The sequence below is a fragment of the Paraburkholderia sp. GAS33 genome (assembly GCF_050436645.1).
GTDB classification, from domain to species: Bacteria; Pseudomonadota; Gammaproteobacteria; order Burkholderiales; family Burkholderiaceae; genus Paraburkholderia; species Paraburkholderia phenazinium_B.
In genome coordinates, this window is the sequence record NZ_JBNDMP010000005.1 from 114,237 (window position 1) to 568,761 (window position 454,525).

Annotated in this window: 418 protein-coding genes, 4 tRNA genes and 4 pseudogenes (2 of these 426 only partly in view); 197 read left to right on the forward strand and 229 right to left on the reverse strand. The window is 61.6% G+C overall.

Features of this window, described 5'->3' with window-relative positions; translation table 11 throughout:
- The 23 genes from atpD to P3T24_RS17120 all read right to left on the reverse strand — a co-directional run.
- Nucleotides 1-713 carry the 5' portion of a F0F1 ATP synthase subunit beta gene (gene atpD / locus P3T24_RS17010; RefSeq protein WP_074262936.1) on the reverse strand. The gene continues 682 nt to the left of window position 1, outside the view, so 713 of the gene's 1,395 nt are visible here — the first part of the coding sequence; the start codon lies at nt 711-713; the stop codon falls past the left edge of the window.
- Between the two features lie 85 nt (nt 714-798).
- Nucleotides 799-1,683, reverse strand: coding sequence for a F0F1 ATP synthase subunit gamma (gene atpG, locus P3T24_RS17015; RefSeq protein ID WP_074262937.1), 885 nt, complete (start codon nt 1,681-1,683; stop codon nt 799-801).
- 187 nt (nt 1,684-1,870) lie between these two features.
- A complete protein-coding gene (gene atpA, locus P3T24_RS17020) occupies nt 1,871-3,412 on the reverse strand; it encodes a F0F1 ATP synthase subunit alpha (protein WP_429406593.1) in 1,542 nt (513 codons plus the stop codon).
- Nucleotides 3,413-3,470: 58 nt separating this feature from the next.
- Complete coding sequence (locus P3T24_RS17025) at nt 3,471-4,010, reverse strand: F0F1 ATP synthase subunit delta (protein WP_074262939.1); 540 nt, start codon at nt 4,008-4,010, stop codon at nt 3,471-3,473.
- A 2-nt stretch (nt 4,011-4,012) separates the two neighbouring features.
- Complete coding sequence (locus P3T24_RS17030; RefSeq protein ID WP_074262940.1) at nt 4,013-4,483, reverse strand: F0F1 ATP synthase subunit B; 471 nt, start codon at nt 4,481-4,483, stop codon at nt 4,013-4,015.
- A gap of 137 nt (nt 4,484-4,620) precedes the next feature.
- The gene (gene atpE / locus P3T24_RS17035; RefSeq protein ID WP_007180033.1) at nt 4,621-4,890 is read right to left on the reverse strand and encodes a F0F1 ATP synthase subunit C; all 270 of its coding nucleotides are present in this window, start codon (nt 4,888-4,890) and stop codon (nt 4,621-4,623) included.
- Between the two features lie 94 nt (nt 4,891-4,984).
- Nucleotides 4,985-5,836 carry a F0F1 ATP synthase subunit A gene (gene atpB / locus P3T24_RS17040; protein ID WP_074265883.1) on the reverse strand — a complete coding sequence of 284 codons (852 nt, stop codon included), beginning with the start codon at nt 5,834-5,836 and terminating at the stop codon, nt 4,985-4,987.
- Nucleotides 5,837-5,990: 154 nt separating this feature from the next.
- The gene (locus P3T24_RS17045; RefSeq protein WP_074262941.1) at nt 5,991-6,533 is read right to left on the reverse strand and encodes an ATP synthase subunit I; all 543 of its coding nucleotides are present in this window, start codon (nt 6,531-6,533) and stop codon (nt 5,991-5,993) included.
- Nucleotides 6,534-6,813: 280 nt separating this feature from the next.
- The gene (locus P3T24_RS17050; protein WP_429287816.1) at nt 6,814-7,920 is read right to left on the reverse strand and encodes an SLC13 family permease; all 1,107 of its coding nucleotides are present in this window, start codon (nt 7,918-7,920) and stop codon (nt 6,814-6,816) included.
- 58 nt (nt 7,921-7,978) lie between these two features.
- Nucleotides 7,979-8,866 carry a ParB/RepB/Spo0J family partition protein gene (locus tag P3T24_RS17055; RefSeq protein ID WP_074262942.1) on the reverse strand — a complete coding sequence of 296 codons (888 nt, stop codon included), beginning with the start codon at nt 8,864-8,866 and terminating at the stop codon, nt 7,979-7,981.
- A 38-nt stretch (nt 8,867-8,904) separates the two neighbouring features.
- On the reverse strand, nt 8,905-9,675 hold the full coding sequence (locus P3T24_RS17060) for a ParA family protein (RefSeq protein WP_074262943.1): 771 nt from the start codon (nt 9,673-9,675) through the stop codon (nt 8,905-8,907).
- Nucleotides 9,676-9,738: 63 nt separating this feature from the next.
- Nucleotides 9,739-10,434, reverse strand: coding sequence for a 16S rRNA (guanine(527)-N(7))-methyltransferase RsmG (gene rsmG, locus P3T24_RS17065; RefSeq protein WP_429287706.1), 696 nt, complete (start codon nt 10,432-10,434; stop codon nt 9,739-9,741).
- Complete coding sequence (mnmG, locus tag P3T24_RS17070; protein ID WP_429436295.1) at nt 10,431-12,398, reverse strand: tRNA uridine-5-carboxymethylaminomethyl(34) synthesis enzyme MnmG; 1,968 nt, start codon at nt 12,396-12,398, stop codon at nt 10,431-10,433. The genes rsmG and mnmG overlap by 4 nt, the downstream gene beginning before the upstream one ends.
- A 174-nt stretch (nt 12,399-12,572) precedes the next feature.
- Nucleotides 12,573-13,325 carry an ABC transporter ATP-binding protein gene (locus tag P3T24_RS17075; protein ID WP_429436938.1) on the reverse strand — a complete coding sequence of 251 codons (753 nt, stop codon included), beginning with the start codon at nt 13,323-13,325 and terminating at the stop codon, nt 12,573-12,575.
- An 11-nt stretch (nt 13,326-13,336) separates the two neighbouring features.
- Complete coding sequence (locus P3T24_RS17080; protein ID WP_429436297.1) at nt 13,337-15,121, reverse strand: ABC transporter permease subunit; 1,785 nt, start codon at nt 15,119-15,121, stop codon at nt 13,337-13,339.
- A 4-nt stretch (nt 15,122-15,125) separates the two neighbouring features.
- A complete protein-coding gene (locus P3T24_RS17085; RefSeq protein ID WP_074262948.1) occupies nt 15,126-16,181 on the reverse strand; it encodes a branched-chain amino acid ABC transporter permease in 1,056 nt (351 codons plus the stop codon).
- 45 nt (nt 16,182-16,226) lie between these two features.
- On the reverse strand, nt 16,227-17,387 hold the full coding sequence (locus P3T24_RS17090) for an ABC transporter substrate-binding protein (RefSeq protein WP_074262949.1): 1,161 nt from the start codon (nt 17,385-17,387) through the stop codon (nt 16,227-16,229).
- Nucleotides 17,388-18,177: 790 nt separating this feature from the next.
- Nucleotides 18,178-19,149, reverse strand: coding sequence for a branched-chain amino acid ABC transporter permease (locus P3T24_RS17095; protein WP_429406608.1), 972 nt, complete (start codon nt 19,147-19,149; stop codon nt 18,178-18,180).
- A complete protein-coding gene (locus tag P3T24_RS17100; RefSeq protein ID WP_074262951.1) occupies nt 19,149-20,033 on the reverse strand; it encodes a branched-chain amino acid ABC transporter permease in 885 nt (294 codons plus the stop codon). The genes P3T24_RS17095 and P3T24_RS17100 overlap by 1 nt, the downstream gene beginning before the upstream one ends.
- Nucleotides 20,034-20,186: 153 nt before the next feature.
- Nucleotides 20,187-21,401 carry an ABC transporter substrate-binding protein gene (locus tag P3T24_RS17105; protein WP_429436299.1) on the reverse strand — a complete coding sequence of 405 codons (1,215 nt, stop codon included), beginning with the start codon at nt 21,399-21,401 and terminating at the stop codon, nt 20,187-20,189.
- Nucleotides 21,402-21,457: 56 nt separating this feature from the next.
- Nucleotides 21,458-22,216: an ABC transporter ATP-binding protein gene (locus P3T24_RS17110; RefSeq protein WP_074262953.1), complete on the reverse strand. Its 759-nt coding sequence runs from the start codon at nt 22,214-22,216 to the stop codon at nt 21,458-21,460.
- Nucleotides 22,213-22,992: an ABC transporter ATP-binding protein gene (locus P3T24_RS17115; RefSeq protein ID WP_074262954.1), complete on the reverse strand. Its 780-nt coding sequence runs from the start codon at nt 22,990-22,992 to the stop codon at nt 22,213-22,215. The genes P3T24_RS17110 and P3T24_RS17115 overlap by 4 nt, the downstream gene beginning before the upstream one ends.
- A 245-nt stretch (nt 22,993-23,237) precedes the next feature.
- A complete protein-coding gene (locus tag P3T24_RS17120) occupies nt 23,238-24,944 on the reverse strand; it encodes a GMC family oxidoreductase (protein WP_429436302.1) in 1,707 nt (568 codons plus the stop codon).
- Nucleotides 24,945-25,665: 721 nt separating this feature from the next.
- On the opposite strand from P3T24_RS17120, the gene P3T24_RS17125 reads away from it, so the two are divergent.
- Together P3T24_RS17125 and P3T24_RS17130 are read left to right on the forward strand one after the other, a co-directional pair.
- On the forward strand, nt 25,666-26,565 hold the full coding sequence (locus tag P3T24_RS17125; RefSeq protein ID WP_429406616.1) for a LysR family transcriptional regulator: 900 nt from the start codon (nt 25,666-25,668) through the stop codon (nt 26,563-26,565).
- Nucleotides 26,566-26,791: 226 nt separating this feature from the next.
- Nucleotides 26,792-27,328 carry a class IV adenylate cyclase gene (locus P3T24_RS17130; protein WP_074262957.1) on the forward strand — a complete coding sequence of 179 codons (537 nt, stop codon included), beginning with the start codon at nt 26,792-26,794 and terminating at the stop codon, nt 27,326-27,328.
- Between the two features lie 33 nt (nt 27,329-27,361).
- On the opposite strand, the gene P3T24_RS17135 is transcribed toward P3T24_RS17130, so the two are convergent.
- Nucleotides 27,362-27,871 (reverse strand): Lrp/AsnC family transcriptional regulator, encoded by a 510-nt coding sequence (locus P3T24_RS17135; protein WP_074265885.1) that lies wholly within the window; start codon nt 27,869-27,871, stop codon nt 27,362-27,364.
- A gap of 340 nt (nt 27,872-28,211) precedes the next feature.
- Between P3T24_RS17135 and P3T24_RS17140 the strand changes: the two genes are divergently transcribed.
- The gene (locus tag P3T24_RS17140) at nt 28,212-28,511 is read left to right on the forward strand and encodes a 4a-hydroxytetrahydrobiopterin dehydratase (RefSeq protein ID WP_074262958.1); all 300 of its coding nucleotides are present in this window, start codon (nt 28,212-28,214) and stop codon (nt 28,509-28,511) included.
- Nucleotides 28,512-28,597: 86 nt separating this feature from the next.
- Here the strand turns inward: P3T24_RS17140 and P3T24_RS17145 are convergent, their stop codons facing one another.
- Nucleotides 28,598-28,822 (reverse strand): DUF3717 domain-containing protein, encoded by a 225-nt coding sequence (locus P3T24_RS17145; RefSeq protein WP_074262959.1) that lies wholly within the window; start codon nt 28,820-28,822, stop codon nt 28,598-28,600.
- A gap of 121 nt (nt 28,823-28,943) precedes the next feature.
- On the opposite strand from P3T24_RS17145, the gene P3T24_RS17150 reads away from it, so the two are divergent.
- Together P3T24_RS17150 and P3T24_RS17155 are read left to right on the forward strand one after the other, a co-directional pair.
- Nucleotides 28,944-29,630, forward strand: a complete 687-nt coding sequence (locus P3T24_RS17150; protein WP_074262960.1) for a response regulator transcription factor — start codon at nt 28,944-28,946, stop codon at nt 29,628-29,630.
- Between the two features lie 152 nt (nt 29,631-29,782).
- Nucleotides 29,783-31,274 (forward strand): annotated as a pseudogene (locus tag P3T24_RS17155) (sensor histidine kinase N-terminal domain-containing protein); the annotation flags it as partial.
- Nucleotides 31,275-31,345: 71 nt separating this feature from the next.
- Here the strand turns inward: P3T24_RS17155 and P3T24_RS17160 are convergent.
- The 7 genes from P3T24_RS17160 to mnmC all read right to left on the reverse strand — a co-directional run bounded on the left by P3T24_RS17160 (nt 31,346) and on the right by mnmC (nt 40,681).
- Nucleotides 31,346-31,828 carry an SET domain-containing protein gene (locus P3T24_RS17160; protein ID WP_074265886.1) on the reverse strand — a complete coding sequence of 161 codons (483 nt, stop codon included), beginning with the start codon at nt 31,826-31,828 and terminating at the stop codon, nt 31,346-31,348.
- Nucleotides 31,829-32,048: 220 nt separating this feature from the next.
- Nucleotides 32,049-33,161, reverse strand: coding sequence for an NADH:flavin oxidoreductase/NADH oxidase (locus P3T24_RS17165; protein ID WP_429406618.1), 1,113 nt, complete (start codon nt 33,159-33,161; stop codon nt 32,049-32,051).
- A gap of 134 nt (nt 33,162-33,295) precedes the next feature.
- Nucleotides 33,296-34,009 carry a glutamine amidotransferase gene (locus P3T24_RS17170; RefSeq protein ID WP_074262962.1) on the reverse strand — a complete coding sequence of 238 codons (714 nt, stop codon included), beginning with the start codon at nt 34,007-34,009 and terminating at the stop codon, nt 33,296-33,298.
- Between the two features lie 117 nt (nt 34,010-34,126).
- Entirely contained in the window at nt 34,127-34,765 is a 639-nt protein-coding gene (locus P3T24_RS17175) for a MarR family winged helix-turn-helix transcriptional regulator (RefSeq protein ID WP_074262963.1), read from the reverse strand.
- A gap of 621 nt (nt 34,766-35,386) precedes the next feature.
- Complete coding sequence (locus tag P3T24_RS17180) at nt 35,387-36,502, reverse strand: YbdK family carboxylate-amine ligase (RefSeq protein WP_429436304.1); 1,116 nt, start codon at nt 36,500-36,502, stop codon at nt 35,387-35,389.
- A gap of 141 nt (nt 36,503-36,643) precedes the next feature.
- Nucleotides 36,644-37,846 carry a cation:proton antiporter gene (locus tag P3T24_RS17185; RefSeq protein WP_429287696.1) on the reverse strand — a complete coding sequence of 401 codons (1,203 nt, stop codon included), beginning with the start codon at nt 37,844-37,846 and terminating at the stop codon, nt 36,644-36,646.
- Nucleotides 37,847-38,713: 867 nt separating this feature from the next.
- Entirely contained in the window at nt 38,714-40,681 is a 1,968-nt protein-coding gene (mnmC, locus tag P3T24_RS17190; protein ID WP_429436307.1) for a bifunctional tRNA (5-methylaminomethyl-2-thiouridine)(34)-methyltransferase MnmD/FAD-dependent 5-carboxymethylaminomethyl-2-thiouridine(34) oxidoreductase MnmC, read from the reverse strand.
- Nucleotides 40,682-41,126: 445 nt separating this feature from the next.
- Here mnmC and P3T24_RS17195 point away from each other — a divergent pair, with 445 nt between their 5' ends.
- Complete coding sequence (locus tag P3T24_RS17195; RefSeq protein WP_074262967.1) at nt 41,127-41,405, forward strand: HU family DNA-binding protein; 279 nt, start codon at nt 41,127-41,129, stop codon at nt 41,403-41,405.
- Nucleotides 41,406-41,471: 66 nt separating this feature from the next.
- On the opposite strand, the gene P3T24_RS17200 is transcribed toward P3T24_RS17195, so the two are convergent.
- Nucleotides 41,472-42,767 (reverse strand): GTP-binding protein, encoded by a 1,296-nt coding sequence (locus P3T24_RS17200; protein WP_429436309.1) that lies wholly within the window; start codon nt 42,765-42,767, stop codon nt 41,472-41,474.
- Nucleotides 42,768-42,897: 130 nt separating this feature from the next.
- Nucleotides 42,898-43,344 (reverse strand): lytic transglycosylase domain-containing protein, encoded by a 447-nt coding sequence (locus P3T24_RS17205; protein ID WP_074262969.1) that lies wholly within the window; start codon nt 43,342-43,344, stop codon nt 42,898-42,900.
- Nucleotides 43,345-43,863: 519 nt separating this feature from the next.
- On the opposite strand from P3T24_RS17205, the gene gspD reads away from it, so the two are divergent.
- Genes gspD through gspF form a run of 3 tightly spaced genes read left to right on the forward strand, consistent with a single transcriptional unit; the run spans nt 43,864 to nt 49,023 of the window.
- Nucleotides 43,864-46,251, forward strand: a complete 2,388-nt coding sequence (gene gspD / locus P3T24_RS17210) for a type II secretion system secretin GspD (protein ID WP_074262970.1) — start codon at nt 43,864-43,866, stop codon at nt 46,249-46,251.
- Nucleotides 46,248-47,801: a type II secretion system ATPase GspE gene (gene gspE / locus P3T24_RS17215; RefSeq protein WP_429436311.1), complete on the forward strand. Its 1,554-nt coding sequence runs from the start codon at nt 46,248-46,250 to the stop codon at nt 47,799-47,801. The genes gspD and gspE overlap by 4 nt, the downstream gene beginning before the upstream one ends.
- Nucleotides 47,802-47,805: 4 nt before the next feature.
- The gene (gene gspF, locus P3T24_RS17220; protein WP_074262972.1) at nt 47,806-49,023 is read left to right on the forward strand and encodes a type II secretion system inner membrane protein GspF; all 1,218 of its coding nucleotides are present in this window, start codon (nt 47,806-47,808) and stop codon (nt 49,021-49,023) included.
- Nucleotides 49,024-49,091: 68 nt separating this feature from the next.
- Here gspF and P3T24_RS17225 read toward each other — a convergent pair whose 3' ends face one another.
- Complete coding sequence (locus P3T24_RS17225) at nt 49,092-49,514, reverse strand: type II secretion system protein N (RefSeq protein ID WP_254368734.1); 423 nt, start codon at nt 49,512-49,514, stop codon at nt 49,092-49,094.
- A 207-nt stretch (nt 49,515-49,721) separates the two neighbouring features.
- On the opposite strand from P3T24_RS17225, the gene gspG reads away from it, so the two are divergent.
- From gspG to P3T24_RS17265, 8 genes are all read left to right on the forward strand, one after another.
- Complete coding sequence (gene gspG, locus P3T24_RS17230; protein WP_074262973.1) at nt 49,722-50,186, forward strand: type II secretion system major pseudopilin GspG; 465 nt, start codon at nt 49,722-49,724, stop codon at nt 50,184-50,186.
- A gap of 43 nt (nt 50,187-50,229) precedes the next feature.
- Nucleotides 50,230-50,805: a GspH/FimT family pseudopilin gene (locus P3T24_RS17235; RefSeq protein ID WP_429436314.1), complete on the forward strand. Its 576-nt coding sequence runs from the start codon at nt 50,230-50,232 to the stop codon at nt 50,803-50,805.
- 13 nt (nt 50,806-50,818) lie between these two features.
- Nucleotides 50,819-51,226, forward strand: a complete 408-nt coding sequence (gene gspI, locus P3T24_RS17240) for a type II secretion system minor pseudopilin GspI (RefSeq protein WP_429436940.1) — start codon at nt 50,819-50,821, stop codon at nt 51,224-51,226.
- A complete protein-coding gene (locus tag P3T24_RS17245) occupies nt 51,204-51,881 on the forward strand; it encodes a PulJ/GspJ family protein (RefSeq protein WP_074262974.1) in 678 nt (225 codons plus the stop codon). Before gspI ends, P3T24_RS17245 begins: the two co-directional genes overlap by 23 nt.
- A 547-nt stretch (nt 51,882-52,428) precedes the next feature.
- The gene (gene gspK, locus P3T24_RS17250; protein ID WP_429436316.1) at nt 52,429-53,646 is read left to right on the forward strand and encodes a type II secretion system minor pseudopilin GspK; all 1,218 of its coding nucleotides are present in this window, start codon (nt 52,429-52,431) and stop codon (nt 53,644-53,646) included.
- Nucleotides 53,647-53,674: 28 nt separating this feature from the next.
- A complete protein-coding gene (gene gspL / locus P3T24_RS17255) occupies nt 53,675-55,078 on the forward strand; it encodes a type II secretion system protein GspL (protein WP_429436319.1) in 1,404 nt (467 codons plus the stop codon).
- Complete coding sequence (gene gspM / locus P3T24_RS17260; protein ID WP_074262976.1) at nt 55,075-55,578, forward strand: type II secretion system protein GspM; 504 nt, start codon at nt 55,075-55,077, stop codon at nt 55,576-55,578. The genes gspL and gspM overlap by 4 nt, the downstream gene beginning before the upstream one ends.
- Nucleotides 55,579-55,600: 22 nt before the next feature.
- Nucleotides 55,601-56,380, forward strand: coding sequence for a type II secretion system protein N (locus tag P3T24_RS17265; protein WP_074262977.1), 780 nt, complete (start codon nt 55,601-55,603; stop codon nt 56,378-56,380).
- A gap of 133 nt (nt 56,381-56,513) precedes the next feature.
- On the opposite strand, the gene P3T24_RS17270 is transcribed toward P3T24_RS17265, so the two are convergent.
- Both P3T24_RS17270 and P3T24_RS17275 read right to left on the reverse strand, forming a co-directional pair.
- Nucleotides 56,514-58,049 carry an efflux transporter outer membrane subunit gene (locus P3T24_RS17270; RefSeq protein ID WP_074262978.1) on the reverse strand — a complete coding sequence of 512 codons (1,536 nt, stop codon included), beginning with the start codon at nt 58,047-58,049 and terminating at the stop codon, nt 56,514-56,516.
- Nucleotides 58,050-58,257: 208 nt separating this feature from the next.
- Nucleotides 58,258-58,515: a hypothetical protein gene (locus tag P3T24_RS17275; RefSeq protein ID WP_074262979.1), complete on the reverse strand. Its 258-nt coding sequence runs from the start codon at nt 58,513-58,515 to the stop codon at nt 58,258-58,260.
- Nucleotides 58,516-58,773: 258 nt separating this feature from the next.
- Here P3T24_RS17275 and P3T24_RS17280 point away from each other — a divergent pair, with 258 nt between their 5' ends.
- The gene (locus tag P3T24_RS17280; RefSeq protein WP_429436323.1) at nt 58,774-59,295 is read left to right on the forward strand and encodes a MarR family winged helix-turn-helix transcriptional regulator; all 522 of its coding nucleotides are present in this window, start codon (nt 58,774-58,776) and stop codon (nt 59,293-59,295) included.
- A gap of 214 nt (nt 59,296-59,509) precedes the next feature.
- A complete protein-coding gene (locus tag P3T24_RS17285; RefSeq protein WP_429406634.1) occupies nt 59,510-61,072 on the forward strand; it encodes a DHA2 family efflux MFS transporter permease subunit in 1,563 nt (520 codons plus the stop codon).
- Between the two features lie 34 nt (nt 61,073-61,106).
- Here P3T24_RS17285 and P3T24_RS17290 read toward each other — a convergent pair whose 3' ends face one another.
- The 4 genes from P3T24_RS17290 to ada all read right to left on the reverse strand — a co-directional run bounded on the left by P3T24_RS17290 (nt 61,107) and on the right by ada (nt 65,749).
- Entirely contained in the window at nt 61,107-61,604 is a 498-nt protein-coding gene (locus tag P3T24_RS17290) for a hypothetical protein (RefSeq protein WP_074265891.1), read from the reverse strand.
- A 149-nt stretch (nt 61,605-61,753) separates the two neighbouring features.
- Nucleotides 61,754-63,370: a glutamate--cysteine ligase gene (gene gshA / locus P3T24_RS17295; RefSeq protein WP_074265892.1), complete on the reverse strand. Its 1,617-nt coding sequence runs from the start codon at nt 63,368-63,370 to the stop codon at nt 61,754-61,756.
- 250 nt (nt 63,371-63,620) lie between these two features.
- Nucleotides 63,621-64,538 carry a DNA-3-methyladenine glycosylase family protein gene (locus tag P3T24_RS17300; protein WP_074262982.1) on the reverse strand — a complete coding sequence of 306 codons (918 nt, stop codon included), beginning with the start codon at nt 64,536-64,538 and terminating at the stop codon, nt 63,621-63,623.
- The gene (ada, locus tag P3T24_RS17305) at nt 64,535-65,749 is read right to left on the reverse strand and encodes a bifunctional DNA-binding transcriptional regulator/O6-methylguanine-DNA methyltransferase Ada (protein WP_429436327.1); all 1,215 of its coding nucleotides are present in this window, start codon (nt 65,747-65,749) and stop codon (nt 64,535-64,537) included. The genes P3T24_RS17300 and ada overlap by 4 nt, the downstream gene beginning before the upstream one ends.
- Nucleotides 65,750-66,144: 395 nt before the next feature.
- Here ada and P3T24_RS17310 point away from each other — a divergent pair, with 395 nt between their 5' ends.
- Nucleotides 66,145-66,558, forward strand: coding sequence for a VOC family protein (locus tag P3T24_RS17310; RefSeq protein ID WP_074262984.1), 414 nt, complete (start codon nt 66,145-66,147; stop codon nt 66,556-66,558).
- A gap of 29 nt (nt 66,559-66,587) precedes the next feature.
- Here the strand turns inward: P3T24_RS17310 and P3T24_RS17315 are convergent, their stop codons facing one another.
- The 3 genes from P3T24_RS17315 to sap1 all read right to left on the reverse strand — a co-directional run bounded on the left by P3T24_RS17315 (nt 66,588) and on the right by sap1 (nt 69,040).
- Nucleotides 66,588-67,142 (reverse strand): YaeQ family protein, encoded by a 555-nt coding sequence (locus P3T24_RS17315; RefSeq protein ID WP_429406639.1) that lies wholly within the window; start codon nt 67,140-67,142, stop codon nt 66,588-66,590.
- A 239-nt stretch (nt 67,143-67,381) separates the two neighbouring features.
- Nucleotides 67,382-68,359, reverse strand: coding sequence for a LysR family transcriptional regulator (locus P3T24_RS17320; protein ID WP_429436330.1), 978 nt, complete (start codon nt 68,357-68,359; stop codon nt 67,382-67,384).
- 339 nt (nt 68,360-68,698) lie between these two features.
- Entirely contained in the window at nt 68,699-69,040 is a 342-nt protein-coding gene (sap1, locus tag P3T24_RS17325; RefSeq protein WP_074262987.1) for a surface attachment protein Sap1, read from the reverse strand.
- A gap of 501 nt (nt 69,041-69,541) precedes the next feature.
- Between sap1 and P3T24_RS17330 the strand changes: the two genes are divergently transcribed.
- On the forward strand, nt 69,542-70,186 hold the full coding sequence (locus P3T24_RS17330; protein ID WP_429436332.1) for a LysE family translocator: 645 nt from the start codon (nt 69,542-69,544) through the stop codon (nt 70,184-70,186).
- Nucleotides 70,187-70,301: 115 nt separating this feature from the next.
- Here the strand turns inward: P3T24_RS17330 and speG are convergent, their stop codons facing one another.
- Nucleotides 70,302-70,844, reverse strand: coding sequence for a spermidine N1-acetyltransferase (speG, locus tag P3T24_RS17335; protein WP_074262989.1), 543 nt, complete (start codon nt 70,842-70,844; stop codon nt 70,302-70,304).
- A gap of 317 nt (nt 70,845-71,161) precedes the next feature.
- On the opposite strand from speG, the gene P3T24_RS17340 reads away from it, so the two are divergent.
- Nucleotides 71,162-71,326 carry a hypothetical protein gene (locus tag P3T24_RS17340; protein WP_167379356.1) on the forward strand — a complete coding sequence of 55 codons (165 nt, stop codon included), beginning with the start codon at nt 71,162-71,164 and terminating at the stop codon, nt 71,324-71,326.
- Nucleotides 71,327-71,444: 118 nt separating this feature from the next.
- Here the strand turns inward: P3T24_RS17340 and P3T24_RS17345 are convergent, their stop codons facing one another.
- The gene (locus P3T24_RS17345) at nt 71,445-71,876 is read right to left on the reverse strand and encodes an HIT family protein (RefSeq protein WP_429436335.1); all 432 of its coding nucleotides are present in this window, start codon (nt 71,874-71,876) and stop codon (nt 71,445-71,447) included.
- Between the two features lie 199 nt (nt 71,877-72,075).
- On the opposite strand from P3T24_RS17345, the gene P3T24_RS17350 reads away from it, so the two are divergent.
- Entirely contained in the window at nt 72,076-72,276 is a 201-nt protein-coding gene (locus tag P3T24_RS17350) for a hypothetical protein (protein WP_074262991.1), read from the forward strand.
- A gap of 66 nt (nt 72,277-72,342) precedes the next feature.
- Here P3T24_RS17350 and P3T24_RS17355 read toward each other — a convergent pair whose 3' ends face one another.
- On the reverse strand, nt 72,343-72,510 hold the full coding sequence (locus tag P3T24_RS17355; RefSeq protein ID WP_167379364.1) for a hypothetical protein: 168 nt from the start codon (nt 72,508-72,510) through the stop codon (nt 72,343-72,345).
- A 217-nt stretch (nt 72,511-72,727) separates the two neighbouring features.
- On the opposite strand from P3T24_RS17355, the gene P3T24_RS17360 reads away from it, so the two are divergent.
- The gene (locus P3T24_RS17360; RefSeq protein ID WP_429436338.1) at nt 72,728-72,886 is read left to right on the forward strand and encodes a hypothetical protein; all 159 of its coding nucleotides are present in this window, start codon (nt 72,728-72,730) and stop codon (nt 72,884-72,886) included.
- Nucleotides 72,887-72,925: 39 nt separating this feature from the next.
- Here the strand turns inward: P3T24_RS17360 and P3T24_RS17365 are convergent, their stop codons facing one another.
- The 3 genes from P3T24_RS17365 to mnmE form a co-directional block, all read right to left on the reverse strand.
- Nucleotides 72,926-73,051 carry a hypothetical protein gene (locus P3T24_RS17365; protein ID WP_302050848.1) on the reverse strand — a complete coding sequence of 42 codons (126 nt, stop codon included), beginning with the start codon at nt 73,049-73,051 and terminating at the stop codon, nt 72,926-72,928.
- A 563-nt stretch (nt 73,052-73,614) separates the two neighbouring features.
- Nucleotides 73,615-74,844 carry a tyrosine-type recombinase/integrase gene (locus P3T24_RS17370; RefSeq protein ID WP_074262992.1) on the reverse strand — a complete coding sequence of 410 codons (1,230 nt, stop codon included), beginning with the start codon at nt 74,842-74,844 and terminating at the stop codon, nt 73,615-73,617.
- Between the two features lie 169 nt (nt 74,845-75,013).
- On the reverse strand, nt 75,014-76,414 hold the full coding sequence (mnmE, locus tag P3T24_RS17375) for a tRNA uridine-5-carboxymethylaminomethyl(34) synthesis GTPase MnmE (protein ID WP_429436340.1): 1,401 nt from the start codon (nt 76,412-76,414) through the stop codon (nt 75,014-75,016).
- Nucleotides 76,415-76,785: 371 nt separating this feature from the next.
- Here mnmE and P3T24_RS17380 point away from each other — a divergent pair, with 371 nt between their 5' ends.
- A complete protein-coding gene (locus P3T24_RS17380; protein ID WP_122152983.1) occupies nt 76,786-77,193 on the forward strand; it encodes an XRE family transcriptional regulator in 408 nt (135 codons plus the stop codon).
- Between the two features lie 129 nt (nt 77,194-77,322).
- Here P3T24_RS17380 and yidC read toward each other — a convergent pair whose 3' ends face one another.
- The 4 genes from yidC to rpmH all read right to left on the reverse strand — a co-directional run bounded on the left by yidC (nt 77,323) and on the right by rpmH (nt 80,007).
- Entirely contained in the window at nt 77,323-78,978 is a 1,656-nt protein-coding gene (gene yidC, locus P3T24_RS17385; RefSeq protein WP_429436343.1) for a membrane protein insertase YidC, read from the reverse strand.
- A 30-nt stretch (nt 78,979-79,008) separates the two neighbouring features.
- Nucleotides 79,009-79,239, reverse strand: a complete 231-nt coding sequence (gene yidD, locus P3T24_RS17390; protein ID WP_074262996.1) for a membrane protein insertion efficiency factor YidD — start codon at nt 79,237-79,239, stop codon at nt 79,009-79,011.
- Nucleotides 79,240-79,360: 121 nt separating this feature from the next.
- Nucleotides 79,361-79,858, reverse strand: a complete 498-nt coding sequence (gene rnpA / locus P3T24_RS17395) for a ribonuclease P protein component (RefSeq protein ID WP_429436345.1) — start codon at nt 79,856-79,858, stop codon at nt 79,361-79,363.
- 14 nt (nt 79,859-79,872) lie between these two features.
- Nucleotides 79,873-80,007: a 50S ribosomal protein L34 gene (gene rpmH, locus P3T24_RS17400; RefSeq protein ID WP_004198824.1), complete on the reverse strand. Its 135-nt coding sequence runs from the start codon at nt 80,005-80,007 to the stop codon at nt 79,873-79,875.
- 382 nt (nt 80,008-80,389) lie between these two features.
- Here rpmH and dnaA point away from each other — a divergent pair, with 382 nt between their 5' ends.
- The 6 genes from dnaA (at nt 80,390) to P3T24_RS17430 (ending at nt 91,380) form a co-directional block, all read left to right on the forward strand.
- Nucleotides 80,390-81,961: a chromosomal replication initiator protein DnaA gene (gene dnaA / locus P3T24_RS17405; RefSeq protein WP_429436347.1), complete on the forward strand. Its 1,572-nt coding sequence runs from the start codon at nt 80,390-80,392 to the stop codon at nt 81,959-81,961.
- Between the two features lie 305 nt (nt 81,962-82,266).
- The gene (gene dnaN / locus P3T24_RS17410) at nt 82,267-83,370 is read left to right on the forward strand and encodes a DNA polymerase III subunit beta (RefSeq protein WP_074262999.1); all 1,104 of its coding nucleotides are present in this window, start codon (nt 82,267-82,269) and stop codon (nt 83,368-83,370) included.
- Between the two features lie 114 nt (nt 83,371-83,484).
- On the forward strand, nt 83,485-85,956 hold the full coding sequence (gyrB, locus tag P3T24_RS17415; protein WP_074263000.1) for a DNA topoisomerase (ATP-hydrolyzing) subunit B: 2,472 nt from the start codon (nt 83,485-83,487) through the stop codon (nt 85,954-85,956).
- Between the two features lie 826 nt (nt 85,957-86,782).
- A complete protein-coding gene (locus P3T24_RS17420) occupies nt 86,783-89,566 on the forward strand; it encodes a type VI secretion system Vgr family protein (protein ID WP_429436350.1) in 2,784 nt (927 codons plus the stop codon).
- 3 nt (nt 89,567-89,569) lie between these two features.
- A complete protein-coding gene (locus P3T24_RS17425) occupies nt 89,570-90,973 on the forward strand; it encodes a LysM peptidoglycan-binding domain-containing protein (RefSeq protein ID WP_429406656.1) in 1,404 nt (467 codons plus the stop codon).
- Nucleotides 90,970-91,380 carry a hypothetical protein gene (locus P3T24_RS17430; protein ID WP_429406658.1) on the forward strand — a complete coding sequence of 137 codons (411 nt, stop codon included), beginning with the start codon at nt 90,970-90,972 and terminating at the stop codon, nt 91,378-91,380. Before P3T24_RS17425 ends, P3T24_RS17430 begins: the two co-directional genes overlap by 4 nt.
- Before the next feature lie 80 nt (nt 91,381-91,460).
- On the opposite strand, the pseudogene P3T24_RS17435 reads toward P3T24_RS17430, so the two are convergent.
- The 6 genes and pseudogenes from P3T24_RS17435 to P3T24_RS17460 form a co-directional block, all read right to left on the reverse strand.
- A pseudogene (locus P3T24_RS17435) lies at nt 91,461-91,616 on the reverse strand (IS21 family transposase); the annotation flags it as partial.
- Between the two features lie 289 nt (nt 91,617-91,905).
- The gene (locus P3T24_RS17440; RefSeq protein WP_429406659.1) at nt 91,906-92,193 is read right to left on the reverse strand and encodes a PAAR domain-containing protein; all 288 of its coding nucleotides are present in this window, start codon (nt 92,191-92,193) and stop codon (nt 91,906-91,908) included.
- Between the two features lie 96 nt (nt 92,194-92,289).
- Complete coding sequence (locus P3T24_RS17445) at nt 92,290-93,282, reverse strand: hypothetical protein (RefSeq protein WP_429436352.1); 993 nt, start codon at nt 93,280-93,282, stop codon at nt 92,290-92,292.
- Between the two features lie 87 nt (nt 93,283-93,369).
- Nucleotides 93,370-94,227, reverse strand: a complete 858-nt coding sequence (locus P3T24_RS17450; protein WP_429436354.1) for a hypothetical protein — start codon at nt 94,225-94,227, stop codon at nt 93,370-93,372.
- A complete protein-coding gene (locus P3T24_RS17455; protein WP_429436357.1) occupies nt 94,217-97,039 on the reverse strand; it encodes a hypothetical protein in 2,823 nt (940 codons plus the stop codon). Before P3T24_RS17455 ends, P3T24_RS17450 begins: the two co-directional genes overlap by 11 nt.
- A 72-nt stretch (nt 97,040-97,111) precedes the next feature.
- On the reverse strand, nt 97,112-99,643 hold the full coding sequence (locus P3T24_RS17460) for a type VI secretion system Vgr family protein (protein ID WP_429436359.1): 2,532 nt from the start codon (nt 99,641-99,643) through the stop codon (nt 97,112-97,114).
- Nucleotides 99,644-100,722: 1,079 nt separating this feature from the next.
- Between P3T24_RS17460 and P3T24_RS17465 the strand changes: the two genes are divergently transcribed.
- From P3T24_RS17465 to P3T24_RS17475, 3 genes are all read left to right on the forward strand, one after another.
- On the forward strand, nt 100,723-101,457 hold the full coding sequence (locus P3T24_RS17465) for a hypothetical protein (RefSeq protein ID WP_429436362.1): 735 nt from the start codon (nt 100,723-100,725) through the stop codon (nt 101,455-101,457).
- Between the two features lie 9 nt (nt 101,458-101,466).
- Complete coding sequence (locus P3T24_RS17470) at nt 101,467-102,081, forward strand: DUF4123 domain-containing protein (protein ID WP_429436364.1); 615 nt, start codon at nt 101,467-101,469, stop codon at nt 102,079-102,081.
- Nucleotides 102,082-102,157: 76 nt separating this feature from the next.
- A complete protein-coding gene (locus tag P3T24_RS17475; protein ID WP_429406670.1) occupies nt 102,158-102,652 on the forward strand; it encodes a DUF3304 domain-containing protein in 495 nt (164 codons plus the stop codon).
- 843 nt (nt 102,653-103,495) lie between these two features.
- Here the strand turns inward: P3T24_RS17475 and P3T24_RS17480 are convergent.
- The 5 genes from P3T24_RS17480 to P3T24_RS17500 form a co-directional block, all read right to left on the reverse strand.
- Entirely contained in the window at nt 103,496-103,687 is a 192-nt protein-coding gene (locus tag P3T24_RS17480) for a hypothetical protein (protein ID WP_429436367.1), read from the reverse strand.
- A 154-nt stretch (nt 103,688-103,841) separates the two neighbouring features.
- A complete protein-coding gene (locus tag P3T24_RS17485; protein WP_429436370.1) occupies nt 103,842-105,446 on the reverse strand; it encodes a tannase/feruloyl esterase family alpha/beta hydrolase in 1,605 nt (534 codons plus the stop codon).
- A gap of 132 nt (nt 105,447-105,578) precedes the next feature.
- Nucleotides 105,579-105,890, reverse strand: coding sequence for an AtuA-related protein (locus tag P3T24_RS17490; RefSeq protein ID WP_074263007.1), 312 nt, complete (start codon nt 105,888-105,890; stop codon nt 105,579-105,581).
- 1 nt (nt 105,891) lies between these two features.
- Nucleotides 105,892-107,250: an acyclic terpene utilization AtuA family protein gene (locus tag P3T24_RS17495; RefSeq protein WP_429436373.1), complete on the reverse strand. Its 1,359-nt coding sequence runs from the start codon at nt 107,248-107,250 to the stop codon at nt 105,892-105,894.
- Nucleotides 107,251-107,265: 15 nt separating this feature from the next.
- The gene (locus tag P3T24_RS17500) at nt 107,266-108,570 is read right to left on the reverse strand and encodes a CitMHS family transporter (protein WP_429436376.1); all 1,305 of its coding nucleotides are present in this window, start codon (nt 108,568-108,570) and stop codon (nt 107,266-107,268) included.
- A gap of 99 nt (nt 108,571-108,669) precedes the next feature.
- Between P3T24_RS17500 and P3T24_RS17505 the strand changes: the two genes are divergently transcribed.
- Nucleotides 108,670-109,581: a LysR family transcriptional regulator gene (locus P3T24_RS17505; protein WP_429436379.1), complete on the forward strand. Its 912-nt coding sequence runs from the start codon at nt 108,670-108,672 to the stop codon at nt 109,579-109,581.
- A 342-nt stretch (nt 109,582-109,923) separates the two neighbouring features.
- Here P3T24_RS17505 and P3T24_RS17510 read toward each other — a convergent pair whose 3' ends face one another.
- On the reverse strand, nt 109,924-110,778 hold the full coding sequence (locus P3T24_RS17510; RefSeq protein ID WP_429406682.1) for an AraC family transcriptional regulator: 855 nt from the start codon (nt 110,776-110,778) through the stop codon (nt 109,924-109,926).
- 329 nt (nt 110,779-111,107) lie between these two features.
- Between P3T24_RS17510 and P3T24_RS17515 the strand changes: the two genes are divergently transcribed.
- Complete coding sequence (locus P3T24_RS17515; protein WP_429436381.1) at nt 111,108-112,502, forward strand: ethanolamine ammonia-lyase subunit EutB; 1,395 nt, start codon at nt 111,108-111,110, stop codon at nt 112,500-112,502.
- Nucleotides 112,499-113,293 (forward strand): ethanolamine ammonia-lyase subunit EutC, encoded by a 795-nt coding sequence (gene eutC, locus P3T24_RS17520; protein ID WP_429436383.1) that lies wholly within the window; start codon nt 112,499-112,501, stop codon nt 113,291-113,293. The genes P3T24_RS17515 and eutC overlap by 4 nt, the downstream gene beginning before the upstream one ends.
- A gap of 19 nt (nt 113,294-113,312) precedes the next feature.
- Here eutC and P3T24_RS17525 read toward each other — a convergent pair whose 3' ends face one another.
- From P3T24_RS17525 to P3T24_RS17535, 3 genes are all read right to left on the reverse strand, one after another.
- The gene (locus P3T24_RS17525) at nt 113,313-113,705 is read right to left on the reverse strand and encodes a DUF779 domain-containing protein (RefSeq protein WP_429436386.1); all 393 of its coding nucleotides are present in this window, start codon (nt 113,703-113,705) and stop codon (nt 113,313-113,315) included.
- A 66-nt stretch (nt 113,706-113,771) separates the two neighbouring features.
- Entirely contained in the window at nt 113,772-115,292 is a 1,521-nt protein-coding gene (gene adh, locus P3T24_RS17530) for an aldehyde dehydrogenase (protein WP_074263015.1), read from the reverse strand.
- A gap of 309 nt (nt 115,293-115,601) precedes the next feature.
- Nucleotides 115,602-117,875, reverse strand: coding sequence for a heavy metal translocating P-type ATPase (locus tag P3T24_RS17535; RefSeq protein WP_429436390.1), 2,274 nt, complete (start codon nt 117,873-117,875; stop codon nt 115,602-115,604).
- A gap of 79 nt (nt 117,876-117,954) precedes the next feature.
- On the opposite strand from P3T24_RS17535, the gene cadR reads away from it, so the two are divergent.
- The 3 genes from cadR (at nt 117,955) to dbpA (ending at nt 120,103) form a co-directional block, all read left to right on the forward strand.
- Nucleotides 117,955-118,386 carry a Cd(II)/Pb(II)-responsive transcriptional regulator gene (gene cadR, locus P3T24_RS17540; protein ID WP_074263017.1) on the forward strand — a complete coding sequence of 144 codons (432 nt, stop codon included), beginning with the start codon at nt 117,955-117,957 and terminating at the stop codon, nt 118,384-118,386.
- A 97-nt stretch (nt 118,387-118,483) separates the two neighbouring features.
- Nucleotides 118,484-118,669, forward strand: coding sequence for a hypothetical protein (locus tag P3T24_RS17545; RefSeq protein ID WP_074263018.1), 186 nt, complete (start codon nt 118,484-118,486; stop codon nt 118,667-118,669).
- A 21-nt stretch (nt 118,670-118,690) separates the two neighbouring features.
- Nucleotides 118,691-120,103 carry an ATP-dependent RNA helicase DbpA gene (gene dbpA, locus P3T24_RS17550; RefSeq protein WP_429436394.1) on the forward strand — a complete coding sequence of 471 codons (1,413 nt, stop codon included), beginning with the start codon at nt 118,691-118,693 and terminating at the stop codon, nt 120,101-120,103.
- Between the two features lie 35 nt (nt 120,104-120,138).
- Here the strand turns inward: dbpA and P3T24_RS17555 are convergent, their stop codons facing one another.
- The 5 genes from P3T24_RS17555 to P3T24_RS17575 all read right to left on the reverse strand — a co-directional run bounded on the left by P3T24_RS17555 (nt 120,139) and on the right by P3T24_RS17575 (nt 123,463).
- Nucleotides 120,139-120,450, reverse strand: a complete 312-nt coding sequence (locus tag P3T24_RS17555; protein ID WP_254368739.1) for a hypothetical protein — start codon at nt 120,448-120,450, stop codon at nt 120,139-120,141.
- Entirely contained in the window at nt 120,450-122,162 is a 1,713-nt protein-coding gene (locus P3T24_RS17560; RefSeq protein ID WP_429436942.1) for a methyl-accepting chemotaxis protein, read from the reverse strand. Before P3T24_RS17560 ends, P3T24_RS17555 begins: the two co-directional genes overlap by 1 nt.
- A 206-nt stretch (nt 122,163-122,368) precedes the next feature.
- The gene (locus P3T24_RS17565; protein ID WP_429436397.1) at nt 122,369-122,773 is read right to left on the reverse strand and encodes a DUF2471 domain-containing protein; all 405 of its coding nucleotides are present in this window, start codon (nt 122,771-122,773) and stop codon (nt 122,369-122,371) included.
- 39 nt (nt 122,774-122,812) lie between these two features.
- Nucleotides 122,813-123,091: a hypothetical protein gene (locus P3T24_RS17570; protein WP_074263022.1), complete on the reverse strand. Its 279-nt coding sequence runs from the start codon at nt 123,089-123,091 to the stop codon at nt 122,813-122,815.
- 296 nt (nt 123,092-123,387) lie between these two features.
- Nucleotides 123,388-123,463, reverse strand: a tRNA-Lys gene (locus tag P3T24_RS17575).
- Nucleotides 123,464-123,662: 199 nt separating this feature from the next.
- Between P3T24_RS17575 and P3T24_RS17580 the strand changes: the two genes are divergently transcribed.
- Together P3T24_RS17580 and P3T24_RS17585 are read left to right on the forward strand one after the other, a co-directional pair.
- Entirely contained in the window at nt 123,663-124,067 is a 405-nt protein-coding gene (locus P3T24_RS17580; protein WP_074263033.1) for a PaaI family thioesterase, read from the forward strand.
- A 34-nt stretch (nt 124,068-124,101) separates the two neighbouring features.
- The gene (locus tag P3T24_RS17585; protein ID WP_074263034.1) at nt 124,102-124,968 is read left to right on the forward strand and encodes a patatin-like phospholipase family protein; all 867 of its coding nucleotides are present in this window, start codon (nt 124,102-124,104) and stop codon (nt 124,966-124,968) included.
- Nucleotides 124,969-125,045: 77 nt separating this feature from the next.
- On the opposite strand, the gene P3T24_RS17590 is transcribed toward P3T24_RS17585, so the two are convergent.
- Entirely contained in the window at nt 125,046-126,059 is a 1,014-nt protein-coding gene (locus tag P3T24_RS17590; protein ID WP_429436399.1) for a D-2-hydroxyacid dehydrogenase family protein, read from the reverse strand.
- 374 nt (nt 126,060-126,433) lie between these two features.
- On the opposite strand from P3T24_RS17590, the gene P3T24_RS17595 reads away from it, so the two are divergent.
- Nucleotides 126,434-128,290: a phosphoenolpyruvate carboxykinase (GTP) gene (locus P3T24_RS17595; RefSeq protein ID WP_429436402.1), complete on the forward strand. Its 1,857-nt coding sequence runs from the start codon at nt 126,434-126,436 to the stop codon at nt 128,288-128,290.
- Between the two features lie 341 nt (nt 128,291-128,631).
- Complete coding sequence (locus tag P3T24_RS17600) at nt 128,632-129,729, forward strand: LysR family transcriptional regulator (RefSeq protein WP_074263037.1); 1,098 nt, start codon at nt 128,632-128,634, stop codon at nt 129,727-129,729.
- A gap of 158 nt (nt 129,730-129,887) precedes the next feature.
- On the opposite strand, the gene P3T24_RS17605 is transcribed toward P3T24_RS17600, so the two are convergent.
- From P3T24_RS17605 to dprA, 3 genes are all read right to left on the reverse strand, one after another.
- Nucleotides 129,888-132,554 carry a DNA topoisomerase III gene (locus tag P3T24_RS17605; protein ID WP_429436405.1) on the reverse strand — a complete coding sequence of 889 codons (2,667 nt, stop codon included), beginning with the start codon at nt 132,552-132,554 and terminating at the stop codon, nt 129,888-129,890.
- A 228-nt stretch (nt 132,555-132,782) separates the two neighbouring features.
- On the reverse strand, nt 132,783-133,160 hold the full coding sequence (locus P3T24_RS17610) for a thioredoxin family protein (protein WP_074263039.1): 378 nt from the start codon (nt 133,158-133,160) through the stop codon (nt 132,783-132,785).
- A gap of 80 nt (nt 133,161-133,240) precedes the next feature.
- Nucleotides 133,241-134,425: a DNA-processing protein DprA gene (dprA, locus tag P3T24_RS17615; RefSeq protein ID WP_429436407.1), complete on the reverse strand. Its 1,185-nt coding sequence runs from the start codon at nt 134,423-134,425 to the stop codon at nt 133,241-133,243.
- Between the two features lie 256 nt (nt 134,426-134,681).
- Between dprA and def the strand changes: the two genes are divergently transcribed.
- The 14 genes from def (at nt 134,682) to P3T24_RS17685 (ending at nt 147,582) form a co-directional block, all read left to right on the forward strand.
- Nucleotides 134,682-135,185, forward strand: coding sequence for a peptide deformylase (def, locus tag P3T24_RS17620; protein WP_074263041.1), 504 nt, complete (start codon nt 134,682-134,684; stop codon nt 135,183-135,185).
- A gap of 31 nt (nt 135,186-135,216) precedes the next feature.
- Nucleotides 135,217-136,200: a methionyl-tRNA formyltransferase gene (fmt, locus tag P3T24_RS17625; RefSeq protein ID WP_429436410.1), complete on the forward strand. Its 984-nt coding sequence runs from the start codon at nt 135,217-135,219 to the stop codon at nt 136,198-136,200.
- Between the two features lie 188 nt (nt 136,201-136,388).
- Nucleotides 136,389-137,039 carry a LysE family translocator gene (locus P3T24_RS17630; protein WP_074263043.1) on the forward strand — a complete coding sequence of 217 codons (651 nt, stop codon included), beginning with the start codon at nt 136,389-136,391 and terminating at the stop codon, nt 137,037-137,039.
- A gap of 106 nt (nt 137,040-137,145) precedes the next feature.
- Nucleotides 137,146-138,003 (forward strand): zinc metalloprotease HtpX, encoded by an 858-nt coding sequence (gene htpX, locus P3T24_RS17635; RefSeq protein WP_429406705.1) that lies wholly within the window; start codon nt 137,146-137,148, stop codon nt 138,001-138,003.
- Between the two features lie 256 nt (nt 138,004-138,259).
- Entirely contained in the window at nt 138,260-139,687 is a 1,428-nt protein-coding gene (gene rsmB, locus P3T24_RS17640) for a 16S rRNA (cytosine(967)-C(5))-methyltransferase RsmB (RefSeq protein WP_429436412.1), read from the forward strand.
- A complete protein-coding gene (locus tag P3T24_RS17645; RefSeq protein ID WP_429436414.1) occupies nt 139,684-140,274 on the forward strand; it encodes a DUF4390 domain-containing protein in 591 nt (196 codons plus the stop codon). The genes rsmB and P3T24_RS17645 overlap by 4 nt, the downstream gene beginning before the upstream one ends.
- A complete protein-coding gene (locus P3T24_RS17650) occupies nt 140,264-142,669 on the forward strand; it encodes an ATP-binding protein (RefSeq protein ID WP_429406709.1) in 2,406 nt (801 codons plus the stop codon). Before P3T24_RS17645 ends, P3T24_RS17650 begins: the two co-directional genes overlap by 11 nt.
- Nucleotides 142,670-143,359, forward strand: coding sequence for a response regulator transcription factor EsaR (gene esaR, locus P3T24_RS17655; RefSeq protein ID WP_429406711.1), 690 nt, complete (start codon nt 142,670-142,672; stop codon nt 143,357-143,359).
- A gap of 99 nt (nt 143,360-143,458) precedes the next feature.
- Nucleotides 143,459-143,534: transfer RNA gene (locus tag P3T24_RS17660), tRNA-Phe, on the forward strand.
- A 408-nt stretch (nt 143,535-143,942) separates the two neighbouring features.
- Nucleotides 143,943-144,677 carry a 7-cyano-7-deazaguanine synthase QueC gene (gene queC, locus P3T24_RS17665; protein WP_429436417.1) on the forward strand — a complete coding sequence of 245 codons (735 nt, stop codon included), beginning with the start codon at nt 143,943-143,945 and terminating at the stop codon, nt 144,675-144,677.
- A 78-nt stretch (nt 144,678-144,755) separates the two neighbouring features.
- A complete protein-coding gene (gene queE, locus P3T24_RS17670; RefSeq protein WP_074263048.1) occupies nt 144,756-145,388 on the forward strand; it encodes a 7-carboxy-7-deazaguanine synthase in 633 nt (210 codons plus the stop codon).
- A gap of 9 nt (nt 145,389-145,397) precedes the next feature.
- On the forward strand, nt 145,398-145,841 hold the full coding sequence (gene queD, locus P3T24_RS17675) for a 6-carboxytetrahydropterin synthase QueD (protein ID WP_429407195.1): 444 nt from the start codon (nt 145,398-145,400) through the stop codon (nt 145,839-145,841).
- Nucleotides 145,842-146,092: 251 nt separating this feature from the next.
- Nucleotides 146,093-146,875 (forward strand): HpcH/HpaI aldolase family protein, encoded by a 783-nt coding sequence (locus tag P3T24_RS17680; RefSeq protein ID WP_429436420.1) that lies wholly within the window; start codon nt 146,093-146,095, stop codon nt 146,873-146,875.
- Nucleotides 146,872-147,582 carry a tetratricopeptide repeat protein gene (locus P3T24_RS17685; RefSeq protein WP_074263051.1) on the forward strand — a complete coding sequence of 237 codons (711 nt, stop codon included), beginning with the start codon at nt 146,872-146,874 and terminating at the stop codon, nt 147,580-147,582. The genes P3T24_RS17680 and P3T24_RS17685 overlap by 4 nt, the downstream gene beginning before the upstream one ends.
- Nucleotides 147,583-147,649: 67 nt before the next feature.
- On the opposite strand, the gene rodA is transcribed toward P3T24_RS17685, so the two are convergent.
- From rodA to P3T24_RS17710, 5 genes are all read right to left on the reverse strand, one after another.
- Entirely contained in the window at nt 147,650-148,798 is a 1,149-nt protein-coding gene (rodA, locus tag P3T24_RS17690) for a rod shape-determining protein RodA (RefSeq protein ID WP_074263052.1), read from the reverse strand.
- 10 nt (nt 148,799-148,808) lie between these two features.
- Nucleotides 148,809-151,205, reverse strand: a complete 2,397-nt coding sequence (gene mrdA / locus P3T24_RS17695) for a penicillin-binding protein 2 (protein WP_074263053.1) — start codon at nt 151,203-151,205, stop codon at nt 148,809-148,811.
- Nucleotides 151,206-151,370: 165 nt separating this feature from the next.
- Nucleotides 151,371-151,883, reverse strand: a complete 513-nt coding sequence (mreD, locus tag P3T24_RS17700) for a rod shape-determining protein MreD (protein WP_074263054.1) — start codon at nt 151,881-151,883, stop codon at nt 151,371-151,373.
- Complete coding sequence (gene mreC / locus P3T24_RS17705) at nt 151,880-153,094, reverse strand: rod shape-determining protein MreC (protein ID WP_429436423.1); 1,215 nt, start codon at nt 153,092-153,094, stop codon at nt 151,880-151,882. The genes mreD and mreC overlap by 4 nt, the downstream gene beginning before the upstream one ends.
- 151 nt (nt 153,095-153,245) lie before the next feature.
- Nucleotides 153,246-154,289 carry a rod shape-determining protein gene (locus tag P3T24_RS17710; protein ID WP_004189550.1) on the reverse strand — a complete coding sequence of 348 codons (1,044 nt, stop codon included), beginning with the start codon at nt 154,287-154,289 and terminating at the stop codon, nt 153,246-153,248.
- 377 nt (nt 154,290-154,666) lie between these two features.
- Here P3T24_RS17710 and gatC point away from each other — a divergent pair, with 377 nt between their 5' ends.
- From gatC to P3T24_RS17735, 5 genes are all read left to right on the forward strand, one after another.
- Nucleotides 154,667-154,966 carry an Asp-tRNA(Asn)/Glu-tRNA(Gln) amidotransferase subunit GatC gene (gene gatC, locus P3T24_RS17715; protein WP_074301099.1) on the forward strand — a complete coding sequence of 100 codons (300 nt, stop codon included), beginning with the start codon at nt 154,667-154,669 and terminating at the stop codon, nt 154,964-154,966.
- Nucleotides 154,967-155,024: 58 nt separating this feature from the next.
- Nucleotides 155,025-156,524: an Asp-tRNA(Asn)/Glu-tRNA(Gln) amidotransferase subunit GatA gene (gene gatA / locus P3T24_RS17720; protein ID WP_074263056.1), complete on the forward strand. Its 1,500-nt coding sequence runs from the start codon at nt 155,025-155,027 to the stop codon at nt 156,522-156,524.
- A gap of 4 nt (nt 156,525-156,528) precedes the next feature.
- The gene (gatB, locus tag P3T24_RS17725) at nt 156,529-158,004 is read left to right on the forward strand and encodes an Asp-tRNA(Asn)/Glu-tRNA(Gln) amidotransferase subunit GatB (protein ID WP_429406727.1); all 1,476 of its coding nucleotides are present in this window, start codon (nt 156,529-156,531) and stop codon (nt 158,002-158,004) included.
- Nucleotides 158,005-158,147: 143 nt separating this feature from the next.
- Nucleotides 158,148-158,984, forward strand: coding sequence for a polyphosphate kinase 2 family protein (locus tag P3T24_RS17730; protein WP_429436425.1), 837 nt, complete (start codon nt 158,148-158,150; stop codon nt 158,982-158,984).
- A 93-nt stretch (nt 158,985-159,077) separates the two neighbouring features.
- Nucleotides 159,078-159,866, forward strand: a complete 789-nt coding sequence (locus P3T24_RS17735) for an exodeoxyribonuclease III (RefSeq protein ID WP_429436428.1) — start codon at nt 159,078-159,080, stop codon at nt 159,864-159,866.
- 27 nt (nt 159,867-159,893) lie between these two features.
- Here P3T24_RS17735 and P3T24_RS17740 read toward each other — a convergent pair whose 3' ends face one another.
- The 7 genes from P3T24_RS17740 to argB all read right to left on the reverse strand — a co-directional run bounded on the left by P3T24_RS17740 (nt 159,894) and on the right by argB (nt 167,334).
- Complete coding sequence (locus tag P3T24_RS17740) at nt 159,894-161,240, reverse strand: M48 family metallopeptidase (RefSeq protein WP_429436431.1); 1,347 nt, start codon at nt 161,238-161,240, stop codon at nt 159,894-159,896.
- Nucleotides 161,237-162,631, reverse strand: a complete 1,395-nt coding sequence (locus P3T24_RS17745; RefSeq protein WP_429436433.1) for an AmpG family muropeptide MFS transporter — start codon at nt 162,629-162,631, stop codon at nt 161,237-161,239. Before P3T24_RS17745 ends, P3T24_RS17740 begins: the two co-directional genes overlap by 4 nt.
- Before the next feature lie 14 nt (nt 162,632-162,645).
- Nucleotides 162,646-163,254, reverse strand: a complete 609-nt coding sequence (gene metW, locus P3T24_RS17750) for a methionine biosynthesis protein MetW (protein WP_074263061.1) — start codon at nt 163,252-163,254, stop codon at nt 162,646-162,648.
- Nucleotides 163,251-164,396: a homoserine O-succinyltransferase MetX gene (metX, locus tag P3T24_RS17755; protein WP_429436436.1), complete on the reverse strand. Its 1,146-nt coding sequence runs from the start codon at nt 164,394-164,396 to the stop codon at nt 163,251-163,253. Before metX ends, metW begins: the two co-directional genes overlap by 4 nt.
- Before the next feature lie 335 nt (nt 164,397-164,731).
- The gene (gene slmA / locus P3T24_RS17760; RefSeq protein WP_429436438.1) at nt 164,732-165,421 is read right to left on the reverse strand and encodes a nucleoid occlusion factor SlmA; all 690 of its coding nucleotides are present in this window, start codon (nt 165,419-165,421) and stop codon (nt 164,732-164,734) included.
- Nucleotides 165,388-166,188: a pyrimidine 5'-nucleotidase gene (locus tag P3T24_RS17765; protein WP_429436441.1), complete on the reverse strand. Its 801-nt coding sequence runs from the start codon at nt 166,186-166,188 to the stop codon at nt 165,388-165,390. The genes slmA and P3T24_RS17765 overlap by 34 nt, the downstream gene beginning before the upstream one ends.
- A 246-nt stretch (nt 166,189-166,434) precedes the next feature.
- Nucleotides 166,435-167,334, reverse strand: a complete 900-nt coding sequence (argB, locus tag P3T24_RS17770; RefSeq protein ID WP_074263065.1) for an acetylglutamate kinase — start codon at nt 167,332-167,334, stop codon at nt 166,435-166,437.
- Nucleotides 167,335-167,622: 288 nt separating this feature from the next.
- On the opposite strand from argB, the gene P3T24_RS17775 reads away from it, so the two are divergent.
- A complete protein-coding gene (locus P3T24_RS17775; protein ID WP_074263067.1) occupies nt 167,623-167,853 on the forward strand; it encodes a cysteine-rich CWC family protein in 231 nt (76 codons plus the stop codon).
- Between the two features lie 25 nt (nt 167,854-167,878).
- Here the strand turns inward: P3T24_RS17775 and P3T24_RS17780 are convergent, their stop codons facing one another.
- Nucleotides 167,879-169,510: a tetratricopeptide repeat protein gene (locus P3T24_RS17780; protein ID WP_429436443.1), complete on the reverse strand. Its 1,632-nt coding sequence runs from the start codon at nt 169,508-169,510 to the stop codon at nt 167,879-167,881.
- A 95-nt stretch (nt 169,511-169,605) separates the two neighbouring features.
- Here P3T24_RS17780 and P3T24_RS17785 point away from each other — a divergent pair, with 95 nt between their 5' ends.
- Together P3T24_RS17785 and P3T24_RS17790 are read left to right on the forward strand one after the other, a co-directional pair.
- Complete coding sequence (locus tag P3T24_RS17785; RefSeq protein ID WP_429436445.1) at nt 169,606-170,916, forward strand: ATP-binding protein; 1,311 nt, start codon at nt 169,606-169,608, stop codon at nt 170,914-170,916.
- The gene (locus tag P3T24_RS17790; protein ID WP_074263070.1) at nt 170,913-171,455 is read left to right on the forward strand and encodes a response regulator transcription factor; all 543 of its coding nucleotides are present in this window, start codon (nt 170,913-170,915) and stop codon (nt 171,453-171,455) included. The genes P3T24_RS17785 and P3T24_RS17790 overlap by 4 nt, the downstream gene beginning before the upstream one ends.
- Nucleotides 171,456-171,650: 195 nt before the next feature.
- On the opposite strand, the gene hslU is transcribed toward P3T24_RS17790, so the two are convergent.
- From hslU to P3T24_RS17835, 9 genes are all read right to left on the reverse strand, one after another.
- Nucleotides 171,651-172,985: an ATP-dependent protease ATPase subunit HslU gene (gene hslU / locus P3T24_RS17795; RefSeq protein WP_074263071.1), complete on the reverse strand. Its 1,335-nt coding sequence runs from the start codon at nt 172,983-172,985 to the stop codon at nt 171,651-171,653.
- Nucleotides 172,986-172,994: 9 nt separating this feature from the next.
- Nucleotides 172,995-173,531: an ATP-dependent protease subunit HslV gene (gene hslV, locus P3T24_RS17800; protein WP_074263072.1), complete on the reverse strand. Its 537-nt coding sequence runs from the start codon at nt 173,529-173,531 to the stop codon at nt 172,995-172,997.
- A gap of 439 nt (nt 173,532-173,970) precedes the next feature.
- Nucleotides 173,971-174,390, reverse strand: a complete 420-nt coding sequence (gene dksA, locus P3T24_RS17805; RefSeq protein WP_074263073.1) for an RNA polymerase-binding protein DksA — start codon at nt 174,388-174,390, stop codon at nt 173,971-173,973.
- Between the two features lie 651 nt (nt 174,391-175,041).
- Nucleotides 175,042-176,130 (reverse strand): CobW family GTP-binding protein, encoded by a 1,089-nt coding sequence (locus P3T24_RS17810; protein ID WP_429406742.1) that lies wholly within the window; start codon nt 176,128-176,130, stop codon nt 175,042-175,044.
- Nucleotides 176,131-176,307: 177 nt separating this feature from the next.
- Complete coding sequence (locus tag P3T24_RS17815; protein WP_429436448.1) at nt 176,308-177,510, reverse strand: class I SAM-dependent rRNA methyltransferase; 1,203 nt, start codon at nt 177,508-177,510, stop codon at nt 176,308-176,310.
- A gap of 87 nt (nt 177,511-177,597) precedes the next feature.
- Nucleotides 177,598-178,521, reverse strand: coding sequence for a tyrosine recombinase XerC (gene xerC, locus P3T24_RS17820; protein WP_074263076.1), 924 nt, complete (start codon nt 178,519-178,521; stop codon nt 177,598-177,600).
- 54 nt (nt 178,522-178,575) lie between these two features.
- On the reverse strand, nt 178,576-179,289 hold the full coding sequence (locus P3T24_RS17825; protein WP_074263077.1) for a DUF484 family protein: 714 nt from the start codon (nt 179,287-179,289) through the stop codon (nt 178,576-178,578).
- A gap of 109 nt (nt 179,290-179,398) precedes the next feature.
- Nucleotides 179,399-180,262: a diaminopimelate epimerase gene (gene dapF, locus P3T24_RS17830; RefSeq protein ID WP_429436450.1), complete on the reverse strand. Its 864-nt coding sequence runs from the start codon at nt 180,260-180,262 to the stop codon at nt 179,399-179,401.
- A gap of 45 nt (nt 180,263-180,307) precedes the next feature.
- A complete protein-coding gene (locus tag P3T24_RS17835) occupies nt 180,308-181,192 on the reverse strand; it encodes a lipid A biosynthesis lauroyl acyltransferase (RefSeq protein WP_429436452.1) in 885 nt (294 codons plus the stop codon).
- 276 nt (nt 181,193-181,468) lie between these two features.
- Here P3T24_RS17835 and metK point away from each other — a divergent pair, with 276 nt between their 5' ends.
- Nucleotides 181,469-182,656, forward strand: a complete 1,188-nt coding sequence (metK, locus tag P3T24_RS17840; protein WP_074263079.1) for a methionine adenosyltransferase — start codon at nt 181,469-181,471, stop codon at nt 182,654-182,656.
- A gap of 56 nt (nt 182,657-182,712) precedes the next feature.
- On the opposite strand, the gene P3T24_RS17845 is transcribed toward metK, so the two are convergent.
- Nucleotides 182,713-183,066: a hypothetical protein gene (locus P3T24_RS17845; RefSeq protein WP_429436455.1), complete on the reverse strand. Its 354-nt coding sequence runs from the start codon at nt 183,064-183,066 to the stop codon at nt 182,713-182,715.
- Nucleotides 183,067-183,472: 406 nt separating this feature from the next.
- On the opposite strand from P3T24_RS17845, the gene P3T24_RS17850 reads away from it, so the two are divergent.
- Nucleotides 183,473-184,234: a phytanoyl-CoA dioxygenase family protein gene (locus P3T24_RS17850; RefSeq protein ID WP_429436457.1), complete on the forward strand. Its 762-nt coding sequence runs from the start codon at nt 183,473-183,475 to the stop codon at nt 184,232-184,234.
- A 153-nt stretch (nt 184,235-184,387) separates the two neighbouring features.
- On the opposite strand, the gene P3T24_RS17855 is transcribed toward P3T24_RS17850, so the two are convergent.
- Entirely contained in the window at nt 184,388-184,594 is a 207-nt protein-coding gene (locus P3T24_RS17855; RefSeq protein ID WP_074263082.1) for a DUF3185 family protein, read from the reverse strand.
- A 255-nt stretch (nt 184,595-184,849) separates the two neighbouring features.
- On the opposite strand from P3T24_RS17855, the gene mgrA reads away from it, so the two are divergent.
- Together mgrA and P3T24_RS17865 are read left to right on the forward strand one after the other, a co-directional pair.
- Nucleotides 184,850-185,893 (forward strand): L-glyceraldehyde 3-phosphate reductase, encoded by a 1,044-nt coding sequence (gene mgrA / locus P3T24_RS17860; protein ID WP_074263083.1) that lies wholly within the window; start codon nt 184,850-184,852, stop codon nt 185,891-185,893.
- A gap of 164 nt (nt 185,894-186,057) precedes the next feature.
- On the forward strand, nt 186,058-187,080 hold the full coding sequence (locus tag P3T24_RS17865) for a fatty acid desaturase (RefSeq protein WP_429436459.1): 1,023 nt from the start codon (nt 186,058-186,060) through the stop codon (nt 187,078-187,080).
- 63 nt (nt 187,081-187,143) lie between these two features.
- Here P3T24_RS17865 and P3T24_RS17870 read toward each other — a convergent pair whose 3' ends face one another.
- A complete protein-coding gene (locus P3T24_RS17870) occupies nt 187,144-187,329 on the reverse strand; it encodes a hypothetical protein (RefSeq protein WP_074263084.1) in 186 nt (61 codons plus the stop codon).
- A 618-nt stretch (nt 187,330-187,947) separates the two neighbouring features.
- On the opposite strand from P3T24_RS17870, the gene P3T24_RS17875 reads away from it, so the two are divergent.
- Both P3T24_RS17875 and P3T24_RS17880 read left to right on the forward strand, forming a co-directional pair.
- Complete coding sequence (locus P3T24_RS17875) at nt 187,948-188,160, forward strand: hypothetical protein (RefSeq protein ID WP_074263085.1); 213 nt, start codon at nt 187,948-187,950, stop codon at nt 188,158-188,160.
- Between the two features lie 70 nt (nt 188,161-188,230).
- Entirely contained in the window at nt 188,231-189,259 is a 1,029-nt protein-coding gene (locus P3T24_RS17880; RefSeq protein WP_429436461.1) for a serine/threonine protein kinase, read from the forward strand.
- Nucleotides 189,260-189,290: 31 nt separating this feature from the next.
- Here the strand turns inward: P3T24_RS17880 and P3T24_RS17885 are convergent, their stop codons facing one another.
- The 18 genes from P3T24_RS17885 to P3T24_RS17970 form a co-directional block, all read right to left on the reverse strand.
- Nucleotides 189,291-189,425 carry a DNA-binding protein gene (locus tag P3T24_RS17885; protein ID WP_174567499.1) on the reverse strand — a complete coding sequence of 45 codons (135 nt, stop codon included), beginning with the start codon at nt 189,423-189,425 and terminating at the stop codon, nt 189,291-189,293.
- The gene (locus P3T24_RS17890; RefSeq protein WP_429436465.1) at nt 189,403-190,122 is read right to left on the reverse strand and encodes a type II toxin-antitoxin system RelE/ParE family toxin; all 720 of its coding nucleotides are present in this window, start codon (nt 190,120-190,122) and stop codon (nt 189,403-189,405) included. Before P3T24_RS17890 ends, P3T24_RS17885 begins: the two co-directional genes overlap by 23 nt.
- Nucleotides 190,123-190,187: 65 nt before the next feature.
- The gene (locus P3T24_RS17895; protein ID WP_429436467.1) at nt 190,188-191,210 is read right to left on the reverse strand and encodes an XdhC family protein; all 1,023 of its coding nucleotides are present in this window, start codon (nt 191,208-191,210) and stop codon (nt 190,188-190,190) included.
- Complete coding sequence (locus tag P3T24_RS17900; RefSeq protein WP_429436470.1) at nt 191,183-191,755, reverse strand: CoxG family protein; 573 nt, start codon at nt 191,753-191,755, stop codon at nt 191,183-191,185. The genes P3T24_RS17895 and P3T24_RS17900 overlap by 28 nt, the downstream gene beginning before the upstream one ends.
- Nucleotides 191,746-192,987: a vWA domain-containing protein gene (locus P3T24_RS17905; RefSeq protein WP_429436473.1), complete on the reverse strand. Its 1,242-nt coding sequence runs from the start codon at nt 192,985-192,987 to the stop codon at nt 191,746-191,748. Before P3T24_RS17905 ends, P3T24_RS17900 begins: the two co-directional genes overlap by 10 nt.
- Before the next feature lie 5 nt (nt 192,988-192,992).
- On the reverse strand, nt 192,993-193,880 hold the full coding sequence (locus P3T24_RS17910) for an AAA family ATPase (RefSeq protein WP_074263089.1): 888 nt from the start codon (nt 193,878-193,880) through the stop codon (nt 192,993-192,995).
- A gap of 28 nt (nt 193,881-193,908) precedes the next feature.
- On the reverse strand, nt 193,909-194,706 hold the full coding sequence (locus P3T24_RS17915) for an FAD binding domain-containing protein (protein ID WP_074263090.1): 798 nt from the start codon (nt 194,704-194,706) through the stop codon (nt 193,909-193,911).
- A 15-nt stretch (nt 194,707-194,721) separates the two neighbouring features.
- Nucleotides 194,722-197,103, reverse strand: a complete 2,382-nt coding sequence (locus tag P3T24_RS17920; protein ID WP_429436475.1) for a xanthine dehydrogenase family protein molybdopterin-binding subunit — start codon at nt 197,101-197,103, stop codon at nt 194,722-194,724.
- A gap of 10 nt (nt 197,104-197,113) precedes the next feature.
- Complete coding sequence (locus P3T24_RS17925) at nt 197,114-197,620, reverse strand: (2Fe-2S)-binding protein (protein WP_429436477.1); 507 nt, start codon at nt 197,618-197,620, stop codon at nt 197,114-197,116.
- A gap of 385 nt (nt 197,621-198,005) precedes the next feature.
- Nucleotides 198,006-199,412, reverse strand: a complete 1,407-nt coding sequence (locus P3T24_RS17930) for an amino acid permease (protein ID WP_429436480.1) — start codon at nt 199,410-199,412, stop codon at nt 198,006-198,008.
- 160 nt (nt 199,413-199,572) lie between these two features.
- Complete coding sequence (gene rqpR, locus P3T24_RS17935) at nt 199,573-200,229, reverse strand: response regulator transcription factor RqpR (RefSeq protein WP_074265903.1); 657 nt, start codon at nt 200,227-200,229, stop codon at nt 199,573-199,575.
- Between the two features lie 10 nt (nt 200,230-200,239).
- Nucleotides 200,240-201,070, reverse strand: coding sequence for a sensor histidine kinase (locus P3T24_RS17940; protein WP_429436482.1), 831 nt, complete (start codon nt 201,068-201,070; stop codon nt 200,240-200,242).
- Nucleotides 201,071-201,642: 572 nt separating this feature from the next.
- Entirely contained in the window at nt 201,643-202,413 is a 771-nt protein-coding gene (locus P3T24_RS17945; RefSeq protein ID WP_429436485.1) for a ferredoxin--NADP reductase, read from the reverse strand.
- 512 nt (nt 202,414-202,925) lie between these two features.
- Nucleotides 202,926-203,885 (reverse strand): ABC transporter permease, encoded by a 960-nt coding sequence (locus P3T24_RS17950; protein WP_429406774.1) that lies wholly within the window; start codon nt 203,883-203,885, stop codon nt 202,926-202,928.
- Between the two features lie 61 nt (nt 203,886-203,946).
- The gene (locus P3T24_RS17955) at nt 203,947-204,918 is read right to left on the reverse strand and encodes an ABC transporter permease (RefSeq protein WP_429287812.1); all 972 of its coding nucleotides are present in this window, start codon (nt 204,916-204,918) and stop codon (nt 203,947-203,949) included.
- Between the two features lie 37 nt (nt 204,919-204,955).
- A complete protein-coding gene (locus P3T24_RS17960) occupies nt 204,956-206,584 on the reverse strand; it encodes a sugar ABC transporter ATP-binding protein (RefSeq protein ID WP_429436487.1) in 1,629 nt (542 codons plus the stop codon).
- Between the two features lie 356 nt (nt 206,585-206,940).
- Nucleotides 206,941-207,963 (reverse strand): ABC transporter substrate-binding protein, encoded by a 1,023-nt coding sequence (locus P3T24_RS17965; protein ID WP_074263099.1) that lies wholly within the window; start codon nt 207,961-207,963, stop codon nt 206,941-206,943.
- Nucleotides 207,964-208,083: 120 nt separating this feature from the next.
- Complete coding sequence (locus P3T24_RS17970; protein WP_074263100.1) at nt 208,084-209,136, reverse strand: LacI family DNA-binding transcriptional regulator; 1,053 nt, start codon at nt 209,134-209,136, stop codon at nt 208,084-208,086.
- Between the two features lie 292 nt (nt 209,137-209,428).
- Here P3T24_RS17970 and P3T24_RS17975 point away from each other — a divergent pair, with 292 nt between their 5' ends.
- Complete coding sequence (locus P3T24_RS17975) at nt 209,429-210,397, forward strand: aldose 1-epimerase (RefSeq protein WP_429436490.1); 969 nt, start codon at nt 209,429-209,431, stop codon at nt 210,395-210,397.
- A gap of 92 nt (nt 210,398-210,489) precedes the next feature.
- Here P3T24_RS17975 and P3T24_RS17980 read toward each other — a convergent pair whose 3' ends face one another.
- Complete coding sequence (locus P3T24_RS17980; RefSeq protein ID WP_074263101.1) at nt 210,490-211,287, reverse strand: endonuclease/exonuclease/phosphatase family protein; 798 nt, start codon at nt 211,285-211,287, stop codon at nt 210,490-210,492.
- Between the two features lie 28 nt (nt 211,288-211,315).
- Nucleotides 211,316-211,807 carry a hypothetical protein gene (locus tag P3T24_RS17985; protein ID WP_429436493.1) on the reverse strand — a complete coding sequence of 164 codons (492 nt, stop codon included), beginning with the start codon at nt 211,805-211,807 and terminating at the stop codon, nt 211,316-211,318.
- Between the two features lie 323 nt (nt 211,808-212,130).
- Between P3T24_RS17985 and P3T24_RS17990 the strand changes: the two genes are divergently transcribed.
- From P3T24_RS17990 to P3T24_RS18010, 5 genes are all read left to right on the forward strand, one after another.
- A complete protein-coding gene (locus tag P3T24_RS17990; protein ID WP_429436496.1) occupies nt 212,131-213,108 on the forward strand; it encodes an AAA family ATPase in 978 nt (325 codons plus the stop codon).
- Nucleotides 213,109-213,375: 267 nt separating this feature from the next.
- Entirely contained in the window at nt 213,376-213,669 is a 294-nt protein-coding gene (locus P3T24_RS17995; RefSeq protein WP_429436499.1) for a DUF4148 domain-containing protein, read from the forward strand.
- 283 nt (nt 213,670-213,952) lie between these two features.
- Entirely contained in the window at nt 213,953-215,059 is a 1,107-nt protein-coding gene (locus tag P3T24_RS18000; protein ID WP_074263105.1) for an NAD(P)/FAD-dependent oxidoreductase, read from the forward strand.
- Between the two features lie 187 nt (nt 215,060-215,246).
- Nucleotides 215,247-215,558: a high-potential iron-sulfur protein gene (locus P3T24_RS18005; protein WP_074263106.1), complete on the forward strand. Its 312-nt coding sequence runs from the start codon at nt 215,247-215,249 to the stop codon at nt 215,556-215,558.
- Between the two features lie 244 nt (nt 215,559-215,802).
- Nucleotides 215,803-217,092 (forward strand): MFS transporter, encoded by a 1,290-nt coding sequence (locus tag P3T24_RS18010; protein ID WP_429406784.1) that lies wholly within the window; start codon nt 215,803-215,805, stop codon nt 217,090-217,092.
- 36 nt (nt 217,093-217,128) lie between these two features.
- Here P3T24_RS18010 and P3T24_RS18015 read toward each other — a convergent pair whose 3' ends face one another.
- A complete protein-coding gene (locus P3T24_RS18015; protein WP_429407199.1) occupies nt 217,129-218,589 on the reverse strand; it encodes an amidase in 1,461 nt (486 codons plus the stop codon).
- A 40-nt stretch (nt 218,590-218,629) separates the two neighbouring features.
- Nucleotides 218,630-219,328 carry a dienelactone hydrolase family protein gene (locus P3T24_RS18020; protein ID WP_074263108.1) on the reverse strand — a complete coding sequence of 233 codons (699 nt, stop codon included), beginning with the start codon at nt 219,326-219,328 and terminating at the stop codon, nt 218,630-218,632.
- 249 nt (nt 219,329-219,577) lie between these two features.
- Here P3T24_RS18020 and P3T24_RS18025 point away from each other — a divergent pair, with 249 nt between their 5' ends.
- The 3 genes from P3T24_RS18025 to P3T24_RS18035 all read left to right on the forward strand — a co-directional run bounded on the left by P3T24_RS18025 (nt 219,578) and on the right by P3T24_RS18035 (nt 223,429).
- Entirely contained in the window at nt 219,578-220,684 is a 1,107-nt protein-coding gene (locus tag P3T24_RS18025; protein ID WP_429436502.1) for an NAD(P)H-dependent flavin oxidoreductase, read from the forward strand.
- A 443-nt stretch (nt 220,685-221,127) separates the two neighbouring features.
- A complete protein-coding gene (locus P3T24_RS18030) occupies nt 221,128-222,273 on the forward strand; it encodes a branched-chain amino acid ABC transporter substrate-binding protein (protein ID WP_074263109.1) in 1,146 nt (381 codons plus the stop codon).
- A gap of 151 nt (nt 222,274-222,424) precedes the next feature.
- Complete coding sequence (locus P3T24_RS18035; RefSeq protein WP_429436505.1) at nt 222,425-223,429, forward strand: cupin-like domain-containing protein; 1,005 nt, start codon at nt 222,425-222,427, stop codon at nt 223,427-223,429.
- 114 nt (nt 223,430-223,543) lie between these two features.
- Here the strand turns inward: P3T24_RS18035 and P3T24_RS18040 are convergent, their stop codons facing one another.
- Complete coding sequence (locus tag P3T24_RS18040; protein WP_429436507.1) at nt 223,544-225,307, reverse strand: collagen-like triple helix repeat-containing protein; 1,764 nt, start codon at nt 225,305-225,307, stop codon at nt 223,544-223,546.
- Between the two features lie 255 nt (nt 225,308-225,562).
- On the reverse strand, nt 225,563-226,774 hold the full coding sequence (locus P3T24_RS18045) for an MFS transporter (RefSeq protein WP_429436510.1): 1,212 nt from the start codon (nt 226,772-226,774) through the stop codon (nt 225,563-225,565).
- Between the two features lie 204 nt (nt 226,775-226,978).
- On the opposite strand from P3T24_RS18045, the gene P3T24_RS18050 reads away from it, so the two are divergent.
- From P3T24_RS18050 to P3T24_RS18060, 3 genes are all read left to right on the forward strand, one after another.
- Nucleotides 226,979-227,647 (forward strand): HugZ family protein, encoded by a 669-nt coding sequence (locus P3T24_RS18050; protein WP_429436512.1) that lies wholly within the window; start codon nt 226,979-226,981, stop codon nt 227,645-227,647.
- A 389-nt stretch (nt 227,648-228,036) separates the two neighbouring features.
- Nucleotides 228,037-228,336 (forward strand): H-NS family nucleoid-associated regulatory protein, encoded by a 300-nt coding sequence (locus tag P3T24_RS18055; protein ID WP_074263113.1) that lies wholly within the window; start codon nt 228,037-228,039, stop codon nt 228,334-228,336.
- Nucleotides 228,337-228,605: 269 nt separating this feature from the next.
- A complete protein-coding gene (locus tag P3T24_RS18060; protein ID WP_429436514.1) occupies nt 228,606-229,808 on the forward strand; it encodes a cation diffusion facilitator family transporter in 1,203 nt (400 codons plus the stop codon).
- Nucleotides 229,809-229,865: 57 nt separating this feature from the next.
- Here P3T24_RS18060 and P3T24_RS18065 read toward each other — a convergent pair whose 3' ends face one another.
- From P3T24_RS18065 to P3T24_RS18075, 3 genes are all read right to left on the reverse strand, one after another.
- Nucleotides 229,866-230,324, reverse strand: coding sequence for an Lrp/AsnC family transcriptional regulator (locus tag P3T24_RS18065; protein ID WP_074263115.1), 459 nt, complete (start codon nt 230,322-230,324; stop codon nt 229,866-229,868).
- A gap of 88 nt (nt 230,325-230,412) precedes the next feature.
- Complete coding sequence (locus P3T24_RS18070) at nt 230,413-231,060, reverse strand: exonuclease (protein WP_429436516.1); 648 nt, start codon at nt 231,058-231,060, stop codon at nt 230,413-230,415.
- Nucleotides 231,057-231,701, reverse strand: a complete 645-nt coding sequence (locus P3T24_RS18075) for an MBL fold metallo-hydrolase (RefSeq protein ID WP_429436518.1) — start codon at nt 231,699-231,701, stop codon at nt 231,057-231,059. Before P3T24_RS18075 ends, P3T24_RS18070 begins: the two co-directional genes overlap by 4 nt.
- A 624-nt stretch (nt 231,702-232,325) precedes the next feature.
- Here P3T24_RS18075 and P3T24_RS18080 point away from each other — a divergent pair.
- The gene (locus tag P3T24_RS18080; protein ID WP_429436521.1) at nt 232,326-232,928 is read left to right on the forward strand and encodes a septal ring lytic transglycosylase RlpA family protein; all 603 of its coding nucleotides are present in this window, start codon (nt 232,326-232,328) and stop codon (nt 232,926-232,928) included.
- Between the two features lie 117 nt (nt 232,929-233,045).
- Here the strand turns inward: P3T24_RS18080 and rsmI are convergent, their stop codons facing one another.
- Nucleotides 233,046-233,933 (reverse strand): 16S rRNA (cytidine(1402)-2'-O)-methyltransferase, encoded by an 888-nt coding sequence (gene rsmI / locus P3T24_RS18085; protein WP_429436523.1) that lies wholly within the window; start codon nt 233,931-233,933, stop codon nt 233,046-233,048.
- Between rsmI and P3T24_RS18090 the strand changes: the two genes are divergently transcribed.
- The 10 genes from P3T24_RS18090 (at nt 233,932) to P3T24_RS18135 (ending at nt 241,349) form a co-directional block, all read left to right on the forward strand.
- Nucleotides 233,932-234,390 (forward strand): YraN family protein, encoded by a 459-nt coding sequence (locus tag P3T24_RS18090; protein ID WP_429436526.1) that lies wholly within the window; start codon nt 233,932-233,934, stop codon nt 234,388-234,390. The genes rsmI and P3T24_RS18090 overlap by 2 nt on opposite strands.
- A gap of 182 nt (nt 234,391-234,572) precedes the next feature.
- Nucleotides 234,573-235,160 carry a phosphoheptose isomerase gene (locus P3T24_RS18095; protein ID WP_429436529.1) on the forward strand — a complete coding sequence of 196 codons (588 nt, stop codon included), beginning with the start codon at nt 234,573-234,575 and terminating at the stop codon, nt 235,158-235,160.
- A gap of 20 nt (nt 235,161-235,180) precedes the next feature.
- Nucleotides 235,181-235,972, forward strand: a complete 792-nt coding sequence (locus tag P3T24_RS18100) for a BON domain-containing protein (RefSeq protein ID WP_429436531.1) — start codon at nt 235,181-235,183, stop codon at nt 235,970-235,972.
- Complete coding sequence (locus P3T24_RS18105; RefSeq protein ID WP_429436533.1) at nt 235,969-236,352, forward strand: c-type cytochrome; 384 nt, start codon at nt 235,969-235,971, stop codon at nt 236,350-236,352. Before P3T24_RS18100 ends, P3T24_RS18105 begins: the two co-directional genes overlap by 4 nt.
- 63 nt (nt 236,353-236,415) lie before the next feature.
- Nucleotides 236,416-236,491, forward strand: a tRNA-Ala gene (locus tag P3T24_RS18110).
- 157 nt (nt 236,492-236,648) lie between these two features.
- Nucleotides 236,649-237,398 carry a hypothetical protein gene (locus P3T24_RS18115; protein ID WP_429436535.1) on the forward strand — a complete coding sequence of 250 codons (750 nt, stop codon included), beginning with the start codon at nt 236,649-236,651 and terminating at the stop codon, nt 237,396-237,398.
- Between the two features lie 177 nt (nt 237,399-237,575).
- Nucleotides 237,576-237,836 carry a hypothetical protein gene (locus P3T24_RS18120; protein ID WP_429436538.1) on the forward strand — a complete coding sequence of 87 codons (261 nt, stop codon included), beginning with the start codon at nt 237,576-237,578 and terminating at the stop codon, nt 237,834-237,836.
- Between the two features lie 163 nt (nt 237,837-237,999).
- On the forward strand, nt 238,000-239,421 hold the full coding sequence (locus P3T24_RS18125) for a DUF3987 domain-containing protein (RefSeq protein WP_429436540.1): 1,422 nt from the start codon (nt 238,000-238,002) through the stop codon (nt 239,419-239,421).
- Between the two features lie 201 nt (nt 239,422-239,622).
- Nucleotides 239,623-240,948, forward strand: a complete 1,326-nt coding sequence (locus tag P3T24_RS18130) for a YagK/YfjJ domain-containing protein (protein WP_429436543.1) — start codon at nt 239,623-239,625, stop codon at nt 240,946-240,948.
- A 59-nt stretch (nt 240,949-241,007) separates the two neighbouring features.
- Nucleotides 241,008-241,349, forward strand: a complete 342-nt coding sequence (locus P3T24_RS18135; RefSeq protein WP_429436545.1) for a hypothetical protein — start codon at nt 241,008-241,010, stop codon at nt 241,347-241,349.
- Nucleotides 241,350-241,518: 169 nt separating this feature from the next.
- On the opposite strand, the gene P3T24_RS18140 is transcribed toward P3T24_RS18135, so the two are convergent.
- The 10 genes from P3T24_RS18140 to P3T24_RS18185 form a co-directional block, all read right to left on the reverse strand.
- Nucleotides 241,519-242,700, reverse strand: a complete 1,182-nt coding sequence (locus P3T24_RS18140; protein WP_429436547.1) for an MBL fold metallo-hydrolase — start codon at nt 242,698-242,700, stop codon at nt 241,519-241,521.
- A 33-nt stretch (nt 242,701-242,733) separates the two neighbouring features.
- Nucleotides 242,734-243,594: an FRG domain-containing protein gene (locus P3T24_RS18145; RefSeq protein ID WP_429436550.1), complete on the reverse strand. Its 861-nt coding sequence runs from the start codon at nt 243,592-243,594 to the stop codon at nt 242,734-242,736.
- Between the two features lie 608 nt (nt 243,595-244,202).
- Nucleotides 244,203-245,012 (reverse strand): hypothetical protein, encoded by an 810-nt coding sequence (locus tag P3T24_RS18150; RefSeq protein ID WP_429436552.1) that lies wholly within the window; start codon nt 245,010-245,012, stop codon nt 244,203-244,205.
- Nucleotides 245,005-246,222: a DUF262 domain-containing protein gene (locus P3T24_RS18155; protein WP_429436555.1), complete on the reverse strand. Its 1,218-nt coding sequence runs from the start codon at nt 246,220-246,222 to the stop codon at nt 245,005-245,007. Before P3T24_RS18155 ends, P3T24_RS18150 begins: the two co-directional genes overlap by 8 nt.
- 789 nt (nt 246,223-247,011) lie before the next feature.
- Nucleotides 247,012-247,302, reverse strand: a complete 291-nt coding sequence (locus P3T24_RS18160; RefSeq protein WP_429436558.1) for a hypothetical protein — start codon at nt 247,300-247,302, stop codon at nt 247,012-247,014.
- Entirely contained in the window at nt 247,299-247,682 is a 384-nt protein-coding gene (locus P3T24_RS18165; RefSeq protein ID WP_429436560.1) for a hypothetical protein, read from the reverse strand. The genes P3T24_RS18160 and P3T24_RS18165 overlap by 4 nt, the downstream gene beginning before the upstream one ends.
- 96 nt (nt 247,683-247,778) lie before the next feature.
- Nucleotides 247,779-248,855: a hypothetical protein gene (locus tag P3T24_RS18170; protein WP_429436563.1), complete on the reverse strand. Its 1,077-nt coding sequence runs from the start codon at nt 248,853-248,855 to the stop codon at nt 247,779-247,781.
- Nucleotides 248,852-249,781, reverse strand: coding sequence for a phage capsid protein (locus tag P3T24_RS18175; RefSeq protein WP_429436566.1), 930 nt, complete (start codon nt 249,779-249,781; stop codon nt 248,852-248,854). Before P3T24_RS18175 ends, P3T24_RS18170 begins: the two co-directional genes overlap by 4 nt.
- 42 nt (nt 249,782-249,823) lie before the next feature.
- Entirely contained in the window at nt 249,824-250,819 is a 996-nt protein-coding gene (locus P3T24_RS18180) for a YqaJ viral recombinase family protein (RefSeq protein WP_429436569.1), read from the reverse strand.
- A gap of 67 nt (nt 250,820-250,886) precedes the next feature.
- Nucleotides 250,887-251,855 (reverse strand): DUF932 domain-containing protein, encoded by a 969-nt coding sequence (locus P3T24_RS18185; protein WP_429436571.1) that lies wholly within the window; start codon nt 251,853-251,855, stop codon nt 250,887-250,889.
- 115 nt (nt 251,856-251,970) lie between these two features.
- Between P3T24_RS18185 and P3T24_RS18190 the strand changes: the two genes are divergently transcribed.
- On the forward strand, nt 251,971-252,270 hold the full coding sequence (locus tag P3T24_RS18190; RefSeq protein WP_429436574.1) for a hypothetical protein: 300 nt from the start codon (nt 251,971-251,973) through the stop codon (nt 252,268-252,270).
- Between the two features lie 238 nt (nt 252,271-252,508).
- Here the strand turns inward: P3T24_RS18190 and P3T24_RS18195 are convergent, their stop codons facing one another.
- Nucleotides 252,509-252,844 (reverse strand): type VI secretion system baseplate subunit TssF, encoded by a 336-nt coding sequence (locus tag P3T24_RS18195; RefSeq protein ID WP_429436576.1) that lies wholly within the window; start codon nt 252,842-252,844, stop codon nt 252,509-252,511.
- A gap of 8 nt (nt 252,845-252,852) precedes the next feature.
- Between P3T24_RS18195 and P3T24_RS18200 the strand changes: the two genes are divergently transcribed.
- The 3 genes from P3T24_RS18200 to P3T24_RS18210 all read left to right on the forward strand — a co-directional run bounded on the left by P3T24_RS18200 (nt 252,853) and on the right by P3T24_RS18210 (nt 255,293).
- Nucleotides 252,853-253,284, forward strand: a complete 432-nt coding sequence (locus P3T24_RS18200; protein ID WP_429436579.1) for a very short patch repair endonuclease — start codon at nt 252,853-252,855, stop codon at nt 253,282-253,284.
- Nucleotides 253,285-253,353: 69 nt separating this feature from the next.
- Complete coding sequence (locus P3T24_RS18205; RefSeq protein WP_429436581.1) at nt 253,354-254,529, forward strand: DUF262 domain-containing protein; 1,176 nt, start codon at nt 253,354-253,356, stop codon at nt 254,527-254,529.
- Nucleotides 254,526-255,293, forward strand: coding sequence for an MAE_28990/MAE_18760 family HEPN-like nuclease (locus P3T24_RS18210; protein ID WP_429436583.1), 768 nt, complete (start codon nt 254,526-254,528; stop codon nt 255,291-255,293). Before P3T24_RS18205 ends, P3T24_RS18210 begins: the two co-directional genes overlap by 4 nt.
- On the opposite strand, the gene P3T24_RS18215 is transcribed toward P3T24_RS18210, so the two are convergent.
- Nucleotides 255,230-256,339 carry a DNA cytosine methyltransferase gene (locus tag P3T24_RS18215; protein WP_429436586.1) on the reverse strand — a complete coding sequence of 370 codons (1,110 nt, stop codon included), beginning with the start codon at nt 256,337-256,339 and terminating at the stop codon, nt 255,230-255,232. The two genes, P3T24_RS18210 and P3T24_RS18215, sit on opposite strands and share 64 nt — an antisense overlap.
- 709 nt (nt 256,340-257,048) lie before the next feature.
- On the opposite strand from P3T24_RS18215, the gene drmD reads away from it, so the two are divergent.
- From drmD to drmC, 6 genes are read left to right on the forward strand one after another with little or no spacing between them, the layout of a single operon-like run.
- Entirely contained in the window at nt 257,049-260,183 is a 3,135-nt protein-coding gene (gene drmD, locus P3T24_RS18220; RefSeq protein ID WP_429436589.1) for a DISARM system SNF2-like helicase DrmD, read from the forward strand.
- Nucleotides 260,180-264,481, forward strand: coding sequence for an Eco57I restriction-modification methylase domain-containing protein (locus P3T24_RS18225; protein WP_429436591.1), 4,302 nt, complete (start codon nt 260,180-260,182; stop codon nt 264,479-264,481). Before drmD ends, P3T24_RS18225 begins: the two co-directional genes overlap by 4 nt.
- Nucleotides 264,478-264,669: a hypothetical protein gene (locus P3T24_RS18230; protein WP_429436593.1), complete on the forward strand. Its 192-nt coding sequence runs from the start codon at nt 264,478-264,480 to the stop codon at nt 264,667-264,669. Before P3T24_RS18225 ends, P3T24_RS18230 begins: the two co-directional genes overlap by 4 nt.
- A gap of 21 nt (nt 264,670-264,690) precedes the next feature.
- Nucleotides 264,691-268,659, forward strand: coding sequence for a DISARM system helicase DrmA (gene drmA / locus P3T24_RS18235; protein WP_429436596.1), 3,969 nt, complete (start codon nt 264,691-264,693; stop codon nt 268,657-268,659).
- 2 nt (nt 268,660-268,661) lie between these two features.
- On the forward strand, nt 268,662-270,536 hold the full coding sequence (gene drmB / locus P3T24_RS18240; protein ID WP_429436599.1) for a DrmB family protein: 1,875 nt from the start codon (nt 268,662-268,664) through the stop codon (nt 270,534-270,536).
- 1 nt (nt 270,537) lies between these two features.
- Nucleotides 270,538-271,299: a DISARM system phospholipase D-like protein DrmC gene (gene drmC / locus P3T24_RS18245; protein ID WP_429436602.1), complete on the forward strand. Its 762-nt coding sequence runs from the start codon at nt 270,538-270,540 to the stop codon at nt 271,297-271,299.
- Nucleotides 271,300-271,620: 321 nt separating this feature from the next.
- Here drmC and P3T24_RS18250 read toward each other — a convergent pair.
- Both P3T24_RS18250 and P3T24_RS18255 read right to left on the reverse strand, forming a co-directional pair.
- Nucleotides 271,621-272,805 (reverse strand): annotated as a pseudogene (locus P3T24_RS18250) (tyrosine-type recombinase/integrase); the annotation flags it as partial.
- 72 nt (nt 272,806-272,877) lie between these two features.
- Nucleotides 272,878-274,242, reverse strand: a complete 1,365-nt coding sequence (locus P3T24_RS18255) for a tyrosine-type recombinase/integrase (protein WP_429436604.1) — start codon at nt 274,240-274,242, stop codon at nt 272,878-272,880.
- 703 nt (nt 274,243-274,945) lie between these two features.
- Here P3T24_RS18255 and ilvD point away from each other — a divergent pair.
- On the forward strand, nt 274,946-276,808 hold the full coding sequence (gene ilvD, locus P3T24_RS18260) for a dihydroxy-acid dehydratase (protein ID WP_429436607.1): 1,863 nt from the start codon (nt 274,946-274,948) through the stop codon (nt 276,806-276,808).
- 145 nt (nt 276,809-276,953) lie between these two features.
- Here ilvD and P3T24_RS18265 read toward each other — a convergent pair whose 3' ends face one another.
- A complete protein-coding gene (locus tag P3T24_RS18265; protein ID WP_429436944.1) occupies nt 276,954-277,400 on the reverse strand; it encodes an SRPBCC family protein in 447 nt (148 codons plus the stop codon).
- A 212-nt stretch (nt 277,401-277,612) separates the two neighbouring features.
- A complete protein-coding gene (locus tag P3T24_RS18270) occupies nt 277,613-278,425 on the reverse strand; it encodes a mechanosensitive ion channel family protein (RefSeq protein ID WP_429436609.1) in 813 nt (270 codons plus the stop codon).
- 352 nt (nt 278,426-278,777) lie between these two features.
- Between P3T24_RS18270 and P3T24_RS18275 the strand changes: the two genes are divergently transcribed.
- The gene (locus P3T24_RS18275) at nt 278,778-279,116 is read left to right on the forward strand and encodes a DUF190 domain-containing protein (RefSeq protein WP_074263148.1); all 339 of its coding nucleotides are present in this window, start codon (nt 278,778-278,780) and stop codon (nt 279,114-279,116) included.
- Nucleotides 279,117-279,202: 86 nt separating this feature from the next.
- The gene (locus tag P3T24_RS18280) at nt 279,203-279,544 is read left to right on the forward strand and encodes a DUF190 domain-containing protein (RefSeq protein WP_074263149.1); all 342 of its coding nucleotides are present in this window, start codon (nt 279,203-279,205) and stop codon (nt 279,542-279,544) included.
- On the opposite strand, the gene P3T24_RS18285 is transcribed toward P3T24_RS18280, so the two are convergent.
- On the reverse strand, nt 279,522-281,189 hold the full coding sequence (locus P3T24_RS18285; protein WP_429436611.1) for a hypothetical protein: 1,668 nt from the start codon (nt 281,187-281,189) through the stop codon (nt 279,522-279,524). The genes P3T24_RS18280 and P3T24_RS18285 overlap by 23 nt on opposite strands.
- On the opposite strand from P3T24_RS18285, the gene P3T24_RS18290 reads away from it, so the two are divergent.
- The 4 genes from P3T24_RS18290 to P3T24_RS18305 all read left to right on the forward strand — a co-directional run bounded on the left by P3T24_RS18290 (nt 281,170) and on the right by P3T24_RS18305 (nt 284,466).
- Nucleotides 281,170-281,469 (forward strand): hypothetical protein, encoded by a 300-nt coding sequence (locus P3T24_RS18290; RefSeq protein ID WP_429436614.1) that lies wholly within the window; start codon nt 281,170-281,172, stop codon nt 281,467-281,469. The two genes, P3T24_RS18285 and P3T24_RS18290, sit on opposite strands and share 20 nt — an antisense overlap.
- Before the next feature lie 768 nt (nt 281,470-282,237).
- Nucleotides 282,238-282,810, forward strand: a complete 573-nt coding sequence (locus tag P3T24_RS18295) for a TetR/AcrR family transcriptional regulator (RefSeq protein ID WP_074265910.1) — start codon at nt 282,238-282,240, stop codon at nt 282,808-282,810.
- Nucleotides 282,811-282,868: 58 nt separating this feature from the next.
- Nucleotides 282,869-283,732 carry an SDR family NAD(P)-dependent oxidoreductase gene (locus P3T24_RS18300; RefSeq protein ID WP_429436616.1) on the forward strand — a complete coding sequence of 288 codons (864 nt, stop codon included), beginning with the start codon at nt 282,869-282,871 and terminating at the stop codon, nt 283,730-283,732.
- A 17-nt stretch (nt 283,733-283,749) separates the two neighbouring features.
- On the forward strand, nt 283,750-284,466 hold the full coding sequence (locus P3T24_RS18305) for an NAD-dependent epimerase/dehydratase family protein (RefSeq protein ID WP_429436946.1): 717 nt from the start codon (nt 283,750-283,752) through the stop codon (nt 284,464-284,466).
- A gap of 119 nt (nt 284,467-284,585) precedes the next feature.
- On the opposite strand, the gene P3T24_RS18310 is transcribed toward P3T24_RS18305, so the two are convergent.
- Nucleotides 284,586-285,989, reverse strand: a complete 1,404-nt coding sequence (locus tag P3T24_RS18310) for a GGDEF domain-containing protein (RefSeq protein WP_429436619.1) — start codon at nt 285,987-285,989, stop codon at nt 284,586-284,588.
- 388 nt (nt 285,990-286,377) lie between these two features.
- Between P3T24_RS18310 and P3T24_RS18315 the strand changes: the two genes are divergently transcribed.
- From P3T24_RS18315 to P3T24_RS18335, 5 genes are all read left to right on the forward strand, one after another.
- The gene (locus P3T24_RS18315; protein WP_429436622.1) at nt 286,378-287,889 is read left to right on the forward strand and encodes a sensor domain-containing diguanylate cyclase; all 1,512 of its coding nucleotides are present in this window, start codon (nt 286,378-286,380) and stop codon (nt 287,887-287,889) included.
- Nucleotides 287,890-288,028: 139 nt separating this feature from the next.
- A complete protein-coding gene (locus P3T24_RS18320; protein WP_429436624.1) occupies nt 288,029-288,643 on the forward strand; it encodes a DUF2239 family protein in 615 nt (204 codons plus the stop codon).
- A 16-nt stretch (nt 288,644-288,659) separates the two neighbouring features.
- Nucleotides 288,660-288,830 (forward strand): hypothetical protein, encoded by a 171-nt coding sequence (locus P3T24_RS18325; RefSeq protein WP_429436627.1) that lies wholly within the window; start codon nt 288,660-288,662, stop codon nt 288,828-288,830.
- Nucleotides 288,831-289,117: 287 nt separating this feature from the next.
- Nucleotides 289,118-290,668 (forward strand): methyl-accepting chemotaxis protein, encoded by a 1,551-nt coding sequence (locus tag P3T24_RS18330; protein ID WP_429286692.1) that lies wholly within the window; start codon nt 289,118-289,120, stop codon nt 290,666-290,668.
- Between the two features lie 226 nt (nt 290,669-290,894).
- The gene (locus tag P3T24_RS18335) at nt 290,895-292,202 is read left to right on the forward strand and encodes a solute carrier family 23 protein (RefSeq protein ID WP_429436630.1); all 1,308 of its coding nucleotides are present in this window, start codon (nt 290,895-290,897) and stop codon (nt 292,200-292,202) included.
- A gap of 99 nt (nt 292,203-292,301) precedes the next feature.
- On the opposite strand, the gene P3T24_RS18340 is transcribed toward P3T24_RS18335, so the two are convergent.
- Nucleotides 292,302-293,966 (reverse strand): Na+/H+ antiporter, encoded by a 1,665-nt coding sequence (locus P3T24_RS18340; RefSeq protein ID WP_429436632.1) that lies wholly within the window; start codon nt 293,964-293,966, stop codon nt 292,302-292,304.
- 381 nt (nt 293,967-294,347) lie between these two features.
- Between P3T24_RS18340 and P3T24_RS18345 the strand changes: the two genes are divergently transcribed.
- Complete coding sequence (locus P3T24_RS18345) at nt 294,348-295,616, forward strand: sensor domain-containing phosphodiesterase (RefSeq protein WP_429436634.1); 1,269 nt, start codon at nt 294,348-294,350, stop codon at nt 295,614-295,616.
- Nucleotides 295,617-295,660: 44 nt separating this feature from the next.
- The gene (locus P3T24_RS18350; RefSeq protein WP_429436637.1) at nt 295,661-296,365 is read left to right on the forward strand and encodes a copper homeostasis protein CutC; all 705 of its coding nucleotides are present in this window, start codon (nt 295,661-295,663) and stop codon (nt 296,363-296,365) included.
- 63 nt (nt 296,366-296,428) lie between these two features.
- Here P3T24_RS18350 and P3T24_RS18355 read toward each other — a convergent pair whose 3' ends face one another.
- From P3T24_RS18355 to P3T24_RS18395, 9 genes are all read right to left on the reverse strand, one after another.
- Nucleotides 296,429-300,022 carry an indolepyruvate ferredoxin oxidoreductase family protein gene (locus P3T24_RS18355; RefSeq protein ID WP_429436639.1) on the reverse strand — a complete coding sequence of 1,198 codons (3,594 nt, stop codon included), beginning with the start codon at nt 300,020-300,022 and terminating at the stop codon, nt 296,429-296,431.
- Nucleotides 300,023-300,226: 204 nt separating this feature from the next.
- On the reverse strand, nt 300,227-301,279 hold the full coding sequence (locus P3T24_RS18360; protein ID WP_429436642.1) for an ion channel: 1,053 nt from the start codon (nt 301,277-301,279) through the stop codon (nt 300,227-300,229).
- A 124-nt stretch (nt 301,280-301,403) separates the two neighbouring features.
- Nucleotides 301,404-301,649 (reverse strand): hypothetical protein, encoded by a 246-nt coding sequence (locus P3T24_RS18365; RefSeq protein WP_074263162.1) that lies wholly within the window; start codon nt 301,647-301,649, stop codon nt 301,404-301,406.
- 89 nt (nt 301,650-301,738) lie between these two features.
- A complete protein-coding gene (locus tag P3T24_RS18370; RefSeq protein ID WP_074263163.1) occupies nt 301,739-301,960 on the reverse strand; it encodes a hypothetical protein in 222 nt (73 codons plus the stop codon).
- A gap of 110 nt (nt 301,961-302,070) precedes the next feature.
- On the reverse strand, nt 302,071-302,982 hold the full coding sequence (locus tag P3T24_RS18375) for a carbohydrate kinase family protein (protein ID WP_429436645.1): 912 nt from the start codon (nt 302,980-302,982) through the stop codon (nt 302,071-302,073).
- A 5-nt stretch (nt 302,983-302,987) separates the two neighbouring features.
- Nucleotides 302,988-304,280, reverse strand: a complete 1,293-nt coding sequence (locus P3T24_RS18380) for an AGE family epimerase/isomerase (RefSeq protein WP_429436648.1) — start codon at nt 304,278-304,280, stop codon at nt 302,988-302,990.
- The gene (locus P3T24_RS18385; protein ID WP_429406909.1) at nt 304,277-305,263 is read right to left on the reverse strand and encodes a LacI family DNA-binding transcriptional regulator; all 987 of its coding nucleotides are present in this window, start codon (nt 305,261-305,263) and stop codon (nt 304,277-304,279) included. The genes P3T24_RS18380 and P3T24_RS18385 overlap by 4 nt, the downstream gene beginning before the upstream one ends.
- A gap of 340 nt (nt 305,264-305,603) precedes the next feature.
- Entirely contained in the window at nt 305,604-307,451 is a 1,848-nt protein-coding gene (locus tag P3T24_RS18390; protein ID WP_429436650.1) for an EAL domain-containing protein, read from the reverse strand.
- A gap of 295 nt (nt 307,452-307,746) precedes the next feature.
- Nucleotides 307,747-308,772, reverse strand: coding sequence for a bile acid:sodium symporter family protein (locus tag P3T24_RS18395; protein ID WP_429436652.1), 1,026 nt, complete (start codon nt 308,770-308,772; stop codon nt 307,747-307,749).
- Nucleotides 308,773-309,257: 485 nt separating this feature from the next.
- Here P3T24_RS18395 and P3T24_RS18400 point away from each other — a divergent pair, with 485 nt between their 5' ends.
- From P3T24_RS18400 to P3T24_RS18410, 3 genes are all read left to right on the forward strand, one after another.
- Nucleotides 309,258-309,791, forward strand: coding sequence for a hypothetical protein (locus tag P3T24_RS18400; RefSeq protein ID WP_429436655.1), 534 nt, complete (start codon nt 309,258-309,260; stop codon nt 309,789-309,791).
- Between the two features lie 559 nt (nt 309,792-310,350).
- On the forward strand, nt 310,351-311,445 hold the full coding sequence (locus tag P3T24_RS18405; protein WP_074263168.1) for a porin: 1,095 nt from the start codon (nt 310,351-310,353) through the stop codon (nt 311,443-311,445).
- 171 nt (nt 311,446-311,616) lie between these two features.
- Nucleotides 311,617-312,555, forward strand: coding sequence for a LysR family transcriptional regulator (locus P3T24_RS18410; protein ID WP_074263169.1), 939 nt, complete (start codon nt 311,617-311,619; stop codon nt 312,553-312,555).
- Between the two features lie 16 nt (nt 312,556-312,571).
- Here P3T24_RS18410 and P3T24_RS18415 read toward each other — a convergent pair whose 3' ends face one another.
- Nucleotides 312,572-313,531 carry an NAD(P)H-dependent flavin oxidoreductase gene (locus P3T24_RS18415; RefSeq protein WP_429436658.1) on the reverse strand — a complete coding sequence of 320 codons (960 nt, stop codon included), beginning with the start codon at nt 313,529-313,531 and terminating at the stop codon, nt 312,572-312,574.
- 317 nt (nt 313,532-313,848) lie between these two features.
- On the opposite strand from P3T24_RS18415, the gene P3T24_RS18420 reads away from it, so the two are divergent.
- Entirely contained in the window at nt 313,849-314,739 is an 891-nt protein-coding gene (locus P3T24_RS18420) for an alpha/beta fold hydrolase (RefSeq protein ID WP_074263171.1), read from the forward strand.
- 11 nt (nt 314,740-314,750) lie between these two features.
- Here P3T24_RS18420 and P3T24_RS18425 read toward each other — a convergent pair whose 3' ends face one another.
- A complete protein-coding gene (locus tag P3T24_RS18425; protein ID WP_429436660.1) occupies nt 314,751-315,221 on the reverse strand; it encodes an Lrp/AsnC family transcriptional regulator in 471 nt (156 codons plus the stop codon).
- A gap of 112 nt (nt 315,222-315,333) precedes the next feature.
- Here P3T24_RS18425 and P3T24_RS18430 point away from each other — a divergent pair, with 112 nt between their 5' ends.
- Nucleotides 315,334-316,248, forward strand: a complete 915-nt coding sequence (locus tag P3T24_RS18430) for a DMT family transporter (protein WP_429436663.1) — start codon at nt 315,334-315,336, stop codon at nt 316,246-316,248.
- Nucleotides 316,249-316,482: 234 nt separating this feature from the next.
- On the opposite strand, the gene P3T24_RS18435 is transcribed toward P3T24_RS18430, so the two are convergent.
- Genes P3T24_RS18435 through P3T24_RS18465 form a run of 7 tightly spaced genes read right to left on the reverse strand, consistent with a single transcriptional unit; the run spans nt 316,483 to nt 321,037 of the window.
- Nucleotides 316,483-317,418 carry an MBL fold metallo-hydrolase gene (locus P3T24_RS18435; protein WP_429436949.1) on the reverse strand — a complete coding sequence of 312 codons (936 nt, stop codon included), beginning with the start codon at nt 317,416-317,418 and terminating at the stop codon, nt 316,483-316,485.
- The gene (locus P3T24_RS18440) at nt 317,412-317,891 is read right to left on the reverse strand and encodes a MaoC family dehydratase (protein ID WP_429436666.1); all 480 of its coding nucleotides are present in this window, start codon (nt 317,889-317,891) and stop codon (nt 317,412-317,414) included. Before P3T24_RS18440 ends, P3T24_RS18435 begins: the two co-directional genes overlap by 7 nt.
- Nucleotides 317,888-318,121: a DUF1289 domain-containing protein gene (locus P3T24_RS18445; RefSeq protein WP_429436668.1), complete on the reverse strand. Its 234-nt coding sequence runs from the start codon at nt 318,119-318,121 to the stop codon at nt 317,888-317,890. The genes P3T24_RS18440 and P3T24_RS18445 overlap by 4 nt, the downstream gene beginning before the upstream one ends.
- Nucleotides 318,118-318,639, reverse strand: a complete 522-nt coding sequence (locus P3T24_RS18450) for a YbaK/EbsC family protein (RefSeq protein WP_429436671.1) — start codon at nt 318,637-318,639, stop codon at nt 318,118-318,120. Before P3T24_RS18450 ends, P3T24_RS18445 begins: the two co-directional genes overlap by 4 nt.
- Before the next feature lie 25 nt (nt 318,640-318,664).
- Entirely contained in the window at nt 318,665-319,591 is a 927-nt protein-coding gene (locus tag P3T24_RS18455) for a hydroxymethylglutaryl-CoA lyase (protein WP_429436674.1), read from the reverse strand.
- A 41-nt stretch (nt 319,592-319,632) separates the two neighbouring features.
- Nucleotides 319,633-320,574, reverse strand: coding sequence for a 2-hydroxyacid dehydrogenase (locus P3T24_RS18460; RefSeq protein ID WP_074263179.1), 942 nt, complete (start codon nt 320,572-320,574; stop codon nt 319,633-319,635).
- A gap of 16 nt (nt 320,575-320,590) precedes the next feature.
- Nucleotides 320,591-321,037, reverse strand: a complete 447-nt coding sequence (locus P3T24_RS18465) for a VOC family protein (RefSeq protein ID WP_429436676.1) — start codon at nt 321,035-321,037, stop codon at nt 320,591-320,593.
- Between the two features lie 209 nt (nt 321,038-321,246).
- On the opposite strand from P3T24_RS18465, the gene P3T24_RS18470 reads away from it, so the two are divergent.
- The gene (locus tag P3T24_RS18470; RefSeq protein WP_429436678.1) at nt 321,247-321,849 is read left to right on the forward strand and encodes an RBBP9/YdeN family alpha/beta hydrolase; all 603 of its coding nucleotides are present in this window, start codon (nt 321,247-321,249) and stop codon (nt 321,847-321,849) included.
- A gap of 3 nt (nt 321,850-321,852) precedes the next feature.
- Here P3T24_RS18470 and bioB read toward each other — a convergent pair whose 3' ends face one another.
- The 13 genes from bioB to P3T24_RS18535 all read right to left on the reverse strand — a co-directional run bounded on the left by bioB (nt 321,853) and on the right by P3T24_RS18535 (nt 336,015).
- Nucleotides 321,853-322,929 (reverse strand): biotin synthase BioB, encoded by a 1,077-nt coding sequence (gene bioB / locus P3T24_RS18475; protein ID WP_074263182.1) that lies wholly within the window; start codon nt 322,927-322,929, stop codon nt 321,853-321,855.
- 34 nt (nt 322,930-322,963) lie between these two features.
- A complete protein-coding gene (bioD, locus tag P3T24_RS18480; protein WP_429436681.1) occupies nt 322,964-323,683 on the reverse strand; it encodes a dethiobiotin synthase in 720 nt (239 codons plus the stop codon).
- Entirely contained in the window at nt 323,680-324,864 is a 1,185-nt protein-coding gene (gene bioF / locus P3T24_RS18485) for an 8-amino-7-oxononanoate synthase (protein WP_429436951.1), read from the reverse strand. The genes bioD and bioF overlap by 4 nt, the downstream gene beginning before the upstream one ends.
- Nucleotides 324,864-326,246 carry an adenosylmethionine--8-amino-7-oxononanoate transaminase gene (gene bioA / locus P3T24_RS18490; RefSeq protein ID WP_429436684.1) on the reverse strand — a complete coding sequence of 461 codons (1,383 nt, stop codon included), beginning with the start codon at nt 326,244-326,246 and terminating at the stop codon, nt 324,864-324,866. The genes bioF and bioA overlap by 1 nt, the downstream gene beginning before the upstream one ends.
- Before the next feature lie 463 nt (nt 326,247-326,709).
- The gene (locus P3T24_RS18495; RefSeq protein ID WP_429436686.1) at nt 326,710-327,078 is read right to left on the reverse strand and encodes a hypothetical protein; all 369 of its coding nucleotides are present in this window, start codon (nt 327,076-327,078) and stop codon (nt 326,710-326,712) included.
- Nucleotides 327,079-327,090: 12 nt separating this feature from the next.
- On the reverse strand, nt 327,091-327,903 hold the full coding sequence (locus tag P3T24_RS18500) for a hypothetical protein (RefSeq protein ID WP_429436688.1): 813 nt from the start codon (nt 327,901-327,903) through the stop codon (nt 327,091-327,093).
- A gap of 589 nt (nt 327,904-328,492) precedes the next feature.
- On the reverse strand, nt 328,493-329,785 hold the full coding sequence (locus tag P3T24_RS18505) for a dienelactone hydrolase family protein (RefSeq protein ID WP_074263184.1): 1,293 nt from the start codon (nt 329,783-329,785) through the stop codon (nt 328,493-328,495).
- Between the two features lie 616 nt (nt 329,786-330,401).
- Nucleotides 330,402-330,839 carry a YchJ family protein gene (locus P3T24_RS18510; protein ID WP_429436690.1) on the reverse strand — a complete coding sequence of 146 codons (438 nt, stop codon included), beginning with the start codon at nt 330,837-330,839 and terminating at the stop codon, nt 330,402-330,404.
- A gap of 5 nt (nt 330,840-330,844) precedes the next feature.
- The gene (locus P3T24_RS18515; protein WP_429436692.1) at nt 330,845-331,522 is read right to left on the reverse strand and encodes an SDR family oxidoreductase; all 678 of its coding nucleotides are present in this window, start codon (nt 331,520-331,522) and stop codon (nt 330,845-330,847) included.
- 120 nt (nt 331,523-331,642) lie between these two features.
- Entirely contained in the window at nt 331,643-332,848 is a 1,206-nt protein-coding gene (locus tag P3T24_RS18520; protein WP_429436695.1) for an acetyl-CoA C-acetyltransferase, read from the reverse strand.
- Entirely contained in the window at nt 332,841-333,617 is a 777-nt protein-coding gene (can, locus tag P3T24_RS18525) for a carbonate dehydratase (RefSeq protein WP_074263188.1), read from the reverse strand. The genes P3T24_RS18520 and can overlap by 8 nt, the downstream gene beginning before the upstream one ends.
- Before the next feature lie 83 nt (nt 333,618-333,700).
- The gene (gene aceK, locus P3T24_RS18530; RefSeq protein WP_429436697.1) at nt 333,701-335,593 is read right to left on the reverse strand and encodes a bifunctional isocitrate dehydrogenase kinase/phosphatase; all 1,893 of its coding nucleotides are present in this window, start codon (nt 335,591-335,593) and stop codon (nt 333,701-333,703) included.
- Nucleotides 335,590-336,015, reverse strand: a complete 426-nt coding sequence (locus P3T24_RS18535; RefSeq protein WP_429436699.1) for a MerR family transcriptional regulator — start codon at nt 336,013-336,015, stop codon at nt 335,590-335,592. Before P3T24_RS18535 ends, aceK begins: the two co-directional genes overlap by 4 nt.
- A gap of 157 nt (nt 336,016-336,172) precedes the next feature.
- Between P3T24_RS18535 and P3T24_RS18540 the strand changes: the two genes are divergently transcribed.
- A complete protein-coding gene (locus P3T24_RS18540; protein ID WP_429436702.1) occupies nt 336,173-337,246 on the forward strand; it encodes an MBL fold metallo-hydrolase in 1,074 nt (357 codons plus the stop codon).
- A gap of 98 nt (nt 337,247-337,344) precedes the next feature.
- On the opposite strand, the gene P3T24_RS18545 is transcribed toward P3T24_RS18540, so the two are convergent.
- From P3T24_RS18545 to argS, 5 genes are all read right to left on the reverse strand, one after another.
- The gene (locus P3T24_RS18545; protein ID WP_429436705.1) at nt 337,345-338,940 is read right to left on the reverse strand and encodes an ABC transporter substrate-binding protein; all 1,596 of its coding nucleotides are present in this window, start codon (nt 338,938-338,940) and stop codon (nt 337,345-337,347) included.
- A gap of 217 nt (nt 338,941-339,157) precedes the next feature.
- Nucleotides 339,158-339,928: an SDR family oxidoreductase gene (locus P3T24_RS18550; RefSeq protein ID WP_429436707.1), complete on the reverse strand. Its 771-nt coding sequence runs from the start codon at nt 339,926-339,928 to the stop codon at nt 339,158-339,160.
- 16 nt (nt 339,929-339,944) lie between these two features.
- Nucleotides 339,945-340,583, reverse strand: coding sequence for a thiol:disulfide interchange protein DsbA/DsbL (locus tag P3T24_RS18555; RefSeq protein ID WP_429436710.1), 639 nt, complete (start codon nt 340,581-340,583; stop codon nt 339,945-339,947).
- A gap of 150 nt (nt 340,584-340,733) precedes the next feature.
- Nucleotides 340,734-341,471, reverse strand: coding sequence for an SPOR domain-containing protein (locus tag P3T24_RS18560; protein ID WP_429406954.1), 738 nt, complete (start codon nt 341,469-341,471; stop codon nt 340,734-340,736).
- Nucleotides 341,472-341,550: 79 nt separating this feature from the next.
- On the reverse strand, nt 341,551-343,341 hold the full coding sequence (gene argS / locus P3T24_RS18565) for an arginine--tRNA ligase (RefSeq protein WP_074263195.1): 1,791 nt from the start codon (nt 343,339-343,341) through the stop codon (nt 341,551-341,553).
- A gap of 274 nt (nt 343,342-343,615) precedes the next feature.
- On the opposite strand from argS, the gene P3T24_RS18570 reads away from it, so the two are divergent.
- The gene (locus tag P3T24_RS18570; RefSeq protein WP_074263196.1) at nt 343,616-343,942 is read left to right on the forward strand and encodes a DUF1840 domain-containing protein; all 327 of its coding nucleotides are present in this window, start codon (nt 343,616-343,618) and stop codon (nt 343,940-343,942) included.
- Between the two features lie 247 nt (nt 343,943-344,189).
- On the opposite strand, the gene P3T24_RS18575 is transcribed toward P3T24_RS18570, so the two are convergent.
- From P3T24_RS18575 to P3T24_RS18605, 7 genes are all read right to left on the reverse strand, one after another.
- Complete coding sequence (locus P3T24_RS18575; protein ID WP_429436713.1) at nt 344,190-344,393, reverse strand: acid-shock protein; 204 nt, start codon at nt 344,391-344,393, stop codon at nt 344,190-344,192.
- Between the two features lie 168 nt (nt 344,394-344,561).
- Entirely contained in the window at nt 344,562-347,342 is a 2,781-nt protein-coding gene (gene metH / locus P3T24_RS18580) for a methionine synthase (protein WP_429436953.1), read from the reverse strand.
- Nucleotides 347,339-348,406: a homocysteine S-methyltransferase family protein gene (locus P3T24_RS18585; protein WP_429406958.1), complete on the reverse strand. Its 1,068-nt coding sequence runs from the start codon at nt 348,404-348,406 to the stop codon at nt 347,339-347,341. Before P3T24_RS18585 ends, metH begins: the two co-directional genes overlap by 4 nt.
- A 294-nt stretch (nt 348,407-348,700) precedes the next feature.
- Nucleotides 348,701-348,958 (reverse strand): BTH_I0359 family protein, encoded by a 258-nt coding sequence (locus P3T24_RS18590; RefSeq protein ID WP_074263200.1) that lies wholly within the window; start codon nt 348,956-348,958, stop codon nt 348,701-348,703.
- A gap of 118 nt (nt 348,959-349,076) precedes the next feature.
- Nucleotides 349,077-349,865, reverse strand: coding sequence for a 3-oxoadipate enol-lactonase (gene pcaD, locus P3T24_RS18595; RefSeq protein WP_429436716.1), 789 nt, complete (start codon nt 349,863-349,865; stop codon nt 349,077-349,079).
- Between the two features lie 216 nt (nt 349,866-350,081).
- The gene (locus P3T24_RS18600) at nt 350,082-351,455 is read right to left on the reverse strand and encodes a DUF3108 domain-containing protein (RefSeq protein WP_429436717.1); all 1,374 of its coding nucleotides are present in this window, start codon (nt 351,453-351,455) and stop codon (nt 350,082-350,084) included.
- 138 nt (nt 351,456-351,593) lie between these two features.
- Entirely contained in the window at nt 351,594-352,460 is an 867-nt protein-coding gene (locus tag P3T24_RS18605) for an IclR family transcriptional regulator (RefSeq protein ID WP_429436720.1), read from the reverse strand.
- A gap of 163 nt (nt 352,461-352,623) precedes the next feature.
- On the opposite strand from P3T24_RS18605, the gene P3T24_RS18610 reads away from it, so the two are divergent.
- The 6 genes from P3T24_RS18610 (at nt 352,624) to rfaE2 (ending at nt 358,800) form a co-directional block, all read left to right on the forward strand.
- On the forward strand, nt 352,624-353,616 hold the full coding sequence (locus tag P3T24_RS18610) for a fumarylacetoacetate hydrolase family protein (RefSeq protein ID WP_429436722.1): 993 nt from the start codon (nt 352,624-352,626) through the stop codon (nt 353,614-353,616).
- A 218-nt stretch (nt 353,617-353,834) separates the two neighbouring features.
- Complete coding sequence (locus P3T24_RS18615; RefSeq protein ID WP_429436725.1) at nt 353,835-354,725, forward strand: enoyl-CoA hydratase/isomerase family protein; 891 nt, start codon at nt 353,835-353,837, stop codon at nt 354,723-354,725.
- A 109-nt stretch (nt 354,726-354,834) separates the two neighbouring features.
- Nucleotides 354,835-355,602, forward strand: coding sequence for a PhaM family polyhydroxyalkanoate granule multifunctional regulatory protein (locus tag P3T24_RS18620; RefSeq protein ID WP_429436727.1), 768 nt, complete (start codon nt 354,835-354,837; stop codon nt 355,600-355,602).
- Between the two features lie 34 nt (nt 355,603-355,636).
- A complete protein-coding gene (locus P3T24_RS18625) occupies nt 355,637-356,803 on the forward strand; it encodes a patatin-like phospholipase family protein (RefSeq protein WP_429436729.1) in 1,167 nt (388 codons plus the stop codon).
- A 524-nt stretch (nt 356,804-357,327) separates the two neighbouring features.
- The gene (locus tag P3T24_RS18630) at nt 357,328-358,200 is read left to right on the forward strand and encodes a ferritin-like domain-containing protein (RefSeq protein WP_429436731.1); all 873 of its coding nucleotides are present in this window, start codon (nt 357,328-357,330) and stop codon (nt 358,198-358,200) included.
- Between the two features lie 117 nt (nt 358,201-358,317).
- Nucleotides 358,318-358,800 (forward strand): D-glycero-beta-D-manno-heptose 1-phosphate adenylyltransferase, encoded by a 483-nt coding sequence (gene rfaE2 / locus P3T24_RS18635; RefSeq protein ID WP_429436734.1) that lies wholly within the window; start codon nt 358,318-358,320, stop codon nt 358,798-358,800.
- Nucleotides 358,801-358,809: 9 nt separating this feature from the next.
- On the opposite strand, the gene P3T24_RS18640 is transcribed toward rfaE2, so the two are convergent.
- From P3T24_RS18640 to P3T24_RS18650, 3 genes are read right to left on the reverse strand one after another with little or no spacing between them, the layout of a single operon-like run.
- Nucleotides 358,810-359,049, reverse strand: a complete 240-nt coding sequence (locus P3T24_RS18640; protein ID WP_074263210.1) for a hypothetical protein — start codon at nt 359,047-359,049, stop codon at nt 358,810-358,812.
- A gap of 47 nt (nt 359,050-359,096) precedes the next feature.
- Complete coding sequence (locus tag P3T24_RS18645; protein WP_429436736.1) at nt 359,097-360,020, reverse strand: type III pantothenate kinase; 924 nt, start codon at nt 360,018-360,020, stop codon at nt 359,097-359,099.
- Nucleotides 360,017-360,922 carry a biotin--[acetyl-CoA-carboxylase] ligase gene (locus P3T24_RS18650; RefSeq protein ID WP_429436738.1) on the reverse strand — a complete coding sequence of 302 codons (906 nt, stop codon included), beginning with the start codon at nt 360,920-360,922 and terminating at the stop codon, nt 360,017-360,019. The genes P3T24_RS18645 and P3T24_RS18650 overlap by 4 nt, the downstream gene beginning before the upstream one ends.
- A 117-nt stretch (nt 360,923-361,039) precedes the next feature.
- Between P3T24_RS18650 and P3T24_RS18655 the strand changes: the two genes are divergently transcribed.
- The 8 genes from P3T24_RS18655 to P3T24_RS18690 all read left to right on the forward strand — a co-directional run bounded on the left by P3T24_RS18655 (nt 361,040) and on the right by P3T24_RS18690 (nt 367,800).
- On the forward strand, nt 361,040-362,173 hold the full coding sequence (locus P3T24_RS18655; RefSeq protein ID WP_074263213.1) for an MlaE family ABC transporter permease: 1,134 nt from the start codon (nt 361,040-361,042) through the stop codon (nt 362,171-362,173).
- The gene (locus P3T24_RS18660) at nt 362,170-363,048 is read left to right on the forward strand and encodes an ABC transporter ATP-binding protein (RefSeq protein ID WP_429436740.1); all 879 of its coding nucleotides are present in this window, start codon (nt 362,170-362,172) and stop codon (nt 363,046-363,048) included. The genes P3T24_RS18655 and P3T24_RS18660 overlap by 4 nt, the downstream gene beginning before the upstream one ends.
- Before the next feature lie 15 nt (nt 363,049-363,063).
- Nucleotides 363,064-364,026 carry an MlaD family protein gene (locus tag P3T24_RS18665; protein WP_074263215.1) on the forward strand — a complete coding sequence of 321 codons (963 nt, stop codon included), beginning with the start codon at nt 363,064-363,066 and terminating at the stop codon, nt 364,024-364,026.
- A gap of 18 nt (nt 364,027-364,044) precedes the next feature.
- Nucleotides 364,045-364,740, forward strand: a complete 696-nt coding sequence (locus tag P3T24_RS18670) for an ABC-type transport auxiliary lipoprotein family protein (protein ID WP_429436743.1) — start codon at nt 364,045-364,047, stop codon at nt 364,738-364,740.
- 173 nt (nt 364,741-364,913) lie between these two features.
- Complete coding sequence (locus P3T24_RS18675) at nt 364,914-365,237, forward strand: (2Fe-2S) ferredoxin domain-containing protein (RefSeq protein WP_074263216.1); 324 nt, start codon at nt 364,914-364,916, stop codon at nt 365,235-365,237.
- A gap of 8 nt (nt 365,238-365,245) precedes the next feature.
- Nucleotides 365,246-365,890 carry an alpha/beta hydrolase gene (locus P3T24_RS18680; protein ID WP_429436745.1) on the forward strand — a complete coding sequence of 215 codons (645 nt, stop codon included), beginning with the start codon at nt 365,246-365,248 and terminating at the stop codon, nt 365,888-365,890.
- 324 nt (nt 365,891-366,214) lie between these two features.
- Nucleotides 366,215-367,438: a D-alanyl-D-alanine carboxypeptidase family protein gene (locus P3T24_RS18685; protein ID WP_429436747.1), complete on the forward strand. Its 1,224-nt coding sequence runs from the start codon at nt 366,215-366,217 to the stop codon at nt 367,436-367,438.
- A gap of 92 nt (nt 367,439-367,530) precedes the next feature.
- Nucleotides 367,531-367,800, forward strand: a complete 270-nt coding sequence (locus P3T24_RS18690) for a DUF493 family protein (RefSeq protein WP_074263219.1) — start codon at nt 367,531-367,533, stop codon at nt 367,798-367,800.
- 33 nt (nt 367,801-367,833) lie between these two features.
- Here the strand turns inward: P3T24_RS18690 and P3T24_RS18695 are convergent, their stop codons facing one another.
- Complete coding sequence (locus P3T24_RS18695; protein ID WP_074263220.1) at nt 367,834-368,790, reverse strand: transcriptional regulator GcvA; 957 nt, start codon at nt 368,788-368,790, stop codon at nt 367,834-367,836.
- Nucleotides 368,791-368,888: 98 nt separating this feature from the next.
- On the opposite strand from P3T24_RS18695, the gene P3T24_RS18700 reads away from it, so the two are divergent.
- The 3 genes from P3T24_RS18700 to lipA are packed head-to-tail and all read left to right on the forward strand — an operon-like array spanning nt 368,889 to nt 371,114.
- Nucleotides 368,889-369,215, forward strand: coding sequence for a DUF2917 domain-containing protein (locus tag P3T24_RS18700; protein ID WP_429436750.1), 327 nt, complete (start codon nt 368,889-368,891; stop codon nt 369,213-369,215).
- A gap of 59 nt (nt 369,216-369,274) precedes the next feature.
- Nucleotides 369,275-370,096 (forward strand): lipoyl(octanoyl) transferase LipB, encoded by an 822-nt coding sequence (gene lipB / locus P3T24_RS18705; protein WP_429436752.1) that lies wholly within the window; start codon nt 369,275-369,277, stop codon nt 370,094-370,096.
- Nucleotides 370,097-370,109: 13 nt separating this feature from the next.
- Nucleotides 370,110-371,114, forward strand: coding sequence for a lipoyl synthase (lipA, locus tag P3T24_RS18710; protein ID WP_074263223.1), 1,005 nt, complete (start codon nt 370,110-370,112; stop codon nt 371,112-371,114).
- 114 nt (nt 371,115-371,228) lie between these two features.
- On the opposite strand, the gene P3T24_RS18715 is transcribed toward lipA, so the two are convergent.
- Both P3T24_RS18715 and P3T24_RS18720 read right to left on the reverse strand, forming a co-directional pair.
- On the reverse strand, nt 371,229-371,369 hold the full coding sequence (locus P3T24_RS18715; RefSeq protein WP_429436754.1) for a hypothetical protein: 141 nt from the start codon (nt 371,367-371,369) through the stop codon (nt 371,229-371,231).
- Nucleotides 371,370-371,420: 51 nt separating this feature from the next.
- Nucleotides 371,421-371,957 carry a hypothetical protein gene (locus tag P3T24_RS18720; protein ID WP_429436757.1) on the reverse strand — a complete coding sequence of 179 codons (537 nt, stop codon included), beginning with the start codon at nt 371,955-371,957 and terminating at the stop codon, nt 371,421-371,423.
- 188 nt (nt 371,958-372,145) lie between these two features.
- Here P3T24_RS18720 and tauA point away from each other — a divergent pair, with 188 nt between their 5' ends.
- The 3 genes from tauA (at nt 372,146) to P3T24_RS18735 (ending at nt 374,945) form a co-directional block, all read left to right on the forward strand.
- Nucleotides 372,146-373,171: a taurine ABC transporter substrate-binding protein gene (tauA, locus tag P3T24_RS18725; protein WP_429436760.1), complete on the forward strand. Its 1,026-nt coding sequence runs from the start codon at nt 372,146-372,148 to the stop codon at nt 373,169-373,171.
- 68 nt (nt 373,172-373,239) lie between these two features.
- On the forward strand, nt 373,240-374,037 hold the full coding sequence (locus tag P3T24_RS18730) for a taurine ABC transporter ATP-binding protein (protein ID WP_429436763.1): 798 nt from the start codon (nt 373,240-373,242) through the stop codon (nt 374,035-374,037).
- Nucleotides 374,034-374,945, forward strand: a complete 912-nt coding sequence (locus tag P3T24_RS18735) for an ABC transporter permease subunit (protein WP_429436765.1) — start codon at nt 374,034-374,036, stop codon at nt 374,943-374,945. The genes P3T24_RS18730 and P3T24_RS18735 overlap by 4 nt, the downstream gene beginning before the upstream one ends.
- Nucleotides 374,946-374,960: 15 nt before the next feature.
- Here P3T24_RS18735 and P3T24_RS18740 read toward each other — a convergent pair whose 3' ends face one another.
- The gene (locus tag P3T24_RS18740; protein WP_429436767.1) at nt 374,961-375,644 is read right to left on the reverse strand and encodes an HAD family hydrolase; all 684 of its coding nucleotides are present in this window, start codon (nt 375,642-375,644) and stop codon (nt 374,961-374,963) included.
- Between the two features lie 205 nt (nt 375,645-375,849).
- Here P3T24_RS18740 and P3T24_RS18745 point away from each other — a divergent pair, with 205 nt between their 5' ends.
- Nucleotides 375,850-377,517, forward strand: coding sequence for a Na/Pi cotransporter family protein (locus P3T24_RS18745; protein ID WP_429436769.1), 1,668 nt, complete (start codon nt 375,850-375,852; stop codon nt 377,515-377,517).
- A gap of 12 nt (nt 377,518-377,529) precedes the next feature.
- Here P3T24_RS18745 and P3T24_RS18750 read toward each other — a convergent pair whose 3' ends face one another.
- The gene (locus P3T24_RS18750) at nt 377,530-378,303 is read right to left on the reverse strand and encodes a DeoR/GlpR family DNA-binding transcription regulator (protein ID WP_429436771.1); all 774 of its coding nucleotides are present in this window, start codon (nt 378,301-378,303) and stop codon (nt 377,530-377,532) included.
- 432 nt (nt 378,304-378,735) lie between these two features.
- Between P3T24_RS18750 and ugpQ the strand changes: the two genes are divergently transcribed.
- The 6 genes from ugpQ to P3T24_RS18780 all read left to right on the forward strand — a co-directional run bounded on the left by ugpQ (nt 378,736) and on the right by P3T24_RS18780 (nt 384,267).
- Nucleotides 378,736-379,518 carry a glycerophosphodiester phosphodiesterase gene (ugpQ, locus tag P3T24_RS18755; RefSeq protein WP_429436775.1) on the forward strand — a complete coding sequence of 261 codons (783 nt, stop codon included), beginning with the start codon at nt 378,736-378,738 and terminating at the stop codon, nt 379,516-379,518.
- A gap of 119 nt (nt 379,519-379,637) precedes the next feature.
- A complete protein-coding gene (locus P3T24_RS18760; RefSeq protein WP_074263232.1) occupies nt 379,638-380,750 on the forward strand; it encodes an ABC transporter substrate-binding protein in 1,113 nt (370 codons plus the stop codon).
- Between the two features lie 69 nt (nt 380,751-380,819).
- Nucleotides 380,820-381,752, forward strand: a complete 933-nt coding sequence (locus P3T24_RS18765; RefSeq protein ID WP_074263233.1) for an ABC transporter permease — start codon at nt 380,820-380,822, stop codon at nt 381,750-381,752.
- Nucleotides 381,749-382,552 carry an ABC transporter permease gene (locus P3T24_RS18770; RefSeq protein WP_429406999.1) on the forward strand — a complete coding sequence of 268 codons (804 nt, stop codon included), beginning with the start codon at nt 381,749-381,751 and terminating at the stop codon, nt 382,550-382,552. The genes P3T24_RS18765 and P3T24_RS18770 overlap by 4 nt, the downstream gene beginning before the upstream one ends.
- A gap of 19 nt (nt 382,553-382,571) precedes the next feature.
- Nucleotides 382,572-383,642, forward strand: coding sequence for an ABC transporter ATP-binding protein (locus P3T24_RS18775; RefSeq protein ID WP_429436778.1), 1,071 nt, complete (start codon nt 382,572-382,574; stop codon nt 383,640-383,642).
- A 163-nt stretch (nt 383,643-383,805) separates the two neighbouring features.
- Nucleotides 383,806-384,267, forward strand: a complete 462-nt coding sequence (locus P3T24_RS18780; RefSeq protein ID WP_074263236.1) for a TerB family tellurite resistance protein — start codon at nt 383,806-383,808, stop codon at nt 384,265-384,267.
- On the opposite strand, the gene P3T24_RS18785 is transcribed toward P3T24_RS18780, so the two are convergent.
- The gene (locus P3T24_RS18785; protein WP_429436780.1) at nt 384,240-385,121 is read right to left on the reverse strand and encodes a LysR family transcriptional regulator; all 882 of its coding nucleotides are present in this window, start codon (nt 385,119-385,121) and stop codon (nt 384,240-384,242) included. The genes P3T24_RS18780 and P3T24_RS18785 overlap by 28 nt on opposite strands.
- A 407-nt stretch (nt 385,122-385,528) precedes the next feature.
- On the opposite strand from P3T24_RS18785, the gene P3T24_RS18790 reads away from it, so the two are divergent.
- Genes P3T24_RS18790 through P3T24_RS18800 form a run of 3 tightly spaced genes read left to right on the forward strand, consistent with a single transcriptional unit; the run spans nt 385,529 to nt 390,241 of the window.
- A complete protein-coding gene (locus P3T24_RS18790; protein WP_429436782.1) occupies nt 385,529-386,818 on the forward strand; it encodes a dicarboxylate/amino acid:cation symporter in 1,290 nt (429 codons plus the stop codon).
- Between the two features lie 36 nt (nt 386,819-386,854).
- Nucleotides 386,855-388,840: a sensor histidine kinase gene (locus tag P3T24_RS18795; RefSeq protein WP_429436956.1), complete on the forward strand. Its 1,986-nt coding sequence runs from the start codon at nt 386,855-386,857 to the stop codon at nt 388,838-388,840.
- 48 nt (nt 388,841-388,888) lie between these two features.
- Entirely contained in the window at nt 388,889-390,241 is a 1,353-nt protein-coding gene (locus tag P3T24_RS18800) for a sigma-54-dependent transcriptional regulator (protein ID WP_429436785.1), read from the forward strand.
- Between the two features lie 108 nt (nt 390,242-390,349).
- Here the strand turns inward: P3T24_RS18800 and P3T24_RS18805 are convergent, their stop codons facing one another.
- Nucleotides 390,350-390,883 carry a peroxiredoxin family protein gene (locus P3T24_RS18805; protein ID WP_429407008.1) on the reverse strand — a complete coding sequence of 178 codons (534 nt, stop codon included), beginning with the start codon at nt 390,881-390,883 and terminating at the stop codon, nt 390,350-390,352.
- A 159-nt stretch (nt 390,884-391,042) separates the two neighbouring features.
- Here P3T24_RS18805 and P3T24_RS18810 point away from each other — a divergent pair, with 159 nt between their 5' ends.
- Complete coding sequence (locus P3T24_RS18810; RefSeq protein WP_429436788.1) at nt 391,043-391,693, forward strand: hypothetical protein; 651 nt, start codon at nt 391,043-391,045, stop codon at nt 391,691-391,693.
- 342 nt (nt 391,694-392,035) lie between these two features.
- On the opposite strand, the gene P3T24_RS18815 is transcribed toward P3T24_RS18810, so the two are convergent.
- Nucleotides 392,036-393,568: a YifB family Mg chelatase-like AAA ATPase gene (locus tag P3T24_RS18815; RefSeq protein ID WP_429436791.1), complete on the reverse strand. Its 1,533-nt coding sequence runs from the start codon at nt 393,566-393,568 to the stop codon at nt 392,036-392,038.
- Nucleotides 393,569-393,674: 106 nt separating this feature from the next.
- Entirely contained in the window at nt 393,675-393,929 is a 255-nt protein-coding gene (locus P3T24_RS18820) for an accessory factor UbiK family protein (RefSeq protein ID WP_074263243.1), read from the reverse strand.
- Between the two features lie 417 nt (nt 393,930-394,346).
- Between P3T24_RS18820 and P3T24_RS18825 the strand changes: the two genes are divergently transcribed.
- The 7 genes from P3T24_RS18825 to ptsP (P3T24_RS18855) all read left to right on the forward strand — a co-directional run bounded on the left by P3T24_RS18825 (nt 394,347) and on the right by ptsP (P3T24_RS18855) (nt 401,979).
- Nucleotides 394,347-394,685 (forward strand): P-II family nitrogen regulator, encoded by a 339-nt coding sequence (locus P3T24_RS18825; protein ID WP_006048089.1) that lies wholly within the window; start codon nt 394,347-394,349, stop codon nt 394,683-394,685.
- 38 nt (nt 394,686-394,723) lie between these two features.
- Nucleotides 394,724-396,208 (forward strand): ammonium transporter, encoded by a 1,485-nt coding sequence (locus P3T24_RS18830; protein WP_429407016.1) that lies wholly within the window; start codon nt 394,724-394,726, stop codon nt 396,206-396,208.
- Between the two features lie 277 nt (nt 396,209-396,485).
- Complete coding sequence (gene gshA / locus P3T24_RS18835; RefSeq protein ID WP_074263245.1) at nt 396,486-397,775, forward strand: glutamate--cysteine ligase; 1,290 nt, start codon at nt 396,486-396,488, stop codon at nt 397,773-397,775.
- 151 nt (nt 397,776-397,926) lie between these two features.
- Nucleotides 397,927-398,883: a glutathione synthase gene (gene gshB, locus P3T24_RS18840; protein WP_429436793.1), complete on the forward strand. Its 957-nt coding sequence runs from the start codon at nt 397,927-397,929 to the stop codon at nt 398,881-398,883.
- Nucleotides 398,884-399,206: 323 nt separating this feature from the next.
- On the forward strand, nt 399,207-399,695 hold the full coding sequence (locus tag P3T24_RS18845; protein ID WP_429436796.1) for a PTS sugar transporter subunit IIA: 489 nt from the start codon (nt 399,207-399,209) through the stop codon (nt 399,693-399,695).
- Nucleotides 399,696-399,748: 53 nt separating this feature from the next.
- Nucleotides 399,749-400,018, forward strand: a complete 270-nt coding sequence (locus tag P3T24_RS18850) for an HPr family phosphocarrier protein (protein WP_074263248.1) — start codon at nt 399,749-399,751, stop codon at nt 400,016-400,018.
- 209 nt (nt 400,019-400,227) lie between these two features.
- Complete coding sequence (gene ptsP / locus P3T24_RS18855; protein ID WP_429286745.1) at nt 400,228-401,979, forward strand: phosphoenolpyruvate--protein phosphotransferase; 1,752 nt, start codon at nt 400,228-400,230, stop codon at nt 401,977-401,979.
- A gap of 85 nt (nt 401,980-402,064) precedes the next feature.
- Here ptsP (P3T24_RS18855) and P3T24_RS18860 read toward each other — a convergent pair whose 3' ends face one another.
- From P3T24_RS18860 to gpmA, 3 genes are all read right to left on the reverse strand, one after another.
- On the reverse strand, nt 402,065-402,826 hold the full coding sequence (locus P3T24_RS18860) for a HesA/MoeB/ThiF family protein (RefSeq protein WP_429436799.1): 762 nt from the start codon (nt 402,824-402,826) through the stop codon (nt 402,065-402,067).
- A gap of 166 nt (nt 402,827-402,992) precedes the next feature.
- Nucleotides 402,993-404,582 carry a S41 family peptidase gene (locus P3T24_RS18865; protein ID WP_074263251.1) on the reverse strand — a complete coding sequence of 530 codons (1,590 nt, stop codon included), beginning with the start codon at nt 404,580-404,582 and terminating at the stop codon, nt 402,993-402,995.
- A gap of 400 nt (nt 404,583-404,982) precedes the next feature.
- The gene (gene gpmA, locus P3T24_RS18870) at nt 404,983-405,729 is read right to left on the reverse strand and encodes a 2,3-diphosphoglycerate-dependent phosphoglycerate mutase (protein ID WP_074263252.1); all 747 of its coding nucleotides are present in this window, start codon (nt 405,727-405,729) and stop codon (nt 404,983-404,985) included.
- A gap of 148 nt (nt 405,730-405,877) precedes the next feature.
- On the opposite strand from gpmA, the gene P3T24_RS18875 reads away from it, so the two are divergent.
- The 5 genes from P3T24_RS18875 to P3T24_RS18895 all read left to right on the forward strand — a co-directional run bounded on the left by P3T24_RS18875 (nt 405,878) and on the right by P3T24_RS18895 (nt 409,010).
- Complete coding sequence (locus tag P3T24_RS18875) at nt 405,878-406,303, forward strand: rhodanese-like domain-containing protein (protein ID WP_074263253.1); 426 nt, start codon at nt 405,878-405,880, stop codon at nt 406,301-406,303.
- Nucleotides 406,300-406,560: a glutaredoxin 3 gene (gene grxC / locus P3T24_RS18880; RefSeq protein WP_074263254.1), complete on the forward strand. Its 261-nt coding sequence runs from the start codon at nt 406,300-406,302 to the stop codon at nt 406,558-406,560. Before P3T24_RS18875 ends, grxC begins: the two co-directional genes overlap by 4 nt.
- A 194-nt stretch (nt 406,561-406,754) precedes the next feature.
- On the forward strand, nt 406,755-407,225 hold the full coding sequence (gene secB, locus P3T24_RS18885; protein ID WP_074263255.1) for a protein-export chaperone SecB: 471 nt from the start codon (nt 406,755-406,757) through the stop codon (nt 407,223-407,225).
- Nucleotides 407,226-407,246: 21 nt separating this feature from the next.
- A complete protein-coding gene (locus tag P3T24_RS18890; protein WP_074265918.1) occupies nt 407,247-408,245 on the forward strand; it encodes an NAD(P)H-dependent glycerol-3-phosphate dehydrogenase in 999 nt (332 codons plus the stop codon).
- A 201-nt stretch (nt 408,246-408,446) separates the two neighbouring features.
- Complete coding sequence (locus P3T24_RS18895) at nt 408,447-409,010, forward strand: O-acetyl-ADP-ribose deacetylase (RefSeq protein WP_429436802.1); 564 nt, start codon at nt 408,447-408,449, stop codon at nt 409,008-409,010.
- Here the strand turns inward: P3T24_RS18895 and trmL are convergent.
- Entirely contained in the window at nt 408,983-409,453 is a 471-nt protein-coding gene (gene trmL / locus P3T24_RS18900; RefSeq protein ID WP_429436805.1) for a tRNA (uridine(34)/cytosine(34)/5-carboxymethylaminomethyluridine(34)-2'-O)-methyltransferase TrmL, read from the reverse strand. The genes P3T24_RS18895 and trmL overlap by 28 nt on opposite strands.
- A gap of 18 nt (nt 409,454-409,471) precedes the next feature.
- The gene (locus P3T24_RS18905) at nt 409,472-410,254 is read right to left on the reverse strand and encodes a phosphoribosyltransferase family protein (RefSeq protein WP_429436808.1); all 783 of its coding nucleotides are present in this window, start codon (nt 410,252-410,254) and stop codon (nt 409,472-409,474) included.
- 85 nt (nt 410,255-410,339) lie between these two features.
- On the opposite strand from P3T24_RS18905, the gene P3T24_RS18910 reads away from it, so the two are divergent.
- The 7 genes from P3T24_RS18910 (at nt 410,340) to P3T24_RS18940 (ending at nt 416,967) form a co-directional block, all read left to right on the forward strand.
- The gene (locus tag P3T24_RS18910; RefSeq protein WP_429436810.1) at nt 410,340-411,323 is read left to right on the forward strand and encodes a methyltransferase domain-containing protein; all 984 of its coding nucleotides are present in this window, start codon (nt 410,340-410,342) and stop codon (nt 411,321-411,323) included.
- A gap of 267 nt (nt 411,324-411,590) precedes the next feature.
- A complete protein-coding gene (locus P3T24_RS18915; protein ID WP_074263260.1) occupies nt 411,591-412,064 on the forward strand; it encodes a DUF2244 domain-containing protein in 474 nt (157 codons plus the stop codon).
- Nucleotides 412,065-412,130: 66 nt separating this feature from the next.
- Entirely contained in the window at nt 412,131-413,810 is a 1,680-nt protein-coding gene (coxB, locus tag P3T24_RS18920; protein ID WP_429436812.1) for a cytochrome c oxidase subunit II, read from the forward strand.
- 44 nt (nt 413,811-413,854) lie between these two features.
- A complete protein-coding gene (gene ctaD, locus P3T24_RS18925) occupies nt 413,855-415,471 on the forward strand; it encodes a cytochrome c oxidase subunit I (protein ID WP_074263262.1) in 1,617 nt (538 codons plus the stop codon).
- A 112-nt stretch (nt 415,472-415,583) separates the two neighbouring features.
- On the forward strand, nt 415,584-415,718 hold the full coding sequence (locus tag P3T24_RS18930; protein ID WP_217272797.1) for a cytochrome oxidase small assembly protein: 135 nt from the start codon (nt 415,584-415,586) through the stop codon (nt 415,716-415,718).
- Between the two features lie 37 nt (nt 415,719-415,755).
- Complete coding sequence (locus tag P3T24_RS18935) at nt 415,756-415,980, forward strand: DUF2970 domain-containing protein (protein WP_074263263.1); 225 nt, start codon at nt 415,756-415,758, stop codon at nt 415,978-415,980.
- Nucleotides 415,981-416,109: 129 nt separating this feature from the next.
- Nucleotides 416,110-416,967 carry a cytochrome c oxidase subunit 3 gene (locus P3T24_RS18940; protein WP_074263264.1) on the forward strand — a complete coding sequence of 286 codons (858 nt, stop codon included), beginning with the start codon at nt 416,110-416,112 and terminating at the stop codon, nt 416,965-416,967.
- Between the two features lie 212 nt (nt 416,968-417,179).
- Here the strand turns inward: P3T24_RS18940 and P3T24_RS18945 are convergent, their stop codons facing one another.
- Nucleotides 417,180-417,389: a twin transmembrane helix small protein gene (locus tag P3T24_RS18945; RefSeq protein WP_074263265.1), complete on the reverse strand. Its 210-nt coding sequence runs from the start codon at nt 417,387-417,389 to the stop codon at nt 417,180-417,182.
- A gap of 87 nt (nt 417,390-417,476) precedes the next feature.
- Between P3T24_RS18945 and P3T24_RS18950 the strand changes: the two genes are divergently transcribed.
- The 6 genes from P3T24_RS18950 to P3T24_RS18975 all read left to right on the forward strand — a co-directional run bounded on the left by P3T24_RS18950 (nt 417,477) and on the right by P3T24_RS18975 (nt 422,654).
- Nucleotides 417,477-418,193, forward strand: coding sequence for an SURF1 family protein (locus P3T24_RS18950; RefSeq protein ID WP_429436815.1), 717 nt, complete (start codon nt 417,477-417,479; stop codon nt 418,191-418,193).
- A gap of 82 nt (nt 418,194-418,275) precedes the next feature.
- On the forward strand, nt 418,276-418,941 hold the full coding sequence (locus P3T24_RS18955; protein ID WP_429407030.1) for an SCO family protein: 666 nt from the start codon (nt 418,276-418,278) through the stop codon (nt 418,939-418,941).
- Nucleotides 418,942-419,031: 90 nt separating this feature from the next.
- Nucleotides 419,032-420,141 (forward strand): COX15/CtaA family protein, encoded by a 1,110-nt coding sequence (locus P3T24_RS18960; protein ID WP_429407032.1) that lies wholly within the window; start codon nt 419,032-419,034, stop codon nt 420,139-420,141.
- A gap of 6 nt (nt 420,142-420,147) precedes the next feature.
- A complete protein-coding gene (gene cyoE / locus P3T24_RS18965; RefSeq protein ID WP_074263268.1) occupies nt 420,148-421,053 on the forward strand; it encodes a heme o synthase in 906 nt (301 codons plus the stop codon).
- A gap of 4 nt (nt 421,054-421,057) precedes the next feature.
- Nucleotides 421,058-421,675 carry an SCO family protein gene (locus P3T24_RS18970; protein WP_429436818.1) on the forward strand — a complete coding sequence of 206 codons (618 nt, stop codon included), beginning with the start codon at nt 421,058-421,060 and terminating at the stop codon, nt 421,673-421,675.
- 166 nt (nt 421,676-421,841) lie between these two features.
- On the forward strand, nt 421,842-422,654 hold the full coding sequence (locus tag P3T24_RS18975; protein WP_429436820.1) for a MetQ/NlpA family ABC transporter substrate-binding protein: 813 nt from the start codon (nt 421,842-421,844) through the stop codon (nt 422,652-422,654).
- 109 nt (nt 422,655-422,763) lie between these two features.
- On the opposite strand, the gene P3T24_RS18980 is transcribed toward P3T24_RS18975, so the two are convergent.
- Entirely contained in the window at nt 422,764-423,690 is a 927-nt protein-coding gene (locus P3T24_RS18980) for a bifunctional helix-turn-helix transcriptional regulator/GNAT family N-acetyltransferase (RefSeq protein ID WP_429286755.1), read from the reverse strand.
- 388 nt (nt 423,691-424,078) lie between these two features.
- Between P3T24_RS18980 and P3T24_RS18985 the strand changes: the two genes are divergently transcribed.
- The 5 genes from P3T24_RS18985 (at nt 424,079) to nagE (ending at nt 431,468) form a co-directional block, all read left to right on the forward strand.
- On the forward strand, nt 424,079-424,813 hold the full coding sequence (locus P3T24_RS18985; protein ID WP_074263272.1) for a GntR family transcriptional regulator: 735 nt from the start codon (nt 424,079-424,081) through the stop codon (nt 424,811-424,813).
- Between the two features lie 84 nt (nt 424,814-424,897).
- Nucleotides 424,898-426,001, forward strand: a complete 1,104-nt coding sequence (gene nagA, locus P3T24_RS18990; protein WP_429436823.1) for an N-acetylglucosamine-6-phosphate deacetylase — start codon at nt 424,898-424,900, stop codon at nt 425,999-426,001.
- Complete coding sequence (locus P3T24_RS18995) at nt 425,994-427,001, forward strand: SIS domain-containing protein (RefSeq protein WP_429436958.1); 1,008 nt, start codon at nt 425,994-425,996, stop codon at nt 426,999-427,001. Before nagA ends, P3T24_RS18995 begins: the two co-directional genes overlap by 8 nt.
- A 39-nt stretch (nt 427,002-427,040) precedes the next feature.
- Nucleotides 427,041-429,599, forward strand: coding sequence for a phosphoenolpyruvate--protein phosphotransferase (gene ptsP, locus P3T24_RS19000; RefSeq protein WP_429436826.1), 2,559 nt, complete (start codon nt 427,041-427,043; stop codon nt 429,597-429,599).
- An 84-nt stretch (nt 429,600-429,683) separates the two neighbouring features.
- Entirely contained in the window at nt 429,684-431,468 is a 1,785-nt protein-coding gene (gene nagE, locus P3T24_RS19005; protein WP_429436829.1) for an N-acetylglucosamine-specific PTS transporter subunit IIBC, read from the forward strand.
- Between the two features lie 142 nt (nt 431,469-431,610).
- On the opposite strand, the gene cydX is transcribed toward nagE, so the two are convergent.
- The 5 genes from cydX to rpoH form a co-directional block, all read right to left on the reverse strand.
- The gene (gene cydX / locus P3T24_RS19010) at nt 431,611-431,730 is read right to left on the reverse strand and encodes a cytochrome bd-I oxidase subunit CydX (protein ID WP_074263277.1); all 120 of its coding nucleotides are present in this window, start codon (nt 431,728-431,730) and stop codon (nt 431,611-431,613) included.
- 57 nt (nt 431,731-431,787) lie between these two features.
- Nucleotides 431,788-432,924: a cytochrome d ubiquinol oxidase subunit II gene (gene cydB / locus P3T24_RS19015; protein ID WP_429436832.1), complete on the reverse strand. Its 1,137-nt coding sequence runs from the start codon at nt 432,922-432,924 to the stop codon at nt 431,788-431,790.
- A gap of 53 nt (nt 432,925-432,977) precedes the next feature.
- Nucleotides 432,978-434,576: a cytochrome ubiquinol oxidase subunit I gene (locus tag P3T24_RS19020; protein ID WP_429436834.1), complete on the reverse strand. Its 1,599-nt coding sequence runs from the start codon at nt 434,574-434,576 to the stop codon at nt 432,978-432,980.
- Entirely contained in the window at nt 434,566-434,826 is a 261-nt protein-coding gene (gene cydP, locus P3T24_RS19025) for a cytochrome oxidase putative small subunit CydP (protein ID WP_074263280.1), read from the reverse strand. The genes P3T24_RS19020 and cydP overlap by 11 nt, the downstream gene beginning before the upstream one ends.
- A 304-nt stretch (nt 434,827-435,130) precedes the next feature.
- Entirely contained in the window at nt 435,131-436,066 is a 936-nt protein-coding gene (gene rpoH, locus P3T24_RS19030) for an RNA polymerase sigma factor RpoH (protein WP_074263281.1), read from the reverse strand.
- A gap of 411 nt (nt 436,067-436,477) precedes the next feature.
- Between rpoH and P3T24_RS19035 the strand changes: the two are divergent.
- Nucleotides 436,478-436,617, forward strand: a pseudogene (locus tag P3T24_RS19035) (acyloxyacyl hydrolase); the annotation flags it as partial.
- A 43-nt stretch (nt 436,618-436,660) separates the two neighbouring features.
- Nucleotides 436,661-437,047, forward strand: coding sequence for a nuclear transport factor 2 family protein (locus P3T24_RS19040; RefSeq protein ID WP_074263282.1), 387 nt, complete (start codon nt 436,661-436,663; stop codon nt 437,045-437,047).
- A 125-nt stretch (nt 437,048-437,172) separates the two neighbouring features.
- Here P3T24_RS19040 and leuA read toward each other — a convergent pair whose 3' ends face one another.
- Entirely contained in the window at nt 437,173-438,912 is a 1,740-nt protein-coding gene (gene leuA / locus P3T24_RS19045; RefSeq protein ID WP_429436836.1) for a 2-isopropylmalate synthase, read from the reverse strand.
- A 405-nt stretch (nt 438,913-439,317) separates the two neighbouring features.
- Nucleotides 439,318-440,292 carry a DNA-binding protein YbiB gene (gene ybiB, locus P3T24_RS19050; protein ID WP_429436960.1) on the reverse strand — a complete coding sequence of 325 codons (975 nt, stop codon included), beginning with the start codon at nt 440,290-440,292 and terminating at the stop codon, nt 439,318-439,320.
- A 318-nt stretch (nt 440,293-440,610) separates the two neighbouring features.
- Here ybiB and P3T24_RS19055 point away from each other — a divergent pair, with 318 nt between their 5' ends.
- Nucleotides 440,611-441,309, forward strand: coding sequence for a fumarylacetoacetate hydrolase family protein (locus P3T24_RS19055; protein WP_429436838.1), 699 nt, complete (start codon nt 440,611-440,613; stop codon nt 441,307-441,309).
- Nucleotides 441,310-441,337: 28 nt separating this feature from the next.
- Nucleotides 441,338-441,982 carry a maleylacetoacetate isomerase gene (maiA, locus tag P3T24_RS19060; protein ID WP_429436840.1) on the forward strand — a complete coding sequence of 215 codons (645 nt, stop codon included), beginning with the start codon at nt 441,338-441,340 and terminating at the stop codon, nt 441,980-441,982.
- Nucleotides 441,983-442,114: 132 nt separating this feature from the next.
- On the opposite strand, the gene ftsY is transcribed toward maiA, so the two are convergent.
- Nucleotides 442,115-443,299 (reverse strand): signal recognition particle-docking protein FtsY, encoded by a 1,185-nt coding sequence (gene ftsY, locus P3T24_RS19065; RefSeq protein WP_429436843.1) that lies wholly within the window; start codon nt 443,297-443,299, stop codon nt 442,115-442,117.
- 248 nt (nt 443,300-443,547) lie between these two features.
- Here ftsY and rsmD point away from each other — a divergent pair, with 248 nt between their 5' ends.
- The 3 genes from rsmD (at nt 443,548) to P3T24_RS19080 (ending at nt 445,108) form a co-directional block, all read left to right on the forward strand.
- A complete protein-coding gene (gene rsmD, locus P3T24_RS19070) occupies nt 443,548-444,162 on the forward strand; it encodes a 16S rRNA (guanine(966)-N(2))-methyltransferase RsmD (protein WP_074263287.1) in 615 nt (204 codons plus the stop codon).
- A 113-nt stretch (nt 444,163-444,275) separates the two neighbouring features.
- Nucleotides 444,276-444,788: a pantetheine-phosphate adenylyltransferase gene (gene coaD, locus P3T24_RS19075; protein WP_429286763.1), complete on the forward strand. Its 513-nt coding sequence runs from the start codon at nt 444,276-444,278 to the stop codon at nt 444,786-444,788.
- Nucleotides 444,789-444,853: 65 nt separating this feature from the next.
- On the forward strand, nt 444,854-445,108 hold the full coding sequence (locus P3T24_RS19080; RefSeq protein WP_074263289.1) for a YfhL family 4Fe-4S dicluster ferredoxin: 255 nt from the start codon (nt 444,854-444,856) through the stop codon (nt 445,106-445,108).
- A gap of 61 nt (nt 445,109-445,169) precedes the next feature.
- Here the strand turns inward: P3T24_RS19080 and hisC are convergent, their stop codons facing one another.
- From hisC to P3T24_RS19120, 8 genes are all read right to left on the reverse strand, one after another.
- Nucleotides 445,170-446,249 (reverse strand): histidinol-phosphate transaminase, encoded by a 1,080-nt coding sequence (hisC, locus tag P3T24_RS19085; protein ID WP_429436962.1) that lies wholly within the window; start codon nt 446,247-446,249, stop codon nt 445,170-445,172.
- Nucleotides 446,250-446,263: 14 nt separating this feature from the next.
- Nucleotides 446,264-446,866, reverse strand: coding sequence for an aminoacyl-tRNA hydrolase (gene pth, locus P3T24_RS19090; protein ID WP_429286765.1), 603 nt, complete (start codon nt 446,864-446,866; stop codon nt 446,264-446,266).
- Between the two features lie 141 nt (nt 446,867-447,007).
- Nucleotides 447,008-447,634, reverse strand: a complete 627-nt coding sequence (locus P3T24_RS19095) for a 50S ribosomal protein L25/general stress protein Ctc (RefSeq protein WP_074263291.1) — start codon at nt 447,632-447,634, stop codon at nt 447,008-447,010.
- 165 nt (nt 447,635-447,799) lie between these two features.
- Nucleotides 447,800-448,756 (reverse strand): ribose-phosphate pyrophosphokinase, encoded by a 957-nt coding sequence (locus P3T24_RS19100; RefSeq protein WP_074263292.1) that lies wholly within the window; start codon nt 448,754-448,756, stop codon nt 447,800-447,802.
- A 45-nt stretch (nt 448,757-448,801) separates the two neighbouring features.
- A tRNA-Gln gene (locus P3T24_RS19105) sits at nt 448,802-448,878 on the reverse strand.
- A gap of 53 nt (nt 448,879-448,931) precedes the next feature.
- Nucleotides 448,932-449,813 (reverse strand): 4-(cytidine 5'-diphospho)-2-C-methyl-D-erythritol kinase, encoded by an 882-nt coding sequence (gene ispE, locus P3T24_RS19110; RefSeq protein ID WP_429407055.1) that lies wholly within the window; start codon nt 449,811-449,813, stop codon nt 448,932-448,934.
- A 53-nt stretch (nt 449,814-449,866) separates the two neighbouring features.
- Nucleotides 449,867-450,541 carry a lipoprotein insertase outer membrane protein LolB gene (gene lolB, locus P3T24_RS19115; protein WP_074263294.1) on the reverse strand — a complete coding sequence of 225 codons (675 nt, stop codon included), beginning with the start codon at nt 450,539-450,541 and terminating at the stop codon, nt 449,867-449,869.
- A complete protein-coding gene (locus P3T24_RS19120) occupies nt 450,541-452,382 on the reverse strand; it encodes a tetratricopeptide repeat protein (RefSeq protein WP_429407058.1) in 1,842 nt (613 codons plus the stop codon). Before P3T24_RS19120 ends, lolB begins: the two co-directional genes overlap by 1 nt.
- A gap of 87 nt (nt 452,383-452,469) precedes the next feature.
- Between P3T24_RS19120 and mutM the strand changes: the two genes are divergently transcribed.
- On the forward strand, nt 452,470-453,300 hold the full coding sequence (mutM, locus tag P3T24_RS19125; protein WP_429436846.1) for a bifunctional DNA-formamidopyrimidine glycosylase/DNA-(apurinic or apyrimidinic site) lyase: 831 nt from the start codon (nt 452,470-452,472) through the stop codon (nt 453,298-453,300).
- Nucleotides 453,301-453,307: 7 nt separating this feature from the next.
- Nucleotides 453,308-454,438 (forward strand): A/G-specific adenine glycosylase, encoded by a 1,131-nt coding sequence (mutY, locus tag P3T24_RS19130; protein WP_429436848.1) that lies wholly within the window; start codon nt 453,308-453,310, stop codon nt 454,436-454,438.
- A 17-nt stretch (nt 454,439-454,455) separates the two neighbouring features.
- On the opposite strand, the gene P3T24_RS19135 is transcribed toward mutY, so the two are convergent.
- A protein-coding gene (locus P3T24_RS19135; RefSeq protein WP_429407064.1) for an LON peptidase substrate-binding domain-containing protein crosses the window boundary here: on the reverse strand, nt 454,456-454,525 show its 3' end. It continues 563 nt past the right edge of the window; only the last 70 of its 633 coding nucleotides appear in the window; the start codon falls outside the window, past its right edge; it ends in the stop codon at nt 454,456-454,458.

The window sequence follows — 454,525 nt, forward strand, 5'->3', positions numbered from 1 at the left end:
CCTTCGTCACGGAAATGCTCAGCCATCGTCAGACCCGTCAGCGCGACGCGCAGACGGTTGCCCGGCGGCTCGTTCATCTGGCCGTACACCAGCGCGACCTTGTCGAGAACGTTCGAGTCCTTCATTTCATGATAGAAGTCGTTCCCTTCGCGGGTACGCTCGCCAACACCGGCGAACACGGAGTAACCACCGTGTTCCTTGGCGATGTTGTTGATCAGTTCCATCATGTTCACGGTCTTGCCCACACCGGCGCCACCGAACAGACCCACCTTACCGCCCTTGGCGAACGGGCAGATCAGGTCGATAACCTTGATGCCTGTTTCGAGCAGTTCCGTGGACGGCGACAGTTCTTCGAACGCCGGAGCCTTCTGGTGAATACCGCGCGTCACGTCCGAGTTGATCGGACCGGCTTCGTCGATCGGACGGCCCAGCACGTCCATGATCCGGCCGAGGGTCGGCTTGCCGACCGGCACGCTGATCGGCTTGCCCGTGTTCTTCACCGTCGTACCGCGGCGCAGGCCGTCGGATGCACCCAGACAGATGGTACGAACGACGCCGTCACCCAGCTGCTGCTGGACTTCGAGAGTCAGTTCCGAACCGTCGAGAATGAGCGCGTCGTAAATCTTCGGCATGTGGTCACGCGGGAATTCCACGTCGATCACCGCGCCGATGCACTGTACGATCTTGCCTTCTACCAAAGCAGTAGTACTCATCGCTTTTCCTTTAGATACTCAATTCTTCACTCGCGCAAAGGCGCAGTTTGTAGCGCTCGCCCTGAGGCGCGCCTGACCGTGATGGTCAGACCGCCGCAGCGCCGCCGACGATTTCCGACAGTTCTTTCGTGATCGCTGCCTGACGGCTCTTGTTGTACACGAGCTGCAGTTCGTTGATGACCGTCTTCGCGTTGTCCGAAGCGGCCTTCATTGCGACCATCCGTGCCGACTGCTCCGACGCCATGTTTTCCGCGACGGCCTGATAGACCAGCGCTTCCACATAACGCACGAGCAACTCGTCCACCACCGCCTGTGCGTCCGGCTCGTAGATGTAGTCCCACGACGTGTTCGGCGTCGTGCCCTCGTCTTCCTTGCGCTCGAACTGGTCTGCCGACAGCGGCAGCAGTTGCTCGATCACGGCTTCCTGCTTCATCGTATTGACGAAGCGCGTGTACGCCAGGTACACCGCCGAGATCTTGCCTTCCGAGTACATGTCGAGCTGCACCTTCACCGCGCCGATCAGCTTCTCGAGGTGCGGCGTGTCGCCCAGCGCCACCACGTTCGACGCGACCTTCGCACGCAGGCGGTTCAGAAAACCGAGGCCCTTGCCGCCGATCGCCGTTGCTTCGATCGTCTTGCCCTGGCCTTCCAGTTCCTTGAACTTCTGCAGTGCGGCGCGCAGCACGTTCGTGTTCATACCGCCACACAAACCCTTGTCGGTCGTGACGAGGATCATGCCGGCCGTCTTCGCGCCGTCGTTCGACACCATGAACGGGTGACGATACTCGGGGTTCGAACGGCTCATGTGCGCAGCGATGTCGCGGACCTTGTCGGCGTACGGGCGAGCAGCGCGCATGCGCTCCTGAGCGCGGCGCATCTTCGATGCGGCCACCATCTCCATCGCTTTCGTGATCTTGCGCGTGTTTTGCACGCTCTTGATCTTGCCGCGAATTTCCTTCATTCCAGCCATTGCTTGCTCCTTTGTCGGCCCGAGTTACCGCTTTAGCGGTTACTCGGGTCCCATGCAAAGCTTCGGCCCGAGTCAGCGCTTTAGCGTTACCCGGGTCCCATGCAAAGCGATCGAAGCAGCGCGGGGGCATTCACATGCGGCCCGCGCCGCTTCAAGGTCCGTTTATGCCTTGCGGGTCACTCGCGGATCAATAAGCGCCGGACTTCTTGAAGTCTTTGACGGCCGTATGCAGCAGGCCTTCGTCGTCCTTCGAGAGTTCCTTGGTGTCTTCGATGCGCTTGATCAGGTCAGCGTGCTTCGACTTCAGGTAATCACGCAGGCCCTTTTCGAACGGCAGCACTTGCGCGACTTCCAGATCGTCGAGGTAACCGTTGTTAGCAGCGAACAGCGCGATTGCCAGTTCCCACACCTGCAGCGGCTGATACTGCGGCTGCTTGAGCAGTTCCGTCACGCGGCGGCCGCGTTCCAGCTGCTTGCGGGTGGCTTCGTCGAGGTCCGACGCGAACTGCGCGAACGCAGCCAGCTCACGATACTGCGCCAGGTCGGTACGGATACCGCCCGACAGCTTCTTCACGACCTTCGTCTGAGCCGCACCGCCCACACGCGACACCGACACGCCGGCGTTAATTGCCGGGCGGATACCTGCGTTGAAGAGGTCGGTTTCCAGGAAGATCTGGCCGTCGGTAATCGAGATCACGTTCGTCGGAACGAAGGCGGTAACGTCGCCTGCCTGCGTTTCAATGACCGGCAGTGCTGTCAGCGAACCGCTCTTGCCCTTCACTTCACCGTTCGTGAACTTCTCGACGTACTCTTCCGAGACGCGAGCCGCACGTTCGAGCAGACGCGAGTGCAGATAGAACACGTCACCCGGGTAAGCTTCGCGGCCCGGCGGACGGCGCAGCAGCAGCGAGATCTGACGGTATGCCCAGGCTTGCTTGGTCAAGTCGTCATAAACGATCAGCGCGTCCTGACCGCGGTCGCGGAAGTATTCGCCCATCGAGCAGCCGGCGTACGGTGCGAGGTATTGCATCGCAGCCGATTCCGAAGCCGAAGCAGCGACCACGATGGTGTATTCCAGCGCGCCGGTTTCTTCGAGCTTGCGGACCACGTTCATGATCGACGAAGCCTTCTGGCCGATCGCGACGTAGATACAGAAGAGGTTCTTGCCCTTCTGGTTGATGATCGCGTCGACTGCCACAGCCGTCTTGCCGCACTGGCGGTCGCCAATGATCAGCTCGCGCTGGCCACGGCCAACCGGCACCATGGCGTCGATCGACTTCAGGCCGGTCTGGACCGGCTCCGACACCGACTTACGCCAGATCACGCCTGGGGCAATCTTTTCGATTGCGTCGGTCTTCTTCGCGTTGATCGGGCCTTTGCCGTCGATCGGGTTGCCGAGTGCATCGACCACGCGGCCGAGCAGTTCCGGACCCACCGGCACTTCGAGAATGCGGCCCGTCGTCTTGACGATGTCGCCTTCCGAAATGTGTTCGTATTCACCCAGAATCACGGCGCCGACCGAGTCGCGCTCGAGGTTCAGCGCGAGACCGTAGGTGTTGCCCGGGAATTCGAGCATTTCGCCCTGCATCACTTCCGACAGGCCGTGAATACGCACGATACCGTCGGTCACGGAGATCACGGTGCCCTGGTTGCGAACGTCTGCGCTCGCATCAAGGCCCTGGATCCGGCTCTTGATCAGCTCGCTGATCTCAGAGGGATTGAGTTGCATTATTCGCTCCTGATAGTCAATTCTGTTGCGTGCCAGCCGCTTCAGCGCCTTAGGCGCTTCAGGCCGTCAGAGCCGTTTGCATGCTGGCAAGCCGCGCGCGGACCGAGGTATCGAGCACTTCATCGCCGACTGTCACGCGCACACCGCCGATCAGCGACGAGTCGACCTCGACCACCGGCTTCAGCTTGCGCTTGAACTTGCGTTCGAGACTGGCGACGAGTTCATCCAGCTGCGCGCCTTCGAGCGGGAATGCGCTGACGATCAACGCATCAGCCGCTCCTTCGCGCGCGTTCTTCAACTCTTCGAACTGCGTGGCGATTTCCGGCAGCAACGGCAGACGGTGGTTGTCCACCAGCATTTGCACCAGATTCTTCGCTTGCGCGTTGTCCTTGAGCGGCGACTTGACCGCGGCCAGCAGCAGATCGCTGACCTGGGCGCGGCTTACTTTCGGGCTCGTGGCGATCGACAGCACTTCGGGCAGATGCGCAACCTGTGCCAGCTCCTGCACGAACGTGGACCAGGCGGCGACGTCACCAGCTTCGGCCACGCCAAACAACGCTTCTGCGTACGGACGGGCGATGGTTGCAAGTTCGGCCATGATCAGAGCTCGGCTTTCAGTTGATTCAGCAGGTCAGCATGCGCTGCCTGGTCGACTTCGCGCTTCAGGATCTGTTCAGCGCCCTTGACCGCGAGAGCAGCGACTTCGCCGCGCAGCGCTTCGCGCGCCTTGACGACCTGTTGCTCCGCGTCCGCCTTCGCTTGCGCGAGGATACGAGCGGCTTCAGCTTGTGCCTGGGCCTTGATTTCGTCAGCCAGCGTCACTGCGCGCTTTTCGGCGTCAGCAATACGTTGCTGGCCGTCGTTGCGTGCCTGCGCCAGTTCCTGGTCGACGCGCTTGTGCGCGGCTTCCAGTTCTGCCTTGCCCTTCTCAGCAGCAGACAGACCTTCGGCGATCTTCTTCGCGCGCTCGTCGAGGGCGTTGATCAACGGCGGCCACACGAACTTCATCGTGAACCACGCGAGGATCAGGAACACGACCATTTGCGCAAACAGGGTTGCGTTGAGATTCACGGTGTTTCCTTAAACGTTGCTAGTTCGGAAAGTGAAACGGCAAGGCGCTCATCGATTCTGTATTCGATCAGCGCCAAGTGCCCGTTCCGCCCTGCGCCTTCACCAGTTATAGCTCAGGCGCAAACTTCCGAGGAACCTCAGCCTGCCAGCTTCGACAGCAGCGGGTTCGCGAACGCAAACAGCATTGCCACACCAACGCCAATCAGGAACGCCGCGTCGATCAGACCAGCCAGCAGGAACATCTTGGTTTGCAGCGGGTTCATCAGTTCCGGCTGACGAGCGCATGCCTCAATGTACTTGCCGCCCATCAGGCCGATACCGATACAGGCGCCGATTGCACCCAGGCCGATGATGATGCCGATACCGATGGCGGTCAGACCCTGGATGTTGGCGATGAAAGCTTGCATGATCACTCCTTTGTGAAAAGTCTTTTTGGAACTGGTTGGAACTAGGATTTAAAAAACTAAAAAGCTAAGGCAATTCGTTGTTCGACAGCGCAGGTTAGTGCGTATCGTGTGCCTGGCCGAGGTACACCAGCGTCAGCATCATGAAAATGAACGCCTGCAGCAGCACGATCAGAATGTGGAAGATTGCCCACACGCTGCCGGCGATCACGTGGCCGATGAAGCCAAGCACCGTCGTGTCCGCGCCGAAGCTCCAGATGCTGCCCAAGAGAGCAATCAGCAGGAACAGCAGTTCGCCCGCGTACATGTTGCCGAACAGCCGCATGCCGAGGGAAACCGTCTTTGCGACGAACTCGATGATGTTCAGTGCCAGGTTCGGGATCCACAGCAGCGGATGCGCGCCGAACGGAGCGGACAGCAGTTCATGAACGAAGCCGCCGGCGCCCTTGATCTTGAAGTTGTAGTAAATCATCAGCACGAACACGCCGAGCGCGATGCCGATGGTGCCGTTCAGGTCGGCCGTCGGCACGATGCGGTGGTGCGGGATGACTTGCGAAAGACCAAGCCAGCCGATCACGCGGCCCGGCAGGTCGACGGGGATGAAGTCGAGCGAGTTCATCAGGGCAACCCAGACGAACACGAACAGTGCGAGCGGCGCAATGAAGGTGCGGCTGCCGTGGATCATCGACTTGGACTGATCTTCGACCATCTCGACCAGCATCTCGATAGCGCACTGGAAACGACCCGGCACGCCGGCGGTCGCTTTACGTGCAGCGAGATGCAGGATGAAGATCGTGGCCAGACCGCAAACGATCGACCAGAACAGGGTGTCCAGATTCCAGACGTGAATATCGAAAATCGACGTCTGGTGCGCGGTGGAGAAGTTCTGCAAGTGGTGCGCGATGTACTCGGACGGATCCATCGCGCGCGTTCCTTCGCTAGCTGCCATATCGTTAATGCCACCCAAATTGTCGAAAATCAGTTCGGGCTGTTCCCGCCGCAACACTCTATTGCGGGAACACGCCGGCGCAGGTCATGTCATACCCGCGCGCCTTTTTGCCAGCGCCGCGCGCCAGCCAGTATTTTTTGCGTTACTTCACCGCTCACCGCCAGGCAAGCGCGATCCAGTATGTCTTCAATGCAATGAGGTAAGTCACGAGCAGCGGCACCCAGCGTACGTCGTGATACCAGAAAGCGATGGCTACAAACATCGCGATCGTTGTCCCCATCTTGAGCGCTTCGCCGATCATCCAGCTCATGACTGTTTCGGCGCCGCTCAGTGTTCTAAGGCGTGCCGCGAACATCGCGCCCGGCACCCAGCAGATCGCTCCCCCCAGGAACGCGGACAGCGCAGCAGCGCCCGGCGGCTTGTAGAACAGCCACCACACCAGCGTAGCACCCAGGGACAAAACCATTTGCGCCGCCACGACCTTGAACGGCGTGACGCGCGATGGACGACTCACATTCGGACCGAACAGCTTCTCTGCTTCAGCCCGCGTGAGCGGAACGATATTGTTATCTTGCTGCTCGGCATCCCACGCGTCGTCATGCGTAACGTGCTGGCCGGACGTGGCGGAAAACGTGCGTTCTGCGCGGCCTTCGTCGCGCCGATTTTGGGGCGCTTGATTCGACGTTTTAAGCGCCATCGCAGTATTCCGGAAGTCTCGTGCCGCCCGTCAGCTTACGTGAAGATTACGGGGTTGTCGTGCAATTAAATCCGGGCGATTGTAAGCGATAGTTGCAGGCAATTCAAGACTTTAGGCCTTTCAATAAAACGCGTGAAACGGCCCGCCATGATGCGGGAAATGGCGCTTCGGAGGTAGGACGACTCCAACTGTAAGGCTGTCGGGGGGCCACGAAAAATGCGGCTTGAATTGCGCTGATTGGCGGTGCTTTGGCTACCATGTGGACGTCATGGCGTCCGTATCAAATATGCAACAGAAGCCAGCCACCTACTGCTCCGGCAGCGAGCCAGAAGGGTATGGCATAGAGATGAAACGGCAGCCACATACCGCGCTGTTTCGACAGACGCACTGCAATCAGATTCGCCAGCGAGCCGATCGCGAAACCGAAGCCGCCTACGCTGACGCCGTATGCGAGCGCACGCCAGTCCTTGGTGAACTCGGCGAGCATGATGGCTGCTGGAACGTTGCTGATGCCTTGCGACAGAATCGCCCCTGCGGCAAAAGCGCGCAGCGTCGTCGCGAGACCTAGTTGGCCGACGAACTGGTGTACCCACGGTAGCGCGGCCACACTACGCAGCACGATGAACATGAACACGAAGATCAGCAGCAGCAGCCAGTCGATCTTGAGGACGATCTCGCGGCGCCAGAGCAGGAAGCCGGCCATGATGCCCGCCAATCCGATGCCCGCATGATGCGTGTCGGCCAACAACACGAATGCGACGAACAGCACGGCCGCGACCCCGAGCAGGCGCCGGTCGACGTCGTAGGCACCGGCGTCTTTCGACAGATCCAGCGCCTTGCCGCGAAAGCTGAACGCCGCCAGCACGTAAAGCATCGCCATCAACGCGGCACACAATGGAGCCAAGGCCGCAACGAAGCCGCCGAAGGAGGCCCCACTGGTCTGCCAGAGAAACAGGTTCTGCGGATTGCCGAGCGGCGTCAGGATAGAACCTGCGTTCACCGACAACGCGATAAAAATCACAAGGCGCTTGAGCGGCAGCGGCGTGAGCTCATGCAGTGACAAGGTGAGCGGCACAACCACAAACAAAGCCACGTCATTGGTCAACAGCGTCGAGAGCGCAGCCGCGAGTCCGATCAGCAAAAACGCCAGACCGCGCTCCGAATGGATGTAATGGACCACGCGGTGCGCCATCCAAATCAGGAATCCTGATAATTCGATGGCCTTGGTCAGGATCAGAAGCCCCGCCAGCGTCAGGACGGTCTGCCAGTCGACGAGCCCCGGCAGCGAAAGCCACGGGCGCGGGTGCAGACACTGCAGCGCGACCAACGCGACGACCAGAACCGATAGAACCGGCTCTTTCGTCGCGAGGGCGATCAGCTTGTGCAGCGGATTGCTACTGGCGGTTTTGGTCGGGCGTTCGGCCGAGGTCAAAGCTATTGATCGCTCACGCGGTCGCGTTGCCGCGCAGGCGGGCAAGAATACCTTCGAGTGCGTCGAGGTCACCGAACTCCACCAGCACCTGGCCGCGTCCCCGGCGGCCGAGCTTGATCTTGACCGTCGAAGCCAGCAGATCCGACAACTCTTCTTCGAGGCGGCGCGTATCGCGGCCACCGTCGTTGTTCGCCTTTGCCTTTACCGCCGGCGCCGCTTTCGTCGTGGTGGTCACCAGTTTCTCGGTCTCACGCACCGACATGCGCTTGTTGACCACCTGATTGGCCAAAGTGATCTGCGTAGCGGCATCCACGGCCAGCAGCGCGCGTGCGTGGCCCATATCGAGATCGCCGGCGAGCAGCATTGTCTGCACCGGCGCGGCCAGGTTCAATAGACGCAGCAGATTCGACACCGCGCTGCGCGAGCGCCCCACCGACTCAGCCGCCTGCTCGTGCGTAAAGTTGAATTCGTCGAGCAGACGCTGGATGCCCTGCGCCTCTTCCAGCGGATTCAGGTCTTCACGCTGGATATTCTCGATCAGCGCCATCGCGGCGGCGGCCTGATCGGGTACATCGCGCACCAGTACCGGCACTTCGTCCAGACCAGCCAGCCGTGCCGCGCGGAAGCGCCGTTCGCCGGCGATGATTTCGTATTTGTCCGCCGACACCGGGCGCACGAGGATCGGTTGCATCACGCCCTGCGCGCGGATGCTGGCCGCGAGCTCCTGCAGCGCGCCTTCGTCCATGCGCGTACGCGGCTGATACTTGCCGGCCTGCAGCTTGCCGAGCGGCAACACGTTAGGCGCGCCCTCGATCTTCACCGCCTCGGTGATATCCGCACTGCCGCCGAGCAGCGCTTCCAGCCCGCGACCCAATCCCTTCTTTCTTGCTACTGCATTCATCGTGCTTCCTCGATCAGCTTGGGATGCATGGTCACGCGTCAGATCGCGCGCACCCGTTCAATCATTTCCGCGCCGAATTGCACGTACGCCTGTGCACCGCGCGAGGCCCGGTCGAACACCACACCCGGCAACCCATAGCTGGGCGCCTCGGCCAGACGCACATTGCGCGGAATGACGACGTCAAATACCTTGTCGCCGAAGTGCGCCTTCAACTGGTCGGAAACCTGTTGTTGCAGCGTGATGCGCGGATCGAACATCACGCGCAGCAGGCCGATCACCTTCAGGTCGCGATTCAGGTTTGCGTGAACCTGCTTGATCGTATTGACGAGGTCCGAGAGCCCTTCGAGCGCGAAGTACTCGCACTGCATCGGGATCACCACGCCGTGCGCCGCACACAGCCCATTGAGGGTCAGCAAGGACAAGGCCGGCGGACAGTCGATCAGCACGAAGTCGTACTCATCCTGCACCGGCGCCAGCGCGTCCTTTAATTGACGCTCGCGATTTTGCACACTCACCAGTTCGACTTCCGCACCTGCCAGTTCGCGGTTAGCCGGCACGACATCGTACGAAACCGCTTCAGGCCGCACCCGTGCATCTGCAACCGACACTCCGTCCACCAGCACCTCGTAAATGGTATTGGTGCAGGCAGCCTTGTCGACACCGCTACCCATCGTGGCGTTGCCCTGCGGATCCAGATCGATGAGCAGAACACGCTGTCCCTGCGATGCGAGGCTCGCGGCGAGATTGACTGCTGTCGTCGTCTTGCCGACGCCACCCTTCTGGTTCGCAACGCAGAAGATTTTTGCCATCGTTGGTGTGTCCCTTTTTGCTGCCTGGATAAATTGGAATGCGCTTATGCCCGGTTCGCGGGGCTAACCAGCGGGATCCAGTCTCACCTCGACGAGGTGGCGCTCGGCATCGAGCGACGGCACCTTGAGCCGGATGATCTGCTTTGCGTGGGAGCCCGCGGGCAGCCGTTCGATCTCGCCGTCGGGTCGAACACCCTTCATGGCCCAGATCGCACCCTGCTCCGCTACCAGATGACGGGCCAGTGTAACGAAATCCGCGAGCTCTGCGAATGCACGCGAGACGATTACATCAAACTTTGCCGGTACTTCCACGCCAGGCTTCAGCGTTTCGACACGGCCGGTCACCACCGACAGGTTGGCGAGCCCGAGCTCCGCTTTGGCCTGAGCCTGGAATGCGGTCTTTTTATGGACGATGTCATTGAGCGTGACGGTCCAGTCAGGCAAGACGATGGCCAGCACGATACCTGGCAGACCGCCGCCGGAGCCGACATCGAGTGCAGAAGATGGGCCGAGCCCGGAAAGGTGCGGCACGATCGAAAGCGAGTCCAGAATGTGCTGGATCAGCATCTGCCGCGGATCGCGGATGGCCGTGAGGTTGTACACGGCGTTCCACTTGGCAAGCAAGGCAACGTAGTCGAGCAGTTTGCCGAGCTGGACGTCGCTCAGGTCAAGGCCCAGCTCCTTGACGCCCTCGTCAAGCAATGCGGCCAATGCTTCCCTGCTGTCCGCGCCGCCAAACCCCTTCTGCCGTGCCGTCATTGCGTCACCGGCGTGGAGTCGGTGCCGCTATCGGCGGCTCCGGCTGGCTTGGTCGAGCGACGTCCGAGGCCGCGCTTCAGGTGAACCATCAGCAACGAGATCGCCGCTGGCGTGATACCTGAGATGCGCGATGCCTGGCCGATCGTCTCCGGACGGAACTGCGTCAACTTCTGGCGCGCTTCGAATGACAAGCCACGCACTTCGGCATAGTCCAACCCGTCGGGCAGACGCGTGTTTTCGTGCGACTCGTTGCGCTCGATTTCTCCAGCCTGACGCTCGATATAACCCTGATATTTGATGCCGATCTCGATCTGCTCCTTGATCTGAGCCAGCAAGACGTCGTCATCGGCAAGGATCTCGGCCGGTGCGCAAGCACCTTCGCGCAAGCCACACACGCCGTCGTACGTCACGCCTGGACGGCGCAGCAGATCGGCGAGGCTGTACTCGTGGTCGATCGGCTTGCCGAGCAAGGCAGTGGCTTCGTCCGCGGACAGCGTCTTGGGATTCACCCAGGTCGTGCGCAGGCGCTCTGTTTCACGTGAAACAGCCTCGCGTTTGCGGCTGAATGCGTCCCAGCGAGCGTCGTCGACGACGCCCAACTCACGACCGAGCTCCGTCAGACGCATATCCGCATTGTCTTCGCGCAGGCTCAGACGATATTCGGCGCGGCTAGTGAACATCCGGTACGGCTCCGACACACCGCGCGTTACCAGATCGTCGACCAGCACGCCGAGGTAAGCCTGATCGCGGCGCGGGCACCACGCGTCCCTGCCCTGCACATGCAGCCCCGCGTTGATACCAGCCAGCAGACCTTGCGCGGCAGCCTCTTCATACCCGGTCGTTCCATTGATCTGACCGGCGAAGAACAGCCCGTTGATAACCTTCGTCTCCAGCGACGCCTTCAGCCCGCGCGGATCAAAATAATCGTACTCGATCGCGTAACCCGAACGCAGGATGTGCGCGTGCTCAAGGCCAACCATCGAACGTACCAGGTCCAGTTGCACGTCAAACGGCAGGCTGGTGGAAATCCCGTTCGGATAAAACTCGTTGGTCGTCAGACCTTCCGGTTCAAGGAAAATCTGGTGCGATTCTTTCGACGCGAAACGGTGAATCTTGTCCTCGATCGACGGGCAATAGCGCGGCCCCACCCCTTCGATGACGCCCGTGTACATTGGCGACCGGTCGAGCCCGCCGCGGATGATGTCATGCGTGCGCTCGTTGGTATGCGTCACCCAACACGGCACCTGGCGCGGATGCTGTTCAACGCGGCCAAGAAACGAGAACACCGGCACCGGATCGACATCACCCGGTTGCTCCTCGAGCTTCGAAAAATCGATCGTGCGACCATCGATACGCGGCGGCGTACCCGTCTTCAGTCGACCCTGCGGGAGCTTGAGCTCTTTAAGACGCGCCGATAACGACACCGCCGCCGGATCGCCCGCGCGGCCACCGGTGTAGTTGTTCAGACCCACATGAATCTTGCCGTCCAGGAACGTCCCAGCCGTCAGCACGACAGCGCGCGAGCGGAAGCGAATTCCGACCTGCGTCACCGCGCCGACTACCCGGTCCCCTTCCACCATCAGGTCGTCCACCGCCTGCTGGAATAGCCAGAGATTCGGCTGGTTCTCGAGCCGATGCCGGATGGCCTGCTTGTAAAGCAGACGGTCGGCCTGGGCGCGCGTAGCCCGCACGGCAGGACCCTTCGATGAATTCAGGATGCGAAACTGGATGCCGCCCTCGTCCGTGGCTGCGGCCATCGCGCCGCCGAGTGCGTCGACTTCCTTCACGAGATGGCCCTTACCAATGCCGCCAATCGACGGATTGCAGCTCATCTGTCCGAGCGTTTCGATGTTGTGCGTCAGCAGGAGCGTCTTGTTGCCCATGCGCGCCGAAGCCAAAGCGGCTTCGGTGCCGGCATGACCGCCGCCAACGACAATTACGTCAAATTCTGTGGGATAAAGCATCGCGGATCTCACGCCGGGACACCGCGTGAACCTTCTAAGGAAAATGTATGGGCGAATTATAGCGGGTTCGCTTTTGGCCCGAATTTCGTCCGAATGGCCAAGGTATAAAAAAAGCGGTGTGTTTCACGTGAAACACACCGCCCGATACCGCTCAAACCATTGATAGGAAACGCTTTAGGCCACTCTCTTCGTCAAACCAAGATACGTTTCGATCACCCGTGGATTCTGAGCCAGATCGGCAGCAGGTCCCTCGATCGCCAGTTCGCCGGTCTCCAACACGTAACCGTAGTCGGAAATCTGCAGCGCCGCCCGTGCATTCTGCTCGACCAGCAATATCGCCACACCTGTCTGACGCAACGCGCTGATGATGTGAAAAATCTCCTTTACGATCAGCGGTGCGAGACCGAGGCTAGGTTCGTCCAGCATCAGCAATTCCGGCTTGCCCATCAACGCGCGCCCTACCGCGAGCATCTGCCGCTCGCCACCGGACAAGGTGCCGGCCGCCTGCTTGCGACGCTCCTTCAACCGTGGAAACAAAGTAAAGACGGGCTCAAACTGATCCAGATAACCGCGTTCGCCCGCCCGCTTGCGCCGGTAGGCGCCCAGCACCAGGTTGTCTTCCACGCTCATCGTCGCAAACAGCTCGCGCTTTTCCGGGACGAGACACATGCCGCGCGCCACCCGCTTTTCGACCGGCACCGCGCTGATATCCTCATTGTGATAAAGGATCCCGCCCTTCGCGCGACCGCTCACCGGTAGCGCACCCATGATCGCGTTGAGTAACGTCGACTTACCCGCGCCATTCGGACCGATCACTGAAACGATCTGCCCCGGCCGCACCTTGATGCCGATGTCATGCAGCGCTTCGACCTTACCGTAGCGGACCGATACGCCCTCCACGTCCAGAATCGGCACAGCGGAATTCATCATCGTTCTCATCAGTCCACCCCGCCCAGGTACGCTTCGAGCACCGCCGGATCCTTTTGCACATCTTCCGGCAGCCCTTCGGCGATCCGCGTCCCGAATTCCATCACGATCAGCCGATCGGTCAGATTCATGACGAAATCCATGTCATGCTCGACCAGCAGCACACTCATCCGCTCTGCCTTGAGCTTGCGCAGCAGGTCGGCGAGTTGCTGCTTTTCCTGGTAACGCAGGCCTGCAGCCGGCTCATCGAGTAGCAGCAGCGTGGGATCGCAGCACAGCGCGCGGGCAATTTCGAGAATTCGCTGCTGACCCAGCGCCAGGCTACCCGCCTCGTCATACATATGCTGTTCCAGCCCCACCCGACGGATCTGCTGCGCCGCTTCCGCCATCAGCTGCCCTTCTTCCGCGCCATTCAGCCTGACAACGCTGCGCCACACGCCGGCGTGACCGCGCAGGTGTGCGCCGATCGCCACGTTCTCGAGCACGCTCATACCCGGCAATAGCTTGACGTGCTGAAATGTACGGCCAATTCCGCGTTTGACGATCTGACGTGAGGCGAGCGCATCGATCCGTTCGCCCCGGAAAGTGATCTCACCGCGAGTCGCCCGCAGCGCGCCGGTCACCAGATTGAAGGTGGTCGACTTGCCTGCACCGTTCGGTCCGATCAACCCGATGATTTCACCCGCCCTTACCTCGAAGCTGACATCGTTCACCGCAACTAGTCCACCGAACTCTTTGCGCGCCTTATCCACATTCAAGAGCGTTTCGCCGGCCGCCGGTTTGCTGCGCTGCGGCAATGGCTCCGCCTGCTCTGGCACATGAGCCTGCGGTCCGCGCGGAAACAGGCGCGCCACCAGCGGCCAGACGCCCTGCCGCGCGTGCTGCAGCAGCAACACCATCAGCACACCAAACACGATCACTTCGAAATTGCCGCTTTCGCCCAACAGCTTCGGCAGCAGCGTCTGCAAATAGTCCTGCAGGACAGTCAGGATCGCCGCTCCGAGCACCGCTCCCCAAACATGCGAGACGCCACCCACAACCGCCATGAAAAGGAACTCGATACCGTGGTTCAAGCCGAATGGCGTCGGATTCACCGCACGCTGCAGATGCGCGTAGAGAAAACCGGAGATGGACGCCAGCACGGCGGCATAAATAAAGATCACCACCCGCATCCACGCGGTATTGACGCCCATCGCCTCGGCCATCGCCCCGCCGCTCCGCAGCGCTCGAATCGCCCGTCCCGGGCGGCTATTAAGCAGGTTCTGAACGGAGACGACCGCGCCAAGCACCACCAGCCAGATCAGGTAGTAGATATGCCGCCCCGACTCGAGGCTGACACCGAGCACGTTGAGCGCCGGAATGCCGTTGATGCCGTCGTATTTGCCGAGAATGTCGAGATTGCCAAACAGATAGAACAGCGCTAAACCCCACGCAATCGTACCGAGCGGCAGGAAGTGCCCTGAAAGCCGCATGGTCACGGCACCCAGGATCAGCGCGATCAACGCGGTCAACACCACGCCTACGATCAGCGCGAGCCACGGCGACACGCCGTACTGCGTAGTCAGGAATGCGGTGGCATACGCCCCTACGCCGACGAACGCCGCCTGCCCGAAGCTCGTCATTCCACCAACGCCTGTTAGCAGCACCAGACCGATCGCCACGATCGCATACAGCCCGATGTAGTTGAGCAGCGTCACCCAGTACTCTGGCAGATGCACCGGCTGCGGCAGCACCGGTAGCGCGAAGATCACCACGAGGAACAGCCCGAAGAGCGCGCTGCGCATGATACGTTTCATCGTGTCACTCCTCGTCCTCTTCCGCGTGCGGACTGGCGAAACTGCGCCACAGCAGCACCGGGATGATCAGCGTGAACACGATGACTTCTTTATAGGCACTCGCCCAGAACGACGAATACGACTCCAGCAGGCCCACCAGCACGGCGCCCGCCGCCGCGAGCGGGTAGCTGACCAGTCCGCCGATGATGGCCCCCACGAAGCCCTTCAGACCGATCAGGAAGCCCGAGTCGTAGTAGATGGTGGTCAGGGGTGCAACGAGGGCGCCGCACAGCGCGCCGAGCCCTGCTGCGAGCGTGAACGCGAGCTTGCCGGCCTGGGTCGTGCCGATGCCGACCAGCCGGGCGCCGACGCGATTGACGGAAGTCGCCCGCAGGGCCTTCCCCGAGATGGAGCGGTCGAAGTACAGATAAAGCGCCGCGATCAACACCAGCGCCGCACCGATCACCCACAAGCTCTGTCCCGAGACCGACAGGCTGCCGACGTTGAAAGTGGCATCCGAGAAAGCATTGGTGCGCGAGCCCTCCGCGCCGAACATCACTAGCCCAAGCCCAACCATCGCAAAATGCACCGCGACCGCAACGATCAGCAACAGCAGTGTCGTGCCTTCGGCGATCGGCTCGAAAGCCAGCCGGTAGACGAACGGTCCCATCGGGATGACGATCAGCAGCGTCAGGGCAATCTGCGCGAGCATCGGCAGCGGTTGTGCGAAGAGTTCGTGCGTCACCGCGTACACCGCGACCGGGAACAACAGATACTTCGCCACAAGCATCGCCAGCGTGCGCATCGCATGGGCGCGCCGCTCCGGATGCCCCACCAGGCCCGCCGTCTCGACCACGAAACACGCCGCGCCCATCGCTATCAGCAGCCAGCAGGTAGCGGGAAACTTCTGCGACTGCACTGCGGCGAGCGTCAGCGCGCCGTACGAGACGAACTCACCCTGTGGGATAAAGATGACCCGCGTGACGGAGAACACCAACACCAGAGCGAGCGCGAGCAGCGCGTAAATCGCCCCGGTGGTGATGCCGTCCTGCGCCAGGATCGCCGCGATAGATAGATCCATACTTCCTCGTCATGAACCGTCGAAACCTGGATGCTGCGAAGCCCGTCACTCGTTCTGCAGCTTCCACTTGCCGTCGACAATCTCCACGATCACGCGCGCGCGCGTGTCGAGGCCGTTGTGATCGGTCGCCGTGGTATTCATGATGCCGTGCGCGAGCGGCAGTTCCTTGATGTTCGCCAGCGCATCGCGCAACGCCACACGGAACGCTTCAGTGCCCGGCTGCCCCTTCTTCAGCGCTTCGGGAATCGCCCGCTGCAGCATCTGGCCGGCGTCCCACGCATGGCCGCCGAACGTCGATACCGAACCCGCGCCGTAGGCCTTTTCATAGGCATTTTTGTATGCCTCGGACGACTGCTTCACCGGGTTCGAATCGGGCAACTGATCGGCCACCAGGATCGGACCGGCTGGCAGCAGTTCGCCTTCGCAATCCTTGCCGCACACGCGCAGGAAGTCGTTATTGGCAACGCCGTGGGTCTGATAGATAGTGCCCTTGTAGCCACGCTCTTTCAGCGTCCTGGCCGGTAGCGCCGACGGCGTGCCCGCGCCCGCGATCAGCACGACGTCCGGATTGGCGGACATCGTCTTCAGCACCTGGCCGGTCACGGATGCATCGGTGCGGTTGTAGCGCTCATTGGCGACGACCTTCAGATGATGCGCGGCCGCGGCGGTGCTAAACACGTTGTACCAGCTCTCGCCATACGCGTCCGAGAAGCCGATGAAACCCACCGTCTTCACGCCGTGCTTCTCCATATAGCCGGCAAGCGCGTCAGCCATCAGGCTGTCGTTTTGCGGCGTCTTGAAGGCCCACTGCCGCTTTGCATCCATTGGCGCGATGATTTCCGCCGAAGCCGCCAGCGAGATCATCGGCGTCTTGGCCGCCGAGACCACGTCGAGCATCGCCAGCGAATTTGGCGTCGCCGTGGAACCGACAATTGCGTCGACGTGATCTTCATCGATCAGCTTGTGAGTGTTCTGCACGGCCTTGCTGGTGTCGGTCGCATCGTCGAGCACGATGTACTGCACGCTCTTGCCGGCAATTTGCTGCGGCAGTAAAGCGATGGTGTTCTTCTCAGGAATCCCGAGCGATGCGGCCGGACCCGTGGTCGACAGGGTCACGCCAATTTTCACCTGCGCTACGGCCGTGCCCGCGCCGCATACCAACGCAAGCGCGACGGCCGCGCCTACCCACTGCTTCGTTTTTTTCATTGCGAATCTCCGAACGCTTGACGCGCCCATTTGTTATCCGGTTTATCAGCCGAATGCCTGAATCTGTGACCGGTCCAACGTGCCTGCCGTTATTTTCTCTGCCGGTCCCGCCTACGACGATCTGCGATTATGCGCGAGCGACAAAAAAGGCGCGTAACTGCTCGCGCCCTCTCGTTGGTTCAATGGCTAGCATTTAACGCGGCATTCATTCCACGCAATGCCGAATTCATCCTGCTCCGCGCCCAACCGTGCAACTCGCTCGAATGGAATGGGCCAATCTGAATCCCAGCCCGAAGCGCGGTGAATGACGAGTGTAGAGGACGCGAGCCGCTTGCGACAAGCGTTGCGCGTGCATCAGCCCGGCGACGAAATCCCCAACTGCGGCAGAACCAGCCCACTCGATCAAGCGGAAAATGTGCAAAACTGAATGAGAAAAGCCGCAAGAAAACGCACAGACAAGCCGTAGGACAAATGCGCAAAACGGGTAAATGAATTTCCGAAACCGCAAATAAAAAGCGCTGTTGGATCAATATCCAACAGCGCTTTCGTCTGGGCACTTAGTGCCTCATGTCTCCTCGTTCTCCACCTGCAAATTCGGTGTTCATCAGAACTGCGTGAAGATTAAACAACCGCCCCCATCCGGACAACTAGCATTTACCCTAGTGGTGCATCGCAGCACTGTATTGGGGCACATTTTAAACATTGCGATGCAGCCCTCGCGGCTGCAGGGGATTTTGCCTCTTTTACCGATTTGCATCGGACACCGAAGCATCTCGCGATCGCACGCCTGTTACGCGCGCAGCGGGCGAACCCGCGCCACGATCTCACCGACGATGCCACGCCGAAACGCCAGCACGCAGGCGATAAAGATCACGCCCGTCACAATGGTCGCCGACTCGCCCAGCGAATTGAACCACTGCACCCCAGTCGCCGATGCGAGCGCACCGCCGATATCGCCAAGCCGGTCCTCGAGCGCGACGATCAGCGCCGCACCGAGCAGCGGCCCGAACAAGGTGCCCATGCCGCCGACCAGCGTCATCAGAATCACCAGACCCGACATGGTCCAGTATGCGTCGCTCAAGGTTTCGAAACCGAGCACCAGTACCTTCAACGATCCCGCCAGTCCCGCAATCCCCGCCGACAACACGAAGGCCAGCAGCTTGAAACGATCCGTGTCGTAGCCGAGCGAGACAGCCCGCGGCTCGTTCTCCTTGATCGCTACGAGCACCTGTCCGAAAGGCGAGTGAACGATGCGTACGATCAGCAGGAACATCAGCACCATCACCACCAGGATGACGTAGTAAAGCGTGATATCCGACGACAGGCTCAGCAAGCCAAACAGCTTGCCGCGCGGCACGCCCTGCAGGCCATCCTCGCCGTGCGTGAACGGCGCCTGCAGAAACACGAAGTAGACCATCTGCGCGAGTGCGAGCGTCACCATCGCGAAGTAAATGCCCTGCCGGCGGATAGCAAACAGCCCGACGACCAATCCAAGCAGTGTCGCCGCCGCCGTGCCAGCGAGCACGCCCACTTCCGGCGGATAACCGAGGGTCTGGATGGCGTAGCCGGTCGTATAACCGGCCATCCCCAGAAACATGGCGTGCCCGAACGACAACAGGCCCGTGTAGCCGATCAGCAGGTTAAAGGCCGCAGCGAACAGCGCGAAGCACAGCACCTTCATCACGAACAACGGATAGACGCCGATGAACGGCACGGCAATCAACGCGAGCAGCAGCAGCCCGTACAGCGCTTTTCTTTGCATCACTTTTCCTTGCCGAAAAGACCCGCCGGGCGCACCAGCAGAACGAGCGCCATGATGACGAAGACGACCGTCGCCGAGGCTTCCGGGTAGAACACGCGCGTGAACCCTTCGATCACGCCGAGCAGCAAACCGGTGAGAATCGAGCCCATGATCGAACCCATCCCGCCGATCACCACCACCGCGAACACGGTGATGATCATGGGCTGCCCCATCAGCGGCGAGACCTGGATCACAGGTGCGGCGAGCACGCCGGCAAATGCAGCGAGCGCCACGCCGAAGCCGTAGGTGAGCGTGATCATCAACGGCACATTGACGCCGAACGCCTCCACCAGTTTCGGGTTCTCCGTGCCGGCGCGCAGGTAGGCACCGAGGCGCGTCTTTTCGATCACGAACCACGTGGCGAAGCACACCACCAACGAGGCGAGCACCACCCACGCGCGGTAATTTGGCAAGAACATGAAGCCCAGATTGGTCGCGCCCGAGAGCGCGTCAGGCACATCGTACGGTTGGCCCGAAGAACCATAGATGGAGCGGAACACGCCTTCCACCACCAGCGTCAGTCCAAAGGTCAGCAACAGGCCGTACAGATGGTCGAGCTTGTACAGCCAGCGCAACATCGAGCGTTCGATCAGAATGCCGAACGCGCCGACGATCAGCGGTGCGAGCACCAGCATCACCCAGTACGGCAGATTGAAATACGACAGCCCCATCCACGTCAGCATCGCGCCCAGCATGAACAACGCGCCGTGCGCGAAGTTGATCACGTTAAGCAGCCCGAAGATGATCGCAAGACCCAGGCTCAGGATCGCGTAGAACGAGCCGTTCACAAGCCCGAGCAGCAGCTGGCTCAGCATCGCCGAGAGCGGAATGCCAAAGATTTCCATTGAACCCCTTAGCCCTTAACCTATCGTCAAGGTGAGATCGAGCTACGCGTGTTTCCGGCGACACGTAGCTCGTACACAGCCTGTCCGCAGCATCGTGAACCGGCCCGTCTGCCGTCCATGCAAAGGACCGGCAAACGGGGTTTCAGCCGAAGCTTATTTCCACAACGCGCAGCGCGTTTCCGCCTTGGTCGTGAACGCCTGATCGCCCGGAATGGTTGCCGTGATCTTGTAGTAGTCCCACGGTTCCTTCGATTCAGCCGGCGTCTTCACCTGCATCAGATACATGTCGTGAATCATGCTGCCATCTTCACGGATGTAGCCCTTGGCGTAGAAGTCGTCGATCTTGGTCTTCTTCAACTGGGCCATGATCTTGTCCGGATCCGTCGAACCGACCGCCTGCACCGCCTTCAGATAGTTCGTGACGGCCGAGTAATCGGCGGCCTGCAGGCTCGACGGCATCTTCCTGGTCTTGTCAAAGTAACGCTCAGCCCACTTGCGGGTGGTGTCGTTCTTGTTCCAGTACCACGAGTCGGTCAACACCAGACCTTGAGTCGTCTCGAGTCCGAGACTATGGATATCGTCGATAAAGATCAGCAGCGCCGCGAGCTTCATCGTCTTCGTGATGCCAAACTCCTTCGCGGCCTTGATCGAGTTGACCGTATCGCCACCGGCGTTGGCAAGGCCCAGCACCTGCGCCTTCGATGCCTGCGCCTGCAGCAGGAACGACGAGAAATCCGAAGCCGACAACGGGTGGTGCACGTCACCGAGCACCTGGCCGCCGTTTGCCTTCACCACGGCCGCAGTCGCCGTCTCCAGTGCCTTGCCGAACGCGTAGTCAGCCGTCAGGAAGAACCACGTCTTGCCACCCTGCTTCGTCACCGCCGCGCCCGTGCCTTTCGCGAGCGCCGTCGTGTCGTACGCGTAGTGAATCGTGTACGGCGTGCATTGCTCGTTGGTCATGGTGTCCGCGCCAGCGCCGACGTTGATATAGACCTTGTGCTTTTCGCCCGCCACCTGGTTCATCGAGAGACCGGTCGCCGAGTTCGTGCCGCCGATCAGCATCTGGACGCCGTCGCGGTCGAACCATTCGCGTGCCCGCGATGCGGCGATATCCGCCTTGTTCTGGTGATCCGCATAGACCAGCTCGATCGGCTTGCCGTTGACCTTGCCGCCGAAGTCGGCGATCGCCATACGGATCGCTTCGAGGCCGCCCGGGCCGTCGATATCTGCGTAGAGGCCGGACATGTCAGTGATATAGCCGATCTTGACCGTGTCGTCGGCAGCTCGCGCGCCGCCCATCATCACTGCGGCGCTGGCCGCAGCAGCAAAGCAGAACGCTGAAAGTCGCGCGAGGGTTTTCATTTTCATTGGTGTCTCCTTGTTTCCTTGCTTGTGGTTATCAGAGGCAATCGGGCGCTTATCGTTTATACGCCCAGCAGATCGTGCAGCGCCGGCATCTTGCTTTCGAGTTCACCCGCCCCGAAGTGCTCGACGATGCCGCCATGCTCCATCACATAGAAGCGGTCGGCGAGAGGCGCAGCAAAACGGAAATTCTGTTCGACCATCACGATCGTGTAGCCGCGCGCCTTGAGCGTCACGATCATGCGCGCGAGCGCCTGCACGATGACCGGTGCAAGACCCTCGGAGATTTCGTCGAGCAGCAGCAAGCTCGCGCCCGTGCGCAGGATGCGGGCTACGGCGAGCATCTGCTGCTCGCCGCCTGAGAGCCGCGTGCCCTGGCTCATCCGGCGTTCGTGCAGGTTCGGAAACATCGCGTAGATTTCGTCGAGCGACATCACGTGCGCGGCATCGCCGACCATCGGAGGCAGCAGCAGGTTCTCCTCACAGGAGAGGCTCGAAAAGATGCCGCGTTCCTCCGGGCAATAGCCAATGGCGCAGTGCGCGATGCGATGGGTCGGCATATCGATCGTTTCACGACCGCCGACGCGTATCGAGCCGGTACGGCGGCCGGTGAGTCCCATGATCGCGCGCAGCGTGGTCGTGCGTCCGGCGCCGTTGCGGCCCAGCAGCGTCACCACTTCGCCGCGGTTCACCGTCAGATCGACGCCATGCAATATATGGGATTCACCATACCAGGCCTGCAAGCCCGCTATCTCCAGCGCGGGCTCCGCAACGGCGAGCTCGCTGACTTCGACATTCTCGCGCTCGGCAATCGTGCTCATGCGTGCGCTCCGGCGAGCGCAGCGTCGGCGCTGCCCATATAAGCCTGCATGACCAGCGGACTCCTGGATACTTCAGCGTACGTGCCTTCGGCGAGCACCTCGCCGCGCTGCAGGACGGTGATCGTATCGGAGATGCCGGCAATCACATTCATGTTGTGTTCGACCATCAGAATGGTGCGGCCGCTCGACACCTTCTTGATCAACGCCGTGACGCGATCGACGTCTTCGTGACCCATGCCCTGCGTGGGTTCGTCGAGTAGCATCAGTTCGGGCTCCATGGCGAGCGTGGTGGCGATTTCGAGGGCGCGTTTGCGTCCATAGGACAACTCGACCGTCAGCACATCGGCGAAATCGGTCAAACCGACCTGGGTCAGCAGATCCATGGCGCGATCATCGAGTTGATGCAGCGAACGCTCGCTTTTCCAGAAATGAAACGCCGTGCCCAGGGCACGCTGCAGGCCGATGCGCACGTTCTGCAATGCCGTCAGATGCGGAAACACAGCGGAAATCTGAAACGAGCGAATGATGCCGCGCCGGGCGATCTGTGCGGGCCGTTCGCGCGTGATATCGACGCCGTTGTAGACGATCTGCCCGGCAGTGGGTACGAGAAATTTGGTCAGCAGATTAAAACAGGTGGTTTTGCCGGCACCGTTCGGACCGATCAGCGCATGAATCGAGCCACGGCGTACGCGCAGGTTGACGCCGTTGACGGCGACAAAGCCCTTGAACTCCCTGGTCAGCCCGCGCGTTTCGAGAATCGTATCGCCGAGAATCATGTTCCCTTCCATGCGAAGTAAGGCGAAGCACTACGATCTTCCGCGCCAAAGGCTGCGCGACGTTTTGATGGCGACGACACCCCCGTGCCGATCGTTGGCGTGGTGCACCAATGCGGACGGTAATCCATGGCGCGCGACGCAGCATGGCGTCATTGTCGCGCCAATGATGCACCGCATTCATCGGGATTTGCACTTAGTATGCAATTGCGCGCCGCGGGACCCGCGGCGCGCAACGGGCCTGCCTGTCATGCAATGGACATCGAAGCGGTGGAATTTGTCTGCAATGCCTGCGCCGCAGCGCGTGCACGACGATCCTCGCGAATCATGTCGCTCGCGCGCTCGGCGATCATCAGCGTAGGAGAGTTGGTGTTGCCCGAGGTGATGGTGGGCATCACCGAGGCATCGACTACGCGCAAACCCTCGACTCCGATCACGCGCAGACGCTGGTCGACGACGGCGGCGGGATCGTCCGCGCTACCCATGCGACAGGTGCCTACCGGATGAAAGATCGTCGTACCGACCTTGCCGGCCGCCCGCTGCAGTTCCTCTTCAGTCTGAAACTCAATGCCGGGAAGAATCTCCTGCGGCCGATACGGGGCCAATGCGGGCGCCGCAGCGATACGCCGCGTGAGACGCACGGCATTGGCGGCAACGTGCCGGTCGTAATCTGTGGACAGGTAATTGGGCGCGATCAGCGGCGGCGCATCGGCCTCGGGCGACGTGATATGAATACTGCCGCGCGAGGTGGGACGCAAATGGCACACCGAGGCGGTAAACGCGTTGAAGCGATGCAGGGGCTCACCGAAGCGATCGAGCGAGAGCGGCTGCACGTGATACTCGAGATCGGGCCGCGTGAGCGAGCGATCTTCCGGGTCCGACTTCGCAAAAGCGCCTAGCTGTGACGGCGCCATTGCCATGGGTCCGCTCTGAAACAGCGCGTACTCCAGACCAATCATGAGCTTGCCCCACCAGTGCGCGGAGGCGGTGTTGAGGGTGCGCACGCCATCGACCTTGTAGGCCATGCGCAATTGCAGATGATCCTGGAGATTCTCACCTACACCGCGCAGGTCATGGACGACGTCGATGCCGAGGTTTTGCAGACGTACGCCATTACCGATACCGGAGAGCTCGAGCAATTGCGGCGAGTTGACGGCGCCTGAACTGAGGATGACTTCACAACGGGCCTTGGCGAAATAATTGGTGTTATTGCCGCGATATTCGACACCGGTGCAACGACGCCCATCGAAGACGACGCGTTGCGTGAGCGCACCCGTAATGATGGTGAGATTCGGGCGCTTCAGCGCGGGCCGCAGAAAGGCCTTCGAAGCGTTCCAGCGAACACCGCGCTTCTGGTTCACGTCGAAATAACCGACGCCGGTGTTGTCACCGCGATTGAAGTCATCGGTGGCAGGGAGACCGGCTTGCTGCGCGGCTTGCGAGAACGTTTCGAGGATTTTCCACTTGAGGCGTTGTTTTTCGACGCGCCACGGGCCGCCGGAGCCGTGCGATTCGCTGGCGCCGCCGTAGTAGTCTTCGCTGCGTCTGAAGATGGGGAGGACGTTGTTCCAGGACCACGAGGGGTCATTGGTGACGCGGGCCCATTCATCGTAGTCTTCGCGCTGGCCGCGCATATAGATCATGCCGTTTATTGAGGAGCTACCGCCCAGGACTCTGCCGCGTGGGTATGAGAGGGCGCGGCCGTTCAGGCCGGGTTCTTCTCGTGTTTTGTAGAGCCAGTCGGTGCGGGGGTTGCCGATGCAGTACAGGTACCCTACCGGGACGTGGATCCAGTGGTAGTCGTCCTTGCCGCCGGCTTCCAGTAGAAGTACTGATATTTCTGGGTCTTCGCTCAGGCGGTTTGCTAGCACGCAGCCGGCTGTGCCGGCGCCTACTATTATGTAGTCGTATTCGCCCTCCTGCGTTCGGGCAGCGCTCTGTTGGGTTGTGGTCATTGCTTTGTCTCCGGATTGCTGCTTTTTGTCTGCTTGGCGTGGTTTGTTTTTTGCCTGCGGCGCCTTGGTTCGTTGGTGTTACTGTGGTGTTGGCCTTTCCTTGCTTTGTTAGTGGTCTATTAGGTTCGCCCCTGTGCGGGGCGGCACTTACTTTCTTTGCCGCCGCAAAGAAAGTAAGCAAAGAAAGCGGGCTTCCAACCGCTAGCTCGTAGGTGTCCACCACTCGTGTGAACACGGAGTGGTCCGCGCACGAAACGTGCGCTCGCACCACACGAGCTCGTGACAAAGGACTCATCCACCCCACTCCGCACTACGTGCGTTGCGGATGGGTTTACCGAGGAAAGCAGGGGACGTGTGCGCCGGTGTTCGTTTCGCACCCCGCCGTCGCTGCACAATTCCTTGTCCATTCGCTTATCGTGTAACGTCATACTTAGGTATCCAAACACTTTCCGCATTGCCTTGCAAGTCGACGCTCGCACCCCACCCTCGAGGACCCATCCGCCGCGCTGCGCGCGGGCGGGATGAATGAGTCCTTTGTCACGAAGGGTGAGCGCACAGGGGCGACGCTAATAGACCACTAACAAAGCAAGGAAAGGCCACATCGCAGGAACACGGACCAGCGCCGCACAGGCAACAACAAAACCCAAAGCGTAAGCCCCACCCCGACCAAAATCTAATGAGTATTGCTCAACTGCCGTATAAGCCGCGCTAATATCAGCAGATGGACCTAACCCTGCTACGAGCATTCGTCACTGTCGCCCACGAGGGCAACCTCACCCGCGCCGCGGTGCAACTACACCTAACCCAACCAGCCGTCAGCCTACAGATCAAGCACCTGCAGGAAACGCTAGGCCTAACATTGTTTACCCGTACCTCACACGGCCTATCATTAACCCGCGACGGCCAGGCGCTCCTCCCACACGCAGAACGAGCCCTCACCGCCGCCAGCGACGTAGACCGCGCCGCCGCTTCATTACGCCACGAAGTGCGCGGCCGCTTACGCATCGGCACCATCCTCGATCCGGAATTCCTCCGCCTGGGCGGCTTCCTAAAGCAGCTCGTCGAGACCTGGCCACACATCGAAACAGCGCTGCGCCATGGCATGTCCGGCTGGGTCCTCGAGCAGATCCGTACAGGCGAGCTCGATGTCGGCTACTACATCGGCCAACCATCGGACGACGAAACGCGTGACAGCGCCATATTCCACGCCGTCACGCTAACGCACTTCCAGTACCGCGTGCTCGCGCCCGCCGGCTGGAAAGACCGCGTTAAAGGCGCGCGCGACTGGCGCGCGCTCGCCGCCCTGCCGTGGATCTGGACGCCGCCCGCGTCCGCCCATCACCGGCTTCTGTCGCGCCGCTTTGCCGAGGCCGGCGTCAAGCCTGTTAAGGTGGCTGAGGTCGATCAGGAGCCGTCGATGCTCGATCTGGTCAAATCCGGCGTTGGCCTGACCCTCGTGCGCGACGCCACCGCCATCGCCGAGGCCCATGCGCACGCGCTCACCATCGTCGAGGGCGTCACGGTGCCGACCCAGTTGAGCTTCGTCACGCTAGCCGCCCGCAAGGACGATCCGGCCATCGCCGCCGCCCTCAAGCTCATCGAGCAGCAATGGGCGATATGAGTCCGGCTCATGACAGCGAGAAGGCTTGCGGCGGCGAATCACATGAATCACCCAAATCACCGCCAACGTAACGCCACGGTCACGCGCTTTTTGCTAGATTCAGGGTTCGCGCACGTTGTCCGCGCAGCGCTTTTGTTTTGAGTTCGTTCGAGTTTGTCCTTCACGGCACGCTTCATCCTGTCCCACCCGAAGCCGCCGAAAATCCATCCTTCCTCAGGAGCCTGACATGGCCCGCAACATCGAAATCAAAGCCCGCGCCCAGCACTTCGATCAACTCAGCGAACGCGCCGCGGAACTGTCGCCCGAGGCTCCGCTGATCTTCCGCCAGCAGGACTTCTTCTACGATGTGCCGCGTGGCCGCCTCAAGCTGCGGCAGTTCGACGACGGCACGCCCGCTGAACTGATCTTCTATCAGCGCGACGACCGCGACGGCCCCAAGGCTTCGTACTACACGCGCAGCCCCGTGACGAATCCGGAAGCCATGCACTCGCTGCTCGCCACGGCATTGACCACACGTGGCATCGTCACCAAGGAACGCCACGTCTACACGATCGGACGTACGCGGATTCACCTCGACCGGGTGGACGGTCTGGGTGACTTTGTCGAGTTGGAAGTGCTCCTCGCGCAGGACGACGAGGAGGAAGACGGGCACGCCGAAGCGCATGAGATGTTTGCGAAGCTAGGGGTGCCAGAGTCAGATCTGGTGGCCGTCGCGTATGTGGATCTGCTCAGCCCGGATAGCGAGCCGCGCAAGGTTGCATAGTCCGCCAGGTGGCCAGCAGGACCGCCCGGCGGGTCACCGCCCGCTGCCTGCCTGGCCGGCGGCGGCCCCCGGCGCCAGATGCCCCAACGGCAACGGCCCGTTGCGCTTGAATGTAGTGAGCACGATATTCGAGCGCACACTGTCCACCCCCGGCACGCGCATCAGCTTCTTCATAACAAACGACGACAGCGCGTTCAGATCGGGCGCAACGATGCGCAGCAGATAATCCGCATCGCCGACCACCGCGTGGCACTCGAGCACCTCGGGCAGCATATCAATCTGCTGCTGGAACTGTTCGACGATCGAGTCGCCGTGATGCTTGAGCTTCAGACTCGTAAACGCGGTCACGCCGAGGCCCAGCTTTTCGGGCCGCAGCACCACGCGATAGCCGTCCACCACGCCCAGCTGCTCGAGACGCTGCAACCGCCGGCCAATCTGCGACGGCGACAGCGGTACCTGCTCGCCGAGTTGCTGATGCGTCGCCCGTCCAAAGCGCTGCAAGACCTCGAGCAACGCGAGATCGAAGTGATCAAGTTCAAGCATGATGATTCCCCGCATCAATATATCGTTTAACGCACGATTATTGCATACATAACTCAATCTATGCTTCATTCACGCTCTCTATAAGCATTTACCGCACCGCGCATAGCAATGTCTGAGCCGCCTGACACATGAAGCCGTCGCAACGAGTCCGACCAGCATACCTCTCCTGCGCGGCCGTCACCTCCGCACATGCTCAAACACGCATCGCCCTGCGCCGAGCCTTGATCCGTGAAAAAATAGGCCAATGTCCGCGCAATGCGCGCCGCTCCGATGCGGGCGCGCTACCGGCCGCCAAGACGGTTGCGCTAAGGTGCACCACTGCAGATCAGGAGGTATCCTCATGATTCACAAACTCACTTCCGAAGAGCGTTCCACGCAATTGGGCGAGTTGCGCGGCTGGGTAGCCGTAGCCGGCCGCGACGCGATCCAGCGACAACTCAAGTTTGCCGATTTCAACGAGGCGTTCGGTTTCATGACGCGGGTCGCAATCAAGGCCCAGGAAATGGACCACCACCCGGAGTGGTTCAACGTCTATAACAAGGTGGAGATCACCTTGTCGACGCATGAGGCGAATGGGCTAACGGAACGGGACATTTTGCTGGCCCGTTTTATCGATCAGATCGCCATAGGGGCACAGTAAAACTGGTGGTGAATGTCGTGCATAAAAGTGCGTTTGCAGTACGATGAAAGCGCTTTGCAGGCATTCAGACGCGCAAACCTTCACTTCTACAGGCCATTCTTAAGGCGAACGTAAGAATTCCATGCTTCCCTCGCGGTCTCATCCAAACCTTCCGGTGGTAGCGCGTTCCGACGCTGTACAATCATCAGCGCATACGGCTTGGAGAGCGCGCTTGCCTCCTTGCACAGAACGAGTTCGTCGCCGCTCGAAGGTGAGCGGGCGCGCCAGAAGTTGATCGCGGCTTCCAGTTCGTGGATCGTTATATCGGACATGACTCTCGTGATCGCTCGATGGACGCGCAGGTACGGCGACGCCGCCAGGCACCCTGTGCAGCAGGCGCCCCGGCGAACCGCGTGCCCGAACGCCTAAACCCATTGTACTTGAGCGAAACCCATGCGACTCCTTCTGATCGAAGATGACCGCCCCATCGCACGCGGCATCCAAAGCAGTCTCGAACAAGCCGGCTTCACGGTCGACATGGTCCACGACGGCATTTTCGCCGAACAGGCCCTCACGCAAAACCGTCACGAGCTCGTGATCCTCGATCTGGGCTTGCCTGGCATCGACGGCATGACGTTGCTCTCGCGTTTTCGCCAGAGCAACCGGCATACGCCGGTGATCGTGCTGACCGCGCGCGACGAACTGAACGACCGCGTCCAGGGCCTGAATTCCGGCGCCGACGACTACATGCTGAAACCGTTTGAACCGGCCGAGCTCGAAGCGCGCATCCGTGCCGTGATGCGCCGCAGCGGTCCGCACGGCGACATGCCGCGTCCGGAAGTTTCATTGGGCGGCGTGCGGCTGTCGGGCGTCGACCGCCGCATCTTCAACGACGACAAGCCGCTCGAACTGTCGCCGCGCGAATTCGCGGTGCTCGAAATGCTGCTGCTGCGTCATGGCCGCGTGGTCAGCAAAGCGCAGTTGCAGGATCATCTGACGCACTTCGGCGGCGATCTCGGCGACACCGCGATCGAAGTCTACGTGCACCGTGTGCGCAAAAAGCTCGAAAACTGCCGTGTCGAAATCGTCACGGTGCGTGGCTTCGGCTACCTGTTGCAGGAAATCCGTCAGGCCGCATAATGGCCATGAAGGTCCAGGGTCGCCATCGCGGCCCGATGACCTGACGGCGCTGGGCCGGCATGGCGCATCCATCGCGAGGATGCGCGGTTCGCCGTTGCCCAGCGGCTTTCAGCGGCTCACGTGCCGCTCGGCCTCTTTTATCGCGTTCGACCATGCCCCACCCGGCCGCGAATAGCCTGCGTCGCACGCTGCTGCGCCGCCTTGCCGCTCCCCTCTCCCTGCTCGCTCTGATGAGCGGCCTGATCGCTTACTGGCTCGCGTGGCAATACACGCAGCACGTGGTCGACCGGTCGCTGGCGGACCTCGCCACGGCCATCTCCAGACAAATCCAGATTGCTGGCCCGAATGCGAAGGCGACGGTGCCGCCGCTCGCCCAGGCCATGTTCTCCGATCCGATCGAGCACCTGATCTACCGGATCAGCGACGGCGACACTGAAATCGCCGGCGATGCCAAGCTGCCGCTGCAGGGCAAAAGCGTGCGCATCATGCACTACGCCTACGTGTTCGAAACGCAGTATCAAGGCGTCACGATGCGGGTTGCGCAGGTACGCGTCGATCAGCCAACGGGCAACCCGATCGTCATCGAGGTGGGGCAGCCGGTCGAGCACCGCATCGAGATCGCCGCCGAATTCCTGGTTGCCATCATGATGCCGTTGCTGCTGCTGCTGCTCGCCGGCTGGGTAATCGTATGGCGGGTGGTGAACCAGCAGCTCAACCCACTCACCGATCTGGCCGACTCGCTGAACCGGCAGACCCACACGTCGCTCGAGCCGGTTGACGAAACCTACGTGCCGGTCGAAATCCGTCCGCTGACGGGTGCACTGAACGCGCTGCTCGACCGCCTGAAATCCGCACTCGACGCCCAGCGCAAGTTCATCGCTGACGCAGCACATCAGCTGCGCACGCCGCTTACCGCCGTCAAATTGCATGCGGAACAGGCGGCCATCGCCCGCGATCCGCAACACACGTTGGCGGCCGTGCGTGAACTGCGCGCCGCTGCGGACCGTGCGGTGCGTCTGTCGAACCAGTTGTTATCGCTGGCGCGCGCCGAGCCTGGCGAGCAGGCCGCACGCTTCGTCAACGTCGACATGGCGGCGCTCGCCTTCGACACCGGTGCCGAATGGGTGCCGCGTGCGCTCGCCGTGCACGTCGACCTCGGTTTCCAGCGTCTGGACGACCCCGCCAACGATCGCCCGCTGATCGCGCGCGGCAACCCGGTGCTGCTGCATGAGGTGATTGCCAACCTGCTCGACAACGCGCTGAAGTATGTGCCGCCCTCGCGCTTCGACGGCGGGCGTATCACGGTCACCGTCTCGCAGAGCACCGTCGGCGATGTGCGGATGGCTGAGATCGTCGTCGAAGATAACGGGCCTGGTGTGCCGCTGGTGCAGCAGGCTGATCTCTTCAAACGGTTTTTCCGCGGCGACGGCCAGAGCGAAAATGGTGTCGATAGCGGCGCGGGCCTTGGCCTCGCCATCGTTCACGACATCATGGTGCTGCATCACGGCAGCGTGCATTACGAGGATGCACCAGAAGGCGGGGCCCGCTTTATCGTGCGGATTCCGCTCATTCGCGCCGAAGCAGTGCGCGACAACGAGAACCGGCGCACCAAAAAAATCGGCGCACCAGGCGCCGATCGATCTGTTATTTCGCAGTAGTTTTCTCGCCCTGGATGGCCGCGCCATGGCCGGCCATCCAAAGGCTGTGCGCGGGCACTACTTCTTCTTTTTCTTGCCCTTCTTGTCGCTCTTTTCCGGCGGCGCCAGCATGGTGCCACGGCACTTGCGCGCGCCGCACCGGCACTCGTACTCCTTCTGCAGCTTCTTGGTCTGACGTGCGTCAATCACGAGGCCGTAGTCGTAGAACAGTTCTTCGTCGGCCTCGATGTCGCGCAACGCATGAACGTACACGTGCCCGTCGATTTCTTCGGCTTCGCAGTTCGGCGCGCACGAGTGGTTGATCCAGCGCGCGCTATTGCCGTCCACCTTGCCGTCGATGACGCCCCCGCCATCCAGCGCGAAGTAAAACGTATGGTTCGGCTCTTTCGGATTGTGTGGATGACGTCGCAAAGCTTCTTTCCACGAGATCCGCTCGCCCTTGTATTCGATCAGGCGCTCGCCGGCCGCAATCGGTTCGACCGCAAACACGCCTTTGCCATGCACTCCAGAACGGCGCACGGCGATCCTGCGTGAACTCATTGAATGAATCCTTGTGAAGAACTTGAGGTGAACATCCCGGCTCTCGTCAGCACCGGCGACACGCCAGCAGCCGGATTTTCCGACGCGAATAGCAAACGCGGCGCCATGCAGGCGCCGCGTCATCTTGCAACGCACTTGCGTCACATCCGGCATCGTACACGCTTGCTATGGCTTCCTTCAACCGTCAAACAAGCATCAGCATGTTGTGCCGGCGACAGATCTAACGCTGTCCGAACGAAATCTCACCAAACAGCGCTTTCTGATCGCGCGGTTGCGAGCGCCAGTATTGCGGCGGCGCTTCGACTGTCGCGCCCAGTTGGGCGGCGGCATGCCACGGCCAGCGCGGGTTGTAGAGCAGTCCGCGAGCCAATGCGATCAGGTCTGCGTCACCCTCTTCGATCAGTTGCTCGGCGTGCAGCGGATCGGTGATGAGACCCACTGCGATCGTGGGGAGACCCGTAGCCTGCTTCACCGCGCGCGCGAACGGAACCTGATAACCCGGTTCGAGCGGGATCTTCTGCAACGGCGAGACGCCTCCTGACGACACGTCGATCCAGTCGCAACCGCGCTTTTTCAACTCCTGCGCGAAGGCGATCGTGTCGTCGAGACTCCAGCCGCCTTCAACCCAGTCGGTTGCGGAAACCCGCACGCCGACCGGCTTGTCGGCCGGAAACGCGGCGCGCACGATTTCGAATATCTCCAGCGGAAAGCGCATGCGGTTTTCACGCGAACCGCCATATTCGTCCTGGCGTTGATTGGCGATCGGCGACAGGAACTGATGCAGCAGATAGCCGTGTGCGCCATGCACTTCCAGCGCGTCGATACCAAGACGCGCTGCGCGTCGGGCCGATGCCGCAAACGCCTCGCGAATGCGGTTAAGCCCCGGCGTATCGAGCGCGAGCGGCGGTTCCTCGCCTGCTTTGTGCGGCAGCGAAGACGGTGCGTGGGGCAACCACCCGCCCTCGGCAACCGGAATCAGTTGACCGCCGTCCCATGGCGTGTGGCTCGAGGCCTTGCGCCCGGCGTGCGCGAGTTGCATCGCGACCGGGATCGAGGAGTGTTTGCGGATAGCTGCAAGCACCGGCACGAGTGCGGCTTCGGTCGCGTCGTCCCAGAGGCCGAGATCGCCCGGGGTGATGCGGCCATCGGGTTCGACCGCCGTGGCCTCGATGCACAGCATGCCTGCGCCCGATAACGCCATGCTGCCCAGATGGATCATGTGCCATGCGGTCGCCTCGCCGCGCTCGGCGGAGTATTGACACATTGGCGACACAACAATGCGATTAGCAAGTGTCACGCTACGCAGCGTGAGCGGAGAGAAAAGCGCGCTCATGGATTACGCCTTTGGGATTGCGGAAGAGCGAATGAGGATAGCACCGTGCCCGATTCGTTGCTGGACAGCAGTACGTATCCATCAGCCGCGGCACCCGATGCCCGGCCGCTATTGCGCCTGGCACTACGTACGGTTTATGCCTTCTTCTCGACCTGATCGAGCCACTCGCCGAACATCAGGCGCGCGCCCTCTTCCAGGCGCGGACCCAACCGGGCGGTATCGGCACGGAGTTCACGCACATCGATGCCTTCAGAGGCGATTTCCCCGGCATTGCCGATCAGCCAGGGCTCGAAACGGTCGGCCCGGATTTCCGGGTGGCATTGCAGGCCGAGCACATGTTTGCCCCAGCTGAACGCCTGGTTTTCGCAGGCGACTGTGGACGCAAGGTGCGTCGCGCCTGCGGGCAGGTCGAAAGTATCGCCGTGCCAATGAAGCATGGAGGTCAGTGCGCCGTCCAGATGCCGAAGCGGCGACGCGCGTCCGGCTTCCGTCAGCGTGAGCGGCGTCCAGCCAAGTTCGGTCTGAGGTGCGCGGTAGACCCGCGCGCCGAGCGCGCGTGCAATCAGTTGCGCGCCAAGGCAAATGCCGAGGGTCGGCAAACCTGCCGCGATACGCTTTTCGATCATCGACAACAGCGGCGTAATGGTCGGATAGCGCGCATCGTCAATGGCGCTGATCGGGCCGCCGAGAATGACCATCAGCGAAGGCGCAACAGGATCCGGCGCCTCGATGCGGGCAAATCCGACATCGAGATAACGCACCGGCCGGCTGCGCTCGCCCAGCACCAGTTCGAGACTGCCCAGATCTTCGAAGTGGACATGGCGAATAGCCAGAACTTCGTGATTCATCGGCACATCTCACCCTCAGTTTGAACAAAAAATAAGTCGTCCGACGGCACAAAACCGGCCAGGCAGGCCGCGTCGAGCGGCTGCCATGACCGGTTTCGCCTTACAGCAGACCTCGCGTTACTGCGCGTAGATCTTCCAGATTTTCTTCTGGGTCGCGACGTCAGCCGTTTCGTGAACGGAGCAATCCAGGCGCACTTCCGTATCCGACATGTTCAGGTCGAGCAGCTTGCAATGATGCGGCGTCTTCTTCGCATTCTTGCTCGGCTCGAAGTGCGTACACGTCAGACACATGCGGTGCGGCGGGATGTCGTCCTGCTCTTCGAGCTGACGAACCGTCTTCAGCAAGGTGCGGTAGAACAGCGCCTGCTCGTCGTCACGCAGTGTACCGACTGCCTTCGACAGGAAGTCCGGCCATTGCGCAGCGCGCTTGGCTGCCGTGCGGCCACGAGCCGTCAGGCGTACCGCGAGGGCGCGGCCGTCGTCCAGCGCACGGCGCTTTTCGACCAGTCCCTTGCTTTCCAAAGTGCTGACTGCGTCGCTCGTTGTCGCGGCCGTCAAAGCCGTTTCACGTGCGATCTCGCCCAGACGCATCGGACCCTTGCGTTGCATCAGCAACACCAGAATCTCGCCCTGGGTCGGCGTCAGTCCCGCGCCTTCGGCCCACTCCCATGCCTGGCTTCGCATGGCCGTGCTCAGTCGCAATAGGCTGTGGGTAACTCGCCCGGTTGCCTGCTCTCCGTATACGCCTTCGCTCATAATCTTTCGTTGGTTATTGACAGCATGCCGCTGTTTAGCTGGCCGTCGGGTGCCAAACACGCCGGCAGCCTGTGTGGGGGCAGCCTCGCCCGAACCACGGACGGACTGAATCAACTATCTCGAAAATGTACCGCTTCGTACGCCATTGCTGGCACACGCTACAACACTTTTTTGCTATCTCCGACACAGTCGCCTCCCTGAAACCGGTCTGCGACTCCACCATGCCGAAGCAGCGAAAACGACATTCTATGCGAGAGCGGCCAATCGTACAGCTAAGTTATTCACGCTCACCTGTGGATAACCACTGAAAAAGGCCCGGGACTGCCTGTGCACCGATTCTTGACAAGCCTTTCGCCCCCTCTGCGCCCGCAAAGTTATCCGGACTTTCCACCCTGGATCCTCGTCCGAACCGCGCAGTTATCATTAACGCATGACTTTGACTTTTCAGGGAATTATTCAGTTGTCCACAGGCCGGTGTCATGCTTGTTAACTACTACTACGTATGTATACGTAAACTTTGGAAATCTCTAAGGAACACTTACTGGAATCAGGACGACGAAAAAAATTCGCAAAAAATTCTCCGTCTGCAGATTCCAGCCGGGCATCGCCGACCTTATTCGCTTACGCGCGCCACTGCAAACATTGTTGCCGAACCGCCTCATGCAACGATTTTTCATGTTCGAAGACCGTGCGTAACCAGGTTGCATCGTTGACCTGACCACGCGCAATCGAAGCGACTTCGGCCAGCGCTTTCCCCGAACCGAGCGCCTCGGCATGCGGCGCGATCCGATCCAGTGTCTCGAGAATGTCTTCTGAAATCGTTTTACGCTCGCCGGTCTGCGGATCGATACAGGTTCCCTCCAGTCCAAAGCGGCACGCTTCGAAACGATTAAATGTGTAGACAAGGTAATCGTCTTCCTTCGGCGTCAGCGGTTTATCGAGCAGCAGATGACGCGCAAGGGTCTGGATGTAGCAGGCAATCGCCGCGGCCCGGTCGACCGACAGCGGCGTGTCCATCACCCGCACCTCGATCGTGCCGAAGCCCGGCTTCGGACGAATGTCCCAGTAAAAATCCTTCATGCTGTTTACGACACCCGTGTGAACCATCTTCGAAAAGTACTCTTCGAAGCTGTCCCACGTCAGCATGAACGGCGCGCGGCCTGACAGCGGAAAGGCAAAAACCGAATTCAGACGCGCCGAATGAAAGCCGGTATCGACGCCTTGCACGAACGGTGAGGATGCCGAAAGCGCGATGAAGTGTGGAATAAAACGCGACATCGAGTGTAGGAGAAACAGCGCGCTGTCCGAATTCGGACAGCCGATATGCACGTGCTGGCCGAACACGGTGAACTGCTTGGCGAGGTAGCCATACAACTCGGAAAGGTACTGAAAGCGAGGCGTGTCGACAATCTGCCTGTCGCTCCATTGCTGGAAAGCGTGGGTGCCGCCGCCGCACAAGCCAACGTTCAGATGATCGGCGGCGCTGACCAGCGTGTCGCGGATCGTGCGCAGATCGGTCAACGCCTGCTCATGCGACGTGCAGATGCCGGTCGAGAGTTCGATCATGCTTTCGGTGATCTCCGGCGTGATGTTGCCGGGGATTTTTTCATCCTTGATGAGCCGCAACAGATCGGAGCCAGCTTTGGTCAGATCATAGTCATGAGTATTGACGATCTGCATCTCGAGTTCGATACCGAAGGTGAACGGTTGCGAATCGACGAAGCGTTCGAGTGACATGGCGTCCCCTGATTCAAGTCCGCGGGACAGGCTAAACCTGCCCCGCCGTTTCAATGTTCAATGTCGCATATGCATGCAGAAATGCGGCGCACGGCATTGCGGCGCGCAGCTTTGCGCGCAACGCGGCAGCGGGCGAGCCGCTCATTCTCGCCGTTCGCCCACCAGCGCAAGTGAGCGATACACGAGCCACGGTCCCACAATCTGTAGTACAACGATCGAACACATCATGATCGCGCGCAAGCCGGGATCCAGATTCGGATAGAGGCTGTAGGTATCGTCAACCAGCAGATAGGCGAGCGCGGACATCGGCGAAAGCGAAAGTCCAAGCGCAACACCCTGCTTCCAGTTCAATCCGCTCGGTTTCGCGAAGGCGAGCACGCCAACCAGTTTGCCAACAAGGCGCGCAAGGATCAGTCCAAGTGCCGCGAGTCCGCCAATGCCGATGTCTTTCCATTCGAACGACGTCAACGTCAGCACGAAAAGAATCACGGTCAGCAACCAGCCCGCAGTGCCGAAATGCTGCGGCCAAAGCTGCGGCCGCGCTTCCATGTTCTTCACGATGATGCCGGCGGCGAGCAGACTGAGAATCGTCGAAAGCTTGAACAGATGTGCGATCGCAATGGCCAGCAGCACAAGTCCGAACAATGCGACGAAAGAATGCTCGTCCTGCATGTTCATACGGCGATAGAAAAAGATGCAGGTGCGTGCGAGCGCAAACGCGAGAACCAGTGAGCCGATCAACAGGTAAAGCGGTTGCAGGATCGTGGCGAATGCGTTGCCGTAGGTTTCCTGATGCAACCATCCTGACACAAGTTTTTCGATCACAACCGCGTACATGCTGTTGAGCGCTGTCAAAGTCAACAAACGCTGCGTGACCTGACCTTCTGCACGCAACTCTGTTTTCAGCTGGATCACCATGGCAGGCGAAGTGGCCATCGCGATCGCCGCGAGCACCAGGGCAACGATTAGCTGGACATGAAGAAACAGCAGCACTGGCAACACCAGCACGAACGTCAGTGTCGATTCCGCGATGCTCGAGAGAATCAACCAGGGGTTGCGGCGGATCCAGCGCAAGTCGAGCCGGCTGCCGAGTTCGAACAGCAAAAGGCCGAGCGCGACATCGAGTAAGGGTCGGGCAGCTTTCGCCGAAACGGTATCGATCACACCGAAGCCTGCGGCACCAGCCACCAGACCAATAACGGCGTAACCGGAAATGCGTGGCAAGCGCCACGCGCGATAGCAGAGTTCGCCGCACAAACCAGCGGCGAGCAATGCGAGCCCTGCCCAGAAAATGGCATCAGGTGAGAGCGGCCAGCCGGGGAAGAATGAAAACGCCGACTTCATCTTGGTGGGTTCTCCTTTGTCGATCCGAGTTAGCGCTTTAGCGCTTACTCGGGTCCCATGCAGTTTTATCGCGGTCGACTGGGGTTGGCGCTTTAGCGCCTACTCCAGTCCCATGCAACAGAGTTGCTGTGAGCAACGGCAGGCGACACGAACCGGCGGAACACCGGTGACCCCATCAACACACGATGCCTTCATCGCTGCGTGTGTTTTGTGCCGACCAGCGTTGCGAAATACAACGATTGGATGAAAGAGCGCCGTCGATCTGAATCAGAGTCCGATGGACCGGCACCGTTCCATTGGTGCGTCTGCCGTTTGACGGAGGGCAGGACGCGGAAAGAACGGCGATTGTGCCATAGCTTTTCCGGGTCTACGGAAACCACTCGAATTGCGGCCTGAAGCGGTAAAAATGAGCGTATTTCGCAGCAGAACAAGAAAAAGCGACCGGTTTGGATTCTGCTCTGACGCTCAGATGTCTGTCACTTCACCAATCTGCGACGTCGGTGTTTTCTTTTTTGCCGAGCCGCAAAAGTCCCTGCGATCCAGGTTTTTGCATTCTCGATAAGCGCCGTCTCACCGCGGTCTTTCTGTTTATTGGTTTACTCGTATGTATACGTAGTAGCAGTTAACAAGTCCGGACCATTTCTGTGGATAAGTCATGTTTACCGAGCCGAATCAGCGCGTTGTCGAACGCACAACCCGCTGCACAGGATGTGCGGTTGAGGCCAGGAGCCGGGGGTAACTTTTTGCGTTTCTGGTGCGCGACGAAGTTACCCCGTTTACGTCCACACGCCGTCCACATCACTTGCGCCTGCATTCCGACAGGTTATCCACAGTCTGACGTGGATAACTTTTCGCCTGGCTGGCTGCCTACCGGGCTGTTCCATGACGCAATGCACGTAGTAGAAAACGTGCGGGGTCGAGATCTTCGGCGAGGTCGCGCTCGATCGGCCAGGGTTCGCCTTCGATCTGCGAGGCGATCAGCTCGGCGCCGAGGCCGGCCCAGACGAGGCCGCGGGAACCATAGGCGAACGCACCGTATAAACCGTCCGCGCGCGGCAGATCGAGTGGCCACGCGCCGCGCAGACGCTCCCGGTCCTGGATGGCGGCGGCTTCGTCGGCGAGCGCGCCGATCATCGGCAGGCGGTCGCTCGTTACACAGCGAAATGCGACGCGCCCGGCTAGTGACGCAGCATGCTGCTGGTCAAAGGCAGTAGCGAAGCTGGGCAACATCTGTGCGAGACGTTGCAGATTTTCGATGTGTCCCGCAGCCTGCATGGAGCGCCCGGGATCGTCGATATCGTAGGTTGCCCCTGTCAGCGTGACGCCATCGGGCAACGGCACGGCGTAGCCTTCGCCGATCACGGGCAGCGCGGGCGACGGCACGCTGCCGGCGGGCAGCAAGGTCAATTGACCGCGCACGCTTTGGGTTGGCGCGTATCGCAAGCCGGCGACGCGCGCGGCGTCATGTGCGTTTGCAAAGATCACGACCGGTGCGCGCGCAAGCGTGTGTCCATTCGCGTCGAGCACGTTCCATTGATTGCCCGAACGTTCGACATGCGCGGCTTCAACGCCAAAACGGCGCTCGAGCCGTTGACCCGCCGCTGCGCATTGAGCCGCGCAAAGGGTGACGGGATCGATCCAGCCTCCATGTGGAAACAGCCATCCGCCGTGTGCAGCCGGAAGCTTCGCAATCCTCTCTGCCTGCACACGTTCGAGCGGTGTCACGTAGTCAGATGGATAACCGAACGCCGCCAGGGACGCCGCCATCATGCTGGCTTCTTCGTCGGTCGCGGCGAGTTGCAGCAGGCCTTCCGCGCCGCGTACCGGGCGATGTCCCGCGTGCGCCAGCATCGCCCAGCGCTGCAGTGCATATAGAAAGCCGGCGCGGGTGATGCGCGAGGCGACGCTGTCATCACGCGAGAGCATGGGATGAAATACGCCAGCGGGATTGCCCGAAGCATCGCGAGCCAACGCATCGTGCCGTTCGAGCGAGGTCACCTGCCAGCCTCGTGCGGTGAGCCGCTCGATCAATGCGCAGCCTGCTAGCCCCGCCCCGATCACGACCGCATGCCGGTCGTCCACGGCGAGCGGCGCGGGCGGTTCGTGCCGCCGCACTCTCCAGCGTGGCGCAAAACGGCCCACCAGCATGGCGCGTTTCCAGCCGAAGCCCTCGACCTTGCGATACTCGAAGCCAGTCTGGGTGAGTGCGCGTTTCACGTCGCCCGAGCTCGTGTAGGTCGAAAACGTAGCATCTTCGCCAGCGAGACGTGCGAGCGATTTGAAGATCGCCGGTGTCCACAATTCGGGATTTTTCGCTGGCGCGAAACCATCCAGATAGAACGCGTCGGCGCGCAGCCAGAGCGTCGGCAGGGTGTCGACGGCGTCGCCGAACACCAGTGTCAGCGAGACGCGCCCTCCTTCGAATTCAAGCCGGTGGGTGCCCGGAACCAGCATCGGCCATGCGTCGGCGAGGCTTTGTCCGAGGCCCGTAATCGATGCGTCCGCAACCGTCGCGGCATACGCGCGCAACAGATCAGCCCGTGAAAAAGGGTGTTTTTCCGTCGAAACGAAATGAAGCCGCTCGCATCTTGCGGAGTCGGCGCGCCACGCGGCCCAGGTCGTCAGGAAGTTGATGCCCATCCCGAAGCCCGTCTCGAGCACCGTAAAAATGCGTCGGCGCTGCCATCGTTCCGGCAGGCCGTTGCCTTGCAGGAAAACGTATTGCGCCTGGGCAAGACTGCCCACAGCGCTGTGATAGATGTCGTCGTGGCGAGGCGAAAACGGCGTGCCGTTGTCGCGAAACGCCAGCGTGGCAGGGATCAGCGGATCGGTCATGCAGTGTGAAAAACCTACGGACGAGCAGGTCAAGCGTTGCCGGACGAGGCGCGCCGGCCATCGCGCAGCAAGTCGCTAAAAGTCAGAAGCAAGCCAGCAGCGGCTCAAAACACGGCTGGAACGTTGGCAAAAACCAACGCCAGCCTCATGTAAAGCCCTGGTTAGGCGGCCGTTTCGATTCCAGGAATAGCAAAAATGGTAATTTCACGGCTGGATGGGGCCAACCAGCCTGTATTTCTTCGAAACCCTTGTCCAGATTGGGTTTGCGCTGCGCTATCATAGCAAGCGCCGCGAAGGGAAGCGGCAGCACGGTCGTCATTGCGCAAGCAGCCCGTCGCGTTGTCCGGGTAGCTGCACAGCCGTAGCTGCTCGACGGCGCGGCCCGCGCACGTATAATCGGCGCGTTCGCGCTGTTCGTGTCAACCTAAACCAGAAAGGAACCTTAATGAACAAACAGGAACTGATCGACGCCGTCGCAGGTCAGACGGGCGCCAGCAAGGCTCAAACCGGCGAAACGCTGGACACGTTGCTCGAAGTGATCAAGAAGGCTGTGTCGAAGGGTGATGCGGTCCAGTTGATCGGTTTTGGTAGCTTCGGTTCGGGCAAGCGCGCAGCACGTACGGGACGTAACCCGAAGACCGGCGAGACCATCAAGATCCCGGCTGCCAAGACCGTCAAGTTCACGGCTGGCAAGGCGTTCAAGGACGCAGTCAACAAGCGCTAAGCACAGCAGTGCTCCGTTGTTGAAACCCGCCTCGGGCGGGTTTTTTTTCGTCTGAACGACGCACGCTCAGTGATGGTGATGGACGATTTCACCATCGCCGTGGTCGTGATCATGATCGTGATCTTCTTCGGCATCGAAATCCCAAGCCGGGAATGGATCGGCAAATTGCAGCCATCCCTGCGGCCCCAGCGCGTATTCATCGTCGGTAAGTAGGCACGCATCGAACTTTGCGCTCCACACGGCCGGGTCGATACCAACGCCGATCATCACCAGTTCCTGACGCCGGTCGCCGACGCTGAAGTCGTTCGCGTCGCCATGCCAGTCGGCGGCGATTTCCGCAGCGAGTTCGTCGTCGCCGTCGGGCCATTCACTGCGATCCTGGGCGGCCCACCACATTCCCGCTGGGCCGTGGCGGCATGCGCCGCCTGCTTGTGAAAGCGAGCCGGCAATGTCGTTACGCGTGGCGAGCCAGAAGAAACCCTTGCTGCGTAGCACGCCTTTCCATTCTTCATGCAGCAGTGCCCACAGACGCTCGGGATGAAACGGCCGGCGCGCGCGATAAACGAAATTGCCGATGCCGAATTCGTCGGCTTCGCCGCTGTGATCGTGCCCGTGCTCGTGATCATGCTCCAGCGACGCGAGCCAGCCGGGCGCGCTCGACGCCGCATCGAAATCGAAGCGCTTCGTGTTCAGCACTTCTTCGAGCGGCACCACGCCAAAGCGGCTCACCACCTGCACGGCGCGCGGATTGATGCGCGCGAGAATCCGCTGCAGGCGCGTCAGATCGTCCGCACTGACGAGATCGACCTTGTTCACCACCAGTACGTCGCAGAACTCGATCTGTTCGATCAGCAATTCCACCAGCGTGCGGTCGTCTTCTTCGCTCGCTGCAATGCCGCGTTCGGCGAGCGCGTCGGCCGAACCGTAATCGCGCAGGAAGTTGAAGGCGTCGACGACCGTCACCATCGTGTCGAGGCGCGCGACATCGGAGAGCGACTTGCCGTCATCGTCGACGAAGGTAAAGGTTTCGGCGATCGGCATCGGCTCGGCGATGCCGGTCGATTCGATCAGGATCGCGTCGAAACGCTGCTCGCCGGCAAGACGCCGGATCTCGACCAGCAGGTCGTCGCGTAGCGTGCAGCAGATGCAACCGTTGCTCATCTCGACAAGCTGTTCTTCGAGGTGCGAGAGCGCGGCGGCGTCGCGCACGAGCGTCGCGTCGATGTTGACGGCGGCCAGATCGTTGACGATCACGGCCACGCGCAGACCGGCGCGGTTGGCAAGAATATGGTTCAGGAGCGTGGTCTTGCCGGCGCCCAGAAAACCGGAGAGCACGGTGACGGGCAGAGTCGGCTGGTTCATCGCAGTACGGAAACGGAGAGGTAAGGAGGCGTGCCGGGCACTCAAGCGCAGTCGCAGGGCCGATGGCAGCACGAAGCCGCATTGTGCATCAAACCCGCGCCGTTCGCGCAAACTCCGGCCAAGCCACCCCTTAGTGCGACGCCGCGATCAGGTTCCACTTACGCAGGATACCGACAATCTGCTGCGCATACTGGTCGCGCAGCGACGGCGTTTCCGAATGGTAGGCGCCCACCGCTTGCCAGGTGTTGCCGTACTTGTTCATCTGCTGGCGCAGATGCCAGGCGGCAATATAGACGTTCTTGCACGGTTCCATCAGCGTGTTGCTGGAGATGCCATACAGGGCCAGCGTGGGGAGATGAACGGAGTTGATCTGCATCAGGCCGTAGTCGGTCGAGCCGTTGGCGTTCTTATGCAGCGCGTCGGGCCGGTTGTGCGACTCCTGCCAGGCAATTGCCCGCAAGATCAGCGGATTGACCTTCTGATAACGGGCAGCCTCATCGAAACAGTCGGCGTGCGCCTGCCCCGCTGCGAACAGCGTGCCGAGTACCGTAGCGACAGTCAGAAGAGTCCGTTTCATCGGTCAAGATGACTAAGCAATTCACATAGGTAAGATGCGGTAAGGCATTTTGCTCGCGCCTAGCATGCACCTGTGCATGCCCGCAAACCCGCCAACACCGAGCCTGTGGCGGACATCGGGGAAAACCCGCGTAGCCAAACCTGCGTCCGGCAGGATGATCGGCTCGTATGATACCGGCAGGCAGTCGAGCGTCAAGTCGGCTAACGGATATAAGCGCGCTAAAAACGAACCTCGCAGACGGGTCGGGCAAATCCTCACCAAAGCTTTCAAAATTTTTACGTTGTGCGAGCTTGTTTAGAGTAATCACACCGGAGCCGTTGTTTTGTGACAAATCCGACATGAAAAACTGTTACTGTTCGTTTTTTCCGGACATAGGTTGGAAGGCAGTCGGGGTTGTCAGCGCCCGCGGGGGCGATGACAAGCCGTGGGGACCGCTGGTACGCACCTATGTTTGCTGCGCATGACAGCGGGTCGCTTCGGCGGTCGGCATCGACATCAAACTCCATGAGAAGAAATCGTATGGCATTGCGTCGCGTCGCAACGGCGCTGCTGGTGGCTGGCCTGATCGGTGCGCAGACCGCACACGCCCAGGTGACACTCAACTTCGTCAACGCCGACATCGATCAGGTGGCCAGGGCGATTGGCGCTGCAACCGGGAAGACGATCATCGTCGACCCGCGCGTCAAGGGTCAGTTAAACCTCGTCTCCGAAAATCCGGTGCCCGAGGACCAGGCGCTCAAGACCCTGCAGTCTGCTTTACGGATGCAAGGCTTCGCGCTGGTAGAGGATCATGGCGTGCTGAAGGTCGTGCCGGAAGCCGATGCCAAGCTGCAGGGCGTACCGACTTACGTCGGCAATACTCCGGTGGCGCGCGGCGATCAGGTGATCACGCAGGTGTTCCAGCTCAGGAACGAATCGGCCAATAACGTGCTGCCGGTGCTGCGTCCGCTGATCTCGCCGAACAATACGGTGGCGGCCTATCCGTCCAACAACACGATTGTCGTGACGGACTACGCCGACAACGTGCGCCGGATCGCCCAGATCATCGCCGGCATCGACACGGCTGCGGGCACGCAGGTTTCGGTGGTGCCGTTGAGAAACGCCAACGCGCTCGACATCGCACCGCAACTGACGAAGATGCTCGATCCGGGTGCGATCGGTGCGACCGATGCGACGCTGAAGGTATCGGTTACCGCCGACGCACGCACCAACTCGCTGCTGATCCGAGCATCGAACGGCGCGCGCCTTGCGGCCGCGAAGGAGCTGGCGAAGCAGCTCGATGCGCCGAGCGCCGTGCCCGGCAACATGCATGTCGTGCCACTGCGCAACGCAGATGCGGCGACGCTCGCGAAGACCTTGCGCGGCATGCTGGGTAAAGGCGGCGACAGCGGCTCATCGAGCGGATCGAACAATGCGAATTCGTTCAACGCGAGCGGCAGTTCAGGCAGTTCGTATGGCAGCAGTTCGACGGGCACCTCGGGCACCCCACCGCTGCCGTCGGGCGGACTCGGAGGCGGCTCGAGTTCGTCGCCGCTCGGCGGAGGCGCCAGCTCGGGCGCAGCCGGCGCTTCTGGCGATACGATCGGCACCGACAAGGACAAGAGCAGTGACGACAACCAGCCTGGCGGCATGATCCAGGCGGACGCGGCAACCAACTCACTGATCATCACGGCGCCCGAAGCGGTCTATCGTAACCTGCGCTCGGTGATCGACCAGCTGGATGCACGGCGCGCCCAGGTCTATATCGAGGCGCTGATCGTCGAGCTGAACTCCAACACGAATGCCAATCTCGGCATTCAGTGGCAAGTCGCGAACAACTCGGTGCTGGCCGGCACCAACCTGGCAACCGGCACCGGCAATAGCATTATCAATCTGACGGCTGCTGCGGCGACGGGCGGCCTGGCCGCCGGCGGTCTCGCCAGTGCGCTTACGACCAGCAACCTCCAGCAAGGTCTCAATGTTGGTTGGGTGCACAACATTTTCGGTGTGCAGGGACTCGGTGCGTTGTTGCAGGCCCTGTCGCAGACCGCCGACGCAAACGTGCTGTCGACGCCTAACCTGATCACGCTCGACAACGAGGAAGCCAAGATCGTCGTCGGTACGAACGTGCCGATCCAGACGGGTTCGTATTCGAACCTGACGAGCGGCACCTCGAGCGCGGCGTTCAATACTTATGACCGCGTCGACGTGGGTCTGACGCTGCACGTCAAGCCGCAGATCACCGACGGCGGGATTCTCAAGCTGCAGCTCTACACGGAAGATTCGGCGATCGTCACCGGCACGACCAACGCGACGACCAACCCGGCGGGCCCGGAGTTCACCAAGCGTTCGATCCAGTCGACGGTGCTCGCCGATAACGGCGAGATCATCGTGCTGGGCGGCCTGATGCAGGACAACTACCAGGTCAGCAACAGCAAGGTGCCGCTGCTGGGCGACATTCCGTGGATCGGCCAACTGTTTCGCTCGGAATCGAAGAGTCGCAACAAGACTAACCTGATGGTGTTCCTGCGTCCCGTGATCATCACCGATCACGCTACCGCGCAGGCCGTGACGGAGAACCGTTACGACTACATCCAGGGCGTGCAGGGTGCGTACAAGTCGGATAACAACCTGATCAAGGACAAGGACGATCCGGTGGTACCGCCGATGCCGATCGGCCCGGCCGAGGGCGGTGCGCCCGCGATGAACCTGTTCAATCTTGACGAGATGCGCCGTCAGCAGATGGCGCCGCCGGCTCCCGCTTCCCGGGCGCCGGTGTCGAATGGCGGTGCTGTTCCGAACGGTGGCGCCGTTCAGAGTGGCGGTGCCGTCCAGAATGGCGGTGCGGTGCCGAATGGTGCTGCAGTCCAGACTAATCCTGTGCCGACCAACTCGCCTGTGACCACGGCGCCGGGAGCGCAGCCGTGAGTACGCCGTCCACACCGTCGTCAGGTTCTGCGTCTTCGGCAGCGACCCGGGCCGGTGCCGCGACGACGCCCGCATTGGCGGTGGAGCCTGCCGAGCGCGGCGCGTCATCGGCAGTCGCCGCACGGCTCGTGCCCTATGGCTTCGCGCGCAGTGGCCAGATTCTGGTTGCGCATCAGCACGCCGACAGCCTCGAAGTCTGGATCAGTGAACGCACGAGCGATGCTGCGCTCGCCGAGGTCGCGCGTAATTTCGGCGCTCTCACGGTAGTGCGTTTGCCCGCTGACGAACTCGCGCTGGCAATCAACCAGGCCTATGCACGCCACGATGGCAGTGCAGCCCAGGTGGTGGGCGAAGTGGAAGGTGAAGTCGATCTGTCGCGTCTGATGCAGGAGATCCCGGAGGTCGAGGATCTGCTCGAATCGGAAGACGATGCGCCGATCATCCGCATGATCAACGCCCTTCTCACCCAGGCGGCGCGAGAACAGGCTTCGGATATTCACATCGAGCCGTTCGAGAATGCCTCGGTGGTGCGCTTTCGCGTCGACGGTACGCTGCGCGACGTCGTGCGGCCGAAGAAGGCGCTGCACGGCGCGTTGATCTCGCGGATCAAGATCATGGCGCAGCTCGATATCGCCGAAAAGCGCTTGCCGCAGGATGGCCGGATCACGCTGCGCGTGGGTGGCCGCCCGGTCGATGTGCGGGTTTCGACGTTGCCGACCGGGCACGGCGAGCGCGCGGTGTTGCGTCTGCTCGAGAAAGACGCGTCGCGTCTGAATCTGGAAGCGCTCGGCATGGGCGCGGACACGTTGGTCAAGTTCGACAAGCTGATCGGCCGCCCGCACGGCATCGTGCTGGTGACCGGGCCGACCGGCTCAGGCAAGACAACGACGCTCTACGCGTCGATGTCGCGGCTCGAGACGGCGACGACCAACATCATGACGGTCGAAGACCCGATCGAATATGACCTGTCGGGCATCGGCCAGACTCAGGTCAACGAGCGGATCGGTATGACTTTCGCGCGGGCGCTGCGCTCGATTCTGCGGCAGGATCCGGACATCATCATGATTGGTGAAATCCGCGATCTCGAGACCGCGCAGATTGCTGTGCAGGCTTCCCTCACCGGTCACCTGGTGCTGGCGACGCTGCACACCAACGACGCGGCCTCCGCCGTAACGCGTTTGACCGACATGGGTGTCGAGCCTTACCTGCTGGCTTCGTCGCTGCTCGGCGTGCTGGCGCAACGTCTGGTGCGCAGGCTCTGTCCTGTGTGCCGCGAAGAGCGCCCCGACGCGGACGGGCGCATGCAGTGGCATCCGGTGGGTTGCGAGAAGTGCGGCCACTCCGGTTACGCAGGACGGCGCGGTGTGTACGAGTTGCTGTTGATCGACGATGCGATCCGCACGCTGGTCCACCGTAACGCGGCCGATTCGGAGATCCTCGCGGCGGGTCGTGCCCAGGGCATGCGGACGCTGCGCGAGGACGCCGACCGCTGGCTCGCTTCCGGCCTGACCTCGCTCGAAGAAGTGATCCGCGTGACGGGCGGAGCATAACCCCATGCCGGCATTTCGTTTCGAAGCGATCGATGCGACGGGCAAGGCGCAGAAAGGCGTACTCGACGCGGATAGCGCGCGCGGCGCCCGCACGCATCTGCGCGGCCAGGGGCTTACGCCGCTGATCGTCGAGCCAGCCTCGACCCGCACGCGCGGCGAGCGCAATCAGCGGCTCTCGTTGGGGCGCCGTCTGTCGCAACGCGAGCAGGCCATTCTCACGCGTCAGCTTGCCAGCTTGCTGATCGCCGGCTTACCGCTCGACGAAGCGCTCGGTGTGCTGACCGAACAGTCGGAGCGCGACTACATCCGCGAGCTGATGGCGTCGATTCGCGCGGAAGTGCTTGGCGGCCATTCGCTCGCCAATGCACTGCACCAGCATCCGAAAGATTTTCCCGAGATCTACCGTGCACTCGTGGCCGCCGGCGAACATACCGGCAAGCTGGGTCTCGTGCTGTCGCGTCTTGCCGACTATATCGAGCAACGTAACGCGCTCAAGCAGAAGATCGTGCTGGCCTTCACGTATCCGACCATCGTCACGATCATCGCTTTCGGCATCGTCACGTTCCTGTTGAGCTATGTCGTGCCGCAGGTCGTCAACGTGTTTGCGAGCACCAAGCAGCAGTTGCCGGTGCTGACCATCATGATGATGGCGCTCTCCGGCTTCGTGCGGAAATGGTGGTGGGCGGTGCTGATCGCGGTCGTGCTGGTGGCGTATATCGTGCGGTCGATTCTGGCGCAGCCCGGCCCGCGTCTCGCCTTCGACCGCTGGCTGCTGACCGCCCCGCTGCTCGGCAAGCTGGTACGCGGCTACAACACCGTGCGCTTTGCCAGCACGCTCGGCATTCTGACCGCAGCGGGTGTGCCGATTCTGCGCGCGCTGCAGGCGGCAAGCGAAACGCTCAGCAACCGCGCCATGCGCGACAACATCGACGACGCGATTGTGCGCGTGCGTGAAGGGACATCGCTGTCGCGTGCACTGGGTAATACGAAGACGTTTCCGCCGGTGCTGGTGCACCTGATCCGTTCAGGCGAAGCGACCGGCGACGTGACGACGATGCTCGATCGCGCGGCTGAAGGCGAATCCAACGAACTCGAGCGGCGCACGATGTTCCTGACGAGCCTGCTCGAGCCGTTGCTGATTCTCGCGATGGGGGGCGTGGTGCTGGTGATCGTGCTGGCGGTGATGCTGCCGATCATCGAGTTGAACAACCTGGTGCAATGAAGCCTTCAGGCGCGCGGCCACGATGGACGCGCGCTCGATGCTTGCGAAGTGGCTGGCGGCGGGTTTGCCTAGCGCACGTAGATGGTGGGGCCGGCGGGATTGGCAGGCAGGAACACTTCGGAGCGCACACCGTTGCGGTCGATGATGATCGAACGGGGGCGCACTTCGTAGAGCTTGGCGCCTTGCATGATGGCGCTGCCGAGCGAGACGGCCCGCGGCGGTTCGCCACCCGCGCTGAGGATGGCGGCGCCGCCTTCCTGAAGCGAGAGGATACCGAACAGGCGCACGTCCTGGTTGGCGCTGCGCTGCAGTTGGCCGCCGAACAGCGTGGCCGCCTGGTCGACCGAGACCGGCGGGTTCACGGCGGCAGCGGGCAACGGGCCGCCTCGCAGCGCGGTGAGCGTGACGACCCAGTAAGTGAGCGTCGCGCAGAACACGGCGAACAGTGCGAGCGACAGAAGGCGAATTTGGATGGCGTTCATGCGCATCATTGTACGGACTATTGTGAAATTTGCGTTGGGGGAAAGTGCCCCTGCCTGGAGGGGGAACGAGAAACCTGGGACGGCCCGGCGTTTTCTCGCAACCCTTCAACTGCATGACATTAAAATGACAGAACGGGAGTGTTAAATCGCACGCTGATCCTGGCTGGCGCAACACTCGCCCGACACGAAAATCTTCCTGAAAAGAGGTAGCAAGCTATGCAAATGTGGACCACTCGCCGCACTGAAATCGCGGGTCTGCGCAACCGTCGTCAGCGTGGTTTCACGCTGATCGAAATCATGGTGGTGATCGCGATTCTCGGCATCCTGGCCGCGCTGATCGTCCCGAAGATCATGAGCCGGCCAGATGAAGCGCGGCGCGTCGCTGCGAAGCAGGACATCGGCACGATCATGCAGGCGTTGAAGCTGTACCGTCTCGACAATGGCCGCTACCCGACTCAGGACCAGGGGCTGCGTGCATTGATTGAAAAGCCCTCGACCGATCCGGTCCCGAACAACTGGAAGGACGGTGGTTACCTCGAGCGTCTGCCGAACGATCCGTGGGGCAATGGGTATCAGTATCTGAATCCGGGCGTGCACGGTGAAATCGACGTGTTCAGTTACGGCGCCGACGGCAAACCGGGTGGCGAAGGTAACGACGCCGACATAGGCTCGTGGGAATGACCGGTTGAGTTTATTGCGCGCACTCTCGCTTATCGCCGGCACCATGTCTCTGTCCGCTTGCAAGTCTCGTGTTGCCCCGGCGCATCTGGCGAAGGTGTCGTACGCGGCGTCTCACGACGCCTGGCAGCAAACCGTCGCGGCCACGCCGGACGGACGTCGGCGTGCGAGCCGGCAGATTGGCTTTACGTTGCTGGAGATGCTGGTGGTGCTGGTGATTGCCGGGCTGCTGGTGTCGCTGGCGTCGCTCGCGGTGACGCGCAATCCACGCACGGATCTGAATGAAGAAGCGCAACGCCTGGCGTTGCTGTTTGAATCGGCCGGCGACGAAGCGCAGGTGCGGGCCCGGCCGATTGCGTGGCAGCCGTTCGATGGCGGCTTTCGCTTCGATATGCACACCGACGACGGCTGGCGTCCTTTGCGTGACGATCTGCTGGGTGCGCGTCGCTGGGAAGGCGGCGTGACGAGCGTGTCAATCGACTATCCGGGTTCGGACGTGCATCCGTCGCGGCTGGTGTTCGGCACGGAGAGCATCGACGCGCCGGTGCAGATCACGCTGTTTTCCGCTGTCGGTCAGGCGCGGATCGTGGGAATGGGCAATGGCCGCTATGAGGTGCGTTGAGATGAGCGGCCGGATGAGGGATGTCGGGTGTGCTCCGATGCATCGGAAGTCACAGGGCGGCTTTACGATGATTGAAGTGCTGGTGGCGCTGGCGATTATCGCGGTGGCTCTCGCTGCCTCGATGCGTGCGGTGGGCAATCTGGCGAACAGCGAGGTGGAGCTGCATCAGCGTCTGCTGGCCGGTTGGAGTGCGGACAACATGCTGGCGCAGTTGAAGCTTGCACATAGTTGGCCGGATGTGGGATCGACCAGTTACGACTGTTCGCAGGGCAATTTGCAGCTGCTTTGTACGGAACGCGTGACGGCGACGCCGAATCCGGTGTTTCGCCGGGTGGAGGTGGCGGTAACGACACCGGGCCGCGCCGGCAATCTTGCCCAGATGGTGACGGTGGTGGCGAATGAAACGAACCGTTCGCTCTGAGCGCCGCGGTCGCCGGACCGCGCGTGGTTTTACGCTGATCGAGCTGCTGGTCGCGATTGCGATTCTGGCGGTGATTGCGGTGTTGTCGTGGCGCGGACTGGATCAGATCATCCGCGGACGGCAGACGATCACGAGCGCGATGGAAGACGAACGCGTGTTCGCACAGTTGTTCGACCAGATGCGAATTGATGTGCGGCATGCCGCGACGGATGACGAGTCGGGGGCCGCCGCGGTGTCGGTGAGCGGGAACGTGTTGCAGATCGTGCGCGAATTCGACATGCCGGATACGGCGCCGCGCTTGCAGGTGGTGCGGTACCGGGTGACGGAGGGCCGGGTGACGCGATATGCATCGCCGCCGCTGGGCACGATGGGGGAGTTGCGAGGGGCTTTGCGGAGTGGCGAAGGCGACGGATGGAGTGCGGTGCCATTGATGGGGGGAGTTGGCTCGATCGGTGCGCGGCTGTTTGTGCCAAAGGTTGGCTGGACTACGCAGATGAGCGATGTGCAGGCGGCGATTGCCGAGAACGATAACAATCTCAAGGTTCCCCAGTTGGGGAGTGCGCCGCTGCCGCGGTCGGTGACGGGGCTTGAGGTTGTGATTGGGGCGACTTCGCTGGCGCGGCCGGTTACGCGGGTTTTTCTCGTCGGAGAGTGATGAAGTGGGTTTGGGTTTGCTACCGTCGGGGTTCGTGCTTTCTTTTTCTGCTGCGCAGGCTGGGGGGGTGTTTGCTCTCTGTTCTGGTTTTGTTTGTTTTGGCCTTTCCTTGATTTGCTTTTGGTCTATTAGCGTCGCCCCTGTGCGGGGCAGCACCTACTTTTCTTTGCAGCGGCAAAGAAAAGTAGGCAAAAGAAAGCCGCTCACCCCGCCAGCTTATAAGTGTCCCCCTCTGTCCATAACCCGGAGTGGTGCGCGCACGCAATCATCCCTCGCACCCTCCTCGTTAGTGACAAGGCAGTCATCCGTTCCAGCGTCGCGCTTCGCGCCCCGCCGCCGGGTTCAGCCCCCCGCTCAAGCCGCAGTGGCACTTGCGTCCGCGTCGCGCGCCCAGCAACCCACCAATGGTTGTGCCCAACCGTCACGCACAAAGTGCGTGGGCGGGATGAATGAGTCCTTTGTCACGGAGGGTGAGAGTGCGGGGGCTCATTTCGTGCGCGGACCACTCCGGGTTATGGACAGACGGGGACACCTACAAGCTGGCGGTGTGAGCCCGCTTTCTTTGCTTACTTTCTTTGCGGCGGCAAAGAAAGTAAGTGCTGCCCCGCACAGGGGCGACGCTAATAGATCGAGAGCAAAGCAAGGAAAGGCCAACCCCGCAAGAACACGGACAAGCGCTGCGCAGGCAAACAAGGCAAACAGAAAGGCGCAAACCGGCGTAGCCATAATCACAGCATTACTAGTAGTAGCCCTATCAGCAATCCTTGTCTCAGGCATCCTCTGGCGCCAGCAAGTACAAATCCGCAGGATAGAAAACCAGCGCCTGCTATCCCAGGCCCAATGGATATCAAGAGGCGCCCTCGACTGGACCCGCCTGATCCTGAGATCAGAAGGCGACACCTCCGCAGGAATAACCTACCTGGGCGGGGTCTGGAGCGTCCCCATAGCCAAAACACGCCTCTCTGACTTCCTCGGCCAAATAGGCGAAGTCCGCGCCGCCGAAGGCGCCGACACGTACTTATCAGGCTCGATAGAAGACGCCCAATCCCGCTTCAATCTGCGAAACCTGGTCTCAAGCCCAGCGCCTGGCATGCTGCAATTGAACGTGTCGCAAATCCAGGCCTTCCAGCGTTTGCTCAGCCTGCTCGGCCTCAACGGCTCGGTCGCACAAAATGCCGCGGTGCAGGTTCGCAACAGCCTCGCCCATTCCGCGACGCGCTTCCAGACGACCGCCCTGACCAGCGGCTACACAGCGCCGGCCGTCGTAGGCGGCGCCGTCGGCGGCAATAACTTCACCGATAAACCCGGTATCAGCGACGACGCAGACAATCCCTCTGTCGTGCCCCTGCAGATGACGGGCGTCGATTCGCTGCTCGATGTGCCTGGCTTCTCCCCCGACATGGTCGCGCGTCTGCGTCCCTTCGTGACGTATCTGCCCACCACTACCGCAGTCAACATGAATACCGCGCCGGCCGAAGTCGTCGCCGCTGTCATCGAGGGTATGAGCCTGTCCAATGCGCAGGCGTTCGTTGCGCGCCGCCAAACCGTGTTCTTTCATAACGTCGGCGATGTACAGTTGGCCTTGCAGGGTGCGGGTGTCCCGCAACTGTCGATCGACCCCAGTCTCTACGACGTCAACACCAGTTACTTTTTTATCCACGGCCGAGTCGATCATGAACGCGCGGAAGTGGATCGTACGACCCTCGTCTATCGCGATGCGCTCACGCACACCACCCGCATCGTGAGCGTGCAGGATCAACTATGAATAACGCTTTTCCCGGAGAGAGTGGCCTTTGAGCACACTGATCGTCCTTCTGCCGCCGCGTGACCCGGCGGTGCCATCGCAGGAATGGCAACTGCCGGAGCTGCCGTTCGTGTTGCTCGACAAGTCGGGCCGCACGCAGCGCGCCGGTCGGGCCTCGCTCGCGCTGCTGCCGCGTACCTCGTCGACGGTCCTGATGGTCGCGGCCCGCGACCTCCTGATGATGCCCGCTACCCTGCCCCCGCTGAAGGGACCGCGTCTGCGTCAGGCATTGCCAAACATCGTCGAAGATCAACTGATCCAGGATCCGCAAACCTGTCATATCGCGCTCGATCCGCAACCGCTCGGCAAAGGCCGGCATCTGCTCGCCATCATCGATCGCGGCTGGTTCCGCTTCATCTGCGAAGCTTTCGCTGCAGCCGGTCATCGCAGCGTGCGTGCCGTGCCGGTTACGCGTTGTCTGCCGTCGGCTGCGGTCACCGTCGCTGCCACTGAAACCGCCGCCGCGCTCGCTGAAGCCGAGGCCGAAGCAGCCTCGGCGACGTTGAAACCCGGGGCAGCGGCCAAGCTCGCGGCTGGTCTGCCAATCGAGCCGCCCGCGCCAGTCGTCGCGGCCGTGCTCGGCGCCGTCGTCTCCACTGCGCCCGCCCTGCTGCTCGAGGCGGCGCCGGAGTCCAGCACCACTCGTGTGGAACTGGCGATTGCGCGCGGTCGCCAGGGCGAGGGGCTCGCGTTGCCGGCGACGGCTGTCAACAGTACTCTCGAGGCGCTCTCGGGCGCCGCGCCGGTCACGCTTTATCAGCTCACCGAGGTGCCGGGTAACGAGCCGGGCATGGGTTCGGGCGCGCAGGCGAAACTCGCCGGCCAGGTGCAGGGCGCACAACCGTTGCCGTTCGAGAAGCTCGCGCGCCGCGCACTCGAATGCCGTTTCGATCTGTGTCAGTTCGAGTTCGCTTCGCAGCCTTGGCGGCTCGATCGCGCCACGTTACGGCGTCTGCGTTTTCCGATCGTGTTGGCGGTTGCCGCGCTGGTGGTCGCGATCATCGGCGTCAACGTGCAGTGGATGGTGCTCGCGCATCAGCGCGATGCGATCAACGCGCAGATGACCGAGGTGCTGCTCAACACTTTCCCGAAGACCACCGTCGTGCTCGATGCGCCCGATCAGATGTCGCGCCAGATGCAGCAGTTGCGCGTGGCGGCGGGTGAGCTGTCGCCGGACGACTTCCTGTCGCTTGCCTCCGGATTCGCGCGCTCGCTCGGACCGTTGCCGGTCAACGGCATCGCGGCGCTGGACTATCACGAGCGTCGGCTGGACGTGACGTTCAAACCGGAAGTCAAAGTGGATCCTGGCCTCGCGCAACGTCTGTCAATCAACGGGTTGTCCGGCGCGATCGATAGCAATACCGGCAAGTGGACCATCAGGAGCGGACAATGAAAGCGGAACTTGCTCAAACGTGGGCCGGATTCTGGGACGGACGTACCGAGCGCGAGAAAACGCTGCTGCTATGGGGTGGCGTGGCCCTCGGTGTGGTGATTGCGTGGTCGATCCTGTTGGCCCCTGCCCTCGACGGCCGCGCGCATTTACGCGAGAGCCTGCCGGCGATACAGCGTCAGCTCGCGCAGATGACGGCGCAAGCCGATGAAGCGCGCAGCCTGTCGTCCGCTGCTCAGGGCGTGGCGCCCACTGGCGGCGCCCTCAAGGATGCGCTCACCGCTTCGCTTACCGAACACGGTCTCGTGCCGCTGCAAGTGCAGTTGATGGGCAACGCTGTGCAGGTCCAGTTGAAGAACGCGTCGTTTCCTGCGTGGACTGCCTGGGTCGACGATGTGCGCAAGCAGTTCAAGGTGCAGATTGCCGAAGCCCACATCACCGCGCTCAAGGATGATGGACAGGTCGACCTGACGGCGTCGCTGCAGCCATCGACCGCCAAATGACGGTGCAGCCACAGGATCTCGCATGAATTTCTGGATGCGGCGCCTGCGCGCTGCCCTGCCGTGGCTGCTGGTCGCGGTGTTGTCGAGCGGTACGGTTTTGCTGGTGCTGTTGCCTGCGGCATGGATCACGCCGCAGTTCACGAAGGCGAGCGGCGGTCACGTCAATCTGGTCGATCCCGCCGGCTCGCTCTGGAATGGTTCGGCCACGCTGATGCTGGCCGCTGGATCGGATACCAGCTCGGCGACGCTTCTTCCGGGCCGGATCGAATGGCACACCGCCTTCTGGCCGCTCTTCACCGGCCGTGTGCAGATGACGATGCTGCAAAGCGAAGCGATGCCCGTTCCTGTCACCGTCGACGCTACCCGTCGCGGCGCCGTGGTGTCGCAAGGTTCGATCGCCGTGCCGGCGACGTTGCTCAAGGGCCTCGGCGCACCGTTCAACACGCTCGATCTGCAAGGCGAAGTGCGGCTTGCGTGGAGCGACTGGCGCAGCTTCGGCCAGGAAGCGTTCGGACAACTGACGGTTACGCTGAACGATGCCAGTTCGCGGGTGTCGCTGGTCAAGCCGCTTGGTTCGTACCAGGTGGTGATTCAGGCGCAAGGCAACAGCTCGACCATCGATCTCTCGACGCTTAAGGGTCCATTGACGCTGAAGGGCCACGGCATGGTGGGGGGCGGTGTGTCATCGTTTAACGGCACGGCGAGCGCCGCTCCCGAAGCGCGCGACAACCTTGCGGGCCTGCTGAATCTGCTCGGGCGGCCGAGCGGTCCGGATACGGTAGCGTTGACCTTCGTGCACTGATCGCGGCACTGCGCGCTACGTGCGGCACTGGCGCTCGTGGTGGAGAAATGCGAAAGGGGTATGGCCGCGTGACGGCCATACCCCTTCTGTGTAAATGCGGTTTGTCTGCTGCCAATCCGACGCGGTTGCGTTCCTAGTCGCTTCTGACAGCCGTCGAAGGCGTTGAGATTGCGGAAGCAGCATCCGGCGGCGCCACGGTGCCGGTTTCTCTCGCCATCTGCGATACATCCCAGCCGCCGCCAAGGGCCTTCACCAGACCCACCGACGACACCATCCGCTCTCCCGACAGCGTGGCCAGTTTCTGCTCAGCGGTGAAGGCGGTGGTCTGCGCGGTCAGCACGCTCAGGTATGCCACGGTGCCCGACTTGTACTGGTTCGTGACGATAGCCAGCGCTTGCTGGGCCGAAATGACGGCTTGCTGCTGCACGCCGATTTCCTGCTCCAGAATGCGCTGCGATGCGAGGTTGTCCTCGACGTCCTGAAATGCTGCCAGCACCGTTTGACGGTAGACCGCGACGTCCTCGTCGTAGGCGGCGCGGGCCGCTTCGGTCTGCGCCGAGCGCAAGCCACCATCGAAGATCGTGCCGGCAAGTTGCGGGCCGAGCGTCCAGAAGCGCGCTGGCGCGGTGAGCAATTGCGACAGCACGGAACTCTCGAAGCCGCCGCTCGCGGATAGCGTCAGCGACGGGAAGAACGCGGAGATCGCCACGCCGATCTGTTCGTTGGCGGCCTTGGCGGCGCGCTCGGCCGCCGCGATGTCGGGTCGGCGTTCGAGCAGCGCGGACGGCATCTGCGCGGGCACGGACGGCGGCGTTGCGGTGAGCGGCACAGGCGGAATCGAGAAGGTCGAGGCGGGCTGGCCGACCAGCACCGCAATCGCGTGTTCGTCTTCAGCGCGTGCGATGCCATTGTCGATCGCGGCGGCCTGCGCCGATTGCAGTTGCGCCTGTGCCTGAATCACGTCCGAGCGTGCGGCGACGCCCTGCGCGTACTGGTTCTGCGTGAGCTTGAGCGATTTCTCGTAAGCGACAACCGTGTCGTCGAGCAGCTTCTGCATTGCATCGAGCTCGCGCAGCGAGAAATAGGTCTGCGCCAATGTGCCCTGCGCGGACAGCCGCGCATTGGCGAGCGTGGCGGCGGCGCCCTGCTGGCCGGCTTCCTGCGCGCTGACGGTGCGGCTCACCTTGCCCCACAGGTCCGGCTCCCAGCTCGCGTCGAGTGACAGGTTGTAGCTGTTGCTGACGCTCGAGCGCGTCCCCGAGGTCGAGCCCGCTGCCGAGCCATTGCCCGAGCGGGTCAGGCCAGCCGAGCCGCTGATCACCGGGAAATACGCGGCGCGGGCTTCACCGACCAGTGCGCGGGCCTGCCGGTAAGCGGCGGCATATTGGGCGACGGTCTGGTTCGAGGTATTCAGCTTGTCTTCGAGGGCGTTCAGTTCCGCGTCGTCGTAGATGGCCCACCATTGACCGCGGTCGTGCTGATCGGAAGGTTGCGCAACCTTCCAGCCGGGCGCCGCTTCCTTATAGGATGCGGGCACGTCGGTGGTGGGCGTCTTATAGTCGGGGCCCACCGCGCAGCCTGTCACCAGCGCGGCGAGTGCAGCGGCAACTGCGAGAGTCAGGGCGCGCGGAGCAACGGCCCGCGCGTGCGAGCTTCGGTCAAACTGCATGCAATCAATTCCTGTCGATTCGGCCGAGGCGCGTTCCTAGGTGACAACGGGATCCCGGGAAGGTCGGCGGGCGGAATGCCCGGATGACAAAGCGAGACGGGACATCGCGACGATCCGGAATGGTAGCGTACGCGATGCCGATGACGCAGAAAATTGAAAGAGTAATGCTCGACGCGCGGTGGGTGTGTAACCGGTCCTGCGGAGACGGTTACGTGCCGTTACGGCAGGGCTGTGCGCCCGTGAGGCCTGGCAGCGCCGGCGACTGTTTGGCCGGCTGGGCGGGGTGGCCGTTGCGGCGACGATCGATCCACGCAAAGAACAACACCCCGAGCGATCCCCCCGGCAACACGAACATCACCACGTAGAGCGCGAGTTTCCACCAGCGGTACGGGCCTTGAAAGCTCTGCACTGCGGAGTCGTGAAGCGAGCGGCTCAGGCTGCTCAGGGTGTTTTTCAGGTACAGCATGACGGGGATCCTCTGCGCACCGCCAAGGTAGGGTGCGCGGCAAAGCGGTCAGAACATGGTCTCGGGTGGCGCGAATCGCGCGTAACTCGTTGCCTGTAATAATATTGACTATGCAATTAAATTTCAAGATACTTTGCTGCACGTCAGCATGCCGTGTTGTTTTTTCACCCGCATGATGAAGCGAATTTTCAGATTGACTTGTCTGCTTAGGCAGCTAAAATCCGGTCTGCTTCCTGATGTTTCCAAAGCGAGTTTTCGATGACCGACGGTCCCTATAACGCGGACGAGATTCACCTCGAATCGAGTCTTGGCTATTACCTGTCGAAAGCGCGCAATGTGCTGGTCGAACGGATGGATCGGGCGGTCAAGCCGTTGGGCCTTACCGCGCAGCAGATCGGTGTGATCCTGATGCTGTCGTGCGAGCGGGCCCATACGCCGTATGAGCTGTCGCGCGCCATGTCGTACGACAGCGGTTCGATGACGCGCATGCTTGATCGCCTTGAAAAGAAAGGCTTTATCGTCCGCACGCGCAGCGATGCCGACCGCCGCATGGTCAAGCTCGAACTGACGCCGCAAGGTCGGGAAGTCGCCCGGCAGTTGCCGCGTGTGGGTGCCGCGGTGCTGAACGAACAGTTGCAAGGTTTTACCGCTGAAGATATTGCGACGCTGACGACGTTGCTCGGCCGTCTGATCAAGAACGGCTCGGGGAGCGGGACCGATGACGGATTCATGGCCTGCCCTGGAGCAGGCAATTCACCGTCGCCGGAAGACAGCAAGTAGCCGGGCAAGAAGCCACGATGTAGCCACGAGACGCGTTTTTTCACGCGTCGATGTTTAAGCAGGTATCTGTCTGGGCAGAAAGTGACAAAACATCTATGGCACCGCGTATGGCGGTGAAATATGCATGCTTAGTCAAGCTTTTTGTCCCCGGCAGCTTTGCATGGGATCGGAGTAAGCGCAAAAGCGCCAACTTCGGCCGACAGGAGATTCGATCATGGCCGCTACGGCTCCCGCAGTTGCCCCACCCGCCGCTGAACCGGCACCGCTAGCCGGCGGCACGCTGGCGTTGCTCACTCTTGGTCTCGCGCTCGGCACGTTCATGGAAGTGCTCGACACCTCGATCGCCAACGTCGCCGTGCCGACCATCTCCGGAAGTCTGGGCGTTGCCACCAGCCAGGGCACCTGGGTGATTTCCTCGTATTCGGTCGCCTCGGCGATCGCGGTGCCGTTGACCGGTTGGCTCGCGCGTCGGGTGGGCGAGGTGCGCCTGTTCACGCTCTCGGTGCTGCTGTTCTCGATCGCTTCGGCCTTGTGCGGCTTTGCGCAGAACTTTGAATCGCTGATCGCCTTCCGGCTGCTTCAGGGACTGGTCTCCGGACCGATGGTGCCGCTCTCGCAGACCATCCTGATGCGCTCGTATCCACCGGAGAAGCGCGGCCTCGCGCTCGGCCTGTGGGCGATGACCGTGATCGTCGCCCCGATCTTCGGGCCGGTGATGGGCGGCTGGATCACCGATAACTATACGTGGCCGTGGATCTTCTACATCAACGTGCCGATTGGCCTGTTTTCGGCGGCGTGCGCGTTCGTGCTGCTGCGCGGCCGTGAGACGAAAACGACGAAGCAGCGTATCGATGCAGTAGGCCTCGCTCTGCTGGTAACCGGTGTGTCGTGCTTACAGATGATGCTCGACCTCGGCAAGGACCGCGACTGGTTCAACTCCACCTTCATTGTGGCGCTGGCGATCATTGCGGTGATTTCGATTGCCTTCATGCTGGTCTGGGAGACGACCGAGAAGGAGCCGGTGATCGACCTGTCGCTCTTCAAGGACCGCAACTTCGCGCTCGGCGTGCTGATCATCTCGTTCGGTTTCATGGCGTTCTTCGGTTCGGTGGTGATCTTCCCGCTCTGGTTGCAGACGGTGATGGGCTACACAGCAGGCATCGCAGGTCTGGCCACCGCGCCGGTCGGCTTGCTGGCGCTCGTGCTATCGCCAATGATCGGCCGCAACATGCACCGTCTCAATCTGCGGATGGTGGCGAGCTTCGCGTTTGTCGTATTCGCGTTCGTCTCGTTCTGGAACTCGACCTTCACGCTCGACGTGCCGTTCAGTCATGTGATCTTGCCGCGGCTGGTGCAAGGTATTGGTGTCGCCTGTTTCTTCGTGCCGATGACCACGATCACGCTATCGAGCGTGTCCGATGAGCGTCTGGCGAGCGCCTCGGGCCTGTCGAATTTCTTCCGTACCTTGTCGGGCGCAATCGGCACCGCGGTTAGCACAACGTACTGGGAAAACGACACGATCTACCATCACGCGATCCTGACGGAATCGGTAAGTACTTACGCTCCGAATACGACCACCTATAGCGATTCACTCACGAGCCTCGGCTTTGCCGGCCAAGGCTTATCTGCGCAATTGAATCAGATCGTGACGCAGCAGGCGTACATGATGGCCACCAACGATTTCTTCCGCATCTCGTGCGCCGCCTTCATCGTGCTAGCCGGGCTGGTGTGGATTACGAAGCCGCGCAAGGGCGCGGGTCCTTCGCTGGGGCATTGAGCGCCATTGAACGGCTTTGAACGGCGCCGTTTGCCTACTGCGACACAGGCACGTCTCCCGGCGTGCTCACCGATTGCGCAGGCGCGGACTCCAGCGGCTGACTGGCCGGCGTGGCCACACCGGTGCCTTGCGGTGGCACGCTGACCGGCGCTCCACTTCTCACGAACTCCTTGAAATCGGCGCCCGCTTCCCACGGATTCGGCTTGCAGCCCAACGAGCTGTCGCAATGTGCCGCGAAGCCGATGGTGGCGGTGCCGTCGTTGTTCGACGTCCTCGTGATCTGATATGCGAGCGCGCGTTTGCCGCCATCGGGGCCGGCGGTCTGGATCAGCGAATCGGTGGCGGCTTCGATCTTGTAGGCGGAATGGCTGCTCACCCAGCTCTGGGCGCGTTGCCACCAGACGCTGCATTCGCTTGTATTCGAACAGGTGAGCGGCGTGGTGGCGATCTGCATGACGTCGGGATTCACCTGCCCGCGCGTCGTGCAGCCTGCGGCCAGAACACACAATGTTGCCAACAGAGCTTTCTTCATCGCGTTGCTTCCTCCCTGCGTGTAGACGACCGGATGCGCGTAGCGCGCGCCGATTGTCATTCAGTGTAAGGGTTGGACCCGTGCAATCGGGTGGCGTTTCATTCGTCCGTACGAGCGCGAATACGTTCGCGCGTGCGCGTGGCTCAAACTCAAACGCTAAAGCGATTCAACGTATACGCGCGATACGCCGCCACGAACGCGTCGAAAGATCCGACCTCTTCGCGCTCGAGTTTCGCCTGCTCTTCCAAAGACTTCACGGCCAGCTCGCCGAACGCTTTTTCGACCTTCGCATCAAGCGGCCGCGAGCGGAAATACGCCGCGTGCGCTTCGCTTTGTTCAAGACCGAACTCGAGGAAGCTCTGTTTCCTGTCGCGCAGTGTTTGCAACACGCGCGCGGAAGGCGTTAGCGACGCATCAGCGAGCTTCGCGCGCTGCGCGGCGAGTGCACGTGCGTGCGCATCGCTTCCGTGTAGCGCGTCCAGCGCCTTCGCTGCGATCTCGATCTTCGCGAACAGTTCGTCGGCCCATGCGTGCATCGCGACCTGCTGACCGTCGCGCGTCAGTTCGAGGCCGGGCTTGCGCCCTTCCATCGTGACGCGTCCGAAGTTCTGATTGGCTTCGCAGTAAGCGTCTGCAGGCAGCGAAGGACTATCGTCGAGTGCGCAGACCAGCAGGTAGGCATCGAGAAAGCGCGCGGTTTCGAGCGCAATGCCAGTCGGTTCGAACGGATCGATATCCATGCAGCGCACTTCGACGTATTGCACGCCGCGCGCGGCAAGCGCGTGCAGCGGACGCTCGCCCGGATACGTGATGCGTTTGGGGCGGATCGTCGAGTAAAACTCGTTTTCGATCTGCAACACGTTGGTGTTGATCTGCACCCACTCGCCGTCGCGCTGCGTGCCGATTTTCTCGTACGGTGGATACGGTTGGCTGACCGCCTTTGCCAACGCGTCGAGGTAGCCTGGCAGCGTGTCGTAGTCGGCCCGCAGCGCCGCCTGGGCGGTGGTGTTCGAGTAGCCGAGATCGCTCATCCGCAAGCTGGTGGCATACGGGCGATACAGCGTGTCGGCGTCGAACGTCTCCAGCGTATGTTTGCGATCGCGCAAAAAGCGCCGGTCAAGCACGGGCGACGCGCCGAACAGATACATCAGCAGCCAGTTGGTGCGACGGAAATTGCGGATCATCGCGAGGTAACGGTCGGACTGGTAGTCCACCGCGCTCGCCGTGGATTGCTGTTCGGCGTGCAGCAGGCGCCACACTTCTTCGTTCAGCGAATAGTTGTAGTGGATTCCGGCAATGGTCTGCATCGTGCGGCCGTAGCGCAACGCAAGGCCCACCCGGTACACGTACTTCAGCTTGCCGATGTTCGACGCACCGTACTGTGCGATCGGGATGCCGTCGTCAGTGGCGGGCAACAGGCCCGGCATCGAGTTGTTCCACAGGATCTCGCCATCGAGCTTTGCGTAGACGAAACGGTGCAGCTCATCGAGCTTCTCGAGCGTGATCGCGGCGTCGTGCTCTGCCGGTGTAATCAGTTCGATCAGCGCTTCCGAGTAATCAGTGGTCAGAGACGGATGGGTGAGCGCCGAGCCGAGCGCGCGCGGATGCGGCGTCATGGCGAGCTGGCCGTCGTGCGTGACGCGCAAGGCTTCCCTTTCGATGCCACGCAGGCCGGTCGTCAGCGCGTCCCGCTGCGGGCCGGCAGCCAGCAAGGCCAGGCGGTGCGAAAGCAGGTCGGTCGGGCGAGAAGGTGTTGTCTTTGGCATTGATGCGAGTCGGACGTTGTCGGCCGCCATGCGCCGCTCACGTGAGGCTATGTGTGGTCGACAACGTCCGGCGGAATTTTCAGTAGCGGGCACTTTAACATCTCGTCACGAGGCCTGCTTGAGGCCCCTTCGAGCGCCTCCCGAGCGGCTTTTGCCGAGGTGCTGCGAGCTGCTGTCGTCCCGCCCACTGTACGCCGCGCAAAGCGCCCGCGCGATGCGCGCTTGCCCCACTCGCCTGCTTTGCGTGGCGCTAGCCGCCGCGCGCCGCGCCCGCGCGGTCCGCCACTTCATTCCACAGATGCATGGCTGCGTATGCGCGCCAGGGCCGCCATGCGTCGGTACGAAGCCGTTGCTGGGTGGGCCGTACCAGAGCCGGATCGCGTGCCGCGATGGATTGCATCAGCACCAGGTCCCAGGCGGGCCAGGCGTCGGCGTCGCGCCAGGCGCGCATCGCCACGTATTCGACGGTCCACGGCCCGATACCGGGTAAGGCCAGCAGCGCGGCGCGTAAGGTGGCGGTGTCGACAGCATGACTGTCGAGCGGCACCGCGCCGCTTGCTACCGCTGCGGCAAAGCCTTGCAGCGCCGCCACGCGCTTGCCCGGCATGCCGATCTGCGCCATGTCCGCGGCGGCGAGGGCCGCCGGCGTCGGAAAGCGCCACGCGGTGCGCTCGTGCGGATGGTCTTCGATACGAAGACCTGCGCGCTGCACCAGCCGGCCGATGATCGTCGTGGCCGCCTTCACACTCACCTGTTGCCCGACGATCGCGCGCACCACCAGTTCGAACGCCGACCATGCGCCAGGTACGCGCAAGCCGGGCGCGGCTTCGATCAGAGGCGAGAGCCACGGATCGGAGGCGAAATGCGCGGCGATCGCCTTTGGATCGGCGTGCAGGTCGAACATCCGGGCAATCGGTGCACCCAACGCCTCCGCGTGCTGGCCGGCAGGACCTTCGATGGTGGCGATCAGACATCGTTTGCGCGGGTGGGGACGGACGGTTAGCGTGCCGCTGTCGCCGGCCCAATCGATGGCGCGACGGTACGCGCCGTCCTCGACCGCTTCGACGCCGGGAGTAGCGCGTCCATTGAAGAATCGAAGGATGCGCGGCCAGTCGAAGGGTGCCTTGAAGGGCAGCTCGAGGATGACGAGGTCGGTGGCAGTGCTCACGCGGCGTGGTCCAGATTGGGGGTGACAGCGGTGTTGGGCTTGGCTTTGCGTTTGCCGGCGGCGGTGCTGGTTGCGCTTGTGTTTGCTGTCGGGGTCGCCTTCGCTTTCATGGCCGCCCCGACGCCTGTTTCGACACCTTCAACCACGCCCGCATGCAGAGCCTCGGCATCCAGCAGCGCAGCCTTGCGGGGCAGTCCCCAGCGATAACCAGCGAGCGCCCCGCCCTTTTGCACGACCCGATGGCAGGGAATCGCCAGCGCGATCGGGTTCGACGCGCAGGCGCTTGCCACGGCCCGCACCGCGCGCGGCGAACCGACGGCCTCGGCGATGTCCGAATAACTGCGCGTCTCGCCATAGGGAATGCGCCGCAGCGCGTCCCAGACGCGCTGGCGGAACGCGGTCGCGGCGATGTCGAGCGGCAGATCGAAGCGCTGACGCGTGCCATGCAGATAGGCGTCGACTTGCGCGATAAACGGCGCGAGCCGCTCCGCATCCTCGATCAGTTCCGCGTTGGCGAACTCGCCGCGCAATTCGCTGGCAAGCGCGATGGGGTCGTCGCCGAAGCCGATCTTGCAGATACCTTTGGCAGTGGCGGCAACCAGCACGAATCCGAGCGAGGTTGGCGCGCTGGCGTAATGCACGGTCAAGCCCGCCCCTTTGCGGCGGTAAGCCGACGGCGCCATGCCCAGCTCTCCCGGCGCGCTTTCGTACATACGAGACGGCGACCCGAAACCGGCGTCGACGGTGGCGCGCGTGACGTCCGTGCCGCGCTGGAGCGCATCGCGTAGCGCGGCGCCGCGCTGGGCCGCCTGATACTGCCGCGGCGACACCCCTACCACGCGCTTGAAGAGCCGCTGCAAATGAAACGGGCTGACGTGCACGGCATCGCTTAACTGCGTGAGCGTGAGGCGCTGTTGCGGATCGGCGTCGAGCGCGGCGCACGCGCGGTTGACGATCTCAAGCTCGCGCGGCAGACGGCCTGGCTGACAGCGCTTGCAATCGCGATAGCCGGCGGCGCGTGCGGCGTCTGTCGTAAGGAAGAAATCGACGTTTTCACGACGCGGCTGGCGCGACGCGCACGATGGGCGGCAGAACACGCCGGTGGTTTTGACGCCGTAGAAGAAGGCGCCGTCGGCGTGCGGGTCGCGTTGGGTCACGGCGTCCCAGCGTTCAGCGGCGGTAGTCCAGGCAGATGTCACGGTGTGGTTCATGATGTCCTCGAAGAGACAGTTTCGATGGTCACCAATTTAGTTTGCATGGCGTCAGACTACGCTCCGGTTCTTGCTCTGTCATTGCGCGGGCCTTGTGGCGATGGGGTTTTGGGACCGGTTCCGCATCTGTTGCGACAAAACGCCACCCTATCGGGTTTTCCCTTAAAAAGTTATTGCGTCGCACCAACCCCGTGTGTATAGTAGGCCTTGTCTCCTCCATGTCTCCTCCTGATATGGATTCAGCCTGCTCCCTGAGAGCGGGCTTTTTTTTGCCTGTCATCGGCTGATTCGGCCCCGTATTCTCCGCTCCTGCATTACAAGGGCATACGCCCAGCAGGCCGCCTTTCTCCTACACTCGAACTGATTGCTAGAGAACCGGCCAAGGGGCGTTTTTCATGAAGATTCACATTCGCGAGATCGACCACGTCGTCATTCGGGTCGCTGATCCCGAGACGGTCACCCGCTTCTACTGTGACGTGCTCGGTTGCAGCGTCGAAAAAGAACAGCGCGATATCGGGCTGATCCAGTTGCGGGCGGGACGTTCGCTGATCGATCTGCTGACGGTCGGCGCCACGATTGACCGGCCCGATAGCGGCACGCCGGGTGAAGGTCGAAATATGGATCACCTATGCCTGCGCGTGGAAAAGTTCGACGGCGAGGCGCTTAAGGCGTATTTGAGTGAGCGCGGCGTACGTATCGGCGAACTGGGCGTGCGATATGGCGCCGATGGTTTCGGGCCGTCGCTGTATCTGTTCGATCCGGAAGGCAATATGGTCGAACTGAAGGGACCGCCTGAGGGTGCTGCCTGACCGGGCGCGCCTGATTGACCGCGCCCTTCTTAAGCGTTTGCCGGCGCTTTCAACACAGTCCATTCAATCGGCACCGGATCTGAGTCCGCGCTGCCGAGCCAGGCCGCGCCGTCCTGCACCGTGCACTGCAGGCGCATGGTGCGTTCGGCCAGCCTGCCGAGCGCGGCGCCGACTTCCTCTCCGAGCGTCCAGACCGTGACATTGCGCAGCCGGTCCACCTTGTTGCGCACCCCCTGCCACCAGATCTCGGAAGTGCGGCCACCGTAGGCGATCACCACCACCTCGTTGGAGCGGCCGCTCGCCTTGGCGATGCGCCGCTCGTCTGGCTGGCCGACTTCGATCCAGGTCTCGATAGCGCCGGTCAGATCCTTTTGCCAGAGATCGGGCTCGTCGATGTCCGACAGGCCTTTGCAGAACTCGAGGCGTTCCTGTGCAAACAGCGCGAACGCCGCCACGCGCACCATCATGCGTTCGTCGGTTTCCGACGGATGGCGCGCAATAGTCAGCGCGTGATCGGCGTAGTAGTGCCGATCCATGTCGGCAATCTGCAGTTCCGCCTTATAAATCGTCGATTTCAGAGCCATGCCACACCAGGAGCCCGCGCTTGCGGACCTCACAGAAAAGGAATCATCGGCGGCTCGCTGCCGCCTACCGTTTTGTTTGTACATCGCTCGCTCCTCCACAGGGCTGCGGGGCCGGCACGTGGTGCCAGAAAAAGCTGGCAGCGAAACGTCGCCGGCTGGACTGCAGCCGTGGGGTGGCGAGGACGGATCATGCACGAGAACGCCTGCCCTGGCTGCTTTTTTCAGCCATAACAGAGCATTTAGCGTGCCACCGTGGCGTCGAAGGCCGCACCATACACGTCGGCGGCCGCTGTGCGCAAGGCTTCCAGCACCACGGACGCCGCCGGCGACAGCAATTGCGACTGGCGCGTGATGATACCGAACGTATCCATTCTGCACGGTAAATCCACCGGCATCCGTTGCAACATGCCGTACTGTTGGTATTGACGCGCCACTTCGTCCGGCAGGACAGCCAGCATGTCGCCTTGCAATAGCAGGCTCGAAATGGCCAGGAAATTGTTCGTATTGACCACGTCTTGCGGCGGATTGAGTCCAATCTGCGAAAACATCAGGTCAAAACGGTGGCGCAGCACGCTACCAGGCGGATGCAGCACCCAACTCGCGTTCACGACATCGCGCAGCGTCAAACCTGTCTCATTTTCGAGAGGATGGCCGGTCCGCGCAACGACGCACAGCGGTTCATCGGCGAGCGGCTCGTAGCGCACCTCGGTCTTGAGCGGATTCTGCCGTTCGAGCACCCGGCCAATCATGATGTCGAGCTCGCCCTCTGCAACCCGCTCGAGCATCACGTCGGACGTTTCCACCTGCAGCCAGATCTGCAACTGGGGGTAAAGCTCTTTCACGCTTGCGATAGCGCGCGGCACCATCGTCGCCGCGGCCGCGGCGATCACGCCGATACGCACCTGGCCGGTCAATCCAGCACGCAAGGCCGATATTTCATCATGCGCGTGACTCAGGTTTGACAGCACCATGCGCGCGTGCCGGATCATCACCTCCCCGTACATCGTGGCGAGCATACCGTGTGGGGTGCGGTCGAACAGGCTGACACCCAGCATGTCCTCCAGCTCCTTGAGAAGGCGCGACGCGGCGGGCTGGGTGATGCCGAGCGAATCGGCGGCGCGCCGTACGTTGCCCTCCTCTTCCATTGCGGCCAGCAACATCAGCTGCCGGGTTTTGAGTCGCCCGCGCACAAACCAGTTCGAATGACTGCGTGTCATGTTTATCCCGATAGCGTGGCCGAAAGCCGTCTGCCTGATGCGGCGGCTTTGATCATGCCATACCGGAATTGATATTCGGAATGCTGGAAAGCGCTATGAAACGCTATGCTCACCGACGTGGGTGTTTTGCGCATGAGGCGAATCGATCACAATGCGGATCGACATCGGTCACTGCGAGCGGAGAAAAACAAAACGGCTAGGCGCGGTGCCTAGCCGTTTCCATTTACGTCGACGGACGACGTAATGTGTCTTTAATTCCGCGAACTCACCACACGGCCCCTTTTAAGGGCCGTGAATTGCAGCAGACTGCCCAGGCTTTATAACCTGGCGGTACAGTCTTTACTGCTTGATGAATCGATCGTTAGCCCAGAGGCCTTCCGTATCGCTATTGCCCGAATTGACGAATTCCACGTCATGTCCGACGACGCGCACAACGCGGAAACTCGAATTCTCCGGTGTCGAGATGCACTGATAGCCAGAGAAGAATTCCTGCATTTGCTGCTGTTCGCCAGCCTGCGCGTGCTGATCGGCGGCGTCGAGTTTATCCTTCGACAGGCAGCCATAAGCATTCGCTTTGAACTGGATGGTTTGCTGCGGCTTGACCATCGCGTCCTGGGCCTGCACCGCTGATGCGGCCAGCAATCCCGTTACGGCGAAAAGAAGAGCGACTTTCGATTTCATATTTGCCTCCGTGCGGGTTATTACTCAGGTTAGCTATGTATTTAACTTCTAGGTCATACCCGCATCTTGCACTTTAGAAGAACTTGAGCCAGCAGCAAGCACATCTTGTGTGCGCTTGCAACAGCGGCGAATTGCCGCACCGGTTGTCGCAGGGTAATGCGACGTCCTAAATGATGAAAAAGGCGGGCTTCGCGATGGATTCCTTAATGTCGCCGAACGCGCCTGGCTTTAACTGGCAATGCTCCGCGGGGTATATACGAGTAAACCAGCATCGATAATTAAGCGTCTTAATACGAAAAATCCGGACACTTGATGCGGCGCACACAAAGTCATTCACCAGATAATTGAAAATGAGACAAGTATCGGTTTAATTGCAGGACAAAAAGAGTGCCAGGTCTGTCGTGGCGATGTCGGGTGTGATGAAGATTGTCTGGCGAAAAGTCGCTTGCACTCGCCGAAAGTTCATGGATAAATCAGCCGACAACTTTCGGAGATCCTCCTATGACGCTTGCCCACTGGCTGCCCTTTGCGATTGCTTCGGCAATCCTCGTCGCGATCCCAGGCCCGACGGTACTGCTCGTTGTTTCGTATGCGCTGGGACATGGCCGCCGTTTTGCGCTGGTGACAACCGCTGGCGTCGCGCTCGGCGACCTGACGTCGATGACCGCATCCATGCTGGGCCTCGGCGTGATTCTCGCTGCGTCCGCGGCCCTGTTTACGGCGCTGAAATGGGTTGGCGCGGCTTATCTGATCTACCTTGGCATCAAGTTGTGGCGCTCCCCGACGCGCGATATGGAGGCGTCTGATGTGACAGACGCCGCGAATATCGTCGAGACCCGCTCCAGCCGCATTTTCGCGCATGCCTTTGCGGTGACGGCGCTCAATCCCAAGAGCATCATTTTCTTTGTCGCATTCGTGCCGCAGTTCATCGATCCCCATGCGGCGGCGACCTCTCAGATCATCGCTTTTGTAGCGACGTTCGTGCTGCTCGGTACGTTCAACGCGCTTTGCTATGCAATGCTTGCCTCGGTCGCCCGACGGGCGATCCGCAGCGCGCGCGTGCAGCGCGTCGTAAACCGCGTTGGGGGAAGCCTGTTGATCGGGGCGGGAATTTTCGCCGCCACATGGAAGAAAGCGAGCGCGTGATGGCTCGGTAACGATTTGGCGCGGCGGCGCGAGATCGCTGGACGCGGCAAGCGAACCGCGTTCAGTTGCATCACGTTAGCCACTTCGCTCAACCACGGGTGCGTGACCATCGCGGTCAGTCACGGCGCGGATTCGCAGCGAAGAACTCGTGCTGGAACATGCACATGCGCAACGCATTGTGGTATTTCCCGTTGCCGAAAAACTCCTCGATCAATTCGGCTTCGTGCCGGAAGCCGCATTTCTCGTACACGTGAATTGCGGCGGCGTTCGACTTGTCGACGATCAGATAGATCTTGCGCAGATTCAGCACTGAAAACGCGTAGTCAATGGCAAGCCGGGTCGCAACCGTTGCATGGCCACGGCCCTGTGCCTGCGGGGCAATGATGATCTGGAATTCGCCCCGCCGGTGGATGTAGTCGAGTTCGATCAATTCCGCGAGGCCGACCGTTTCACCGTCGTTATCGATGGCGACGAAACGCCGTTCGCGCTGATCGTGCACGTGCTGGTCATAGAGCTGCGAAAGCTCCGAGAACGTTTCATAGGGTTCTTCGAACCAGTAACGCATGATCTTGGCATTGTTGTTCACTTCATGGACGAAGCGCAGATCGTGACGCTCGAGCGGTCTTAACGTGAGCCTGGCATCGCGTTCGATTGTCATGAGATTCCCCCTTGAGAGTTATTGGTTTTAGATTGCGCCGGATTGACCGTGACGGGAAGAAAACAACTGCGATACCTGTACGGCCAGCGAATTCCAGCGAGCCAGGGTTAGTCCCGTGTGCGTCGTGGGAGTTCTTGAAGTGCCGTGTGAACAGTTGCAGCCTGACGTTCGCGGGATAAGGCGTGGCGCGGGTTTTGCAGGAGCAGGGCGTCCGTTTGTCGCAACCGGCGGACAGGTGTCCGTGAGTGCGCCGGCGCACGCTGGGCACGAGAAGTGCGCCTACAATGCAATTACGGATGGGCGAAAGGAGAGCTGTGATGGAGCACCTGGTACTAGGCGCGTTTCTGATCGTGCCGCTGCTGATAGTCGCGTTCCTGTTCTCCGATGAACTGTGGCAGGAGCATCGCCAGCGCGCGCAGAGAGACCACCCGCGGCATATCGACTGGCACCATCCGTTGCGCAGTTTGTTGCATCGCAATTGATGCCGTTCTGAGTTCTTCGTGAATGTCGGCAGCGGTCCTCTCTAAGCGCTGTAGTCCGCGTAGATCTCCTATGGCTCGCCGACGGCCGCAGCGCTCTCTATAGCCGCGCGTATGGGCCTCAGTTGCTCCCACTGGCGAGCTGGGCACGGATACGCTGCGCGAACCCCTCCAGCGTGGCTTGCGGCGCTACCTCACGAGCGTGCAGGCGTAATGGCACACCTTCCCAACGTGGGATGACGTGAAAATGCACATGCGCGACGGTCTGGCCGGCTGCCGCACCGTTGAATTGCCCGATAAACACGCCATCCGGCTTGAGCGCCTTTCTAACCGCGGTGGCAATCCGCTGCGTCATGCGTATGCATTCAACGGTCGCCGCATCGGAGAGCTCGAATATCTCGGACGCGCCTTCTTTCGGCACCACCAGCACATGGCCATCTGCCTGCGGCATCAGGTCCATGAAGGCCAGCGTGGCGTCACTCTCGGCAACCTTAATGCACGGTAGCTCGCCGCGCAAAATCCTAGCGAAAGGGTTTGTCTCGTCGTACTTCATGGCGCTCCTCGAAGTGGCGTGCAGGGGTCTTTTTCACTGCCGCATCATGATTCGAGTCGTGGCCGGGCGCAAGCGCGAGCGTGCGTCCGGGTAGCGCGGGCGAGGGCAACGCCGCATTAGTAGGACCAATCTACGGGGAATATCAGAAATTCGCGTCACGCGTACTAAAGTTTGCGCGGAACAGGCCGACATCCTGGCTATGAACGACGAACAATCCATCCCATTCGGGCCTGGGCATCCGCAGTATCTCGAGGCGCGGGCACTCGCGCTGAGCATCGCGGCAATTCGTAAGGCTCAGGGCAAAAGAAATCCGGTCGATTTTGTGGTTGGTTCGCCCGACTGGGAGCGGGCAGGCGAAGACTTCGCCCGCGACGTGTTACGGGTACTCAGCCGCGAATAAGCCCGCTTGAGGCTCAACGCGTAGTTTCACGTAACGGGCCCGTTTGCTGCCCGATTACGCACGGCGTCAATGCCGATGACGCATCCAGTCCACGTGATGCGTGTCCAGCCAGCGTTGCCGGCGCTCTCCACGATCGCCGCCGTCGCGACGGTGATGCGAAGAAACCCACAATGCTATGCCCACCACGGCCATGACCAGTGGTCCGAGCAAATAAGCCATCACCGATTCAGTCATAGGACCCTCCGTCGAGGTCGTGACCGCAGCTACAGAGAATGGCTGTATTTTAGGCGATTCGCGAGCGAAAGCATTGCTTTAAACGCCTGGATTCCACGGTACCGATTGGCGCGGTCAGTGGGTCCGGATCAATGTCCTGGTAATTGGACGCTCGCCTGTTAAAAGCGTCAGCCGCGACCTAAGATAAGTATCGGGGGCATACCGATACGAGGTGGCCATGGACGAGACCATGATGGGCGTCGCGCTGGGTTTCTCGGTGCTGTTGATCGCATCGTTATTCGTCGTCGCGCACTACCGGCGTGAACACCTTCGACAGTGTCTGATCCGCAGCATGCACGGGCATCGTCTGCACGACTTCACGCGCTCGCGGCACTGATGCGCGATGGGGAGCGATGACCGCGAGCGTCATCACGCATCAGCGGATATTGTGCTTCTCAAACCACCTGATAAGCCGATCGCGGTTGATGTGAGTCGCGCGTATCGCGGTGCCGAACACGATGAGAATGGTCGCCATCGAAATGGCCAGCATTGACTCGGTCATGGATGCCTCCCTCAAGCACGTAACCTTGCTTGCAGTTTAGGCGTTCCTGGGGCACCAACAAAAAGGCCGCCAAATCGGCGGCCAAAAAACGGTACTACATGCGCGGGGGATCACGCACGGTAGGGACTCTAAGCCATTGCAAAAGAGGATGTGGCCGAAGCGCCGCAGAGGTCTGAGATTTGTCGGATTCGGACTGCATCCGCGGTCGATCACTCGCACATGCCCGCCAGGATGGCGTCAGACGAATTGATCTGGACCGCTAACGTTTGCGCGAAGGTGTGCACTGCGAAATGTCCGATGAAAGCGGAGAGGTGTCATTCTGGCGTCATTGGGTTCGCGTGTTGCGGAGTTGAGGGTGGTCTTCTTTGCGGGAAGGGTTCGCTAACCGTCGGGCGTTGGTTGTCGGAGTATTTTTTTACCTAAAATATAACCTAGTGAATTCGACAAAAATGCTTATCTGAATTGAGTTTGACGGATATATGGCATGTACTGTGTACCAACCTGGGCCGCAACGTAGCCCGAGTGAACCGCTCACTCCTGGCGCAGCGTAAGGTGGCCAATGCCTAAGAGGCGGCCCGGGATCGATTGCTCTCACTCTGTGGCTCGTCTGCGATCTGCGCTTCTACGAAATCCGCCCATCGTTGCAATACGTTGCGCTGGTTGGCCGCGTCGTCCGCGCGCGTCGGCTCGTTCGCAGCCTCTTTTGAAGCGCGTGCGAGCGCTCTCGCGATGACATCTGCGGGTTGATCCATCGCGAGCAAATGGGCTTCCGCGGTACGCCGGAAATCGTGCAAAACGAAATGCTCAACATCGAGTCCGAGCGCTTTCACCGCCTGATTGAGGGTACTTTTTGCGATGGGGCGATCGTCACCTCTGACGGTGGGGAACACGAAGGTTCGGCTGCTTTTCGTTTCGCGTAGTTCGCGCAGCATCGCCACCGCCTGGCGCGGCAAATACACTTCATGTGCGCGGGCATTTTTCATTCGGGCGGCGGGAATTTTCCACAGGGACGCTTTCAGATCGAACTCGGCCCAGGTCGCTTCAATCAGTTCGGACTTGCGGACCATCGTCAGTACGAGAAGGTGCAAAGCGAGCTTCAGTGGCCGACGGACGCGCGAAGCATCGATCGCGCGCAATGTCGTGCCGAGTTCCTCGGCGGTGAGCACGCGCGTTCGGCTGTCCGGTGTGGCGATGAAGCGCGCGGGAACAGTTGTCGCAGGATTGTGGGTGGCGAGTTGCCGGGCAATCAGGAATTCGTAGAGCCGCCTGATCACGTTGCGCGTATGCAGGGCCATTTTGGGCGACCCGCGCAACTTGATCCGTTCGCAAATCGCGAGGACGTCCTCAGAGGTCACTGCGCCGATCGGCTTGCTGCCGATTGCCCGCAGCACGTCTTTATCGAGCGCGCGTCGTGTGGTGCGCTGATATTCGTCGGACTTGCTCGCCATGGCCGCCGACATATACAGCTCGGCCGCGTCGCGTAGAAGGTCGACGCGTTTCTCGGCGCCGCGGTCGCGGCGGGCGGTTGCCGCCGGCGATACGCCGGCCGCGACCATCTCGGCGTATTTGCGCGCCCGTTCGCGCGCGACTCGAAGCGAAATTCGCCGATAGTCGCCAATGGTGGTCAGCGGCTGCCGTTTGCCGTCGAGCGTATAGCGAAAGCGCCAGACCTTGTTGCCGGTCGGCATGACCTCGAGCACGAGGCCATTGCCGTCAGCGACGGAGTAGCGGGTTGCGCGGGGCTCCATCGCGCGGATCTGCGTTTCGCTGAGGGGAGGGACGATTTTGGGCATGCCTGGATCGCTTTCGTTGGTACACAGCGCATTGAAAAACGCGGAAAAGACACTCTGTGTACCAAAAGGCGCTGTTTGATAATGCCCCGAAGTATAGCGATTGGTTGTTATTTCAGGTCGAAAAATATAGGCCTGAAATGAAAATATGAGGCCGAGACACGGCGGCCAACTATTTCCCAATACAAAACCGGCTAAAAATCACTCCCAAAAGATCGTCGGACGTGAACTCACCGGTGATGGAATTCAGTTGCTCCTGAGCAAGCCGCAATTCCTCGGCGAACAGGTCGAGTGCCTGCGCGTTCTGGTCAGCATGCTGCGCAGCCGTTGCCAAGTGTTCCTGCGCTGCGCGCAGGGCGATCAGATGCCGCTCGCGTGCGAGGTATACGCTCTCCGCGCCGGCCTGCCAGCCGGCGATCCGCAGCAACTCGGCACGCAGTAACGCGATGCCGTCACCCTGTTTCGCGGACAGTCGCACCTCGCGCAGATCGACGCCTTCCGCCTCATCCAACGTACGCACAGCCGGAGCGATGTCCGTCAGATCGGTCTTGTTCATCACCCGCAGCACCGGCACACCCACCGGAAAACGGGCGGCAATCGTATTGTCCTCGGCGTTCATGCCGGTGCGTGCATCGAGCAGATGCAGCACCACGTCCGCGCGCTCAATCTCGTTCCACGTGCGCTCGATGCCGATCTTCTCCACCTCGTCCTCGGTTTCGCGCAATCCGGCGGTGTCGATCACATGTAGCGGGATCCCTTCAATCTGGATGGTTTGCGCGACCTTGTCGCGAGTCGTGCCGGCGATTGGCGTGACGATGGCCAGTTCGGCGCCGGCAAGCGCATTGAGTAGCGACGACTTGCCGACGTTTGGCTGACCCGCCAGCACCACCGAGAGCCCCTCACGCAGTAGTGCACCCTGACGCGCTTCATTCAGCACGTGGGCGAGTTGCTCGCGGATCCGCGCGAGCTTGCCGCGTGCATCCGCGGCCTCCAGAAAGTCAATTTCTTCTTCCGGAAAGTCGAGCGTCGCTTCGACCAGCATCCGCAGCGTGATGACGTCTTCGACCATGGCGTGGATGTCACGCGAAAACGCGCCTTCCAGCGAGCGGCCCGCCGAGCGCGCGGCCGCCTCGGTGCTCGCCTCGATCAGATCGGCGACAGCCTCGGCCTGGGCCAGATCGAGCTTGTCGTTGAGGAAGGCGCGGCGGGTGAACTCGCCCGGTTCCGCTAGCCGCAGCCCGACCGCGCGGCCGGCGTCGATGCACCGCTGCAGTACCAGTTGCAGCACGATCGGCCCGCCGTGGCCCTGCAGCTCGAGTACGTGCTCGCCGGTGTACGAATTCGGCGCCGGAAAATAGAGCGCGATGCCGCGGTCGAGCGCGTCGCCGTGAGCGTCGAGGAAGGGCACATAGCTCGCGTGACGCGGCGCGAGGATTTGTCCTGTGAGCGCTTGCATGAGCGGCTCGGCCGCAGCCGCGCCGGCACGCCCGAACGAAATCCGGACCACGCCGATTCCGCCACGACCGGGCGCACTAGCAATGGCAACAATGGGATCGGAATCGGTGGCGAGCATGGGATTGGGCGCGGCAGCAGAGGAAACTGGAAGAACGAAAGGCCCTACGAAGGGCGCGAGGCATTGTAACGCGAGCGGTTCGCGGGGCTTCCGCCGAGGGCGACAACGAGGTATTCCGGCGTATTAGGCGCCTTTTATTAGACAAATACGGATTTATCTCATTTACGATAAGATCAGTCTTCGGATAAATAAGACTATCTGCGTGGATTGGATTCGCCAAACGGCCACGGCAGAAGGAAAAAAGCGCAAACTGAGTAAATTGCGCAAGGCGTTATCTGGCGCTTATCTTGAGCTAAAAATAGCGTAAATGCGCTAAATTGTAGCCTAAGCAGTTGTCCACTGTTGGCGCGCCGGATTGCACAATTTGGCTCATGCCGACCTCCAAAGAAAAATCAGCGTTCGCCAAAAGACTGCAAGATCAGATTGCCCGGAAGAACATCAAGGGTGGGACTCAACTCGCCAGGCAATTCAATCTGCTGCATCGCGGCGAGGCGCCTGTGTCGCCGCAGACCGCGCATAAGTGGCTGACGGGCCGAACCATTCCTACGCCGGACAAGCTGCAGACCTTAGCCGATTGGCTAGGCGTTGGTGTGCATTGGCTGCACTATGGGCCTCCACCGCCGGTGGGCGCCAAGTCGAAGCCACTCGCGCCCGGGGAGAAATACCCCCTTACTCCGGAGGCGATCGAGCTCGCCTCGAAGATCGAAGCGCTGGATCCGAAGGATCGCCATTTCCTCGAAGAGTTTGTCGAGCGGCTTTACGACACCGGCAAAGAGTGACTCCGACGCGCCGACCGTGTGCGAATCCAATGAAAAAGCCGCCCGGCGCAAACCGGGCGGCTTTTTCTCAACTGACTTGAGCGGAAAAGCGAACCCGCTCTGGGTTCGCTCCGGCAATTCAGACGGCGCTTACGCCGCCTTGGCCTTCGGCTTGCCCATCATCCGCGTGATGTAGTACTGCTGGGCGATCGACAGCACGTTGTTGACCACGTAGTACAGCACCAGACCAGCCGGGAAGAAGAAGAACATGACCGAGAACGCGATCGGCATGAACATCATCATCTTGGCTTGAACCGGATCCGGCGGCGTCGGGTTCAGACGCGTCTGCAGGAACATCGAGACGGCCATCAGCACCGGCAGGATGAAGAACGGGTCTTGCTGCGACAGATCGTGAATCCACAGAATCCACGGCGCGCCGCGCATTTCCACCGACGACAGCAGCACCCAGTACAGCGAGATGAACACCGGGATCTGGATCACGACCGGCAGACAGCCGCCGAACGGATTGACCTTCTCGGTCTTGTACAGCTCCATCAGCGCCGAGTTCATCTTTTGCGGATCGCCCTTGAAGCGTTCGCGCAGGGCCTGCATACGCGGCGTGATCGCCTTCATGCGCGCCATCGACTTGTAGCTGGCGGCCGACAGCGGGAAGAACACGGCCTTGATCAGTAGCGTCAGCAGCACGATCGACCAGCCCCAGTTGCCGACGTAGCTGTGGATCTTTTCCAGCAGCCAGAACAGAGGCTTGGCGATGATCGTCACCCAGCCATAGTCCTTCACGAGCTCCAGACCCGGGGCGATGCCTTCCAGCATGCGCTCTTCTTCCGGACCGGCGAACAGCCTGGCGGAGACGTCAGCCGACTGGCCCGGCGCGATGGTCGGCACCGCTTCCTTGACGCCCACCCGGTACAGCGACGGATCGATCTTGTTGACGTAGATGTCGCGCTTGACGCCTTGCTGCGGAATCCATGCCGTCGCGAAGTAATGCTGCACCATGGCGATCCAGCCGTTATCGGCCTGGTTCGCATAGTCTTCCTTGTTCTTGTCGATGTCGCTGAACGTCATCTTCTGGAAGTGGTGCTGATCCGTGTACACAGCCGGCCCAATAAACGTGTGCGAGAAGCGCGGCGTTTCCACCGGCTGACTATCGCGCACCAGTTCCATATAGACGGTCGGCGTCACCGGCGTCGTGCCTACGTTGACGATCTTCGTATCGACGCCGATCACGTAGCTGCCGCGCGTGAACGTGTACGTCTTCACGACCTTCACGCCGCCCTTGACCGGCGATTCGAAGCTAAGCGAGAACGACTTGGCGTCGCCCGTCAGATCGTGCGGCTGGTTGGGCGCCGGCGTATAGATGTCCGTGTGGTTCGGGAAATCGCCGCCCAGCAGACCCGTGCGCGCCAGATACGTGTGATCTGCGGTGTGGTCGAACAGGGTGATGACGAGGTCCGGCTGGTTGCCACTGCCCTTGTTGATCAGCGACAGCTTCGACAGCGTACCGCCGCGCGTGTCGATCTCGCCGCTATAGACGTCAGTCGTGAACGGGATCAGTTGGGCCTGGGCAGCGGGCGCGGCGCCCGGAGCGGAGGTGTCGGTCTGCGGCAAATCGGCAGGCTGGGTTCCCGGCGTCGTTGTGCCCGGTGCTGCGCTGGCCGCGGTTTGCGTCGGCGTGGCGTTCGGGAAGAACATCGACGGGCGTCCGTGGTCGCGCTGCCAGTTGTCGAACAGCATGACCGCTGACATGAAAAATATGACCCATAGGACGGTGCGTTTGATATCCATGCGTTGTCTCAGTGTCGATGGAACGGCGCGTCAGCGCTTTTCAGAAGTGGGAGGCGGGACAAGATCGATGCCGCCCGCCGAAAACGGGTGACAGCGGCAAATGCGCCTGGCGGCGAGATAAGTCCCGCGCGCGGCGCCATGATACTGGATTGCTTCGCGCGCGTAATCAGAGCAGGAAGGGTAAAAACGGCACCGGTTGCCGAGCAGGGGACTCACGGCAACCTTGTAGAAACGCAATAAAGCGAAAAGTACCGTTTGCATGACTAGTGCGGCCGAGCGGCGCCGCCCAAGAAGGGATACCGGGTGATGCCCAGGCGACCGGGCCGCTTGACTGGCCCCATGAGCGACCAGTCCATCAGCCGCACGAGCATCTCCATAAGCGTCATTGCGTGGCGGGCGCATCCGCGGGCGGCGCCTCACGACGGGCAATTTCGCGTGCTGCCTTGTCGAGCAGCACCTCTATTTCGTTACGGCACAGCGTCTTCAACGGCAGCGACGAAGCGGCAGGCATTGCCTTCTTGTCGAAACGCGTATGCAAGCGCAGCAGCACATCCCAACCGCCAAAGTCTGCGCGACGCAACCGGAAGGCTTCGCGCGCGAGGCGTCGCACCAGATTCCGTGTGACCGCGCGCGGAGCATACTTCTTGCCGATGACGAGACCAAGGCGCGCGTCATTGCCGGTGGGCCGGGCGTACACGACGAAGTGTTCGGTGCGGCGCCACGGGCGCAAACGAAAAACGGATGAGAATTCATCCGTTTTTAGCAGCCTTGCGGCTTTGGGGAAGGCGGCTTGCGCTTGCAACGGAACCGAATCCTGCTGCGGCGCTCCTGCCGTTCCCGCGCTACCGCGGGCGTCGCGTTGCACAGACGGAGCGCGCAATCCGCTCGCCAGCCTTAGATGGCGAGGCGCTTGCGGCCCTTTGCGCGGCGTGCGTTGATGACCTTGCGGCCACCAGCGGTCTTCATGCGAACGCGGAAGCCGTGGGTACGCTTGCGACGGGTAACGGAAGGTTGGTAAGTACGTTTCATGTTGCTCTCACTTGGCAGAGAAATAACCGCGCGAGCATCGCGGAAAGTGCAATGGCCGGTGGTTCAAAAATTGGTTTTCGCGGAACCCGCTATTTAAACCGGTTTTCTTTTGGTCGTCAATAGTTTAGCGTCGTATTCCACAGGCTGGGCCGACGGCAAACGTTTGATCCGTCCCTGTGGATAACTCCCTTTCCTGGATGTTTTGGCGGTAGAATCTCGTCCTACTTCCCAAAAATCCTGCACGCCGCTCCGGCTCGCTTGCCCCGCAAACCCTTGTGGCACAAGCGCCTGGAGCCGTTCCGCCTGGCCGCTCAGGGCCTTGTTGTGTATCTGCAACAAGGGGGCGGGCGGGGCGCCGTGTAAACATAACGACAGCAACTCGATGAACGAATTCTGGCAACACTGTTCCGCACTGCTAGAGCGTGAGTTAACGCCCCAGCAGTACGTGACGTGGATCAAACCGTTGGCCCCGGTTGCCTTCGATGCGGCAGCCAACACGCTGAGCATCGCAGCACCCAACCGCTTCAAGCTTGACTGGGTCAAGAGCCAGTTTTCCGGCCGCATTTCCGATATGGCGCGTGACTTTTGGCACGCGCCGGTCGACGTTCAGTTCGTCCTTGATCCCAAAGCAGGCATGCGCAGCACGGCTGCCGCGCCGGCCCAGTCGCGGCCGTCGCAGTTTGCCGGAAACGCCGGCACGGCTGCCGTGGATGCAGCCGTCGGCGCGGTTCAGGCCGCGCATGGCGCACGTGCTAATGGCGGTGGGCAGGGTGCAAGCGCCGGCAACGGCGCGCATCAGAACAATAGTGACGACGGCGGCGATCTCGATCTGCCCAGCCTCGATGCGAACGAAGCTGCCGCGGCGCGCCGCACATGGCGGCCGGGCCAGAGCGCCGCACAGCAAGGCAGCGCGGAGAGCGACTCAATGTACGAACGTTCGAAGCTCAACCCCGTGCTGACCTTCGACAATTTCGTGACCGGTAAGGCCAACCAGCTGGCGCGTGCCGCCGCGATCCAGGTGGCGGACAACCCCGGCATCTCGTACAACCCCCTGTTTCTATATGGCGGCGTGGGCCTCGGCAAGACTCACCTGATCCATGCAATCGGCAACCAGTTGCTGATGGACAGGGCCGGCGCGCGGATCCGCTATATCCACGCGGAACAATATGTGTCCGACGTGGTGAAGGCTTACCAACGCAAGGCGTTCGACGATTTCAAGCGCTACTACCACTCGCTCGACCTGCTGCTGATCGACGACATTCAGTTCTTCTCCGGCAAGTCACGCACCCAGGAAGAGTTCTTCTACGCATTCGAAGCGCTGGTGGCGAACAAGGCGCAGGTAATCATCACGAGCGATACGTATCCGAAGGAAATTTCGGGCATCGACGACCGCTTGATCTCGCGGTTCGATTCCGGCCTGACGGTGGCGATCGAGCCACCCGAGCTGGAAATGCGCGTAGCGATCCTGATGCGCAAAGCGCAGTCCGAAGGCGTGAGCCTCAATGAGGACGTGGCGTTCTTCGTCGCCAAGCACCTGCGCTCGAACGTGCGCGAACTGGAAGGCGCGCTGCGCAAGATCCTCGCGTACTCGAAGTTCCACGGGCGTGAAATCTCGATCGAACTGACGAAAGAAGCGCTGAAAGACCTGCTGACGGTGCAGAACCGGCAGATTTCGGTGGAAAACATCCAGAAGACGGTGGCGGACTTTTACAGCATCAAGGTCGCCGACATGTATTCGAAGAAGCGGCCGGCGAACATTGCGCGGCCGCGCCAGATTGCGATGTATCTGGCGAAGGAACTGACGCAGAAGAGCTTGCCGGAAATCGGCGAACTGTTTGGCGGGCGCGACCACACGACGGTTTTGCACGCGGTGCGCAAGATTGCCGCCGAGCGTGGCACGGATGCGCAGTTGAACCACGAACTGCACGTGCTCGAGCAGACGTTGAAGGGGTGAGAGAAGGGTAGTTCTTGCGCGTCGCGGAGGCCCGATTTCGGGCTAATGATTCGTGCGAAATCCGGGTCGCGAAAGCGCTGCCTAAAATTTGAGCAAAAAGCAGGAAAAATCGACCTGTTTATTTCGGAACTCGCCCCCATTTTAGGGGAGCGGTTCTGTTTTCAGGCACAATACAGGTTTAACCGCCCGGCGGCTTGGGGCGGATGTACGCCGTGACTGGCGCAGCGTAGCGCCGGCGGGGGCCGGGGCCGCGTGCAGGATTGCCGAGCGAGGCGCGCAGGCCGTCACATCAACGAAGGAAACCTATGCAACTGGTCAAGACCGAACGCGATAACCTCCTTAGGCCGCTGCAAACCGTGAGCGGCATCGTCGAACGCCGCCATACGTTGCCGATCCTCGCCAATTTGCTGATTACCAAGAACGGCCCCGACGTGTCGTTCCTGTCCACCGACCTCGAGCTTCAGATCACCACGCACGGCGACTTCGGCGTGGGCGGCGATTCGGTTGCGACAACGGTAGCGGCGCGTAAGCTGCTCGACATCCTGCGTGCCATGCCCGACGGCCAGGTCACGCTGACGCTGAACGACAAGCGCCTCACCGTGCAATCCGGCAAGAGCCGCTTTGCGTTGCAGACGCTGGCCGCGGACGAATTCCCGACCGTCGCTCAGGCTAAAGACTTCGGTGCGAACCTGGTGGTTCCGCAGAAGACGTTCCGCCAACTGCTCGGCATGGTCCATTTCTCGATGGCCCAACAGGACATTCGCTACTACCTGAACGGCATGCTGCTGGTGGTGGACGGCGACCAGTTGATGGCAGTGGCAACGGACGGACACCGCTTGGCGTTCTCGTCCATGAAGATCGAAGGCTCGTTTGCGCGCCAGGAAGTGATCATCCCGCGCAAGACGATTCTTGAATTGCAGCGCTTGCTGGAAGACATCGACGACACGCTGAAGATCGACATTGCAGCGAGCCAGGTGAAGTTCACCTTCGGTCAGGTCGAACTGGTGTCGAAGCTGGTGGAAGGGAAATTTCCGGACTTCCAGCGCGTGATTCCGAAGTCGCACAAGAACCAGTTCCTGATTGGCCGCGAAGAACTGCAGCGTTCGCTGCAACGTGCGGCGATTCTGACCTCGGACAAATTCAAGGGCGTGCGCTGCATCATCGAGCCGGGCCAGTTGAAGATCATGTCCACCAACGCGGACCAGGAAGAAGCGCAAGAAGAACTGGAAATTGCGTACACCGGCGACAGCGTCGATATCGGGTTTAACGTCACGTATCTGCTCGACGTGCTGGCAAACCTGAAGGTCGACTTGTTGCAAGTGAGCCTGGGTGATGCCAGCTCCAGCGCATTGATCACGATTCCCGAGAACGACGAATTCAAGTACGTCGTGATGCCGATGCGCATCTAACGCGTCCAACATCGAGAAGAACACCAAGGGGCGCAGTGCCCCTTTGGCGTTTTTATGGTGTTTTGAAAAGTCCCGAGCAGCAACCAGGCAGTAACGCAGAACCGGAAAAAATCCATGACTGACACGAACAATTCGCAACCCGATAACAGCTACGGCGCCTCTTCGATTCAGATCCTCGAGGGTCTGGAGGCGGTCCGCAAGCGACCGGGTATGTACATCGGGGATACTTCAGATGGCACCGGTTTGCACCACCTCGTCTTCGAAGTGCTGGACAACGCCATCGACGAAGCGTTGGCCGGGCACTGCAACGATATTCAGGTGATCATCCACGCGGACAACTCGATCTCCGTCACCGACAACGGCCGTGGCGTGCCCACCGGTCTGAAGATGGACGACAAGCACGATCCGAAGCGCAGCGCCGCTGAAATCGTGATGACCGAGCTGCACGCCGGCGGCAAGTTCGACCAGAACAGCTATAAGGTGTCCGGTGGCCTGCACGGCGTGGGCGTGTCGTGCGTGAACGCGTTGTCGGCGTGGCTGCGTCTCACCATTCGCCGCGACGGCAAGAAGCACTTCATGGAGTTCCACCGTGGCGTGCCGCAGAACCGCATCATTGAAGAGATCAATGGCGTGGCCGTCTCGCCGATTCTGGTCACCGGCGACACCGAAAACCGCGGCACCGAAGTGCACTTTCTCGCCGACGAGACGATCTTCGGCAGCATCGAATATCACTACGACATTCTGGCCAAACGGATTCGCGAACTGTCGTTCCTGAATAACGGTGTGCGGATTCGCCTGACGGATCAGCGTACCGGCAAGGAAGAAGATTTCGCGTTCGTGGGCGGCGTGAAGGGTTTTGTTGAGTACATCAACAAGAACAAGGCGGTGCTGCATCCGAATATTTTCCACATCAGCGGCGAGAAGGACGGCGTGGGCGTGGAAGTGGCTATGCAGTGGAACGATAGCTATAACGAGAACGTGCTGTGCTTCACGAACAACATTCCGCAGCGCGATGGTGGGACGCACTTGACCGGCTTGCGCGCGGCGATGACGCGCGTATTGAACAAGTACATCAACGATCACGAAGTCGCGAAGAAAGCGAAGGTTGAGACTTCGGGCGATGACATGCGCGAAGGGTTGTCGTGCGTGTTGTCCGTGAAGGTGCCGGAGCCGAAGTTCTCCGCGCAGACCAAGGACAAGCTCGTTTCTTCTGAAGTGCGGGCGCCGGTGGAGGATGTGGTCGCCAAGGCGCTGGAAGATTTTCTGCAGGAGACGCCGAACGACGCGAAGATCATCTGCAGCAAGATTGTGGATGCGGCGCGCGCGCGGGATGCTGCACGCAAGGCGCGGGAGATGACACGGCGCAAGGGCGTGCTGGATGGCGTTGGTCTGCCCGGGAAGTTGGCGGATTGCCAGGAGAAGGATCCGGCGAAGTCTGAGATTTATATCGTCGAGGGCGACTCGGCAGGTGGATCGGCCAAGCAGGGCCGGGATCGGAAGTTTCAGGCGATCTTGCCGTTGCGCGGGAAGGTGCTGAACGTTGAGAAAGCCCGCTATGACAAGCTGCTTTCTTCGGAGCAGATTGTTACTTTGATTACTGCTCTTGGGTGTGGGATTGGGAAGGAAGACTACAACCTTGAGAAGCTGCGTTATCACCGGATCATCATCATGACCGATGCTGACGTTGACGGTGCGCACATCCGGACGCTCTTGCTGACGTTCTTCTATCGGCAGATGCCGGACATGATCGAGCGTGGGTTTATTTATATCGCGCAGCCGCCGCTTTATAAGATCAAGGCGGGGAAGGATGAGCGGTATCTGAAGGATGCGGCTGAGCTGAATGCTCATATGCTGAAGCTTGCGCTCAATGGGTCGGAGCTTGTGACGGCCGAGGGCGCTACGCCGATCGCTGGGGATGCTTTGGGTGAGCTCGCTCGGTCGTATCTGCTCGCGCAGGGTGTTGTCGATCGGTTGAGCCGGTTGTATGACGCTGGGGCGCTTGAGGCTGTGATGGATGGCGTTGTGCTCGATCTTTCTTCGGAAGAGGCCGCGGAGGCTTCGGCTAAGGCGTTCGAGGCCAAGCTCAGGGATGATGCGCTGAAGCCTGAAGTTCGAGTTACGACTATGTATGACCAGGTGCGGGAGCTCCGGTCATTGAAGGTGTCGCGGACGCATCACGGGAATCAGAAGATTTCCGTTCTGGATGAAGAGTTTCAGTTGACCGCGGACTATCAGCAGCTTGTGACTACGGCGCTGACGTTTAAGGGGTTGATTGGCCCGGGCGCTGTGATCAAGCGTGGTGAGCGGAGTATGGCCGTTAATGACTTCAAGAGTGCTATGAAGTGGTTGATTGCTGATGCTGAGCGGAATGTTTCCAAGCAACGCTATAAGGGTCTCGGTGAGATGAACCCTGGGCAGCTTTGGGAGACTACGATGGATCCGGCTGTGCGCCGGCTCCTCCGAGTGCAGATTGAGGATGCTATTGCGGCTGATGGGATTTTTACTACGCTTATGGGGGATGATGTCGAGCCGCGTAGGGCTTTCATTGAGTCTAATGCGTTGAGGGCGGGGAATATTGATGTTTGAGGGTAATTTTTCTGCAGGGAAACGGAATCGTTGGACTAACACCAGGTTAACTGGACTCGAATGTACGGGAATGATTAGATTTTCGTGCTCCTCATCAGACAACACCGGACGGTAGGTGCGCGCCGCATGTGTTGAAGGGTGCGGTTCGGCTGTGGTTGGCTCAAATTACCGGATCGCCTAACTCGAAGGGTTGCAGGTGAAAAGCCTGTAACCCTTTTTCGCACTTGGGTCTGGGGCAAAGTCGCCATGGAGGTGGTCTCGATCAACATCGCGGATGTCGATGTCACACATTTAGCGAAAGACGTGCCACAAAAGTGAAAATCGCGTGCTTAATTAGTGAGAATTTCCGTACGGTGTTGCGCGATTTGCAGAGCAACTGCATACGTGAGAGCTAATGTGAGCCCCATGCATGATGCGGTCCGTGTGTCCGGCGGGAGGACGACGTGACTAAAGATGTCGAAGCATCTAGGACGGCTGAAGGCCCTGTTAGATAGGAACGTGCCCAAGGCGTCCAACACGTCCCCCGGAAAGTCCTCGGCTCCTGTTCACTACATAACAGCGCCGTTGGGCCGTGACGTTTTCCAATGCCCGCCATCCCCTGCCGACCGAGGATGAGGGTGTATTTTATCGAACAGCGTTGGACATGCAATCGGTACTGATTTTCACGAAATACGAAAAAATTTCCCATTATTCGATTCGCATGAAGGACGCGCGAAATTAATCCCGGGACTTTGTTGTTTAACATTTAATAACTGGCCGATTTTTTCGATATTCCGTAAAATCGCGCTTATGCGCGGGGGCGCGATAGCCAACAAGAAGAGGCGGTATGGGTGCGCAAGACCTAATCGGGGTAATTACTGGCGGACTCGCCCAGAGTGACCGTCTGCTGAAGCTGGATACTTCACTGGGAAATAATGTCCTGGTGCCTCAGCGCGTCGTGGGTCATTCACGAATTGGTCGCCTCTACGAATTCACGGTGGATGTCGTATCGACATCCGACACGATTGAACTGAAAAGGCTGATTGCCCAGCCCGTGACCCTATGGATTCAGCAAACAGACCGATCCTATCTGCCTCATCACGGCTACGTGCATACAGCCCGTCGCCTTGGGTCCGATAGCGGCCTCACAAGTTTTCAAATCGCGTTTGCATGCTGGATGCATTTCCTGCGTTTTCGCAAGGATGCACGAATCTGGCAGGACAAACCCGCTGACGAAATCCTGACTGATGTATTCAACATGCATCCGCAGGCACAAGGAGCATTCCGTTTCGCGTTGAGCAAGCCGCCGCCGACGCGCTCATTCTGCGTGCAATATGAGGACGACTGGAATTTCGTGCAACGACTCATGGAAAACGAGGGCCTGTTTGGTTTTTTCCAGCAGGCGAGCGATGGCAAGTCGCATACGCTGATCGTTACGGACAGCCTTGATACGTTTCAGCCGCTTTCGCCGCAGACGGTTGATTTCTATCGTGCCGGCACGAACAGCGAAACGGATGCTCTTGTTCAGTGGTCGGGCACCCGGACATTGCAAAGCACGCTATTGACCACCCGCACCTTCGATTACGCGTCGCCCACTTTGCCGTCCAATCCGAAGGGCACGAATATCCCGACGCTTCCCGCTCAGGGGAATCTGCCTCAGCAAGCCGAAGTATATGAATACACGGGCGCCTATACCTACGACAAACAGGACCGGGGCGACAGCCTGTCCAAAATTCGCATGGAAGAGTGGGAATCCCGGGCCAAGCGTTTTTTCGGCTCCGGCGGCGTGCGGGGTGCGGATGCCGGCCTCTGGTTCCAGCTGGACGATCATCCTGCGCACGTCACGGATAGCACCCAGAACCGGCAGTTTGCGATTATCGAGACCGCATGGTTCGTTGAGAACAACCTGCCGGCGTCCGGCCAGGCTGTGGATTTCCCTCATAGCCTGAAGAGCGAACTGACGGCAGTCAGGGCAAACCACGCCACCGGAGATGGGGCGAAGGTCAAACACGCCGACGGCAGTGAGGGCTACTTCCTGGTCGAAATCGAAGCCCAGCGCAAGGCTGTGGCGTTTCGTAGTCCGTTTGAGCATCACAAGCCGGAAATGTCGCTGCAGTCAGCAATTGTCGTGGGGGCTGCCAACCAGGAGGTCTACACCGACTCGCTGAACCGCATCAAGGTGCGCTTCCACTGGGACCGGCTCAACAACGGCGACGAAAAGGCATCATGCTGGGTACGCGTTGCCATGTCCGATACGGGCAGCGGATACGGCGGGGTTCACGTTCCAAGAGTCGGCGAAGAGGTCCTGATCAGCTGGGTAGGCGGCGATTGCGACAGGCCGTTGGTGACGGGCAGGGTCTACAACGGTACGACACAACCCCATTGGCATTCCAACGGGTTGCTGTCCGGCTATAAGTCCAAGGAATATCAGGGCAGCGGCTATAACCAGATGGTGATGGACGACGCGACAGGTCAGAATCGCGTTCAGCTTTATTCAACGAGCGCGAATGCGCAATTGCATCTGGGGTACCTCATTGAGCAGTCGGGTAACGCGAGAGGAAGTTACCTGGGTAGCGGCTTCGATCTGAAGTCCGACGCCTACGGTGCCGTGCGGGCGGGTCAGGGCCTGTACGTCACCACCTATCCTGCGAGCAGTCAGCCGCTGGATGCCCGGCAGGCAACCTCGCAACTGGTGAGTTCGGAGAGCGTGCTTGAGACGATGTCCGATGCCAGCACGACGAGCCAGGCAGAAAGCCTCAAGGATGGCCACGACGCGCTGAAGTTGTTCACGGACGCGACGCAGAATAGCGTGTCGGGCTCGTCATCAGGTGGCAATACGGCTGGCGGCGGCGCCGGAAGCGCGAATGCGTTCAAGGAACCGGTCATGCTGTTCGGTAGCCCGTCAGGCATCGCTCTGTCCACTCAGAAATCCGTTCACGTTACGAGCGATGCGCAGATCAATCTTGTCAGTGGTCAGAGCACGCATATCGCAGCCGGCAAATCGCTGATCGCTAGCGTTACGGAAAAGCTCAGCCTGTTTGTGCAGAACGCCGGGATGAAGCTGTTTGCGGCCAAGGGTAAGGTGGAAATTCAGGCCCATTCGGACAACATCGAGGTTACTGCGCAGAAGACACTGAAGTTGCTTTCTGCAACCGAAACGATCGAAATTGCGTCAGCGACTGGCATTCTGTTGACGAGCGGCGGCGGTTATATCCGCATCCAGGACGGCAACATCGAGATCCACACTCCCGGTATGGTCGACATCAAGGGCGCAGAGCACGCGTTTGCGGGTCCGGTGCGCGGCAATTATCCGCTACCGGATCTTCCTCAAACTACGCCAACCACGTATAGCCAAAAACCAAGTTTCCGGGGAATCGATGATGGTAGTTCAATGAGCGAGGTCGACTATCTGCTCTTTACCACTCCGGCGGAAGGCGAGGCAGCAAAGGTTGTCGCCTCGGGAACGTCGTCGGCCGATGGCGCCGAACGCAAGCTAACCGAAGAAAATCCCGATGAACTGGGGCTATTGTTTGGACAGGGTGAGTGGGGCACCTACTACGACCTGGATATCGATCGAAGCGAAGCGGATGCCGCCGATACTGGCGTGACGGATGGTGACGGAGCAATCTGACAAATGGCAACCGAATACACAGTGCAGCCGGGTGACACGCTTAGCGGGATCGCACGTCAAAATGGCGTGAGCGTCGATCAGATAACCAAACTGAATAACATATCGAACCCGCAACTGATTTACCCAGGGCAAAAGCTGAAGCTCTCGAACCCGCCGCCGCAGGAGGGTAGCGACGCAACTTTCAGTGAGGTGATGATCAGGTTTGTCGACGCGATAGGTGCTCCGATTCGCAACATGAAGACCACGATCGCCACAGCCACGAACAACTTCAATTTCACTACCGACCTGGACGGACTGATCCCTGCGGTTTCAACTCAATCAATTGACGAACTGATTCAGGTGTCGGTCGAGAAGATCGGTGGAGGCATCAAGAAGATTGCTACTCTCAAACCGCCAGTGGGTTTGCATCAAGCCACGATTCGTAGTCCCAAGCTCAAGGTCGAAAGTCCGTTGCGTGTTCATCAAGGCGGTGGTGACCAGGTCGAAAGCGCCCCGCTAAAGCTCCAGCCCGGAGATGTCAAGCACGATCGCAACACGGCGGGTAATCCGGTGGTTAACGTTGGCGTGGAATGTCCGAACAAGGATAATCTACGGCTGGGCGCAAACTCGCAATACCGTGCGTTCATCGTTTCGGCCGCCAATAGTTATAGCCTGCTGCCCCAGGGGCTCGCTGCGTTCTGTGAAGCGGAAGCTGCAAAGAAGCCCGGTCCTGTGAAGGAAGTGCCCGTACTCGACAAGCACGGCAAACCGGTGGTTGACAAACAAGGCAAACCAAAGACGAAGAAGGTTCACGGCAGGGCCGTTGAGTGGGATCCAAGCGTTGTCAACGCGATTGGCGCGGGGGGGCTAACACAATTTCTCGTGGGAACGTGGACCCACCAGGCAACGCTCAAGGGAAGCTACCTTTCGAAAAAGGTCGCTGCAGAAGAGGAAACACGCAACGTCAAGACCTTGTCTAAGACGGATATTCTTGCGATGCGTCTAGATCCAGAAACTTCGATCAACGTTGCCGCGGACTACGCGTCGCAGAATTTGGCCAGTCTGACCAAGAGCGGGGTTGACGTGGCAAGTGTGGCGGATGTCGACAAGATGAAACTGGCCTATCTCGCTCACCACGAAGGAGCAGGAGGGGCTGCGGCTATCATCAATGGCACGCTCTCCGACGATCACGCCGACACGCTGCTCCAGTCACAGTTCAAGACGAAGAAAGACGATGGCAAGGATAAGGCGGACGCCTACCGCAAGAAGACCGGCCTTCAGGGTGCTGCTGCGTATAAGAAGTTTCTTTTCGACTATATCGACGCGAAAATTTCCGTCGATAATTTCGCCTGCGATCCTTCGAAGTTTCCCGCCTCCAAACCGGTTGCCGATATCGTTGCAGCCATCCAACCGAAGAAATCGAAATGAAAAACTGCAACACATGGTTCGTGGCATCAATCCTTGTAGTCGTCAGTTTTGGGGTGCACGCGAACCCCACCTTGTCCTGCGACGCCGATAAGGGCAGCATCTCGCATTCGCTTGAAATTACCGAGAAAGGCAGTGGTGTGCCTGATTTCTCGTATCTGTCGAGTACGCCGTCACAAGGACTTGCGCTGAATTGCACGATCGATTCCACGCTCGTGAATGGCACGCCGACCGTCTCTGGCAGCACGGTGACCTATCCTCTTAGCAGCGGCGATTCCTTAAGTATCACGAAGCAGCCGCATGGCTATCTTCTCGATATGTCGAAGATGGATGCTGCCAACTATTGCAGCGGCATCGTAGCGAAGAAGGTGAGCGTTAGCTACGGGAAGAAGAAGTGCGACATCCGTTGACCTGTAGTTATACCGGTGACGCACGGACATGGCGCACGAAAGCGATGAAGCGGCTTGGACGCGAGCGAATCTATGAAACGATAGGAGCGCAGGAAGAAGGCGTGGCCGCGACCGAGCTTGAGATACGCGACCTGCAGCTTGGTGCGCTCGCCATTGATGACGGCCCAGTCCTCGCTCCAGTCGAACGGGAACGATTTGCCGGCCGCAAACCGGAGCGGAACGAGTATCCTCCGACCGATCATCTTCCAGGATGAAGGAGTCTCTTTCGTCGAAGTGCGGCATAGAGTGACTTCTACTGGGCCGTACTCGGCCGAAAGCTGCCGGCCGGCAACGCAGGATCAGCAGTGACATTTTCTTTATGATCTGCCAACGTCGACCGCCAGTGCATTCGCCCGGCGCTCCGGCGAGATACCTTGCTTGACCGCGCGGCGGATCACGTAACGATCCTGAATCGTTGATCTGGTTCAGCCTGTTGTTGTAGGTGTAGATTTCCCCGTCAGTGGCCACCAAGCATGTAGTGATTTATTATGCATCAACCGACATGAACTGTTGCGAAGCAACTAGCCTTGGCGGCGGATCGCACTTGCAGATGCAAAGATCGTCGCTCAAGGCGGCGTGCCGGCCATCGGGCGCGGTCATCACCTGACGGGGACCGTCACATTTGATTTTGCCCGTCGTATCGCATGCAGGACATTGCACGTCATCGCCCTCGTGAGCGACATCGTGACCTTCGAGCCTGATTGTCGTTGGCGTGGCGATCACTGTACCGTTCGCGGTGGTCTTGTCGGCGTTAAGGATTAGATAGCGTTTCATAAAAGGAGGAGCGCTTTTGGTCGTGTGCCGGCTAAATTGCCGATGGTGTACCCGAGGAGTGAAATCACGTCGGGTCTAGGCAGATAGGGGATGGCATCACGGCTTGATCGCTAGTTGGTTGGCTTTGATCCATCGAAGCAGATGTTTGCCAGAAGCGTTGACATAGTCCACATAAGCCCAGCCGGCCGGCGACTGCTTCAATACCCTCACCGCATTGTTCTGGACCAGATAGGCCCGGCTAGCTTGGACATCGTCAGGTGCCATATAAAGCGTTGCTTTTTGCACCAATATGGTCGCCGCACGACGCTCGCGTTCCATAGCTGCCGGCGCTGGTGTACTGACGGTGCCGTCAGCATTTGAAAACGCGGCGTCGATCAGCCGCGCATCGTTTTGCGCACCTGCCGCATGCAGGGCGGCCGCAATCTTTCCATAGGTTTCGCGATTGGTGGACGACGGCGGATCGCAACGCAGGAGATTGTCGGCACCGGAATCGTCGTCAATTACTGACCGGGGCGGCTGACCGGCGCTGATAGAGCTCAGCAGCCGGCTCGCCGATGGACGGTCGTGCTTTAGCATCACGTTCGACTGATCGTCCGTTCCCCACTGTGCACGCTTGCCGGCCTGCCAGCCCGCTCCGCATATCTCACCAGTTTGATCGGCAGTGGTACATCCTGTGCGCACCTCAATGATGGAACAGTATTCCCGACTCAGTGCGGACTCCGCTTGCTCTGGCCCCGCCGACGCCGCTCCCGATTCGACTCGCCCGATGACAACGAATTGTCCAGACGGCGAGATATCGCTCTCGCTCGGCGGTTCAATTTCTGTACCACCCGCGTTCGATTTGCCGGCTCTTGGCAGCAGGCTGAACGTCGCTCCGTTTGGAAAATAAAATATTGCCTGTTGCCAGGTACGTTCGGGCAATGGTGCTTGCGGGTTCGAGGCGTTCCCGTAGAGAATGGCTGCGCCACCCGGCAAAGCGAACCGGAGCGTGGACGATGCTGGCACGGCGGCAGCGCCGGTCAGCAGCGGGACCGTAGCGATCACTGTGCCGATACGAACAGCCTTAAATTTTGAAGTCGTGTTCTTCAAGACGGCATTCCCGCTGTTTGAATTTCGGCGCCACGATTGCTGTCGACGATGATTTGCCGCACACATACTGCCGCCTGCATCAAGTCCTCACGAGCCACCGACAAGATCCGCAGATCGTACCCAACGAACAATCTCGTTGCCGTTGGCCTGCCGATAACGAATCTGCGACCAGTCACCAACCGCGTCAAGCACCACCACTGTATCGCCGCTAATCAGATACCCCATTTTCTTCCCGTCGTCTTTTGGCATGCCGTATAGATAGGCTCGTTCCGCAGCGACGTGGCGGGTGCTCTCATGAGATGAGTGGGCTGTGTCTGCGTTATTCGGCTCGCGCGACGTCGACGCATATTGATGGATCAGCGCAGCAAGATTCGATTGTTGCTGCTCAGTTGGCAGCGCCCCAAAATAATCCTGATCCGACGCGGCAATTCGTCCTTTGGCAGTGTCGACGGTGATGTGCTCTTTATCGTAATGTACATACGTCGGCTCAAAACAGTAACCGTTTTCTGTGTTTGCGGGTCGCTTCTCCAGCAAAACAAAGGTACTTTCCGAAACCTGCCGCGACGACGGTGGCGTGCAATATGGGCGTGAAGCGAACTTGTCCGGCACTGGGCCGGATGGGTGTTGCAGCAAAAACTGCTTCAGTACAGGGCGGCCGTAAACGAGTTTGCGTGCTTGGTTACCTTCCGCGTCCGAGAGGAAATTTGTGTCTTGTTCTTCCGTCCCGGCGTCCTCACACGTCGTCAAAAAAGCATTCCCGCCAACGTTCCATCTTAGCGTCACTGCGGCGTCGCCACACAGCGCCTCAGCTGCAGGTGGCTTGTCATTGACGAAGACGACGCATTCGTTGTTTGCGCAAGCAGACGCCGGGAGTTCGGCGGCGCCAACCATTTCACATGCGAGCAGACAGACGCCCAGCGTCAGCGCAGAAAGTTTATACGCCACATACCCACCTGTTAAGTTTGTCTTTCAGCAATTTGAACTGTGAATTCGCTCTTGCTACTGTTACGCCGTTTTCCGTCGACGTATAAGTTTGCTGAGTTAAGATTCCCATGCGCCGGCTAACGCATAGGGAAACGTATTGCGATCTCGCGGTTTTTGCCCGCTCAACGACAGCCATCTTGATCAAATCAGATTGAGTCTCGATGTCGCCGGCGGTCAGTCGCTGGCGAATCGCTTCCTCGGCACTATCGAGTGAGCGCTGCTGAATGGCCAAATCGAATAGTGCACAGTAGTTCACCACACTGATTCGTTCCAGCAAATCAGGCGCCAAAGATCGCAACAGTGTCAGGCATTTCAGCAGATCCTCGTGTGTTTGCCTTGCGGCCCACTCCACCTGAATTTCCTTGAATGCTTCGACATCGGCCAATTTCTGGAACGGTACCATCCAATCCGGATTGCTAGCCTGTTGTGCGATAGCCCATGCTTTCAAGGGGCCACCTGACGACGACGACAAGGCCGTGTTGAAGTGATCATATTCAGTCTGTGACGGAAAGGCATCGCGAAACGCTTGCGTATCCGCTGCCTGCATTGCTCTCAATACAGGTCCTAGCGTATTCTGTCCCGCGTTCCACTGCACTAGTCCATAAGACATGCCCTGTTGGTCAAAGTTATTGGCGACCGTCGCATAGCGCATAGGTACGCCACCTTCGAACGTAGTCGAGATCGCCAGAGCAATCGTCTGCACATCGATCAATGGCATGCATCCTGCACTATCTGCGAAATTGCCAACTATTCCAACTGGATGCAAGTGATACACAAATGGTGAGGAAAGTGGCTGCAACGCGCTCGCGCAAGCATCCCACATCTGCAAGAGTTTGATCCGCTCTTTCTCCGTCTTCCAGTACGGGAGTCCATCGTGCATGAATGGATCGAGCGCATCCCATTTGCTCATCTGTCCGCCCCACTCGCTCTCGTATTTCACTACCAGATGATCCACACGGTCCGCGCGCCATTTCAGATTCAATGCGGTGAGCAGATCCTGGCCGCCGACCTTACCTTGTTCCTGGCTTTTTGGCGTCAGAATCTCATCCAGCTTGGCAATTAGCGCATCGCCTTTTGCCGCATTGAAACTGGCTTCGAAAGCAATTTTTTCGTCGGCCGTTGCGTTGTCGCCCTTCAGGTAAAGATATCGCTTGTAGAGATCGGCGGTTGCCAGATTCGACGACAACAGCTCGAAACCAGCCCATGCCCATTTGTTTTGCAGCGAGACATTCGGTTGGCCCGATGCGCAAACGAAGCCGTTGACCGTATTCATAGTGGCATCGCCTGCGTCGACTTCGTACCAGGTTTGCTTCTTATCGTCTACATGCTCAGTAAAACCAGCGATGCTGACAACACGCGTGTAGTCACTGGTTCCGGTCGGCGCTGCAGTCAACGACAAGGGAAAGGAATTCCACGCACGCCGAGTGTCATGGCTCGCCACCTCACTGCGCATAATCCAGTAATTCGTCGCGCTGGCGGCCCCGGCCGCCTTGACCTGCACCTTGGTCCACATACCCGCGTGCGGCGCATCATCCGTGAGCGTGACAGCAGTATTCGCTGGCAGCGTCAAATCGCCGTCAGTCTTATAGGTGTATAGATTCGCACCTTTCGACAGCACCAGCTGGGTCTTCGGCTCTTGCGTCAATTGCGCCGCACGCGCCTGGCTGCGCGCAAGGAACGCCTGCAAATCGTCACCTGCGAAAACCTCGACATGCAGCAATGCCCGTTGCGGGCTGGGCGGCAAGGTCGATGCATGTTCGACATTTTGATATTCGCCCAGATAGCCGATCACTTCGCCGGCACCGATGCGAATGGGCTTGGGGAGCAGATAGATACTGTCGAGCGCTTCGGGATCGATCTCACTATCGAGCCAGGGAAGAAATACCCAACCATGCGATGCGTCTTGGGGCACCGCTTTCCCTGGCACAACCGGGACGATGTCGCCGGAGACGATACTTGAGATGCGCCCCCAGTTCTTCGGCGCATGCGCCGGACGTTGAATCTTGACTTTGGTGCCCGACGGCAAAATGCCGATCTTCTCCCCTGCATGACCATGGTTGTCGCGATGCACATGCGAGCCGGTGACTGGTTCCCCGGCCTTGACGTTCTCCTGCTGATCGGTGGCTCGCTTATCGCTGACCGTGTAAAGCGGCTCGGCGTTGTAGTAGCTCGGCCAATTTTTCTTGTTCTTGTCCTGTTCCGAACGCTTGTACACCGAGCAGGGTGCCAGATGCATATACAGGCTGAAGAAAACTAGCGAATCCGCCGGGTCCGTGCTCAGCTTGTTCGGTTCGTTGTTTGCAGGCGTTGTCGTCGGCGGTTGCGCCGGAGGATTGCTCGGCGGATGAGGTACGTTGTTCGGCGTATTTGGCGAGGTGGGGGCATTCGGCGTATTCGTTGGCGCCGCGGGCAAGGTCAGCTTGTGCTTGACCAATGTGAAGCTTCGCGAATACAGCGCCGTCGATTTGTCTGGATAAGACAAATGCTGGTAGTCGCTGTCGAGCCGGTAAGCCACGACCACACCATCGGCAATGCAGCGCACACCGCCGCTACGGTCCATCGCGCTATCGGCTGCCGTCGGCGACCTGCCAGTCTGATCAAGGTGAATCCCCCCATGCCATAGACCGTTCAAGCCCAGCGGGAAAGGGCCATCGCTCCCCTGGAGCGCGGCCAGATAGGCGTCCGGGTTCACCGTTCCTGTCGCACTTTTCTGCGGAAAAGGATAGGCCCATTGCGAAACCGGGGTTAACGTATCGCCATTGTCGGCTGCCATGCTGTAAGTTTCCTGACTATTCTCATAAAAGCGCTGCATGCGCGCAGGGCACGCAGCCACTTCGCCAAGCGCTTATCCCGAAAACGAGGTCGAACGCTTCGGCTTTCCGTCCGCCGCTACCCACGACGGGAACGTCGTATCCAAGCGCGTCGGTCCCGAAAAATCATGCGATGCCCCCTTCACATCGACCGTCCCCGGCGCGTGGATCTGGATATTGCCGTCAGCAATACGGATATAGGCGCCGCCGCTCGTCAGCAAGATCCCCTTCTTGGCCGTGACCGTGACCATATCGGTTGCCGATATCAGCGTCAGCCCCTTCTGCGCCGTCAGTTCGATCACATCCGACTGCGCCTGCACTTGCACGGGCCCCTTTCCGGCAAACAGTTTGATGCCGGCGTTCTGCACGAACAGACTTAGCTTCTCCGTGACGCTTGCGATCAGCGATTTACCTGTCGCCACATGGGTGTTCTGCCCGCTGACGAAGTTGATCTGCTGGTCTGCTGTGATCTGCGTCGACTGCTGGGTGGACAGCGCAATACCCTCCGGACTGGCCGCCAAGAGAATCGGCTTCGCAAAGCCGTTGGCGTTGCCGGTGCCGCCACCGGCAGTACGACCGCCGCTAATCGCTCCTCCCGGCACGCTGTGCTGGGTCGCATCGGTGAACGCCTTCAATGCGTCCTGGCCAGGTTGCAGAGTTTCTGCATTGGCCGCGACACTGGACTGCGACAGGCTCTCGATCAGGGCTTCCGAGCTGACTAGTTGCTCGCTGGCCGGCGTGGCATTCAGCGGCTGGCTCACGGATGTTGGATGGGTCGAGACGAACAGCCCTTGACCCGCGCGGATTGCGCCATACGATTCCGACTTCAAATCAAAGCCCGTCCCAAGGTAAGCGCCACGCGTGTTATCCGTGTGCTGCACCAGATACCCGAGGTGTAATTGGGAATTCGCCGTGCTGCTCAAGAGCTGCACCCGGTTCTGGCCGCTTGAATCGTCCATTACCATCTGGTTGTAACCGCTGCCGCCGTACTCCTTCGAGCGGTAGCCTGACAGCAATCCGTTTGAATGCCACTGCGGCTTGGCTGACCCGTTATACAGCCGCGACACCACGACCGGCCGGTCACAGTCCCCGCCGATGTGGTCGATCAGTACTTCCTCTCCCACCCGCGGCATGTGTACGCCGCCATAGCCGTTGCCCGTATCGGCCTGCGCTACCCGCACCCAGCACGAGGCTTTCTCGTCACCCCCGTTGATGCGGTCCCATACGAACTGCACCTTGATGCGGTTCAGCTCGTCCGTGTAGACCTCCTCACCTTGCGGGCCCACCACGATCGCCGACTCGAGGTGGGTCTTCGGTTTCCGATGCTCGAACGGACTGCGATACGGCACGCCCGTGCGCTGTGCCTCGATCTGCGTCAGGTAGAAGCCCTCCGAGCCGTCCGCGTGCGTCACTTTGAATTCAGTACTACTAGCCCGACTCGCACGCACCTCGTCTACCGTGGCCTGCAGGCTGTGCGGATAGTCCGGGCCCCGGTTGCCCGCGGGCACGTTGTTCGCGATCACCCACGATGTCTCGATCACCGCGAACTCCTTCTGGCTCGCCTGATCCCGGTCGTGGTCCGGGTGGCCACTCAGGATGAAGCGCCGCCCGGCGTCGATCCTCCTCACCCCCCCCACGCCCTCAAACCGTTTGGCCCGCGACTCCCATTCTTCCATCCGGATGCCGGAGAGCTGGTCGCCGCGGTCTTGTTTCGGATACGTGTACGCCCCTGTGTATTCGTATATCTCCGCCTGATCCGGTAACGCGCCCTGATTGGGCATCGTCGGCAAGCTCGCGCCTTTGGGGTTGAACTGCGTCGACGGACTTTTGTAATCGAACGTGCGCGTGGTAAGCGTCGTGCTTTGCAGCGTGCGTGTGCCCGACCACTGCGTGAGCGCGTCCGTCTCGCTGCCGGTACCCGCCCGGTAGAACGATACGGTTTCCGGCGACAGCCCATCGAGCGTCGCGAGCCGGTCGGTGATCACCAGCGTGTGCGATTTGCCGTCCCGCGCCTGCTGCCAGAATCCATACAGGCCTTCCGACTCGAGCAACCTGTGCACGAAGTTCCAGTCAGTTTCGTCCTGACGGCAGTACGAACGCGGGGGCAGCGGTTTCGAGAGGGCGAACTGGAACAGCCCTTGGGCCTGTGGATGGGTGTTGAATACGTCCGTGATGATGTCGTCGGCGGTCTTGTCCTGCCAGATGCGCTGGTCGCGGCGGAACTTCAGAAAGTGCATCCAAGAGGCGAAACCGAGCTGGTAGCTTGTCAGTCCGCTGTTCGAGCCCAAGCGCCGGGCAGTTTGCACGTAGCCGTTGTGGGGCAGGTAGGACTTGTCCGCCTGCTGGATCCATAGCGTGACCGGTTGCGCGATGAGCGTCTTGAGTTCCACGCTGCCACTGGTGGACACCACGTCGACGGTGAATTCGAAGTGACGGCCCAGACGCGAGCGGCCCACCACCCGCTGTGGGACCAGCACGTTCGAGCCCAGCGGTGTGTCCAGCTTGAGCAGGCGGTCACTCTGCGACACGCCACCCGTGATCGTGTTGATTAAGTCCTGCGCCCCCATGCTACCCCGCCTTTCTTATTCAATACGCGCCCCCGCGTTATCGCGGCGATTTTACAAAACATTTCGGGAGAGAATCAATTAATGTTGGATTTAAAATGTTAAATCGATACATATTTTAATTCACGATGAATTAATGCGTTTTGCATTTCGGAAAATGTTTCTTATTTGACTGATTGGCTTGGATTGACAGGAAATATTTGCCAGGGTGGGTCGCCGACAGTATTCAAAAAATGGAGCGGTAGTAGTTCTTCGGTCTTCAGTTGAAGAGCGTAGGTGGTGCGTGTGGGTCGCAACTAACCTGCGACCTATTATCGGTAGCGTTGCGAACGACAAGCTTTCGCGTGCGTTCGAGGTCGTCCCACTCGGCCACCGTTAATGACCGTCGGTTGTTCCAGTTACCCACACAGGGCGCTTCGAGTGTGGCTCACTCATGATGTTTCGGTTCCATTTCTATGTGAAATGCCGCTCCGGCAAAAGCTCAAATAAGCATAAAAGCCGTTGGCATCTTGCCGACGCGAGCGGCCGTATACGACCCGAAGCCGCCTGTCGTTGGGTGCTCTGAGACCGCTTACAGTCGGCTAGGGAGACCGTTGGCTCCTTTTCGCCGCTCAGTTCGTTGGACCAGCGGCTTGTCTTTCGGCGCAGTTGTATGGCAGTCTTAGCGAAATAGCAACGACCGCAACTACGAAAAACAATACCAAATGAAAGGAAACACGTGGTTTTGGAAGGTCCGCCGTCCTAGGCCTTACTTGGACGATTGGTCCCTTTGGAGTAATCGAGAAAGTCGTCTTCTTGAGGTGGTCAAACGCAGCGAGAACGTTGGCACCTAGCGTGCATGCATTCAAAGCCGTTCATGGATGACATAGTTGATTCGCTTGGTTTGATCGCGCGGCACGTATATAGCAATGCGAGATCTATTAAGATTAACGCTAGCAGTAACTGGGTTGACAAGACACCGCAAGTATATTGGGGGACGCCACGTCGAAACGTGGAGTTGACGGATCTCTTGGTCGTTGTGACGCGCCGATTGAACCGTCTGCCAGCGACGCGTTACGCAATTCTTCTTCAGGGAAAATGCGTTGAGCGACCTGATCGCCCGAATGCCGAAAACATGTAAATCCGGCAAAGACTCAACCCTAAAAGAGCGCGATTTGCTTGAGACTAGTTCGGGTGAGATCGAACTCATGAACGGAGCGCATTCGATAGGCAAGTACCATCTCGATGCTGAAGGAATATCAACTCGCGGTATTGGGGACTTCGCTAGATATCTCCTTATCCCAACTCGTAAATCGGCGATTCGGGGAAGGTGGTGTCATCCCCATGTGACCCTATGGCCATCGTCGAGAAGGAGCGTTGACGGTCCGCGTACGCGCTATTCCGAGTTGCTTCTTGACATGGCTGGCCTGACTTCGGTCCAGGTTGAGCCGAAGCTGCGTGCCATCAAGGTTGGAAGCGAATGGGAAAGATTGGTCGACGATCTGTTGCAGTGGGCGCAGACAAGGCCAATGAGCACTCGGTTCTCTGGATTTCCGGTCGCTGTCAGTAGTGAATGGCAATTTACCCGTCAAAAACAACTCGGAATACACCGCGTTTCACGGGTCATTCACAAGTTACAAAGCGCTTTGCCTTCGCAATGGCAAGAGCGACTCACTCGAACTTTAGCCCCTTACGCTGCGTTTGTCGCACGTCCCGGAAGCAAGCACTTCCCGCCAGATCAACAAGGCGATAGAGAACAAACGCCGGATGGCGGGGGGATGCTTATAGTGCACATCGAATTACTTATTTCGGGCGACGATCACGAAGACCAAGCCTAAAGGGACATTTTGAGAACCGACGATTCCAATGGTCCATTTTTAATTCGTCTTGACCATGATAACGATGCGTCGTTGATTGAAGTACTAGCCTTGTCTTGTATTTCCGATCCCTGCGGAATGTCGTTCATCTTCTCACGACTTTCCACGCTATCGCTGTGCGAGGCGCTGCGGGCTAGACTGGAAGTAAAGTGCGAAGATCGAACGAAGTGGCAATTGAAATTCTTCGACTCGCGCACGCTACCGGTCCTGTCCCGTAGCCTTTTCCCCGAACAATTTCAACGTTTCTTTGCCATTGTTTGCGAATGGTTCTATCTCGATCGCGACCTGGCACTGCAGGTAATTGCAGGTAGTGACGAGTTATATGACGCCTACGAAGCGCCGCTCCGTTTGAGCGAACAGCAGGGCGGCTCTTTCGTCGATGCCGCGATGCCTGACGCGATTCTCCATGTGATCAGGACCACCGACGACGATCTGACCGCGGCTTTTGCTCCCAAGGAACTTTATCGCATCGTGTCATCTGCAGTGGCCAACGCAACGGCGGAGGAACGCGACAGCGCTCCCGCGTTAGCGGATCGCGCGCGACGCGCGTTGCTGGATATACTGCCTCAACAGGATAAAGCGTGAAAATCAACGTAGTCGCCGAGGTCGTGCGCTTTGCTGAAATCGGGCTGCTTGCTTCTCTGGAGGAGCGACAAAAAATATGATGGCTATAAAGCTACTCAAACTCAGCCTATTTGCTGGCATCGGCATGTTGGCACTTGCGAGTCTTAACGGCTGTGCTAAGGAACCTTTCGAACTTGAATTAGTTGGCTATGACTATACGGATCGGGCTATTCTCGATTTTTCGGTCAACGGCGCCTCGGGTGGGAACATCTTCCTTAGTACAAAAACGTCTGGTGGCGGCAAATATGCCTGCTGTGTGGTTCTGGATCGCGCGACGAAGACACCGTTCTGGGTGGATGTCGAATATATGCGAGAGGCACTTGTAGCATATCCGTTAGAACAGATCGTTAAGGCCGCCGACACCGTGCGACAAAAAGCGCGTGTCGAGGTCACAGGTGTAATACCGGACAAGCCAGCCTACCTGGAGATTCATTTTTACCCTGACGGCCATATTGAGGGGGCGTTGTCCGGCGATGATGGTCCTTCCTCACCCCGATTGAAGCTTGAGCGCCGCTTGCCCTACTTACGCTAATCGGATCTCCTCCATGCTTGATGATACGCAAATACCTTCGGCAGCAGGTTTAAGGCCGTTGACCCTCGCAGAACGCAGACAGCGTGCGGAGGCGATGTCGTGCCTCGACCCCGTAAAGAAGCCTGGTTCTTTTGATTGCTCGCAAACGATCTGAGTGTCGATTTTCTTCGACGAAACGGGTAATAATCGTTTCAACGATACGGCCAAGCTTAAGCACAGCGGGACTCGGCTTCACCCCGGGCGGAGAGGCACGCCTGAATAAGGCTCGCGCTGATTTTGACAAACTGGTGGCTAAGGCGAAGGCGCGAGCCAAAAATCCGACGCAGCCGATTCGAATGATCAATCTCGCGCTTATCGGATTTTCCCGCGGCGCTGCTACTGCGCGTGCTTTTGCCCTGCGAGTCGCAGCGGACTGCCGTGAGAAGGCTGGCAGCCTGTCCCTTGGCAAGCTTGACCCGTCGTCCCGCGAGCTGACAATAGTCGAGCGATACACCTCTGTCAATGCTTAGGTGTATCGAGCGTTTCGAGATATTCTTTGACGCGCGCTAACCAATCCGTCACGACGGCTAGAACAATGAAATTCTTTTTCTCTTGTCTGCGCTCCGCGATCCTGGGTCTCGTCGGACTGATTTTTCTATTCATAGGTCTACTCTGCATCGGCGATGCAATCACGCTGCTGCAGGCGCGCAGTTGGCCTGTGGTTGCAGCGCATCTAGACGAATGCACTGCTCAGCTTCGCTATGGGAAATCGGATGCTTCATGGCAGCTGACGGCTGAATTCAGTTATGGACCAAGACTCGCCCAGCATTTCGAAGACGTCTGGACACCCGATGACTCTCCGACCTACACCAAATCGCAAGCCCCGCTGATCAGCGCGGGCGAAGCATCGGCGATCACCAAGCGTTTCTGCGACAGGCAAGGGGCAGCGACGCTGCGCGTGTCGACGACCGATCCGTCGCGTGCACGCAGAAGCGAGGCAGTCGATGCGGGCGACTGGAAAGGGGACCTCGGTGGCGGATTGATCAGCATGCTCATGGGCGGCGCCATGTGCGCGATTGGCTGGACTCTCTTTCCCCGTCAGCCCAAACCCGGGAAGACAATGCGAGCAAGAGCGCGACTCAGGGAAGCTGCGCCGCGCAAGACCAGAACGCGATGATCTACCGTCAACGCTTAAACATTCCGCGGCACATCACTTTGTCGCCACCACACACCTAAAACTACCAGCCACCCTCCGATCCCCACGCCCGTCATACCCCGCCACCTGAGGATAAACACAAAGCCGCCTCTCAAACCGCACTCCCGCCACCGGCTTATCATCCACATACTTCGTCGACACAAACTCAGCCGGCGCCTTTCCATCCTCCACCCACCCCTGCAGTGCACTCACCACATCCCGCTGCCGATTCAACACCGTAGGCGGCAACTGCCCCCCAATCGTCCCGGGCCCAGGCCCACCACCGCAATGACTCATTCCTGGCACCATCGCCAGCCGGAAAAACCGCTGCGCATTCGGCACGCTTCCTTCACGCGCTGCCACTGCGTCAAAGAATTCAATTGGCAAGGTTTGCGCGTTCAATGAATCAGCCCATCCCTGCGTCATGATCAACTTGCCGCCACGCGCCTTGAAGCGTGAGAGATCCGTGTGCATAGCATCGCTGATGGGCGCGAGCTTTGCATCGACGCGATCTGCATCGGCACCGAAATCAAACGTCGTCCAGTCCCAATCAGGATTGTCGAACACAGTATTCGCGACCAGCGGTTGCGCATAGTTCGGCACTAGCGCACCCTGAATCAGGTTCCACTGACTCTCACTGCCTCGCGCAAACCCAGGATAAAGCTGCTTCCCATCGCGAGAATCAAGCACCGGCGAATACAGCCGCTCGGCTTCATGGACCTGCGCCGCGCTCAAACATCGCGCGGGGTCATCACCGCTTTTGCACTGCAACTGCGCCGGTTCGAAATGACACGCCAATGGGTTGTCCAGAAAACCGTCCTCGACTGCCGCATCGCCCCCGCAATTCTTGAGCACGGCACGATTGAGCAGCGTAAGCGCCGCCGGCGTCAGCTTCGCTTCAGGCTGCTGCGCGGGCAGCCTGGCGCCCCACAGAAAGCTCTCCATCAGATGGCTATAGCCCATGCCCGGCGACCCAGCATGCACGCCGTCATAGTCATCCGGAAAGTATTCGACTTCTTCCATGGCTTCCGCGCCGCCCGTCGAGCAGCCGCTGTAGTAAGCGTGCTTCGCGCTCTGACCGTAGTAAGCACGGGTGATCGCCTTCGCCGCGACTGTCATCAGGTGAATCGATGTGTGACCCCAATCGCGTAACTGTACGGGGTTGCGGGCCCATTCGAGACGCTGACCGATCGCGCCTTGCGCGCCGCCCTTGTGGCCGGTATCGGTATTGGCCGCGACAAAGCCACGCGCTACAGCGGGCGCCAGTTCGCTGTACACGATCGAACCGCCAAAGCCGCCCGACCCCACGCCGAGCAAACGTCCGTTCCAGCCATCGAGTGGCAGCCACACTTCAATCCCTACCTGTTCGGTGGGTTCGGTGCTCACCGTCGCGACGACGCGGCACACTTTCACCGATGTCGTCACAGGCTTGCCGTCCGGATCCTTGAAGACGCTGCCCGCCGGGATGACTTGTGCGGACTCGATTCGCGTGTCCTTGATGTTGGTTTGCTGGAGCGCACTGCAGTTTGAAGCCTGCTGCGATTCGGCGGCACGCGCTGCGCTAAAACCCGAGGCTGAATAACACACCACTGCCGCCGCGACCATTCCGGCAACTTGCAAGGACCGCTTCTTCCATCGCGCAGAAATCTCAACCGCCTGACCGCTATGACTCACCATCCTGTCTCCTCCGTGTTATCTGCCTAAGTTAATAAGCATTCGGTGTGGCGTACGCGAGATCCATAGCGCTCGCATCTAGTCCTTAGCAGGAACCTCAAGATCCAGCAACGCCGAACTAACCGACTTCCCATGCGCATCGATCGCAAGCGAACGCGTCACACCGCCGCCAAGCGCTTCCTTCAGCACGAAGTTCATCGCACCGATTAACGGCAGTTCATAGCGAATCACCTCACCGCGCACCACGTCGCCCAGATGCGCCTTCACCCGTTCTGGCGTGACGTGCTGAAGCAGATGTCCATAGTCACGCCCGTCATAACAGATCACGGATACGTTCAGCGTGTTGCCTTTGTCGCCGGTGCGCGAGTGCGCAAGTTCTCGCAGTTTCATATCAAACCTCCACGATCGTGTATGTCGGCTGCACCAGATCTCGCGGCAGCAGGACCGATTGCACAGCGACCACCTCACGTGTGCTTTTGGTCACGCCGCCACCGCCCGCCGGTCCGTTCGTGTAGAGCGTCTCCACTTCGTTGCAGACACGAATTGCCTCGGCCTTCGAAGCCGTCCGTCCCGCTACACGTGCTCGCACTTCATACGGTTCTGCGCTGCCACTACCAAGCGACGAGCCATAAAGCGAGTCCACACCAATCAGATCGAAGCGCAATTCGCTCAAATCGACACCGGTCATCATCAGCCGTTCGCGCACAATCTCAAGCGCGAGCCGGCCACGGGCTAATGCGCCTGGGCCACCGTAGGAAATCTGCCCCTCACCGATATACCCATCCACGTACGCCACCGAAACCTTGAGCGTCGGTGTGCGCGGCGTCCCACGTCCGCCCGTCACACGCACGCGGTCCTTCGCCTGCTCCACAACCCGCACCTGCGCAAAGTCCGCCACTACGTCAGGCTGCAGATAACGGCTCGGATCATGGATCTCATAGAGCAACTGTTCCTTGCAGGTCGCCTCCGTTACGAAGCCTCCGGCGTGAGCGACCTTGGTGATAACCACCGAGCCATCCGCCGAAACCTCACCAATCGGAAAACCCAGGCGCGCGAGACCGGCAACATCCTTGAACCCAGGATCAGCAAAGTACCCACCGGTGATCTGCCCGGCGCACTCCATCAGATGTCCGACTACCGTCGCTTGCCCGAGTCGATCCCAATCATCGAAGGCCCAACCAAACTCGTGAATCAACGGCGCGGTGAACAACGAGGGATCAGCTGCACGTCCAGTCAGCACAACATCCGCTCCGGCGTCTAACGCAGCCACGATCGGCGCAGCGCCAAGGTAAGCGTTAGCCGACACGATGCGCTCGTCGAAGTCCGCAACTGCGTCCCCCGATTCTTCAAAGCGGTAGGCACCACTGCGCACAACATCAAGCACATCGTCGCCTGTAACCGCAGCGATCTTCAGACCGCCAAGCCCCAGTTCACGAGCAATCGCCGCCGTCTTGCGCGCCGCCGCGAGCGGATTCGCCGCCCCCATATTGGAGACGATGCGCACACCGTTACGCCTCGCCAACGGCAACACCGCATGCATGCGCGCCTCGAGCAGCGGGTCATACCCACTCTCAGGATCCTGTCGCCGCGCCTGCTGTGCCAACGCAATGGTCCGCTCCGCAAGACACTCGAACACGAGATAGTCGAGCGCACCGTGCGTCGCAAGCTCCACTGCCGGCTCGATACGGTCACCTGAATAACCGGCACCAGCACCAAGGCGAACCACCCGTGAAGAATCCACTGTATTCATCGCAGCTCAACCAGATCAAAGGGGAAAAATGCCCAACACAACGCACGCAATCGTCATCACGATCGACGCACCGAACAGGAGTGGAAACGTGAATTTCTGGTGATCGGCGAGATCGATGCCAGTCAGCCCGCACACAAGAAAAGTCGCGGGCGTCAAAGGGCTAACCGGGAACCCAGTGGTCATCTGACCCAGCAATGCTGCCTGGCCGATCTTCACCGCTGGCACTCCAAGCTGACCTGCAACCTCAGCAATTACAGGCAGCACGCCGAAATAGAAAGAGTCGGGATCGAACAGCAGGCTGAGCGGCATCGAAACCAGACCGAGCACGACGGGAATATGCGAGGCCATCGTCGCCGGCACGAACCCCACAGCGGTTTGCGCCATCGCCTTGAGCATGCCGCTGCCTTGCATTACACCGGTGAACACCCCAGCCGCGAGCAGAATCCCGGCCATCATCAACGCCGCGCGTGCATGAGCATCGATCCGTTGACGTTGCATATCGACGTTCGGATAGTTCACGAGCAACGCTACGCACAGTCCCACCATGAACACGAGCGCGGGGGGCACTTTCTCCCCCATCACGACCATCGAACCCAACACGATGATGGTCAGCACGATGTTGAACCAGAAGTTGCGCGGTCTGCGCAGCGCCTGCTGTTCTTCGGTGAGTTCGCGCTGCGGCATAGGGACACTGCCGGCGGCAGCCGTCAGTCCGAGCCGCCGTTCTTCACGTAGCCCAAGCCAGAACGCCATCCCGAAGACAAACACGAGGCCGATGATCTGCACCGGAATCAGCGGATTGAACAGTTCGGAGATAGGCAAATGCAGCGACGCGGACGCGCGAATCATCGGCCCGGTCCATGGTAGAAAATTGATGCCCGCCGCCATCGACGCCGCCGCGGCCAGCACGCGCCGATCCATGTTCAGGCGGTCATAGAGCGGCAGCATCGCGGGAATCGTCACAAGAAAACACACCGCACCCGAACCATCGAGGTGAATCAGCAGTGCCAGCAGCGTCGTGCCCATGACGATGCGCGTCGGCCGCGTACCGACCGTTCGCAGGATGCGATCGATGATCGGATCGAGCGTCCCCGCATCCGTGATCGTGCCGAAATAAAGAATCGCGAACACGAACATGCCGACGACAGGCGCGAGGCTCTTCAACCCGTCGATCACAAACTTGCTGGTTTGCAGCCCGAAGCCGCCAATCAGCGATGCGGCGATTGGCACGATGATCAGCGCGACCAGCGGCGACATACGTTTGGAAAGGATCGCCGCGAGCAATACGACGATGGTGGCCAGACCCAGTAATGGCAACACGTGTTTGTCTCCGATCTTGTCTTTTAGTGTCGACAAGCGTAGGTTGCACGCATGAATAGAGCAATTGAAATGATTTGATTGCAGCAATCACACTTCGTAATGGATCTGAACCTTCGCGAAATCCGCGCTTTTATCGCCGTTGCTGAAGCCGGTAGCTTCACGCGAGCCGCCGTGCGCTTGCATTTGTCTCAACCGGCGTTGACGGTGCAGATCCGTCGGCTCGAGGAAACGCTGGGCGCACGTCTCTTCGACCGCAACAGCCGGAACGTCGCGCTGACGCCGGTCGGCAGGGAACTGCTCCCCGTTTTACAGAAGTCGTTGCGGGAGATGGAGCATGTTCTTCTCGACGCACGCGCCTTGAGCGATGGCTCAACCGGTGCGGTCCGCATCGCCTGCTTGCCGTCGTTCGCGACCAGTCTGCTGCCGGATCTCGTGCGCGATTTCAGACAACAGGTGCCGGGCGCGGCATTCGATATTCGCGACGTGGTCGCGAGCGTCGTCAATCGTCTGGTGCGCAGCGAGGAGGCCGATCTGGGTTTGACGGGCGGCGAGGTGGTTGATCCATCGCTCGAGGTGCTTCATGCGGGCGAGGATCGGTTGTGCATCGTTTGTCCGCTCGACCATCCGCTTGCGAAGAAGCGGCGCATCACGCTCGAGAGCCTCGCAGGCTATCCGCTGGTGCTAACCGCTGCGGGCACGAGTGTGCGAGCTGTCGTCGATGCCGCGTTCGAGCAGGCGGGCGTTGCCCCCGTGCTCACCTGCGAGCCCATGTACATGATGACTGCCGTGGCGATGGTACGTGCAGGTCTAGGACTGACGATTCTGCCTGGTTCGGCCCGCGAGATTCTTGCGGAGAAGAGCGTCGTGGCGCGCGCCATCGACGATCCTCGTTTTGTTCGCCCCATCGCGCTCGTCAAGAAACGCGGCCGAACCTTGCCGCCGATAACGGAGGCGTTCGTGGCCGCGATCGCGTCGGCGGTAGAAGGGACGCGCAAAGGCAAAGGTAGGTAGCAGGAAGCGAGTTATCCACACTCGCGTTTGGACAACACGGGGATAAGGCCCCTAACTTCCTGTGGGTCGAACCTTGATAAAACGCTGGCCCGTCACAGCGAGGCAAAAGTTGTCCCTGGCTTAGACGGCCTGTTCACGAACCGCCCGTAGGGTTATGGAATCCGTAGCGCCTTGATCTGCCAGTGAAGATTGGCGTTATCCACAGAAAGCGACCGGCCTTGTTAACTATTACTACGTATATATATGTATACAGTGAAAGACATAGAACGCACACACACCGCGTTGCATCGCCTCCGCGCAAAAGCGCGGCAGACAGGCTCACTTTCAACGTCTTCAGCAACATCAGGCCAAAGGCAGGCAGATCTCCGTCAGCAACTCAGAGGGCGCCGTGTCTTTAGGATTGTTCAGATACTCCTCAAAGACAGGCGCATCGGCCGCCTCATGTTCCGATTGCACGAGCCATTCGCCATATAGCCATTGATAGGCCGCGGCCATATCGGCATATGGTCCTTTGTGCTGCAACACCGCATACCGTCCGCCGCGCACGTGCGTCGATGAAACCGGCGCCGCTACCTCAACCGCATCCGGCAGCACCACGCCGGCCTTCGACCGCAACTCCGCTTCGGCCACGATCCCTGGATCGTCATAGTAAATCCCGATCATCCGCATCTCAGGCGAAAGCAGGTTTCGCGCAGCAAGCCATCCGATCAGTGCATCGAAAGCCTTACCGATCTGCATATACGAGCCGACATGATCGATCGTCAAAACCTGCATGGCGGGCACATCCCGAATCACCACTTCACGCATCACCATTTCATCGTCTCCTGATTGCGCCGGCCGAAACCGGCTATGTGTGCCTTGCTTGCGATATTGCGCCGGCGGCATGCCGAACACCGTCCGAAACGTCCGTGAAAACGACTGCAGACTGCTGTACCCGGAGCGCTCCGCAATCTCTGCAATCGGTAGCGAGCCATTCGCCAGATATCCCGCCGCGCGATGTAGCCGCAACCTGCGCACCGTCGATGCCACGGTTTCACCATGCATCGCCTGATAGATCCGATGCCAGTGGTAGGGCGACAGGCAGGCGATCTCCGCCAGCCTGTCGATATCGAGCGGCTCGTCGAGGTGATCGTAAATATGGTCGAGCACGCGGTTCAAACGCGCTTCGTAGCGTGCCCTGTGACTGAGGTCGTTCATGGTGGTAGCGAAGAGAGCAGGCGTTGAGTACGAACCAAAGTACCACGCCGCGATTTACCAAATCCTGCGGATTTTGCGGAGGAGTCCAGGAAAAATTTGACCGCATTCGGTGTTGCGATGCAGCAAAAATCCCTCAGCCAACGTAAAATTCGCAACGTCTTTCCCGTTATCGATCTTTGCCGACCTCTGATAACGGCTCGATTAATGGCCTACTACCATCGCCTGAGGCCTGTCCGCTCAGGCAGAGCATGTGCAGCACGTGCGGCGCGCCATTCGAAGCATGTGACGGATCAACCCGCTGCGCGAGCAGCGGCGACGGAGTCGTAGAGATGAGTTATAGGGAAGTCATCGGCAGTCGTACCTACCTGTTTGCCGATCTGAAAACGCTGATGGCAAAGGCGAGCCCGCTGCGTTCGGGCGACCAGCTCGCGGGCGTTGCCGCGGCCAGCGAGGAAGAACGCGTCGCGGCCAAGATGGCGCTTGCCCAGGTGCCCTTGCGCACCTTCCTCAATGAGGCGCTGATTCCCTACGAAAGCGACGAAGTCACACGCCTCGTGATCGATGATCACTCGCCCGAAGCCTTCGCCGAAATCGCCCATCTGACGGTAGGCGATTTCCGCAACTGGCTGTTGAGCAGTGAGACGGATGCCGTCGCGCTGACTCAAATCGCAGCAGGACTGACGCCAGAGATGGTCGCCGCGGTGTCGAAGCTGATGCGCAACCAGGATCTGATTGCCGCGGCGCGCAAGCGTCCGGTGGTCACGCGGTTTCGCAATACGGTGGGCTTGCCGGGTCATATGTCGGTGCGTCTGCAACCGAATCATCCGACCGACGACGTCAAGGGCATCGCCGCTTCGATGCTCGATGGCCTGATGTACGGCTGCGGCGACGCGATGATCGGGATCAACCCGGCCACCGACAGTCTTGCTGCGATTACCACGTTGCTGCTGATGATCGACGACTTCCGGCAGCGTTACCAGGTGCCGACGCAATCCTGTGTGCTGACTCACGTCACCAATACGATCGCCGCTATCGAGAAAGGCGCGCCAGTCGATCTGGTGTTCCAGTCGATTGCGGGCACAGAGAAAGCCAACGCCGGTTTCGGCATTTCGCTCGCACTGCTGCAGGATGCCTACGAGGCAGCGCTTTCGCTGAATCGCGGCACGGTCGGCAACAACGTAATGTATTTCGAAACCGGGCAGGGCAGCGCGCTCTCGGCGAACGCACATCATGGCGTCGACCAGCAGACCTGCGAAGTGCGCGCCTATGCGGTGGCACGCAAGTTCAATCCGTTCCTCGTCAATACGGTGGTCGGCTTTATTGGTCCGGAGTATCTGTACGACGGCAAGCAGATCACGCGCGCCGGTCTCGAAGATCACTTCTGCGGCAAACTGCTCGGCGTGCCGATGGGTTGCGACATCTGCTATACGAATCACGCGGAAGCAGATCAGGACGATATGGACAACCTGCTGACGCTTCTTGGCGCCGCCGGCATCAACTTCATCATGGGCGTACCCGGCGCGGACGATGTAATGCTGAACTATCAGAGCACGTCATTCCACGACGCGTTATACGTGCGTGAAATCCTGGGCCTAAGACGCGCGCCTGAATTCGAAGAATGGCTGGAGTCGATGCGGATTACCGATACGCGCGGCATTCTGCTCAACGGAGCCACCCGGCAGCCCTTGCTCGAAAGCGCGCATGAATGGATGGGGATCGCATGAGCAAGGATTTCCTCGAAAAGAACCCATGGAACGCGTTGCGTCAGTTCACCAATGCGCGCATCGCCTTGGGCCGTGCGGGCAACAGCTTGCCGACCGCGCCGCTGCTCGCGTTCAATCTGTCGCATGCTCAAGCTCGGGACGCGGTGCATCAGCCGCTGGATGCGGAGTCGCTGCACGAGCAGTTACGCGCCAATGGTTTCACGACGCTCGACGTGCATAGCGCGGCGCCGGACCGGCAACACTATTTGCGCCGTCCGGACCTGGGCCGGCGTTTGTCGGACGAGAGTCGAGAGGTGCTTAAGCAGGTTGCGGTGGAACCGCCCGAAGTGGTGTTCGTGATCGCCGATGGCTTGTCGGCCTTCGCCGCCGCGAAGCAGTCGATCCCGCTATTGCAGGCGGTATGTTCAAAGCTGGGTGACTGGAAGATCGGACCGGTTGTGATCGCGCGGCAGGGGAGGGTGGCGCTTGGCGACGAGATCGGCGAACTGCTCGGCACCAGGCTCGTCGTGATGCTGATTGGCGAGCGTCCAGGTTTGAGTTCGCCGGATAGCCTCGGCATCTATCTGACGTATGCGCCTAAAGTGGGCTGCAGCGACGCGCAGCGCAATTGCATTTCGAATGTACGTCCCGAGGGATTGAGCTATGCGGGCGCGGCGCACAAGCTGCACTATCTGCTGACGCATGCGCGCCGACTGGGCTTGACTGGCGTAGGTCTAAAGGACGATAGCGACGCACTGCTTGAAGCGCCGCCGGCAACGGCCGATATCGCGTTGACATCCGAAAGCGAGTAGTAGGCGCGATGCAATTGCCTTACGCATCCGCCCGTTCAACCGGATGCGTTTCCAGCCATGCATTCTCATCGTCCTCGAAGAGCCGCGAGCGCGTCAGAAACCGCATCCCCGTGGGCCGCTCAAGCGAAAACATCCCACCATTGCCCGGCACGACGTCGATGATCAACTGCGTATGCTGCCAATACTCGAATTGCGATTCGCTCATATAGAACGGCACGCCCGCGATCGTGCCGAGTTTCACATCGGATGAGCCGACCATAAACTCTCCCGCCGGAAAACACATCGGCGCGCTACCGTCGCAACATCCTCCGGACTGGTGAAACAACACCGGCCCGTGCTCGGCCCGCAGCTTCTCAATCAACTCCACCGCTGCCGGCGTCACGATCACGCGTTCCACTTCCTTGTCGGCCATAACATTCCTCGCTGAAGAAAAGAAAGCGAGCCGCACGATGCGGCCCGCTCACAAGGAACGTCTTGCTCAGAAGAAGCCGAGCGGCTTGTCGCTGTAGCTGACGAGGAGATTCTTCGTTTGCTGATAGTGATCGAGCATCATCTTGTGATTTTCACGGCCGATGCCCGATTGCTTGTAGCCGCCGAACGCCGCATGCGCCGGATACGCGTGATAGCAGTTGGTCCACACGCGCCCCGCCTGAATCCCGCGTCCCATGCGGAAAGCGCGCGAACCGTCGCGGCTCCACACGCCGGCGCCGAGACCGTACAGAGTGTCGTTCGCAATCTCCAACGCTTCGTCTTCGTTCTTGAAGGTCGTCACCGACACCACCGGCCCGAAGATTTCTTCCTGGAAAATACGCATCTTGTTCTGGCCGCGGAATACCGTCGGCTTCACGTAGTAGCCTTTCTTCAGCTCACCGTCGAGTGCATTGCGCTCGCCGCCGATCAGGCATTCCGCGCCTTCCTGCTTGCCAAGATCGATGTACGAGAGGATCTTTTCGAGCTGCTCCTGCGAAGCTTGCGCGCCGATCATGGTCTTGCTGTCGAGCGGGTGCCCTTGCGTGATTGCGGCAACACGCTTGAGCGCACGTTCCATAAAGCGGTCGTAGATCTTTTCGTCGATCAGCACGCGCGACGGACAGGTACAGACTTCACCCTGGTTCAGCGCGAACATCGTGAAGCCTTCGAGCGCCTTGTCGAAGAAGCTGTCGTCGTGATCCATCACGTCGGCGAAGAAAATATTCGGACTCTTGCCGCCGAGCTCCAGCGTAACCGGGATGATGTTCTGACTCGCGTATTGCATGATCAGGCGGCCAGTGGTCGTCTCGCCGGTGAAGGCAATCTTGGCAATGCGCTTGTTCGACGCGAGCGGCTTGCCTGCCTCGAGACCGAAGCCGTTGACGACGTTGATGACGCCTGCCGGCAGCAGATCCTGAATCAGTTCGAGCAGCACAAGGATCGAAGCGGGCGTTTGCTCTGCCGGCTTCAGTACGACGCAATTGCCGGCTGCTAGCGCCGGAGCGAGCTTCCACACCGCCATCAGGATCGGGAAGTTCCACGGGATGATCTGCCCCACCACGCCGAGCGGTTCGTGGAAGTGGTAGGCCATGGTTTCGCTGTCGATCTCGGAGATCGAGCCTTCCTGGGCGCGCACGCAGCTTGCGAAGTAGCGGAAGTGATCGATGGCAAGCGGGATATCCGCGGCCATCGATTCGCGTAGCGGCTTGCCGTTATCGATCGTCTCTGCGACGGCGATACGCTGCAGGTTCGCTTCCATGCGATCGGCGATGCGGTTGAGGATGTTGGCGCGATCGGTCGTCGAGGTCTTGCCCCATGCGACTTTGGCGCGGTGCGCGGCATCGAGCGCGAGTTCGATATCGGCTTCGCGCGAACGCGGAATCGAAGTGAACGGTTCACCTGTAATGGGCGAGATATTGTCGAAGTACTCGCCGCCAACCGGCTTCACCCATTCACCGCCGATAAAGTTCTGATACTGCTTTTTGTACGGGAATTCGGTGGTCAGAAACTGCATTTCTGCGTGGTTCATCTGTGCGCTCCTCACATGTTCGAATGGTGGAATACCCGGCGCGGCGATCCGCTTGCCGCCCGTCGAATACGCCAGAAGCGTGCCAACGCATGTGACCGGGGACTCAGCGTGGTCCGGTGGACACCATTGACGTACCTCGCCGTTGAAACTGTTCAATGTGTTCAGCGTAGCGCGAGCTGTTTCGGAGCAGAGGGTGTGCAGAGTGTTCAGGAATTGAGCAATCCGCAGAGCGTGAAGACTGCAATGGGTGAGGGAACACAAGGCGTGAGGCCGCTGCGTACCGCAGCAGCGGTTGCAGCGAGTTCAAGCTTACTTGCGCAGGAGTCTCAAGCCGTTGCCCACGACCAGCAGACTGGCGCCTGCATCGGCGAACACGGCCATCCACATCGTGCCGTAGCCCATCAACGTGAGCGTCAGAACCACTGCCTTCAGGCCGAGCGCCAGGGCAATGTTCTGTACCAGTACCGAGTGCGTCGCCTGCGAGAGCCGGATGAAGAGCGGAATCTTGCGCAGGTCGTCGTCCATCAGGGCGACGTCTGCGGTTTCGATGGCGGTGTCAGTGCCCATCGCGCCCATCGCGAAGCCGATGTCTGCGCGAGCAAGCGCCGGGGCATCGTTGATGCCGTCGCCCACCATGCCGACCGTCACGCCATTGGCCGACAGCCCTTCTACGGCCTTGAGCTTGTCTTCCGGTAACTGGTCGCCGAGTGCGCGATCGATGCCGACGAGGCTCGCGATGGTTTCGGCCGTGTGCGAGTTGTCGCCGGTCAGCATGGCCGTTTGCACCCCCAGCTTGTGCAGGTCGGCAATCGCGGCGCGACTGCTGTCCTTCACCGTGTCGGCGACGGCGAAGAGGGTCAGCACGCGTTCTTCGTCCATCAGCATGACGACGGTTTTGCCTTGGCGTTCGAGCGTGTCGAGCCGTGCTTCGAGCGCTGTCGAGCAGCGGCCGAGTTCGTGGACGAGGCGGTGGTTGCCAAGCAGATACGGCGTGCCGTCGATCATGCCGCGCACGCCGCGTCCGGGAATCGCCTCGAACCCGCTAACCTTCAACCACTCGATACCGTCGGTTTTGGCCGCGCTCGCAATCGCCTGCGACACCGGATGATCGGAGCGACCAGCGAGACTCGCGGCGAGGCTGCGGCAGCGGGTGAGTGCGACATCCTCCGCACGCATTTCGAGGTCCGTCTGCACCGGTTTGCCGTGGGTGATCGTGCCGGTCTTGTCGAGAGCGAGCCACTTCAGCTTGCGGCCCTGCTCGAGGTACGCGCCACCCTTGATCAGGATGCCCTGGCGGGCGGCGGCCGCGAGACCGCTCACGATCGTCACGGGGGTGGAGATCACCAGCGCGCACGGGCAGGCGATCACCAGCATCACCAGCGCCTTGTAGACCCACTCGTGCCACAGGCCGCCGAACAGCATCGGCGGGAGGATCGCCACAGCCAGCGCGACGGCGAACACGATCGGCGTGTAGACGCGGGCGAACTGGTCGACGAAGCGCTGCGTCGGCGCTTTGGAGCCTTGCGCTTCTTCGACCGCGTGGATGATGCGAGCAAGCGTGGTGTTGCTGGCGGCGGCCGTCACGCGGTAGTCGAAGGAACCGCTCTGGTTGATCGTGCCGGCGAATACGGCGTCGCCTTCGGCTTTGTCGACCGGCAGGCTTTCGCCGGTGATTGGCGCCTGGTTCACGCTCGAGCGGCCTGCGACGATCTCGCCATCAAGTCCGATTCGCTCACCCGGCTTTACTCGCACGATGTTGCCCAGTGTGACCGATTTGATATCGACAGCGCGCCAGCTGCCGTCGGGCTGCTGGACGGAGGCTTCTTCGGGCGTCAGTTGCATGAGGCCCTTGATCGCGTTGCGGGCGCGGTCGAGAGATTTGGCTTCGATCAGTTCGGCGATCGTGAACAGCACCATTACGGTGGCAGCTTCTGGCCATTGCTGCAGGACCAGCGCGCCGGTGACCGCGATGCTCATCAGCGCGTTGATGTTGAGGTTGCCATTGCGGATGGCGAGCCAGCCTTTCTTGTAGGTGGCGAGGCCGCAAGACAGCACAGCGACGATGGCCAGCACCGCCGCGAGCCACGCGGGTGCGCCGAGCCAGCTAACCGCTTCCGAGCCCACAGCGGCCGCGCCGGCAAGTGCCAGCGGCCACCACGGCTTGTGCGGCTCGGCGGGTGGATTCGTGAGCGGGGCGGTTGCGTCGGCCAGTTGAGGTTCGAAATCGAGCGAGCGCAGGCTCGCCAGAATCGAGCCGAGCGCCTCGGGGGCATGCACGACCGTAAGCACGCGCTGCATCAGGTTGAAGTCGAGGCTGCGCACGTAGGGCATCCGTCCGAGCTTCTTGCGGATCAACGCCTCTTCGGTCGGGCAATCCATCTGCATGATGCGGATCGCGGTGCGCACGTTAGCACCGATGGCTTCGGGTCCAGAAAGCTTGGCCAGCGCGACGGGGGCGGTAGAGCAGCAGGCGTCGGTGTGGTCGTGGGCGTGCTCATGTGGCGAAACCCGCTCCGGATGGGCGTGAGCGCACGACTCCCCGTGCTCGTGACGGTGCGTTTCTGCGTGGCTGGCGTGAGGCATGGTGGCTTCCTGGCTGGATTTGTGGTCTAGTAAACACCTTGAAGCCACTACAAGGTCAAGGACGCAATCCGGAGGCTCCATGAAAATCGGCGAACTCGCGAAGATTGCCCACTGCACCACCGAAACCATCCGCTTCTACGAGAAAGAGGGCCTGTTGCCCGAAGCGGACCGCACCGAAGCGAATTACCGCAGCTACGCGGCGCGCCACGTCGAACGCCTGCGTTTCATCCGCAACTGCCGCGCGCTCGACATGACGCACGACGAAATCCGCGCCCTGCTGCGCCTGACCGACACCCCAGCCGACGGCTGCGGCGCGATCAACACGCTGATCGACGAGCACATTGCGCATGTCGATACGCGGATCGACGAGCTCAAGCAACTCAAGGCGCAATTGACGTCGTTGCGCGAACAATGCCAGATCGAACAGGCCGTCGAGGATTGCGGCATCGTCCACGGACTCACCGACATGGAAGTGAGCGCCCCCCGTTCGCGGCATACCCATCTGGGTTGAGCGGGCGCTGACCCGGTCGGACCCATTGCCCGGCAGCACGCGCGCGACGCCTGCTGCCGGGCCGCACCATTAAACGAATCGAAGTTGGAGAATCAACGTGTTCAAGTGTAGAAACCAGTCCTGCGAAGCGCGATGGGAGCAGGCAGACGTCGTCATCAAGAACGAGGGCCAGGGGCTCCTGTTCCGCTGCCCGATGTGCGGCGCACGCAATTACGTCGAGCGCTTCGACGCGGACGATGGCTCGGTGGTCTACGAGCAGATCGATGGCCGTCCCCTCCAGTAAGCCCAGCCGAGCCCTCGACACATGAACAGTCCCACGACCACCGCCGCGCCTCCGGGCGCACCCTTCAGCCTGCTACCGCTGGCGCCGGCGATGCTCGCCAATCTCACGCAACTCGGCTACGTCGAGATGACGCCGATCCAGGCCGCGAGCCTGCCGATCGCGCTGGCCGGCAACGATCTGATCGCCCAGGCGAAAACCGGTAGCGGCAAAACCGCGGCGTTTTCGCTCGCACTGCTGGCGCGCCTCGACGCGCGCAACTTCGACGTGCAGGCCATGGTGCTGTGCCCGACGCGCGAATTGGCCGATCAGGTCACGCAGGAAATCCGCCGCCTCGCGCGCGCCGAACAGAACATCAAGGTGCTGACGCTGTGCGGCGGCACGCCAATGCGTCCGCAAACCGCGAGCCTGGAGCAAGGCGCGCATATCGTCGTCGGCACGCCGGGGCGCATCATGGATCACCTCGAGCGCGGCAGTCTCGCCCTCGGCGCGCTGAACACGCTGGTACTCGATGAAGCCGACCGCATGCTCGACATGGGTTTCTTCGACGACATCGCGACCGTCGTGCGTCAGTGTCCGAAGGAGCGCCAGACGCTGTTGTTCTCCGCGACGTACCCTGATGGCATCGTCAAGCTGAGCCAGCAGTTCCTGCGCAATCCCAAGGAAGTAAAGTTGGAGGAGCGGCATGACAACAGCAAGATTCGTCAACGCTTCTACGAAGTGACGGAAGACGGCCGGCTGCACGCAGTCGGGTTGCTGCTGAATCACTACCGCCCGGTGAGCTCGCTGGCATTCTGCAATACCAAACAGCAATGTCGCGATCTGCTCGACGTGCTGCGTGCGCAGGGCTTTCATGCGCTCGCACTGCACGGCGAACTCGATCAGCGCGAGCGCGATCAGGTGCTGATCCAGTTTGCGAATCGTAGCTGCTCGGTGCTGGTAGCGACTGACGTTGCCGCCCGTGGGCTGGACATCGCGCAGCTCGAAGCGGTGATCAACGTCGATGTGACGCCGGATCCCGAGGTGCACGTGCATCGTATCGGCCGTACGGGACGCGCCGATCAGGAGGGCTGGGCACTGAGTCTCGCGAGCATGAACGAGATGGGCCGCGTCGGCAGTCTCGAGCAGGCGCAGGGTCGTGAGGTGGAGTGGCATCCGCTATCGGAGCTGACATCGACCAGCAATGAGCGCCTGTTGCCGCCGATGGAAACGCTGCAGATTCTCGGCGGCCGCAAGGAAAAGATCCGTCCGGGCGACGTGCTCGGCGCGCTGACCGGCGAAGCGGGTTTCGCCGGCTCGCAGATCGGCAAGATCAATGTGACGGAGTTCTCTACGTACGTTGCGGTTGAGCGCAGCATCGCACGCGATGCGTTGCGCAAGCTTAGCGCCGGCAAGGTGAAGGGCAAGAAGGTCAAAGTCCGCATGATGGACGAGTAAGCATCACGAACGGCGGCGCTTACTCCCGGCGACCGCTATCGTCGCGCGCTGCCTTGCTCTTCCAGTGCAGCCAGAAGTGCGTTGGTCTGTTCCAGCAGCGCCGTGTGATAGGCCGACGGCATTTCGACGTCGTCGGTGATCGACATCGTGTCGTTGACGCCGTGGCGGAATATCCGTGTGATCTCATCGCATTGCGCCGCGGTCAGTTGCGGCAACGTCGCGTCAAAGAACCTGCACAGCACCATTGCGCGGGCGCCGATGCGGGAAACCGCGTTGCTGTTCGACACGGCGAAACTTGCGTAGGCGCTCAGAAGTTCGCCAGTGACGTTCGTGGTGGTTGTGCTCATCAGAACGCCTCCCAGGTTGGATCTGACTTGTGCGGTAGCGCAAGCGGTTCAGCGGCTGGCGAGGTTGCGGGCGCTTGCCGGATTGCTTTTAACCTCGCGGGCGCCTTCGATATCTTCCGCACGGGAACGAGTGGCCGGTTCTCCGCAACCGGCATGCGCGACACGGAGGACTCACGGTCGTCGAGCCTGAACGCCGACACCGCCCCCTGCAGATTGTTCGCCTGCTCTTCGAGGGAATGCGCCGCCGCAGCGGCCTCTTCGACGAGCGCCGCGTTCTGTTGCGTGACTTCGTCCATCTGGCCGACTGCCTGGTTCACCTGCTCAATGCCGCGACTTTGCTCTTCAGACGCCGCCGCGATCTCGCCGACGAGATCCGAGACCTGCTGGATGGCCTGCTTGACCTGGCGCACCGTTGCACTGACTTCCGTGGCCTGTCTGGCGCCGTCCTGAATCGTTGCCACGGACGAGCTGATCAATTCCTTGATTTCTTTCGCGGCGGCGGCCGAGCGCTGAGCCAGACTGCGGACCTCGCTGGCCACCACGGCAAAGCCGCGGCCCTGCTCGCCCGCTCGTGCGGCTTCGACCGCTGCATTCAGCGCAAGAATATTGGTCTGGAAAGCAATGCTTTCGATGACGCCGGTAATGTCGGAAATCTTGCTCGAGCTACTGCTGATCTGATCGATCGTCCCGACCATGGCCTGAACGGAATTGTTGCCTGTGTCCGCTATATCGGTCGCGTGCATGGCGAGGGTGTTCGCCTGGCGCGCATTGTCGGCGTTCTGCTTTACCGTCTCCGTCAACTGCACCATGCTGGCAGCGGTTTCTTCAAGCGACGCCGCCTGTTGTTCGGTGCGCGCGGAGAGGTCGGTATTGCCGCTTGCGATTTCGCGTGACGCGACAGCAACCGAGGCCGTAGACGATTTAATCCCGCGAACCGTATCGCTGAGATTCCCGTCCATTTTCCTCAATGCTTCGAGCAACTGACCAAACTCGCCTCGCGAATCGACGGTGACGCGATTTTCCAGTTCACCGTTTGCGATATGGTTCGCCACGTCAATCGCCCTGTTGAGCGGATTTAAAATCGTGCGCAGCAGGTAGGTGGATATTCCCACGGCAACAACAATGCCGGCCACGAGCAGACCGATCGCGATCCAACGCGTAGTTGCGAAGGTAGCGTCGCTGTCGTCGACAAATTGTTTGGCCTGAGCCAGGTTGAGTGCGGCGTCCTCGTCCAGAGCATTGTTCATGGACGTTGACACCGCAAGAACGTCTTCGATTGCAGTACTAGCCGCATCGAAATTCCCTGCGCTAGCTGCAGCTACGGCCTGGTTCGTTGACGCCGTGAAGCGCGGCAGCATGTTCTTGATGCGCTCCGCGATCTCATGTTCCTTGTCGCTGGATATCCCGCTTGAATAGTAGTGATTCCACGATTTATTGAGCTGTTCAAAATACGTGGCGATTGCCGCGGCGTACTCCGCTGTCCTGGCCGGATCGTGGAATACCTGAATGCGCCTTAGCATAAGGCGCACATTGAGTTGGGCTATGCGAACTTCCGATAGATCGGAGATCGGAACGGTGTTGCCAACGTATCCGTTGGCGACGTTCGAATTGACTCTGGAAAGCCCGAGTATCCCAAACAGGCCGATAGCAGCCATGAGTACAACGCACGCGCCGAACGCGAAAATGATCTTGATTCTGATTGTTTGCACCAGCTTGTCCGTGTCGCGTTCATCGAATTGATGCCATTTTTTGTCACCGCGAGGTTTTAGATCGCGGTCTGTTACCGATAGTAGCGGTACGGAAACGGCGTGATGCGTTTGGACATGCGTGGTAAGACTTTGGTAGGGGCGTGCTTAATCTCTGGTAGGGATATGCTCGTTGGGTAAGCGCAATGAGGCTTGTGGGTTTTCCGCTCCCCTTAGTCCGACCCACCACCGTCCGTCGAATCGGACTGGATCAGCGCACGGACCGTTAGATAAACCACGGGCAGATCGTCATCGTCGCGTCTCCAGTCGACCGGCTCGTCAAGATCCGAGCCGGCCAGACGGCTGTCGCCGAAACGGACGAACATCTCCCGGACGTGCTCTTTATTTCTCGCCCGGAAGCCGGGATTCTCGAACACCAGTTCGTCGATCGTCTGCAGGGTGCGCCAGGTCGGCAATCCACTGCCGATCGGATAAGCGCGACGACCGCTATTCAGATGACGCCTGGCGACTGTGACAATGACCTGCTGAAGGTCGAGCGATGCGCTGCGGAGCGCGCGTTCGAGGGCAATGGGATCGATGTTTCGGACATCTTCGTCGAAGGCCGTGGCATGGGTCATGGTCTTATTTTCCTTGTAGCGTGGGGCGATGCATTTGCTTCAAAGGTGTTTCGATTGGGGCGGGCAGCGCTGTGCGAGCAACTGGCGAATCTGGGCGAGATGGGTGTCGCCGACCGTGCAGTCTTCGATGGGGCGAAAGCGTTGGCGTGGCATAGGCGGGCGCACGCCGAGATAGCGGCATACCGCGGAGAGGTACGGCTTTCCGTTGCCTCCGAGATGTCGTGCGGCAGCAGCCACCCGAGCGTCGCCGGCATGCTTGCACAGCCAGGCGAGTGTTTCGCGGTCGTCGTCGTTCAGGATGCGGATAAGCTGGTTCATTGCTCTACCCCTGTATGAACATACATACTGTAAATTTATACAGTATTTTGGGAAGATGCAAGGGGAATTGGAGGGCGAGTTACTCCGATCCGACGGGGGTCGGCGCTTTGGCGAGGGGTGGACGAGCAGCGTTTCAGGCGAAGCGGAAGGCTGTTGGCAACAGGCTCGTTTTGTGGACTGGCTTGGCGCACGTCGTCGCGGAGTTGCGCCCCAAGGTATGTGGGCACGCAGTGTCAACGAGTCTCAGAAAGCAAAAAGCCCGGTCGCAAGGACCGGGCTTTTTGCTTGAATTTCTTTGGTGGGGCGTGAGTGACTCGAACACTCGACCTACGGATTAAGAGTCCGCTGCTCTACCAACTGAGCTAACGCCCCCAACAGACTGCGAATTATGAAGGACTTTTTTTAAGTTGCCAAGGCCCCTTTAGCAGATTTCTTAAAAAATTCGTGACGCCGGTCGTTTGCTTAACCGCCGGGCCCACGATATGCCAAAAACGCGCACTTTCTACCGTCCCGGTATTATGTTGCCAGACCATGCCGCGCGACGCCTCACGCGGTTCAACGGGGATAAGCGATGGACGACAAAGCGATAGCAGAGTTACTCGACCGCGTGCTGGCGCCGTGGGTGCGCACGCTTGCCCTGACCCCCGTGAAGGTCGACGAGGAAAGTGCGACGATGCGCCTGCCGTTTTCCGGCGAACTGCGCCACTCCGGCGGCGTGATCTGCGGCCAGGTCTTTATGGCGGCCGCCGATACGGCGATGATCGTTGCCATTTCCGCCGCCCTCGACGGCTTCAAGCCAATGACCACCGTCTCGCTGAACATCAGCTTCATGCGCGCAGTGCGCAAGGGCGACGTGCTGATCACAGCACGCGTGTTGCGGATGGGCCGCAACCTCGTATTCGGTGAAGTCGAACTGTTCGACGAGGACGGCAAGATGGCGGTCCACGCCACTACCACCTACGCGCTGCTCTCCTAAGCATTGCGCGTCAGATTCCAGGGAAAAACGAAGAATGTTCGATCAGGTCGTATTCGCGGGCGGTGGCAATCGCTGCTGGTGGCAGGCGGGATTCTGGGACATCGTGCAGCCGGAACTGAAGATCCGGCCGCGCGTGATCACCGGAATTTCGGCGGGCGCGGCCACGGCATGCATGCTCTACACGCGCGATTCCGACTGGGTCATGCGCTACTACGAAGACGCACTGCGCCACAACACCCGGAACGCGTACTGGGGCAATCTGCTACGTCGCGAGTCAGTGTTTCCTCACTATCGGATCTATCGCAAGGCACTCCTAGACATCTACGGCGAGAAGTTTGCGTCACTCGCGCAGGCGCCGGAGATCCGTATCGGCGTGTCGCATCTGCCGCGTTGGCTCGGTGCACGCAGTGCGGTCGCTGCGGGCCTGATCGCGTACAACATCGAGAAATACGTCCGCAAGACGCTGCATCCCACGCTCGGTCAGACGCTTGGTTTCCACCCGGAATTCGTGCGGGCGCAGGATTGCGCGAATGTCGAGGATCTCGCGGACCTGATCCTGCAATCGTCGTCGACGCCGCCTTTCACGCCGGTCTTGCGACGCAACGGCCGGCCGGTCCTCGATGGCGGGATGGTCGACAACGTGCCGGTCGGCGCGCTCGATGAAACTCCGGGCAACGTGCTGGTGATGGTCACGCGCCTCTATCCGCGCCCGCAGATGTTCGTCGTATCGCACGGCGCCCAGCAGCGGCTGTATGTGCAGCCGTCGCGCAAAGTGCCCATCTCCAGCTGGGATTACACGAGCCCGTCGCAGATGCAGCACGCGTACAACCTCGGCCGCGCGGACGGTGAGCAGTTCCTTGAGCACATGCCGCAGTTGCTCGAAGCCGCGCTATACGATTGATCTGACGGCAAAGCCGGCAACGGGAGGGGGCTCGGCGGCCAAGATCAGTACAAACGCAAAGGCCGCGGCCTCGTCCCTTACCGTCGGCGCCCACCCTGCAACGCCTCAGGATTCGCCACGCTCGACGTATCGCCCGCGTCGAACGCCAGAATATTCTGGAACGCCGCGCTGAAATACAGCTCGTAGCTCTCACGCTCGACATACCCGATGTGCGGCGTGCAGATCACGTTTTCCATCCGCAGCAGGCTGTAGCCCTGCAGAATCGGCTCGCTTTCGTAGACGTCTATCGCCACCATCCCCGGCCGGTTGCGCGCCAGCGCATTGACCAGCGCGTTCTCTTCCAGCAGTTCGGCCCGGCTCGTATTCACGAGCAACGCAGTCGGCTTCATCCGCAGCAGGTCTTCCTGCTTGACGATGCCGCGCGTGTCGTCATGCAGACGCAGATGCAACGACAGCACATCGCTCTGTTCGAACAGCGCCTCGCGGCTTTCGGCGACACCGTATCCATCGGCACGTGCCGCTTCGAGCGTGCTGCCACGTCCCCACACCAGAACGTTCATACCGAACGCCTTGCCATATCCCGCAATCAGGCGGCCGATCTTGCCGTAACCCCAGATCCCGAGGGTCTGACCACGCAGAACCTGGCCCAGACCAAAGTTCGGCGGCAGCGCCGAGGTCTTCAGCCCTGACTGTTGCCAGGCTCCTTGCTTAAGGTTTGCTACGTATTGTGGGATGCGCCGCTGCGCAGCCATGATGAGAGCCCAGGTCAGTTCGGCCGGCGCGATCGGCGAACCGCTGCCTTCCAGCACGGCGATGCCGCGCTCGGTACAGGCGGCCAGATCGACATGGCTCGACACCTTGCCGGTCTGGCTGATCATGCGCAGATGCGGGAGTTTATCGAGCAGTTGCGAGTTGATGCGGGTACGTTCGCGGATCAGCACCAGGGCATCGACTTCCGACAGGCGGCTGGCCAGTTGGCCCAGGCCACGCACGGTGTTGTTGAACACCTTGACGTCATGGTCGGCGAGCAATTGAAAGCAGTCGAGCTTGCGAACGGCGTCCTGGTAATCGTCGAGGATGGCAATCTTCATAGTCTTGGTGTTTTGCGACGCACCATGACGGTGCGGAACGGAGTGTTAAGCTGGCTGTCCCACCATGTGAGGTAGGTCACACGCTGGTTTGGATGGATGCCTTATCGTAGAAAGTGCCGCGAAGATGGCATCACCACGCAAAGGCAAGATTGAGATCGTTTTTAACAGTTTGTTGCGTGTCGATGCAAGCCGCTTTACAGACGGTTGCAGAGGCTGCTTGCAGACGGCGCAGCGCAACAGGCTGTATGGCCTATCACGACCTGCACAATCGTGCGCCGGTTGGCCGGCGCAACTGGATTGACGCCTCTCGCACGCAGCGTCGTTGGGCCTGTACCGTTTTTCTTTTTGCTTACAAACGAAACGGAGACAGCTCGATGAATCATCCCGCTTTTGCAGGACTTCCGGCCATTGAGGCGCGTGGCTGGGTCAAAAACCGCAAACTGATCGACTGGGTGGAGCGCGTCGCGGCGCTGACCAGGCCAGACCGGATCGTCTGGTGCGACGGCTCGCAGGAAGAATACGACCGTCTGTGCGCGCAGATGGTCGCGGCTGGCACGCTCAGAAAACTCAACCCCGCCAAACGTCCGAATTCCTATCTCGCGTGGTCCGATCCGTCGGACGTTGCGCGTGTCGAGGACCGGACTTTCATCTGCTCGCAGCGTCGCGAAGATGCTGGCCCCACCAACAACTGGATTGCGCCGGCGGAGATGCGCTCGACGCTCGACGGCCTGTTCGACGGCGCGATGCGCGGCCGAACGATGTATGTGGTGCCGTTTTCGATGGGTCCGCTCGGCTCCCCGATTGCTCACATCGGCGTCGAACTGAGCGACAGCCCTTATGTGGTCACTAACATGCGCATCATGACGCGCATGGGCCGCGAGGTGTACGACGTGCTCGGCACTGACGGCGACTTCGTGCCGTGCGTCCATTCGGTGGGCGCACCGCTCGCCGCCGGGACGCAGGACGTGCCCTGGCCGTGCAACGACACCAAATACATCGTCCATTTCCCTGAACAGCGCGAGATCTGGAGCTACGGCTCAGGCTACGGTGGCAACGCGCTGCTTGGGAAAAAGTGCTTCGCACTGCGCATTGCCTCGACGATGGGCCGCGCGGAAGGCTGGCTCGCCGAGCACATGCTGATTCTCGGTGTGACCTCGCCGGAGGGGCGCAAGCACCACGTGGCGGCAGCGTTTCCGTCCGCCTGCGGCAAGACCAACTTCGCGATGCTGATTCCGCCGGACGGTATGAAGGGCTGGAAAATCTCGACCATCGGCGATGACATTGCATGGATCAAGCCGGGCAAAGACGGTCGCCTCTACGCAATCAATCCTGAAGCTGGCTATTTCGGCGTCGCGCCGGGCACCAGCGAGAAAACTAACTTCAATGCGATGGCGACGCTGAAGGAAAACGTCATCTTCACCAACGTGGCGCTGACAGACGATGGTGACGTCTGGTGGGAAGGCATGAGCGACGAGGCGCCCGCGCATCTGACGGATTGGCAGGGCAAAGACTGGACGCCAGCTATTGCGAAGGAGACCGGCCGCAAGGCGGCGCATGCAAATGCGCGGTTCACGGCGCCGGCAGCCCAATGCCCGTCGATCGATGCGGACTGGGAAAACCCGGCCGGCGTGCCGATCGATGCATTCATCTTCGGTGGACGGCGCTCAACCACGGTCCCGCTCGTCACCGAGGCGCGCAACTGGGTCGAAGGCGTCTATATGGCGGCCACGATGGGCTCGGAAACGACCGCAGCGGCTGCGGGACAGCAAGGCGTCGTGCGGCGTGACCCTTTCGCGATGCTGCCGTTTTGCGGTTACAACATGAGCGACTATTTCGCGCACTGGCTGAAAACCGGCGAGCGGCTCGAGCAACTGAACGCGAAGCTGCCGAAAATCTTCTGCGTGAACTGGTTCCGCAAAGGCGCAGACGGCAAGTTCGTCTGGCCGGGCTTCGGCGAGAACATGCGCGTGCTGGGCTGGATGGTTGGCCGGATCGAAGGCGTGGCGGAGGGCGAAGAACATGCATTCGGCGTCTCACCGCACTACGAGGACATCGACTGGCGCGGTCTCGATTTCACCAAGGCGCAGTTCGAACAGGTGATCTCGGTCGACGACGCAGCGTGGCGTGCGGAGCTCGCCCTACACGCGGAATTGTTCGACACACTGCAGCAAAACCTGCCAACGGCGTTGCGCGACACCAAAACGGCGCTTGAGGAACGACTTACTACCTGATTATGTGAGCACTCACTCCTGCACTAAGACCGCCTTCGGGCGGTTTTTTGATTTTCCACCACACGCGCCCCTATTTCAGTCCGATTCGGACCGCTTATCGCGGAGCTTTCGCTGTTCCGGCAACGAACATAGTCCTCAGTGCACCGCAGCATATTGTTTCTTCGAGAGGAACAATCGATGCGCATCGACTACGCTAAGGAGTACGGTGATATGAAACCTAATAAAAAACCGTGTTCTTGAGCAACTTCTGCACGAATTCAGGAGTCGTAGGAGAATTCCCAGTTCGCTTCACTGCTCACATTGGTTTGGTCAGGGAGCTGTAACACGGCAGGAGTTGTCTTATGGATCATTTGCAATCAATGCGAGTTTTCGTCCGGGTGGCGGATCTCGGCAGTTTTGCCCGCGCAGCCAGCGCGATGGATATTTCCAACGCTGTGGCCACTCGCCACGTAGCCGATCTCGAAGGCCGTCTCGGTACCCGTCTGCTCAACCGTACGACCCGCAGCCTTTCGCTGACCGAGTCGGGTCAGGTGTACCTGGAGCGCGCCCGCCAGATTCTCGACGAACTGGAAGACGTGGAGCAGATGGTGGTGGCGCGCAATCACGAACCGGTTGGCAGCTTGCGCATTGTCGCGCCGGTGGTGTTCGGGCTGCATAACCTGGCGCCGGTGTTGCAAACCTACGCCGAGCGCTATCCGAAAGTGATTCCCGATGTCACGCTGGTCGACCGTCAGGTCGATCTGGTTGAAGAAGGTTTCGACGTGGGCGTGGTGATCGCGCGGCAGATGCGCAGCGCGAGCATCGTCACGCGGCGTCTGACCACGGGTTGCATGACTGTGTGTGCGACGCCCGCGTATCTGGAGAAGCACGGCACGCCGACGCGTCCTGAGCATCTGCTGGAGCATCCGTGCCTGTCGTTGCCGTCCGAGTATTGGGGCGATGAGCGGGTCTTTACCGGTCCGGATGGCGAAGTACGGGTGCGTCCGACAAACGTGATCGTCGCCAACAACACGGAAATGCTGCGTCAGTTCTCGCTGCTCGGCATGGGCATTGCGATTTTGCCAAGCTACCTGATTGGCCGCGACATGACGCGTGGCCGGCTCGTGCGTCTGCTGGGCGAATACCGCTTGCCGCAGGTCGAGATCAACATTGCGTACCCGAGCCGCCGCCATTTGCCAGCCAAGGTGCGTACGTTCATCGACCATCTGGTCGAGCACTTCAGCCAGACGCCGAACAGCCTGCTCGGTGAGCAGTGGATCAAGGACGGTCAAGGATGGCCGGTCTCGGTTTCCGGCGTGGATTCGGAGATGATGCCGCCGGAAGCGTTCGACGGTGCGGAGCCCTTGTCGCGATTGCTGGATAGCGAGATTTCGCCGAAGCTGCCGTCCAAGACGCCGTCTTCACCACGGGCTCGGCCGGCGGTGCTGTCGCCGCTTTGAGATGCGCTTTGAATCGGCTCGGTAGGTAAGAAAAAGGCACAGCTTCCTCGCGGAGACTGTGCCTTTTTTAGTTTCTGCGCGGTGACTTACGTCACCGACTTCATCGCAGTTTCGCGCCGTGCGGCTGTACTTGGATTTGCTCCGTGCTCAGGACGCGCTTACGAGCCAGTCTTGCGCGCCGGAGCCTTCTTTGCAGGCGCTTTCTTGGCCGCGGCCGTTTTCGTAGCTGGCGCTTTCTTCGCTGCGGCCTTCCTGGCCGGCGCAGCCTTCTCCGCCACCACTACGTCGTCGTCCGTTTCCGTCGCAGTACCGGCTGCTGCTTTAGCCGCAGCAGTCGCTGCGGTCTTGGCAGCAGTTTTCGCCGACGGCTCCTTCTTCTCGAACTCGAAGCCGATCTTGCCGTCGCTCTGCTTGACGAGGAACGCCTTGAAGTTGCGGCCGGTGCGCGACGACTTGAAGTTCGTCAGCAGATCGGTGCGACCTTCTTCCAGCAGCTTGCCCATCTGCTCGCGCGTGATCTCCTGCTGCAGAATCACCTTGCCGGAGCGGAAGTCGCAAGTCTTCGGATTGGCGACCGAGTTCTCGCAGACGTAGCTCATGCCGTGCTCGAACACATGCGCCTTGCACTTCGGGCAGGCGCCCACCGGCTGCTGATCGGAGAAGTCAGGGACCTCACCGTCTTCGCCGCCGGAATCCTGGCCGAAGTCGAATTCGAGCTTGTAATTCTTGATCTCGTCGTCGAGCGAAAGCTTGAGGATTGCCGAGAACGGTCGCCCCATCTTGCTGCGGAAGCCCGACAGCGGTCCGATGGTCTTGTTCTGCAGCAGTTCTTCCACTTCCGGAATCTCGAATTGGCGCCCGCCGGGAATCTTCGAAATCGAAAACTCGCACTTCGAGCACGCAAAGCGCCGGTAGTTTTCCTTCACCTGACCACCGCAATTCGGACACGGCGTTTCCAGCGTGGCGTAGTCGCCGGGGATCGTGTCCGAGTCGTACTCTTTCGCGCGCTTGACGATGGTCTGAGTCATGCGGGCGATTTCCTGCATGAACGCGTCGCGATGCAGGTTGCCGCGCTCCATTTGCGAGAGTTTGTACTCCCACTCGCCGGTCAGTTCGGGCGCGGTCAATTCCTTGACGCCGAGCCCACGCAGCAGCGTCATCAACTGGAACGCCTTGGCGGTCGGAATCAGGTCACGGCCTTCGCGGATCAGATACTTCTCGCCAAGCAGACCTTCGATGATCGCGGCGCGCGTCGCCGGCGTGCCGAGGCCCTTTGCTGCCATGGCCTCGCGCAGCTCGTCGTCCTCGACCAGCTTGCCCGCGCCTTCCATAGCCGACAGCAACGTGGCTTCGTTGTAGCGGGCCGGCGGTTTGGTCACCAGTTGTTGTGCGGCGATCTTGTCGGTCTTGACCTTCTCGTTCTTCTGGACCGGCACGAGATTGGCATCTTCGCCGCTGATCTCGCGGCCATAGACCTGCAGCCAGCCCGGTTCGACCAGCACCTTGCCTTCGGTCTTGAAGTGATGGCCGACAACTTCGGTGATCCGCGTCGTCACCTTGAATTCGGCGGCCGGGAAGAACACCGACAGGAAGCGCTTCACGACGAGGTCGTAAAGCTTCTGCTCCGGCTCGGACAGATTCTTGGGCGCCTGCAGGGTGGGGATGATTGCGAAGTGGTCGCTGATCTTCGAGTTATCGAAGATGCGCTTGTTCGGCTTCACCCAGCCCTTGTCGAGCACCTGTTTGGCGAACGGCAGGTAGTTGTTGCTTTCCTTGAGCATGCCAAGCGTCTGCTTGACCGTGTCCATGTAGTCTTCGGGCAGCGCGCGCGCATCGGTACGCGGGTACGTGAGCACCTTGTGCCGCTCGTACAGTGCCTGAGCCAGACCCAAGGTGTTCTTGGCCGAGAAGCCAAAACGGCCGTTTGCCTCACGCTGCAAACTCGTCAGGTCGAACAGCGCCGGCGACAGTTGCGTCGTCGGCTTGGATTCTTCCGTGACCGTGCCGGTCTGGCCGCGACAGGCGGCGACGATCGTCTCGGCGGCGGGCAGCGCCCAGAGGCGCGAGTCGCGCTTTTCCGGGTCGAACTCGTCGCGCTTGAATTTCGGGTCGAACCAGCGGCCTTCATAGAAGCCCGCTGCGCAGACGAAGTCCGCTTTCACTTCCCAATAGTCGCGCGGCACGAAGCGGCGAATCTTTTCTTCACGTTCGACCACGATCGACAGCGTCGGCGTCTGTACCCGCCCGACCGTGGTCAGGAAGAAGCCGCCGCCCTTGCTGTTGAACGCCGTCATGGCGCGCGTGCCGTTGATGCCGACCAGCCAGTCGGCCTCCGAGCGGCACCGTGCGGCGTCCGCGAGCGGTTGCATTTCTTCGTCGCTACGCAGACGGGCAAAGCCGTCGCGGATGGCCGCAGGGGTCATCGATTGCAGCCACAGTCGCTGGACTGGCTGTTTGGCTTTGGCGTGCTGCGCGATCAGGCGGAAAATCAGCTCGCCTTCGCGCCCCGCGTCACATGCATTGATCAGGCGCTCGACGTCCTTGCGCTTGAGCAGCTTGGTCAACACCTTGAGCCGCGATTCGCTTTTTGCAATCGGATTCAGGTCGAAATGCGGGGGGATGACGGGCAGATTGGCGAAACTCCACTTGCCGCGCTTGACTTCATATTCTTCGGGCGCGGCGATTTCGAGCAAGTGGCCGACTGCCGAGGAAAGGACGTAATCGTCACTTTCGTAGTATTCGTCATGCTTGGTAAAACCGCCCAAAGCCCGCGCGATGTCATTCGCGACGGAAGGCTTTTCGGCGATGATCAGTGCTTTGGACATGACTGGATATGAGTTGGTAGATCCGGGTTTAGGCCTTGGGCTTACGACCCCTAGGTTTGCGACCCATTAACGACCGCTTTATAGCACACGCCGTGAAAGGGGCGTGTTAAGTGCCTTAAAAAGCGGCCCATCATAATTGCGTGTCTATCTATTGGGCAAGCGGCGGCAGACGCACTGCAGACTGTTCGCAACGCCCGTGCCGTAAGACTGCGGGTCAATATGCGCCGTTCAGGCCACCGCCAGGGCTGGCCTCAGCTTCGGCGCGCCGGTTACGCCGGGCAACGCGGTCAGATCGGCCAGCATCCGGTCGACGATGGCCGCCTGTGGCAGCACGGTGCCGAAAAACCGCGTAGTGATGCCGTCCTCTATCAGAATCGTAGGAAAATTTTCCACGTCCAGGTCGTCGAAGCGGTCGGCGTGGGTTTCGATGTCAATCCATGCGAAACAGATTTCGGGATGCTTGTCCGCCAGCCGATCGAACGCGTCACGGTATTCCCGGCAGGTTCCGCACCACTCCGCGCACAGGCACGCCACGAACAGTGTTTCGTGGTCGTTGACGCGCTCGGCGATCCGGTCCTGGTCGGTGTCGAGGTTCAGCGCGGGCATGTCGGTTCCTTGCGTACTGGTATCAGGTGCTTTGGCGCGAATGTAGCATGGCGCGTACTCTGCCGCGATTAACCCTGCGCTCAGCCGTGGCTCGCCCGGGCAAACTGGCCGCCCGGTAAAACCGTCAGATGGCCGGCCAACTCGAGCTGCAGCAGGGTGCTTTGTAATGTTGCTTCCTGCATGTCGGTGCGGGCGGCAAGTATTTCAAGCGTCGCGGGCGCATAACCGAGGGCCGCGAGGAGCTTTTGCGCCTCTGGAGCGAGCTCTGAGGCGTCGGTCACGGCCGCGGCGGGTTTGGGCGTGGGTGTCTGCCGTGACTGCTTCCCACTCTCGAACAAGGCAGCGATATCGCCCTTAGATGGCGGTGGTGCGACGAATCCAAGCTCTTCGAGTATCTCCCCCGGCGTCTCGACCAGTTTCGCGCCCTGTTTCAGCATTCTGTGGCATCCGCGCGACAGTGGCGCGTGGATCGAGCCGGGCAGGGCGAACACGTCGCGCCCCATTTCGTTGGCGAGACGTGCGGTGATGAGCGACCCAGAGCGCATCGCAGCCTCGACGATCAGCACGCCACCAACCAGCCCTGCGATTAGCCGGTTGCGCTGGGGGAAGTTGGCTGCGCGTGCAGGCGTGCCGAGCGGCCATTCTGAAACGATGACTCCTTTGGCCGCAATCTGCCGTGCGAGCAACTGATGCGCGGCCGGATAGACGAGATCAGCACCGGTGCCGATCACGGCGATCGTGCTGCCGCGACCGGTCAGCGCGCCACGATGCGCCGCCCCGTCGATGCCGAGTGCAAGCCCCGACACAACCACCAGCCCGGCCTCCGACAGCGCGCGGGCGAACCGCTCGGCGTCCTCGACGCCTTGCGGTGTGGCACTGCGGCTGCCGACGACCGCGACGCCCTTCGCGTGCAACAGATCAAGCCTGCCTTTTATATATAGCAGCGCGGGCGGATCGGGCATCGTCAACAGCGCAGGCGGATAGGCCGGGTCGTCGAGCGTCACGATGGCATTGCCGGGCAGCTCGCGCCAGGCAAGCACCGCGTCCAGATAGCACGTGAAATCAGCGCCCGGCGGCGCGAGTGCTGCACGGGCGGACGCCTCGTCGGTGGCGGCCGCGAGTAGCGCAAACGGCTGTTCGAGTATCGCGGCCGGCAGGCCGAAAGCGTTCAACATCGCGCGCAGCGCACCGGGCCTCAGACCGGGCGCCATCGAGAGGCGCAGCCACGCGGCAAGTTCGTTATCGGTTGTAGGGAGAGTCTGCATTGCTTATCCATCCTTGAGCACGGCCAGCGGGCAGGCGGGCGCCATGCTAAAATTTTCATCATCCGAAATCACTACAGCGCCGCGCCCACCCGCGCGGGCTCGTCGTTTGCGCAAAGATTGGCGCGTTGAATCGAACCGGTTCGACACCACCTATCCTCTGCGTAACGCGACGCTCCCACAAGCTAGCCGAATGGCCAGTGACGCGAGTGTTTGACCTTTCCGCCCGTCGGCGGCGCCTAAAACTAACTTCAAGATCATGGCTTTACTGAACATCATCAATTACCCGGACAAGCGCCTGCACAAGATCGCCAAACCAGTCGAAGCGGTCAATGAACGCATCCGCAGACTGGTCGCAGATATGGCCGAGACAATGTACGCGGCACCCGGCGTTGGGCTCGCGGCCACTCAGGTGGACGTGCACGAGCGCGTTGTCGTGATCGACGTATCCGACACGCACGACGAACTGCATGTGTTCATCAATCCCGAGATCATCTGGTCGAGCGACGAGAAGAAGATCAACGAAGAAGGTTGCCTGTCGGTGCCCGGCATCTACGACAACGTCGAACGTGCCGAGAAAGTGCGCGTGCGTGCGCTCAATGAGAAGGGCGAGACCTACGAGCTGGACTGCGAAGGACTGCTCGCGGTGTGTATCCAGCACGAGATGGATCACTTGATGGGGCGTGTGTTTGTCGAGTACCTGTCGTCGCTCAAGCAGACTCGCATCAAGAGCAAGATGAAGAAGCTCGCACACGCGATGTAATGCGCGTTCATTCCGACTACCGCCCCTGTACATGAGCCATTCGTTGCGCGTCATCTTTGCCGGTACGCCGGAGTTCGCTGCGGCGGCACTGGCCGCCATCCACGAAGCCGGTTTTCCGGTGCCGCTCGTGTTGACACAGCCCGATCGCCCGGCCGGCCGCGGTATGAAACTGCAGGCTAGCCCGGTCAAGCGTTACGCCGAGGAGCACGGTCTGAGCGTTGCGCAACCGCCTTCGCTGCGCAGGAACGGCAAATACCCCGCCGAGGCGACCGCCGCCATCGACCTGCTGCGCGCCACGCCGCATGACGTGATGGTGGTCGCGGCCTACGGGCTGATATTGCCGCAGGAAGTGCTGGACATCGCGCCGCACGGTTGCATCAACATTCACGCTTCGTTGCTGCCGCGCTGGCGCGGCGCGGCGCCGATCCACCGCGCCATCGAAGCGGGCGACACCGAAACCGGCATCACGTTGATGCAGATGGATGTGGGCCTCGATACCGGCGCGATGATCTCGGAGACCCGTACCCCGATTCACGACGACGACACCACCACCACACTGCATGACCGTCTGGCGGAAGCAGGTGCACGGCTAGTCGTCGAGGCGCTGGCCGAACTCGAGCGCAGCGGCAAGCTCGTAGCCACACCGCAGCCAGAGGAAGGCTTCACCTACGCCGAAAAAATCGCCAAGCACGAAGCGGCGCTCGACTGGCGGCGTCCTGCTGCCGTGCTGGCTCGTCAGGTGCGCGCGTTCGATCCGTTCCCGGGTGGCGTGGCGACGCTCGACGACACTTCGCTGAAGATCTGGGCCGCCGCGCCTACTCAAGCCCAAGGCAATGCGGAACCGGGCACGATCCTCGACGTCTCGCCGGAAGGCGTGCTCGTAGCTTGCGGAGAGGGCGCGTTGTGCCTCACGCAACTGCAGAAGCCCGGCGGCAAGCGTCTGCCGGTGCGTGAATTTCTGGCCGGCTCCACGCTTGCCCGCGGGCAGCGTTTCGCGTTGCCGGAACAAGAGTAACAGGCGTTCCGGCGCGCTTTCCATAGGCCATTCGGCCGACTCACGCGGCACGTCCGGGCGCGTTAGAATCATCGGTACTACGTGCCCGTTCCGAGCTCCCACAAAACCCGTCGTCTCGCGCCAGGCATCGGCGAGCCGCGGGCAGCTAGGACGCGACCGGCCACCTGCGTTTTTACCTTGAGGATTCGATGTTCGGCATCAGCCATTTTGGATTTTTCGTCGTTGCCGTTTTCCTGCTCAACGTCACGCCCGGGCCGGATACGGCGTATATCGTCGGGCGCAGTGTTGCCCAAGGGCGCGGCGCGGGCCTGACGTCGGCGCTGGGTATTTCCGCGGGCTGCTGCGTGCACTCGCTTGCCTGCGCGTTCGGGTTGACCGCGCTGCTGGCCGCGTCGGCAACTGCGTTCACGGTGATCAAGTTCGTCGGCGCGCTGTACCTGATGTATCTCGGCGTGCGGCTGATTTTCACCAAGCCCGCTACCGTTGACACGACGGGTGCGGCTGGAGCGGCGCGTGCGGCCGGCGCGCCGAAGTCGTTGCGGCAACTGTTTCTGCAGGGCTTCTGGACCAACGTCCTGAACCCGAAAGTGGTGCTGTTCTTCGTATCGTTTTTCCCGCAGTTCGTGACCACGGGCAGCGATCACAAAGCCTTGGCGTTCCTCACGCTCGGCGCGGTGTTCGTGCTGATGAGCATGGTGTGGAACAGCTTTGTCGCCTACATTGCGGGCAGCGTCACGCAGCGTTTTTCCGGCAAGCCGGCCATGAAGCGTTGGCTGGATCGGGGTGTCGGCAGTGCGTTTGTTGGACTAGGGCTCAAGCTCGCTACGGCTTCCCGGTGATTGAATTTTCCTTGCCCGTCCATATCTAACAATAAGCTTACAATGAAATCGCTGCCATCAGGCGGCAGTGGATATGAACCCGCATTCGGCGCAAGGAGTGGTGAACATGTTTAACTGGGTCAAAACCGCGATGTTGATGGCCGCGATCACGGCCCTCTTTATCGTGATCGGCGGAATGATCGGCGGCTCGCGCGGCGTGATGATCGCGTTCGTGATCGCGCTCGGCATGAACTTCTTCTCGTACTGGTTTTCGGACAAGATGGTCCTGCGCATGTACAACGCGCAGGAGGTCGACGAAACCAGCGCGCCGCAGTTCTACCGGATGGTGCGCGAACTCGCTACGCGCGCCAGTCTGCCCATGCCGCGCGTCTACCTGATCAACGAAGACGCGCCGAACGCGTTTGCCACTGGACGCAATCCGGAGCATGCGGCGGTCGCGGCGACCACCGGCATCCTGCGCGTGCTGTCCGAGCGCGAGATGCGCGGCGTCATGGCGCACGAACTCGCGCACGTCAAACACCGCGACATCCTGATCTCAACCGTCTCGGCGACGATGGCGGGTGCGATCTCCGCGCTGGCGAACTTCGCGATGTTCTTCGGCGGCCGCGACGAAAACGGTCGTCCGGCGAACCCGATCGCGAGCATCGCGGTGGCGCTGCTCGCGCCGATCGCCGGCGCGCTGATCCAGATGGCTATTTCCCGTGCTCGAGAGTTCGAAGCGGATCGCGGCGGCGCGCAGATTTCCGGCGACCCGCAGGCATTGGCATCGGCGCTCGACAAGATCCATCGTTACGCGAGCGGCATTCCGTTCCCGACGGCCGAAGCACACCCGTCGACCGCACAGATGATGATCATGAATCCGCTCGCGGGCGGCGGCATGGCCAGCCTGTTTTCGACCCACCCGTCCACCGACGAGCGGATCGCAAGGCTCATGGAAATGGCGCGCACGGGGCGCTTCGAATAAGCCGCGTCGCGCAAGTCGTGCACGAGTGCCAACCGGCAACCGTTGACGTCTGCCGGGCAACAAGCCGGGCAACTACCGAGAAGGGCGAGCTCCAACGAGCTCGCCTTTTTCATTAGCAGACCAAGACCCCACGCATCAAGCCAGTCCCATCGCGCGCGCGCCGCCGTGCGCCCCCAACCAGCCCACCGACCGCGCCAAGCTACAATGTCCGCTGTTTGCGCCGCGCGCACCGTGCGGCCTGCCTTTGCCCTGGTTCATGACTTCAAAGCCTTCCACGCGTCTTGTTTCGCCTTCGCCGCGTCTTCGCGAATCACGCCTGTCGGCCCTGCATCTCGCGCCAGAATCGCTGGGTTTTGCGCTCGACTGCGCGGCCCAGGCCGTGGGCGCGGTGCGACTCGGCTCGGCGCTTCCCGCCGCGCTGCAGTCGGTCTTCGTGTCGGCTCCTGAAGGCAGCACCGCCGCCGCACGCGGCGCGGTGCAGGACATCTCGTACCGAACCATGCGCCGCCTGGCAACGGCTGATTGGCTGATCGCGAGGCTAGTGCGCAAGGCGCCGCCGCCGCACGTCGCCAATCTGCTCGCCTGCGCACTCGCCTTGCTCGCAGACGCTGAAGAAACAGCAGCTTACGCACCGTTTACCGTCGTCGATCAGGCCGTCAACGCAATTGCCGCGCGCCGCGAGTTCTCTTTCGCGAAGGGTCTCGTCAACGCCGTGCTCCGCAGCTTCCTGCGCGAGCGGGAATCGCTCCTCGCAGCAGCCCAGAACGACGAAGTCGCGCGCTGGAACTACCCGGCCTGGTGGATCGACGCGGTACGCAAAGCGTGGCCCGACAACTGGCAGGACCTGCTCGCAACTGGCAACACGCAGGGACCGCTGACGCTGCGAGTCAACGCGCGCCACTCGACGGTCGACGCCTATCTGCAGGTCTTGCAAAACCACCATATCGACGCCACCCGCGTGGGCGACCACGCGGTGCGCCTCGCGACGCCAATGCCGGTCGACCGCATCCCCGGCTTTGACGATGGCGTGGTCTCAGTCCAGGACGCCGGCGCGCAACTCGCCGCCGAGTGGCTCGGCGCGCGCGACGGCATGCGCGTGCTGGACGCCTGCGCGGCGCCCGGCGGCAAGACCGGCCATCTGCTCGAACTGGCCAATCTCGAACTGGTCGCGCTTGAAAGCGACGCGAGCCGCGCACGGCGTATCGGCGAGAACCTGCAACGGCTCGGGCTGAACGCCGAGGTGCGCATCGGCGACGCCGGCGCTCCGGCGAAGTGGCACGACCCGCTCGACCGCCCCTTCGACCGAATTCTGGCCGACGTGCCGTGTTCGGCCTCGGGCATCGTCCGACGCCATCCGGACATCCGCTGGTTGCGCCGCGCCTCCGATATCCCGGCGCTCGTCGCCGAACAGCGGCGCATTCTGGCCGCGCTCTGGCCGCTGGTGAAGCCAGGCGGCGAGTTGCTTTACGTTACGTGCTCGATCTTTCCCGATGAGGGTGAATTGCAGGCGCAGTGGTTTGGAGACAAGTACCAGGATGCGGTACGATTGGACGCGCCGGGGCAACTGCTGCCCAAAGCGGCCCGCGCGCCTGCCGGCGCTCCGGACGGTTCCCGTGCTGAACCGGACGCCGGCTCGAACCCAGATCACGACGGATTTTTCTACGCGCGCTTTCAGAAACGGTGACCATCAAACGCCTTTTTCCGCTTCGGCTCGTGGCCGTGCTCTGGATTGTGCTGGCCTTTTGGCTGAGCACGCCGGACGCGGCGTACGCCGATTCGATCGCGGTACAGCGCGCGTCGCTGCAGTCGGATGGCGGCGGCTGGAGCCTCGATGCGCGGTTTGACTTCGAACTCAACAGCAACCTCGAAGATGCCGTCAACAAAGGCATCCCGCTCTACTTCACGACCGATTTCGAACTGAGCAGGCCGCGCTGGTACTGGTTCGACGAGCAACCGGTGAGCGTGTCGCAGAGCATCCGGCTGTCGTTTCAGCCGCTTACGCGCGAGTACCGCGTGTCGACCGGCGGCCTGCAGCTCGGCTTCAGCACGCTGAAAGACGCGCTGGCGGTGATCCAGCATGTCACTTCGTGGCATGTGATAGATCGCAATCAGGTGCAGAACGGCGAAACCTATACCGCGTCCGTGCGCATGCAGCTCGACATCGCACTGATGCCCAAGCCATTCCAGATCGACGCTGTGAACAACCGCGACTGGAATCTCTCTTCCGACTGGAAGCGTTTTACTTTCACGGTGACCGAACGTGCTAAATAAAGTACGCGGTACCGCCAGCGTCAGCAGCATCGTCGTGCGCGTGCTGGTGTCGACGGTGGCGGTCACGGCCGTCCTGCTGCTGGTGTTGCTCGCTGCGGCGAGTGCGAACACCGAGTTTTTCGACCGTTACTATCAGTGGCTGTACGCGGCCAACGTTGCAGTAGCGCTGATCTTCCTGATGGTCGTGACGGCGCTCGTCCTGATCATCATCTACCGGCTGCGCAAGGGTAAATTCGGCACGCGGCTGTTGGCGAAGCTGGCGTTCTTCATGGCGCTGGTCGGCGTGGTGCCGGGCGGCATCATTTACATCGTGTCGTATCAGTTCGTCTCGCGCAGTATCGAGTCGTGGTTCGATGTGAACGTCGAGACGGCGCTGACTTCGGGGCTGAATCTCGGGCGCGGCATGCTAGACGCGTCGCTCTCGGATCTGCAGACCAAGGGTCGCCTGATGGCCGAACAGCTTGCCAGTGCAGATGCTGCGGGAACGACGTTGACGCTGCTGCGTTTGCGCGACCAGTTCGGCGTGCAGGACGCGATGATCCTCGAGCCGGGGCGCGGCATGAGCGGCATGAACGTGGTGGCGGAGGCATCGGGCAACTCCGTGACGCTCGTCCCCAACGATCTGCCGACACCGATGATGATCGATCAGGCTCGTGGCCGCGGTTTTGCCGCGATCGAAGGCGAAGTAGATGGCGATCCAAACGCGAATGGTGGCAAGGGAGCGTTGCGACTGCGGATCGTGCAGCGCATTCCAGATTCGAACGCGTCGCTTCTGCAGCCCACTGAGCGCTTTTTGCAACTGACGCAGCCGGTGTCGCCGTCGCTCGCGCGCAATGCGGATGCGGTGCAGCGCGCGTATCGCGAGTACCAGGAGAAGGCGCTGGGCCGCACGGGCCTGCGCAAGATGTACATCGGCACGCTGACGCTCGCGCTGTTCCTCGCGACGTTCATCGCCATGATGCTTGCGCTCGCGCTCGGCAATCAGCTTGCGCGACCGCTGTTTCTGCTTGCGCAGGGGACGAAGGAAGTGACCGAGGGTGACTACACGCCGAAACGCGAAATCAAGTCGCGTGACGAACTCGGCTTCCTGACGCAGTCGTTCAATGCGATGACGCGACAGCTTTCCGAGGCGCGCGCGGCGGTGGAAAACAATCGGATCGCACTCGAGCATTCGAAGGCGTATCTCGAGAGTATTCTCGCCAACCTGACCGCGGGCGTGTTCGTATTCGACCGGCAGTTCCGGCTTACCACCGCGAATCGTGGTGCCGAGCGGATCTTCCGTCAGCAGTTCCAGTCGGCGCTCGGTGCCGCACTCGACCGCATCACCGTGCTGAGCGATTTCGGCGCGATGGTGCGCAAGGCCTTTGCCGATCGCGAAGCCGCCAGCGGCGACGGTCACGACGACCGCGGCCACTGGCAGCAGCAGTTCTCGGTGCAGGTTCCCGGCGAAACGGAACCGCTGACGTTGCTGGTGCGCGGCGCGCGTCTCGTCTCGGCCACTGACCGCGATGCGGAAGACATGCAGACCTCCGGCTACGTGGTGGTGTTCGACGACATCTCCGACGTGATCTCGGCGCAGCGCTCGATCGCCTGGGGCGAGGTGGCGCGGCGTCTTGCGCACGAAATCAAGAATCCGCTCACGCCGATCCAGTTGTCGGCCGAGCGTTTGCAGATGAAGCTGGCGGACAAGCTCGCGCCGTCCGACGCCGACGTGCTCAAGCGCGGCGCGACCACCATCGTCAATCAGGTGGCGGCGATGAAGCAGATGGTGGATAGCTTCCGCGACTACGCGCGCACGCCGCCGGCGGTGCTCGCGAACCTGCAGTTGAATGAACTGGTGAGCGAAGTGCTCACGCTTTACGGCATCGAAGAAGGCAAGAGCGCGATTCACGTGGAGATGGCCACGTTGCCGGTGATCCGCGGCGATGCGACGCAATTGCGCCAGGTGATCCACAACCTGCTGCAGAATGCGCAGGATGCGGTATCGGAGATCGAGCATCCTCGTGTGCTGCTCGAGACGAGGACAGTAGAATATGGCGATCCCGACGCGGAAGGCAAAGTGCGCGTCGCGGTGCGTCTGACCGTATCGGACAACGGACCGGGCTTCCCCGCACGCATTCTGACGCGTGCATTCGAACCTTACGTGACGACCAAGGCCAAAGGAACAGGGCTCGGCCTCGCGATGGTCAAGAAGATCGTCGACGAGCACGGCGCGCGCATCGACATTCGCAACCGTTTGAAAGCAGGCGATGTGATCGAGGGTGCGCAGATTTCGATCCTCTTTCTTCAATTGGCAGACGATGATGCTGCGGCACCTGGGACAGGGCCGCGAACGGCGCATGGCAACGCGTCGCAGGGAATGACAAAAGCAACAGTGCAGACAAGGGCAGCGTAAATGGCAACCATCCTGGTGGTAGATGATGAAATGGGCATCCGGGAATTGCTCTCGGAGATCCTGAGCGACGAAGGGCACGTCGTCGAGGCAGCGGAGAACGCGCAGGAAGCGCGTGAGTTCCGGCTGCGCCAGGCACCCGACCTGGTGCTGCTCGACATCTGGATGCCGGACACCGATGGCGTCACGCTGCTCAAAGAATGGGCCGCGCAGGGGCAACTGACGATGCCGGTGATCATGATGTCCGGTCATGCCACCATCGACACGGCAGTCGAAGCCACCAAGATCGGTGCGCTCAACTTTCTCGAGAAGCCGATTGCGTTGCAGAAGCTGCTGAAGGCGGTCGAACAGGGGCTCGCGCGCGGCAACCCGGCGCCTGCGGCACCTGGCGCCGCGGCGAAGCCTGCCCAGCCGGCGAGTCCGTCCGCGGTGGCCTCGGCCGCTTCGCTGCCGACGCTCGCCAGCGACGGCATCGGCAGCGGCACGCTGGCCGCGCAAACCGCGTCGATCTCGTTCGACATTCCGCTGCGCGACGCGCGTGACGCGTTCGAGCGTGCGTACTTCGAATATCACCTCGCGCGCGAGAACGGCAGCATGACGCGCGTGGCAGAAAAGACGGGGCTCGAACGTACGCACCTGTATCGCAAGCTGAAGCAGCTCGGCGTCGATCTCGGCAAGAACAAAGGGGAGTAAGACGGACGCGGCCGCAAGCTGGGCGGGCGCTTCGGCAAAAATTTTGGGAAGGGGGCTTGAGCGGTAGAAGACCCTTTGATATACTCTCGCTTCTTCGTTGGCCCGGTAGCTCAGTTGGTAGAGCAGCGGATTGAAAATCCGCGTGTCGATGGTTCGATTCCGTCCCAGGCCACCAGGATTCAGCCTCAGGAACTCGCAAGATTCCTGGGGCTTTTCCTTTTCTGATGGGTATCGGTCGCACGGTCTGCGACCACGCTACGCTGGTGCAATGGACGCGGTACGGGCTCGGGGCGGCGTTGTGCGGCGCGTGATAAAATCGCGCCAGTTCAAGGACTTGCGCGTTCGTCTGACAAGTCCTTTTGTTTTTAGGGGTGGCATCTGGCACGGGCTTAAGTGCCTTGCTGCATCGCGCACGAACCCCTGCGTCCGACGATCAGCGGTATAAGCGCCAGCGACTCTGGGCAAGGATGGCGCGGCCTATACTGCTTGAGCCGGCTGTCACGCCGGCACGCGTCGCGCCGCGTTGCTGCATGGCGCACACCGCGCAGCGCGACGTGGCACTCATCATTCACGGAGTTTCACGGTGATCCGTAAAGACGCTAAGAGTAGCGCTCTGGTGCTGTTTTCCGGCGGTCAGGACTCGGCCACGTGCCTCGCCTGGGCGCTTGAACGATACGAAACGGTCGAGACGCTCGGCTTCGATTACGGGCAGCGGCATCGGGTCGAACTGGAGTGCCGTGAGGGCTTTCGCGACGCTGTCGTGCGGGCCGTTCCGGCGTGGGCCGATCGCCTCGGCGACGATCACATGATCGACCTGTCGGTGCTTGGTTCGATCAGCGATACCGCGATGACGCGCGAGATCCAGATCGAAGCGGCGGCCAACGGTTTGCCGAACACCTTCGTGCCGGGCCGCAACCTGATGTTCATGACGATCGCTGCGGCGATTGCCTATCGGCGCGGTCTGCAGGTGCTGGTAGGCGGCATGTGCGAGACGGACTTTTCGGGCTATCCCGATTGCCGCGACGACACCATGAAAGCGCTGCAGGTCGCGCTCAACCTCGGCATGGATCAGCGCTTCCTGCTGGAAACGCCGCTGATGTGGCTCGACAAGGCCGATACGTGGCGTCTCGCTCATGAGCTGGGCGGCGACGAACTGGTCGAGCTGATCCGCGTCGAGACGCATACGTGCTACCTCGGCGAGCGGGCTGAACTGCATGCGTGGGGTTTCGGCTGCGGCGAATGTCCGGCGTGCCGTCTGCGCAAGCGCGGCTACGAGGCCTATCTGGCCGGCGAGAAGGTCACTGAAGCACCCGTTTGATCCGTCCGCTCACCTGGTGATGCATGGGGCGGCGGCAACCTTAATCAGGCGTCCCTGCGGCGCCAGGCAGAAAGCAGCATGACGTACGCGGTCAAAGAAATCTTCTACACATTGCAGGGCGAGGGCGCGAATGCCGGACGTCCGGCGGTGTTTTGCCGGTTCGCCGGCTGCAATCTGTGGTCGGGGCGCGAGGAAGACCGCGCGGACGCGGTGTGCCGCTTCTGCGACACGGACTTCGTCGGCACCGACGGCGAGAACGGTGGCAAGTACCGCACGGCCGCAGACCTGGTGGCGATGATCGCCTCGCAGTGGCCCGAAGGTGAAGGCGAGCGTTTTGTCGTCTGTACCGGCGGCGAGCCGATGCTGCAGATGGATCAGCCTTTCGTCGATGCGCTGCACGCCGCTGGTTTCGAGATTGCTATCGAGACCAATGGCTCGTTGCCAGTGCTCGAGACGATCGACTGGATCTGCGTGAGCCCGAAGGCGGACGCACCGCTGGTGGTCACCAAAGGCAACGAACTGAAAGTCGTGATTCCGCAGGACAACCAACGTCTGTCCGAATATGCGGCGCTCGACTTCGAATATTTCCTCGTCCAGCCCATGGACGGCCCGTCGCGCGACATCAACACGAAACTCGCGATCGACTGGTGCAAACGCCATCCGCAATGGCGCCTGTCGATGCAGACCCACAAGTATCTGAACATTCCCTGATTCGCCGTGCTGACGATTACCCGAAAACTCGAATTCGACGCGGGCCACCGCATCCCCGATCACCGCAGCCAGTGCCGCAATCTGCACGGGCACAGGTATGTGCTCGAAATCACGCTGCAAGGCGATCTGGTCGAAACGGAAGGCGCGCCCGATCGCGGCATGGTGATGGACTTTGCGGACGTGAAGTCGCTCGCCGTCGAACACCTCGTCGACAAGTGGGATCACGCGTTTCTCGTCTATGAAGGCGACACGCAGGTGCGCGGTTTTCTGGATTCGATGCCGGGCCACAAGACCGTCGTGCTCGATCGCATCCCCACCGTTGAAAATCTCGCCGCGATCGCGTTCGAACTGCTCGCGAATGTCTACGACGCGCACTACGGCGTGAATCTGCGTTTGCACAAGGTGCGCCTCTACGAGACGCCGAATTGCTGGGCCGACGTGGTCCGCGACTGAGCGGCGCGCGAGCGTCATCGAGCCAGCAACAAGCGGGCAATCGCGTGGCAATCATGCGCCAGTAGTCTGGCAACTACGCGGCACGTGTTCGGCGCTCCAGCGGCCGCGTTATTGTCACGGTATGATCGTTTCGATAACCACCTGGAGCGAGACATGCCGGTCACCGCACTGCAAAGTGGGCACCCAGCCCGCAGCACCAGCTTCCTCTGCCGTATCTCACGCGCTCTTGTGCATCGCCGCGGGGTACGCTCATGAGCACTCTTACGAATCCCCTCAAACAACGTCTCGCGGAAGCCGAACCGCTTTTCGGGTTATGGCTCTCGCTCGGCAGCGAAAGCGCCGCCGAGGCGCTCGCGCACGCCGGGTACGATTGGTTGCTGATCGACATGGAGCACGCGCCTAACGACAGCGGCGACGTCACCGGTCAGTTGCGCGCAATTGCTGCGGCGCACCTGCCGAGCGAACCGGTCGTGCGTGTGCCGGCGAGCGAAGGATGGCTCGTCAAGCGCGTGCTCGACGCGGGCGCCCGTACGCTGATGTTTCCGAATATCGAGTCCGCAGAGGAAGCTGCGCACGCCGTGCGCCTCACCCAATATCCGACCGCCGACGCGCGCGACGGCCTGCGTGGCGTTGCGGGTGCAGTTCGAGCCGGCTCGTACGGCATGCGGCGCGACTACGTGCAGAGCGCGAACGCGCAGATCGCCACGATCGTGCAGATCGAATCCGCGAAGGCCGTTCACGAAGTGGAGAAGATCGCCGCCACGCCGGGCGTCGACTGCGTGTTCATCGGACCCGCCGATCTCGCCGCGAGCCTCGGCCATCTGGGCGACTCGAAGCATCCCGAGGTGCAGGCTGCGATGAGCCATGTGGTGGCGGCGGCCAACAAGGCCGGGATTGCGACCGGCATTTTTGCCATGGATTCCGCCGGCGCGCGCCAGTATCGCGAGGCGGGTTTTCGTTTTATCGCGGTGGCAGCTGATGTCGTCTGGCTGCTGCGCGCGACGCGCCAGGCGCTGCAGGAGGTGAGGTCATGAAGGGTGTTTCGCAGTTTGCCGTGCGTGCTGCGGTGGGCGTTGTCGCCATTTGTGCTGCGTTCGCGGCATCCGCTGCGCTGAACACGCAGGACAAGCCGTCTCAGGCGGATCCGGAAACGCAGACCGCGGTCGCGGACTATAACGCGGGCAACTTCGGTCCCGCGCTCAGCGAGTTCCACAAGGCGGCCGAGCACGGCAGCCGGCTCGCCGAATTCAACTACGCGATGATGCTGCTCAACGGTGAGGGGACGGCGGTCAACGTCGATGAGGGCAAGAAGTGGCTGCGCAAGGCCGCCGACGCAAACATGTCCCACGCGCAGTATGTGTACGGCAAGATGTACGACGATGGCGAATTCGTTGGCCGCGATCCGGCCGAGGCGCATCGCTGGTTTCTGAAGGCCGCGCAGCAGGGGCACGTGCAGGCCGAACTGGCGTTGGCGAACCAGTTTCTGGATGGCCGCGGCACGGCTCGTGACAATCGCCAGGCGTTCGTCTGGTACAAGAAGGCCGCGCAAGGCGGCGACATGACGGCACAGTACGTGGCCGGCTCGTTCTATGAGCGTGGTGGAGACGGCGTGGACAAGAACCTGAACGTGGCGCGCGCTTACTATGCCGCGGCAGCGGCGCAAGGCGATCCGGCGGCCAAGCTCAAGTACCAGCAACTCAGTGCGCAATTGCGCGACGAGCACGAGGCGAAGCCGCAGTAGCGCGGCACAGGCTCAGCGCCTTTAAACGCGCAAACGAAGAAGGGGCGCATCTGCGCCCCTTCTTCGTTTAACTCTGCATCAACCGCTTCTGTCGCCCGACGCTCATGATGAGGCCGGTCGCAACCCCGAGCGTAATCAACGCCGTGCCCCCGTAGCTCATGAATGGCAACGGCACGCCGACCACCGGCAAGATTCCGCTCACCATGCCGATGTTGACGAACGCGTAGGTGAAAAAGGCCATCGTTAGCGAGCCGGCCAATAATCGCCCGAATAGCGTGGCGCCGTTGGCCGCTATGTACAATCCGCGCGCGATCAACGCCATATACAGCACGAGCAGCACGATCCCACCCGCGAGCCCGAATTCCTCGGAGAACACCGCGAAAATGAAGTCGGTGTGTTTTTCAGGGATGAATTCCAGGTGCGCCTGGGTGCCCTTCATCCACCCCTTGCCGAGCGGGCCGCCAGAGCCGATCGCAATCACCGCCTGAATGGTGTGGAAGCCCTTGCCGAGCGGATCGGAAGTCGGATCGAGCAGCGTACAGATGCGGTGCTTCTGGTAATCGTGCATCAGCGGCCACTGCACCTCGGGCTGGCAGATTTTGTCCTGAAACACCGCAATCGAGGTGACCGCGATCGCTGCCGCAACGAGCACAGGGACGATCAGCTTGAAACTCAGGCCCGCGAAATAGATGACGAACAGACCCGCTGCGAATACCAGCACCGCGGTCCCGAGGTCAGGCTGTTTGGCGATCAGGCCGACCGGCACGGCGAGAATCAGAAGCCCTACCAGAAAGTCGTACCAGCGCATCACGCCTTCGCGGCGCTGGTAGTACCACGCGAGCATCAGCGGGGTGGCGATCTTCATGATCTCGGACGGCTGGATCACCACGCCGACATTGATCCAGCGCTTCGCCCCCTTGCGCGTGAGGCCGAATAGCGCCACCGCCACCAGTAACGCGATGCCGAAGGTATAAAGCGGGACCGCGAAGCGCATCAGCGTGGTGGGTGGCACATTGGCGAGCGCCCACATCAGCACGAAGGTCAGCATGATGTTGCGCAACTGGTCTTCGACCTTGCCCGGCATGTCGAGCGTGGCGCTGTACAGCGTGACGATGCCGACGCACATCAGCAGAAACACCGCCAGCGCGAGCGGACGGTCGAAGCCGATGAACATCTTCTTGATGCGATCGAGCCAGGCGCGCTTGTCGAATTGCATGCCTTTCTCCTTACTCGTCGATGCCGCCGGAGACCGGCTGGCGGGGTGACGTGGGCTGAATGCTGTCGTCGCGCGACGGCGCGGCGGCGCTCGGCGCCGAATCGCTCGCCGGGCGCGGATGACGCGGACCGGATTTGCGCGGCACGGGCGTTTTCGCGGGTGCCGAGGCGGGGTCATCCAGCGTCGTTGTGGCGACGAACGGAGCAGAGGCATCGGCTGCCGTCGCGGCGACCGGTTTGGTGCCTGCCTTGCCGGCTCCCTTATCTGCAGGTGCTGCGACTACCGGGCCGGCCGGCGCTGCAGGTGTCACGTCCGAGGCGGCCGACGCCGCAGAGGGCGCAGACGCCCCGGCCGCATTCGAAGCGGCGCCGGGTATCGGCAACGGCGTGAAGCCAGCGGCAACCGAAGCCGGTTGCGAGATCTCGACGGAAGTCGGCGCTGCGCCGATGACCGGTGCCGACGCATCCGCCGTTGCCGAAGCCGCCGCAGCGACAGCTGCCGCTTCGGCGCCCGGCTTCTGCCGGTCGACGAGGTAATAGTCGAGCACGCGACGCGCGATCGGGCCAGCCACTTCCGCACCCCAGCCGCCGTTTTCGACGATCAGCGCGAGCGCGATCTTCGGATTGTCTGCTGGCGCGAATGCGATAAAGAGCGCGTGGTCACGCAGATTTTCAGGGATTGCGTGGCCCTTGTAGTTGGCGCCCTGCAGCGAATACACCTGGGCCGTACCGGTTTTGCCGGCCGCCTGATAAGGTGCGCCGATGAAAACCTTCGACGCGGTACCGCTGTTCACGACACCGACCATCGCGCGCTTGACGATATCAATATCGTTCTGCGGCACGTCGATGCGGCCATCGTCCTTTGGCACGGTCAGGCGCGTGTCCTTGGTGATCGGGTTTTCGACTTCCTTCACCAGGTGAGGCTTCATCACGACGGCGTTGTTGGCGAGCGTGGCGACCGCATGGGCGAGCTGCAGGATAGTGAACGAGTTGTAGCCCTGACCGATCCCGAGACTGATCGTCTCGCCTTCGTACCAGCGCTGTTGTTCAGGCTTGCGGTAGGCCTTTCGCTTCCATTCGGTGGACGGAAGAATGCCCTTTGCTTCACCGGCAATATCGATACCGGTGAGCTGGCCGAAGCCCCACGGTTTCATGAAATTGGCGATCGCATTGACGCCCAGGTCGTGCGCCAGCATGAAGAAATACGTGTCGTTCGACACCACGATGGCGCGGTTCAGGTCGATCCAGCCCTGGCCCGAACGCACGTCGTTGCGGAACGTGTGCCCGCCGAACGTATAGAAGCCCGGATCCTGGAAGCCCCAGCTCGGCGTGCGCTTGTGCAGCGTCAGCGCGGCGAGCGCCATGAACGGCTTATAGGTCGAGCCCGGCGGATAGGTGCCGTGCAGCGGACGGTTCAGCAGCGGGTGATCGGGCGAGTTGTTCAGCTCGTCCCAGGTCTGCTGGTCGATGCCGTCTACAAAGGAATTCGGATCGAAGCTCGGCGCGGAAACGAACGCGAGTACGTCGCCGGTCGACGGCTCGATTGCCACCAGCGCCCCGCGCTTGCCCGCAAACGCCTGCTCGGCGACCTGCTGCAGGCCGATATCGAGCGATAGCACGAGGTTGTTGCCCGGCGTCGCCTGAGTGCGCGACAAGGTGCGCACGGGACGGCCACCCGCTGTCACTTCGACTTCCTCGAAACCGGTCTGCCCATGCAGTTCGGTCTCGTAGCTCTGCTCCACACCGATCTTGCCGATGTAGTCCGTGCCCTTGTAGTTGTTCGCGTCGAGGCGCGGATCGTAGTGATCCGGATCCTTGTCGTTCTCGTCGCTGGCTTCGTCGATGCGGTCCTGATCGCGCTGCGAAATGCGCCCGATATACCCAATCACGTGCGCCGCCGTCGGCCCAAGCGGGTACTGACGGAACAAACGCGCGCGCACTTCGACGCCGGGGAAGCGGAAGCGCTGCGCGGTGAAGCGTGCGACTTCGTCGTCGGTGAGGCGGGTGCGGATCGGCAGGCTCTCGAAGTTCTTCGAATCTTCCTGCAGCTTCTTGAAGTTGCGCCGGTCGCGGGCGTCGATGGTAATGACGGTCGCGAGATTGTCGATGACGTTGTCGAGCGTGTCGTTGAGCTTCGACGGCGTGATTTCCAGCGTGTAGGCAGAGTAGTTCTTCGCCAGCACGACGCCGTTACGATCCGTGATGATGCCGCGATTGGGCACGATTGGCGCAACCGAGATGCGGTTCTCGTCAGCTTGCAGTGAGTACTTGCTGTAATGCCAGACCTGCAGGAACAGGAAGCGGAAAACAATCAGCCCGAAGCAAACGAACACGAACAGTCCCGCCGCCGCGACTCGCAGGCGGAACTTCGAGAGCTGTTGTTGAGTGTCCTTGAATTCGGCTGCCATGCTTTCGATCAAAGGGCCGCGAAACGGCCGTCAGGTAAGAGTGTCCGGCTGGCGCTCGTGGCCGGCAGGGAAGTACTGTGCGGGTCGAGCGAACTCCGCGAACCATCGCCTGGCGTCTGCAACATCTTTAGCGTGTTCAAGGAGGGGCTCGATGCGCGCGTTGCGCTAAATGGGACGGGTGTCGTCCGGATCGGCCGGACGGCGCTGCGGCATTAGCAGCAACACACTCGCAACGGGCCACAAGGCAGCTTCGACGAACCCGTCGATCAGGTAGCCCCAGCCCGGAAAAGCCGCGCCCATCAGTAGACGGATGACGAACGGCACAAGTTGCGCGATGACCAATAAAGGCATCACGGCGAAGGTCTGCACGCCCATTGGCATCCACAACACACGCCGGTGAATCGTGATGGCGCCGTACGACAGCAGCGTATACGCCAACGCATGCTCGCCGAGCAGGCTGGCGTTGTGCACGTCCATCAGGATGCCGAGCAGGAAGGCGATGCCCATGCCGACCTTGCGCGGTTGATGCACGTTCCAGAACAGCAGCACCAGCGCGACGAAGTCAGGCACGCCGATCAGGCGTCCCCACGGCATCAGGTTCAGCAGGAAAGCGGCTGCCAGGCTGAAGGAGATGAAGTACGGGTTGACCGGTTGCAGGATGTACTGAGGGCGGTTCATTCGTCGATCCCCCCCGTGGCCGGTTTCGTCGCGCCTGCGGCCGGCTTTCCGTCGGCCGGCGACCCGGCGGCGGCCGATCCCGAGGCCGACCGTCCGGTAGCGGCCCGGATAGCGGCCAGACGTTCAGCCGCCGCTTTCTTTTCTCTGGCCTGCTTTGCGTCGGCACCCTTCTTCTCCGCTTCTGCCAGAGCGGGTTTTGCCGCCGAGGCTGGCTTCGCCGCCGAGGCCGGCTTTGCAGCAGCCGCTGCCGCGGAGGCCGGAGCGGCAGCCTTAGCGTTCTTGTCCGCGGGTTTCTCCGCGGACTTCGCGCCCCTCTTCGCCTTTGCTTCTTTCGCTGCGCTGGCCGCATCAGGTTCGTCAGCCGGACGAGGCGGCACCGTGTTCACATAATGCAGCACCAGCAACTGGCGCGCACCGCGCACCGGCGCAACCGGCAGGCAGACCACGTGGGCGAAGGCGGTGTCGGCCAGCTTGTCGACCCGTACGACCTTGGCGACCGGCAGCCCCGGCGGATAGGTGCCGTCGAGGCCGCTCGTCACCAGTTCGTCGCCAGTCTGCAGATCCGCGCTGATCGGCACGAAGCGCAGATCGAGCGTATCGCCCTTCGGTGTGCCGTAGATCACGCTGCGCAGGCCCGTGCGCACGACTTGCACCGGCACCGCCTGGTCCTTGTCGGTGAGAAGCGTGACCTCCGCCTGCAGCGGAAACACGCGCGTGACCTGACCGATTACGCCGTCCTCATTGACGACCGGCGAACCGTTCTGGATACCTTGCTGCGAGCCACGTCCAATGATGACTTTCTGCGTGAACGGGTCGCGCGTGTCGTACTGGATTTCGGCCGGAATCGACTGGGTCGTCATGCGCTGCGAGAGTTGCAGCAGCGAGCGCAGATGCTCGTTCTCGGCGGCCAATGCCGATGCCGTATTGGCCTGCAGCGAGAGTTGCAGGTTCTTCTTGCGCAGCTCGTCGTTCTGACCGCGCAGCGTCGCGCTGGTCACCGCCAGATCCGCCGCGCCCATGAAGATGTCGCGCGGCACGAGCGCGGCACGTTGCAACGGATAGAGGCCCGTGCCCAACATGCCGCGGACGATCTCGAGCGTCCTGAAGCGCGCATCTGAGATCAGCAGGACGAACGCAAGCAGCACGAAGAAAATCAGCCGTGCGAGTGCGGAGGGGCCTTGCTTGAACAGAGGCGGCGGACTGTATTCCATGGTCGGCGCCGGGGGCGTGAGCGGTTGGGTATGACTGCGGCGCGAAAGCGCGCGTCAGTGCGCGGTGGCTGGATGAACCAGCTTAGGACAGGCCAACCCCAAGAAGGCTAGCCGTCCGATTCGCGCTGCTGACATGGAGCCAGGCTCCCGCTTACTCGTACGAGAAGATGCTGCCGAGCTTGTCCATGCGCTCGAGGGCCATGCCCGAGCCACGTACGACGCAAGTCAGCGGGTCTTCGGCGACGAGCACCGGCAAGCCGGTTTCTTCCGCCAGCAGACGATCCAGGTCGCGCAGCAGTGCGCCGCCGCCAGTCAACATCATGCCGCGCTCGGCGATGTCGGCGCCGAGTTCCGGCGGCGTCTGTTCGAGCGCGATCTTCACCGACGATACGATCTGGTTCAGCGGATCGGTGAGGGCTTCGAGGATTTCGTTGCTGGAGATCGTAAAGCTGCGCGGGATACCTTCCGACAGGTTGCGGCCCTTCACTTCCATTTCCTTGACTTCCGAGCCTGGGAACGCGGAGCCAATTTCCTTCTTGATCGCTTCAGCGGTTTGCTCGCCGATCAGCATGCCGTAGTTGCGGCGGATGTAGTTGACGATGGCTTCGTCGAACTTGTCGCCACCGACACGCACCGAACCCTTGTAGACGATGCCGCCAAGCGAGATGACACCGACTTCCGTCGTGCCGCCGCCGATGTCGACCACCATCGAGCCCGTGGCTTCCGAAACCGGCAGACCGGCGCCAATGGCAGCAGCCATCGGCTCTTCGATCAGATAAACCTGCGAGGCGCCGGCGCCGTGAGCCGCTTCCTTGATGGCGCGGCGTTCCACCTGGGTGGAACCGCACGGCACGCAGATGATGATGCGCGGCGACGGCGAGAACATACGCGATTCGTGGGCCGTCTTGATGAACTGCTTGATCATCTGCTCGGTGACGGTGAAGTCGGCGATCACGCCGTCTTTCATCGGGCGGATTGCCTCGATGTTGCCCGGCACCTTGCCAAGCATCTGCTTGGCTTCCTTGCCGACCGCCTGAATGGTTTTCTTGCCGTTGGGACCGCCTTCCTGGCGGATAGACACAACTGACGGTTCGTCGAGAACGATACCTTTGCCACGCATGTAGATGAGCGTGTTGGCAGTGCCAAGGTCAATCGCCAGATCGTTAGAGAAGTAGCTGCGCAAAAAACCGAACATTCAAAATCCTGTCTCGCTTGGGGCCTGGCCTCGCAACATTGCGTAGGGCGGCAGCGGAAAAAATAACAGCTTCAACCGGGCGGATACTGCGCCACAGAGACTTGAAGCTGCGAGGGAATCTACCGGAGGTACGAACAAGACCGCATCTATCTCCGAATCATTTTTGTGGGAAATGACCAGAAAGGTCCTGGTAAGTCGGTCCGGGTTTGGGTCGAACGCGTAATGATACCTTATAATTTTGCTTGATTTAAAGGAAACGGTTGGCACTTTTTGCCACCGCTGGCCCCTTTTTCGAGGGCCTCCTCCAGTGTCGTAACCCGCTGTTACAGCTTTGTTTTTCCGCGCTGTGACAGTTCGCTACATTTTCCGGTGACCGCATGGCTCTGACCCTGACCGATGTTAAGCGCATCGCGCATCTTGCGCGCCTCGAACTGGCCGACGCCGAAGCCGAGCACACGCTTGCCCAGCTCAACGACTTTTTTGGCCTAGTCGAGCAGATGCAGGCCGTCGACACCAAGGGCATCGAACCGCTCGCCCATCCGATCGAGCAGATCGAAGATGTTGCACTGCGTCTGCGCGAAGACGCAGTGACGGAAATCGTCCAGCGCGACGAATTCCAGCGTCCCGCGCCTGCTGTGCAGGACGGGCTGTACCTGGTGCCGAAGGTGATTGAATAAAAACACGGGCGCGGCGCGCGGCGGTTGCTGCGCTGCCATACCCTTGAGGAAAAACGCAATGCATGAAAAAAGCTTGACCGAACTGCGTGCCGCCCTCGCTGCGAAGGAATGCTCCGCGGTCGAACTGGCGCAGCTTTATCTGAAGCGGATCGACGCAGCGAAGAGCCTGAACGCCTTCGTTCAGGTCGACGCCGATCTCACCCTCGAGCAGGCCAAAGCCGCCGACGCGCTGCTGCACACCGGCCACGCCGGTCCGCTGGTTGGCCTGCCGATCGCCCACAAGGACGTGTTCGTGACGCGCGGCTGGCGCTCCACCGCCGGCTCGAAGATGCTCGCCAATTACGCCAGCCCGTTCGACGCGACCGTGGTCGACCGTCTGAAGCGCGCCGGCATGGTGTGCGTCGGCAAGACCAATATGGATGAGTTCGCGATGGGCTCGTCCAATGAGAATTCGTATTTCGGCCCGGTGCAGAACCCGTGGGATACGAAGGCAGTGCCCGGCGGTTCGTCGGGTGGCTCGGCGGCTGCCGTGGCCGCGCGTCTCGCGCCGGCAGCTACCGGCACGGATACGGGCGGCTCGATCCGTCAGCCGGCGTCGTTCTCCGGCATCACCGGCATCAAGCCGACCTACGGCCGCGTGTCGCGCTACGGCATGATCGCGTTCGCGTCGTCGCTGGATCAGGGTGGTCCGATGGCGCGCAGCGCCACGGACTGCGCGCTGCTGCTCAACGCCATGCACGGTTTCGACGAGCGCGACTCGACCAGCCTCGTGCGCGACGACGAAGACTACACGCGCTATCTCGGCCAGAGCTGGTCGGCCGATGCTGCGGGTAATGCCGCGGGCAAGCCGCTCGCCGGTTTGCGCATCGGCCTGCCGAAGGAGTACTTCGGCGCGGGCCTCGCCGACGACGTGCGCGCCGCGATCGATGCCGCGCTGAAGCAATACGAAGCGCTTGGCGCCACGCTGGTCGAGGTGACGCTGCCGAAAACCGAGCTGTCGATCCCCGTGTACTACGTGATCGCCCCGGCCGAAGCATCGTCGAACCTGTCGCGTTTCGACGGTGTGCGCTACGGTCACCGCGCCGCGGAGTACCGCGATCTGCTCGACATGTACAAGAAGTCGCGCGCCGAAGGCTTCGGCCCGGAAGTAAAGCGCCGCATTCTGGTGGGCGCCTACGTGCTGTCGCACGGCTACTACGACGCGTACTACCTGCAGGCGCAGAAAATTCGCCGCATCATCGCAAACGACTTCCAGGAAGCGTTCAAGCAATGCGACGTGATCATGGGGCCGGTGGCGCCGTCGGTCGCGTGGGATCTCGGTGCCAAGGGCGACGATCCGGTGCAGATGTATCTGGCCGATATCTACACGCTGTCGGTGAGCCTCGCGGGTCTGCCCGGCATGAGCGTGCCGTGCGGCTTCGGCGCGGGCGCCAATGCGCAACGTCCAGTGGGTCTGCAGATCATCGGCAACTATTTCAACGAAGCTCGCATGCTGCAGGTTGCGGATGCGTTCCAGCGCGCGACCGACTGGCATCGCCAGGCACCGGCAGGAGTGTGAACACATGACCAAACAATGGGAAGTCGTGATCGGTCTCGAGACGCACACGCAACTGTCGACCGTCTCGAAGATTTTCTCGGGCGCCGCTACGCAGTTCGGCGCGGAACCCAATACGCAGGCTTGTCCCGTCGACCTCGCCTTGCCAGGCACGCTGCCGGTGATGAACCGCGGCGCTGTGCAGCGGGCGATCGAACTTGGCCTCGCTATCGGCGCGAAAATCGCGCCGCGCAGCATCTTCGCGCGCAAGAACTACTTTTATCCCGATCTGCCGAAGGGCTATCAGATCAGCCAGTACGAGATTCCTGTGGTGCAAGGCGGCCAGGTGACGATTCAGGTGCCGGCCAACGAGAAAGCCGGGAAGGAAGCGTACGAGAAGACCATCAACCTGACGCGCGCTCACCTCGAAGAAGATGCAGGCAAGTCGCTGCATGAAGACTTCGAGGGCATGACGGGGATCGACCTGAACCGCGCCGGCACGCCGCTGCTCGAAATCGTCACCGAGCCGGAAATGCGCAGCGCGGACGAAGCGGTCGCCTATGCGAAAACCTTGCATACGCTCGTTACCTGGCTTGGTATCTGCGACGGCAACATGCAGGAAGGTTCGTTCCGCTGCGATGCGAACGTGTCGGTGCGACCGGTCGGGCAAAAGGAATTCGGCACGCGTGCCGAGATCAAGAACCTGAACTCGTTCCGCTTCCTCGAAGAAGCGATCCAGTACGAAGTGCGCCGTCAGATCGAACTGATCGAAGACGGCGGCACAGTGGTGCAGGAAACGCGTCTCTACGATTCGGACAAACGTGAAACGCGTTCGATGCGCAGCAAGGAAGATGCGCACGATTACCGCTATTTCCCAGATCCGGATTTGATGCCTTTGGTCATTGACGCGGCGTGGGTGGAGCGCGTGAAGGCCGAGATGCCGGAACTGCCGGTGGCGATCCAGCAGCGCATTGTCGAACAGTACGGTTTGACGCCGTACGACGCGGGTGTGCTGACCTCGAGCAAGGCGATGGCCGCGTATTACGAAGCAGTCGTGGCGAAAGTGGGCCCGGCGCAAGCCAAGGTCGCAGCCAACTGGATGATGGGCGAAGTGTCGTCGTTGTTGAACCGCGAAGGTCTCGACATCGCCGACAGCCCGGTCTCGTCAGCGCAACTCGCTTTGCTGCTGCAGCGCATTGCCGACGGCACGATCTCGAACAAGATCGCGAAGGAAATTTTCATCGCGATCTGGGACGAGAAGGCCACCGACGAAGCCGCTGCCGATCGCATCATCGAAGCAAAGGGTCTCAAGCAGATCTCCGACACCGGCGAGCTGGAAGCGATCATCGATGAGGTGCTCGCGGCCAATCAGAAATCGGTCGAGGAATTCCGCGCCGGCAAGGAAAAGGCGTTCAATGCGCTGATCGGCCAGGCGATGAAAGCCACCAAGGGCAAAGCGAATCCGCAGCAGGTCAACGAACTGCTGAAGAAAAAGCTGTCCTGAGCGATGGGATGCACATGCCGGAGCGCGCGTCGTCGGATCGGTGCGCGGCTTCGGTCATAACGGGCTGTTGCCGGACGAGAGTGGGGCAGCGGCCCGTTTCCTTTTGCTGGCGCCGCATTTGAACGCGCCTCTGGAGACAAAGCATGGCGAAGAAGCCGGAACTCGACGATTTCCGCGTGCCGTACTTCGACGACAAGAAGATTGCGAAATTCGCGCTCACCGATTTCGATCCGGGCGCGAAGCCGTTTTCAACCGGGTCGAAAGACGGTGACCGCGACCGCCTTGCCGAAATCGGCGCGAAGCTCGATGCGTTGCAGGAGCGCCTGCATGCACAGCGCGTGCAACGCGTGCTGCTGGTGCTGCAGGGCATGGATACGAGCGGCAAGGACGGCACAGTTCGCGGGGTGTTTCGCGACGTCGATCCGCTCGGCTTGCGCATCGTGCCGTTCAAGGCGCCGACGCCCGACGAGCTGGCGCACGATTTCCTCTGGCGCGTGCACTCGCAGGTGCCCGCCGCCGGCGAACTGACCGTCTTCAATCGCAGTCAGTACGAAGATGTGCTCGTGCCGGTCGTGCTGGGTCAACTGGACAAGACGGCCTGCGAAAAGCGCTACAGCCACATCCGCGATTTCGAGGCGCTGTTGGCCGACAACGGCACGACCATCATCAAATGCATGCTGCACATCTCGAAGGACGAGCAGCGTTCGCGTTTGCAGGCGCGCATCGACGATCCCACCAAGCACTGGAAATTCGACGTCTCGGATCTGGAAGCGCGCAAGCAGTGGGACCAGTATCAGACGGCGTATCACGATGCCCTCTCGGCCACCTCGACGCCTTACGCGCCGTGGTACATCATCCCCGCCGATTCGAAGACGCATCGCAACGTGATGGTCGCGGAATTGCTGCTGCGCACCCTCGAAGGATTGAAGCTCGAGTACCCGCCCGCGAAGGAATCGCTCAAGGGCGTGAAAGTGGAATGAGAGCCGCGCAGGCTTCGGCCTCGCGCTCTGCCAGACCAGCAAGATAAAAAGGCTAAGCAAGCCTCGACAACGAATCGACAATAAAGGAACGACATGTTGCGTGTGATTACCGCCAACCTGAACGGCATCCGCTCTGCGGCGAAGAAGGGCTTTTTCGAATGGTTCGGTGAGCAGAAAGCGGACGTGCTGTGCGTGCAGGAAATCAAGTGCTCGCAGGACGACATGACCCCCGAGTTTCTCGCCCCGCATAACTTCACCGGCTACTTTCAGCATGCGGTGAAGAAGGGCTACAGCGGCGCCGGTGTGTACACGCGTCACGAGCCGGATGAAGTGGTGATCGGCTTTGGCAGTGAGGAGTTCGATCCCGAAGGACGCTATGTTGAACTGCGCTTCGGCAAACTCTCCGTTGTCTCGGTGTATGTGCCATCGGGGTCGAGCGGCGAGGATCGTCAGCAGGCCAAGTTCCGCTTCATGGACGAGTTCATGCCGCACCTCGCGGAACTGGGTAAGGAGCGCGAAGTGATCGTGTGCGGCGACGTGAACATCGTCCACAAGGAAATCGACATCAAGAACTGGAAGAGCAACCAGAAGAACTCAGGTTGCCTGCCGGAAGAACGCGAGTGGCTGACAAAGCTGTTCGATGAAGTGGGTTACGTCGACGTGTTTCGCACGCTCGATCAGCGGCCTGAGCAGTACACGTGGTGGAGCAATCGTGGTCAGGCGTATGCGAAGAACGTGGGGTGGCGGATCGATTATCAGATCGCCACGGCGGGCATTGCCGCGAAGGGAAAGCGCACGGACGTGTTCCGCGACATCAAGTTCAGCGATCACGCGCCGCTGACGGTCGATTACGACCACAAGCTGACGAAGCCGAAGAAGTAAGCGGGTTCAAGGCGGCGGCTGCGAAGGTCAGTCGCCGCGAACCGGCACGCGGCGCGGACGGCCGATGCCCGCATAGTCGGGCAGTTCATCGACCGTCTTGCCGATCGCTTTTGCGTAGAGCGGCAGCATGTCCGGCAGACGCTTCATGAGGTCCGCGCGACGTGCAGGCGAGTACGGATGCACGTAGATATAGCCCTGATTGCGACTGCTGTGCGTCGCCACGGCCAGCTTGTCCCACAGCGTGATCGCGGCGCGCGGATCGTAACCGGCGCGTGAGGCGATGTCGCTGCCGATCACGTCGGCTTCGGTTTCATCGGTGGGCGTGTATTTCATCTCGACCAGTTGCGAGCCGATGCCCAGCACCGGGGCGCCCAGATCGGCCAGCCCGAAAAGCTGCGGAATCGTACCGGAGGAATCGAGCTGCGCCGCCTGCTGCTCGCCCAGGCGCTCCCGCGCATGCTCGCGCAGGGCATGCGCGATTTCGTGGCCTAGCAGCATGCCGAGTTCGTTATCGTTCAGGCGCGCGCGATCGAGGATGCCGCTGTAGATCGCGATCTTGCCGCCTGGCAGACAGTACATGCGGATGTCGGGCGAGCGCACTACCGCGATCTGCCACTTCCAGTTCTTTGCCCGTTCATTCCACTTCAAGGAATAGGGAATCAGCTTGTCGAGAATGGTCTGCACGCGGATCACACGCGGGTCGGTGTCCGGGTAGAGGCGATCGGCGTGCTGTGCGCCGTAGACGATCTGCTGGAACTCGTCAGCGGCCTGGGCTTCCAGTTGCGGCGACGGAATCAGGTTGCGGAACACCGCGTAGCTGCCGAAGCGCAGTTGCTGCGGCGGTGGGGTGTAGGGCGGCGGCCGGTTGTCGGTGGTAGCGGCGCTGGCGGGGTGCGCTGGTTGCTTCGCGGTTGCCGGGGGCGTCGGCGAGGCGGCTGATGTGGACGCTGGTGCTGAAGACGTCGCCGACGACGTAGCCGAGGGCGCGTGCGCGGCACTGGCTGCGCTGCTGGTGCCCGGGCTGGGGTTGCTGGCGCCTTCTGCGGGAGTGGCAGCGGTCGAAGCCGGGCCCTCTGGAGCCGGTGCGCTCGACGCCGATCGGGTGGCGGGTGCGCTGGCCGGCGCGGCGGTACTGCTGGTAGCCACGGCAGGTGTTGCAACCGCGTAGGCGCTCCACGACGTTGCAAGCATGCCGCCTGTGCAGAACAGCACAAGCGCCGCGCGTGCCGCGCGCACGACCAGCGGCGCGCCCTTTGCAGGTAACGCCAGCCGAGCAGGTAACGCATGTGGCGCACGCACGTCAGGCATTGCACGACGTACGATGGCCGCAATCGCTCCCGAGGCGGCCGCTTGCCTTGACGCGAACCCGCTCACGACCTCAGCCTCCAGGGCGCGATACGCAGCAACAGCAGCATGCCCGGCAGCGCCAGTGCGGTGCAGGCAAGGAAGTAGTCGAACCAGCCTATCTGTGCAACCACATACCCGCTCGCCGCCGACGCCAGCGTGCGCGGCACCGACGCGAGACTGGTAAAGAGTGCGAACTGGGTAGCGGTGTAACGCGGATCTGTCGTACTGGCGATGTAAGCCGTAAATGCCGCCATGGTCAAACCAGTGGCAAACGTCTCGAGACCGTAGACGAGCGCCAGCGCAACCGAGCGCGGATCGAGCTGCACGGCCCAATCCACACCAAACACGGACAGCAGTTTCGTCACGCCCTGGCTCGTGAAGACAGCGAAATCGTAGATGGCCGTAAGTCCAGGCGACGCCGGCCCGAGATGCGCGAGCCATGCGAAGCCAAGCGTCGACACCATCTGCAGAACGCCGAACACCCACAACCCGCGGCCGATGCCAATGCGCATCATCCAGATCCCGCCGACGATCCCACCCGCAAGGCTCGCACCGAACGCGGTGGTCTTGGCGACCACGCCAATCTGCGTGCGCGAGTAGCCGATATCCAGAAAGAACGAGGTCGACAGATTGGTCGCCATCGTATCGCCGAGCTTGTACAGAAAGATAAAGCCGAGTACGAACAGCGCCCCGCGCCAGCCGTCGCGCAGGATGAATTCGCGAAACGGCTCGATGATCGCTTCACGCAGGTTCTTCGGCGGCGCACCATGCACTTCCGGCTCGCGCACGACGAGCGTCATGATCATGCCCGGCACCATGAATGCGGCCGTGACAATGAACACAGTAGTCCATGGCAAATGGTCGGACAGGATCAATGCGAGCGAGCCCGGCACCAGCGCGGCAATCTTGTAAGCGTTGACGTGAACCGCGTTGCCGAGACCCTGCTCGGTATCGGTGAGCAACTCGCGCCGGTAGGCATCAATGGAGATATCCTGGCTCGCGCCGAAGAACGCCACCAGCGCGGTGAGCGCGGCGACCGTCCAGATCGAATCGCGCGGTGACACGAAGCCGAGCGTGGCGATCGCGCCGGCCACCAGAATCTGCGTGACCAGCATCCAGCCGCGCCGCCTGCCCGGCCGCCAGCTGGGCAGGCGCGGCACGTAACGGTCCATCAGCGGTGCCCAGACAAATTTCCATGTGTAGGGAAACTGGATCAGCGCAAACAGGCCGATTTCCTTCAGATTGACGCCCTCGGAGCGTAGCCACGCCTGCACCAGATAGACGAGCGTGAACAGCGGCAATCCCGACGTGAAGCCGAGAAAGACGCAGATCAGCATGTGCGTGTTGAGAAACGCGCGCCAGCCGGTGTGTTCGACGTGAGCGGTAAGTGCGGGCGCCTCGTGCGGCGGGTTCGACATTTGGGTGAGTGACGTTAGCTTTTCTTGACGCGATAGACCGCAAGACTACCACGCCAGTTCGCCCCCCACCGCACCGCCTGGCCGCCGTGCAGCACGACCCGGTCGAGTATTTCGATACCGACCTCGGGCGCCAGCGCCTCGAAATCCTTGATCGTCAGCACCCGCACGTTCGGGGTGTTGTGCCACTGGAAAGGCAGCGATTTCGATACCGGCATGCGTCCGCGCAACACCGAAATGCGGTGCGCCCAGTAGCCGAAATTCGGGAACGATACGATACATTCCTTGCCGACCCGCACCGTCTCGCGCAGGATCGCAGCGGTCTGATGGATGGTCTGCAGCGTCTGCGACAGGATCGCGAAGTCGAAACTGCCGTCTTCGAAGAGCCGTAGGCCGTCTTCCAGATTCTGCTGGATCACGTTGACGCCGTTCTGGGTGGCGGCGAGCACGCCGGCGTCGTTGATCTCGATGCCGTAACCGGAGACTTCGAGCTCTTCGGTGAGTGTCGACAGCAGCGAGCCGTCGCCGCAGCCCAGATCGAGCACCGTCGCGCGCGGTTCAACCCACCGGGCGATGGCGCGGAAGTCGGGGCGCAGCGCAAGATAATCGAGAGCGCGCTGGTTCATGCGTTCACCTCGTTTGCAATACGTTCGTAATAGGCGCGCATCAGGTTGTGATAGCGGGCGTCGTCGAGCAGGAATGCGTCGTGGCCGTGCGGCGCGTCGATTTCCGCGTACGTCACCGTGCGTTTGTGATCGAGCAGTGCCTTCACCAGTTCGCGCGAGCGCGCCGGCGCGAAACGCCAGTCGGTCGTGAAACTGGCGATCAGGTATTTCGCCGTCGTATGCGCAACGGCCTTGGTCAGATCGCCCTCGAAGGCCTTGGCCGGATCGAAGTAGTCGAGCGCGCGCGTGATCAACAGATAGGTGTTGGCGTCGAAGTAGTCGGCGAATTTGTCGCCCTGATAGCGCAGATACGACTCCACTTCGAATTCGACGTCAAAATTGAAGTTGTACGCGTCGAGGGCACCTTCCGCCCGTCGCAGCGAGCGGCCGAATTTCTCGGCCATGTCATCGTCCGACAGATAGGTGATGTGGCCGATCATGCGTGCCACGCGTAGTCCGCGCTTCGGCTTCACGTTGTGCGCGTAGTAGTTGCCGCCGTGGAAGTCGGGGTCCGAGAGGATCGCGGAACGCGCCACCTCGTTGAACGCAATGTTCTGCGCGGAGAGCTTCGGCGTGGACGCCACCACAATGCAATGGTCCACGCGCTCCGGGTACATCATGCTCCACGCGAGCGCCTGCATGCCGCCGAGGCTGCCGCCCATCACCGCTGCGAAACGCTCGATGCCGAAGCTGTCGGCGACGCGCGTCTGCGCATTCACCCAGTCTTCCACGGTCACCACAGGAAAGCTCGCGCCGTACGGCTCACCGGTCGCCGGGTTGAGGCTCATCGGGCCGGTCGAGCCGAAGCACGAGCCGAGATTGTTCACGCCGATTACGAAGAACCGGTTCGTGTCGAGCGGCTTGCCCGGGCCGACCATGTTGTCCCACCAGCCGACGTTTTTCGGGTCATCCGCATAGACGCCCGCCACGTGGTGCGAAGCGTTGAGCGCGTGGCAGACGAGCACGGCATTACTGCGCGCGGCGTTGAGCGTGCCGTAGGTTTCCACCATCAGGTCGAAACCGGCTAACGAGCGGCCGTTCTGCATGAGCAGCGGCTCGGAGAAATGCATTTTCTGGGGAGCGACGATACCGATTGAATCCATTCATTCCGCCTTCAACAGGGCGGCTAAATGGGTGTCGGCAAGGCACGGAGAAGGACAATGTGCGCGGCTGACGACCTCTTTAGCCGCATTTATAGTGAACCGCCGGATGGAATTCCGGCAGGTTCGCGCGCCCGCAATCGAGTCAGCAAATCGGCGCGTCAGTCACAACAATTAGCGCAAAGTATAGCGGAAAATTCCGCGCGGCAGCGGCGCCGATGCCGCGCGGGCGTCGTCCGGCGCGAGTTGCGTCTGGATGCGTGAACCATGGCGGAAGCGCCAAAACCAGATCGCGGCGAGCGGCAGTCTTGATCCGCAACGCCCGCGATTCCAGCGGACTACTGAAGAATCAATCTCAACTGGGCGTCGGCCTGCTCAGCCGGATTGCGTGCGAAGCCGCCGCGCACATACCGGTGCCAGCGTCCGACGATGTAGCTAAGCAGCAGGTTGGCCCGCACGGCTGGATCGTAGTCCTCCGGCAGCGGCACGGCGGTGCCCTGCGCGGAGGCGTTACCGTTGGCCTGCGAGTTGGCGTCCATCAGGCCGAGCCGCAGGCATTGCTTGAGCGAGGCCTCGACGCGTTCGAGCAACTGGTTGACGCGCTCGGTCAGCCGTTCGTGCTCGCCCACCAGCGCTTCGCATGTCAGCACGCGCGTCATGCCAGGATTCTTCGCGGAAAAGTTGAGCAGCATCAACGCGATCGTACGGGCCTGCAGCACGCCATTGGGCTCTTTCGTCGCGATCTGGTTGATGAGTCCGAAGATCGACTGTTCGATGAATTCGATCAGTGCTTCGAACATTTGCGCCTTGCTGGCGAAATGCCGGTACAACGCGGCTTCCGAGACGCCCAGCCGCGCGGCCAGCGCCGCGGTGGTGATCTTTTCGTTCTTCGGCGCCTCCAGCATGGTGGCGAGCGTCTGCAGGATATGCACGCGGCGCTCGCCCGGTTTCAGGCGGGTCGCGCGGGTACTGCCCGTGGCTGGCGGGTCTTCGGTTACGGCCTCGTCATGCTTGTGATCCGGTTGCATGTCTGTCGTTCCTTCAGGCGCACTGAGCGGGTGCCCAATCTCAGCGATTTTAACGAACGAATCCGGCGGTCGACATAGTGCGGTCGGCCAGTACCGGGCAGCAGGCCTGGTACGCCGTCCGCGCGCACCTTGTTGGGCAGGTGGCCGACGATCCACACAGTGCGGATCCCCAGCCGGCGATAGTTCTTCAGATGCGAGCGCGTGTCTTCGACGAGGATGGCATCGGCGAGCGGCACGTGGGCGTCGCGCATCGCCCGGCGCAGCATGCTCGCGTCAGGCTTGGCGCGCCAGCCGCGACGGTCGCGCATGTGCTCGATGGCGATCACGCGCTCGAACAGCCGCTCGATGCGCAGCTCGGCCAGCACCGCATGCGCGTAGGCTTCCGGGGCATTGGTCAGCACGATCTTGCGGCCCGGCAAGGCGGCAACGAGACGCGCCAGGCCGCGTTCGCTGCGCACCATCGAAGGCAGATCGGCGAACGTATGCACGACCTTCAGAAAATCGTGCACGTCGACCGGATGGTGGCGGGCGAGGCCCAGCAGTGTCGCGCCGTAACGGTCTGTGTAGAGCGTGCGCAGGCGGTCGGCTTCGTCGCGTTCCACTTGCAGCGAATCAATGATGTACTGCGTCATGCCCCGGTTGATCTCTGGAAAGATGGCATGCGATGCGTGGTGCAGCGTGTTGTCGAGATCGAACAGCCATACCGGGCTGCCGCCTGCGATGTGAGGCCGGCGGCGTTTAGCGTGTCTGGACGGGAAGGTGCGCATGGTGAGGGAAAACCGGACCGGGTTCTTGCCGGCGCCGTATGAAATGAACGAGCGGGTGCCTGCGGTCCATCATGCGTGCGCCGGGAGAAAAAGGGAAGGGTGGCGTGCCACGGCGGACGATTGGCCGGGCGCTTGATGCTGAAACTGATGCGGAGGACGACGCGGAAACTGCCGCAGCAAGGCGAAGGGAAACGGCAGGTGAAATATGCAGCGCATCGACGGGACGCGCTGCATATCCAGACATGCTCAGTGCGAGCGGATCATCGTACCGAACGGCTGCTCGGTCAGGATTTCGAGCAGCACCGAGTGTTCGATACGGCCGTCGATGATGTGCACCGAGCGCACGCCGCTCTTTGCTGCGTCGAGCGCGGAGGAGATCTTCGGCAGCATGCCGCCGGAGATCGTGCCGTCTTCGAACAGCGAATCGATTTCGCGTGCCGACAGATCGGTGAGCAGATTGCCTTCCTTGTCCATCACGCCGGGGATGTTGGTCATCATGACGAGCTTCTCGGCGTTCAGCACCACCGCCAGTTTGCCCGCAACCAGATCCGCGTTGATGTTGTACGACAGGCCGTCTTCGCCGAAGCCGATCGGCGAGATCACCGGGATGAACGCGTCGTCCTGCAGCGCTTTCACGACCGCCGGATTGATGGCCTCGACTTCGCCGACCTGGCCGATGTCGACATACTGGCCGGGATTGTCGCGATCCGGCATCAGCATCTTGCGCGCATGGATCAGGCCGCCGTCTTTGCCGGTCAGGCCCACAGCCTGGCCGCCGAAGTGATTGATCAGCGTGACGATGTCCTGCTGGACTTCGCCGCCGAGCACCCATTCGACGACTTCCATCGTCTCTTCGTCAGTGACGCGCATGCCCTGGATGAAGGTGCCCTGCTTGCCGATCTTCTTGAGCGCCTGATCGATCTGCGGGCCGCCGCCGTGCACGATGACCGGGTTGATACCGACCAGTTTCAGCAGAATGACGTCGCGCGCGAAGCCTTGCTTGAGGCGCTCCTCGGTCATCGCGTTGCCGCCGTATTTGATCACCACGGTCTTGCCGTGATACTGCTTGATGTAAGGCAGCGCCTCGGCCAGGATTTCAGCCTTCAGGGTGGGGGCGATCTGCGAGAGGTCGGGAATTTCGGACATGGCGGCAGGGCTCGGCACGGATCAGTTGAAACACGGCGAATTGTACAGGACTGGCGCGCTGCAACAGGGTTTTCCATACGTCTTCTGGCGGCCGGCCCCGCCGGGGTTTCGCAGTGCGCAATCGACGTTGCGCGCACGCCACTCACGCACCGTTTTCGACGCCGTTTGCGAGGGTAATTCCGTCGAAATCCCGCTTTGTGGATGCAACCTCACGGCAGGGGCCTTTAGGTGGCTTGCCGGACGTGGCATCATTTCCTGACCGGATGTCCGGTACTTCATTGGGTCGCCATGAAACAGCCCGCTTCCCAGGTCCATGCGCAGAGTGCCCGTTGCCCACGCTGCCGCAGCGTGTTCGATTGTGCAATGCACGGCCAGCCGTTCGACTGCTGGTGCAAATCGATGCCGGCGCTGCCCGCCGAACGGCTCGATCCGGGCAGCCGGTGTTTATGTCCGGAGTGCCTTGCGGCGGATATTGCCCGCGTGCAGGCCGCCGGCGTTCGGGGTGGTGAAGAAGTGTGAGGGGCGTGGTGCGCCCGCTGCGTCGTTACTGCTGGCCGGCTAGCGTGCCGAGGTCTCGCGCTACTTCTTTCAGCACCGGATTCCAGTCGGCGAACTGCCGTTGCCGGTACAGCGTGGCGGTTGGATACCACGGGTTATCGCGCCGTTCGAGCAGCCATGTCCAGTGTGGATTGGTGTCGAGCAGCACCCACGTGCGCTGCCCGATTGCCCCGCTCAGATGCGCGACCGACGTGCACACCGTAATCACCAGATCGAGCGCGCTGACGAAGGCCGCGGTGTCGTCGAAACTTTTCAGCTCGGCGGTGTAGTCGGCCATGGGCAGCCCGGCTGACTGCGCGGCGGCAACATCTGCTGTGGCGCCATGCTGCAACGAATAGAACGCGACGCCGTCGATACCGGCAAAGGCCGACGCGTAGCGCTGCCAGCCCACCGCCCGGAACGGATTGCGCTGATGGCTGAGGCTGCCAGTCCACGCCAGTCCGACCTTAAGCCGTTTTTCTCCGGCGAGCCGTTCGCGCCAGGTTGCGCTGGCTGCGGCATCCGCGTGCAGATACGGGACCGCGTCGGGAAGGGTATCGCCGAGCGTGCCGAGCACGAGCGGCACGCTCATTAACGGTATTTCATAGTCGAATGCGGGCAGTGTCTCGATGCCACCACCCGCGGAGTATTCGTCCACGTGGCTGCCCAGGCTGCGTACCAGCAGCGTTCCCATCTGCGGGAACGAATTCCACACGACGCGGCCGCCTTGCGCATGCACATGCGCCGCCAGCAGCGGGATGAACCTGCAGCATTGCAGCAGATCGCCCATGCCCTGTTCGCCCCACACCAGCAGTGTCTTGCCCGTAAGCGGCTCGCCCTGCCACTGCGGCGCCGGCATCGCCGGACGGTTGCCGTCAAGTTCCTTCGAACCTTGCCAGCGCGCTTCGTGAGCGGGCCAGCCCTGCGCGTAGTCGCCATGCACCAGATGCAGCAACGCCAGATTCGAACGCATCGCCGGGTCGCCGGGCGCGAGTTCGCAGGCGGCCTGCGCGAAACGAACGGCGTCGTCCCAGCGTTGCGCTTCCTTGAGTGCCAGCGCATAGTTGTTCAGCGCCAACGAGCTGTGGGGCGCCAGTTCCACCGCGCGAGCGCCTGCTTCCAGCGCGCGTGGCAGATCCATCGCGAAGCGGCTCGACTGGGTGAGATTGATCCAGGCGTTGCTGTCGAACGGGTCGGCTGCGACCGCACTTTCCAGCAACGTGATCTGTTCGGCCACATCGCCGCCGGTGAGCGCGATTGCGCCAGCCAGATTCGTGCGCAGTTGGGGAAAGTCCGGTTCGAGAGTGAGGGCGCGGCGGTACGGCACAAGCGCCTCGGCATGGCGGTCGGCGAGCTGCAGCGCGTAGCCTAAGCGGAAGCTGGCAGCGGCATCGTCGGGACGCAGTTGCGCAATAATGGCGGCGAATGCGATGGCGTCGTCGTGGCGGTTTTGTTCCAGCAGCGCGCCAGTGATGTTTGCAAGCGTGTCGTGTTCGACGGGCTGCAGCAGTGTGGCGGCTTCAAGCCAGATGGCCTGGGCTTCGGCCTCGCCGTTTTGCTGCGCCGCCGCGGCGCGCTGAAGGAAAATCAGGAAGGCGACCCACGCAGGGTGGCCGGGGGCGGAAATCGTAAGCGGCATGAGTCTGTCCAGGCGAGAGCGCGATCAAACGCTCAATGGTAATGTCCACGCTCGACACAGTGTGTCGGACAACTCCCAACAGGTAAACTGGCGTTATGCATCGTATAACCATTACCGGCCGGGTCAACCTGGGACATCTGTTCTGGCTGCGCAGTCTTGCGATCATCGGCCAACTGGTGACCATTGCTGTCGTGCAGATCTTTGTGGGCGTGCATCTGCCTCTGCCGGCCATGCTGCTTGTAGTCAGCCTCGAAGTGGCCTTCAACGCGCTGACCTGGTGGCGCGTCTCGCGTCAGCGGCCCGAATCCAATCTCGAACTGTTCGGCCAGCTATGGGTCGATCTCGGTTCATTGTCGGCGTTGCTCTTTCTGTCGGGCGGCACGACCAATCCGTTCGTCTCGCTTTACCTGCCCTCGCTCGCGATCGCGGCGGCGGTGTTGCCGTGGCATCTGATGCTGTGGCTCGCGGCATTTGCGGTGGCTTGCTACGCCGTGCTCGGTTTCGATTCGGTGCCGCTGAATCTCGACAATCCCGCCAATCTGTTCGACTACTACCGGGCGGGCATGTGGGTGAACTTCACGGTGAGCGTGGGCCTGATTGCATGGTTCGTCGCACGCATGTCGCGCGCACTGCGACAACGTGACGCGGCACTCGGCGACGCCCAGCAGCGCCTCTTGCGGGACGAACGCGCGGTGGCCCTCGGCGTGCAGGCGGCGACCGTCGCGCATGAGATCGGCACACCGCTATCGACCATCGCGATGCTCTCCGAGGAACTGCGCGACGCGGCGCGTACCGACAAGGGCCTCGCCCCTTACACCGCTGATCTGGACCTGCTCGAGCAGCAGATGACGCTGTGTACCTCGGCGCTTGCGCGGCTGCGCTCGCGCGCCTCGGCGCCGGCGAGCCGGCAACCCGTTGGCGAGTGGCTCGAGTCGTTTGCGCAGCAGTGGCGTCTGCGCCATCCGCATGTCAAGTTCGAGCAACTTGGCACGCCGCCCGCCGAACTGAACCTTGACGATACGGTCGCGGTCAGCCAGATTCTCACGATCCTGCTGGACAATGCGGCGCGCGCCAGCAGCGATCACGTGACGCTGACCGCGACGCTGTCGCTGCCGGGCGATCGCATCCAGTTTGAAGTTTGCGACGCAGGGCCCGGCATACCGGCATCGTTGCGCGGATCGCTTGGCACGATGCCCGTCGACAGCACCCAGGGTGGTCACGGCGTGGGGCTGTATCTGGCGTTTTCGGCGGCGGCCCGGCTCGGCGGATCGATCGAGCTGACCGACGCCCGCGAGGCCAGGCCGCGCGGCACCCGCGCGGTGTTGCGCTTGCCGGTGGCGGGTCGACAATCTTCCAGCGCGGGCCGCACAGGCACCGCGCCATCCAATACGGAGAAACAGGCATGAGCGACATGAATTTTCTGGTGATCGACGACGACGAAGTGTTCTCCGGCATCCTCGCGCGCGGTCTGACGCGGCGCGGCTACACGGTGGCCGAAGCGCACAACGCGGACGAGGCGATCAAGCTCGCGAACCAGCAGAAGTTCGGACAGATCACGGTGGATTTGCACCTGGGCCACGATTCGGGCCTGACACTGGTAGCGCCGTTGCGCGAATTGCAACCGGACGCGCGGATGCTGGTGCTGACCGGTTACGCGAGCATTGCGACGGCCGTGCAGGCGGTGAAGGACGGTGCCGACAACTATCTGGCCAAGCCTGCCAACGTGGAGACGATTCTCTCGGCACTGCAAACCGAAGCAAGCGCGCTACAGGCGGACGCGGCGATCGAGCATCCCACGCCGCTTTCGGTGGCACGCCTCGAATGGGAACATATTCAGCGCGTGCTGGCGGAGAACGGCGGCAATATCTCCGCGACGGCGCGGGCGTTGAACATGCACCGGCGGACGTTGCAACGCAAGCTGGCGAAGCGGCCGGTGAAGCAGTAAGAGCGAGCGCGCCGGCGGACGCTGCGCGCCACGGTCGACGTGTCGCCGGGAGGCGGTTGAGCTTCAATAAAAGACGGGCGGTCTCTTGCGAGGCCGCCCGTTTTTCTTGCTGCTTGCGTCTTGTTTCAGCGGTTTCAACCGTTTCGACGGCGTCAGCGGCGGACTGCACCGCTGACGGCGAACCGCGTGCCGTTGTTAAAGCACATATCGCGACAAATCTTCGTCGTCCGCGACTTCGTTCAGCGCGCGGTCCACGTATGCCGCATCGATCCTGACGTCCGTGCCGGCATGGTTACCGGCAGCAAACGACACCTCTTCGAGCAGCTTTTCGATCACCGTGTAAAGCCGGCGCGCGCCAATATTCTCGGTCTTCTCGTTCACCGAAAAGGCGATTTCCGCGAGGCGGCGAATACCGTCGTCGGCGAAGTCGAGGCGCACGTCTTCGGTCGCGAGCAGTGCCTGGTATTGCTTCACGAGGCTCGCGTCCGTCGACACCAGAATCGATTCGAAGTCATTCACCGACAGCGAATCCAGTTCGACGCGAATCGGAAAACGGCCCTGCAGTTCGGGGATCAGATCGCTCGGCTTCGCGAGATGGAACGCGCCGCTCGCGATGAACAGGATGTGATCGGTCTTCACCATGCCGTACTTGGTGTTGATCGTCGTGCCTTCGACGAGCGGCAGCAGATCGCGCTGCACGCCCTGACGCGATACTTCAGCGCCGCCCGCTTCGCTGCGCGAGGCGATCTTGTCGATCTCGTCGAGAAAGACAATGCCGTTCTGCTCGACGTTCTGCACGGCCTTGGTTTTCACTTCCTCGTCGTTGAGCATCTTGGACGCTTCTTCATCCGTCAGCACCTTCAACGCTTCCTTCACCTTCAGCTTGCGGCGCGTCTTCTTGCCGCCACCGAGATTGGCGAACATCGAACGGATCTGCTCGGTCATGTCCTCCATGCCCGGCGGCCCCATGATGTCCATGCCCGCCTGCGGCAGTTCGACGTCAAGCTCGATTTCCTTGTCGTCCAACTGGCCTTCGCGCAGACGCTTGCGGAACGTTTGACGGGTGGTGCTACCTTCGTCCGTGGTATCGCTGGCGCCGAACCCAACCGGCCGCGCGCTCGGCAAAAGAATGTCGAGAATGCGGTCTTCCGCCTGATCTCCAGCCTTGGTGCGCACCTTGCGCATTTCGGTTTCGCGGGTCTGTTTGACCGAGATTTCGATCAGGTCGCGCACGATGCTGTCCACATCGCGGCCTACGTAGCCCACTTCGGTGAACTTGGTGGCCTCGATCTTGATGAACGGGGCGTCGGCCAGCTTGGCCAGACGCCGGGCGATTTCCGTCTTGCCGACGCCTGTCGGTCCGATCATCAGAATGTTCTTCGGCGTGATCTCCTGGCGCAGTGGGTCGCCCACCTGCTGACGGCGCCAGCGGTTGCGCAGCGCCACCGCGACCGCTTTCTTGGCGCGGCCTTGGCCGATGATGTGCTTGTCGAGTTCCGAGACGATCTCGGCAGGGGTCATGGTGCTCATCGTGTGTCCTTACTCGATCGTCTCGATAACGCGGTTGTGATTCGTGTAGATGCACATGTCGCCGGCAATCTGCAGGGACTTTTCGACGATCTCGCGCGGCGACAACTCGGTGTTATCCGCTAGCGCCTTGGCCGCCGCCTGCGCGTAGGAGCCGCCCGAGCCGATCGCGCAGATGCCGCCTTCCGGATCGAGGACGTCGCCGTTGCCGGTGATGACAAGGGTGGTGTGCGCGTCGGCGGCGATCAGCATGGCTTCGAGCCGGCGCAGCATGCGGTCGGTGCGCCAGTCTTTCGCCAGCTCGACGGCCGAGCGGGTCAGATTGCCCTGATGTTTTTCGAGCTTGGCTTCGAAGCGGTCGAGCAGCGAAAAGGCATCGGCGGTGCCGCCAGCGAAACCGACCAGCACCTGGCCGTTATAGATGCGCCGGACTTTTTTGGCACCGCCCTTCATGACGATATTGCCTAGTGTGACCTGGCCGTCGCCGCCGAGGGCGACCTTGTCGCCGCGACGCACGGAGACGATCGTCGTGCCGTGAAATTGCTCCATATGCATTCCTTTTGCAAAACGGGTAGGACGCGGAGGCGCTTGTGCGCCAGCGTGCCGATGCGTTGGGCGGCGAACCGCAGCGTATAGCCGCTAGAAAGCGGCCCGCGCGTGCTCGTGCAACGCATGTCCGGTTTATTTTAGGGCTTGCGCCGTCATATCAAGAGCCAGCCGGATGGCTAAGGGCGGAAATACGCCGGAAAAAAGCGGCAGAGATGGGGTACGGCGCGGAGATCGGACGGCCGGGCAGAAAAATGACGGGCCTCGCAGCGAGGCTGGGGCGCAGAGCGGTAAAAGCTTCCGGCAGCCGGACGACAGGCGGATCAAGGCATGGCGCGGCTGGCTCAAGGCTCGGCCCGCGCAAAGAAAAAGGCGCACAGTTCACCGTGCGCCTCTCAACGAAGCAGCGTATCAGGGTGCGCGGTAGCCGCGCCGCAGACGTTCAGTCGCCGAACAGCTTCTGGCGCAGTTCGCGGCGTTCCTGCGCTTCGAGCGACAGGGTTGCCGTGGGCCGGGCCAGCATACGCGGAATGCCAATCGGCTCGCCGGTTTCTTCGCACCAGCCGTACTCGCCCGATTCGATGCGCGCGATCGATTGCTGCACCTTCTTCAGCAGCTTGCGTTCGCGGTCGCGCGTGCGCAGTTCCAGCGCATGCTCTTCCTCGATCGTTGCGCGGTCGGCCGGGTCCGGCACGATCACGGTTTCGCGCAGGTTTTCGGTCGTCTGGCCAGCATTGCGGAGAATGTCCGCCTGCAGCTGTTCGAGCTTGTTCTTGAAGAAAGCGAGCTGATCCTCATTCATGTAATCCTTGTCGCTCATCTTCAGGATTTCGGCTTCGGTCAAGAGTCGTTTCGTCGTCATCTGGCTTGCTTCTTCAATGTGAGGCAAAACTCGTACATGTTGCCCGCACTCTCGTGTTGCCCGCAAAGGCGCCTCAAAACGCTCAATGAGCGCCGGCGAACACGGACGGTGGGCTGTCGTGACGCCGAAGCGCGGGGCGTCTAAACGCCGGACGCCAAGGCGCCAGGCGACGAGACGTCGATGCGGGGCCGAACTCCTCTGGAAACGATTTTCAAATGCTCCTGAGGCATTGCTTACCGGCGGCGCGCCTTTCGAGGCGGTGGGCCAGCCAGCTTGTCGGCGTGCTACTCCCCGGATTAGATTTTCCGGCGCCGTGTCAGGCCCGGCGCGGGATACGCGCTGACCGGGCAATCGTTCTCATTCTCCAGTGGGCACGTATTGTAACTGAATCACAATCCGCCGCCGCAACCGGGATTATTACGAGGGGCGGCACGCCAATATCCCGAAAATATAACGCGCGAACGGCTAAAAAGCGATGGGCTTGCACGATTCCTGCAACAGGGGTTTTCACGCGTTTTTCACACGTGTCGTGCCTTCGGGTCGGCTTCAGTCGGATTCGGGACTTGTCGAGCCGGCAGCATTTCGCGTTCCCGGCTCATTTCAGTGCTTTTTCCGCGCCTGACGCTGGCTTTTCGGGCGCTTCCCCGCCGTTCAGGCAAGGCAGGCGCTCAGGCCGTCCTCGATCAGGTCTTGAGGCAGTTCGATGCCGATGAACACCATCTTGCTGTTCTTCTTCTCGACCGGTTGCCATTTTGCGGCCAGATCGCTGCCCATCATCTGATGGACGCCCTGGAACACCACTTTGCGGTCGACACCCTTCATATACAGCACGCCCTTGTAACGCAGCAGGCGCTCGCCGTAGATCTGCAGAATGCCGCCGAGGAAGTCTTCGAGCTTGTTCGGATCGAACGGCCGGTCGCTGCGGAACACGAACGATTTGATCTTGTCGTCGTGATGCGCATGGTGATGGTGCGCGTGGCCGTGGTCGTGGCCTTCGTGATCGCAGTGGCCATGATCGTGGTCGCAATTCGCATGATCGTGATCGTGCCCATGGTCATGATCATGGGCGTGGTCATGCGCGTGCTCGTCTTCGGCAAGGAAGTCCGGATCGATTTCGAGCTTGGAATTCAGGTTGAAACCGCGCAGATCGAAGATTTCCTTGATATCGGCGTCACCGAAATTCACCACCTTGATCGCCGCGCGCGGATTCATGTGCAGCAGGCGATGGCGCAGGTCGTCGAGGGCGGCTTCATCCACGAGGTCCGACTTGGTAACGAACAGACGGTCCGCAAAGCCGACCTGGCGCTGCACCACTTCGTGCTCATCCAGCTGGTGATTCGCGTGCTTCGCGTCGACCAGCGTGATGATCGCGTCGAGCAGGAATTCGTCGGCGATCTCGTTGTCCATGAAGAACGTCTGCGCCACCGGGCCGGGGTTCGCGAGACCTGTGGTTTCGATCACTACGCGTTCGAAATCCAGTTCGCCGGCGCGCTTTTTCGCGGCCAGGTCGCTGAGCACGCGTGCCAGGTCGCCGCGGATCGTGCAGCAGATGCAGCCGTTGCTCATCTGGATGATCTGCTCGTTGCTGTCCTGCACGAGGATCTCGTTATCGATGTTCTCTTCGCCGAACTCGTTCTCGATCACGGCGATCTTCATGCCGTGCTTTTCGTTCAGGATGCGCTTGAGCAGTGTGGTTTTACCGCTGCCGAGAAAGCCGGTCAGGATCGTGACGGGAATCATGGTGGTCGCCTGTTTTGTGCGTGAATCGGAATGCTTGTGTCGAACGCCGGAGATGTGGGCCGCGCCGTTCGAGCTGATCGGTTATTGAAACATATCTGTCAAGCCGCTGCAGGCGGGGTTTCGGACGCGCTTCAAACCCTGCCGCCTGCAAAGGAAATATCCCTCAACTATGGGCGATCAGGCGATTTGCAACAATAGGCCTTTCAGGTACTCGCCTTCCGGAAAAGCGGTGAGCAACGGATGGTCGACACCGGCCCCCAGCCGCTTGAGGATACGGGCGTCGACGCGGGCATCGGCGGCCGCGCCGGCGACGATCTTCTGGAACAGCTCTGCGTCAATGGCGCCCGAGCACGAGTACGTGAAGAGCAACCCGCCCGGGCGCAGCAGCTTGAGGCCCGTGAGGTTGATGTCCTTGTAGGCGCGCGCGGCACGGTCCACGTGTTCGCGCGACGGCGCGAATTTGGGCGGATCCAGCACGATCAGGTCGAAGCGCTCGCCTTCTTCGTGCAGGCGGCGCAGTGTCTTGAAGGCATCGGCGTCGAGCCAGGCGGCGCGCTCGCCGTCAAAACCATTGGCGACGACGTTCTGTTGTGCCAACGCCAGCGCTTCGCCGGACGAGTCGATCGAAACCACGCGTTTCGCCCCGCCCTTGAGCGCCGCCAGCGAGAAGCCGCCGGTGTAGCAGAAGCAGTTCAGCACCTCGCGATCCTTCGCCAGCTGCTGGACGAGCGCCCGGTTGTCGCGCTGATCGACGTAAAAGCCGGTCTTATGGCCATTGCGCACATCCACGTGGTAGCGCACGCCGTTTTCGCTGGCAATCAGCGCGTCGGACGGCGCTTCGCCCGCCAGCACGCCGGTGATCTGCTCCAGACCTTCCTTTTCGCGGATCGACACGTCCGAGCGCTCGTAGACGTTCGGGCAGCCGGTCGCCGCGCTCAAGGCTGCGACGATCGCCTCTTTCCACGCCTCGACGCCGGCAGCCATGAACTGGCAGACGAGTTGGCTGCGCTGGCCCGCGTCATCGGCGACGTAGTGGTCGACGATCAGGCCTGGCAGGCCGTCGGCCTCGCCGAAGATCAGCCGCACAGCGCCGGTATTGTGAACCATCGCCTGGCGATGCTCGATGGCGCGCTGCACGCGGCGCTTGAAGAACGCATGGTCGATCGGCTCGGCTTCGTCGAAACTCCATACCCGCGCGCGGATTTGCGAGTGCGGGCTGTAGGCAGCGCGCGCCAGAAAGCGGCCGTCGTGCGAGCGCACCAGCACGGTTGCGCCGGCTGCCGGATTACCGTCGACGCGGTCGATCGCGGTCGCGTAGACCCACGGATGGCGGCGCAGCAGCGACTTTTCTTTCGACGGTTTCAGCGTGACGGTATTCATGACTTCGAGAGGTATTGAGCAGAACAAGGTGCCGCGTAAAGCGGCGAAACCGGAGACATCGGGCGCCTATGGCCCATAAAAGCCGTCTCAGTCGCGTTTTTTGGCGCGCGGATGCGCCTGATCGTAGACGTGCGCCAGATGCTGGAAATCGAGCGCGGTGTACACCTGGGTCGCGGTGATGCTGGCGTGCCCGAGCAGTTCCTGCACGGCGCGCAGGTCACCGCTCGATTGCAGCACGTGGGTGGCAAACGAATGCCGCAGCACGTGGGGATGCACGTTGGCGGGAATGCCGGCGACCAGCGCCAGGCGTTTGACCCGGTCGCGCACGACGTTCGGCGACATCCGGTTGCCGCGCGCCGACAGAAACAGCGGATGCGGATCCTGCCTGACGAACTCGCCGCGCACCGCGAGCCAGGCGTTGAGCGCGTCGATTGCCTTGCTGCCGACCGGCACGATGCGGCGCCGGTTGCCCTTGCCGAGTACCTCGACTTCCGTCGAATCGAGCTTGAGCCAGCCGGCGGAACGATAGCCATCGGCATCGGCAAAGCGCACGTCCAGCCCGACCAGTTCGGCGAGGCGCAAGCCGGACGAATAGAACAGCTCGAGAATCGCGTGGTCGCGCAAGCCTTCGGCGGTGCCGGCGCTGGGCGCTTCCATTAGCCGGTTGGCATCGTCGACCGAGAGCGCCTTGGGCAGCGTCTTCGCCTGCTTCGGCGCCCGCACGGTGGCGACCGGATTGGCCGGCAGATCGACGCGGCCCGCGAGCCAGCGGTAAAACGCCCGCCACGCCGATAGCCGATGACTGATCGAGCGAGCCGTCATGCCGGCCGCGTGTGCTCTGGAAACGGCACCGCGGATGTCGATGGCGGTGAGGCTTTCGAGCGGCCGTCCCTTGGCCAGCAGCTTCAGTTCGTCGAGTTCATGCGTGTAGCCGCGCAGCGTATGCGCCGATAGCCGCCGCTCGTGTTCGAGATTCGAGAGGTAATCGGCGATCGGGTCGGCGGTGGTCACGGTAGCGGGCGCGTGCTGTGGCGAGCGGCGGGAGTTGGCGGACAGCCGGGCGCGTCAGCGCGGCAGCAGACGGCTCAACGCCGCGCTGGCCAAGGTGCCGATCTGCGTCAGGAAGTCGGTTGCCATGCCTTCGTGAAAGCGGCGCGGGTCGGGTGAGCCCATCACCAGCAGGCCGAAAGTCGGCGCATCTTCGTTGCTCTCGGGTTCACGCAGGGCCAGCAACGCGATCGATTCCGTTGCGTGCGCACCTTCCTGTGCCGCAGCGCCTTCCGCGGGCACGGAGGTCACCGCCGGCACCAGCCATTGCGCCGCTTCGAAACCGGTATTCGCACCGCAATACGGGCTGGTGAGGCTATTGGCGAAGATGCGGACTTCCTCGCCCACCTGGCGCGCGAAGTCCGCCTGGGTGTACGGCTCGGCCACGTCCCACACACGCAGGGCTGCCTGCGGCACGTCGAACACTTCGCGCAGGCCATTGGCGATGGTGCGCGGCAGCGCGTACGGATCGCGCTCTGACATCACTCGGGTGGTCCAGCGGTTGAATTTCGAGGCAATGCTGTCGTTCTCGTGCCCGTAGCGCAGCAGTTCGGCAAGACGCCGTTCGAGAAGCTTGTTCTTGTCGCGCAGCATTTCCATCTGCCGTTCCTGCAGCGAAACCGCGGATTTGCCGTGCGGATTCGCGAGCTTGATGGTCGCGAGCATTTCCGCGTGTTCCGCGAAAAAGTCGGGGTTGGCGAGCAGGTATTCGGCGACTTCGCGATCGTTCATGGTTTCGGCTAAAGGACTACGCCCTTAAGCGGGCGCATCGGTCATTGGGGGTAGCTGGCCACTGGTCGGGTCAGGCGCGGGCTGTGCATCCGGCCACGCGTTCGTTCGCTCAGTCGGCCAGTTCGATCTCACCTTCGAAGACGGTCGCAGCGGGACCGGCCATCAGGAGCGGTGTGTTTTCGTGCTCACCGTTCCAGGAAATAGTTAGCGTACCGCCGTGGGTGTGTACCTTCACGGGCGCTTCGAGCAGCCCGCGGCGAATGCCGGCGGCGACCGCTGCACAGGCACCCGTGCCGCACGCCAGCGTTTCGCCAACGCCACGTTCGTAGACACGCAGCCTGATTTCGTTGCGCGCGACGATCTGCATGAAGCCGGCGTTCACCCGTTGTGGGAAGCGCGGATGATGCTCGATGAGCGGGCCGTCGACGAGCACGGCAAACGCCTCGACGTCGTCGACCACCTGCACTGCATGTGGATTACCCATCGAAACGACCGAGACCCAACGCGTGGTGCCGTTCACCTCGAGCGGCCAGAGCGTGTCGTCGCCTTCCCGGCGGCCGTCGAGGCCGCTCGCATCGAACGGCACGCGGGCCGGTTCGAACACCGGCATGCCCATGTCCACGGTGACTTCGCCGTTGTCCTGCATGGTCAGCGTGAGGATGCCGTTCTGCACCTGGACGCGCACGCTGCGCTTGTCGGTCAGATGGATGTCGCGCACGAACTTGACGAAGCAGCGTGCGCCATTGCCGCAATGCTCGACCTCGCCGCCGTCGCAATTGAAGATGCGGTACCTGAAATCCACGCCGTCGATGGTGGGCTTTTCGACCAGCAGCAACTGGTCGGCGCCGACGCCGAAGTGCCGGTCCGCGAGCGCGCGCACCTGCTCCCCGCTCAGGCTGAGCGGCTGCGTAAAGCCGTCGAGCACGACAAAGTCGTTGCCCGCGCCGTGCATCTTGGTGAATTTCAGTCTCATGGCGCTATTGTAAGTGACGCGCGCGGACATGCGGCTAACGGCGTTTCAATACACGCTCGGCTCGCCCGGCGGCCGCGTCTTGAAGCGTTTGTGCACCCAATAGTACTGTTCCGGCATCTTCGGAATCTGCTCTTCCAGGAAAGCGTTCATGCGGCGCGCGTCGGCCTCGTCGTCGCCGGTCGGGTAGTTTTCCCACGGCTTGAACACCTTGAGACGGTAGCCTTTGTAGTGGGGCAGCACCTCGCCGATAAACGGCACCACCTGCGCCTGGCCGACCTTCGCAAGCCGTCCGACGGCGGTCAGCGTGCAGGTCGGTACGCCGAAAAACGGTACGAAGGCGGAATTGCGCATGCCGTAGTCCATATCGGCCCCCAGCATGACCGGCTTTTTGTCGCGCAGCCAGCGCAGCACGATGCGCGCACTGTCCGCGCGGCTCGCCATATCCGCGCCGAAGCGTGCGCGCGCCGCCTTGGCGACTGCCTCGAGTTCCGGGTTCGACATCGGCTGATACAACGAACCGCACTGTCGATGCAGCGAGTAGTTGAGGAAGATCGAACCTGCCTCGATGCCGACAAAGTGAAAACCGAGAAACAGCGTGGGCGGCAGGTTGGGATCGGTGAGGTCGATCGCGCTGTCGAGCTGGATCAGTTTCTCGAGCCTGCTGGCCGAGCCGAACCACTGCACGCTGCGCTCCACATAGCTGCGGATCGCATGGCGGAAGTGCTTCTGGGCGACGTCCTCGCGGCGTTCGTCGCTCCACTCGGGGAAGCACAGTTTCAGGTTGATATGTACGATGCGTTTGCGATTGCTGGGGATTTGATACAGCAGCCAGCCGAGACCGTCGCCGAGGCGGGCGATCACTCCGTATGGCAATAGCGCAAACAGTTTCAGCAGTCCGATGGCGAGTTTGGATCCGAAGCGGCTCAGCATGCTGACGCTCCGCGGCGCGCGCACGAGGACGCTACGTTTGAGAAAACCGAAAACGAGTCGAAATACAACACGCGTGGGTACTCTGTGACAATTGTAGGAAGTCGCTATAATAAGGGCTTCGCCGAGTTAATAGACAACTTGCGGGGCGAAGCTGCCGGGCGCGATCCACGTGATACGCACCGGGCAGTCAGGAAATCCGCTAAAGCGTCGCCGCTTCAGGCTTCCGGAGCTGGCTACGTGAAACTCAACCGTAACCACACAACAGGAGTCTGCAACGTGGCAAACGACTATCTCTTCACCTCAGAATCCGTTTCCGAAGGCCATCCGGACAAGGTGGCGGACCAGATCTCGGACGCGATTCTCGACGCGATCCTGACTCAGGACAAATACTCACGTGTTGCCGCGGAAACGCTGTGCAACACGGGTCTCGTCGTGCTGGCCGGTGAAATCACCACCACTGCGAACGTCGACTACATCCAGGTCGCGCGCAATACGATCAAGCGCATCGGCTACGACAACACCGACTACGGTATCGACTATCGCGGTTGCGCGGTGCTTGTCGCGTACGACAAGCAGTCGCCGGACATCGCCCAGGGCGTCGACCGTGCACACGACAACAACCTCGATCAGGGCGCCGGCGACCAGGGTCTGATGTTCGGCTTTGCGTGTGAAGAAACGCCGGAACTGATGCCGTTGCCGATCCATCTGTCGCACCGTCTGGTCGAGCGCCAGGCCAACCTGCGCCGCGACGGCCGTCTGCCCTGGCTGCGCCCGGATGCGAAGTCGCAGGTCACCGTGCGCTATGTCGACGGCAAGCCGCATTCGATCGATACGGTCGTGCTGTCCACGCAGCATTCGCCGGATATTGAACTGTCCACGCTGCGCGAAGCCGTGATCGAAGAAGTGATCAAGCCGACGCTGCCGGCCGAGCTGATCAAGGGCGACATCAAGTTCCTGGTCAACCCGACTGGCCGTTTCGTGATTGGCGGTCCGCAAGGCGACTGTGGCCTGACCGGCCGCAAGATCATCGTCGATACGTACGGCGGCGCGGCACCGCACGGCGGCGGCGCGTTCTCGGGCAAGGATCCGTCGAAGGTCGACCGTTCGGCCGCTTATGCTGGCCGTTATGTCGCGAAGAACATCGTGGCTGCGGGCTTGGCGTCGCGTTGCCTGATTCAGGTGTCGTATGCGATTGGCGTGGCTCAGCCGACGTCGGTGATGGTCAACACGTTCGGTACGGGCCGCGTGTCGGATGCAACGATCACGCGCCTCGTGCAGGAACACTTCGACCTGCGTCCGAAGGGCATCATCCAGATGCTGGATCTGCTGCGTCCGATTTACGAGAAGAGCGCGGCTTACGGCCACTTCGGCCGCGAAGAGCCGGAATTCACGTGGGAAGCGACGGACAAGGCGTTGGCCCTCGCCGAGGCTGCTGGTACGGAGCCGGTTGCCGCAGTCGTCTAACGCGTACTGCGTCAGCAAAAAGCCCCGCCGGCGTTGAGCCGGCGGGGCTTTTTCTATTAAAGGCCCGCGAAGCCGAACCAGCCTTCATGCCCAAACGACATCCGGCGTGGGCGGCGACTTGTGCTGCGCGGCGCGCTTACGCGTTTTGGCGGCAGCGCGCGACGCGGCGTCGGCTTGCGCAGGAGCGTGCGTAGCGAAAAGCGGCGCGAGCCGGCTTGCGTACGCAGCGCGGTGAAAAACATCTGGAACCACGTGCGGATGCTGTCGACCGGTTTGGCCTCGCGCCATTGGCCGGCGAGGGCACGGGTGCGGGTTGCGTGATGGCGCAGCGCACGCACGACGTGCCGGCGCGCGGGACGCGCTGCCTTGAGGGCGGCGCGGGTGAGACGGGCATTCAGGAGAGTGTGCATGGCTTCGAAATGTAGGCAGCGTGTCACGCGACGGGAGGTGCTATAAAAACGAGCACCATCTATGCCAGCGGGATGGACGCGCAAGCCCGAAAACTGAGCGGGAAGTGGCGGCAGCGACCTGCGGAGGCCGTGCGCAAAGGAACGCAGCGGGAATTGCAATCAACATGGGTGCAGGCTACACGCGAATCGTGACGTCAGAAAGTCCGTTATAACCCTCGCGTCTGCGGGTTTTTACGGGGCAGATCGTGCTGTAAAGCGCTCACGGTCGGACCCTTTGCGATCGATAAGCGTGCACGCCCGCCCCTGTCGCGTGCACCCGTCCGGGATGGGAGCGCGGCAAACTCCGCACGCTGATCGCGCACGTTTTACAATCGAGCATCGGTCAGTAGAAAGTAACGGAATACCCATGTTAGGTCACTCAAAGAAAGAACAGGTTCAGGTGTTGCGGGAACGGGGCTTCGTCGTAGTGCCGGGGCTGGTTTCGCCCGAGCGCTGCAGCGAGCTGAAGCAGATCGCGCAGCGGCAGTTGCAGGAAGCAGCCACGCCGATCGAATTCGAGGCGGATCTGCAGTACCCCGGCGCGCCGGAGTCGAAGCACGCGCCCGGCGGCCATACCGTGCGGCGCCTGCTCGATGCGTATGCACGCCATCCGCGTTTTGCGGAGTGGGCCACGGCGCCGGAAATCCGCGGCTGGATGGAAACCTATTTCGGCGAGGAGCCGCGCCTCTCGCGGGCGCATCACAATTGCATGATGACCAAGCATCCCGCGTATGGCAGCCTGACAGGCTGGCATCGCGACGTGCGCTACTGGTCGTTCGAGCGTGATGACCTGGTTTCGGTGTGGCTCGCGCTCGGTCCTGAAACGGTGGATAACGGTGCGCTGTGGCTGGTGCCGCAATCGCATACCGCGACGTTCACGTCGGATCGTTTCGACGAAGCGAAATTCTTCCGCTCCGATCTGCCGGAAAATCAGGCGCTGATCCGGACGGCGGTGTCACCGGAACTCAAGCCGGGCGATGTGGTGTTCTTCCACTGCAACACGCTGCATTCGGCCGGCAAGAATCTCAGCGACCAGGTGAAGTTTTCGCTGGTGTACACCTATCACGGCGCGAGCAATGTGCCGTTACCGGGTTCGCGTTCGGCGTCGAAGCCGGAGATTGCATTCTGAGGGTCGCGTAAGGCCGGGGCGCGCTGGACCGGCTCGCGTTCAATCCTTCGTTGCAGAAAATGCGACCCGTAGGCCATCGCGTGTCGCCCAACCCCGCTGCGGGGACGTTTAAAACCGGCCTGCGCAGCGGAGTCCCACAGCCGGTCGCCTGCCTCAGCGTTTTCCGCCTGAAGTCGCCATTCCGATCAGACCTGCGAGCGTGGCGATCACGCCGCCTGCGATCAGCATGATGGCCTTGTTGGTCGGCGAGCCCGTGAAGACGCGCGACACGTCGCTGCTAAACGAGTGGAACGCCTGGCCGCCGAAATACAGCAGCACCACGCCGCCGACAATCAATGCGAGCGAAATCGCTTTGGTCATGAACTTCCTCCTGTAGAAAAGTCGTGGAAGTGTAGGGGAGCGTCAAGGGCGCGTCCATGTGCAAGCTTCACGTGTCCCGCATAATGGACGCCTGCAATCCTTTCGACGATTCGCTAATATAGTTGGTTCGTCACACCCCGCATGAAACCGTGCGCGGCCGCGCAACATAGTAGTCACGGCCGGCCAGGCCCGCCAGACAGTTGGCACCGCGGCTGCCTGACAACTCTCCTTCCTTCTTCACCAAGGATTCAAGCAATGGCTTACGAAGCAGCTCCAGCACGCTATTCGGACATGCAATACCGCGTTTGCGGCAAGTCGGGCCTCAAACTGCCGGCGCTTTCGCTGGGCCTGTGGCACAACTTCGGCGACACCACGCCGATCTCGACGCAACGCGACATCCTGCGCACTGCATTCGATCTCGGCATCACGCACTTCGATCTGGCGAACAATTATGGGCCGCCGTACGGCAGTGCCGAAACGAATTTCGGGCGCATCTTCAAGGACGATTTCAAGCCGTACCGCGACGAGCTGTTGATCTCGTCGAAGGCCGGCTGGGATATGTGGCCGGGTCCGTATGGCCAGGGCGGCGGCTCGCGCAAATACGTACTCGCGAGTCTCGATCAGAGCCTGCAGCGCATGGGGCTCGACTACGTGGATATCTTCTATTCGCACCGTTTCGACGCCGACACGCCACTCGAAGAAACCGCCGGTGCACTGGCGAGCGCCGTGCAACAGGGCAAGGCGCTCTACGTCGGGATTTCGTCGTACTCAGCCGCCAAGACCCGCGAGATGGCGAAGCTGCTCGCCGAATACAAGGTGCCGCTGCTGATCCACCAGCCGGCGTACAACATGCTGAACCGCTGGGTCGAGCATGAGCTGCTCGACACGCTCGACGAAATTGGCACTGGCAGCATCGCCTTCACGCCGCTTGCGCAAGGTCTGTTGACCGGCAAGTACGTGAACGGTGTGCCGGCAGATGCACGCGTCAACAAACCGGGCGGCGACTCGCTGAAGCAGGACCACCTCAGTGCGCAGAACATCGAGCATGTGCGTAAGCTCAATGAAATCGCCCAGCGCCGCGGTCAAAGTCTCGCGCAGATGGCGCTCGCGTGGGCACTGCGCGGTGGCCGTATCACGTCGGTGCTGATCGGCGCGAGCAAACCCGAGCAGCTGGTTGAGAACGTGGGCGCGCTGAAGAACCTCGAGTTTTCGAACGAAGAGCTGGCGGAGATCGATCGCTTCGCGACCGAGGGTGGCGTCAACCTGTGGGAAAAGCCCTCGACGGATCAGGCGGTCTGATCGTCAAACTGCCTGACATAGTGTGATTCTGAAAGCCGCCGTAAGGCGGCTTTCCTTTATGGGCTTGGGCTTTCCGTTACGCGCTGTTACCCGGTGACACCGTTCTTCCCGCTGTCATACAGCACTGCTAAGGTCGCGGGCGATGTCGTCTCGACGGAGGGAAGATGGACCCAGGTGCGGTCGCCCAGGGCGGCCCGGCAACGCAATCCACGGCGCATGGACGACGCGCGTCCAAACGCGCTGCCATCGACGTACGTGCCAATCTCACGTTGCTGACGGTCGTGACGATCGCGACCGCGCTACAGCTATTTGCGCTTCCCGCGCTGCTGCGCGCATGGGGCATGCCGGCGCTGCTACTGATCGTGCCGCTGGTTGTGTTGACACCCACGCACTGGGGTTTGATTCACGAGGCGATTCATGGACAACTGTTTGCTGGACGGCGTCTGAACGAAGGTGTTGCACGTGCGCTGGCCATTGCGTTTGCGTTGCCGTTCGACGCGGTACGTTTCGGACACCTGATGCATCATCGCTTTACGCGTGAGCCTTTTGATCGCCCGGATGTGCTCGATCGCAGCCGTCCCGTCGCGGAAGTGTGGCCTTGCTGGGTGAGCTACTACGGACGTTTGCTCGGTGGGCTGTACGCAGGGGAACTGATGATCCCGCTGCTTGCATTCGCGCCCGCTAACGTCGCGCGTTCGCTCGTGGCTCGCGCTATCGGCTCGCAGGGACCGGTCGGCGTCGACGTGCAGCGTCATTTCACCAGCTTCGCGGCCGACCCCGCGCGACGCGCACGAATCCGTCGCGACTGGCTATTGACGCTCGGTTTGTTCGTGCTTGCTTTTTACCTGTACGGAACGTGGTGGCCGGTGCTGGCCTTGACGATGTATTTGCGCGGCGTATGGCTCTCGCTGGCTGACAACCTTCCGCATCATGGTGTCGCGCTGGATCAGCCCGGGCGCTCGCGCAATTTCCGCGTGCCGCGTGGATGGCAAGATGTGCTGATGAACCACCATCTGCATCGCCTGCATCATCAGCATCCGACGCTGCCGTGGACGGCTCTACCCGCACTCGATTCGCTCGACCGAGCAGCAGGCAGCGAATCGGGCGGATCCAACGACCCCGCCTATTTCCTTAGCGCGTTACGCCAGTTCAAGGGGCCGGGCGCGTTGGACGCGACCACGCGCTAAGCTGCCTCACCAGCTATCTGATTGCGGCTTGTTAAAGACTCCCAGGTGGATTCCCGGGCGGGGCTAGACGAGCGCTGGAAGTCCTTCTACTAGCAGTACCGCGACGCCCACGCCCAACAGGGCGCCGATCAGGCGGAAGACGTTGTGCCGAAATTCTGTCTTGCAGGGTAGCGCGCCGAGAAACAGGGCGCCCGCTAGTGCCATCGGAATGATCAGGATGAAATCGGCGATCGTAAAGTAGGTCGTCATGCTCGTCTCCTTGTATCTTCGCGCGGCCAGCGACGGTCTTTTTAGTTTGCTGTGGCTGTCACGCTTGTTTCGAGTATAGGCGACGGCTGAACTGCTGTCGGAGTTGTTTGTGGCACTGCAGCGGCGCTCCTGGGCGCACCGAAGGCTTGCCCAGCGGGGCTGAGCGCTTTCTGTCAAAGGACCATCGTGCAGCGCCGTATTCTGGCGTTCGATTACATTGTCCTTTCTGTGAGCCCGCGAGTGGTCGTCAGGCTTCCTACTCACACTGTACTGCGGTTTCCTCGGGGTTCAGCCCAGGCAAGAACCCTGGGCTCATGTTTTTGATATATCAGTGCCGCAAGGTTTATGATGACCCGTAATGATGCGGTACAGTGAGGCCATCGGCTTGGCGTTTTGCTGGAGTCGATGAGAGGAAAGCGCTGAAATGAAGGGTCATGTACTGCGAGTTTCCGCTTTTCCCTCACCCGCAAAACGGCAACAATGAGCTTCACCACCACCGCGTGCGACGCGGAGAAACTTAGGTGCGTGCGCAACGTGTTCGGCGAAGCGGCGCTTTTTATCATCACCTCGACCGGCACGATCCTCATATAGCCGGCTACGTGAGAACGGGGAAATATCATGCAAGTCGGTTCTATCGTCCGATCCGTGCATATCGCAGTGCCGCAGGGCGCGCGCGGAATCGTCATGCGCATTCTGGGCGACATGGCGATGGTGGCGTGGTATGCCGGCGAACCCGGCACTTCGCTGCAACTCAATACAGAACCCTTTTTCCTCGAAGACCTTATCGATACAGGCGAACTCGTGCGCCCAGCCAGTGCGCAGATGCACTGAACGCCGGTTGTAGCCCGCGCGTGTCGCTGCAACGCTCGTCTTTGACGACGGCGCGGCGCACAATGCGGGCATGAACTACGAACCTCACGATTCGCAGGACGATGCCTCCGGCACCGTGCCTTTCGCCCGGCTTAAGCCGGAGTGCGTGCTCGACGCTATCGACAGCGTGCTGAGCACGGTTGGCGTGCGCACCGATGGCCGCATGCTGCCGCTCAACAGCTACGAGAACCGCGTCTATCAGATCGGCGTCGAGGACGGTCCGCCCGTTGTCGCGAAGTTCTACCGGCCCGAGCGCTGGACCGACGAAGCGATTCTCGAAGAGCATGCGTTTGTGGCCGAACTGGTGGAACGCGAGATTCCGGCGGTGCCCGCGCGCGTCTTCGAAGGCCGTACGCTGCATACGTTCGACGGTTTTCGCTTTTCGATCTTCGAGCGGCGAGGCGGTCGCGCCCCGGATCTCGACCGGCGCGATACGCTCGAATGGCTGGGCCGCTTTATCGGCCGCATCCACGCCGTGGGACAGACGCGGGATTACACCGCACGACCTACGCTCGACATTCAGACCTTCGGCTATGAGCCGCGCGATTTCCTGCTGTCGCAACGCTTCGTTCCTGACGATGTGCGCACGGCGTGGGAGACAGTGATCAACCTGGCACTCGCAGGGGTTCAGCAGGCATTCGAGCGAGCCGGAGAAATCCGCGGTTTGCGTATGCATGGCGACTGCCATCCGAGCAATGTGCTGTGGACCGATGCCGGTCCACACTTTGTCGACTTCGACGATAGCCGCATGGGGCCGGCGGTACAGGATCTGTGGCTGTTGCTGCCGGGCGAGCGTGCGGAAGCGTCGCGCGCGCTCACCGATTTGCTGGCGGGATACGAAGACTTTTGCGAGTTCGAGCCGCGTGAGCTGTATCTGATCGAAGCGTTGCGCACGCTGCGGCTGATTCACTACCAGGCATGGCTGGCACGCCGCTGGGACGACCCCGCGTTTCCTGCGGCCTTTCCATGGTTCAACACGCAGCGCTACTGGGAAGACCGTATTCTCGAGATGCGTGAGCAGCTGGGCGCGATGCAGGAAGGGCCGCTCTGGCCGGTATAGCCGCCTGTCGGCCCCTGAGGACCGCGGCGGTTCAGGCCGCTGCGTCTTTCGACGTAGACGGTCCGCCCACCGAACTGATCTTCACATCGCGATCGGCAAAGCGAGCGATCAAAACCAGTTCACCGCCCAACGCATGGATATGATCACGCAGCGTGGAGACGTACATGTCCGTTCGCTGCTCGAGCTTTGCGACGCTCGGTTGCTTCACGTTCATCACGGTTGCCAGACCTTCCTGCGAAAAACCCATCGCACGACGCAATTCGGAGAGCGCCATTTCCGCGATCAGATCTTTGGCTCCCTGCTCTGCCCGGGCGCGTGATTCGGGTGACATCTGCGCGCGCAACTCTGAATATTTTCTCGCCATCATTCACTCCTTCTTGATCTAGCCGCGCCAGATGTGCGCGATATAACGCATCGGCACGCGGAATGTTGACCGCGTACCAGCGGTCTTTGCCGGTCTTGTCACCACCGAGCAGCAGGATGCCGGTGCGCATAGGGTCGAAGATGTACAGCACACGAAACGGCCGGCCGGCGTGCTGGATTCTCAACTCACGCATGCGGCCGAACTGCGAGCCTTTCACCTGGCTGCTGTACGGGTACGGCAATTGGGGGCCGACGTTTTCAAGCAGATAAATCGTTTTGTCGACCGACTCTCGTTCCTTCTCTGTCAGGCCCGCCCACCAGGCACTGAACAGATCCGTATGTTCAACGTCCCACGCCATAAATATAGCCTCCATGGAATATTCCGTCAAAGGAATAATTGTCAATTTATGTGCACGGAACGCGGCGGCCGAAAGCGGCGTCGCAACGACTTGCGCGACGAACGTTTCGTCCGGCCACGGACGAGCCGTGCATGAGGCCATGCTATGGATTTGCGGGTGGGATACCAGTCAGCCGAATGGCTAACGTTGAAGAGGATTGCGAACGACTACACGCTGCAAGTCGTTCCGCCGCTCGCAGCGACTTCCCGTGCGGCCTTCGCGCCTTCAACCTGCAGCAGCGTGGGCAGCGAAACGCCATTCTTGGCAGCCGTCACTTCGGCGAGAATCGATACGGCGATCTCCGGCGGCGTCCGGCTACCGATATAGATGCCCACCGGCCCGTGCAACCGGGCCAGTTCCGTATCGTTCAGATCGAACTCCTTGAGCCGCTCGCGACGGGCCGCGTTGTTGCGCCGCGAGCCCAGTGCGCCGACATAGAACGCGGGTGTTTTCAAGGCCTCCATGAGCGCGAGGTCGTCGAGCTTCGGATCGTGCGTCAGCGCAATGACAGCGCAACGCTCGTCGAGCTTCATCTCGAGCACTGTGTCGTCGGGCATTGTGCGGACGATCTTCGTGCCGGGTATATCCCATTCGTCGGTGTACTCTTCGCGCGGATCGCAGACGGTCACCTGATAGTCGAGCCCCACCGCAATGTGGCAGAGATAGCGCGACAATTGCCCCGCGCCGATCACCAGCATCCGGTAGCGCGGCCCGTGGATCGTCAACAAGCGCTCGCCGTCGAAGTCGACGCCATCAGTGGCCTGCGCGGGTCCGAGTTGTACCGTGCCGGTTGCCATATCGAGGCGTCGCGCGAGCAGCCGGCCGTTTTCCACCGAGTCGCACAATTCAGCGATCAGGCTTGCCTTGCTGAGCGGCTCAAGCACCAACTGGATCGTGCCGCCGCAAGGCAGTCCAAAGCGATGCGCTTCCTCCGCCGAGATGCCGTACTTGACCGCCTCAGGCACATTCTGTTCGATGCCGCGTTGCCGCACGCGTTCGATCAGGTCGTCCTCGATGCAGCCGCCCGACACCGATCCCACCACGAGGCCATCGTCGCGCACGGCGAGCATGGCGCCTTCAGGACGGGGCGAAGAGCCCCACGTTTTCACCACCGTCACCAGTAGCGCGCGATGTCCCTGTTCGAGCCAGCGTGCACTGGACTTCAGGACTTCGAGATCCACGCTGTCCATGATTTCTTCCTTTTCGTCTGATCGTCGCCGGATGCTGCATCGGCGTCGTCGTTTGATGCTGTGTCTGCGGCCGCTGCAGTTTCGGCTGCGGCGTCTCCGCCGCCGCCGCTCACCTGCGCGATGAACCGCTTGAAAAATTCGCCGGCCAGCTTGCGCGCGGCACCGTCGACGAGCCGTGAGCCGATTTGCGCCAGCTTGCCGCCGACCTGCGCGCTCGCGGTGTACGTCAGCTTCGTCGCCTCGGCGCCTTCGGATTCGAGCACGACGCGCGCGCTGCCTTTGCCGAAGCCCGCCACGCCGCCCTGACCCTCGAAGACGATGGTATACGTCTGCGGCGCGTCGATATCGGTCAGCAGCATACGCCCTTTGAAGCGAGCCTTCACGGGACCGACCGACGCGCTCATCGAGAGCGCAAACGCATTCTCGCCGTCTGCCTCGATGCTCTCGCAACCGGGAATCGACGCGCGCAGGACGGCGGTGTCGTTCAGCGCTTCCCACGTGCGTTGCTGCGAGATGGGTAGCGTATAGCTTTCGGTCAATTCCATTGCCTGACTCCTGCCTGGGTGCCGGCCGCCTTAGTCGCGCGAGGTGTGCGCGTCAGCTGCGCCAGATCGCGACCAAATGCAGCCAGACTATCGAGATTATGAACCGGACGGTGCGCATCGACATGCGGAAGGATCGCCTGTACGCCGCGAGCTTTCGCAGAGAAGCCGCTGTATCGAAGTAACGGGTTGAGCCAGACGATGCGGTGGGCGAAGCGGTGCAGACGGGCCATTTCCGTATCGAGCATGTCGATGGCCTCGTGGTCGAGACCGTCGGTGACGAGCAGCACAGTTGCCCTGCCGGTCAGCACGCGGCGTGCCCAGCGCCGGTTAAATTCGGCGAGCGCGGCGCCGATGCGCGTGCCGCCCGACCAGTCCACGACCTGATCGGTAATTGTCGCGATCGCCACGTCGGGATCGCGCTCGCGCAGCGCACGCGTCGCGTTGGTGAGGCGTGTACCGAACAGGAACACCTGAAGCCGCTCGCGCGATTGCAACAACGCGTGACAAAAATACAGCACCGCGCGCGAGTACGCACTCATCGATCCGGAGATGTCCAGCAGCAGCACGAGCGGCGGTTTGCGCTCGACGACCGCGCGGTATTTCCACACCGTCCAGTCGCCACCCGAGCGTACCGCGTGGCGTGCGCTGGCGCGCAGGTCCGCATGGGTGCCGCGCGAGGCAGCCTTGAGGCGGCGAGTCGGTTCGGTGGCGAGCGGCAGACGGTGGGCGCGAATCACATGGCGCAGCGTGCGCCATTCGTCGGCGCTGAGGGTATCGAAGTCGCGGTGGCGCAGACGCTCCTCAGCGCTGAAGGTGACATGAGCGTGCAGTTCGCGCTGCTCGGTTTCGGATTTGGCGTGCGTGTTACGCGAGCCGGGCGGACGTGCGGCGAGCGCATCGGCGAGGCGGTTGTTGCGCTTGGGAGGCGGCAGGCCGCCGCGCACTTTGGGCAATAGCAGCGCGCGCAACTTGCCTTCCCAGTCGGGATCGCGCCAGAACAGATTGAAGGCGGCGTTGAAGGTTTCGCGTTCGTCGGGCGCGGAGACTAGCAGGGCGGCGAGCGCGGCGCGCACGTCATCGCGGCGCTCGAGATCGATCCACTGCAAGGCGGCGATGGCGTCGACCGCCTGTGCGGGAGACATCGGCAGCCCCGCGCCGCGCAATACGCGCACGAAATGGACGACGTTGTGCGCGAGCGTGGGCGGCGGTCCATTGTCAGGATTCCTGTTCATTGCCATTACCCGGGCACTGCCAGACACTTCGCTATCTGTGCCGCGTCGATCCGCGCCAGATCGTCCTGATACTTGAGCAACACGCCGAGCGTGTCCTGCACCGATTGCGGATCGAGTTCTGTGACGCTCAATGCGGCCAGCGCGCGGCACCAGTCGATTGTTTCCGCAATCCCCGGGGCCTTGAACAGGTCCATGCCGCGCAACTGATGCACGAAGTCGACCGCGCGCTTTTGCAGTTCCGCGCTGGTCTGCGGCGCACGCGCGGCGACGATCGCCAGTTCGCGATCGCGCTCCGGATAGCCGATCCATTGATACAGGCAGCGGCGCTTCAACGCGTCGTGCACTTCGCGCGTGCGGTTCGAGGTCATCACGACGAGCGGCGGCTGCTCCGCGCGCACCGTGCCGTATTCCGGAATCGACACCTGAAAGTCCGACAGCAGTTCGAGCAGGAACGCTTCGAACGGTTCGTCGGCGCGGTCGATCTCGTCGATCAGCAGCACCCGGCGCGCACCGGGGTGCTGTTCGTCGGGCATCAGCGCCTGCAACAACGGACGCTTGAGCAGGAATTCGCTGCGGTACAGCGTGTCGTTACCGGGGCGCTCGCCAGCGGCTTCGGCGAGCCGCAGCGCCATGATCTGACGCGGATAGTCCCACTCGTACAGCGCGCTGGCCGTATCGAGCCCCTCGTAGCATTGCAGCCGCAACATCGACGTACCGAGCAGACCAGCGGCGGCCTTGGCCAGTTCGGTTTTGCCGACCCCCGGCTCGCCTTCGACAAACAACGGCCGCTCCATGCGCAACGCAAGGAACAGCGCGGTCGCCAGTTCGCGGTTCGCGAAATAGCTTTGGGCGGCGAGCTGGGCGAGGGTGTCGTCGATTGAAGCGGGCTGCATGATTCTCCTGAGGGCGTGCGCCCTCGCACTAACCGTTCGCTGTCGCCACCGCGCGCGCCGTCAGCACCGGAATCAGATGCGCCCGATACTCGGCGCTCGCGTGCATGTCGGTGTTCAGCTCATCCGCGGACACCGTCACCGCTCGCGCCGCCGCTGGTGTGAAGTCCGCCGTGAGCGCGCTTTCCAGCTCCGCCGCGCGAAACACCGATGCCGCTGCGCCCGTCACTGCCACCCGCACGCCATCTGCGCGTTTTGCGACGAACACACCGACCAGCGCAAAGTGTGAAGCGGGATTGCGGAATTTTTCATAGGCGCTGCGTTCGGCCACGGGGAACTCGATCGCGGTGATCAGTTCGTCGGGCGCGAGCGCGGTCTCGTACATGCCGACAAAGAAGTCGTCAGCTGTGATGCGGCGCCGGTCAGTGACGATTGTCGCGCCCAACGCGAGCGTCGCAGCCGGATAGCACGCAGCCGGATCGTTGTTCGCGAGGGAACCGCCAATCGTCCCTAGCGCGCGCACCTGACGGTCGCCGATATGGCTGGCGAGGCTGGCGAGCCCCGGCAATACGCGCTGGATCTCGGCGTGTTCTGCGACATCCGCGTGGCAGACGGCAGCGCCTACGGTCACGGTGTTGGCGTCGACGCGAATCTCCTTGAGGGCGGCGATACGCGTGATGTCGATCAGTCTGGAGGGCTGTGCGAGGCGCAGACGCATCGTGGGCAGCAGACTCTGGCCGCCAGCGAGAAATTTGGCGTCGCTGTCACCGGCGAGCGCTGCGACCGCCGCTTTCGGATCGGCCGCACGTTGATAGTCGAATGTGTACATGTCGGCTTGCTCCGGTCAGGGTTGTTGCGCAGCGTGGATGGCGGCCCACACGCGATGCGGCGTCGCGGGCATTTGCAGGTCCGTCACGCCGAGCGGCGCGAGCGCATCGATGATCGCGTTGATCACCGCCGGCGGCGAGCCGATGGCTCCTGCTTCGCCACAGCCCTTCACGCCGAGCGGATTGTGCGTGCACGGCGTGCCCTTGGCGGTTTCCACCGTGAAGCTCGGCAAGTCGGAGGCGCGCGGCATTGCATAGTCCATATATGAACCCGTCAGCAACTGGCCGCTCTCGTTGTCATACACGCAGCGTTCGAGCATCGCCTGGCCGATCCCCTGGCCCAGGCCACCGTGCACCTGTCCCTCCACGATCATCGGATTGATCACATTGCCGAAGTCGTCAACCGCAGTGAACTGCTGGATGCGGCACTCACCGGTGTCTGGATCCACCTCCACTTCGCAGATATAAGCACCAGCCGGATAGGTGAAATTGGTCGGATCGTAGAACGCGCTTTCGTCGAGGCCCGGTTCGAGCTTGTCTAGCGGATAGTTGTGCGGCACATACGCGGCGAGCGAGATATCGGCAAAGGCCTTGGTGCGGTCCGTGCCGGCGACGCGGAATATGCCGTCCTTGAACTCGATGTCTTCTGCCGCCGCTTCCAGCAGATGCGCCGCGATCTTTTTCGCTTTCGATTCGATCTTGTCGAGCGCTTTCATGATCGCAGAGCCGCCCACCGCAATCGAGCGAGAGCCGTACGTGCCCATGCCGAATGGAATACGGCCCGTGTCGCCGTGCACGATTTCGACGTTGTTCAATGGAATACCGAGCCGGTCCGCCACAACCTGGGCAAACGTCGTCTCATGCCCTTGACCGTGGCTATGCGAGCCGGTGAACACTGTGACCGAGCCGGTCGGATGCACACGTACTTCGCCCGCTTCGAACAACCCGGCCCGCGCGCCCAACGCGCCCGCGATGTTCGACGGCGCAAGTCCGCAGGCTTCGATGTAGCACGAGTAGCCGAGGCCACGCCGCTTGCCGTTTTGCTCCGAGGCCTGCTTGCGGGCTGCGAAACCCTTCACGTCAGCGAGTTCCAGCGCGCGGGCGAGGCAGGCTTCGTAATCGCCGGTGTCGTAAGTGAGGCCCACGGGCGTCGCATATGGGAACGAGCGAATGAAGTTGCGACGGCGGATTTCCGCTGGATCGAGATTCATCTCGCGCGCTGCGGTTTCGACGAGCCGCTCCACCACATACGTGGCTTCTGGACGTCCGGCACCACGGTAGGCATCGACGGGAACCGTGTTGGTGAAGACCGCCTTCACTTCGGCGTAGATCGCGGGCGTGGCGTACTGGCCGGCGAGCAGCGTCGCGTACAGGATGGTCGGCACGCTCGAGGCGAACGTCGACAGGTACGCACCCATGTTCGCAATGGTGTGCACACGCATGGCGAGGAATTTGCCGTCGGCGTCCATCGCCAGTTCGGCTTTCGTCACATGGTCGCGGCCGTGCGCATCGGATATGAAGGCCTCCGAACGTTCGGCCGTCCACTTCACCGGCCGGCGGATTTTCTTCGACGCCCACGTGAGCGCGACATCTTCGGCATACAGAAAGATCTTCGAGCCGAAGCCGCCGCCGACATCCGGCGCAATCACGCGCAATTTCGATTCGGGCAGCGACAGCACGAACGCGGCCATCAGCAGCCGCTCGACGTGCGGATTCTGGTTGGCCACATAGACCGTGTAGCTGTCGTCCTGCGGCGACCAGCTGGCATTCACCGCACGCGGTTCGATGGCGTTCGGGATCAGGCGATTGTTGACGATATCGAGCGTCGTCACGTGAGCGGCTTTCGCGAAGGCCGCGTCGGTGGCAGCCTTGTCGCCGTGGCCCCAGTTGTAGCAGACGTTGTCCGGCACTTCGTCGTGCACGGCCGGCTGACCTGGGTCAGCGGCGTGAGCGGTATCTACCGCGGCGGGCAGGACGTCGTAGTCCACTTCGATCAGCTCAGCCGCGTCTTTCGCCGCCTTCACCGAATCGGCGATCACTATCGCCACCTGGTCGCCGACGTGGCGTGCCTTGGTATGCGCGATCACCGGATGGGGCGGTTCGTGCATCGGTGTGCCGTCGACGCTATGGATCAGCCAGCCGCAGGGCAGGCCGCCCACGTTGTCGGCGGCCATATCCGCGCCGGTGAACACCGCCACGACGCCTGGCGATTGTTTCGCCGCGGCCGTATCGATGCTTTTGATCCGCGCGTGCGCATGCGGCGAGCGCAGGAACACAGCGTAGGTTTGCTGGGGCAGGACGACATCGTCGGTGTACTGTCCATTGCCGGTCAGGAACCGGTAGTCTTCCTTGCGCTGGACGGAGGCGCCAATCAGCGGATGCGGGTCGGGTGCGTTCATCGTCGGCTCCTTAGGCGGTGACTTTGTCGGTCGCCAGACTGGCAGCGCCGGACTTCATGCCGGCGGCCCCTTCGAGCACGGCCTTGACGATGTTGTGATAGCCCGTACAGCGGCACAGGTTGCCGTCGAGCTGGGCGCGTACATCCGCTGCGGTGAGATCGGGTTGACATTGGACCAGCGAGGTCGCACTCATCACCATGCCCGGCGTACAGAAACCGCACTGCAAGCCGTGGCAGGCGCGGAAAGCGGCCTGCATGGGGTGCAGCTCGCCTTCTTTGGCCAGTCCTTCGATGGTCGTGATCTCAGCGCCTTCAGCCTGCACGGCGAGGATATTGCACGATTTGATCGCACGTCCGTTCAGATGAACCGTGCACGCGCCGCACTGGGCCGTGTCGCAGCCGATGTGCGTGCCGGTGAGCCGGAGTTGATCGCGCAGGAACTGGACAAGCAGGGTGTGAGGTTCGATTTCGGCGGTAACGGCTGTGCCGTTCACCGTCAGACTGATGCTGATCGCCATGAACTGTCTCCTTTGTCGATCGGAGCTAGCGCTTTAGCTGTCGGCCAGAATGGGCGCTTCAGCGCCTACTCTGGTCCCATGCAAAGCTCTTGCTCTGGTCTCATGCAACATGGTTGCGAGGGGGATCGAGACCGGCGCGGGCCCAAATTCACTACCTTCCGCCTGCCTGCTACGAGGGCTCGCTTCGGTTTGTGCTTTTTATGGTTCCAGCGAAAAGTAAAGCACAAATCGGACGGGCGTGCTATCGGGGGAAATCGTCCGGCGGCTGGCATGCGGCGTGTGCAAGGGCGGCAAAGCATAAAAAACGGCACGCCGCGTGAGCAGGCGTGCCGTTTTCAGAAGGGTGAACGCCAGAGGCTTGCGTTCGCTGCTGGGGGGAGAGAGGCTAGTGGTCCTGGGTCACGTGCGCGAGCTTCGAGTGCCGGCGTGAGTAACCGAAATAGATCGTCATGCCGATCAACAGCCAGATCACGAAGGCGACCCAGGTGACGAATTTCAGGTTCACCATCAGGAACAGGCACGACGCCACCGCAAGGATCGGCACCACCGGCACACCCGGGCAACGGAACGCACGCGGCAGTTGTGGATGCGTCTTGCGCAGGACCAGCACGGCGATCGACACCATCGAAAACGCCGCCAGCGTGCCGATATTGATCAGTTCCGCGAGCACGTTGAGCGGCACCAGAGCGCCGATCAAGCCGAAGAAAATGCCGACGAGCCAAGTGGTGAAGAACGGCGTCGCAAAACGCGGATGCAGGCGCGACAGCCTGGCCGGCAGAAGCCCGTCGCGCGACATCGCGAAGATCACGCGGGTCTGGCCGTAGGCCATCACCAGAATCACGGTCAGCATGCCGAGCACGGCGCCCAGATCGATAAAGCCGGCCACCCATTTTTCACCGGCCACCTGCAAGGCATATGACACCGGGTGCGAGATATTGGCGAACTGCGCCGACGGCATGATGCCCGTGACGACCGCTGCGACCGCGACGTACAGCACGGCACAAACGCCGAGCGAGGCGATGATGCCCACCGGCAGGTCGCGTTTCGGATTCTTCACTTCTTCAGCCGCCGACGACACCGAGTCGAAGCCGATAAACGCAAAGAACATCACCGCCGCCGCACCGAACACGCCGTTCCAGCCGTTCGGCATGAACGGATGCCAGTTGGCGGGCGTGACATGGAACACGCCGACGCCGATCACCAGCAGGACCACGGTCACCTTGATCGCCACCATGATGTTGTTGATGCGTGCGGATTCGCGGATGCCAACCGACAGCAGCGCAGTGATAGCCATCATCACCAGAAAGGCGGGCAGATTGAAGAAGGTGGCGTGACTGGGCAGCGCGCCCGGCGCGGCCGACAGTGCAACCGGCAGCGCAATGCCGAAGCCCGATAGCAGCGACTGCAGATAACCCGACCAGCCCACGGACACCGCCGAGGTGGCCAGCCCGTATTCGAGCATGAGGTCCCAGCCGATGATCCACGCGGCCAGTTCGCCGAGCGTGGCATACGAATAGGTATAGATCGAACCGGCGACCGGAATGGTGGACGCGAACTCGGCATAGGCGAGCGCCGCGAAGCCGCAGGCGATGGCCGCGATGATGAACGACAGCATCAGGGCCGGGCCGGCCTGCACGGCGCCGGTGCCGGTCAGCACGAAAATGCCGGTGCCGATGATCGCGCCGACACCGAGGAAAGTGAGGTCAAGCGCGCCGAGGGTTTTCTTCAGGCCGCCGCTTTTGCTGCTGGCGGCGAGCATGTGCTCGACGCTTTTCTTGCGAAACAGGGACATTGGCGTGGGTTCTCCGGTAGTGCACGCGTCTTGCGCGCCGAATGTCGGGAAACCCGCGATTTTAGCGGATGCGCACCCCGATGCATTTTCGGGATGGCAGGCACGGCCTTGCGCCGTACCTCAAGCGTGTCTTATGACCTTTGCGGTGCGCTTATGCCGTTTATCCGGCCATGGCCGGATTGAGATCGACGAGCCGGTTGCTCATCACATAGAAGGTGAGTTCGGCGTTGTTGCGCAGCTTCATCTTCTCGAGCAGGCGCGTGCGGTACACGCTCACCGTCTTGACCGACAGCGACAGCGTGTTCGCAATGTCCGTCAGCCGCTTGCCCGAGGCGAGCATGCACAGCGTCTGGTATTCGCGGTCGGAAAGCTTTTCGTGCGGCAACTGCTCGCCGTCGAACGAAACGTAGTCGGCGAGCGCCTCGGCCATCGCCGGGCTGACATACTTGCGGCCGGCCGCCACCTGCTGGATAGCGCCGATCATCTGCGCGGCGTCGACCGTCTTCGACAGATACCCGGCCGCTCCAGCCTTCAGCGCGCGGACCGCGTACTGGTCCTCGCGATACATCGAGAACATCAGTACCGCCGCGCGGGGCGCCTTGCGTTTGATGCGCTTGAGCACTTCGACGCCATTCATGTCCGGCAGCGAGATGTCGAGCAGGATCACGTCGTACACATGCTTTGCCGCGGCGATGAGGGCCTCGGCGCCGGTTTCGGCCTCGGCCACATCGCTCGCGACGCCACGGTCCATCAGTAGTTGACGCACGCCTTGACGGACGACGGCATGGTCGTCCACGAGCAGGATACGCAGGCTCATGTTGGCGCGCTCACGAAGAAAGCGCGGCGGCGCCGGCCGCGCGGCGTTCGATGCACGCCGCGTCGGCGAGCATGGCATTCCATGCGAAACGCGCGCGCACCGTGGTGCCGCGCGCTTGCGTGGCGCGCTCGCTGCGGCGGGTGCTGATCTGCACGCTGCCGTCGAACGCCGCACAACGGGCGCGCATGCCGGCAAGGCCGAAATGGCCCTGGCGCGTACGGGCGCGCGGCGCGAGGCCGACGCCGTCGTCGCTGACGACGAGCGTCAGATGGCGACGGCTGGCTTCGATGCGGACATCCGCAGCGCTGGCCCGCGCGTGCTTGGCAATATTGTTCAAGGCTTCCTGGGCGACCCGGAAAATCGCCAGCGCGGCGTCCGCCGGCAAGCGCGTGAGCCGCACGTCGGCAGCGCAGACGAAGCTGGTGCGCAGCTGGGTGCGCACGGCGAAGTCGCCGGCCCATTGCGAAAGCGCATTGACGATGCCCGCGTCGAGCGCGGGCGCATGAAGCTCAGCAACTGCCTGATGAGCGGCCTCACAGACCGTGTCGAGCGAGCGGCCGGCTACCTTGAGCGCGGCGACGCACTGCGGCGGCGCATCGGCGGGCAGCCAGGTTTCGATGCCGGCGAGCGCAAAACGCGTCGCGGTCAGTTCGGCGCCGACGCTGTCGTGCAGTTCGCGCGCCACGCGTTGGCAAGCGGCTTCCTGGGCGTGGATCAGTTCAGCGGACAGTTCGCGCACGCGGGCGCGCAGACTCGCGATCTCACGCTCGGCGCTGCTTTCCTCGCGGGCCATCAAAGGGGGGACATGCGCAGTGATCGGTACGACAGTCGACGTATCCATGACTCTCCCGCTCAGGATGCCTCTGGCACAGCAAACCGGGTGCGCATCGACGGCGCGAAGACGAGGGAACGCATGCGAATCTCTGGCCTTGTGATGTGCCCGCAACGCGTGGCCGCGACAGACAATTCGCGACAGTGTAGCGTAACGAAATTTACATTCGGTTACATATCGGATGTAACCCTGGTGGGCGCTACAGCAACCCATGATGCGCCGCGATCATATCTCAAAAAAAAAGAAAAGGAGCAGATAAAACAAGGGCTAGCGTGGGTTTTTTGCCCCAGGACTTTAACGCGGTTGACATGTCGATATGCATTTTGCACGTAGGAAAAAGGCTGACACGCCAGGTGAAGGCCGCTGTAGGATTTGTAACCGGCCGCGGTTGGCAGAGTTCTACCTGGTATGTGAGATTTTGGCAGTCACTGCGAGGAGCGCCGGGCGCCAGGAAAGACGTGAAAAGTATCCGGATCCGCTAGCGCCAAAAAGCAAAAACCGGAGCGCGAAGGCTCCGGTTTCTTGAGGCTCAACCGAGATGCGGCGAGCGGGGTGGCTTACGGCAACTCTAGCCGCAGTGCTTAGCCTACGAACGCCTTTTCCACGACGTAGTGGCCCGGCGCGTTGTTGCTGCCTTCCTGGAAGCCCGCGTCGGCGAGCAGCTTGCGCGTGTCGCGCAGCATGTGCGGGCTGCCGCACAGCATGACACGGTCGTTTTCGAGCGAGAAGCCGGGTACGCCGAGGTCGGCGAACAGCTTTTCGGTTTCGATCAGTTCTGTGATCCGGCCGCGGTTCTGGAACGCCTCACGCGTGACGGTGGGGTAATACAGCAGCTTTTCCTGTACCAGTTCGCCGAGGTGCTCGTGCGCCGGCAGGTGATCCGTGATGTATTCCTTGTACGCCAGTTCGTCGACGAAACGGCAGGTGTGCGTGAGCACGACGCGCTCGTAGCGGTCGTAGATGTCCGGATCTTTGATGATCGACATGAACGGCGCGAGGCCCGTGCCCGTGGACAGCAGCCACAGCGTCTTGCCCGGCAGCAGGTTATCCGCCATCAGCGTGCCGACCGGCTTCTTGCCAATCAGGACCTGGTCGCCCACCTTCAGATGCTGCAGGCGCGACGTGAGCGGGCCGTCCTGAACCTTGATGCTCAGGAATTCGAGGTGCTCTTCGTAGTTCGCGCTCGCGAGACTATAGGCGCGGATCAGCGGCTTGCCGTCGACTTCGAGGCCGACCATCGTGAACTGGCCGTTTTCGAAACGGAACGACGGGTCGCGCGTGCAGGTGAAACTGAACAGCGTATCGGTCCAGTGATGGACGCTCAGGACGGTTTGTTGATTCAGGTTGCTCATGGCTTCTTGGATAGTGCGAAAACAAAAACGGCCAGACGAATAACCGGCCGGCACGGCAAGGGCGATGCTGCGCTAACCCTGTGGTTGACCGATTGCTTAAGGAAAAAATAATGCGCAATCCGCTATTTTACCGCGCTCGCCGTCCGCGGGTGGCGGCACGGTGGCTCTAGCGGTTGCCGGACTTGCGGCTCCGGCGTCGTAACGGCACGCGGCGAAGCACGTCGGCGGGGATACAGCCGGGGTTCAGCAGCGGTACGGCGAGGGGCGAAATTCGCGTGGGGCGATCGCCGTCCGGTGACCGGATCGCGGGCCGGCAGGCGCGCGTCCTGACAACAATTTTTGGGATGATACAGAAACCCGTCGCGCAGTGCAGCATTGACCCTGCTGCCGAAACTGGCAAAAGGTGAGGGAAATCAATGGAAAGGGAGCGGAATCGACGCTAAAGCGAGGGAAGTCGTGCCTGGGCGCGGGCGTGGCGGACGGCGGGGCATCCGCCGCCGTCCGAGCCTTGTTCAAGCCGTTACAGCTGCGCGTTTGCGACCGCGCTGCTTCAGCACACGAGCCTGCATGACGATCACCAGCAGCAGGAACACGCCACGAATCACAGATTGCCAGTACGCCGATAGGCTGATGAAGCCGAGCCCGTTTTCGAAGTTGAGCAGGTTGAACACCAGCCCGAGCAGCAGCACACCGGCAATCGTCATGGCAATCGAGCCTTCGCCGCCGGTCAGCAGCGTGCCGCCCAGCACTACGGCGGAGATCGCGAACAGCTCCCAGCCGACTCCTTCATTCGGCTGCCCGGCGCCGAACTGCGCCGCGAGTATCACGCCCGCCATACCCGCCAGCAAGCCGCTCACCGCATAAGCCGTCACCAGTGTGCGGTCCACGTTCAGCCCCATCAGGCGTGCCGCTTCCTCGCTACCGCCGATGGCGAGCGAATGCCGCCCGAAGCGCGTGCTGCGCAGCGCGAGCCACCCGGCCACCGCCGCGACGAGCGCGACAATGCCGGGAATCGGCATGCCGAACAGGTCGCCCTGGCCGAAATTGCCAAAATTCGAATCGGCGGCAATCGACACGGCGTCGTTCTTGCCGAGCAGCAGCGCGACGCCGTGTGCGCCAAGACTGGTGGCGAGCGTCGTGATAAACGGCAGGATCTTCAGACGCGTGATGATGATGCCGTTCACCACACCCACGATCAGCCCCGCCACAGAACCGGCCAGCACGGCGACCCAGCCGCCATAGGGGCTGGTGAGCGCGGCCACGATGCTGGACATCGCCGCCACGGTGCCCACCGAGAGGTCGATGCCGCCCGTGATGATGACGAACGCCATGCCGACCGAAATCAGCGCAAACATCGAGTTGTAGCGCCAGAACGAATTGATGTTGTACGCCGAGCCGAAGTGTTCGTAGCGCACGAGCCCGAGCACCACGAGTGCGACGAGCGCGAGCAGGATGGGAAGATTCTTTTTCATCGCGTCGAGTCCGAAGTGTTTGTGAGCGCGCGCAGCGGGGTCGGCATGGTGGGAGTGGGTTTCAGCGCGAGCGCCGTTGCACGTACACGGCCGCAATGATGATGGCCGCCTTGACGACCAGCGCCGCTGCGTCGGGAATGCCATGCGCGAGCAGGGTGTAGCGCAGCAACTGGATGATCAGCGCGCCGATCAGCGTGCCGCCGATATACGCCTTGCCGCCCGTCAATGCGGTACCGCCGACCGCGACGGCGGCGATGGCATCGAGCTCAATGCCCAGGCCGACCACATTCGCGTCCGAGGACGAATTCACCGAGATCGAAATCAGTCCCGCCAGACCTGCCAGCGCAGCGCATATCGTGTAGGCGATCAGCTTGACGCGCGAAGTCGGTATGCCGCACAGGTACGCAGCCTTTTCGTTGCCGCCGGTGATGAGCAGGTACTGGCCGAACAACGTTTTGCGCACGACCCAGACAAACAGCGCGACCAGCGCGAACATCAACAGCACCTGGAACGGCACGCCGCCCACCTTGCCAAGCGCGATCCATTGGAACGCGGGGTTGTCGAACGCCTGCAGGCTGCCGTCGGTCACCACCTGGGCGATGCCGCGCCCGGCGATGAACAGCACCAGCGTGGCGACGATCGGCTGGACAGAGAGCCTCGTCACCAGCAGCCCGTTGAACACCCCGCAGGCCGCCGCGGCGATAACCGGCAGCACGAATGCCAGCGCAATGCCGCCGGGCCCCGGGATATTCATGAACAGCATCGGCGCGAGCGCACCGGAAATCGCCATCGACGCGCCCACCGAGAGGTCGATGCCGCCCGTGGCCACCACCAACGTCATGCCGATGCCGACGATCACGATCGTCACCACCTGGGTCAGGTTGACGTTGAAAGTCTGCAGCGACCAGAAGTGCTGTGTGAACAGCAGGTTGAAGACCAGCATGGCCAGCAGCACGATGACTTCGCGCTGGATGGTCAGACGGTGGCGTTTCTTCGCGCGTTCCTGCGCGGCGCCGTCCGTGGTGGCGAGCAGGGCCGGCGAGGTTTCCTGACCTAACGACTTCAGCGACTTAAGCGCCATGACGGTCGCCCTCCAGCGCGTCTTCAATGTGGGCCGAGTGGGCGGCTTCGACGAGTTGCGACGAGCCGTCGCTGCCCCAGGCAATGGCGTCCATGATGCTGCTTTCGCTCATCTGCGCGCCGTTCAGTTCGGCGACCGTGCGACCGTCGCGGATCACGACGGCGCGATCGGCCACGGCAGTCAGTTCTTCCAGTTCCGAGGCCGACAGCAGCACCGCGAGCCCGGCGTCGCGCAGTTCGCGCACGATCTTCGCGACATCCGCCTTGGCGCCGACGTCGATGCCGCGGGTCGGCTCGTCGAGCAGCAGCAGCGACGGTTCGGCGGCGAGCCAGCGCGCGAGCAACACCTTTTGCTGATTGCCGCCGGACAGCTCGCGGATCGGCTGATCCGGCGAACGTAGCTTGATGCCGAGCGAGGCAATGAAACGCTCGACAATCGCCTGCTGCTTTTTCACATCCACGACGCCGTGTTTCGCGAGCGTGCGTAGACAGACAAGCGTGAGGTTATCGCGCACCGACAGTTCGGGGACGATGCCGTCGCCTTTGCGGTCTTCGGTGAGGTAGGCGAGGCCACGGGCGATTGCATCCTGCGGCGACTTCAGTGTGACGGTTTCGCCACCGAGGGAGAGCGTGCCTTGCTCGAGCGGATCGGCGCCGAACATCAGCCGCATCGTCTCAGTGCGGCCCGAACCGAGCAAACCGGCGAGGCCCACGGCTTCGCCGGCGTGCACTTCGAGCGAGACGTCGCTGACCTTCGGATGCGCGCTCAGGTTGTGCGCCGCCATGACCTGTGCGCCACGGCGCGCAAGATTGGCCTCGCGCGCCGTGGCATCTTCCTGAACGACGGCGGCCAGCGTGCGGCCGAGCATCGTCGTCACGAGCTGCAGCTTGTCCATCTCGGCCATCGTGCTTTGTGCGACGGTCTGGCCGTCACGCATCACCGTGACGCGGTCGCACAACGCGTAGAGTTCATCGAGCCGGTGCGACACGAAAATCACCGCACGACCATCGTCGCGCAGCTTGCGCACCACGGTGAACAGCAATTCTACTTCGCGTTCGTCGAGCGACGAGGTGGATTCGTCCATGATCACCATCTTCGCGTCGGACGACACCGCACGAGCGAGCGCAACCATCTGCTGAATGGCGGTCGAATAGCTGCGCACGGGTTTCTTCACATCGATTTGCAAACCGAACGATTCGAGCAGTGCAGCGGCGCGTTGCTGCACCGCGCGCCAGTCGATCAGACCGAAGCGGCGCGGCTCACGACCCAGAAATATGTTCTCGGCCACCGAGCGGAACGGCACCAGATTGATCTCCTGATAGATCGTGCTGATGCCCGCTTCGCGCGCTTCCTTCGGCGTGCGGAAGTCGATCTCGCGGCCTTCGAAACGCACCGTTCCACCGCCGCGCCGGTAGGCGCCGGTGAGGATCTTGATCATGGTGGATTTACCGGCGCCGTTCTGGCCGATCAGCGCGTGCACTTCCCCTGCGGCGACGCTCAGATTCGCGTTGCGCAAGGCGGGCACGCCGCCGAAACTAATCTGGATGTCCTGCATCTCCAGCAGCGGCGAACGTCCGGCGCTGGGAGACGGCGGCGTAGGGCTGCCGGATTGCGTCACGTCAATTCTCCTGCTGCAGATACTGTACGGCGGGCGGCGGCGCGGCTCGTGCCACCTTCCCATAGTAGTCCGTAAGACAAAGCGAAGCGACGGCCCGTCGTGGCACGGGCACGTCGCTCCGAACCCTTCCCGTCCCCCTCGGAGACGTAAGAGGGACGTACTGCAGTGCGCTCCCGGCCCTAAAGGTGACCGCCTTCGGAGTTAGGAGTCTTCAGGTGTTCCGTGAACCCCAAAAGGGGACCACCTCTGGGATCGGAACACCCTGTCCGGTGCCGGACTCTGGGTGCGCCGGACCATCGGCATTGCCTGTCAGGAACGACACTCCCGATCAGGCGCGCAGACGGCCCGGGGCTGCATCAATAGCCGTACTGCATGTTCTGCTGCACGTTGCTCTTGTCGTAGAAGCGGTCCGAGACCTTGACCCAGGTCGGGATCTTTTCGCCCTTGGCGAATTTCTGCGCGACGTCACAGGCCAACGGGCCGAAGAACGGGCTCGACTGCACGCTTGCACCGAGTTCGCCGGCTGCGATGGCATCCATGCCGCCCTTGGTGCCGTCGATCGTCACGATCTGGATATCCTTGCCTGGCTGCTTGCCAGCGGCCTTGATCGCCGCAATCGCGCCCAGTGCCATTTCGTCGTTATGCGCGTAGACGGCAGTCACGTCCGGATGGGCTTGCAGCAAGGTTTCCATGACCTGGCGGCCCTTGTCACGCGAGAAATCGCCGTCCTGCGAGGCAATGATCTGCATGTCCGGATGCTTGGCGATCACGTCGTCGAAGCCCTTCTTGCGATCGTTGGCCGCGGAGGCGCCCGTTGTGCCTTCGAGTTCGATGATCTTGGCCTTGCCGTTGGTGGCCTTCACCAGCCAGTCGGCGGCGCGCTGGCCCTGATTGATAAAGTCGGAGCCGATGAAGGTGATGTAGTCCTGGCCCGGCTTGGCGACCGAGTGGTCGACGTCACGGTCCACCAGAATCACCGGAATGCCGGCTTTCTTGGCTTGCAGGACGACCGGCGAGAGCGGCTTTTCTTCACGCGGCGGGAACACCAGCAGATCGACGTGCTGCGCGATCATGTTCTGGATGTCCGAGACCTGCTTGGCGTTCGAGCCGTTGGCGTCGGTGACGACCAGCTGCCAGCCGCACTTGGCGGCGGTGTCCTTCATGCTCTTGGTTTCCGCGAGACGCCACGGATTGTTGCTTTCGGTCTGCGCGAAGCCGACCTTCAGCGGAGTCTTGTTGGGGATCTTGGGCAGGGCATCGTCGGCGTGAGCCGTCGCGACGCCAAAGCCGAGTGCCAGTGCCACAAGGGATGCAGCCAGCGGGGATGCGGTCAGTTGATGAACCCGTTGTCCGCGCGACTGCCGTTTGAGCGATGCCATGTCTTCCTCCAGTACCTGGTGAGGTAGGTGTGTATTTGCTTTTTGTGCTTCTCCTGCCGATCGGCACTTGCGCGCCCCGTGACCGGACGTGCCGATTATTCCACTCGGAATTATTATCGGTCAATCACTAATAATATTAATTATGGGTGATTTTGCCTCGGTAATTACCCTCACTGAGGCGCGTTCGACGAGCGGGCCGTCGAGCTTCACCATGCGGTGCCGCACCGGTGCGCCGGCCGCACGGTTCTGTTCCTCCTGCAACAACGTTTCGACTGCCCAGCGGCCCAGCTCGTAGTTCGGCAGCACGACTGTCGAGAGCGGTGGGTGCGTGTGGCGGGCAATTTCCTGGTCGTCGTAGCCGAGCACGGAAACGTCTTCCGGGACTCGCAGCCCTAGCTGCTTGATGGCCTCGATCGCACCGAGCGCGGTCAGGTCGTTGGCGCAGAAGATCGCCGTCGGCGGATTCGTTTCGCGCATCAGCGAGAGCGTGTGTTCGAAGCCGAGACCCGAACTCCAGTCGCCGTCGCGCACGAGTTCAGGGGCGAACGGCAGGTCAGCGGTGGCGAGCGCGGTGCGATAGCCCTTCTGGCGGTCTTTCGACGCGTCCTGCCAGGGTTCGCCGTTGATGTAGGCGATGCGCCGGTGGCCGGCATTCAACAGGTACTCAGTGGCGATATGGCCGCCCGCGACTTCCGCTGGCACCACCGACGACTGGCCGCCCTCGCTCGTGTAGCAGTTAAGCAGCACGGTCGGCACGCGCGAGAGCGCGGCGGGCAGCGTCACCTTGCGCGTGTAGACGGTTGCATAGATCACGCCGAACAGTTGCGGGTTCGACAGCGTGGTTTCGAGCACCTGCTGTTCGACGTCCGCGTTACCGTGAGTCGAGTAGACCGCCAGCATCTTGCCGCTCGCGTAGGCCGCGTCGCGGGCGCCGTCGATATTGACGACCGGATGCGGACTCGTCGAGATTTCATCGGCGAGATAGACGATCAGGTTGCGTTCGTCCTTGGAGGCAAAAACCGGTTCGCGCGGCGAGAGCCGGTAGCCGAGATCGTGGGCCGCCTTCAGTACCTTGTTGCGGGTGGTCTCGGAGAATTTCGCGCCGGTCGCGTTGTTCAGGACGAGCGAAACCGTCGACTGCGACACGCCAGTGAGTTTGGCGATGTCGGTCATCGTGGGACGGCGTTGAGTCGATTTTTTCATTGTGCGGGCCGTCCGGCAACGGCGGCTAAAGCAGGAATGCCCTCGGGCATGATCGTGATGACGGTACCACTAATAATATGCGGGCGGCAACGCGCAAAAACCCGTCATTTGGGAAGTCTGGGAAGGCGTCTTATTGCCTTCCGTGTGAATAGAATATTACTAATAATATTGACCTGAGGCGCGTGGCGTGCGATTCTCGGTCGCGCGGGCCCCGTGAGCGGACGTGGGTCGCATTCTGCCCGAGGCCTTGATTATTTTCACCATGCGCGATGTTTCCCTGAATCCGGTCCGACCATCTGCGGCAGACGCGTTCTCGCTGGACGATCCCAACCTGATCGCTCTGGTGAGCGGCGCGATGCGCGTGCTGGTCGCGCCGCATGTAGGCGGTGCGATTGCGGCGTACTACGAGGTCGCAGCAGCCGGACCGGTCCACTGGATGCGGCCCGCGACCGACGCTGCGCTCGCCGAACGCGATCCGCTGCGTATGGCAAGTTTCCCGCTGCTGCCGTATTGCAACCGTATCCGCGATGCACGCTTCGTCTTCGAAGGCCGAACGGTCGATCTGGCCGGCGACGGCAACCGTTTCGCCCACGCGCTGCATGGGCACGCATGGCGTCGGCCGTGGCAGGTCGGCGCGGTGACGGCGAATTCGGTGGAGCTGCACTTCGAACATGAACCTGATCCGCATGCGCAGGGTGACTGGCCGTTTCACTATCGCGCGATGCAACGGATCGAACTGGCGGGGGATACGTTGCGCGTGACCTTATCCGCGCGGAATCTGGCTGGGCAGCCGATGCCGTTTGGCATGGGGCATCACCCGTATTACCCGCGCACCGCGGAAACCCGCGTATACGCGCAGGTTCAAGGGATGTGGCACGCCGACGGCGAGGTGCTGCCGACACATCTTGGCCCGCATCCGGCGGTCGACGCGATGCGCGAAGGCATGTCAGCCGGTGCGTTCGATCTCGACAACAACTTTGCCGGCTGGTCGCGCAGCGCGACGATTGCCTGGCCCGACGAGGGTCGCCGGCTGACGTTGACGGCACAAGCGCCGTTCGATCATCTGGTGGTATTCGCGCCGGCTGCCGAGGCGCTGCTGTGCGTCGAACCGGTTACGAACACCACCGATTGCTTTAACGCCGCCGACCCGCGTGAGCACGTGGGTGGCTGCGTGTTGATGCCGGACGAGGAGATGACGGCGACGGTGAACTGGACGCCGCAGCGGGTTTAAGAAGCCGCAAAGGCTGCCTGGATGTCAGCGGGTGCCGGTATCGGCGAAATCGGCAAAATTTTTCCGCGCGTGCCTGAGCAAACGCACGGCGCTCATTCCACCCGCAAACGCGCCATATACGGCAAATGATCGGACAGCCACGCGGTCTCCTGCGTCGGCTGGATCCATTCGACCGGTTTCATGCCTCGCACGAACATCTTGTCCAGCGCGAGCGCTGGCGAAAACGCCGGGAAGGTCCGGCCGGATTCGCCAAGCAACGTTGCCACCTCATGCATGCCATGTTCGCCGAAGAGCGGCACCGAGTCGTTGCGCCAGTCGTTGAAGTCCCCAGCCAAAACTAGCGGCCCTTCTGGCGCCTCTTTTGCAATCCAGTGCGCGATCCAGTGCATCTGCCTCAGCCGCGCCGCGCGCGTGAGCGCCAGATGCGCGCACAGCAATGTCACCGAATGACCCGCGAAAGTGGCGCGCGCCACCAGCAGGCCGCGCTTCTCAAAGCGATGTGCGGAGATGTCCCAGCGTCCGCCGAGATCGAGCGGGTGCGGCGAGAGAATGGCATTGCCATGCCGCCACGACGGCTTGAATACATTCGGCCCGAGCGCGATCTGCAACTCCAGCGAGCGCGCGATTTCGGTAGCCTGACAATGCCAGATGTCGTCGAGCGGATCACGCAACGGCGCGCCAAAGCCGCCCGACAACACCGGCGCCGGCATGCGCCGCGCCATCGCTTCCTGCAGAAAATAGGCGTCGGCGTGGGTCGACTGCACCCAGCGCTGCATCGCCTGCCAGGCCTGAAAGCCAAGCGGCGTGCGCCCCTTGTGCAGGTTCCAGCTTACTGCGATGAAATCCTTAGGCTGCGCGCTCTCGCGGATGAGTTCTTCGGGGTTTCGCATGCCGCGTGGTCCACGGTTTTCGTTGATATCAAGGGTGATTGGCGAGGCTGGCACGGACTCGATATACAAGGGTTGGATTCTTGTCGACGATCTGCCAGGTGGCCCATTGACCGGCCGGCACCTGCAGCCCCGGGTGATTGGCCGCTACCTGACGCGGCTGCGGCGGCAACTTGCAACCGGTATCGGTTTTCGGCGCGCTGTCGTCCTCGAGCGTTTCCTGCGCGTCGATTGCGAGCGTGACCTGATTGGCGTCGGCGTGGATCGGCGAGACGGTCAGCGTGCGCGACAGATCGATACTGCCGCCAGGCGCATCCTTGCAGCCGACATTGTGCTGCACCACCTGATGATGCGTGTCCGTGCGTGCCTGCCCCACGGTTGTATCGGCCTCGAACGAGTCGATCTGCTGGCCGTCGCGCATCACCTGCAATTGCCAGTGCACGACCTGCTGAGCTGCAGGTTGCTGGGCCTGAGCGAGTAACGACGTGCCGCACAGTACGGCGACGAGACTGGTTTTCCACATGTTTGACGGCTCTCCGGGGTGTGGCGTCCAGCGTGATGAGACAGGCGCCCATCTTACGCCTGATGGTCGCAACCTCTTTCTGACACCGCTGCGCGGGCCGCGTTCAGCAATAGTCCATTTCAGATGGGGGCGGTCTCGTTCAAGCCAATGCCGGTTTCGCCGCAACCCGCCTGGCGTCTGGCTTGCGGCCCGACCGCCAGACCGGTGTTAGCAGCAGACCCGCATGGCTGCTGGCTTGCGCATGAATATTGCCTCGATACACTGGACTTGAAACGGCGCCGGGCCGGCGCCGCAGCCGCAAGACCAGTACGACGGGGTGATCTATGACAACAGCAATGGTCAAACAGGAAATCGCAGTGGCGTCGTTCAGCAAGGTCTACGACCTCGATCGGGTCGAAACCGCGTTGAACGATCTTGGCGAAGGCGCGAACGATGCGCTGCGCTGCACCTACGAAAAAATGCTGAAGACCGGCAATTTACGCTTTTGCGTGAAGCCGAACCGGATGCCGTCCATCGACGATCTGGTCGAAGCGCTGCCGAACTTCAGCGAGCCGCTCGACGATGTGCGCAAACAGGTTGCGTTGTGCCTCGAAACCGAGGACCGGCTCGAACTGATGCCGATTCTGCTGCTTGGCGACCCCGGTATCGGCAAGACGCATTTTGCGAAGCAGCTCGCGCGCTTGCTGGGCACCGCGTATCACTACGTCGCGATGAGTTCGCTGACCGCTGGCTGGATTCTTTCGGGTGCATCGTCGCAATGGAAGAACGCGAAGCCCGGTAAAGTTTTCGATGCACTCGTGCATGGGAGCTACGCGAATCCGGTGATTGCCGTCGACGAAATCGACAAGGCCACGGGTGATTCGCAATACGATCCGCTCGGTGCGCTGTATGCGCTGCTGGAGCACGATACAGCGCAAACCTTTATCGACGAATTTGCCGAGATTCCGATCAACGCGGGGCACGTGATCTGGATCGCGACTGCTAACGACGCGCGCTCGATTCCCGAGCCGATTCTCAACCGGATGAACGTCTACGAAATTCCGCCACCGGATCTGGAAGGTGCACGCCGGATTGCCCAGTCGATCTATAACGAAATCCGCTCTGCGCATGGCTGGGGATTGCGTTTCCCCGTCGAACTCGGTGACGCTGCGCTCGACGCACTAAAGCACGCTTCGCCGCGTGAAATGCGCCGCGCGATTCTGAACGGCTTCGGTGCGGCGCGCATCGACGACCGTGACTGGATCGGCGCAGAAGATATCCGGCTGGATTACGGCAACCGGCGCAAACCGATCGGCTTCTAGGCGGCAGAATTTGCTTGTTGCACGACAACCGCCTTCGGGCGGTTTTTCATTGCCGGAGCTTGCGGAGAACTCGCGCGATCTCCAATCTCCATCGCGACGCCGGGCAAATCGCGATTGTTCTTCTGGGCGTAACTGTTAGTTGTTTCAATCAGAATGATTCTTTGATAGTCGGAGCCTACACTGGCTTATCCGAAATGCAGCGATGCGCGCCATGGCGACGCCGCTTCATTTCCGCCCCGAACAGTCCCGACGAATCTGGAATCCATCATGAAATTCGCTCCTCTTGCTGCCCTGCTGATTTCCGCTGCTGTTGCCTTGCCCGCCTTCGCAGGCGATGACACCGCGAACCCGGTTGCGAACGGTCCGAAGACGCGCGCCGAGGTCAAGGCAGAACTGGCGCAAGCACGCGCCGACGGTGAACTGAGCATGAACCCGAACGCGCCGGCGTATCCCCAGCAATTCGCCATGGGCGGCTACACCGTGCCGCGCGCGCAGATCAACACCGCACACGCTAGCGCTCAAAGCAGCGCCTCACTCAACGGCACTGCTGTCCAGAATTGAGGACCGGGTAAGCGAAACGATGCCCACATGAATTGACCGCATTAACCCTTGACGGCGTACACTGAAGCCGTCCGGCATACAGACTCAAGATCTGGCACCCGATCCGATGCCCGCAGTCGTTGCGACTGCGGGCATTCGTTTCTGTGCCGCGTCGTAGAATTTTGTCATGTGCGCAGGACGCGTTCGACAGCGAGCGGTGGGCGGCACGAGATAGCCGCGGCCGTTCTTCATCTTCATCAGGTGGACGAGGGGTCACGCGGTGCGGTAGGCCGCGTCAAGGGACATGGATCAGATCGAATGTGTAGTGATCGGGGCCGGCGTCGTGGGCCTGGCCATCGCGCGTGCTCTCGCGGCACGCGGTCGCGAAGTGATCGTGCTGGAGGGCGCCGAAGCCATCGGCGTGGGCACCAGTTCGCGCAATAGCGAAGTGATTCACGCGGGCATCTACTATCCGCGCGGTTCGGTGAAAGCGGCGCTGTGCGTGCGCGGTCGTGAAATGCTGTACGACTATTGCGAGGCGCACGGCGTGCCGCATTCGCGGTGCGGCAAGCTGCTTGTCGCGACCTCGCGCAACCAGATTCCGCAACTCGAAAGCATCATGGCGCGCGGCAAGGAAAACGGCGTGCTCGACCTGATGCGGATTGGCGGCACCGAGGCGCAAGCACTGGAACCGGCGCTCGAATGTGTCGAGGCAGTGTTCTCGCCGCGCACGGGCATCGTCGACAGTCATCAACTGATGCTGGCGATTCAGGGCGATGCCGAACGCGATGGCGCTGTGTGCGCGTTTCATGCACCGGTCGAGGCGATCGAGTCGAGCAACGGGCGTTTCGTCGTGAAAGTGGGCGGTGCCGCACCCACCACGATCAGCGCGGCGTCTGTGATCAACAGCGCGGGTCTGCAGGCCAATGCGCTTGCACGCAAGATTCGCGGACTCGACGCGCGGCATGTGCCGCCGCTGTATCTGGCACGCGGCAACTACTTCAGCATCTCGGGACGCGCGCCGTTCAGCCGCCTGATTTATCCGATGCCGAACGAGGCGGGTCTGGGTGTCCATCTGACTATCGATCTGGGCGGCCAGGCTCGCTTCGGTCCCGACGTCGAATGGGTCGATGCGATCAACTACGACGTCGATCCGCATCGAGCCGATTCCTTCTACGCGGCGATTCGTGCTTATTGGCCCGCGTTGCCCGATGGCGCATTGCAGCCGGCGTATGCGGGCATTCGCCCCAAGCTCTCCGGTCCTGGTGAACCCGCTGCGGACTTCGTGATTCAGGGGCCCGCTGCGCACGGCGTGCGCGGCCTCGTGAATCTGTTCGGGATCGAGTCACCTGGGCTGACGGCGTGTCTGGCGATTGCGCAGCGTGTCTGCGAAGTTGCAGGAGTGGCGTAGTTATCGGGGCGGCGCTGCAGGTTGATACTGCGGATTGGGCGCCGCGCCCGGCAACGGGCTAGCGTCGAACTACGAAATCGCTTATCTCTATCATTTGGACCGTCACGCGTTGGGGCTTCATTGTTATGCTTGGGGATCGCTGTCGTTAGAACGGCGTTTAGTCCCATACAAAATGGAGTGAGTCCCCATGAAGTCATCCCGTCGTACGTTCCTGATTACGAGCATTGGCGTTGCGTCCACGCTCGCGTTGTCGCGCCAGGCTTTTGCCGACGCCCCTAAAGTCACCGAAGCCGATCCCACCGCCCAGGCGCTCGGCTACAAAGCCGACGCGACTCAGGTCGACAAGGCCAAGTATGCGAAGTACGCGGCCGGCCAGGCTTGCGGCAACTGCAGCTTTTATCAGGGCAAGGCCACCGATCCGTGGGGCGCCTGCCCGATGTTCGGCGGCAAGCAGGTGTCGGCCAAAGGTTGGTGCAGTGCATACAACAAGAAAGCGTAAGGCCCGGTAGGGTCCGTTCAGCATGCCTGTCGCGGTAAATTGCGCTGCAGCATGACGGCGCAATACCTGCAAAGATGTGCCAAGGCGTCCGCCACAGCGAGTGGCCGACGCCTTTTTGCTGCTTGAAAACCTTTACAGCCATCTTTACACTCGCAATGCATTTCGCATGGCGGCATTGCGTCGTCTCGCCGGGCGGCTTACGTTCAACACAGCGCGCAACACTTTTCGAAGGCTGGAGATCCTGATGCCGGCGTCAAAGAGCCTCAACACACGAGCAGTTGCAGCAGCGGTTATCGGCAATGCGCTCGAGTGGTACGACTTCACGGTCTTTGGCTTGATGACGGTGGTAATCGCGGAGCTCTTCTTTCCGGCCAGCAGCGATTACTCGTCGTTGCTTCTCACCACTGCGAGTTTCGGCGTCGCATTTGTCATGCGGCCGATTGGCGGCATCGTTCTTGGGCTTTACGCGGATCGTGCGGGACGCAAGGCGGCTTTGTCGCTGGTGATCGCGCTGATGACGTTCGGCATCCTGCTGCTGGCGATTGCGCCGCCTTATTCGGCGATCGGCATCGGCGGCCCTTTGATCATCGTGCTCGGACGTCTGCTGCAAGGCTTCTCGGCCGGCGGCGAGTTCGGCAGTTCGACTGCGCTGCTGATCGAAGCAGCGCCTTTCTCGAAGCGAGGTTTTTACGGCGGCTGGCAGATGGCAAGCCAGGCGGCCGCGCTGGTGCTGGGCGCCGTAGTCGGCGCATCGATTACGCACGGGCTCTCACCGGAAGCGCTCAAATCGTGGGGCTGGCGTGTGCCCTTCATACTCGGCCTCGTGATCGGGCCGGTCGGTTTTTATATTCGCCGCCACCTTGCCGACTCGGAAGCGTTTTTGCATGCCCAACAGACGGCCCGTCGCGCGACATTGCGTGAAGTTCTTTCGGGCCACGGCCGCGAAGTGGTCTGCGGACTCGGCACGGTGATCGCGCTCACGGTCACGATCTACGTATTGATCAGCTATCTGCCGACTTTCGCAGTGAAGCAACTGAAGCTGCCTTATGCGCAGTCGTTCTATGCGGTGATCGTAGGCAACCTGCTGCTGATGGTGCTCTCGCCGCTGACCGGTGCATGGTCCGATCGCATCGGCCGCAAAGGGCTATCGATCTGGTCGCTGGTGTTGACGCTGATCCTGATCTACCCGCTGTTCTCCTGGCTCGCCGGGTCGCCGAGCGTGGCGAAACTGGTCCTCGTGCAAGCGATTCTGTCGATCACGCTGTCCGGTTACTACGGCCCATTTGGCGCCATGATTGCCGAACTGTTCCCCGCCAATGTGCGTTCGACCGGGCTATCGCTCGCCTACAACATTGCGGTGATGCTGTTCGGCGGCTTCGGGCAGTTGATCGTTACGTGGCTTACCCAAACCACGGGCTCGCCGCTCGCGCCCACCTACTACGTCATGGCAGGTCTCGCACTGTCGATCGTCGCGCTTGCCTATACGCCAGGCATGCGCCACGCCGATCTCGACGCGCGTCGCAAACACGCATGAGCTGGCGATGCTGTGCGCAGAGAAGCTTAGATACCGCTAGATGCGTGCTGGCATCAAAGGCGGTCTTCTGGAGAACCAGGGACGTGCGGTTTCAAGTTGCGCGGCCAGGCGCAACAATGTCGCTTCACCACCCTCACGCGCCGCGAATTGCACACCCACCGGCAAGCCACGGGCATTCCAGTAAAGCGGCACCGACATCGCGGGCTGTCCGCTCAGATTGAATATCTCGGTGCAGCCGGCCCAGGCGAATGCCTTGTCGGCGGCTTCAGCGAGCATTCTTTTCAGGAGTGCCTCGATCGGCATCGTGACGACCGCACGCATCTGCATGCGCTCGCTTGCGCTCGGTTGCATCTCACCGATCTTGATCGGCGCGGAGGCCAGCGTCGCGCACAGGATCACGTCGTAGCGCGACAGCAGATCGGTCAGCTTCGCGGTGATGCGGCGTTGTTCCTCGAGCGCGGCAGGCAATGCGCGTTCGCCGAGCTTGCGGCCGATTTGCGCCATCGCCCACGTGGCGATTTCGAACTCTTCGCGCATCGGTTTGCGACCGGTGATGCGATCCGCGTTGAGCACCATGTCGCGGGTGGTCACCGAACACAGCATCAGGAACGCATGGCGGACTGCTTCGAAATCGATGCCGAGCGAGACCGGCTCCACGTGATGGCCGAGCGATGCCGCGAGTTTCGCCGCGTCGTCGAGCGCCGCGCGTACGTCGGCAGATAACGTGGGCGCCAGCATCGGCTCGGTCACATAGGCAATCGTCAATGGCCGGCACGGCTCGCTCACCGCGCCCAGAAACGTACCGGGCGTGCCGATGGCGCCTTGCTGCGTTTGCCCGGTCACGAGGTCGAGCAGCAGTGCGCTGTCGCGCACGCTGCGCGAGATGGCGTGATCGACGCCCAACTCGCCGGCCCCGGGCGCATGCAAACCCGGCACCAGTCCGCGCGATGGCTTAAGACCAAAGAGACCGCAGCAGGAGGCAGGAATGCGGATCGAACCGCCGCCGTCGGAAGCATGCGCCAGCGGCACGATACCGGCTGCGACTGCAGCGCCCGCTCCGCCGCTCGAACCGCCCGGCGTGTGATCGAGACTCCACGGATTGCGGCAAGGGCCGAACAGCTCGGGCTCGGTGTAGGGCATCTGACCAAGTTCCGGCGTGTTGGTCTTGGCGAAGATGTTAAGACCTGCGGCGCGCGCCAAGGCAACCACCGGCGCGTCTTCGGTGGGCACGAAGTGCCGGTAGTGGCGACTGCCCATCGACATCCGCAACCCCGCCACCGGCGCACCCAGATCCTTGATCAGATAAGGTACGCCCGCGAGCGGGCCGTCGCCGAGCGCACTTGCATCATCGCGCGACGCGCGTTCGCGCGCGGCCTCGTAGTCCTTAAGAACGATCGCGTTGATCGCGGGGTTGGCCGCTTCGGCGCGAGCGATGGCGATGTCGAGCAACTCGCGCGCGCTGGCCGCGCGCGTGCGCACCAGCTCGGCGAGACCCATCGCGTCATGGGCGAGGTAGTCGGAGAGCACGCCGTGCCGCTTACAGACGTTCGCCGAGGAACGTCAGCGTGCGGCCGTGGGCCAGCGCTGCGGCGTGCTGGTTGTACGACGCGCGGTCGGTGCAGTTAAAGCCGTGATCGGCATTCGGATAGATGTGGAATTCCGCATCGCCACGGCCGGCGAAACGTTCCTGCACCTGACCCACCGCTTCCAGAGGAATGCCGTGGTCGAGCTCGCCGTAGTGAAACTGCATCGGCACCTTGATCTTCGCGGCTTCGTCGAGCAGATTCTGGATGCCGCCGCCGTAGTAGCTCACGCCCAGGTCGATCGTGTTTTGCGCGGCAGTCAGATAGGCGAGCCGGCCGCCGAAGCAATAGCCGATCGCCGCCACCTTGCCGGTCACTTCCGGCATCGCGCGCAGAGCGGCCGCCGTTGCGCTGATGTCGGCCACGGCCAGACCCACGTCGGTCTTTTGCAGGATTTCGATCCCCTTGTCACGGTCGGCGCCGACATAGGTCAGTTCGACGCGCGGCTGGGTACGCCAGAAAATATCCGGCGCGAGTGCCACGTAGCCATCTTGCGCGTACTGTTCGGCGACCGCGCGAATATGGCTGTTCACACCGAAGATTTCCTGAATGATGATGACGGCCGGTCCCTTGCCGCTTTTGGGCAGCGCCAGATAACCCTCGAAACTGTCGTCGCCGGCGGGAATGTCGATCCAACGGGTAGTCACGCTCACGTCACTCTCCTTCAAATTGCGGTAGGTGCAAGCGGGCAAAGCCCGCGGCGGGCGGTCAGTTTGCCACTAAAAGAAAGGCCGTGCAGAGCGGCCAGACGCGGCGCGCGCTGCCTCCTTACCGGGCGCCGCTTTCTCGTTCGACGATGGAAACGTTCTCGATAATTCATTTTTCGGCGTTACGGCGCTCCAGTAGAGTCGTCAGCATCAGCCCACGCGCGATGTGGGCACCCCATGCCGAAGGACGTCATCATGAATTCCGCACACCGTTTCGCCTCGCCGTTTGCCGAACGTTTTGATCTGCGCGTGCCGGTCGTGCAGGCGCCGATGGCGGGTGGCCCGACTTCACCCGCCATGGTCGCCGCCGTTTCGAATGCGGGCGCCCTCGGGTTTCTCGCCGCCGCGCCTTTTACCGCGGAGAAACTCGCCAGCGAAGTGGCGGCGATTCGCGCGCTCACCAGGCGTCCGTTCGGCGTGAATCTGTTTGTGCTGGAGCCGTCGGCACCGGACGACGCCACCGTACGCCGCGCGCTGAGTGCCATCGATCCGTTGCGCGCCGAACTGGGCCTGCCGCCAGGCCAGCCGCTCGCCCGCTACGCCCCCGACTTCCGGGAACAACTGGACATGCTGATCGAATTGCGTGTGCCGGTGGTGAGTTTCACTTTCGGTTTGATCTCCGCGCAGGATGTCGAGCGTCTGCACGCGGCCGGCAGTTATGTAATCGGCACGGCGACGCATACGGCCGAAGGTGTCGCGTGGCGCGACATCGGCGCCGATGCGATCGCCGCGCAAGGCTCCGAAGCGGGCGCGCATCGCGGCACTTTCATCGGCCGCTTCGAGGATGCGCTGGTGGGCACGATGGCGCTGGTGCCACAACTGGTCGACGCCACGGGTCTGCCGGTGCTGGCCGCGGGCGGCATCATGGATGGACGCGGCATCGTGGCCGCCCTTGCGCTTGGGGCGCAAGCCGCGCAAATGGGCACCGCGTTCCTCACCTGCGCCGAAAGCGCGATTCCCGCAGACTGGAAGACCCGCGTGCGCACGTTGCCCGATACGGCGACCGAGGTCACCCGTGCCATCACCGGCCGGCATGCACGCGGCATACGCAATCCGCTGATGCAGCAGTTGAGCGAACAGCCTGGAAACGTCGCGCCGTACCCGGTGCAAAACGCGCTGACGCAGGAATTGCGGCAGACAGCGAGCCGCGCCAATAACGGCGACTATCTGTCTTTATGGTCGGGGCAGGCCGCGCCGCTCGGAAGCAAGCGTAAGGAAGGGCTGCCCGCGGCGGAACTGGTCGAACAGTTGCACGCGGAATGGCGTGAGGCGGCCGCGAATATCGCCGCTCTTGCTGGATAAATTGCGTAGCGTCGACCGGGGTATCGGGCCGGTGTCGCATCCGTGCGATGGCGCTATCGTTTGCGCCGCTCAATCCTTATTCCGCGAATTAATGGCATAGGCCTGAAAAACCTTTACCCAGCCCTCGCGGCAAACCACCCGTTTGAGGGAAACCCGCGCCGGCTGGTGTTCTCCGGGGTGTTTCGCGTCTTCTCATTCGACGTTGTGGGATAAACGCTATTAGTGTTCATCCCACTTACTCAAAAAAATCCCACAAATTAATTTGATAGCCTACACTTGCGCGCAAGTACGCATAGCCGCCTGCCACAAACAGGCCGATTGACGTACTGTCCAAGTGCATACACGATGCAACCGGCGTGGTCGTCCACGGGACTGAGCGACACGAGAAGGAAGCGGGGCACAGGGCGATTACGTTGTTTTTGGGACCGAAACTGGAGACTTACATGAACATCAAGATTCAAAAGCTGTTGCCGATCAGCGCTGCTGCCATGTTGTTTGCGTCGTTGGCAACGGGCGCGGTGGCGGACGAGGTCGTCAAGATCGGCCACGTCGCACCGCTTACCGGCGGTATTGCTCACCTGGGTAAAGACAACGAAAACGGCGCTCGTCTGGCGGTTGAAGAAATCAACGCCAAGGGTCTGACGATTGGCGGCCAGAAGGTCACGCTGCAACTCGACGCACAAGACGACGCGGCTGACCCGCGTACGGCAACGCAGGTTGCCCAGAAGCTGGTTGACGACAAGGTCGTTGCAGTGGTCGGCCACTTGAACTCGGGTACCTCGATTCCGGCTTCGAAGATCTATAGCGATGCAGGTATCGTGCAGATCTCGCCGTCGGCAACGAACCCGGCTTACACGCAGCAGGGCTTCAAGACGACGTACCGCGTCGTGGCGACCGATGCGCAACAAGGTCCGGCACTGGCTAACTACGCAGCCAAAGAACTGAAGGTGAAGAGCGTCGCGATCGTCGACGACTCGACCGCTTACGGTCAGGGTCTGGCAAACGAGTTCGAGAAGACCGCCAAGTCGCTCGGCCTGAACGTGGTGTCGCATGACGCGACCAACGACAAGGCTGTCGACTTCCGCGCCATTCTGACGAAGATCAAGGGCGAAAACCCTGACGCGATCATGTACGGCGGCATGGACGCCACCGGCGGCCCGTTCGCGAAGCAAGCCAAGCAGCTCGGCCTGCGCGCGAAGGTTCTGGCGGGTGACGGTGTCTGTACCGACGGCCTGTCCGACCTGGCTGGCGACGCAACCGACAACATCGTCTGCTCGGAAGCCGGTATGGCGCTCGAGAAGATGGCTGGCGGCAAGGCGTTCGAAGCCAAGTACGAAAAGCGTTTTGGTCAGCCGATCCAGATCTACGCTCCGTTCACGTATGACGCTGTGTACATCATTGTCGATGCTATGAAGCGTGCTAACTCGACGGATCCGGCAAAGATCCTGGCAGCAATGCCGACGACCGACTACAAGGGCGTGATTGGCGAAACGACGTTCGATTCGCACGGCGACCTGCAGCACGGCGTGATCTCGCTGTACGACTACAAGGGCGGCAAGAAGACGCTGCTGGACGTGGTCAAGATGTAAGTTTTTGCCGCATGACGGTGGGCGTTTTGCCTGCCGTCTGCCGGACGATTCAAGGCGTGCATTCTTTACGGAATGCACGCCTTTTCTTTTGGGCGCGCGCATGAGAATCTAACGATCGGACAAATCAAAAACAGAGAGAGGGGGGCCGACCATGACTCGCACAAACGACGATATGCGTCGCTGGATTGCTGAAAATCTTTTGCTTGGGGCGACCGCGCAGTCGCTCCACGCTGCCATGCTCAACGAAGGCTTTGATGCCGACGAAGCAGCGCTCGAAATCAACACCGCACTTGCCAGCCCCTATCTGCAGGGTGGCGCGCGCTTGCGCAATCGTTTGCGCAAGCGCGACTGGACCTTATCCGTATATGGCCAGCTAAGCCGCATGCGCGCGAGCGGCGCCGCGGTCGAGCGGCGCGAGCGGCTCACGCGCGACGAATTCTTTGAGCAGTACTACTTTCAGAACCGGCCGGTGATTATCACGGGCGCATTCGACTCATGGCCGGCACGCACGCAATGGAGTTTCGATTACTTTCGCGCGCGTTGCGGCGATTGCGAAGTTGAAGTCCAGTTTGGCCGCGAATCGGATCCGAACTACGAGATCAATCAGCCGAACCTGAAGCGCACAATGCCGTTCCGCGAATATGTGGATCTGGTCGAACGCAGCCGGCCGACCAACGACTTTTATATGACGGCGAACAACACGTCGATTAATCGCGCCTCGCTTGCGGCGCTATGGGAAGACGCGCCGACGATTCGCGAATATCTCGACCCTGCGTCGCCGGATACGGGGTTTTTCTGGTTTGGACCGGGCGGTACCAAGACGCCGTTTCATCACGATCTCACCAACAACTTCATGGCCCAGGTGATTGGGCGCAAGCGGATCAAGCTGATTCCGATGTCGGATACGCCGTATATGTACAACCACTTGCATTGTTATACGCAGGTGGACGGCAACGCGATCGATGCGACGCGGTTTCCGGCTGTGCAGCAGGCGAACCTGATCGAATGCACGATCGGGCCTGGCGATCTGCTGTTTCTGCCGATCGGATGGTGGCACTACGTGGAAGGACTCGAGCCGTCCGTCACGATGACGTATACCAACTTCGTCGTACGTAACGACTTCTGCAATACCTACGACACCTATAACGAACTCTAGGCGCGCAATGCGCTGTATTTCCCGCCTGATTGCGTTTGCCGGTGCGCAATAAAAACCGGCGGACCGGTTACCCGGTCCGCCGCCCCCTGGTACTGCTTCTTTTAATTGCCGTCGTTATTTCTTGGGCGCCAGCACGCCGAGCAGGCCGCCTGAGCTACTGCTCGAGCTACTGCTGCTGGAACTATTGCCTGAGCTCGAAAGGGCCAGTCCACCTGTCAGCGAACTCACCAGTCCTGTGATTGGCGTCAGCAGACTGGCGGCGGCACTGGCGCTGCCGCTTGCGGAGCCGGATCCGGACGCGCTCGCCGAGCCGGAGATCGAAACACTTCCCGTCACCGAACCCAGTGCGCCGGTCAGCGAGGAAACCGCTGAGGTGACTGGCGCCAACGGATTGCCCGAGCCGCCGCTGGCGCCGCTGAGGGCACCCGTCAACGACGAGGTCACCGTGCTCAGCACGCCGGTAATCGGCGCAAGCGGGCCACCCGAGCCACCGCTTCCGCCTGTCAGGCCGCCGCTCAGCGTGCCGGGCAGGGCTGTCAGGATGCTGGTGATCGGCGCGAGTGGGTTGCCGCCCAGCGGGTTGCTGCCGGTGCCACCTACCAGCAGACCGCCAGCCGAAGTGACGGTATTGCCGAGCCTGGTGACGACGGTACCGAGATTCTCGCCGACCGGGTTGCCGGTTGCTGTGCTGATCTTGTTGCCGGCGCTATCCAGTCCGTGGCCGATCGTCGACAGCAGGCCGTTCAGCGGCGCACCGAGCCCGGTGGCCTCGCCGACGGTTTGCGTCGTCTGCGCGAGAGTCGAGGTGATCGGCGTGATGGCGGTGCTGACCGAGGTCGTGAGCTGCTCGATCGGACCGGTCGAAAGCGTCTTGCCAAGCTGGGTGCCGAGTCCGGCGACGGCAAGGCCAACGGTGGAGACGGTGCTGCCGAGCGGTGTCGTCAGTGGACTGAGCGCAGCTGTCGGGCCGCTGCCGAGACTCGTCACGAGTTTCCCGGCGCTGTTGACTGCCTGGCCCGCGTCGTAGACAAGGTTGCCGCTGCTCGAGATCGTGATGCCCAGCGGATTGCTCGACAGGCCGAGCTGGCCGAGGCCGTTCGTCGCGCCCATGCCAACAGCGGTGACGCCGTTGCCGACGTTCGACAGGATGTTGCCGAGCGCCGTGGTGGTCGCCGAGTTGCCGCCGGGCAGCGGCGTGAGGCCGATCTGGCTGCCCAGTGAGGAGACGGTCTGGCCGGTCGACGAGACAACGTTGCCCGCGTTCTGGATGACTACGCCGACGGCGTTGGCGCTGGGGGTTGGTGTTGGTGTTGGCGTTGGCGTCGGCGTTGGCGTCGGCGTCGGCGTCGGAGTCGGAGTCGGAGTCGGAGTCGGAGTCGGAGTTGGCGTTGGCGTTGGCGTTGGCGTCGGCGTCGGAGTCGGAGTCGGAGTCGGAGTCGGTGTTGGCGTCGGCGTCGGCGTCGGCGTTGGGGTCGGCGTCGGCGTCGGCGTCGGTGTGGGCGTCGGAGTCGGAGTCGGAGTCGGTGTCGGTGTCGGTGTCGGCGTGGGCGTCGGAGTCGGAGTCGGAGTCGGAGTCGGAGTCGGAGTCGGAGTCGGAGTCGGAGTCGGAGTCGGAGTCGGAGTCGGCGTCGGCGTCGGCGTCGGAGTCGGCGTCGGAGTCGGCGTCGGAGTCGGCGTCGGCGTCGGAGTATGCGTGCCCGTACCCGAGCCACCGCCTGCACCCGCGCCCGAACCCCCGCCTGTGCCAATTACGCCACCGCTCCCCGAGCCGCTACCCGTCGTCGGCGGCTTATTGACCGTGGAGCCGCCGCAGCCTTGAAGTACCATCACTGACGACACGCACATGGCGATGGCCGTCATCTTGAAATTGCGATTCATGTTTATGCTCCCCCTGATTGAACCAGTGGGGGAGCTAACTGCAAGGCCTATGCCATTTGTGCGGAGCGCCCTGTCGTGCAGAATAAATCGATAAAAATCAAAGCGCTACGACTCTCGTCAGAGTCATCGATGAGTGTCGCAAGCATTGATGTGTCGCGGAACGGGATCGTGCGGCAAGCCCATGTAACGTAACGTAAGGCTGCACGTTTCGGACGCTGCCACGAGCCGTTGACCGGCTCGCTGCGCCCGTCTCCCTCAGATCTTCAAACGACGCAATACCTTCGGCCCGGCGAACGCGATCACCGCCGAACATATCGCGACCACGGATAGCCCGATCGGCAGGCCGGTCACCTGCGCGACCCCGCCAATGATCACCGGCCCGAGCAGTAGTCCGAAATAAGCGAGCCCCGCGACATGCGCAAGCCCTTCCGCCGCATGAATCCCTTCGACCCGCGCGGCCGCCGCGAATAGCACCGGCATCATGTTGGCCAGCCCGAGGCCCATCAGCGTGAATCCTGTCAACGCTGTGAACGAGTAGGGCAACAGCAGCGCGCCGATCATCCCGGCACACGCCAGCGACGCGCTTGCCATCACCAGCTGCGGGGCGCCGAAGCGGGCGCGCACGGCATCGCCGGCAAAGCGGGCCGCCGCCATGCCGCCCGAAAACGCCGCGTACGCCGCGCTCGCGAGCGCCGGCGTCGCGACGACGACGTCGCGCATGTAGACGGTGGCCCAGTCGTACATCGCTCCTTCGGCGATCAGCGCCACCAGCGCAGTCGCTCCGAGCGCCCACAGCGCCGGCGAGCGCCAGCGGTTGGCGCGCGGCGGCGCGGCATCCGGATGATCCGCCTGCGGCACATGAGGCAAAACCGCGGGACACGCCACCAGCAGCACGAGCGCACTCAGGATGGCAACGAGAGCGAGATGAACGGCCGGCGCCATGCCACGTGACAGCAACGCTCCGCCGACGGCGGCGCCCACCATCCCGCCTACGCTGAACATACCGTGCAACTGGGACATGATTGGCCGTCCGAGCGTCTGCTCGACTGCGCTCGCTTCGGCGTTCATAGCCACGTCCAGCGTTGCCATTCCGGCGCCGAAGACTGCCAGCACAACCAGCAGCATCCAGTAAAACGGAACTATCAGGATCAGCGCGGCGCAGACCGCCATCGCAAGGCCGCCGGCGAGACACGCGCGGCGTGTGCCGACCCGCGCAATCCATGAGGCGTTGGTCGCCATCGCGGTGATCGAGCCGCCTGCCACCGCCAGCAGTGCGATCGACAGCAGCGCTGGATTCAGATGGAAGCGGTCGCGCACGGTCGGCACGTGCACCCCCCACGACGCGTACATCATCCCGGCGATAAAGAAGAGCGCCATCGTTGCATAGCGGGCGCGCTGCAACGAGGTGGCCGGCAGATCGCGATGGGCGGCGGGAAGCGCGGAAAGGTCGGGGGAACGATCGGACACGGAAGTCTCGTTGGCATAAAGCGAAAACGGAACCGGACAATAACGCGAAAGCCGGCTGAAAGCGAAGTTCCGATTCTAACGAAGCGGCCGGCGCCCTGCAGGCGAGCGCTGAATTAATATCTAATTTCTACCGGACCACGGCCGCGCTTTCACCTTGAGCCAGCCGGCCGAATGCCATCCACGCCATCCTTCGAGGACGCGCTCTTGAATATCCCCGCTCACGCGCCGCTTCATCTGCTTCACCGGGTCGCCGCCGGCACGCTCGCGACGCACTCGCGCCAACCGGAGGGATTTCCGTATCCGTCGATCCTGCCGTTTGCCCCGGACGCGCGGCATCGTCCTACGATCCTCGTGAGTCGCCTGGCCGAACACACGCGCAACCTGCAAGGCGATCCCCGTGCGGGCTTCCTGGTCGCGCACGCTCCGGATGGCGACGTGCTCAATGGCCAGCGGGTCACGCTGCTGGGATCGTTCGAGACGGTCGAGCCGACGCCTGCCGTGGTGGGGCGTTACCTGCGCTATCACCCGGACGCCGAGCGCTACCTCGCGCTGGGCGATTTCAGCTTCTGGGTGATGACGCTCGAGCGGATGCGTTATATCGGTGGCTTTGGCGCGATGGGCTGGCTCGATGGCAGTGAACTGGATCCGTTCGAACCACTCGGCTTCGACGAAGAGCGTGCATTGCTGGAGTTTTTCGACGCACATCCGCAGCGGCCGGATCATCTTGAATTAATTGGCATCGACCGCTATGGCGCGGATCTGAAACACGAAGGTGCACGCAGCCGCTTCACATTTGACGAGGTCGCAAAAAATGCCGACTCCTTGCATGCCGCACTAAAAGATTGCATCACGCGAAACGTGAAACGATCGTGACTAGAACTATTGCGGGAAAACACCCAGACGCGATGCATTTCGACTATTTATTTCGCCTGCTCGCAGGCTGTTCGCGGAAAGCTCTCATGCCATGAGATGTTCCGGTGCAAATGGCATATTAATTTCCATATTTTGGGAGTTAATTCAGATATTTACTCATAGCCGAGTTCGCTTTTTCGTAAGCTGCGAAAGAAGATGTAAATGAAAAACTTGCTGACTGTGCCGTTTCCTGAAATTTTTCGAAACGAAACATAATTAATTTAAGAACTGGACTTTTCCACGCTTTCTATTTTGTGTTAATCTCGCCTGCAAATTCCGAGGCATGAACACCTTTCAAAGGGCAAACCGGCTTAGACTGGTAGTCACTTATCTAAACCACAAGGGAACCTATGTCTTCCTACAAGGAACTACTCGCACAGCGAGAGAAGCTGGAACAGCAGATCGAAGAAGCAAAGTCGCGTGAATACGCGGAAGTGTTGAACGAGATCAAACAGAAGATGGCTGACTACGGCATTACGCTTGCTGAGTTAGGCGGCGGCCGTGGTAAGGCAGCGAAAGTGGGCCGTCCGCGCGCTGGTGTCGCGCCGAAATACCGTGATCCGGATAGCGGTAGCACGTGGTCGGGCCGTGGTAAGCCGCCGCGTTGGATCGCCGGTCAGGATCGTGAGAAGTTTCTGATTCAGCGTTAATTGCAGTATCCCTGCGGGCGCATTAGCGCGCCCTCGGCCGAAGAACCGCGCAACCTTAAGGTGCGCGGTTTTTTTACGTCCATGTTTGGCTGTCGGACCGATCTCCAGCTTCGCATTCCGTGACTTGCGGGAGCGTATTCCATTGAACCGGAACGCGAATACTTCCCGTTTAGATAAGCATCTGATTTAAAAGAGAATTTTAAGGGATTCCGCAGATTGTCATGCGAGCGCGGTTAGAATCCACACATTGAAAAACCGCATCCGCTCGCATGCCCGCCACCTTCGCCGCCCAATCCGCAGAAAAACATCACGTTGCGCGCAAAAGCACGTTTGTCAGTATCGCGCTCAATTCGGTGTTGATGACGCTGCAAATCGTCATCGGGATGATCGCCCATTCGCAGGCACTGGTTGCCGATGGCGTGCATTCGCTTGCTGATCTCGTTTCGGATTTTGTCGTACTAATCGCCAATCGGCATAGCGGAGCAAAGCCGGATGCGGATCACAATTACGGGCACAGCCGCTATGAAACCGTGGCTTCGCTGTTTCTCGGCGCACTGCTAATTGCGGTCGGTGTCGGCATGCTATGGCGCGCCGGAGCGCGGCTGGCCGATTTGCAGGATATTCCCGCCGTTCACCTTAGTGCGTTAGCCGTTGCTGCGCTGGTGCTGGTTTCGAAAGAAACACTGTTTCGTTATATGCTGCGCGAGGCCCAACGGGTGCGCTCGGCCATGCTGATTGCCAATGCATGGCATGCGCGTTCGGACGCGGCGTCGTCGCTGGTTGTTGCGCTCGGCATTATCGGCAGTCTGGCTGGCGTGCGACTTCTCGATCCAATTGCAGCGGCGATTGTCGGTTTCATGGTCGCGCGTATGGGCTGGACGTTCGGCTGGGATGCGCTGCAGGATCTATCGGACCGCGCACTCGACGATGCCGCTGCCGCCGACGTGCGCAAACTGCTGATGTCGACGCCGGGTGTGCGCGATGTGCACGAACTGCGCACGCGCAAGATGGGTGACTTCGCGCTCGTCGACGCACATATCCTGGTCGACCCGCTGATCTCTGTATCGGAAGGTCACTACATTGCTGAGACGGCCCGTGCGCGCGTCCTCACTGACAGCCGGGTGCTCGATGCGCTGATTCACGTCGATCCGGAAAACGATGCGCTGGCGCGACCGCCTATCGGATTGCCGCCCCGTGAGCGGGTCGTCGCGGAGGTCGAGGCGGCGTTTGCTGAACGGGGTGAGCGGGCGGCGGGCGTCAATATCCATTACCTGAGCACTGGCCTCGATGTCGACGTGACGCTAGCTGCCAGCGCGCCCAATGCCATTGAGAGCGACGCACAGCGACTCGCGCATCTTGATCTGGCAGAACTAAAGAGCCGCCTGGGCGTGCGGCATCTGAGCGTATTGCGGGCTATTGCACTGGATGAGCAGGCTGAAGCCGCGGCGCCGGAGCGTCATGACATTGCCTAGCGCGGTAGCGCCGGGCAGGTGAAGACGGCCGGCCTGGCTGGCGTCGCCATCAGAATCTCAAAGCGGTAGTTGCGTATCGAACTTGATTTCCCGCAGCACGACGCTTGTGCGCACTTGCGCGACGGCCGGAATCTTAAAGATGCGTTCGTGCAGAAACGCGTCATACGCCTTGATGTCCGGCGCGACGATCTTGAGGATGTAGTCGGATTCGCCGGTGGTGCTGTAGCACTCGGTCACTTCAGGACAGGTGGCGATCTCGCGTTCGAACTGTTCAACCCCGCCTTCCGTGTGCCGCGTCAGATGGATGTGAGCGAGCGCGCACACGTGCAGCCCCAGCTTTTCGCGATCCAGCAGTGCTGTGTAGCGCTGGATCACCCCCGATTGCTCCATGTCCTTGATTCGCCGCCAGCATGGGGTGCTGGAGAGACCGACCTGGTCGGAGATTTCCTGCACCGAACGGCGAGCGTCAAGCTGCAGCAGGCGCAGGATCTTTTGCGAGAACGTATCGAGTGTCAACTGCGCCTCCGTTGGCGTGCCGTGGCTCTAATAGTAGAGGCGACGAAAACGAAACGCAATGCAAAACGGCTCTGACGAGGGAGATTACCTAATTTGCCGGTTTGGTAGCGGCGTTTTGCCCTGAGCCGTCCCCATCTTTTGGGACTGTTTCCGCCGCTGCATGAGTGGCGAGAACGACCTGGCCAGCGCGCAACTCGGCGAGCATGTTGCAGAACAGGGCGCCTTGCTCGATCGCGTCGTCGAGGGCGACGTGGGTGTGCGGATGGTCGTCGAACCACCGCTGCGGCAGGCGCGGCTTGATGCACTTGCGATAGGGCAGACCGGTCATCGCGAAGGCGAGCGTCTTGATGTCCAGCGCAGACCATGAGAATGGGCAGCGGCCGGTGAAACGCATCATGTACCAGAACATGAACGTGAAATCGAAGCCGGCCGGCATGGCCACGAAGACCGGTTTGCCCGGCAGCGCTTCAACCCACGTTACGTAGGCATTCAAAGCCGTGGCGGGCTGCTGCAGATCGAGACGGCAGGCGGCCCACGCCTCGGGCTGGGTTTTCCACCACGCCTCCTGAACCGGATGGGCGGTCGCACCTTCCAGCGTTTCCAGGTTCGCAGAGAAAGTGCCGATGAGTTGCTTGTCTTCCGTGTACGCGGCCGAGGCAAAGCTGAGCATGGAATGCGGGCCGGGGATCGGGCCGTCCGCTTCGACGTCGGTGCTCACATAGATTTCGGCGCTCATACGCGCACTCCGTCTGCGACGTACGGATTCGTGCGGCGCTCGGCGCCGAACGTCGAGGTGGGCCCATGACCCGGCACGAAGGTGACGTCGTCGCCGAGCGGCCAGAGCTTCTCGCGGATGGCGCGAATCAGATCGGCATGATTGCCGCGCGGAAAATCGGTGCGGCCGATCGAGCCTGCAAACAGCACATCGCCAACCAGCGCGACCCGATGCGCGCGGCTAAAGAAGATCACATGGCCCGGCGTATGCCCCGGGCAGTGATAAACCTCGAGCGTCTCATTGCCGAACTGAACCGTGTCGCCGTCCTGCAGCCAGCGGTCCGGTTCGAACGCCTGCGCTGCAGGGAAGCCGAAACGCGTGCTCTGGGCGGGCAACTGATCGATCCAGAAACGCTCGTCGGGATGTGGACCGTCGATCGGGACGCCGTAGTGCGTGGCCAAGGCTTTCGCGCCGGCGCAATGATCGATGTGACCGTGCGTGAGGAAAACCTTTTCGACCGACACGTTTTGCCGCTTGACCTCATCCTGGATGATCTCGAGATCGCCGCCTGGATCGACAACGGCGGCGCGTCCCGTCGCCTCGCAAACGAGCAGCGAGCAGTTCTGCTGGAACGGGGTGACGGGGATCAGAGTGACTTTCATGAGGACGGTGGGCCGCAGCAAAAACGTTAATTGTACCGGCGTGCCGAGCCCTCCGCCGATATGCCAAATGGCTGGTCCGCGATGCCTATTTTTGCAGCAATAGTGAAAATTCATCAAAGCTATCAAGCGCTTGTCATCCCAAAATTGTGTTTTGGGTATAATGCGGTCATGTGTACGGGAAACCGTGCTGCCACAGGGCGATGCGTCCCCATTCAGAATGGAGCGCTGATCGTCGTCAAGTAAGTGCCGTCGGTGTTGTCGACGGCAAATCCAGCATCGGATGCGTCCGATGCGCACGTCTCGTCCAGCCAGGTGCCACGCGCCTGCAACGGCCTTCTGCCGTGACGCTGGGTGGGGCCTACGCCGCCGTTCCTGCGCGCTGTTGTCTGGCGCGCAAGAACGTGTTTGCCACGTTCGATGGCGGCTTGTGGGGTCTGGTCAGGCTGCCGGGGACAGGTTGCGCCAGACGTGAAATTTAACCGTGCGGGAGCGGCAGAGTATGCCGCGTGCGGGCTTCGGCGTACTGCGCTTTTTTGCGCGGCGCGTGGTCGTTCGTTTTCCGCCGGAGTCGCAGCAACACGCAGCTATCGCGTGATGCGGCTCGACATTGTGATTGCACGTCTTATGAAAACTCGGTCATCCCGAAGTATGGGGAGTCTTTTTGCCTTTTTTGTGCTCGCAGGGTGCGCCATGCCCCCGAACGCAGCCAACGAGGCAAGTAATCCGCCGCTCAGCACGAAGAGCGCGCAAGCAGGCAGCGCCGATACGATGGCGCCGCAGGCCTTCGGAACGCCAGCTGCATCGGCTTCTGATGCTAACGGCACGTCGCTCGCCGACGCCCAGCCGCTCACCGAAAACGGTCCCAATGTGGCCGGCTTCCACGAAACCGGACGCGCGTCCTGGTACGGCAGGTTCTTCCACGGCCGTCGCACGGCGAACGGCGAGCGCTACGACATGCACGCGCTGACAGCCGCGCACCGCACGCTGCCGCTCGGTTCATACGTTCGCGTGACGAACCCGGCCAACGACAGTTCGGTCATTGTCCGGATCAACGACCGCGGCCCATTCGCGCGCGGCCGGATCATCGACCTCTCGCTGGCGGCTGCTACCGCGCTGCATATGCAGCGGGCGGGCACGGCGCGCGTGCAGATCGTCGGTCTGACGCCAAAGGAAGCCAAAGCCGAACAGGCCGAGACGCTGGCATCGAATACGAACGACGTCAAATGATGTGACTGGAGCGAGCGGTGCGTGCATGCACGTCTGCTCGCCCCCGGTGTTGCAAGACGCGTGGGCTCTGCTCGCGCGTTTGTCCGCACTCAAGGGCCGCTTGCGCGGCCCTTGTTCTTACTCGCTATCTTCCCCGTCCTTCTTCAAGGCCAATGCGCGGGTGTACAACGCATTGCGCGATGTTCCCGTGATAGCCGCCGCGACTTTCGCCGCGCTACTCACCGTCAGCTCTTCCAGCAGGATGCCCAGCAACGCGTCGTGATCGTGCTCGCCCGCGGTTTCCTGTTGAGCGCCTTCCACCACCAGCACAAATTCGCCACGCTGCCGGTTCGGGTCCGCCGCCAGCCACGTTGGCCCTTCGGCCAGGGTGCAGCAATGCAGCGCTTCATGTAACTTCGTCAGCTCACGTGCGATCAATAGTTTGCGCGCGCCGCCGAATGCTTCGGCCAGCGCTTCGACTGTTTCTACGATGCGATGCGGCGCTTCGTAGAAGACCATGGCGTGAGGATGCGTCGCGAGCGGTTGCAGTGTTGCAGCGCGTTGCTTTGCCTTTGGCGGCAAAAAGCCGAGAAACGAGAAGGTCGCGACCCAATCACCGGCGGCACTGAGTGCTGTGGCCAGGGCGCTCGCGCCGGGCAATGGAATCACGGGGAAGCCGGCTTCACGCACGGCGTCGACGAGCTTCGCTCCGGGGTCCGAAATGCCGGGAGTGCCGGCGTCGGACACGTAGGCGACGCGCTCGCCCGCTTGCAGATGTTCGACGATGCGCAGTGCCGCGGCGCGCTCGTTGTGCTGATGCACGGCTAGCAGCGGTTTCGAGATGCCGTAGCGCGCCAGCAGTTGGCCGGTATTGCGCGTGTCCTCGGCGGCGATGCGGTCCACCAGTCCGAGTACGTGCAGCGCGCGCAACGTGATGTCCGCGACGTTGCCGATCGGCGTCGCCACCACATAGAGCGCGGCAGCAGGATATTGCTGCCCTTGCGCAAGTTCGGAGAGAGGGGTCATGAGACAGAAGACGCAGACAGACAAAGCAAGGCCGACATTGTGCCACGCAGAGCCGGAGCGCCCGGCGCCCCGTTCCGGCGCTCACAACTTTTTGGGACGCGGAGGGTCCAAAGACGTCGGAGCCGCCTTCGAAGCTCACGCACTCGCCTTTTTGCAGCGCCAGCGGTTGCGTTTCGTAGCGCGCAACGTGGCGTGTCGCGGCGGAGAGATCGATCTGGTGATGCGCGAGCGTGACGGCTCGCTGGTGTTCGTCGAAGTCCGGGCGCGTGCGCGCTGGCACTATGGTGGCGCGGCGGCCAGCGTTGGATGGCAGAAACGTCAGCGGTTGGTGCGTGCTGCGCGGCATTATCTGGCGACTCGCGTGAGGGTCGTACCGGCGTGTCGTTTCGATGTCGTCGCGTTCGAATCGGGGCGACTTGTCTGGTTACGCGATGCCTTTCGTGCAGATGAAGTCTGAGCCACGCTGCGGATATCGCGCCTGAGTGCGATAAACTTGCGCTCGCGTACGAGTGACACGGCGAACGCGTCCCAGGCGGTTCCGGTGACGCATCGGCGTTGCCTGCACCGTCAGCCAGAATAACCTGTCTTCACAACACGGCCGCGCGCAGCGGTCCATACGCGGCAAAAGATAGAGACTCGATGTCAGTCGAACGTATTCAACAGCACTTCCGCGACAACGCGGCAGTTACAACCGAAGCTCTCGAAACCCTCTCGATGCCGATCGCCGCTGCGATCGACACGATGTTTATGGCGCTTGCCAACGGCAACCGCATTCTTGCGTGCGGCAATGGTGGATCCGCGGCCAACGCGCAGCATTTCGCGGCCAAGCTGATGGGCCGTTTCGAGCGCGAACGTCCAGGCTTGCCTGCCATTGCGTTGACGGCCGACACGTCGATCATCACCGCGATCGCCAATGACGACGCGTTCGAGCAGGTGTTCGCGAAGCAGGTCTGGGCATTCGGCCAGCCTGGGGACGTACTGCTTGCCATCACGACCTCGGGCGATTCGGCGAACGTGCTGGCGGCGATCGCGGCGGCGCACGAGCGCGAGATGATCGTGGTGGCGTTGACCGGCAGGAGCGGTGGCAAAGCGCACGACGTATTGGGCGACACCGACATTCATATTTGCGTGCCCTCAGATCGCACCGCGCGTATTCAGGAAGTGCATTTGCTGACCATCCATTGTCTGTGCGACGGCATCGATGCCATGTTGCTGGGCGAAGACTGATTCCGAAGGAGAGCTAGTTAATGAGCGTATTCCGCATCAAGACGACACTGGTGAGGACCACACTGGTGGTGGGGCTGGCGGCAGGGCTGTCCGCGACGTTGCAGGGTTGCTTCCTGTTGGTGGCCGGCGCGGCCGGTGGCGGTGCGCTGGTTGCGACCGACCGGCGCACGCTTGGTGCGCAGACAGAGGATCGCGAGATTCAGGTGAAGTCGATCGCGCAGATCAACCAGAACCTGCCGGATCCCGCGCACGTCAACGTGTCGGTTTTCAATCGGCGCGTGCTGCTGACCGGCGAAGTGCCTGACGATGCATCGAAGCAGAAGGCCGAGCAGATCGTGCGGTCGCTCAACAATGTCACGTCCATTGTCAACGAGCTGACGATCGGGCCGGCTGCCGACCTGTCTTCGCGGACCAACGATTCGTACCTTGAAACGCGGGTCAAGACCGCGCTGATCGCCGAGAAGAACATTTCGGCGAACAACTTCAAGGTGGTGTGCGAGAACGGCTCGGTGTATCTGATGGGTCTTGTTACGCGCGATGAAGGCGCCCGTGGCGCCGACGTGGCGAGCCGCGTGCCGGGTGTGACGCAGGTGGTGAAGGTGTTCCAGTACATCCTGCCGCAAGACGCAACTGCGACGAGCGCGCCGGCGGCCAGCGCGCCGGTTGCGTCGCAGCCTCCGCCGACGCCGGATGCGACGGTGGGTGCGGTGCCCGATTCGTCGGTGAGTTCGCGTCCGCTGGAGCAGCAGTCGCCTGCGCCGGTGACGAATTCAAGCCCGGTTCATCCGGGGAATCCGGCGGTTAGTCAATGAAGTTGCGGGGCTTGATGCGGCGTTGCGTGGTTATGCTCGGGGTGCGGAAGTCGGGGGCTGTGGTTGTTGCTCTGGTGGGGTTTGCCGGGTTGGTGACGGCGGCGTGGGCGGATGATGCACCGCGCGGTCAGATGATCGCGCGCGCCAATGCTTGCATGGGCTGTCACGCGGTGGACCGCAAGGTCGTCGGGCCTTCGTTTCAGCAGATCGCGGCGAAGTACAAGGGCGATGCGCAAGCGCCCGCGAAACTTGTGAACAAGGTTAAGGATGGCGGTTCGGGCGTGTGGGGTGTTCTGCCGATGCCCCCGCACCCGGCGATGAGCGATGCGGATATCCGCACGGTTGTGGATTGGGTGCTCGCCGGGGCGCCTTCCAGGTGAGGTTTTGTTGGGCCTGGCGGCTTGGCAAAACGGAAAAACCTTGTGCTAGAATCGTTTGTCGTTGGGGGGGTAGCTCAGCTGGGAGAGCGTCGCGTTCGCAATGCGAAGGTCGGGAGTTCGATCCTCCTCCTCTCCACCAAGAAAATCAAAGGGTTACAGGCGATTTGCCTGTAACCCTTTTGTGTTTTTGCGGTCCATGTAACCGCTGTGTAACCGGATTTGGTCAGCGTAAATCCATCCAGATCTGCGTGATGCGTTAGGCTACCGGCTTTGCAGCAACCGCAGATCATTACAGCATGAGCGCCGACGCTTTCAAAAAATACAGCCAGTCGCCACAGAAACGAATCGCGTTCCTTGAGCTGGTCGAGTACTACGTCAACCAGAGTCCGAGGTGGACCCCCGCTGACGGGGCGTTGCTGGTTAACGGCCTCATTCCCTCCCCGCAAGGCCGCAGGGACATTCCAGTGGCTGAAGGCGAAGCACGCCAGCTTGACGATCCCAGTCTTCCCGCTACCCTTCAGCAGCTACGAGGTGCGAAGCGCGTACTTGAGGACTACTTGGACCATGTCAGGGATGGGGATCTGCCGTCCGGTGATGAGGTGCTGTCGGATCACTTCCTGAAGTGGTGCTACGACAGCGATCAAGCGCCTTGGCACGTGCCTAAGCTACCGGAGTTCCTGCGACACCTCTATTTTCCGGGCTCGAAGGAGCATCCATTCGCGCTATCAGTTGCGGACGAACTGGCATCTTTGAAGCTCGCAGCCAAAGAGGACGCTGCCAGCCGAATAATTAAAACGAGTGGGCCCGGTAAACGCCCAGGACTCTACACGGAGATCCTCCTCGCCCAAGACGAAGCCCGGCAGAAGGGGCTCGATCACAGCGACCCTGATGTTATCTGGGGTATCTTGGATAGGATGAGCAACGACCCCGGCGCAAAGAGCACCCGGTTGCGAGGTAGCGATCGAGAGGGGATTAAATACGTCTCCCCCGAGGGGCCAAAGACCTATACATACAAAGCACTGAAGAAGTATCTAAGCCGGCAGTAATCGACCCGTTATTCCCCGATATTTCCCAATACTCCCCGCTTGATCGACCAACAGTCCGACAGTCTTTACCTTGCACTCACACTTTGTTGAGCCGCATGGATAGACGCTGATGAGGCCATGTTCCATGGCGGCTCGACGAAGTGCATTTCCAACTTCTTGCACTGATCGGAGGCCCCAATGGCAACTGAGCTTGACGGCAACACGTCGCTTCTCGAAAACCATACCGCGTACCCTTGGCAAACCAAGATGTTTGCCGCGCACAACCATATCGAAGAACAAACCGCACGCAAGCGCTATTGCCAGACCGGCAGCTACTTCGGCGTCGTACCCCGGAAGCACACGAATGGTCGTCTCTTGTGGCCCGCAGTGATCGTTACAAAGCATGGTGTGATGGCCGCGAATGACGACGCTATCGTTGGCAATAGTGGTGTCGCATGAACGGCGTGCCAATTGATCCGAATGGGGTGATACCAGACGTGCTCGGCCAGACACATCGCCGGTACGGCAATACCCGTAAAGAAGCGGCGGTTCTGGGCAATGTGCTGGAATGGGTGGAGTCCCGCCCGCGTCTGCGTGCTGCAGTTGCGGGAGGGGGCGTGCAATGAAGGTTCCACACTATCCCTACGACGCATTGCCCAGCCTGTTGGGTGCCGTGTTGCATGAGCGCTCCAAAACTCCCAAGGACGATGCCATCGGTGCTTCGGTGCTTGAAGCCGTCAGTTCTCTCGTTGCATCGGGGCTGGCGGTGTACGAAAAGCCCGAGGGCGGAACCGCGCCGCTTTCGTCGTTTGGAGTCTTGCTGGCATCATCGGGCGCTGGCAAGAGCTTCCACTATGCGCCGCTTACCGAGGCCATTACGCGGTGGTGCGCCAGGCATGCTGCTCAGGACCCGATGAGTCAATACCAGCAACAGGCCGCACATCGTGTGTGGAAAAAACAGGTATCGCGTATTGAGAAGGTCATCCAGGAATGCCTGGCGAACGGCGAGGACATGGAAGTTATCGAGGTCTTGCTGGCAAAGGTTCTGTCGCAGGAGCCACTCCCCGTCGCCAACCAGGCGCTGCTGCAAGACGATGCATCTATGCAGGCGGTGTTGCGTTCCCTGGAGCATTGGTTCGTTTCGGGCTGGATTGTTGACGAGGGTGCGGTCGCGCTCAACATGCTGCGGGCCAAGGACTTTCCCACCCTGGCGAATCTATCCGGGGGTAAGGTGATCCAGCACAGCCGCGTGAGTGAGCCGAGAAAGAAGATCAGGGGTTTTCTGACGACGCTGTTCATGGTCCAGCCTGGGCTCTTCAAAGCGTTTTGCAAGAAGCGCGGCGAAGAGTTGAAGGCGAGTGGCCTCGCTGCCCGCTTTCTGTATCACGCCGTGCTGGATGAGTGGATCGGGTCGGAAGATGCTGGCCATGCGGTTGTTGGCCGTGCTCACGAACAGCATGGAGAGAGAGTGACGGCGATGCTTGACGAACTCCATGCTCGAATCCGGTCCGGCAGGAAAGACCTGCCGTCTGTGACATTCCGCAGGGAATCTAAGGCGCTACTGCGCGAGTTGCACGAGCGGAATCTCCGCTTGATGGCGCAGCCTGACTTTGCACATTGTCGGGACTTTCTGGCCAAGCTGGCGGGCCACATTGCCCGCATGGCCGCCAAGAACCACGTATTTCTGGGGCGAGAAGGAGACGTTTCGAGGGATCTGGTAGAGATGGCGGAGCAGGTCTGCTGGTACCACTTCGAGGCCTACCAATGGATGCACAACCCGCTGGAGCACGAGCCGCAACGGGTGCGTGACGCGGCAACGCTGGCGCAGTGGTTGAACGACCAGGGAGTGCGTCAGTTTGCCTACCACCACGCTGGTAAGGTTGCCATGGTCATTGGCATGACAACAACTCGCCTGCGTAGTGCGGTTGGGGAGCTATTCAACCAAGGCCGCGCACGTATCGTGACGCTGAAAGGGAAGCACTACATCGAGGTACTACCACCAGCCGACAGGCTGGATAACGTTCTAGGCTACGGCGGCGTGTAGTGCCCTGAAGCGCTATGCCCTGGATGTGTGGACGTTTTCGCATATCGGCACAGCGCAGTAATCCCTACCCTTTACATTCATTCCATCGAAAGCCGTCCGGTCCTTGCCGTGAGAATAGTAGAGAAGGATTTCTGGTTTTTATTAGGATTATTAATCAATACGATTATTAACCAATACGTTTTATAGAAAAGGTAACTAGAATTGAAAGACTTTATTGAGACAGACCATGTTGACGACTGGAGCATGCCCAATGCTCCTGACGAAGATCGGCCACTTGATGATCCTGCAATGCAAAGCAGTGACGGTATCGATGCTCAAGCTGACGTCAACCGTGATGAACGGTTCGACGTGTTGGGGATAGTCGAAAATCTTGAACGCAACATGGGCATGGCCCATGGCATTGACGGCAATGCCTATCGGATAGGCGTCAGCGTGAAGGGGCTCAGTGCCCAGATCGAATTCATGCGTCAAGTGATCGAGACGGACCAACTCCCTTACAAAATTAAGCGCAACGCTGACGACACGATAGGCGTTGTGGCTTTAAGGATGGCGGGGTTTATGGAGCTGCTGCCCTCATTCGATCGGTTGATCTTCGATGGGCTGGCCTTGTCCCCTGACTTGGCCTTGTTCCATCGCATATATCCCACGCACCGTATCCGTCAATGCCATGCCGTATTCGGTGCAATTTCAGATGAGCATTACGCGGAAGTCTGCAATGACTTCGTGATGGCGCTGCGTGCCGAAGGCGTGCGTATCGGTATCGCACGGATGATCAAGAACTGGAAGCGCAACGCTGACGAGAACGCAAAGCGCTTGACGGTCTATATCAACGCCTTGCATGAGCGCTATGCGCGCCTGATGGTGGTTCGCCTTGACCTGATGTATCGCCAAGCGGCATGCCAGGATCTTGCACAGGCGATGCAATGGGATGAGCGGCTTCAGGAGCGCAATTACTTGGAGCGCATGGCCTTGGCAAACGGTGATGCAATTAACGATTGTGGTGACGAACTGCCACGAGTGGATATCTTCACCGTGACGGAGGATTGGCGTCACTTCAAGGACAACATGCGCGGCAAGAAATCGTTGTTCCGGCACATGGCGGGCTATGTGTGTTCCATCGAGTTCTCCAGCACGGGCGGACATCACTTGCACGTGGCGTTGATCTTCGATGGTTCACATGTCAAGCAGCATGAGTGGCTGGGCGACCTGATCGGCCAGTACTGGGCGGATGTGACGGGCGGGCGTGGTTACTACCACAACTGCAATCGTGGCAACTACAAGTATCCAGGCACAGGCCTAGTCGACCATCATGACGCGCAGAAGCGCGACAATCTGATGCGTACGCTGATGTATTTAGCAAAAAAAGATCAGTTTGTCCGTGTGAAGGCCTCTCCGAAGAGCAAGACCTTCATGACGGGGCATTTGCCAGAATTGCCCGTCGGGCGCACGGGGCGGCCGCGCACAAAGGGCCAGCCTGAACTGCCAGATGACGGTTTTCCTGATGACGTGGAGGCCGAGGCGGCGTAGGAAATGTCGCATCCGAAATGGTTCGCCAGCCAAGGGAATCATTTTGGATAGGTGTCCTTATGCAAAAAATTGGAACAACACTCATGGATGCTACGAGAGAAACCAAGCGCGTAATTGACGAACTGGCGCTGTTCAATGCCCTTGATGCTTTACAGCCCAGACAACACGACGCAAGAAAGCGCGCCTTCAAGAAGGCCTATCCTCGTATTCTAAGCAAGCTGGCAGAAGGCATCAACGAAACAGACATCATCAAGACGATGGCAGAGCAAGGCGTCCTGCGATCACGCAACACCTACGTCAAGTGGATGGCGGAGTTGAAGGCAAAGGAGGAGGCAGGCATCAAGGAACGATCAGCCGTTCGTGACGCTATGCAACTCGCGAGTGCAGAGCGTCAACTCTAGGTCATGTCGGACGCAACGGTACGTAGTCGAACTGCTGTGACGGCCTGGAACGCCGGCATTAGTTGCGTGACAGCTACAGTACGAATTTTTAATCAACAGCATTGATCCGTTGGCTTAATCGCCAATGAGATCAATCGTCCTCACAGCACGCACTCAAGAACCGTTGGGACTAACAGAGGCAATCGTGCGATCTGACCGTTAGCCACGCTTGGGGGTCAGTGAACTTTTCGCATTTGTCGGTGATGCATACCGCCCGAAGTGGAAGGTCCTTATGCGGGCAATGCGTGCAAGTCCTGAGACTGCTAGGGATCGTTCGATACGCGGATTGGGGATGATGGGGTTTGCCTCCAGCACGGATCCAGAACGATACCTTGCCGAATCCTGCGATATGTCCATATGCCATTGCATTGGAGTCGGCGCCGTGATGAGGCGCCGTCACGATCAGTGGTTTATCCGTCCTCTTGCCAGATAAAAATGAAGTTGCATAGCGGAGGCCGTCACCGAGGGGCGAATCTCCGCAGAACATGATGTCGACGTGCGCGTCATCGCCTGAAGAAAAGAAGACGAGACTTTCCCGATTGGCTCGGGAAAGTGCAATGAAGCGACGAAACGCAACCCCCGTCAGCGTCGGCGGCTCCTTTAACTCCTTTGCATTGAGAGGCTTGAGGAAGTCTTCGCCGCCCGTCGCGATACGATCTTTGGAATAGGCGAGGTAATCGAACCACCGTACAGGGATGCCTTTGTCGTTCGCTGACAGAGCGATTTTCCTGATGCGTTCGGCCGTTTCGATAAGCTCCATTGCGCGCTGCGTGATACCGGGACTCTTGTCCGCCCTCCGGACGGACCGCTTCGCTCTAGAGGCCGATGTCGTCTTTCTGTCCGATTTCGCGGGCCGCAACTCAAGCATCCGGCGCCCTTTCACTGAATTGCCGTCGTCAGAGACGAACACTTCGGATGTGATCCTAGCAAGCTCGCGGTCGATCCTCTCGTTTTCGCCAGCAGACAGGCTTTCTATGCCTTCCCCGTCTTTGATCTCTTCCACCAGTTCCTTGTAGAAGAGGTCGGTTTCCTCAATGAGATCCTTGACGCTTTCTTGCCATGAGCCGGGTAGCCAGAACTCCGATGCAGTTACACCAGTGTGATTGAGCAGGTCCGCCAATCCCCCGGCGTGGTCGTTATCGCTATGTGTACACACTACCACGTCTAGGTGGACATTCGACTCGCCGAGCTGTTTCTGCAGAGCTGGCGCAAGGGCGGACCCAGAATAACCGCCATCCACGAGAATGCGTTTTCCAAGGTACTCCAGTAGATAAGCTTCACCCTTAATCGGCAACGCTGTGATTCGTTTCATTTTATGGATCACGATATTGACGGCGGCCTGGCCCTAGCGCTCAGACGCAACAGGCTTTGTCGAAGCCGGGGGGAGTTTGCTAGTGATGTACTTCGCTGCATACTCGACTTCTGGAAAGATTGTGCTTATGTTTACGTTTACTTTGTCGAGCTGAGCCATAATTTTCTTTTTATTTTCAGAGTTAATGGGGTGTCTACGGATACGAATTCCGAATTTGTTATTGTCCGCAAGGTTGGGCGTCACTCCGTAAATTAGAAATGCGCCTTGCTGCGCCAAAATTCTTCTGTTATTTAATTTTGGCTTAACTGCAATGATGCTCTTCAAATCTTCGACGTTTATTTTGGGTAAGAAATAGGATTTTTCAGCTTTTATGAAATGAAGCAAACGTCCGCCGACCTCGGATTCGGCAAGCTCAGCCGAATCCGCCATACCTCTAATTTCGTCACGCTCATAGCCTCGCAGATTAGCGAGATTCGAGATGCAACTTACTGTATCGCTATCTGAATATCGAACCTTATTTTTTCCGATTGAAAATCTTATAAATTCAGCGTCAGATTTTGGGTTGGAGCAGCAGGCAAAATAAAGCGCAACGAGGGGATTGTAGGTGAGATCGAGTAACCGCGTGGGAAGAGAGTAGTGCTGCATTCTCACTAGTTTCTCAAACGTGGACTCATCGACGTTGAATTCCGATGGATGCAGAGTTAGCAACTCGCGGATGATGTCCTTCTCCTCTTTTCTGTGCTGCCTTTCACGGAATAGGCTCGGTTTGAGCTCGTAGTTCTTATCCGCATGTCCTCGGAAAAAGGCAATCCTCTGTGGCTCCAATGCGGTTTCTTCGATGATTTTAATCATGTCGCTCAGCGAAGCGATCTCTTCATTATTTTGTTCAGGCATATGCGTGGGATTTCCAATCCATTTCGTTATATGAGGCCGACTTCCAACTTCGCGCAGAGGAAGAGGCGCACGAGCAGTACTAACGTTTCGCCGCCGCGCAGGTGCCGTTAACGCAAAACTGCGCTGACGGGTGTGGAGTTAGCCCCGGTTGTAGTTCGCGGGATGGCGAACGTGAACTACGACCCTGCTTCATCCACGACTTCCTCAGTTCTCACTGCGCTTTTCTTGGCATCTCTCAGTCCTTTGTGGCCAACGCTCGCACCCGCGAAGCAAGTCATGGTCGATGGCAAACATGCCCATCGTGGTTGTCGGCACCAGCAGCAAGATTTTTAAGGGGGCGCACCGCACTTTATGCACACTGCATGCAGTGTGGCAATCAATGACGGCCTCGAAGTCTAGTTAGAGCATCTAGTCTCGCTGCTCCGAGCATGTTCGATGCGCTAAAGCGCCCGGATTGCGACTTTCGCCGCGGACCTCCAAGGAGAATGGAGAAGTTATCTTGAACGAATTGTTATCGACCTTGGAGTGCGGTGGCCCATGCTCCAAGGGCACCTCCGACTTCCTGCTTCCATACTGGCGCGATGGTCAACGGAGGCGCTCGGAACCAATCACTCCTCGTTGTTCAGCCTGTACTTGCGACGTTTCCAATAGCCCCACAGCATCGATATTGTATAAAATGCTCTAAATCTCCACCGGGGTTCATGTACCAAGGCGTTTCCAATAAGACTTTTCTCGGTCTCCACCCACTGATCTAGGTCCTCAAACGACGAAATAACGTCCGGCCTAGCTAGCGTGCTATTCGTCCAGACCAGTCGTTCACAAACCGCCCAGATGTCCTTCGGGTCAATCTCGCCAAATTTAGCGAGAACATTTGTCCGCGACAAATGAGCCCACGCTCCTCTAGAGGAACAAAAGGTCTCTAAGTCGTTGATCCAGTTGGGATCAACTCGTTGAGCGTCCAAGCCTATCGGGATGCCAAGCGCAGCAAGGTATTTCTCTCGTACACCGTTATTGCTGTCCAGCATATCCACGTAGCGGCCGTGAGCTTCTCCGTAACGGGTCGCTAACAAACGCGGGCTTTTTTCCTTTTTTGCCCCGGCAGGGCCAGCGGATCCGCCCGATGTCGGAATACGCAGCTTTCCCCCTCCAGTCTGTGGAGCGATCCCACTAAAGGCCAACAACGATATAGCGACGCGGCTGAACTGACCCGCCGAAACACCCTGCATGGCTTTAACCGCCAAACTCTGGAAAGAGGTCTCAATGTATTCCTCAAGTTCTGCATGAACCAGCACGCTAAAAGCCCGCGCTAGTTCCTGATCGTCAGAACTCGGAACAGGATTGAAATTCCCGTCTCTTAGATATATGCGCTTCAGTTCTTTTACAGACTGTTCAAGATTCAAGAAGCTCGCGCTAGGCATTAGGCAACTCCGGCAGGTGCACCGGGTGACCGATTACTTGTTCCAAAGCAGCTTGCCATGCTTGATAACGAAGTCGTATCGCTGTAATAGACTTCGTTGTGCCAGTCACAGCCTGTGAGAAGTCGCTTCTGTCTTCTGACAGTTTGATGAACTCGCTTTCGATATCCAGATGTTTCGAGAGGACCGCTTTGCGTACGCTGGGATCCATAGCAGTTGCGACCTGAACGTCCAACACTGCGCGATTCACAGGACCTTCGAAATGCCCGTCCGCCCATCGTCTGCCGACACGCTTCGCGTCTCCAAAAGCGGTGATAAGAAAATCAAGGGCTGCTTCTAGATCATCAGTCAAGGAGTAGACAAACCCTTGCTCTGTGGTCCAGTTAGCATTGAAATACTCGTGAACCTGATCTAGGAATGGTTTGAGATTGCCTTTGTACCATGCCAGCTTCGAGGCAAATGCAATCAGACGCAACAAAAGGTCTACGTCTCTCATCCGGAAATCTGGCCCAGAAAGACCAAGGATATCTTTCAAAACCCGGCTTGATCCCGATCGCTCGTTAAGGAACTCAGTAAACGGCCCCGGTTTCATCGCCTGACGCAGTTCCTGCGGCGACAGTCGTGCGCTACCAGTGTTAAGCCGGATGAACACTTCGTATAGGTAATCTTCGTCCGGCCAATTGCGTATCAATGCGCTGCGAATCGTGTGATTATCGAATTGGGTTTTATATTTAAGCAGATCGGCGTCATTGCTCACATCTAAATACGTCTTTCCGTTGAAATTCTTCAAGATCTTTAGCCCGGAAATCTTGAATGGTCCCGTTTTTTTTGACTGCTCCCAAAGAGCATGATCGTCAGGTAGATTACCTGCAAATTGAGCTAGCGTAAGTAGGCGCTGCTTGCCGTCGAGCACGATATAGCTTCCTCGCTGATCTTGGCGTTCTGCGAGCACGATCTGAGGAATTGGAAGCTGAAGGGCAACTGACTCGATAAATCGACTCTTGTTCTTCGGGCTCCACGCATCTCTGCGCTGAAAACTCGGGGAAAGGTCAATATTTCCCACCTCTATTTGATCAAGCAAGGTGCGGACCGTCCAATCGGTACCATAAAGCACCGCGTCTCGGAATCGATCCGGGTTCAACAGTTCATCGAGATCATCAGCTTGATCGTCATCGAAATTAACGAGCGCCGAGTCTTCATTTTCAGTTGTCATAGTGTTCTCCAAACAAAATGCGAATCTGCTGACATCCTGCGCTGCATGCCTTTCGAGCTTTTTGAGCTGCTCTTAAGAACCTTGGACGCTGGTTGGTTCAAGTCGATAGCTGCGTAGCTGAGATATCGCTAACCTAAGATGATAGCTCGCCAGAGCGTCAATAGGCGGGATAAGGCCCAGCGGATCGATCAGCCGACCGATGCCCATTCAGGCCCGGGCCAGCAGCCATTCTCGTTGCTACTTCGTTTGATTACCTGAATTTTTCGAGGGACTTGCCGATCAACCCGTTCCAACTTGTTCGAATCGCTCACCGTCTCAATCCGCGGTTTAGGTACGAATATCGGGAAAGCCCCCGGTAGCCGCCTCATCGATACCCGGTTCCTGAACGTGGGCTACGGCCGATGTTCGGTCTGGCTCACGCGAGCCTGAAGGATTGCCTTTTGAGCGTTACAGTCGCTCGAATGGGCGAATGATAGCGATGGCGAACGGCGGCAGTTGGCCCGATGCCAGACCGATGGCAAGCTCTGCACGCGAAAAAAAATGCCGCTGTTACGGCGGCATTGATACTCCGGCCCAGCCAGTGTCACCGGCTTGGATCGAAGGCAGGCCACACTGGGTGCAACCACTCGGTCGTCATGTTCTGGCGGTGCGTCTTCTCCTTGCCACCGTGGAAGTCCTTGGCATCGCGTCTTAGTCGGCGTGGACTGAGTGCTTGGCGGAAGTGACCGGACGATGGTGGTCGAAATTGTTGAGCGGCTGACTGGGCGACTTGCGAAACGCTAAGGGCAGTCAGTAGTCGTCTGGCAACAGGATCGTCGTGACCGAGCGGTCGGCTTCGGTGATGATCCAGATCTTCCCGTCGCCGGGGAGGTCATAGCTTGACAACAGGCGTTTGCCTGTGAGCAGCGCCAGTTCGTTTGCCGTCTGGTCTTCGACCGGGAGACTGCCCCAGTCTCCGTGAAGATGTCGCGCCAGAAACCGGATCGGATGAATGCCGACGGCATGGAGTGCATCTTCGGCCGCGGGCGTGATGATGGCGCGTCCCATCATAAAGCGGGGGCCGGTCGCGTAGCGGTTCATGCGCGGCACTCCTGTACGTAGCTCGCGAACGGCCAGACCGGATAGCGACGACTCGCGGGCCGATCCTGGTGCGCGACGCTATCGGGCACGACGTCATCAAGACGTTCGATCGTCGTATGCGAGCGATCCCACTCGGTAGTTACCAGAATGCGGGTCTGGTCCGGCAGGCGGTATAGCGAGATCAGACGCAAGCCTGCTGCGATTGACAGGTCGTTCTGCTGATGGTCCTCGTCAGACACGGTACCCCAGTCGCCCGCGATATGCCTTAGGGCGACGCTGATGACGGGGATGCCGCTCGTACGGAGCGCCGCGAGGGCATCCCGTGTGATGAGCAGCAGTCCCGGACGGAAAAGCGGGTTGATGCGAGTGGGCTGATTCATAGGTAGTTCTCCAGAAAACGAACGAGCACGCGCCTCCGGAGGAACCGGATTCGTGTTCGTGGGAACGATAGGAAATCCAGCGCAGAACGCGCTGGGTCAGGAGATGAGTTCGACGAGTGCGCGACGAAGGGTGACTGCCTTTGCCTGGGAACAACCCAGATGCCGGCGAATGTCGGCGACCGTTGGCCGCACCAGTCCGTCGGAGATGTCACGCACGAGCTGCGTCAGGTAGTCGTTTACGGGATCGGTTGTGGATGACGGCGATTGCCCGTCATTTCGTTGAGTGTTACTGCGTGCCGTGTCGCAGCGACTTGCTATCGCGGTTTCGCGACTAACGGTCCCTTCGGCGTGGCTCGCGGTGACTGACGCGACGATGGGATGATGCGCGTTCGTCGCGTTCGCAACTGCCGTAGTCATGCGCGCAGTCGTGTTAGCCGAATCCGTGACTGTCGCGACTACGGGCGGCGTGACTGCCGTTTCGACTGGCAACGACGACGACCGGAGCGCGACTACCCACAGCAGGCAGGCGACGCCTTCGAGGACTGCGGCGAAGAGCGACCCGAACAGCAGATCGATACGGGCAATGGGGGTGCCGAATAACGCGGCGAGTCGCGAGGCGACTGGATCGGCGCGCAGCGCGTCGCGTTGGGCCACTGTCCGGTCATCCGCGACCTGCTGACGCCGGATGTCGGCCGCTTCCGCATTCAGCGCTTCTACCTTGGCCGCGAGCGTCACGCGACGGGCTTCCAGCGTCACACAGTTGCCCGAACAGTAGTGCGCATTGGCGGCGGCAAGTTGCTCCATCGCGGTCGCACGTTCTGCCATGACGATCGTGAGACTGCGACCGGGCGTTGGGACTGAAGCAGCGGGAACAGCAAACACCCGCAGTTCGCCTGCATGCTGCTGGCTCGTCACGAAGAAAACCGCATGGCCGTAGCAGGCGGTTGCGAGACACGCCCCCCATAACACGCTACCCATGATGCGAACTAGAACCGGCGTGCCCCGGAGCAGGGCGGGTAACAGGTGCGCGCTTGTGACGAGCACCAGACCTGTTGCTACCCACACGAGTCGTTCAGCTAACCACCCGCCGCGCTGCCAGCCGGCCAGCACCGACATGCAGGCAGCTGTGCTGGTCGCGGCGATGGCCAAGGCGAGAGCGGGGCGACGGATCATGCCGCCGTCCCGCCGAGCAGCGCGGCACGCCGGTCCAGCCGGTTTTGCAGGCTGGATTTGGAAGTCGCAGGAGTCCCGCCGTGACCGCCAACGTGAGCGTCACCATGACTGCCGCCGTCTCCGGATTCCGCCGGATAGAACTCTTCGGCGACTGCGGCACTTTCCTCGATACTGTCTTCGAACGCACCGTTACGGAAGCCGGCGTAGGCGGCCATATCGAGCGCCTGCTGGTCAAAGCCGGCGGCCTTGCGACGGGAATCCAGTTCGCGTGCTTCGATGATCGCCGCTTCGAGCGTGCCGTTTGTCCGTACGCAGAGGTCGACGTAGTAGATTGCACTCCGGTAGCTCTGCGTGGTGGACTTGCCGCGCAGCTTCAGCTCCAGCGCTAGGCAGGCCAGCAGGTTGCCCGACACCGCAGCGAAGTAGTGCAGGCGCGCGGCCAGCGTTCGGATGGAGTTAAAGCTTGTGGTTCTGAACACAAACGACCCAAGTTCGTCTTCATCGCCAATCAGCACGTTCAGGCGGCCGTATGGCTTGCAGGCGCCGCCTTGAGCGAATGCACAACCGTCAGGAGACGGGCACGGCAGTTCCTCGATACCGTTGTCTCCTGCGCGACGGCAGGTTTCGCCATTGCCGACGCACACCGGTCTTCCCGTCTCGCGATCGAAGCACGAATACTCGGCACGCAGGTTCAGATCGGGATCGTTGAACAGGAAACGAACGGGGATCGAGCGCAGCTTGCCCGATGTCGCTTTGCGTAGCTTTTCGTCGAGCGGATGTAGCATCCATTCGCCGCGTTGCTGCACCTGTGTTGTGAGCGTGAACTGATCGTCTTTCTCCGGCAGACGCCTGCCGTTTTTCTCGACCACACGGCCGATGGAGATTCTTCCGACAACTGGTGGGGTGATAGCAAGGCCCTTCAGCATGACAATGCTCCTGTAGGCAATTGGGGGGAGTGGAACGGTAGATCAGGTCGATACCAGAAACCGTCGTGAACCCGGCTTTGTGACGGCGTACTGGGTGGCAAACTCGGGATGATCGGCGAGCAGGCGCTTCAGATCGACGCCGGAGCCGTCCTTGCTGCGTTTGAACGACACCGAGCCCGTCTCGAACTGCGCCCGGTCGGCTTCGCCCATTGATTGCTGGATGGTCTGCTTCAACTGGGCTTCGAGTGTCTGGCGGGTTTCGATTTCGGCGCGAACGGCGACCAGATCCGCGAAGGCTGACGACAGGCGACGGTCATCCGTGAAATCGACCGTGCCGCCTACGCCCGGATACAGGCAGCGCAGCGCGCGATCCGCCGATTCGGAGCCATCGGCAGGCGGCGGTGTATCAGTTTCGACGTACCGCCAGAACGCCGCTTCCAGTTCGATGAGCCGGGCAATCAGTGCGTTGTCGCGCTCAATGCGATGCACGTCGAGCTTCTGGCCGCACAGCAGCACAGCTACATCGGCCGCCTGCTTGCCAGACACGGCCAGTTGGTGTTGAACTTGAAGGCTCACATATTCCGGTACCCCATCGCGCCAGAGCCGCGCGCCGAACTCGCCGGCTGTCTTGCATTCGAGCAGTTGCACTTCGCGGTTTCCCACGACTTCCCGATCTACATTTGCCAGCATCCATGGGATGGTGGGATGTTGGAGAACCGCGTTGACGCGTCGTACACGGTTGCCGGTCTGCTTGGTATACGACGCAGCCACGATGGGCTCCAAAATTGTTCCCCAGTAGACGGGTTCGGCCGTATTTTCCGGGTCGGGCTTCGGCAGGTTCGCGTCGCGCCTCGTCTTTATGAGCCAGAGTTCCAGCATCGATTGATACGGACTTAGCCCGACAGCGGCGGCCGCGTCACTGCCACCGATTCCGAATTTCCTGACCTCCAGCCATTCCTCGCGTGACAGGTCTTTCGTCTGTACCAGCCGCAATGCCGCGCGGCTACGTTGACGCCCACTGGGTTCAGGCAAAGCCATTTCGACCTCCACAAATGAAAATGCCCGGCAGGGATCGGCCGAGCATGAATAGAAAGGACGCATGGATTCAGGCGACGAGCCTCATCGCTTCTTCGAAAGCCTTTTGCTTGAGGGCGGCGCCCGTGCCGAACCACGCGGCATCTCTGCGGTGATCGTCGCTGCGCGCGCGGCGCTGGTGATCGACGAACTCTGTGACCGAATTCAGCATCCCCCATGCGGTACCGGCCGCCGACGCCAGGTCCGCACCCTTGCCGCGACCGGCGAACAGTTCCTGAACGGTTTTGATCGCACTGTCGTTGGTCGCCGCGACAGGCGAGCTGGCACTGGCGTTCGGATAGGTCAGCACGCGGCGGAAGAAGGTTTCGGCTGCGGTATCGTTGACCTTGCATTCGCTCAACGCCTTCATGCGGACCATAAACCCATCCCACGACGAGATGGCGATGCCGAGCTGGCGTTTCACGGCTTGCGCATCGAACTGGCTGCGGTGCGGCACCTTGACGGCTCCGGTGCTGTCGCCGAGCGCAATGGTGAGCGTGTTGTTGCAGACGACTCGAATGGACGTAAACTGAGCCGTCGTAGCAAGGCTGCCATCACATGCCGTGGCTAGCAGCAAGTAGCCATTTACGCGGTCGCGGCCTTTGAGCGTTGCGTTCTGGCCGGTCTTCGCGAGTGCCCAAAGTTTTTTCCCGTCTTTGAGCACCCCAGCAGTTTCCAGCTCGAAACCTCCGACCTCGGTAAGGTCCCGATAAAATTCGATAATCTCAGCCGGTTGCACAACTTGATACCGGCGGGAGACAACCGAAAGCGGAGCCTTCGTGTCCGACCGATACAGCACTTTCTGTTCGGGAAACGCGTGGATGGAGCCGAGCGTGGAGCCGGCCGCGCCGGACACGAAACGGACCTCGGCTTCTTCGATGCGCCAGTCCATGCCGGCCTGGCGAGCCCAGACTTCAAGCGGTTGATTGGCAGCAAGCGGGTTGCCCAGGCCGTGCCACGGGGTATCGCCGACATAGGCCATGGATTGAACCAAATGCATGATGTTTTCCTTCTAAATGTATGGCATGGACAGAAAGCAAAATGCCTGCGGCCCGGAAGGGCAGCAGGCATTGAGCGGGAAGTCGAAAGCGAAAAGGTAGCGGGCGTCAGGACGTGTGCGACTTGCTGAAGGCGTGACCGCACTCAAGACACTCGAAGTTGTCGAGCACATGGGTGTCGATCTGCTCGCCGACAGCCGAGCCGGCAGCGCAGCCAGCAGCGCCACCGAAGAGCGCGCCCATGACGGCTCCGGCCAGACCACCGAAGATCGAGCCGACTGGGCCGGCGACCATGCCGAGTGTTGCGCCGGCTTCGGCACCGCCGAGCGCAGCGGCAGCACTGCCGGCAGCGCCAGCAGCAGCGCCTACGGCAGCACCGGCTTTGCGAGCGTAGTCGCGCGTAGCGATGCGCGGTGAGTGACAACGGGGACAGGAAAGGGAATGGGTCATTTCAGCCTCAAAAGGGTTCAGGGCAAACGGCTTTGCCCTGGCACTCCGAATGGATTGCTCAATGAGGGTGATATATGTGTGAAAACTTCTAGCTTCGATAGAGTCGACGCTCGCGGACTTCGGTGACATTGTCGCCAAAGGCTTTCGCAGCCCTTCGCGTGTTTGCTCGTACCAGCAAATCCGGCGCTTCGACAAGGGCAGACTGCTAAAACAGTGTAGAACGCTGCTTCTGCTGCTTGCGACGGTAGCGCTGGACGGCACATCGCCTGTCGCCGCGGTGGGAGGCCATCACAAGCTCCATGTAATCCCGACTCGCGTACCGCAGGAACCAGCGCTCCATCAACTGAGCGAACGTATAAAGCGCGTCGCCAGCAAATGCCGCTTCGTCAATCGTGATTGTGATCTGGATGCCCGGGACCATCGGGGGCGTCGGAACTGGATCGACGTGCATCGTTACCGGTGCAATTGGGGGCTGGTCTAACAACCTAGCGTATTGCATACTGCGAGAGTTGCAGTCCATCTCGATCGCATGTAGTGACATAAGGCCGCATGATCGATACGTTGACAAAGGAAGCGCGCAGCAAGCTGATGTCACGTGTTCGTCAAAAGAACACTGACCCCGAAGTGCGTCTGCGAAAGCGGTTGCATGCGGAAGGCCTGCGTTATGTTCTTCACCCCGCAGCGCTTCCTGGTCGACCGGACATAGCATTCCCTAAGTACCAAGCAGTGGTCTTTGTTCACGGTTGCTTCTGGCACGGGCATGAATGTAGAGCAGGTCGGCTTTCTTCCACCAATCGAGAATTCTGGTCTGGGAAAATCGCCGCCAACCGAGCTCGGGATGCCCGTAAAGTCGCAGAACTCGAAGGGCTGGGATGGAAGGTTGCTACAGTCTGGGAATGTGAAACAAAGGGCTCGCGTCTAGATCAGACGGTGTCAGCTCTAGTAGCATTTATTCGCGATGGAGGATGTTACCGCGGCTAATCCTTCGCGTAGCTATATGCAGCTCACATCGTGAATATCTGGATATATTGTTCCGTTCAGAATACGTCTATGAACCAAGATACTCTACCGTTGCATAATTTCCCTCAGTCTAACTCGGTCGAGGAACAAATCGCCGAATTACAGAAAATCACGGATTATGAGATCCGCGAGTGGCCGATTGAGGTGTTGGTCGATAAATTCACCAACGGTCGCGAAACGGACACGTCGGAAATATTCATACCAGACTATCAACGCGAAATGGTCTGGACTGCGAAGCAACAATCTCGCTTCATCGAATCTATTCTAATCCGACTCCCCGTTCCGTTTATTTTTGCGGCAGATGTCGGTTCTGGCGACCGAGCGGGGAGCTTGGAGATCATAGATGGTTCGCAACGCTTGCGCACTCTGGATAATTTTCTATCGGGTCGGTTGCGCTTAGAGAATTTGGTCCGCCTAACGGCAGCGAATGGCCTTCGCTTTTCTGATTTCGCCAAACCGCGACAATTGCGATTTAAACGTTCAACGGTCCGAGTTATTGAACTCACCGAACAAGCCGACGAGCAGGCGCGCCGGGAAATGTTCGATCGCCTCAATTCTGGTGGCACCAAGCTCACCAGCATGGAAGTACGCCGAGGGGTGGAAGACGGGCCTTTCATGAAGCTGATCACTGAGTGTGCCGGTCGACAGCTATTTAAGGATATGGTCCCCCTGAGCGATCGCAATGCAAAGCGTAAAGAATACGAGGAGTTGGCTTTGCGCTACTTCGCCTATGCCAATAACTACAAGGCATTCCAGAAGAGCGTCGACCAGTTTCTGACCGAGTATCTGAAGGAACGGAACGAGCATGCTACTAACGGCGAGCTTGAAGCGATGTCGGCTGAGTTTCACCGTGCGCTAGAGTTCGTGCGGCAACATTTTTCGAATGGCTTCAAACGTGAGGGTTACAACACAGTGACCCGCATTCGTTTCGAGGCGATCGCTGTCGGCGTGACTCTCGCCCTCCGGGCGCAACCCGAGTTGCAGCCGGCAAATGTCACTGCTTGGTTAGATAGTCCGGAGTTTATTAAGCACACACGATCGGACGCCAGCAATTCGCGTCCCAAGCTTATCAATCGCATTCACTATGTGCGTGATCACCTGTTGAACAAGGACGTAGAGGAAGATCCAGATACGGACCTCGTTGAAGCCAGTGCTAACGCCGATGCACCTGACGACGAACCCGATCAGCAGGAGCTGTTCGTATGATGCGATTGATACCCTTAACCCAAGCGCTACTACGCTCTCGCGCTCGCGAGCTGAAGGTGTATCTGCGGTTTCTGCAGATTGCACTCGAGAAAGACGCACTTATCAGCGCCGCGGACGGACGACGGCAACTGCCATTGGACAAAGCACTTACCCATACGTTGAAAGCTAACGTAAGTCTGTTGCTCTACAGCGTGATGGAAGCATGCATGGTGCAGCTGTTAGATGAGATGCACGATACTATCGGCATGAATTGTCAAGGCATAGACCAGCTAAATGCACAACTCATGTCGATGGTTGCGCGTCACGTTCAGGCAAACACGACGGCCATGACACAAAGCAAAATCCGCTCACCACTACACGAATACCTTTTTCAGGTTTGGTTGAACGATTGGCAAGATAGTACCCAACGTGAAAAACGCGAGGCCGGCTTATCAGGCAGTGTCGATGGCCTTGCGATTTTCAATCAGTTGCGACGGTTCGGTGTATTCACGGCCGATCAGAAAAAGCCGCCGTCTCGCCTAACTCACTCTGCGTTGCAAACTACAAAGGGGCGACGTAATCAGTTGGCTCACGGCGAGCTTAGCTTTTCGGAGCTAGGGCAAGGCCTAGCATTCGAAGAGCTGCGACAGGATGTACTCGCCGTATTTCGCACGCTGAGGCGCGTCGCGTCGGAGGTCAACGCGTATCTCCAGGACAGACGCTACTTGGCTGCACCGATCGCACTCGCCGCACTTGTACCGCTCGAGGCGGCGATAGATGCGTAGAGCGACCGCGCTACTGCCTCACCTAGCTTGGGTGGAACAGCGTTGCCTATCAGGCGTGCAAGGGTCTTAACAACCACTGGCTTGCCTTCTTGAACGAAAAGATAATCATCGGGGAAGGACTGAAAGACGGCCGCTTCGCGCAACGAGATACCACGGTGTTGCTGTGGGTGACCGAAGCGCCCGTTGCCATACCCATTGCATAGCGTCGTCATGGTCGGGGCTGGCTTGTTCCATTCCATACGTCCGTACACGCCAGTAGAGTGTTTTCCACTCTCGCGTCGATGGCACTCGGCTACGAGCTTACTAGGCCAGTCGCGCCACGTGCCGCCCGGGCGCGAAGCACGAATGCGCTGGCGGTTGAGCGGCGATAGAGCTGAAGCTAGGTGTAGCGGGTCTTTTGCGCATTGTTCGCCGTCAGTGAGAGCAGGCAGGTGCCCTATCGCTTGGCGAACGGTCACCCAATTAGATACTCCTTCGTGTGTTGGCTTGGGCAGATCAACCGCCCCGAGCTTGGATGCTACTAGTACTAGACGCTTGCGTTGCTGCGGAGCACCGTAATCAGCGGCATTCACAACACCGTAGGCCACGTGATATCGCGCCTGCTTTAATGTGCGAAGGAACGTTTTAAACGGTGACGTGCCTAGTAAGCCCGGCACATTTTCCATAGTAACTAGATCGGGTACGCATTCTTCCACTAGCCGAGCGAACTCTTTCAACAGGCGCCACTTGGCTTTGTCCACGGTGGCCGTATTCGCATAGCTTGAAAACGGCTGACAGGGTGCACAGCCAGCGAGCAGCTTGATTACACCAGGTGACCATAGCGCTATTAGTTGTTCGCCTGTGACTTTTCCTACATCGGCATGAACGAACTGCGAGCCAGGATGGTTGGCCGTGTATGGATACTCACAGGCCGGGTCCAGATCAAATCCAGCTACGACCTTGACTCCTTGACGGGCCAGACCGTGAGACAGGCCGCCGATCCCGCAGAACAGGTCGACAGCTTCGATACGAGGGGGGGGCGAGCGTTTAGCAGTCGGTTTAACCATCTAGAAGGTAGCAGTGGATTTCATGCCCAAAGGGAGTATTATTCGACCAAAGATTACTATAAAGCTACATTTCTAGACATAATCGGCTCAATTGTCCGCCTTTAGCGAGAATTTATGCTACCGTCTCCCGTAGTACCTAGCCCCGTTTTTCTGGCGCGCTGGGTTCGATCGAAGGTGCGCAATCACTGCCGTGGACGGCGATCATCGTCATCGTTGGCACTAAGCCCCTGATCAAGAAGCGCTTGCCGCATAACTTTCGTCGCCGGAGTTTACCGGAAGACGCGCGCGCGCCATACCGTTTCTGGGGCGATGTTCCGCGTGACACACGCGGCCAACGTGGCACACAGATGTGGGATGTAAATATACTGTATAAAAACACAGGGTGGAAGTCAGCATGTGTTAGTGATGTGACATGGTTGAGGCGGGCATCACTGCCGAGATTTCCCTGAGCCTGGCGCTTTCTTGCAGGCTCTGCGGATGGTTGGCATTCACTCGTTGGTTGTCGCGTCTACACTGGCGAGGGTGCAAGGGCGGACGCGTCAGGAACCGTCCTTTCCAAACTGAAAGTGCCAATTTGCAGCAGAACTGAAGTTAGCAATAATCTTTATCTCACGTTCGGCATGCTGGAGCTCATGGCGTCCAGATCGAAGCATTGTGTTCCGGTGCGCACGCAACGGGTAATACTTGAAAAATGGAAGATCGTAGCCCGATGGACGTCCATAACGAACGGCAGACCCTCAAATATCGTGCGCGACCGGAACCGGGCCAACTTGTTGAAGTGCGCCGGCGACAGTGGATTGTGGCAGACGTCGATGCGTCGACATTGAAATCGGAGTCCGCCGCGACTCAGCGTTGCGTGACATTGTTGTCCATCGATGAGGACGGACTTGGTGAGGAATTGGAGGTCGTCTGGGAGATTGAGCCAGGTGCCCAAGTCATTGAGCGCGCAGGCTTGCCATCTGTCACAGGGCAAGACGATTCGGCCATGCTTGATGCCTTCCTTGACGCCGTGCGTTGGGGGGCTGCCACAAATGCTGACCGCGGGTTTCTCCAAGCTCCATTTCGCAGCGGCGTCAGTATCGAGGACTTCCAACTCGATCCGCTGGTACGTGCCATCGACATGGCGCGTGTCAATCTGCTAATTGCTGACGATGTTGGACTCGGCAAGACCATCGAAGCTGGTCTGGTCATTCAGGAGCTTCTCCTGCGGCACCGAGCCCGCACCGTACTGATCGTCTGCCCCGCGTCTTTGCAGGAAAAGTGGCGAGTGGAAATGCTGGATAAATTCGGTCTCGATTTCCGGGTGGTGGATAGCGACTATATCAAGCAACTGCGACGCGAGCGTGGCATCCATGCCAACCCATGGACGTCGCATCCCCGCCTCATCACGTCGATGGATTGGGCCAAGAGCGGCGAAGGCTTGCGCGCCATCCGTGACGTGATGCCGACACATGCCGGCTATCCACGCAAGTTCGATCTGCTGGTCGTGGACGAAGCGCATAACGTCGCTCCGGCCGCGGGGGCTCACTATGCGTTGGAGAGCCAGCGTACGCGTTTCATCCGCGCCATCGGGCCGCATTTCCAGCATCGGCTGTTCCTGACTGCCACACCACACAACGGCTACACGGAGTCGTTCACCTCGTTGCTGGAACTACTCGACGACCAACGTTTTGCCCGCAACATCCTCCCCGACGAAAAGCAATTGAACCAGGTGATGATCCGCCGCTTGAAAAGCGACCTGGTCGATGCGGAAGGCAACCCCCTGTATGCCCGGCGCACGTTGCAGGCGCTCACGGTTCCATACTCGACCGAAGAGCGCGAGATTCACAGAAAGCTCAACGACTACTGTGTCAGCCGCGAAAAGGGCGCCGAGAGGGTTGGCAATGGCTTCGGCACGGCCTTCGTGAACAGGCTCCTAAAGAAACGCTTGCTTTCATCGCCTGCGGCATTCGCGTCCACGCTTGAAAAGCACGTCGCATCGTTTTCTGCCGCACGACCAACGAAGTTAGACACCATGGCAGAGCGCATCCTGCACAAGGCCATCCTCAAAACTGATGAGGACTACGCCGATGATCAGGAAGTCGAGAATGCCCATGCGGAAGCCATTGAAGAGGCCACGTATCGCTCGTCGCCGCTGACGGCAGAACAGCAGGTGATGCTGGATAACTTGAGGGTATGGGCACAACGAGCCAGGAATCAGACCGATTCCAAGGCCAAAGCCATCCTCGACTGGCTAACCGCGAATCTTAAGCCGGATGGCGCGTGGAACGATTGCCGGGTGATCCTGTTCACCGAGTATCGCACCACACACCAGTGGATGCATCAAATCCTCGTTAGCCACGGCTTCGGCGGCGAACGTCTCGGCCTGCTTCATGGTGGCCTCTCCCAAGAGGAGCGCGAACCCATCAAGGCAGCTTTCCAGGCATCGCCACAGGTTTCGCCCGTGCGCATCCTGCTTGCCACCGATGCGGCGTCCGAAGGCATCGACTTGCAGAACCACTGCAATCGGCTCATCCACTTGGAGATACCCTACAATCCGAACGTGATGGAGCAGCGCAATGGGCGTATCGACCGCCATGGGCAACGCGCGAAGGAAGTGCTGATCTGGCATCCGGTCGATGGCGGCGATGGGAGCGGCGCGTCGGTCGGTGGCCACGGCGAGGACATCTTGCGCGCTCTGCGCAAACTGGACTCGATGCGAGCTGACATGGGTAGCGTCAATCCGGTCATCGCGCCGCAGATGTCCGGCCTCATCGAAGGCTCTCTGAAGGATCTGGACACCCGGCTTGCCGAGGCTCGGATTCCTCGCGCCAAGAACTTCATTCGCGCCGAGCGCGAGTTGAGGGAGCGCGTCGCCAAATTGCACGATCGCCTGTTCACTACCAAGCACGACCTCCATCTCACGCCTGATCACGTTCTGATTGCAGTGAAGACAGGCCTCGCGTTGGCAGGCCGTCCGCCGCTGGAACCAGTCGAACTGGCGGGCGCGCCATCGGGCAGCGTTTTCCGGATGCCCGTGTTGTCCGGCTCCTGGGCGCGTTGTCTGGAAGGGCTGCGCCATCCGCACACTCAGAAGATTCGACCCATCACCTTCGATCATGCCGTCGCCAGTGGCCGCGACGATGTAGTGCTTGTCCACCTGAATCATCGCTTGGTGCAGATGTGTTTGCGCTTGCTGCGTGCCGAGGTCTGGGCGCAGGACGACGTGAAGAAACTGCACCGTGTCGCCGTCCGCACCGTGCCAGACGCGCTCATGGACGATCCGGCCGTGGTCGTCGTCTCGCGGTTGGTCGTCACGGGCGGCAACCATCATCGGCTGCACGAAGAGCTGACGGTATCGGGCGGCTATCTGCGCGACCAATCCTTCCGCCGCGAAGAAAGTGTCACCCGTGTCCAGCAGTGGCTGGACGAAGCGAAGCCGATCTTGGCAACCTCATTCCTGCTTAATGCGCTGCGCGTCCGCTTCGACTGTCAGCAGGAAGCCATTCTGAGGGCAGTGGATGCACGCTCCAAGGAGCGTCTCCGCGTCCTGACCAACACCCTCCAGATTCGCAAGCAGCAGGAAATCGACGACATTGGCACCGTGCTCGACGAATTGGAAAAGGCGATCCAGTCCGAGTTGAGGAAAGGGCAACAGCCCGAACAGCTTTCTCTCTTCACCGAGGACGAGCACATGCAACTCCGGCGTGACATTGCCGCACTGGAAGTGCGCCTCACACGCATCCCCGAAGAGCGACAGATGGAAACGCACGCCATCGAATCCCGCTACGCCAAGCTCGATGACCGAACCTTCCCGGTTGCGGTGATCTTCCTGGTGCCTGAGTCCGTCGGAGGTGCTGCATGAGCATGCACCACGAATGGCTCTCGCTAATTGAGATCTCCGGCCCATTTCTTGCCGTTCCCGTTCTGAAGGAAGCCTTCCCGCAAGGGTTGGAAGAACTTGATGCGACTATGCGCAAGAGGCTGCGCCAGGCCTACGACGAATGGCGCGAGGCGCTGGAAACCGACGATCTCCGGTTCGTCGAGCTGCACGCGGCGTGGATTGACGAGGTCCTGTCTCGCGGGCTGGAGCTTGACGAAGACGGTCGCGGAGACGTGCTTAAACGTAAAGACTGGTGCGCCGCGAATCTGACCGTCACTCTGGCCGAACACGGTGTGAACCTGTCGCCGGACTTCGCCGTCGTCGGCAACGGTGACCAGCCACTGATGCTCGTCCACGCCTACGGGCAGAACGTCGATCTCGATGCCACCCAGAACCGGGATGGCTGGGCCAGCAGCCCGGCGGAACGCATGGTCAGGCTCTGCCGCGCTACCGGCTGTCGCCTCGGTCTGGTCACTAATGCCGAACGCTGGATGCTGGTCGATGCGCCGGTGGGCGCGGTCACCACCTTCGCCAGTTGGTATGCCCGCATCTGGGTGCAGGAACCCGTCACCCTCCAAGCCTTCGTCCACCTGCTGGGCGTACGGCGCTTCTTCGTCGACGAGTCGGAGCGGCTGCCCGCGCTCTTCGATTACTCACTGAAGTTCCAAGACGAAGTGACGGATGCTTTGGGTGAGCAGGTGCGGCGCGCGGTCGAGGTGCTCATTCAGGCGTTGGACAAAGCCGACCAAGACCGCAATCGCGAGCTATTGCGCGGCGTGAAGGAGGCTGAGCTTTACGAAGCCGCGCTGACCGTGATGATGCGGTTGGTTTTCCTGCTCTCCGCAGAAGAGCGCGGTCTGCTGCTCTTAGGTGACGAACGCTACGAGGCCAACTACGCGCTTTCGACCCAGCGCATGCAATTGCGCGCCGAGTCGGACGAGATTCTGGAACGTCGTTGGGATGCTTGGTCGCGGCTGCTGGCGCTTTTTCGCGCAGTGTACGGCGGCATTGAGCACGAAAACCTGCGACTGCCCGCGCTGGGAGGCTCCTTATTCGATCCGAATCGCTTCCCCTTCCTCGAGGGCCGCACCCGTGGCTCTGACTGGCGCAACGAGGTCGCCAACCCGCTGCCGATCGACAATCGTACCGTCCTGCTGCTGCTCGAAGCCATCCAGCAATTTCAGGGGCGCACGCTGTCCTACCGGGCGCTGGACGTTGAGCAGATCGGCTACGTCTATGAGGGCCTGCTGGAGCGCACCGTCAAGCGCACCGCCGAGGTCACGCTGGAACTCAACGCCACCAAGAGCGCCCACTCGCCTTGGGTGACATTGGCCGAACTCGAATCCGCCCGACTGGACGGTGGCGACCACCTAGTCGAACTGCTTCAACAGCGTTCCGGCAGTTCCGCTAGCCGTGTGCGCAACGATCTGAGCAGGCCCGTGAACGATGCGCTCGCCGACCGTTTGTTGGCGGTCTGCCACGGCGATACGGTGCTACGTGACCGGATCAAACCCTTCGGTCATCTGGTGCGCACCGATCCCTGGGACTATCCGCTGGTCTATTCCGCGGGCGCCTTCATCGTCACCACCGGCTCCGACCGGCGCGAGAGTGGCACCCACTACACTCCGACATTGCTCACAGAGGCTATCGTTGCTGAGACGCTTACGCCCGTCGCCTACGTCGGCCCGGCTGAAGGCACACCGCGCGTGGACTGGGCGCTCAAATCGCCCGCCGAACTGCTCGACTTAAAGATCTGCGACCCTGCCATGGGGTCGGGCGCCTTCCTTGTGCAAGCCTGCCGGTGGCTGGCCGACCGTCTGGTGGAGGCATGGGGGCAGGTCGAGGCGCAGGGTCGGATGGTCGGCGTCGATGGGCTGGGGACGTATGCTGACGCCAACATTGAGCCGCTGCCACGCGACACAGAGGCGCGCACTTTCATCGCCCGCCGTCTTATCGCTGAACGCTGCCTCTACGGTGTCGATCTGAACCCGTTGGCGGTAGAACTGGCCAAGCTCTCCATCTGGTTAGTGACGCTGGCCAAGGGGCGGCCCTTCGGCTTCCTCGACCACAACCTGCGTTGTGGCGACAGCCTGCTCGGCATTCATCGGCTGGATCAACTTACCCAGCTTTCGATGAGTCCCACAGGACAAGGCCAGCTACGCTTGTTCGGCCAGAACGTCGAACAGGCCGTGCGCGAGGCCATCGAACTGCGCTCCCTTCTGCGCGAAATGCCGATCCGCGACATCCGCGACGTGGAGGCGATGGCGCATTTGGACGCAGACGCACGCCGCAGGCTCGAAGTTCCGGAAAACATCGCCGACGCATTCATCGGGGAGGTATTCGCAACGGGCGGCAATGGCGTGGGGCTGGGGAACAGGCTGGCCTCGCTGACGGTTCAAGCCGGACTGGCCATCGACGGCGACCGCGACGTGCTCACCTCTATGCGTCAGAGAGCAGTCGCCGCACTCTCGGCCGATCTACCTGCCGACAAGCTCGCGCGTCGGCCTTTCCATTGGCCGTTGGAGTTTCCAGAAGTGTTCTCTCGTGAGGCCCAAGGTTTTGACGCCATTGTCGGCAATCCACCGTTCGGTGGTGGACGTTTGATCGGACGTCGTCTCGGTCTGACGTATCAAGAGTACTTGAGGTTGATACGCAATGGCGTTGTGGGGTCGCCTGATCTCTGCGTATATTTTTATCTGCGAGCCTATTCGTTACTCGGTTCGAAGGGGAACTTCGGTCTGCTGGCAACCAAGTCGATTACTGAGACCGGTTCCCGCGTGGTTTGCTTGGATCAAATCATCGAGAAAGGTGGCGCTGTGTATCGCGGCTGCTCTCGAATGCCTTGGCCGGGTAATGCTGCAGTGGTCATATCGATCGTATGGGTTGCACGCGGAGTCTGGCGAGGCGAACGGCTTTTGGATGGTAGATCGGTGGCGGCCATCAATGGGGCGCTCGAAGAAGATTTCCAAATCAATCGACCAACGAAGCTCAAAGCTTTGAAGGGGCTTTTTTCGCAGGGTCAAAATCTTCATGGTATCGGTTTCGAACTAACTGCCGGGGAGCGAGCGGAAATAATTGATGCCGATCCGAAATCTATTGAGGTGATCTCCCCGCTGTTCAACGGGCAAGATCTCAACACCATGCCGAGACTGGAACCTTACCGCTGGGCGATCTACTTTCGAGATTGGCCGGAGGACAGGGCACGGCAGTATGGAGCCGCGTTCCGTCGCCTTGAGGAGATGGTCAAACCGATGCGTGATTCGTTGACGGGACAGATACACCAAAGGTGTTTCTGGAAGTTTTGGGATCTGCGTCCGGGATTGATTCGAGAGGCAGGGGATCATGAATACTTTCTCGCATCTGCCATGGTGACAAAGTATGTGTGCTTCCAAAGAGTTCCAACAAGAAATATTTATAACCACAAAACGATTGTTTATTTTCTTTACGAGTGGGGTGAGTTCTCGGTTTTGCAGTCCAGTATTCACTTGGAGTGGGCATATTGGAACTGCGGGACTCTTAGAACTTCAACGACGGTAAGCTACTCAACGTCAACGGCGTTGGAGACGTGGCCAATGCCGAATATTGACGATCGGGACGAACTCAATAGACTTGGGGAGCGTTATCACACTCACCGAGAAGCAATTTTGGAAGACGAAGCGATTGGCCTCACTGAGCTCTACAACCGTTTGCATGACCCATCGAACGGTGACACTCGAATCGAGGTAATGCGAGGGCTGCATCGTGAAATTGACGTTGCGGTTGCTCGTGCCTATGGTTGGAGTGATCTGGACCTTGACCATGGTTTCCACGCGGCGACGTATCTGCCCGAGAATGATCGAGTTCGCTTCACCATTGGTGAGGGGGCGCGTCTTGAAGTGCTGCGTCGCTTGTCCAAGCTAAACCGTCAGCGATACGAAGAAGAAGTAGCACAAGGGCTGCACGGCGGGAGTACGACCCGCGCTTCGTCTGGCGCCCCCCGAGCTGGTCGCACTACCGGCGCCTTAACGGCCCAGCCATCGCTCGACTTCGAGACAGAGGCTGCGGCCAGCACCAATGGCGCGGCGTCCGCCAGTGCGATCCTCGGCTTCCTGAGAGCATACGACGGCTGGCATGCCAAAGCCGATGTCCTTGTTGCCACCGGCATCACGGACGGCCAATGGAACGCTGCGATCACAGACCTGATCTCGGTCGGAAAGGTGGAGCGTCAAGGCGAGAGGCGCAGTGCGCGGTATCGCATCCACTCCAGCAACGAGGACAACCATCTCGAGGGGACGTCATGACTCGAACCGACTCCAAGCCGACGTTCGAGATGACCGTCGATCTCAACGTTCTCGAACACCTCGGCATCAACCTCTACAGCAACACCGCCGCTGTCTCGACGGAGGCGGTGACTATGCCGGGGGGCAGGCAGCCTCTTCAGGCTGCATCGACCAAACCACGGCGCTTGACGAGCTCGAAAACATCGTGAGTAGGATTTGAGGGGCGAAATATGACGAAGTTACCCAACGCATGGATCGCCACCGACCACAGGCTCGGCGCCGATCTCCGGCTCGCGCCCTATACCCTGGTCTTGCAGGGTGAGCGATCCCTGTATCAGGACATCGCCGAGGACGATCGGGTACTCGTGCTGAACCTCGCCGGGGAGATCGACCGTGCCGGTCGCGTGCTGAGAGTTCGCTCCGACCTCGAAACCACCACTCTCTACTTCGATAGGGTGTCCGTCGCCGATGCTTCGGTGCCTGTTGCCAGCGTCTCGCTGTCTCCGCCGTCGTCGGGAGGCGTCGGTCGCATCCAGAGGGAGGAATTCGTCAGGGCCTCGTCCGCAGCACTGCAGCAGACAGTGGACAGCGTACCGCCGGTCGAGGATCGGGCCTATGTCCGGGAATTGCTACAACTGGCCGTGATGGACGACTTGCTTGGCCCAGCGGGTGGTCCGCGCGAGCGCATCGTGGACATGAGCGTGCGTGATCGCTATCTGGTCGGCAAGCTGGCACCACGCGACGATGCTCAGGGCGGCATCGAAGGGTTGGAGGGGCCACTGGCAGAGGAAGAGGGGGAGGAACCCACCGACCCCATCGTCCCAGGCCAGCACGAACCCGGTGCAGAGTTTGGCACGGCAACTGGGAGAGTGGAGCCTGAATCGGACGCATCGGACGAGATAGACGCAGCCAGTAATCAGTCGCTGGTACCCAGCAGCTTCGGCATGACCTTCTGCGTCGATAGCGACGCAGAACGCATCGAGGTCGAAGCGCGATGGGGTAGCTACGAGCGTGTGCCCAACGACGAACACGAGCTGACACGACCCAACGGGCAGAAAGTTAAGGTCTGGCAACGTATCCCCTGCGGCGGAAAGCTTGTGCTGCCGCTCATCGAAGGCGTGATTTCCCATCAGGCACCGGACGCGAATCGCCCATCGGTGCGGGTGCAGGGTTCCGTCCGTGCTAAGACCGCTAACGGAGACCGCTTAGTGACGCTGTTCCTCATCAACGCGCAGGAGGAACCAGACACCAACCGCGACACGGCATGGCTGTTCCAGCCGGAGCTGATCGTGCGTGCGGAAGCCGATGTCCCCAAGCGGGCCATCTTCCGCCGCCGCCCTGTGTCGGATGCCGGCGGCATGGACACCGAACGCGAATCGCTGGAGATGATCTATCGAAACCGCGTGGAGTTCGCTGTCGGGCATGGCGTTGCCGTCCACGCCGAGACGGCGGACGACGTGACGCTGGCTACCGTGGTGCGCACCGCCGTCCTGCCGCAGTACGAAGTGCAGGTCACGGAGACGCCGGGCCTCGACCCCGCCGACCGCCCAGCGATGAAGGAAATGGTGGCGAGCGGCCTGCTCGACATGCAGCAGCTTGCCACGTTAGGCGTCACCGAATTGGTCGATGCCCTGAACTTGCTGACGAAGGATTATGCGGAATGGATCGTCGAGCAGCGTAAGCGCATCGGCGAGGACGTGGTCGGGTATGACGCGCAGGCCGGCCAAGCACTGGATCGGTGTCAGGACATCCAGACGCGATTGCAGCAGGGCATCGACACCCTGAAGTGCGACGAGAAATCCTTGGCAGCCTTCCGCTTCGCCAATCGGGCGATGGCCATTCAGCGCGTGCGTGGTCAGTACGCGCTCGAAGTGCGGCGTGGGCGTGACGTGACAGTCGATCAGTTCGAGAAGTCGAAGAACCGAAGCTGGCGTCCGTTCCAGTTGGCGTTCCTGCTGCTATCGATTCCCTCGCTGGCTGACCCTACGCATCTGGATCGCGTGCAGCCGATGGAAGCCCATGCCGATCTACTATGGTTCCCCACTGGCGGCGGCAAAACCGAAGCCTATCTGGGCGTGGCGGCGTTCACGATGGCGATCCGCCGTCTGCAAGGCAAGCTGGGAGGCTTCGACGGCTCGCGCGGTCTGGCCGTGATCATGCGCTACACGCTGCGCCTGTTGACCTTGCAGCAGTTCCAACGTGCTACCGCGCTGATTTGCGCGATGGAGGTGCTGCGGCGCGAGGCTCTGACCAACGGCGATTCCGCACTGGGCCACGAGCCGTTCACAATCGGTCTGTGGGTCGGCAACAAGGTGACGCCAGGTACGACCGAGGACAGCCATCGCGCCATTGAAGATGTCCGCAACCCTGGGAGATATCACGCTGGGGCGGCATCGCCCGTACAACTGACCAGTTGCCCATGGTGTGGCTCCGACATCGCGCCGGGGCGCGACGTTGAGGTCGACAGGAACCACGGGCGCACGCTCGTCTATTGCGGCGATAAAAAGGGCCGCTGCGAATTCTCGCGTGGCAAGTCCAGCAAGTCATCACACCCCGGTATTCCGGTGCTGACGGTGGACGAGGAGATCTACCACCGCCCGCCAACGATGATGATTGCCACGGTGGACAAGTTCGCCATGATGGCGTGGCGCGGTCAGGTGCGTACGCTGTTCGGTCGCGTGAGCCAGGAATGCGAGCGCCACGGCTTGCTGTGGCCTGGCTGCGAATGCAATATGGGTCACCGTGCGGCTAGGGGATTACCTGCAGCAGCGGTGAAGCCCGTCAGTCCGATTCGTCCCCCCGATCTCATCATCCAGGACGAGTTCCATCTCATCAGCGGACCGTTGGGCACGATGGTCGGTTTGTACGAGTCTGCTGTCGACGAATTATGCGGCTGGACGCTTGATGGCAAGACGGTCAAGCCGAAGATCGTCGCATCCACGGCGACTGTGCGTAAAGCCAAGGAACAGGTAAACAATGTGTTCATGCGGCGCGTGTCGGTGTTCCCACCACACGGCTTGGACGTGGAGGATAACTACTTCTCGATTCAGCGCCCGATCGAAGCACGGCCCGGACGGCGCTACCTTGGCGTCTGTTCGCCCGGTAGCTCGCGGCCGGCGATGTTGATTCGCGTCTACACCGCCTTCCTCACCGCAGCCCAAGCCTTGTTCGATCGTTTCGGCGAGCCAGCCGACCCGTACATGACGATGGTCGGCTACTTCAATTCGCTGCGCGAGCTGGGCGGAATGCGGCGCTTAGCCGAGGACGACGTGCAAACACGTTCCTACCGCGTGCAAATGAGCATGGTTGAACGGCCCGCGCTCGCACAGCGCAGCGTCAACAACATCCGCGAGCTGACGTCCCGCGTCTCCAGTCACGATATCCCAAAGTACCTCGATGATTTGGAGGTCAAATTCAAGGTCGCGTTCGACGCTGCCACCGGGAGGTACGTGACGAAGTGGAACGAGGGTGACACCCGTGCGATCGACGTGGTGCTTGCGACCAACATGTTGTCGGTCGGCGTGGACGTGAATCGCTTGGGCCTTATGGCAGTCAACGGCCAGCCCAAGGGGACGGCGGAATACATTCAAGCCACCAGCCGTGTGGGCCGTTCTTTCCCAGGTTTTGTGTGCACGGTGCTCACTTGGGCGCGTCCGCGCGACCTTTCTCATTACGAGACCTTCGAGCATTACCACGCGACCTTCTATAAGCACGTGGAAGCACAGTCTGTGACGCCTTTCTCGCCGCGTGCGATGGATCGCGGTCTGACCGGCGCGCTTCTCTCTCTGATGCGTTTGGAAAACGACACCTTCAGCCCAAACGTGGGCGCGGGCGAGCTGGACAAGTCGGACAAACCCGAGATCACCGAAGCCATCGACGTACTGGTGAGGCGAGCTTGGAACGTCAGCGAGACGACCACCATCAAGGATCTTGCTGAGCGCGAGTTGAAGGAGCGAGCGGACGAATGGGCGAAAGAAGTGAGCGTTCCTGGTCGCACGTTGGCCTACGAAAAGCGCGGCGCACAGGCCGCGACGATGGTCGGATTGGTTAAGTCGCCGGGCATCCATGCGTGGGACAACTGGACGGTTCCGATGTCGATGCGAGAAGTGGAGCCGGGCGTGCGCCTTATCATGAACACGGGACATATCTCGGACGACCATGCGTGGAAGCCGCGTCCGGCGCTGAACGACGAAGACTGACCATGACTAACATTAGAACACCCGTCGGCGAAGTTCGCCCTAGCCAACTGCTCTGGACATATGGGCCGGGCGCGCTGATCGATTTGCCGAGCCTTTCGGTGGTGACGTCGAGCATCGACCAGTGGGAGAAAGACAGATGCCAGCCCATCCCGGAGCCGCGGCTGCTTGCCGCCGTCCGTAAGGTTCTTGGACCGCAAGTCGAGAGCCTGCGCATGCCGCCATTTCAGAAGAGCGAGCTAGTCGATCCATGGTCGGCAGAGGCGAACATCGGCGTCCCCGTTCGACCATTCCCGCGCTGGATGCGTTGCGTGAAGTGTGGCCTGCTGTCACCCTTCGATGCCGGCCTATTCGAAATCAAGGAAAATCGCTTCCGACCGGAGCGAACCCGCTTCGTCCATAAGGGATGCCGTGGCTCCAAGGGCGATCAGCCCGCGAAGGATGCCGACGCCGTCCCAGCCCGTTTTCTCCTGGCCTGCCGTGACGGCCATCTAGACGACTTTCCTTGGCGCTACTTCGTGCATGGCGGCAATAGCCCTTGCAAGGGGTCACTTCGGTTTTTCGAGAGCGGCGCCTCACTGCAGACTGAGAACCTTTGGGTTCAATGTGACGGTGACAACGTGCATTGCCGAGGCGTTTCACGCAGTCTTGCTCAAGCCTTTGGCAAAGCCGGGAAGGAAAACCTGCCTAGCTGCCGAGGCAGGCATCCGCACCTCGATCATTTCGACGAGGAGTGTGATGAGGAGCCGCGGGCAGTCCTGCTGGGTTCGACGAACAGTTGGTTCCCTATTACCCTATCGGCGCTTGCGATTCCGCAGGCTGAAGACCCGCTCGGCCAGTTGATTCAGGACGGCTGGGCGGTCTTTCAGGGGATCACGTCTGAGGCTATGGTGCCGATCGTGGTGCAAACGCTGAAGGTTACAGGCGGTCTTCCGGGTATCGAAAGACATTCGGTATCAGGTATCTGGTCGGCCATCGAAGCCCATCGCAACGGTGGCGGACAGGAGGTTGTCGGCGAGCCCGACATCAAGGGGCCTGAATGGGAGGTGTTGACGGCGGTCAATCCGCCGGCGGATTACCCGCACTTCATGAGCAAGAAGGTTGCCACGCCACCCGGCTTCGAAAAGCAGGTCCGCAGAGTGCTGTTGCTGGAAAGGCTTCGCGAGGTCAACGCCTTGTTGGGCTTTACTCGCGTCGAGGCACCCGAAGAAGCAAGTGATCCGAACGAGCGCCCGCGGATGGCGGGCCTTGCGCGTCGCAAGCCGGATTGGGTTCCTGCGAATCAGGTTCACGGCGAAGGCATCTTCATCCAGTTCGACGAAGAAGAGCTCCGGAAGTGGGAGACGCTCAAAAAAGGCGTCGAACACGTCGATCGGATGCTTGAGGACGGTCATCGCGGATGGCGCAATTCGCGCCGCCTCGACCCTGACGAGGGCTACCCCGGCATCCGGTACGTCATGCTCCACTCGCTTTCGCACCTGCTCATCCGCGAACTGGCGCTGGAGTGCGGCTACAACGCGGCGAGCATCCGCGAACGCATCTACGCCGACGTTTCGAGCGCGAATCCTCAGGCAGGCATTCTCATCTACACGGCAGCAGCCGATTCCGACGGGACGTTGGGCGGCCTCGTCGATCTCGGGAAGCCGGAGAACCTCGGTCGACTGCTTCGGCAGGCGCTGAACCGATCGAAAATCTGCTCGTCTGATCCGCTTTGCTCGGAGCACGATCCGGGCAAAGATCGCTCGCTGCACGCGGCTGCCTGCCATGCCTGTAGCTTGGTCGCCGAAACCTCCTGTGAGCGGGGTAACCGTTACCTCGACAGATCACTGCTGGTGCAGACCCTTGACCGAGCGGATGCCGCGTTCTTCGCGGAGCTGTGACATGGAAAGACTGTTGGAGGCCGTGACAGCCGTGGTCTGTCTCATTTCGCCGGAGAAGGTGCGGGCGCTGGCAGGCGCGATTCGGAAGTTCGGAGACGTGAAGGCGAACATCGCCCTGTCGGACGTCGTCGGTACAACCACGGCCAAGACCGTCGTCGAACGGCTCGTCGATGCTTGGAAGACCACGTCGGTCGGTTCAAGCGAACTGGCATCGATGCTGCTCGCAGCCAGCCATACGTTCGAGAACGTGTCGAAACATCAGTGCACAGAACTCGTGTGGACGGGACCGACGACGCCCTTCGTCTCCGCTCGCCGAACCGAGCAAGCGCTGTTGCAAGTCATCGGTGCGGCCAAGCAGAGTTTATTCGTCACTAGCTTCGTGGCGTACAACGTCTCGACCATCGTGAGGGCGTTGAATGAAGCGAGCACACGCGGCGTGAACATCTCAATGTTGCTCGAATTGTCGCAGGATCACGGCGGCAGCATTTCGTTCGATGCCGTCGGCAAGATGCGGACTTTGGTGCCGACTGCGAAGCTCTATGCTTGGCGTGAACGAGCTGCCGCGTTCGCAGATGGGCGGGTTCACGCCAAGGTCGCGGTTGCCGACAGCGATGTGTGCTTCATCACCAGCGCCAACCTGACGGGCCATGCGATGGAGCAGAACATGGAGGGCGGAGTGTTGATCTCAGGTGGCGGAGTTCCAAAGGCGCTCCACGAGCATTTGGATGCGTTGGTCAATACGAGAGTTGTGTCCTTGATTTGAATCTCGGAGTGCTGTATTCGAAAAGTAGGTTGCTCTCTTTTTTGCTTTGGAGCGCCTCGGTACGAGTCACAGATGGCGTTGATTCGCTTTCGAGCCATCGTTCACGCGGTCGGCATAATGGGCAACGGCAAACGCGTGCGCTAAATGACGCAGCAACTTTGAGATAGCTAAGTAGAATATTGGGCGCGAGGTTGTTTCCGCGGGGTTTCCGCACAGAAATGGTTGGTTGATTAATGCATTAAGCAGGTACCAGCTGTCGCCCTCTTGGGCAGCTTGGCTTGTTTTGCCTGTTCTGAAGTCGCGTATGTCCGGAGTTGCCGTGTCGGCCCCCGTCTTCAGTCGATCCAGGTAGTCGGCCCAAGCCTGCATCATCTTCACCCGCTCATCTAAGAACTTGGTGCGGTTATAGGCGGCGCCGAGAATATCGGGCACCCTATGAGCAAGCTGATGCTCGATCACTTCCGCCGGAAATCGCAGTCGCTCGTGGAGAATTGTTCGCGCCATGGCTCGGAACCCGTGACCGGTAATCTCGCTTTTTGTGTCAAATCCGAGCCGCTGTAGCGCGGCGTTAATTGCTGCCGCGCTCATCGGCTTTCTGCGATCGCGTCCGGGAAACACGAACCGCCAATGCCCAGTAAGCGCATGTAGCTCACTTAGTATTTCAATGGCCTGGGTGGCCAACGGGACAAGATGCTCCGTCTTTGTCTTTGATACGGTGTATCGCCACTCACGGCGATCCAGGTCGAACTGCGACCATTCTGCCTGTCGCAGCTCGCCAGGACGCACGAACAGCAGTGGCGCCAGCCGAAGCGCTGCTCGGACAACGCTCGTACCAGCAAAACGATCAAATGCCCGCAACATTTCGCCCACTTCGCCCGGGTCTGTAAGCGCTGGAAAATGCGTGTGCTGATTCGGCCGTAAAGCGCCCCGCAAATCAACGCTCACGTCACGTATCGCGCGGCCGGTTGCAACCGCGTATCGGAAGATCTGCCCACAAGTCTGATGGAGCCGATGTGCAGTGTCGTTTGCACCGCGCAATTCGGCACGGCGCAACACTTCGAGAACTTCTGGCGCAGTTATCTCCGCTATTGGGCGCGGCCCCAGGACGGGAAACGCATCCTTCATAAGGCGTCCCATAATTTTTTCCGAGTGACTGTCGGTCCAGACTGGCGCTTGTCTCTCAAACCACTCCAGTGCAACGACCTTGAACGTATTTGCTGCGCTCAATTGAGCTAGCCGCTTTTTTTCTTTTTTGGCTTGGCTTGGGTCGATTCCATCTGCCAGCATGGCGCGCGCTTCGTCTCGCTTCCTGCGGGCGTGAGCGAGTGTTACGTCCGGATAAACACCCAACGACAGCCTTTTTTCGCGAGCATTGAATCGATACTTTAAGCGCCAGTATTTTCCGCCTGTGGGCGCAACTTCAAGATACATACCGCGACCATCATAGATCCGGTATGTTTTTTCCCGTGGCGTTGCACGTCGAACTTCCAGATCGGTAAGAGGCATGATGAACCTCGATTTATGGCTGAACACCAACCCTTTGGCTGGTGTTCAGCCGATGTACTCGTGCGCAGACCATCACTTTGACGGTCCGAACTCAATCTGTGCCTGCTCGAGCATCCAAGCCTCAATCTTGTCGTGCCATACGCGTAGCAGGTCGAGAGGACGGCGGCGATAGTGCTTCTCAGCAAGTGCGGACGGCTTATGCCCTTGGATTTGAGCGACGACACCGACCGGAACCTCGACCCACTCTGAAAGCGTGCCAAAGGAGCGGCGGAGGCCATGCAGGGAAAGGTGAGGCAAACCCGTCGGAGTCAACGCTCGATTGTGCGCATGACGCGGCTCAGCTATCTTGCCGTCCGCCGCAGTTTTGCTGGCGAACACCCACTCGGAAGGCTCCCATCGTTCCCCCCTTTCTGAGAGCCGAGCGGCTTGGCGTCTATTTGGGGGCATCTCATTGAGACGCTGAAGGTGACGCAGTAGGCCCGCTAAGTACGGCGTGAGTGGAATAGTTCGACCACCTGTACCTTCCACCTTGTCGTTCATCGTCAGGCTCCTCCATCGGAAGTCCACATCATCCCAGCGCAATGAGGCGAGTTCCTCCCGGCGGGCTCCCGTGATCAAGAGGCCTTGCAGGTACGCACTTATGACCGGATTCGCAATGCCACGCACGGCGTTAAACCAAACAGAAAGCTGCTCCCGCTGTAGGCAGTCGTCCTTTGCGGAGCTGCGGGGAAGAATGCCTTTGACCTTCGGCGACGAATAGGCGTCGTGGGGAATGATGCCCGCGTATGCCTCGTCACTGTCACACCATCGAATGAACGCTTTGAACAGACCGAATGCATGACCGGCATTTGTCGGTCCTCGGGGTATCTCAGCCTCCAACCACTCGGACATGGACGTCGCCGTGATCTCGGTCAACCGCCGCGGCATAAGCGGGGCCAATGGCCCACGCACCTTTTCTTTGCCGCCGCGTTTCGCGATACCGCCGCCGGGCGAGGACAGGTTGATATGATCGATGACGTATCTCTCGGACCGCGGCTTTTTCGTTTTGGGGGAGATCTTCGTTCTCAGATGCTCCAAGTAATGCTCCCACGCTTCGCCAACAGTCACGTCCTGACGGCGCTTCGCTGCTTGGCGGGCTTCGTGTTCGGCCTTCTGCTCGGCCTCTCGCTCGCGCGGATCAACTCCTCCGTCGATAAGCGTCTGGAGACTGCGAGCGCGCTCCTGAGCCTTGTCGATCGTCCAACTCCTCGGATCGCCGATCGTCATCCGGACCGTCGAGCCATGGATCTTCCCTTGATAGATATAAGCCTTGGCTCCGCTAGGTGTGGCTCGTAAGCCGAGCCCGGGAGTCTTGCTGTCCCAAAGAAATGACTGCGACTTACCCTCTTCGCAGCGATGCGCCTCTACACGAGCCGCAGTGAAGTTGACCTTCGCCACCCAACCTCCTTGCCCATAAGCCGGCGATTCCGTGTAACCGCCATGTAACCCGATTATGCGCCAATGGAGGAATCTTGATCCACAGCAATGGGAAGTGAGTTGAATAAAATTCGTTTAAATTCATGGAATTGTCGACTTTAGTAAGTTTGAATCCACCTCGATCAATGTCGGCTTGTTCGCATTCGCAATGCGAAGGTCGGGAGTTCGATCCTCCTCCTCCCAAATTCGAAGGGCTACAGGTGCTTCGCAGAGGAAGGTATCCGCGGATCAACCTGGCGCTGTGAGGACATCGATCCTTTACGATGCGTTTGCCGCAGAAAGCGACAGGAATTTCGTTGCGAAGCGTTATGACGTGCCCGTGGCCGCAATAGCCTTAGAAGGCATGAGGAGCGGAGCCGCGCTCAAGGCGCCGTTCAATTTCTCAGGGAAGGGCCAATTTGAGCAGGTCACCCTGTAGCGCGGCTCGACTCGTGGGACACCGATGCACGGATACACTGCCCACCTCTCCCGTCAATTAATACTCTCCACGACCTAATCTCACCTCAAAAATATATTGGACGTCTCACCGCTCCTCTCGCACTATTCATACATTCCCGCTTTAAACCCGCGCAGGCCATCGCGAGCCACCGCCCGCACCTCCGCCTCGCTTGCACCACCCCAACCCAAATTCCAATAACCCCAGTCCTCAAAAACAAACACAACCATGCCTGACTATCGATCAAAAACCTCGACCCACGGCCGCAACATGGCCGGCGCCCGCGCCTTGTGGCGTGCCACGGGCATGAAGGACGGCGACTTCGGCAAGCCGATCATCGCGGTGGTCAACTCCTTCACGCAGTTCGTCCCAGGCCACGTGCACCTGCGCGACCTCGGCGCACTGGTCGCAAAAGAAATCGAAGCAGCCGGCGGCGTCGCTAAAGAATTCAACACCATCGCCGTCGACGACGGCATCGCCATGGGCCACGGCGGCATGCTGTATTCGTTGCCGTCGCGTGAACTGATCGCCGACTCGGTCGAATATATGGTCAACGCGCATTGCGCCGACGCCATGGTCTGCATCTCCAATTGCGACAAGATCACTCCCGGCATGTTGATGGCCGCCATGCGCCTGAACATCCCCGTCGTGTTTGTCTCCGGCGGTCCGATGGAAGCGGGCAAGGTGAAGTCGCCAACGGACGGCCAGGTGATCGCCAAGATCGACCTGATCGACGCGATGATCAAGGCGGGAGACTCCAGGGTCAGCGACGCGGAAGTGGCGGAAATCGAACGCAGCGCCTGTCCGACATGCGGCTCGTGCTCGGGCATGTTCACCGCGAATTCGATGAATTGCCTGACCGAAGCCATCGGTCTGGCGTTGCCCGGCAACGGTACGATCGTGGCCACGCATGCATGGCGTAAGGGTCTGTTCGAGCAGGCCGGCCGCCTGGTGGTGGACCTGTGCCGTCGCTACTATCAGGAAGACGACGCTTCGGTTCTGCCGCGCAGCATCGCCAGCAAGCAGGCGTTCGAGAATGCCATGGCGCTCGACGTCGCTATGGGCGGTTCGACCAATACCGTGCTGCATCTGCTGGCAGCCGCGCAGGAAGGTGGCGTCGATTTCACGATGTCCGATATCGATCGCATCTCGCGCAAAGTGCCGTGTCTGTGCAAGGTAGCGCCCGCCACCGACAAATTCCATATCGAAGACGTGCATCGTGCCGGCGGCATTCCCGGCATTCTTGGCGAACTCGCGCGTGCGGAACTGCTGGACCTGTCGTGCGGCAACGTGCATAGCGGCACGCTGGGCAATGCGATCGCCAAATGGGACGTCGCGGGTGGCGCGGGCGAAGAAGCACAGAAGCTTTTCCGCGCGGCCCCGGGTGGCATTCCGACCACCGTCGCGTTCAGCCAGGAAGCCACCTTTACTTCGCTGGATACCGATCGCAAGACCGGCTGTATCCGCAGCAAGCAGAACGCATATTCGAAAGACGGCGGTCTCGCAGTGCTATACGGCAACCTCGCGGAGAAGGGCTGCATCGTCAAGACCGCGGGCGTCGACGAATCTCAATGGGTGTTCTCCGGCCGCGCGCGCGTCTTCGAGAGCCAGGACGATGCCGTCGAAGCCATTCTCGGCGACAAGGTTGTCGCGGGCGATGTGGTCGTGATCCGCTATGAAGGTCCTAAGGGCGGTCCCGGCATGCAGGAAATGCTTTACCCCACGTCCTATTTGAAATCCAAGGGGCTGGGCAAGAGCTGCGCGCTGTTTACGGACGGCCGTTTCTCGGGCGGTTCGTCCGGGCTGGTGATCGGTCACGCGTCGCCGGAAGCAGCTGAAGGCGGCACGATCGGTCTGGTGGAAGAGGGCGATGTAATCGAGATCGACATCCCCAATCGCAAGATGCACCTGGCTGTGTCGAACGAGGAACTCGCACGCCGTCGCGCAGCCATGGAGGCACGTGGCGCTCAGGCCTGGCTGCCGGCGAATCGTGAACGCGTGGTATCGCAAGCGTTGCGGGCCTACGCCGCGCTGGCGACCTCGGCCGATCGCGGCGCGGTGCGGGACATCTCGCAACTCAAGCGCAAGTGATACGCATAGGCCCTGTCGTTAGTCACAACACGATCAGGTAAAGCGATCGGGGCAAAGCGATGGATAGGCCGAGTACGGCCTATCCATCGTTTATCTTTGGGCCGCCATCGGCGCTACGCGAACAGTCCGTTCGCTCCGCTCGCCTTCACTGCCGAATCTCAGCTTCCACCAGCATGATCAGCAACGTAAGCGACTCTTGCCATCCGAGATAGCAGGCTTCAGCAGGAATCACTTCGGGTATCCCTTCCTGGATCACGTTCAGTTCGGTTCCGACCATCACGGGCCGTAGGGACGCCGTTGTCTGCATCACGCCCGGCAAGTTTGGATCATCGAATCTGCCGGTGTATCGAATGCGTTCGTGCGGCACCAGTTCGAGATACTCTCCGCCGAAAGAATGGCTGTCACCCGTCGTGAAATTCGTGAACGACGCATGGTAGCTGCCGCCCTCCCTGGCATCCAGTTGATGAACCTTGCAGGTAAATCCATTCGGTGGAAGCCACTTGGCCAGGGCATCTGCGTCCAGGAACGCACGGTAGATACGCTCGGACGTGGCACGGATCACGCGGTGAAGACGGACGGTCTGGTTAGGCATCATTGGCTCCGGAAATGGAGGGAGGACCCCTCCGATCCTATACGACGCGTGAAGCGTCGTGGAATCGACATGCGCGATCCATTTAAGGTACACGGAATATTGATCGGGACGCTGAAAACCAGCAACAATAGGGATTTGAGGTATTTTTTCTAGGTTACGAAAGGGCGGCCTGGTTCAACGTCTCCAGGCACCAAACGACACGTCGACGCGATTCACTGCGCCGCAACCGCGCATCCAGCCTCCATGAGCGCCGTGCGGGCATGGCTGCGCAGATCGTCGCTGGCAAGCGGTGCATCCGGACTACGCACCCACGCCGCGATCCTGAGCTTTGCGCCGCCCGACTTGGGATAGCTCGCCACCGTAACAACCGGGGCAAGCGTCGTCCCGCTCAACACGCGCGGTTCGTCCGCCACCAGTTTTTTCAGTTCGCCAATCGCCGCATCGACATCCTTGCGCTGCGCCAGGTCCACATCCACTTCAATACGCTGCGTGCCGCCGCTGCTGTAGTTGATGACAGGGTTACTCCAGATCGTGCTGTTCGGCACGAACACGGCATTGCCGTCGCTACGTTCGATGCGTGTGGTGAAGAGTCCAACCTCCCGCACGATGCCGGCTGCGGCTCCACTGCCTTCGATCACGTCACCGGCACGGAATGGCCGCAGCATCAGCAGCATGATGCCCGCGGCAATGTTCTGCAGCGTGCCCTGCAGCGCCAGCCCGATTGCGAGGCCGGCGGCGCCGAGTACCGCCAGCACGCTCGCGGTCGCAATGCCTACCTCGCTCAACGCCGCGATAAATACCACCACCCGCACCGCCCACGTTCCCATTGCCTTGAGCATGGGGCCAAGGGTGGGATCTGCCCGAGTGTGCGCAAAGGCCTTGGCGAACATCGTGCCGATCCGGTTCGAAAGCCACCAGCCGACGGCGATGATCAGTGCGGCAACGACCAGGTGAAGCATGTCGTGTGCGACCGTCACGATCAGTGACGGCTGGAAATGCAGGAGTCTTGTCAGGAAATCGTCCATCGCTCGATCTCGCTCTTTTCGCAGGGGGATATATACCCTGACGCGCTTCAGGCGAATATGTTCCCGCCTAAGGAGCGCGATCCTGTATTCACGCCACGCCACGCCACGCCACGCATCGCACGCGTTATGCCATCTTGTGCGGGAAACAGCGGAATCTTATGGTCAGCTCTACCGCGCGGTAAGCATTGCGTGTCGGGTTGACCGGTCCGCCCGAGAAGGGCAGTCTTTCTGAGTGACTCATTCAATGCACAGAGCTGCTTCGATAGCCTGCATCGCGATCAATGCGTCCAATGCATAGTGCCGCACAATTTCCTATGCTTAAGACGTCACTTCGGTGCGTGCGGAGATCCCTATGAAAGGCAGTCAATTGACCGTGTTTGCGGACAACCAGAGTCGTCGCAAAGGTCATATGACGGTCGCAAGGTGGATACTCGATCAAACGACGCGGGCCGGCATCATCGGTGCGACGGTGATCGATGTGAGCGAGAGCGTCGATGTGCGCGGCAAGTATCATGCGGCGGGGTTCTTCGAGCTGATCGACCAGCCGGTGGTCGTCACGGTGGCCTCGGATGATGGACGTATCGATGCGCTGCTCGAGCGTCTGCGGGAAGGCGGTGTGCGACTCTTCTACACGCGCTGTCCGGTCGAATACGAAGTGCTTGGGGTGAGTGAGGCAGAAGGGCGCGAATGACGGATCTGGTTGTGCCTGCTAGCGGCTGCCGTGCGTAAGCCGCGATTGTGCAACGCGCTTAACGAACTTGATGACGTGGCAGCATCATGAACGGCTATCAACTGACGTTCTACACAGAGAAGAACCGCAAACACGGCCATCAGACCGTGTGCGAATGGCTGCTGCATCAGGTCCGCGAACTGGGCATCTGCGGTGCAACCGTCATTAGTTGTTCGGAGGGCATCGGCCATGCCGGAGCACGTCACGCTGCGCACGTGCTTCGGCTTACCGATCAGCCGCTCCAGATCATTCTCGCCGTAACCGAAGAGGAAGCCGGGAAACTGCTCGATCTCGTGCGGGCCGAGCGGGTGCACGTGTTCTACGTGCGCTTCCCGGTCGAATTCGACATCATCGCGGGCGACCCGCTCAGTTCGCAACATACCCCGTAGGCGTCGTGACATTCGCCTTGGCGACCGTCGCATTGTTCGACACCACATACACCGGCGCTTCGGTCAGATTCAGCGTCAACGTGCCGTTGGTGTAGCTCATCGTCAGCGGATTGCCCATCATGTCGATGACCTTCACATTGCCGCTGGTCCCTGGCGCATCCACGGTGAGGCTGTAAGGCACGCTATACGTCGAGCTGAATCCGCTGCTCGCGCTCCACACGTTGTTGTTGTGAGTCCAGAGCGCCGTGATCACTGCACCGTTGCCGAGTTGCTGGAAGGAGTACGCGTAGACACCGGATGGTGTGCCGTTCACTGGCCCCAGTGTGTTGGTGCCGTCCAGAACGTGCGTCAGCGCGCTCACTGCCATTGCGGCCGGCTTCGGGCTGATGTTGGTGGCGCCGAACGCGCCTTGCGCGTCGGCGAGATCGAAGAACGTGCCGTAGCCCACCTCATTCGGGTAGTCCGCGCCATAGAACACGTAGGTCTGATCGACGCCTTCACCCAGCATGATGATGTGTGTGCGGGCAACCACCGCCGCTTGCGCGAACAGGACGTTGGCGGTCGGGTAGTTCGGGCCGTACGACGACCCAAGGTCATAGCTGATGCCGACTTCGGTCTGGAACAGCTTCATGCCGGGCTTATAGTCCGTTGCCATCTCCGTGCGCAGCGCGCGAATCTCGTTCATCAGCGCGTTGGCGGCGTTCGCAGGCGTCGGGTCCGTTGCAAGGCGCTCCGGCGGATGCGAGGGCGAGGTGCCCGCATCGTAGTAGCCGTGGGTCGAGATGCCGTCGATATAGTTGCCGAAGCCAAGCGACGCGATGCGCTGTAGGCGCGTGGTCGTAAGCGACGGGAACGCGTCGGTCGGCCCCATCACCACCGCATGCGGGTCGGTGGAGTGAATGCCCTGATACACCGATTGATACAGCGCGACGAAATTGGCGTCGGTGTCGTTCCATAACGAGTTCGGTTCCCACGTCACCTGGTAGTAGTTGTTCGACTGGGTGGGGAAATACGTAGTGCGAATCGTATTGGACTCCGTACCCACGCGGCTCATGTAGTTTTGATAGTACGAGAGGCTGGTCGGCGGGTTGGTGTCGTCCTCGAACGCACCGGTCGGGCTTGCCCAGGCCGGAATGCCGTCCAGACGGATCAGGCGCATTACCTTGCCCGACGTATAGAACGGGTCGAGGTTATTCGCGGCCGGGTTGAACGTGTTTGCCGCGTTTGGCTCCATCGTCGAGAGCTGGCGGCTGTCGATCGTCGACGAAATGCCGAGGTCGGCCAGCAACGGCCCGTTGTCGTTCTCACCCTGCATGCCGAAGCGATGCTCGTCCTGTGACGCATAGGTCACCGCGGGGACTGTGCCGGACAGATTGGGAAGGACACCGAACGAGGCGATACCGGTGGGACGCGTGCCCTCTGAAGGCAGCTGGCCGCCGTTCGCGGCTAGCGTCGCGGAAGCCGCAAAATAGCCGGCGAGCGTCGAGGTGCAGTTGAGCGTGGTGGTGACCGGTCCGCTCGCGACGGCAAAGCTGCCGCTCGCTGCGACGTTGCCCAGCTGGTCGCTGACCGCCCAGTTCACTTTGTCCGCGGACGGTGCGTTGGTGGTGAAGGCAAGCTGGAACGTGCTACCCGACGCAAACATACGGGTGGCGTCGGCGCTCGGCGTATCGGCGGAAATCAGGGCGCTACTTGCTGCTGTGCTCGAACTGGTCGGCGATTGGCAGGACATTGTTTCGCCCGCGCTGGTGTTGGCGGTCAGCGAGGTGCTGGCGGTGCCGCTGGAGCTGGTGCCGTTGCTTGTGCTTGTGCTGGTGCCGTTATTGTTGACGGTGGCACTCGTGCCGCTGGATCCGCTGCCGGATCCGCCACCGCCGCCGCAGCCTGCGAGTACCAGTAGCAATGAGGAGAGCAATAACGAATGAGATTTCATCTGTGAGGCAAAAATTTAGGAATACTGATCCATCGGGCGTTTCGCGTCGTGCGAGGCGCTTCGTGGATCCAATTCGGGTTTGACGTCAGGCACGCGATGTCGAGGCTGAACCTCGTCCGACCGCTGCCCGCAGATATCGGGGTTCGAGACGTGGGGGACCGACAGTTAGCGCGTCATACGTGCGCCGGCGTGGCATTCGTATGAACGATCGAAGTAGCACCGGATGTCGTCGCGGACGCATCTGGCGTGTAGCCAAACGTTTGCGCTGCTAGGCTGAAACCGCTGTGCAAAGTAAGGTAACTATCAACTCAATTGCGCGGTAGACCACATACTCGAACTTACCGATGTGTTAACGGCTCGTCTTTCGCGAAGTGAATCCTACCGAATTGATTTTTTTAGGTCTGCAAAAAATACGTAACGAGCTGTAACGTATGAACAATGCCCGATTTATGGGGCTAAAAATGCACTAAGGCCGTGAATAAAGGGTCAAGCGCTATTCATATCCTCCGCTATTAGAGATGTTTTGAGAGAAAACTAGTGCGCCACTTTTTATGTCGGATACCTAAATATAATGCCGGGTTCACGAGTGGTATTTTCATCATATTTCAACTCTCTTTCAGTCGATTTGAAACTGTCAGGTTATGGCCGCTTTTGGCTAGTGAAAAAGAGACTCGCGCCAGCTTCACATTTTTCTTGAAAAAGTCGCTCCTCATGTTTATGATTGAGTGTTCACTCATTTATGAAGCCCGATCATTTCCGCATGGCCCGTCCGAAAAGCGAAGACAAACGCAACGCCATTCTTGCTGCTGCGACCCAGGTGATCGCCGAACAGGGGCTCGGCGCCCCGACCGCGCGGATTGCCAAAGTCGCGGGGGTGGCAGAAGGCACGCTCTTCACTTATTTCGAAAGCAAGGACGTTCTGCTGAACGAGCTGTACCTCGACATCAAGGCAGGCATGGGAGAAGCAATGATGGGCGCCTACCCGAGGACGGGAAGCATCGAGAAGCGCGCCCGCTATGCGTGGCTGCAATACGTGAACTGGGGTGTCGCCTTCCCCGACAAGCGGCGGACTATCGCGCAACTGTCCGTGTCCGACCGTCTGAGCGAGCAGACACGGGCCGCGGGCATGCGCCCGTTCGCGGACATCAACGAGATGCTGGAGGCGAGCATCGCCAGCGGGGTTTTGCGGGATCAGCCGCCGGCCTTCGTGGCGGCGATCATGGGTTCGCTAGCGGAGACCACGATGGAGTTCATCGAACGCGATCCTGCTCACGCGGAGCGGTATCGCGAAGCAGGCCTGGAGGCGTTCTGGAACGCCATCGCCAAGAAGTGACATTTTTTTATGCAGTTAATGAGTGATTACATGCTCATCTAATCGGAAGGAGTACATCATGGCAAAAGTCTGGCTGGTTACCGGTAGCGCACGCGGACTCGGGCGCGATATTGTCGAAGCGGCATTGGCGGCGGGAGAGAGCGTCGTTGCGACGGCGCGCGATCCGCGTCAGCTCGACGATCTGGTCGCGCAGTATGGCGACCAGGTGCGGGCGGTCGCACTCGATGTCACGGATGCGGCCGCCGCGCGTGCAGCCGTGCAAGCGACGCTCGACGCGTTCGGACGGCTCGACGTGGTTGTCAACAATGCGGGCTTCGGACATCTGTCGCCGTTCGAACAGGCGAGCGAGGAGGATTTTCGTGCGCAGATCGATACCAACTTCTACGGCGTGGTCAACGTGACGCGCGCGGCCATCCCCACCCTGCGCAAGCAGCGCAGTGGCCACATCATCCAGATTTCCTCGGTGGGCGGTCGTCTCGGCATGCCGGGGCTCGCGGCTTATCAGTCGGCGAAATGGGCCGTCGGCGGTTTCACCGAAGTGGTGAGCCAGGAGCTGGCGCCTATCGGCATCAAGCTCACAGCGCTCGAGCCGGGCGGCATGAAGACCGGGTGGGGCAACGAAGCAAGCAGCGCGCTACCCGAACTCCTGGAGGACTATGCTCCTTCTGTTGGCGCGATCGTCGGGCTGCTGAAACAACACGTCGGCAACGAGACAAGCGATCCGAAGAAAGTGGCGCAGGTCGTGCTCAAGCTGGCCTATCACGATCAGCCGCCGGTGCATCTGCTGCTCGGCAGTGACGCGCTTCACTACGCGGGCGAAGCGGAAAAAGCGCGCGCAGCCAGTGGCGAAGCGTGGCGCGAGGTGAGCGTCGCGACTGACTATGCTGCGCCCGCGACGCTGCCCAACTTCCCGAAATCCTGAAGACAGGGAACATGGCTATGAGAGTCTTGCTGTTTGGTGCAACCGGGATGGTGGGGCAGGGCGTGCTGCGCGAATGCCTGCGTGCCCAGGACGTCGAGTCGGTTCAGACGGTGGGGCGTTCGCCCACCGGCCAACTGGACCCGCGTCTCACCGAGATCGTCCACCCGGACATGATGGACTACCGCACGATTGAGGCCTCGCTGCAGGGCTTCGATGCGTGTTTCTTTTGTCTTGGCGTGTCGTCGTTCGGCATGAAGGAAGCCGACTACGCACGTCTCACCTACGACTTGACTCTCGCAGCCGCACGCACGCTGGCGCGTCTGAATCCGCAGATGACTTTCATCTACGTCTCCGGTAGCGGTACCGATAGTAGTGAGCAGGGCCGCAGCATGTGGGCGCGTGTGAAGGGCAAGACGGAGAACGCGCTGAAGTCGCTGCCGTTCCGGGCGGTGTATCTGTTTCGGCCGGGTGTGATCGAGCCGCTGCACGGGATCCAGTCGAAGACGCGCATGTACCGGCTGATTTATCCGGCCTTGAAGCCGGTGATGGCGCTGATGCGCGTCCTCGCGCCGAAGCAGATCGTCACCACCGAAGAGATGGGGCTTGCGATGTTGGCACTGGCGCGACGTGGCGTGCCGGACCGGGCGGTGCTGGGACCGGCTGAGATAGGCGCGCTGTGCCGCACACCCGGCGGTCCGGGCGACGCACCGCCGCTCAAGCCGCACGCGGGATAATTTCCCGCAGCCCGCAGCCCGCAGCCCGCAGCCCGCAGCCCGCAGCCCGCAGCCCGCAGCCCGCAGCCCGCAGTCCACGGGGCGCGGCTTGCGGCCCGCACCCGCACCGAACGTCGCGCCTAAGCGCCAATCACCCGGTTGCGGCCCAGGTGCTTCGCACGATAAAGCCGCTCGTCCGCAGCCCGCAGGATCTCGTCGATCGTGTCGCCGTCGCGTCCGAACTGCGACACACCGATGCTCACGGTAAGGGCGACCGCGTTGCCGGACTGGCCGCCAAACACACCATTGGCGATCGCTTCACGGATCCGTTCACCAATCGACTGCCCGACGCTCAACACCACCTGGGGCAGCAGCACCATAAACTCCTCGCCGCCAACCCGAGCGACGCCGTCGTACGGCCGGATCGCCTCGAGACACCTTTGGACGAAGCCGCGCAGGATTTCGTCGCCGACCTGGTGCCCGTACGAGTCGTTGATAGCCTTGAAGTGATCGAGGTCCAGCGCGAGAAGCGAGAACGGCGCACCGCCGCGTTTCGCGCGACCGATCTCAGCCTCGACCATTCCAATGAACTGTCGCCGGTTCGCTGCACCGGTCAGCGGATCGGTAGCCGCCAGATGCTCGAGCTTCAGATTGGTACGCTTCAGCTCCTGCAGAGCATTCTCCGTGCGTTCCATTTCTTCCGCGATGCGCGCCATCAACTCTTCCTGGCTGTAGATGGTTGCGAACGAGCGCGTTGTCCGGAACGCCTGCACGACCCCGTAACTGAGAAGGAAGAAGCCCGCGGCGAAAATGGCGTGAGCGAGCCACCACAGATGATTCCAGGGGCGCGCCAGAATGAATGCGAGCGAGGACAGTGCAAACGACGTCACCGAAATGCCGAAGATTTTCATCAGCGGTGAGCGGATGCGCCGCGCCAGCATGACCGCCAGGTTCACAACAGAGAACACGAGCGCGCCGCCTTCCAGCGACAATCGCACCGCCAGCTCGCCCGCGATCGGCGAATAAGCGAGCACACCCACCGCGACGTCGATCAGCACGAACAGGACGACCCACTTCAGCCAGCGGCCCGGCTCGCGGCGCAAGTGCACCGGGTCCGGCGGTTGATGCCACGTCAGCAACGCGACGAGCAGCAGCACCGACATCGCGAGCCGCGATGCCGGGCCGTACAGGAGGAACAGCCAGATATTGTGATGTGCCATTCCGGTGAAGGCACCGTGCAGGGCATAGATCAGCACGAAGGCGAGAAAGCCGAGCGTCAGCCAGCGCAGTAGCGGCTCGCCGGACGACTGATAGCATCGCCAGGCGACATACGAGACGAACAGTCCTTCGAGCGTCGCGGCCGCAATGGCGAATTCGTGGAAAACGTGGTTTTCGAAGAACAGCGCGGGATTCTGGAAGACGTAGACGTACGCGATCAGGTAGGCGGGGATCAGCGCAAAGCCTGCGATCAGCAGCCCCAGATAGATCCGGGTCGCCCACTGTACGGTTGCGGACGGCTCATCTGCCACAACGCTTGCTGTCATACGTAATCCTCCGGAGGCCTGAACAACTTGCCATGACGGACCTGCTGCCAGTTTGCGTACGCTGGACGGCCGCCGCTCAGCTATTCTTCAGCTTAATGAGCAGTATAAGCACCCTGCAGAAAACGACGCGAACCCGGAAACAACCGAACATACCTGATATCGGCCAAAAACGACGATGGTTTACTCCGTATAAACGCTGGACTGCCCTGACGACTTACCAGCAGTATGGCTGGGCCATGTGGCGCTGGCCTCTGTTACGCTAGCGTTTCAAGAAATTGCATGCGCCGCCGTAAGCCGTATTGTGCGAGCCGCGTTTTTCGTCACTTCGGCGGCGGTCACACCCAGACAACGCGCGTAGCCAACGCGCATGCTAGAAGCAACGAGAGACATGGTGACGCGCCGCCCGAATATCGTGATTGCGATCAGCCTCGCGCTAGCCGGCGCGATCCTGGCGATCGCCATCTGGGTGCTGGCGCAGATGCGCGAGGATGCGTTGCGGCGCGCCCAGGACTCAGCTCAGAACGTCTCGCTGCTAATCGAGCGCGACGTGGCGCGTAACCTCGAACTGTATGACCTGTCGTTGCGCGCGGTCATCGCCGGACTGCAACAGCCCGGTTTGATGGCCTTGCCGCCTGCGCTGCGCCAGATGGTCCTGTTCGACGGCGCCGCGAGCGCAAAGGACATGGGCTCGATGCTGGTCCTCGACGAGTCGGGTAACGCAATCCTTGATTCGCAGTCCGTTCCACCGCGGCACATCAACTCTACGGATCGCAGCTACTTCTTCGTCCACCGTAATTCGCCCAACGTCGGTCTCTACGTCAGCCCGCCGTTCGAATCCAGACTTGCCCACGACGGCCTGCGTATCGCACTGAGCCGACGGATCTCGCGTCCGGACGGCAGCTTTGCCGGCGTGGTGGTGGGCACCTTGCGGATCGAGTACTTTCAGCGGCTCTTCGCCGGGATGAACCTTGGCAACAGCGGTTCAATGGCGCTGATGCTCAGCGACGGCACGATGCTGATGCGTCGACCGTACGACCCGAAGATCATCGGCATCAACCTGACCGGCACGCCGAACTACACGCGTTTTACCAAACAGGACAGCGGCGAATTCTTCGGCACTGCTGCGATCGACGGCGTCGAACGCTGGTACGCATTCCGCCATATCGACGGTTTTCCGCTGCTGCTCGACGTCGCGATTTCCACGCGCGATATCTACGCCGGTTGGCGGCGCAGGGCATGGATTATCGGCAGTCTGATCGGCGCGCTCGATGTGACGATCATCGCGCTCGCGATCCTGTTCTCGCAGCAATTGAGGCGCCGTCTCGAAGCGGAGGAAACGTTGCGGGCGCTAGCTCGCACCGACGGGCTGACCGGGCTGAACAACCGACGCACGTTCGAGGAGCAAGCGGAGCGTGCCTGGCTGCAGATGCAACGCACGGGACGGCCGCTGTCGATACTCCTGATCGACGTCGACAACTTCAAGGGCTTCAACGATCTGTACGGCCATTCGGCCGGCGACGATGCGCTGGTGGCAGTGGCGCGCTGCATCGACAGCAATGCGCGGCGCCCCGGCGATGTCGCGGCGCGCTACGGCGGCGAGGAATTCAGCGTGCTGCTGCCCGATACCGACAACCTCGGCGCCGCGCAGATAGCCGAGCAGATCCGCGCGGCCGTACAGGCACTCGAGTTGCGCCACGTCGCCAGTGCGCACCATGTGCTGACTATCAGCGTTGGCATTGCCAGTACGGCGAGCCATCACTTCGCCACTTACCGGGCGCTCGTCAACGCCTCGGACACCGCGCTTTACGAGGCCAAGGACGCGGGGCGCAATCGCAGCCTCTCGTACCCAGTCGCGGAGCGGGCCCCCAGTCCCGGGACTGTCACGCAACCGGGGCGCTAGCCGGGCGGCGCGGCATCACGGGATCGCGGGATCGCATGAGCCTCGCCTCCACCCACGGCAAAAATTTTACCCGGGTGATATTGCATTTGTATTTTACCCGGATATAATTCACGAAAATCGAGTGATGAGGATTTTCGTGATGACCCAGCAAACCACAACGTGCACGGCCTTCGAGGGCGTTCGGCGCATCACGTCGGGCGCTTTGGTGGATGTCGCGCTCGCCGTGAAGCAGGTGACCGAGCGCGGCGAGCAGGCGCCCGTGCTGATTTTCGACGACGTGACGAGCCAGCCGGTCGAGTTCGACTTGCGTGGTACTGCAGATGAGGTGCGCGAGCGATTGACGCGCGAGGAGACGGGCGCACCCGTGAGCGACGAGTCGGCTGACCCGTCCGATGCCAGTGCACCGCGTGGCCGTGGCCGTCCGAAGCTAGGCGTGGTGGCGCGCGAGGTGACACTGCTGCCGCGTCACTGGGACTGGCTCAATAGCCGGCCTGGCGGAGCGTCGGTGGCCTTGCGCAAACTTGTGGACGCCGCGCGTCTATCAGGCGAAGACACGGACCGCGTGCGTCGTGCCCAGGAAGCGGCCTATCGTTTCATGACCGCGCTAGCCGGCAATCTGCCCGGTTATGAGGAAGCGACGCGTGCGCTTTATGCCGCCGACGCGGCCCGCTTCGCGGCCTCCATCGCGCAGTGGCCAGGCGACGTACTCGAGCACGCTGCGAAACTCGCATCAAGAGCATTCGGCGCCGTCTAGTCGCGTGGCGGTTTGCATGTCGCATGCCGCACCTGAATCGCCGCAAACCGTCGCGGCCGACAACAACGTCCTGGTCGAATCGATGGGCGAAAAAAAACCGCTCACACTGGGGGGCGTGAGCGGCAAGTCGGAGAGTTACAACATCGCATGCGCAAGTCATGGGATCACGCAGCAAGAACAAGTCTAGCGAGCAGCCGCTCCCCGATACATCAGACAAATCCCAATCCCCATAAGGCTCTGCGGCATGAGCCTTTCAACATCCTGTCCTGCTTATTCCCATGATTAGCAGGTCAAGTCTCCGCTAGCTCCGCCGTAAAAGAAGCTGACGCGTTATAGCGCGCACCGTCGACGCCGCAGCGGCGCGAAGCCCGGTCAGGAGTAGATGAGCGCCTCAGACCCGATGCTTCGCGCCGGGTCCTTCAAGAGGACAGGAGTTGTTGTAGCGGCCCGGCACTTTCTACAGAGGAGACAGGGATGAAGTGGTTTGAACGTATGACGGTGTTGCAAAGCCTGCTGGTGTCGTTTGCCGCCGTGATCGGGTTCTGCGTGGTGGTGGGAGGCGCTGGTTTGATGACCTTGTCGTCCATGCACGACCTGACTGTGGAGATCGGCAGCCGTCATATGGACGGTCTCTACTGGATGGAAGAAGCGAACCGCAACAAGATCGACGCGGACCTCGCCGCAGCGAATCTGGGTTATGCGGCAAACGAAGCGGGACGTCAGCGTCTGGACGCCAATATCGTCGAATCGCTCAAGAACATGCACGATGCCTACGACCGCTATCGGGCGACGTTGTCGACCAGCAAAGGTCAGACGCTGCTCGACGAAGTGCTGCGCAAGTCGGCGGTGTGGGAAGAGATCGTGCATCAGCAGATCGGCCAGGAGCCGATTCCAGCGGGTGTCGACAACAACGAACTGGTGCGCCGCGCGATTGCCTCAAGCGAAGCCTTGCGCGACAGCATCGTCCAGGTGATCGACTATCGTCGTCAGCAAGCGAGCGATGCGCAGGCCGAGGCCGCCGCCAGCTACCGGCACATGCGCATTGTGCTGTCGTCGCTGGTGCTCGCAGCGCTGGTGGTCGGCATGCTGCTCGCGTGGCTGATCGCGAGGCGCCTTGGCCGGCAACTCGGCGGCGAACCTGGTTATGCCGCGCAGATCGCCAACCGGATCGCTGCCGGCGATCTGAGCGTGCGTGTCGAGACACACGCAGACGATACCCGTAGCCTGCTGTTCGCACTGCGTAATATGCGCGAGCGGCTCGCTGGAATCGTCGCGGGCATCAGCGAATCGAGCGAATCGATTCTGCTGGCCTCGGGCGAAATCGCCCAGGGCAACACCGATCTCTCGCAGCGCACCGAAGAGCAGGCGGCATCGCTTGAAGAGACCGCCTCCAGCATGGAGCAGTTGACTGCCACCGTACGGCAGAACGCCGACAACGCGCAGCAGGCGAGCGGTGTCGCGCACGGCGCGTCGGAGGTGGCGGCGCGCGGCAGCGGTCTGGTAGGCGACGTGGTCGAGACGATGCGTGAACTGGCGGCAGGCTCGAAACGCATGACCGACATCATCGCGGTGATCGAAGGCATCGCTTTCCAGACCAATATCCTGGCGCTCAATGCCGCCGTCGAAGCGGCCCGCGCCGGCGAGCAGGGCCGCGGCTTCGCGGTGGTCGCGGGCGAAGTGCGTTCGCTTGCTCAGCGCAGCGCGCTCTCGGCAAAAGAGATCAAGGAACTGATCGAGACCTCGACGACGCGGGTTGGCAGCGGCGCGGCACTTGCCGAACGGGCCGGTCAGACGATGGCCGAAGTTACGCAAGCCGTGCAACGCGTGACGGACATCATGGGCGAAATCTCTGCTGCATCGCACGAACAGAGCACGGGCATCGAACAGGTGAACCGCGCCGTCGCGCAGATGGACGAGGTTACCCAGCAGAATGCCGCGCTGGTCGAGCAGGCGGCGGCTGCCGCAGCTTCGATGGCAGACCAGGCGCGCGAACTGAAGACTGCAGTGGCCGTGTTCGAACTCTAGCCGTTGCGACGTTGAATTCGCCGCAGCGCGTCCACGACTCCGCTTGCCAGGGCCATGCGCTCTCCGTACACTCGCGCCTGATTCGAAAAATGCGTCGGATAACGCGTTGAACAAAGCATCCGCTAAGTGCCTGCTAAAAACGCGGCTGCTCTGCCAGGGGCATCACAGTCGCATCCGCATTCAACCCGCCCGACGCCAACCACGCCGATAGAGGAGACCTCCCGCCATGGCCGATTCCTACTTCCCCCGCTGGCGCACTCAGCCGAGCGCCGTTGAGGGCCGCGTCGTCAACACCGATGAACGGCTCGCCTGGCCGCAGATGTTGGCGATGGGCATCCAGCACGTCGTCGCCATGTTTGGGTCGACTGTGCTCGCGCCGCTGCTGATGGGCTTCGACCCGAACCTGTGCATCTTCATGTCGGGGATCGGCACACTGCTGTTTTTCGTCGTGGTGGGTGGCCGTGTGCCGAGCTATCTCGGCTCGAGTTTTGCCTTCATCGGCCTCGTGATCGCCGTGACCGGCTACGGTGGACACGGTTTGAACAGCAACATCCCGGTGGCGCTCGGCGGGATCGTCGCGTGCGGCGTGGTGTACGCGATCATCGGGCTGATCGTTTCGGCGGTCGGCACGAAGTGGATCGAGACGCTGATGCCGCCGCTCGTCACGGGCGCGATTGTCTGCGTGATCGGGTTGAACCTCGCGCCGATCGCCGTCAAGGGCGTGAGCGGCAGCAACTTCGATTCGTGGATGGCGCTCGTCACCGTGCTGTGCGTCGCGGCGGTCGCCGTGTTTGCACGCGGCATGCTGCAGCGCTTGCTGATCCTGGTCGGCCTGCTGGCCGCCTACGTGATCTACGCGATCGTCACGAACGGTCTCGGCATGGGCAAGCCGATCGACTTCTCGATTGTCGCCAACGCCGCGTGGTTCGGCATGCCGCATTTCACGGCACCGGTTTTCAACGCGCAGGCAATGACCTTGCTGGCGCCGATCGCGGTGATCCTCGTCGCAGAGAATCTCGGCCACATCAAGGCCGTAAGCGCGATGACCGGTCAGAATCTCGATCGTTACGTAGGCCGCGCATTCATTGGCGACGGTCTCGCCACCATCGTCTCGGGTTTCGCCGGCGGCACGGGTGTCACGACCTACGCGGAAAACATCGGCGTGATGGCCGTGACGAAAATCTACTCGACGCTGGTGTTCGTGATCGCCGCGCTGATTGCGCTGGTGCTCGGCTTTTCGCCGAAGTTCGGTGCGGTGATCCAGACGATTCCGGGACCGGTGCTGGGCGGCGTGTCGATTGTGGTGTTCGGGCTGATTGCGGTGACAGGCGCGCGCATCTGGGTGGTCAACAAGGTGGACTTCTCCGACAACCGCAATCTGATCGTCGCGGCCGTCACGCTCGTACTGGGCGCAGGGGACTTCTCGCTGAAGCTGGGCGGTTTTGCGCTTGGTGGCATTGGGACTGCTACCTTTGGCGCGATCATTCTTTACGCTTTGCTGCGCCGCAAGCCCGCACAGCAACCGGCTCTGTGAGCGCACGCTAGCCGCGTCAGAGCCAGGTGCGTCGCCCGGGAGGCGCGTGGATCAATCAGCGAGCCGACGACTGACCGAGTCATGAGCGCGCGTCTACGTTCACGCGCGCGCCACGCCGCGCGTGATCAGCGCCGTCTCCGACAGATCCACTTCGCGCATCAGCTTGTTAAGTGTTTCGTCGTTGATCTTCTGCGTGTTGCGCAGCGACAGCAGCACCGCGCGTTCCGCGCGAATCGCAGCCAGCTTCATCTGAAACTCCAGCGCCTCGGCGCGGCGGGCCTGCTCGCTCGGAGGCGTAGTCGCATCGCCGAGGGTTGCGAGACGGCGACGGTAGATATCCATCACGCGTGCCGTCACATCGGTCGCATAGGCCGCAGCCGATTCGTCGAGATCGGCGCTCGCGGTCTCGTGCAGATCGTCGACGGCGCGAATCGCCGCTTGCGCCGCGAGTTTGCGCGCGTGCCGTTCCTCGGCTGCATGTGGATCGCGCCCGCGCCGCCAGCCCTGCAGCAGCAGCGGTAACCCCACCACCGCCACGAGCAGCGACACGAGGATCACGCCCGCCGCGATGAAGATCGCCAGATCGCGTCCCGGCAGCGCCATCCCGTTGGGCAACGTCTCCGGCAGTGACAGCACACCGGCCATCGTCACTGCACCGCGCACGCCGGCCACCGTCGTGATCGTGACGGTCCGCAGGCCGGGCACCGCGTTCGCCATGCCCTGCTTCGCGGCGCCGCGGCTCGCATACCAGCGCAGCAGCCATACCCACACAAAGCGCAGCGCATACAGCGCAACCGCCACTGCGGCGATATAGCCGATCAGCAATAGCACCTGCTCATTGCTGGTCTCGTGTGCGTCGATCAACGCCCGGCCGAGGATATGCGGAAACTGTAGCCCGAGCAGAATGAACACCATGCCATTGAAGACGAATTCGATCATTGCCCATGTGCTGTTGGCCCGCACCCGCTCCGCGACCGGCCCCGCATGCGCGATGCTGGTGTAGTTCATCATCATCCCGGCGGCGACCGCTGCGAGTATTCCGGACCAGCCGAAATGCTCGGCAAACAGATAGGCCGCGAACGGGATCAGCAGTGTCATCACGACGCCCGGTGCCGGGTCGCCGTTCTCCATCACGCTCAGAAAACGCGCGGACACGAAGCTGAACAGCCAGCTCACCACGGCACCTGTCGTGAGCCCGCCGAGCGCGATGATCACGAAACTGATCGAGGCGTCGCGCAGCGAGAACACACCGGTCAACGCGGCTGCGATGGCGAACTTCAGCGCAACGAGGCCCGACGCATCGTTCATCAGCGCCTCACCCTCCAGGATGTGCATCAGTTGCCCCGGAATCCGGTTCTTGCCCGCGATGCCGGTCAGCGCGACCGCGTCGGTCGGCGAGAGCACGGCAGCCAGCGCGAAGGCGACGGGCAGCGAGATAGCCGGCACCAGCGCGTGCACGAAATAGCCGACCGCCAGCACCGTCATGAAGACGAGTCCGAGCGCGAGCAGCAGGATCGCGCGGCGCGCCATGAAGAACTCGCGCTTGGGGATGCGCCATCCGTCCGCGAACAAAAGCGGCGGAATGAAGAGCATCATGAAGATTTCCGAATCGAAGGTGACGTGCAGCCCTAGCCTGGGCCACGCGAGCAGGGCGCCGAGGACGATCTGTACGAGCGGGAGCGGCAACTTGACCGGCATCACGCGAACGGCACCGGAGGCGGCCACCGCAAGCAGGAGGATCAGGACAGTGAAGACAATTTCCATCTGGCTCGTTTAAGGAGAAGACAGCGGGTTTTGTGCGTAGGCCGCGGGTGTTCTGACTGGGGACATAAGGCCGAAGTTTAGCCCGAGGTCTCGACCCGGCGGCACGCCTTACCGGTTGAAGCGCGCTGCTCAGGACAATTCATGCTCCGCAAATAGCGTTTTTTGGGTAACGGCGACGCACCGAATCGGTGCGTTATGCGCCCGGACGCAACGCCGGCAGCTTTAGTCGGTGCAGCGCCGCATGCAAACTTCGCTTGAACGTGCGCCAGCGTGCGCACGGACCTTGCTTATGGAGTATCGATGACGCACATTTTGAGAACCGGCGCTGTGGGTGTTCGCCTCCGCGGTTGGACCGGCCCGGCTCTCGCGTGAGAGGAATGCATGACGATTGCGCAACAGGAAAGAACGGCCGCCGCACCGCACGGCTTCGAGGTGAGTGTGACCTCGGGGCTCGAGCGGTATTCGGTGCGGCACGGGGATCTGGAGCTGACGAGCGTGTTTCAGCCGATCTTCAGTTTGTCGCATATGCGCGCGGTCGGCTACGAAGGTTTGCTGCGCGCCCACGACGCGCTCGACCGGCCGGTGTCGCCGCTCGACGTGTTCGGCCAGGCGGCGCGGATTGGCGACGTGCTGCAGGTGGACCGGCTGGCGCAGGCGCTGCATCTGGAGAACTTCAAGGTGCTCGGCGCCGAGAAGGAGTGGCTGTTTCTCAATGTCCATCCGGGGGCGTTGACCGATCCGTACCATGCCGCCGCGCTGCTCGCGAATCTGCGGCGGCTTGATCTGTCGCCGCGGCGCATTGTGCTGGAGGTGCTGGAGCAACGCGCGGAAGACCTGGAGCGGCTCGCGGATGCGGTGCGCAAGTTCCGTGAACTCGGCTTCCTGATTGCATTGGACGATTTCGGCGCGGGACATTCGAACGTCGAACGGATCTGGCAACTGAACCCCGACATCGTCAAGCTCGATCGCATCATGCTCTCGCATGCCGCACATCGCGCCGACATGGCGACAATTCTGCCGGGCCTCGTCGCGCTGCTGCACGAAGCGGGCAAGCTCGTGCTGATCGAAGGCGTGGAGACTGAGCACGAGGCGCAGATGGCGCTCGGCTGCAACGCCGATTTCGTGCAGGGCTTTTTCTTTGGCCGGCCGAACCCGGGTGCCGCGGACAGCGCGCAGGCCGTGATCTGCATCAGCGAGGTCACCGAGCGCTATCGCGACCAGACTGAAGCACGCGAGCGGCGCAATGCGAGCCGGCTGGCGCCGTATATCCGCGCGTTCGAACGCGCGGCGGAGCGGCTCGCGGCCGGCGAGCTGCTCGATGAGGTGTGCTGGAACTTCCTCGCGCTCGATCACGCGGCACGTTGCTTTTTGCTCGACGAGAAAGGCCGTCAGGCGGGACGCAACGTGGTGCTGCGCGCCGACCGGGCCTCGCATGAGACGCGCTTTTTGCCACTCGCCGATGCCCAGGGGGCGAACTGGTTGCGGCGGCCATATTTTCGCGCGGCGATCAATGCGCCGGACAGGGTGCATGTGACCCGGCCGTACCTGTCGATCAACGAGGCATTGCCGTGCGTGACGCTGTCGGTGGTGACGCATGTCGGTGAGCAGACATGTGTGCTGTGCGGGGATATCGATTGGGTGGAGGAATAGCGGCCCTGAGATAATGTCGGTTTTAGCGACGCCGATTTGCCGCCATGTCCGAATCCCACGTTTTGCTGGAAGTCATCGCCACCACGGTCGCCGACGCGCGGCTTGCCGCGCAGGCGGGAGCCGACCGGCTCGAGTTGATTACGGGCATGGGCGAAGGCGGCTTGACGCCCAGTCTCGGGTTGATCGAGGCCGTGACGGCGGCCGTCGATATTCCTGTGAATGTGATCGTGCGGCCGCACAGCCGTTCGTTCGTGTTCGACGACGATGACTTTGCGGTGATGTTGCGCGACGTGCGGGCGGTCGCCGCAGCGGGCGCGAGCGGCGTGGTGATCGGGATGCTGACTCCTGACGGCGAGATTGACCGCGAGGGTTTAGCGCGGGCGATCGACGCGGCGGATGGTCTTGCGATCACGTTCCACCGTGCGTTCGATGAAACCCGCGATCTGCATGAGGCGCTCGATGTACTGCTCGGGTTCGACGCGGTCACGAATGTGCTGACCTCGGGCGGCAAGCCGTCGGTGCTGCAAGCCGAAGAGATGATTCGAACGCTGTTGCAGCAGGCGGCGGGTTCGCACTGCACTGTGCTGGCTGGTGCAGGTTTGACGGTGGATGCCTTGGCCGGATTCGTTCAGTCCACCCGCGTCAAGGCGGTGCACTTCGGCTCGGGCGTGCGGATTGACGGGAATGGGCTGGCGCCGCTGGATCCGCAGAAGATTGCGCGTGTGCGGGCTGCACTGGAGGCGACGTAGGATCGTTCCCTGTCCTGATGTTCGCGACGAATCACCCCCGCGGCGGCCCGCACCTTTTCAGATTCACTTCGCCACAACCACCGGAATCCCTCGCAAGGTTCCAGCACCCTTTGCCTCTTCCAGCGCCTGCTTGACCGCAGCGCCCGTCGCCGCTTCGATCTGCAGCCTCGCAGCCAGTTCGCGTTCGGAACGCTTCACACCGGCCAGATTCGCCAGCTTCACATGCCCGTATCCACGCACACGAGCATGCAGATCCGCTAGCTTGACGACCTCCTCGACATTACCTGCCTCGAGCTTCGCAAACGCTCGTTGCAGGGTGGTTTCGTAATCGTCCGCCAGTTCGCGTTCCATCCGGCGTTCCAGTGTGCGGCCAAACGGATCGAGCATCGTGCCGCGCAGCCCACGGAATTTCGCCATCGTGCCAAGCACCGGCCACAGCCATTGACCGAATGTCTTCTTCACCGGATTCGCGCCATGCCTGGGACTCGACAACGTGGGCGGAGCGAGGTTGAATTTCACACCGAAGTCCTTGCCCGCGACGCCTTCGAATTGCGCTTCCAGCGACGCCCGGAACGCGCTATCCGTATGCAGGCGCGCCACTTCGTATTCGTCCTTCACAGCCAGCAGACGGTAGAAAGTCGTCGCAACTGCACGCGTCACACGCTCGCCTGATGAAGCTCCACCGACACTCGCCTCGGCACGCCGTGCCGCATCCACCAGCGCGCGATAGCGCTTCACATAAGCCTCGCCGCCATACACGGCAAGACGCGCTTCGCGATGCGCGACCAGTTCATCCACCGTATCGATGCGCAGCGGTTGTAGCGCACCGTGCCGAGCTTGCCACAATGCTTCGAGTGCCGCCGGATCAGCCGCCGCGAGGCGGCCGATCGAAAACGCCAGCTGATTCATCTGCACTGCGACATTGTTCAATTCAATCGCGCGCATCATCGCGGCAAACGACACCGGCACCAAGCCGAGCTGCCACGCAAAACCGAGCATCAGGATGTTCGCGCCGATCGTATCGCCAAGGAAACGGGTGGCGAGGGCCTGCGCATCGCATGCCGACATACGCTCTTCACCTGCCGCGTGACGCATCTTGTCGATCAGCGCGCCGGCGTGCAGGTTCGCGTCCGGGTTCTGCACGAAGGTTGCATTCGGAATCGCATGGGTATTCACGACAATCCGTGTGCGACCGTGACGGACAGTCTGCAGTGCATCGGAACTCGCCCCTACAACCATGTCACACGCCAGCAGCACGTCGGCCTGCTGCGTATCGATGCGCACCTGATTGAGCCATTCATCTCGTGCTGCAAAGCGCACGAACGAGAGCACCGAGCCGCCTTTCTGCGCGAAGCCCATGAAGTCGAGTACGGAAGCGCTCTTGCCCTCCAGATGCGCAGCCATGCTGATCAGCGCGCCCACCGTCACGACGCCCGTGCCGCCGACGCCCGTCACGAGAATGTCGTACGGTGCGGCGTCGAGCTGGGTGGCCGGCACCGGCAGGACATCGACGCGCGCAGCCAGCGCCGCTGCATCGAATGCCACGCCCGCGGCCTTCTTGAGCTTGCCGCCTTCGATCGTCACAAAGCTCGGACAGAAGCCGTTCACGCAGGAAAAGTCCTTGTTGCACGACGACTGTTCGATGCGGCGCTTACGGCCGAGCGCAGTTTCAACCGGTTCGACCGACAGGCAGTTCGATTGCACGCCGCAATCGCCGCATCCTTCGCAGACCTCTTCGTTGATAAAGAGGCGTTTGTCCGGATCGGGAAACTCGCCTTTCTTCCTGCGACGACGCTTTTCGGCCGCACAGGTCTGGTCGTAGATCAGCACGGTGACGCCGTCGATATCGCGTAGCACGCGCTGCACTGCGTCGAGCTCGCTGCGGTGATGAAACGTGGTGCCCTTCGGGAACAGGTCGTGATGACCGTCGTACTTTTCCGGCTCGTCGCTGACCACGACAAAGCGCGACACGCCTTCCGCTTCCACCTGACGCGCGATTTGCGGCACCGAGATGCTGCCGTCGACCGGTTGACCGCCCGTCATCGCGACCGCATCGTTATAGAGAATCTTGTAGGTGATGGTGGCTTTCGCCGCGACTGCCTGGCGGATCGCCAGAATGCCCGAGTGGAAATACGTGCCGTCACCGAGGTTCTGGAAGACGTGGCGCGTTTTCGTGAACATCGAATGCGAGGCCCAGTCGACGCCTTCGCCGCCCATCTGGATCAGGCCGGTGGTGTCGCGTTCCATCCACGAGGCCATAAAGTGGCAGCCGATACCCGCTTGCGCGATCGAACCTTCCGGCACCTTCGTCGACGTGTTGTGCGGGCAGCCGGAGCAGAAGTACGGCGTGCGCTTCACGGCATCGGCGGCGTTCGAGAGAATTTTCGGCGCCACCAGATCGACCACACGCTCACGGCGATCGAGCGCGGGCTTGTGCCGCGCGAGCCAGTTCGCGAACACCGGCAGGATGCGCGAGGGCCGCAACTCACCAAGCGACGACAGCAGTGACGACCCGTCCTGCGCATGCTTGCCGATCACCACCGGACGCGCGCCGTCCTGCCGGTTGTACAGATAGTCTTTGATCTGCTGTTCGATGACCGGACCCTTTTCCTCGATCACGAGCACTTCGGAGAGACCTTCGACGAACGTGTCGATGCGCGTCATCTCCAGTGGGAACGACAGTCCAACCTTGTAGATCCGCACGCCTGCCGCTTCGAGATCGGCGACCGTGAGATCGAGCCGGCGCAGCGCTTCCATCAGGTCCAGATGCGCCTTGCCGCAGGTGACGATGCCCACGTTCGCATGCGGACTCGGTGCGATCCATTTGTCGATGCTGTTGCTGCGTGCAAAATGGCGAACTGCATCGAGCTTGGCCGCGAGCCGGGCTTCGATGGTGAGACTCGGCAGATCGGGCCAGCGGTTATGCAGACCACCGGCGGGTTCGACAAAATCTTGCGGAGCGGTCCATTGCGTTTGCAGCGCATCGAGATCGACCGTCGAGCCCGATTCGACGGTTTCCGAAATTGCCTTGTAGCCCACCCATGCGCCCGAAAAGCGCGACAGCGCCCAGCCATACAGCCCGAACTCCAGCATGTCGGCGACGTTGGACGGATTCACCACCGGCATATGCCAGGCCATCATTGCAAAGTCGCTTTGATGCGGCATCGACGACGACACACAGCCGTGATCGTCGCCCGCGACCACCAGCACGCCACCATGCGGCGACGAGCCGTAGGCGTTGCCATGCTTGAGCGCGTCGCCGGCGCGGTCAACGCCAGGACCCTTGCCGTACCACATCGCAAACACACCTTCGACGGTGCGCTCCGGATCCGATTCGACCCGCTGCGTGCCGAGCACGGCGGTGCCACCGAGTTCTTCGTTGATCGCCGGCAGGAAGCGGACATCGCTCGCTGCGAGCAGTTTGTTCGCCTTCCACAATTGCTGATCGACCATACCGAGCGGCGAGCCGCGATAGCCGCTGATGAAGCCCGCCGTATTCATGCCACGCGCCTTGTCGAGCGCGCGTTGCATCAACACGAGACGCACCAGCGCCTGCGTGCCGGTCAGAAAAATGCGGCCGCGGGTGGCGGTGAGGTTATCGGTCAGCTTGTAATCGGCGAGGGCGGGCGTGCCTTCGATGGGCAAGCGGGCGGTCATGGCGAGTCTCCGTTTTTATGCGTCCGCGCGAAGTGGATGGGGACCACAAAGGCTTCGCGTCGAAAGAGACTCTATTTTTTAGCGCCGATTGGAGAAAATTATTGCTAGTTTCCAGGTTTGCTCACGCAAAGCAGTGAAGTACTTCGCGAATTCGGCCGGTTTTGAGATAGATCTGCCATCGAACCCAACGGGGCCTTATTTACCCTACGCGCCTGGCACCGCCCGTGGGTCGATCGCGGCGGCTGGGACCGGCGGCGCCATGGGTTCAAGCGGTTCGACTTCGTCGAAGTGGACGTAATCGATATGGCTAACCCCTTCTTCTTCACGTAGCAGGTCGACATACTTGTACTGCCAGCGAATCGCATCAGCTTCCCAGGTATGACGCGCCTGCATGGTTTGCGCGGTCTGGTCGTCCGCGCCTTCGATGGAAATCAGCAAGGACGCTTCGCGCGCCTTCATCGACTCGGCCGTCTCACCGAACAACGGGCTCGTCTCGTCGATGATATGCATCAGGGTCCAGCTAAACAGAAACGCGGGATGCTGATCGCGTACGAGCGTCAGGTCATAGAGCTTGCGTAACGTGTAGCCCTCGGGAGAGGTTTCGACGCGCATCAGGCGCATTCTGCCGTGCGCCTCGGCGATCAGGTTCTGCCGGCCGTTCGCCGCGCGCGCCATCAGTGTCATGTGACCGTCGATAGGCCGCACTACGGCGTAGCGCGAAAACATGATCCTGGCGCGCGGCCGCGAGAAGCGCGCGAAGATCAGGCCGGTCGCCAAGGCGATGCCTGACATGCCGACGAAAATTTCGAGCGTGGCGATCCAGTGGGCGTAGACCGTCTGTGGATGCATGTCGCCGTAGCCGACTGTCGCGAGCGTTTCGACGCTGAAGAAGAACGCGCCGCCAAAGCCGGCGGGAAACTGATTGGCAATCGGCTTCGTGCCGAGCATGTAGAGCGAAGCGAACGTGGCGTTGAGCAGCAGGAACATCAACGCCAGCGACACGAAGAACACGGGCCATTTGACCACTAGCGCGCTGTGGTAAATGTCCTGCCAGAAGCGGACCGGCATGCCGTGCGCAATGATCGTGCGCGAACCGAATGGAATCTCGCGGCTGCCACGAGGCAGCCGCTTGCGCGACGTGGCCTCGGCGTCCGCAGCGGCCGAGTGGGTGCTCGCGCCGGTGCCGGGCATGGAGCCGAGGCCAGGGGGCGGCCCCGAGCTTGGGCCGGTCGTGCGGTCTGACGTATTGGTGGCCATTGCGTGTTTGTCGGCATGAAAACGCGCAAAGCGTAGCACGCCGCACGGCGTGCCCTTGCAGATTTTGGGCGCTTCACCGCGCGTCGCAATGCGGCCTCAGTCCGCCTCGTGCGAACTCACGCCATCACGGGAAAGTGCGCGGTTTCGGAATTCCCGCGCCGTGTTCGATATCCGTGACCGCCTGTTGATGGGCCGCTTCAATCGCTTCGGTTTCACCGGCGTAGCCGGCGTCGCCGCCGACCGTTTTCCACGCCTGCACCGCGCGTTCGAGATGACGGATTTCAAATTCCGCATCCCATCGCGCACCTTGTAACTCGAGGGGGCGCACGTGAATCGAGTACACGCCATAGAGGAAGAGCTGTTCAGCCATTATCGCCTCCAGCCGGTTGTTTCCAGAAAAGCGCCACGCAGCGCGAACGTGCTGCCGGCACCAACGGCACCAGCATGTGGGGTGCCTGCCTAGAATTCGATTTCGCCGAGGATGCGATGAGCCAGCGCTTTGGCTTCTTCGAGGGCTTCTTCCTCGGTGGTCGAGGTGGCCTCGACTTCGTAGACTGTGTTCTCCAGCTCGCCGCCCTCGTCGCGCGAGAGCGTGACGAAACCGCGGTACGCTCCACCGTCTGCCGGCTGCACCGTGGCAACGGCCGTGTAGAGTCCTTTGGTGTAGGTGACGTCCTCCATGATGCTTCTCCAGCAAGGGGGAGATTCCATCCTAGCACGCCGATTCGGGACTCACCGGCCATCTGTGTGACACCCTGGTTAGCGCGCCAAATGTCGGCGCGCCGCGCAGCTCACCCCTGCAGCAACGCCACCACTTCATCGAGCGACGGCGAGTGCGCACCGGCATGACGGCAAGCGGCCGCGCCGGCTGCCAGCGCGAAGGCGAGATGCTCCGGCCAGCCGCGTTGTGGCGCCGTCATCAGGCTGAACAGCAGGCCGCCAATCGACGCGTCGCCCGCGCCGACCGTATCCGCCACTTCGACACGCGGCGGTTGGGCTTCGATGATCGTGTCGCCTTCGATCAGCGTGGCCTTCTCCGAGCCACGCGTGACGAGCACGGTCGCCTTCGGATTCATCGCTCGCAGCTGGGCGAGCGCGTCGGCTTCGCTGGTCTTGAACAGCAGGCCCAGGTCTTCGTCCGAGACCTTGATGAGGTCGGCGAGCGCGGCCATCTTGCGCAGCGTCGGCTCATAGCCGTGCGCCATCAGATTGCGGTAATTCGGGTCGAAGCTGATCTTCACGCCGCGTTCGCGCAACTGCGCGGCGAGCGTGGCGAGCGTGTTGCCGAGCGGCTGGCGCACGAGACTGATGCAGCCGAAGTGCGCCCACTTCACCTGGCCCATCCAGCCTTCCGGCAGCTTCGAGGGATCGAAGGCGAGGTCGGCGCCGTTCTCACCCATGAAGAAGTACGCCGGCGGGTGCGTCTGATGAACGATCGCCAGCAGCGGCGGTCGTTCTACGCGCTGCATGAAGCGCATGTCGAGACCGGCAGCGACGCTGGCGTCCCAGAGCTCGTCGGAGAAATTGTCGGTGCCGAGCGAGCCGACGCAGGCGGTCCGCAGGCCGAGCCGCGCGACCGCGCGGGCGACGTTCCAGCCCGCGCCGCCTGGGCGCGATAGCCATTGCGAGTCGCCGGTGCGCACGAGGTCGGTCAGGATGTCGCCGGGCGAAACGAAGAGGGGAAGTTCAGTGCTCGCGCTCATGGTGCTCACCGTGCGGATTCAGTTGTGTTGGATGGGGCGTGCGGCAGTGCATGCATCAGCACTTCGTAGCATGCACCCATCGTGTGATAGTCGGTCTTGCCGGCCGGGCTTTTTTCATCGCTGTACTTGCGATTGTCGCAGGTCAGGATGCGATACCACGCGCCGTATTTGTGGTCGACGAAGTGCGTCCAGCTATAGCGCCAGATCTCGTCGTACCAGTCCCAGAAGCGTTCGTTGCCGGTGCGCTTGCCGAGCAGCGCGGCGGTCGCGAAGGTCTCAGCCTGGACCCAGAAATACTTGTCGTGATCGCAGACCGTGCCGTCCGGGCCGAAGCCGTAGTAGAGGCCGCCGTGATCGTCGTCCCAGGCGTGCGTCATGGCCGCGTCGAAGAGTTCGATGGCGCGCGGCAACAGCCACGGCAGCGGGCGATGGCGCTCGAGGATCAGCAGAAGCTTCGCCCACTCTGTCTGGTGACCGGGCTGGAAACCCCACGGACGGAAAATGTTCGAGCTGTCTTCCTCGTTGTAGTGCCAGTCCACCGACCAGTCTGCGTGGAAATGTTCCCACACGAGACCCTGGGAGAGCTTGGCCTGACGCAGCGTGATGTTCGACGCCACGCGTTCGGCACGATCCAGATACACCAGATGGCCGGTTGCCTCGTAGGCGGCGAGCAACGCCTCGGTGGTGTGCATGTTGGCGTTCTGGCCGCGGTACGAGCTCACGCGCCAGTCGGGCGTCGCTTCGTCGGCGTAGAGGCCGGCGGCGGCATCCCAGAAGCGGTGCTCCATCAGCTCGAAGGTGGCGCCGATCATCGGCTTCGCTTCTTCGATGCCGGCCATCGCGGCATGCGAATAGGCCAGCAGCACGAAGGCGAGTCCATAGCAATGACGGGTGGCGTCGAGTACGTGCTTGGTGCCGTCGCGCCAGTCGAACTCCCAGTCGTAGCCCTTGAGTTCGGCGTCCCAGTGCACGTCCCGCAGGAAATTCAGGCCGTGGCGCGCGTATTCGAGGTGCTGCGGATCGCCGAACTCGCGATACGCCATCGCGTAGTTGAACACGTAGCGGCAACTGCTGACGAGATGCCGCGTCGTGCGGTTGTAGATCGAACCGTCGTCGCTGAAGAAGTGATAAAAGCCGCCGCTCGGGTCGAACACGTTGGGCGCGTAGAAGCGCAAGGTGTCCTGGATGTGCGAGAGCAGAAATTCGCGCTCGCGGAAGCTGGCGACAGCGGGCGCCTTGGGCGTCGCGGCGCCTGCGTGATCGGGATGGTCGGGATGAAGCTGATCGGATTGTGTCATGGTGTTTTCACCGAGGTACTGGCACGTGCGATGAGATGAACGGGCAGGTGGACTTCGAGTTGCGTGGGCGACTCTTCAAGCAGCAGTTCGACGCCGCGCCGGCCGAGCGCTTCCTTGTCGACGGCGATCGTCGACAGTGGCGGGGTGGCGTGAGCGGCGGCAGGGATGTCGTCGAAACCGATGATCGCGATGTCCTGCGGAACGCGCAGGCCACGTGCGAGGCAGACGCGCAGCGCAGCAAGCGCGGCGGCGTCGTTGTAGGCAAATACGGCGTCGGGACGCTCGCCGGGTGCATCGAGTACGCGTTGCATGGCGAGCGCGGCGCCGGTGTCGGGGTCGAGCCCGGCGTCGATGGTCACTTCAAGCGAGGGGTCGAACAGCAGACCCGCTTCGAAGAACGCGCGCCGGTAGCCGAGCGCACGCTGCGCGATGCTGAAATGGGCGAGCGAGCCACCGATGAAGGCGATGCGCTTGTAGCGGTGCTGGAACAGATGGCGCATCGCCAGCGCCGCGCCGGCCGCGTTGTCGAGGTTGACTGACCGCAGCCCCGGCGCCCACAGGTCGATCAGCACGAGCGGGCGCTGCATGGCGACGAGCGTAGTGAGCGTTTCAGGCTCGACGAAGCCGGCGACGGCGACCGCGTCGGGCGCGTGCAGGCGCATCTGCTGGATCACATCTTCCGTGGGTCCTGCAGTCAGCACGGAGGGCACGATGCCGCGCTCGCGGCAGGCGTCTTCGACACCGTGCAGCACGTGCGAGAAGAACGGGCTGGCGGCGAAATTATTGTGCTGGCGGTGCAACAGAAAGGTCAGCCGGCGGATGCGCGGGCGCAACTGGGCCGGGTCGTAACCGAGCTGACGCGCGGCCTCGACGACCCGCAGGCGGGTGGCGTCGGAGAGGCCTGGCTGATTCTTCAGCGCGCGGGAGACGGTGCCGATCGACACGCTGGCGGCGCGGGCGACATCGCGGATGGTTGTGGCCATCTGGGTGGGCGGCGAGCGCAGTGCTGGCCGCTGGCTAAGTTGATTTCGGGGGATTGTATAGTAAAACTGGCGTAAATATCCCTGCACTCATGCGAATCGGTACGCGTAAATACCCGTATATAAGGAATAAAGGCGGTTTCATTGTGTTTAGTAAAATCAACTAAACATGAGGCTGAATTTGCGGGAAAAGTGAGTTTTTAGGGGTGAATAGTAGGAGTCCGAAGCATTGTCCGGCGGGTTGAAGAGCCGCAGTCGACAGCGCGAGGCTACCGAACCGCTGCTCTTGCGAAAGCCGATGTCCGGGGCGCCCCTCGGTCGAGCAGGCGTGGCGGCCGTCGTCTCAGTCGAACGCCGCGTGGCGCGCGTCGGTGTGCCCCTGCAACAGCGCGTCGCTCTCATCCGCCCCGATCAGCACGAATCCGCCCGGGTCCTGCTTCGCGCGCCGCTTTGCGAGCGCCGCCACCGAGGCGACTTCCTCGCTGCTATACAGCGTCGGACCGACATGGGACTCAATGTGCACGCAGCCGATCGCCATGGTCACAAAGCTGAAGAAGGTCGCATTGCCACGCCGGTCTTCGCCGTGGATGCCGCCCGCGAGCCGGTCCTCGGGCGCGTAGAAGCGTTGCGCGCCTTCGTTGAACAGCTGGATCGCGCGCAATACGCGCTCGCGCCAGTCGTCACTCTGGAACAGGATCAGGAAGTCGTCGCCGCCAACGTGGCCGAGAAAGTCACGGGTGGGATCGCACACGTCGGCCAGCACGGCGGCCGCGAACTTCAGCACTTCGTCGCCCTGCCAGTAGCCGTACTGGTCGTTAAAGGGCTTGAAATGGTTCAGGTCGACATAGCAGGCGTAGAAGCCGGCGTCGTGGCCGAGCAGCCGCGCGATGTGCGAGCTGATCGGAATGTTGCCGGGCAGGAAGGTCAGCGGGTTCGCGTAGCGCGCCGCTTCGATGCGCACTTCGGTGACGGCACGCACCAGGTTCTCGCCGGTGCCGAGGCCCGCGTATTTACCGTTGTCGGTGATGACGAAGCCATCGGCGAGATACCGCTGGTCGTCGCTCGCTAGCAGCTTGGCCATCTGCTCGACCGTCATTGATTTTTCGATGATCACCGGCGACGCGTTCGCAAACAGCAAGCAGGGGCGCTTGCCGAACAGCTCGCGGTGGTACGGCAACGCGTAGCGCTCCATGAAGGCGCGCCGGTTGATCAACGCCACTGGCTCTTCGTTTTCGACCACGGCGACCGCGTGCAGATCAGGCAAGCGGTTGAACAGTTCGAGCACCTCGTTGTTGGTGGCCTCGCGCGGCAACGCAGGCGCATGCACCATCATCTTGGCCGACGCCATGCCGCCCGAAGGTGATGCGCTGACCGCGCGCGTCGCTTCCGGAAACACGGCAATGTGCCCGGCGCGAATCGCCTTGCGGGCGTCGTCCGTCACCATGCGGGCAGGCTTTGCATTAGGGCGGCCGAAGAAATAACCCTGCCCGCAGTTGATGCCCATGTCGCGCAGCACGATCAGATCCGCTTCGTTTTCGATGCCCTCGGCTACCAGCTTTGCGCCGCTCGCGCTGGCGAACTGCTGCATGGCGCGCACGGCCTCGAACTTCAGCGGGTCACTTGCAATGTCGTGAATAAAGAACCGGTCGATCTTCACGACGTCCGGCCGCAGGCGCACCCACAGATTCATGCTGGCATTCGCGGTGCCATAGTCGTCGAGCGCGAATTGCGCGCCGGCTGTGCGCAAGCTCGTCAGTGCCGACAGGAACTGGCCGATGTCGGGAATCGCGCTTTGTTCCGTCAGCTCGATCACGATGCGCTCTGGGTCCACGCCCGCTTGCCGCAGCAGCCCGAGGGTGTCCTCGCGGGCCTCGGCGAGCTGGCGCAGCGCACCCGCGCTGAAATTCAGAAACAGCTTGCCCTCGCAGGCCGACTGCGCGAATGCCCGCACGCAGATGAGCGCGGCGGCGCGCTCCAGTTCGAGCACGCGGCCCTCGGTGTTTGCCAAGGCGAACAACGCGAATGGTGTCTCCAGCGGCGAGCCGGCAGGTCCGCGAATCAGCCCTTCGTAGCCCAGGATCGCCCCGTCGTCGAAATCCACGATCGGTTGAAATACTGCGGACAAATCACGCCGGGCGATCAAATCCTCGATGCTGGGCGCGGCAGAACGAGGGGGCGAGCGAAGTGGCATGGCATTCGGCCAAAGCGGTGAACCGTCGGCTTATCGGCAACGCCGCAGGGAAATTAAGTGAATTTTTAATGACAAGACGCACTGACGTGGTGCGCCCGCGCCGTATCCTGGCGCGGGTCGGAATGGAATCCGGTTCACCCGGCCGTCTTGTTTGCATTGCGCCTATGCCATCAGGCCAGGGCGACGGCGCGAGTATTTCGGCGTGAAATAGCGGAAAAGCCGCGCGAAGGCGGCTTTGTTCAGACAGGCTCAGGGAGGGCGCTTTATGAATCTTTTGTTCGACAGGTTTGGCGCGTTAGCGTCGCGCAACGGCCGCCGCGGGGTGGTCCTCTGCGGCCGCGCGAGTTTCAGCGCTCGTATCGCGCGCGCCCCAGCGCTGCGCGAGAGCGGCGCATACCATCAGCTGGATCTGGTGAAACAGCATCAGCGGCAGCACGGCAGCCCCCACCGCGTGCGAAGCAAAGATGACCTTTGCCATCGGCACGCCGGAGGCGAGACTCTTTTTCGAACCGCAGAAGATGATGGTGATCTGGTCCGCGCGATTAAAGCCGAGCCGTTTGCTCGTGAACATCGTGACGGCCAGCGCAAGCGCCAGCAGTACAGCGTTGATGAGCACGAGGCCACCCAGCGCGCCCAGCGAGGTATGGCGCCACAGGCCTTCCGTGACGGCCTCGCTGAAGGCGCCGTACACCACCAGCAGGATCGAACCCTGATCGACGAACTTCGTCACGCTGCGATGGCGCTCGATCCACTTGCCGAGCATCGGCCGCAGCAACTGCCCCGCCACGAACGGCACCAGCAGTTGCAGCACGATATTCCAGACCGTGTGCCATGCGGACGTGCCGCCGCCCGCCTGGTTCGTGACGACCAGGCTGACGAGCGCCGGCGTAATGAAGATACCGAGCAGGCTCGAAGCCGAGGCGCTGCACACGGCAGCCGGCACATTGCCTTTGGCAATCGAAGTGAACGCGATGGACGACTGGACCGTCGATGGCAGCGTACAGAGGAAGAGGACGCCGGCGTAGAGCGCAGGCGTAACAAGGGGCGAAAGGAGCGGTTTGAGCGCGAGCCCGAGCAATGGAAACAGCGCAAACGTGCTTAGCAGGACGACGATATGCAGACGCCAATGGGTCGCGCCCGCCACGATCGCTTCGCGTGAGAGCTTGGCGCCGTGCAGAAAAAACAGCAGCCCGACGGCGAAATTCGTCAGCCAGTTGAACCAGACGGCGGCCTGCCCGTGCACGGGCAGCAGGCTGGCGAAGATCACCGTGCCGACGAGGCACAATGTGAAGTTATCGGGAAGCAGTTTCGGGCGAGCCATTTCGCAATCTCAACTCAATTCGGGTGATGCGGGTAACGCGGAAATACAGACACGCGTGCGTGGCGGCACGTGGCGTTTGCTGTAGGGGGAAGGGACCATTAATAGCGGATCATGATTAAAAAATCAAATTCATTTGCGGAATCGATTGATGAGGATTGCGCCTCTGAGGTGTGTCTAAACCCGCTTGGCGGAGCGGCTGCGCGAGGGCATTTCGGGGCGTTCCAGGTGGTAATCAGGAGACCCTGATTTGCCCCTTGCGCAAGACGTTTGTCGCGCAAAAACGTCGCAGTAACATGGTGTTACAACGCAGTGTCAGGCCTAACACTTTTTGGCTCGACACCCCTCCGACCGACCCATAAATTACTGCTCAAAGGCCAATGGGATGCATAAGTTGCGGATCGACCGCAGCGGGTACGCAAATCCTGGAACAAGCCTCGCCGCAGCTCGAACGGCGGGCTTCAGGCGGGTCTTCGGGCAGGTGAATCATGGTGGACGCAGGGTTGTGGAGAACCAGGCATTGGGTGTTGGGCGCAGTCTTGACTGTGCTGTGTTCGCTCGCCTGTGCCAGAGGGCCGCAAGTACCGCATGGCGGTGGCTTCGGCGGCGGGTTCGCTCATGCCGGCGCTCAGCATAATGCGCGTGCTTACGACGCTCGCGCCGAGCGTGGCGCATCAGTTGAGCGCAACGCCCGGGTCGCGCGCAACGCGGGTACACCGCATGGCGGCTACACCAACGGGCAATCATCACGCGTTGCCGGCAATGGCGGTGGCTACGGCGGCTACAGGGGCGACGCCCGCGCGGATCCGCGCGGCGGATTCCAGTACGCCGGCGCGATTACTACCGTGAGCACCGAGGTTCGCTCGGTGCCACGTCCGCCCGAGGACGAAACGATGGTGCGCGCCGGTTCGATCCGCGCCGACGTCGCGCGCTATAACGAAGAGCGCGGCGCCACTCGACCCGTCCCGCGCCCGCCGGAGTATATGAACCGGCCGCCGGGGCAGTCGCCCTACCGCAACTAGCCTTTTCCTGAACGCTCCTCGTTGACTCCTGCGCGCTCCGCTCGCTCGAGACCGGTCGTCCTGCGCGCCGTCACGAGAACGGCATCGCCAGCCACTTTCTCCTGCTTTCAATCTGTCAGCTAACCTGCGCCCGGTCATACCGTGCGTTGTCTGCCCGTCCAAGTGACGTATGCACGCCACACTTTCATGACAGTACGACGCACGGCACCTTACTGAACCTTCAAATTTTGTCCTTCACCGGGCCGGCCGTCATCGGCGCGGTCCCTGATCCGTTATCTGTCTTTGCGTTGCAGTCCTGGCGGGCCTTCCAGCCCGTTGCGGGGCGAGATATCCCGTGGTGCGGGCGAAAGCCAATCGCGCTTTATCAGTCCGATAAACGACAAAACTAATCGGACCGATATACCGGCAATAACAACCCATATTTTTGTCCACAAAAATGGTCCGCAAAGATGGTCCCGCCCAGATTAACTCGTTGATCTAACGGACGATCGAGAAACCGTTAGCGCGAGCTTCCCCGCCGCACAGCAGCCACACCCTTTTGACAAAGACAGGAGAACCCATGAATACAAATTTCCGCCGTGCGCTCAATACGACTCTCAAGACCAGCGTCATCGCTTGCCTGCTGGCCGGGGGCGCATCGTCGGCGTTCGCGCAATCGAGCGTGCAACTTTATGGTCAGGTCGACGAATGGGTCGGCGACCAGAAATTCCCGGACGGCAAGGGCGCAGCAGAAGTGTCGGGCGGCGGTATGTCGACTTCCTACTGGGGCTTGAAGGGGGCGGAGGATCTGGGCAACGGCTACAAGGCGATCTTCACTCTGGAAGGCTTCTTCCTCGCGCAGAACGGCGCTTACGGCCGCTTCACGGGCGATACGTTCTTTTCGCGTAACGCGTATGTCGGTATCGAATCGCCGTACGGCACGGTCACGGCTGGACGTCTGACCACGCCGCTGTTCGTCTCGACGATCCTGTTCAACCCGTTCGTCGACTCGTACGAATTCTCGCCGATGGTGTGGCATACGTACCTCGGCCTCGGCACCTTCCCGACGTACAACACTGACCAGGGTGTGGCCGGCGATTCGGGCTGGAACAATGCGGTGGAATATTCGTCGCCGAACTTCAACGGCTTTAGCGCCAACGTCATGTATGCCCTCGGCAATACGGCAGGTGAGAACGGCGCGAAGAAGTGGAGCGCCCAGTTCCTGTACTTCCACGGCGCGTTCGCGGCAACCGGCGTTTATCAGTACGTGAACTTCAACGACGCCCCGGGCGATCTGACCAGCCTCGCACAAAGCGTGGGGCTCGCGAGCATGAAGAGCCAGAGCGTCGCTCAGTTGGGCCTGTCCTACGACCTGAAGTACGTCAAGTTCTTCGGCCAGTACATGTACACGTACAACGCACAGGACATCGGCAGCTGGCACGTGAACACCGCACAAGGCGGCGTGACGGTTCCAGCGGGCCCCGGCTCGATCATGGCGTCGTTCGCGTACTCGCGCGACGGCAGCGGTCTGGACCAGACGCGTCAAACGGCTGCAATTGGCTATGACTATCCGCTGTCCAAGCGCACCGATGTCTACGCGGCTTATATGTACGATCACTTCACCAGCCAGACCTCGGGCCAGACCTACGGCGTGGGTATCCGCACGAAGTTCTGACCGGTTCGGGTCGTCACGCGTTTCGTTGTGCTTTGCAAACCCCGCCTTCGGAAGAAGGCGGGGTTTGTCTTTTTAGCTTTATCAATCGGCACCGCGGGCAGAGGTTTGCTGACGCTGCTTTGATAAAGACGGCAAAATGGCGTCGATTGATTCCTCTCGTGAGCGATTGCCATGGATACCCTCGTCAGCATGAAAGTGTTTCGCCATGTCGTCGAAGTGGGCAGCTTCGTCGGCGCGGCCGAGCGCATGGAGATGTCCGCGGCGATGGCGAGCAAACACGTGATGCATCTGGAACAGCAGCTCGGCGCGCGTCTGCTTAATCGCACCACGCGGCGCGTCGCCCCGACCGAGGCGGGGCGCGAGTACTACGAGCGTTTGAGTCAGGTGCTGACCGAACTCGACGAAGCCGGGCAGGCGGTCGGCGCCGCGAGCATCGTGCCGCAGGGGCGTCTGCGGGTGTCGTCGCTATCGGCGTTCGGTCTGAGTCACGTGATGAGCGCAGTGGCCGACTATGCGGCGCAGTATCCGCAGGTCACCGTGGATATGACCTTGTCGGACCGCGTAGTCGAATTGATCGACGAAGGTTTCGATGTCGCGATCCGGGCCTCGCCGCACGGCCTGAAGTCGTCCTCGCTGATCGCGCGGCAGATTGCTACCGCGCACCTCGTGCTGTGCGCTTCGCCGGAGTATCTGCGCCGGCATGGCACGCCCAAGAAACGGGCCGATCTGTCGCGGCACAACTATCTGCAGTACGCCGGTGTATCGGCGCCGGATTTCGTTACGTCCAACGGCGATGGCGGGGCGCGAGTCAGTCTGTCCGGCAACCTGATCGTCAATCAGCTGGAAGCGCAGCGCGTGCTTGTGCTGCAAGGCGCGGGGATTGCCATGCTCGGGACCGAGGTGATCGGCGACGACCTCGCTACCGGCCGCCTGCTGCCGCTGCTGGTTGCCGAGTCGCTGCCGCGCGAGCTGCCCATTCACCTCGTATATGCGAGCCGGCGCCATCTGTCGGCGAAGGTGCGCTCGTTCGTCGATTTTTTTGCGGCGCGTTTTGCCAACGAGGCGCTGTGGCCATCGCTCGAGCAGATCAAGGCGCTGGCCGTAAGCTAAGCGCCGCGCTCACCGGTCAACGCGCGATCCCGAGCCGCGCCTTCGCGTCGTCATATTCCTTCTTCAGACGCTCGACCAGTTCGCCGACGCTCGGCACGTCGTCCATCAGACCGACGCCCTGGCCTGCGCCCCAGATGTCCTTCCACGCCTTGGCCTTGTCGCTGCCGAAATTCATCGCGGTCTTGTCCGAAGCCGGCAGCGCATCTGGATCGAGTCCGGCATTGACGATGCTTTCGCGGATGTAGTTGCCGTGCACACCGGTGAACAGGTTGGTGTAGATGATGTCCGAGGCGCTCGAGTTGACGATCGCATGCTTGTAGCTTTCCACCGCATGCGCTTCCTGGGTCGCGATAAAGCGCGTGCCCATATATGCGAGGTCTGCGCCCATCGCTTGCGCAGCGAGGATCGAGCCGCCGTTGGCAATCGCGCCGGACAGCACGATCGGGCCGTCGAAAATACGCCGCACTTCGCCCACCAGCGCAAACGGGGAGGTCGTGCCTGCGTGGCCGCCCGCCCCCGCTGCGACCAGGATCAGGCCGTCGACACCCGCTTCCAGCGCCTTCTGAGCGTGACGGATGTTGATCACGTCGTGCAGCACGATGCCGCCGTAGCTATGCACCGCGTCGACGATTTCCTTGGCCGGTGCACGCAGGCTGGTGATGAAAATCGGCACCTTATGTTCGACGCATACGCGCACGTCGTGCTCGAGCCGCACGTTCGACTGATGGACGATCTGGTTGACGGCGATCGGCCCGATCACGGCGTCCGGATGGGCTGCCTTGTGTTCAGCGAGCGAGGTCTGGATCTGCGTGAGCCATTCGTCGAGCAACTCGGCCGGCCGTGCATTCAAGGCCGGGAACGAGCCGACGATCCCGGCCTTGCATTGCGCGAGAACCAGATCGGGGTAGCTGACGATGAACATCGGCGAGGCAACAACGGGCAGCGCAAGGTGCTGCAGGACGGCTGGCAATGCCATGGCGCAAGTCTCCTATCAGGCGAGCCGGCGTGCGTCGAACGCCCGGCATATGTGAAGTGTAGTGGCACAGGACGCAGCTTGAGTCGGTGATGGCTGCTGCGCGTGTTGTGCGACTTGCGTTCGGAATCCAGCGGGCTCCATGAAGCCGGCGCAGTTTGCGAACGATCGTTCGATTATAGGCGAATGCCCGCCCCATTGCAGCGATGATGCAGTTGGAGGAAGTGTTCAGGTTCTACGCTTACGTGCCCTATACCACCCCGTATGGACACACAGCGCTCCTACAATGCTTTCACGAACAACGACAAGAGACTCTCGCTATGCCCTTCGAGGATTTCACGCCCTTCCGGGTCGCCGCGGGCGACGTCGACATTTACGGGGTCAAGGGCGGGGCAGGGCCGCCTCTCTTGCTGCTGCATGGCCATCCGCAGACGCACCTGATCTGGCATCGGTGCGCCGCGCAACTGGCACAGCATTTCACCGTGATCGCCACCGACTTGCGTGGCTACGGCGCCTCGGCGAAACCGGCCAGCGACGCCACTCACGCGGCATATTCCAAACGGGCGATGGCGGCGGATCAGGTCGCGGTGATGCGTCACTTCGGCCATGAACGCTTTCTTGTCTGCGCCCATGATCGCGGCGCACGGGTCGCACACCGGATGGCGCTCGATCATCCGGAAGCGGTCGAACGTCTGATGCTGCTCGATATTGCGCCGACGCTCGCCATGTACGAAGCCACCGACCGCACCTTTGCCACGCTGTATTTCCACTGGTTCTTCCTGATCCAGCCGGAGCCGCTGCCAGAGACGCTGATCGGCGCCAATCCGGACGTCTACGTCGAACGTGTGATGGGCAGCCGCCACGCCGGATTGACGCCGTTCGCCCCCGAGGCGCTCGACGCCTATCGCAGCTCGCTGCGGCAGCCAGGTGCGGTGCATGCGATGTGCGAGGACTACCGCGCGTCGGCGACCATCGACCTCGACCATGATCGCGCTGACATCGAACGTGGCCACAAGATTGGCTGCCCGCTGCGCGTGCTGTGGGGCGAGGAGGGTGTGATCGAGAAGTGTTTCGAGCCGCTCGCGGAATGGCGCCGGGTGGCGCGCGATGTCAGCGGGCGGGCGTTGCCGTGCGGGCATTACATCCCCGAGGAAGCGCCAGCGGAACTGGTCCCGGAGATGCTCTCCTTTTTCGAGGCCGTCGAGCAGTAGCCGGGTCGCGCTCAGCCTAGCGGCGGCAGCCTGCGCGCGACCGGCGTCGACTTGATGATGGCGGTGCTGGTTTCCGCGCGCTCCGTCACCCTCGACAGGATTTCGTCGAGCTGCTCGATCGAATGCAGGTACAGACGGCAGACAAAACAGTCGTCGCCGGTCACCTTGTCGCACTCCACGAACTCCGGAATACGGCGGATCACGTCTTCGACCAGATGTAACTGTCCGGGCAACGGCTTCACCCGCACGATTGCCTGCAGCGTGTAGCCGAGCGCGCGCGGATCGATCTGCACGGTGAAGCGCTCGATTACACCTTGAGTCTCGAGCCGCCGCAGACGTTCGGCGGTACTGGGTGCGGACAAGCCGACCCGCCGCGCCAGTTCGCTGACCGGCTGGCGAGCATCTTCCGCGAGCGCCGCCAGCAGCGCCCGATCGGTATCGTCGAGCGTAGCAGGGGGATTGGTTGTAAGGCGATTTGCCATGATTGCCTTCGATTCTTAGGTCCGTGCAATTGAATGCCTAAGTTTAGCCATATATTCAATCATCCGGATTAAATACACTGACTCTCAGGTAATCAATCCTGGGAGAGCGAAGATGGCTGCCGATGAAATGCGCGGGAGCGCCACACGCCGCGGGGCGGCGGAGATGACCGTGGCGATGCTGATGTCAGGGACAATCGGCTGGCTGGTCGTGTCGTCGCAACAGAGCGCGTTCAACGTGGTGTTTTTTCGTTGCGTGTTCGGTGGCGCCACTTTGGCCCTCGTCTGCGCCGCGTTAGGGCTGTTCCGCCGCAATCTTTTCTCCTGGCGCATGCTGGGTCTCGCAGCGCTCGGCGGTGTAGCGATCGTCATCAACTGGGTGCTGCTGTTTGCCGCGTATTCGCGCGCGTCGATTTCGATGGCCACCGCTGTCTACAACACGCAGCCATTCATGCTGGTCGCGCTCGGTGCGGTCGTGTTCCGCGAACGCATCACTGCCTCGACGATTGCATGGCTGCTGGTGGCGTTCGGTGGCCTCGTGCTGGTCGTGCGGGTTGAGCCCGCCGTGCTCGCGATGCCGGGCCGGTACCTTGAAGGAATTGCCTATGCGGTTGGTGCGGCGGCCATGTACGCGGTGTCGTCGATCATCACCAAACATCTGAAAGGCACGCCACCGCATCTGATCGCGCTGATTCAGGTGGGGCTTGGCGTGCTGATGCTCGCTCCGTTCGTACGCTTCGATGCGCTGCCTACCACGGGCGCACACTGGCTTGAACTCGTGACGCTCGGCATCGTGAACACCGGCATCATGTATGTGCTGCTCTACGGGGCGATCCAGAAGTTGCCGACTGCGATGACCGGCGCACTCTCGTTCATTTATCCGGTCGTCGCGATCATTGTCGATCGCGTTGCATTCGGCCAGAAGCTCGCATGGGTGCAGGTGTTCGGCGCCGTGCTGATTTTGCTGGCCGCTGCGGGCGTCAACCTCGGCTGGCGCCTCGTACCGCAGCGCCGTTATTCACCGACCTGAGTCGCCGTGCCCCCGTGCCTCCGTGTCGTGGGATGATAGTGTCAACCTTTTGTAGGGAAATCACCGATGCGGCCAAAAAACCCGCGCAGGTATCATTTGCACAGACGATGATCACGTCGACCGAATTCTGCCGCTCGCCATTTATGGCGAGCGGCTTTCTTTTTTGCGCGGCGGTTTTTGACGGTTGTTGAGCCGCAGTGCCTACGTTTCGCTGAACGTTCTCTTAGGTGCTGGTCACGCGTTACGTGTGACGGCGCCGCGTGCGACGATACGCTCGCCATCCACCGCCAACGGACCTCCCTGCACTGCCAGTTCTTCGATCAGTCCACGCAAAAGAGCCGGCCATTCGCCGCGCGGTCTGAGCATGGCGGCAGCGGCGCGCATCGTGCTGGCGCTGTCGAGCATGCGTGCGAGCGCATCGAAGGTCATGGTCCGCACTTCGAGCAGCTTGAACACGATCAGCACCTTCAATGCATTCTTCGCGTTGCGCGCCGGATCGGCACGCAACCATGCGACCCGCGAAAACGCCCGCTCCAGCGCCTGCGCAACGTTCGTGAACGGCGCGCCGTGACCCGGGATCACCATGCGGACGTCTAACGTGGCGATGGTTTCCAGCACGGCCTGTTCTTCCGCAAAGCCGCTTTCGCCGTCGAGTTCCGGAAAGATCACGCCGAAACCGTTTTCCCATAGCGCGTCTGCACTGATCAGCAGGCGTTCTTCCGCGCAATAGAGCATCAGCGAGTGTGGATCGTGTCCCGGTGCGCCGAGCACCTCCCAGTCGAGCGCGCCGAGCCTGAGGCGCATGCCGGGCGCGATTGTTTCGGTGAAGGTGAAGCGCTCGCAGGTCTGGCCCGTGCCGCGAAACGTCAGGTGAGCTTCATCCCAGTTGCGCACCGCTTCCGTCTCAGCAGCGGGGATGGCTGTGCGGCATGACCATGCTGCCTGCAGTAACGCGTTGCCGCCGCAGTGGTCGGAGTGCAGATGGGTGTTGACGATCAGATCGAGCGGCCGTTCGCCGAGTGCCGCCTGCACCAGGGCCAGCGTTTGAGTCGCATGAGTCGCGTAACCCGTATCGACGAAGGCGGCGCAGTCATCGTCAACCAGCAGCACGTTGTTCGACGACAACCAGCCGCGCTCGAACACCTGGATCGACGCCGGCAGATTCATGATGGGTTGGACTCCTGAGCGGACTCTGCGGAATCACCCTGCGCGGGTTTCGCCATCACGAGAATCGTCGAGGTGCCGAGCAGCACCGTCTCGCCGCGCTGGTTCACAACCGAGCCGTCGAGTTGCGTCAGGTCGCCGTTCAGGCTCGGCTTCCACCAGGCGTCACGGACGCGCCACGTCATCGTCAACGTGTCCTGCGCATGGACCGCTTTCTTCAGCTTGATATCGAACTCGAGGCCTAGTGGCTGCGCGTACTGCGAAAAATGCGTCGCGAGCATCGCCATGAAATGCGCGGAAGGCTGTGTGCCGGAAGCAATCAGGCCTCCGAAGCGGCTTTGCTCAGCGTAAGCGTCGTCGTGATGCAGCGGGTTCAGATCGTTGACGAGCGTCGCGAACGATTTGACCGAGTCTGGTGACAACGTCAGCGTGCAGCTACAACTCTCCCCAATCGTCACGATGCGCGGCGCCGCATTCATTTCGCAGCCTGCCGGTTTTTCGCCATCCACTGCGCGTGGCGATGATCGAGCGCATCCCATACCGCGCTTTTGGTGACGTCGTCGTAGGTGGACCAGCACGCGATTTCATCGATGGTGCGCAGACATCCTTCGCACCAGCCACTCGCTTCGTCCATCCGGCACACGTTGATGCACGGCGACGGCACGGGTGCGACCGCGTCCTGTTGGTCCACGGTGCCTGCCGTCGTCATTCGGCTTCTCGTAGCGCCACGTCGGCGACCGGCGCGCCGGTCAGAGCGACCAGCTCTTGCGGCGAGAGATTGAAGACCGCATGCGGGTGGCCGGCTGCGGCCCAAAGAGTGTCGAGCGTAAGCAGGTCTGCATCGATCAGCGTAACCGGCGGCGTGGCGTGGCCGATCGGGCAGACGCCGCCAATCGCATAGCCGGTCTTTTCGCGCACGAACTTCGCATCGGCGCGTCCAATCTCGCCGACCCGTGCCGCGACCTTTTTCTCATCGACGCGGTTCGCGCCGCTTGCCACCACCAGCACCGGTGCGTCGTCTTCGCGGCGGCGAAACAGGATCGATTTGGCGATCTGCGCGACCTCGCAACCGAGGCCTGCAGCGGCTTCGGCTGAAGTCTTGCCGGTTTCCGGCAGCATCACGATCTGTCCGGTGTGGCCGCGCTCACGCAGCAGCAATGCGACACGGCGTGCCGAATCCGGCAGCGCGTTGAGATCGTCGGCGTGGGGAGGAACGTTGTCCGTCATAAAGCGCTTTCCAGTGGATGAGAGGTCAAACGCAGGAACCTTGTTCGCTGCGTGCTTTGGCGAGCAAGGCTTTGCCAGCGCGCGAGTTATTCGGCTTGTCGATCGAGGTCGAGATGAAATCGCCGATCGCGACGACCTGAGCGAGATCGATACCGGTCTCGATACCCAGGCCCTGCAGCAAATACAGCACGTCTTCGGTGGCAACGTTACCGGTGGCGCCCTTCGCATACGGGCAACCGCCAAGCCCTGCTACCGATGCGTGAAAAATCTCGATCCCTTCGAGCAGTGCGGCGTAGATGTTCGCGAGTGCCTGGCCGTAGGTGTCGTGGAAATGCCCCGACAGTTGCTCGCGCGGAAACACTTCGGTGACCGCAGCAAAGACTTCGCGCGTGCGTCTGGGCGTGCCCACGCCGATCGTGTCGGCGATATCGATCTCGTCGCAACCGAGCGCCGCAAACCGCTCCACCACGTCGATCACCGACGACACCGGTACCTCGCCCTGATACGGACAGCCAAGCGCGCACGATACGCTGCCGCGAATCCGCACGCCATGCTCCCTGGCGGCCTGTGCAACGGGTTCGAAGCGCGCGATGCTCTCGGCGATGCTGCAGTTGATGTTCCGCTGCGAAAACGCCTCGCTGGCTGCACCGAAGATCACGATTTCGTCGGCGCGTGCCGCGAGAGCGCCTTCGAAGCCGCGCAGATTCGGCGTCAGCACCGAATAGATCGTGCCGGGACGGCGTTCGATGCCGGCCATGACGTCAGCGCCATCGGCCATCTGCGGCACCCACTTGGGCGACACGAAGGAGGCCGACTCGACGTTGCGAAAACCCGCCGCAGACAGGCGGTTGACCAGTTCGATCTTGACCGCGGTGGGAACGAAGTCCTTTTCGTTCTGCAGTCCGTCGCGTGGGCCGACTTCGACGACTTTGACGGCTTGTGGCATGGCCATGATGGGTCTCCTGCCGCACGAGGCGGCGTTGTATCGGGAATTCAGTAGCCGCGATCGATGTCGACGACCCCGCTCACCGGCTCGCCGCGCATCAGCGCGATCATCTTATGCGCGACCTGGGCGACGCTCTCTGCGCGCAAGGTCTGCGCCGAGCTATGCGGGGTGATCGTGATGCGAGGTTCCTGCCAGAACAGATGATCGACGGGCAGCGGTTCCTCGCGGAACACGTCCAGCGTAGCGCCAGCAATCTGACCGTCGGCTAGCGCGTCGAGCAGATCCTGTTCAACCAGATGCGCACCGCGCGCGACGTTGATCAGATAGGCGCCATGCGCGAGCTTCGAGAAGGTGCGCCGGTTCAGCATGTCATGCGTCTCGGGAGTGTGCGGCAGCAGATTCACCAGCACCTTGACGTCACTGAGGAACGCCTCGAACTGCGCCTCGCCAGCAAAAGTCTGCACGCCTTCGATTTGCCGCGCGCTGCGACTATAGCCACGCACAGGCATGCCAAACGGGACCAGCGCGCGGGCCACGTGGGTACCGAGCACACCCAGGCCGAGCACGCCGACGGTGAAGGTGTCGCGCGGATGGGGATCGAGCACTTTCCAGCGGCGTTCCGCTTGCAGCGTTTCATATTCGTCGAAGCGGCGCAGGTAGCGCAGCACGGCATGCGTCACGTATTCGGCCATTTGCGGCGCCATGCCGCCGTCTTCGAGACGAACGAGTTGTGCGGACCGCGGCAGTGTGCCGGGATGCGCGCGCTCGAGTGCGAGAATCGCATCGACGCCCGCGCCGAGATTGAAGATGGCGCGCAGCCCCTTGCGGTCTGCCAGCATCTCGCGCGGCGGCCGCCAGACGACGGCGAAGTCAGCCGGCGCGGTGTCGCCCGGTTGCCATTCACGCAGTTCGGCCTCGGGCAGCGCACGGGTGAAATCGTGTAGCCAGGACGCGGCTTCAGGCTGAGGCGTGTAGAAAAGTATCTTCATGCGATCGGTGCGTGCATCACTTGGCGAACAGGCGGCTGATGTCCTTGAAGGCCTTGAATTCGAGCGCGTTGCCGCAAGGGTCGAGGAAGAACATGGTGGCCTGTTCACCGACTTCGCCTTTGAAACGGATATGCGGCTCGATGATGAACGCGGTGCCGGCTGCCTTGAGCCTGTCTGCGAGTGCGTGCCAGTCGTCCGTGCTTAACACGACGCCGAAATGGCGCACGGGAACGTCATCGCCATCTACAGCATTGACGCCGGCACGGCCGGTTTCATTGGGCGCGAGATGCGCGACAAGTTGATGGCCAAAAAAATCGAAATCGACCCATTGCGGCGAACTGCGTCCTTCCGGACAGCCGAGCAGGTCGCCGTAGAAGGCGCGTGCGTTTTCCAGGCTGGTGACCGGAAACGCCAGATGGAACGGCTGTAGCGCTCGTGGCTGGACAGATGACGCTTGCGACATGGGGCCTCCTCCGTTTTTGGATAGGCTTCATTCTACTTTTTCGAGGCCGATCGCGTGCGGATTGGGCCCAGGCGTCCGGATGGGCGCCCCATGCGTCCCCGGCGCGTGTCCCGGATTGGACGCCCAATAAGCAAATGAGAAAAAGTTGGTTCGTGTCCGCAGGGCCCCGCTCCACAATAGGTTTCCGGATTCCGGCAGCGAGGAGAATCATGCTTTCATGCAGCAAATCGACGTGGCCGCCACGGCTCGTGACTGTACCGGGCCTGCACGGCAGCGAGGGCGCGCATTGGCAGACCTGGCTCGAACGGCAGTTCGCCCCCTCGCTGCGCGTTGAACAGGCGGATTGGGACGCACCGGATCTGGCGGGCTGGGCGCGCTCGGTGCGCGAACTGCTCGCGCGCGAACGCGGGCCGTTCGTGCTGGCGGCGCACAGTTTCGGTTGCCTTGCGGCGGCGCATGCGTTGCAGCAGGCGTCGTATGTGGGCGACGTGGCGGGCGTGCTGTTTGTCGCGCCGGCCAGCCCAGAAAAATTCACCTTCGCTGGCCATTTCGAGGCGCGCCGACTCGGGGTGCCGTCGATCCTGATCGGCAGCGAGACCGATCCATGGATGCCGCTGGCCGGTTCACGCGAGCTGGCGCAGCGGTTTGGCAGCGCGTTTGTGAATCTTGGGGATGCCGGGCATATCAACACGGCAGCAGGGTTTGGGCCGTGGCCGCGGGCGAAGTATTTCGTCGATACGCTCGTGCATTGCGCCGCGCCGCTGAGGTTTCGCGAGGAGCCAGCGGAGGTGGTAGGGCACGCGCTGGTTTGACGCTCAATTCGCAGCGGAAGAATGCCCGTCGCAACCATGTTCGCAGCCGCTCTTGTCCAGCGGCATCTGCTGCGCAGCCTCCGCCCGAATCCCAAGACGCTCAAGCAGCTTGCGATCCGCCTCAGCCTGCGGATTGCTGGTAGTCAACAATTGATCGCCGTAGAAAATCGAATTCGCACCTGCCAGGAAGCACATCGCCTGCAATGCCTCATTCATCTGCTCGCGTCCGGCCGACAAACGCACCATCGCGCGCGGCATCGTGATACGCGCAACGGCGATCGTGCGCACGAATTCGAACGGATCGAGCGCTTCAGTGCCGGTGAGCGGTGTGCCCTCGACCTGCACCAGATTGTTGATCGGCACCGATTCCGGATACGGGTCCATGTTGGCCAGCTGCGTGATCAGGCCCGCACGTTCGCGGCGCGATTCGCCTAGACCCACGATGCCGCCGCAACACACGTTGATACCTGCGTCGCGGACGCGTTCCAGCGTGTCGAGACGGTCCTGATAGGTACGCGTCGAGATGATCTGGCCGTAAAACTCCGGCGACGTATCGAGGTTATGGTTGTAGTAATCGAGACCCGCGTCGCGTAGCCCTTGCGCCTGGTGCGTCTCGAGCATGCCGAGCGTCACGCAGGTTTCGAGGCCCATCGCTTTCACGCCGCGGATCATGTCCTTGATCGGCTCGAGGTGACGGTCCTTCGGATTACGCCAGGCCGCGCCCATGCAGAAGCGCGTCGCGCCGTTGTCTTTGGCAACGCGTGCAGCGGCGAGCACCTCGTCGACCGGCATCAGCTTGTCTGCCTTAAGTCCCGTGTCGTGATGCACCGACTGCGGGCAGTACGCGCAGTCTTCCTCGCAGCCGCCGGTCTTGATGGACAGTAGCGTCGACAGTTGTACGGTGTTCGCATCGAAATGCTCACGGTGCACCTGCTGCGCACGGAACATCAGATCGTTGAACGGCAGTTCGTACAACGCAATGATGTCGGCGACGCGATAGCGTGCGGCCGGTGCCGCTGCGGTGGCGGCGTTGGCAACGGTCGAGTCCGTTTGCGGGCGGTCGAGGTGAAGCTGGGTCATATCGTCAATCCTCATGGATGGAGATGAAGTGGGTTCAGAGCTGCGTTGCACGCAGCGTCTGCAATAGCATGGAGGTGTTGATGGCATCAGCTGCCGCATCGGCCGAAATCGGCTTCAGATGCGGGACGATGCCAAGCAACGGTGTGTCGTACTGGCGATCGAGCCGGCTACGGATCGCGGCAATGTTTTCGTCCGCGAAGCCCATCTCCGGATCGACGCGGTTCGCGACCCAGCCCGCCAGATGCAAGCCGCGCGCGGCGATCGCTTCAGCGGTGAGCAACGCATGGCTGATACAGCCGAGCCGCATGCCGACCACAAGCACGACCGGCAGGTTCAGCGCACAGGCGAGATCCGCTGTGTCCTGCGTATCGGTAAGCGGCACGCGGAACCCGCCGACGCCTTCCACGACCACCACGTCTGCAAGCTGCAGTGCCTGCGCGTGACAATCGACGATGCGGCCGATATCGAGCGTGACGTTTTCCTGAGCGGCGACGATATGCGGTGCGGCCGGCGCTTTCAGAAGATACGGTGTACGAAGGTCTGGAGGAAGAAGCACGCTGGACGCAGCGTCGAGCTGATCAGCGTCTTCGTTGTGCCACACGCCGTCCAACTCGAAGGCACCTGCGGCGATCGGCTTCATCGCGGCGGCGCGCAATCCTTCGCGCGCGAAGCCGCGCAGCAATGCCGCCGAGACCAAGGTCTTGCCGATTTCCGTATCGGTGCCGGTGACGAACAGGGAGCGCGCCGCACTCATGCCGCACCTCTACCAAGCCGCTGCAAGCCTGCTTCAAGGCGATCGAGATCCGCCTGCGAGTGAGCGGCCGACAACGAGACGCGCAGCCGCGACGTGCCGGCCGGCACGGTGGGCGGACGGATCGCTGGCACCCAAAGACCGTTACGCTCGAGCGTGGCGGCGATTTCAAGCGTTGCATCGTTCGCACCGATGATGAGCGGTTGAACGGCAGTGTGTGAATCGACCGGCAACCACGGCGTGGCTTTAAGCATCGCACGGGTGCGTTCGATCAGTTTCTGCAGATGCGCGCGCCGCGCATCGCCTTCATCGCCACTGATGATGCGCAGGCTCGCCGACACAGCATGCGCAGCAGCCGGCACCGAAGCGGTGGTAAAAATATACGGACGTGCCCGCTGCACGAGCCATTCGATGACGGTCTCATGGGCCACGACGAAAGCGCCCGACACTCCGGCGGCTTTGCCGAGCGTGCCGATGGAAATCAGGTTGGGCGAGCGCAGCGCTTCATGAGCGATGGCGCCGCGCCCTTGCGGTCCGAGCACGCCGAAGCCATGTGCATCGTCGAGGACGAGCCACGCGCCGTGCTGCTCCGCGAGTTCGAGCAGACGCGCCAGAGGGGCGACGTCGCCGTCCATGCTGAACACCGTATCGGAGACGATCAGCTTTACGGTCGCGTCCGATGCTTCCAGCATGGCACTCAAGGCTTCGGTGTCGGCGTGCGGATAGACCTGCACGTCAGCGCGCGAAAGCCGCGCGCCATCGATCAACGAGGCGTGATTGAGAGCATCGGAGAAAAGCGTGGTGCCACGCCCCGCGAGCGCGGTAAGCGTGGCGAGATTCGCCATATAGCCAGTGCTGAAGTACAGCGCGCGCGGCGCATCGACAAAGCCCCCGACGAAACCCGCCAGATCGTCCTCGAGTTTGGCGTGTGCACGCGAATGGCCGCCGAGCAGATGCGAGCCACCGCTGCCCGAACCATAGCGCCGCGCGCCTTCAGCGATCGCGGCCACGAGCAGAGGATGCGCGGCGAGGCCGAGATAGTCATTGCTGGCAAAGCCGATCATCTCGCGGCCGTCGACCGTCATGTGTGCGCCACACGGCGTATCGGCGATGCGGCGACGGCGCCGCAGTCCCTGCGCGTCGAGGTCCTGCAGGCCTTGCTGGAGCATGTCGAGCAACGGCATCATACGGCCTCCGCGAACGTGGCGTCGAAGGTCTCAAGGGTTCTGGCGGCGAGCAACGCGAGTTCGTCGTCGCTAAGAATGTACGGAGGCATCAGATATACGGTGGTCGAAATCGGCCGCAATAGCAGTTCGCGCTGCAAGGCGTTCTGGAAGAAGCGGCGTGAGAATGTTTTAGCGTGTTGTGCATTGGTGATCACTGCATCGAACGCGAAGATCGTGCCGCACTGACGCAGATTGCGTACGTGCGGATGTTCAGCAAGCGGTGCGAGCGCCGTACGCAGCGCGACGGATTTCTTTGCGTTGACCGCGAGCACGTCATCGCTGGCGAACAGATCCAGGGTAGCGAGCGCGGCGCGACAGGCGAGAGGATTACCCGTGTACGAATGCGAATGCAGAAAGCCGCGGGCCGTGTCGTCGTCGTAGAAGGCCTGGAAAATTTCATCGCGCGACAGCACGATAGACAGCGGCAGATAGCCGCCGCTGATACCTTTCGACAGACAGAGGAAATCCGGCCAGATGCCGGCCTGTTCGCAGGCGAAGAAGGTGCCGGTGCGACCGCAGCCGACGGCGATTTCATCGGCGATCAGATGCACGCCGTATTGATCGCAGAGCGCCCGCAGACCGGCGATATACGACGGATCGTGCATGGCCATGCCGGCGGCGCACTGCACGAGCGGCTCGATGATCAGCGCGGCGATCTTCGTGCTGCGTGACTCGAACAGGGCGCGCACGCTCTCGAGCGCACGGCGCGCGACATCGGCTGCGGTTTCTCCGGGTTGCGCTTGTCGCGCGTCAGGCGATGCGACGACATGAGCATGACGGATCAGCGGATCGTAGGCATCCTTGAACAGGGCGACATCGGTGACGGCGAGAGCGCCGATGGTCTCGCCGTGATAACTGTTGGCAATGCAGACGAATTCCTGCTTGTCGGCGAAGCCGCGATTGCGCCAGGAGTGGAAGCTCATCTTCAGGGCAATTTCGACGGCCGAGGCGCCATCGGATGCGAAGAATGCGTGCCCGAGGGTATCTTGCGTGAGGGTAGCGAGGCGCTCGGCGAGTTCAATGGCGGGCTCGTGGGTGCAGCCGGCGAGCATGGCGTGTTCGAGCGTATCGAGCTGGTCTTTGAGCGCAGCGTTGATACGGGGGTTAGCGTGACCAAACAGGTTGACCCACCAGGAGCTGATGGCATCGAGATAGCGATGACCGTCGCGGTCATAGAGCCAGGGGCCGGCGCCGCGGGCGATGGGGATGAGCGGCAGGCGCTCGTGGTGCTTCATCTGGGTGCAGGGATGCCAGACGGCGCGCAGGCTGCGGGTGACCCAGTCAGTGGCGTCGTCGGCGCCTTCGGTGCCTTGGATGCCTTCGGTTGCTCGTGTGTTCAAAACTGCTCCGGTACTGTGCGGCGAGGGTGCTCGTTCTCGCTACGCGGTGTGGCTTTTTGCGCTGCGCGCGGCCGGTTTTGGGGGCCGGACGCTTGCTGTTTGGTGCGGGTTGTTTGTTGCCTTGCGGCGGTCGGGGGTGAGATTAGCGCGTTCTTTATGTTCATGCACTACCCTCTGCGCGGGGCTTTTTTGATGCTGCGCGTGCAGTTCGGGGACGTTGTTGGCAGGTTTTATCTGATCTTCACAGATAAGGGTTTTTGCACGTAGATGACGGCGGCAAAGTCATGGGGAGGGGTGGAGAAAAATGTAGTCCGGCGAAGTGGTTTTCGCCTGCGGCGGCCTTTTTCGGAGGGTATGGGGGCGGGCCTGCGGCCCCTTGCTTCGGTGGCAATCCTATGGCGTTGGCCTTTCCGGGCTTTCTCGCCGGTTTGCACCAGGGCCCTCGTCATGCGCGGCCTTTCGCTTATGCGGCCGAAAGCGGCTCTTGAGTCACCGTCACGGTGAGATATTCGATCAGCATTTCTGCGCCAACCGAACTGGAAAACGAGGCGATCTTCTTTTTCGGCCAATCACTGCCCCAAGGGTGCGCCTCCTCTAGTGCCCTGACCGCCGACTTGTGTTCGGGGGAATTGAAGTCATCAAGAATCTTCAATTGATAGACTATGTTCTGTGCGGCGAAGCCATTCGCCAGACAACGCGACGCACCTCGGAATACCAGTTGCGCCCGATCGGCTTTGTCGTCACTGTGCAAGACAACAACAATGGTTTTCATCTCGGCATCGACTGCGATTCCGACGATAAACCAATCGTGAAATGAGGGGTATTGTTGCATCGCGACTTCTCGTTAGGGGTTCCAGAGGCTGAAGGGAACGACGTCATCGCCCGAATCACGTCCGCCAGGTCCCCAATTATGGGCGTGAGGCTGAAGGCCATTGTGAATATGATCAAAATCCAGATCGACTATCGGCCTTCGGTCAACGCCAAATAGACGCATTTGCCCCGAGCCGGGGTTCGTGTACCACCCGGGGTCACCTATATTCGGCGTTTTTGCTATCTCAAAAGAATCGCCCGCCGTTATATCTGCTCCGTACTCGAACGGCTGCGAATCGCGTAGCGGTGTAGCTGTTTCCGCGAGATCGCTTGCGGTGTCGGCCAGTGACGGAGTGGCCGCATTCGAATAGCGGGCGGCAACCGCATTCACCCGGTCCACCATGTCGTTATAGCGCTCAATGTAAGCCGTCGCCGCATCGTAAGCCATTCCATGGCTGGTCATTAACGAGTTGCGAAAACCAGGCAGCTGCTGAGGCTTGGGTGCCGGATTCCCGCCCGCGCCGCCTGTCCGCGATTGTTCGGCAATGAGAACAACACTCTCGCCGCGAATCATGCACTGCAAGGTTTGTATGACCTCAAGGTCAGCGCCATTCTTCGCGAGTCGCTGGTGCCAATGGAAATACGTCCCGAGAAACGAGCGGACTCGTTGGACGAGCGCGGCATCCTTCGCCCATACATCGGCGTATGCGTGTTGCGAAAACTTCTTGCCTTCTTCAACGGCTCGTTTCTGCGCGGCGCTGAGGAAAGTTCGTCCGCTTCCGTAGGCTTCCTTGCTGTACATCACCCAGCGTTGAAACGAGTCCGTTTTCAGTTCTGTTGCGCCCATCGCCTGCCTCGATGCCTGTGACGGCGTAAAGCTATCAGATCAATGGACGCTTATGTTTTTGGGATGTTGGCCGGTCCGGCCCGTTGACCAAGCTTGTGTCCTGTCGAACTATTTTGTGGGCTTTGGTGAGTCACCGCGGGTCGGACTCATCATTTACCGTGATGCCAGTCGGCGGGCGTGGGTCGCACCATGCCGTCATGCTTGTCCGGCCCGCGGTGGAGCCGTACTACGCGCGCAGGCGGTGCGCGAATCTGGCGTTGCCTGGTGTCGGCGAACGAGGTTTCTGGTCACTTGGTCTGACGTGCTGTCCGGCTTCTGGAAGCAGTGTGAGTGTGTACGAGACAGAGCCTGTCGGCGTCACGGCACCGGGCTCGCATGAACCGGCACGGACTCGTATGTACCGAGTCCAGGGCAAATCATTTACAGATAAAGGAGAGGTGGACTGATACGGACTACTGTGTATTCCCGTGAACGAGCGTTCAGGAGAAACAATGCCATGCACAGGGGCGTTACTGATAGACCACTACGAAAGCAATGAAAGGCCCTCACCCCTAAAAGCAATAATTAAACCTCAGAGGCAAAAGAGCCCTCATTCCCGACTAGCCAAGGCCCTCTTATCCTCCCCCTTAACCCCACCGGAGGATGACCCTTGGGCACTAGCCGTCTGCGAAGACCCCCCGTCACTCCAGACAACAGAATCATTCACAGCATAAAGCCGACAAGGCGCCGAACTCTGCTTCTGGCAATTAGCCACAGCAACCGACATCGGATCATCCCCACCCTCAGCCCAGGACCACGCTCCCGAGTCAGAAACAGCAAAAGCCCGGGAAGGATACTGATGCAAGAAATTCCGATACCCATTGCGCCCAGCTTCATCGACAAACGGCACAGCGGTCACCGCATCCAGAGCCGCATACCCGCTAGCCTTAGGCGGCTCCGGATCCGCTACCCGATACTGCACGCCAGTGGGCATCCCCACCCGCGCCAGGAAAGCCTCGACTGCAGGCCACCAGACCCGCACACCATCGCGGTCGCCAACCAGCCGGTGCGCGTCGTTCTTGTAAGCGCCAAAGTCCACCATCTTCGCTTCCGCGCCATGCGCCGAATACGCGGCGTACATGCTCGCAACCAGCGGCGACGACCAGATCGAATCGTTATCGCCATACAGCCACAGCGAAGGCACGTGCGTCTTCTCACCGTACGCGCTAAACGCGTGAGTCAGATTGTCCTGCCAGCCGGTACACGCGTCCTGCCGCAAACCGCCCGAGAAATTGATCAACGCCCGCACGCCCGGCGCGGCCTCGGTGCCGTAGGCGATCGTCGCGAGGCCGCCGTGCGACGTGCCCGCTACCACGATGTGCTGTGCGTCGACATACGGCTGCTTTGACATGTACCCGATCGTCGCGGCTACATCGCCTGCCTGGCCTAAACCGTTACGCTCGACGTCGCAGCCGTCCTGTTCGTACGTGCCGCCCGATTGCGCGAAGCCCTGCCGGTTAGGCGCCACCACCACGTAACCGCGGCGCACGAATTCGCGGGCGAACGGCAGCGGATCGCTACGCGATTGCTGGCGTGGGTCGCCCGGCATCTTGCCGTGGTTGAAGACGATCATCGGGAAGGGGCCCGCACCGTCCGGCTTGTAGATCGTCGTTTCGAGCGTGATCGTGCCGGCGGCGTCCACGGGCACGCGGATGATCTGCTGATTCAGGCTGACGGGGGGCAGGTAAGTATCGTCGTCGAGTGCGATGCGCGGGACTTCGGCGCGTGTGAGCGGCCCGGCAGCCTGCGAATCGGCCAGTGGATCGGCGTGTGCAAACGACACGGCACATCCCGCCCATGTACACAGCATTGCACCGACCGTCAGAAACTCTCTGCAACCCATTCGCAGTACCTGCCTTGAAGTACGTCCTTAAAACCAACATCGCCTGCGACTCTTTTCGTTTCGCTGTCGTTTGCCTTTCGGAAAGATTTGCGGCAACAAAAAGACACTCGCGTGTGTAGCGCGCCTGACGCACGCACGCGGTTCGAGATCGCACGGGATAACCCACCAGCCTGGCCGACGCGACCCCACGCGCCGATGATGAGCAACACACGATGCCACGTGAAACAACGCTCGACGCACGGAGGATCAAGGCGCCAGCGCAGTTTCCGGACATCTGTGCGGGGACGGTTTGGACCGCACCCTCGCACCATGTCGCTGCAAAACCTTCAGAGCGATCCTGGCACGACAAATTGTGTTTGTGCAATTCAGGAGAACCCGCGAGAAAAAATTCGTAGTGCTCGATACGTCGCGGGTGTGTCGAATCCCAACGCGCACAGCGCCGTTCGGGACGACCGGGCGAAATGACCGATGTGGTGGGCTTCCAACAAATTCGCGCTGCCGTTTTAAGGGGCGTATGTGAGGGCGAAATTAATGCGCGCGGGCTACGCACGAGCGGCCCGCTTTAACGCGCTGAAATATTACGGACCCTTACTGCGCGGTGTCTGACGTGGTGGTGCTAGGTATCGCTGAGGTCGCCGTCGACATAGCGCCAGCGGCCATCGTCGCCGCGCAAGAAGCGGCTCAGTTCGTGCAAACGGTGAGCCCGTCCGCCGACCTTGTAACGTGCGACGAATTCGACTTCGGCGTGGTTGTCGTCTTGCGAAGCGAAGTGTTTGATCTGCAGACCTAGCCAGCGCGGCGCGTCGGAGGCGTCGGGATTTGCGTCGAGTTCAGCAGGGCAGGTATGCGGCGCCCACGTGGCGCGCAGATAGTCGTTCGCACCGAGCACGTATGCACTGTAGCGCGAGCGCATCAGTTCGAGCGCGTTGGGGGCGGCCTCGCCGCCGTCGATGAACCGTCCACAGCAAAGCGCGAAGCGCGGCGGTCTGGCGCCGCTGCGCTGATCGGGCGCTGCGCCGCCGCAGGGGCAATCGGTGGGTCGTTGCGTCGTCAAGGATCTCACCAGTCGAGCGAGGTACCGTCGTATTGGAAGAATCGGCCGTTAAACGACTCGTGTGACGCCGCGGCCTGAGCCAGCACCTGACGCATGCCGCTCACGCTGCGCTCGGGATCGATCGCCGCCTGTGCACCACCCATATCGGTGCGTACCCAGCCTGGATGCAACGCGACGCATGCCGCGCGCCGCGTCTGCAATGAGGCGATCTTCAGCGCGTCGTTGAGCGCCGCCTTGCTCACGCGATACAGCCAGCCCGTGGTGCCACTCGCCTCGGTGATGCTGCCCATCTTGCTCGACAGCACCGCGAGGACGCCGTTGGCGTCCTCGACGAGCGGCAGTAGGATCGGAATCAGTTGCATGGGGCCGCGCACATTGGTCGCCATCACCTCGTCGAAGTCCTCGGCGGTGACGGTCTCCACGCCGTCCGTACGCGGACCATAGACGCCCGACACCAGCAATGCCGCATCGAGCCGCTCGCCATCGAGCTTCCAGCCAAGCGCAGCGATCTCGGTGGGCACGGTGATGTCGAGCGAAAACGTCTCCGCGCCGAGCGCTTCAAGTGCCTCGAGCGATGCCTCGTCGCGTGCGGTGGCAAGCACGCGCCAACCAGCCTTTTTGTACTGGTGCGCGAATTCGCGGCCGATGCCGCGCGACGCACCGACGATCAATACTGTTTTCATACGATTACCTCGAGGTACAAAGCGGATCTAAAGCGGGTTCAGGGCGGACCGTATGCTGGACTGGGCGCATGCGCCGTGCCCGCTTTGGGGACGAGAAGGACACAGCGCACCCGCAACGCCTTACACCAGTTCAATCCCCATCGCGGTTGCCTCACCGCCGCCGATGCACAGCGTCGCGACACCGCGCTTCAGGCCGCGGTGCTTCAACGCACCGATCAGGGTGACCAGGATCCGCGCACCCGACGCGCCGATCGGATGACCCAGCGCGCAGGCGCCGCCGTTCACGTTGACCTTCTCGTGCGGCAGACGATGTTCTTTCATCGCGGCCATCGTCACCACGGCGAACGCTTCGTTCACCTCGTACAGGTCCACTTCGTTCGCACTCCAACCGTTCTTCTCGAACAGTTTGCGGATCGCGCCCACCGGCGCGGTAGTGAACTTCGCCGGTTCCTGAGCGAAGGTCGAATGACCGACCACACGCGCGAGCGGCGTGACACCCAGCCGCTTCGCTGTCGATTCACGCATCATCACCAACGCTGCAGCGCCATCCGAGATAGACGACGAGTTCGCGGCCGTCACCGTTCCGGTCTTGCTGAACGCAGGCTTGAGCGTCGCGATTTTCTCGAGGTTCGCCTTGAACGGCTGCTCGTCGCGTTCGATCGTCACGTCGCCCTTGCGGCTCTCTACCTTCACGGGTGCGATTTCCCACGCAAACGAACCGTCTTCGTTGGCCCGCTTTGCGCGCTTGAGCGACTCCACGGCGAAGGCATCTTGCGCCTCACGCGTGAAGTCGAAGGACGCCGCGCATTCCTCGGCGAAGGTGCCCATCAGGCGGCCTTTTTCGTAGGCGTCTTCGAGACCGTCGTAGAACATGTGGTCGATCACCTGGCCGTGGCCCATGCGCATGCCGCCACGCGCCTTCGGCAACAGGTAAGGCGCATTGGTCATGCTTTCCATGCCGCCGGCGACGATCACATCCACCGAGCCCGCGGCCAGCATGTCGTGCGCGAACATGGCCGCGCGCATGCCGGAGCCGCACATCTTGTTCACCGTCGTGCTGCCGGTGGAGAGCGGCAAACCCGCGCCGAGCGCTGCCTGACGAGCGGGCGCCTGGCCGAGACCGGCAGGCAGCACGCAACCCATCACCACTTCGTCGACCTGTCCCGGCTCCAGACCTGCGCGCTTGACGGCCGCTTCGATCGCGATCGCGCCAAGTTGCGGCGCTGTCAGCGTCGCGAAGTCGCCCTGGAACGCCGCCATCGGCGTGCGGGCGACGGAAACGATCACAATCGGATCGGCCTGGTTGTCACGCTTTGTCTCACTCATGTTTTAGCTCCTTGATCACACCTTCGACGACGGCCGGCACCTCGCCGAGCCTGGCCGCGTCGGACGCGACCACGTCGTTGTCTGCCCGATGCGCGCCGCTCGCCGACACGGCCGCGACGCACTTCGAATACGTTTCATCGAGCTCATCCGGCGCGCCGATCATCATGCCGAGATTGCGCACCTTGCCGTCGTGCACGCCATAGGCCCAGCCATGCACGGTGAGTTCCTGGCCGCGCGCCCACGCGTCGTTGACGATGGTCGTGCGGCATACATTGACGACCTGTTCGATCGTGTTCAGCTCCACGAGACGCCGGTGACGCGCTTCGCCCATTGGCCATTCTTCGAGCAGCGTCGCGTGTTTGGTGCGCACATCCTGCACGTGATGCAGCCAGTTGTCAGCCAGACCGACACGCCGGCCGTGCAGTGCGGCGCCCACGCCCGAGCAGCCGTAGTGGCCCACCACCATGATGTGCTTGACCTTCAGCAGATCGACGGCGAACTGGATCACGGAGAGGCAGTTCAGATCGGTGTGCACGACGACGTTCGCAATGTTTCTATGGACGAACACTTCGCCCGGCGGCAGGCCGATGATCTGGTTGGCCGGCACGCGCGAATCCGAGCAGCCGATCCACAGGTATTCAGGCGTCTGCTGGTGGGCAAGGCGCGAGAAATACTCGGGGTCCTCGGCGAGTTGGCGGGCTACCCACTTGTCGTTGTTGTCGAACAGGTGAGAGAGCGGGTTGGGCAGAGAAGAAGCGTTTGCGTTCATGGTGAGTCGAGTCGGTTGTTGGACCGATGGACCGGTCGGTGTCGTTGCAGGAGGGGCGGGCGTAGAACGGGGTCCATGTTCGTTCACGCCGCGCGAGCGGCAGATTCGCGCGTTGCCGTTGTGTCGTTTGTGTTGTTTGCGTCGCTTGAGCCGCTTGAGCCGCTTGAGCCGTTTGCACCGGCAGCTTTCTGCACGCCGGCTCCGGGAGCGAAACGCTCCGGATAGCGGATGCAGAAGCGAACACTGCTGTCGTAGGGAAAGAAGTCGGGCAGTTCGCCTTTCAGTAAGTGATCCTTATGTCGTTGCCACAGCGCCGGATCGAAGAAGTCTGCGTGATGCTGCATGAAAGCGCGGCGCACGCGCGGATCGCCGAGCAGGAAGGTACCGTAGGTTTCGGGAAAGATGTCGTGCGGGCCAACCGCGTACCACGGCTCGCCGGACATCTCGTCTTCCTCGTTGCGCGGCGGCGGCACCGCGCGCACATTGCAATCGGTCAGGTATTCGATCTCGTCGTAGTCGTAGAACACGACGCGACCATGACGTGTCACGCCGAAGTTCTTGTACAGCATGTCGCCGGGGAAGATGTTCGCCTGCATCAGCTCCTTCACCGCGTCACCGTATTCGCGGATGCCGTGATCGACGTCCTCGTCGCTGCCATTTTGCAGATAGAGGTTCAACGGCACCATGCGGCGCTCGATGTACAGATGGCGGATCACGAGGTTGTCGCCCTCGTATTCGAGCATCGACGGCACTTCCTTTTCGAGTTCGCGCAACAGCGCTTCGTCGAGGCGCGAGACAGGCAGCGCCACGCTCGAATACTCCAGCGTATCGGCCATGCGTCCTAAACGGTCGTGTCGTTTGACGAGCTGATATTTGCCCTGAATCTGTTCGCGCGAGGTTTCCTTGGGCGGCGGGAAATTGTCCTTGATCAGCTTGAACACATAAGGAAACGACGGCAGCGTGAACACCAGCATCACCATCCCTTTGATGCCGGGTGCGATGATGAACTGATCGCTCGAATGCGACAGGTGATGCAGCAGGTCGCGATAGAACAGATTCTTGCCCTGCTTCTGCAAGCCGAGCGAGGTATAGATTTCCGCCTTGGGCTTGCCCGGCATGACGGTGCCGAGAAACTCCACGTACGCGGACGGCACTTCCATATCCACCAGAAAATATGAGTGCGAGAAGCTGAAGATGATCAGCAACTGGTCGCGCTTGAGCAGCACGGTGTCGAGCGTGAGCAGACCGGGCTTTACGTGACGCAGCGGCACGGCGAATGGGAGCAGCGCGTCACCGTTGATGATGCGCCCCACGATATACGCCGACTTGTTGCGATAGAACAGCGACGACAGCACATGAATCTGGAAATTGGCGGCTTCGTCGAAGGTGCCGAACGCGTCGTGAATGGACTGCATCACGCAGCCGACGTCGCGCTGCAGATCCTCAAACGGGGGTTCCAGCTGGAAGTTGGTGACGACGCGCTCGAGCGTTGCAGCGAGACCGTCCTTACCAGGGTAATACGCGCGATAGGTCGGTTTGGCCGCGGGTTCGTCGTTCTCGATGTAGTCGGTCGAGATGGCGGGCCGCACGAAAATAAAATCGTTGTTGAAATAGGAGCGATGCAGAATCTTGCAGCATACCGAATTGAAAAACGTTTCCGCGCATTCAGGCTGATGATGCGTGGTCAAGAGACCGATGTAGTGCAGCTTGATCTGCTGCCACACCTCGTCGTCGATATTTTCGGCATCGTATTCGTCTTCAAGCAGCTTGACGCATTCCGCGACCCGTTCGTCATACGAAGTAATCCGTTCCCGCGCAAGGCGTTGCAGGCCATGCCAGTCACCGGCTTCGAACAGGGCCTTCGCGTGGATCGCGGCCTCGCGGAAGACGCGGTAGTGGCGATCGAATCCTTCGAGCATCGTCTGCGCAAGATCGAAGCCAATCTGCGACGACAGCAGTTTGGGAAAGTGATTCATGTCGAGCGGGCGTCCGACACCAACCCTTGCGGCTCGCGTTCGCCGCTTTCAAGCAGCGCGCGCGCCTGGGCTTCGTATTGCGCGAGGTCTTCGAGCGTCGCGTTCAGGTCTTCGAGCTGGCGCTCCAGCACTTCGCGATGCCGTGTCACGGTGGCGAGAAACGCGTGCAATTGCTGAGCTGTGTCGGTCGGCGATTCGTACAGATCGAGCAGATCGCGGATTTCCGACAACGTAAAGCCTAGCCGCTTGCCCCGCAACGTGAGTTTCAGACGTGTTCGGTCGCGGCCCGAGTAGACGCGCCGCAGTCCGCTCGACCCTTCACGGCTTGGTGAGAGTAAACCCTGGTCTTCGTAGAAGCGGATCGCTCGCGGGGTGACGTCGAATTCACGCGCGAGCTCGGTGATGGTGTATTGCGTGTTCATGGGACGCCCCGTGGCCGGGCAGAAAAACCGATTGGACGATAGAATCGACGTTTACGTTATCGTCAACTTGAGTAAAGCGCAACCAGGGCTCGCGGCGACGAGGTGGCAGGTATTGCCGCGACGCCGACCGCATGACCGATGGAAAAAGACCCCCACAATGAATGCTCTCGAACACCAGCTCGACTACCCGTTCAACGACACCTTGCCGGACGCCGGCCACGCATTCGAAGTGACGCCTGGCGTGTTCTGGCTGCGTATGCCGCTGCCGTTTGCGCTGGACCACATCAACCTGTGGTTGCTGCGCGATGAGATCGATGGTCAGAAGGGCTGGACGGTGGTCGATTGCGGCATCACCTCGGACACGATCAAGGCGAACTGGGAGCAGGTGTTCGACACGGTGCTCGAAGGCCTGCCGGTGCTGCGTGTGATCGTCACGCATTGCCATCCGGATCACATCGGTCTTGCGCACTGGATCTGCAAGGGCGGCGACAAGCAGCGCTGGGACGTGCGTCTGTGGATGACGCTTGGTGAATACATGCAGGCGCGCGTGATGGCGTCAGGCGACGGCTCGAACGCGGGTGGCGCTGGCGCAGCGCGCCACTTCGCACTGCATGGGCTCACCGACGAGGTCTCACTCGACAAACTGCGCAATCGCACGAGCTACTACTCGAACCTCGTTCCGGCGATACCGGGCCAGTATCGGCGCGTGCGTGAAGGACAGGGCATCGATATTGGCGGCAAGACGTGGCGCGTCGTGACCGGCTTTGGTCACTCGCCGGAACACTGCGCGCTGCATAACGAAGCGGACGGCGTGCTGATTTCGGGCGACATGGTATTGCCGCGTATCTCTACCAACGTTTCGGTGTTCGACATGGAGCCGGAAGGTACGCCGCTGGCGCTATATCTGGAATCGCTCGGCCGCTACGAGACGATGGCTGAGGATACGCTCGTACTGCCGTCGCACGGCAAGCCGTTTCGCGGCGTGCGAACCCGTATCAGGCAACTGCGCGAACATCACGATGCCCGGCTCGCCGAAGTGCGCGAAGCCTGCGCGCAGAAGCCGCAAAGCGCCGCGGATATCGTGCCGTTGATGTTCAAGCGGCAGCTCGATATCCATCAGATGACGTTTGCGATGGGCGAGGCGCTCGCGCATTTGCATCTGCTGTGGCTTGCGGGCGAGTTGAAGCGCACGTATGACGCGGATGGCGTGATCCGGTTCTCGCCGCTCTAGACTCTTTGCTGGCCTGGTCCGCAAAAGAGAAAGGCCCGGTGCATTGCAACCGGGCCTTGTTGTTTGTGCTCGCAGCTTTTCGGCTCGGCGCAGCAGCCTTACTGCACGACCACTGACGTAAAGTTCTGCCGCCCAAACGGACTCACGTGATACCCGCTCACATCGGTCCGCGTGATAGCCGCAGCCGTCGGATACCCAAGCGGAATCCACAACGCCTGATCGTGGATGAGCTGCTGCGCAGCTTCATAAGCCTTCGCGCGTTTGGCCTGATCCGGCGTGGCCTTGCCATCGGCGATCAGCTTGTCGAGATCGGCGTCGCAAAAGCGCGCGAAGTTGATGCCCGACTTCACCGCGTTGCAGCTAAACAGCGGCGACAGGAAGTTGTCCGGGTCGCCGTTGTCGCCGGCCCAACCCATAAACAGCGTGTCGTGCTGGCCCTGCTTGGCTTCCTTGATCAACTCGCCCCACTCGATCACCTTGACGTCCGCTTTCACGCCGATCTTCGCGAAGTCGGCCTGCAGCAGTTCGGCGCCGGCCTTCGGATTCGGATTGAGCACGCTGCCCGTCGGCCGCACCCAGATGGTGGTCGAGAAGCCGTTCGGAAAGCCTGCCTCGGCGAGCAGGTTCTTCGCCTTCACCGGGTCGTACGGCCACGCCTTGACTGATTTGTTGTAGCTCCAGGTGTTCGGCGGATACGGATTCACAGCCGGCGTCGCCGTATTGTCGAACACGGTCTTCAGATACGTCGTGCGGTCGAACGCCATGTTCAGCGCGGCGCGAACCTTCTGGTTGTCGAGCGGCTTCTTGTCCGTATTCAGCGCGACGAACGCCGTCATAAACGCGGGCGTCTGCACGATCGCGAGCGACTTGTCGGTCTTCGCGTCGGCCACATCCTGCGGCTTCGGCGAGAGTGCGATCTGGCATTCGCCGGTCTTGACCTTCTGCGCCCGCACCGTGGCATCCGGCGTGATCGCGTAGATCAGACGGTCGACCTTCGGCTTGGGACCCCAGTACGTCGGATTCACGTCATAGCGAATCACGGCGTCCTTCGTGTAGCTCTTCAGCACGAACGGCCCGGTGCCAATCGGTTTGGCATTCAGGTCGACCTGCTTGCCCGCCTTCAACAACTGATCGGCGTATTCGGCGGAGTAGATCGAGGCGAAGCCCATCGTCAGGATCGAGACGAACGTCGCGTCCGGCTGGTTCAGCTCGAACTTCACCGTGTTGTCGTCGACCTTCGCGACCGATTTGATCAGCTTCGGCAGCCCCATCGATTGCGCGTGCGGGAAGCCGCTCGCTCCCGTCACCTTGTGCCACGGGTTGCTGTCGTCGAGCATGCGGCTGAAGGTGAACACGACGTCGTCGGCATTCAGCGGATGGGTGGGCTTGAAGTAGTCAGTGGTCTGGAACTGCACGTTGGGGCGCAGATGGAACGTATAGGTGAGGCCGTCGGCGCTCACGTCCCAGTTCTGCGCCAGCGCGGGCACTACCTTCTTCGCGGCCTCGTCGTAGGCGACCAGCGAGTTGAAAATCACGTCGGCTGACGCATTGGTCGTCACGAGCGAATTGAACTGGACGACATCGAAACCGTCGGGGCTCGCTTCGGTGCAGACGGTCAGCGGTTTGGCCAGCGCGAGCGCGGGCGCCGTGACGAGTAGAGCGGCGATTACGGCGACGGGCAATTTAATGCGCATAGGATCTCCCATAACAAGCGCGGCCGGGCACGCGGCCTGCGCGGACCACCGACTTCATTGTGATACGTTTCCGGCGCCGGCGCAGGTCGTGCCTGCGCGAAACCGCCAGCGCGCAAGCTTATCGAACGGTGGTTGTGCCGACAACAACCGAATCGGCATATCCATATGGACGCAGCGCCGCGGCTTTGAACACTTTCGCGCTCACGGCCTGCCTACCCTATTCGGCGGCGCGCGGCTTGCGCGGGGCCCGTTCGAAGGCGCGGTCGTAGATCCAGCGCGGCAGCACGTGCAACAGCATGGCCACGACGCGCATCTGCCACGGGAAAATCGCGAAGCGCGTGTTACGCGCAACTGCGTCGGCGACCTTCGCGGCAAAGCGGTCGGCGTCCATCAGAAACGGCATGCGATACGGATTGTGCGCGGTCATCGGCGTGCGGATGTAGCCGGGAGCGATCGTGACCACGTTGACGCCCTTGGGCCGCATCTCGACGCGCAGCGCCTCGAGATACCTGAACGCGGCGGCCTTGGAGGCGCTATAAGCGCCCGAACCGGGCAAGCCGCGCACGCCGGCCACACTCGCCACGCCGACCAGCGAGCCCTTGCCTGCCGCCATCATGGCGGCCGCGAACGGCTCGAAGGTGGCGACCATGCCGAAGTAGTTGACGTCCATGACCTCGCGGAACGCGCGCAGGTCGCCATGGCCGGTGAGCGCGCCGCGGCTGACGCCGGCATTGGCGATCACGATGTCGGGGCAGCCGTACTGCGCGATGAACTGCGCAGCGGCGGCCGCGAGCGCATCGGCGTCGCGTACGTCGGCGGGGTAAATCGAGATGGGATGATCCGGATGGGACTGCTGGAAGGTGGCGAGGGCGTCGCCGCGACGGGCAACCAGGCCAAGAATCGCGCCGCGCCGCGCGTATTCGGCGGCGAGCGCGAGGCCGATGCCACTGGAAGCGCCGGTGATAAAAACCTTGAGAGTCGTACTCATACCGGCGCCTCAGGCTTTACATCTTCTTTGCGCGGACCTGGGCGACGAGATAATCGAGGACCTGGAGCGTGCCCGGCAGGCTGTTGGTCGCAGCCGGGCCGGTTTCATACTTGCCCTGTACGGCCAGCGTCGGCACACCGTCGATCTTGTAGTCGTCCAGCATCTTCTTGTCGCGCTGGATCTCGCTTTGCGTCGAGAACGAGTTGTACGCGTCCATGTACTTCTTCGGATCCACGCCGTTCTTGGCGAGGAATTTGGCCTGATCTTCCGGCGTCAGCAGATAGTTCTTGTTGACGTGAATTTCGTTGAAGACGACCGGCGTGAGCTTTTCTGCAAGACCCAGCGCGTCGAGCGCGTGGTACATCTTCGAATGGGGGATGAAGTCGTCGCGGAAGGCCACCGGCACACGTTTGAACACGACGTCGGGGCCTTGCTTCTTGATCCACGTTTCGAGGTAGGGGTTGAATTCGTTGCAGTGCGGGCAGCCGTACCAGAAGAATTCGGTGACTTCGATCTTGCCGGCCGGCACGTCCACCGGCTGCGCCTGCGGCAGCACGGTGTAGTCCTTACCGGCGACCGGGGCACCAGGAGACGCCTCTACGGCCGCACTGACGAGGCCGATAGAGAGAAAGAGAATGCTCAGCAGTTTTTTCATGTCTTGTTGACCCAATTAGGCGGAGTAACGATGCGACGGCGGTGCGGTGACCGTCCAGGCCGCTCCGTTATGAGGTTTTGGCGGCAGGCCTCTAAGGTGCTTGAGACTCGCGCCGCACGCTGAGGTTCAGCGGCGGCGCATGACGGAACATTACTGCTTGGTAAAGCGGATCACGGCGGTATCGACTCCGGCGTCGGACAGACGCTGGCGGGCCGAATTCATGTCCTCGAACTTCGAGAACGGTCCAATGCGCACGCGGTAGTAGGTGACTCCGCCGGCATCGCGCTGCGTGACCTTCGATTCGAAGCCCTGGAAGGCGAGGCGGGCACGCTGCTGCTCCGCATCCGCCGATGTCTTGTACGCGCCAACCTGCAGGAAATAGCCGCTGTTCGCATCGGCTGCGTTCGAGGCCGGCGCGGCCGCCGTGCTGGACGGAGCGCTAGTGGCCTGTTGCGGTTTCTTCACCGTACCGGAGGCGGCCTGATCCTGTGCGGGCTGCGGCGCAACCGCGACGCCGTTATTCGCTGCCGGGCTGCTGGCCGGCGGCACTTCGACGATTTGCGGTTCCTGCAACATGCCGCCCGGCGGATTCGCGCCGTTGGTCTGGCCCGGCGCGGTGTTCGGCGGCGCCGGCTGGTTGGCCTGCGGCACCGGCTGGCCTGGTGTTTTGCCTTGCAGCGGACGGTTCGGATCGTATTGCGCCTCGCTCGCGCTGGTGTCGGAAGCCGCAGGCGGGGCGACCTTGGCGACGAATGGCGTAGGCGCCCGGGTGATATACAGCGCCACCACTACCGCGATTGCCAGGCCGACAATCAGGCCCAGTACGATGCCGAGAAATGTGCCCCCGGTTTGTTTCGACTGCTTTGTTGTGCGGCGTGGTTTTGCCATCGTCTAAATCACCTGCAAAAAGAATCCTGGAACGGTCGTCGATTATAACGACGGCCGAGTGCATGTCGTGCCGGAGGACTTACATCTTTTCGGGAGCAGAGACGCCGATCGTCGCGAGGCCGTTTGCCAGCACCTGGCGCGTGGCGGCGAGCAATGCAACGCGGGCGTTACGCGCCGCTTCGTCGTCGACGAGGACGCGTTCAGCCTTGTCATTGTAGAACGAGTGGAATTCGCCCGCGAGGTCGCGCAGATAGAAGGCGACCGCGTGCGGCGCGAGTTCGTCGGCGGCGTGTTGCAGCATGTCGGGGAATTCCGCGAGTTTTTGCAGCAGTGCCATGGCCCGCTCGCTGGTCAGCAACGACACGTCCACCGACGGCAGAATGGCCTCGTCGGCGTTGTAGCGCGTCTTCCACTCGCTGATGACCGAGCATATCCGGGCGTGCGCGTATTGCACGTAGTGCACCGGATTTTCGTCGTTTTGCTTGAGCGCCAGGTCGATATCGAACACAAATTCCGTGTCGGCTTTGCGCGAGATCAGGAAGAACCGCACGGCGTCGCGGCCACGGCGGATCGTTGCTTCGTCGAGCAGATCCGGCGAGGTTTCCGAGCCCGGCGTTGCGCCGCCCGACCATTCGATCAGGTCGCGCACCGTCACATAGCTGCCCGCGCGCTTCGAAATCTTCACTTCCTCGCCATCGCGCATCACCGTGACCATCTTGTGCAGGATGTAGTCGGGATAGCCCTTCGGAATGCCGATGCCGAGACCCTGCAGACCGGCGCGCACCCGCGCGATCGTGCCGTGATGGTCCGAGCCCTGCACGTTGATGACCTTGGTGAAGCCGCGTTCCCACTTGGCTACGTGATAGGCGACGTCCGGCACGAAGTAGGTATAGGTGCCGTCGGTCTTGCGCATGACGCGGTCTTTGTCGTCGCCGTCGTCGGTCGTGCGCAGCCACAGCGCGCCTTCCTGCTCGTAGGTCTTGCCGGCGGCGATCAGCGCCTTCACCGTTTTCTCGACGCGGCCTTCCGCATACAGCGACGATTCGAGGTAGTACTGGTCGAATTTCACGCCGAAGGCCTGCAGGTCCATGTCCTGCTCGTGGCGCAGGTAGGCCACCGCAAAGCGGCGGATGGCCTCCAGGTTGTCCACGTCGCCTTCGCCCTTGACCGGCTCGACGTCTTTCGCGGCGACCGTTTCACCGTTCATGTAGTCGTGCGCAATATCGGCGATGTAGTCGCCGTTATAGGCCGATTCGGGCCAGCCGGCGTCGCCCGGCTTCAGGCCGCGCGCACGCGCCTGGGTGGAGACGGCCAGCGTATGGATCTGCACGCCCGCATCGTTGTAGTAGAACTCGCGATGCACGCCGTAGCCTTGCGAAGCGAGCACGTTAGCGAGCGCATCGCCCAGCGCCGCCTGGCGGCCATGACCGACGTGCAGCGGGCCAGTTGGGTTGGCCGAGACGAATTCGATCAGCACACGCTTGCCGGCATCGCGCTGCGAGCGGCCGAACGCTTCATGTTCCGCGAATACGGCGGCGATCACTGCCTGTTTGGCCGCGGGCGAAAGGCGCAGGTTGATGAAGCCGGGGCCGGCCACTTCTGCGGCTTCCACGAGACCTTGCGCTTGCGGATGGGTGAGCACTGCATCGACGATCTGCTGCGCGAGCTGGCGCGGATTCGCGCGCAGCGGCTTGGCGAGCTGCATCGCGACGTTGCAGGCGACATCGCCGTGAGCGGCGACCTTCGGGCGTTCCAGCGTAATGGTGGGGGCGACGAAGGCGGCTTCGGCCGTGCCTTGGGTCGCTTCGGCGACCTGCTTCACGGTGTCGGCGAGGAGTAGTTCGAGCGTTTGTTTCTGTGCGGGCAGCATGCTTGTTGCGAGTCCAGTGAGGCAGTGCGGTGAAACGGGAGCAGCGCGCGAGGCGGGGGCAGACCACGGCCGATCGGCCGTGCGAACCATTGTCCGGCACGGAGCGGCGCGCTTTTGGGTCAGGACGGATTTTAGCAGGTGCTAATATGTCCAATGAGATGCCCAACACAGGGCCGTGGCCGCCGGCGCTCGCCGGCCCGCCAACGAAACGCACGCTGACGGTCGTCCCACGGCCATCGGCGCGTAAATCAAACAAATGAAAAAGGGAACTGTCATGCTGATTACTTTCAAATGCCGCGCCGCTCCGGACGTGATGATGCTGGAAAATCTGGCGCAATACCTTGTTGGCATTGTCGGCAAACGTCTTGGTGAGCGAGGGGTCATCATGCACGATGAACTGGGCGAAGCAATCACCAAACTGGAATCGGCCATCAGTTCCGACAAGCAGGAACGTGCCGAGCACGAGGGCCACTTTCACGAAGGCGAAGAGGGCCACGAGCACCACGAGATTCCGGTCGGTCTGGCGCAACGGGCCTATCCGTTCCTCGACATGCTTCGCGCCGCGCAAAAGGAAAACGCCGATATCGTCTGGGGCGTTTGACGGGCGTCAGCGCGCTGTTGCGGCGTTGCCGCGCGGCTCCTGCGCGATGCGATAGCTCCGAAGTCGGCGCCCGGGCCGGACGTTGCCCCGCGCAATCGACACATCCAAACACAAGAGCCCGCTTCAAGCGGGCTCTTGTGTTTTATGCAACCGCATAAGCCCGCTATCCGTCTCGCTGCAACAACAACGAGCGTGACAGCGACGGGCTACGGGCGCGCGACTGTCCGGCCTTTCGGGCCGGCGCGGCTTATTGGCTGGCGGCCGGTGCGGCTGCTGCGGACGAGGCACCCTTCTTCATCTTCTGCTTCTTCGGCTTTTTGACGTGCTTCTGGGTAGGCGGCGAGTACGAGCTGACTGCACTGCTGCCACCCGGAGCGGCTGTCTGCGCGAAGGCTACGGAAGTGCCGGCTGCAAGCGAAAGACCAGCCAAAATCAACGTCAGCTTTTTCATGCGAGATTCTCCGTGTCGGTTGCAAGTAGTTGAGCCGACGCGTTTTATGGCCGCGTCTGGCAGGTAAAGCGCTTGCAGTCTACAAAGCCGAAAATCTGCCTGCCTGAAATATTCAGCCTTACGTTCTGGATATAGTGGGGCGATTTTTGGCGGTGCTATACCGCGACCTTACAGCAGCGGGGCCAAGGCCCGTTCCGCGTCCTGCTTCGACAAGGCCATCCGTTTCGCGAAGTCTTCCACCTGATCCGCGGCAATCTTTCCGACCGAAAAATAGGTGCTTTCCGGATGCGCCAGATAAAAGCCTGAGACGCTCGCTGCCGGCAACATGGCGAGCGATTCCGTGACGCTCATGCCGATTTCGTTCGCATGGAGCACCTCGAACATGTCGCGTTTCACGAGGTGATCCGGGCAGGCCGGGTAACCGGGCGCGGGACGGATGCCGCGATACTTTTCACCGATCAGCTCGTCGTTGGAGAGTGTTTCGTTCGTCGCGTAGCCCCACAGGTCGCGGCGCACGCGGGCGTGCATCGCTTCGGCGAAGGCTTCTGCGAAGCGGTCGGCGAGCGCCTTCAGCATGATTGCGCTGTAGTCGTCGTGATCCTTTTCGAACTGCTTTTCCTTCACGTCGACGCCGAGTCCCGCCGTCACCGCGAACATGCCGATGTAGTCGGCGACGCCCGAATCCTTTGGCGCAATGAAGTCGGCGAGCGACCGGTTCGGCCGCATCACACCGTCCACCACTGGCCGCACGCTTTGCTGGCGCAGGTTGCGCCACGTCAGCGCGACTTCCGAGCGCGATTCGTCCGTGTAGATCTCGATGTCGTCGTCATTCACTGTGTTGGCCGGCAACAGCGCGATCACGCCGTTGGCCTGCAGCCAGCGACCCTGGATCAGGCGTGCGAGCATCGCCTTGCCGTCGGAGAACACGCGCCGCGCCGATTCGCCGACGATCTCGTCATTCAGAATCGCAGGGTATGGGCCGGCCAGATCCCAGGTCTGGAAGAACGGCGCCCAGTCGATATAGTTCGCCAGCTCGCTGAGGTCGAAATTCTTGAAGACGCGACGGCCGATGAACTTCGGCTTGACCGGCTGGTAGCTGGCCCAGTCGATCTTCGTCTTGTTCGCGCGAGCCTCAGCCAGCGTGACCATGGGTTGCGCCTTGCGGTTGGCGTGCTGGTCGCGGATACGGTCGTAGTCGGTCTTCAGTTCTTCCAGGTACTTTGCGGCGCCTTCGTCGGACAGCAGGCTCGAGGCCACCGAGACCGAGCGTGACGCGTCGGGTACATATACCACCGGCCCTTCGTAGTGAGGTGCAATCTTCACGGCCGTGTGCACGCGCGAGGTCGTTGCGCCGCCAATCAGCAGCGGAATCTTCTTGATGCGGAAGTAGTCGTCGCGCTGCATTTCCGATGCGACGTACGCCATTTCTTCGAGGCTCGGCGTAATCAGACCGGACAGCCCGATGATGTCCGCGGCTTCGACCTTCGCTTTCGCGAGGATGTCGTTGCACGGAACCATCACGCCCATGTTGACCACTTCGAAGTTATTGCACTGAAGCACCACCGAGACGATGTTCTTGCCGATGTCGTGCACGTCGCCCTTCACCGTGGCGATGACGATCTTGCCCTTGGCGCGCACGTCGGCGCCGGCTTCGGCCATCAGCTTCTTTTCTTCTTCGATGTACGGGATCAGATGGGCGACTGCCTGCTTCATCACGCGCGCCGACTTCACCACTTGCGGCAGGAACATCTTGCCCTGACCGAACAGGTCGCCGACAACGTTCATGCCGTCCATCAGCGGGCCTTCGATCACGTTGATCGGACGCCCGCCTGCAGCGGCGATTTTCGCGCGTACTTCCTCGGTATCTTCGACGATGAAGTTGGTAATGCCGTGCACCAGCGCGTGCGAGAGGCGTTTCTCGACGGGCTGGTTGCGCCACTCGAGGTTCTCTTCCTTCTTCGCTGCGCCCGTCTTGAACTTGTCGGCAATTTCGAGCAGACGGTCGGTACCGTCTGCACGGCGGTTCAGCACGACGTCTTCAACACGCTCGCGCAGTTCGGGATCGAGGTCTGCGTACACGCCGAGTTGGCCGGCGTTGACGATGCCCATGTCCATCCCCGCCTGGATCGCGTGGTAGAGGAACACGGTGTGGATCGCTTCGCGCACCGGGTCGTTACCGCGGAACGAGAACGACACGTTCGAGACGCCACCGCTGACCTTCGCGTACGGCAGGTTTTCCTTGATCCAGCGCGTGGCGTTGATGAAGTCGACGGCGTAGTTGTTGTGCTCTTCGATGCCTGTGGCGACCGCGAAGATGTTCGGGTCGAAGATGATGTCTTCGGGCGGGAAGCCGACTTCATTGACGAGGAAGTCGTACGAGCGTTTGCAGATCTCGGTCTTACGCTGGTAGGTATCGGCCTGGCCTTTTTCGTCGAAGGCCATCACGACGGCTGCGGCGCCGTAGCGGCGGATCAGGTTGGCATGATGACGGAACGCATCCTCGCCTTCCTTGAGCGAGATCGAGTTGACGATCGCTTTGCCTTGCACGCACTTCAGGCCCGCTTCGATCACTTCCCACTTCGACGAGTCGATCATGATCGGCACGCGTGCGATGTCCGGTTCCGATGCGATCAGATTCATGAAGCGGACCATCGCCGCTTTCGAATCGAGCATGGCCTCGTCCATGTTGACGTCGATGATCTGCGCGCCGTTTTCAACCTGCTGACGCGCGACCGCGATCGCGTCGTCGAACTGGTCGTTCAGGATCATTCGCGCGAACGCCTTCGAGCCGGTCACGTTGGTGCGCTCACCGACGTTGATGAAGAGCGTCCCGGATGTGACGTTGAACGGCTCGAGGCCGGAAAGGCGCATGGTGTGATCGGTCATGGCGTGTGTGCGGTTCGGTTGCTTGCGTCGACTACTTCGGGCGGGTGATGCGGCGCGGCTCAGGCCGCGTCCCGGTACTGACCGGGCCATTTGCGCGGTTTGATTTCGGCGAGCGCCTTCGCAATCGCCGCAATATGCTCCGGCGTCGTCCCGCAGCAACCGCCCGCAATATTCACGAGCCCCGCGCTGGCAAATTCCTTTAGGAGCCCGGACGTATCTGCGGGCAATTCGTCAAAGCCCGTATCGCTCATCGGGTTTGGCAAGCCCGCGTTCGGATAGCACGACACGTACGTATCGCACAGCTTCGCCAATTCCGCCACATACGGGCGCATCAACGCGGCGCCGAGCGCGCAGTTCAAACCAAAGGTGAGTGGCTTCGCATGACGCAACGAATTCCAGAACGCTTCGACCGTCTGCCCCGACAGGATGCGTCCCGACGCGTCCGTGACCGTGCCCGAGATCATGATCGGCAAACGCTCGCCGGTATTTTCAAACAGTTCATCGAGCGCAAACAGCGCGGCCTTCGCGTTGAGCGTGTCGAAGATCGTTTCGACGAGGAACAGGTCCGAGCCGCCATCGAGCAACGCCTTGGCCTGCTCGTAGTAGGCCGCGCGCAATTCGTCGAAGGTCACGTTGCGCGCGCCCGGATCGTTCACGTCAGGCGAAATGCTCGCTGTCTTCGGCGTCGGTCCGATTGCGCCCGCAACGAAGCGTGGCTTGTCCGGTGTCGAGTATTTGTCGCAAGCCGCTCGCGCGAGTTTTGCCGATTCGAGATTCATCTCGACCGCGAGATCTTCCATCCCGTAGTCGGCCTGCGCGACAGTGGTGGCGCCGAACGTGTTGGTTTCGATGATGTCGGCGCCCGCCGCCAGATACTGCTCGTGGATCTCGCTGATGATCTGGGGTTGCGTGATCGACAACAGTTCGTTGTTGCCTTTGATGTCGCGCCCGTAGTCCTTGAAGCGCTCGCCGCGATAGCGGGCTTCGTCGAGCTTGTACCGCTGGATCATCGTGCCCATCGCCCCGTCCAGAATGAGGATGCGCGATTGCAGAAGCGCGGGCAACGCCGTACCGCGCGTATAAGCGGTCTGGCGGGCTGAACTGACGGTCGGGGCGGGCTGGTTCATGGCAGAAGTAGGCTTGCGCGAGTCTTTTTCAGGGAACCCGTCATTGTATCCGCAGCGGGAAGGCCTCGCCGGTCTTGAGGGCGCGGTGAAAGGGCTTATAAAAGCTTCAAGGCGAAGACGCAGCGCGCTGCAGGCGGTAAAAGATGCCACCTTGCATGCATCGGGACGCGCTTCGGCCTTCAATCCCCCTATGAATGGCGAAAACTGAAACGCCGTATTCCTTCGACAATAACAAAAAACCCCGCCCGGCAAGCCGGACGGGGTTTCAGGTACGTGTCGCCGAGGCGTTGCGTGTCAGTGGAGGATCACCGGTTGATGCATCAAACTGTCGAATTGACCGAGGAATTCGTCTACTTCGTCCAGCGACGGTTCTTCTTCGATCAGCTTGGTGACGTGCTCGCGAAAGCGTGCCGCCATAGCGCCGTCAATGTAGATCTCGCGTTGCATGTTTTTGTCGACGATCTCGTAACCACCTGACTTCATGGCGAGAGGACCGTCCTGCGGTGGGAACTCGACGACACAATAATTGGGGCTGTTGTAGATCATTTGCATGGCGACACTCCTTATTTCCGTTGGCTCCTGGCCGTTCCTGCGCCATAAGTGGAGCGTATGGTGTGGAATTCAAGGGGTGGGTCCGGAGTGACGCTGGTAAAAATCCCGGACCTTCAAGTTAGACCCGTGCTTCGAGAAACGTTTCAAGCAACGCAGCAAAACGGTGAGATTGTTCGACCGGCGCCAGATGTGCCGCATCCAGCAGTTCGTATTGTGCACCCTGAATCGATTTCGCGATCAATTGTGTTGCAGCAGGTGGCGTACCCGTGTCGTGGCGGCCTGCAATTGTCAGCGTAGGTAGACGAATTTCGTGCAACCGCTCGTGCACATTGAAGTCGCGCAATGCCTCGCAGGCAAGGGCATAGCCTTCGGGCCGCGTGTGCAGCAGAACCTCGTGAATCGGCTCGACGGCTTCCGGATGCGATCTCTGGAAATCCGGCGTTAACCATCGTTCCAATGTGGCGGGCACCAGTGAGGCCATGCCGTCGCGACGTGCGGTGGCGGCGCGCTGATCCCAGATGGCGCGATTCTCGGGCAGGGTGCCGGCGCTCGTGTCGGCGAGGACGAGCGTGTCGATGCGCGATGGATGATCGAGCGCGAACTGCTGCGCAATCATGCCGCCCATCGACATGCCGACCAGATGCGTATGTGGGGCGCCGAGCGCGTCGAGTAATGCGGCCAGGTCGTTCGAGAGGTCAGCGATGCTGAAGGGTTGATCAGGCACGGCAGTGTGGCCGTGTCCCCTTACGTCGTAACGTAGCACGGTGAAATCGTCGCGGAAGTAACCGGCGAGCTGGTCCCATACGGACAGATCGCCGCCCAGTTGATGGACGAGCGTCAGCCAGGGGCCGCCGCCTTCATTGTCGAGGACATAGCGCGTGTCGATACCGTTGAGTTTCACTTGCATGCAGGCTCCTGTCAGCGGTGATGCGGTGGAAGGCCGGGCGCGGCGCTGCGGCGCTTGCCGCGCTGGTAATAAACGGTGATGCACGGCGGGTGATCCACAGCGGACTTTGTACGTCAGCAAACCGTGTTCCCATCGGCGCGGCGCAACGGCGCCGCTTGTCGTGCGAGTCGTGACGGCGATGGAAGGTTCGGCAGATTGTCGAATATCTGCTCGGCTTTAGGGCTTGTCTGCGGTGGGGGGTGAGGTGGTGTCGGGTGCGGGTGGCGACAGGGCTGCTGCGGGTGGCGTTGAGGGTTCTGTCGGCGCAGGGCTGGAGGGAGCGGTCGTGGGGTTGACCGGTGGGTACGACGCTGGGTTTTCGGCGGGACTCGCTACGGGACCGTCGCCTGAAGCCGATACGCCACCGCCCTGGCTTCCCTGAGAATTCGCACTGCCCGCACTGCCGCTACCGCTCGCGAGGTTCAGCGGTCCACGCCACAGCAGTTCAACTTCAGTGCCATTCGGCTCAGTCTGTACAAGCCGCGCGGGCAACCACCCAAGTGACGGCGCGAGCCATACATCGATGCGTCGTTGATCCCCCGCATGACGCGGCAAACGCATGAAGTGGCGCGCGCTCAGGTAGCCATCCTGAGTGCGGATCGTTTCGTCGCCGATCGTCTCGACCGGCCAGATCTCGCCGCTATCGTTGTCTACGACAAAGAACTGCCGGGTAACGCCAGGTTTGTAGGCATCCGGATTGCCACGCACGAGGCTGGCGAGTTGCATGACCATGCTGAAACGGTCCTGTGCGCCATCGCTGAGCGGCAGGGACGCGGGCGTACGGGTGAACACGATCTGCTTTGTCGTGCGGTTGAAGATCGACACGTCTTCCGGCCGATGCCCGCGCTTTTCGACGTACTGGTCCGGCGCGAGTCCGAAGGCGTCGATATGGCCGTGGCTCGAGTAAGTGAACGAGCCGATGAATGGCACGGGCAGCGATACAACCATGTCGTAGGTTTTGCCGTCGCTTGACCAGTGGATCGTGCCGGGCTGGTTGCGCACACCGTTATAGAACGTGTCGTACTGCAGATCGCCCGAAGGTGGCACCGAGAATTTCACGCCCGAATCGGCTTTTGCAGCCGCCGCCTGCGCGCTGGCTGCGGCGCTTGCTGCTGCGTTTGCTGCCGCCGCTGCTGAGGCTGCAGCTTGTGCCGCCGCGCTCGCCTGCGCCGCGGATGCTGCCTCCGCTGCGACGGCAGACGCCGCCGCGACTGCGGCCGCGCGCTGCGTGGACGTCGCAGTGAGCACCCGCTCGCGCGGCTTGCTCGCCGCCGCCGCGGGCCTGAGTTTAGCCGGTGCGGCCGGATGTGGCGTCGACGCGGCCGGTTGTCGCTCGACTCGCTCGGGCGTCAGCAGCGCAATCTGCACGGGCACATGGGCCGTGTTCTCGGGCGTGAATGTGGTTCGGTTGCGCTCGATCCACTGAGCCGCAATCCAGTGCAGGCAAAGCACGACCGCCAGCACGGCGAGCCAGCGCCATGCCCGTGTGCGGCGGGGCCCGGCGTGAGGTAGCGTGCGTTCGGAGCGGCTGACTGCGGAGGGAAACGACATCGAGCGGCGCGGTTTTAACGGGTAAAAATGCGATGGAGCGTGTCGCGCCAGCGAGATGCCAGCGCTGGACGCAGTGAACGGGTTCGACAGGCAGGCTACCGGCGATGTTCCGCGGCAATCGTGTCGTTGTCTTACATCCTAACGCGGCGCGGGGCTATACCCCAGTTCGTACGACAATTTTCGAGCGCACTCGCGCAGTGCCGTGTCGACTTCACCGCCCCAGCGGATATCGAATGCGCCTTCGTGACCAAGCGCAATCAGCCCGAGTGCGAGATCGCCGGTCGAGTCGAAAACCGGCATGCAGAACGCGTGAATGGTCGCCAGCAGCACTCCTTCGACTCGTGCGGCCTGGTGAGCGCGTACCTCCTCGAGCACACGCTCAACCTCCTCGTGCGTGCGCGGACCAGCCGTCTGCGACGAGCGTCGCGAATCGGCCAGTTCACGTTCGATCATCGTCGCGGTCTTGCTGGCCGGCAGATAGGCGGCGAATAGCAGGCCGGTGGCGGAACCCAGCAACGGCATCACGTCGCCGAGCTTGAGCGAGGCCTTCGCCGGATGGCTCGATTCCATCCAGTGCACGACTGTCGGCCCCTGATTACCCCACACGGCGATGCCCACCGTCAGGTCGAGCCGGTCGCGCAGCTCCGCCAGCGCAATCCGCGCGAGCTTCACGCCGTCAACCCTCGCAAGCCGCGCCAGGCCCAGTTGCAAGGCGAAGCCACCCAGTTCATAGCGACCCGAAAGCGCGTCCTGCGCGACCACGCCGAGCCGAAGGAAGCTCACCAGATAGCGATGCGCCTTCGCCGGGCTCATGCCTGCGCGTTGCGCAAGGTCGCGCAGCATCATCGCGCGCGGCTCATGGGTCAGCACCTCGAGCAGGCGAAAGCCCACCTCGATCGACTGGATGCCCGAGCGCAGTTTCTCCTCGCCGGCATCGGCGGTATCGTCGTCCGAAGCGTCGAGCGGATCGGCCGGGTCGGCGTCGGAGCGGGCAATTGAAGGCATAGGCAAGGCGCACGGAGCGCGAACGGTGCATTGAAACGAAGGGAGGCCGCGCGGCACGGCGAGTCGCGCAATCCGCGTCCTCAAACCAGCCTGTTTGGGGCAGGGCGATTCACCATCGTAGAATAGATTCCCTCTATCGTCACTAACACGGCTCATTCCTCCTATGAAACTTGCCACGCTGAAGGACGGCACGCGCGACGGCCAGCTGATCGTCGTGTCGCGCGACCTGCAAACTGCGGCCATCGCCGATGCGATCGCGCCGACGCTGCAACGCGTCCTCGACGACTGGACCTTCTACGCGCCGCAACTGCAGGATCTGTACGACACGCTCAATCAGGGCCGCGCGCGCAACAGTTTTCCGTTCGAGGCCAAGGAATGCATGGCGCCCCTGCCGCGCGCGTTCCAGTGGGCCGATGGTTCGTCGTACGTGAACCACGTCGAACTGGTGCGTCGCGCGCGCGGCGCGGAAATGCCGCCGGAATTCTGGACCGATCCGTTGATGTACCAGGGCGGCAGCGACGACTTCATTGGCCCGAAGGACGACGTGGTTTGTGCCTCGGAGGACTTCGGCATCGACTTCGAAGCGGAAGTCGCGGTGATCACCACCGACGTGCCGATGGGCGCGAGCCCCGAGCAGGCACTCAAGGGCGTGCGATTGATCACGCTCGTGAACGACGTCTCGCTGCGCAACCTGATCCCGGCGGAGCTGGCTAAGGGCTTCGGTTTCTTCCAGGGCAAGCCGGCCACCTCCTTTGCGCCGGTTGCCGTTACGCCTGACGAACTGGGTGAGCACTGGCGCGAAGGCCGCGTGCATCGTCCGATGATCGTCCATTGGAACGGCAAGAAAGTCGGCCAGCCGGATGCCGGCATGGACATGGTGTTCCACTTCGGCCAGCTGATCGCGCACGCCGCGAAGACGCGCAACCTGCGCGCGGGGTCGATCGTGGGCTCAGGGACCGTCTCGAACAAGGATGCGAAGCGCGGCTACTGCTGCATCGCCGAGAAGCGTTGTCTCGAGACCATCGAGCATGGCGCACCGCAGACCGAATTCATGAAATACGGCGACACGGTGAAGATCGAGATGTTCGACGAAGCAGGCAAGTCGATCTTCGGTTCGATCGAACAGGGCATCGCACCGGTCGACGGCGCGCGCTGAGCCGCCGTCGGCAAAGGCCTGTGCAATCCGTAGCTCGAACCAGGCCTGCAGCGAGTTCGTCCAGCACCGCCAGGAGGGTTTCGCCCGATACCGGCGTGGTCGGGCGCCGCTACACTGACTGACGCGCGGTGGCCCGCAGGCCAGCCCACGGCGGCGGCGCAGCCGACACCGACATATCAATCTGCCGCGCTTCCGATCTACCGGACCAAGCGACCACCATGTCTCACGACTCACCGATCAACGATCCCGCCTTCTATGCGCACTACCGCTCGCTGCGGTTGCGGCGGCATCCGCATGGCATCCTCGAAGTCATCATGAGCGGCGAGGGCGCCAACAAGAGCGCACTGGCGACTGCCGACGCGCGGATGCATTTCGAGCTCGCCGAGATCTGGCGCGATATCGACCGCGATCCGGACACGCGCGTCGCGGTGATTCGCGGCGAAGGCAAGGGCTTTTCGGCGGGGGGCGACCTGCATCTCGTCGAGCAGATGGCGACCGACTTCGAAGTCCGCACGCGCGTCTGGCGTGAGGCGCGCGATCTCGTCTACAACGTGATCAACTGCAGCAAGCCGATCGTCTCGGCCATGCACGGGCCTGCGGTAGGGGCAGGGCTGGTGGCGGGTTTGCTCGCCGATATCTCGATTGCGACGAAGAGTGCACGCATCATCGACGGCCACACGCGGCTAGGCGTCGCGGCGGGCGATCACGCGGCGATCGTCTGGCCTCTGCTGTGCGGCATGGCGAAGGCCAAGTACTACCTGCTGCTGTGCGAACCGGTCAGCGGTGAGGAGGCCGAGCGGATCGGACTGGTGTCGCTAGCCGTCGATGAACATGATCTGCTGCCCAAAGCATTCGAAGTGGCCGGGAAACTTGCACATGGCTCGCAGACGGCGATTCGCTGGACCAAATATGCGTTGAACAACTGGCTGCGCTCGGCGGGGCCCGCTTTCGATACCTCGCTCGCGCTCGAATTCATGGGCTTTGCCGGACCGGATGTGCGCGAAGGCGTGAGCTCGCTGCGTGAACGCCGTGCGCCCGATTTCCACGGCGGCGGCGGGGCGCCGGGCGGCACCACGGGACGCGGTTCATCAGGCGGGCATTCGTCCTGATCCACCTGACTTAGGCGCGCGACAACCCCGTTGCGCGCGGTATGATCGGACGAAACGCGCGTGGTGGACCTGCGCCATTTCTACCCCTGTCTGCTGCGAGGAGAAAAACATGACCGATACACCTGGCTCCACGCCGCCCTTCCCCGGTTTCCCGGGTTTCCCGCCTGGCGAGATGATGGACCGCATGTGGGACATGATGCGGCTCACGCCTTTCGGCTCAGCTTTCCCGGGCGTCCAGACAGGCGCGGCCCATGGCCTCGGACCATCGCTGTCGATGATGTCCGACATGATGGCGCCGCTAACCAACGTCGAAGAACTCGACAAGCGCATCACCGATATGCGAGCGGTCGAACAATGGCTCAAGCTGAATCTGAACATGCTGCAATCGGCGATTCAGGCGCTCGAAGTGCAGCGCGCCACGCTTGCGACGCTGCGGGCGTTTGGAGCCTTTGCGCAGCAGTCGATGGCGCAGCCTGCGGCTGCGGCGGCTCCGTCTCCAGCGGCAAGGCCGCGCCCCGAGCCTGCCGCTGCGCCGCGTCCCGAAGCGGCTAGTGCAGCAGGCGCCGCGGAACCGGAAGCAGGTGATAACGCGAACGCGCCGGGCTTCGATGCGTCCAGCTGGTGGAACCTGCTGCAATCGCAGTTCAACCAGATCGCGCAGTTCGCGATGGCACAACCGGCGGCGGGCGGCGACGCTGCTGCCGATTCGCCAGTGGCCGCGGGTCAAGCGAAGACGGAAGCCACAAAGGAACCCGCCGACGGGTCTACTGCCGACAAGTCCACCGCAAAGGAACCGGCCGCGAAGCGCGCGCCTGCGAGTGGCGGCTCGGCAAGCCGGCCGCGCACCGCCAGAAAGACGCCGTCGCAACCCGAGTGAAGCGTCCCGGCGTGACCAATAGCGAGTTCCGGGCATGCGGCTCGCATTAGTTCTGATGGGCGGCGGTGCACGCGCCGCTTACCAGGCGGGCGCGCTGCAGGCACTTGCCGAGATCGCGCGCGAAGTCGCTCCTGCGTCTCGCGCGTCGCCGTTCAGCGTGATCTGCGGCACATCGGCTGGCGCGATCAACGCCACCTCGATTGCAAGCCATGCCGACGACTTCTCGCGTGGCGCGGACCGGCTTGTGCGCGTCTGGTCGGATATGCATGCGCATCACGTGTACCGCACCGACTGGCCCGGCGTCGTCGCCGCGGGTGCCCGCTGGCTTGCTGCGATGAGCTTCGGCTGGGCCGCGCGCCGTTCGCCGCGTGCGTTGCTTGATAACTCGCCGCTGGCCCGGCTGCTGCGCGATGCGCTCAGTTTTCGCCGTATCGAGCAGATGCTCGATACGCGCGCGCTGCATGCGCTGTCCATCACTGCGCTCAGCTATTCGTCAGGACAACATCTGACTTTTTACCAGGCGAGCGAGCCGATCCAGGCCTGGCGGCGCGCGCAACGCACTGCGCGGATGGTTGAGCTCACGCCTGCCCATCTGCTTGCGTCGTCAGCGATTCCTTACGTGTTTCCCGCTGTGCCGCTGGAGCTGGACGGACATCACGAATACTTCGGCGACGGCTCGATCCGCCAGATCGCACCGCTTAGTCCTGCGATTCACTTCGGCGCGCACCGCATCTTCGTGATCGGCGCGGCGACGCCGCGGCCGGAAGTGCCGGCGGACGGGCGCGACGACGCCTACCCCTCGCTTGCGCAGATCGGTCAGCAGGTGATGGCGAGCGTGTTTCTCGATGCGCTCGGCGCGGACATCGAGCGCATCGAGCACGTCAACCGGATGGTGTTGCATCTTCCCCACGTGGTCGAGCCGGAAAGCGGCTGGCGTCATATCGACGTGCTGGCGATTGCGCCGAGCGAGCGCATCGAGCTGATTGCGGCGCGCCACCTGCAGCGTCTGCCGCTTACGGTCCGTGGGCTGCTGGGTGCCGTGGGCGGCAACCGGGCGTCGGGGGCGTCGTTTGCCAGTTACCTGCTGTTCGAAAGTGAATTCACGCGTGAACTGATCGAACTTGGGCGCCGCGACGCGCTCGCGAAGCGCGCCGAGATCGCGGCTTGGATCGCCGCTCCGGCAGGGGACGGCACCTCCTGACCGGCGGGATGCGAGGCAAGCTGACGGGACGGAATCATGCAGGCTCAAGCACACCTAAACAGGTTTCGTCACAAGCGGAACATGAATCTCCGCTACTTTGTTGCGAACGATCAAGGTGGCGAACTCTTGTGACCCTATGTAAGGAAAAGGTGTCAGGGCAGCGTGCTATCATGATGTAAGCTTGTTTGGCCCTTGGGCGTGCTCTGAAAACAACGAATCCGCCGCCCCGTAGTCACCGGTTGTCACAGGTTCGACCGGCGCGGGGCTGGATAACGGCTTCCATCTGGCAAGGCTGGGCCGGTTGCGTTGGGCAGGTTCACGCACGGTTGGCCATGCGGCGCGAGACTTCGGTGTCCGCGCAGCACGAATGCCGCAGGACTTCTTTCCCGCACGGTGCGTCCGAGTGGCCGATTCCCGCGTAAAATTGAATGCTTGGCTCGTGAACGCGTGTGTTTCGTTCGCCGTTAGCAAGAGTTGCAAAAGACACAAACAGACGTCGCAATGCGCAGAACAGGGGTGGGACTATGAACACCATGCTTTATCCGGAACTTTATAAATCGCTCGAATCCGTTCGATGGGACATGGAGAAAGACATTCCCTGGGACACGTTCGATGCATCGCTCTTGACCGACGAGCAGGCCGCGACGATCAAGATGAACGCGATCACCGAATGGTCTGCGTTGCCCGCAACGGAAATGTTCCTGCGCGACAACCATCATGACAGCGATTTCTCCGCCTTCATGAGCGTGTGGTTCTTCGAAGAACAGAAACACTCGCTGGTGCTGATGGAGTATCTGCGCCGCTTCAAGCCGGAAATGTGCCCGACCGAAGACGAGCTGCACGCGGTGCGCTTCGAGTTCGATCCGGCGCCTCCGCTGGAAACGCTGATGCTGCACTTCTGCGGCGAGATACGCCTGAACCACTGGTATCGCCGCGCGGCCGAATGGCACACGGAACCGGTGATCAAGGCGATCTACGAAACCATCTCGCGCGACGAAGCGCGTCATGGCGGTGCCTATCTGCGTTACATGAAGAAGGCCATGTCGAATTTCGGTGACGTTGCGCGCGCGGCGTTTGCGAAGATCGGCGTGCTGATGGCGTCAGCGCGTCGTACGGAAAAGCCGCTGCACCCGACCAATCTGCACGTGAATCAGGCGCTGTTCCCGCGCGACACGATCCAGTCGCGCCTGCCCGATCCGGAGTGGCTCGAACGCTGGCTCGACGAACAGATCCGTTTCGACGACGGCTGGGAGAAGAAGGTGGTGGAGCGCATCCTGCACAACCTGTCCATCCTGTTCGAGCGCACTTTCAATACGGCGCAGGAATTGAACCGCTATCGCAAGGAAGTGGTGGCACGTTTGCAGGCCGATCAGAAGTCGGCTGAGCAGCCGGCCTGACGGTCCCGCGTTGCGCCTTGGCGCGAGTCGCCAGTGACACGTAACGCATGAAATGACGGCCCGACAGGTGCAAGCCTGCCGGGCCGTTTGCATGATTTCTCTTTTCTTTGATTTCCCATGGCCGCCACTTTCGAACGCAAGCTCACGACCCGCGATGCCCTGGCGCAACTGCGCCCCTCGCTTACCGGACCGGTGGTGTTCACGAACGGTGTGTTCGACATCCTGCATCGTGGTCACGTGACCTATCTGGCCGATGCGAAGGCTCTGGGCGCCTGCCTGATTGTTGGCGTGAACAGCGATGCGTCGGTGCGAGGACTAGGTAAAGGCGATGACCGGCCCATCAACAACCAGGCCGACCGGATGGCCTTGCTCGCGGCGCTGGAAAGTGTCGATTGGGTGGTGTGCTTCGAAGAGCAGACGCCGGTGTCATTGATCGGAGCGCTGCATCCCGATGTTCTCGTCAAGGGCGGCGACTACGATATGGACACGCTTCCTGAGTCGGCGCTGGTACGCGGCTGGGGTGGCCGTGCGCTGGCCATTCCGTTCGAGCACGACCGCTCGACGACCGCGCTGCTCAAGAAGGTCCGCGCGCAGGGCTGAGAGGGTAGGCTACTGCCCCAGCTCTGACGCCGCTATGGCCGGCGTCGGAGCGGGTCCGCCGACCACGGCGAGATCCGCTGCGTCGGCCGCCGAAACGGGCTGCACCTTCAGCATCTCCGGATGAAGCTGGCGATTCAGGTGATTCGACTCACGCGCGCCCGCAAGGGGCGTCGGCCCGAACGCGCCGCGTACCGTCGCGAACGCGAGCAGGTTGGCAAGAAACAGAATAGCGATCAGCCAGCGCAGCATTGTTGGAGTCTCCGTCTAAAGGGTGCGGCCTGCGTTCATGGCGTATCTCAATGGTGCGCGGCCGGTGCGCTTTCGGCGGCAATCAGCGCGAGGCCGGACAACACGAGCGAATCGTGGCGAGTATGCGGCACTTTGAGGGCGGCTGTCACTTCGTCGAGGGCGCCGCCACCCACTACCAGGCGCACGGGCATCCCCCACGCCTCCTGCAGGTCGCTCCACATCCGCTCGATCAACCCGGCCTGCGCGAGCGCGCAACCGGCGGAGAGCGAGCGTGGGGTGTCCGTGGCGAAGAATGGGCCGCGACGCGGTTGGTCACCGGCGGGTGTGCTTGCGCCGGGCGTTAGCAGACCGCGGGCCGCGTTAGCATCGAGCGTGGGCAGTTGGGCGGTGTGCTCGCCGAGCGAGCGCATCATCAGCGACCATCCAGGCGCGATCAGGCCGCCGACGAATACGCCGTCGGCGCGCAACGCTTCCAGGGTGGTGGCCGTGCCGAATGTCGCGATCAACAGCGGCTCGCCTGGAAATGCCGCGCGCGCGCCGATCAGCCCGGCCCAGCGGTCGCTGCCCAGCGCGGAAGGCGTTGTGTAGCTGTTGGTCACGCCGCATTGCCGCTCGCGGGCGCGAATCATTGTGCGCGGCAGGCTGGGCCAGTGGGCGTCCAGCAAGGCGGTGAGGCGTTGCGCGACTGCCTCGCCGGCGACGTTGGAAAGCCACACGCTGGCAGGGGCTGGCAGGCTGGACCAGTCGGGCTCGTCGATGCGGGAGGCTTGATCTGCGGGCAACAAAGTAGCCGAGGCCGTTGTCGAAAGCGCGCCGGGCCTGGCAGAAGCAGCAGAATTCACTGAAGCACCCGCGCCCGATCCACCGTGCGCAAACGCACCCGCATGACTCTGCGAGCCATCGGCCTGCACCAGCGCCCACTTGACGCGGCTGTTGCCGGCGTCGATCAGCAGAAAAGGCGCGCCGCTCATGCGGCCCCGTCGGCGAGGCGCAACGAGACGTCGCCGGTCGCAATGGCCTGGCGTCCCGACGGCGTGTCGAGCAACAACTGCCCGAGTTCGTCGACGCCCGCTGCCACACCGCGCGTCACTTCAACCCCTTGCTCGAGCAGTACCACTTCACGGCCCGCATAGGCATGACAGGCGTTCCAGCGCGGCTGGAACGGCTCGAAGCCGTCCTCGGCGAAGCGCTTGAGCGCCGGTTCGAGCGCGTTCAGCTCGGCCGCGAGCGTATCCGTCAGATTGGCGGTGAGCAGCGCCCGCGATAGCGCCGTCGGCACCGTGCCGCGCGCCTGTGGCGGCACATCCGTATTCAGTGCGCCGACCTTGGCAGCCAGTTCGTCCGCGCCCTTGACGTTAGTGCCGATGCCGATCACCACCGCGCTTGCGTAGTCGGTACTCCAGGCCGTTTCGATCAGGATGCCAGCCAGCTTATCGCCTTCCAGCAACACATCGTTGGGCCATTTGAGGGCGATCTGGCCTGGTCCTGCGACCGGTAGCGAGCGCAGTCCGTCCACCAGCGCGACGCCCACCGCCAGACTCAGGCCCGCGAGTTCTTCGAGCGGCCGCGGCAGCACGCAGGCCACCGAAAACAGCAGCGCATTGCCCGGCTCCGCATACCATGTGCGTCCGCGCCGGCCGCGGCCGGCTGTCTGCAGATAGGCGACCCGTACGATCGGCCGAGGCAGTGCATTCGAGCGGCGCGGCAGCGCCTTGACGCGGGCCATCAGGTCGGCGTTGGTCGAGCCGGTTTCCTCGACGATTTCGATCGGCCAGTCTTGCGCGTGCGCACCGAACAGCGCAACAGCGCGCTCGCGGTCGATGCGCCAGTCGCCCGATGGGCCGGGTTGGGATGAGGTCTTGGAGGCGTTCATGCCGCATATTGTAGCGACAGGGGACGCGCGAGAACCACTCGAAACGCAGTAGCACCTCTGCTGCGCGCCGCGTTCGCTACAATGGCCCCTGATCCGACAACCAGAATCCCGCGATCCTTGAACTACGACACTCCGCCCGGCCTTGAAGTCGCGGCAGGCAGCCAAGGCAAGATCGTCCGGCTCTCCGGACAGTGGACGGCGCTCGCGCTTGCGCGCGACCGCGCCACCGGCAAGGTCGTACCCCGTCTGCGCTCTCTGATCGGGGTCGAGGGGATGCATTGGGATCTATCGCGCATCGAGCGCATGGACCACGTCGGCGGCCAGGCGCTGTGGCGCGTCTGGGGCCACAAGTTGCCGCCCCAACTGGTCGAACTGAACGACACCCAGCGCGACATTTTCAATCGCATCGCCTTGCTCGATTCGATGCGCGATTCGCCTGAGCCGGTGGTGAAGTTCGATCCGTTCACCCGGCTCGGCCTGGGGTTGTTCTCCTTCTTCGAGCACCTGTACGGCGGCATTGCCATGCTCGGGCGCTTCGTGCTCGACCTGCTGGCGATTGCGCGCAATCCGAAGATCACGCCGTGGACCGAAATCTCGGCGAACGTCTACAACGCGGGCGCGAGGGCGCTGCCCATCACTGCGCTGGTCGCGTTTCTGATCGGTATCGTGTTGAGCTATCTGTCCGCGCAGCAGCTACGGCTGTTCGGCGCGAACCAGTACATCGTCAACATTCTCGGCCTGTCGGTGATCCGCGAACTTGGGCCGGTGCTCTCGGCGATTCTGGTGGCCGGCCGCTCGGGTTCTGCGATCACCGCGCAGATCGGTGTGATGCGCGTCACCGAGGAACTCGATGCGATGCGCGTGATGGGCATCCCACATGGCTTGCGGCTGATCCTGCCGCGCGTGATTGCGCTCGGCGTGGCGATGCCGCTGCTCGTGATGTGGACCAACATCGTCGCGCTCGCGGGCGGGGCGCTCTCGGCACAAGTCGTGCTGGGCATCGACATGGGTTATTTCTTCCGGGCGCTGCCGAGCGTGGTGCCGATCGCAAACCTGTGGATCGGCCTGGGCAAAGGCGTGGCCTTTGGCATGCTGATCGCCATCGTCGGTTGCCATTTCGGCTTCCGTATCAAGGCGAATTCACAAAGCCTTGGCGAGGGCACGACCACCTCGGTGGTGTCTTCGATCACTATCGTGATCCTTGCCGACGCGGTGTTCGCGATCCTGTTTCAGAACGTGGGGCTCGGATGAGCGCGCCGCTTGCCCAATCCGTACGCGGCCAGCCGCTGCCCTCGATTGCCGAGCCGGTGATCGAGGTGCGCGATCTGACCAAGCGCTACGGCCGAAACATCGTGCACCAGCACCTGAACTTCGAGGCGCGGCGCGGCGAGATCGTATCGATCGTCGGCGGTTCGGGCTCCGGCAAGACCACGCTCGTGCGGCAGATTCTCGGCCTCGAGAGGCCGTCGTCCGGCACGATCAGGCTGTTCGGCGAGGACCTCGCGACCATCTCGCCTGACACCGCGCTGCTGATGCGCAGCCGTTCCGGCATGCTGTTCCAGCGCGGCGCGCTGTTCTCGTCGCTGTCCGTGTTCGACAACGTCGCGCAGCCGTTGCGCGAACTCGGCAAGATCCCCGAAGACCTGCTGCGCGACATCGTCATGCTGAAGCTCGAGATGGTCGGCCTGCCGTGCAAGCATGCATCGAAGATGCCGTCGGCGCTGTCGGGAGGGATGATCAAGCGGGTGGGCATCGCTCGCGCAATCGCGCTCGAACCGGAACTGCTGTTTCTCGATGAGCCGACTGCAGGACTCGATCCGCAGGCGTCCGATGAGTTCGTCGAACTGATCGGCACGTTGCATCGTGCGCTTGGCCTGACCGTCGTGATGGTTACGCACGATCTCGACACCATGGTCGCGCTGTCGACCCGCGTTGCCGTGCTGGCCGACCGCAAGGTGCTGGTCGCGGCGCCGGTAGAGGAAGCCGCGGGTGTCGATCATCCGTTTATCCGCGAGTACTTCCTCGGCCTGCGCGGCCGCCGCGCGCTGCAGGCGTTGCCGCCGGAGCGCCGCGCGAAGCTGCCGCCCGCGGCGCTCGAACCCGCATCGTCCGAATTGCCGCTGTGAAAGAGGGAATCTGAAATGGAAAACAAATCACATGCGTTCTGGGCTGGACTCTTCACGGTGGTGCTGCTGGTGGCGATCGCGGCGACGGTGTTTCTGTTCAAGGTCGACCGTTCGGTGCGCGTGCCGTACGACCTGATCGCGCGCACCAACGTCACCGGGCTGTATACGGACGCTGCGGTGCGCTATCGCGGTCTCGACGTGGGCAAGGTGGCGTCGATCAAGTTCGACCGCGACCATCCCGGGCAGATCCTGATCCGCATTCTGGTTGACACGCACGCACCGATCACGCATTCGACCTTCGGCAGCCTCGGCTTTCAGGGCGTGACGGGGCTTGCGTTCATCCAGCTCGACGACACGGGGCGCGATATGGAGCCGTTGGCGTCGTCGGAAAAACAGGTTGCGCAACTGCCGATGCGGCCTGGTCTCTTAGACCAGTTGCAGCAGCGTGGCGATATTCTGCTGCGCAAGCTGGAACGTATCGCGGACGACGTCAACGATACGCTGTCGCCGCAAATGCGCGATCAGTTGCTGGCCACGGCGGCAAGCCTGCAGCACGCCGCCGATGGCGTAACGACGTTGACAAAGCAGATGCAGCCGGCCGCGGGCAAGCTGCCGCAGACGATTGACGAGCTGAATCGCACGCTTGCCTCGACCAACCAGTTGATCACGGGCCTGAATCGCCCTGACGGTCCGTTCGAATCCAATCTGAACAAGGTCGGCACGGCGGCCCAGCAGGCCGGCGACGCACTGACCTCGATGAATGCGTCGGTGCAGGAACTGTCGGCGCGGGTCGGTTACGACACCTTGCCGCGCGTCAATTCGCTGGCTGACGATGTGCGTTCCGCCGCGCGTTCGGTGGATCGCGCCGCCGACATGTTCAGCACCAGTCCGCGCAGTGTGCTGTTCGGCGCGCCGGCTGCTGCGCCTGGCCCGGGTGAGCCCGGATTTTCGTGGCCCACAGCCGGCACGGCAAAGTGATCTGAAAGGAAGAATGTCATGGCACGCTCGCTTTCCAGTCTGCTTCATCGCTCGCTTTGCGGCGGGCCTTTTAGCCCACCTCGTAGCGCGACGCTTCGGCCAACTCAGCGTGTGCGCTCCGCCGGCGCTGCGCTAGCCGTCGCGCTCGCCTTCGGAGTGTTGGGCGGCTGCGCGGGCAATCCGGCGGTGCATGCCGACGCCCGCTATGACTTTGGGCCGCCCCCGCAGATGGCCACCTCGGGTCCGATGCCGGCCGTCAAGGTGCTCGATGTGACCGCACCCGCGACGCTGGCGTCGGACAAGCTGGTCTACCGTTTGAGCTACGCCGACGCGCAGCAGACCGCGTCCTATGCGAACAGTCACTGGACCATGGAGCCGTCCGCGTTGCTCACGCAGCGCCTGCGCGATGTGCTGTCGCAGCGCGGCACGGTGCTGACGGGCTCCGATGGCGTGCGTGCGCCGGTTCTGCGGGTGGAGCTGATCGAGTTCGAACAGGTTTTCGACAGCCAGACGCAAAGTCATGGCGCCGTCGCCGCGCGCGTGACCTTGACGCAGAGCGGCAAGGTCGTCGCGCAGCGCAGCTTCACCGCGCAGGCGCCGGCCAGTTCTGCTGATGCGGCCGGCGGTGCGCGAGCGCTCGCTACGGCAGGCGACGATCTGGTGGCGCAGATCTCCGCATGGTTGAGTTCCCAGGCGCTGGTTGGCGGGCAGTGAGCGGCTCGCCCGGGCGTGTAGCTTGCGTTGGGGCTAACAGGGCTGAACAGCGCAGGCGCGAACAGCGGGCCCCGGCCCCGCTCGCTATAATCGTCCCACTACAGGCGCGCCGCGGTGCTTGCACACGCCGGCGGCCATCGAATTTCCCCTGATACGGTCTCTCCGCGGACACCATGGATTCTTTCTACAAGTACCACGTCTTCTTCTGTCTCAACCAGCGCGATCCCGGTGCTGAGCGCCCGAGTTGCGCGAATTGCAACTCGCAGGCCATGCAGGAGCATGCGAAAAAGCGCGTGAAGCAACTGGGCCTCGCGGGTCCGGGCCAGGTGCGCATCAACAAGGCGGGTTGCCTCGATCGCTGCGAGGAAGGTCCGGCGCTTGTGATCTATCCGGAAGGCACGTGGTACACCTATGTCGACGAGAGCGACATCGACGAGATCGTCGAATCGCATCTTGCGAATGGCAAGGTCGTCGACCGTCTGAAAATCGATCAATAAGCGGCGTCATGAACGTTCATACGAAACAGTTCCTGATCGATGGTCCGGTCGGCAAGATCGAGGTTGCGCTCGATCTGCCCGATGAAACGCACGACAACGGCGCGGCGCCGCGCGGGATTGCGCTGGTGGCGCATCCGCACCCGCTGTTCGGCGGCACGATGGACAACAAGGTCGCGCAGACGCTTGCCCGCACCCTCGTGCAACTGAATTACGTGACCTATCGCTCGAACTTCCGCGGAGTGGGGCAGACCCAGGGTGAACACGACGCGGGTATCGGCGAGCGTGACGACTTGCGCGCGGTGCTCGATTACATGCGCGCACAGCCTGGGCAAGCCGATCTGCCCCTCGTGCTGGCGGGCTTTTCGTTCGGCACCTTCGTGCTCTCGCATGTGGCGGCGCGGCTCCTCGAAGAAGGCCAGGCGATCGAACGCATCGTGTTCGTCGGCACGGCGGCGAGCCGCTGGGAAGTGGCGCCCGTGCCGGAAAACACGCTTGTGATTCACGGCGAAACCGACGATACGGTGCCCATCCAGTCGGTGTACGACTGGGCGCGGCCGCAGGAATTACCGGTGGTGGTGATCCCCGGTGCCGAGCATTTTCTGCATCGCAAACTGCACGTCCTGAAGCGCATCATCGTCGACGCCTGGCGTTGACGGCTGGGGTGGCACGCGTTTTCCGGGGTACAGGTACGCGTCAAATGAAAATTTATCCGCACGCGATGCGCAAAGTTGGCTCCCCGGCGCGCGTATAATGAGCGCTCTTTTTTGGGCGCAGCGCGGCCCGTCCGGTTGATTGGCGCATCGTCAGCGCCGTTGCTTGATTGCAAGGCCGGATTGTGGGGCGCGTTGCGCGAACCGATCGTGTGGCCGGAAGTCCAACGGGCGCCGCGTTGCGTTTACGCGGCCAGCGCTCGCCGACCGGCTCTTCCAATCTGCGCGCCCTTGGGCGCGATGCAAATTTCTGCCCGAATCGATCCTATGCGTTTTTCCACCTCCGGCTTTTCGTCACTCTCGTCCTTCGTTCCCCATACCATCAGCCGTGCTGTGACGCTCGGCGTGCTGCTGCCGGCCGCGCTGGTGGCTAGCACCGCGGCCCTCGCGCAGGTCCCGCCGCCGGCGGTGAATGCGCGCTCGTGGGTACTCGTCGATGCGACCAGCAATCAGGTGCTCGCGTCCGGCAACGCCGATGAGCGCGTCGAACCGGCTTCGCTGACCAAGCTGATGACCGCGTATCTGGTCTTCGAAGCGCTGCAGACGAAGAAGATCACGATGGAGCAGATCGTTAACCCGAGCGAAGCGGTGCGCCGCGTCAAGACAGACGAATCGCGCATGTTCATCGAGGCGAACAAGCCGGTCTCCGTGCACGACCTGGTCTACGGCATGATCGTGCAGTCCGGCAACGACGCCGCAATCGCGCTGGCAGAACTGGTGGGCGGCAGCGAATCCCAGTTCGTCAACATGATGAACACCGAGGCGCAGCGCCTCGGCATGACGCATACCCACTTCGCCGACGTGAACGGTATGCCTGACGCACAGCACTACACGAGCGCGGGCGATCTGGCGATCCTGTCGGCGCGCCTGATCCGCGACTATCCCGACTACTACAACATTTTCTCGGTCAAGGAATTCACCTACAACAAGATCAAGCAGCCGAACCGCAATCGTCTGCTGTGGATCGATCCGACGGTCGACGGTCTGAAGACCGGTCACACCGAGGCCGCCGGTTATTGCCTGATCGCGAGCGCCAAGCGGCCACTGCCGGGCGCGCCGGACGCATCGCGTCGTCTGGTTTCGGTGATGATGGGTGAAGTGAAAGAGCATGACCGTGTCGAAGACAGCCTGAAGATGCTGAACTACGGTTACAGCGCGTACGACACGGTGCGTCTGTACAAGGCCGGCCAGGTGATCGAGACGCCGCGCGTCTACAAGGGTGCGGAAGACACGGTGAAGATCGGCGTGAAGGCCGACCAGTACATCACGGTGCCAAAGGGTCTCGCCGACAAGGCCAAGCCGCAGGTCGAGCATATCGATCCGCTGATCGCACCGATCGCCGAGGGCCAGCAGGTCGGCACGGTGAAGCTGGTGGCGGATGGCAAGGTGGTCTCGCAGTTCCCGATCGTGGCGCTTCAGGCCGTGCCGCAAGCCGGCGTAGTGGGCCGCGTGTGGGATTCGCTGATGCTGATGTTCAACAAGAAGAAGTAAGCGCTGATGCGCGCGGGTGCGTGCAGTTGTGCGCATTCGCGTGACGGCGGCTCCGGCAGGCATGCTGCCGGGCCGTTGCCGAGGAGTGAAAGATGCAACCCGACAATGATTCGCTGTTTGAGTTTCCCTGCGATTTCCCGATCAAGGTGATGGGCAAGTCGCATCCCGAATTCGCCGAGACGATCGTGACGGTGGTCAAGCAGTTCGATTCCGAGGTCGACCCGTCGCGTGTCGAGATGCGGCCGTCGAGCGGTGGTAACTACACGGGCCTCACGGTGACGGTGCGCGCCACCAGTCGTGCCCATCTCGACGATATCTATCGCGCGCTCACCGGCCATCCGATGGTGAAGGTCGTGCTGTAAGCAGCGGGGCGCGCCTCGCGTCCCCAGTTGCGTTTATGGCGTGACGTGCAATGCGTCCGCCGCGCTTTGCGGCCCTGCCGAGCAGGCCCGTTCGAAGAGCAGTTTGAAGCTTCTCACCTCGTCGAACACCCAGTCCCGGAATGCCCGTACCCGCTCCGTCTGCAGACTTTGCGGCGTGCAGATGAAGTAGTACTGCCACGGGCTTGGACCGTCCACATCGAAGAGCCTGACCAGCCGTCCTGACGCGACCTCGTGCATCGCCAGCGAGCGGCGCGTGAGTGCAACCCCTTGTCCGTCGATCGCCGCCTGCAGCAGGTTCGACGAGTCCTGGTACAACACGCCGCGTTTCGGTTCCGGCCATTCGGTCAGGCCCGCGGCGTCGAACCAGGGGCGCCACAATTCGTCATCGGAACGCAGCAGCGGGACCTTGGCGAGATCGGCCGGTACTTTCGGCAGATTGCCGCCGTTGAAATTCGGTGCGCAGGCGGGAAAGAAGATCTCTTCGAGCAGCAGCTCGGCGTGCAGGCCGGGGTATTTGCCGAAACCGAAGCGGATCGCCGCATCGACGTCGTCGCGGGCGAAGTCTGTCAGCGAATTGGTGGAGAGCAACTCGAGATCCCATTGGGGGTGAGCTTCGATGAAACTGCCGATGCGCGGCGTCACCCAGCGCGCCGCGAACGACGTCAGCATCGACACCACCAGACGCCGCTCGCGGTCGCCGGCGCGCAGTTCGCGGGTGGCGTCGGCGAGCGCGGTCAGCGCCGCGCGCACCTGTCCCGCGTAACGGCGGCCGACTTCCGTCAGGCGCACGCGCTTGCCGTCGCGGGCGAACAGCGTCACGCCCAGCTCGGCCTCGAGCGCGCGAATCTGATGGCTGACCGCGCCGTGGGTCACGAACAGTTCATCCGCCGCACGCGAGAAGCTTTCGTGGCGGGCCGCGGCCTCGAATGCCTTGATGGCGTTCAGCGCTGGGAGTTGTCGTAGGTCCATCGCAATTTTTCTCACATAGAGGTGAAATTTGATCGTTTTGCGTAAACCCTTGCTGCGCCTACGATTGTAGTCACGAAACGGCTTTTTGCGAGGTTGTCATGCGAGAAATTTCCTCTAGTATCACATTTGAAATCAAGTCTGGCGAGACGGTTCCGATGAAGGTTGTGCGCAGCACGCGGCTGGCGGTGAGCGGTTCTGCGGTATGGGTAACACGCAGCGACGACACCGAAGACTATTGGCTCGAACCGGGCCATACGTTGCGCCTGCGGCGCGGAGAACGGCTGTGGCTGAGCGTAGAAGCGGATTCGCAGGCGCGGGTGGCGTTCGACGTTCCGGCGCGCGCCGATGTGCGGGCGGTCGACTGGCTGGTGCGTCTTGCCGACCGGTTCGGTATGCGTTTGCGCGACGGCTGGCGGACCGTTTGAGGGTGAGTGCGGCGAGGGTTCCGGCGGGGATCTCAGTATTTCGGTAAACTACCGGGATCATGTGTGCCACGCCGGTATCTTCGCCTTCCCTGTCCTCCGAGCTCGTTCCAGCTGACCTGGCTGATCCGGTGGCGCCGGTGTCGGCCGGTCTCGTTACCTCTACGCAGGCCGAACCGGTCGCAGTGGGTTTGCCCACTCCCGTTCCAACGCTGCGCTGGCGCGGCGTCGAATCCTACGAAATCAGTTTCGAGGCGATGCGAGCTTTCACGGACGCGCGCACTTCAGAAACCGCGGACGAAATCTGGCTGGTCGAACATCCCCCTGTTTTCACCCTGGGCCAGGCCGGCAATCCGGCGCATCTGCTATCCGCGGACAGCGGCATTCCGCTGGTCAAGGTCGACCGCGGCGGACAGATCACGTATCACGGGCCAGGGCAGGTGGTCGCTTACCTGCTGCTCGACTTGCGCCGCCGCAAGCTGATGGTGCGTGAACTGGTGACGCGCATCGAGCAGGCCGTGATCGACACGCTCGCGGCGTATAATCTCGCCGGAGAACGCAAGGCGGGCGCCCCTGGTATCTACGTGGCGCCCGGTCCGGATGCCGGGTCGCATGCGGGCGCCAAGATCGCCGCGCTGGGCCTGAAAATCCGCAACGGTTGCAGTTATCACGGGGTCAGTCTGAACGTGAAGATGGATCTGCAGCCGTTTCTGGCCATCAACCCATGCGGGTACGCGGGGCTCGAAACCGTCGATATGGCGACGCTCGGCGTCGCTGCCGACTGGGACGACGTAGCCCGGACCTTTGCTGCAAGCCTCACCGCAAACATCGACGGCACGCCCGCGGCCGTCGCCCAACCGCAGGCTGGTGTCGTGACCGCCTGACTGGATCGAACCAATGACTGACGTTACCGCGAACCTCGCCGGCACTGCCACTCCTGACGCCGCTACCGCACCGGCTGCTTACGATGCTACGGCGAAGCAGAAGGCGCAGGCGAAGACTGCACGCATTCCGATCAAGATCATCCCGATCGAAAAGCTGAAAAAGCCGGACTGGATTCGCGTGAAAGCGGCCACCGGCAATTCGCGCTTCTACGAGATCAAGCAGATTCTGCGCGAGCACAATCTGCACACGGTCTGTGAGGAAGCGAGCTGCCCGAACATCGGCGAGTGCTTCGGCAAGGGCACCGCCACGTTCATGATCATGGGCGACAAGTGCACGCGCCGTTGCCCGTTCTGCGACGTCGGCCACGGCCGTCCTGATCCTCTGGATACCGAAGAACCGGGCAATCTCGCCCGCACGATTGCTGCGCTGAAGCTGAAGTACGTGGTGATCACCAGCGTGGACCGCGACGATCTGCGTGACGGCGGTGCGGCTCACTTCGTTGAATGCATCCGTCAGACGCGTGAACTGTCGCCGGAGACGCGCATCGAAATTCTGACGCCGGATTTCCGTGGCCGTCTGGATCGCGCGCTGGGCATTCTCAATGCCGCTCCGCCCGATGTGATGAACCACAACCTCGAAACGGTGCCGCGTCTGTATAAGGAAGCGCGCCCGGGGTCGGACTACGCACACTCACTGAAGCTGCTGAAGGACTTCAAGGCGCTGCATCCGCATGTCGCTACCAAGTCGGGCCTGATGGTCGGTCTTGGCGAGACGGAAGAAGAGATCCTCCAGGTGATGCGCGATCTGCGCGAGCACGACGTCGATATGCTGACGATTGGGCAATACCTGCAACCGTCCGAGCACCACCTGCCGGTTCGCTCGTACGTGCATCCGGATACTTTCAAGATGTACGAGGAAGAAGCGTACAAGATGGGCTTCACGCACGCGGCCGTTGGCGCGATGGTGCGTTCGAGCTATCACGCGGATCTGCAGGCGCACGGAGCCGGGGTGGTCTGAGGTTCTTGCCGGTAGTTTGCTTAGATATAAAGCCCGCACGTGTTGCGGGCTTTTTTACGTCTGCGGCCACTCGAGGATTTGAGGCGCTGAGTTGGGCTTTGCTGCTTGCGCCCGTTAGTGCCAGAAGAAGAGCCGGGCGATCAGCAGGCTGACGGAGTACGTCACGCCGCCGACGATCCAGAAGTAGACGATGTATTTCGTGATCCGATCTCGCACGTCGTCATGTTCGATGAGGTAGTCAATAACGTTGGGCATATTAAATTCTCCCTTGAAGAAGGATAATTATAGCTCGGTTGGGATAAATATTTAGGCTAACGAATAATGAGATATGGAGAAGGTTGTCGCGACGATTGCAGTTGCAACGACGGATGACCACAGTAGCAATCTGCCGGGGGCGCCGGCGCTGTCCGCTGCACTGAAATATTTTCTCGCGTCCGCAGCCCCAAACACAACGACCACCGATGATCCAACAATGAACGCGGTGTGCCACACCAGTCCGATCCATATCCATGAACGACTGCTGGCGAACATCGGTTGGTCGAGAGCACAACCCAGTTCGTAGCATGCGGCGGCACTCATCGCGATGACGGTCCAGAACAGTTGGCCGTGTTGCAATGCGACCTTCAAAACATCGCCGGCAATCTCGCGATAGGCAAGTGAGAAATTCAGCAGTGGCAGCAGGGCGATGGGCGCAAGAATGGGCACCGCGATATTGGATAAGAGCCAGCTTAAGTGAGCTAATGATTCGATCATGGTTTGAAGCGCATAGTGAAGAGATCTAACCCATGATCCGGTCCAGGCCATACGGCGGTCAATCGACCGAACGACCAGCTTGCGCTTCACTGCCAACCATGCTGCGTTCCGCTCCAAGCCACTACGCGTGCATCGCAACGGACTTACCCATCCAACCCAACGTAAAAAGCAATGCCCAAGCAGCGTGATTAGCAATCGTGAATTCGTTAGAACCGCCTGTCTCCAAACTCCCTATAGTCGAAAGCCTCCCAAACACCTTATTAAAACGGGGCTTCTCGATGAACCGATTCTTCCGTCCGCTGGCCGCACTCGTCACGCTGCTTGCTGTTTCCGCGCCTTTCGCGAGCGCCGCTCACGCCGATACCAAAGAGGTTGTGATCGCTTATCAGGACATGGTCTTGCCGTGGCGTTACGCGCAGGCCACCGGCGAGGTCGAGAAGGAAACGGGCTACAAGGTGATCTACCGTCAACTGGGCAGCGGCGCGGAAGTGGTCCGTGCGTTGGCCTCGGGTTCGGTGCAACTCGGTGAAGCCGGTTCCAGTCCGATTGCGGCAGGCCTGTCGCAGGGCGTCGATATCTCGCTGTTCTGGATTCTCGACAACATCAACAATGCCGAGGCCCTGGTGGTGCGCGACGGTTCGGGCGTGACGAGCATCGCCGGTCTGAAGGGTAAAAAGATCGGCGTGCCGTTCGTGTCCACCTCGCATTTTCATACGCTGGTCGCGCTGCAAAACGCGGGTGTGAACCCGTCTGACGTGAAGATTGTCAATCTGCGCCCGCAAGAAGTAGCGGCTGCGTGGGACCGCGGCGACATCGACGCAACCTACATCTGGGACCCGGTGCTCGCCAAGGTGAAGAAGAACGGCAAGGTACTGATTACCTCAGGTCAGGTTGCACAGGAGACGGGTAAGGCGACCTTCGACGGCTTCGTGGTGGACCGCAAGTTTGCCCAGCAAAACCCCGAGTTTGTCGCACGCTTCGTCAAGGTGCTAGCTGAAAGCGATGCAAGCTATCGCGATCACACCTCGGCATGGTCCGCTACTTCGCCGCAGGTCGCAGCCGTTGCCAAGGAGTCCGGAGCGAATGCCCAGGACGTACCGGCGAGCCTTGCACTTTATGCTTTCCCGTCGGCGGCTCAGCAGGCGTCCAGCACGTGGCTCGGCGGCGGCTCGCAATCCGGTGCGGCGAAATCGCTGGCGGCGACGGCAGTGTTTCTGAAGACCCAGGGGACGATTCAAAATGTGCTGCCCGACTATTCGGCGGGTGTCGATCCGCACTTCGTTCAGCAGGCGGCGCACGAGTAATGCGGTAATGATAGCGCGTCCTCAGGTCGCGCCTGTACCGCATCCTATTGGGAACCCACAGGCATTTTATGAGTAGTCTGGAGATCCGGCGGCTGCACGTCGCCTACGAAGGTGCACGTGGCGCGCTCCCTCATGTCGCGCTGGCCGATGTCGATCTGAGCATCGAGTCCGGTGAGTTCGTCGTGGCGCTTGGCGCGTCCGGCTGCGGCAAGACGACCCTGCTCAATTGCATTGCTGGCTTTATCCAGCCGAGCGGCGGTGAAGTCCGTCTGAACGGTGAACTGGTCAATGGCCCGGGCGCAGATCGCGGCGTGGTGTTCCAGAAATACGCGCTGTTGCCGTGGCTCGACGTGCTCGACAACGTCGCGCTCGGTCTTCGTTTTCAGCGTGTGCCGAAAGCGCAGCGCGAACGTATCGCGCTGCAGATGCTTGCGCTCGTCGGACTGGAGCAACATGCTCGCTCAAGGGTGTACGCCTTGTCGGGCGGGATGCAGCAGCGCGTGGGGATCGCGCGGGCGCTCGCCAGCGATCCGCAGGTACTGCTGATGGACGAGCCGATGGGCGCACTCGATGCCATGACGAGAGAGTCGATGCAGGAACTGGTGCTCGACGTCTGGGGCCGAACCCACAAGACCGTCTTCTTCATCACGCATAGCGTCGAAGAAGCTCTGTTTCTGGCGACGCGCCTCGTCGTGATGACACCAGGACCCGGGCGCATCGCCGAGAGCTACGATCTGCCGTTCGCCCGGCGTTTTCTGGAGACGCGCGACGCACGCGCAGTGAAGTCGTCGCCGGAATTTATCGAGTGGCGTGAGCGGTTGGTGCGGCGCCTGCATCAGCGCGCGCCGGAAGAGGTGCTCTTGTGACTGTGTCGAATGATTCACTTAACCAGGTGCCCCTGGCCTCGTCCGGCGTTACCGTGAAAGATTCACCGCTTGCATCGTCGTCATCCGCGCCGCTCCCGGAGAGGCGCGTGAGACCGGTACGTGCATGGCGCATGCCGGGTGAGGGGCCGACCGCGGCGCTGAGCATCGCTTCGGTGATCGCGCTGGCGGCGTTGTGGTGGATCGCGACGCATCTGCACTGGCTGCCGCCGCTTTTCCTGCCGACGCCGGAAGCCGTCTGGAGCGCATTCATCGACGCTTGTCATGGACGCATCCAGGGCGGCCTGCCCTTGTCGCAACACCTTGCGTGGAGCGCGCTGCGTGTGTTTGGCGCTTTTGCGCTGGCTACGGTGACGGCGATTCCGGTCGGCATCCTGATGGGCGTGAGCCGGGTAGCGCGCGGGTTACTTGATCCGCCGCTGGAGTTTTACCGGCCGCTGCCGCCGCTCGCTTATCTGCCACTCGTGGTGATCTGGTTTGGCATCGACGAGACGGCGAAGATCGTCGTCATTTACCTCGCCTGTTTCGCACCGATCGCCATGGCTGCCCGTGCCGGCGCGCGCAGCGCCACCGTCGAGCAGATTCATGCGGCTTACTCGCTCGGCGGTTCGTTCGCGCAGATCGTGCGCCATGTGGTCTTGCCCGCAGCATTGCCGGAGATTCTGACCGGACTGCGGATTGCAATCGGCTTTGGCTGGACCACGCTTGTCGCCGCCGAGATGGTGGCCGCGACCGCGGGCCTCGGTCAGATGGTGCTCAATGCGTCGAGCTTTCTACGCACCGACGTCGTGGTAATGGGCATCGTACTGATTGGTCTGATCGCGTGGATCTTCGATCTGGGCATGCGAGCGCTGGAACGGCGTCTGGTGCCCTGGAAGGGGCGGGTGTAATGCGTCTTGTGGCTCTTAGACAAACAACTCAATCACCGGCCAGTTCCGTTCCAGCGCAATCGCGCGCAGCCGCTCGTCCGGATTGGTCGCCACCGGGTCGGTGACGCGCTCGAGCAGCGGCACGTCGTTGATTGAATCGCTATAGAAGTAGCTTTTCGGAAAGTCCTGCAACGCGTACCCGAGCGACGCCAGCCAGCTTTCCGTGCGCACGATCTTGCCTTCGCGGAACGTCGGCACGCCGACGGCCGCGCCGGTATAGCGGCCGCGCGGATCGTCACCCTCGGTGCCGAGTTCGATGCCGAGCAGATGCTCAAACCCGAGTGCCTTGCCGATCGGCGCCGTCACGAACACATTCGTCGCGGTGACGATGCAGCACAGGTCGCCGGCATCGAGGTGCCGTTGGATTAGTTCGCGGGCGGCCGGCCGGATCGCCGGCACAATCACTTCGCTCATGAACACCGCATGCCATGCATCGAGTTGTGCGCGTGAATGACGTGTCAGCGGGGCGAGCGTGTAGTTCAGGAAATCGCTCATATCGAGTGTGCCCGCCACGTATTGACGGTAGTACGCGTCGATCTCCTGCGCGTGCCGCTCGGCGCCTTCCACACCCAGCTTCGCCATGAAGTGGGCCCAGGCCTGATCGCTGTCGAGCGGCAGCAGCGTATGGTCCAGATCGAACAGCGCGAGGTTACGACTCATCCCAGATTCCTTGCATCCAACGCTTCGACACCAACCCCATTGCTGGATCGGCACGCTTTTCCCATCCTCGCAGATCGTATATTTAAGTGCACAAAATTACAATAAACCAAATTTGTGCAACACTATCGTCATATTTCTCCGGATGTCGCCAGGTGGCCGCATGCGGGTCGGGTTACGGTTAGAGCATTGAGAAGCGTCGTGCCTTATGTTGATTCTCCTGAACCTTCTCTCCGGTGTGGCTTTGCTCGTATGGGGGTCGCACATCGTCCGCACGGGCATCCTGCGCGTGCTCGGCGCAGATCTGCGCAGCGCCCTCGGGCGTAGCACCGGCAGCCGCCTGCGCGCGTTCGGGTCCGGCATCGCAGTGACCAGCCTCGTGCAAAGCAGCAATGCCACTGCGGTGATTGTGACGTCGTTCGCAGCCCAGGGTTTGCTACCGCTTGCCAGTGGTCTTGCCATCATGTTGGGCGCGGATGTCGGCACGGCCTTGATGGCGCGGGTGCTCACGCTCGATCTGTCGTGGCTGTCGCCAATCCTCTTGCTGCTGGGCGTACCGCTGTTCCTGACGCGCAAGCAGACGCGTGTGGGCCAGGCGGGCCGTACGGCGATCGGCCTTGGGCTCATCCTGCTGGCGCTGCATCTGATCGTCGAAGCCGCGCAGCCGATGATGCAAGGCGCCGGCGTACGCGTGATGTTCGGTGCCTTGACCGGCGACACGATGCTCGATGCCCTGGTTGGCGCCACCTTCGCGGTGATTTCCTACTCGAGTCTCGCGGCCGTGCTGTTGACGGCGACGCTGGCATCGTCGGGAGTGATTTCGCTGAAAGTGGCGTTGTGCCTCGTGATCGGTGCCAATCTGGGCAGCGGCCTGCTGGCGTTGAGCGGCACGTTGGCGCAAAACGCCGCGGCACGGCGCCTCGCACTCGGCAGTCTGGTGTTCAAGCTCGCGGGTGCGTTGCTCATCCTGCCGTTCGCTTCCCTGTTGGCGCGTGGCTTGCCGGTGCTCATCGGCAATCCGCGTGAGGCGGTGGTCGGGTTCCATTTGATCTACAACGCGCTGCGTTGCTGCGCGTGCCTCGCGCTGATCGACCCGGTTGCACGCGTCTGCAGCCGGCTGCTGCCGGACCGGCCGCAGCAGGACGGCGCACTGCGGGCGCTACATCTCGACGTGGCCGCACTTTCCACGCCGTCTCTGGCACTGGCCAATTCGGCGCGCGAAGTGCTGCGCATCGGCGACATCGTCCGGACCATGCTCGACAACGTCGCCGAGCTGCTTCATCGCAATGATCTTGCCAAGGCACGCGAGACGATTCGTATGGACGACGACATCGACCAGCTTTATGCCGCGGTCAAAAGCTACCTCGCCAGAATTTCCCGTGAGCAGCTCGACGAGGCGGACAGTCGGCGCTGGACCGACATCATCGCGCTCACCATCAATCTTGAGCACGCGGGCGACATCATCGAGCGTATCGTCAACAATATCGAAGAGAAAAAGATCGCCCACCGGCTTGCGTTTTCGGAGCAGGGTCTCGGCGAACTGGAGGATCTGCACGCTCGCCTCGTCAGCAATCTGCAACTCGGGTTATCGGTGTTTCTCAACAATGACCTGCGTTGCGCGGAGAGCTTGCTGGCTGAGAAGGAGCGCTTCCGGGATCTCGAGCGGGTCTACTCCTATGCCCACCTCGACCGCCTGGCCGGGCAAACCTTGCGCAGCGTCGAGACGAGCGCGCTGCATCTCGACATGATCAGCGACATGAAGCGGCTAAATTCGCTGTTCTGCTCGACGGCCTATCCGGTGCTCGACGCAGCCGGCGCGCTACACGATACGCGCTTGCGCAAACGCGTCCTGGATACCCTGCACGCGCCGGAATAGCCGCCATCGCATCTACGCGAGAATGACCCGCGCCACCTTCTTCTTCAGCGGCGCGAATTCGGTCGATTCGGCCGCCTTCTTGTTGGTGATCAGCACGTCGACGTTCTCAGCCGGGCAGTACGAGATGCGACTGCGCTGACCGATCTTGCTGTAATCGGCGAGAATCACTACGCGTTGCGCGTTGGCGACCATCGCCCGCGCCACCTCGGTTTCTTCGTGATCGTAATTGGTGGCGCCATGCCGATGATCGATGCCGACTGGCGACAGCAATGCCACGTCGGCCCGGTAGCGGTGAATGTCCAGGATTGTCGTGCTGCCGCCCGTCGCCATGGCCCGGTCGCTGATCGATCCGCCGAGCAGTATGACCTCGTTGCGGGCTTCGGCCTGCTGCTCGGTGGCGCCACGCATTTTCAGCGCGACGTCAATCGAATTGGTCACCACCGTCAGATTGGCGAGCTTCGCCAGCTCTTCCGCCAGCGCCGAGGTCGTCGTGCCGGCGTCGATAAACAAGGTCTGGCCGCTGGAGATGACCCCCATCGCCGCCTTGGCGATCGCCGTCTTCGATTTGACCCGGGTGTGGGCGCGTTCGGCGATGGGTGCTTCGTCAGCGGGCTTGATTGCACCGCCATGCACCCTCCGCAATTCGCCGAGTGCTTCCAGATCGAGCAGATCGCGCCGCACGGTTTCGCGCGAGACACCGAGATCCACCATGATCCGTTCGGTCGACACCCGTTGCAGTGTCGAGAGCAGCGCGCGAATTCTCTGATGACGGTCTTCCTGCCACATGCATTTCCCTCTGCGATCAAGTCGTCTGGACGGTTTTTCTACGTAACATCACTGACATGATTGTGTGTCGCCCCGATGTCATTGGCCCCACTTTAACCGTTTTGCGTTGTATTTTTTTGGTCCCTTGCAAATTTGTGTATTTAAATTTAGCCTTCGCAGATTGGACGACTGTCATCGAATCCGAACACGGAATGTTCGAAAAGGAATTGAAGTGTCCCGTTTTCGAACATCGGTTGTCGCTTTTGCAGGCAAGCGACTGTATGCTGCCTCCATCCTAAGCTAGGTGGCCCATTTCGCCGTCCGTTTCGATGCCGTGCCGCAGCATGACAGCTTGCTGACGAATAATACCGTTCGGTTCGTCATCCTGACGACCAGACGATGTGCCTGGTGAAGCGTGCGGTACATAAGAGACCATTTCGAAGGTGCGTAGACGTGGGAACTGGAATTGATCGTACTGTTACCGACTGGCCGTATCCGCGGCTCGTCGCGCACCGCTGCGGTGGAACGCTCGCACCGGAAAATACGCTGGCGGGCTTCGACGCCTGCAAGCGTTATGGGTATCGCATGGTCGAATTCGACGCCAAGCTATCGGCGGACGACCAGCTCTTCCTGCTCCACGACGACACGCTCGAGCGCACGACCAACGGCCACGGCCCTGCCGCTGAGCAGACGTGGGAACAGTTGGCGAAGCTCGATGCCGGCTCATGGCGCGACGCCGCGTTCGCCGGCGAACGCCTGCCGACACTCGCCGAGGTTGCCGCACGCTGCAAGCAGGACGGCATCGCCGCCAACATCGAAATCAAACCGTGCCCCGGCCGAGATGCCATCACCGGTCAGCTCGTTGCAGCCGCTGCGCTGGAGCTCTGGCAGGGCCAGACGCAGCCGCTGCTGTCATCCTTCTCATACGAAGCGCTCGCCGCCGCGCGAGATGCCGCGCCGTCGCTGCCGCGCGGGATGTTGTTCGAAGCGGTGCCGCACGACTGGCTGCGCATTGTGCGCGAACTCGATTGCGTGTCGCTGCACGCCAGCCACAAATATCTGACTGCTGAACAGGTCGCCGAGATTCGCGCCGCAGGTTTGCGCGTGCTCGTCTACACCGTCAACGACCCGGAGCGCGCGGAGCTGCTGGCGCAATGGGGTGTCGACATGTTTTGCACCGATCGACTCGATCTGCTCGCGCACGACATGCTGTCCACGCCGAATAGCCCGGCCTAACGCGGCTCGCGGCGTAACCGGCAGACATGGCAGGCAGGCGCCCGGAATCGGGCGCCGAAGACAACTATCAGATGCAGTTTTCCTAACGTACTAATTTTCGGCAAAGGATGGGGAATACTATGAACCGCACGTGGCTAAGCCGTGTTCTCTCGATGTCAACGGTTGCGGGCGTCGCCGCAGCGGGTGCAGGCAGCGCGTTAGCCGCGCCGCCCGATGCGCTGGTTGCCGCCGCCAAACAGGAAGGTCAACTGACCGTAATCGCGTTGCCGCACGACTGGTGCGGCTACGGCCCGATGATCGCCGCCTTCGAAAAGAAATACGGCATCAAGGTGAACGAACTGAATCCGGACGCGGGCTCGGGCGATGAAGTCGAAGCCATCAAGGCCAATAAGGGCAACAAGGGTCCGCAAGCACCCGACACGATCGACGTGGGCCTATCCTTTGGCCCCACCGCGAAGACCGAGGGCCTGCTGCAACCGTACAAGGTGTCGACGTGGAAGGAGATTCCGGATTCAGCCAAGGATGCTGACGGTTACTGGTACGGCGACTACTACGGCGTGCTGTCGTTCGAAGTGAACGCCGACATGATCGACAAGGCGCCGGCCGACTGGAGCGATCTGCTCAAGTCCGACTACAAGAACGCCGTGTCGCTCGCAGGCGATCCGCGCTCGGCCAACCAGGCTATCCAGGCGGTCTACGCTGCCGGTCTGTCTTCGGGCAAGGGCGATGCCACCAAGGCCGCGGACGCTGGTTTGAAGTACTTCGCGGACCTGAACAAGAGCGGCAATTTCGTACCGGTGATCGGCAAGGCGGCTTCGCTGGCGCAAGGTACGACGCCGATCGTCGTGCGCTGGGACTACAACGCGCTGGCCGACCGCGACACGCTCAAGGGCAACCCGAAGGTGCAGGTCATCGTGCCGAAGACGGGCGTCGTAGCGGGCGTCTATGTGCAGGCGATCAGCGCGTACGCCCCGCATCCGAACGCAGCGAAGCTGTGGATGGAATACCTGTACTCGGACGAAGGCCAGATCGGCTGGCTGGCGGGCTATTGCCACCCGATGCGCTACACCCAACTGGTGGCCGCGAAGAAGGTACCGCAGGCGCTGCTCGACAAATTGCCGCCGGCATCGGCGTACAAGAATGCCGTGTTTCCGACGCTGTCGCAGCAGGATGCGTACAAGGACACGATCACCAAGCATTGGGATGAAGTGGTCGGCGCGAACGTCAAGTAAGCTCCGTAACGCCTGAGAGGGTCGCCTTGCGCGGCCCTCGCTTTAGCCTGATTGCTCCAGGGGTGACCTATGACCGCTTCATCGGATATCGGGTCGGCGCAGCCGGAACACCTGGTTCCCCCGGCGCCTCCATCCCACGTGAAGGGACCGGCAGAATCGTCCCAGTTCCTGACCTGGCTGGGCGTCGCGCCGTTCTTCATCTTTGCGTTGCTGTTTCTGATCCTGCCCACCGGCTTTCTGATGGTGGGCGCGTTTCAGGACCCGCAGGGGCACTTCACCCTCGCAAACTTCCGCGACCTGTTCCAGCCGGGCGTGCTGGAAGCCTACTGGATCAGCTTCAAGGTGAGCGCCGCGTCGGCGATCGGTGGTGCCGTGATCGGCTCGCTGCTGGCGTGGGCAGCGGTGCAAGGACGCCTGCCAGGCTGGATTCGTCCGACGCTGATGACATTCTCCGGCGTCGCCTCGAATTTTGCCGGCGTGCCGCTTGCGTTTGCATTCATCTGCACATTGGGCCGGGTCGGGCTCGTCACGGTGCTGTTGAAGAAGTATGTCGGCATCAATCTGTACTCGACGGGTTTCAGCATCCTGAGTTTCACCGGCCTGACGGTGACCTATCTGTACTTCCAGATTCCGTTGATGGTGCTGATCGTCACGCCGGCGCTCGACGGCCTGAAGCGCGAATGGCGCGAAGCCTGCGACTGCCTCGGTGGCACCTCGTTCCACTACTGGCGCTATGTCGCACTGCCGGTACTGTGGCCGAGCGTGCTTGGCGCGACGCTGCTGCTGTTTGCGAATTCGTTCGGCGCGGTGGCGACGGCTTATGCGTTGACCGGTAGCTCGCTGAACATCGTGACCATCCTGCTGTACGCACAGATTCGCGGCGACGTACTGCACAACCAGAACCTCGGCTATGCACTCGCGCTGGGGATGATCCTCGTGACGGGGCTGTCTAACGGCGGCTACATCTGGCTGCGTTCGCGAGCCGAAAGGGGCCGCAGATGAAAAGTCAATCGCGTGTAGGTGCATGGACCGCGATGATCGTGGGCGCGCTGTATTTCCTGATCCCGCTCGCTGCCACCGTCGAATTCAGCCTGCGCATGCGGCGCGGCGTCTATAGCTTCGACGCTTATAGAGTGGTGCTATCCGACCCGCGTTTTCAGGCCTCGTTTGGTTATTCGATGCTGATGGCAGTCCTGACGATCGTGATTGGCGTGTTGCTGGTGGTGCCGACGGCCTATTGGGTGCGCCTGCGCTTACCGAAGCTGCGGCCCGTGGTGGAATTCATCACGCTGCTGCCGCTGGTGATTCCCGCCATCGTGATCGTGTTCGGCTATCTGCGTATCTATAACAGCAGCTCGATCCTGCCGCTGACCGGCAACGAGCGCGCCACCGATCTGCTGCTGGTGTTCGGCTACGTAACGCTGGCGTTGCCGTACATGTACCGCTCCGTCGACGCAGGTCTCGCCGCGGTCGACGTGCGTTCCTTGACCGAAGCCGCCGAATGTCTCGGCGCCAGTTGGCCGACCATTCTGTTCAAGGTGATCTTTCCGAATATCCGCTCGGGGATTCTGTCCGGGGCGTTCCTCACCTTTGCGGTGGTGATCGGCGAGTTCACGCTGGCTAGCCTGCTCGACCGGCCGGCGTTCGGTCCTTACCTGCAACTGATCGGCGCGAACCGCGCCTATGAGCCGTCAGCACTCGCGATCATCGCGTTCGTCATCACCTGGGCGTCGATGGGGTTGATCCAGGTATTTGGCTCGGCGCGCGGCTCGGCCCGCGCGCTGGCCGGACACAAACCCTGAAGAATTGAGGCGTCGAATCATGGCATTCCTTGAAATCGAAAATCTGCACAAGTCGTTCGGGGCGAACACCGCGCTGCATCACTTCGACATGAAGATTGAGCGAGGCGAGTTCATCACCTTTCTCGGGCCGTCGGGCTGCGGCAAGACGACGGTGCTGCGCATGATCGCAGGCTTCGAAAACCCGACGCGCGGCGTGATCCGTCTCGATGGCCGGGACGTCACGCATCTGCGTACGCGTCAGCGTAAGGTCGGCATGGTGTTCCAGTCGTACGCGCTGTTTCCGAACATGACGGTTGCCGACAACATCGGCTTTAGCCTGCGTGTGGAGCGTCGTCCGCAGGACGAGATTCGCAAGCGCGTCGGTGAGATGCTGGATCTGATTAAACTGCCCAATATCGCGGAGCGCTACCCGTGGCAGCTTTCGGGCGGTCAGCAGCAGCGTGTGGCACTCGCCCGGGCGCTGGCTGGCAAGCCGCAGGTTCTGCTGCTCGATGAACCGCTATCGGCGCTCGACGCGAAAATCCGCATCTCGCTGCGGCAGGACATTCGCGCGCTGCAACGCGAGCTTGGCATCACATCGATTTTCGTGACTCACGATCAGGAGGAGGCGCTCTCCATCTCCGATCGCATCGTGGTGATGAACGAGGGGCGCGTCGAGCAGGTCGGCACCTCCTCGGAGATCTACAACTATCCGCGTACGCGATTCGTGGCGTCGTTCGTGGGCACGCTCAATATTCTGTCCGGACATGTGGTGGATCCGGCGAACGGCAAGATGGCCGTCGACGGGCAGGAACTGGTGACCACGCAAAGGCTTGCACCGGACGACGTCGGCAAGAAGCGTCTGCTGGCGCTGCGCCCGGAGGCGATCGTGCTGGAAGCGCCGGCGGCCGGACGCAATACCTTGGCGGCGACGGTCGAGGAAGTGAATTTCCTTGGCGCGGTAGTGCGGATCAGGACGCGGGTGAAGGAGGCGGTGATTTCTCTCGACGTCTTCAACGATCCGAATCGCCGTTTGCCGGAACGCGGTCAGCCGGTTGCATTGGGTTTTTCGCACGAGAACCTGCTGGTACTGGAGGAGGGGGCGGCGTAGGGGGCTGGCTGTGTGCTTCGAGCAGAGGCCGTGCCCCTCGTGTGGCCAAACTTCGGCTTTTCCGAACAAATACTCCCGGATTAACAGGTTTATCCGATTCAACGTCTGACGCAGACTAGGGCTCATCACCACTGCGGATATCGTCCGCGAAAGGAGCCCAGTCATGCGAAGCTATCCCCGCAACAGTCCTCAGGCAGCCGCGCGCATTGTCGCGCTGGTGCTAACCTCCGACGGGCACGTTTGCAGTTCCGAGGAGCGCGCACTCGACAAGCTCGACATCGCCGGGCAGCTCGGCCTCGCGCCGACCGAATTCGCGCAGATCGTGCAGACGCTGTACGAGGATCACTCAATCGCCCACGCGCCCCTCATGCCGGCGGTCGGCCAGATCGACACGAACCTGCTTGGCTCGCTGATCGGCGAGATCGACGACCCGGCATTGCGCAGCAGGGTGATCCGGCTGTGCGTCGCCGTCGCGACCGCCGACGACCATCTTGCCGATGGCGAAATCGCCGTGCTGGCGGCCATTCTTGGCGCGTGGGGAACCACTCCGGCGGCGGTTACGGTTCGCCGCGATGCCACGCCGGCCGTCTTGCGTGGTCACGGACGCACGGCGTCGATCACCTGAGAAGCGAGCGCATGATTCTGGCCGCGCCGCGAGCGGATGGCGTGGATCTCTTCGATCACGCCGTCCGCACGTCCAAGCAGGCGCAGTCCGCGCAGCAAGGACACATCGCCGGCACCTAGCTCTGCGAGAGGAAACACGCCGAGCCCGCGCGCGGCGAACACCGCCATTAACGCGCTGTCTTCGAATTCTCCGGCGATCCGCGGCCGGATTCCCGCCGCCTCGAACCAGCGGTCCAGTCGCGCGCGTAGCGCGCCATGGCCGGTGGGCAAGAGCACGGGCAGATCGGCAAGGCATTGCGGGAAGCTGGCGCGAGACGCCTTCTGGACGATTGTCGTGGGCCCATACCAGTCGACGGGCGAGCCGACGAGGCGCTGACTCACCAGACGCAGGTCTGTGTTGTGCAGCGCCGGCTGGCATGCCAGCACCAGATCTAGCCGATGCAACGCGAGTTCCGACAGCAGTTGCGCATGTTCACCCTCGTGGCACAGAAGCCTGAGCGATGGCGTGTCGAGCACGGGCGCGAGTAGCGCATGCGCGGCGAGCTTTGAAATTCCATCGGATAGACCCACGGCGAGCCGTGCAACGCGCTCGCCACCCGCTTCGCGCATTTCGTCGAGCAGCGTTTCGCCGATCTGAAAGATCTGCTCCGCGCGATTGAAGGCCGCCGCACCGGCCTCCGTCATGACGACGCCGCGCCCCGCGGGTTTTAGTAACTGGCGCCCGACCGATTTTTCCAGCTCGCGCACCTGGGCGCTGATGGTCTGCACGGCCATGTCGAGGCGCTCGGCCGCACGCGCGAAGCCACCTTCCTTTACGACGATCCAGAAATAGTAAAGATGGCGGTAGTTCAGCATGGGCGGCGTAAGTTCGATAAAAACGATCCGTCTTTCAGCTTATCACTGAGTTATTCGAACTCATGAGGCCGCAGTCCGAACCAGGGTCTGCGTCGTCCGGAATCCCCGACGCCTGTCTTCCAGATTTCCGGAAAGCTGGACGTCCCGTTCACCGAAATCTCAAAAACCCGTTATAAATCAAAGCAAAAGACTCGCTATCCAGCTGGCATCGACCTTGCAAAGTAGAAGCGCGGCCGCACAGGCCCGACAACTAAAGCATGGAGACAACGATGTCCGATTTCCCCTCCCGGTATTTCTGAATTCGTCGTCTTGTCGCGGCCCGATGCCGTGCACAGGCGATACGTCTATGCGTTCGCATGATGCGCAGCGTGGCAGGCCATTGGCTCATCCACATCGCAGGAATCGTCATGAAGAAATCCTTCCATAAAGTGCTCTATGTCCAGGTGATCGCCGCGATCATCGTCGGCATTGCTCTCGGCCATTTTTCACCCGCTCTCGCTATCGACATGAAGCCGTTCGGCGATGCCTTCATCAAGCTGATCAAGATGGTGATCGGGCCGATCATCTTCTGTACCGTCGTGACCGGCATCGCCGGCATGCAGGATATGAAGAAGGTTGGACGGGTCGGCGGCAAGGCGCTGCTGTACTTCGAAATCGTTTCGTCGTTTGCGCTGGTACTCGGTCTGCTGGCCACGCACCTGCTGAAGCCGGGCGCTGGCTTTAACGTCGATCCTGCGACGCTCGACGGCAAGGAAGTCGCTTCGTACGCCGCCAAGGCGCACGGCCAAAGCACCGTCGATTTCCTGATGCACATCATTCCGAACACGATCACGGATGCGTTCGCCCAGGGCGAGATCCTGCAGATCCTGCTGATTGCGATGCTGTTCGGCAGCGTGCTTGCGACGCTTGGCGAGCGTGGCAAGGTGGTCACGGATCTGGTCGAAAGCCTGTCGAGCGTGCTGTTCGGCGTGGTGCGCATCATCACGAAGCTGGCACCGATCGGCGCGTTCGGCGCGATGGCCTTCACCATCGGCAAATACGGTATCGGTTCGCTGCTGCCGATGCTCAAGCTGATCGGCACGTTCTATCTGACCTCGATCGTGTTCGTGGTGGTCGTGCTCGGCGCGATTGCACGGATGGTCGGCTTCAGCGTGCTGCGCTTCGTGGCGTACATCAAGGAAGAAATGCTGATCGTACTCGGCACGAGTTCCTCGGAAGCCGCGTTGCCGCAACTGATGCTGAAGCTTGAAAAGCTCGGTTGCTCGCGCTCGGTGGTGGGCCTGGTAGTGCCGACCGGTTACTCGTTCAACCTCGACGGCACCAACATCTATATGACGATGGCCGTGCTGTTTATCGCCCAGGCGACCAACACCGATCTGACGCTGACGCAGCAGCTCACCTTGCTGGCCGTGACGATGCTGACGTCGAAGGGCGCAAGCGGTGTGACGGGCGCCGGCTTCATCACGCTGGCGGCGACGCTTGCCGTGGTGCCGACCATTCCGCTGTCGGGCATGGTGCTGATTCTTGGTATCGACCGCTTCATGAGCGAATGCCGCGCGTTGACGAATATTGTCGGCAATGGCGTGGCCACCGTGGTGGTGTCGGCGTGGGAGAAGGAACTGGATCGCAACAAGCTGCGGGCGGTGTTGCGTGGTGACGTGGCCGCGATCAAGGAAACGGAAACCGCGGGTGCCTGAACCCGAGCAGCGCGGCGGGCGGAGCGTTGAGGTGAAATACCGTCGGCATATGCCACAATAACCGTACCCTACCGACCGGAATCCACTAACGTGACGCGCCGCCTGCTGATCCTCTTCGCGCTCGTCGCCGGGCTCGTGGCAGCGTGCGGGCTCACGTGGAGCATCACGTGGCGGGGAGGCATCGACACTTTGCGGCGCAACGCTGCCGTGCGCGTCGACCGCACGACCAACGCACTCAAGAGCACGCTTGAGCGCTACGAATCACTCCCTTATCTGCTGGCCGAGCATCCGTTCGTGCAGGACGTGCTCGTGAGTCCAACCGCGCCCAACGTCGAGCGTGCCAATCGCTACCTCGAAGATCTCAACGTCCACGCCCGGGCCACGGCAACCTACATCATCCAGACGGACGGGTTGTGTGTTGCGGCTAGCAACTGGCACGAGCCCGATAGCTTTGTCGGCGCGGGGTATCAGTTCCGGCCGTATTTTGTGGATGCGGTGAAGGGTGGCGTAGGCCGCTTCTTCGGCATCGGCACGATTTCGCACGATCCGGGCTACTACATCTCGCAGCCGGTGCGGCGGGACGGCAAGATCGTCGGCGTGGCGGTCGTCAAACTCAATCTGGAGTGGTTCCAGGGTGTGGATGCCGCGGAGCCGCTGATCGTCACTGACGATCACGGGGTGATTTTCCTGTCGTCGGTGCCGGCGTGGAAATATCACACAGTGCGGCCGTTGTCGGGCGCGGTGGCCGATTCGATCTATCAGACGCGCCAGTACGCGCAGCAGGAGATTCCGCCGTTGCCGGTGACAATCGAACGCACGCTCGAAGGCGATGCGCAGATCGTGCGTGTGGGTGGCGGGCGGTATGCGCCGCGCTATCTTGCCTCGCGACGTGCGATAGGCGAGCCCGACTGGCAATTGATCACCATGGCGAGCGTCGCCCCGGTCGATGCCGATGCGCGCAACGCTGCCATCGTCACGGGCTTCGGTTACATCACGCTGTGCCTGCTCGCGTTCTACTGGAGAATGCGGCGCGCCCGTGTGCGCGAGATGATGCGCAGCCGCGAGTTGTTGCAACGCGCTTATGCGGAGTTGAATCAGCGGGTAGCGGAGCGAACGGCGGACCTGTCGCAGGCGAACGATCAGTTGAAGAAGGAAGTGAGCGAGCGCACGCGCGCCGAACAGGAGTTGCGCGCAGCGCACGATGAGCTGATCCAGGCGAGCAAGCTGGCTGCGCTCGGTCAGATGGCGGCGGGCATTACGCATGAGTTGAATCAGCCGCTTGCTGCATTGCGAGGGTTCTCGGACAACACACGCGTGCTGCTCGAGCGCGGCGATCAGGCCTCGGCGCGCGAGAATCTCGAAGCGATCGCGGCGCTCACCGAGCGCATGGGCAAGATCACCAATCAGTTGAAACTATTTGTGGGACGGGCACGGCCGCGTAGTGCGCGGGCGCCGCTCGCACGGGCGCTGCGCAATGTGCTGGCGCTGCTGCAAAAGCGTCTGCAGGGCGTAGACGTGACTTTGACGGTGGTCGAGAACGAGGCGGGCGCGCAGACCCAGACGCGGACCCGCTTCGATCCGTCCGACGAGCATCCGGAACTCATCGCAAACTGTGATGACCTGCGGCTTGAGCAGGTGTTGATCAATCTGCTTGGGAATGCATTAGATGCAACGGGGGATCTGGCGGAAGGTAATCTCGCGGCCGGACGTCCATCGGTCACCGCAACGCTCCCTCGCATCGAGATCGAAATCGAAGCTGCCGCGGCGACGTTATCGATCTCGGTCCACGATAACGGCCCCGGCATTCCGGACGACGTCCTGCCGCGCCTCTTCGAGCCGTTTTTTACGACAAAGGAAATGGGCCAGGGATTGGGACTCGGCCTCGCGATTTCTTCGTCAATTGCGCGTGACGCCGGCGGTTCGCTCGTGGCCCGCAACGCGCCGGACGGCGGCGCGCTGTTCGTGCTAACGCTGCGCCGGGCGCGTGTGCAGGCAACCGATCCGCTCATTGCGGGGTCCTGAATTCAGACGGCTTCAGATGCGCCTGGACGCTTTTAGGTGGTGAGGACAATGGTCAACAATAGTTTGCCGGTGCTGTATATCGAGGACGACGAACTGGTGCGTCGCGCGAGCGTGCAAAGCCTGCAGCTCGCCGGGTTCGACGTCACGGGACATGCGTCGGTCGAATCCGCAGCGCGTTCGATCAACGCGGATTTTCCGGGCGTGATCGTGAGCGATATCCGCTTGCCCGGCGCGAGCGGTCTCGATCTGCTCGCGCAATGCCATGAGCGTGCGCCCGAAGTGCCGGTGATTCTCGTCACCGGTCACGGCGATATCTCCATGGCCGTCCAGGCAATGCGCGATGGCGCCTACGATTTCATCGAGAAGCCGTTTGCCTCCGAGCGTCTGATCGAGACAGTGCGGCGCGCGCTGGAACGCCGCACGCTGGTGCTGGAGAATCACGCGCTACGCCGTGAGCTGGCGGGGCAGAACGCGGTGGCGCCGCGCATCATCGGCCGTAGTCCGGTGATCGAACAGGTGCGGCGGCTGATCGCGAATGTGGCGCCGACCGACGCGTCGGTGCTGATCAACGGCGATACCGGTGCGGGCAAGGAACTGATCGCGCGCAGCCTGCACGAACTGTCGCCACGGCGTGACAAGCCGTTTCTCGCGGTCAATTGCGGTGCTCTGCCGGAACCGATGTTCGAGTCGGAGATGTTTGGCTATGAGCCCGGCGCTTTTACCGGAGCGGCCAAGCGGCGCATCGGCAAACTCGAGCATGCTTCGGGCGGCACGCTGTTTCTCGACGAGATCGAGAGCATGCCGTTGGGGTTGCAGGTCAAATTGCTGCGGGTCTTGCAGGACGGTGTGCTCGAGCGGCTCGGCTCGAACCAGCCGATTCGCGTGAATTGCCGCATCGTCGCGGCTGCCAAAGGCGATATGACCGAGCACGTCGCTGCCGGCACGTTCCGGCGCGACCTGCTGTACCGCCTGAATGTCGTGACGATCGCGCTGCCGCCGCTCGCCGAACGTCGCGAGGACATCGTGCCGCTTTTCGAGCATTTCCTGCTCGACGCCGCGGTGCGTTATCAGCGCCCTGCGCCGATTCTGACGGATCGTCAGCGCGCGGGTCTGATGCAGCGCGACTGGCCAGGCAACGTGCGGGAGTTGCGCAATGCGGCTGACCGGCTTGTGCTCGGAGTGGCGGAAGATCCGGTAGCGGGGTCGGTCGATGCGGCGGAGGATTCGCAGTCGCTCAAGGAGCGCGTCGAGCAGTTCGAGCGGGCGGTGATTGCGCAGGCGCTGGAGCAGACCGGCGGCGCGGTGGCGGTGGCGGCGGACCGCTTGCAGTTGGGTAAGGCGACGCTTTACGAGAAGATCAAGCGGTATGGGCTGGCGGTGAAAGGCGACGGCGAGCGGTAAAGTCCCGGATCGCACAGGACCCAACGAGTGCGCCCCAAAAGCAACGCGCCGGTAGCGACAATTCGCTACCGGCGCGTTTTGTATCTGGTGCTTTCGTGCTTTGCTGCTTCAGGCCGCGTTCAGCGCCTTTTCGAGCAGTTGGTCCAGCTCGGCGAACTGCGGCTCGCCCACATAGCGCTTGAGAATCGTACCGTCCTTGGCGACCAGGAAGGTTGTCGGCGTCAACTGGATGTTGCCGAACTGCTTGGCCGCCGAGCCGTCGTCCATCGCGACCTTGAACGGCAGGCGGCGGGTCTGGCTGTAGTTGACCACGTACATCGGCGCGTCGTAGTTCATTGCGACGGCGACGAATTCGAGTCCCTTGCCCTTGAAGCGGTTATACGTGTCGACCATCTTCGGCATTTCCTGGACACAGGTGTCGCAGTTGGTCGCCCAGAAGTTGATCAGATAGACCTTGCCCTTCAGGTCGGCCGTCGAGACTTTCTGGCCCGACAACAGCGTGAAAGTCGCATCCGGCACGTGCTGCTGGCCGTTGAAGGCGAAATAGCCGGCAATCGCGATCGCACCCGCGACAGCCGCCATCGCGATGTAGCGGATCGGGCTGGTGCGCTTCGATACGGAAGGAGACGGGGTAGGGCTCATGAACGGGACCTCGAGATTCGCGCAGCGTGCGCGGAACGTAGCCACGGTATTGTAGCCCCAATCCCGCGAGGCGGCAGGGCGCTGTCGACACCCTGCCGGGGGTGCTTCTATCGGCGGATAATGGGGTTTTAAGCTTCGAGCCTTCCTGACAGCTTCGTCATGTTCCTATCCGCTTTCTGCCTGCCATTCCTGCGTCTTTTTTCCACCTTCCCCTTGAGCTTCGTTGTCCGGCTGCGTCACCTCTCTTCCGGCTTACCGACGACGGCGGCAACGCGCGCCATCCTGCGCATGAGTCTTTGCGTGGTCGCCGCGGGCGGCTTGCTGGCCGGCTGTTCGCCGACCTACGACTGGCGCACGGTCATGAATAACGACAACGGTTATACCGTCGACCTGCCGGCCAAGCCGGGCAGCGATACGCGGCAGATCGACGTGGCCGGGACTTCGATGAAAATGGCCATGCAGACCGCCGAGGCCGGGCCGGCCGTATTCGCGGTCGGCACGCTGATGCTGCCTTCGGACGACCCGCAGGTGCAGCGCACGGCGCTCGACTTCCTGCGCGACGGACTGGCCCGCAATGTCGGCACCGCGCCGGCCGCGCACGCGGTGCAGATTCCGCTGGCCGCCGGTGGTCAGGTGCCCGGCCTCGAGATGACGCTGAGCGGCAAGGCTGGCGAACAAAAGGAGACTCGCACGATCTACGCGCGCTTCGTTGCCCATGGCCGGCATGTCTACCAGGCGGCGATTATCGCCAGTCAGCCGTTGCCGCAGGAGCAGGTCGACCAGTTTTTTCGATCGTTCCAGCTTTATTGAAGACGCCATTTAGCTGCTTCGCGCGGCGTGCAAGGGTGTCGTAGATCGATGCACGCAGTGAAAGTTCCTTCGCAGGTTATGACGCTAATAGCCGGATTTTATGGGGATTTTTCCATCACCTGCCGCGCCTGTGGATAACTTTGTGGAGAACTTGGCGGGAGCGGGCCGGGATGCCCGTCCCACGGGCGTCCGGTCACTTTTCCCTGCTTCGGGGACAACCAAAAAACCCAATAAAATCAATGGCCTCTCCAAAACGCATCGAGCCTACCTTTCAATTGCCTGCGAATTTTCCAGAAATACTTTCGTGTGCATAAGTCAAGTCTTGACAGCGATTTTTTTGCTCTATCCAGCGGCGAATGCACGACGATATTGGACGGCTTCTGCAATTTGAGCGCCACTCGGCGCGTCGGCACCGGCTAGATCTGCAATCGTGCGGGCCACCTTCAGCACGCGGTAATAGGCGCGTGCCGACCAGCCGAAACGATCACCCGCTTCGCGCAGCAGCGCTTCGCCGGCTGCGTCCGGCCGACAGACCTCGTCGACTTCGCGGCCGCTCAGTTCGCGGTTGGTTTTGCCCTGACGGGCCAGTTGCCGGGCGCGAGCTGCGCCTACCCGCGCGGCAATGGCTACGCTTGGCTCGTTGGTGTTGCTCGCGCGCGCGGAGAGTTCAGCCGGCGTGAGCGCGGGTAACTCGATCTGGATGTCGATTCGGTCCAGCAACGGCCCCGAAAGTTTGCGCAAATAGCGCGCGGCGATTTCCGGCGTGCAGCGGCAGCGTCCGTTCGGATCGCCGCGCCAGCCGCACGGACAGGGATTCATCGCGGCGATCAGCTGGCAGGCTGCCGGGAAATCGGCCTGCAATGCCGCTCTCGAAATGGTGATGCGTCCGGCTTCGAGCGGTTCGCGTAACGTCTCCAGCACGTGGCGGTCAAATTCCGGAATTTCGTCGAGAAACAGCACACCGAGATGCGCCAGCGTGATTTCACCTGGTTGCGGCGGATTGCGCCCGCCCACCAGCGCCGCTGCGCTCGACGAGTGATGCGGCGCCCGGAACGGCCGCTGCCGCCATTGCGCCGGTGAAAAACCCGACATGCTCGCGGACAGCAGCGCTGCAGAGGTGAGCGCTTCGTCGTCGGTCATCGGCGGCAGCAGGCTCGGCAGGCGTGCCGCCAGCATCGACTTGCCGGCCCCCGGCGGCCCGACCATCAGAACATGATGACCACCCGCCGCGGCGACTTCGAGCGCCCGGCGCGCGGCGCGCTGGCCGATCACGTCGGCCATATCGGCGGCCGGGACGACAGGGGCCGTGTCGAGTGCAGCCGCGGCGACTGGCGTGAGCCGGCTGTCCGGGACCCCAGCCAGATGCGCGCATAGCGAGGGCAGACCGGCGGCGCCGTAGACGTTGACGCCCGGCACTAGGGCGGCCTCCGCAGCGCTTGCCGCCGGCAGATAGAGTTCGGCCGCCACCTGCTGCGCGTTGCTCCGCGCGGTTCCACATGCCATCGCAAAGGCCCCGCGCATGGGACGCAGTGCGCCTGTCAGCGACAGCTCGCCCGCGAATTCCCGATGCATCAGCGATTCCGCCGGAATCTGCCCACTCGCGGCGAGGATACCCAGTGCAATAGGTAAGTCGAAGCGGCCAGATTCCTTCGGCAGGTCGGCTGGCGCGAGATTGACGGTGATACGGCGCACGGGGAAGTCGAAGTCGCAGTTCTGCAGCGCGGCGCGCACGCGCTCGCGGCTTTCGCGCACTTCGAGATCGGGAAGGCCGACGATCGAAAAAGAGGGTAATCCGTTGGCGAGGTGAACCTCGACCGTTACTTCAGGCGCGCGGCCAGCGGCCGGCGCGCGACTGCGCACCACGGCAAGCGACATGTTTTCTCCCGTCAGACGGCGCGCCGGTAGCGCGCACGACTCTCTAAAACGCTGATGACGTCACGGCTCGCTTGCCAGTGATGTGCAATTCAGACTTCGCGCAACCTCAGGACGTGTGCGTCACCGGCAGCTTCTGTTCGATCTCGGCCACGCGCCGCTCCAGTTCCTCGAGACGGGCGCGCGTACGCACCAGCACCTGGGTTTGCGTATCGAATTCTTCGCGCGTTACCAGATCGAGCTTTGAGAAGCCCTGCGACAGCATGGCCTTGACGTTGCGTTCGACATCCTTCGCGGGCGAGTTCTTGAGCAGATCGCTGATGCGAGCCTGGAAATCGTTGAAGACGTCGTTCGGTTGTTTCATGGTGTTCCCCTTAAATGCACAAAAAGTGTGCATGTGTCATTACGTCTGTGCCCCGGATCGGCGGATGAGCATTTTTGGTGCATGACCGACCGGTCGGTACGGTTCCATGTGCGACTTTGGTGCGCGTATTCGTGTCCGTGGCCTGCGAACACTCTAGCAACGATCCAGACGGCGCGCCACCGTCCCCCGCCAACGTTGGCCATCCGGCCAGGGGGAGCGCGGGGCCGCTACCGGCACCGGTTCCAGCGAGTGTGACACTCACATGGCATGCGAGTTGCTGTTACTGCCCGGCGCGCACTGCCGGGTGGTTTTACCGGCACTGCATCGATCCGGTTCGAGTACCAGCCGCGTATCGACGCAACAGTTCAGGGGAAACCAGGTTTCGCAAACGGGTTACGCAACTACAGCGAGGATTTCATGAAACTGATTACCGCAATCATCAAGCCGTTCAAGCTCGATGAGGCGCGCGAGGCCTTGTCGGCAATCGGCGTCTCCGGAATCACGGTGACAGAAGTGAAGGGCTTTGGGCGTCAGAAAGGCCACACCGAGCTGTACCGGGGCGCAGAGTACGTCGTCGATTTCCTGCCGAAGGTGAAGATCGAGGCCGCGGTCTCGGACGACATCGTCGATCAGGCGATCGAAGCGCTCGAGCGTGCCGCACGCACCGGCAAGATCGGCGACGGCAAGATTTTTGTCACGCCGATCGAGCAAGTGATTCGGATTCGCACCGGGGAGACCGGGGCGGACGCCCTGTAAATAGAACGATAGCGACTCGCTACAAGAGGAAAATTAAGATGCGCAAACTATTGATGTCCATGCTGATGGCCGGTTCGCTGCTCGCGGGCGGTATCGGCGCCGCCCTCGCGGACGACGCTTCAGCACCTGCAGCCGCCTCGGCACCTGCCGCCGATACGACGGCCAGCGCACCGGCCGCCGCAGCATCGGCACCGGCAGCGGACGCCTCCGCACCGGCTACCGCGGCTGCTGCACCCGACGCGTCGGCAGCCGCTGCCGCAGCCGCCCCGGCTGCTCCGACCGCGCCGTTCTCGGTCGACTCGTCGAAGATCAACTCCGGCGACACCGCCTGGATGCTGACCTCCACCGCGCTCGTGCTGTTCATGACGATCCCGGGCCTGGCACTGTTCTACGGCGGCATGGTCCGCAAGAAGAACGTGCTCGCAACGCTGATGCAAAGCTTTGCGATCACCTGCGTCGTGACGATCGTCTGGGTGGTGCTGGGCTACAGCCTGGCGTTCACACCTGGCGGCATGTTCATCGGCGGCTTCTCGCGCGTCTTCATGGCCGGGATGAACTATATCCACGGCGACAAGGCGACCACGCTGACGGTAAGCCACCTGGCTCCGACGATCCCGGAAACGGTCTACTGCGTGTATCAGATGACCTTCGCGATCATCACGCCGGCCCTGATCACGGGTGCGTTTGCTGACCGTATGAAGTTCTCGGCGATGCTGGTGTTCATGACGCTGTGGTCGATCATCGTCTACTCGCCGATCGCTCACATGGTCTGGGAACCGACCGGCTGGCTGGCTACGGCAGGCATCCTCGACTTCGCAGGCGGCACGGTGGTGCACATCAACGCCGGTATCGCCGGTCTGGTTTGCTGCCTGGTGCTCGGCAAGCGTGTCGGCTACGGCAAGGAAGTCATGGCTCCGCACAACCTCACGCTGACGCTGATCGGTGGCGCGATGCTGTGGGTGGGCTGGTTCGGGTTCAACGCAGGTTCCGCAGTGGCAGCAGACGGCCGTGCCGGCTTCGCGATGTTCGCGACGCAGGTTGCAACGGCAGCCGCAGCACTCGCATGGATGTTTGCTGAGTGGATCGCCAAGGGCAAGCCGTCGGTACTCGGCATCGTCTCGGGCGCGGTTGCAGGTCTGGTGGCGATTACGCCGGCTTCGGGCTTCGTCGGCATCGGCGGTTCGCTGGTGATCGGCATTGCAGCTGGCGTGATCTGCTTCTGGTCGGCTACGTGGCTCAAGGGCAAGCTCGGTTATGACGACTCGCTCGACTGCTTCGGCGTGCACTGCGTTGGCGGTATCGTCGGTGCACTGCTGACCGGCGTGTTCGCGGTCAAGGACATCGGCGGCGCGGACGGCAGCGTGATCCTGCAGGCCAAGGGCGTGTTGACGACTCTGATCTACAGCGGCGTGGTGAGCTTCGTCCTGCTGAAGGTGATCGATCTGGTGATGGGTATCCGCGTGACGGAAGAAGAGGAGCGCGAAGGCCTGGACGTGAGCCTGCACGGCGAGCACGTCGAATAAGGTTTAAGGGTTTCAAGGCTTTACGATTCACGATCACGAATCAAGCGCAGCGACTTTGGCCCGCCTTCTGGCGGGCCTTTTCTTTGGCGCCGGTTGCGGTGCTATTGCTGGACTATTCGCGGATGAATCGCGGTAGACTGCATCCGAGGAGCAGTTTTCGCCGCCTATCGCGCTCATAGCGAGAATGCATCCGTCCCTGCTTGCGAATGGAGAAACCGTCCCCAAATGGACGAAGCATTTGCTCTACAATCTTTTTTCTCCAGTCTGCGAGTGATCAATGGTTCCGCACCTAGTTACGGCGTTAAACGGCCCGCTGCTCGATCTCGAGCGGAAGATCCTCGACGCTACACCCGCCATCGAACGCTGGTTCCGCCTGGAATGGCAGGAACACACGCCGCCGTTCTATTGCTCGGTCGATCTGCGTAACGCAGGTTTCAAGCTCGCCCCTGTCGACACCAATCTGTTTCCCGGCGCGTTCAACAACCTGCCGCAGGAAGTGTTGCCGCTCGCTGTGCAGGCGGCCATGGCTTCGATCGAAAAGATCTGTCCGGACGCGAAGAACCTGCTGGTCATTCCGGAGCGCCACACGCGCAATGCGTTTTATCTGGAGAATGTCGCCCGTCTGGCGACCATCATGCGGCAAGCCGGGCTCAACGTCCGGTTCGGTACCCTCGACGAGAGCGTCGACGGGCCGGTCACCATTGCGTTGTCGGACGGTCAGAAGATCGTCCTTGAGCCGCTCGAGCGCTCGGCACGCCGGCTTGGCCTGAAGAATTTCGATCCGTGTTCGATTCTTCTGAACAACGATCTTTCCGGCGGCATTCCGCCGGTCCTTGAAAACCTGCACGAGCAGTATCTGCTGCCTCCGTTGCATGCCGCGTGGGCGGTGCGTCGCAAGTCGACGCATTTCTCCTGCTATGACGACGTCGCCAAGAAGTTCGCGAAGATGGTCGAGATCGACCCGTGGATGATCAATCCGTACTTCGCGCACGTAGAAGGCGTCGATTTCCAGGAGCGTACTGGCGAAGAGGCGCTGGCCGATGCGATCGACGGCGTGCTGAAGAAGATCGCCAAGAAATATCGCGAGTACGGCATCTCCGAGAAGCCGTACGTGGTCATCAAGTCGGATGCGGGCACTTACGGCATGGGTGTGATGACCGTGCACGACGCTTCGGAAGTCGCTGCGCTCACCAAGCGCGAGCGCGCCAAGATGGCAACCACCAAGGACGGTCTCGAAGTGCACGACGTGATCGTGCAGGAAGGCGTCTACACGTTCGAGCGCATCGGTGAGGAAGTCGCCGAGCCGGTCGTGTATATGATCGACCGGTATGTGGTGGGCGGCTTCTATCGCGTGCACGGCAGCCGTGAGCGCGATCAGAATCTGAATGCGCCCGGTATGCACTTCGTGCCGCTCGGCTTCGAGCATACGGCTTTGCCGGACGCTCATGCGAAGCCCGGTGTGGCACCACCGAACCGTTTTTATATGTACGGTGTGGTGGCGCGGCTTGGCTTGCTGGCCGCCTCGGTGGAACTGGAAAAGACCGATCCGGAAGCGATCCAGGTCTGATTCGCGGCCAAGGTCTCGCTTCACACCCGGTTGCTGTGGCGTCGAGGTTACGCCTCGTTACGCCACACCGGACCGACGGGCGGCGCGCTTCATGCCGCCGCCCTTTGTTTAACGCATAATGCCAAGCCCATCAGTGCGCATCAGGACTTCCATGGACATTCTCTTTATCGCCGACCCGCTGGATCACTTCAAGATCTACAAGGATTCGACCCACGCGATGATGGCCGAGGCGGCCCGGCGCGGTCACACGCTCTACATCTGCGAGCCGAAGCATCTCGCATGGACGGGTGCAGACGTCGAGGCGAATGCGCGGCGCTTTGCGATTGTCGGCGACGAATCCGATGGTCATCGCGAGACCTGGTATGCCGCCGATGCCGCTGCCGCGCGCTCGCTGAAAAGCTTTGCCGCTGTGGTGATGCGCAAAGATCCGCCGTTCGACATGGAATACGTGACGTCCACGTGGCTGCTGGAGCTTGCAGAACGCAGCGGCGCCCGCATCTTCAATAAGCCGCAGGCGATTCGGGATCATTCGGAAAAGCTCGCGATAGGCGAATTCCCGCAGTTCGTGGCGCCAACGCTCGTGACGCGCGACGCCGCAAGATTGCGCGCGTTTCACGCGGAGCATGGCGATGTGATTCTGAAGCCGCTCGACGGCATGGGCGGCATGGGCGTGTTTCGCGTGAAAGCGGATGGCATGAACCTCGGTTCGATCATCGAGATGCTGAGCCACGACGGTGCGCGTTCGGTGATGGCGCAGAAATTCATCCCCGAGATCAAGGACGGCGACAAGCGCATTCTGCTGATCGGCGGCCAGCCGGTGCCGTATTCGCTCGCGCGCATTCCTCAGGGCAATGAGGTGCGCGGCAATCTTGCCGCGGGTGGGCTCGGCGTGGCGCAACCGCTGACCGAGCACGATCGCAAGATTGCGGAGACGCTGGCGCCGGTGCTCGCGGAGCGCGGTCTGCTGCTGGTGGGCCTCGACGCAATTGGTGATTGGCTCACCGAAGTGAACGTGACGAGCCCGACGTGCTTTCGCGAAATCATGGATCAGACCGGTTTCGACGTCGCCGGAATGTTCATCGACGCGCTCGAACGGGCGGTAGGATAACGCAGTCGCCCTGACGGGTTGCCCAGGTGGTCTGTCAGGGCGGCGTCGAGCGAACAAGTGGCGGAAGCGCGAAAATGAGCCTGTTACAATGCCCGCTCTTTAGCGGCGGCCCGCGTCGGTTAGGATCGCCGGCAGGCGCGCCGCCCGAAACCTCGGGTTTCGCGCGGGCATGAAGCGCTCGTTCGCTGCGGGGCCGTCTCGGCCTGGCAGGTAGGCAGCGCGGAACACGGATCCGACCCTCAGACCATCGGCCGGTCGAGGGCGTGACGACCGGGTTAAAACCCGGGCCACGGTTCAGGGCCGTTTTTTGCAGCAAGGCTGACATGGCAGGCATTCTGATCATTGCGCACGCCCCTCTCGCAACGGCGCTCAGGGACTGTATCGCACACGTTTACGGGGGCTTACCGGCCCGCATCGGCGTCATCGACGTCTCACCGGACTGCGATCCTGTGGAGGTCGTGGCATTCGCGCACTCCGAGATCGATCGGCTCAGGGAAGAGAACGGCGCCCTGGTGTTGACCGATATGTTCGGCGCGACGCCTTCCAATATCGCCGCGCGGCTCGCGTCGCTGCCCGATGTGCGCGTACTGGCCGGCGTGAATCTGCCGATGCTGCTACGCGCGGTCTGCTATCGCGCGACGCCGCTCGACACGCTGGTCGACAAGGCGCTGGCCGGGGCGACCAAGGGCGTCCAGGCGATCGCGCCGGGCACGCCCGCGCCAGTGTGCGCACCGCCTGTGATGGGCGATTGCGTGCCTGCCATGCTGCCGGAGAGCGATCTCACCCACAAGCAGGGCACGACGAGCCTGTAACGGTTTCGGTTTCATCTTTCATAAACATCATTACCCGCGCTTCGGACCATTACATGCTGCAACAGGAAACGACTATCGTGAACAAGCTGGGGCTGCACGCGCGCGCGTCGGCCAAACTGACGCAACTCGCGGGTAACTTCCAGGCGGAAATCTGGATGAGCCGCAACGGGCGGCGCATCAACGCGAAAAGCATCATGGGAGTGATGATGCTGGCCGCGGGCATCGGCAGCACGGTGCTGATCGAAACCGAAGGCTCAGACGAAAAGGAAGCGATGGACGCACTACTGAAACTGATCGCTGATAAATTCGGCGAAGGTCAGTAACGCGGCGCGTTTACAGATTATCTGGGTCGTCACGCCGCGGTTTTCCGCGGCGTTTTTTTTAACGCGTCACAATCGACGCGGTAACACAGCGTGTTGCGCTGCACACTGACCGGGCAGGCGCCAGTAAGCTGCGGAATTTATAATGACGTGCAAGGTCTGAGAGCATTGCAGCGGTCTACCGCGGCATCACACAACTAGAGGAGGTGCGCGTGTCGTTCACGCTGCATGGAATTCCCGTGTCACGCGGTATCGCCATCGGGCGGGCTTATCTGATCGCCCCGGCTGCACTCGACGTCGACCACTATTTAGTCGAGCCCGCCCAGATCGAAGGCGAGGTCGAGCGTTTCCGCTCGGCCCAGCAACTCGTTCATCAGGAGCTCGATATATTGCGCAACGATCTCGCGGCGGATGCGCCGAGCGAGATGGGCGCGTTTATCAACGTTCATTCAATGATCCTGAACGATGCGATGCTCGTCCAGGAAACCATCGATCTGATCCGCACGCGCCGCTATAACGTGGAATGGGCGCTCACCGAGCAGCTCGAGCGCCTGTCACGCCACTTCGACGACATCGAAGACGAATACCTGCGCGAGCGGAAAGCTGATATCCAGCAGGTGGTCGAACGCGTGCTGAAGGCGCTGGCTGGGGCAACGGCTGCGAGTCTGGTCGATAACGCGCACGGCACATGCGACGAAATGATCGTGGTCGCGCATGACATTGCGCCGGCCGACATGATGCAGTTCAAAACGCAAACGTTTCAGGGCTTCGTGACGGATCTGGGTGGCCGTACCTCGCATACGGCGATTGTCGCGCGCAGCCTCGGCATTCCGGCTGCGGTCGGCGTGCAGCACGCCAGCGCGCTGATCCGTCAGGACGATCTGATTATCGTCGACGGCGATCATGGCATCGTGATCGTCGACCCCGCGCCGATCGTGCTCGAGGAGTATTCGTACCGGCAAAGCGAGAAGGCGCTCGAGCAGCGCAAGCTGCAGCGTCTGAAGTTCTCCCCCACGCAGACGCTGTGCGGCACGCGCATCGAGCTGTGTGCGAACATCGAACTGCCCGACGATGCGAAAGCGGCGGTGGATGCGGGTGCAATGGGTATCGGCCTGTTCCGCACCGAGTTCCTGTTCATGAATCACAAGGACAAGCTGCCGGCCGAAGAGGAGCAGTTTGCCGCCTATCGCCGCGCGGTGGAGCTGATGAACGGGCTGCCGGTCACGATCCGCACGATCGACGTGGGGGCCGACAAGCCGCTCGATTCGATGAGCGGTGGCGATGGCTATGAAACCGCCGCCAACCCGGCGCTGGGGCTGCGTGCGATCCGCTGGAGCCTGTCCGAGCCACAGATGTTCCTCACGCAGTTGCGCGCCATCCTGCGAGCGTCGGTGTTCGGCACGGTGAAGATCCTGATTCCGATGCTTGCGCATGCGCAGGAGATCGACCAGACGCTCGATCTGATTCGCGAGGCCAAACGTCAGCTCGACGACGCGGGTCTCGCCTACGATCCGAACGTGCAGGTCGGCGCGATGATCGAGATTCCTGCCGCGGCGATCGCGTTGCCACTGTTTTTGAAGCGGCTCGATTTTCTGTCGATCGGCACGAACGATCTGATCCAGTACACGCTGGCGATCGACCGTGCGGACAACGCGGTGGCGCATCTGTATGACCCGCTGCATCCGGCCGTGCTGCATCTGATCGCCTTCACGCTGCGCGAGGCGAAGCGCGCGGGTGTGCCGGTGTCGGTGTGCGGCGAGATGGCAGGCGATCCGGCGCTGACGCGTCTATTGCTCGGTATGGGCCTCACTGAGTTTTCGATGCATCCGAGCCAGTTGCTGGTCGTGAAGCAGGAGATCCTGCGCTCGCACGTGAAGAGTCTGGAGAAGCCGGTGGCGGATGTGCTGGCTTCGTTCGAGCCGGAAGAGGTGCAGGCTGCCTTGAAGCGGGTCGCGGCGGTGTGAGCTTGGTTCCTCGCCGCGTGCGCAGGCGTGCACTTCGCACTTGCACGCGCGGGGAAGCACTGATCGATTGGGCTTAACCTTAACTCTACGACGGACGATGCGCGTGGCCGCAGACCGGGCAATCCGGCTGGCGCGCGATGCGCATCGTGTTCCACTCCATTCGCAGCGAATCGAGCATCATCAGGCGGCCGACGAGCGGCGTGCCGATTCCCGCAATCACACGCAATGCTTCGGCGGCCTGCATCGCGCCGATGATCCCCACTGTCGGCGCAAATACGCCCATGGTCGAACAGGCCACTTCTTCGAACGGCTGGTCCTCCGGGAACACGCACGCATAGCAGGGCGAGGCGGCGTCGCGGAAGTCGAACGTGCTGATCTGCCCATCGAAGCGCAGTGCAGCGCCCGACACGAGCGGCACCCGGTGCGCAAAGCACGCGCGATTGATGGCGTGGCGCGTCGCGAAGTTATCGGTGCAATCGAGCACAACCGTCGCGTGCGGTACCGCTGCGTCGAGCCACGCATCGTCGACGCGTTGCGCGACTGCATCCACTATCACATCAGGATTGAGTTGGGCGAGCGCGTCGCGCCCGGACTCGACCTTGCTGCGACCTACCGAAGCCGTCACGTGCAGAATCTGGCGCTGCAGGTTGGTGAGATCGACGGTATCGGCATCGACAAGCGTCAGCTTGCCCACGCCCGCTGCGGCCAGATACATCGCCGCTGGCGAGCCCAGCCCTCCCGCGCCGATAACGATCGCATGTGCATCGAGAAAGTGCTGTTGCGCCTCGATACCGAGTTCGTCGACAAGAATATGGCGGGAATAGCGGAGAAGTTGATCGTCGTTCATGGCGGGCGCCGAGGTGTGTCGCGCGGAGGCGGCAAACACGCCAGCCGCATTCGAGGTCAGGCGTTGCCTGCTGCGCGAGCATTCGTTCTGTTGATTCTAATCGCGCTGGAGAAAAGGGTCTTCGCAACGTGTCGCGCTGCGAAGACCCTTAGATGAAACTTGCTGCTTAGTTGGCTTGCGATGCCGGAGCCGGCGCGGAAGCCGGCGTGCTCGCCGATGCACCCATGCCTGGAACCGGAGTGGTCGGCTTGACCGCCACCGGCGCCGAAGCGGATTGCTCCGGCTTGTTCTGCGCGAGACGGCGTTCGGAGAGCGACTTCGATTCCTGCACCGGCTTACCTTCCAGCTTGTTCAGGCCTTGTTGCAGCATGAAGTCGTCGGCCGAACCGAACTCGACCGGCTTGCGGTCGCGGTCCTTCTGGCGTTGTTCCGGCGTCTTCTTGTCGTTCTGCTCTTCAAGCGCGCGCAACTGGTCCATGCGATCCTGCTCGCGTTGTTCCTGTTCCTTCTTCTCGTCCGGATCCTGCGTGTTTGCCAGGTGGTTCGAATAGTCCACTTCGCGCGTCACGAGTGCGTCGTCCGGATCGCCGTCCGCGTACTGGTCAACCGCAACGTCCGGGCGGATACCCTTGTTCTGGATCGAACGGCCGCTCGGCGTGTAGTAGTACGCCGTGGTCAGGCGCAGCGCGGTGTCGGCGGTCATCGGACGCACCGTTTGCACCGAACCCTTGCCGAAGGTCGTCTTGCCGACGATCAGCGCACGATGCTGATCCTGCAGCGCACCGGCAACGATTTCCGATGCCGACGCCGAGTAGGCGTTGGTCAGCACGATCATCGGCACGGTCTTGAAGATCGGCGCTTCGTCCTTCAGCGGGTCGCTGTCAAACGACGGCAGACGGTAGTTATCGTAGGTATCGCGGTAGACCTGCTTCGAATCCGGGATCTGCCCGTTGGTCGAGACCACCACCGAATCCGGCGGCAGGAAGGCGCCAGCCACGCCGACCGCGCTTTGCAGCAGACCGCCGCCGTTATTGCGCAGGTCGAGCACGAGGCCCTTCAGGTTCGGCTGCTGGCGTGCGATTTCCTGCAGCTTTTCGGCCAGGTCAGGCGTGGTGCGTTCCTGGAAGCTGGTGATGCGGATGTACGCATAACCCGGCGCCAGGATCTTCATCTTCACGCTCTGCACCTTGATGATGGCGCGCGTGACCGTGAGCGGGAACGTGCGGTCATCGGTCTTGCGGAAGATCGTGAGCGTAACCTTGGTGCCCGGATCGCCGCGCATCTGCTTGACGGCCTGGTCGAGCGTCATGCCGCGCACCGGCTTGTCGTTGATACGCGTGATCAGGTCGCCCGGACGGATACCGGCGCGAAACGCCGGGGTGTCTTCGATCGGCGAGATCACCTTGATCAGGCCGTCTTCCGCCGAAATTTCAATGCCGAGGCCCGCGAAGCGGCCCTTGGTCTGTTCCTGCAGTTCTTCGTAATCGGTCTTGTCGAGATACGACGAGTGCGGGTCGAGGCTCGACACCATGCCCTTGATAGCGGCCGTGAGGAGCTTCTTGTCATCGACCGGTTCTACATATTCGTGCTTGATCTGTCCGAAAACTTCGGCAAACAGCCGCAGCTGATCGAGCGGCAGCGGCGCGACGGCGCTGCTGGCGGGTTGCTGGGCCGAGGCTGAAAGTTGCAATGTTGCAAAAACGCCGGTAGCAAGGCCCGCGGCAATCAGGCCGATATTTTTCAGGTTCTTTCGCATAGAGTCTGTTGCGGTCGGAAGCGCGTGGCAGCGTCAAAGAGATGGGGACGGACAAGTATAACTGCACACACCCGCCCAGGCAGTGCACAGCGATAGTAATCGCAATTCGACAGCGCAAGGCGCGCCGGGTTCTGGGGATTTACGCCGGGGAGCAGAGAAATGTGCGGTAACGGGTGAACGGTGATGTCCTGGATCGGCAGTGTACCTTGCGCTGCGTACACCGGCCGGTTCGGGCGAGTGTACACAGCGTGTTTCCTGCAGCGTTGTATTGCGCTTTATGCAGCCAATGCCCAGGGCAAATCAGGAGGTCAGGAGGTCCGTGTGAGGCCAATGAGGCCTACGCGGCGGGAAGCCGTTGAGGAGCCCAAACGAGCGGCGCAAACGGCGCCGCTCGCGGGGTTCAGCCCGCTTTGCCTTGCTTCGCGACAGCCGCCGCGGCCTTGGCAATCGCTTCCTGGTCACCCAGATAGTAGTGCTTGATGGGCTTCAGGTTTTCGTCCAGCTCATACACGAGCGGCACGCCGTTCGGGATGTTCAGGCCGACGATGTCATTGTCCGAAATGTTGTCGAGATACTTCACGAGCGCCCGGATCGAGTTGCCGTGCGCGGCGATCAGCACCTTGCGGCCCGATTTGATGGCCGGCGCGATCGATTCGTTCCAGATCGGCATCACGCGGGCCACGGTGTCCTTCAGACACTCGGTCAGCGGCAACTCTTCGCGCGGTACCTTGGCGTAGCGCGGGTCGTTATACGCGGTGCGCTCGTCGGACGGGTCGAGTGCCGGCGGCGGCGTGTCGTAGCTGCGGCGCCAGATCAGCACCTGCTCGTCGCCGAACCTGGCAGCGGTCTCCGCCTTGTTCAGACCCGACAGCGCGCCGTAGTGCCGTTCGTTCAGACGCCACGAATGGACTACCGGCAGGTACATCAGATCCATCTGGTCCTGCACGTGCCAAAGGGTGCGGACCGCGCGCTTGAGGACGGACGTGTAGGCGATATCGAACGTGTAGCCCGATTCCTTCAGCAGCACGCCAGCCTGCTGCGCTTCACGATTGCCTTGCTCGGTCAGGTCGACATCGACCCAGCCTGTGAAGCGGTTTTCCTTGTTCCACGTCGATTCGCCGTGGCGGATGAGAACGAGTTTGTACATAAGATGGCCGGTCGGTAGTAAGGAAGCGGTAAAGCGCGGCGCACGCGGCCCGAATGGGCCGTCGCCATCGCGTCAGGCGGTTATTTTATAATGGTCGGATTGCCCCTTTCTGATTTTTCCGATTTCTCTCTTTTTCGGCGGATTTTCCGTGAAGTTTTTCACCGATTACACAAACCTTGTACTCATCGCGATCGTCCTCATCTCCGGTGGGTTGCTCCTGTGGCCGACCATCAGCCGCCGGGGTCGCGGCGGCCTGACCGCAGCCGCTGCCACCCAGCTGATCAACCGCCGCAACGCCGTAGTCATCGACCTGCGGCCGTCGGCGGAGTTCGCGAACGGTCATTTGCCCGCAGCGCGGCATCTCGAGTTTGCCGAGTTGCAGGCGAAGGTTGGCCAGCTCGTGAAGAACAAGAGCAACCCGGTACTGCTAGTCTGTCAAAACGGCCAGCAGTCGAACAAGGCGGTACGCGTCGTGCAGGACGCGGGCTACGCCGAAGTCCATGTGCTCGAAGGCGGCCTGAACGCCTGGCAGCAGGCCGGCATGCCGGTTGTGAAACAAGGAGCAGCGAAGTGAACAAGGTAATCATGTACAGCACCCAGGTGTGCCCGTATTGCCAGATGGCCGAACGTCTTTTAAAGTCGCGCGGCGTCGAGATTGTCGAAAAGGTGCTGATCGACAAGGACCCGGCCCGGCGTGAAGAGATGATGAGCCGCACAGGCCGTCGTACGGTGCCTCAGGTGTTTATCGGCGAGACGCACGTGGGCGGCTATGATGACCTTTCCGCGCTCGATCGCGCGGGCGGCTTGATGCCGCTGCTCGAAGCTGCCTGAGCGCGGGTTGATTCCAGCGGGTTAATTCCGGCTTCACGCGGGATTGATGCCGGGTTCACGCGCCGAACTGGCAAAACAGCACCAGAACAAGCCGTTGTGTCGGCGCCCGGGTTGGGCGGCGCGCAACGCACCGACCCGGCGCTCCATGGCAGCATGGCGCGCCGCAAATGACCATATTCAGGGAATATCCAATCATGTCCGACGAGAATAACCAGCCGTTCTTCAACATCCAGCGCATCTACCTGAAGGACATGTCGCTCGAGCAGCCGAATTCGCCGGCCATCTTCCTCGAACAGGAAATGCCGTCGGTCGAAGTCGAAGTGGACGTAAAGGCCGAGCGCCTCGCCGATACCGTGTTCGAAATCCTCGTCACCGGCACCGTGACGGCCAAGGTGTCGGACAAGGTAGCGTTCCTGATCGAAGCCAAGCAGGCTGGCATTTTCGATATCCGCAACATTCCGGCTGAGCAGATCGATCCGCTGGTCGGCATTGCTTGCCCGACGATCCTGTTCCCGTACCTGCGCTCGAACATTGCCGACGCGATTACCCGCGCCGGTTTCCCGCCGATCCACCTCGCCGAAATCAACTTCCAGGCCCTGTACGAGCAACGTCTCGCGCAGCTCGGCACGCAAGAAGGCGCGGCGCAGAACGGCGTCACGCACTAAGTGTTGCGCGCAGTGCCGGGTATGAAAGTCGCCGTTCTCGGCGCTGGTGCATGGGGCACCGCTCTCGCGGGCCATCTGGCGGTGCGGCACGATACGGTGCTGTGGGCGCGTGAGCCGGCGCTGGTCGCCGAGCTTGCTGCAACCCAGGAAAACGCCCGCTATCTGGCGGGCGTTGCTTTGCCGGCCGGGCTTCGATATGAGGCCGATCTGGAAGCGGCACTGAGCCACGCGTTGGCTGACGACGCGTTGTGCGTCGTCGCGACGCCGGTGGCCGGTTTGCGCGGTCTGTTTCAGGCCATGCGTGCTGCCGGCAAGGTGCCGGCTCACGTGGTCTGGTTGTGCAAGGGTTTCGAGGCCGATACGCAGTTGCTGCCGCATCAGGTCGTCGCAGCTGAGCTGGCCGGTCACAGCAGCAATGGTGTTTTGTCCGGGCCCAGCTTTGCGCGTGAAGTGGGGCAGGGCTTGCCGGTCGCATTGACTATCGCGAGCGCATCGGCTGCCTGTCGCGAGCGAACCGTGGCGGCGTTTCATCATGGCGCCATGCGTATCTACACGGGGGACGACCTCGTGGGCGTGGAAGTGGGCGGTGCGGTGAAAAACGTGCTGGCGATTGCTACGGGGATCGCCGATGGCCTCGGTCTTGGCCTTAATGCTCGGGCTGCGCTGATCACGCGCGGTCTGGCCGAAATGTCGCGCCTGGGCGTGACGCTCGGTGGCCGGGCCGAAACGTTCACCGGTCTCACGGGTCTCGGCGATCTGATTCTGACGGCAACCGGCGATCTGTCGCGCAACCGCACGGTCGGCGTGCAACTGGCTGCGGGACGCACCCTTGACGATATCCTCGGCGCACTCGGTCACGTGGCCGAGGGCGTGCGCTGTGCGCAAGCCGTGCTGGCGATTGCGCGGGCTCATTCGATCGACATGCCGATTACCGAGGCTGTCTGCGCGGTGCTGTTCGATGGTGTCGCTCCGCGCGATGCCGTAAGCGCGCTGCTGCGGCGGGACGCCAAAGCCGAGTAGGTCGGCGCGGCGGTCACGGTCACGCTTTGACCGGCGTAACGGCTTACGTAGCAAGCACATCCGTCTCAACAACGGTTCAGCCTTCTGCGGATCGGCGATCCGCGCCCCTTCAGGCCCAATAGCCCGTTCCGGATCGCGCTGAACCGTTGTCCTCTCTTCGCTGTCAACGTCTTATCGGCGTTTCGAATGGCGAGGTTCTCCATGCTCCTATCCGGTCAATGTTCGCTCGAAGCGCGCGTCGTCGATATCACGACGCTGACCGTCGACGCGATCGTCAATGCGGCTAATACGTCATTGCTGGGCGGCGGGGGCGTCGACGGTGCGATTCATCGCGCAGCGGGGCGTGCGCTGTTGCGCGAATGCGAGACGCTGGGTGGTTGTGCCACCGGCGACGCGAAAATCACCGCCGGCTATCAGTTGCCCGCGAGGCATGTGATTCACGCGGTCGGTCCAGTCTGGCACGGCGGCGGCCGAGGCGAGGCCGAACGACTGGCGTCGTGTTACTGGCGCTCGCTTGAACTCGCCAGCGAGGCGCAGTGCGCAAGCATCGCGTTTCCAGCGATTAGTTGCGGTATCTACCGTTTTCCGGCGGACGAGGCGGTAAGCATTGCGGTGGGTGCGGTGCTCGAAACCTTGCCGCGCGTGCCGGGAATCGAACGTGTGCTGTTTGCGTGTTTCGACGATGCGATGTTCGCCCGCTATCAAACCGAACTGGCCAGGCGGGCAACGCTGTTGCGTCAGTCGCCGCCTTCGAAGCCGGCCTGACGCCACGCTTCGAATACCACCACGGCCACGGTATTCGACAGGTTCAGACTGCGATTGCCCGGCCGCATCGGCAGACGCACACGCTGTTCGGCGGCGAACTGTTCCAGCACGCTGTCTGGCAGGCCACGCGTTTCCGCGCCGAACACGAACCAGTCGCCGGGCAGGAACGCATGCGCGTGAAACGCGCCCGAACCGCGCGTCGTGAACGCGAACATCCGCGCCGGGTCTGGTGTTTCGCTGGCGACGAACGCTGCCCAGTTGGCATGCACATGCATCTGCGCGTACTCGTGATAGTCGAGCCCGGCGCGCTTCATTTTGGCGTCGTCGAGTGGAAATCCGAGCGGTTCGATCAGATGCAGACGAGCACCGGTATTTGCGCACAGACGGATGACATTACCGGTATTCGGTGGAATTTCGGGTTCGACGAGGACGACGTTGAACATGATGTGAGCCAGTGGAAACTAGTTTTTCGGTGTGCGCAACGCGACGAAGTTCGTTACGCGCCGCGCCCCGGCGGCCTTCAGCACGTGTGCGAGGGCTTCGAGCGTGGCGCCGGTCGTCATGACATCGTCGACCACGGCCACGTGCAGGCCGCGCACCGGTGCGGCGACTTCAAACGCCCGGCCGACGTTTTGCCGGCGCGCATCCAGATCCAGTCGCGATTGCGGCGTGGTTTCGATCACGCGAGCGACCAACGTGGCGTCGCTGCGCACCCGAAGCGTACGCGCGAGCGGCTTCGCAATCTGCCATGCCTGGTTGTACCCACGTTCGACGAGGCGCTTCGCCGCAAGCGGGACCGGCGCGATCACGTCGGGCCATTCAGAGGCGCTTAGCGAATCGCCCGCGAGACGTGCAAGCCGCTGCGCAAACTCGTCGGCCAGCAGCAGGCGAGCACGAAACTTCAGGCCCACAGCGAGCGAATCGAGTGGCGCGCGATAGTCGGCGAGCGCGAGCGTCGCGTCGAACGGCGGCGCCGTGGCGACACAGTCCGCACACCGGTAACCGGCGTTCCTGCCGCGACGCGAACTCGGCAACGGAACCGCGCAGACCAGGCAACGCAGGCGCGATTCGTTCGCATAAGCCTCGTCACAGCCTCTACAGAGTGCACTCTGCGACAAATTGCCGCAGAGTGCACAGAGATTCGGCAGAACGGCATGAACAAGGCGCGGCCATGAAGATCCCAGCCGGGTTGCAAGTTTTGCAACCCGGCCGCAAGGTGAAAAAGCCGACACCTGGAATTGCATTGATGGGCCGCCCGCGAAACGCCAGTTACGATGAGTGAAAGGGAGCGAGCGAGTATACTTCGGGCTCTTCGTCCGCGTGACCCCCATGTCCTCAACTCCCGCAAAATCTGGCCGTCCGGCCTATGATTCCCGGCGCCTTCAGCGGATTTTCGATCGCCGCGCCGCCACTTTCGACGAGGTTGCGTTCCTGCCGCGCGAGATTGCCCAGCGTATGCGCGAGCGTCTCGATTACATCAAGGTCAGTCCGACCGCCGTGCTCGATGCGGGCTGTGGCGCGGGCGACGACCTGCCCGGTCTACGCGAGCGTTTCCCCGAAGCACCGGTGTTCGGTACGGATCTTTCCCGTGCCATGCTGACCCGCGCGCTGGCGCACGACGCCGGCGACACGAGCTGGCGGCGCTTTCTGCCGGCTTCGATCGGCAAGGCGCTCGGCGCGCGCGGCCCGCGCTTCGCCCAGGCCGATTTCTCCGCTCTGCCCTTTACGCCCGGCGCGTTCGAATTCATCTGGTCAAACCTCGCCTTGCACTGGCATTCGCGGCCCGATCTCGTGTTTCCCGAATGGCAGCGCGTGCTCAAGGTAGGGGGGCTGCTAATGTTCAGCACGCTTGGTCCCGATACACTCAAGGAACTGCGCGGCGCCTATGCCGAAGTGGAGGCGGCGCACGGTGTGCCTTCGGCAAAGCATGTGATCGATTTCGTGGACATGCACGATCTGGGCGATATGCTGGTGGAAAGCGGCTTCGAGATTCCGGTGATGGATCAGGAAACGCTCACCATCACCTATCAATCGCCGCAGTCGCTGCTTGCGGATGTGCGCCGGTGGGGCGCCTATCCGTTCGAGCGCGAGGCTGCGGCCTACCCGGGCATGGGTGCCGGGCCGGTTTCTCGGCGCTTGTACAAGGCCCTGCTGGCGGCGCTGGAGGCGCGCCGGCGGGCCGACGGCACGCTTGCCCTGACGTTCGAGGTGATCTACGGACATGCATGGAAGGCCGTGCCACGAATGACCGCCGAAGGTCACGGGATCGTGCGGCTCGAGGACATTGGCCGGGGTCCGTCGAAGAATCGTTGAACCGGAAAGAGGGCATCTGTTATGTCTGAAATTACCGGGACAAAAGTGTTTCCCGAGGTGCGTCAAAACGGCGCAGAGGCTTGTCGGGACTGGCTTGCGGGCCGATAGGGCGTTGCTTGTGGATGCCATAGAACGCGCCTATAATGCGTCAGTTTGTCGCTCGGAGTTCCCACATCCGCAGCGGCAGGCCCGAGGCGCTGGGCAGCAGGAAAGGGCGGTAGGCAACGGTAACAGGCAGGGTTAAGAGGCAACTCGCAGGAGACAGCGATGGCGTCATCTGATCTGCTGGTGGAGTCGGAACCGGTCCTCAAAGACTGGACGATGAAACGCAACTGTTCGGTGTCGCCCAGGCAGTTCGTATGGTTCTATGTGTCGCTTGCGGTGTTTTCGCTGCTGATTGCTTTCATGCTGGATCTGATCGGCGCCTGGCTGGTGCTGCCGTTCACCGGCATCGAGTTGGTGGCGGTCGGTATCGCTTTTGCAATTTACGCACGTCATGCTGTGGATTACGAACGCATCAGGCTGTTTCCGAACCGGCTGGTAATCGAGCGGGTAAGCGCGGAGCAGGTCACGCAGTTCGAATTCAATCCACGCTGGGTGCGGATCGAGCCGGGCGCAACGCCGCGTGACCACATCAAACTGGTTTCGCGTGGCCAGACGATCATGATCGGGCAACACCTCGCGCAGTATCGGCGCGCGCAATTTGCAGGTGAATTGCGCATGTGGCTCAGGCGTTGTTAGACGCATTGAGGCTCGCGCCGTTCAGGAGGAGCGCGGGGCAGCCTTCCAGCGGGGTCGAGGGTTTGAATGGAAAATTTGGGTAAGGAATCTATGAAAACAATCAAGCGAGCCCTGATGGGCGGGCTGGCGCTTACCGGGATGTTCTTTGCCGGTGCCGCGCTGGCAGTGGGTGACAGTCCTGGCGGCCCCGCCGTCAACGAGATCAACCTCCAGCCGCCTGCAACCGCTATCGCTGAGGAGCTCTATCACCTCCACACGTTCATGCTGATCCTCTGTACGGTGATCTTCATTGGCGTGTTTGGCGTGATGTTCTATTCGGTCTTTGCTCACCGCAAGTCGAAAGGCCACAAGGCCGCCCATTTCCACGAAAGCACCACCGTTGAAATCATCTGGACGATTGTCCCGTTCGTCATCGTCGTGCTGATGGCGCTGCCCGCCACCAAGACGGTCATCGCGATGAAGGACACCACCAACGCGGACCTCACCGTGAAGGTGACCGGTTATCAGTGGAAGTGGAACTACGACTACGTAAAGGGTCCGGGCGAAGGCATCAACTTCTTCTCCACGTTGACCACGCCGCGTGCCGAGGTCGACGGCGAACAGGCCAAGACCGATACCTATCTGCAGGAAGTCGACAACCCGCTCGTGGTACCGGTCGACAAGAAGATCCGCATCATCACCACCGCCAACGACGTGGTCCACTCCTGGTACGTGCCGGCCTTCGGCGTGAAGCAGGATGCGATTCCGGGCTTCGTGCGCGACACGTGGTTCAAGGCCGACAAGGTTGGTACCTTCCGCGGCTTCTGTACGGAGCTGTGCGGCAAAGAACATGCGTTCATGCCGGTCGTCGTCGAAGTGCTTTCGGCTGACGACTATGCGAAGTGGGTCGCCGACCAGCAGAAGAAAATGGCCGCCGGCGCTGACGATCCGAACAAGACCTACACCCTCGCTGAATTGATGGAGCGCGGCGGCAAGGTCTATGCGGCGAACTGCGCGGTCTGTCACCAGCCGACCGGCAAGGGTGGTGGCGCGTTCCCGGCGCTCGACGGCAGCAAGGTTGCCAATGGTCCGATTGCCCAACACGTGAGCATCGTGCTGAAGGGCAAGAACGTGATGCCGTCGTGGGGACCTACCCTGAACGACGTCGAAATCGCATCGGTCATCACGTTTGAGCGCAACTCGTGGGGCAACCATACAGGCGACATTCTGCAGCCGAAGCAGGTTGCGGATGCGCGCAATGGCAAGCTGCCTGAAGGTGGGGACCACCTCGCGGGCGCGGCAGCAGGCGCCAGCGGTGCAGCCGCCGCTAGCGGCGCCGACGCAGCATCGGGCGCTGCAGCGGCATCCGGCGGCGACGCCGCGTCAGGCGCAGCAGGTGCGGCCCCGGCCTCCAGCGGTTCGGATAGCGCAGCAGCATCGCAGCCGCAGGCGGCCCTTCCGGCCAACGTCTACTTCGAGACCGGCAAGAGCACGCTGCCGGGCGACGCCCAGGCAGCAGTTGCAGCGGCTGCGGATTACGCGAAGGCGCATCCGGATGCCAAGTTCACTCTGTCAGGCTTTACGGACGCCACCGGTTCGGCCGAGCTCAATGCGAAGCTCGCCAAGAGCCGCGCGGAAGCCGTGCGCGATGCGCTGAAGTCGGCCGGCATCGCCGAAGACCATATTATTTTAAAGAAGCCGGAAACGGTCACGGGCGGCAGCGACCCCAAAGAGGCTCGCCGTGTTCAGATCAGTTCCGCAGCCTGACGTGTTCATGGTCAGCACCGCAGTATTCGCTTTAGGAGATTGTCATGTCTAGCGTTGGACACGATGTAGTCGCGGGCCACGAGCACGTACACGGTGATCCGCATGCGCACGGGACGCCGCATGGCTGGCGTCGCTGGCTGTATGCCACCAACCACAAGGATATCGGTACGCTGTACCTGATCTTCTCGTTCACCATGTTCCTCTCCGGGGGCGTGATGGCGCTGATGATCCGTGCCGAGCTGTTCGAGCCGGGCCTGCAGATCATGCGCCCCGAGTTCTTCAACCAGTTGACCACCATGCACGGCCTGATCATGGTGTTCGGCGCGATCATGCCGGCCTTCGTCGGTTTCGCGAACTGGATGGTGCCGTTGCAGATCGGCGCATCGGACATGGCCTTCGCGCGGATGAACAACTTCAGCTTCTGGCTGCTGCCGGTTGCCGCCGTGCTGCTGGTGGGCTCGTTCTTCGCGCCGGGTGGTGCGACGGCTGCGGGCTGGACGCTGTACGCGCCGCTTTCCACGCAGATGGGACCGGGCATGGACTTCGCGATTTTCGCGGTCCACTTGATGGGTGCCTCGTCGATCATGGGCGGCATCAACATCGTCGTGACGATCCTGAACATGCGCGCGCCGGGTCTGACGCTGATGAAAATGCCGATGTTCGTCTGGACGTGGCTCATCACCGCTTACCTGCTGATTGCCGTGATGCCGGTTCTGGCTGGGGCGATCACCATGCTGCTGTTCGATCGCCATTTCGGCACCTCGTTCTTCAACGCAGCCGGCGGCGGCGATCCGGTGATGTACCAGCATATCTTCTGGTTCTTCGGGCACCCCGAGGTGTACATCATGATCTTGCCGGCGTTCGGGATCGTGTCGCAGGTGATCCCGGCGTTCTCGCGCAAGCCGCTGTTCGGCTATAGCTCGATGGTGTACGCCACGTCGTCGATCGCAATCCTGTCGTTCATGGTCTGGGCGCACCACATGTTCGCCACCGGCATGCCGGTGACGGGCCAGTTGTTCTTCATGTACGCCACGATGCTGATCGCCGTGCCGACGGGCGTGAAGGTGTTCAACTGGGTTGCCACGATGTGGCGCGGTTCGCTGACGTTCGAAACCCCGATGCTGTTTGCGGTGGGCTTCCTGTTCGTGTTCACGTTCGGTGGTCTGACGGGCCTGATGCTCGCCATGGCGCCGCTCGACATCCAGTACCACGGCACTTATTTTGTGGTGGCCCACTTTCACTACGTGCTGGTGGCGGGCTCGCTGTTCGGGCTCTTCTCCGGCTGGTACTACTGGTCGCCGAAATGGACCGGCTGGATGTATAACGAGACGCGCGGCAAGATCCACTTCTGGGGCTCGATGATCTTCTTCAACCTCGCGTTCCTGCCGATGCACTTCGTGGGTCTCGCAGGCATGCCGCGTCGTTACGCCGACTACCCCGCGCAGTTCACCGACTGGAACCAGGTCATCACGATCGGTGCGTTCGGCTTCGGCCTGACCCAGGTGTACTTCCTCTTTGCTGTCGCACTGCCGGCTTACCGCGGCGGTGGCGAACTCGAGAAGGCCAGCGACAAGCCGTGGGACGGCGCCACGGGCCTCGAATGGACCGTGCCGAGCCCGGCTCCGTTCCACACGTTCGAACATCCGCCGACGGTCGAGTAAGCCGAACGGCGTTCCCGGTCCCGGCGCAAGCCGGACCGGGTGCAGCGAAGCGGTAGAGTCGTAGCGTGGTAGAGCGGTGTTCCTTATCAGTGATGTGTCGAGAAACTCCAGCATGACCCGGAATCCCATACAAAGACGTACGCCCGAGCAAATCCGCGCGGGCAACTTGCGGCTCGGTTTGATCATGTTCGCTATAGCCGCCGCGTTTTTCGTGGGTATCTTCGTCAAGCGGAGCTTCTTCTCCTGAAGACGATCGTTGTCGTAGGCGAAGGAAGATGACGGTAATGAGCGACAACGGCGGTAAACGCGACGGCAGCAGCACTGGAAAGAGCAGCTTTGGACAGTCGATGAAGGCTGTCTTCTGGGCGTTTTTCGGCGTGCGCAAGCGGCGCGATCTGGAATCGGACGCAGCGCAGCTCAACCCCTTGCACGTGCTGGCAGCCGCCTTGATTGGCGCGGCCATCTTTATCGCCATACTGATTTTCGTCGTCCGTGCGGTGGTGGGATAAGTCGGCAACACCGGGCCAAAGATGGCTCCGAAATTAGAGTGAAGCGATGCGGTATCGACGCATCGCCGAAGAGACAGCCGGACTAAACCGGGTCAAGCGGAACAACTGGACTGAAGTGGAGAATCAAGAATGAGCGGTCAAAACGAGAGCCCGTACTACTTCGTACCGCATCCGTCGCGGCATCCGATCAGCGCGGCCATCGGGCTGCTGGTCATGCTGTCATCGCTTGCGGCGTGGATCAACGGCGAGAGCTGGGCGCCTCTGACGGTGCTCGCTGGCTTGCTGTGGTTGCTCTACACGTTGTGGCACTGGTTCGGCGACGCGATCTCCGAGTCCGAAGGCGGCATGTACGGCAAGAACGTCGACAAGTCGTACCGCTGGAGCATGAGCTGGTTCATCTTCTCCGAAGTCATGTTCTTTGGCGCATTTTTCGGCGCACTGTTTTACGCTCGCGAAATTGCCTTGCATCAACTGGGCAGCCTTGACTACAAGCTGATCTGGCCGGATTTCTCGGCTGTGTGGCCGAACAACGGTCCGGCAGCGCTGGTGTCGAATTTCAAGTCGATGCAACCGTGGCCGGTGCCGACCATCAACACGGCGCTGCTGCTCTCGTCGGGCGCGACGCTGACCGTGGCTCACCATGCGCTGCGTGAGAACCATCGCAACAAGACGATCGCCTGGCTGGCCGCGACTGTCCTGCTGGGTCTGTGCTTCCTGTTCCTGCAGGGCTTCGAGTACTACCACGCGTATAACGAACTGAACCTGACGCTGTCTTCCGGCGTGTATGGCTCGACCTTCTTCCTGCTGACCGGTTTCCACGGCTTCCACGTGTTCCTCGGCGGCACGATGCTGACGGTCGTACTGGTGCGCGTGATTCGCGGCCACTTCACGGCGGATCACCACTTCGCGTTCGAAGGCGCGGCCTGGTACTGGCACTTTGTGGACGTGGTGTGGCTCGGGCTGTACGTTGTCGTGTACTGGCTGTAAAGCTTGCCGGCCCGCGCGTAGTATTTTTTACTGGGTTTTTGACACCGGACACGTGGGCATTTGAATTGCCGGATTCGCTGCAGATCGCGAAGCCACCAAGTAGTATGCCGGACTGACGCAGCGCCGCCCTCGACCCTGTCAGGGCGGCGTTTTGTTTATGGCGCGGAGTTGTTGCGTGGTACGCGTAGAGGTGAAGTTTGCGCGCACCCGGCCTAGCGGCCGTAAGGAATACCGGTCGACTGAATCCAGCCCATCCAGTGAGCGAACAGGATGAACAGGAACAGCGAGATCGACAGGCCCACGCGAGTAGCCAGCGACCAGACCATGCGTTTCGTCTTGCCCTTGTCGTGCACCATGAAGTACAGCGCCGAGGCCATGCTGGCGATGATCAGGGCAAAGGCGATGGGAACGAGAATGTGCATGAAATCAGCTGAAATTCAGGAGCGCGAAGGCAATATGGCTATTATCGCACCGTGCGTTGCGCCGCGTGCACCGTCGGAGCACGCGCGATGAAGATCCGCTGGTTGCCCGCGCTGCTGATTCTGATCGTCGTAGCGGTGACGGTGCGGCTGGGGTTCTGGCAGCGTGACCGCGCGCATCAGAAAGAGACGCTGCAGGCCCACATCACGCAGTTCGAAAACGCGCCGGCCGAGCCGATCAGCAGCGCTCCGCTGGCACTGAAAGACATCGAGTTTCACCGGGTGCGCGCGCGTGGCAGTTTCGTCGCCGACAAGGTGGTCTATCTCGACAATCGCCCGTATAACGATCAACCGGGCTTTTACGTCGTGATGCCCTTTAAACTCGCTGATGGTGGCTACGTGCTGGTCAATCGCGGCTGGTTGCCGCGCAACATCAATGACCGCACCGCGATCGAGCCGTATGTCACGCCGCCGGGGCAGATCGAGATCGAAGGTATTGCGCGGGCCGATGCGACCCGCGCGTTCGAACTAGGGCAGGGCGGATCGGCCCCGCATCAGTCGATCCGGCAGAATCTCGACGTGGGCGCTTATGCCGCGGAGACTGGTCTACCGCTGCAGCCGTTTGTGATCCAGCAGTTGAGCGACGATGGCGACAAGCTCGTGCGCGACTGGCCCGCACCGGATACCGACGTCGAACGCAACTACGGCTATATGCTCCAATGGTGGGGCATGGCCATCGCGGCGGTCGCGTTCGGTTTGTATGCCGCGCGGCGCGCCGCGAAGAAAGAGCACGCGCCCAGCGCGTAAGCTGTGTCTTGCAGATAAATGCATCGCACGCGGCCAGCAGCTTGACCGCTCGCGCCGCGCAATCATTGAAAGAGGTTCGGTAGTGTCGACGCAAACTCCCCGTTCGCCGCAAGCCGGCAAATCCGCTGCTCGTCCTGCGGTCACGCCTGGCCAGCCGCGCGCCAACGGTTCATGGCAACGCGGCCGCTGGATGATGCTGCTGATCGCGCTCGTGTGTGCCGCGCCCGTGATTGGCTCGTACTTCACGTACTACGTCATCAAGCCGACCGGCGGCACCACCAGCTACGGCGCGCTGATCGAACCGCAGCGGCCGATTCCCGATGAACTGGTCGTGACCGGGGAAGACGGCAAGCCGGTGAAGCTCACGTCGCTGCGTGGCAAATGGCTCATGGTTTCGATCGACAACAGCGCGTGCGACAAGGCCTGCGCGACCAAGCTGTATTTCATGCGCCAGATACGCGCAACCCAGGGGCCGGAGCGCGAGCGGGTGGTCGAGGTATGGCTGCGCACAGACGCGGGCAACGTGTCTGACGTGATCCAGAAAGCCTATCCGGACACGCGCAAGCTGATCGCCGATCCGGCCGCACTGGCTTCATGGCTGCCCGTTGACACCGGCACGACGCTGACCGATCACATTTTCGTGGTCGACCCGAACGGCAATCTGATGATGCGTTTCCCGAAAGATCCGAACCCGAGCAAGATCAAGGGCGACATCACGAAGCTGCTGAAGTGGTCGAGCATCGGCTGATGCGGCGTTTTATCGCACGGCCGGGTGTACCTCGAATCGGACGGTCTGTAGCACCATTGGCCGCTATGTTTCCAGCGAGAAGGTAGAGAGATGTTCGTATTGCAACTGGGCCTGATCGGCTTGTGCATTGCGTTGTTGCCGCTGTCCTATATATGGGTCAAGGCCGACGACAATAAATTCCGCAAGCTGGTGTGGGTCACCACTTTCCTGACGCTGGACCTGGTGATGTTCGGCGGCTTCACGCGCCTGACGGACTCCGGTCTCGGCTGTCCTGACTGGCCGGGTTGCTATGGGACGTCCTCGCCGTTTATCGCTCACGCTGCTATCGCCGCCGCTAACCAGGCTATGCCTACCGGGCCTGTCAGTATGACAAAGGCCTGGATCGAAATGATCCACCGCTATTTCGCCATGGCGATCGGCGTGCTGATCGTTGCGCAGATGCTGATCGCCTGGGTCGCGCGCATCAAGCGCCGTCCGCTGCACGTTTCGCCGTGGTGGCCGACGTCGTTGCTGCTGCTGATTCTCGTGCAGGGTGTGTTCGGCGCGTGGACCGTGACGCTCAAACTGCAACCGGTGATCGTGACGACGCACCTGCTGCTAGGCCTCGCCTTGCTCGGTATGCTGGGCTGGCTGGCGGCGCGCCAGACGCCGCTGCCGGCCTATGAGCCCGAGGCCGCGCAGTGGCGCGCGGCGGCGCTCGCGGGGTTGGCACTGCTGGTCGTGCAGATCGCGCTCGGCGGTTGGGTCAGTACGAACTACGCGGTGCTCGCCTGCACAGATTTCCCGACCTGCAACGGTCAATGGATCCCGCCGATGGATTTCGCGCACGGCTTTCACCTATGGCGCGCGCTGGGCATGACGGGCGACGGTGAAATGATCACCCAGGATGCACTGGTGGCGATCCACTGGACCCATCGGACCTTCGCCATCGTCGTGATCGCCTATCTGCTGTGGTTTGCGCTGAAGGTGCGTCGCTTCGAATCGCTGCGGCGGCCCGCTGACGGCGTGCTGCTGGTAGTGCTGATCCAGTTCCTCACGGGCCTCTCCAACATCGTCCTGCAATGGCCGTTGCCGATTGCAGTCGCCCATAACGGGGGCGCCGCGATCCTGCTGCTCCTGCTCGTTATGCTAAACTTTCGAATCGCTTCTAGCCGTCCCGGCCGCGCCGCGTTGCCTGCGCGCGATGCCGCGCCAGCGTGACCCCACATGGACAGCACAACTCTTTCCCAGACCCCCGGTAGCCGGATCTCCCAATACATCGCGCTCACCAAGCCGCGTGTCACGCAGCTTGCTGTGTTCTGCGCTGTCATTGGTATGTTCCTCTCCACGCCCGGTATGGTGCCGTGGACGGTGCTGATCGGCGGCACCGTCGGTATCTGGCTGCTGGCCGGTGCCGCGTTCGCCATCAACTGCCTCGTCGAACAGAAGATCGACGCGAAGATGCGCCGTACGTCGTGGCGCCCGTCTGCCCGCGGCGAAATCACCACCCCACAGATCCTGCTGTTTTCCGCCGTGCTCGGCGGGCTCGGCATGTGGACGCTCTATACGTTCGCCAATCCGTTGACGATGTGGCTCACCATTGCCACTTTCGTCGGCTACGCGGTCGTCTATACGCTGCTGCTCAAGCCTGCTACGCCGCAGAACATCGTGATCGGGGGCGCTTCGGGCGCCATGCCGCCTGCGCTTGGCTGGGCAGCGGTCACGGGGCATGTGCCGGGCGACGCATGGATTCTCGTGCTGATCATCTTTGTCTGGACGCCGCCGCATTTCTGGGCGCTCGCGCTGTATCGCCGCAAGGATTACGAAAGCGCCGGTTTGCCAATGCTGCCGAACACTCACGGCGAACAGTACACGCGGCTGCATATCTTGTTGTACTCGGTGATCCTGTTCGCGGTCGCGCTGATGCCGTTTATCTCGGGCATGAGCGGGATCGTGTATCTGGTGGCGGCGGTGCTGCTCGGTGCCGTGTTCCTCGCCTACGCGTGGAAGATCTATCGGGAGTACTCCGATACGCTCGCGCGTCAGTTGTTCCGTTACTCGATCATCTACCTGTCGCTGCTGTTCGCCGCGCTGTTGATCGATCACTATGCACGTGTCCTGATCGGCGCGTAACACCATGCTCACAAACCGGTTTGCGCGTCTCGCGCGTGCTGCCTTGATGGCCTGTGCGCTCGGTGGCGCGATCCTGGCCTCAGGCTGCGGCAAACCCGCCCCCTCGTTCGAGAATCTCGACATTACCGGCAACACGCAATTCGGTACGGACTTCTCGTTGCCCGATGCCAGCGGCAAGACGCGCACGCTCGAGGACTACAAGGGCAAGGTCGTGGTGCTGTTCTTCGGCTACACGCACTGTCCGGACGTCTGTCCGACGACCATGGCCGAACTCGCGCAGGCACTGCAGCAGTTGGGCCCCACAGACGCGAGCCGCGTCCAGGTGCTGTTCGTCACCGTCGATCCCGATCGCGACACTTCAACCGTGATGTCGCAGTATGTGCCGGCCTTCAATCCGACCTTTGTCGGCTTGCGCCCGGCCGATCAGGCGCAACTCACCAAGGTGACAAAAGACTTCCGCGTGTACTACGCGAAGGTGCCGGGCAAGACGCCGGACAGTTACACGATGGACCATACGGCTGCCAGCTATGTCTTCGATCCGGACGGCAAGCTGCGACTGTTCGCCCGCGATGGCCAGGGTGCCGAACCTTGGGTGCACGACATCAAGCTACTGCTTGGTTAAGGCGTAGGCCCATCTGTCGTCCGTTCGTCCGCATACCCATATGCGATAGCGGTATTTCACTTCTCGCAGAGCCTATGAGACCATTCGCGACCCAGCTGATGGCGCGCGTATTGCGCCGCCAGCCGTTCACCCGAATCTGACATCGATCAGAAATAGCGAGATTTACATGCAGCGCAGAAACATCCTCAAAGCCCTCTCCGCAGTTGTCGCCTCCGCAGCTCTCGTCACAAGCGTCGGCGCTCACGCCGACGACAAGGTCATCAAGGTCGGCACCATCAGCGGTCCCGACGCACAAATCTGGGCGGTGGTCCAGAAAGTGGCGCAGCGCGAAGGCCTCAACGTGAAGGTCATCGAATTCAACGATTACGTCCAGCCGAACGCCGCTCTCGACGCAGGCGATCTGGACGCCAACAGCTTCCAGCACCAGCCCTACCTCGATAGCCAGGTCAAGCAGCGTGGCTACAAGATCGTCAGCGCGGGCCTGACCTACATTTCCCCGCTCGGCATCTATTCGAAGAAGTTCAAATCGCTGAAGGACCTGCCGCAAGGTGCGAAGGTCGCAGTACCTAACGATCCGTCCAACGAGAACCGAGCACTGCTGCTGTTGCAGGCGCAAGGCGTGATCAAGCTGAAGGCTGGCGCCGGCACGAACGGTAACAGCGCCACGCCGCTCGACGTCGCCGAGAATCCGAAGAAAGTGAAGCTGGTTGAACTGGACGCCGCGCAGTTGCCGCGCTCGCTGTCCGACCTGGACGCTGCTGCGATCAACACGAACTACGCGCTTGCCGGCGGCCTGCAGCCGACTAAAGATGCGATCGCGCTCGAGGACATCCATAGCCCGTACGCGAATCTGATCGCCGTGCGCACCCAGGACAAGGACAAGCCGTGGGTTAAAAAGCTGGTCGCGGCTTATCAGTCGGATGACGTGCGCCAGTTCATCAAAACCCAGTTCAAGGGTTCGGTGGTGCCGTCGTTCTAAGCACGCTGCAGCCACGACGAAGCGCCGCAACGCAAAGCGCCATGGGAGACCATGGCGCTTTTTTATTGGGCTTCGCATTGAGGTTCATATTGCGCTTCGTTCGGCGCACCTACAGATCGCGCTCCCAGCGTTCGACCGTCAACTCATGACCGAAGCGCATCTCCGGCGCCACGTCGGCGCACACAAAACCGGCACGCTCGCAGAGCCGCCGGGATTGTTCGAGCGTCGTGACCGTGGCCAGTGTGAGCCGGGTGTAGCCCGCACGCCTGGCGAAGCGCACACACTCGTCGACCAGTTGCGTGCCGATGCCGAGCCGGCGCATGTCGGGCTCGATATACAGCATCCTGATCCGTGCCACCGTGGCCGATACGCCTGCCACCATCGCCGCGCCGACGATCGCATTGTCCTGTTCGACGATCCAGCACATCTCACGCACCGGATCGTGATGCTGGGTGAAGTCAGCGACGATGCCAGCAAGCAAGCCTTCGAAAGTCTGATCCCAGCCGTGTTCGCTTGCAAACAAGAGGGCTTGCCGGTGCACGAGCCAGCCATATTCGCCTGCGCGCGGCGCCCGTAGCGTCACGACGCCGCGGCGCGGCTGCTCGTCGAGCAGTCGCTCGACGAGCTTCATCGCGCCGATCAACTCTTCCTGCGAGCTTTCCGCGAGGCGTTCCAGTGCCGACATGACTTCTTCGATGGCGGCGACGTCGAGCGGTTCGTAGGCGGCGTACCCCTGGTCGGTGAGCGCGATTAACGACTGCCGCGCGTCGCTCTCCGATGGACGCCGTGTGAGCAGATTGCGGCGTTCGAAGCTGGTGAGCAGGCGGCTTAGATAACCGCTGTCGAGTCCGAGATTGCGCGCCAGCACCGTGGCGGTTTGCGCGCGCCCGCGCGCCAGTTCATGCAGCACACGCACTTCGGTCAGCGAGTACGGGCTCTTTTGCAGACGCTCGTGCAACGCACCGATATGCTTCGTGTAGAAGCGGTTGAAATGGCGGACGGCCTCAACGCGCCGCAGCGCTGCGGAATCGGTCAACGTACGGCTCCCGGAAGTCCTTGAAGGTGTCAGACAACAAACCTATTGGATGACATCCTATCTAAAAACTGCGTAAAAAGCGGTAAAACGTACACTCTAACCGGCCACGGCGATTGGTATTACAAAAGTACGCATGCGAAGTAGCGCGATCCGTTCGGTAGCGAACCAGTGGTTCTCTATAGACCCTCAAGATATCTCGAATACGGGTAAATACCGATCACCGGAAACGCCCGGTAAGCCTGTCGCAATCTGCCGGATTCCCTTTACTGTCAAAGGTTTGACGGCGATCGGACCGGTATGGAACAACTCGATTGACTGGTATTATGGTGGTTATATAATGGGCTCTCTCTTCGAAGCCCACGCTCTTCCTTTCGACCCACCTGAGCCCATGGAAACACGCTGGTCCGCATTGATGCCTGACGCCCGCAACGTCACGCCGCTCTATCTGCAGCTCGCGCGCAACCTGGCGACGGCCATCCACTGTGGCGTCTGGTCGGCGGGTGAGGCGTTACCGTCGGAGCGTACGCTGTCGGATGCGATCGGCGTGTCGCGTATTACCGCACGCAAGGCGATCGAATTGCTGGTTGAACAGGGGCTAATCCGCCGCTCGCCGGGTGCGGGCAGTTTCATTACGCCGCGCGTCGAAGATCCACTGTCGCGGCTCACCGGCTTCACGAAAAAGATGCAGCAGCGGGGCTTTCGTCCCGACTCGGTCTGGCTCGAACGCGGCATTCGCGCCGCGAACCGCGACGAGCTGGTGCACCTCGGCCTGTCGCCGGGTGCAGCGGTGACGAGTCTGCGGCGTCTGCGGCGCGCGGACGGCATCGTGATGGCGGTGGAACATTCGGCGCTGCCGGCCGCGATCGTGCCGGACCCGCAGGCGATCGGCGTGTCGCTGTACAGCTATCTGGAGCAGCGTGGCATGGCAGTCGTGCGCGCGCTGCAGCACTTTCGGGCCGTCAACGCGACGAGCGAGATTGCCTCGCTGATGGACATCGAACCGCGCTCGGCGCTGCTGGTGATCACACGTATCGGCTATAGCGCCGACCAGCGGGCGATTGAATTGACGGACACCTACTGCCGGGACGACTACTACGACTTTGTCGCCGAACTGCGTCAATAAGGACGCAATAACGGCGCGGCCCTCGCGCAACGCTGAACGGCGCGGATCAGAAACGTATCGCACTACGTATTATCAGAGAGACTCATGCTGACCGGAAACATACTCACCACCGATGGGTGGATTCACGGCACGCTCGAATACGAAAACGGCCGTATCACGTCGCTCACAGGTGAGCGGGTCGATCCGTCCACCAACGACGCGCCCTACATTTTGCCGGGCTTTATCGATCTGCACGTGCATGGCGGCGGCGGCGCCGACGTGATGGAAGCGGGCGACGCGATCGACACGATCACGCGCACGCATGCCCGCTTCGGCACCACGAGCCTCCTTGCCACGACGATGACCGCGCCGCGCGAAGAGCTGATGAACGTGGTAGCAAACCTGGGCGACGTGGCCCGTGTGCGTACGCCCGGTTGCTCGCGCGTGCTCGGCGTGCACCTTGAAGGACCGTATATCAATCCGGGCAAGCTCGGTGCGCAGCCGGACGCCGCTGTGTCCGCAGTGCTCGACGAAGTGCTGAAGTACCTGTCGATTGCGCCGATTCGCGTCGTCACGATCGCGCCGGAAATCTCCGGCCACATGGACATCATTTCCGAAATCGCCGCGCGCGGCGTGCGCGTGCAGCTCGGCCATTCGCTCGGCACGTACGACGATGCGGTCGCGGCGCTCAAACATGGAGCGTGTGGCTTCACACACCTGTTCAATGCGATGTCGCCGCTGCATCACCGCAATCCCGGCATGGTCGGCGCGGCGCTGGCGCACGCTGAATTCGCGGAGATCATCCCTGACCTGCTGCACGTTCACCCGGGCGCAATTCGTGCCGCGATGCGGGCGATTCCGCGCGTGTACGTGGTGACCGACAGCACCTCGGCTACCGGCATGCCTGACGGCGAATACCGCCTCGGCAGCCAGCACGTCACCAAGTGTCTGGGCGGCGTGCGTCTTGCCGACGGCACGCTTGCCGGCAGCACCCTGACGATGGATCAGGCGCTGCGCAATCTGGTATCGCTCGGCCTGCCCATGGCCGACGTTTCAAATCGTCTGTCGCGCTATGCCGCCGACTATCTCGGCATTGAAGACCGCGGCCGTCTCGCGCGCGGTGCCTGGGCCGATATCGTCGTGTTCGATCGCGAACTGGCACTGACCGCGACTTACGTCGAAGGAGAATCAATTGTCGAATATGCTTAACGAAGCGCTGGCGTCCGCTGAGGTGGTCGCCGCGCAGCTTGCGGATACGTCGCACGTGCAGGCGCTGGCGGCGAGACTCGCTGAACAGCCGCGCCATGTCGCGCTGACGGTCGCACGCGGTAGTTCGGATCACGCAGCGAGTTATTTCGCAAGCCTCACCATGAGCCGCATTGGACTGCCGGTCGCTTCGCTGCCGATGTCCGTGGCGACGCTGCAGCAGGCGCCACTGAAGGTGCGCGATCAGCTTGCTATCGCGTTCTCGCAGTCCGGCAAGAGTCCTGATCTGGTGGGCACGATGGCCGCGCTGCGCGAGGCCGGCGCGCTGACTGTCGCGGCCGTGAACGCGCCGCAATCGCCGCTGGCCGATGCCTGCGAATGGCATCTGCCGCTGGTTGCCGGTCCCGAGTTGAGCGTCGCCGCGACCAAGAGCTATATCGCGATGCTGTCCATTTCCGCGCAACTGGTCGCGCACTGGCAGCAAGACGATGCATTGCTTGCCGCGCTCGGAGGCTTGCCCGAAGCGCTGCAAAGCGCGGGCAGACTCGACTGGAACAAAGCGGTCGAGGAACTGCGTGGCATCGAGCGCATGATCGTGATCGGCCGTGGTCTTGGCCTCGCAATCGCGCAGGAAGCGGCGCTTAAGCTCAAGGAAACCTCGGGCATCCAGGCCGAAGCGTTTTCGAGCGCCGAAGTGCGTCATGGCCCAATGGAGCTGATCGATCGCGACTATCCGTTGCTCGTGTTCGCCCCGCGCGGACCCGAACAGGCCGGACTCATCCAGCTCGCGCGCGATATGCAGACACGCGGCGCACGCGTGCTGCTGGCCGCGCCGGAAGATGTGCCGGAAGCTACCTTGCCGCTCGTCACGACGGCCCATGCGGCACTCGATCCGATCGCCGCGATTCTTTCCTTTTACGTGATGGCCGCAGGTCTTGCCGCTGCACGCGGACGCAACCCCGATGCGCCGCGCCATCTGAACAAAGTCACCGAAACCCACTGATCGAGTAATCAGATGCGTCGTGTTGAGGAGTCCGTTTTGATGAGCCCATCCCAAGGCCATATTGTTCTGCTTGCGCCCATGACCGGTCCGGTCGTACCGCTCGCGAACGTGCCCGACCCTGTGTTTTCGGGCGGCATGTTCGGCGACGGTATCGGCGTAGATCCGCTGGTGGGCCAACTCGTCGCGCCGTGCGACGGCGTGGTCACGCATCTCGCGCGCACCGGCCATGCTTTGACGCTGGCCACTGCCGATGGCGCGGAGATTCTGCTGCACATCGGCATCGACACGGTCGAGTTGAACGGCCGCGGTTTTACGCCGAAGGTTGTGCAGGGTGCGCATGTGCATACCGGCGACCTGCTGATCGAGTTCGATCAGGACCTGGTGGCATGCAATGCACCGAGTCTCGTGTCGGTGATCGCGGTTGCGAACTCGGACGCGTTCGAGATCGTCGAGCGCGCCGGTGCAGGCATGCTGAAGGCGGGAGAAACCCCGCTGCTGCTGCTGCGTCCGCGCGCCGGTGCGGCAGCGGAAGCTTCGCGCCAGGCCACCAACGTGACCGAAGAAGCGCGTCAGACGGTGACCTTGGTCCACGCAGGCGGTTTGCATGCGCGGCCGGCAGCGCGTGCCCGTGAAGCGGCACGTGGTCTCGATGCGCGCGTCGAAGTGCGTTATGAAGGGCGCAAGGCGCCGATAGAAAGTGTCGTTGGTTTGCTCGGCCTGGGCGCGGGCGAGGGCGCTACGGTAGAGATTCTAGGTGTAGGTGCGCAAGCGGCGGCGGCCGTGGAAGCAGTCGCGCATGAGTTGCTGCGCGAAGCGCATGGCGAAGCCGAGGAAAAGCCGGCACGCCAAAGCTCCCCGACGCCGCAACCGGTGGCGCAAACAGGTGGCGCGCCACTCGCGCCGAACACGCTTGTTGGCGTGTGCGCGGCGCCTGGCGTTGCGGTCGGCAAGCTGGTGCGATGGGATGACGCGGACCTCGACCCGCCTGAAATTGCGAGCGGCACATCGGCGGCGGAAAGCCGTCTGCTCGACAAGGCGCTGGCCACCGTCGACGCTGAACTGAATTCAACCGTGCGTGATGCTTCGCAGCGCGGTGCGCATGGTGAGGCGGGGATTTTCGCGGTACACCGTGTACTGCTCGAAGATCCGACGTTGCTCGATGCTGCGCGCGACCTGATCAGCCTCGGCAAGAGCGCCGGCTTTGCATGGCGCGAGTCGATCCGCGCACAGATTGCAGTCCTGACGAAAATCGACGATGCGCTGCTCGCGGAACGCGCAGCGGATTTGCGTGACCTCGAAAAGCGCGTGCTGCGGGCGCTCGGTTACTCGAACAACGCGGCGCGGACGCTGCCGGATGAAGCGGTGCTGGTGGCGGAAGAGTTCACCCCGTCCGATCTGTCATCGCTCGATCGCACACGTGTCACCGCGCTCGTGATGGCGCGCGGCGGCGCGACCTCGCACGCCGCGATTCTCGCGCGGCAGAGCGGTATTCCCGCGCTCGTCGCCGTGGGCGATGGGCTGCATACGATTCCCGAAGGCACCCAGGTTGTGGTCGACGCTACGGCGGGGCGAATCGAATTCGCACCGACCGCGCTTGACGTCGAACGTGCCCGCGTAGAACGTACGCGCCTCGCTGACGTACGCGAAGCGAACCGCCGCACGTCGCAACAGGCGGCGATGACCGCGGACGGCCGCGCCATCGAAGTGGCAGCGAATATCGCCACGCTCGAAGATGCGAAGACTGCAGTCGAAAACGGTGCCGACGCAGTCGGCCTGCTGCGTACCGAGCTGCTGTTCATTCACCGTGCGTCCGCACCAACGGTAGACGAGCATCGTCAAAGCTATCAGTCGATTGCCGACGCACTGAACGGGCGCACCGCGATCATTCGCACGCTCGATGTGGGCGCGGACAAGGAAGTCGACTATCTGACGCTGCCGCCCGAACCGAACCCGGCGCTGGGTCTGCGCGGCATCCGTCTCGCGCAGGTGCGCCCGGACCTGCTCGACGACCAGCTGCGCGGCCTGCTGGCGGTGCAGCCGCTCGGCGCCGTGCGCATCCTGCTGCCGATGGTGACCGACGTAGGCGAGCTGATCCATTTGCGCAAGCGCATCGACGACTTCGCCCGCGAGCTTGGCCGTACCGATCCGATCGAAGTTGGCGTGATGATCGAAGTACCGTCGGCCGCGCTGCTGGCCGATCAACTGTCGAAACACGCGGACTTCCTGTCGATCGGCACCAACGATCTGACCCAGTACACGCTGGCGATGGATCGCTGTCAGGCCGACCTCGCCGCCCAGGCTGACGGTCTGCATCCGGCGGTGCTGCGTCTGGTCGCAGCTACCGTGCAGGGCGCGAACAAGCATGGCAAATGGGTGGGCGTGTGCGGCGCATTGGCGGGCGATCCGCTGGCCGTGCCGCTGCTCGTGGGCCTGGGCGTCACCGAACTATCCGTGGACCCGGTGTCGGTGCCGGGCATCAAGGCGCGAGTGCGCAACCTCAATTATCAGCTGTGCCAACAACGCGCCCAGGATGTCCTGGCGCTGGAATCGGCGCAGGCGGTAAGAGCAGTGAGCCGCGAAACCTGGCCGCTGGACTGAACCCTGCATGGTCCACGGCGGAATTTCGCTCGACAACCATGTAAAGCAACGACTCGACGAAGAGACGAAGGATTGGAGATATAGATGGACGGGAATCCGTTTTTGAAGGTGCAGCGACTCGGCCGCGCGCTGATGCTGCCGATTGCAGTGCTGCCGGTCGCAGGGCTGTTGCTGCGACTCGGTCAGAGTGACGTACTGAACATCAAGATGATCGCCGACGCTGGCGGCGCGATTTTCGACAACCTGCCGCTGCTGTTTGCAATCGGCGTGGCAGTCGGCTTCGCGAAGGACAACAACGGCGTGGCGGCGCTCGCGGGCGCGATCGGTTATCTGGTCGAAACCGTGGTGATGAAGGACATCAACGACAAGCTCAATATGGGTGTGCTGTCGGGGATTATCGCGGGTATCGTCGCCGGCATGCTGTACAACAAGTACAAGGACATCAAGCTGCCCGATTACCTCGCGTTCTTCGGAGGGAAACGCTTTGTGCCGATTGTCACGGGGGTGACCTGTCTGGTGATAGGCATTGTGCTCGGCTACGTGTGGCAACCGGTGCAAGCCGCGATCGATATCGCCGGCCACTGGTTGACCACTGCGGGTGCGATCGGAGCCTTCGTGTTCGGCGTACTAAACCGCTTGCTGCTGGTGACGGGGCTGCACCACATCCTGAACTCGCTGACGTGGTTCGTGTTCGGCTCCTTCACGCCGCCGGGCGGCGGTGCCGCAGTGACGGGCGACCTGCATCGTTTCTTCGCGGGCGATCCGACCGCGGGTACTTTCATGACGGGTTTCTTCCCGGTCATGATGTTCGGTCTGCCGGCAGCGTGCCTCGCGATGTATCACGAGGCACCGAAGGAACGCCGTGCGATGGTCTTCGGTCTGCTGGCCTCAATGGCACTGACCTCGCTGCTGACGGGCGTGACCGAGCCGATTGAATTCAGCTTCATGTTCCTCGCACCGGTGCTGTATGTGATTCACGCGCTGCTGACCGGCATTTCGCTGGCTATCTGTTCGGCGCTCGGGATTCACCTCGGCTTCACGTTCTCCGCGGGGCTGATCGACTACATCCTGAACTATGGCCTGTCGACGCGCGGCTGGTGGGCGCTGCCGCTTGGCGTGATCTACGCGGTGGTGTACTACGGTTTGTTTCGCTTCTTTATCCGCAAGTTCAACATGGCCACGCCGGGTCGCGAACCTGCCGGTGCTGACGAGCAGGTGGGGTCGTTCGACAAGGGTGGCTTCGTTGCGCCGGCAGCGGCTGCTACTGCGAGCGCGCCGCGTGCACAGCGTTACATCGCTGCTTTGGGCGGTGCGGCCAATCTGTCTATCGTCGATGCCTGTACGACGCGTCTGCGGTTGTCGGTGGTCGATCCCAGCAAGGTCTCGGAAACGGATCTCAAGACTATCGGTGCGCGTGGTGTGTTGAAGCGCGGTGCAACCAGCGTGCAGGTGATTATCGGACCGGAAGCAGACATCATCGCCGATGAAATCCGGACTGTGATTGCGCAGGGTGGTAGTGTCGAAGCGAAGCCAGTGGTGGTGCCTGCTGCGGCAGCTACGGTCGCTGCCCCGGTTGCGGGCTCGCATGGTGGGCCGCTCGATCCTGATCCGGCTCGCTGGCTCGCCGTGTTCGGCGGTGCGACCAACGTCGTTTCGCTGGATGCGATTGCATCGACCCGTCTACGTGTCGTGGTGAGCGATCCGACTGCGGTGGATCGGCAGCGCCTTGCTGCGCTCGACGTTGCGTGGGTCTCGGCGGATACGTTTCACGTCGTTGTTGGTGAGGCTGCACGGCGGTACGCGCAGGTATTGTCGGCGCGTTTGCCGGCGGCAGGCGCAACCGGTGGGGCATCGCCGCAACCGGCCTGATGCGTGCGTGTAACGCGGAAGCGGCATCAAGCGTTGCTGTGTTGCACTGAGTGATGCTGAAACGAAGAACGGCGCCCAAGGGTGCCGTTCTTCGTTTACCGCTGTCCGTGTTTGCGATTCACGCGGGCGCTGTCACTACTACTCAATCCGCCTTGCGCTTCGCGGCCGCCTCTCCCGGACGGTTCGATTCAAGCCACATCACGTTGATAATGCCAAACGAGAGCGCTACGCCAATACCGAGAATCCAGCTGAAATACCACATCATTCGCTCCTATGAGTCCGTTTCAATCGGCTCCGCTGCGTCATGCTAATAAAGGCTTCAATACATCGAATGCCGGTTTTCTTCGAGCGCGGCCGCAGTCACCTTGCCGCGCATCACGCGGTACACCCAGCTCGTATAGATCAGGATGATCGGCAAGAAAATGATCACCGCGATCAGCATGATCTGCAGCGTCATCTGGCTCGAGGTCGAGTCCCACACCGTCAGACTGCTGCGTCCATCCAATGACGACGGCATGATGAATGGGAACATCGAAAAGCCAGCCGTCAGGACCACGCCGACGATCATCAGGCCGGTGCAGATGAACACGCTCTTCTCGAAGCGTGACTTCGCGAGCAGCAACGCCAGAACGCCGCCCACCACGCCGATCACCGGTGCCGCGACCATCCACGGGTAGGTCGAGTAGTTGGTGAGCCACAGGCCGGGTGCGCCGATCACGCTCTTTAGCAAGGGGTTGGCGACCGTATCGAACGGCGCCGCGTCGACGATCTGATAACCACCGATCAACGTCGCCACCAGCACGCCAGCGAGCAGGAACAACGCCACAGCAGCGAGCGACGCGATGCGCAAGGCCACTGAGGCACGACGCGCGATCACGTCATCCGTTTTCATCTTCACAAATGCGGCGCCGTGCGCGGCCAGCATCGACACGCTGACAAGCCCGCACAACACGGCGAACGGATTCAGCAGTGCGAAGAAACTGCCGTGATAGGTGACGCGCAGGTCGGTATCGAATGCGAACGGCACGCCTTGCAGGAGGTTGCCAAAGGCGACGCCGATCACCAGCGCCGGCACGAAGCCGCCGATAAACAGCGCCCAGTCCCACGCGCTACGCCAGCGAGGGTCTTCGCGTTTGCTGCGGTAGTCGAAGCCCACCGGCCGGAAGAACAGCGAGAACAACACCAGCAGCATCGCGAAGTAGAAGCCCGAGAACGACGCCGCGTAGACGAGCGGCCATGCCGCGAACATCGCGCCGCCAGCGGTGATGAACCAGACCTGGTTGCCTTCCCATGTCGCGCCGACGGTGTTCACAACGATGCGCCGCTCGGAGTCGGTCTTCGCGATGAACGGCAGCAGGATGGCTGTGCCCATATCGAAGCCGTCGGTAACGGCGAAGCCGATCAGCAGGACGCCGATCAGGACCCACCAGATCACTTTGAGGGTTGCGTAATCCATGATGATTTTTCCCTTTTACACAGCCAGGACAGCTTGCGCAGTCTGATGGCCGATCATGCAGCAGTGGTACTCAGCGGCTTGGACGGCTGACCCTGTGGCGGCGTCTCATGGTGATACCGTCCCGTATGCAATGACGACGGACCGAGCCGCGCGTACTTGAACATCAGCGTGATTTCGATCACAAACAGCGCCGTGTAAAACACCACGAAGCCGCCGATGCTCAGGTACAGGTCCGAGGCCGTCAGACTCGAAGCCGAGAGCGTGGTGGGCAGGATGCCGGCAATGGTCCACGGCTGACGCCCCAGTTCGGCGACGATCCAGCCGAATTCCGCCGCAAGCCACGGCAATGGAATCGCCCACACGGCCCAGCGCAGGAACCAGCGGCGCTTGTCCAGCAGCAGCGAGCGCTGCGCGCAGAACCAGAATGCGAGCAGGAAGGTCACGAGGAACAGGATGCCGAGGCCAACCATCATGCGGAATGAGAAGAACACCGGCAACACCGGCGGAATCGTCTTCTTCGCCGCCTGGGCGATCTGGTCCGGCGTGGCATCCGTGACGTTGGGTGTGAACTGCTTGAGCATCAGCGCGTAGCCGAGATTGTCCTTGTGCAGCGCGAAGGCGACCTTGGCGTCGTCGGTGGCATTGCCTTGTTTGAGTTGCTGCAGCGCGCCGTACGCAATCATGCCGTCCTTGATGCGCAGCTGGTTTTGCGCGATCAGATCCTTCAGACCGAGCACCGGCTCATCGAGCGAACGCGTCGCGATGATACCGAGCGCGTATGGAATCCGGATCGCATAGTCGGTCCGTTCTTCCTTCTGGTTCGGGATGCCAAATATCGTGAATGGTGCGGGCGCCGGCGCGGTCTCCCATTCCGATTCAATGGCGGCGAGTTTGACCTGCTGGACTTCGCCGGTGCGGTAGCCGGATTCGTCGCCGAGCACGATCACGCAGACCGTCGATGCGAGGCCGAAGCCCGCCGCTATCGCGAACGAGCGTAGCGCGAATTCCGTGTCGCGCCGCTTGAGCAGGTACCACGACGAGATGCCGAGCACGAACATCGAAGCCGTCACATAGCCGGCGGAAACCGTGTGCACGAACTTCACCTGTGCAACGGGATTGAACAGCACCGCGTAGATGCTCGACAGTTCCATCCGCATGGTTTCGTAGTTGAACTCGGCGCCGACCGGATTGTTCATCCAGCCGTTGGCGACCAGAATCCACAACGCGGACAGGTTCGAACCCAGTGCAACGAGGAAGGTGACGATCAGATGCTGCACCCGTGACAACCGTGGCCAGCCGAAGAAGAACAGGCCGACGAAGGTCGACTCGAGGAAGAACGCCATCAGCCCTTCGACCGCGAGCGGCACGCCGAAGATATCGCCGACGTAATGGGAGTAGTACGACCAGTTGGTGCCGAACTGGAACTCCAGCGTGAGACCAGTGGTGACGCCCATCGCGAAGTTGATGCCGAACAGCTTGCCCCAGAACTGCGTCATGTCCTTGTAGATCTGCTTGCCGGTCATCACGTAGACGGATTCCATGATGACAAGCAGCCAGGACAGTCCGAGCGTAAGGGGTACGAACAAAAAGTGATAAAGCGCCGTCACCGCAAACTGGAGACGCGAGAGGTCGACGACTTCGCTACCGGGCATGTTGATCACCTTGAGACGGATGCGGGGCGGGCGCGGAGAGCAGCGCCTGCGCGACGAGCGCGGGCGGCATGGACATGTTCTCCGCCATGGGATGATTGAAAAACGCGTACTTGAGCACCATCAGGAGTGCAAATTTGATGGCAAGCACGATGGCGATATCTCGCCCGAAGGTCGGTCCGCGTGCCCAGGCGGCGATTCGCGCGCGCAGGGCAGGGCGAGGCGGAGTCCTCTCGTGTAGCGTTATGGTCATGATCGGTCGATGGTTCGACTTCACACCGGTTTACCCGGCCGGATCCAGGCCGCGCAGACGGCTTGGAGAATGCATAACGATATTAAGATAGGGGCTGGCAGCGAGGAAGTTCGCGACTGTGGCATTGGGTCGCGTAGGCATGCCGTCCACGTCACTAATACAAGCAACCTTGCGCTACGTCAAGGAAATGGGGTGGGGTTGCGACGTGGTAAATGAAAAAGCCCCGCCGTCTTACGAGGGCAGGGCTGATGTCTTACAGAGCGCGGGCGAGTGTCTGACGGCGCCGAGTGCCGCCTATTTTGCGTTAAGCGTACTCGTTCAATGCGCTGCGCATTTTCTTCATGGCGCTCGCCTCGATCTGGCGAATGCGCTCGGCCGACACGCCGAATTCGTCTGCCAGGTCGTGCAGCGTCGAACCACCCGAACCGTCATCCTGCACCTGCAGCCAGCGGGCTTCGATAATCCGGCGGCTGCGTGCGTCCAGCGATTCGAGGGCGCTGGCGATGCCGTCGCTTTGCAGCTTGTCGCGTTGACGTGCTGCCAGCACGGCGGTCGGTTCGCTATGCGAATCGGCCAGATAGGCGATCGGCGCGTACGATTCCTCGCCGTCCTCCACCTGACCTTCCAGGGCGATATCGCCACCGGACAGGCGCGTTTCCATCTCGGCCACTTCCTCGCGCTTGACGTTCAGTTCCTTGGCGAGACCTTCGATCTCGTCCGGCGTGAACGCGCCCAAGCCTTGCTTGTGGCTGCGCAGGTTGAAGAACAGCTTGCGCTGCGCCTTGGTGGTGGCGACCTTCACCATGCGCCAGTTGCGCAGGATGTATTCGTGGATCTCGGCCTTGATCCAGTGCATGGCGTACGACACGAGACGCACGTTCTGCTCCGGATCGAAGCGCTTCACGGCCTTCATCAGGCCGATATTGCCTTCCTGGATCAGGTCGGCATGCGGCAGGCCATAGCCCAGATAGTTGCGCGCGATCGACACCACCAGTCGCAAATGCGACAGGACGAGGCGGCGCGCGGACTCCAGGTTACCCTGCTCGCGAAATTCGGTGGCGAACTGTCGTTCCTCCGCCGGCGTCAGCATCGGAATCCGGTTCACGGCCTGGATGTAGGCGTCGATATTGCCCAGTTGACCGGGCAGCAGCGAAGAATGCGAGAGCGCCAGTGCACCTGCCGAAGCGGCCTTAGCCGACGACGGGCTCAGAGTACTCGGAAGGGTCATTGCGTTGCTCACGTAGAAAACTCCTTTGGAATCAGCCAAAAGCTCAGTCGAACTTCGACTCCAGCGTGGATGTTAGCACTCTCAATATCCGAGTGCTAATACTTAGAGTATGTGGGGGTATCATGGTTCCCGTCTGGCTATTGAAATTTGATTTTCAATAGCATCATACGCTTTCTACGCTTTGACGGGGATGAGCGTAGGATTTGCTCTGGATGGGGGCGCCTTGGTGGACTGCCACCGGTTTTCGGCCTTTTCGAGTATTGGTCTGCTGAATTCCGGCTTTCTTCTTATGGTTTCTTGCGCCCGCGGCTTCGGGTATATGGGGTGCAGGACCGGCTTTTTCAAGGGCAATTTATGCGCGGTGGGTACCGCGATTGAAGTTGGATCGCGGCCGCGCCGCAATGTTCCTGCGTCCCCTCGACAGCCGACGTGGGGGTGGGCTTCGTATGTCGGCAGCAGCGTCTGGCGGTCTACCGGTTTTGGCGTCCTTCGCGAACGGCGGTATCAAAGAGCCCAAACCTGGTATAAATTTCAGCCAGCTATATTTGCAACGTAACTTCTAAGACCGCGGCCGCTGTCGGCCCGTCGAGGCAAAGGGGCTGAGCAATGTCCGCAAAGGTGATCGAGGCGATTCGTGGGCTCGAGCGCGACCGCTTTCGAGCGATGGTCGATGGCAACGGACCGTTGCTCGACTCGCTGCTCTCCGAGACCGTCAGCTATGTCCACACGAATGGCAAACGGGAAACGAAGCGGCAGTTCATCGACGGAATCACAGCGGGGCGCCGTCGTTATCGGCAGATCGAGATCCAGTCACAGGAGGTGCTGCCGGTGGGGCGTGAAACCTGTGTGATCGTCACGGGGCGAGCGCTCATCGAGATGGAGGCGAACAACGGCGCGTTGCTGTTCCCGATTGCCTATACGGCACTGCATGCGCAGGAAGACGGTGAGTGGCGGCTGGTCGCATGGCAGGCAACGCGTTGCGCGATCGAGTGAGGCCGGTGGGCTTCTCTCGCCGGGACGCTGGTTGAGCGACCCGTGCTCGTAGGCGCGGCAGATCGTGCCGCGCTTTCTTAAGGTTGTTGTCTGCTTTTGCGTCTGAGTTGAGCAGCCGGTTGCCGTCAGGCCGCGACTCTACGGTCGCGCTCTTGCCACGCCGCCGGATTTACCACTTCTGCCATATCTGTCCCGGCCGCCTCGTTTGTTCCGATTGCCCGGTTCACCGCGCTGACAACGGCATCCACGACCGCCGTCGCAGCTTCCGGGCTAACTCCAACGCCGTAACGGACCGCGTGCTCTCCGACCCTGCAGCCCACGAACACCGCCGTGCGCCCATCGGTGGTACGCGTGTTTTCAAACGAGATGACCTCAATCGTCTGCCCCGCAACTGCAGCGAACGCGGCGGCGACGCGCCGGGCGTGTTGCTCGTGCGGCGCATGTTGCCGGTCTTGCGGCTCGGACGGCCCACGGGGCCGATTCGCCGCCGCCACATTGACGTCGCGATCTTCCCACCGCACGGTTGAAGCGTTGACCCGCTGCGCCGGCCCTGCGGTCTCGAAGTACTCGCGGGCGAACAACGCACAGATCGCCTCACCGCTGATCTCGGCGCCACTGATATCTGTGGCGGCCTGCACCGCGTGGCTGAACTCGATCTGCACGCGGCGCGGCGGCGTGAAGCCCATGCCGCGTTCGAGCAGGTAGGTCGAGCCACCTTTGCCCGACTGGCTGTTCACGCGGATCACAGCGTCATAACTGCGGCCCACGTCGGCCGGGTCGACCGGCAGATAGGGCACTTCCCACACGGCGTCCGGCTTCTGCTGGGCAAAGCCCTTGCGAATCGCGTCCTGGTGCGATCCCGAGAACGCCGTATAGACGAGATCGCCCGCATACGGATGGCGCGGATGCACCGGCAACTGGTTGCAGCGCTCTACCACGCGGCGTACCGCGTCGATATTCGAGAAGTCGAGGCCTGGGTCGATGCCTTGGGTGTAAAGATTCATCGCCAGTGTGACGAGGTCGACATTGCCGGTGCGCTCGCCATTCCCGAAGAGACACCCTTCGACGCGATCCGCGCCCGCCAGCACGGCGAGTTCGGCGGCGGCGACCGCGGTGCCGCGATCGTTATGAGGATGCACTGACAGCACGATGCTGTCCCGGTAGCCGAGATTGCGGTCCATCCATTCGATCTGATCGGCGTACACGTTCGGCATCGCGGCTTCGACCGTAGCGGGCAGATTAATGATCATCTTCTGATCGCGCGTGGGCCGCCACGTCTGGGCGACCGCGTCGCATACCTCGCGGGCGAACGGCAGCTCGGTCATGCTGAAGGTCTCGGGCGAGTACTGGTAGATCCAGTGCGTCTGCGGCCGTGCTTGCGCGTACTGCTTGATCAGCCGCGTGCCTTCGACCGCGAGCGCCTTCACTTCGTCTTTCGACTGGTTGAAGACGATCTTGCGGAACGCCGGTGCGATCGCGTTGTACAAGTGGACGATCGCGCGCGGCACGCCTTCGAGCGCCTCGAAGGTGCGCGCGATCAATTCTTCGCGCGACTGGACGAGCACCTGGATCGTCACATCTTCTGGAACGCGCTTCTCGTCGATCAGCTTGCGCACGAAATCGAAGTCGGTCTGCGAGGCCGACGGAAAGCCGACTTCGATTTCCTTGAAGCCGATCCGGACCAGCATCTCGAAGAACTCGAGCTTTTGCGCGATGCTCATGGGCTCGATCAGCGACTGGTTGCCATCGCGCAGGTCGGTGGCCATCCAGATGGGGGCTTGCTGGATCGTGCGGCTGGGCCATTTTCGTCCGGTCAAACGGACGGCAGGGAACGGTCGGTATTTTTCAGCGGGATTGCGCAACATGATGAGCCTCGTTCGTTCTGTCGTATGCGAAGGGGCGTGGCCTCGAGCGGCTGGCGGGTTGCCACGGATGCGACCTTCGCGATTCGTCCGAACGGTAAACGGACGAATACAAACGACTGACAGGTTGTAAAAGGAACTACGGTTTGGGGTGCAACGGAACTGCGGGACTACTTTGAGGACCGGCTTTGAACCGCTGGGGCGGCCAACGCGCGGCGCTACGCCTGGCTTACGCTAGACGTAGCGATAGGGGCCGCGCTAGGCGGCCGGAGGTAATTCGGAGGGTGTTCGGAAGGGAACGCATGGGTCAAATGTATGCGAGCGGGCCGCCGCGTGTCAACCGCGGATGCGCGCAATGGATCGGTGCGCAGCCTCGCGCGAGGCGCCGTAGCGCCCGCGCGAAGCCCGTCACGCCGAGATTCGGGCGATCTCCGCGATCACGCCAATCTGCCGTTCGATCGCGCTCGGCACGGGCGCTTCGCCGCGCAGTACGGCATCGATCCACGCAGCGGTGGTAGCGGCGTCGCGTGCTTCGGGCAACTCGACTTCGGGGGCGTCTGCCGAGGAGCGCTCGGCGGCCACGCGTGTTTCGCAGATGCCGTCATGCAGCCAGTCGATCTGCACCTGCCGGCGCGTATCGGCGACGGCTTCGCCTTCTGTGCCGCGTGCGAGCAGCGCACCGCCTGCGGCCGCATCCGGATGAGTGACGAACAATTGGGTCAGGGCGTCACGATAGGGTGGATGCGTGTAGTTCACGAGCCGCAGCCCGGGCGGCGCGAACGGTTGCAGGATCTTGACGAGCGTGTGGGTGGAATTGCGCACGCCCATCCGGCGGCGCAGCGCCAGCAGGCGCGCGAGCTTCGGCGCGAGCGCGGTGATCGGCGCAAAGGCAAGGCGGCGCGAGGCGAGGCTGTCTTCGATCTGCGCATGGTCCTGCGCGTGCGCGATCTGCAGATGGGTGAAGATCTCGGCGCTGGTCACGCGGCCCGGGTCTTCAGTGACGCCGTGCACGAGTACCGGCACCCCTTCACGGGCCAGCAGCAGCGCGAGCAGCGGCACCAGGTTCGGCTGCTTGCGCGCGCCGTTGTAGCTGGGGATGGAAACCGGCCGGTAGGCGCTGTGTGCAATCTGGACCGGCTCGAACGAGGCGTGGGCGGCCGCCAGCATCGCGGCGAGCTCGTCAGCGGTTTCGCCCTTGACCCGGTACGCCAGTAGCACCGCGCCGAGTTCGAGATCGGAGACGCGTCCGTCGAGCATCGCGCTATAGAGCGCGTGCGTGTCTTCGGGCGTCAGCGCGCGCGCGCCGTTCGGGCCGCGGCCAATCTCCTTGATAAAGCGGGCGCAGGGGAAGTCGGGGACGGCGGTATCGGCGGATTCGGTCATCGGGCTTAGTGGGGCTGGGTGGCCAGGCGCGGCATTGACGGCGTCGGCCACGGTATTCAAAGGGTGTTCGTGTTGTCTGCGGCGGGATCGGTTGCGCTATTCGCAGATATGCCCGCAGCGGTATCTGTAGTGAGTATCGCATCTATGGCGTTTCCGCAAGTTGACACAGGGCTGCAAGCGTCAGCGGCTCATCTCATGCCGGGCGCCACCGCTGGGCCTCTCTGGACTGCCGGGTTCGCGCGCAGCCCGCTCCCCCTCGCGTTAAACTCAATGCTTTATTGCCGCGCTCGCGGCGCTTACTAAAGATTGGAGAACGGGATGAGTTACGTGTTTGCTCCCGCACCGGTAGTCGCGGTGCCGGTCGTCGGGTCCAGCGATCAATTCGCGGTGCGTCGTATTTACTGCGTGGGCCGTAATTACGAAGCGCACGCGCGCGAGATGGGGCACGATCCTGACCGTGAACCGCCGTTTTTCTTCAGCAAGCCCGCGGATGCCGTGGTCTATGTCGCTCCGGGCGAGACCGGCAAATTTCCGTACCCGGCCCAATCGAAGAACGTCCACTTCGAAATGGAACTGGTCGCGGCGATCGGCAAGCCGGGCAAAGACATTCCGGTCGGAGAGGCGCTGGAACATGTGTATGGCTACGCGCTCGGGCTCGATATGACGCGGCGCGATTTGCAGGCTGAAGCGAAGAAGCTGGGCCGCCCCTGGGATACCGCGAAGGGCTTCGATCACTCGGCGCCGCTCGGCCCGATCCATCCGGTTTCGAAGATTGGACAAGTCGATAAGGGCGCGATCTGGCTCACCGTCAACGGTGAAGAAAAGCAGCGCTCGGATGTGTCGCAGCTGATCTGGTCGGTGGCGGAGACGATTGCGTATCTGTCGACGCTGTTCGAACTGCAGCCCGGCGATCTGATTTTCACTGGCACGCCCGAAGGCGTCGGCGCTGTCGTGAAGGGCGACACGATGAAGGGCGGCGTGGACGGACTCGGCGAATTCAGCGTACGCGTCGTCTGAAGCTGCCGCAGGGAGGAGACAGACAAATATGAAGCTTTATAGCTATTTTCGTAGCTCGGCGGCGTATCGCGTGCGGATAGCCTTGAATCTGAAGGGGCTGCCGTATGACTATGCGCCGGTGCATCTGCTGCGCGATGGCGGCGAGCAGCTCAAGCCGGCTTATCGCCGGCTGAATCCGGATGCGATCCTGCCCACGCTCGTGGATGGCGACAACGTTTTGACGCAGTCGCTCGCGATCATCGAGTATCTGGAGGAAACGCATCCGGAGCCACCGTTGCTGCCGAAGTCGCCGGTTGATCGCGCATATGTGCGATCGGTGGCGCTGCAGGTGGCCTGCGAGATCCATCCCGTGAACAATCTGCGCGTTCTGAAATATCTGAAGCACACGGTAGGCGCCGACGACGCGACCAGGGACGAGTGGTACCGGCATTGGGTCGAGGCGGGTTTCACGACGCTCGAAGAGCATCTGGCGAGCGATTCGCGCACCGGCAAGTTCTGCTTCGGCGATACGCCGACGGTGGCCGATGCGTGTCTCGTGCCGCAGGTGTTCAACGCGCAGCGCTTCAAGATCGACCTGACGCGTTTTCCGACGATCCATCGCATTCACGATCAGGCGTTGCAGCTTGATGCGTTCGCGCGCGCGGCGCCCGGTGTGCAACCGGATGCGGAGTGAGGGGCGAGTCAATGGGCCGCTGAGCCATTGTGGCCAGGTATGGCACCAACAAAGAGGGCGCTCCGTGGAGCGCCCTCTTTGTTGGTGCCGCGATCTTGCGACTCACGCCGGCGAGATGCCCATCCGCGCTGTTTAGCCGCCGAGCAACGCGTCAGAAAACTCCTCGGCGCTGAACGGCTGCAAGTCCTCCACCTTCTCGCCCACGCCGATGAAGTACACCGGGATCGGCCGTTGCCGTGCAATGGCCGCGAGAATGCCGCCTTTGGCCGTGCCGTCGAGCTTGGTGACGATCAGGCCTGTGAGTCCGAGCGCATCGTCGAACGCTTTTACTTGCGTGAGCGCGTTCTGGCCCGTGTTGGCGTCGATCACGAGCAGCACTTCGTGGGGGGCACTGTCCATTGCCTTGCCGATCACGCGCTTGACCTTGCGCAGCTCTTCCATCAGATGCAACTGGGTTGGCAGGCGTCCGGCCGTGTCGGCCATCAGCACATCGATCTTGCGCGCGCGAGCTGCGCCGACCGCGTCGAAGATCACCGCGGCCGGGTCGCCACTTTCCTGTGACACGACCGTCACGTTGTTGCGTTCGCCCCAGATCGCAAGCTGTTCGCGCGCGGCCGCGCGGAAGGTGTCGCCTGCAGCCAGCAGCACCGACTGGTTGAAGCTCTGCAGATGCTTCGCGAGCTTGCCGATGCTAGTGGTTTTGCCGGCGCCATTCACCCCCGCGATCATCATCACGAGCGGCTGGGCGCGGCCGAGCATCAGTGATTTTTCGAGCGGTTTGAGCAGGTCGATCAACAGTGTGCGTAGCGCGGCCTTGACCTGTTGCGGCTCAGTCAGACGCTCAGCGCGGACTTTTTCACGCAGCGATTCGAGCAGAAATTCGGTGGCGTCGACACCTGCGTCGGACATCAGCAGGGCGGTTTCTAGCTCCTCGTAGAGGTCATCGTCGATCTTGGCGTTGATGAAGATGCCGGTCAGGTTCGAACTGGTCTTCGACAGACCGGTTTTCAGGCGCGTGAGCCAGGACCGCTTGGCCGCAGCTTCGGGCAACGGCGGCGGCACGATCTCCACGGTTTCGAGCGCGGTTTCCTCTTCAGGCTGCGCTTGCAGGGGCACAAGCGGCTCGATGTCGCTCACGGGCGCGGCTTGCGTGCCAGTGTTGCTGACGGGCCGCGGGGCGGTTGGTGCAGCAGGCACGGCCGGCCGTGCCGCGGCGGCTTCGGCTTGCGGAGCGACGGATTCCTGCGCCGTCTGCGATTCCTCGGGCGTCGCGTCAGGGTCTTTCGAACCCTTGAATCGTTTGAAAAAGCTGAACATGTTCTGGCGTGGTGAGAGCGAGCGCCGGTGCGCGCAGCCGGTTGGGCCCGGTGGCAGCGGCAGGCAGCGTGACAATGCGGGATGCAAGGCGCTGGAAGGCGCTTATTTTATCAGGCATGTCTGATCTGGCCGCATTAGCCGTCCGGCCAGGGTGAGATGCTTTTCACCCTGTGGTAACGTTGCCTCTCCAACCCCGGTGCAAAAGCGCCTATGGGTAACTGCCTAACCGTTTAACCGTTCGAATCTGCATGCCTCGTCCTTCTACCTCCCGCGCGCCAGCTGCTCCGTCTCACCGCGGCAAACCGCACGCCATCCGCATCATTGGCGGCGACTGGAAGCGCACACCGTTGCCTGTCCTCGACCTCGACGGCCTGCGTCCTACGCCCGACCGCGTGCGGGAAACGCTCTTTAACTGGCTCGGTCAGCGCCTTGACGGCCAGCGTTGCCTCGATCTGTTTGCCGGCAGCGGGGCGCTGGGCTTCGAGGCGGCTTCGCGCGGCGCGGCACGGGTCTTGATGGTCGAGCGCCACGGTAAGGCGGCCGGGCAATTGCGTGCCAATCAGGCGCGCCTCGCGCCCAACACCATAGAAGTGGCCGAAGCGGACGCGCTGCGCCTCGCGGCGAGCCTCGCACCCGGTTCGTTCGACGTGGTGTTCCTCGATCCGCCGTTCGATTCCGACCTGCTGGGCCGTGCGCTGGAACTGGCGGCACCGCTCGTCAGCGCCGAAGGATTCCTCTATGTGGAAGCCGGGGATGCGCTCGACGTCGCACAGACGCCCGCGCTGGCGGGCTGGACCATCGTTCGGCAGGGGAAGGCTGGGGCGGTCCACTATCATTTGCTGCAGCGCGAAAATGAGGAATAATGCGCGTTCCAAAACAAGCGCCGGACGGCTAGCCGTCACGCGCGCGACCGGCGGCAAACGCGCCCTGCGGGCGTGCTTGACGTGCCCATTTGTCTGAAGAGAGGAGAAGTGTCATGGTAGTCGCCGTGTACCCGGGTACGTTCGACCCGCTGACGCGCGGTCACGAAGACCTCGTTCGGCGCGCGTCGAGCATTTTCGACACGCTGGTGGTAGGCGTCGCCGACAGCCGCAACAAGAAGCCGTTCTTCACGCTCGAAGAGCGCCTCGATATCGCTCACGAAGTCCTCGGTCATTACCCGAATGTGCAGGTAATGAGCTTCAAGGGGCTATTGAAGGATTTCGTCCGCACCAACAACGCCCGTGTGATCGTGCGCGGCCTGCGCGCCGTGTCGGACTTCGAATACGAATTTCAGATGGCCGGCATGAACCGCTATCTGCTGCCCGACGTCGAGACCATGTTCATGACGCCATCGGACCAGTATCAGTTCATCTCCGGCACCATCGTGCGCGAGATCGCGCAGCTGGGCGGCGACGTCAGCAAGTTTGTGTTCCCGTCCGTGGAAAAGTGGCTGAAGGACAAGGTGGCTTTGCTGGATCAGGACAACGGCCAGGCGGGACAGTCCTAACCGGCGTAAACTAGTGGTTTGACGGAACGAAAGCCGGCCTCGCGCCGGCCCGAAGTGAGAAAAGCATGGCCCTGATGATTACCGACGAGTGCATCAATTGCGACGTCTGCGAGCCCGAGTGCCCGAACGACGCAATTTCGATGGGCCCGGAAATCTATGTGATCGACCCGAAGAAATGCACCGAATGCGTCGGTCATTTCGACGAGCCGCAGTGTATCCAGGTGTGCCCGGTGGAGTGCATTCCGCGCGACCCGGAACATCTGGAGACGCCCGAAGGCCTGATGGCGAAGTATCACGCGCTGCAGGCCGCCAAGGCCTGAGCAGTCTGTTTTGGCGAGACGCGCGCGCCTCGCCATACGCACCCTTCGCCTTCCCGCGTGCTTAGCCTGCGTGCGTGCGAAATATATCCTTCAGCGCTTCCAGCAAAGTATCGCATTCCGCATCAGTGCCGATCGAGATACGCAAATGCTGATCGATGCGCGGCGCCTTGAAATGGCGCACAAAAATCTCCTTCTCCTTTAGCCGCAAGGCAAGCGTGGCCGCGTCATAGCCTTCGTGGCGGGCGAACACAAAATTCGCCCCCGACGGCACGACGCTGAAGCCAAGCCCCGTCAGGCCCGCAGACAGACGCTCGCGGCTCGCGATAACTTTCGCGCAACTATCGCGGAACCACACATCGTCCTGATAGGCGGCGATTGCTGCGACCTGTGCAAGCCGGTCGAGCGGATAGGAGTTGAAGCTGTCCTTGACGCGCGTCAGCGCTTCGATCAGCGCCACATTGCCGAACGCAAAACCCACGCGCATGCCGGCCAGCGAGCGCGACTTCGAGACGGTCTGCGTCACCAGCAGATTCGGATAGCTGTCGATCAGCGAGATCGCCGATTGCGCGCCGAAGTCCACATATGCCTCGTCGATCACCACAACCGAGTCGGTATGCCGTGCCACCAGCCGCTCGATTTCGCCGAGCGGCAAAGGGTGGCCGGTCGGCGCGTTCGGATTCGGCAACAGAACACCGCCGTTGGGCAAATCGTAGTCGTCGACGCGGATGGCGAACGCGTCATCCACGGGAACGGTCCGGTAATCGACCTCGAACAGGCCGGCGTACGTCGGATAAAAGCTGTACGTGATGTCCGGGAACAGGATCGGCTTGTCGTGCTTGAGCAGCGCCTGGAAGGTCAGCGCGAGAACTTCGTCCGAACCGTTGCCGGCGAACACCTGTTCGGCGCGGATGCCGTGGTGCGCCGCGACCGTCTCGCGCAGCTTGCGTGCGGTCGGGTCGGGATAGCGTCGCAGCGATTCCGCGCTGTCACCGAGTTCATGACGGATCGCGTCCAGCACGCGCGGCGACGGAGGATACGGGTTCTCGTTGGTGTTCAGCTTGACCGGATGGGCGAGCGCGGGCTGTTCGCCCGGCACATACGGCGTCAGACGGTGGACGATGTCACTCCAGTAACGGCTCAAACTTGCCTCCATATTCAGCTGCTGCGATGCAACTGCATTACCGCCCGGTCGAGCTCGCCCTTGACGACGAGCGGCATCTGTACGAGCGCGCGTTCGATCGATGCGTCAATCACATCCTGCTCTTCGCGGCGCGGCGGCTTCAGCACGTAGTTGGCAACATCCGGCTTGGCGCCAGCACGCGCACTTTCCGGAATCAGATCGCGCGGATGGCCAATGCCGATACGCAGCCGCCAATATTGTTGCGACGAGAGATGCGCGGAGATGTCCTTCAGGCCGTTATGCCCGCCGCTGCCGCCACCGAGCTTCAGCTTGACGGTGCCGGGCGGCAGATCGAGTTCGTCGTGCGCAACCAGAATCTCATCGGGCAGGATCTTGAAGAAATGCGCGAGCGCGACGACCGATTGCCCCGAGCGGTTCATATACGTCTGCGGCTCGAGCAGATGGACCTCTTCGCCATGCAGACGGGCCTTCGCATAGAAACCGTGAAAGCGCCGCTCGTCACGCAAGGTGGCGCCGGCTTCGCGCGCCAGTTGATCGACCAGCCAGAAACCGGCGTTGTGACGCGTCGCGGTGTATTCGGCGCCCGGGTTGCCGAGCCCCACGATCAGCTTGATCATGATTGATTCATGATGGGTTAAGGGCCGGCGGCGTACCACGCGACCTGAAAAAACGAAAAAAAACCCGCCGGGGCGAACCGCGGCGGGTCATATCGTCCGTTCCATTGAAACGGATCGAGAGGATTGCTCGCTCTATGCAGCTTAAGCGGCCGGCGTTTCGCCTTCGCCAGCAGCAGGAGCAGCAGCGTCGCCTTCAGCGACAGCGCCAGCCGGGATCGTCGCGGATGCGATCACCGGGTTTTCAGCTTCGATGTGTGCAATCAGCGCGACACCAGCCGGCAGGACGATGTCCTTGGCGTGCATCGTTTGACCTGCTTCGATCTTCGCGAGGTCGACTTCGAGGAACTCAGGCAGTGCCGACGGCAGGCACTCGATTTCGATTTCGTTCAGAACGTGCGAGATCACCGCGCTCGACAGCTTGACTGCCGGGTTCGATTCCTGGTTCATGAAGTGCAGCGGCACCTTGGTGTGCAGCTTCTTCGTTGCGTCGACGCGCTGGAAGTCCACGTGCAGCACGAGCTGACGGAACGGATGGTATTGCACGTCGCGCAGCAGAACCTGTTGCGCCTTACCGCCGACTTCCAGATCGAGAATCGACGAATGGAAAACTTCTTTCTTCAGGGCGTGCCACAACGCGTTGTGATCGAGTTCGATCATTTGCGGTTCAGCACCAGCGCCATAAACGATTGCCGGCGTCTTGCCGGTAATACGCAGGCGGCGGCTCGCACCCGTACCTTGCTGTGAACGCTCGAAAGCGACTACTTTCATTTTGAATCTCCAATGCACTGCCCGCGACCAGGCAGTAAAAACGGGGCCTTCATGCCAGATTGGCTGAGGCCCCAGACTCGACGGCACGAACCTTCGTTCGTCCATGCCGATTGTGCAAAAGCGCAGCGTGCGATTTGTAACCGCGCGTCGCGCCTTCGCAAATACTTAACTTTCCGCAAACAGCGACATCACCGAATCGCCGCGGCGGATCCGCGAGAACGTTTCGGCCAACAGACCTGCGCTCGTCAGCGAACGGATCTTGGCGCACGAGCGGGCTTCTTCGCCGAGCGGGATCGTGTCCGTGACGACAAGTTCGTCGAGCGCGGATGCAGCAATACGCTCGCCGGCACCGCCCGACAGAACCGGGTGGGTTGCATACGCGAACACCTTGATTGCGCCGCGCTGCTTCAATACCTGTGCAGCCTTGCAGAGCGTGCCCGCGGTGTCGACCATGTCGTCCATGATCACGCAGGTACGGCCTTCGACTTCACCGATGATGTTCATCACCTCAGCGATATTCGCCTTCGGGCGGCGCTTGTCGATGATCGCGAGATCGCAGTTCAGTTGCTTGGCCAGTGCACGGGCACGGACCACACCGCCGACGTCCGGCGACACGACCAGCAGGTTCTCGTGATTTTGCTTGCGCAGATCGCCGAGCAGCACGGGCGTGGCGTAGATGTTGTCGACGGGGATGTCGAAAAAACCTTGAATCTGGTCAGCGTGCAGATCCATCGTGATGATCCGCTCGACGCCAGCGATTTCCAGCATGTTCGCCACCACCTTGGCCGAGATCGCGACGCGTGCCGAACGCGGGCGACGATCCTGGCGGGCATAGCCGAAGTAGGGGATAGCAGCGGTGATCCGGCCAGCGGATGCGCGCTTGAGCGCATCGACCATGATCATCAGTTCCATCAGGTTGTCGTTCGCCGGCGCGCACGTGGATTGCAGGACGAAGACATCCTTGCCGCGCACGTTTTCCTGAATCTCGACCTGGATCTCGCCGTCCGAAAAACGGCTGACCATCGCTTTGCCGAGGGGAATACCGAGGATTTTTACGACTTCGTGTGCAAGCGCGGGATTCGCGTTGCCAGTAAAAACCATCAGGCCGTCATGGCTGCTCATCATGCACCTGCTTCTGGCTGGGGGGCGAGGAACTGCGAGAATTTTTGGCAGGGGAGGAAGGACTCGAACCCTCGAATGCCGGAATCAAAATCCGGTGCCTTAACCAACTTGGCGACTCCCCTACACTAACTTTGAGCTTCCCCGAGCGTGTAGGACCGCTCGACGATGCAAAACTTTATGACGCGAAGCCGAATAGTGGATGTGTATCCAAGCTTGCTGTTACCGCGCTGTTCCATTCGCCTGGCAGTTTGGCTTGCACCGCTTCTGCTTCATCGCGACTTTGGAACGCTGCAAAAACGCTTGCACCTGATCCAGTCATCCGCGCGGGTGCGACGTTGTCAAACCATCCCAACACCTGCGCAACTTCTGCGTATTTTCCCACGACAACTTGCTGCATGTCATTCCGGCCAAAACTGTCGGGCCATCCCGTACTGCAAGTTTGTTGTGCAAGAAAGTCCGTAATTGTGAGGGGTTTTGAGTCCCTTGTCAACGATTTCTCGGAGAAAATCGCTGCAGTTGGAACGTGAACCCTTGGTGTCACAACGAGGAAATATCGCGGCGGCAATTGTACAACCTCCAATGCCTCTCCGACACCCTCTGCAAACGCATTTTTTCCGAACACAAAGAACGGCACATCGGCACCCAGCTTCAGTGCAATTGCCTGCAGTTCTTCGCGCGGCAGAGCGAGCTTCCACAGACGGTTCAGCGCCAGCAGCGTGGTGGCCGCGTCCGAACTGCCGCCGCCGAGGCCGGCGCCCATCGGCAGCCGTTTCTCGATCGCAATGTCGACGCCTTCCTGCGTGCCCGTATGGCTTTTCAGCAGTACCGCGGCTCGCACCGTCAGATCCTGTTCCGGCGGCACACCGGAGATGTCGCTGCTACGCGTGACGAGACCGTCGGACCGTCGCGTGAAATGCAGCGTGTCGCCCCAGTCGAGCAACTGGAACACGGTCTGCAGCGAGTGATAGCCATCCGGCCGCCGGCCGGTGATGTGCAGGAAGAGATTGAGCTTCGCTGGCGCAAGGCAGTCGCGCAGCGAATCGTTTGTTTCGGTCATGAGTAAAGACGAATTGCAGCAGGCGAGTCGTACGGGTAGTGCGCTTCGCCAGGTTACTGGTCGAGTACCAGCTTGATTTCGAGTGGCGGTTCCTGGCGGCTCAGATTGACGCGCTTGAGGCCAGTGGCCGGTGCATCGGCATACGCGACGTAGTTGATGGTCCAGCCGTCCTGAACGATTTCCTTCAGATGCGCGGGATCCTGCGGATCCTGCTCAGTCCTGGCTCGCGAAGTGGGCGCGGCCGAGGGCTGCAACCAGTAGCGCAGGCCTTCGACAGGCAACGCAAAGCCGAGCGCATTCTGCATCAGCGTGGACACGTTGTCGGCGGTGAGTGGCTGGCGATTCGGCAGTTCGAGCGAGGCAGAGGCTGGCGACGATGTGACAATCGCGAGTGTCTGACCGAGCGGGTTACGCAACTGCAGCGTGACCGTGTCGCCGGCTTCCTGCCAGTCGAAGTTGCCGTAGGCGTTGCGTTGCGCGCCGTTCTGATCGACGTACTGGACGGCGAAGCGGCCGTGATAGGCGCGGCTTGTTTGAGCCGTGACCGAGGTCGTGGCGTTAGACGTCGACGGTTGCCGCGGTGTCACCGAGGCGCACCCGGTCAATCCGGACACCGTGACGACAGCCGCCGCTGCGAACCCCAGCGCCGCGCGGCGGGGCGCCTGGAAATAATGGAACCAGCCAGCAAGCCAGTGCGCGGAGCGGATAGAGCGGTTCGAAATGAGCATCAGAGATCGTTCACCTGAAAACGTGCGAGCGTTTTGAGGAGCGTATCGTTGTCCGGTTCGAGCTTGCGGGCTTCACGCCAGGCGTCGCGCGCCTGATCCTGGGCGCCGGTCTTCCACAGTACTTCGCCAAGATGCGCGCCGATTTCTGCATTGGGCTGCAGATTGTAGGCCTTGCGCAGCAGCGTGAGCGCATCCGACGTATCGCCGAGGCGATACTTGACCCAGCCCACGCTGTCCATGATGAACGCATCGTTCGGCGCCAGCGACGCGGCCTTCTGGATCAGCTTGTCCGCTTCCTGCAGGCGCACGCCGCGGTCCGCCAGTGAATAGCCGAGGGCGTTGTAGGCCTGCGGATTGTCCGGCTGCGTGTCGATCAGCCTGCGCAACTGCGCTTCCATGATGTCGTAGTGGCCGTTCTTCTCGGCCGCCATCGCATAGTCGTAGGTCAGATCGGGGTCGTCGGGGAAGTCGGCGGTGGCTTGCGCCAGGCGCGCTTCCGCTTCCGGATAACGCTTCGAGTCGAACAGGATGGCGGCGTCGGTGCGGTCGATCAAGGCCTGATCGCGTGGGTCAGGCGCTCGCAGGCCCGCCAGCAGCTTGCGGGCGTCGTCCGGCTTGTTCTGCTTTTCGAGCAACTGGGCGCGCGTGATCTGCGCCGGAATGTACTGCTGGCTCGTCGGCGCAATCTTGTTCAACCAGTCGCCTGCCGCTGCGTCGTTCTTCTGCTCGAGCGAGATCTGCGCGAGATAGATGTAGGCCTGGCCCGGATCGGCACCGGTCGTCTTCTCCGCTTTCTGCGCGTACTGCTGCAGATAGGTCTGCGCGGTTGGATAGTCCTTTTTCTGGATCGCGATCAGCGCGAGCGCCATCATCGGCGTCAGATCGTTCGCGTTGTCCTTGTGCATCTCAACGAACTGCGCCTGCGCGTCGTCGAGACGGTCGCTGGCCAGATACATCTGGGCCAGCGCGAGCCGGGCATCATGCGATTTCGGATTTTGCTGGACGTACTTCTCGAGCGACGCGATGCCTTCCTTGCGCTCTTCCGGACCCATCTGCGAGAGCGTGAGCGCCGCGGGCAGATAGTCGGGCTTCAAGGCGAGCGCCTGCTCGAGCGACTTGCGCGCGCCCGGCGCGTCGTTCGCCACGATCTGCTGACGGGCGATAGCCAGTTGCGCTTCCGGCCGGTTCATGTCGTTCTTCAGCAGATCCTGCAGCACATGCAGGCCGCCAATGCGATTCGGACCGCGCGAGAGCAGCAGTTGCAGCGAGAGGATCGCGCTGCCGCGATTCGCTTCCGGCACCTTCGCCAGTTCGCGCGTGAGCAGCGGCTCTGCGTCGTCAGGCTTGCCCGACAGAACGAGCAGCGACGCATCGAGTTGCGCCGCGCGTTCCGACGAGGGCGCATACTGCTGCCACAATTGCGCGGCCGCGAGGGCGTCCGAAGGACTCTGCGCTGCCAGCGCGATCTCCGTGGCGCGTTGCGCCATGCGCGGATCGTGCGTGTCGCGCGCAAGCGCAAGGTACGTTTGATAAGCCGGCGCCGGCTGGTCGCGCTGCAAGGCGACTTCCGCCGCGAGCACCTGGAACACGATCTGGCTCGACAGGGCAATATCGGGCAGATTTTTCTGGTCTTCAGGCGTTTGCGCACCGAGCGCGTCCGGGATGGACACGGAGTTGTCGTCCGAATCGGACGAGGGATCCTGCGCGTGCCCCGGCAAGGCGGCGAGCGCCCACACGGCAAGCGCCGCCGCACCTAACAGGCGTCGGGCGGAGACAGCGTGCGGCACGCGGGAGGCGCGCGACGGGCGCTTCGAAAACAGCTTCACGAAGGACAAGTTCATGGAAATCCGTTCAATGTTTCGGACGATTGTAACGCGCTCGCTACAATAAGCGCACAACCACTCACGCAAGTTGCAGACCAGTTAGACATGCCAGAGTTGCCAGAAGTTGAGGTTACCCGACGTGGAATCGAGCCGTACGTCTCCGGACGCCGGGTCGAGCGCGTCGACGTTCGCACCCCCGCGCTGCGCTGGCCGATTCCGGCAGACCTTGCGAGAACCTTGCGGGGCCACGTGGTGCACAAGGTCGAACGGCGTGGCAAGTACCTGCTGTTCGAAATCGACGACGGCTGGTTCATTGTGCACCTGGGCATGACTGGCACGCTGCGCGTGCTACGCAACCTGCCGCATCTGCCGGCTGCTGCGAAACACGACCATATCGACTGGATTTTCGACGAGTTCATTCTCCGCTATCGCGACCCGCGACGCTTCGGGGCCGTCCTCTGGCACTCGCGCCACGACGGCGATGTGCTCGAGCATCCATTGCTGGCCGGCCTCGGGGTCGAACCGTTTTCGCCTGCTTTTTCCGGCGCGCTGATGCACCGGGAGACGCGCGGCCGCAAGGTCTCCGTCAAGCAGGCGCTGCTGGCGGGGGAGATCGTGGTGGGGGTGGGCAATATTTACGCGTCCGAAAGCCTGTTTCGCGCCGGTATCCGGCCCACCACGCCCGCTGGCCGCGTTTCGCTCGTCCGCTATGGGCTGCTCGCGGATGCGGTGAGAGTCACGCTTGCTGCCGCGATCGAAAAAGGCGGCAGCACGCTGCGCGATTTCGTCGGCAGTGACGGTGAAAGCGGTTATTTCCAGCTCGATTATTTCGTCTATGATCGCGCGGGGCTGCCATGCCGTGTGTGCGGTACGCCGATCAAACAGATCGTGCAAGGGCAGCGCTCGACCTACTTTTGTCCTACCTGCCAGCGCTAATTTTCCGATGCCCTCCCGCTTAACGCCGTCCGCGACGGCCACCGTGCCTGTATTACCCATCGAGCCTGCTCTCGCTGATTTCTCTGCACGTCTGATCGGCTGGCAGCGTCAGCACGGCCGCCACGACCTGCCTTGGCAGAACACACGCGACCCCTATCGCATCTGGCTGTCGGAAATCATGTTGCAGCAGACCCAGGTGTCAACCGTGATTCCGTATTACGCGCGTTTTCTGGCGCGCTTCCCGGATGTCGCCGCGCTCGCCGCGGCGCCGATCGACGACGTGATGGCGCTGTGGGCCGGTCTCGGGTATTACTCGCGTGCCCGTAACCTGCATCGGTGCGCGCAGGCGGTGGTCGAACTGCACGGTGGGGCGTTTCCGGCTTCGGTGGAGGCGTTGGCCGAATTGCCAGGGATCGGCCGCTCGACCGCGGCGGCGATCGCGTCGTTTGCGTTCGGCGCGCGGGCCACGATTCTCGACGGCAACGTGAAGCGTGTGCTGGCCCGCGTGTTTGGCGTCGAAGGTTTCCCAGGCGAAAAGAAGGTCGAAAATGCCATGTGGACGCTGGCTGAATCATTGCTGCCGTCCAACGCCAGCAATGATGATGTGAGCGCCTATACACAGGGCTTGATGGATCTCGGCGCGACCCTGTGTATGCGCGGCAAGCCTGACTGCGAGCGCTGTCCGTTCGCGCCCGACTGCGTGGCGAATGTCACCGGCCGGCAGCGTCAACTGCCGGCCGCGCGACCTAAAAAGGCTGTGCCGACGCGACGTACCTGGATGCTCGTGTTGTGCGACGGCGATACGGTGATGCTGGAAAAGCGGCCACCGTCGGGTATCTGGGGTGGGCTGTGGAGCCTGCCGGAAGCGGCTGATGAAGCGGCGTTGGCGAAGCGGGCACGCGAATTCGGCGGCGACGGTGCGGTCTCGCCGCTTGCGCCGCTTACACACACGTTCACGCATTTCCGGCTGGATATCGAGCCGCGCATCGCGGAACTGGGTCGTGTCGCAGGTGGCAAGACGGCGCTAGTGCCAGGTGATGCGGAAACCGTGTGGGTGGCGCTGCGCGACATCGACGCGTACGGCGTGCCGGCGCCGGTGCGCAAGCTGCTGGATGGCCTGCACGGGTCTTTGCTGTAAATAGCTTGCAGGAGCCCTCACAACAATTGATGCTGCTGCATGTAGTGATGAACCACATCGATGCGCGCCCCGGCATCCGGCAGCTCC

What these genes read in the sequence shown, in the direction of transcription:
- atpG (WP_074262937.1), bottom strand. Translation starts at nt 1,683, where the DNA reads ATGGCTGGAATGAAGGAAATTCGCGGCAAGATCAAGAGCGTGCAAAAC.
- atpA (WP_429406593.1), bottom strand. Translation starts at nt 3,412, where the DNA reads ATGCAACTCAATCCCTCTGAGATCAGCGAGCTGATCAAGAGCCGGATC.
- P3T24_RS17025 (WP_074262939.1), bottom strand. Translation starts at nt 4,010, where the DNA reads ATGGCCGAACTTGCAACCATCGCCCGTCCGTACGCAGAAGCGTTGTTT.
- atpE (WP_007180033.1), bottom strand. Translation starts at nt 4,890, where the DNA reads ATGCAAGCTTTCATCGCCAACATCCAGGGTCTGACCGCCATCGGTATC.
- atpB (WP_074265883.1), bottom strand. Translation starts at nt 5,836, where the DNA reads ATGGCAGCTAGCGAAGGAACGCGCGCGATGGATCCGTCCGAGTACATC.
- P3T24_RS17045 (WP_074262941.1), bottom strand. Translation starts at nt 6,533, where the DNA reads ATGGCGCTTAAAACGTCGAATCAAGCGCCCCAAAATCGGCGCGACGAA.
- P3T24_RS17055 (WP_074262942.1), bottom strand. Translation starts at nt 8,866, where the DNA reads ATGAATGCAGTAGCAAGAAAGAAGGGATTGGGTCGCGGGCTGGAAGCG.
- P3T24_RS17060 (WP_074262943.1), bottom strand. Translation starts at nt 9,675, where the DNA reads ATGGCAAAAATCTTCTGCGTTGCGAACCAGAAGGGTGGCGTCGGCAAG.
- rsmG (WP_429287706.1), bottom strand. Translation starts at nt 10,434, where the DNA reads ATGACGGCACGGCAGAAGGGGTTTGGCGGCGCGGACAGCAGGGAAGCA.
- mnmG (WP_429436295.1), bottom strand. Translation starts at nt 12,398, where the DNA reads ATGCTTTATCCCACAGAATTTGACGTAATTGTCGTTGGCGGCGGTCAT.
- P3T24_RS17075 (WP_429436938.1), bottom strand. Translation starts at nt 13,325, where the DNA reads ATGAATTCCGCTGTGCCGATTCTGGACGTGGAGGGCGTATCGGTCCGC.
- P3T24_RS17080 (WP_429436297.1), bottom strand. Translation starts at nt 15,121, where the DNA reads ATGAAACGTATCATGCGCAGCGCGCTCTTCGGGCTGTTCCTCGTGGTG.
- P3T24_RS17085 (WP_074262948.1), bottom strand. Translation starts at nt 16,181, where the DNA reads ATGGATCTATCTATCGCGGCGATCCTGGCGCAGGACGGCATCACCACC.
- P3T24_RS17090 (WP_074262949.1), bottom strand. Translation starts at nt 17,387, where the DNA reads ATGAAAAAAACGAAGCAGTGGGTAGGCGCGGCCGTCGCGCTTGCGTTG.
- P3T24_RS17095 (WP_429406608.1), bottom strand. Translation starts at nt 19,149, where the DNA reads ATGCAAAGAAAAGCGCTGTACGGGCTGCTGCTGCTCGCGTTGATTGCC.
- P3T24_RS17100 (WP_074262951.1), bottom strand. Translation starts at nt 20,033, where the DNA reads ATGGAAATCTTTGGCATTCCGCTCTCGGCGATGCTGAGCCAGCTGCTG.
- P3T24_RS17105 (WP_429436299.1), bottom strand. Translation starts at nt 21,401, where the DNA reads ATGAAAATGAAAACCCTCGCGCGACTTTCAGCGTTCTGCTTTGCTGCT.
- P3T24_RS17110 (WP_074262953.1), bottom strand. Translation starts at nt 22,216, where the DNA reads ATGAGCACGATTGCCGAGCGCGAGAATGTCGAAGTCAGCGAGCTCGCC.
- P3T24_RS17115 (WP_074262954.1), bottom strand. Translation starts at nt 22,992, where the DNA reads ATGATTCTCGGCGATACGATTCTCGAAACGCGCGGGCTGACCAGGGAG.
- P3T24_RS17120 (WP_429436302.1), bottom strand. Translation starts at nt 24,944, where the DNA reads ATGACCACAACCCAACAGAGCGCTGCCCGAACGCAGGAGGGCGAATAC.
- P3T24_RS17125 (WP_429406616.1), top strand. Translation starts at nt 25,666, where the DNA reads ATGGACCTAACCCTGCTACGAGCATTCGTCACTGTCGCCCACGAGGGC.
- P3T24_RS17130 (WP_074262957.1), top strand. Translation starts at nt 26,792, where the DNA reads ATGGCCCGCAACATCGAAATCAAAGCCCGCGCCCAGCACTTCGATCAA.
- P3T24_RS17135 (WP_074265885.1), bottom strand. Translation starts at nt 27,871, where the DNA reads ATGCTTGAACTTGATCACTTCGATCTCGCGTTGCTCGAGGTCTTGCAG.
- P3T24_RS17140 (WP_074262958.1), top strand. Translation starts at nt 28,212, where the DNA reads ATGATTCACAAACTCACTTCCGAAGAGCGTTCCACGCAATTGGGCGAG.
- P3T24_RS17145 (WP_074262959.1), bottom strand. Translation starts at nt 28,822, where the DNA reads ATGTCCGATATAACGATCCACGAACTGGAAGCCGCGATCAACTTCTGG.
- P3T24_RS17150 (WP_074262960.1), top strand. Translation starts at nt 28,944, where the DNA reads ATGCGACTCCTTCTGATCGAAGATGACCGCCCCATCGCACGCGGCATC.
- P3T24_RS17160 (WP_074265886.1), bottom strand. Translation starts at nt 31,828, where the DNA reads ATGAGTTCACGCAGGATCGCCGTGCGCCGTTCTGGAGTGCATGGCAAA.
- P3T24_RS17165 (WP_429406618.1), bottom strand. Translation starts at nt 33,161, where the DNA reads ATGAGCGCGCTTTTCTCTCCGCTCACGCTGCGTAGCGTGACACTTGCT.
- P3T24_RS17170 (WP_074262962.1), bottom strand. Translation starts at nt 34,009, where the DNA reads ATGAATCACGAAGTTCTGGCTATTCGCCATGTCCACTTCGAAGATCTG.
- P3T24_RS17175 (WP_074262963.1), bottom strand. Translation starts at nt 34,765, where the DNA reads ATGAGCGAAGGCGTATACGGAGAGCAGGCAACCGGGCGAGTTACCCAC.
- P3T24_RS17180 (WP_429436304.1), bottom strand. Translation starts at nt 36,502, where the DNA reads ATGTCACTCGAACGCTTCGTCGATTCGCAACCGTTCACCTTCGGTATC.
- P3T24_RS17185 (WP_429287696.1), bottom strand. Translation starts at nt 37,846, where the DNA reads ATGAAGTCGGCGTTTTCATTCTTCCCCGGCTGGCCGCTCTCACCTGAT.
- mnmC (WP_429436307.1), bottom strand. Translation starts at nt 40,681, where the DNA reads ATGACCGATCCGCTGATCCCTGCCACGCTGGCGTTTCGCGACAACGGC.
- P3T24_RS17195 (WP_074262967.1), top strand. Translation starts at nt 41,127, where the DNA reads ATGAACAAACAGGAACTGATCGACGCCGTCGCAGGTCAGACGGGCGCC.
- P3T24_RS17200 (WP_429436309.1), bottom strand. Translation starts at nt 42,767, where the DNA reads ATGAACCAGCCGACTCTGCCCGTCACCGTGCTCTCCGGTTTTCTGGGC.
- P3T24_RS17205 (WP_074262969.1), bottom strand. Translation starts at nt 43,344, where the DNA reads ATGAAACGGACTCTTCTGACTGTCGCTACGGTACTCGGCACGCTGTTC.
- gspD (WP_074262970.1), top strand. Translation starts at nt 43,864, where the DNA reads ATGGCATTGCGTCGCGTCGCAACGGCGCTGCTGGTGGCTGGCCTGATC.
- gspF (WP_074262972.1), top strand. Translation starts at nt 47,806, where the DNA reads ATGCCGGCATTTCGTTTCGAAGCGATCGATGCGACGGGCAAGGCGCAG.
- P3T24_RS17225 (WP_254368734.1), bottom strand. Translation starts at nt 49,514, where the DNA reads ATGATGCGCATGAACGCCATCCAAATTCGCCTTCTGTCGCTCGCACTG.
- gspG (WP_074262973.1), top strand. Translation starts at nt 49,722, where the DNA reads ATGCAAATGTGGACCACTCGCCGCACTGAAATCGCGGGTCTGCGCAAC.
- P3T24_RS17235 (WP_429436314.1), top strand. Translation starts at nt 50,230, where the DNA reads ATGTCTCTGTCCGCTTGCAAGTCTCGTGTTGCCCCGGCGCATCTGGCG.
- gspI (WP_429436940.1), top strand. Translation starts at nt 50,819, where the DNA reads ATGAGGGATGTCGGGTGTGCTCCGATGCATCGGAAGTCACAGGGCGGC.
- P3T24_RS17245 (WP_074262974.1), top strand. Translation starts at nt 51,204, where the DNA reads ATGAAACGAACCGTTCGCTCTGAGCGCCGCGGTCGCCGGACCGCGCGT.
- gspM (WP_074262976.1), top strand. Translation starts at nt 55,075, where the DNA reads ATGAAAGCGGAACTTGCTCAAACGTGGGCCGGATTCTGGGACGGACGT.
- P3T24_RS17265 (WP_074262977.1), top strand. Translation starts at nt 55,601, where the DNA reads ATGAATTTCTGGATGCGGCGCCTGCGCGCTGCCCTGCCGTGGCTGCTG.
- P3T24_RS17270 (WP_074262978.1), bottom strand. Translation starts at nt 58,049, where the DNA reads ATGCAGTTTGACCGAAGCTCGCACGCGCGGGCCGTTGCTCCGCGCGCC.
- P3T24_RS17275 (WP_074262979.1), bottom strand. Translation starts at nt 58,515, where the DNA reads ATGCTGTACCTGAAAAACACCCTGAGCAGCCTGAGCCGCTCGCTTCAC.
- P3T24_RS17280 (WP_429436323.1), top strand. Translation starts at nt 58,774, where the DNA reads ATGACCGACGGTCCCTATAACGCGGACGAGATTCACCTCGAATCGAGT.
- P3T24_RS17285 (WP_429406634.1), top strand. Translation starts at nt 59,510, where the DNA reads ATGGCCGCTACGGCTCCCGCAGTTGCCCCACCCGCCGCTGAACCGGCA.
- P3T24_RS17290 (WP_074265891.1), bottom strand. Translation starts at nt 61,604, where the DNA reads ATGAAGAAAGCTCTGTTGGCAACATTGTGTGTTCTGGCCGCAGGCTGC.
- gshA (WP_074265892.1), bottom strand. Translation starts at nt 63,370, where the DNA reads ATGCCAAAGACAACACCTTCTCGCCCGACCGACCTGCTTTCGCACCGC.
- ada (WP_429436327.1), bottom strand. Translation starts at nt 65,749, where the DNA reads ATGAACCACACCGTGACATCTGCCTGGACTACCGCCGCTGAACGCTGG.
- P3T24_RS17310 (WP_074262984.1), top strand. Translation starts at nt 66,145, where the DNA reads ATGAAGATTCACATTCGCGAGATCGACCACGTCGTCATTCGGGTCGCT.
- P3T24_RS17315 (WP_429406639.1), bottom strand. Translation starts at nt 67,142, where the DNA reads ATGGCTCTGAAATCGACGATTTATAAGGCGGAACTGCAGATTGCCGAC.
- P3T24_RS17320 (WP_429436330.1), bottom strand. Translation starts at nt 68,359, where the DNA reads ATGACACGCAGTCATTCGAACTGGTTTGTGCGCGGGCGACTCAAAACC.
- sap1 (WP_074262987.1), bottom strand. Translation starts at nt 69,040, where the DNA reads ATGAAATCGAAAGTCGCTCTTCTTTTCGCCGTAACGGGATTGCTGGCC.
- P3T24_RS17330 (WP_429436332.1), top strand. Translation starts at nt 69,542, where the DNA reads ATGACGCTTGCCCACTGGCTGCCCTTTGCGATTGCTTCGGCAATCCTC.
- speG (WP_074262989.1), bottom strand. Translation starts at nt 70,844, where the DNA reads ATGACAATCGAACGCGATGCCAGGCTCACGTTAAGACCGCTCGAGCGT.
- P3T24_RS17340 (WP_167379356.1), top strand. Translation starts at nt 71,162, where the DNA reads ATGGAGCACCTGGTACTAGGCGCGTTTCTGATCGTGCCGCTGCTGATA.
- P3T24_RS17345 (WP_429436335.1), bottom strand. Translation starts at nt 71,876, where the DNA reads ATGAAGTACGACGAGACAAACCCTTTCGCTAGGATTTTGCGCGGCGAG.
- P3T24_RS17350 (WP_074262991.1), top strand. Translation starts at nt 72,076, where the DNA reads ATGAACGACGAACAATCCATCCCATTCGGGCCTGGGCATCCGCAGTAT.
- P3T24_RS17355 (WP_167379364.1), bottom strand. Translation starts at nt 72,510, where the DNA reads ATGACTGAATCGGTGATGGCTTATTTGCTCGGACCACTGGTCATGGCC.
- P3T24_RS17360 (WP_429436338.1), top strand. Translation starts at nt 72,728, where the DNA reads ATGGACGAGACCATGATGGGCGTCGCGCTGGGTTTCTCGGTGCTGTTG.
- P3T24_RS17365 (WP_302050848.1), bottom strand. Translation starts at nt 73,051, where the DNA reads ATGACCGAGTCAATGCTGGCCATTTCGATGGCGACCATTCTCATCGTG.
- P3T24_RS17370 (WP_074262992.1), bottom strand. Translation starts at nt 74,844, where the DNA reads ATGCCCAAAATCGTCCCTCCCCTCAGCGAAACGCAGATCCGCGCGATG.
- mnmE (WP_429436340.1), bottom strand. Translation starts at nt 76,414, where the DNA reads ATGCTCGCCACCGATTCCGATCCCATTGTTGCCATTGCTAGTGCGCCC.
- P3T24_RS17380 (WP_122152983.1), top strand. Translation starts at nt 76,786, where the DNA reads ATGCCGACCTCCAAAGAAAAATCAGCGTTCGCCAAAAGACTGCAAGAT.
- yidC (WP_429436343.1), bottom strand. Translation starts at nt 78,978, where the DNA reads ATGGATATCAAACGCACCGTCCTATGGGTCATATTTTTCATGTCAGCG.
- yidD (WP_074262996.1), bottom strand. Translation starts at nt 79,239, where the DNA reads ATGCAAACGGTACTTTTCGCTTTATTGCGTTTCTACAAGGTTGCCGTG.
- rpmH (WP_004198824.1), bottom strand. Translation starts at nt 80,007, where the DNA reads ATGAAACGTACTTACCAACCTTCCGTTACCCGTCGCAAGCGTACCCAC.
- dnaA (WP_429436347.1), top strand. Translation starts at nt 80,390, where the DNA reads ATGAACGAATTCTGGCAACACTGTTCCGCACTGCTAGAGCGTGAGTTA.
- dnaN (WP_074262999.1), top strand. Translation starts at nt 82,267, where the DNA reads ATGCAACTGGTCAAGACCGAACGCGATAACCTCCTTAGGCCGCTGCAA.
- gyrB (WP_074263000.1), top strand. Translation starts at nt 83,485, where the DNA reads ATGACTGACACGAACAATTCGCAACCCGATAACAGCTACGGCGCCTCT.
- P3T24_RS17420 (WP_429436350.1), top strand. Translation starts at nt 86,783, where the DNA reads ATGGGTGCGCAAGACCTAATCGGGGTAATTACTGGCGGACTCGCCCAG.
- P3T24_RS17425 (WP_429406656.1), top strand. Translation starts at nt 89,570, where the DNA reads ATGGCAACCGAATACACAGTGCAGCCGGGTGACACGCTTAGCGGGATC.
- P3T24_RS17430 (WP_429406658.1), top strand. Translation starts at nt 90,970, where the DNA reads ATGAAAAACTGCAACACATGGTTCGTGGCATCAATCCTTGTAGTCGTC.
- P3T24_RS17440 (WP_429406659.1), bottom strand. Translation starts at nt 92,193, where the DNA reads ATGAAACGCTATCTAATCCTTAACGCCGACAAGACCACCGCGAACGGT.
- P3T24_RS17455 (WP_429436357.1), bottom strand. Translation starts at nt 97,039, where the DNA reads ATGGCAGCCGACAATGGCGATACGTTAACCCCGGTTTCGCAATGGGCC.
- P3T24_RS17460 (WP_429436359.1), bottom strand. Translation starts at nt 99,643, where the DNA reads ATGGGGGCGCAGGACTTAATCAACACGATCACGGGTGGCGTGTCGCAG.
- P3T24_RS17475 (WP_429406670.1), top strand. Translation starts at nt 102,158, where the DNA reads ATGATGGCTATAAAGCTACTCAAACTCAGCCTATTTGCTGGCATCGGC.
- P3T24_RS17480 (WP_429436367.1), bottom strand. Translation starts at nt 103,687, where the DNA reads ATGAGCATGCTGATCAATCCGCCACCGAGGTCCCCTTTCCAGTCGCCC.
- P3T24_RS17490 (WP_074263007.1), bottom strand. Translation starts at nt 105,890, where the DNA reads ATGAAACTGCGAGAACTTGCGCACTCGCGCACCGGCGACAAAGGCAAC.
- P3T24_RS17495 (WP_429436373.1), bottom strand. Translation starts at nt 107,250, where the DNA reads ATGAATACAGTGGATTCTTCACGGGTGGTTCGCCTTGGTGCTGGTGCC.
- P3T24_RS17505 (WP_429436379.1), top strand. Translation starts at nt 108,670, where the DNA reads ATGGATCTGAACCTTCGCGAAATCCGCGCTTTTATCGCCGTTGCTGAA.
- P3T24_RS17510 (WP_429406682.1), bottom strand. Translation starts at nt 110,778, where the DNA reads ATGAACGACCTCAGTCACAGGGCACGCTACGAAGCGCGTTTGAACCGC.
- P3T24_RS17515 (WP_429436381.1), top strand. Translation starts at nt 111,108, where the DNA reads ATGAGTTATAGGGAAGTCATCGGCAGTCGTACCTACCTGTTTGCCGAT.
- eutC (WP_429436383.1), top strand. Translation starts at nt 112,499, where the DNA reads ATGAGCAAGGATTTCCTCGAAAAGAACCCATGGAACGCGTTGCGTCAG.
- P3T24_RS17525 (WP_429436386.1), bottom strand. Translation starts at nt 113,705, where the DNA reads ATGGCCGACAAGGAAGTGGAACGCGTGATCGTGACGCCGGCAGCGGTG.
- adh (WP_074263015.1), bottom strand. Translation starts at nt 115,292, where the DNA reads ATGAACCACGCAGAAATGCAGTTTCTGACCACCGAATTCCCGTACAAA.
- P3T24_RS17535 (WP_429436390.1), bottom strand. Translation starts at nt 117,875, where the DNA reads ATGCCTCACGCCAGCCACGCAGAAACGCACCGTCACGAGCACGGGGAG.
- cadR (WP_074263017.1), top strand. Translation starts at nt 117,955, where the DNA reads ATGAAAATCGGCGAACTCGCGAAGATTGCCCACTGCACCACCGAAACC.
- dbpA (WP_429436394.1), top strand. Translation starts at nt 118,691, where the DNA reads ATGAACAGTCCCACGACCACCGCCGCGCCTCCGGGCGCACCCTTCAGC.
- P3T24_RS17555 (WP_254368739.1), bottom strand. Translation starts at nt 120,450, where the DNA reads ATGAGCACAACCACCACGAACGTCACTGGCGAACTTCTGAGCGCCTAC.
- P3T24_RS17565 (WP_429436397.1), bottom strand. Translation starts at nt 122,773, where the DNA reads ATGACCCATGCCACGGCCTTCGACGAAGATGTCCGAAACATCGATCCC.
- P3T24_RS17570 (WP_074263022.1), bottom strand. Translation starts at nt 123,091, where the DNA reads ATGAACCAGCTTATCCGCATCCTGAACGACGACGACCGCGAAACACTC.
- P3T24_RS17580 (WP_074263033.1), top strand. Translation starts at nt 123,663, where the DNA reads ATGGACGACAAAGCGATAGCAGAGTTACTCGACCGCGTGCTGGCGCCG.
- P3T24_RS17585 (WP_074263034.1), top strand. Translation starts at nt 124,102, where the DNA reads ATGTTCGATCAGGTCGTATTCGCGGGCGGTGGCAATCGCTGCTGGTGG.
- P3T24_RS17590 (WP_429436399.1), bottom strand. Translation starts at nt 126,059, where the DNA reads ATGAAGATTGCCATCCTCGACGATTACCAGGACGCCGTTCGCAAGCTC.
- P3T24_RS17595 (WP_429436402.1), top strand. Translation starts at nt 126,434, where the DNA reads ATGAATCATCCCGCTTTTGCAGGACTTCCGGCCATTGAGGCGCGTGGC.
- P3T24_RS17600 (WP_074263037.1), top strand. Translation starts at nt 128,632, where the DNA reads ATGGATCATTTGCAATCAATGCGAGTTTTCGTCCGGGTGGCGGATCTC.
- P3T24_RS17605 (WP_429436405.1), bottom strand. Translation starts at nt 132,554, where the DNA reads ATGTCCAAAGCACTGATCATCGCCGAAAAGCCTTCCGTCGCGAATGAC.
- P3T24_RS17610 (WP_074263039.1), bottom strand. Translation starts at nt 133,160, where the DNA reads ATGCCCGCGCTGAACCTCGACACCGACCAGGACCGGATCGCCGAGCGC.
- dprA (WP_429436407.1), bottom strand. Translation starts at nt 134,425, where the DNA reads ATGCAGACTCTCCCTACAACCGATAACGAACTTGCCGCGTGGCTGCGC.
- def (WP_074263041.1), top strand. Translation starts at nt 134,682, where the DNA reads ATGGCTTTACTGAACATCATCAATTACCCGGACAAGCGCCTGCACAAG.
- fmt (WP_429436410.1), top strand. Translation starts at nt 135,217, where the DNA reads ATGAGCCATTCGTTGCGCGTCATCTTTGCCGGTACGCCGGAGTTCGCT.
- P3T24_RS17630 (WP_074263043.1), top strand. Translation starts at nt 136,389, where the DNA reads ATGTTCGGCATCAGCCATTTTGGATTTTTCGTCGTTGCCGTTTTCCTG.
- htpX (WP_429406705.1), top strand. Translation starts at nt 137,146, where the DNA reads ATGTTTAACTGGGTCAAAACCGCGATGTTGATGGCCGCGATCACGGCC.
- rsmB (WP_429436412.1), top strand. Translation starts at nt 138,260, where the DNA reads ATGACTTCAAAGCCTTCCACGCGTCTTGTTTCGCCTTCGCCGCGTCTT.
- esaR (WP_429406711.1), top strand. Translation starts at nt 142,670, where the DNA reads ATGGCAACCATCCTGGTGGTAGATGATGAAATGGGCATCCGGGAATTG.
- queE (WP_074263048.1), top strand. Translation starts at nt 144,756, where the DNA reads ATGACGTACGCGGTCAAAGAAATCTTCTACACATTGCAGGGCGAGGGC.
- P3T24_RS17680 (WP_429436420.1), top strand. Translation starts at nt 146,093, where the DNA reads ATGAGCACTCTTACGAATCCCCTCAAACAACGTCTCGCGGAAGCCGAA.
- P3T24_RS17685 (WP_074263051.1), top strand. Translation starts at nt 146,872, where the DNA reads ATGAAGGGTGTTTCGCAGTTTGCCGTGCGTGCTGCGGTGGGCGTTGTC.
- rodA (WP_074263052.1), bottom strand. Translation starts at nt 148,798, where the DNA reads ATGCAATTCGACAAGCGCGCCTGGCTCGATCGCATCAAGAAGATGTTC.
- mrdA (WP_074263053.1), bottom strand. Translation starts at nt 151,205, where the DNA reads ATGGCAGCCGAATTCAAGGACACTCAACAACAGCTCTCGAAGTTCCGC.
- mreD (WP_074263054.1), bottom strand. Translation starts at nt 151,883, where the DNA reads ATGAACCGCCCTCAGTACATCCTGCAACCGGTCAACCCGTACTTCATC.
- mreC (WP_429436423.1), bottom strand. Translation starts at nt 153,094, where the DNA reads ATGGAATACAGTCCGCCGCCTCTGTTCAAGCAAGGCCCCTCCGCACTC.
- P3T24_RS17710 (WP_004189550.1), bottom strand. Translation starts at nt 154,289, where the DNA reads ATGTTCGGTTTTTTGCGCAGCTACTTCTCTAACGATCTGGCGATTGAC.
- gatC (WP_074301099.1), top strand. Translation starts at nt 154,667, where the DNA reads ATGGCTCTGACCCTGACCGATGTTAAGCGCATCGCGCATCTTGCGCGC.
- gatA (WP_074263056.1), top strand. Translation starts at nt 155,025, where the DNA reads ATGCATGAAAAAAGCTTGACCGAACTGCGTGCCGCCCTCGCTGCGAAG.
- gatB (WP_429406727.1), top strand. Translation starts at nt 156,529, where the DNA reads ATGACCAAACAATGGGAAGTCGTGATCGGTCTCGAGACGCACACGCAA.
- P3T24_RS17730 (WP_429436425.1), top strand. Translation starts at nt 158,148, where the DNA reads ATGGCGAAGAAGCCGGAACTCGACGATTTCCGCGTGCCGTACTTCGAC.
- P3T24_RS17735 (WP_429436428.1), top strand. Translation starts at nt 159,078, where the DNA reads ATGTTGCGTGTGATTACCGCCAACCTGAACGGCATCCGCTCTGCGGCG.
- P3T24_RS17745 (WP_429436433.1), bottom strand. Translation starts at nt 162,631, where the DNA reads ATGTCGAACCCGCCGCACGAGGCGCCCGCACTTACCGCTCACGTCGAA.
- metW (WP_074263061.1), bottom strand. Translation starts at nt 163,254, where the DNA reads ATGAACCAGCGCGCTCTCGATTATCTTGCGCTGCGCCCCGACTTCCGC.
- metX (WP_429436436.1), bottom strand. Translation starts at nt 164,396, where the DNA reads ATGGATTCAATCGGTATCGTCGCTCCCCAGAAAATGCATTTCTCCGAG.
- slmA (WP_429436438.1), bottom strand. Translation starts at nt 165,421, where the DNA reads ATGCAACCGGATCACAAGCATGACGAGGCCGTAACCGAAGACCCGCCA.
- P3T24_RS17765 (WP_429436441.1), bottom strand. Translation starts at nt 166,188, where the DNA reads ATGCGCACCTTCCCGTCCAGACACGCTAAACGCCGCCGGCCTCACATC.
- argB (WP_074263065.1), bottom strand. Translation starts at nt 167,334, where the DNA reads ATGTCCGAAATTCCCGACCTCTCGCAGATCGCCCCCACCCTGAAGGCT.
- P3T24_RS17775 (WP_074263067.1), top strand. Translation starts at nt 167,623, where the DNA reads ATGAAACAGCCCGCTTCCCAGGTCCATGCGCAGAGTGCCCGTTGCCCA.
- P3T24_RS17780 (WP_429436443.1), bottom strand. Translation starts at nt 169,510, where the DNA reads ATGCCGCTTACGATTTCCGCCCCCGGCCACCCTGCGTGGGTCGCCTTC.
- P3T24_RS17785 (WP_429436445.1), top strand. Translation starts at nt 169,606, where the DNA reads ATGCATCGTATAACCATTACCGGCCGGGTCAACCTGGGACATCTGTTC.
- P3T24_RS17790 (WP_074263070.1), top strand. Translation starts at nt 170,913, where the DNA reads ATGAGCGACATGAATTTTCTGGTGATCGACGACGACGAAGTGTTCTCC.
- hslU (WP_074263071.1), bottom strand. Translation starts at nt 172,985, where the DNA reads ATGAGCACCATGACCCCTGCCGAGATCGTCTCGGAACTCGACAAGCAC.
- hslV (WP_074263072.1), bottom strand. Translation starts at nt 173,531, where the DNA reads ATGGAGCAATTTCACGGCACGACGATCGTCTCCGTGCGTCGCGGCGAC.
- dksA (WP_074263073.1), bottom strand. Translation starts at nt 174,390, where the DNA reads ATGACGACGAAACGACTCTTGACCGAAGCCGAAATCCTGAAGATGAGC.
- P3T24_RS17810 (WP_429406742.1), bottom strand. Translation starts at nt 176,130, where the DNA reads ATGATTCCCGTCACGATCCTGACCGGCTTTCTCGGCAGCGGTAAAACC.
- P3T24_RS17815 (WP_429436448.1), bottom strand. Translation starts at nt 177,510, where the DNA reads ATGAATACCGTCACGCTGAAACCGTCGAAAGAAAAGTCGCTGCTGCGC.
- P3T24_RS17825 (WP_074263077.1), bottom strand. Translation starts at nt 179,289, where the DNA reads ATGAACGATCGCGAAGTCGCCGAATACCTGCTCGCCAACCCCGACTTT.
- dapF (WP_429436450.1), bottom strand. Translation starts at nt 180,262, where the DNA reads ATGAGACTGAAATTCACCAAGATGCACGGCGCGGGCAACGACTTTGTC.
- P3T24_RS17835 (WP_429436452.1), bottom strand. Translation starts at nt 181,192, where the DNA reads ATGCTGAGCCGCTTCGGATCCAAACTCGCCATCGGACTGCTGAAACTG.
- P3T24_RS17845 (WP_429436455.1), bottom strand. Translation starts at nt 183,066, where the DNA reads ATGCACACTCTCCTGAATGCCCGTCTCACCCGCGCCGCCCTCAAGGCA.
- P3T24_RS17850 (WP_429436457.1), top strand. Translation starts at nt 183,473, where the DNA reads ATGTTAGGTCACTCAAAGAAAGAACAGGTTCAGGTGTTGCGGGAACGG.
- P3T24_RS17855 (WP_074263082.1), bottom strand. Translation starts at nt 184,594, where the DNA reads ATGACCAAAGCGATTTCGCTCGCATTGATTGTCGGCGGCGTGGTGCTG.
- mgrA (WP_074263083.1), top strand. Translation starts at nt 184,850, where the DNA reads ATGGCTTACGAAGCAGCTCCAGCACGCTATTCGGACATGCAATACCGC.
- P3T24_RS17865 (WP_429436459.1), top strand. Translation starts at nt 186,058, where the DNA reads ATGGACCCAGGTGCGGTCGCCCAGGGCGGCCCGGCAACGCAATCCACG.
- P3T24_RS17870 (WP_074263084.1), bottom strand. Translation starts at nt 187,329, where the DNA reads ATGACGACCTACTTTACGATCGCCGATTTCATCCTGATCATTCCGATG.
- P3T24_RS17875 (WP_074263085.1), top strand. Translation starts at nt 187,948, where the DNA reads ATGCAAGTCGGTTCTATCGTCCGATCCGTGCATATCGCAGTGCCGCAG.
- P3T24_RS17880 (WP_429436461.1), top strand. Translation starts at nt 188,231, where the DNA reads ATGAACTACGAACCTCACGATTCGCAGGACGATGCCTCCGGCACCGTG.
- P3T24_RS17885 (WP_174567499.1), bottom strand. Translation starts at nt 189,425, where the DNA reads ATGTACGTCTCCACGCTGCGTGATCATATCCATGCGTTGGGCGGTGAA.
- P3T24_RS17890 (WP_429436465.1), bottom strand. Translation starts at nt 190,122, where the DNA reads ATGGCCTCATGCACGGCTCGTCCGTGGCCGGACGAAACGTTCGTCGCG.
- P3T24_RS17895 (WP_429436467.1), bottom strand. Translation starts at nt 191,210, where the DNA reads ATGGACAGCGTGGATCTCGAAGTCCTGAAGTCCAGTGCACGCTGGCTC.
- P3T24_RS17900 (WP_429436470.1), bottom strand. Translation starts at nt 191,755, where the DNA reads ATGGAATTGACCGAAAGCTATACGCTACCCATCTCGCAGCAACGCACG.
- P3T24_RS17905 (WP_429436473.1), bottom strand. Translation starts at nt 192,987, where the DNA reads ATGAACAGGAATCCTGACAATGGACCGCCGCCCACGCTCGCGCACAAC.
- P3T24_RS17910 (WP_074263089.1), bottom strand. Translation starts at nt 193,880, where the DNA reads ATGCAGCCCGCTTCAATCGACGACACCCTCGCCCAGCTCGCCGCCCAA.
- P3T24_RS17915 (WP_074263090.1), bottom strand. Translation starts at nt 194,706, where the DNA reads ATGTACACATTCGACTATCAACGTGCGGCCGATCCGAAAGCGGCGGTC.
- P3T24_RS17920 (WP_429436475.1), bottom strand. Translation starts at nt 197,103, where the DNA reads ATGAACGCACCCGACCCGCATCCGCTGATTGGCGCCTCCGTCCAGCGC.
- P3T24_RS17925 (WP_429436477.1), bottom strand. Translation starts at nt 197,620, where the DNA reads ATGGCGATCAGCATCAGTCTGACGGTGAACGGCACAGCCGTTACCGCC.
- P3T24_RS17930 (WP_429436480.1), bottom strand. Translation starts at nt 199,412, where the DNA reads ATGTCCCTGTTTCGCAAGAAAAGCGTCGAGCACATGCTCGCCGCCAGC.
- rqpR (WP_074265903.1), bottom strand. Translation starts at nt 200,229, where the DNA reads ATGAGCCTGCGTATCCTGCTCGTGGACGACCATGCCGTCGTCCGTCAA.
- P3T24_RS17940 (WP_429436482.1), bottom strand. Translation starts at nt 201,070, where the DNA reads ATGGATACGTCGACTGTCGTACCGATCACTGCGCATGTCCCCCCTTTG.
- P3T24_RS17945 (WP_429436485.1), bottom strand. Translation starts at nt 202,413, where the DNA reads ATGAGCAACCTGAATCAACAAACCGTCCTGAGCGTCCATCACTGGACC.
- P3T24_RS17950 (WP_429406774.1), bottom strand. Translation starts at nt 203,885, where the DNA reads ATGAAAAAGAATCTTCCCATCCTGCTCGCGCTCGTCGCACTCGTGGTG.
- P3T24_RS17965 (WP_074263099.1), bottom strand. Translation starts at nt 207,963, where the DNA reads ATGGCATCGCTCAAACGGCAGTCGCGCGGACAACGGGTTCATCAACTG.
- P3T24_RS17970 (WP_074263100.1), bottom strand. Translation starts at nt 209,136, where the DNA reads ATGACCGACATCGCCAAACTCACTGGCGTGTCGCAGTCGACGGTTTCG.
- P3T24_RS17975 (WP_429436490.1), top strand. Translation starts at nt 209,429, where the DNA reads ATGCGCGATGTTTCCCTGAATCCGGTCCGACCATCTGCGGCAGACGCG.
- P3T24_RS17980 (WP_074263101.1), bottom strand. Translation starts at nt 211,287, where the DNA reads ATGCGAAACCCCGAAGAACTCATCCGCGAGAGCGCGCAGCCTAAGGAT.
- P3T24_RS17985 (WP_429436493.1), bottom strand. Translation starts at nt 211,807, where the DNA reads ATGTGGAAAACCAGTCTCGTCGCCGTACTGTGCGGCACGTCGTTACTC.
- P3T24_RS17990 (WP_429436496.1), top strand. Translation starts at nt 212,131, where the DNA reads ATGACAACAGCAATGGTCAAACAGGAAATCGCAGTGGCGTCGTTCAGC.
- P3T24_RS17995 (WP_429436499.1), top strand. Translation starts at nt 213,376, where the DNA reads ATGAAATTCGCTCCTCTTGCTGCCCTGCTGATTTCCGCTGCTGTTGCC.
- P3T24_RS18000 (WP_074263105.1), top strand. Translation starts at nt 213,953, where the DNA reads ATGGATCAGATCGAATGTGTAGTGATCGGGGCCGGCGTCGTGGGCCTG.
- P3T24_RS18005 (WP_074263106.1), top strand. Translation starts at nt 215,247, where the DNA reads ATGAAGTCATCCCGTCGTACGTTCCTGATTACGAGCATTGGCGTTGCG.
- P3T24_RS18010 (WP_429406784.1), top strand. Translation starts at nt 215,803, where the DNA reads ATGCCGGCGTCAAAGAGCCTCAACACACGAGCAGTTGCAGCAGCGGTT.
- P3T24_RS18015 (WP_429407199.1), bottom strand. Translation starts at nt 218,589, where the DNA reads ATGGGTCTCGCCGAGCTGGTGCGCACGCGCGCGGCCAGCGCGCGCGAG.
- P3T24_RS18025 (WP_429436502.1), top strand. Translation starts at nt 219,578, where the DNA reads ATGAATTCCGCACACCGTTTCGCCTCGCCGTTTGCCGAACGTTTTGAT.
- P3T24_RS18030 (WP_074263109.1), top strand. Translation starts at nt 221,128, where the DNA reads ATGAACATCAAGATTCAAAAGCTGTTGCCGATCAGCGCTGCTGCCATG.
- P3T24_RS18035 (WP_429436505.1), top strand. Translation starts at nt 222,425, where the DNA reads ATGACTCGCACAAACGACGATATGCGTCGCTGGATTGCTGAAAATCTT.
- P3T24_RS18040 (WP_429436507.1), bottom strand. Translation starts at nt 225,307, where the DNA reads ATGAATCGCAATTTCAAGATGACGGCCATCGCCATGTGCGTGTCGTCA.
- P3T24_RS18055 (WP_074263113.1), top strand. Translation starts at nt 228,037, where the DNA reads ATGTCTTCCTACAAGGAACTACTCGCACAGCGAGAGAAGCTGGAACAG.
- P3T24_RS18060 (WP_429436514.1), top strand. Translation starts at nt 228,606, where the DNA reads ATGCCCGCCACCTTCGCCGCCCAATCCGCAGAAAAACATCACGTTGCG.
- P3T24_RS18070 (WP_429436516.1), bottom strand. Translation starts at nt 231,060, where the DNA reads ATGAGCGCCGAAATCTATGTGAGCACCGACGTCGAAGCGGACGGCCCG.
- P3T24_RS18075 (WP_429436518.1), bottom strand. Translation starts at nt 231,701, where the DNA reads ATGAAAGTCACTCTGATCCCCGTCACCCCGTTCCAGCAGAACTGCTCG.
- P3T24_RS18080 (WP_429436521.1), top strand. Translation starts at nt 232,326, where the DNA reads ATGAAAACTCGGTCATCCCGAAGTATGGGGAGTCTTTTTGCCTTTTTT.
- P3T24_RS18090 (WP_429436526.1), top strand. Translation starts at nt 233,932, where the DNA reads ATGAGACAGAAGACGCAGACAGACAAAGCAAGGCCGACATTGTGCCAC.
- rsmI (WP_429436523.1), bottom strand. Translation starts at nt 233,933, where the DNA reads ATGACCCCTCTCTCCGAACTTGCGCAAGGGCAGCAATATCCTGCTGCC.
- P3T24_RS18095 (WP_429436529.1), top strand. Translation starts at nt 234,573, where the DNA reads ATGTCAGTCGAACGTATTCAACAGCACTTCCGCGACAACGCGGCAGTT.
- P3T24_RS18100 (WP_429436531.1), top strand. Translation starts at nt 235,181, where the DNA reads ATGAGCGTATTCCGCATCAAGACGACACTGGTGAGGACCACACTGGTG.
- P3T24_RS18105 (WP_429436533.1), top strand. Translation starts at nt 235,969, where the DNA reads ATGAAGTTGCGGGGCTTGATGCGGCGTTGCGTGGTTATGCTCGGGGTG.
- P3T24_RS18115 (WP_429436535.1), top strand. Translation starts at nt 236,649, where the DNA reads ATGAGCGCCGACGCTTTCAAAAAATACAGCCAGTCGCCACAGAAACGA.
- P3T24_RS18120 (WP_429436538.1), top strand. Translation starts at nt 237,576, where the DNA reads ATGGCAACTGAGCTTGACGGCAACACGTCGCTTCTCGAAAACCATACC.
- P3T24_RS18125 (WP_429436540.1), top strand. Translation starts at nt 238,000, where the DNA reads ATGAAGGTTCCACACTATCCCTACGACGCATTGCCCAGCCTGTTGGGT.
- P3T24_RS18135 (WP_429436545.1), top strand. Translation starts at nt 241,008, where the DNA reads ATGCAAAAAATTGGAACAACACTCATGGATGCTACGAGAGAAACCAAG.
- P3T24_RS18140 (WP_429436547.1), bottom strand. Translation starts at nt 242,700, where the DNA reads ATGAAACGAATCACAGCGTTGCCGATTAAGGGTGAAGCTTATCTACTG.
- P3T24_RS18145 (WP_429436550.1), bottom strand. Translation starts at nt 243,594, where the DNA reads ATGCCTGAACAAAATAATGAAGAGATCGCTTCGCTGAGCGACATGATT.
- P3T24_RS18150 (WP_429436552.1), bottom strand. Translation starts at nt 245,012, where the DNA reads ATGCCTAGCGCGAGCTTCTTGAATCTTGAACAGTCTGTAAAAGAACTG.
- P3T24_RS18155 (WP_429436555.1), bottom strand. Translation starts at nt 246,222, where the DNA reads ATGACAACTGAAAATGAAGACTCGGCGCTCGTTAATTTCGATGACGAT.
- P3T24_RS18160 (WP_429436558.1), bottom strand. Translation starts at nt 247,302, where the DNA reads ATGAACCGCTACGCGACCGGCCCCCGCTTTATGATGGGACGCGCCATC.
- P3T24_RS18165 (WP_429436560.1), bottom strand. Translation starts at nt 247,682, where the DNA reads ATGAATCAGCCCACTCGCATCAACCCGCTTTTCCGTCCGGGACTGCTG.
- P3T24_RS18170 (WP_429436563.1), bottom strand. Translation starts at nt 248,855, where the DNA reads ATGATCCGTCGCCCCGCTCTCGCCTTGGCCATCGCCGCGACCAGCACA.
- P3T24_RS18175 (WP_429436566.1), bottom strand. Translation starts at nt 249,781, where the DNA reads ATGCTGAAGGGCCTTGCTATCACCCCACCAGTTGTCGGAAGAATCTCC.
- P3T24_RS18180 (WP_429436569.1), bottom strand. Translation starts at nt 250,819, where the DNA reads ATGGCTTTGCCTGAACCCAGTGGGCGTCAACGTAGCCGCGCGGCATTG.
- P3T24_RS18185 (WP_429436571.1), bottom strand. Translation starts at nt 251,855, where the DNA reads ATGCATTTGGTTCAATCCATGGCCTATGTCGGCGATACCCCGTGGCAC.
- P3T24_RS18195 (WP_429436576.1), bottom strand. Translation starts at nt 252,844, where the DNA reads ATGTCACTACATGCGATCGAGATGGACTGCAACTCTCGCAGTATGCAA.
- P3T24_RS18200 (WP_429436579.1), top strand. Translation starts at nt 252,853, where the DNA reads ATGATCGATACGTTGACAAAGGAAGCGCGCAGCAAGCTGATGTCACGT.
- P3T24_RS18205 (WP_429436581.1), top strand. Translation starts at nt 253,354, where the DNA reads ATGAACCAAGATACTCTACCGTTGCATAATTTCCCTCAGTCTAACTCG.
- P3T24_RS18210 (WP_429436583.1), top strand. Translation starts at nt 254,526, where the DNA reads ATGATGCGATTGATACCCTTAACCCAAGCGCTACTACGCTCTCGCGCT.
- P3T24_RS18215 (WP_429436586.1), bottom strand. Translation starts at nt 256,339, where the DNA reads ATGGTTAAACCGACTGCTAAACGCTCGCCCCCCCCTCGTATCGAAGCT.
- drmD (WP_429436589.1), top strand. Translation starts at nt 257,049, where the DNA reads ATGGACGTCCATAACGAACGGCAGACCCTCAAATATCGTGCGCGACCG.
- P3T24_RS18225 (WP_429436591.1), top strand. Translation starts at nt 260,180, where the DNA reads ATGAGCATGCACCACGAATGGCTCTCGCTAATTGAGATCTCCGGCCCA.
- P3T24_RS18230 (WP_429436593.1), top strand. Translation starts at nt 264,478, where the DNA reads ATGACTCGAACCGACTCCAAGCCGACGTTCGAGATGACCGTCGATCTC.
- drmA (WP_429436596.1), top strand. Translation starts at nt 264,691, where the DNA reads ATGACGAAGTTACCCAACGCATGGATCGCCACCGACCACAGGCTCGGC.
- drmB (WP_429436599.1), top strand. Translation starts at nt 268,662, where the DNA reads ATGACTAACATTAGAACACCCGTCGGCGAAGTTCGCCCTAGCCAACTG.
- drmC (WP_429436602.1), top strand. Translation starts at nt 270,538, where the DNA reads ATGGAAAGACTGTTGGAGGCCGTGACAGCCGTGGTCTGTCTCATTTCG.
- ilvD (WP_429436607.1), top strand. Translation starts at nt 274,946, where the DNA reads ATGCCTGACTATCGATCAAAAACCTCGACCCACGGCCGCAACATGGCC.
- P3T24_RS18265 (WP_429436944.1), bottom strand. Translation starts at nt 277,400, where the DNA reads ATGCCTAACCAGACCGTCCGTCTTCACCGCGTGATCCGTGCCACGTCC.
- P3T24_RS18270 (WP_429436609.1), bottom strand. Translation starts at nt 278,425, where the DNA reads ATGGACGATTTCCTGACAAGACTCCTGCATTTCCAGCCGTCACTGATC.
- P3T24_RS18275 (WP_074263148.1), top strand. Translation starts at nt 278,778, where the DNA reads ATGAAAGGCAGTCAATTGACCGTGTTTGCGGACAACCAGAGTCGTCGC.
- P3T24_RS18280 (WP_074263149.1), top strand. Translation starts at nt 279,203, where the DNA reads ATGAACGGCTATCAACTGACGTTCTACACAGAGAAGAACCGCAAACAC.
- P3T24_RS18285 (WP_429436611.1), bottom strand. Translation starts at nt 281,189, where the DNA reads ATGTTTGCGTCGGGTAGCACGTTCCAGCTTGCCTTCACCACCAACGCA.
- P3T24_RS18295 (WP_074265910.1), top strand. Translation starts at nt 282,238, where the DNA reads ATGGCCCGTCCGAAAAGCGAAGACAAACGCAACGCCATTCTTGCTGCT.
- P3T24_RS18300 (WP_429436616.1), top strand. Translation starts at nt 282,869, where the DNA reads ATGGCAAAAGTCTGGCTGGTTACCGGTAGCGCACGCGGACTCGGGCGC.
- P3T24_RS18305 (WP_429436946.1), top strand. Translation starts at nt 283,750, where the DNA reads ATGAGAGTCTTGCTGTTTGGTGCAACCGGGATGGTGGGGCAGGGCGTG.
- P3T24_RS18310 (WP_429436619.1), bottom strand. Translation starts at nt 285,989, where the DNA reads ATGACAGCAAGCGTTGTGGCAGATGAGCCGTCCGCAACCGTACAGTGG.
- P3T24_RS18315 (WP_429436622.1), top strand. Translation starts at nt 286,378, where the DNA reads ATGGTGACGCGCCGCCCGAATATCGTGATTGCGATCAGCCTCGCGCTA.
- P3T24_RS18320 (WP_429436624.1), top strand. Translation starts at nt 288,029, where the DNA reads ATGACCCAGCAAACCACAACGTGCACGGCCTTCGAGGGCGTTCGGCGC.
- P3T24_RS18325 (WP_429436627.1), top strand. Translation starts at nt 288,660, where the DNA reads ATGTCGCATGCCGCACCTGAATCGCCGCAAACCGTCGCGGCCGACAAC.
- P3T24_RS18330 (WP_429286692.1), top strand. Translation starts at nt 289,118, where the DNA reads ATGAAGTGGTTTGAACGTATGACGGTGTTGCAAAGCCTGCTGGTGTCG.
- P3T24_RS18335 (WP_429436630.1), top strand. Translation starts at nt 290,895, where the DNA reads ATGGCCGATTCCTACTTCCCCCGCTGGCGCACTCAGCCGAGCGCCGTT.
- P3T24_RS18340 (WP_429436632.1), bottom strand. Translation starts at nt 293,966, where the DNA reads ATGGAAATTGTCTTCACTGTCCTGATCCTCCTGCTTGCGGTGGCCGCC.
- P3T24_RS18345 (WP_429436634.1), top strand. Translation starts at nt 294,348, where the DNA reads ATGACGATTGCGCAACAGGAAAGAACGGCCGCCGCACCGCACGGCTTC.
- P3T24_RS18350 (WP_429436637.1), top strand. Translation starts at nt 295,661, where the DNA reads ATGTCCGAATCCCACGTTTTGCTGGAAGTCATCGCCACCACGGTCGCC.
- P3T24_RS18355 (WP_429436639.1), bottom strand. Translation starts at nt 300,022, where the DNA reads ATGACCGCCCGCTTGCCCATCGAAGGCACGCCCGCCCTCGCCGATTAC.
- P3T24_RS18360 (WP_429436642.1), bottom strand. Translation starts at nt 301,279, where the DNA reads ATGGCCACCAATACGTCAGACCGCACGACCGGCCCAAGCTCGGGGCCG.
- P3T24_RS18365 (WP_074263162.1), bottom strand. Translation starts at nt 301,649, where the DNA reads ATGGCTGAACAGCTCTTCCTCTATGGCGTGTACTCGATTCACGTGCGC.
- P3T24_RS18370 (WP_074263163.1), bottom strand. Translation starts at nt 301,960, where the DNA reads ATGGAGGACGTCACCTACACCAAAGGACTCTACACGGCCGTTGCCACG.
- P3T24_RS18375 (WP_429436645.1), bottom strand. Translation starts at nt 302,982, where the DNA reads ATGAGCGCGAGCACTGAACTTCCCCTCTTCGTTTCGCCCGGCGACATC.
- P3T24_RS18380 (WP_429436648.1), bottom strand. Translation starts at nt 304,280, where the DNA reads ATGACACAATCCGATCAGCTTCATCCCGACCATCCCGATCACGCAGGC.
- P3T24_RS18385 (WP_429406909.1), bottom strand. Translation starts at nt 305,263, where the DNA reads ATGGCCACAACCATCCGCGATGTCGCCCGCGCCGCCAGCGTGTCGATC.
- P3T24_RS18390 (WP_429436650.1), bottom strand. Translation starts at nt 307,451, where the DNA reads ATGCCACTTCGCTCGCCCCCTCGTTCTGCCGCGCCCAGCATCGAGGAT.
- P3T24_RS18395 (WP_429436652.1), bottom strand. Translation starts at nt 308,772, where the DNA reads ATGGCTCGCCCGAAACTGCTTCCCGATAACTTCACATTGTGCCTCGTC.
- P3T24_RS18400 (WP_429436655.1), top strand. Translation starts at nt 309,258, where the DNA reads ATGGTGGACGCAGGGTTGTGGAGAACCAGGCATTGGGTGTTGGGCGCA.
- P3T24_RS18405 (WP_074263168.1), top strand. Translation starts at nt 310,351, where the DNA reads ATGAATACAAATTTCCGCCGTGCGCTCAATACGACTCTCAAGACCAGC.
- P3T24_RS18410 (WP_074263169.1), top strand. Translation starts at nt 311,617, where the DNA reads ATGGATACCCTCGTCAGCATGAAAGTGTTTCGCCATGTCGTCGAAGTG.
- P3T24_RS18415 (WP_429436658.1), bottom strand. Translation starts at nt 313,531, where the DNA reads ATGGCATTGCCAGCCGTCCTGCAGCACCTTGCGCTGCCCGTTGTTGCC.
- P3T24_RS18420 (WP_074263171.1), top strand. Translation starts at nt 313,849, where the DNA reads ATGCCCTTCGAGGATTTCACGCCCTTCCGGGTCGCCGCGGGCGACGTC.
- P3T24_RS18425 (WP_429436660.1), bottom strand. Translation starts at nt 315,221, where the DNA reads ATGGCAAATCGCCTTACAACCAATCCCCCTGCTACGCTCGACGATACC.
- P3T24_RS18430 (WP_429436663.1), top strand. Translation starts at nt 315,334, where the DNA reads ATGGCTGCCGATGAAATGCGCGGGAGCGCCACACGCCGCGGGGCGGCG.
- P3T24_RS18440 (WP_429436666.1), bottom strand. Translation starts at nt 317,891, where the DNA reads ATGAATGCGGCGCCGCGCATCGTGACGATTGGGGAGAGTTGTAGCTGC.
- P3T24_RS18445 (WP_429436668.1), bottom strand. Translation starts at nt 318,121, where the DNA reads ATGACGACGGCAGGCACCGTGGACCAACAGGACGCGGTCGCACCCGTG.
- P3T24_RS18450 (WP_429436671.1), bottom strand. Translation starts at nt 318,639, where the DNA reads ATGACGGACAACGTTCCTCCCCACGCCGACGATCTCAACGCGCTGCCG.
- P3T24_RS18455 (WP_429436674.1), bottom strand. Translation starts at nt 319,591, where the DNA reads ATGGCCATGCCACAAGCCGTCAAAGTCGTCGAAGTCGGCCCACGCGAC.
- P3T24_RS18460 (WP_074263179.1), bottom strand. Translation starts at nt 320,574, where the DNA reads ATGAAGATACTTTTCTACACGCCTCAGCCTGAAGCCGCGTCCTGGCTA.
- P3T24_RS18465 (WP_429436676.1), bottom strand. Translation starts at nt 321,037, where the DNA reads ATGTCGCAAGCGTCATCTGTCCAGCCACGAGCGCTACAGCCGTTCCAT.
- P3T24_RS18470 (WP_429436678.1), top strand. Translation starts at nt 321,247, where the DNA reads ATGCTTTCATGCAGCAAATCGACGTGGCCGCCACGGCTCGTGACTGTA.
- bioB (WP_074263182.1), bottom strand. Translation starts at nt 322,929, where the DNA reads ATGACCCAGCTTCACCTCGACCGCCCGCAAACGGACTCGACCGTTGCC.
- bioD (WP_429436681.1), bottom strand. Translation starts at nt 323,683, where the DNA reads ATGAGTGCGGCGCGCTCCCTGTTCGTCACCGGCACCGATACGGAAATC.
- bioF (WP_429436951.1), bottom strand. Translation starts at nt 324,864, where the DNA reads ATGCCGTTGCTCGACATGCTCCAGCAAGGCCTGCAGGACCTCGACGCG.
- P3T24_RS18495 (WP_429436686.1), bottom strand. Translation starts at nt 327,078, where the DNA reads ATGCAACAATACCCCTCATTTCACGATTGGTTTATCGTCGGAATCGCA.
- P3T24_RS18500 (WP_429436688.1), bottom strand. Translation starts at nt 327,903, where the DNA reads ATGGGCGCAACAGAACTGAAAACGGACTCGTTTCAACGCTGGGTGATG.
- P3T24_RS18505 (WP_074263184.1), bottom strand. Translation starts at nt 329,785, where the DNA reads ATGGGTTGCAGAGAGTTTCTGACGGTCGGTGCAATGCTGTGTACATGG.
- P3T24_RS18515 (WP_429436692.1), bottom strand. Translation starts at nt 331,522, where the DNA reads ATGAAAACAGTATTGATCGTCGGTGCGTCGCGCGGCATCGGCCGCGAA.
- P3T24_RS18520 (WP_429436695.1), bottom strand. Translation starts at nt 332,848, where the DNA reads ATGAGTGAGACAAAGCGTGACAACCAGGCCGATCCGATTGTGATCGTT.
- can (WP_074263188.1), bottom strand. Translation starts at nt 333,617, where the DNA reads ATGAACGCAAACGCTTCTTCTCTGCCCAACCCGCTCTCTCACCTGTTC.
- aceK (WP_429436697.1), bottom strand. Translation starts at nt 335,593, where the DNA reads ATGAATCACTTTCCCAAACTGCTGTCGTCGCAGATTGGCTTCGATCTT.
- P3T24_RS18535 (WP_429436699.1), bottom strand. Translation starts at nt 336,015, where the DNA reads ATGAACACGCAATACACCATCACCGAGCTCGCGCGTGAATTCGACGTC.
- P3T24_RS18540 (WP_429436702.1), top strand. Translation starts at nt 336,173, where the DNA reads ATGAATGCTCTCGAACACCAGCTCGACTACCCGTTCAACGACACCTTG.
- P3T24_RS18545 (WP_429436705.1), bottom strand. Translation starts at nt 338,940, where the DNA reads ATGCGCATTAAATTGCCCGTCGCCGTAATCGCCGCTCTACTCGTCACG.
- P3T24_RS18550 (WP_429436707.1), bottom strand. Translation starts at nt 339,928, where the DNA reads ATGAGTACGACTCTCAAGGTTTTTATCACCGGCGCTTCCAGTGGCATC.
- P3T24_RS18555 (WP_429436710.1), bottom strand. Translation starts at nt 340,583, where the DNA reads ATGAAAAAACTGCTGAGCATTCTCTTTCTCTCTATCGGCCTCGTCAGT.
- P3T24_RS18560 (WP_429406954.1), bottom strand. Translation starts at nt 341,471, where the DNA reads ATGGCAAAACCACGCCGCACAACAAAGCAGTCGAAACAAACCGGGGGC.
- argS (WP_074263195.1), bottom strand. Translation starts at nt 343,341, where the DNA reads ATGCTGCCCGCACAGAAACAAACGCTCGAACTACTCCTCGCCGACACC.
- P3T24_RS18570 (WP_074263196.1), top strand. Translation starts at nt 343,616, where the DNA reads ATGCTGATTACTTTCAAATGCCGCGCCGCTCCGGACGTGATGATGCTG.
- P3T24_RS18575 (WP_429436713.1), bottom strand. Translation starts at nt 344,393, where the DNA reads ATGAAAAAGCTGACGTTGATTTTGGCTGGTCTTTCGCTTGCAGCCGGC.
- P3T24_RS18585 (WP_429406958.1), bottom strand. Translation starts at nt 348,406, where the DNA reads ATGAACCAGCCCGCCCCGACCGTCAGTTCAGCCCGCCAGACCGCTTAT.
- P3T24_RS18590 (WP_074263200.1), bottom strand. Translation starts at nt 348,958, where the DNA reads ATGCAAATGATCTACAACAGCCCCAATTATTGTGTCGTCGAGTTCCCA.
- pcaD (WP_429436716.1), bottom strand. Translation starts at nt 349,865, where the DNA reads ATGCAAGTGAAACTCAACGGTATCGACACGCGCTATGTCCTCGACAAT.
- P3T24_RS18600 (WP_429436717.1), bottom strand. Translation starts at nt 351,455, where the DNA reads ATGTCGTTTCCCTCCGCAGTCAGCCGCTCCGAACGCACGCTACCTCAC.
- P3T24_RS18605 (WP_429436720.1), bottom strand. Translation starts at nt 352,460, where the DNA reads ATGCCTTCAATTGCCCGCTCCGACGCCGACCCGGCCGATCCGCTCGAC.
- P3T24_RS18610 (WP_429436722.1), top strand. Translation starts at nt 352,624, where the DNA reads ATGAAACTTGCCACGCTGAAGGACGGCACGCGCGACGGCCAGCTGATC.
- P3T24_RS18615 (WP_429436725.1), top strand. Translation starts at nt 353,835, where the DNA reads ATGTCTCACGACTCACCGATCAACGATCCCGCCTTCTATGCGCACTAC.
- P3T24_RS18620 (WP_429436727.1), top strand. Translation starts at nt 354,835, where the DNA reads ATGACCGATACACCTGGCTCCACGCCGCCCTTCCCCGGTTTCCCGGGT.
- P3T24_RS18625 (WP_429436729.1), top strand. Translation starts at nt 355,637, where the DNA reads ATGCGGCTCGCATTAGTTCTGATGGGCGGCGGTGCACGCGCCGCTTAC.
- P3T24_RS18630 (WP_429436731.1), top strand. Translation starts at nt 357,328, where the DNA reads ATGAACACCATGCTTTATCCGGAACTTTATAAATCGCTCGAATCCGTT.
- rfaE2 (WP_429436734.1), top strand. Translation starts at nt 358,318, where the DNA reads ATGGCCGCCACTTTCGAACGCAAGCTCACGACCCGCGATGCCCTGGCG.
- P3T24_RS18640 (WP_074263210.1), bottom strand. Translation starts at nt 359,049, where the DNA reads ATGCTGCGCTGGCTGATCGCTATTCTGTTTCTTGCCAACCTGCTCGCG.
- P3T24_RS18645 (WP_429436736.1), bottom strand. Translation starts at nt 360,020, where the DNA reads ATGAGCGGCGCGCCTTTTCTGCTGATCGACGCCGGCAACAGCCGCGTC.
- P3T24_RS18650 (WP_429436738.1), bottom strand. Translation starts at nt 360,922, where the DNA reads ATGAACGCCTCCAAGACCTCATCCCAACCCGGCCCATCGGGCGACTGG.
- P3T24_RS18660 (WP_429436740.1), top strand. Translation starts at nt 362,170, where the DNA reads ATGAGCGCGCCGCTTGCCCAATCCGTACGCGGCCAGCCGCTGCCCTCG.
- P3T24_RS18665 (WP_074263215.1), top strand. Translation starts at nt 363,064, where the DNA reads ATGGAAAACAAATCACATGCGTTCTGGGCTGGACTCTTCACGGTGGTG.
- P3T24_RS18670 (WP_429436743.1), top strand. Translation starts at nt 364,045, where the DNA reads ATGGCACGCTCGCTTTCCAGTCTGCTTCATCGCTCGCTTTGCGGCGGG.
- P3T24_RS18675 (WP_074263216.1), top strand. Translation starts at nt 364,914, where the DNA reads ATGGATTCTTTCTACAAGTACCACGTCTTCTTCTGTCTCAACCAGCGC.
- P3T24_RS18680 (WP_429436745.1), top strand. Translation starts at nt 365,246, where the DNA reads ATGAACGTTCATACGAAACAGTTCCTGATCGATGGTCCGGTCGGCAAG.
- P3T24_RS18685 (WP_429436747.1), top strand. Translation starts at nt 366,215, where the DNA reads ATGCGTTTTTCCACCTCCGGCTTTTCGTCACTCTCGTCCTTCGTTCCC.
- P3T24_RS18690 (WP_074263219.1), top strand. Translation starts at nt 367,531, where the DNA reads ATGCAACCCGACAATGATTCGCTGTTTGAGTTTCCCTGCGATTTCCCG.
- P3T24_RS18695 (WP_074263220.1), bottom strand. Translation starts at nt 368,790, where the DNA reads ATGGACCTACGACAACTCCCAGCGCTGAACGCCATCAAGGCATTCGAG.
- P3T24_RS18700 (WP_429436750.1), top strand. Translation starts at nt 368,889, where the DNA reads ATGCGAGAAATTTCCTCTAGTATCACATTTGAAATCAAGTCTGGCGAG.
- lipB (WP_429436752.1), top strand. Translation starts at nt 369,275, where the DNA reads ATGTGTGCCACGCCGGTATCTTCGCCTTCCCTGTCCTCCGAGCTCGTT.
- lipA (WP_074263223.1), top strand. Translation starts at nt 370,110, where the DNA reads ATGACTGACGTTACCGCGAACCTCGCCGGCACTGCCACTCCTGACGCC.
- P3T24_RS18715 (WP_429436754.1), bottom strand. Translation starts at nt 371,369, where the DNA reads ATGCCCAACGTTATTGACTACCTCATCGAACATGACGACGTGCGAGAT.
- tauA (WP_429436760.1), top strand. Translation starts at nt 372,146, where the DNA reads ATGAACCGATTCTTCCGTCCGCTGGCCGCACTCGTCACGCTGCTTGCT.
- P3T24_RS18730 (WP_429436763.1), top strand. Translation starts at nt 373,240, where the DNA reads ATGAGTAGTCTGGAGATCCGGCGGCTGCACGTCGCCTACGAAGGTGCA.
- P3T24_RS18740 (WP_429436767.1), bottom strand. Translation starts at nt 375,644, where the DNA reads ATGAGTCGTAACCTCGCGCTGTTCGATCTGGACCATACGCTGCTGCCG.
- P3T24_RS18745 (WP_429436769.1), top strand. Translation starts at nt 375,850, where the DNA reads ATGTTGATTCTCCTGAACCTTCTCTCCGGTGTGGCTTTGCTCGTATGG.
- P3T24_RS18750 (WP_429436771.1), bottom strand. Translation starts at nt 378,303, where the DNA reads ATGTGGCAGGAAGACCGTCATCAGAGAATTCGCGCGCTGCTCTCGACA.
- P3T24_RS18760 (WP_074263232.1), top strand. Translation starts at nt 379,638, where the DNA reads ATGAACCGCACGTGGCTAAGCCGTGTTCTCTCGATGTCAACGGTTGCG.
- P3T24_RS18765 (WP_074263233.1), top strand. Translation starts at nt 380,820, where the DNA reads ATGACCGCTTCATCGGATATCGGGTCGGCGCAGCCGGAACACCTGGTT.
- P3T24_RS18770 (WP_429406999.1), top strand. Translation starts at nt 381,749, where the DNA reads ATGAAAAGTCAATCGCGTGTAGGTGCATGGACCGCGATGATCGTGGGC.
- P3T24_RS18775 (WP_429436778.1), top strand. Translation starts at nt 382,572, where the DNA reads ATGGCATTCCTTGAAATCGAAAATCTGCACAAGTCGTTCGGGGCGAAC.
- P3T24_RS18780 (WP_074263236.1), top strand. Translation starts at nt 383,806, where the DNA reads ATGCGAAGCTATCCCCGCAACAGTCCTCAGGCAGCCGCGCGCATTGTC.
- P3T24_RS18785 (WP_429436780.1), bottom strand. Translation starts at nt 385,121, where the DNA reads ATGCTGAACTACCGCCATCTTTACTATTTCTGGATCGTCGTAAAGGAA.
- P3T24_RS18790 (WP_429436782.1), top strand. Translation starts at nt 385,529, where the DNA reads ATGAAGAAATCCTTCCATAAAGTGCTCTATGTCCAGGTGATCGCCGCG.
- P3T24_RS18800 (WP_429436785.1), top strand. Translation starts at nt 388,889, where the DNA reads ATGGTCAACAATAGTTTGCCGGTGCTGTATATCGAGGACGACGAACTG.
- P3T24_RS18805 (WP_429407008.1), bottom strand. Translation starts at nt 390,883, where the DNA reads ATGAGCCCTACCCCGTCTCCTTCCGTATCGAAGCGCACCAGCCCGATC.
- P3T24_RS18810 (WP_429436788.1), top strand. Translation starts at nt 391,043, where the DNA reads ATGTTCCTATCCGCTTTCTGCCTGCCATTCCTGCGTCTTTTTTCCACC.
- P3T24_RS18815 (WP_429436791.1), bottom strand. Translation starts at nt 393,568, where the DNA reads ATGTCGCTTGCCGTGGTGCGCAGTCGCGCGCCGGCCGCTGGCCGCGCG.
- P3T24_RS18820 (WP_074263243.1), bottom strand. Translation starts at nt 393,929, where the DNA reads ATGAAACAACCGAACGACGTCTTCAACGATTTCCAGGCTCGCATCAGC.
- P3T24_RS18825 (WP_006048089.1), top strand. Translation starts at nt 394,347, where the DNA reads ATGAAACTGATTACCGCAATCATCAAGCCGTTCAAGCTCGATGAGGCG.
- P3T24_RS18830 (WP_429407016.1), top strand. Translation starts at nt 394,724, where the DNA reads ATGCGCAAACTATTGATGTCCATGCTGATGGCCGGTTCGCTGCTCGCG.
- gshA (WP_074263245.1), top strand. Translation starts at nt 396,486, where the DNA reads ATGGTTCCGCACCTAGTTACGGCGTTAAACGGCCCGCTGCTCGATCTC.
- gshB (WP_429436793.1), top strand. Translation starts at nt 397,927, where the DNA reads ATGGACATTCTCTTTATCGCCGACCCGCTGGATCACTTCAAGATCTAC.
- P3T24_RS18845 (WP_429436796.1), top strand. Translation starts at nt 399,207, where the DNA reads ATGGCAGGCATTCTGATCATTGCGCACGCCCCTCTCGCAACGGCGCTC.
- P3T24_RS18850 (WP_074263248.1), top strand. Translation starts at nt 399,749, where the DNA reads ATGCTGCAACAGGAAACGACTATCGTGAACAAGCTGGGGCTGCACGCG.
- P3T24_RS18860 (WP_429436799.1), bottom strand. Translation starts at nt 402,826, where the DNA reads ATGAACGACGATCAACTTCTCCGCTATTCCCGCCATATTCTTGTCGAC.
- P3T24_RS18865 (WP_074263251.1), bottom strand. Translation starts at nt 404,582, where the DNA reads ATGCGAAAGAACCTGAAAAATATCGGCCTGATTGCCGCGGGCCTTGCT.
- gpmA (WP_074263252.1), bottom strand. Translation starts at nt 405,729, where the DNA reads ATGTACAAACTCGTTCTCATCCGCCACGGCGAATCGACGTGGAACAAG.
- secB (WP_074263255.1), top strand. Translation starts at nt 406,755, where the DNA reads ATGTCCGACGAGAATAACCAGCCGTTCTTCAACATCCAGCGCATCTAC.
- P3T24_RS18890 (WP_074265918.1), top strand. Translation starts at nt 407,247, where the DNA reads ATGAAAGTCGCCGTTCTCGGCGCTGGTGCATGGGGCACCGCTCTCGCG.
- P3T24_RS18895 (WP_429436802.1), top strand. Translation starts at nt 408,447, where the DNA reads ATGCTCCTATCCGGTCAATGTTCGCTCGAAGCGCGCGTCGTCGATATC.
- trmL (WP_429436805.1), bottom strand. Translation starts at nt 409,453, where the DNA reads ATGTTCAACGTCGTCCTCGTCGAACCCGAAATTCCACCGAATACCGGT.
- P3T24_RS18905 (WP_429436808.1), bottom strand. Translation starts at nt 410,254, where the DNA reads ATGCAATTCCAGGTGTCGGCTTTTTCACCTTGCGGCCGGGTTGCAAAA.
- P3T24_RS18910 (WP_429436810.1), top strand. Translation starts at nt 410,340, where the DNA reads ATGTCCTCAACTCCCGCAAAATCTGGCCGTCCGGCCTATGATTCCCGG.
- P3T24_RS18915 (WP_074263260.1), top strand. Translation starts at nt 411,591, where the DNA reads ATGGCGTCATCTGATCTGCTGGTGGAGTCGGAACCGGTCCTCAAAGAC.
- coxB (WP_429436812.1), top strand. Translation starts at nt 412,131, where the DNA reads ATGGAAAATTTGGGTAAGGAATCTATGAAAACAATCAAGCGAGCCCTG.
- ctaD (WP_074263262.1), top strand. Translation starts at nt 413,855, where the DNA reads ATGTCTAGCGTTGGACACGATGTAGTCGCGGGCCACGAGCACGTACAC.
- P3T24_RS18930 (WP_217272797.1), top strand. Translation starts at nt 415,584, where the DNA reads ATGACCCGGAATCCCATACAAAGACGTACGCCCGAGCAAATCCGCGCG.
- P3T24_RS18935 (WP_074263263.1), top strand. Translation starts at nt 415,756, where the DNA reads ATGAGCGACAACGGCGGTAAACGCGACGGCAGCAGCACTGGAAAGAGC.
- P3T24_RS18940 (WP_074263264.1), top strand. Translation starts at nt 416,110, where the DNA reads ATGAGCGGTCAAAACGAGAGCCCGTACTACTTCGTACCGCATCCGTCG.
- P3T24_RS18945 (WP_074263265.1), bottom strand. Translation starts at nt 417,389, where the DNA reads ATGCACATTCTCGTTCCCATCGCCTTTGCCCTGATCATCGCCAGCATG.
- P3T24_RS18950 (WP_429436815.1), top strand. Translation starts at nt 417,477, where the DNA reads ATGAAGATCCGCTGGTTGCCCGCGCTGCTGATTCTGATCGTCGTAGCG.
- P3T24_RS18960 (WP_429407032.1), top strand. Translation starts at nt 419,032, where the DNA reads ATGTTCGTATTGCAACTGGGCCTGATCGGCTTGTGCATTGCGTTGTTG.
- cyoE (WP_074263268.1), top strand. Translation starts at nt 420,148, where the DNA reads ATGGACAGCACAACTCTTTCCCAGACCCCCGGTAGCCGGATCTCCCAA.
- P3T24_RS18970 (WP_429436818.1), top strand. Translation starts at nt 421,058, where the DNA reads ATGCTCACAAACCGGTTTGCGCGTCTCGCGCGTGCTGCCTTGATGGCC.
- P3T24_RS18975 (WP_429436820.1), top strand. Translation starts at nt 421,842, where the DNA reads ATGCAGCGCAGAAACATCCTCAAAGCCCTCTCCGCAGTTGTCGCCTCC.
- P3T24_RS18985 (WP_074263272.1), top strand. Translation starts at nt 424,079, where the DNA reads ATGGAAACACGCTGGTCCGCATTGATGCCTGACGCCCGCAACGTCACG.
- nagA (WP_429436823.1), top strand. Translation starts at nt 424,898, where the DNA reads ATGCTGACCGGAAACATACTCACCACCGATGGGTGGATTCACGGCACG.
- P3T24_RS18995 (WP_429436958.1), top strand. Translation starts at nt 425,994, where the DNA reads ATGCTTAACGAAGCGCTGGCGTCCGCTGAGGTGGTCGCCGCGCAGCTT.
- ptsP (WP_429436826.1), top strand. Translation starts at nt 427,041, where the DNA reads ATGAGCCCATCCCAAGGCCATATTGTTCTGCTTGCGCCCATGACCGGT.
- nagE (WP_429436829.1), top strand. Translation starts at nt 429,684, where the DNA reads ATGGACGGGAATCCGTTTTTGAAGGTGCAGCGACTCGGCCGCGCGCTG.
- cydX (WP_074263277.1), bottom strand. Translation starts at nt 431,730, where the DNA reads ATGTGGTATTTCAGCTGGATTCTCGGTATTGGCGTAGCGCTCTCGTTT.
- cydB (WP_429436832.1), bottom strand. Translation starts at nt 432,924, where the DNA reads ATGGATTACGCAACCCTCAAAGTGATCTGGTGGGTCCTGATCGGCGTC.
- P3T24_RS19020 (WP_429436834.1), bottom strand. Translation starts at nt 434,576, where the DNA reads ATGCCCGGTAGCGAAGTCGTCGACCTCTCGCGTCTCCAGTTTGCGGTG.
- cydP (WP_074263280.1), bottom strand. Translation starts at nt 434,826, where the DNA reads ATGACCATAACGCTACACGAGAGGACTCCGCCTCGCCCTGCCCTGCGC.
- P3T24_RS19040 (WP_074263282.1), top strand. Translation starts at nt 436,661, where the DNA reads ATGTCCGCAAAGGTGATCGAGGCGATTCGTGGGCTCGAGCGCGACCGC.
- leuA (WP_429436836.1), bottom strand. Translation starts at nt 438,912, where the DNA reads ATGTTGCGCAATCCCGCTGAAAAATACCGACCGTTCCCTGCCGTCCGT.
- ybiB (WP_429436960.1), bottom strand. Translation starts at nt 440,292, where the DNA reads ATGACCGAATCCGCCGATACCGCCGTCCCCGACTTCCCCTGCGCCCGC.
- P3T24_RS19055 (WP_429436838.1), top strand. Translation starts at nt 440,611, where the DNA reads ATGAGTTACGTGTTTGCTCCCGCACCGGTAGTCGCGGTGCCGGTCGTC.
- maiA (WP_429436840.1), top strand. Translation starts at nt 441,338, where the DNA reads ATGAAGCTTTATAGCTATTTTCGTAGCTCGGCGGCGTATCGCGTGCGG.
- ftsY (WP_429436843.1), bottom strand. Translation starts at nt 443,299, where the DNA reads ATGTTCAGCTTTTTCAAACGATTCAAGGGTTCGAAAGACCCTGACGCG.
- rsmD (WP_074263287.1), top strand. Translation starts at nt 443,548, where the DNA reads ATGCCTCGTCCTTCTACCTCCCGCGCGCCAGCTGCTCCGTCTCACCGC.
- coaD (WP_429286763.1), top strand. Translation starts at nt 444,276, where the DNA reads ATGGTAGTCGCCGTGTACCCGGGTACGTTCGACCCGCTGACGCGCGGT.
- P3T24_RS19080 (WP_074263289.1), top strand. Translation starts at nt 444,854, where the DNA reads ATGGCCCTGATGATTACCGACGAGTGCATCAATTGCGACGTCTGCGAG.
- pth (WP_429286765.1), bottom strand. Translation starts at nt 446,866, where the DNA reads ATGATCAAGCTGATCGTGGGGCTCGGCAACCCGGGCGCCGAATACACC.
- P3T24_RS19095 (WP_074263291.1), bottom strand. Translation starts at nt 447,634, where the DNA reads ATGAAAGTAGTCGCTTTCGAGCGTTCACAGCAAGGTACGGGTGCGAGC.
- P3T24_RS19100 (WP_074263292.1), bottom strand. Translation starts at nt 448,756, where the DNA reads ATGAGCAGCCATGACGGCCTGATGGTTTTTACTGGCAACGCGAATCCC.
- ispE (WP_429407055.1), bottom strand. Translation starts at nt 449,813, where the DNA reads ATGACCGAAACAAACGATTCGCTGCGCGACTGCCTTGCGCCAGCGAAG.
- lolB (WP_074263294.1), bottom strand. Translation starts at nt 450,541, where the DNA reads ATGCTCATTTCGAACCGCTCTATCCGCTCCGCGCACTGGCTTGCTGGC.
- P3T24_RS19120 (WP_429407058.1), bottom strand. Translation starts at nt 452,382, where the DNA reads ATGAACTTGTCCTTCGTGAAGCTGTTTTCGAAGCGCCCGTCGCGCGCC.
- mutM (WP_429436846.1), top strand. Translation starts at nt 452,470, where the DNA reads ATGCCAGAGTTGCCAGAAGTTGAGGTTACCCGACGTGGAATCGAGCCG.
- mutY (WP_429436848.1), top strand. Translation starts at nt 453,308, where the DNA reads ATGCCCTCCCGCTTAACGCCGTCCGCGACGGCCACCGTGCCTGTATTA.